This is a genomic window from Pseudomonas sp. PSE1(2024), assembly GCF_050990555.1.
GTDB classification, from domain to species: Bacteria; Pseudomonadota; Gammaproteobacteria; order Pseudomonadales; family Pseudomonadaceae; genus Aquipseudomonas; species Aquipseudomonas aphyarum.
The window spans coordinates 1049314-1501711 of the sequence record NZ_CP158967.1 but is presented as its reverse complement, the minus strand read 5'-3'; the positions used below and the strand labels follow the sequence as shown (position 1 = coordinate 1501711).

The 452398-nt window shown below is 61.0% G+C and carries 432 protein-coding genes, 2 tRNA genes and 3 pseudogenes (2 of these 437 running past the window's edge); 183 read left to right on the top strand and 254 right to left on the bottom strand.

From position 1 onward, the window contains the following. A protein-coding gene (locus ABTV87_RS06710; protein ID WP_258713005.1) for a DUF4917 family protein crosses the window boundary here: on the top strand, positions 1 to 68 show its final stretch. Its footprint begins 952 nt before the window's first position; 68 of the gene's 1020 nt are visible here — the last part of the coding sequence; its start codon lies off the left edge, out of view; it ends in the stop codon at positions 66 to 68. Here the strand turns inward: ABTV87_RS06710 and ABTV87_RS06705 are convergent, their stop codons facing one another. Next, entirely contained in the window at positions 69 to 611 is a 543-nt protein-coding gene (locus ABTV87_RS06705; protein WP_007957913.1) for a helix-turn-helix domain-containing protein, read from the bottom strand. Positions 612 to 719: 108 nt separating this feature from the next. Here ABTV87_RS06705 and ABTV87_RS06700 point away from each other — a divergent pair, with 108 nt between their 5' ends. After that, a complete protein-coding gene (locus ABTV87_RS06700; RefSeq protein ID WP_007957912.1) occupies positions 720 to 1502 on the top strand; it encodes an aldolase in 783 nt (260 codons plus the stop codon). A 26-nt stretch (positions 1503 to 1528) separates the two neighbouring features. Next, the gene (locus tag ABTV87_RS06695) at positions 1529 to 2410 is read left to right on the top strand and encodes a dihydrodipicolinate synthase family protein (protein WP_258713004.1); all 882 of its coding nucleotides are present in this window, start codon (positions 1529 to 1531) and stop codon (positions 2408 to 2410) included. A 144-nt stretch (positions 2411 to 2554) separates the two neighbouring features. Here the strand turns inward: ABTV87_RS06695 and ABTV87_RS06690 are convergent, their stop codons facing one another. Continuing rightward, on the bottom strand, positions 2555 to 2899 hold the full coding sequence (locus ABTV87_RS06690) for a YegP family protein (RefSeq protein ID WP_262161391.1): 345 nt from the start codon (positions 2897 to 2899) through the stop codon (positions 2555 to 2557). Positions 2900 to 2921: 22 nt separating this feature from the next. Then, positions 2922 to 3503: a DJ-1/PfpI family protein gene (locus ABTV87_RS06685; RefSeq protein WP_007957909.1), complete on the bottom strand. Its 582-nt coding sequence runs from the start codon at positions 3501 to 3503 to the stop codon at positions 2922 to 2924. A gap of 169 nt (positions 3504 to 3672) precedes the next feature. Here ABTV87_RS06685 and ABTV87_RS06680 point away from each other — a divergent pair, with 169 nt between their 5' ends. Beyond that, positions 3673 to 4587, top strand: coding sequence for a DMT family transporter (locus ABTV87_RS06680; RefSeq protein WP_085605452.1), 915 nt, complete (start codon positions 3673 to 3675; stop codon positions 4585 to 4587). On the opposite strand, the gene ABTV87_RS06675 is transcribed toward ABTV87_RS06680, so the two are convergent. The 4 genes from ABTV87_RS06675 to ABTV87_RS06660 form a co-directional block, all read right to left on the bottom strand. Further along, positions 4577 to 5809 (bottom strand): class I SAM-dependent methyltransferase, encoded by a 1233-nt coding sequence (locus ABTV87_RS06675; protein WP_085605450.1) that lies wholly within the window; start codon positions 5807 to 5809, stop codon positions 4577 to 4579. The two genes, ABTV87_RS06680 and ABTV87_RS06675, sit on opposite strands and share 11 nt — an antisense overlap. Before the next feature lie 90 nt (positions 5810 to 5899). After that, positions 5900 to 6517, bottom strand: coding sequence for a TPM domain-containing protein (locus tag ABTV87_RS06670; RefSeq protein WP_085605448.1), 618 nt, complete (start codon positions 6515 to 6517; stop codon positions 5900 to 5902). A gap of 28 nt (positions 6518 to 6545) precedes the next feature. Then, on the bottom strand, positions 6546 to 7298 hold the full coding sequence (locus tag ABTV87_RS06665; RefSeq protein ID WP_085605446.1) for a TPM domain-containing protein: 753 nt from the start codon (positions 7296 to 7298) through the stop codon (positions 6546 to 6548). Positions 7299 to 7311: 13 nt separating this feature from the next. After that, positions 7312 to 7920 (bottom strand): LemA family protein, encoded by a 609-nt coding sequence (locus ABTV87_RS06660; protein WP_007957897.1) that lies wholly within the window; start codon positions 7918 to 7920, stop codon positions 7312 to 7314. A gap of 259 nt (positions 7921 to 8179) precedes the next feature. Between ABTV87_RS06660 and bglX the strand changes: the two genes are divergently transcribed. Then, positions 8180 to 10471 carry a beta-glucosidase BglX gene (bglX, locus tag ABTV87_RS06655; RefSeq protein WP_258713003.1) on the top strand — a complete coding sequence of 764 codons (2292 nt, stop codon included), beginning with the start codon at positions 8180 to 8182 and terminating at the stop codon, positions 10469 to 10471. Between the two features lie 147 nt (positions 10472 to 10618). Here the strand turns inward: bglX and ABTV87_RS06650 are convergent, their stop codons facing one another. The 9 genes and pseudogenes from ABTV87_RS06650 to ABTV87_RS06610 all read right to left on the bottom strand — a co-directional run bounded on the left by ABTV87_RS06650 (position 10619) and on the right by ABTV87_RS06610 (position 19759). After that, entirely contained in the window at positions 10619 to 11776 is a 1158-nt protein-coding gene (locus ABTV87_RS06650) for a phospholipase D-like domain-containing protein (RefSeq protein WP_007957893.1), read from the bottom strand. A 1-nt stretch (position 11777) separates the two neighbouring features. Next, entirely contained in the window at positions 11778 to 12368 is a 591-nt protein-coding gene (locus tag ABTV87_RS06645) for a YceI family protein (RefSeq protein ID WP_085605441.1), read from the bottom strand. A gap of 81 nt (positions 12369 to 12449) precedes the next feature. Then, entirely contained in the window at positions 12450 to 13220 is a 771-nt protein-coding gene (locus tag ABTV87_RS06640) for an IclR family transcriptional regulator (RefSeq protein ID WP_258713002.1), read from the bottom strand. A gap of 59 nt (positions 13221 to 13279) precedes the next feature. After that, entirely contained in the window at positions 13280 to 14737 is a 1458-nt protein-coding gene (locus tag ABTV87_RS06635) for an amidase (RefSeq protein WP_258713001.1), read from the bottom strand. Beyond that, positions 14734 to 16044 (bottom strand): citrate-proton symporter, encoded by a 1311-nt coding sequence (locus tag ABTV87_RS06630; RefSeq protein WP_258713000.1) that lies wholly within the window; start codon positions 16042 to 16044, stop codon positions 14734 to 14736. Before ABTV87_RS06630 ends, ABTV87_RS06635 begins: the two co-directional genes overlap by 4 nt. Positions 16045 to 16123: 79 nt before the next feature. After that, a pseudogene (locus ABTV87_RS06625) lies at positions 16124 to 17300 on the bottom strand (M20 aminoacylase family protein). A 143-nt stretch (positions 17301 to 17443) separates the two neighbouring features. Then, on the bottom strand, positions 17444 to 17746 hold the full coding sequence (locus ABTV87_RS06620) for an amidase (RefSeq protein WP_085605431.1): 303 nt from the start codon (positions 17744 to 17746) through the stop codon (positions 17444 to 17446). Beyond that, positions 17743 to 18822 (bottom strand): serine hydrolase domain-containing protein, encoded by a 1080-nt coding sequence (locus tag ABTV87_RS06615; protein WP_258712998.1) that lies wholly within the window; start codon positions 18820 to 18822, stop codon positions 17743 to 17745. The genes ABTV87_RS06620 and ABTV87_RS06615 overlap by 4 nt, the downstream gene beginning before the upstream one ends. A 31-nt stretch (positions 18823 to 18853) precedes the next feature. Continuing rightward, a complete protein-coding gene (locus tag ABTV87_RS06610) occupies positions 18854 to 19759 on the bottom strand; it encodes an acyl-CoA dehydrogenase family protein (protein ID WP_221532846.1) in 906 nt (301 codons plus the stop codon). 153 nt (positions 19760 to 19912) lie between these two features. Between ABTV87_RS06610 and olsB the strand changes: the two genes are divergently transcribed. Both olsB and ABTV87_RS06600 read left to right on the top strand, forming a co-directional pair. After that, positions 19913 to 20668 carry an L-ornithine N(alpha)-acyltransferase gene (olsB, locus tag ABTV87_RS06605; protein WP_007957877.1) on the top strand — a complete coding sequence of 252 codons (756 nt, stop codon included), beginning with the start codon at positions 19913 to 19915 and terminating at the stop codon, positions 20666 to 20668. Further along, positions 20668 to 21462, top strand: coding sequence for a lysophospholipid acyltransferase family protein (locus ABTV87_RS06600; RefSeq protein WP_179692410.1), 795 nt, complete (start codon positions 20668 to 20670; stop codon positions 21460 to 21462). Before olsB ends, ABTV87_RS06600 begins: the two co-directional genes overlap by 1 nt. A 14-nt stretch (positions 21463 to 21476) precedes the next feature. Here ABTV87_RS06600 and ABTV87_RS06595 read toward each other — a convergent pair whose 3' ends face one another. Next, positions 21477 to 22049, bottom strand: a complete 573-nt coding sequence (locus tag ABTV87_RS06595; protein WP_085605423.1) for an ACP phosphodiesterase — start codon at positions 22047 to 22049, stop codon at positions 21477 to 21479. A gap of 171 nt (positions 22050 to 22220) precedes the next feature. On the opposite strand from ABTV87_RS06595, the gene ABTV87_RS06590 reads away from it, so the two are divergent. The 3 genes from ABTV87_RS06590 to ABTV87_RS06580 are packed head-to-tail and all read left to right on the top strand — an operon-like array spanning position 22221 to position 24802. Then, a complete protein-coding gene (locus ABTV87_RS06590; protein ID WP_007957866.1) occupies positions 22221 to 22523 on the top strand; it encodes an ArsR/SmtB family transcription factor in 303 nt (100 codons plus the stop codon). Positions 22524 to 22556: 33 nt separating this feature from the next. Further along, complete coding sequence (locus ABTV87_RS06585; protein ID WP_007957864.1) at positions 22557 to 23720, top strand: MFS transporter; 1164 nt, start codon at positions 22557 to 22559, stop codon at positions 23718 to 23720. Between the two features lie 32 nt (positions 23721 to 23752). Continuing rightward, positions 23753 to 24802, top strand: coding sequence for an alkene reductase (locus ABTV87_RS06580; protein WP_115076835.1), 1050 nt, complete (start codon positions 23753 to 23755; stop codon positions 24800 to 24802). A 249-nt stretch (positions 24803 to 25051) separates the two neighbouring features. Here ABTV87_RS06580 and emhR read toward each other — a convergent pair whose 3' ends face one another. Beyond that, a complete protein-coding gene (gene emhR / locus ABTV87_RS06575) occupies positions 25052 to 25684 on the bottom strand; it encodes an efflux system transcriptional repressor EmhR (RefSeq protein ID WP_007957850.1) in 633 nt (210 codons plus the stop codon). A 266-nt stretch (positions 25685 to 25950) separates the two neighbouring features. Between emhR and emhA the strand changes: the two genes are divergently transcribed. The 5 genes from emhA (at position 25951) to ABTV87_RS06550 (ending at position 34271) form a co-directional block, all read left to right on the top strand. Further along, complete coding sequence (gene emhA / locus ABTV87_RS06570; RefSeq protein ID WP_007957848.1) at positions 25951 to 27108, top strand: efflux RND transporter periplasmic adaptor subunit EmhA; 1158 nt, start codon at positions 25951 to 25953, stop codon at positions 27106 to 27108. A gap of 3 nt (positions 27109 to 27111) precedes the next feature. Continuing rightward, on the top strand, positions 27112 to 30276 hold the full coding sequence (gene emhB / locus ABTV87_RS06565) for an efflux RND transporter permease subunit EmhB (protein ID WP_433899152.1): 3165 nt from the start codon (positions 27112 to 27114) through the stop codon (positions 30274 to 30276). Next, positions 30273 to 31733 (top strand): efflux RND transporter outer membrane subunit EmhC, encoded by a 1461-nt coding sequence (gene emhC, locus ABTV87_RS06560; protein WP_102718199.1) that lies wholly within the window; start codon positions 30273 to 30275, stop codon positions 31731 to 31733. The genes emhB and emhC overlap by 4 nt, the downstream gene beginning before the upstream one ends. A 287-nt stretch (positions 31734 to 32020) precedes the next feature. Further along, positions 32021 to 33280 (top strand): OprD family porin, encoded by a 1260-nt coding sequence (locus ABTV87_RS06555; protein WP_433899151.1) that lies wholly within the window; start codon positions 32021 to 32023, stop codon positions 33278 to 33280. 175 nt (positions 33281 to 33455) lie between these two features. Then, entirely contained in the window at positions 33456 to 34271 is an 816-nt protein-coding gene (locus tag ABTV87_RS06550; protein WP_433899150.1) for a methyltransferase domain-containing protein, read from the top strand. 51 nt (positions 34272 to 34322) lie between these two features. Here ABTV87_RS06550 and pcaC read toward each other — a convergent pair whose 3' ends face one another. The 11 genes from pcaC to pcaR form a co-directional block, all read right to left on the bottom strand. Next, the gene (gene pcaC / locus ABTV87_RS06545; RefSeq protein WP_011332825.1) at positions 34323 to 34715 is read right to left on the bottom strand and encodes a 4-carboxymuconolactone decarboxylase; all 393 of its coding nucleotides are present in this window, start codon (positions 34713 to 34715) and stop codon (positions 34323 to 34325) included. A 10-nt stretch (positions 34716 to 34725) separates the two neighbouring features. Continuing rightward, positions 34726 to 35517: a 3-oxoadipate enol-lactonase gene (gene pcaD, locus ABTV87_RS06540; RefSeq protein WP_221532852.1), complete on the bottom strand. Its 792-nt coding sequence runs from the start codon at positions 35515 to 35517 to the stop codon at positions 34726 to 34728. Positions 35518 to 35529: 12 nt separating this feature from the next. Then, positions 35530 to 36894, bottom strand: a complete 1365-nt coding sequence (locus tag ABTV87_RS06535; protein ID WP_433899149.1) for a 3-carboxy-cis,cis-muconate cycloisomerase — start codon at positions 36892 to 36894, stop codon at positions 35530 to 35532. A 46-nt stretch (positions 36895 to 36940) separates the two neighbouring features. Next, a complete protein-coding gene (locus ABTV87_RS06530; RefSeq protein ID WP_433899148.1) occupies positions 36941 to 38236 on the bottom strand; it encodes an MFS family transporter in 1296 nt (431 codons plus the stop codon). A 220-nt stretch (positions 38237 to 38456) separates the two neighbouring features. Further along, entirely contained in the window at positions 38457 to 39023 is a 567-nt protein-coding gene (gene pcaG, locus ABTV87_RS06525; RefSeq protein ID WP_007957832.1) for a protocatechuate 3,4-dioxygenase subunit alpha, read from the bottom strand. 1 nt (position 39024) lies between these two features. Beyond that, positions 39025 to 39729 (bottom strand): protocatechuate 3,4-dioxygenase subunit beta, encoded by a 705-nt coding sequence (pcaH, locus tag ABTV87_RS06520; RefSeq protein WP_007957831.1) that lies wholly within the window; start codon positions 39727 to 39729, stop codon positions 39025 to 39027. A 36-nt stretch (positions 39730 to 39765) separates the two neighbouring features. Next, positions 39766 to 40971, bottom strand: coding sequence for a 3-oxoadipyl-CoA thiolase (gene pcaF, locus ABTV87_RS06515; protein WP_177323256.1), 1206 nt, complete (start codon positions 40969 to 40971; stop codon positions 39766 to 39768). Beyond that, positions 40968 to 41747 carry a CoA-transferase subunit beta gene (locus ABTV87_RS06510; protein ID WP_007957829.1) on the bottom strand — a complete coding sequence of 260 codons (780 nt, stop codon included), beginning with the start codon at positions 41745 to 41747 and terminating at the stop codon, positions 40968 to 40970. The genes pcaF and ABTV87_RS06510 overlap by 4 nt, the downstream gene beginning before the upstream one ends. Next, complete coding sequence (locus ABTV87_RS06505) at positions 41747 to 42604, bottom strand: CoA transferase subunit A (RefSeq protein WP_003222404.1); 858 nt, start codon at positions 42602 to 42604, stop codon at positions 41747 to 41749. Before ABTV87_RS06505 ends, ABTV87_RS06510 begins: the two co-directional genes overlap by 1 nt. 194 nt (positions 42605 to 42798) lie before the next feature. Then, the gene (locus ABTV87_RS06500) at positions 42799 to 44145 is read right to left on the bottom strand and encodes an MFS transporter (RefSeq protein ID WP_085605396.1); all 1347 of its coding nucleotides are present in this window, start codon (positions 44143 to 44145) and stop codon (positions 42799 to 42801) included. A gap of 295 nt (positions 44146 to 44440) precedes the next feature. Beyond that, complete coding sequence (pcaR, locus tag ABTV87_RS06495; RefSeq protein WP_007917109.1) at positions 44441 to 45283, bottom strand: pca regulon transcriptional regulator PcaR; 843 nt, start codon at positions 45281 to 45283, stop codon at positions 44441 to 44443. Between the two features lie 642 nt (positions 45284 to 45925). Between pcaR and ABTV87_RS06490 the strand changes: the two genes are divergently transcribed. Then, positions 45926 to 46126, top strand: coding sequence for a hypothetical protein (locus ABTV87_RS06490; RefSeq protein ID WP_007957826.1), 201 nt, complete (start codon positions 45926 to 45928; stop codon positions 46124 to 46126). 375 nt (positions 46127 to 46501) lie between these two features. After that, positions 46502 to 47977, top strand: a complete 1476-nt coding sequence (locus ABTV87_RS06485; protein WP_007957824.1) for an inorganic phosphate transporter — start codon at positions 46502 to 46504, stop codon at positions 47975 to 47977. 557 nt (positions 47978 to 48534) lie between these two features. On the opposite strand, the gene ccoM is transcribed toward ABTV87_RS06485, so the two are convergent. Continuing rightward, positions 48535 to 48651 (bottom strand): cytochrome c oxidase subunit CcoM, encoded by a 117-nt coding sequence (ccoM, locus tag ABTV87_RS06480; protein WP_007959205.1) that lies wholly within the window; start codon positions 48649 to 48651, stop codon positions 48535 to 48537. 145 nt (positions 48652 to 48796) lie between these two features. Beyond that, positions 48797 to 48958 carry a hypothetical protein gene (locus tag ABTV87_RS06475; RefSeq protein ID WP_007959203.1) on the bottom strand — a complete coding sequence of 54 codons (162 nt, stop codon included), beginning with the start codon at positions 48956 to 48958 and terminating at the stop codon, positions 48797 to 48799. Positions 48959 to 49143: 185 nt separating this feature from the next. Here ABTV87_RS06475 and ABTV87_RS06470 point away from each other — a divergent pair, with 185 nt between their 5' ends. The 3 genes from ABTV87_RS06470 (at position 49144) to ABTV87_RS06460 (ending at position 51777) form a co-directional block, all read left to right on the top strand. Then, positions 49144 to 50010 carry a LysR substrate-binding domain-containing protein gene (locus ABTV87_RS06470; protein ID WP_085605394.1) on the top strand — a complete coding sequence of 289 codons (867 nt, stop codon included), beginning with the start codon at positions 49144 to 49146 and terminating at the stop codon, positions 50008 to 50010. Between the two features lie 88 nt (positions 50011 to 50098). Then, on the top strand, positions 50099 to 50569 hold the full coding sequence (locus tag ABTV87_RS06465) for a RidA family protein (RefSeq protein ID WP_074691428.1): 471 nt from the start codon (positions 50099 to 50101) through the stop codon (positions 50567 to 50569). Then, complete coding sequence (locus ABTV87_RS06460) at positions 50566 to 51777, top strand: aminotransferase class V-fold PLP-dependent enzyme (RefSeq protein WP_085605392.1); 1212 nt, start codon at positions 50566 to 50568, stop codon at positions 51775 to 51777. The genes ABTV87_RS06465 and ABTV87_RS06460 overlap by 4 nt, the downstream gene beginning before the upstream one ends. Here ABTV87_RS06460 and ABTV87_RS06455 read toward each other — a convergent pair. Then, a complete protein-coding gene (locus ABTV87_RS06455) occupies positions 51747 to 52088 on the bottom strand; it encodes a hypothetical protein (RefSeq protein WP_007959194.1) in 342 nt (113 codons plus the stop codon). The two genes, ABTV87_RS06460 and ABTV87_RS06455, sit on opposite strands and share 31 nt — an antisense overlap. Before the next feature lie 243 nt (positions 52089 to 52331). Here ABTV87_RS06455 and rapA point away from each other — a divergent pair, with 243 nt between their 5' ends. Continuing rightward, the gene (gene rapA / locus ABTV87_RS06450; RefSeq protein WP_085605390.1) at positions 52332 to 55178 is read left to right on the top strand and encodes an RNA polymerase-associated protein RapA; all 2847 of its coding nucleotides are present in this window, start codon (positions 52332 to 52334) and stop codon (positions 55176 to 55178) included. Positions 55179 to 55247: 69 nt separating this feature from the next. On the opposite strand, the gene ABTV87_RS06445 is transcribed toward rapA, so the two are convergent. Beyond that, entirely contained in the window at positions 55248 to 56597 is a 1350-nt protein-coding gene (locus ABTV87_RS06445) for a spinster family MFS transporter (RefSeq protein ID WP_085605388.1), read from the bottom strand. A gap of 303 nt (positions 56598 to 56900) precedes the next feature. Between ABTV87_RS06445 and ABTV87_RS06440 the strand changes: the two genes are divergently transcribed. Together ABTV87_RS06440 and ABTV87_RS06435 are read left to right on the top strand one after the other, a co-directional pair. After that, the gene (locus ABTV87_RS06440) at positions 56901 to 57254 is read left to right on the top strand and encodes a YkgJ family cysteine cluster protein (RefSeq protein WP_007959180.1); all 354 of its coding nucleotides are present in this window, start codon (positions 56901 to 56903) and stop codon (positions 57252 to 57254) included. Positions 57255 to 57417: 163 nt separating this feature from the next. Next, positions 57418 to 59700 carry a putative bifunctional diguanylate cyclase/phosphodiesterase gene (locus ABTV87_RS06435; RefSeq protein WP_258712985.1) on the top strand — a complete coding sequence of 761 codons (2283 nt, stop codon included), beginning with the start codon at positions 57418 to 57420 and terminating at the stop codon, positions 59698 to 59700. Here ABTV87_RS06435 and ABTV87_RS06430 read toward each other — a convergent pair. Then, positions 59591 to 60487, bottom strand: coding sequence for an NAD(P)-dependent oxidoreductase (locus ABTV87_RS06430; RefSeq protein WP_258712984.1), 897 nt, complete (start codon positions 60485 to 60487; stop codon positions 59591 to 59593). The genes ABTV87_RS06435 and ABTV87_RS06430 overlap by 110 nt on opposite strands. Positions 60488 to 60684: 197 nt before the next feature. Here ABTV87_RS06430 and ABTV87_RS06425 point away from each other — a divergent pair, with 197 nt between their 5' ends. After that, a complete protein-coding gene (locus ABTV87_RS06425; RefSeq protein WP_258712983.1) occupies positions 60685 to 62886 on the top strand; it encodes a hypothetical protein in 2202 nt (733 codons plus the stop codon). A 292-nt stretch (positions 62887 to 63178) separates the two neighbouring features. On the opposite strand, the gene ABTV87_RS06420 is transcribed toward ABTV87_RS06425, so the two are convergent. Next, positions 63179 to 63484 (bottom strand): DUF2288 domain-containing protein, encoded by a 306-nt coding sequence (locus tag ABTV87_RS06420; protein ID WP_258712982.1) that lies wholly within the window; start codon positions 63482 to 63484, stop codon positions 63179 to 63181. A gap of 352 nt (positions 63485 to 63836) precedes the next feature. Here ABTV87_RS06420 and ABTV87_RS06415 point away from each other — a divergent pair, with 352 nt between their 5' ends. The 9 genes from ABTV87_RS06415 (at position 63837) to ABTV87_RS06375 (ending at position 71480) form a co-directional block, all read left to right on the top strand. After that, positions 63837 to 64964, top strand: coding sequence for a branched-chain amino acid ABC transporter substrate-binding protein (locus ABTV87_RS06415; RefSeq protein ID WP_007959167.1), 1128 nt, complete (start codon positions 63837 to 63839; stop codon positions 64962 to 64964). 231 nt (positions 64965 to 65195) lie between these two features. Next, positions 65196 to 66119, top strand: a complete 924-nt coding sequence (gene livH, locus ABTV87_RS06410; RefSeq protein ID WP_007959165.1) for a high-affinity branched-chain amino acid ABC transporter permease LivH — start codon at positions 65196 to 65198, stop codon at positions 66117 to 66119. Then, positions 66116 to 67372 carry a high-affinity branched-chain amino acid ABC transporter permease LivM gene (locus ABTV87_RS06405; RefSeq protein ID WP_433899147.1) on the top strand — a complete coding sequence of 419 codons (1257 nt, stop codon included), beginning with the start codon at positions 66116 to 66118 and terminating at the stop codon, positions 67370 to 67372. The genes livH and ABTV87_RS06405 overlap by 4 nt, the downstream gene beginning before the upstream one ends. Next, positions 67369 to 68136, top strand: a complete 768-nt coding sequence (gene livG / locus ABTV87_RS06400) for a high-affinity branched-chain amino acid ABC transporter ATP-binding protein LivG (RefSeq protein WP_007959160.1) — start codon at positions 67369 to 67371, stop codon at positions 68134 to 68136. The genes ABTV87_RS06405 and livG overlap by 4 nt, the downstream gene beginning before the upstream one ends. Then, positions 68137 to 68838 (top strand): ABC transporter ATP-binding protein, encoded by a 702-nt coding sequence (locus ABTV87_RS06395; protein ID WP_003222380.1) that lies wholly within the window; start codon positions 68137 to 68139, stop codon positions 68836 to 68838. 156 nt (positions 68839 to 68994) lie between these two features. Beyond that, entirely contained in the window at positions 68995 to 69300 is a 306-nt protein-coding gene (locus ABTV87_RS06390) for a BufA1 family periplasmic bufferin-type metallophore (RefSeq protein ID WP_007959157.1), read from the top strand. 25 nt (positions 69301 to 69325) lie between these two features. Then, the gene (gene bufB, locus ABTV87_RS06385) at positions 69326 to 70213 is read left to right on the top strand and encodes an MNIO family bufferin maturase (RefSeq protein ID WP_433899146.1); all 888 of its coding nucleotides are present in this window, start codon (positions 69326 to 69328) and stop codon (positions 70211 to 70213) included. Beyond that, complete coding sequence (locus tag ABTV87_RS06380) at positions 70210 to 70968, top strand: HvfC/BufC N-terminal domain-containing protein (protein ID WP_433899145.1); 759 nt, start codon at positions 70210 to 70212, stop codon at positions 70966 to 70968. The genes bufB and ABTV87_RS06380 overlap by 4 nt, the downstream gene beginning before the upstream one ends. Continuing rightward, entirely contained in the window at positions 70965 to 71480 is a 516-nt protein-coding gene (locus ABTV87_RS06375) for a DoxX family protein (protein ID WP_221532868.1), read from the top strand. Before ABTV87_RS06380 ends, ABTV87_RS06375 begins: the two co-directional genes overlap by 4 nt. On the opposite strand, the gene ABTV87_RS06370 is transcribed toward ABTV87_RS06375, so the two are convergent. Next, positions 71429 to 72337: a LysR family transcriptional regulator gene (locus ABTV87_RS06370; protein ID WP_433899144.1), complete on the bottom strand. Its 909-nt coding sequence runs from the start codon at positions 72335 to 72337 to the stop codon at positions 71429 to 71431. The genes ABTV87_RS06375 and ABTV87_RS06370 overlap by 52 nt on opposite strands. Positions 72338 to 72440: 103 nt before the next feature. Here ABTV87_RS06370 and ABTV87_RS06365 point away from each other — a divergent pair, with 103 nt between their 5' ends. From ABTV87_RS06365 to ABTV87_RS06355, 3 genes are all read left to right on the top strand, one after another. After that, on the top strand, positions 72441 to 73040 hold the full coding sequence (locus tag ABTV87_RS06365; RefSeq protein ID WP_007959150.1) for a short chain dehydrogenase: 600 nt from the start codon (positions 72441 to 72443) through the stop codon (positions 73038 to 73040). 59 nt (positions 73041 to 73099) lie between these two features. After that, a complete protein-coding gene (locus tag ABTV87_RS06360; RefSeq protein ID WP_085748187.1) occupies positions 73100 to 73753 on the top strand; it encodes a COG3650 family protein in 654 nt (217 codons plus the stop codon). A gap of 95 nt (positions 73754 to 73848) precedes the next feature. Next, positions 73849 to 75462, top strand: a complete 1614-nt coding sequence (locus ABTV87_RS06355) for an NAD(P)/FAD-dependent oxidoreductase (protein WP_085605368.1) — start codon at positions 73849 to 73851, stop codon at positions 75460 to 75462. A gap of 117 nt (positions 75463 to 75579) precedes the next feature. Here the strand turns inward: ABTV87_RS06355 and ABTV87_RS06350 are convergent, their stop codons facing one another. Then, positions 75580 to 76674 carry a PLP-dependent cysteine synthase family protein gene (locus ABTV87_RS06350; RefSeq protein WP_433899143.1) on the bottom strand — a complete coding sequence of 365 codons (1095 nt, stop codon included), beginning with the start codon at positions 76672 to 76674 and terminating at the stop codon, positions 75580 to 75582. Positions 76675 to 76920: 246 nt separating this feature from the next. Here ABTV87_RS06350 and nhaA point away from each other — a divergent pair, with 246 nt between their 5' ends. The 3 genes from nhaA to ABTV87_RS06335 all read left to right on the top strand — a co-directional run bounded on the left by nhaA (position 76921) and on the right by ABTV87_RS06335 (position 79312). Then, positions 76921 to 78108, top strand: a complete 1188-nt coding sequence (gene nhaA, locus ABTV87_RS06345) for a Na+/H+ antiporter NhaA (RefSeq protein WP_433899142.1) — start codon at positions 76921 to 76923, stop codon at positions 78106 to 78108. Positions 78109 to 78305: 197 nt separating this feature from the next. Then, positions 78306 to 78575: a hypothetical protein gene (locus ABTV87_RS06340; RefSeq protein ID WP_085605362.1), complete on the top strand. Its 270-nt coding sequence runs from the start codon at positions 78306 to 78308 to the stop codon at positions 78573 to 78575. Next, on the top strand, positions 78572 to 79312 hold the full coding sequence (locus tag ABTV87_RS06335) for a zeta toxin family protein (RefSeq protein WP_085605360.1): 741 nt from the start codon (positions 78572 to 78574) through the stop codon (positions 79310 to 79312). Before ABTV87_RS06340 ends, ABTV87_RS06335 begins: the two co-directional genes overlap by 4 nt. A 175-nt stretch (positions 79313 to 79487) precedes the next feature. On the opposite strand, the gene ABTV87_RS06330 is transcribed toward ABTV87_RS06335, so the two are convergent. Continuing rightward, complete coding sequence (locus ABTV87_RS06330; protein WP_007918566.1) at positions 79488 to 79952, bottom strand: glycine zipper 2TM domain-containing protein; 465 nt, start codon at positions 79950 to 79952, stop codon at positions 79488 to 79490. A 166-nt stretch (positions 79953 to 80118) separates the two neighbouring features. Here ABTV87_RS06330 and ABTV87_RS06325 point away from each other — a divergent pair, with 166 nt between their 5' ends. Continuing rightward, positions 80119 to 80355 carry a hypothetical protein gene (locus tag ABTV87_RS06325; RefSeq protein ID WP_007959143.1) on the top strand — a complete coding sequence of 79 codons (237 nt, stop codon included), beginning with the start codon at positions 80119 to 80121 and terminating at the stop codon, positions 80353 to 80355. 5 nt (positions 80356 to 80360) lie between these two features. Here ABTV87_RS06325 and pdxH read toward each other — a convergent pair whose 3' ends face one another. The 5 genes from pdxH to dinG all read right to left on the bottom strand — a co-directional run bounded on the left by pdxH (position 80361) and on the right by dinG (position 88222). Further along, positions 80361 to 81008 carry a pyridoxamine 5'-phosphate oxidase gene (pdxH, locus tag ABTV87_RS06320; RefSeq protein ID WP_127797126.1) on the bottom strand — a complete coding sequence of 216 codons (648 nt, stop codon included), beginning with the start codon at positions 81006 to 81008 and terminating at the stop codon, positions 80361 to 80363. A 24-nt stretch (positions 81009 to 81032) separates the two neighbouring features. After that, positions 81033 to 82136 (bottom strand): OmpA family protein, encoded by a 1104-nt coding sequence (locus ABTV87_RS06315; RefSeq protein ID WP_433899141.1) that lies wholly within the window; start codon positions 82134 to 82136, stop codon positions 81033 to 81035. 113 nt (positions 82137 to 82249) lie between these two features. Then, positions 82250 to 83395 carry a serine hydrolase domain-containing protein gene (locus ABTV87_RS06310; RefSeq protein ID WP_433899140.1) on the bottom strand — a complete coding sequence of 382 codons (1146 nt, stop codon included), beginning with the start codon at positions 83393 to 83395 and terminating at the stop codon, positions 82250 to 82252. A gap of 106 nt (positions 83396 to 83501) precedes the next feature. Beyond that, positions 83502 to 85982, bottom strand: a complete 2481-nt coding sequence (locus ABTV87_RS06305; RefSeq protein WP_433899139.1) for a beta-agarase — start codon at positions 85980 to 85982, stop codon at positions 83502 to 83504. A 95-nt stretch (positions 85983 to 86077) separates the two neighbouring features. Further along, positions 86078 to 88222 carry an ATP-dependent DNA helicase DinG gene (gene dinG, locus ABTV87_RS06300; RefSeq protein WP_007952008.1) on the bottom strand — a complete coding sequence of 715 codons (2145 nt, stop codon included), beginning with the start codon at positions 88220 to 88222 and terminating at the stop codon, positions 86078 to 86080. Between the two features lie 99 nt (positions 88223 to 88321). Between dinG and ABTV87_RS06295 the strand changes: the two genes are divergently transcribed. Beyond that, positions 88322 to 88786, top strand: a complete 465-nt coding sequence (locus ABTV87_RS06295; protein ID WP_433899138.1) for a CopD family protein — start codon at positions 88322 to 88324, stop codon at positions 88784 to 88786. Positions 88787 to 88925: 139 nt separating this feature from the next. On the opposite strand, the gene ABTV87_RS06290 is transcribed toward ABTV87_RS06295, so the two are convergent. The 4 genes from ABTV87_RS06290 to ABTV87_RS06275 all read right to left on the bottom strand — a co-directional run bounded on the left by ABTV87_RS06290 (position 88926) and on the right by ABTV87_RS06275 (position 91625). Further along, complete coding sequence (locus tag ABTV87_RS06290; RefSeq protein ID WP_007952004.1) at positions 88926 to 89684, bottom strand: hypothetical protein; 759 nt, start codon at positions 89682 to 89684, stop codon at positions 88926 to 88928. Beyond that, positions 89677 to 89955 carry a DUF1145 domain-containing protein gene (locus ABTV87_RS06285; RefSeq protein ID WP_039771353.1) on the bottom strand — a complete coding sequence of 93 codons (279 nt, stop codon included), beginning with the start codon at positions 89953 to 89955 and terminating at the stop codon, positions 89677 to 89679. Before ABTV87_RS06285 ends, ABTV87_RS06290 begins: the two co-directional genes overlap by 8 nt. 162 nt (positions 89956 to 90117) lie before the next feature. Continuing rightward, on the bottom strand, positions 90118 to 90840 hold the full coding sequence (locus ABTV87_RS06280) for an OmpA family protein (protein WP_007952001.1): 723 nt from the start codon (positions 90838 to 90840) through the stop codon (positions 90118 to 90120). A gap of 89 nt (positions 90841 to 90929) precedes the next feature. Next, positions 90930 to 91625, bottom strand: a complete 696-nt coding sequence (locus tag ABTV87_RS06275) for an OmpA family protein (RefSeq protein WP_007951999.1) — start codon at positions 91623 to 91625, stop codon at positions 90930 to 90932. Positions 91626 to 91824: 199 nt separating this feature from the next. Here ABTV87_RS06275 and ABTV87_RS06270 point away from each other — a divergent pair, with 199 nt between their 5' ends. The 4 genes from ABTV87_RS06270 to ABTV87_RS06255 are packed head-to-tail and all read left to right on the top strand — an operon-like array spanning position 91825 to position 93532. After that, positions 91825 to 92322, top strand: coding sequence for a DUF6231 family protein (locus ABTV87_RS06270; RefSeq protein ID WP_011332778.1), 498 nt, complete (start codon positions 91825 to 91827; stop codon positions 92320 to 92322). 4 nt (positions 92323 to 92326) lie between these two features. Further along, the gene (locus ABTV87_RS06265) at positions 92327 to 92803 is read left to right on the top strand and encodes a YchJ family protein (protein ID WP_433899137.1); all 477 of its coding nucleotides are present in this window, start codon (positions 92327 to 92329) and stop codon (positions 92801 to 92803) included. A 31-nt stretch (positions 92804 to 92834) separates the two neighbouring features. After that, positions 92835 to 93320: an LEA type 2 family protein gene (locus ABTV87_RS06260; protein ID WP_007955016.1), complete on the top strand. Its 486-nt coding sequence runs from the start codon at positions 92835 to 92837 to the stop codon at positions 93318 to 93320. A gap of 5 nt (positions 93321 to 93325) precedes the next feature. Further along, positions 93326 to 93532: an SEC-C metal-binding domain-containing protein gene (locus ABTV87_RS06255; RefSeq protein ID WP_007955014.1), complete on the top strand. Its 207-nt coding sequence runs from the start codon at positions 93326 to 93328 to the stop codon at positions 93530 to 93532. A gap of 148 nt (positions 93533 to 93680) precedes the next feature. Here ABTV87_RS06255 and ABTV87_RS06250 read toward each other — a convergent pair whose 3' ends face one another. Next, a complete protein-coding gene (locus ABTV87_RS06250; RefSeq protein ID WP_433899136.1) occupies positions 93681 to 94238 on the bottom strand; it encodes a cysteine hydrolase family protein in 558 nt (185 codons plus the stop codon). A 147-nt stretch (positions 94239 to 94385) separates the two neighbouring features. Here ABTV87_RS06250 and ABTV87_RS06245 point away from each other — a divergent pair, with 147 nt between their 5' ends. The 11 genes from ABTV87_RS06245 to pdeM all read left to right on the top strand — a co-directional run bounded on the left by ABTV87_RS06245 (position 94386) and on the right by pdeM (position 108344). Next, entirely contained in the window at positions 94386 to 95030 is a 645-nt protein-coding gene (locus ABTV87_RS06245; protein ID WP_433899135.1) for a glutathione binding-like protein, read from the top strand. Positions 95031 to 95243: 213 nt separating this feature from the next. Next, positions 95244 to 97694 (top strand): penicillin acylase family protein, encoded by a 2451-nt coding sequence (locus ABTV87_RS06240; protein WP_433899134.1) that lies wholly within the window; start codon positions 95244 to 95246, stop codon positions 97692 to 97694. A gap of 207 nt (positions 97695 to 97901) precedes the next feature. Then, on the top strand, positions 97902 to 98936 hold the full coding sequence (locus tag ABTV87_RS06235; protein ID WP_085605341.1) for a ligase-associated DNA damage response exonuclease: 1035 nt from the start codon (positions 97902 to 97904) through the stop codon (positions 98934 to 98936). Next, positions 98933 to 100621 (top strand): ATP-dependent DNA ligase, encoded by a 1689-nt coding sequence (locus ABTV87_RS06230; protein WP_433899133.1) that lies wholly within the window; start codon positions 98933 to 98935, stop codon positions 100619 to 100621. The genes ABTV87_RS06235 and ABTV87_RS06230 overlap by 4 nt, the downstream gene beginning before the upstream one ends. 337 nt (positions 100622 to 100958) lie before the next feature. Further along, complete coding sequence (locus ABTV87_RS06225; protein WP_011332769.1) at positions 100959 to 101741, top strand: transporter substrate-binding domain-containing protein; 783 nt, start codon at positions 100959 to 100961, stop codon at positions 101739 to 101741. Positions 101742 to 101797: 56 nt separating this feature from the next. Continuing rightward, on the top strand, positions 101798 to 102526 hold the full coding sequence (locus tag ABTV87_RS06220; protein WP_007955000.1) for an ABC transporter permease: 729 nt from the start codon (positions 101798 to 101800) through the stop codon (positions 102524 to 102526). Then, the gene (locus ABTV87_RS06215; protein ID WP_007954996.1) at positions 102523 to 103233 is read left to right on the top strand and encodes an ABC transporter permease; all 711 of its coding nucleotides are present in this window, start codon (positions 102523 to 102525) and stop codon (positions 103231 to 103233) included. Before ABTV87_RS06220 ends, ABTV87_RS06215 begins: the two co-directional genes overlap by 4 nt. Positions 103234 to 103245: 12 nt before the next feature. After that, the gene (locus tag ABTV87_RS06210; RefSeq protein WP_085605335.1) at positions 103246 to 104364 is read left to right on the top strand and encodes a succinylglutamate desuccinylase/aspartoacylase family protein; all 1119 of its coding nucleotides are present in this window, start codon (positions 103246 to 103248) and stop codon (positions 104362 to 104364) included. 13 nt (positions 104365 to 104377) lie between these two features. Then, complete coding sequence (locus ABTV87_RS06205) at positions 104378 to 105142, top strand: ABC transporter ATP-binding protein (RefSeq protein ID WP_007954993.1); 765 nt, start codon at positions 104378 to 104380, stop codon at positions 105140 to 105142. Between the two features lie 59 nt (positions 105143 to 105201). After that, positions 105202 to 107688, top strand: a complete 2487-nt coding sequence (locus ABTV87_RS06200; RefSeq protein ID WP_433899132.1) for a ligase-associated DNA damage response DEXH box helicase — start codon at positions 105202 to 105204, stop codon at positions 107686 to 107688. Continuing rightward, complete coding sequence (pdeM, locus tag ABTV87_RS06195) at positions 107688 to 108344, top strand: ligase-associated DNA damage response endonuclease PdeM (RefSeq protein WP_433899131.1); 657 nt, start codon at positions 107688 to 107690, stop codon at positions 108342 to 108344. The genes ABTV87_RS06200 and pdeM overlap by 1 nt, the downstream gene beginning before the upstream one ends. 39 nt (positions 108345 to 108383) lie before the next feature. Here pdeM and ABTV87_RS06190 read toward each other — a convergent pair whose 3' ends face one another. Both ABTV87_RS06190 and dcd read right to left on the bottom strand, forming a co-directional pair. Further along, complete coding sequence (locus ABTV87_RS06190; RefSeq protein WP_085605329.1) at positions 108384 to 108593, bottom strand: hypothetical protein; 210 nt, start codon at positions 108591 to 108593, stop codon at positions 108384 to 108386. Positions 108594 to 108699: 106 nt separating this feature from the next. Then, positions 108700 to 109266, bottom strand: coding sequence for a dCTP deaminase (gene dcd, locus ABTV87_RS06185; protein WP_007954988.1), 567 nt, complete (start codon positions 109264 to 109266; stop codon positions 108700 to 108702). Between the two features lie 353 nt (positions 109267 to 109619). Between dcd and ABTV87_RS06180 the strand changes: the two genes are divergently transcribed. Beyond that, positions 109620 to 109829, top strand: a complete 210-nt coding sequence (locus ABTV87_RS06180; RefSeq protein ID WP_002554837.1) for a cold-shock protein — start codon at positions 109620 to 109622, stop codon at positions 109827 to 109829. Positions 109830 to 109947: 118 nt separating this feature from the next. On the opposite strand, the gene ABTV87_RS06175 is transcribed toward ABTV87_RS06180, so the two are convergent. Next, entirely contained in the window at positions 109948 to 110955 is a 1008-nt protein-coding gene (locus ABTV87_RS06175) for a DUF481 domain-containing protein (RefSeq protein WP_007954986.1), read from the bottom strand. Positions 110956 to 111131: 176 nt separating this feature from the next. Between ABTV87_RS06175 and ABTV87_RS06170 the strand changes: the two genes are divergently transcribed. From ABTV87_RS06170 to ABTV87_RS06155, 4 genes are all read left to right on the top strand, one after another. Continuing rightward, positions 111132 to 111473 carry an MGMT family protein gene (locus ABTV87_RS06170; protein ID WP_433899836.1) on the top strand — a complete coding sequence of 114 codons (342 nt, stop codon included), beginning with the start codon at positions 111132 to 111134 and terminating at the stop codon, positions 111471 to 111473. A gap of 43 nt (positions 111474 to 111516) precedes the next feature. Then, positions 111517 to 113076 (top strand): AmpG family muropeptide MFS transporter, encoded by a 1560-nt coding sequence (locus tag ABTV87_RS06165; protein WP_085605327.1) that lies wholly within the window; start codon positions 111517 to 111519, stop codon positions 113074 to 113076. A 115-nt stretch (positions 113077 to 113191) separates the two neighbouring features. After that, a complete protein-coding gene (locus ABTV87_RS06160) occupies positions 113192 to 114907 on the top strand; it encodes a proline--tRNA ligase (protein WP_115076782.1) in 1716 nt (571 codons plus the stop codon). A 17-nt stretch (positions 114908 to 114924) separates the two neighbouring features. Beyond that, positions 114925 to 115878, top strand: coding sequence for a hypothetical protein (locus ABTV87_RS06155; protein WP_007954977.1), 954 nt, complete (start codon positions 114925 to 114927; stop codon positions 115876 to 115878). A 49-nt stretch (positions 115879 to 115927) separates the two neighbouring features. Here ABTV87_RS06155 and dinB read toward each other — a convergent pair whose 3' ends face one another. Then, positions 115928 to 116989 carry a DNA polymerase IV gene (gene dinB / locus ABTV87_RS06150; RefSeq protein WP_375745738.1) on the bottom strand — a complete coding sequence of 354 codons (1062 nt, stop codon included), beginning with the start codon at positions 116987 to 116989 and terminating at the stop codon, positions 115928 to 115930. A 280-nt stretch (positions 116990 to 117269) separates the two neighbouring features. On the opposite strand from dinB, the gene ABTV87_RS06145 reads away from it, so the two are divergent. The 4 genes from ABTV87_RS06145 (at position 117270) to ABTV87_RS06130 (ending at position 121850) form a co-directional block, all read left to right on the top strand. Beyond that, positions 117270 to 117346 (top strand) — tRNA-Met (locus ABTV87_RS06145). Positions 117347 to 117558: 212 nt separating this feature from the next. Further along, positions 117559 to 117635, top strand: a tRNA-Met gene (locus ABTV87_RS06140). 280 nt (positions 117636 to 117915) lie between these two features. Further along, entirely contained in the window at positions 117916 to 120555 is a 2640-nt protein-coding gene (mprF, locus tag ABTV87_RS06135) for a bifunctional lysylphosphatidylglycerol flippase/synthetase MprF (protein ID WP_433899130.1), read from the top strand. Further along, entirely contained in the window at positions 120555 to 121850 is a 1296-nt protein-coding gene (locus ABTV87_RS06130; RefSeq protein WP_064593891.1) for a virulence factor family protein, read from the top strand. The genes mprF and ABTV87_RS06130 overlap by 1 nt, the downstream gene beginning before the upstream one ends. Positions 121851 to 121940: 90 nt before the next feature. On the opposite strand, the gene ABTV87_RS06125 is transcribed toward ABTV87_RS06130, so the two are convergent. Next, on the bottom strand, positions 121941 to 122099 hold the full coding sequence (locus tag ABTV87_RS06125) for a hypothetical protein (RefSeq protein WP_433899129.1): 159 nt from the start codon (positions 122097 to 122099) through the stop codon (positions 121941 to 121943). A gap of 487 nt (positions 122100 to 122586) precedes the next feature. On the opposite strand from ABTV87_RS06125, the gene ABTV87_RS06120 reads away from it, so the two are divergent. After that, positions 122587 to 122913, top strand: a complete 327-nt coding sequence (locus tag ABTV87_RS06120) for a DUF3077 domain-containing protein (RefSeq protein ID WP_433899128.1) — start codon at positions 122587 to 122589, stop codon at positions 122911 to 122913. 67 nt (positions 122914 to 122980) lie between these two features. Here the strand turns inward: ABTV87_RS06120 and ABTV87_RS06115 are convergent, their stop codons facing one another. After that, positions 122981 to 124822, bottom strand: a complete 1842-nt coding sequence (locus ABTV87_RS06115) for a potassium transporter Kup (RefSeq protein ID WP_433899835.1) — start codon at positions 124820 to 124822, stop codon at positions 122981 to 122983. A 347-nt stretch (positions 124823 to 125169) separates the two neighbouring features. Between ABTV87_RS06115 and rimO the strand changes: the two genes are divergently transcribed. The 6 genes from rimO to tsaA all read left to right on the top strand — a co-directional run bounded on the left by rimO (position 125170) and on the right by tsaA (position 130201). Beyond that, positions 125170 to 126507, top strand: coding sequence for a 30S ribosomal protein S12 methylthiotransferase RimO (rimO, locus tag ABTV87_RS06110; RefSeq protein WP_007954955.1), 1338 nt, complete (start codon positions 125170 to 125172; stop codon positions 126505 to 126507). 112 nt (positions 126508 to 126619) lie between these two features. Continuing rightward, positions 126620 to 127093 carry a GNAT family N-acetyltransferase gene (locus ABTV87_RS06105; RefSeq protein ID WP_085605315.1) on the top strand — a complete coding sequence of 158 codons (474 nt, stop codon included), beginning with the start codon at positions 126620 to 126622 and terminating at the stop codon, positions 127091 to 127093. Between the two features lie 192 nt (positions 127094 to 127285). Beyond that, on the top strand, positions 127286 to 127996 hold the full coding sequence (locus ABTV87_RS06100; RefSeq protein WP_011332751.1) for an rRNA pseudouridine synthase: 711 nt from the start codon (positions 127286 to 127288) through the stop codon (positions 127994 to 127996). 73 nt (positions 127997 to 128069) lie between these two features. Next, positions 128070 to 128537, top strand: coding sequence for a DUF1456 family protein (locus ABTV87_RS06095; RefSeq protein WP_007954948.1), 468 nt, complete (start codon positions 128070 to 128072; stop codon positions 128535 to 128537). Between the two features lie 135 nt (positions 128538 to 128672). Then, positions 128673 to 129443, top strand: coding sequence for an SDR family oxidoreductase (locus ABTV87_RS06090; RefSeq protein WP_433899127.1), 771 nt, complete (start codon positions 128673 to 128675; stop codon positions 129441 to 129443). Between the two features lie 59 nt (positions 129444 to 129502). Beyond that, positions 129503 to 130201 carry a tRNA (N6-threonylcarbamoyladenosine(37)-N6)-methyltransferase TrmO gene (gene tsaA / locus ABTV87_RS06085; protein ID WP_273902422.1) on the top strand — a complete coding sequence of 233 codons (699 nt, stop codon included), beginning with the start codon at positions 129503 to 129505 and terminating at the stop codon, positions 130199 to 130201. A gap of 69 nt (positions 130202 to 130270) precedes the next feature. Here tsaA and fpr read toward each other — a convergent pair whose 3' ends face one another. Further along, a complete protein-coding gene (gene fpr, locus ABTV87_RS06080) occupies positions 130271 to 131050 on the bottom strand; it encodes a ferredoxin-NADP reductase (protein WP_007908723.1) in 780 nt (259 codons plus the stop codon). 144 nt (positions 131051 to 131194) lie between these two features. On the opposite strand from fpr, the gene ABTV87_RS06075 reads away from it, so the two are divergent. Beyond that, positions 131195 to 132121, top strand: coding sequence for a LysR family transcriptional regulator (locus tag ABTV87_RS06075; protein WP_007954941.1), 927 nt, complete (start codon positions 131195 to 131197; stop codon positions 132119 to 132121). Here ABTV87_RS06075 and ABTV87_RS06070 read toward each other — a convergent pair. The 3 genes from ABTV87_RS06070 to ABTV87_RS06060 all read right to left on the bottom strand — a co-directional run bounded on the left by ABTV87_RS06070 (position 132118) and on the right by ABTV87_RS06060 (position 134174). Beyond that, positions 132118 to 132480: a diacylglycerol kinase gene (locus ABTV87_RS06070; protein WP_003222276.1), complete on the bottom strand. Its 363-nt coding sequence runs from the start codon at positions 132478 to 132480 to the stop codon at positions 132118 to 132120. The genes ABTV87_RS06075 and ABTV87_RS06070 overlap by 4 nt on opposite strands. Positions 132481 to 132555: 75 nt before the next feature. Then, positions 132556 to 133206 (bottom strand): response regulator transcription factor ErdR, encoded by a 651-nt coding sequence (erdR, locus tag ABTV87_RS06065; RefSeq protein ID WP_007954938.1) that lies wholly within the window; start codon positions 133204 to 133206, stop codon positions 132556 to 132558. A gap of 224 nt (positions 133207 to 133430) precedes the next feature. After that, positions 133431 to 134174, bottom strand: coding sequence for a tRNA-uridine aminocarboxypropyltransferase (locus ABTV87_RS06060; RefSeq protein WP_007954936.1), 744 nt, complete (start codon positions 134172 to 134174; stop codon positions 133431 to 133433). Positions 134175 to 134363: 189 nt separating this feature from the next. Between ABTV87_RS06060 and ABTV87_RS06055 the strand changes: the two genes are divergently transcribed. Continuing rightward, positions 134364 to 134789, top strand: a complete 426-nt coding sequence (locus tag ABTV87_RS06055) for a PA3611 family quorum-sensing-regulated virulence factor (RefSeq protein ID WP_064593873.1) — start codon at positions 134364 to 134366, stop codon at positions 134787 to 134789. Here ABTV87_RS06055 and ABTV87_RS06050 read toward each other — a convergent pair whose 3' ends face one another. Continuing rightward, complete coding sequence (locus ABTV87_RS06050; RefSeq protein ID WP_007954932.1) at positions 134790 to 134984, bottom strand: hypothetical protein; 195 nt, start codon at positions 134982 to 134984, stop codon at positions 134790 to 134792. A gap of 353 nt (positions 134985 to 135337) precedes the next feature. Here ABTV87_RS06050 and ABTV87_RS06045 point away from each other — a divergent pair, with 353 nt between their 5' ends. Beyond that, a complete protein-coding gene (locus ABTV87_RS06045; RefSeq protein WP_007954931.1) occupies positions 135338 to 136456 on the top strand; it encodes a TIGR00730 family Rossman fold protein in 1119 nt (372 codons plus the stop codon). Between the two features lie 82 nt (positions 136457 to 136538). Here the strand turns inward: ABTV87_RS06045 and recX are convergent, their stop codons facing one another. From recX to ABTV87_RS05810, 47 genes are all read right to left on the bottom strand, one after another. Then, positions 136539 to 137009 carry a recombination regulator RecX gene (recX, locus tag ABTV87_RS06040; RefSeq protein ID WP_039771298.1) on the bottom strand — a complete coding sequence of 157 codons (471 nt, stop codon included), beginning with the start codon at positions 137007 to 137009 and terminating at the stop codon, positions 136539 to 136541. Between the two features lie 8 nt (positions 137010 to 137017). Next, complete coding sequence (gene recA / locus ABTV87_RS06035) at positions 137018 to 138076, bottom strand: recombinase RecA (RefSeq protein ID WP_003222269.1); 1059 nt, start codon at positions 138074 to 138076, stop codon at positions 137018 to 137020. Positions 138077 to 138159: 83 nt separating this feature from the next. Further along, positions 138160 to 138660: a CinA family protein gene (locus tag ABTV87_RS06030; protein ID WP_085605305.1), complete on the bottom strand. Its 501-nt coding sequence runs from the start codon at positions 138658 to 138660 to the stop codon at positions 138160 to 138162. Between the two features lie 68 nt (positions 138661 to 138728). After that, positions 138729 to 139259 (bottom strand): lysis system i-spanin subunit Rz, encoded by a 531-nt coding sequence (locus ABTV87_RS06025; RefSeq protein WP_433899126.1) that lies wholly within the window; start codon positions 139257 to 139259, stop codon positions 138729 to 138731. Then, positions 139241 to 139804, bottom strand: coding sequence for a glycoside hydrolase family 19 protein (locus tag ABTV87_RS06020; protein WP_007954927.1), 564 nt, complete (start codon positions 139802 to 139804; stop codon positions 139241 to 139243). Before ABTV87_RS06020 ends, ABTV87_RS06025 begins: the two co-directional genes overlap by 19 nt. A 56-nt stretch (positions 139805 to 139860) precedes the next feature. Beyond that, complete coding sequence (locus tag ABTV87_RS06015; RefSeq protein ID WP_433899125.1) at positions 139861 to 140097, bottom strand: hypothetical protein; 237 nt, start codon at positions 140095 to 140097, stop codon at positions 139861 to 139863. 11 nt (positions 140098 to 140108) lie between these two features. Further along, the gene (locus tag ABTV87_RS06010; protein ID WP_433899124.1) at positions 140109 to 141311 is read right to left on the bottom strand and encodes a carbohydrate binding domain-containing protein; all 1203 of its coding nucleotides are present in this window, start codon (positions 141309 to 141311) and stop codon (positions 140109 to 140111) included. An 18-nt stretch (positions 141312 to 141329) separates the two neighbouring features. Next, the gene (locus tag ABTV87_RS06005; RefSeq protein WP_433899123.1) at positions 141330 to 141776 is read right to left on the bottom strand and encodes a hypothetical protein; all 447 of its coding nucleotides are present in this window, start codon (positions 141774 to 141776) and stop codon (positions 141330 to 141332) included. After that, positions 141777 to 142676, bottom strand: coding sequence for a gp53-like domain-containing protein (locus ABTV87_RS06000; RefSeq protein ID WP_433899122.1), 900 nt, complete (start codon positions 142674 to 142676; stop codon positions 141777 to 141779). A 22-nt stretch (positions 142677 to 142698) separates the two neighbouring features. Continuing rightward, positions 142699 to 143265, bottom strand: coding sequence for a tail fiber assembly protein (locus tag ABTV87_RS05995; protein WP_433899121.1), 567 nt, complete (start codon positions 143263 to 143265; stop codon positions 142699 to 142701). Positions 143266 to 143272: 7 nt separating this feature from the next. Further along, entirely contained in the window at positions 143273 to 144367 is a 1095-nt protein-coding gene (locus tag ABTV87_RS05990; protein ID WP_433899120.1) for a phage tail protein, read from the bottom strand. A gap of 129 nt (positions 144368 to 144496) precedes the next feature. Further along, a complete protein-coding gene (locus ABTV87_RS05985) occupies positions 144497 to 145012 on the bottom strand; it encodes a phage tail protein (protein ID WP_433899119.1) in 516 nt (171 codons plus the stop codon). Continuing rightward, the gene (locus ABTV87_RS05980; RefSeq protein WP_433899118.1) at positions 145009 to 146166 is read right to left on the bottom strand and encodes a phage tail protein; all 1158 of its coding nucleotides are present in this window, start codon (positions 146164 to 146166) and stop codon (positions 145009 to 145011) included. The genes ABTV87_RS05985 and ABTV87_RS05980 overlap by 4 nt, the downstream gene beginning before the upstream one ends. 70 nt (positions 146167 to 146236) lie before the next feature. Next, positions 146237 to 146656 carry a tail fiber assembly protein gene (locus ABTV87_RS05975; protein WP_085605284.1) on the bottom strand — a complete coding sequence of 140 codons (420 nt, stop codon included), beginning with the start codon at positions 146654 to 146656 and terminating at the stop codon, positions 146237 to 146239. A 17-nt stretch (positions 146657 to 146673) separates the two neighbouring features. After that, positions 146674 to 147552, bottom strand: a complete 879-nt coding sequence (locus tag ABTV87_RS05970; RefSeq protein ID WP_433899117.1) for a gp53-like domain-containing protein — start codon at positions 147550 to 147552, stop codon at positions 146674 to 146676. Positions 147553 to 147563: 11 nt separating this feature from the next. Further along, positions 147564 to 148163, bottom strand: a complete 600-nt coding sequence (locus ABTV87_RS05965; protein ID WP_039771270.1) for a YmfQ family protein — start codon at positions 148161 to 148163, stop codon at positions 147564 to 147566. Next, a complete protein-coding gene (locus tag ABTV87_RS05960) occupies positions 148151 to 149194 on the bottom strand; it encodes a baseplate J/gp47 family protein (protein WP_433899116.1) in 1044 nt (347 codons plus the stop codon). The genes ABTV87_RS05965 and ABTV87_RS05960 overlap by 13 nt, the downstream gene beginning before the upstream one ends. Beyond that, a complete protein-coding gene (locus tag ABTV87_RS05955; RefSeq protein WP_169429101.1) occupies positions 149184 to 149582 on the bottom strand; it encodes a phage GP46 family protein in 399 nt (132 codons plus the stop codon). Before ABTV87_RS05955 ends, ABTV87_RS05960 begins: the two co-directional genes overlap by 11 nt. Further along, entirely contained in the window at positions 149582 to 150091 is a 510-nt protein-coding gene (locus ABTV87_RS05950) for a phage baseplate assembly protein V (RefSeq protein ID WP_011332728.1), read from the bottom strand. Before ABTV87_RS05950 ends, ABTV87_RS05955 begins: the two co-directional genes overlap by 1 nt. Positions 150092 to 150118: 27 nt before the next feature. Further along, a complete protein-coding gene (locus ABTV87_RS05945; RefSeq protein ID WP_258712969.1) occupies positions 150119 to 151162 on the bottom strand; it encodes a phage baseplate assembly protein in 1044 nt (347 codons plus the stop codon). A 3-nt stretch (positions 151163 to 151165) separates the two neighbouring features. Beyond that, positions 151166 to 152401, bottom strand: coding sequence for a DNA circularization protein (locus ABTV87_RS05940; protein ID WP_433899115.1), 1236 nt, complete (start codon positions 152399 to 152401; stop codon positions 151166 to 151168). Further along, a complete protein-coding gene (locus ABTV87_RS05935; RefSeq protein WP_433899114.1) occupies positions 152388 to 154496 on the bottom strand; it encodes a hypothetical protein in 2109 nt (702 codons plus the stop codon). Before ABTV87_RS05935 ends, ABTV87_RS05940 begins: the two co-directional genes overlap by 14 nt. A 130-nt stretch (positions 154497 to 154626) precedes the next feature. Beyond that, complete coding sequence (locus ABTV87_RS05930; protein WP_003222226.1) at positions 154627 to 154923, bottom strand: phage tail assembly protein; 297 nt, start codon at positions 154921 to 154923, stop codon at positions 154627 to 154629. Next, positions 154920 to 155267 carry a phage tail tube protein gene (locus ABTV87_RS05925; protein ID WP_007908779.1) on the bottom strand — a complete coding sequence of 116 codons (348 nt, stop codon included), beginning with the start codon at positions 155265 to 155267 and terminating at the stop codon, positions 154920 to 154922. Before ABTV87_RS05925 ends, ABTV87_RS05930 begins: the two co-directional genes overlap by 4 nt. A 67-nt stretch (positions 155268 to 155334) precedes the next feature. Continuing rightward, on the bottom strand, positions 155335 to 156831 hold the full coding sequence (locus ABTV87_RS05920; RefSeq protein WP_007954896.1) for a phage tail sheath subtilisin-like domain-containing protein: 1497 nt from the start codon (positions 156829 to 156831) through the stop codon (positions 155335 to 155337). Beyond that, on the bottom strand, positions 156831 to 157010 hold the full coding sequence (locus ABTV87_RS05915) for a DUF2635 domain-containing protein (RefSeq protein ID WP_007954893.1): 180 nt from the start codon (positions 157008 to 157010) through the stop codon (positions 156831 to 156833). Before ABTV87_RS05915 ends, ABTV87_RS05920 begins: the two co-directional genes overlap by 1 nt. After that, entirely contained in the window at positions 157007 to 157591 is a 585-nt protein-coding gene (locus ABTV87_RS05910) for a phage tail terminator protein (protein ID WP_433899113.1), read from the bottom strand. The genes ABTV87_RS05915 and ABTV87_RS05910 overlap by 4 nt, the downstream gene beginning before the upstream one ends. A gap of 61 nt (positions 157592 to 157652) precedes the next feature. Beyond that, entirely contained in the window at positions 157653 to 158681 is a 1029-nt protein-coding gene (locus tag ABTV87_RS05905; RefSeq protein WP_433899112.1) for a phage late control D family protein, read from the bottom strand. Between the two features lie 9 nt (positions 158682 to 158690). Beyond that, positions 158691 to 158903, bottom strand: coding sequence for a tail protein X (locus ABTV87_RS05900; protein WP_085605268.1), 213 nt, complete (start codon positions 158901 to 158903; stop codon positions 158691 to 158693). Next, the gene (locus tag ABTV87_RS05895; RefSeq protein ID WP_258712963.1) at positions 158896 to 159279 is read right to left on the bottom strand and encodes a phage tail protein; all 384 of its coding nucleotides are present in this window, start codon (positions 159277 to 159279) and stop codon (positions 158896 to 158898) included. The genes ABTV87_RS05900 and ABTV87_RS05895 overlap by 8 nt, the downstream gene beginning before the upstream one ends. Continuing rightward, positions 159276 to 161537 carry a phage tail tape measure protein gene (locus ABTV87_RS05890; RefSeq protein ID WP_433899111.1) on the bottom strand — a complete coding sequence of 754 codons (2262 nt, stop codon included), beginning with the start codon at positions 161535 to 161537 and terminating at the stop codon, positions 159276 to 159278. The genes ABTV87_RS05895 and ABTV87_RS05890 overlap by 4 nt, the downstream gene beginning before the upstream one ends. Before the next feature lie 128 nt (positions 161538 to 161665). Beyond that, entirely contained in the window at positions 161666 to 162247 is a 582-nt protein-coding gene (locus tag ABTV87_RS05885; RefSeq protein ID WP_433899110.1) for a phage tail assembly protein, read from the bottom strand. A 98-nt stretch (positions 162248 to 162345) separates the two neighbouring features. Then, positions 162346 to 162852, bottom strand: coding sequence for a phage major tail tube protein (locus ABTV87_RS05880; protein WP_007954868.1), 507 nt, complete (start codon positions 162850 to 162852; stop codon positions 162346 to 162348). Further along, complete coding sequence (locus ABTV87_RS05875; protein WP_115076745.1) at positions 162852 to 164018, bottom strand: phage tail protein; 1167 nt, start codon at positions 164016 to 164018, stop codon at positions 162852 to 162854. Before ABTV87_RS05875 ends, ABTV87_RS05880 begins: the two co-directional genes overlap by 1 nt. Before the next feature lie 2 nt (positions 164019 to 164020). Next, positions 164021 to 164206 (bottom strand): hypothetical protein, encoded by a 186-nt coding sequence (locus ABTV87_RS05870; RefSeq protein ID WP_039771239.1) that lies wholly within the window; start codon positions 164204 to 164206, stop codon positions 164021 to 164023. Between the two features lie 101 nt (positions 164207 to 164307). Continuing rightward, a complete protein-coding gene (locus ABTV87_RS05865) occupies positions 164308 to 164853 on the bottom strand; it encodes a DUF4376 domain-containing protein (RefSeq protein WP_221532903.1) in 546 nt (181 codons plus the stop codon). A 9-nt stretch (positions 164854 to 164862) separates the two neighbouring features. Beyond that, entirely contained in the window at positions 164863 to 167802 is a 2940-nt protein-coding gene (locus tag ABTV87_RS05860; RefSeq protein ID WP_260403870.1) for a tail fiber protein, read from the bottom strand. Beyond that, positions 167803 to 168438, bottom strand: coding sequence for a phage tail protein I (locus ABTV87_RS05855; RefSeq protein WP_221532904.1), 636 nt, complete (start codon positions 168436 to 168438; stop codon positions 167803 to 167805). It abuts the gene before it with no gap. Continuing rightward, positions 168435 to 169430, bottom strand: coding sequence for a baseplate J/gp47 family protein (locus ABTV87_RS05850; protein ID WP_085605253.1), 996 nt, complete (start codon positions 169428 to 169430; stop codon positions 168435 to 168437). The genes ABTV87_RS05855 and ABTV87_RS05850 overlap by 4 nt, the downstream gene beginning before the upstream one ends. After that, complete coding sequence (locus ABTV87_RS05845) at positions 169427 to 169759, bottom strand: phage baseplate protein (protein ID WP_221532905.1); 333 nt, start codon at positions 169757 to 169759, stop codon at positions 169427 to 169429. Before ABTV87_RS05845 ends, ABTV87_RS05850 begins: the two co-directional genes overlap by 4 nt. 14 nt (positions 169760 to 169773) lie before the next feature. Beyond that, complete coding sequence (locus tag ABTV87_RS05840; protein ID WP_221532906.1) at positions 169774 to 170382, bottom strand: phage baseplate assembly protein V; 609 nt, start codon at positions 170380 to 170382, stop codon at positions 169774 to 169776. A 3-nt stretch (positions 170383 to 170385) separates the two neighbouring features. Next, complete coding sequence (locus ABTV87_RS05835; RefSeq protein ID WP_221532907.1) at positions 170386 to 170907, bottom strand: hypothetical protein; 522 nt, start codon at positions 170905 to 170907, stop codon at positions 170386 to 170388. Positions 170908 to 170979: 72 nt separating this feature from the next. Continuing rightward, the gene (locus ABTV87_RS05830; protein WP_064593815.1) at positions 170980 to 171318 is read right to left on the bottom strand and encodes a phage holin family protein; all 339 of its coding nucleotides are present in this window, start codon (positions 171316 to 171318) and stop codon (positions 170980 to 170982) included. Between the two features lie 177 nt (positions 171319 to 171495). Further along, complete coding sequence (locus ABTV87_RS05825) at positions 171496 to 171900, bottom strand: tail fiber assembly protein (RefSeq protein ID WP_221532908.1); 405 nt, start codon at positions 171898 to 171900, stop codon at positions 171496 to 171498. 135 nt (positions 171901 to 172035) lie between these two features. Further along, positions 172036 to 172452, bottom strand: coding sequence for a tail fiber assembly protein (locus tag ABTV87_RS05820; protein WP_221532909.1), 417 nt, complete (start codon positions 172450 to 172452; stop codon positions 172036 to 172038). 133 nt (positions 172453 to 172585) lie between these two features. Next, entirely contained in the window at positions 172586 to 173008 is a 423-nt protein-coding gene (locus ABTV87_RS05815) for a tail fiber assembly protein (RefSeq protein ID WP_085605235.1), read from the bottom strand. A gap of 614 nt (positions 173009 to 173622) precedes the next feature. Next, on the bottom strand, positions 173623 to 174357 hold the full coding sequence (locus tag ABTV87_RS05810) for an XRE family transcriptional regulator (protein ID WP_085605233.1): 735 nt from the start codon (positions 174355 to 174357) through the stop codon (positions 173623 to 173625). 210 nt (positions 174358 to 174567) lie between these two features. On the opposite strand from ABTV87_RS05810, the gene mutS reads away from it, so the two are divergent. Then, complete coding sequence (gene mutS, locus ABTV87_RS05805) at positions 174568 to 177150, top strand: DNA mismatch repair protein MutS (protein ID WP_258712962.1); 2583 nt, start codon at positions 174568 to 174570, stop codon at positions 177148 to 177150. A gap of 163 nt (positions 177151 to 177313) precedes the next feature. After that, positions 177314 to 177637 carry a ferredoxin FdxA gene (gene fdxA, locus ABTV87_RS05800; protein WP_007908827.1) on the top strand — a complete coding sequence of 108 codons (324 nt, stop codon included), beginning with the start codon at positions 177314 to 177316 and terminating at the stop codon, positions 177635 to 177637. Positions 177638 to 178126: 489 nt separating this feature from the next. On the opposite strand, the gene rpoS is transcribed toward fdxA, so the two are convergent. From rpoS to ABTV87_RS05760, 8 genes are all read right to left on the bottom strand, one after another. Continuing rightward, positions 178127 to 179134, bottom strand: coding sequence for an RNA polymerase sigma factor RpoS (gene rpoS, locus ABTV87_RS05795; RefSeq protein WP_007954831.1), 1008 nt, complete (start codon positions 179132 to 179134; stop codon positions 178127 to 178129). A gap of 106 nt (positions 179135 to 179240) precedes the next feature. Then, a complete protein-coding gene (locus tag ABTV87_RS05790) occupies positions 179241 to 180122 on the bottom strand; it encodes a peptidoglycan DD-metalloendopeptidase family protein (RefSeq protein WP_085605229.1) in 882 nt (293 codons plus the stop codon). A 211-nt stretch (positions 180123 to 180333) separates the two neighbouring features. Further along, on the bottom strand, positions 180334 to 180969 hold the full coding sequence (locus tag ABTV87_RS05785; RefSeq protein ID WP_170844894.1) for a protein-L-isoaspartate(D-aspartate) O-methyltransferase: 636 nt from the start codon (positions 180967 to 180969) through the stop codon (positions 180334 to 180336). A gap of 41 nt (positions 180970 to 181010) precedes the next feature. Beyond that, complete coding sequence (gene surE, locus ABTV87_RS05780) at positions 181011 to 181760, bottom strand: 5'/3'-nucleotidase SurE (protein ID WP_007954824.1); 750 nt, start codon at positions 181758 to 181760, stop codon at positions 181011 to 181013. After that, a complete protein-coding gene (gene truD, locus ABTV87_RS05775) occupies positions 181748 to 182806 on the bottom strand; it encodes a tRNA pseudouridine(13) synthase TruD (RefSeq protein WP_011332702.1) in 1059 nt (352 codons plus the stop codon). The genes surE and truD overlap by 13 nt, the downstream gene beginning before the upstream one ends. Further along, positions 182803 to 183276, bottom strand: coding sequence for a 2-C-methyl-D-erythritol 2,4-cyclodiphosphate synthase (ispF, locus tag ABTV87_RS05770; RefSeq protein ID WP_007954821.1), 474 nt, complete (start codon positions 183274 to 183276; stop codon positions 182803 to 182805). Before ispF ends, truD begins: the two co-directional genes overlap by 4 nt. 43 nt (positions 183277 to 183319) lie before the next feature. Beyond that, positions 183320 to 184165, bottom strand: a complete 846-nt coding sequence (gene fghA / locus ABTV87_RS05765; protein WP_007954820.1) for an S-formylglutathione hydrolase — start codon at positions 184163 to 184165, stop codon at positions 183320 to 183322. 55 nt (positions 184166 to 184220) lie between these two features. After that, positions 184221 to 185333, bottom strand: a complete 1113-nt coding sequence (locus tag ABTV87_RS05760; protein WP_007954819.1) for an S-(hydroxymethyl)glutathione dehydrogenase/class III alcohol dehydrogenase — start codon at positions 185331 to 185333, stop codon at positions 184221 to 184223. Positions 185334 to 185448: 115 nt separating this feature from the next. Between ABTV87_RS05760 and ABTV87_RS05755 the strand changes: the two genes are divergently transcribed. Further along, positions 185449 to 186345: a LysR substrate-binding domain-containing protein gene (locus ABTV87_RS05755; protein ID WP_433899109.1), complete on the top strand. Its 897-nt coding sequence runs from the start codon at positions 185449 to 185451 to the stop codon at positions 186343 to 186345. Here ABTV87_RS05755 and ispD read toward each other — a convergent pair. From ispD to rpsB, 23 genes are all read right to left on the bottom strand, one after another. Next, positions 186342 to 187049 (bottom strand): 2-C-methyl-D-erythritol 4-phosphate cytidylyltransferase, encoded by a 708-nt coding sequence (gene ispD / locus ABTV87_RS05750; RefSeq protein ID WP_085605225.1) that lies wholly within the window; start codon positions 187047 to 187049, stop codon positions 186342 to 186344. The genes ABTV87_RS05755 and ispD overlap by 4 nt on opposite strands. Continuing rightward, entirely contained in the window at positions 187046 to 187324 is a 279-nt protein-coding gene (ftsB, locus tag ABTV87_RS05745; protein ID WP_003222158.1) for a cell division protein FtsB, read from the bottom strand. Before ftsB ends, ispD begins: the two co-directional genes overlap by 4 nt. Positions 187325 to 187495: 171 nt before the next feature. Continuing rightward, positions 187496 to 188785 (bottom strand): phosphopyruvate hydratase, encoded by a 1290-nt coding sequence (gene eno, locus ABTV87_RS05740; protein ID WP_007954808.1) that lies wholly within the window; start codon positions 188783 to 188785, stop codon positions 187496 to 187498. A 156-nt stretch (positions 188786 to 188941) separates the two neighbouring features. Beyond that, entirely contained in the window at positions 188942 to 189787 is an 846-nt protein-coding gene (gene kdsA / locus ABTV87_RS05735) for a 3-deoxy-8-phosphooctulonate synthase (RefSeq protein ID WP_007954807.1), read from the bottom strand. Between the two features lie 5 nt (positions 189788 to 189792). Beyond that, a complete protein-coding gene (locus ABTV87_RS05730; protein ID WP_007954805.1) occupies positions 189793 to 191424 on the bottom strand; it encodes a CTP synthase in 1632 nt (543 codons plus the stop codon). 274 nt (positions 191425 to 191698) lie between these two features. Next, positions 191699 to 193027 carry a tRNA lysidine(34) synthetase TilS gene (gene tilS / locus ABTV87_RS05725; protein WP_433899108.1) on the bottom strand — a complete coding sequence of 443 codons (1329 nt, stop codon included), beginning with the start codon at positions 193025 to 193027 and terminating at the stop codon, positions 191699 to 191701. Positions 193028 to 193173: 146 nt separating this feature from the next. Next, positions 193174 to 194121: an acetyl-CoA carboxylase carboxyltransferase subunit alpha gene (locus tag ABTV87_RS05720; RefSeq protein WP_007954801.1), complete on the bottom strand. Its 948-nt coding sequence runs from the start codon at positions 194119 to 194121 to the stop codon at positions 193174 to 193176. Positions 194122 to 194260: 139 nt separating this feature from the next. Continuing rightward, on the bottom strand, positions 194261 to 197782 hold the full coding sequence (gene dnaE, locus ABTV87_RS05715; RefSeq protein ID WP_221532913.1) for a DNA polymerase III subunit alpha: 3522 nt from the start codon (positions 197780 to 197782) through the stop codon (positions 194261 to 194263). Positions 197783 to 197858: 76 nt separating this feature from the next. Continuing rightward, positions 197859 to 198485 (bottom strand): ribonuclease HII, encoded by a 627-nt coding sequence (gene rnhB, locus ABTV87_RS05710; RefSeq protein WP_007954798.1) that lies wholly within the window; start codon positions 198483 to 198485, stop codon positions 197859 to 197861. 11 nt (positions 198486 to 198496) lie between these two features. After that, complete coding sequence (lpxB, locus tag ABTV87_RS05705) at positions 198497 to 199627, bottom strand: lipid-A-disaccharide synthase (RefSeq protein WP_011332691.1); 1131 nt, start codon at positions 199625 to 199627, stop codon at positions 198497 to 198499. A gap of 2 nt (positions 199628 to 199629) precedes the next feature. Then, entirely contained in the window at positions 199630 to 200406 is a 777-nt protein-coding gene (gene lpxA, locus ABTV87_RS05700) for an acyl-ACP--UDP-N-acetylglucosamine O-acyltransferase (RefSeq protein WP_007954792.1), read from the bottom strand. Further along, positions 200403 to 200843 (bottom strand): 3-hydroxyacyl-ACP dehydratase FabZ, encoded by a 441-nt coding sequence (gene fabZ / locus ABTV87_RS05695; RefSeq protein ID WP_003222142.1) that lies wholly within the window; start codon positions 200841 to 200843, stop codon positions 200403 to 200405. Before fabZ ends, lpxA begins: the two co-directional genes overlap by 4 nt. Before the next feature lie 106 nt (positions 200844 to 200949). Next, complete coding sequence (gene lpxD, locus ABTV87_RS05690; protein WP_007954790.1) at positions 200950 to 202005, bottom strand: UDP-3-O-(3-hydroxymyristoyl)glucosamine N-acyltransferase; 1056 nt, start codon at positions 202003 to 202005, stop codon at positions 200950 to 200952. Positions 202006 to 202008: 3 nt separating this feature from the next. Further along, complete coding sequence (locus ABTV87_RS05685) at positions 202009 to 202512, bottom strand: OmpH family outer membrane protein (RefSeq protein WP_003222140.1); 504 nt, start codon at positions 202510 to 202512, stop codon at positions 202009 to 202011. Between the two features lie 45 nt (positions 202513 to 202557). Continuing rightward, positions 202558 to 204933 (bottom strand): outer membrane protein assembly factor BamA, encoded by a 2376-nt coding sequence (bamA, locus tag ABTV87_RS05680; protein WP_007954787.1) that lies wholly within the window; start codon positions 204931 to 204933, stop codon positions 202558 to 202560. A gap of 74 nt (positions 204934 to 205007) precedes the next feature. Then, positions 205008 to 206360, bottom strand: a complete 1353-nt coding sequence (gene rseP, locus ABTV87_RS05675) for a sigma E protease regulator RseP (protein WP_007954785.1) — start codon at positions 206358 to 206360, stop codon at positions 205008 to 205010. 53 nt (positions 206361 to 206413) lie between these two features. Beyond that, positions 206414 to 207604, bottom strand: a complete 1191-nt coding sequence (ispC, locus tag ABTV87_RS05670) for a 1-deoxy-D-xylulose-5-phosphate reductoisomerase (protein ID WP_375745670.1) — start codon at positions 207602 to 207604, stop codon at positions 206414 to 206416. Next, positions 207601 to 208407 carry a phosphatidate cytidylyltransferase gene (locus ABTV87_RS05665; RefSeq protein WP_007954781.1) on the bottom strand — a complete coding sequence of 269 codons (807 nt, stop codon included), beginning with the start codon at positions 208405 to 208407 and terminating at the stop codon, positions 207601 to 207603. The genes ispC and ABTV87_RS05665 overlap by 4 nt, the downstream gene beginning before the upstream one ends. After that, positions 208407 to 209162, bottom strand: a complete 756-nt coding sequence (gene uppS, locus ABTV87_RS05660; RefSeq protein ID WP_007954779.1) for a polyprenyl diphosphate synthase — start codon at positions 209160 to 209162, stop codon at positions 208407 to 208409. The genes ABTV87_RS05665 and uppS overlap by 1 nt, the downstream gene beginning before the upstream one ends. A 14-nt stretch (positions 209163 to 209176) precedes the next feature. Then, positions 209177 to 209734, bottom strand: a complete 558-nt coding sequence (gene frr / locus ABTV87_RS05655) for a ribosome recycling factor (protein WP_007954771.1) — start codon at positions 209732 to 209734, stop codon at positions 209177 to 209179. Further along, positions 209731 to 210474 (bottom strand): UMP kinase, encoded by a 744-nt coding sequence (gene pyrH, locus ABTV87_RS05650; RefSeq protein WP_003222124.1) that lies wholly within the window; start codon positions 210472 to 210474, stop codon positions 209731 to 209733. Before pyrH ends, frr begins: the two co-directional genes overlap by 4 nt. Positions 210475 to 210685: 211 nt before the next feature. Next, the gene (gene tsf, locus ABTV87_RS05645) at positions 210686 to 211549 is read right to left on the bottom strand and encodes a translation elongation factor Ts (RefSeq protein ID WP_011332682.1); all 864 of its coding nucleotides are present in this window, start codon (positions 211547 to 211549) and stop codon (positions 210686 to 210688) included. Between the two features lie 190 nt (positions 211550 to 211739). Then, positions 211740 to 212477, bottom strand: a complete 738-nt coding sequence (gene rpsB / locus ABTV87_RS05640) for a 30S ribosomal protein S2 (RefSeq protein WP_008052780.1) — start codon at positions 212475 to 212477, stop codon at positions 211740 to 211742. A 374-nt stretch (positions 212478 to 212851) separates the two neighbouring features. Here rpsB and map point away from each other — a divergent pair, with 374 nt between their 5' ends. The 4 genes from map (at position 212852) to ABTV87_RS05620 (ending at position 218516) form a co-directional block, all read left to right on the top strand. Next, the gene (gene map / locus ABTV87_RS05635; protein ID WP_039769663.1) at positions 212852 to 213634 is read left to right on the top strand and encodes a type I methionyl aminopeptidase; all 783 of its coding nucleotides are present in this window, start codon (positions 212852 to 212854) and stop codon (positions 213632 to 213634) included. Between the two features lie 40 nt (positions 213635 to 213674). Further along, positions 213675 to 216377, top strand: coding sequence for a [protein-PII] uridylyltransferase (locus ABTV87_RS05630; RefSeq protein WP_007954768.1), 2703 nt, complete (start codon positions 213675 to 213677; stop codon positions 216375 to 216377). Positions 216378 to 216420: 43 nt separating this feature from the next. Next, complete coding sequence (gene dapC / locus ABTV87_RS05625) at positions 216421 to 217620, top strand: succinyldiaminopimelate transaminase (protein ID WP_085605211.1); 1200 nt, start codon at positions 216421 to 216423, stop codon at positions 217618 to 217620. Positions 217621 to 217787: 167 nt separating this feature from the next. Continuing rightward, complete coding sequence (locus ABTV87_RS05620; RefSeq protein WP_433899107.1) at positions 217788 to 218516, top strand: M12 family metallopeptidase; 729 nt, start codon at positions 217788 to 217790, stop codon at positions 218514 to 218516. An 8-nt stretch (positions 218517 to 218524) separates the two neighbouring features. Here ABTV87_RS05620 and ABTV87_RS05615 read toward each other — a convergent pair whose 3' ends face one another. Continuing rightward, positions 218525 to 220156 carry a Na+/H+ antiporter gene (locus tag ABTV87_RS05615; RefSeq protein ID WP_007954765.1) on the bottom strand — a complete coding sequence of 544 codons (1632 nt, stop codon included), beginning with the start codon at positions 220154 to 220156 and terminating at the stop codon, positions 218525 to 218527. Between the two features lie 236 nt (positions 220157 to 220392). Here ABTV87_RS05615 and ABTV87_RS05610 point away from each other — a divergent pair, with 236 nt between their 5' ends. The 4 genes from ABTV87_RS05610 to ABTV87_RS05595 all read left to right on the top strand — a co-directional run bounded on the left by ABTV87_RS05610 (position 220393) and on the right by ABTV87_RS05595 (position 223525). Further along, on the top strand, positions 220393 to 220701 hold the full coding sequence (locus tag ABTV87_RS05610) for an arsenate reductase (RefSeq protein WP_042607053.1): 309 nt from the start codon (positions 220393 to 220395) through the stop codon (positions 220699 to 220701). Between the two features lie 31 nt (positions 220702 to 220732). Further along, complete coding sequence (gene dapD, locus ABTV87_RS05605) at positions 220733 to 221767, top strand: 2,3,4,5-tetrahydropyridine-2,6-dicarboxylate N-succinyltransferase (protein ID WP_007954762.1); 1035 nt, start codon at positions 220733 to 220735, stop codon at positions 221765 to 221767. Positions 221768 to 221915: 148 nt separating this feature from the next. After that, on the top strand, positions 221916 to 223121 hold the full coding sequence (locus tag ABTV87_RS05600) for an aminotransferase class V-fold PLP-dependent enzyme (protein WP_433899106.1): 1206 nt from the start codon (positions 221916 to 221918) through the stop codon (positions 223119 to 223121). Then, positions 223118 to 223525 (top strand): SufE family protein, encoded by a 408-nt coding sequence (locus ABTV87_RS05595; RefSeq protein ID WP_085688747.1) that lies wholly within the window; start codon positions 223118 to 223120, stop codon positions 223523 to 223525. The genes ABTV87_RS05600 and ABTV87_RS05595 overlap by 4 nt, the downstream gene beginning before the upstream one ends. 135 nt (positions 223526 to 223660) lie before the next feature. Here ABTV87_RS05595 and tcdA read toward each other — a convergent pair whose 3' ends face one another. Further along, positions 223661 to 224479, bottom strand: coding sequence for a tRNA cyclic N6-threonylcarbamoyladenosine(37) synthase TcdA (tcdA, locus tag ABTV87_RS05590; RefSeq protein ID WP_039769652.1), 819 nt, complete (start codon positions 224477 to 224479; stop codon positions 223661 to 223663). A 274-nt stretch (positions 224480 to 224753) separates the two neighbouring features. On the opposite strand from tcdA, the gene ABTV87_RS05585 reads away from it, so the two are divergent. The 4 genes from ABTV87_RS05585 (at position 224754) to ABTV87_RS05570 (ending at position 229857) form a co-directional block, all read left to right on the top strand. Continuing rightward, positions 224754 to 227345: a glycosyltransferase gene (locus ABTV87_RS05585; protein WP_039769651.1), complete on the top strand. Its 2592-nt coding sequence runs from the start codon at positions 224754 to 224756 to the stop codon at positions 227343 to 227345. Positions 227346 to 227443: 98 nt separating this feature from the next. Next, entirely contained in the window at positions 227444 to 228595 is a 1152-nt protein-coding gene (gene dapE, locus ABTV87_RS05580; protein ID WP_085605201.1) for a succinyl-diaminopimelate desuccinylase, read from the top strand. Beyond that, entirely contained in the window at positions 228595 to 229404 is an 810-nt protein-coding gene (locus ABTV87_RS05575) for a putative RNA methyltransferase (RefSeq protein WP_007954754.1), read from the top strand. Before dapE ends, ABTV87_RS05575 begins: the two co-directional genes overlap by 1 nt. Positions 229405 to 229479: 75 nt before the next feature. Then, entirely contained in the window at positions 229480 to 229857 is a 378-nt protein-coding gene (locus tag ABTV87_RS05570) for a hypothetical protein (RefSeq protein WP_007954752.1), read from the top strand. A gap of 138 nt (positions 229858 to 229995) precedes the next feature. Here the strand turns inward: ABTV87_RS05570 and ABTV87_RS05565 are convergent, their stop codons facing one another. Beyond that, on the bottom strand, positions 229996 to 230205 hold the full coding sequence (locus tag ABTV87_RS05565; protein WP_007954750.1) for a cold shock domain-containing protein: 210 nt from the start codon (positions 230203 to 230205) through the stop codon (positions 229996 to 229998). A 237-nt stretch (positions 230206 to 230442) separates the two neighbouring features. Here ABTV87_RS05565 and plsB point away from each other — a divergent pair, with 237 nt between their 5' ends. Genes plsB through ABTV87_RS05550 form a run of 3 tightly spaced genes read left to right on the top strand, consistent with a single transcriptional unit; the run spans position 230443 to position 234111 of the window. Continuing rightward, positions 230443 to 232947 (top strand): glycerol-3-phosphate 1-O-acyltransferase PlsB, encoded by a 2505-nt coding sequence (gene plsB / locus ABTV87_RS05560; RefSeq protein ID WP_433899105.1) that lies wholly within the window; start codon positions 230443 to 230445, stop codon positions 232945 to 232947. Positions 232948 to 232998: 51 nt separating this feature from the next. Next, entirely contained in the window at positions 232999 to 233397 is a 399-nt protein-coding gene (locus tag ABTV87_RS05555) for a YbaY family lipoprotein (protein WP_129974043.1), read from the top strand. Positions 233398 to 233421: 24 nt separating this feature from the next. After that, on the top strand, positions 233422 to 234111 hold the full coding sequence (locus ABTV87_RS05550) for a DUF4197 domain-containing protein (RefSeq protein WP_129974044.1): 690 nt from the start codon (positions 233422 to 233424) through the stop codon (positions 234109 to 234111). On the opposite strand, the gene ABTV87_RS05545 is transcribed toward ABTV87_RS05550, so the two are convergent. The 3 genes from ABTV87_RS05545 to ABTV87_RS05535 form a co-directional block, all read right to left on the bottom strand. Continuing rightward, complete coding sequence (locus tag ABTV87_RS05545; protein WP_433899104.1) at positions 234108 to 235502, bottom strand: Fic family protein; 1395 nt, start codon at positions 235500 to 235502, stop codon at positions 234108 to 234110. The genes ABTV87_RS05550 and ABTV87_RS05545 overlap by 4 nt on opposite strands. A gap of 582 nt (positions 235503 to 236084) precedes the next feature. Next, positions 236085 to 239153, bottom strand: coding sequence for an efflux RND transporter permease subunit (locus ABTV87_RS05540; protein WP_433899103.1), 3069 nt, complete (start codon positions 239151 to 239153; stop codon positions 236085 to 236087). A gap of 6 nt (positions 239154 to 239159) precedes the next feature. Then, entirely contained in the window at positions 239160 to 240260 is a 1101-nt protein-coding gene (locus tag ABTV87_RS05535; RefSeq protein WP_007954740.1) for an efflux RND transporter periplasmic adaptor subunit, read from the bottom strand. 94 nt (positions 240261 to 240354) lie between these two features. On the opposite strand from ABTV87_RS05535, the gene ABTV87_RS05530 reads away from it, so the two are divergent. Then, positions 240355 to 240990: a TetR/AcrR family transcriptional regulator gene (locus ABTV87_RS05530; RefSeq protein ID WP_085609178.1), complete on the top strand. Its 636-nt coding sequence runs from the start codon at positions 240355 to 240357 to the stop codon at positions 240988 to 240990. A gap of 45 nt (positions 240991 to 241035) precedes the next feature. Here the strand turns inward: ABTV87_RS05530 and ABTV87_RS05525 are convergent, their stop codons facing one another. Next, positions 241036 to 241818, bottom strand: coding sequence for a class I SAM-dependent methyltransferase (locus ABTV87_RS05525; protein WP_129974048.1), 783 nt, complete (start codon positions 241816 to 241818; stop codon positions 241036 to 241038). A 93-nt stretch (positions 241819 to 241911) separates the two neighbouring features. On the opposite strand from ABTV87_RS05525, the gene ABTV87_RS05520 reads away from it, so the two are divergent. After that, positions 241912 to 242526 (top strand): energy transducer TonB, encoded by a 615-nt coding sequence (locus ABTV87_RS05520; RefSeq protein ID WP_179692516.1) that lies wholly within the window; start codon positions 241912 to 241914, stop codon positions 242524 to 242526. A 4-nt stretch (positions 242527 to 242530) separates the two neighbouring features. Here the strand turns inward: ABTV87_RS05520 and ABTV87_RS05515 are convergent, their stop codons facing one another. The 7 genes from ABTV87_RS05515 to ppc form a co-directional block, all read right to left on the bottom strand. Continuing rightward, a complete protein-coding gene (locus ABTV87_RS05515; protein WP_221532925.1) occupies positions 242531 to 243223 on the bottom strand; it encodes an extensin-like domain-containing protein in 693 nt (230 codons plus the stop codon). 2 nt (positions 243224 to 243225) lie between these two features. Continuing rightward, positions 243226 to 244047: an isocitrate lyase/PEP mutase family protein gene (locus ABTV87_RS05510; RefSeq protein ID WP_433899102.1), complete on the bottom strand. Its 822-nt coding sequence runs from the start codon at positions 244045 to 244047 to the stop codon at positions 243226 to 243228. A 32-nt stretch (positions 244048 to 244079) separates the two neighbouring features. Continuing rightward, positions 244080 to 244940 (bottom strand): DUF72 domain-containing protein, encoded by an 861-nt coding sequence (locus ABTV87_RS05505; protein ID WP_085609175.1) that lies wholly within the window; start codon positions 244938 to 244940, stop codon positions 244080 to 244082. Next, positions 244940 to 245248, bottom strand: coding sequence for a hypothetical protein (locus ABTV87_RS05500; protein WP_007954720.1), 309 nt, complete (start codon positions 245246 to 245248; stop codon positions 244940 to 244942). Before ABTV87_RS05500 ends, ABTV87_RS05505 begins: the two co-directional genes overlap by 1 nt. 255 nt (positions 245249 to 245503) lie before the next feature. After that, positions 245504 to 246178, bottom strand: a complete 675-nt coding sequence (tsaB, locus tag ABTV87_RS05495; protein ID WP_433899101.1) for a tRNA (adenosine(37)-N6)-threonylcarbamoyltransferase complex dimerization subunit type 1 TsaB — start codon at positions 246176 to 246178, stop codon at positions 245504 to 245506. Between the two features lie 94 nt (positions 246179 to 246272). After that, positions 246273 to 246923: an adenylate kinase gene (gene adk / locus ABTV87_RS05490; protein ID WP_085609174.1), complete on the bottom strand. Its 651-nt coding sequence runs from the start codon at positions 246921 to 246923 to the stop codon at positions 246273 to 246275. Between the two features lie 288 nt (positions 246924 to 247211). Then, on the bottom strand, positions 247212 to 249842 hold the full coding sequence (gene ppc / locus ABTV87_RS05485) for a phosphoenolpyruvate carboxylase (protein WP_433899100.1): 2631 nt from the start codon (positions 249840 to 249842) through the stop codon (positions 247212 to 247214). Positions 249843 to 250056: 214 nt separating this feature from the next. Here ppc and ABTV87_RS05480 point away from each other — a divergent pair, with 214 nt between their 5' ends. The 3 genes from ABTV87_RS05480 to ABTV87_RS05470 all read left to right on the top strand — a co-directional run bounded on the left by ABTV87_RS05480 (position 250057) and on the right by ABTV87_RS05470 (position 252021). Further along, entirely contained in the window at positions 250057 to 250401 is a 345-nt protein-coding gene (locus ABTV87_RS05480; RefSeq protein WP_011332654.1) for a hypothetical protein, read from the top strand. A gap of 365 nt (positions 250402 to 250766) precedes the next feature. Beyond that, a complete protein-coding gene (locus ABTV87_RS05475) occupies positions 250767 to 251171 on the top strand; it encodes a DUF4398 domain-containing protein (protein WP_007954708.1) in 405 nt (134 codons plus the stop codon). A gap of 55 nt (positions 251172 to 251226) precedes the next feature. Continuing rightward, entirely contained in the window at positions 251227 to 252021 is a 795-nt protein-coding gene (locus ABTV87_RS05470; RefSeq protein WP_085609173.1) for an OmpA family protein, read from the top strand. Positions 252022 to 252089: 68 nt separating this feature from the next. On the opposite strand, the gene ABTV87_RS05465 is transcribed toward ABTV87_RS05470, so the two are convergent. The 7 genes from ABTV87_RS05465 to prfB form a co-directional block, all read right to left on the bottom strand. Next, positions 252090 to 252419 carry a hypothetical protein gene (locus tag ABTV87_RS05465; protein WP_085609172.1) on the bottom strand — a complete coding sequence of 110 codons (330 nt, stop codon included), beginning with the start codon at positions 252417 to 252419 and terminating at the stop codon, positions 252090 to 252092. Further along, the gene (locus ABTV87_RS05460) at positions 252416 to 253330 is read right to left on the bottom strand and encodes an alpha/beta hydrolase (RefSeq protein ID WP_127797039.1); all 915 of its coding nucleotides are present in this window, start codon (positions 253328 to 253330) and stop codon (positions 252416 to 252418) included. The genes ABTV87_RS05465 and ABTV87_RS05460 overlap by 4 nt, the downstream gene beginning before the upstream one ends. 180 nt (positions 253331 to 253510) lie before the next feature. Continuing rightward, positions 253511 to 254788, bottom strand: coding sequence for a flavohemoglobin expression-modulating QEGLA motif protein (locus ABTV87_RS05455; protein WP_064593712.1), 1278 nt, complete (start codon positions 254786 to 254788; stop codon positions 253511 to 253513). Positions 254789 to 254821: 33 nt separating this feature from the next. After that, positions 254822 to 255376: a hypothetical protein gene (locus ABTV87_RS05450; RefSeq protein ID WP_102717180.1), complete on the bottom strand. Its 555-nt coding sequence runs from the start codon at positions 255374 to 255376 to the stop codon at positions 254822 to 254824. Between the two features lie 145 nt (positions 255377 to 255521). Beyond that, entirely contained in the window at positions 255522 to 256226 is a 705-nt protein-coding gene (locus ABTV87_RS05445) for a TetR/AcrR family transcriptional regulator (protein WP_011332647.1), read from the bottom strand. Positions 256227 to 256344: 118 nt separating this feature from the next. Beyond that, the gene (gene lysS / locus ABTV87_RS05440; RefSeq protein ID WP_007954693.1) at positions 256345 to 257847 is read right to left on the bottom strand and encodes a lysine--tRNA ligase; all 1503 of its coding nucleotides are present in this window, start codon (positions 257845 to 257847) and stop codon (positions 256345 to 256347) included. Between the two features lie 69 nt (positions 257848 to 257916). Beyond that, positions 257917 to 259012 (bottom strand): peptide chain release factor 2 gene (prfB, locus tag ABTV87_RS05435; RefSeq protein WP_102621447.1). Its coding sequence is split into 2 segments (ribosomal slippage): positions 257917 to 258939 and positions 258941 to 259012, totalling 1095 coding nucleotides; the frame shifts between segments, so codons are not numbered across the junction. A 123-nt stretch (positions 259013 to 259135) separates the two neighbouring features. Between prfB and ABTV87_RS05430 the strand changes: the two are divergent. Continuing rightward, positions 259136 to 259225 (top strand): annotated as a pseudogene (locus tag ABTV87_RS05430) (metal ABC transporter ATP-binding protein); the annotation flags it as partial. Positions 259226 to 259238: 13 nt separating this feature from the next. Here the strand turns inward: ABTV87_RS05430 and ABTV87_RS05425 are convergent. From ABTV87_RS05425 to ABTV87_RS05390, 8 genes are all read right to left on the bottom strand, one after another. Beyond that, on the bottom strand, positions 259239 to 260240 hold the full coding sequence (locus ABTV87_RS05425; RefSeq protein WP_039769610.1) for a response regulator: 1002 nt from the start codon (positions 260238 to 260240) through the stop codon (positions 259239 to 259241). Positions 260241 to 260288: 48 nt separating this feature from the next. Further along, entirely contained in the window at positions 260289 to 261299 is a 1011-nt protein-coding gene (locus ABTV87_RS05420) for a chemotaxis response regulator protein-glutamate methylesterase (protein ID WP_007954689.1), read from the bottom strand. Beyond that, positions 261296 to 263590 carry a hybrid sensor histidine kinase/response regulator gene (locus ABTV87_RS05415; RefSeq protein WP_433899099.1) on the bottom strand — a complete coding sequence of 765 codons (2295 nt, stop codon included), beginning with the start codon at positions 263588 to 263590 and terminating at the stop codon, positions 261296 to 261298. The genes ABTV87_RS05420 and ABTV87_RS05415 overlap by 4 nt, the downstream gene beginning before the upstream one ends. Beyond that, entirely contained in the window at positions 263587 to 264270 is a 684-nt protein-coding gene (locus ABTV87_RS05410) for a chemotaxis protein CheW (protein WP_085609168.1), read from the bottom strand. The genes ABTV87_RS05415 and ABTV87_RS05410 overlap by 4 nt, the downstream gene beginning before the upstream one ends. Then, the gene (locus ABTV87_RS05405; protein WP_433899098.1) at positions 264267 to 265544 is read right to left on the bottom strand and encodes a CheR family methyltransferase; all 1278 of its coding nucleotides are present in this window, start codon (positions 265542 to 265544) and stop codon (positions 264267 to 264269) included. The genes ABTV87_RS05410 and ABTV87_RS05405 overlap by 4 nt, the downstream gene beginning before the upstream one ends. After that, positions 265541 to 266077: a chemotaxis protein CheW gene (locus ABTV87_RS05400; RefSeq protein ID WP_433899097.1), complete on the bottom strand. Its 537-nt coding sequence runs from the start codon at positions 266075 to 266077 to the stop codon at positions 265541 to 265543. The genes ABTV87_RS05405 and ABTV87_RS05400 overlap by 4 nt, the downstream gene beginning before the upstream one ends. Continuing rightward, positions 266077 to 267699, bottom strand: a complete 1623-nt coding sequence (locus ABTV87_RS05395) for a methyl-accepting chemotaxis protein (RefSeq protein WP_127797034.1) — start codon at positions 267697 to 267699, stop codon at positions 266077 to 266079. The genes ABTV87_RS05400 and ABTV87_RS05395 overlap by 1 nt, the downstream gene beginning before the upstream one ends. A gap of 259 nt (positions 267700 to 267958) precedes the next feature. Further along, on the bottom strand, positions 267959 to 268681 hold the full coding sequence (locus ABTV87_RS05390) for a tellurite resistance TerB family protein (RefSeq protein WP_433899096.1): 723 nt from the start codon (positions 268679 to 268681) through the stop codon (positions 267959 to 267961). A gap of 176 nt (positions 268682 to 268857) precedes the next feature. Here ABTV87_RS05390 and ABTV87_RS05385 point away from each other — a divergent pair, with 176 nt between their 5' ends. The 8 genes from ABTV87_RS05385 (at position 268858) to ABTV87_RS05350 (ending at position 278823) form a co-directional block, all read left to right on the top strand. Then, positions 268858 to 269772, top strand: a complete 915-nt coding sequence (locus ABTV87_RS05385) for a LysR family transcriptional regulator (protein ID WP_007954670.1) — start codon at positions 268858 to 268860, stop codon at positions 269770 to 269772. A 99-nt stretch (positions 269773 to 269871) separates the two neighbouring features. Continuing rightward, a complete protein-coding gene (locus ABTV87_RS05380; protein WP_085609163.1) occupies positions 269872 to 271359 on the top strand; it encodes a gamma-aminobutyraldehyde dehydrogenase in 1488 nt (495 codons plus the stop codon). 82 nt (positions 271360 to 271441) lie between these two features. Continuing rightward, entirely contained in the window at positions 271442 to 272593 is a 1152-nt protein-coding gene (gene ydcS, locus ABTV87_RS05375) for a putative ABC transporter substrate-binding protein YdcS (RefSeq protein WP_085609162.1), read from the top strand. Between the two features lie 216 nt (positions 272594 to 272809). Beyond that, positions 272810 to 273847 carry an ABC transporter ATP-binding protein gene (locus tag ABTV87_RS05370; RefSeq protein WP_085609161.1) on the top strand — a complete coding sequence of 346 codons (1038 nt, stop codon included), beginning with the start codon at positions 272810 to 272812 and terminating at the stop codon, positions 273845 to 273847. A gap of 1 nt (position 273848) precedes the next feature. Then, on the top strand, positions 273849 to 274784 hold the full coding sequence (locus ABTV87_RS05365) for an ABC transporter permease (RefSeq protein WP_127797030.1): 936 nt from the start codon (positions 273849 to 273851) through the stop codon (positions 274782 to 274784). Then, complete coding sequence (locus ABTV87_RS05360; protein ID WP_085609159.1) at positions 274774 to 275598, top strand: ABC transporter permease; 825 nt, start codon at positions 274774 to 274776, stop codon at positions 275596 to 275598. The genes ABTV87_RS05365 and ABTV87_RS05360 overlap by 11 nt, the downstream gene beginning before the upstream one ends. Before the next feature lie 171 nt (positions 275599 to 275769). Beyond that, positions 275770 to 277194 carry a gamma-aminobutyraldehyde dehydrogenase gene (locus ABTV87_RS05355; RefSeq protein ID WP_433899095.1) on the top strand — a complete coding sequence of 475 codons (1425 nt, stop codon included), beginning with the start codon at positions 275770 to 275772 and terminating at the stop codon, positions 277192 to 277194. A gap of 144 nt (positions 277195 to 277338) precedes the next feature. Further along, positions 277339 to 278823: an APC family permease gene (locus tag ABTV87_RS05350; protein WP_273902506.1), complete on the top strand. Its 1485-nt coding sequence runs from the start codon at positions 277339 to 277341 to the stop codon at positions 278821 to 278823. Between the two features lie 75 nt (positions 278824 to 278898). On the opposite strand, the gene ABTV87_RS05345 is transcribed toward ABTV87_RS05350, so the two are convergent. Then, positions 278899 to 279300, bottom strand: coding sequence for a type II toxin-antitoxin system VapC family toxin (locus ABTV87_RS05345; protein ID WP_179692533.1), 402 nt, complete (start codon positions 279298 to 279300; stop codon positions 278899 to 278901). Continuing rightward, a complete protein-coding gene (locus tag ABTV87_RS05340) occupies positions 279300 to 279545 on the bottom strand; it encodes an AbrB/MazE/SpoVT family DNA-binding domain-containing protein (RefSeq protein ID WP_433899094.1) in 246 nt (81 codons plus the stop codon). The genes ABTV87_RS05345 and ABTV87_RS05340 overlap by 1 nt, the downstream gene beginning before the upstream one ends. A 232-nt stretch (positions 279546 to 279777) precedes the next feature. On the opposite strand from ABTV87_RS05340, the gene ABTV87_RS05335 reads away from it, so the two are divergent. From ABTV87_RS05335 to ABTV87_RS05325, 3 genes are all read left to right on the top strand, one after another. Beyond that, positions 279778 to 280083, top strand: a complete 306-nt coding sequence (locus ABTV87_RS05335; RefSeq protein WP_433899093.1) for a hypothetical protein — start codon at positions 279778 to 279780, stop codon at positions 280081 to 280083. Next, positions 280055 to 280567, top strand: a complete 513-nt coding sequence (locus ABTV87_RS05330) for a BRO-N domain-containing protein (RefSeq protein WP_433899092.1) — start codon at positions 280055 to 280057, stop codon at positions 280565 to 280567. The genes ABTV87_RS05335 and ABTV87_RS05330 overlap by 29 nt, the downstream gene beginning before the upstream one ends. 99 nt (positions 280568 to 280666) lie before the next feature. After that, on the top strand, positions 280667 to 280870 hold the full coding sequence (locus ABTV87_RS05325; protein WP_085609154.1) for a hypothetical protein: 204 nt from the start codon (positions 280667 to 280669) through the stop codon (positions 280868 to 280870). A gap of 10 nt (positions 280871 to 280880) precedes the next feature. On the opposite strand, the gene ABTV87_RS05320 is transcribed toward ABTV87_RS05325, so the two are convergent. Next, positions 280881 to 281066 (bottom strand): hypothetical protein, encoded by a 186-nt coding sequence (locus ABTV87_RS05320; protein WP_007954656.1) that lies wholly within the window; start codon positions 281064 to 281066, stop codon positions 280881 to 280883. A gap of 403 nt (positions 281067 to 281469) precedes the next feature. On the opposite strand from ABTV87_RS05320, the gene ABTV87_RS05315 reads away from it, so the two are divergent. After that, positions 281470 to 283098, top strand: a complete 1629-nt coding sequence (locus ABTV87_RS05315) for a glucan biosynthesis protein D (RefSeq protein ID WP_007954654.1) — start codon at positions 281470 to 281472, stop codon at positions 283096 to 283098. A 159-nt stretch (positions 283099 to 283257) separates the two neighbouring features. Here the strand turns inward: ABTV87_RS05315 and ABTV87_RS05310 are convergent, their stop codons facing one another. The 4 genes from ABTV87_RS05310 to ABTV87_RS05295 form a co-directional block, all read right to left on the bottom strand. Beyond that, positions 283258 to 283791, bottom strand: a complete 534-nt coding sequence (locus tag ABTV87_RS05310; RefSeq protein WP_433899091.1) for a GNAT family N-acetyltransferase — start codon at positions 283789 to 283791, stop codon at positions 283258 to 283260. 91 nt (positions 283792 to 283882) lie between these two features. Further along, positions 283883 to 284989, bottom strand: coding sequence for an NADH:flavin oxidoreductase/NADH oxidase (locus ABTV87_RS05305; RefSeq protein WP_085609151.1), 1107 nt, complete (start codon positions 284987 to 284989; stop codon positions 283883 to 283885). 232 nt (positions 284990 to 285221) lie between these two features. Next, positions 285222 to 286931, bottom strand: a complete 1710-nt coding sequence (gene recJ / locus ABTV87_RS05300) for a single-stranded-DNA-specific exonuclease RecJ (RefSeq protein ID WP_007954648.1) — start codon at positions 286929 to 286931, stop codon at positions 285222 to 285224. 54 nt (positions 286932 to 286985) lie between these two features. Then, positions 286986 to 287528 carry a YaeQ family protein gene (locus ABTV87_RS05295; protein ID WP_011332624.1) on the bottom strand — a complete coding sequence of 181 codons (543 nt, stop codon included), beginning with the start codon at positions 287526 to 287528 and terminating at the stop codon, positions 286986 to 286988. Positions 287529 to 287674: 146 nt separating this feature from the next. Here ABTV87_RS05295 and ABTV87_RS05290 point away from each other — a divergent pair, with 146 nt between their 5' ends. Together ABTV87_RS05290 and ABTV87_RS05285 are read left to right on the top strand one after the other, a co-directional pair. Further along, positions 287675 to 288874 carry a CaiB/BaiF CoA transferase family protein gene (locus ABTV87_RS05290; protein ID WP_207985137.1) on the top strand — a complete coding sequence of 400 codons (1200 nt, stop codon included), beginning with the start codon at positions 287675 to 287677 and terminating at the stop codon, positions 288872 to 288874. Positions 288875 to 288887: 13 nt separating this feature from the next. Continuing rightward, the gene (locus tag ABTV87_RS05285; RefSeq protein ID WP_433899090.1) at positions 288888 to 289781 is read left to right on the top strand and encodes a TIGR02285 family protein; all 894 of its coding nucleotides are present in this window, start codon (positions 288888 to 288890) and stop codon (positions 289779 to 289781) included. 175 nt (positions 289782 to 289956) lie between these two features. On the opposite strand, the gene ABTV87_RS05280 is transcribed toward ABTV87_RS05285, so the two are convergent. From ABTV87_RS05280 to xerD, 7 genes are all read right to left on the bottom strand, one after another. Then, the gene (locus ABTV87_RS05280; RefSeq protein ID WP_007954641.1) at positions 289957 to 290238 is read right to left on the bottom strand and encodes a DUF3509 domain-containing protein; all 282 of its coding nucleotides are present in this window, start codon (positions 290236 to 290238) and stop codon (positions 289957 to 289959) included. 164 nt (positions 290239 to 290402) lie between these two features. Beyond that, entirely contained in the window at positions 290403 to 290810 is a 408-nt protein-coding gene (locus ABTV87_RS05275) for a response regulator (RefSeq protein WP_433899089.1), read from the bottom strand. A 118-nt stretch (positions 290811 to 290928) separates the two neighbouring features. Next, entirely contained in the window at positions 290929 to 292299 is a 1371-nt protein-coding gene (locus ABTV87_RS05270; protein WP_085609147.1) for a transporter substrate-binding domain-containing protein, read from the bottom strand. Between the two features lie 119 nt (positions 292300 to 292418). Beyond that, on the bottom strand, positions 292419 to 293828 hold the full coding sequence (gene thrC / locus ABTV87_RS05265) for a threonine synthase (RefSeq protein ID WP_007954636.1): 1410 nt from the start codon (positions 293826 to 293828) through the stop codon (positions 292419 to 292421). A gap of 66 nt (positions 293829 to 293894) precedes the next feature. Beyond that, positions 293895 to 295199: a homoserine dehydrogenase gene (locus tag ABTV87_RS05260; RefSeq protein ID WP_018926703.1), complete on the bottom strand. Its 1305-nt coding sequence runs from the start codon at positions 295197 to 295199 to the stop codon at positions 293895 to 293897. Positions 295200 to 295331: 132 nt separating this feature from the next. After that, entirely contained in the window at positions 295332 to 296063 is a 732-nt protein-coding gene (gene dsbC / locus ABTV87_RS05255) for a bifunctional protein-disulfide isomerase/oxidoreductase DsbC (RefSeq protein ID WP_007954633.1), read from the bottom strand. 143 nt (positions 296064 to 296206) lie between these two features. Next, positions 296207 to 297103, bottom strand: coding sequence for a site-specific tyrosine recombinase XerD (gene xerD / locus ABTV87_RS05250; protein ID WP_085729749.1), 897 nt, complete (start codon positions 297101 to 297103; stop codon positions 296207 to 296209). 107 nt (positions 297104 to 297210) lie between these two features. Here xerD and ABTV87_RS05245 point away from each other — a divergent pair, with 107 nt between their 5' ends. Further along, a complete protein-coding gene (locus ABTV87_RS05245; protein WP_433899088.1) occupies positions 297211 to 299019 on the top strand; it encodes a cation:proton antiporter in 1809 nt (602 codons plus the stop codon). Between the two features lie 99 nt (positions 299020 to 299118). Here the strand turns inward: ABTV87_RS05245 and ABTV87_RS05240 are convergent, their stop codons facing one another. The 6 genes from ABTV87_RS05240 to ffh form a co-directional block, all read right to left on the bottom strand. Beyond that, positions 299119 to 299532 (bottom strand): acyl-CoA thioesterase, encoded by a 414-nt coding sequence (locus ABTV87_RS05240; RefSeq protein ID WP_221532944.1) that lies wholly within the window; start codon positions 299530 to 299532, stop codon positions 299119 to 299121. Positions 299533 to 299622: 90 nt separating this feature from the next. Then, on the bottom strand, positions 299623 to 299973 hold the full coding sequence (gene rplS / locus ABTV87_RS05235) for a 50S ribosomal protein L19 (RefSeq protein ID WP_003175895.1): 351 nt from the start codon (positions 299971 to 299973) through the stop codon (positions 299623 to 299625). Between the two features lie 45 nt (positions 299974 to 300018). Then, positions 300019 to 300771, bottom strand: a complete 753-nt coding sequence (trmD, locus tag ABTV87_RS05230; protein WP_007954629.1) for a tRNA (guanosine(37)-N1)-methyltransferase TrmD — start codon at positions 300769 to 300771, stop codon at positions 300019 to 300021. Positions 300772 to 300774: 3 nt separating this feature from the next. Continuing rightward, on the bottom strand, positions 300775 to 301311 hold the full coding sequence (gene rimM, locus ABTV87_RS05225) for a ribosome maturation factor RimM (protein ID WP_007954628.1): 537 nt from the start codon (positions 301309 to 301311) through the stop codon (positions 300775 to 300777). Positions 301312 to 301316: 5 nt separating this feature from the next. Beyond that, entirely contained in the window at positions 301317 to 301568 is a 252-nt protein-coding gene (rpsP, locus tag ABTV87_RS05220) for a 30S ribosomal protein S16 (protein ID WP_003198088.1), read from the bottom strand. A gap of 410 nt (positions 301569 to 301978) precedes the next feature. Continuing rightward, entirely contained in the window at positions 301979 to 303355 is a 1377-nt protein-coding gene (gene ffh, locus ABTV87_RS05215) for a signal recognition particle protein (RefSeq protein ID WP_007954627.1), read from the bottom strand. A gap of 209 nt (positions 303356 to 303564) precedes the next feature. Here ffh and ABTV87_RS05210 point away from each other — a divergent pair, with 209 nt between their 5' ends. The 3 genes from ABTV87_RS05210 (at position 303565) to ABTV87_RS05200 (ending at position 307183) form a co-directional block, all read left to right on the top strand. Continuing rightward, positions 303565 to 304377 (top strand): cytochrome C assembly family protein, encoded by an 813-nt coding sequence (locus tag ABTV87_RS05210; protein WP_007954625.1) that lies wholly within the window; start codon positions 303565 to 303567, stop codon positions 304375 to 304377. 12 nt (positions 304378 to 304389) lie between these two features. Continuing rightward, the gene (locus ABTV87_RS05205; protein ID WP_433899087.1) at positions 304390 to 305631 is read left to right on the top strand and encodes a transporter associated domain-containing protein; all 1242 of its coding nucleotides are present in this window, start codon (positions 304390 to 304392) and stop codon (positions 305629 to 305631) included. A gap of 235 nt (positions 305632 to 305866) precedes the next feature. Further along, on the top strand, positions 305867 to 307183 hold the full coding sequence (locus tag ABTV87_RS05200) for an MFS transporter (RefSeq protein ID WP_085609287.1): 1317 nt from the start codon (positions 305867 to 305869) through the stop codon (positions 307181 to 307183). 119 nt (positions 307184 to 307302) lie between these two features. On the opposite strand, the gene purT is transcribed toward ABTV87_RS05200, so the two are convergent. From purT to ABTV87_RS05175, 5 genes are all read right to left on the bottom strand, one after another. Further along, positions 307303 to 308484, bottom strand: a complete 1182-nt coding sequence (gene purT, locus ABTV87_RS05195) for a formate-dependent phosphoribosylglycinamide formyltransferase (protein ID WP_064382418.1) — start codon at positions 308482 to 308484, stop codon at positions 307303 to 307305. Positions 308485 to 308584: 100 nt separating this feature from the next. Next, positions 308585 to 309052, bottom strand: coding sequence for a preQ0 transporter (locus ABTV87_RS05190; protein ID WP_207985128.1), 468 nt, complete (start codon positions 309050 to 309052; stop codon positions 308585 to 308587). Between the two features lie 64 nt (positions 309053 to 309116). Then, complete coding sequence (locus tag ABTV87_RS05185) at positions 309117 to 309332, bottom strand: DUF1289 domain-containing protein (protein WP_007954618.1); 216 nt, start codon at positions 309330 to 309332, stop codon at positions 309117 to 309119. Then, positions 309329 to 309853, bottom strand: a complete 525-nt coding sequence (locus ABTV87_RS05180; RefSeq protein ID WP_042606912.1) for a gamma carbonic anhydrase family protein — start codon at positions 309851 to 309853, stop codon at positions 309329 to 309331. Before ABTV87_RS05180 ends, ABTV87_RS05185 begins: the two co-directional genes overlap by 4 nt. Positions 309854 to 309900: 47 nt before the next feature. Beyond that, positions 309901 to 310500, bottom strand: a complete 600-nt coding sequence (locus ABTV87_RS05175) for a CoA pyrophosphatase (RefSeq protein ID WP_064382420.1) — start codon at positions 310498 to 310500, stop codon at positions 309901 to 309903. A gap of 147 nt (positions 310501 to 310647) precedes the next feature. Between ABTV87_RS05175 and ABTV87_RS05170 the strand changes: the two genes are divergently transcribed. From ABTV87_RS05170 to nagE, 7 genes are all read left to right on the top strand, one after another. Beyond that, positions 310648 to 311199, top strand: a complete 552-nt coding sequence (locus ABTV87_RS05170) for an NUDIX hydrolase (protein ID WP_085608171.1) — start codon at positions 310648 to 310650, stop codon at positions 311197 to 311199. A gap of 102 nt (positions 311200 to 311301) precedes the next feature. Further along, positions 311302 to 311817 carry a L,D-transpeptidase family protein gene (locus tag ABTV87_RS05165; protein WP_007954614.1) on the top strand — a complete coding sequence of 172 codons (516 nt, stop codon included), beginning with the start codon at positions 311302 to 311304 and terminating at the stop codon, positions 311815 to 311817. A gap of 330 nt (positions 311818 to 312147) precedes the next feature. After that, positions 312148 to 312879, top strand: coding sequence for a GntR family transcriptional regulator (locus ABTV87_RS05160; protein ID WP_007954613.1), 732 nt, complete (start codon positions 312148 to 312150; stop codon positions 312877 to 312879). A 30-nt stretch (positions 312880 to 312909) separates the two neighbouring features. Continuing rightward, complete coding sequence (nagA, locus tag ABTV87_RS05155) at positions 312910 to 314016, top strand: N-acetylglucosamine-6-phosphate deacetylase (RefSeq protein ID WP_433899086.1); 1107 nt, start codon at positions 312910 to 312912, stop codon at positions 314014 to 314016. Next, complete coding sequence (locus ABTV87_RS05150) at positions 313997 to 315019, top strand: SIS domain-containing protein (protein ID WP_139834502.1); 1023 nt, start codon at positions 313997 to 313999, stop codon at positions 315017 to 315019. Before nagA ends, ABTV87_RS05150 begins: the two co-directional genes overlap by 20 nt. Positions 315020 to 315054: 35 nt before the next feature. Then, positions 315055 to 317568: a phosphoenolpyruvate--protein phosphotransferase gene (ptsP, locus tag ABTV87_RS05145; protein ID WP_433899085.1), complete on the top strand. Its 2514-nt coding sequence runs from the start codon at positions 315055 to 315057 to the stop codon at positions 317566 to 317568. A 23-nt stretch (positions 317569 to 317591) separates the two neighbouring features. Continuing rightward, positions 317592 to 319307 (top strand): N-acetylglucosamine-specific PTS transporter subunit IIBC, encoded by a 1716-nt coding sequence (gene nagE, locus ABTV87_RS05140; protein ID WP_433899084.1) that lies wholly within the window; start codon positions 317592 to 317594, stop codon positions 319305 to 319307. 748 nt (positions 319308 to 320055) lie between these two features. Here the strand turns inward: nagE and ABTV87_RS05135 are convergent. Further along, positions 320056 to 320367 carry an NGG1p interacting factor NIF3 gene (locus ABTV87_RS05135; protein WP_433899083.1) on the bottom strand — a complete coding sequence of 104 codons (312 nt, stop codon included), beginning with the start codon at positions 320365 to 320367 and terminating at the stop codon, positions 320056 to 320058. Positions 320368 to 320372: 5 nt separating this feature from the next. Beyond that, a complete protein-coding gene (gene purL / locus ABTV87_RS05130) occupies positions 320373 to 324269 on the bottom strand; it encodes a phosphoribosylformylglycinamidine synthase (protein WP_433899082.1) in 3897 nt (1298 codons plus the stop codon). Between the two features lie 285 nt (positions 324270 to 324554). Between purL and mltF the strand changes: the two genes are divergently transcribed. Further along, positions 324555 to 326015, top strand: coding sequence for a membrane-bound lytic murein transglycosylase MltF (gene mltF, locus ABTV87_RS05125; protein ID WP_011332593.1), 1461 nt, complete (start codon positions 324555 to 324557; stop codon positions 326013 to 326015). Positions 326016 to 326068: 53 nt separating this feature from the next. Here the strand turns inward: mltF and pdxJ are convergent, their stop codons facing one another. From pdxJ to lptF, 8 genes are all read right to left on the bottom strand, one after another. Continuing rightward, positions 326069 to 326812, bottom strand: coding sequence for a pyridoxine 5'-phosphate synthase (gene pdxJ, locus ABTV87_RS05120; RefSeq protein WP_064382428.1), 744 nt, complete (start codon positions 326810 to 326812; stop codon positions 326069 to 326071). A gap of 46 nt (positions 326813 to 326858) precedes the next feature. After that, positions 326859 to 327545, bottom strand: coding sequence for a DNA repair protein RecO (recO, locus tag ABTV87_RS05115; protein ID WP_192563629.1), 687 nt, complete (start codon positions 327543 to 327545; stop codon positions 326859 to 326861). A 168-nt stretch (positions 327546 to 327713) separates the two neighbouring features. After that, positions 327714 to 328616, bottom strand: a complete 903-nt coding sequence (era, locus tag ABTV87_RS05110) for a GTPase Era (protein ID WP_039769512.1) — start codon at positions 328614 to 328616, stop codon at positions 327714 to 327716. Continuing rightward, positions 328609 to 329298, bottom strand: a complete 690-nt coding sequence (rnc, locus tag ABTV87_RS05105) for a ribonuclease III (RefSeq protein ID WP_011332589.1) — start codon at positions 329296 to 329298, stop codon at positions 328609 to 328611. The genes era and rnc overlap by 8 nt, the downstream gene beginning before the upstream one ends. A gap of 182 nt (positions 329299 to 329480) precedes the next feature. Continuing rightward, a complete protein-coding gene (gene lepB, locus ABTV87_RS05100) occupies positions 329481 to 330335 on the bottom strand; it encodes a signal peptidase I (protein ID WP_007957367.1) in 855 nt (284 codons plus the stop codon). A 9-nt stretch (positions 330336 to 330344) separates the two neighbouring features. Further along, a complete protein-coding gene (gene lepA, locus ABTV87_RS05095) occupies positions 330345 to 332141 on the bottom strand; it encodes a translation elongation factor 4 (protein ID WP_085608162.1) in 1797 nt (598 codons plus the stop codon). A gap of 172 nt (positions 332142 to 332313) precedes the next feature. Further along, positions 332314 to 333375: an LPS export ABC transporter permease LptG gene (lptG, locus tag ABTV87_RS05090; RefSeq protein WP_007957365.1), complete on the bottom strand. Its 1062-nt coding sequence runs from the start codon at positions 333373 to 333375 to the stop codon at positions 332314 to 332316. Further along, positions 333368 to 334489 carry an LPS export ABC transporter permease LptF gene (gene lptF / locus ABTV87_RS05085; protein WP_007957364.1) on the bottom strand — a complete coding sequence of 374 codons (1122 nt, stop codon included), beginning with the start codon at positions 334487 to 334489 and terminating at the stop codon, positions 333368 to 333370. Before lptF ends, lptG begins: the two co-directional genes overlap by 8 nt. Positions 334490 to 334796: 307 nt before the next feature. Between lptF and ABTV87_RS05080 the strand changes: the two genes are divergently transcribed. The 5 genes from ABTV87_RS05080 to rlmF all read left to right on the top strand — a co-directional run bounded on the left by ABTV87_RS05080 (position 334797) and on the right by rlmF (position 341379). Next, on the top strand, positions 334797 to 336287 hold the full coding sequence (locus tag ABTV87_RS05080; protein ID WP_258712932.1) for a leucyl aminopeptidase: 1491 nt from the start codon (positions 334797 to 334799) through the stop codon (positions 336285 to 336287). A 60-nt stretch (positions 336288 to 336347) separates the two neighbouring features. Next, positions 336348 to 336776, top strand: coding sequence for a DNA polymerase III subunit chi (locus ABTV87_RS05075; protein WP_085608160.1), 429 nt, complete (start codon positions 336348 to 336350; stop codon positions 336774 to 336776). Between the two features lie 8 nt (positions 336777 to 336784). Continuing rightward, positions 336785 to 337177, top strand: coding sequence for a DNA polymerase III subunit chi (locus ABTV87_RS05070; RefSeq protein WP_127796999.1), 393 nt, complete (start codon positions 336785 to 336787; stop codon positions 337175 to 337177). A 199-nt stretch (positions 337178 to 337376) separates the two neighbouring features. Next, positions 337377 to 340223, top strand: a complete 2847-nt coding sequence (locus tag ABTV87_RS05065; RefSeq protein WP_085688963.1) for a valine--tRNA ligase — start codon at positions 337377 to 337379, stop codon at positions 340221 to 340223. A 133-nt stretch (positions 340224 to 340356) separates the two neighbouring features. Next, positions 340357 to 341379, top strand: a complete 1023-nt coding sequence (gene rlmF, locus ABTV87_RS05060) for a 23S rRNA (adenine(1618)-N(6))-methyltransferase RlmF (protein WP_258712928.1) — start codon at positions 340357 to 340359, stop codon at positions 341377 to 341379. 123 nt (positions 341380 to 341502) lie between these two features. Here the strand turns inward: rlmF and ABTV87_RS05055 are convergent, their stop codons facing one another. Further along, positions 341503 to 341784, bottom strand: a complete 282-nt coding sequence (locus tag ABTV87_RS05055; RefSeq protein ID WP_007957357.1) for an HU family DNA-binding protein — start codon at positions 341782 to 341784, stop codon at positions 341503 to 341505. Positions 341785 to 342180: 396 nt separating this feature from the next. On the opposite strand from ABTV87_RS05055, the gene yejK reads away from it, so the two are divergent. Continuing rightward, a complete protein-coding gene (yejK, locus tag ABTV87_RS05050) occupies positions 342181 to 343185 on the top strand; it encodes a nucleoid-associated protein YejK (RefSeq protein ID WP_007957356.1) in 1005 nt (334 codons plus the stop codon). Beyond that, positions 343185 to 343535: a glutaredoxin family protein gene (locus ABTV87_RS05045; RefSeq protein ID WP_085608156.1), complete on the top strand. Its 351-nt coding sequence runs from the start codon at positions 343185 to 343187 to the stop codon at positions 343533 to 343535. Before yejK ends, ABTV87_RS05045 begins: the two co-directional genes overlap by 1 nt. Positions 343536 to 343566: 31 nt before the next feature. Here the strand turns inward: ABTV87_RS05045 and ABTV87_RS05040 are convergent, their stop codons facing one another. From ABTV87_RS05040 to ABTV87_RS05020, 5 genes are all read right to left on the bottom strand, one after another. After that, positions 343567 to 344502, bottom strand: a complete 936-nt coding sequence (locus ABTV87_RS05040) for a glutathione S-transferase family protein (protein WP_085608155.1) — start codon at positions 344500 to 344502, stop codon at positions 343567 to 343569. 726 nt (positions 344503 to 345228) lie between these two features. Further along, positions 345229 to 345531 carry a GIY-YIG nuclease family protein gene (locus tag ABTV87_RS05035; protein ID WP_064593561.1) on the bottom strand — a complete coding sequence of 101 codons (303 nt, stop codon included), beginning with the start codon at positions 345529 to 345531 and terminating at the stop codon, positions 345229 to 345231. A 39-nt stretch (positions 345532 to 345570) separates the two neighbouring features. Beyond that, a complete protein-coding gene (locus tag ABTV87_RS05030; protein ID WP_258712927.1) occupies positions 345571 to 346044 on the bottom strand; it encodes a nuclear transport factor 2 family protein in 474 nt (157 codons plus the stop codon). Between the two features lie 100 nt (positions 346045 to 346144). After that, positions 346145 to 347449, bottom strand: coding sequence for a CynX/NimT family MFS transporter (locus ABTV87_RS05025; protein WP_262158471.1), 1305 nt, complete (start codon positions 347447 to 347449; stop codon positions 346145 to 346147). Further along, on the bottom strand, positions 347439 to 348098 hold the full coding sequence (locus tag ABTV87_RS05020) for a FadR/GntR family transcriptional regulator (RefSeq protein WP_007957343.1): 660 nt from the start codon (positions 348096 to 348098) through the stop codon (positions 347439 to 347441). The genes ABTV87_RS05025 and ABTV87_RS05020 overlap by 11 nt, the downstream gene beginning before the upstream one ends. Positions 348099 to 348264: 166 nt before the next feature. On the opposite strand from ABTV87_RS05020, the gene ABTV87_RS05015 reads away from it, so the two are divergent. Together ABTV87_RS05015 and ABTV87_RS05010 are read left to right on the top strand one after the other, a co-directional pair. Beyond that, positions 348265 to 348576 (top strand): type II toxin-antitoxin system MqsR family toxin, encoded by a 312-nt coding sequence (locus ABTV87_RS05015; protein WP_074691191.1) that lies wholly within the window; start codon positions 348265 to 348267, stop codon positions 348574 to 348576. Next, positions 348573 to 349064, top strand: coding sequence for a type II TA system antitoxin MqsA family protein (locus tag ABTV87_RS05010; RefSeq protein WP_085608151.1), 492 nt, complete (start codon positions 348573 to 348575; stop codon positions 349062 to 349064). Before ABTV87_RS05015 ends, ABTV87_RS05010 begins: the two co-directional genes overlap by 4 nt. A gap of 52 nt (positions 349065 to 349116) precedes the next feature. Here ABTV87_RS05010 and ABTV87_RS05005 read toward each other — a convergent pair whose 3' ends face one another. The 4 genes from ABTV87_RS05005 to ABTV87_RS04990 form a co-directional block, all read right to left on the bottom strand. Next, positions 349117 to 349881 (bottom strand): amino acid ABC transporter ATP-binding protein, encoded by a 765-nt coding sequence (locus ABTV87_RS05005; protein ID WP_007957337.1) that lies wholly within the window; start codon positions 349879 to 349881, stop codon positions 349117 to 349119. An 11-nt stretch (positions 349882 to 349892) separates the two neighbouring features. After that, positions 349893 to 350990 carry an amino acid ABC transporter permease gene (locus tag ABTV87_RS05000; RefSeq protein ID WP_007957335.1) on the bottom strand — a complete coding sequence of 366 codons (1098 nt, stop codon included), beginning with the start codon at positions 350988 to 350990 and terminating at the stop codon, positions 349893 to 349895. Between the two features lie 10 nt (positions 350991 to 351000). After that, positions 351001 to 352182, bottom strand: coding sequence for an amino acid ABC transporter permease (locus ABTV87_RS04995; RefSeq protein ID WP_085608150.1), 1182 nt, complete (start codon positions 352180 to 352182; stop codon positions 351001 to 351003). A 65-nt stretch (positions 352183 to 352247) separates the two neighbouring features. Then, positions 352248 to 353279, bottom strand: coding sequence for an amino acid ABC transporter substrate-binding protein (locus ABTV87_RS04990; RefSeq protein WP_007957332.1), 1032 nt, complete (start codon positions 353277 to 353279; stop codon positions 352248 to 352250). A gap of 467 nt (positions 353280 to 353746) precedes the next feature. Here ABTV87_RS04990 and ABTV87_RS04985 point away from each other — a divergent pair, with 467 nt between their 5' ends. The 5 genes from ABTV87_RS04985 (at position 353747) to ABTV87_RS04965 (ending at position 358925) form a co-directional block, all read left to right on the top strand. Further along, the gene (locus ABTV87_RS04985; RefSeq protein WP_433899081.1) at positions 353747 to 354403 is read left to right on the top strand and encodes an alpha/beta hydrolase; all 657 of its coding nucleotides are present in this window, start codon (positions 353747 to 353749) and stop codon (positions 354401 to 354403) included. Between the two features lie 96 nt (positions 354404 to 354499). Next, positions 354500 to 355978, top strand: coding sequence for an ATP-dependent RNA helicase RhlB (gene rhlB / locus ABTV87_RS04980; RefSeq protein ID WP_433899080.1), 1479 nt, complete (start codon positions 354500 to 354502; stop codon positions 355976 to 355978). 125 nt (positions 355979 to 356103) lie between these two features. Beyond that, on the top strand, positions 356104 to 357048 hold the full coding sequence (locus ABTV87_RS04975) for an ornithine cyclodeaminase family protein (RefSeq protein WP_221533437.1): 945 nt from the start codon (positions 356104 to 356106) through the stop codon (positions 357046 to 357048). Positions 357049 to 357062: 14 nt separating this feature from the next. Then, a complete protein-coding gene (locus tag ABTV87_RS04970) occupies positions 357063 to 358190 on the top strand; it encodes an NAD(P)/FAD-dependent oxidoreductase (protein ID WP_433899079.1) in 1128 nt (375 codons plus the stop codon). Between the two features lie 93 nt (positions 358191 to 358283). Next, on the top strand, positions 358284 to 358925 hold the full coding sequence (locus ABTV87_RS04965) for a helix-turn-helix transcriptional regulator (RefSeq protein WP_007957327.1): 642 nt from the start codon (positions 358284 to 358286) through the stop codon (positions 358923 to 358925). Positions 358926 to 358962: 37 nt separating this feature from the next. On the opposite strand, the gene ABTV87_RS04960 is transcribed toward ABTV87_RS04965, so the two are convergent. From ABTV87_RS04960 to ABTV87_RS04935, 6 genes are all read right to left on the bottom strand, one after another. Next, on the bottom strand, positions 358963 to 359739 hold the full coding sequence (locus ABTV87_RS04960) for an ABC transporter substrate-binding protein (protein WP_085608145.1): 777 nt from the start codon (positions 359737 to 359739) through the stop codon (positions 358963 to 358965). 182 nt (positions 359740 to 359921) lie between these two features. Then, on the bottom strand, positions 359922 to 360374 hold the full coding sequence (moaE, locus tag ABTV87_RS04955) for a molybdopterin synthase catalytic subunit MoaE (RefSeq protein WP_085608144.1): 453 nt from the start codon (positions 360372 to 360374) through the stop codon (positions 359922 to 359924). A gap of 3 nt (positions 360375 to 360377) precedes the next feature. Beyond that, positions 360378 to 360620: a MoaD/ThiS family protein gene (locus ABTV87_RS04950; protein ID WP_085608143.1), complete on the bottom strand. Its 243-nt coding sequence runs from the start codon at positions 360618 to 360620 to the stop codon at positions 360378 to 360380. Further along, positions 360617 to 361090: a cyclic pyranopterin monophosphate synthase MoaC gene (gene moaC, locus ABTV87_RS04945; RefSeq protein WP_007957321.1), complete on the bottom strand. Its 474-nt coding sequence runs from the start codon at positions 361088 to 361090 to the stop codon at positions 360617 to 360619. Before moaC ends, ABTV87_RS04950 begins: the two co-directional genes overlap by 4 nt. A gap of 102 nt (positions 361091 to 361192) precedes the next feature. Next, a complete protein-coding gene (locus ABTV87_RS04940) occupies positions 361193 to 362587 on the bottom strand; it encodes a PhoH family protein (protein WP_007957320.1) in 1395 nt (464 codons plus the stop codon). 349 nt (positions 362588 to 362936) lie between these two features. Next, complete coding sequence (locus ABTV87_RS04935; RefSeq protein ID WP_433899078.1) at positions 362937 to 364061, bottom strand: polysaccharide deacetylase family protein; 1125 nt, start codon at positions 364059 to 364061, stop codon at positions 362937 to 362939. A 280-nt stretch (positions 364062 to 364341) separates the two neighbouring features. Between ABTV87_RS04935 and yaaA the strand changes: the two genes are divergently transcribed. The 13 genes from yaaA (at position 364342) to ABTV87_RS04870 (ending at position 382395) form a co-directional block, all read left to right on the top strand. Continuing rightward, the gene (gene yaaA / locus ABTV87_RS04930; protein ID WP_085608141.1) at positions 364342 to 365121 is read left to right on the top strand and encodes a peroxide stress protein YaaA; all 780 of its coding nucleotides are present in this window, start codon (positions 364342 to 364344) and stop codon (positions 365119 to 365121) included. Between the two features lie 810 nt (positions 365122 to 365931). Further along, positions 365932 to 367248: a nucleotide sugar dehydrogenase gene (locus tag ABTV87_RS04925; protein ID WP_192563603.1), complete on the top strand. Its 1317-nt coding sequence runs from the start codon at positions 365932 to 365934 to the stop codon at positions 367246 to 367248. A gap of 83 nt (positions 367249 to 367331) precedes the next feature. Further along, positions 367332 to 368813 carry a mannuronan synthase gene (alg8, locus tag ABTV87_RS04920; protein WP_433899077.1) on the top strand — a complete coding sequence of 494 codons (1482 nt, stop codon included), beginning with the start codon at positions 367332 to 367334 and terminating at the stop codon, positions 368811 to 368813. Between the two features lie 36 nt (positions 368814 to 368849). Then, positions 368850 to 370019 (top strand): alginate biosynthesis protein Alg44, encoded by a 1170-nt coding sequence (locus ABTV87_RS04915; protein WP_007957311.1) that lies wholly within the window; start codon positions 368850 to 368852, stop codon positions 370017 to 370019. A gap of 9 nt (positions 370020 to 370028) precedes the next feature. Further along, positions 370029 to 371435 carry an alginate biosynthesis TPR repeat lipoprotein AlgK gene (gene algK, locus ABTV87_RS04910; protein ID WP_262158448.1) on the top strand — a complete coding sequence of 469 codons (1407 nt, stop codon included), beginning with the start codon at positions 370029 to 370031 and terminating at the stop codon, positions 371433 to 371435. Beyond that, the gene (locus ABTV87_RS04905) at positions 371432 to 372919 is read left to right on the top strand and encodes an alginate export family protein (protein ID WP_433899076.1); all 1488 of its coding nucleotides are present in this window, start codon (positions 371432 to 371434) and stop codon (positions 372917 to 372919) included. Before algK ends, ABTV87_RS04905 begins: the two co-directional genes overlap by 4 nt. Positions 372920 to 372945: 26 nt before the next feature. Continuing rightward, on the top strand, positions 372946 to 374517 hold the full coding sequence (gene algG / locus ABTV87_RS04900) for a mannuronan 5-epimerase AlgG (protein ID WP_262194707.1): 1572 nt from the start codon (positions 372946 to 372948) through the stop codon (positions 374515 to 374517). Between the two features lie 10 nt (positions 374518 to 374527). Next, positions 374528 to 375979: an alginate O-acetyltransferase gene (locus ABTV87_RS04895; RefSeq protein WP_221615080.1), complete on the top strand. Its 1452-nt coding sequence runs from the start codon at positions 374528 to 374530 to the stop codon at positions 375977 to 375979. 8 nt (positions 375980 to 375987) lie between these two features. Continuing rightward, entirely contained in the window at positions 375988 to 377112 is a 1125-nt protein-coding gene (locus ABTV87_RS04890; RefSeq protein ID WP_115076623.1) for a mannuronate-specific alginate lyase, read from the top strand. A 193-nt stretch (positions 377113 to 377305) separates the two neighbouring features. Beyond that, on the top strand, positions 377306 to 378871 hold the full coding sequence (locus tag ABTV87_RS04885; RefSeq protein ID WP_433899075.1) for an MBOAT family O-acyltransferase: 1566 nt from the start codon (positions 377306 to 377308) through the stop codon (positions 378869 to 378871). A gap of 10 nt (positions 378872 to 378881) precedes the next feature. Then, a complete protein-coding gene (locus ABTV87_RS04880) occupies positions 378882 to 380057 on the top strand; it encodes an alginate O-acetyltransferase (protein ID WP_007957303.1) in 1176 nt (391 codons plus the stop codon). A gap of 14 nt (positions 380058 to 380071) precedes the next feature. Next, entirely contained in the window at positions 380072 to 380728 is a 657-nt protein-coding gene (locus tag ABTV87_RS04875; protein WP_085608134.1) for an alginate O-acetyltransferase AlgF, read from the top strand. A 215-nt stretch (positions 380729 to 380943) separates the two neighbouring features. Then, on the top strand, positions 380944 to 382395 hold the full coding sequence (locus ABTV87_RS04870) for a mannose-1-phosphate guanylyltransferase/mannose-6-phosphate isomerase (RefSeq protein WP_085608133.1): 1452 nt from the start codon (positions 380944 to 380946) through the stop codon (positions 382393 to 382395). 83 nt (positions 382396 to 382478) lie between these two features. Here the strand turns inward: ABTV87_RS04870 and ABTV87_RS04865 are convergent, their stop codons facing one another. Beyond that, a complete protein-coding gene (locus ABTV87_RS04865; RefSeq protein WP_433899074.1) occupies positions 382479 to 385184 on the bottom strand; it encodes an RHS repeat domain-containing protein in 2706 nt (901 codons plus the stop codon). A 182-nt stretch (positions 385185 to 385366) separates the two neighbouring features. Here ABTV87_RS04865 and ABTV87_RS04860 point away from each other — a divergent pair, with 182 nt between their 5' ends. Further along, complete coding sequence (locus tag ABTV87_RS04860) at positions 385367 to 385831, top strand: hypothetical protein (protein ID WP_007957299.1); 465 nt, start codon at positions 385367 to 385369, stop codon at positions 385829 to 385831. 35 nt (positions 385832 to 385866) lie between these two features. After that, a complete protein-coding gene (locus ABTV87_RS04855) occupies positions 385867 to 386691 on the top strand; it encodes an SDR family oxidoreductase (RefSeq protein ID WP_433899073.1) in 825 nt (274 codons plus the stop codon). A 90-nt stretch (positions 386692 to 386781) separates the two neighbouring features. Here ABTV87_RS04855 and ABTV87_RS04850 read toward each other — a convergent pair whose 3' ends face one another. Together ABTV87_RS04850 and ABTV87_RS04845 are read right to left on the bottom strand one after the other, a co-directional pair. Beyond that, positions 386782 to 388344, bottom strand: a complete 1563-nt coding sequence (locus ABTV87_RS04850) for a hypothetical protein (RefSeq protein WP_433899072.1) — start codon at positions 388342 to 388344, stop codon at positions 386782 to 386784. Between the two features lie 182 nt (positions 388345 to 388526). Beyond that, entirely contained in the window at positions 388527 to 389408 is an 882-nt protein-coding gene (locus tag ABTV87_RS04845; RefSeq protein WP_433899071.1) for a LysR substrate-binding domain-containing protein, read from the bottom strand. A gap of 109 nt (positions 389409 to 389517) precedes the next feature. Between ABTV87_RS04845 and ABTV87_RS04840 the strand changes: the two genes are divergently transcribed. Then, positions 389518 to 390888 carry an MFS transporter gene (locus ABTV87_RS04840; RefSeq protein WP_433899070.1) on the top strand — a complete coding sequence of 457 codons (1371 nt, stop codon included), beginning with the start codon at positions 389518 to 389520 and terminating at the stop codon, positions 390886 to 390888. After that, the gene (locus ABTV87_RS04835; protein WP_433899069.1) at positions 390885 to 391283 is read left to right on the top strand and encodes a DUF4440 domain-containing protein; all 399 of its coding nucleotides are present in this window, start codon (positions 390885 to 390887) and stop codon (positions 391281 to 391283) included. Before ABTV87_RS04840 ends, ABTV87_RS04835 begins: the two co-directional genes overlap by 4 nt. Positions 391284 to 391413: 130 nt before the next feature. Here ABTV87_RS04835 and ABTV87_RS04830 read toward each other — a convergent pair whose 3' ends face one another. The 4 genes from ABTV87_RS04830 to ABTV87_RS04815 form a co-directional block, all read right to left on the bottom strand. Continuing rightward, a complete protein-coding gene (locus tag ABTV87_RS04830; RefSeq protein ID WP_085611394.1) occupies positions 391414 to 392280 on the bottom strand; it encodes an efflux RND transporter periplasmic adaptor subunit in 867 nt (288 codons plus the stop codon). Between the two features lie 10 nt (positions 392281 to 392290). Beyond that, positions 392291 to 392491, bottom strand: a complete 201-nt coding sequence (locus ABTV87_RS04825; protein ID WP_003221811.1) for a DUF1656 domain-containing protein — start codon at positions 392489 to 392491, stop codon at positions 392291 to 392293. After that, positions 392481 to 394673, bottom strand: coding sequence for an FUSC family protein (locus tag ABTV87_RS04820; protein ID WP_102686902.1), 2193 nt, complete (start codon positions 394671 to 394673; stop codon positions 392481 to 392483). The genes ABTV87_RS04825 and ABTV87_RS04820 overlap by 11 nt, the downstream gene beginning before the upstream one ends. Positions 394674 to 394814: 141 nt before the next feature. Continuing rightward, positions 394815 to 396314 (bottom strand): efflux transporter outer membrane subunit, encoded by a 1500-nt coding sequence (locus ABTV87_RS04815; RefSeq protein ID WP_433899068.1) that lies wholly within the window; start codon positions 396312 to 396314, stop codon positions 394815 to 394817. 182 nt (positions 396315 to 396496) lie between these two features. Between ABTV87_RS04815 and ABTV87_RS04810 the strand changes: the two genes are divergently transcribed. The 4 genes from ABTV87_RS04810 (at position 396497) to ABTV87_RS04795 (ending at position 399875) form a co-directional block, all read left to right on the top strand. Further along, the gene (locus tag ABTV87_RS04810) at positions 396497 to 397465 is read left to right on the top strand and encodes a LysR family transcriptional regulator (RefSeq protein ID WP_085608127.1); all 969 of its coding nucleotides are present in this window, start codon (positions 396497 to 396499) and stop codon (positions 397463 to 397465) included. Between the two features lie 141 nt (positions 397466 to 397606). Next, complete coding sequence (locus ABTV87_RS04805; RefSeq protein ID WP_085608126.1) at positions 397607 to 398068, top strand: hypothetical protein; 462 nt, start codon at positions 397607 to 397609, stop codon at positions 398066 to 398068. A 137-nt stretch (positions 398069 to 398205) separates the two neighbouring features. Then, positions 398206 to 399180, top strand: a complete 975-nt coding sequence (locus tag ABTV87_RS04800; RefSeq protein ID WP_433899067.1) for a 2-hydroxyacid dehydrogenase — start codon at positions 398206 to 398208, stop codon at positions 399178 to 399180. Positions 399181 to 399371: 191 nt separating this feature from the next. Next, positions 399372 to 399875, top strand: coding sequence for a DUF2165 domain-containing protein (locus tag ABTV87_RS04795; protein ID WP_007957290.1), 504 nt, complete (start codon positions 399372 to 399374; stop codon positions 399873 to 399875). A 4-nt stretch (positions 399876 to 399879) separates the two neighbouring features. Here ABTV87_RS04795 and ABTV87_RS04790 read toward each other — a convergent pair whose 3' ends face one another. After that, positions 399880 to 400782, bottom strand: coding sequence for a DMT family transporter (locus tag ABTV87_RS04790; protein WP_085608124.1), 903 nt, complete (start codon positions 400780 to 400782; stop codon positions 399880 to 399882). Positions 400783 to 400921: 139 nt separating this feature from the next. Here ABTV87_RS04790 and ABTV87_RS04785 point away from each other — a divergent pair, with 139 nt between their 5' ends. After that, the gene (locus ABTV87_RS04785) at positions 400922 to 401797 is read left to right on the top strand and encodes an AraC family transcriptional regulator (protein ID WP_007957281.1); all 876 of its coding nucleotides are present in this window, start codon (positions 400922 to 400924) and stop codon (positions 401795 to 401797) included. On the opposite strand, the gene ABTV87_RS04780 is transcribed toward ABTV87_RS04785, so the two are convergent. The 6 genes from ABTV87_RS04780 to ABTV87_RS04755 form a co-directional block, all read right to left on the bottom strand. Next, positions 401798 to 404227 carry a TonB-dependent siderophore receptor gene (locus ABTV87_RS04780; RefSeq protein ID WP_433899066.1) on the bottom strand — a complete coding sequence of 810 codons (2430 nt, stop codon included), beginning with the start codon at positions 404225 to 404227 and terminating at the stop codon, positions 401798 to 401800. Between the two features lie 200 nt (positions 404228 to 404427). Beyond that, positions 404428 to 405417, bottom strand: a complete 990-nt coding sequence (locus ABTV87_RS04775; RefSeq protein WP_433899065.1) for a FecR family protein — start codon at positions 405415 to 405417, stop codon at positions 404428 to 404430. Then, a complete protein-coding gene (locus ABTV87_RS04770) occupies positions 405414 to 405980 on the bottom strand; it encodes an RNA polymerase sigma factor (RefSeq protein ID WP_007957274.1) in 567 nt (188 codons plus the stop codon). The genes ABTV87_RS04775 and ABTV87_RS04770 overlap by 4 nt, the downstream gene beginning before the upstream one ends. A gap of 1 nt (position 405981) precedes the next feature. Beyond that, positions 405982 to 406308, bottom strand: a complete 327-nt coding sequence (locus ABTV87_RS04765) for a DUF3325 domain-containing protein (RefSeq protein ID WP_433899064.1) — start codon at positions 406306 to 406308, stop codon at positions 405982 to 405984. Continuing rightward, positions 406309 to 407898 (bottom strand): PepSY-associated TM helix domain-containing protein, encoded by a 1590-nt coding sequence (locus ABTV87_RS04760; RefSeq protein ID WP_433899063.1) that lies wholly within the window; start codon positions 407896 to 407898, stop codon positions 406309 to 406311. It abuts the gene before it with no gap. After that, positions 407895 to 408200: a DUF3649 domain-containing protein gene (locus tag ABTV87_RS04755; protein ID WP_085608119.1), complete on the bottom strand. Its 306-nt coding sequence runs from the start codon at positions 408198 to 408200 to the stop codon at positions 407895 to 407897. Before ABTV87_RS04755 ends, ABTV87_RS04760 begins: the two co-directional genes overlap by 4 nt. A 175-nt stretch (positions 408201 to 408375) precedes the next feature. Here ABTV87_RS04755 and ABTV87_RS04750 point away from each other — a divergent pair, with 175 nt between their 5' ends. The 3 genes from ABTV87_RS04750 to fecA all read left to right on the top strand — a co-directional run bounded on the left by ABTV87_RS04750 (position 408376) and on the right by fecA (position 412274). After that, positions 408376 to 408864 carry a sigma-70 family RNA polymerase sigma factor gene (locus ABTV87_RS04750; protein WP_007957265.1) on the top strand — a complete coding sequence of 163 codons (489 nt, stop codon included), beginning with the start codon at positions 408376 to 408378 and terminating at the stop codon, positions 408862 to 408864. Continuing rightward, entirely contained in the window at positions 408861 to 409790 is a 930-nt protein-coding gene (locus tag ABTV87_RS04745; RefSeq protein WP_433899062.1) for a DUF4880 domain-containing protein, read from the top strand. Before ABTV87_RS04750 ends, ABTV87_RS04745 begins: the two co-directional genes overlap by 4 nt. 150 nt (positions 409791 to 409940) lie before the next feature. Continuing rightward, the gene (fecA, locus tag ABTV87_RS04740; RefSeq protein ID WP_433899061.1) at positions 409941 to 412274 is read left to right on the top strand and encodes a TonB-dependent Fe(3+) dicitrate receptor FecA; all 2334 of its coding nucleotides are present in this window, start codon (positions 409941 to 409943) and stop codon (positions 412272 to 412274) included. Between the two features lie 71 nt (positions 412275 to 412345). Here the strand turns inward: fecA and ABTV87_RS04735 are convergent, their stop codons facing one another. Continuing rightward, positions 412346 to 412753 carry an HPF/RaiA family ribosome-associated protein gene (locus ABTV87_RS04735; RefSeq protein WP_007957262.1) on the bottom strand — a complete coding sequence of 136 codons (408 nt, stop codon included), beginning with the start codon at positions 412751 to 412753 and terminating at the stop codon, positions 412346 to 412348. Positions 412754 to 412953: 200 nt separating this feature from the next. Next, a complete protein-coding gene (locus tag ABTV87_RS04730; protein WP_011332523.1) occupies positions 412954 to 413901 on the bottom strand; it encodes a LysR substrate-binding domain-containing protein in 948 nt (315 codons plus the stop codon). A 135-nt stretch (positions 413902 to 414036) separates the two neighbouring features. Here ABTV87_RS04730 and ABTV87_RS04725 point away from each other — a divergent pair, with 135 nt between their 5' ends. The 3 genes from ABTV87_RS04725 (at position 414037) to ABTV87_RS04715 (ending at position 417295) form a co-directional block, all read left to right on the top strand. After that, the gene (locus tag ABTV87_RS04725) at positions 414037 to 415413 is read left to right on the top strand and encodes an L-serine ammonia-lyase (RefSeq protein WP_433899060.1); all 1377 of its coding nucleotides are present in this window, start codon (positions 414037 to 414039) and stop codon (positions 415411 to 415413) included. A 63-nt stretch (positions 415414 to 415476) separates the two neighbouring features. Continuing rightward, positions 415477 to 416778 (top strand): HAAAP family serine/threonine permease, encoded by a 1302-nt coding sequence (locus ABTV87_RS04720; RefSeq protein ID WP_433899059.1) that lies wholly within the window; start codon positions 415477 to 415479, stop codon positions 416776 to 416778. Positions 416779 to 416977: 199 nt separating this feature from the next. After that, on the top strand, positions 416978 to 417295 hold the full coding sequence (locus ABTV87_RS04715) for a DUF3509 domain-containing protein (protein ID WP_007957256.1): 318 nt from the start codon (positions 416978 to 416980) through the stop codon (positions 417293 to 417295). On the opposite strand, the gene ABTV87_RS04710 is transcribed toward ABTV87_RS04715, so the two are convergent. Next, positions 417292 to 417792 (bottom strand): phosphate-starvation-inducible protein PsiE, encoded by a 501-nt coding sequence (locus ABTV87_RS04710; RefSeq protein WP_007957255.1) that lies wholly within the window; start codon positions 417790 to 417792, stop codon positions 417292 to 417294. The two genes, ABTV87_RS04715 and ABTV87_RS04710, sit on opposite strands and share 4 nt — an antisense overlap. 293 nt (positions 417793 to 418085) lie before the next feature. On the opposite strand from ABTV87_RS04710, the pseudogene ABTV87_RS04705 reads away from it, so the two are divergent. Further along, positions 418086 to 418343 (top strand): annotated as a pseudogene (locus tag ABTV87_RS04705) (YebG family protein); the annotation flags it as partial. 167 nt (positions 418344 to 418510) lie between these two features. Here ABTV87_RS04705 and ABTV87_RS04700 read toward each other — a convergent pair. After that, the gene (locus ABTV87_RS04700) at positions 418511 to 419530 is read right to left on the bottom strand and encodes a Glu/Leu/Phe/Val dehydrogenase family protein (RefSeq protein WP_007957253.1); all 1020 of its coding nucleotides are present in this window, start codon (positions 419528 to 419530) and stop codon (positions 418511 to 418513) included. Positions 419531 to 419714: 184 nt separating this feature from the next. Here ABTV87_RS04700 and ABTV87_RS04695 point away from each other — a divergent pair, with 184 nt between their 5' ends. Beyond that, entirely contained in the window at positions 419715 to 420518 is an 804-nt protein-coding gene (locus tag ABTV87_RS04695; protein ID WP_007957252.1) for a SirB1 family protein, read from the top strand. Between the two features lie 50 nt (positions 420519 to 420568). Here ABTV87_RS04695 and ABTV87_RS04690 read toward each other — a convergent pair whose 3' ends face one another. The 4 genes from ABTV87_RS04690 to hmgA form a co-directional block, all read right to left on the bottom strand. Then, positions 420569 to 421939: an MFS transporter gene (locus ABTV87_RS04690; protein ID WP_433899058.1), complete on the bottom strand. Its 1371-nt coding sequence runs from the start codon at positions 421937 to 421939 to the stop codon at positions 420569 to 420571. A gap of 81 nt (positions 421940 to 422020) precedes the next feature. Then, positions 422021 to 422659: a maleylacetoacetate isomerase gene (gene maiA, locus ABTV87_RS04685; RefSeq protein WP_085608110.1), complete on the bottom strand. Its 639-nt coding sequence runs from the start codon at positions 422657 to 422659 to the stop codon at positions 422021 to 422023. 12 nt (positions 422660 to 422671) lie between these two features. Beyond that, positions 422672 to 423976: a fumarylacetoacetase gene (fahA, locus tag ABTV87_RS04680; protein ID WP_433899057.1), complete on the bottom strand. Its 1305-nt coding sequence runs from the start codon at positions 423974 to 423976 to the stop codon at positions 422672 to 422674. A 3-nt stretch (positions 423977 to 423979) separates the two neighbouring features. Continuing rightward, positions 423980 to 425275 (bottom strand): homogentisate 1,2-dioxygenase, encoded by a 1296-nt coding sequence (gene hmgA / locus ABTV87_RS04675; protein ID WP_433899056.1) that lies wholly within the window; start codon positions 425273 to 425275, stop codon positions 423980 to 423982. Positions 425276 to 425438: 163 nt separating this feature from the next. Between hmgA and ABTV87_RS04670 the strand changes: the two genes are divergently transcribed. Beyond that, positions 425439 to 426221 carry an IclR family transcriptional regulator gene (locus ABTV87_RS04670; RefSeq protein WP_007957247.1) on the top strand — a complete coding sequence of 261 codons (783 nt, stop codon included), beginning with the start codon at positions 425439 to 425441 and terminating at the stop codon, positions 426219 to 426221. A gap of 18 nt (positions 426222 to 426239) precedes the next feature. Here ABTV87_RS04670 and ABTV87_RS04665 read toward each other — a convergent pair whose 3' ends face one another. From ABTV87_RS04665 to ABTV87_RS04625, 9 genes are all read right to left on the bottom strand, one after another. Continuing rightward, positions 426240 to 428633, bottom strand: coding sequence for a dermonecrotic toxin domain-containing protein (locus ABTV87_RS04665; RefSeq protein WP_433899055.1), 2394 nt, complete (start codon positions 428631 to 428633; stop codon positions 426240 to 426242). Between the two features lie 178 nt (positions 428634 to 428811). Beyond that, entirely contained in the window at positions 428812 to 431355 is a 2544-nt protein-coding gene (locus tag ABTV87_RS04660) for a LuxR C-terminal-related transcriptional regulator (protein WP_433899054.1), read from the bottom strand. 139 nt (positions 431356 to 431494) lie between these two features. Beyond that, positions 431495 to 432862, bottom strand: a complete 1368-nt coding sequence (locus ABTV87_RS04655) for a DUF1329 domain-containing protein (RefSeq protein WP_007957243.1) — start codon at positions 432860 to 432862, stop codon at positions 431495 to 431497. A gap of 23 nt (positions 432863 to 432885) precedes the next feature. Then, on the bottom strand, positions 432886 to 434679 hold the full coding sequence (locus tag ABTV87_RS04650) for a DUF1302 domain-containing protein (protein ID WP_085608105.1): 1794 nt from the start codon (positions 434677 to 434679) through the stop codon (positions 432886 to 432888). Between the two features lie 538 nt (positions 434680 to 435217). Beyond that, positions 435218 to 436129 (bottom strand): SDR family oxidoreductase, encoded by a 912-nt coding sequence (locus ABTV87_RS04645; protein WP_007957229.1) that lies wholly within the window; start codon positions 436127 to 436129, stop codon positions 435218 to 435220. 152 nt (positions 436130 to 436281) lie between these two features. Continuing rightward, positions 436282 to 437184 carry an alpha/beta fold hydrolase gene (locus tag ABTV87_RS04640; protein WP_085608101.1) on the bottom strand — a complete coding sequence of 301 codons (903 nt, stop codon included), beginning with the start codon at positions 437182 to 437184 and terminating at the stop codon, positions 436282 to 436284. Next, the gene (locus ABTV87_RS04635) at positions 437184 to 437966 is read right to left on the bottom strand and encodes a class II aldolase/adducin family protein (protein WP_085608100.1); all 783 of its coding nucleotides are present in this window, start codon (positions 437964 to 437966) and stop codon (positions 437184 to 437186) included. The genes ABTV87_RS04640 and ABTV87_RS04635 overlap by 1 nt, the downstream gene beginning before the upstream one ends. 132 nt (positions 437967 to 438098) lie before the next feature. Next, positions 438099 to 438785 carry an LrgB family protein gene (locus ABTV87_RS04630; RefSeq protein WP_221533410.1) on the bottom strand — a complete coding sequence of 229 codons (687 nt, stop codon included), beginning with the start codon at positions 438783 to 438785 and terminating at the stop codon, positions 438099 to 438101. Then, positions 438775 to 439161 carry a CidA/LrgA family protein gene (locus tag ABTV87_RS04625; RefSeq protein WP_433899053.1) on the bottom strand — a complete coding sequence of 129 codons (387 nt, stop codon included), beginning with the start codon at positions 439159 to 439161 and terminating at the stop codon, positions 438775 to 438777. Before ABTV87_RS04625 ends, ABTV87_RS04630 begins: the two co-directional genes overlap by 11 nt. A gap of 97 nt (positions 439162 to 439258) precedes the next feature. On the opposite strand from ABTV87_RS04625, the gene ABTV87_RS04620 reads away from it, so the two are divergent. Further along, the gene (locus ABTV87_RS04620; RefSeq protein WP_433899052.1) at positions 439259 to 440146 is read left to right on the top strand and encodes a LysR family transcriptional regulator; all 888 of its coding nucleotides are present in this window, start codon (positions 439259 to 439261) and stop codon (positions 440144 to 440146) included. Here the strand turns inward: ABTV87_RS04620 and ABTV87_RS04615 are convergent. After that, positions 440136 to 440591 carry a flavodoxin gene (locus ABTV87_RS04615; RefSeq protein ID WP_085746948.1) on the bottom strand — a complete coding sequence of 152 codons (456 nt, stop codon included), beginning with the start codon at positions 440589 to 440591 and terminating at the stop codon, positions 440136 to 440138. The genes ABTV87_RS04620 and ABTV87_RS04615 overlap by 11 nt on opposite strands. Positions 440592 to 440744: 153 nt before the next feature. On the opposite strand from ABTV87_RS04615, the gene ABTV87_RS04610 reads away from it, so the two are divergent. Together ABTV87_RS04610 and ABTV87_RS04605 are read left to right on the top strand one after the other, a co-directional pair. Next, on the top strand, positions 440745 to 441221 hold the full coding sequence (locus tag ABTV87_RS04610; RefSeq protein WP_433899051.1) for a PAS domain-containing protein: 477 nt from the start codon (positions 440745 to 440747) through the stop codon (positions 441219 to 441221). A gap of 54 nt (positions 441222 to 441275) precedes the next feature. Next, a complete protein-coding gene (locus ABTV87_RS04605; RefSeq protein ID WP_085608095.1) occupies positions 441276 to 441881 on the top strand; it encodes a hypothetical protein in 606 nt (201 codons plus the stop codon). 3 nt (positions 441882 to 441884) lie between these two features. On the opposite strand, the gene ABTV87_RS04600 is transcribed toward ABTV87_RS04605, so the two are convergent. Continuing rightward, positions 441885 to 442844, bottom strand: coding sequence for a MerR family transcriptional regulator (locus ABTV87_RS04600; RefSeq protein ID WP_085608180.1), 960 nt, complete (start codon positions 442842 to 442844; stop codon positions 441885 to 441887). A gap of 213 nt (positions 442845 to 443057) precedes the next feature. Between ABTV87_RS04600 and ABTV87_RS04595 the strand changes: the two genes are divergently transcribed. From ABTV87_RS04595 to ABTV87_RS04570, 6 genes are all read left to right on the top strand, one after another. Beyond that, positions 443058 to 443627 carry an antibiotic biosynthesis monooxygenase gene (locus ABTV87_RS04595; RefSeq protein WP_085608094.1) on the top strand — a complete coding sequence of 190 codons (570 nt, stop codon included), beginning with the start codon at positions 443058 to 443060 and terminating at the stop codon, positions 443625 to 443627. Between the two features lie 56 nt (positions 443628 to 443683). Beyond that, the gene (folM, locus tag ABTV87_RS04590; RefSeq protein ID WP_085608093.1) at positions 443684 to 444394 is read left to right on the top strand and encodes a dihydromonapterin reductase; all 711 of its coding nucleotides are present in this window, start codon (positions 443684 to 443686) and stop codon (positions 444392 to 444394) included. Positions 444395 to 444416: 22 nt separating this feature from the next. Continuing rightward, positions 444417 to 444977, top strand: coding sequence for a GTP cyclohydrolase I FolE (gene folE / locus ABTV87_RS04585; protein ID WP_007957209.1), 561 nt, complete (start codon positions 444417 to 444419; stop codon positions 444975 to 444977). Beyond that, positions 444978 to 445349 (top strand): dihydroneopterin triphosphate 2'-epimerase, encoded by a 372-nt coding sequence (folX, locus tag ABTV87_RS04580; protein WP_007957207.1) that lies wholly within the window; start codon positions 444978 to 444980, stop codon positions 445347 to 445349. A gap of 68 nt (positions 445350 to 445417) precedes the next feature. Continuing rightward, positions 445418 to 445714 (top strand): DUF1244 domain-containing protein, encoded by a 297-nt coding sequence (locus ABTV87_RS04575; protein ID WP_085608092.1) that lies wholly within the window; start codon positions 445418 to 445420, stop codon positions 445712 to 445714. Next, the gene (locus tag ABTV87_RS04570) at positions 445707 to 446045 is read left to right on the top strand and encodes a HopJ type III effector protein (RefSeq protein WP_011332495.1); all 339 of its coding nucleotides are present in this window, start codon (positions 445707 to 445709) and stop codon (positions 446043 to 446045) included. The genes ABTV87_RS04575 and ABTV87_RS04570 overlap by 8 nt, the downstream gene beginning before the upstream one ends. Before the next feature lie 188 nt (positions 446046 to 446233). Here ABTV87_RS04570 and trxB read toward each other — a convergent pair whose 3' ends face one another. Beyond that, entirely contained in the window at positions 446234 to 447196 is a 963-nt protein-coding gene (gene trxB / locus ABTV87_RS04565) for a thioredoxin-disulfide reductase (RefSeq protein WP_007957204.1), read from the bottom strand. A gap of 310 nt (positions 447197 to 447506) precedes the next feature. Here trxB and cysZ point away from each other — a divergent pair, with 310 nt between their 5' ends. Beyond that, positions 447507 to 448259, top strand: a complete 753-nt coding sequence (gene cysZ, locus ABTV87_RS04560; RefSeq protein WP_221533403.1) for a sulfate transporter CysZ — start codon at positions 447507 to 447509, stop codon at positions 448257 to 448259. A 42-nt stretch (positions 448260 to 448301) separates the two neighbouring features. Continuing rightward, the gene (locus ABTV87_RS04555; RefSeq protein WP_207985052.1) at positions 448302 to 449522 is read left to right on the top strand and encodes a glycosyltransferase family 4 protein; all 1221 of its coding nucleotides are present in this window, start codon (positions 448302 to 448304) and stop codon (positions 449520 to 449522) included. On the opposite strand, the gene ABTV87_RS04550 is transcribed toward ABTV87_RS04555, so the two are convergent. From ABTV87_RS04550 to ABTV87_RS04540, 3 genes are all read right to left on the bottom strand, one after another. Continuing rightward, a complete protein-coding gene (locus ABTV87_RS04550) occupies positions 449491 to 450594 on the bottom strand; it encodes an NADH:flavin oxidoreductase (RefSeq protein WP_064600676.1) in 1104 nt (367 codons plus the stop codon). The genes ABTV87_RS04555 and ABTV87_RS04550 overlap by 32 nt on opposite strands. 157 nt (positions 450595 to 450751) lie before the next feature. Next, positions 450752 to 451234 carry a glutathione peroxidase gene (locus tag ABTV87_RS04545; RefSeq protein ID WP_007959082.1) on the bottom strand — a complete coding sequence of 161 codons (483 nt, stop codon included), beginning with the start codon at positions 451232 to 451234 and terminating at the stop codon, positions 450752 to 450754. A gap of 122 nt (positions 451235 to 451356) precedes the next feature. Next, a complete protein-coding gene (locus ABTV87_RS04540; RefSeq protein WP_007959084.1) occupies positions 451357 to 451842 on the bottom strand; it encodes an FKBP-type peptidyl-prolyl cis-trans isomerase in 486 nt (161 codons plus the stop codon). Between ABTV87_RS04540 and ABTV87_RS04535 the strand changes: the two genes are divergently transcribed. Together ABTV87_RS04535 and pta are read left to right on the top strand one after the other, a co-directional pair. Continuing rightward, on the top strand, positions 451841 to 452149 hold the full coding sequence (locus tag ABTV87_RS04535) for a DUF3565 domain-containing protein (protein WP_085608179.1): 309 nt from the start codon (positions 451841 to 451843) through the stop codon (positions 452147 to 452149). The genes ABTV87_RS04540 and ABTV87_RS04535 overlap by 2 nt on opposite strands. Before the next feature lie 60 nt (positions 452150 to 452209). Next, a protein-coding gene (pta, locus tag ABTV87_RS04530) for a phosphate acetyltransferase (protein WP_007959085.1) crosses the window boundary here: on the top strand, positions 452210 to 452398 show its start. It continues 1911 nt past the right edge of the window; only the first 189 of its 2100 coding nucleotides appear in the window; the start codon lies at positions 452210 to 452212; its stop codon lies beyond the right edge, outside the window.

The following is a 452398-nucleotide window of genomic DNA, read 5'->3' as shown; positions in this document are numbered from 1 at the left end:
TGCGGTTCTTTGATTCCAAGAGCCATGCGCTAGGGAATTCGAAGCTGTCGGTGCCGGTCGAGGTCTGATCACTCCTCGCTGCTGTGCACCACCACCAGCAACTGCGCCTGCACCTCGCCCACTGAGCGGATGCGATGGGGTTTCTGCGCATTGAAGTGCAGCGCATCGCCCCGCTCCAGCAGCACCCGTTCGTTCACGAAGTCCACTTCGACCTGGCCTTCGTGGACGAACAGGAATTCCTCGCCCAAATGCTCCTTGAAGGTTTTGTCGGTGAATTCGCTCGGCGGATAAATGATGAACGGCAGCAAGCTGCGTTCGCTGACCTGATGAGCCAGCACCGCGTAGCCGGGGCTGTGGTCGTTGGCCGCCAGCGACTGGCGTTCGTGGCTGCGCACCAGGCTGTAGCTGTCGAGGCTGACGTTGTCTTCGGAGAACAGCTCCTCGACTTTCACGTTCAGCGCCTTGGCCAGTTTCAGCGCGGCGGCAATCGACGGCGTGTTCAACCCGCGCTCGACCTTCGACAGGTAACTCTTGGTCATGCCGGATTTCTCGGCCAGCGCCTCAAGGGTTACACCAAGTTTTTTTCTTAATAATTTCAAACGGATAGACATGCGAAGCGATTAATCCAGCAAAGGAAAGACGATTTGTCCTTGCCAATGACACAAAGTGTCATATAGCCTCTTAAGTGTCATCCATGGCAACCACCACAGGACACGGATATGGCGAAGACATTAGCACTACCCAAAGACGAACTGGTCAAGCAAGCGCTGACCCAGATGCAAAAAAGCCTGGCGGATAATACGTGGACAGACCGGCAAAAGCTGGCCCTGACCTGCCGGATCCTCTTCGAGAACGGCCACGATTCGGGCCTCGCCGGGCAGATCACCGCCCGTGGCCCGCAGCCGGGCACTTACTACACTCAGCAACTGGGGCTGGGTTTCGACGAAATCACCGCGAGCAATCTGCTGCTGGTCAACGAAGACCTGGAAGTGCTCGAAGGCCACGGCATGGCCAACCCGGCCAACCGTTTCCACAGTTGGGTGTACCGCGCCCGGCCGGACGTGAACTGCATCATCCACACCCACCCGACGCACATTGCCGCGCTGTCGATGCTGGAAGTGCCGCTGCAGATTTCCCACATGGACCTGTGCCCGCTGTACGACGATTGCGCGTTCCTTGAAGGCTGGCCGGGTGTGCCGGTGGGCAACGAAGAAGGCGAGCTGATTGCCGGGGCGTTGGGCGACAAACGGGCGATCCTGCTTTCCCACCACGGGCAGCTATCGACCGGCACGACCATCGAGGAAGCCTGTGTCATCGCGCAACTGATCGAGCGTGCCGCCAAACTGCAGTTGCTGGCGATGGCTGCCGGGACGATCAAACCGATCATCCCCGAGCTGGGTCGCGAGGCGCATGACTGGGTCTCGAAACCCAAGCGTCACGCCGCGGCCTTCAACTACTACGCCCGGCAGAACCTGCGTCAGCACGCCGATTGCCTGAACTGAACACCTCATCCTTGCGGAGCACTCTCATGTCCAACATTCACGGCATCATCGGCTACACCATCACCCCGTTCGGCGCCAACGGCGAAGGCGCTGACCTGCCGGCCCTCGGCCGCTCCATCGACCGTCTGATCGCCGGCGGCGTCCACGCCATCGCGCCACTGGGCAGCACCGGCGAAGGCGCTTATCTGAGCGATGCGGAGTGGGATCAGGTCGCCGAGTTCAGCATCAAGCACGTGGCCAAACGCGTGCCGACCGTGGTCAGCGTGTCCGACCTGACCACCGCCAAAGCCATACGCCGCGCCCGTTTCGCCGAAGCCCATGGCGCCGACGTAGTGATGGTGCTGCCGGCCTCCTACTGGAAGCTGACCGAAGCGGAAATCCTCGCCCACTACCGTGCCATCGGCGACAGCATCGGCGTGCCGATCATGCTCTACAACAACCCGGCCACCAGCGGCACCGACATGTCGGTGGAGCTGATCCTGCGCATCGTCAACGGCGTGGAAAACGTGACCATGGTCAAGGAGAGCACCGGCGACATCCAGCGCATGCACAAGCTGCAACTGCTCGGCGAAGGCCGGGTGCCGTACTACAACGGCTGCAACCCGCTGGCGCTGGAAGCGTTCGCGGCCGGGGCCAAGGGCTGGTGCACGGCAGCGCCAAACCTGATTCCGCAGCTCAACCTGGATTTGTATGAAGCCACACTGGCGGGGGATCTCGGCAAGGCGCGGGAGTTGTTCTACCGCCAGTTGCCGCTGCTGGATTTCATCCTCAAAGGCGGGTTGCCGGCGACGATCAAGGCCGGTCTGCGACTGACCGATCTGGAAGTCGGTGATCCGCGTTTGCCGGTGTTCCCGCTGAGCGAGGCCGGGCGTGATCAGTTGCAGGCCATTCTCAAAAGCCTGAGCTGATCTCAAGGTACACACCAACCCTTGTGGGAGCGAGCTTGCTCCGGGCGGCGATCCGACGATGACGGTTAATCAGTCGACATCTTTGTCGGGCCTGATGGCCTCATCGCGAGCAGGCTCGCTCCCACATTTGGATCTTCGGTGAACTCAGAGGACAGGCAGGGTTTTGTCCTTGATCACCTTGGACGGCCCGTTGGCCTTGACGCTGGCGATGCCTTTGGCACACGCCGCGTCCGATGAATAGGATTCGCTGCTGCCGATGATCTGGTGATTGGCCGCCTTGAGGTTGAAGTAGGGATGGCCGTCCTTCGTCGATTTTTTCTCGTAGCGTTCGTCCAGCGGGCTGTTGGTCTGCACCGAGGCGATGCCGTTTTCGGCGGCCGTGCGGCTGGTGTACAGCTCACTGGTCAGAATGGTTTCGGCATTCGCCGCTTTCAGTACGAACTTGAATTGGCCGTTGCTGCTTTTGCTCAACTCATACCATCCGGACATGGTGTTTCTCCTTATCGATGTGTCACAGGGTGATTTTGGTTCCAAGCAACCCGAGGAAACCCGCTAGCCACTTCGGGTGCGCCGGCCAGGCGGGCGCGGTGGCCAGGTTGCCCTGGACATGGCCGTCCGTGACCGGGATGTCGATGTAGGTGCCGCCGGCCAGCCGCACTTCCGGGGCACAGGCCGGATACGCACTGCACTCGCGACCTTCAAGAATCCCCGCTGCCGCCAGCAGTTGCGCGCCGTGACAGACAGCGGCAATCGGCTTGCCGGCCTTGTCGAAAGCACGCACCAGTTCGAGGACTTTTTCGTTCAGCCGCAGGTATTCCGGCGCACGGCCGCCGGGCACCAGCAGTGCATCGTAATCCTTGGCATCAACCTTGGCGAAATCGAAGTTCAGGGCGAACTGGTGACCGGGTTTCTCGCTGTAGGTCTGGTCGCCTTCAAAGTCATGGATCGCGGTGCGCACGGTCTTGCCGGCAGCCTTGTCCGGGCACACGGCGTGCACGGTGTGACCGACCATTTGCAGGGCCTGGAACGGCACCATCACTTCGTAGTCTTCGACGTAATCGCCGACCAGCATCAGAATCTTTTTCGCGGCCATGGACAGGACTCCTCTGGTGAATGCACAGGAGTATTCAAAGTAGTTCAAGGACCGCGATGACGTTCGCAAACTGTATGGATAACTCTGCGCTCAGCTGTAACAGCCCGATTGCCGTGGTTTGTGGCTAGATGAAGACACCTCCTTGCCACCCTCGAATCTGGTTGCCCTCATGTCTTCGCGCGAAAACACCGGCATGGCCCTCGGCCTGCTCGGCGTGGTGATTTTCAGCCTTACCCTGCCCTTCACCCGCATCGTGGTGCAGGAACTGCACCCGCTGCTCAATGGCCTGGGCCGCGCGTTGTTCGCGGCGATTCCGGCAGCGGCGCTGTTGTTGTGGCGACGGGAAAAGTGGCCGACCTGGAAGCAAGTCAAAGGCCTGAGCCTGGTGATCGCCGGGGTGATTCTCGGTTTCCCGGTGCTGTCGGCGTGGGCCATGCAGACGTTGCCGGCGTCCCACGGCGCGCTGGTCAACGGTTTGCAGCCGCTGTGCGTGGCGCTTTATGCCGCGTGGCTGTCCCATGAACGTCCGTCGAAAGCCTTTTGGGCCTGCGCCGCGTTGGGCAGTGCGCTGGTGCTGGGTTACGCGTTGTACACCGGTGCTGGCAGCATTCAGGCCGGGGATCTGTTGATGCTGGGTGCGATTGCGGTGGGCGGTCTGGGTTACGCCGAGGGCGGGCGTCTGGCCCGGGAGATGGGCGGCTGGCAGGTGATCTGCTGGGCGCTGGTGCTGTCGACGCCGCTGCTGATCGGCCCGGTGCTGTACCTGGCGTTGCAGCATGAGGGCGCGGTATCGGCAAAAACCTGGTGGGCCTTCGGCTATGTCGCGCTGTTTTCGCAGTTTCTGGGCTTCTTCGCCTGGTACGCCGGGCTGGCCATGGGGGGCATTGCCCGGGTCAGTCAGATCCAGTTGTTGCAGATCTTCTTCACCATCGCGTTTTCCGCGCTGTTCTTTGGGGAACACGTGGAGCCGATCACCTGGCTGTTCGCCTGTGGGGTGATCGCGACGGTGATGCTCGGTCGCAAGACCGCGGTGCGCCCGGCTCAACCGGGCACGTTACCGGCGGGGGTTCAGCTCAAGCCTTGAGCTTCAGCAGGCCGTCAGCGAGCAGCAGGGTTTCGAGGCAGTGCTCGCTGATCTGGTAGAACGCTTTCAATTCCTGGATTTTCACCAGCAGCTGAGTCGGGTCCACCGGCTCGGCGCGCTTCACGGCGAGGATCATCTTGTTCTTGTTGGTGTGGTCCAGCGAGATGAACTCGAACACCTTGGTCTCGTAACCGCAGGCTTCAAGGAACAGCGCACGCAAGCTGTCGGTGACCATTTCGGCCTGCTGGCCCAGGTGCAGACCGTATTGCAGCATCGGCTTGAGCAGCGCCGGGCTCTGGATCTGCAAGCGGATCTGTTTGTGGCAGCACGGCGAGCACATGATGATCGAGGCGCCGGAGCGGATGCCGGTGTGGATCGCATAGTCGGTGGCGATGTCGCAGGCGTGCAGGGCGATCATCACGTCCAGCTCGCTCGGCGCCACGCTGCGCACATCGCCGCATTTGAACACCAGCCCCGGGTGTTCCAGCTTCGCGGCGGCGGTGTTGCACAGGTTGACCATCTCTTCACGCAGCTCGACGCCGGTGACTTCGCCCTCGGCCTTCAGGGTGTTGCGCAAATAGTCATGGATGGCGAACGTCAGGTAACCCTTGCCCGAACCGAAATCCGCCACCCGCACCGGTTTGTCCATGGCCAGCGGCGACGAGGTCAGCGCGTGGCTGAACACTTCGATGAACTTGTTGATCTGCTTCCACTTGCGCGACATCGCCGGGATCAGCTCGTGCTGGGCGTTGGTCACGCCCAGATCCTTGAGGAACGGGCGGTTCAGATCGAGGAAACGGTTTTTCTCGCGGTTGTGCTCGGCGGACGGCACTTCGCGCAATTGCTGAGGTTTGCTCATGAACAGCGAGCTCTTGCCCTTTTTGCTGTATTCGAGCTGGGCTTCGTCAGTCAGCGCCAGCAAATGCGCATTTTTGAACGCCGACGGCAGCAGCCCGGCAATCGTCGTCACCGCTTCGTCCAGCGGCAGGTTCTTGGTGATATCGCGGGTCTTGTAGCGATAAACGAAGGACAGGCACGGCTGCGCCTTGACCGTCACCGGCTTGATGATGATCCGCTGCAGATCCGCTTCTTCGCCGACGTACTTTGCCAGCACCAATTTGATGAAGCCGTTCTGTTCGAGGCTGGTTTGCAGCAGCTCGATGAACCGGGCGTGGTGATCGGGCGCCGGTTTGGCAGATGCGGAGGGAGCGGTAACGGACATGGGAAAAAACGGCCTCGGACGGGCAAATCGGGAATGGGCGCTAGTTTAGGGGGGATGGCGTTCGAGGGCACGGCTAATTTCCCGAACGGCTTATCCCAACACCACCAACCGATTCGGCAACTCATTCCTCACCTGCGTAACCGGCACATGCACCTTGAGCAATTCCCCGCACGCTTCAATGCAGGTAACAAAGCCCTGCAACGTCTGCCCCTGCCTTACCTGCTCGGTAAACGCCGCAACAATCGAATCCCAGCTCTTGTTATCCAGCTTCTTGGAAATCCCCTCATCCACCAGAATCTCCACATACCGCTCCGCCTCGCAGACAAAAATCAGCATGCCGGTGCTGCCCACCGTGTGGTGCAGGTTCTGTTCGAGAAACTGCCGCCGCGCCAGGTTCGAAGCACGCCAGTGGCGGACATGACGCGGGATCAGATGAGTGGTGACTTTGGGCAGACGAAACACCAGGCACAGCACGACAAAACTGACCCACTGCACCAGCAACAAGCTGTGCATCGTCAGCCAGCCGGTCAGGTAATGCACGATCCCCGGCACCACCAGCGCCAGCAGGCTCGCCCACAGCAGCGGGATGTACGCGTAGTCGTCGGCGCGGGCCGCGAGCACCGTCACCAGTTCGGCGTCGGTGTCGCGCTCGACCCGGGCGATGGCCTCGGCGACCTTGCGTTGTTCGTGTTCAGTCAGTAATGCCATGTCGTGAAGTGCCTGCTCATTATTGTTATCACCAGCCGCCGGAGGACCCGCCCCCGCCGAAACTGCCACCGCCGCCGCTGAAGCCCCCGCCTCCACCGCCGCCGCCAAATCCACCACCGCCAAAGCCGCCCCCTCCTCCGGAGCCGCCCCGGCCGGCGGGAAGGATACCGAGCATCTGGCAGACAAAAACAGTCAGGATGAACAACATCACCAGAAATACGAACAACGCCGGGTGCCGCGAGACGAAATCGTCCGCAGGATCGCCGGCCGATTCATACACCGTGGACGGTTCGTCCAGCGGATTGCCGCCCAGCACCACCAGCATCGCCGCCACGCCATCACTGATGCCCTTGCTGAAATTGCCAGTCTTGAACGACGGCGTGATCACCTGATGAATGATCACCGAACTCTGGGCATCGGTCAGGCGATCCTCCAGCCCGTAACCGACTTCGATGCGCAATTTGCGCTCGTCCCGGGCGACGATCAACAGGGCACCGTTATTCTTGTCCTTCTGACCGATGCCCCAGTGCCGGCCGAGTTCGACGCCGTAGTCCTCGATGGTGGCGCCTTGCAGGTTTGGCAAGGTCACGACCACCAGTTGCTCGCCGGTAGCCTGTTCGTGGGCCTGCAACTGCTGGCTCAGTTGCGCGCGCACCGACGGCTCGATCATCTGCGCGTCGTCCACCACCCGCCCGGTCAGCGCCGGAAAGGTCAACTCGGCCCGGGCGCTGACGGCGAACAGCCACAGCATCAGCACCAGGCCCATCTTCAACACACGCATGGGCATCCCCGGGTCAGAACTTCACTTCCGGGGCCTTGTCCGCGCCGGGGCTGGTGGCTTCGAAGGTCTCGCGGATCGGCAGGTCGCTGTACATCACGCTGTGCCACAGGCGACCGGGAAAGGTGCGGATTTCGGTGTTGTATTTCTGCACCGCCAGAATGAAATCCCGTCGGGCCACGGCGATGCGGTTCTCAGTGCCCTCAAGTTGCGATTGCAGGGCGAGGAAGTTCTGGTTGGCCTTCAGGTCCGGATAGCGTTCGGACACCACCATCAACCGGCTCAAGGCACCGGTCAGCTGATCCTGGGCCTGCTGGAACTGCTTGAGCTTTTCCGGGTTGTCGAGGGTGCTGGCATCGACCTGGATCGACGTCGCCTTTGCCCGGGCCTCGATCACGGCGGTCAGGGTTTCTTCCTCGTGCTTGGCGTAACCCTTCACGGTTTCCACCAGATTGGGGATAAGGTCGGCGCGCCGCTGGTACTGGTTCTGCACCTGGCCCCAGGCAGCCTTGGCCTGTTCGTCGAGGGTCGGGATGTTGTTGATGCCGCAAGCGGTCAACAACGTGGCCAGCACCAGCAAGGTGGCGACCTGCAAACGCGAGCGGTAGACAGGACTGACATTCATCGGACGGGTGCTCCCTTGCACATTTCATGAAAATTCGAGCGCGAAACCTTCTCGGTCGGCTCTTGGGGCATAATCGCCCGCGCCACTGGATTGCGGCGGGCCGATGGGCTAAAAAGAGGCCCTGCGCGATCACGCTGCTCGATCCGGCAGCGTTTATTCGGCGTCGTTTTTTGCGTCAACACCCGAACAACAATAGTCGCTCCCTAAATTTTGGCTGGCCGGCATTGCATTGCCGTTTGCGCCCTTGAGAAAACTATTCATGAAGAAGCTGTGTTTGCTGGGCCTGTTCGTCAGCCTGGCCAGTCATCAAGTACTGGCCGCCACGACCCCGGTACCCCTGGAAAACAAGGATGCGTTCATCAGTAACCTGATGAAACAAATGACCCTCGACGAGAAGATCGGCCAGTTGCGCCTGATCAGCATCGGCCCGGAAATGCCCCGCGAGCTGATCCGCAAAGAGATCGCCGCCGGCAACATCGGCGGCACGTTCAACTCGATCACCCGCCCGGAAAACCGTCCGATGCAGGACGCTGCGATGCGCAGCCGCCTGAAGATCCCGATGTTTTTCGCGTACGACGTGATCCACGGTCACCGTACGATTTTCCCGATTCCGCTGGCCCTGGCCTCGAGCTGGGACATGGACGCCATCGGCCAGTCCGGTCGCGTCGCTGCTAAAGAAGCTGCCGCCGACAGCCTCGACATCACCTTCGCGCCGATGGTCGACATCTCCCGCGACCCGCGCTGGGGCCGCAGCTCAGAAGGTTTCGGTGAAGACACCTACCTGACCTCGCGCATCGCCAAAGTCATGGTCAAGGCCTATCAGGGCGAGACCCCAAGCGCGGCCGACAGCATCATGGCCAGCGTCAAGCATTTCGCCCTGTACGGCGCTGTCGAAGGCGGTCGCGACTACAACACCGTCGACATGAGCCCGGTGAAGATGTACCAGGACTACCTGCCACCGTACCGCGCGGCCATCGACGCTGGCGCCGGCGGCGTGATGGTGGCGTTGAACTCGATCAACGGCATCCCGGCCACCGCCAACACCTGGCTGATGAACGACCTGCTGCGCAAGGACTGGGGCTTCAAGGGCCTGGCAGTCAGCGACCACGGCGCAATCTTCGAACTGATCAAGCACGGCGTGGCCCGCGACGGTCGTGAAGCGGCGAAGTTGGCGATCAAGGCCGGCATCGACATGAGCATGAACGACACCCTGTACGGCAAAGAGCTGCCGGGGCTGCTCAAGTCCGGCGAGATCGAACAGAAAGACATCGACAACGCGGTGCGTGAAGTCCTCGCGGCCAAGTACGACATGGGCCTGTTCAAAGACCCGTACCTGCGCATCGGCAAGGCTGAAGACGATCCGGCCGACACCTACGCCGACAGCCGCCTGCACCGCGCCGACGCCCGCGAAGTGGCGCGTCGCAGCCTGGTGCTGCTGAAGAACCAGAACGAAACCCTGCCGCTGAAGAAAACCGCCAAAGTCGCGCTGGTCGGCCCGTTGGCCAAGGCCCCGATCGACATGATGGGCAGCTGGGCTGCCGCCGGTCGTCCGGCGCAATCGGTGACCCTGTTCGACGGCATGAGCAATGTGATCGGCGACAAGGCGAACCTGATCTACGCCCGTGGTGCCAACATCACCAGCGACAAGAAAGTCCTCGACTACCTGAACTTCCTCAACTTCGACGCCCCGGAAGTGGTCGATGACCCGCGTCCGGCCAACGTGTTGATCGACGAAGCGGTGAAAGCCGCCAAGGATGCCGACATTGTGGTTGCAGCCGTGGGTGAATCCCGTGGCATGTCCCACGAATCGTCGAGCCGCACCGACCTGAACATCCCGGAAAATCAGCGCGAGCTTATCCGTGCCCTGAAAGCCACCGGCAAGCCGTTGGTGCTGGTGCTGATGAACGGCCGTCCGCTGACCATCCTCGAAGAAAAAGAACAGGCCGACGCGATTCTGGAAACCTGGTTCAGCGGCACCGAGGGCGGCAACGCCATCGCCGACGTGCTGTTCGGCGACTACAACCCGTCGGGCAAACTGCCGGTGACTTTCCCGCGCTCCGTGGGCCAGATCCCGACCTACTACAACCACCTGAGCATTGGCCGGCCGTTCACGCCGGGCAAACCGGGCAACTACACCTCGCAGTATTTCGATGACACGACAGGCCCGCTGTTCCCGTTCGGTTACGGCCTGAGCTATACCAACTTCAGCCTGAGCGACATGGCGCTGTCCTCGACCACCCTGAACGCCACCGGCAAGCTCGACGCCAGTGTCATGGTCAAGAACACCGGAAAGCGTGACGGCGAAACCGTGGTGCAGCTGTATATCCAGGACGTCACCGGTTCGATGATCCGTCCGGTCAAGGAACTGAAGAACTTCCAGAAGATCATGCTCAAGGCTGGCGAGCAGAAGGTTGTGCACTTCACCATCACCGAAGATGACCTGAAGTTCTACAACGCCCAGCTCAAATACGCGGCCGAGCCTGGCAAGTTCAACGTGCAGATCGGCCTGGATTCCCAGGACGTGACGCAGCAGAGCTTTGAGTTGCTTTAATCCGGCGCCCCGATCGTTCCCACGCTCTGCGTGGGAATGCCTCAATGGACGCTCTGCGTCCGCTTTGGGACGCGGAGCGTCCCGGGCTGCATTCCCACGCGGACGGTTCGACGCCTCGACGTGGGAACGATCAATCAGGGACAGCGACTAGCCGCGTCTATCCAGCAAGTTGACCACCACCCGATCCACCCAGCCCCAGATCCGCTGCTTCACCCGCCGCCACAACGGCCGGCGCTGCCATTCTTCCAGACTCACCTGCTGACTCAGGCCGAAGTCCTTCTCGAAACTCGCCGCCACCGCTGCCGTCAATGACGGATCCAGCGCTTCCAGATTCGCCTCAAGATTGAAGCGCAGATTCCAATGATCGAAATTACATGAACCGATGCTCACCCAATCGTCCACCAGCACCATTTTCAGGTGCAGGAAACACGGCTGGTATTCGTATATTTTTACTCCGGCCTTGAGCAGGCGCGGGTAGTAGCGATGCCCCGCATAGCGCACCGACGGATGATCGGTGCGCGGCCCGGTCAGCAGCAGGCGCACGTCGAGGCCACGGGCGGCGGCCTTGCGTAGGGAGCGGCGGATTTTCCAGGTCGGCAGAAAGTACGGCGTCGCCAGCCAGATGCGTTTTTGACCGCTGTTCAGCGCGCGGAACAACGATTGCAGAATGTCCCGATGCTGACGGGCATCGGCGTAGGCCACGCGGCCCATGCCCTCGCCCGTGTCCGGCACGCGGGGCAGTCGCGGAAGGCCGAAATGCGCGTTGGGCCTCCAGGCCCGGCGATGGCGGTTGGCAATCCATTGGCGGTCGAACAGCAACTGCCAGTCGAGCACCAGCGGGCCGGTGATTTCCACCATGACCTCGTGCCATTCGCTGGTGTCGTGACCCGGCGTCCAGAATTCATCGGTGACCCCGGTGCCGCCGACCACCGCCAGACGCTGGTCGACCAACAACAGCTTGCGATGATCGCGATAAAAATTGCCGACCCAGCGCCGCCAGTTCAGCCGGTTGTAAAAACGCAGCTCGACCCCGGCACCGGTCAGCCGCCGGCGCAACGTGAGGGTGAAGGCGAGGCTGCCGTAATCGTCGAACAGGCAACGCACCCGCACGCCCCGCTCCGCCGCCAGCACCAGCGCCTGCACGATGGTTTCGGCACAGGCGCCGGCTTCCACCAGATACAGCTCCAGTTCGATCTGCTCGCGGGCACGGGCAATCTCGTCGAGCATGCGCGGGAAGAATTGCGGGCCGTCGATCAACAGCTCGAAGCGGTTGCCATCACGCCACGGAAACACCGCGCCGCGCATGTCAGCGCGCCGTGAAGATCAGCACCGCACCCACCGGCACCGACAGACTGATGGCCGACAGGCCGGCCATGTTGCGCAGGCTTTCCAGGCCCGGCAGCAGATCGAAATCCTCGGCGCTGATCACCAGCGGCTCCAGGGTCACTACTTGAAAGCGTCGGTCATCGAGGCGCGTGGCGAGCAGTTCGGCGGGATATTCGTGTTGCTTGCCGTGCAGGTTGACGGTCAGCGGCAGGCGCAATTCAAGCTGCGCGCCGGGGGCCAGATCGTTGATCGGGCGCAGGTCAATCTGGGTGGTGATGGTCGCTTCGGGGAACTGCTCGATCTGGAACAGTTCCTTGCGCATGCGCTCGTCACGCAGCGGGATGCCGCTGTTGATCGAGTCCAGCTCGACTTCGACCACGGCGCGGCCATCGGGATCGACCTTGCCGTGCAGCACCAGAAAGCGCTGCACTTCGGACACGTTGGCGTTTTTCGTGCTGACGAACGACAGCCGCGACGACTCGCCGTCCAGATACCAGTTGGCCTGGGCCGGCAGCGCAGCGGCGCCCAGCAGCAGGCCGGCGAAGGCGTTGCACAGAGAACGGTTGAACATTGAAGACTCGTGGGGCCGATAAACCTGCACGAACCTTAACTGGCCGTGGCGTTATTGCAAACTGTCAGTCTCTGCAAACGCTCAGGCCAACGCCTGCTGCACCTCGCCGATGGTCGACGCGAGGCTGTTGAGGTGCAGGCTCAGCACCCGCTCCACCGGCGCCTGATCCATCGGCCAGTGCAGCGCCATGCTGCCGACCAACCGCCCTTGGGCACGTATCGGCAACGCCACCGCGCGAATCAGGAACGGCAGGCGCACGGGGTATTCCCAGTAACCTTCGGTGCGCTGGCCGAAGCCCTGATGCAAGGCTTGCTCGGTGGCTTGCAATACACCGTCATCCGCCAACTGTTCGCGTTCGGCCAGACGTTTCACGTCCAGGCTGTCGAGTTCGCCGAGGCACGCGCGGCCCATCGCCGAATGGAACAGGCTCGCGTGATGGCCGACGATCTGGCAGTTAGTTGGATAGCGCTTGCGCAACACCTGCGGGATCGCGCTTTCCATCACTTCGACCCGTTCGCCGTCGAAGCACGACAAATCCGCCACCAGCCCGGTGCGCTCGCTGAGTTCCAGCAACATCGGCGCGGCGCTTTCCACCAGATGGCGCTTGAAGCGTTGCTGGCGATCACCAAACAGCCGCTTGGCGCACAACCGGTAGCGGCGGTCGCTAAGGCCGCGATAGACCCAGCCCTGCTCCTGCAAGGTCGCGAGCATCCGCGACACCGTGGCCTTGGGCAGAGTCGTCAGGTAGTGCAATTCCTCCAGCCCCAACGCCTGATGCTCGCCGAGCAACTCGACGATGGCCAGCGCCCGTTCGACCGAGCGCACGCTGCCGGTGTCTGCCTTGCTGCCCATGTGTTCGACCTCCATGGATACGGATGAAAGATCACTTCGTGCAGCAAGATGCGGGCCGCTCAGGCCGATTGCAGGCACGCCGGCGGTCGCCGTTCGACCCAGCGCGTCAGTTGCTCATGAGCATAGGCCAGTTGCAGCACCGCCCGATCCGCCTGGGCCGGGCCGATGATTTGCAGGCCCATCGGCAGCCCGACCGGGTTGAAACCCACCGGCACGCTGATGCTCGGCAGCCCCGCCAGGGTCGGGCCGATCACCACTTCCATCCAGCGGTGATAGGTGTCCATGGTTTGCCCGCCGACGACTCGCGGCCACGGTTGCTGTGCATCAAAAGGGAACACTTGGGCGGTGGGCAACAGCAGGAAATCGTAACGCTCGAACAACTCGCTCAACGCGCGATACCACTCGCTGCGCGCCACCGACGCCTGATAGACCTCGGCAGCGGTCAGACGCAGACCGCCCTCGATTTCCCATTGTGCTTCGGGCTTGAGCAGCGCCCGTTTTTGCGGATCGGCATAGGCCGCGCCGAGGCTGCCCTGTACCAGAAAATGCCGGTGGGTGAGCCAGGTCTGCCACAGGCGCTCCATGGAAAACTCCGGCTGACAGGCCTCGACCTGACAACCCAGCGCACTGAAATCCGCCAGCGCCGATTCGCACAGGCTCAACACGCCGTCGTCCATCGGCAGATAGCCGTTGTAATCGCCGAGCCAGCCGAGGCGCAGACCGCTGCAGTCCTGTTGCAGATCCAGTCCGAAGTCGCGAGGTTCATCGGCCAGCGACAGCGGCACGCGCGGATCGTAGCCGGCCTGGGTCGAGAGCAATCGCGCGACGTCGGTGACCGTGCGCCCCATCGGCCCTTCGGTGGCCAGTTGCTGAACGAACACTTCCGGCATCGGGCCATGGGGCACGCGGCCCTGGGACGGGCGAAAACCGAACACGTTGTTGAACGCCGCCGGGTTGCGCAGCGAGCCCATCATGTCGCTGCCATCGGCCACCGGCAGCAGACGCAGGGCCAGCGCTACCGCCGCCCCGCCGCTGCTGCCGCCGGCGATCAGGCCCGGATCGTAGGCGTTGGTGGTGGTGCCGAACACGCTGTTGTAGGTCTGCGAGCCGAGGCCGAATTCCGGGACGTTGCTTTTGCCGATGATGATCGCGCCGCAGTCGCGCACCCGCGCCACGCTGATCGCATCGTGCTGCGGCACTTGCTCGGCGAACAGCGGCGAGCCGAGGGTCGTGCGCAGCCCGGCGGTGGCCGCCAGGTCCTTGATCGCCTGGGGCATACCATGCATCCAGCCTCGGGATTCGCCGCGATCCAGTTGCCGGTCGCATTCATCGGCCTCGCTCAGCAGCACGTCCTGCGGGCGCAGCGAGACCAGCGCGTTGACCGCCGGATTGAAGCGGTCGATGTGCGTCATGTACGCCAACATCACCTCGCGGCACGACACCTTGCGGGCATGGATCGCCCGGGACAGCGCATCGGCGTCGAGGGCGACAATCGGATCAATGGCTAACGGACTCACGGTTTCACTCCCAGGTTGAGCGCAACGGATTTCTTCGCGCGTGGTGCCTCCTGCAAACAGTAAGTACCGAGCAGGGTCAGCAGGCAAGCGAACAAGACATAGAACGACGGCGCCACCGGGGTGTTCAGGACTTTACTCAGCCAGGTGACGATCAGCGGCGCGAAACCACCGAACACCGTCACCGCCACGTTATAGGCCACCGACACGCCGGTGGAGCGCACTTCAATCGGGAACTGCTCAGCCAATGCGGTCGGGGCCGGGCCGAAGAACCCGCCGATTGCCGTGCACAGCAGCAGTTGCATCACCAGCAAACGCTCGATCGACGGCGCCGCCGCGACCCACACATAAAGCGGATAGACCATGACGAAAAACGCCAGGGTGAACGCCATCAGCACCGGCCGCCGACCGAGGCGATCCGACAGTGCGCCGGAGAACGGAATCACCACGGTCATCAGCCCCACCGCGAGCATCTGCACCAGCAACACCTGATCCAGCGGCAGGCCGAGGTTCTTGTGGGCGAAGGTCGGCATGTTCACCAGCACCACGTAGAACGACACCGTCGCGCCGCATGCCAGGCCCATCGACACCAGCAGGCTGCGGCGATGTTCGCGAAGCACCTGCCACAGGCCCGGCGCGGCGCCTTTGGCTTTCTTGCGCGCTTCGAGAAATTCTTCCGGTTCTTCCATGTGCTTGCGAATCCACAAGCCTACCGGACCGATCAACAGGCCGAGCACGAACGGAATCCGCCAGCCCCAGCTGTCCAGCGCTTCGGGGGAAAACAGATGCGTGACCAGCGCCACCATTGCCGCGCCGCTGAACACCGCCAGGCATTGCCCGACCAGTTGCCACGAACCGTACAACCCCTTGCGATGGGCCGGCGCGCTCTCCACCAGAAACGCCGTGGCGCTGGCGTATTCACCGCCCGTGGCGAAACCCTGAAGCATCCGCGCCACCACAATCAGCAACGGCGCGCCCATGCCGATGGCAGCGTAGTTCGGCGCGAACGCGATCAGGGCGATGGACACGGTCATCAGGCGGATGATCATCTGCATCGCGGCTTTGCGCCCTTTGCGGTCGGAGTAGATGCCGAGCAGGATGCCGCCCACCGGGCGCATGAAAAAGCCGACACCGAAAGTCGCCAGCGCCATCAGCAGCGAGGCGTAGTCGTCGTCGGACGGGAAAAATTGCCGGGCGATGATGCTCGCCAGAAAGCCGTAAACGATGAAGTCGTACCATTCCAGGGCGTTGCCGATGACGGCGGCAACCACTTGCCGGGTGCGCGAAACGCCTGCGTTCGAAGTCTGCATGGGGATTCTCCAGAAGCTGTTGGTTGACCACGCAGGCGCGTGCGCACCTGCGTTCCAGCGGCAGCAAAAAGTGAAGAAATCAGACCGGCTTGAGCCAGCTCTCGGTGAGCGCGCCCCAATACGCCGCGCCGGTCAGCAAGATGTCATCGTTGAAGTCGTACGCCGGGTTATGCACCATCGGCCGCGCCACGCCGTTGCCGATGAACAGGTAGGCGCCGGGGCAGCGCTGGAGCATCCAGGCGAAGTCTTCGCTGCCCATCAGCTTGGGTGTGTTGCCATCGACGGCGTCGGTGCCGACCAGTTCGACGCCGACCTGACGGGCGAACTCGGTTTCAGCGGCGTGGTTGACCAGCACCGGGTAGGCCGGGCGGTGTTCGATGGTCGAGGTGCAGCCGAAGCTTTCGGCCTGGGCCTCGATGATCGAACGTACGCGGTCCAGTGTTTGAACGCGGACCTCAGCGTTCAGTGCACGCAGGCTCAGCCGCAGGATCGCCTGTTGCGGAATCACGTTCGCCGCCTCGCCGGCTTGCAACGCGCCGACCGTTACCACCGCCGCCTGCTGCGCGTCGATATTGCGCGCGACCACGGTTTGCAAAGCCATCACCACACTGGCTGCGGCGACCAGCGGATCCACCGCCAGATGCGGCATCGAGCCATGGCCGCCGACGCCTTCAATGGTCACCGTGAGCAGATCCTGCGAAGCCATCATCGGCCCTTCGCGAAAGCCCAGATGCCCCGCCGGCAGACCCGGCATGTTGTGCATGCCGAACAGCGCATCGCACGGGAAGCGTTCGAGCAGGCCGTCGGCGAGCATCGCTTCGGCCCCGCCCTGGCCTTCTTCGGCGGGCTGGAAAATCAGCGTCAGGGTGCCGTCGAACTGACGGGTCGCCGCCAGATAACGTGCCGCGCCGAGCAGCATCGCGGTGTGCCCGTCATGCCCGCAGGCGTGCATGCAGCCTTGATGACGGCTGCTGTAGGCGACGCCGGTGTTCTCGATGATCGGCAGCGCATCCATGTCGGCCCGCAGCCCGAGTTTGCGTGTGCTGCTGCCGTTGCGCAGCACGCCGACCACGCCAGTCTTGCCGACGCCGGTGTGGACTTCATAGCCCCCAGTCTTCGAGCGACCTGGCGACCAGCGCCGAAGTGCGGCTTTCCTCGAAACCGAGTTCAGGGTGGGCGTGAATGTCCTGGCGGGTGGCGTGCAGGTCACTGGCCACATCGTTGAGCCAGGCCAGAATGTGCTGATGTCGGGGCATGACGGTTCTCCTCGCGCGGGTGTTCCCGGTCTTGTTGTTCGGTGTTGTTTCACGACACGTGAACGGCAGGTCGTGCTCACCGCCAGATAACCGCGAGACACGCGAGAGGACAATCGAATGTGGTTCCACAGGGTGGAACCGGATCAGGGTTGCAGGCGACAGCCCTGGCGTTCGCCTAACCATTGGGCGCTGTTGCTGCGTCCCAGGCCGCTGGCGGTGACGATTTTTTGCGTGCGGTCATCGGTCAGTTCGCTGGGCAGCCACTGCTTGACGTAGCCCCGGCAATACTCGGCGTCGTTGTTCATGACGTAGCGGCACGAACAATATTCCTTGGCGGTGTAGGCGCTGATGATGCCCGGAAAGGCCCACAGGTTTTCGCGCTCGTGCCAGCCCCAGCCCAGCAGCACGATCAACAGCACCAGCAGGATGCGTTTGAACAGTTTCATGGCCGCACCGCCCCGAGCACGCGCTTGAGCAATTCGTTGTGGCGATAGCTGCCGTCGCGGTCATCGGCGTAGCGCACGATCACCAGTTTTTCGCTCGGGATCACGTACAGCGCCTGGCCCCAGTGGCCGAGGGCGGCGAAGGTGTCGGGCGGTGCGTCGGGCCACGGAGAAGGCGCGCCGTCTGCCGGGCGATTGAGCCACCACTGGCCGCCGGGCACGGCTTCGTCCTGATGGGCCTTGTAGCCGGCGAAGGGTTGGCGGTTGAAGGCGACCCAATCCTTGGGCAACAACTGCCGGTCGTTCCAGCGTCCGTCCCGTTCCATCAGCAGACCGATTCGCGCCAGATCCCGAGCTGTCATATAGGCGTAGGAAGAGGCGACGAAGGTGCCCGTCGCATCGGTTTCCCAGGTGGCATGGCGGATGCCCAAGGGATCGAAAAGCGCTGTCCACGGATAGTCCGGATAACGCTGCGGGCCGACGATGGTTTTCAGTGCCGCTGCCAACAGATTGCTGTCGCCGCTGGAATAACGGAACGCCTGCCCCGCTGGCGCGTAGCTGTCGTGATCGGCGGTGAAGGCGGCCATGTCGCGGTGGCCACGGGTGTAGAGCATCGCCACCACCGAGGATTTCAGCGGGGCGTATTCGTAGTCTTCCTGCCAGTCGATGCCCGAGGCCCAGTGCAGCAGATCCTTGAGGGTAATGGCCGGGTGTTTTTCCAGCGCCGGATAAAACTTCGCGGCCGGATCATCGAGCTTGAACAGGCCTTCGCCGTACGCCACGCCGAGCACCGTGGCCATCAGGCTTTTGCTGATCGACCAGGTCAGGTGCGGGGTGTCGGCGGTGGTCGCGGCGGCGTAGCGTTCGTAGATGAGCTGGCCGTCGCGGATCACCAGCAAGGCGTCGGTGCGGATGCCTTGGCGGCTGTTGTCATCGCGGGTCGGGAAGGCGTAGGCCTCCAAAGCCTCGACGGCGGGACCGGTGACTTTCGGGCCGGTCGGCCACTGCTCGCCCGGCCATTGCTCGGCCTGAACCGTGAAGCTGATCAGCAGCAGAAACAGGGACAGGCCTTTGAACATGGTGAGGGCTCTGGGGATGAACCTGACAAGACTAGCCGGCGTTCATGACAGATGTGTTTTGACTTGCCGCCAACGCCTTGGCCAGTCGTTTGGCCCGCGCGCCAGCCGCCAGTTGCATGACCGATTGATCGCGCTGCCACATCGCCGCCCACTCAGGATTGCCGTCGCGCAGTGCCTGATCGACTTCCGCTTTGAGCCCGTCGAACTGCGCAAACAATCCGCCGAGCAACACATGCCCCGCCGGATTGTTCGGTGGCTGGCGACTAACTTCCGCACATCCGGCCAACAGCGCCAGCAAACGCAATTGCAGCGGCTGCGGCCAGCCGCTGTCCTGACCGACGCCGTATAACCACGCGGTCATCGCGCTGAGCACATAAACGTCCTCAAGGGTGCGGAACGGTTTGACGTAGGCATCCCAGCCATCCCCCGCGAGCAACTCGCACAACGCATCGTCGAGATGCAGCCGACCATGGCTGATGTCCGGCATCAACGGCAGCGCCGGCAGTTTTTCCACCCGCACGCCGGGTTCGCCGGGGTACACCACCGCCAGACTCAGGCGCGGCGATTCGCCCGGTTGTTCACTGCGCGCGGCGATCAGCAGCCAGTCCGCCGCATCGCCGGCGGTGACGAAATCCTTTTGTCCAGTGAGACGCAGATCCGTGAGCCGGGTCTGCATGTCTGCCGGGCGCAGGCTGCGCTGCTCGGTTGCACACAACGCGCCGAGGCTTGGCGGCGCGCTCGGCCAAAGCATGCGCAGCGCCGCCTGATAACCCACCAGAAACGCCAGCCCCGGCGTCGCCATCCGCCGCCCTCCCGCCACCGCCAGTTCGAACGGCGTCACGCTGCCCAGTTGATGCAGCAACGTGGCGAAACCCTCCGCCAGGTCGGCAACAGCAGGCAGGCGTTCGCGGCATTCAAGCAGGGTCGACCAGGTCATCAGAGGCTCCTCGTGGGCTGTCATATAAGCATCACCAAACATTCATGGCGATGACACCGGGGCTACATAGCCTGACTTTGCACAACACGGCTGCATAAAGAAAGTCGATCGGCTGCAACCCATGACGGGTTCAAGGCCCGTACGGAGATTCACATGACTCAGATCGCCCGCATCAGCGACACCGGCAATGAACGCCGCCTGCAAGCCGAACGCCTGATCGGCGCCGAGGCCTTGCAGCAAGCCCAGGCCTTGCGCTTCAACGTGTTCAGCGGCGAGTTCAACGCCAAGCTGAACGGCGCGGAGCTGGGTCTGGACATGGATGACTATGATGTTCACTGCAGCCACATCGGCGTGCGTGACCTGAACACCGGCCGCCTGGTGGCGACCACCCGTTTGCTCGATCACACCGCCGCCAGCAGCCTGGGCAAGTTCTACAGCGAAGAAGAATTCAGCCTGCACGGCCTCGCCGGTCTGCAAGGCCCGATCCTGGAAATCGGTCGCACCTGCGTCGATCCAGCCTACCGCAACGGCGGCACCATCGCCGTGCTCTGGGGCGAACTGGCCGAAGTCCTCAATCAGGGCGGCTACAGCTATCTGATGGGCTGCGCAAGCATCCCGATGCAGGACGGCGGCGTGCAGGCCCACGCGATCATGCAGCGCCTGCGCGAACGCTATCTGTGCACCGAACACCTGCGCGCCGAACCGAAGAATCCGCTGCCAAGCCTCGACATTCCGTCGAACGTGATCGCCGAAATGCCACCGCTGCTCAAGGCCTACATGCGCCTGGGCGCGAAGATCTGCGGCGAGCCGTGCTGGGACGAAGACTTCCAGGTCGCCGACGTGTTCATCCTGCTCAAACGCGACGAACTCTGCCCGCGCTACGCCAAGCACTTCAAGGCGGCTGTGTAATGAGCCGGCTGCGGGTGTACGCGCGGATCGCGCGAGTGCTGCTGGTGGTGACGCTGGGCCTGAGCATGGCCAGTGTCTTCGGGGTTTTCGAGCGTCTGGGTCTGGCCCATTCGATGGAGCGTCGGCAGCGCTGGTCGCGGTTTTTCATGGCGCGTTTGAGCAATGCCCTGCCCTTTCGCGTGACCGTGCATGGTGAGCTGCCGAAGCAGCCGATGCTGTGGGTCAGCAACCATGTGTCGTGGACCGACATTCCGCTGCTCGGCATGCTCACGCCGCTGTCGTTTCTGTCCAAGGCCGAAGTGCGCACCTGGCCGGTGGCCGGTTGGTTGGCGGCGAAGGCCGGCAGCCTGTTCATCCGTCGCGGTTCGGGCGACAGCCAGCTGATCCGCAAGCAGATGACCCGTCACCTGCAAACCGATCATCCGCTGCTGATGTTCCCGGAAGGCACCACCACCGATGGTCGTTCGCTGCGTACCTTTCACGGTCGCCTGCTGTCGGCGGCGATTGATTCCGAGGTGAAGCTGCAACCAGTGGCGATCCGTTATCTGCGCGATGGCAAGATCGATTCGCTGGCGCCGTTCATTGGTGACGATGATCTGCTGTCGCACCTGATGCGCCTGTTCAGCAACGACTGCGGCGATGTGGAAGTTCATCTGCTCAAGCCGATTGCCTGCCAGGGCCGGGAACGCGCGGCACTGGCGTTCGAAGCCCAGCAAGCGGTGCAGAAAGCCTTGTTCGGTGATGTGCTCAAACCGGTCGAAGCGCAACACGCCCGCGATCTGATCGCGGCCTGATCGGCAACGTCTATCTACAGCTGCCGGCCGGCAAAGTCCTGCAGCTGTGGGTAGAACAAACGAAAGTCCTCGCTCAACGGTTCGTACAACCGGCGCAATTCCTCCATCGCCCCCGCCAGTTCTTCAGGTCGGGTCAGGCGCCGGGAGATCCCGCGCAACACCTGCTCCAGCACTTCGAACTCCTGATACGAACCCAACCAGTCATTGGCCACCATGTGCGGGGCGATCTTCGCCAGGCGCTCGGGCAATTGCCGCTCGCTGGTCAGCACGCGGTAAACGTCGGTGGTGAATTGGCCGAGCGGTCGGTCGGCGTACTGCGTCCAGTCCCGCGCCAGGCAATGGTCGAAAAACACGTCGAGAACGATGCCCGCGTATCGGCGGCGAGTCGTGGAAAACCGCGCCAGTGAAGCGTCCACCAATGGATGGCGATCAGTGAACACGTCGATTTGCCGATGCAGGGCAATCGCCGCTTCGATCTCCGGGTCGAACTGCCCTTGCAGCCGCCCTTTGACGAAATCGCCATACAGACTGCCGAGCAGTTGACCGGGGCGCTGGCCACCGAGGTGTAAATGTGCGAGATAGTTCATGGGCGCAGCTTAGCACCGCGCCCGCGTTTGTTTACACCTCACATATCGTTATAACCCGATATACCGATTTATGCGGTCATCAGATCAAATTCATATTGGTGTATCGCGAAGCACCGATATAAAGTTCGCCTCATCGCGATATAGCGCTACACACATCACGAGCACCCAGCCATGAACATTGACCTCGACGAAATAATAAAAGCCCTGGCACACCCAGTACGGCGAGACATCCTCAACTGGCTGAAAGACCCGAAAGCCCAGTTTCCGGAACAGATCCACAACCACGAGTACGGCATCTGCGCCGGGCAGATCGATCAACGTTGCGGCCTGTCGCAGTCGACCGTTTCCGCCCACCTGGCCACCCTGCAACGGGCCGGGCTGATCAGCAGCCAGAAAGCCGGCCAGTGGCACTTTTTCAAACGCAACGAGGACGTGATCCAGGCGTTCCTCAGCACCCTCAGCAAAGAGCTCTGACCCTTAACGTCAGCCAGCCAAAAGGACTAAACGATGCCCCTCTCGCTACTCATACTCGCCTTGAGCGCCTTCGCCATCGGCACCACCGAGTTCGTCATCATGGGCCTGCTGCCCAATGTCGCGGCTGACCTCGGTGTGTCGATTCCCGGCGCCGGCTGGCTGGTGACCGGCTACGCCTTGGGCGTGGCGATTGGTGCACCGTTCATGGCAATGGCCACTGCAAAACTGCCGCGCAAGGCTGCACTGGTAACGCTGATGGGCATCTTCATTATCGGCAACCTGCTCTGCGCCATCGCCACTGATTACGAGGTGCTGATGTTCGCCCGGGTCGTTACAGCCCTCTGCCACGGTGCGTTCTTCGGCATCGGTTCGGTGGTCGCGGCCAACCTGGTGGCGCCGAACAAACGCGCCTCGGCCGTGGCCCTGATGTTCACCGGCCTGACCCTGGCCAACGTGCTGGGCGTACCGCTGGGCACCGCCCTCGGTCAGGAAGCCGGCTGGCGCTCGACTTTCTGGGCAGTGACGGTGATCGGTGTGATCGCGTTGATCGGCCTGATCCGCTTCCTGCCGGCCAAGCGTGACGAAGAAAAACTCGACATGCGCGCCGAACTGGCCGCGCTCAAAGGCGCCGGTATCTGGCTGTCCCTGAGCATGACCGCACTGTTCGCCGCCTCGGTGTTCACCCTGTTCACTTACGTCGCACCGCTGCTGGGCGATGTCACCGGTGTCTCGCCCCGTGGCGTGACCTGGACCCTGATGCTCATCGGCCTGGGCCTGACCGTCGGCAACATCATCGGCGGCAAACTGGCCGACAAAGGCCTGGCCGCCACGCTGATCGGCGTGTTCATCGCCATGGCCGTGACCTCCACCGTACTGACCTGGACCAGCATCGCGCTGATCCCGACCGAAATCACCCTGTTCCTCTGGGCCACCGCGTGTTTCGCCGCCGTACCGGCCCTGCAAGTGAACGTCGTGACCTACGGCCAGGCCGCACCGAACCTGGTGTCGACCCTGAACATCGGCGCCTTCAACGTCGGCAACGCCCTCGGCGCCTGGGTCGGCGGCAGCGTCATCGCCCACGGCTACGGCCTGACCAGCGTGCCTCTCGCCGCCGCAGCACTCGCGGTCCTGGCCCTGCTGGTGACCCTGATCACATTCCGCCAGAACGGCAATCCCGAGCTGGCCACCGCTAACTGATTCACTCACTTACCTCACGAGGGTTGTATCTCATGGCAACAATTTTCGATCCGATCAAACTGGGCGACCTCGAGCTGTCCAACCGCATCATCATGGCGCCGCTGACCCGCTGCCGCGCCGACGAAGGCCGCGTACCGAACGCGCTGATGGCCGAGTACTACGTACAACGCGCCTCGGCCGGCCTGATCCTCAGCGAAGCCACATCGGTGACCCCGATGGGCGTCGGCTACCCGGACACCCCGGGCATCTGGTCCAACGATCAGGTGCGCGGCTGGACCAACGTGACCAAGGCCGTTCACGCGGCCGGCGGCAAGATCGTCCTGCAACTGTGGCACGTCGGCCGGGTTTCCCACCCGTCGTACCTGAACGGCGAAGCGCCGGTTGCACCGAGCGCCATCCAGCCTAAAGGCCACGTCAGCCTGGTTCGCCCACTGGCCGACTATCCAACCCCGCGCGCACTGGAAACCGCTGAAATCGCCGACATCGTCGACGCCTACCGCGTCGGCGCAGAAAACGCCAAGGCAGCCGGTTTCGACGGCGTGGAAATCCACGGCGCCAACGGCTACCTGCTCGACCAGTTCCTGCAAAGCAGCACCAACCAGCGCACCGATAACTACGGTGGCTCCCTGGAAAACCGTGCCCGCCTGCTGCTGGAAGTGACCGACGCCGCGATCGAAGTCTGGGGCGCCGGCCGTGTCGGTGTGCACCTGGCACCACGCGCCGACTCCCATGACATGGGCGACGACAACCTGGCCGAAACCTTCACCTACGTCGCCCGCGAACTGGGCAAGCGTGGCATTGCCTTCATCTGCTCCCGCGAGAAAGAAGGCGCCGACAGCCTCGGCCCACAACTGAAAGAAGCCTTCGGCGGCGCATACATCGCCAACGAGCGCTTCACCAAGGACAGCGCCAACGCGTGGCTGGCCGAGGGCAAGGCTGACGCCGTGGCATTCGGCATCCCGTTCATTGCCAACCCGGACCTGCCAGCCCGCCTGAAGGCCGACGCGCCGCTGAACGAACCGCACCCGGAAACCTTCTACGGCAAAGGCGCGGTCGGCTACCTCGACTACCCGACGCTGTAAGCCGCACCGCAGAAACACAAAAGCCCCCGACTCGCGAGAGTCGGGGGCTTTTTATTGATCGCCGGGTGGGCGAGCCGCTCACATTCGTTCACAGGCTCGACACAAAATCCCTACAAAATACGTAGCTCGCTACATATCAACCCGCGCCGGAGAGGTATATAAAAGCATCCCATTGCAGCGGGGCGAGTGAACAGGGATCTTCACCCTCCTCCGTCATTGACACAAACTGATCCAATAACGAATTTTGTTTCATTTGCGCAGGCTGGGGCTCAGGCGCAGCATGTCCAGCCCGGTATCGACCCAGCGCTCGGCCTCGGCGTACAGTTCGAAGCTGTCCGGCGCCAAGAGCCATCCATAAAGAAGGCCATCGATATAGGCGTGAATGCTGATGGCTGCCCGGGCGGTATCGAGGTCTGCCGGCAACTGCCCACGATTGACCGCATTACTCAATGTCAGCGCGATCCGCACATTGCAATCGAGGCTGGCGGTCCGGCGCTGTTGGCGCAGATCGCACATTTCATCGGTGAACTCGCACTTATGAAACAGAATTTCGTTGATGCGCCGGGTCTTCGGGTCCAGCGCAACTTGATGAAACAAATGAATCAGCAATTTGCGCATGCAGCCCAGCGGATCGGGTTCGTCCTCGCTCTCGCTGGCTTTGGCCAGTTCGTCCAGCGGCTCATGCAGGGTATCGAGCATCGCTTGCAGCAGATCGGCCTTGTTGCTGAAGTGCCAGTAGATGGCACCGCGCGTCACCCCGGCCAGGGTGGCGATGTCCGACAGCGTCGTGCGGGCCACGCCCCGCTCATAGAAGGCCTTCTCGGCCGCTTCGAGAATCTGGCTGCGCGTTTCCTGAGCTTCCTCTTTGGTACGACGAACCATGGCAGTAAAACCTCAAACAGGATGTTTCAGGGATGGCTGAATATCCGCTGAATAAAAAAGGGTTGATCTCTCGCGGATCGGCTCCCCGGCCTACAATTTCAGACCTTGCGACGACTTTTGTAACAGGGTGGATACGACGCCAAGGTGTTTACAAACAACCATGAACGTAAGTATATTCCTTAGCAAGCTACTTATCCACCCGGTAACCCTTTTTTACCCTTCCACACTTCTTGTGCGCTTTTCGCGCGCCTGACCCGAGGATCTTCATGCAATTCAAGCCAGCTGTTACCGCTCTGGTCACTGCCGTCGCCCTGGCATCGCTGCTCAGCGGATGTAAAAAGGAAGAGGCGGCTCCCGCCGCACCACCTCCTCAGGTCGGCGTCGTCACCCTGCAACCACAAGCCTTTACCCTGACTTCCGAACTGCCGGGCCGCACCAGCGCGTTCCGCATCGCCGAAGTTCGTCCGCAGGTCAACGGCATCATTCTCAAGCGTCTGTTCAAGGAAGGCGGCGATGTCAAAGCCGGCCAGCAGCTGTATCAGATCGATCCGTCGGTCTATGAAGCGACCCTGAAAAGCGCCGAAGCCAACCTGCGTTCGACCAAGTCGATCTCCGACCGCTACAAGCAACTGGTCGACGAGCAAGCCGTCAGCCGTCAGGAATACGACACCGCCGTGGCCAACCGCCTGCAATCGGAAGCGTCGTTGCAGACCGCACAGATCAACGTGCGCTACACCAAGGTCTACGCACCGATCTCCGGTCGTATCGGCCGCTCTTCGGTGACCGAAGGCGCGCTGGTCAGCAGCGGCCAGACCGACGCGATGGCCGTGATCCAGCAACTGGACCCGATCTACGTCGACGTCACCCAGTCCTCGGTCGAGTTGCTGGAACTGCGCCGCGAACTGGAAAGCGGTCGTCTGCAGAAGGCCGGCGACAACGCCGCTGCGGTCAAGCTGACCCTGGAAGACGGCAGCCAGTACAAGCTCGACGGTAAGCTGGAATTCTCCGAAGTGTCGGTCGATCAGACCACCGGTTCCGTGACCCTGCGCGCCGTGTTCCCGAACCCGGATCACACCCTGCTGCCGGGCATGTTCGTCCACGCGCAGTTGCAGGCCGGTGTGAACAGCGCCGCGATCCTCGCGCCGCAACAAGGCGTGACCCGCGACCTCAAAGGCACCCCGACCGCGCTGGTCGTCGGCCCGGACAACAAGGTCGAACTGCGTCAGCTCAAGGCCAGCCGCACCGTCGGCAGCCAGTGGCTGATCGAAGACGGCCTGAAGGCCGGTGATCGTCTGATCACCGAAGGGCTGCAATTCGTCAAACCGGGTGTTGAGGTCAAAGCGACCGAAGCCACCAACGTCGGCAACAAGAACCCGGCCCCCGCTCAGGCAGCTGACAAAGCCGCCGGCGGCAAAGGGGAGTAATCCATGTCAAAATTTTTCATCGACCGTCCGATTTTCGCCTGGGTAATTGCCCTGGTGATCATGCTGGTCGGGGCACTTTCGATCCTGAAACTGCCGATCAACCAGTACCCGAGCATTGCGCCACCGGCCATTGCCATCTCCGTGACCTACCCGGGTGCTTCGGCACAGACGGTTCAGGACACCGTGGTGCAAGTGATCGAGCAGCAGCTCAACGGTATCGACAACCTGCGTTATGTGTCCTCGGAAAGTAACTCCGACGGCAGCATGACCATCACCGCGACCTTCGAGCAAGGCACCAACTCCGACACCGCGCAGGTCCAGGTCCAGAACAAGCTGAACCTGGCCACCCCGCTGCTGCCGCAGGAAGTGCAGCAACAGGGTATCCGCGTGACCAAGGCAGTGAAGAACTTCCTGCTGGTGATCGGTGTGGTGTCGCGTGACGGCAGCATGACCAAGGACGACCTGTCCAACTACATCGTGTCGAACATGCAGGACCCGATCTCGCGGACCGCCGGTGTCGGTGACTTCCAGGTCTTCGGTGCCCAGTACGCGATGCGCATCTGGCTCGACCCGGCCAAGTTGAACAACTTCAACCTGACCCCGGTCGACGTGAAAACCGCGATTGCGGCGCAGAACGTCCAGGTGTCGTCCGGTCAGCTCGGCGGCTTGCCTGCCGTGCAGGGCCAGCAACTGAACGCCACGATCATCGGCAAGACCCGTCTGCAGACCGCCGAGCAGTTCAAAGAGATTCTGCTCAAGGTCAACAAGGACGGCTCGCAGGTTCGCTTGAAAGATGTCGCCGACGTCGGCCTGGGTGGCGAGAACTATGCGATCAGCGCCCAGTTCAACGGCAGCCCGGCTTCCGGTCTGGCGGTGAAACTGGCCAACGGTGCCAACGCTCTCGACACCGCCAAGGCACTGCGCAAGACGATTGACGACCTCAAGCCGTTCTTCCCGCAAGGGATGGAAGTGGTGTTCCCGTACGACACCACGCCGGTGGTGACCGAGTCGATCAAAGGCGTGGTTCACACCCTGGTCGAAGCGATTGCGCTGGTGTTCCTGGTGATGTTCCTGTTCCTGCAGAACTTCCGCGCCACCGTCATCACCACGATGACCGTGCCGGTGGTATTGCTCGGTACGTTCGGCATCCTCGCGGCGGCCGGTTTCAGCATCAACACCCTGACCATGTTCGGCATGGTACTGGCCATCGGCTTGCTGGTGGACGACGCCATCGTCGTGGTGGAAAACGTCGAGCGGGTGATGAGCGAAGAAGGCTTGTCACCGAAGGAAGCGACCAAGAAATCCATGGGCCAGATCCAGGGCGCCCTGGTCGGTATCGCCCTCGTTCTGTCGGCGGTATTGCTGCCGATGGCGTTCTTCAGCGGCTCCACCGGTGTGATCTACAAGCAGTTCTCGATCACCATCGTGTCGGCCATGGCCTTGTCGGTACTGGTCGCGCTGATCTTCACCCCGGCGCTGTGCGCCACCATGCTCAAGGCAATTCCGCACGGTGAGCACGGCGCGCCGAAAAAAGGTTTCTTCGGCTGGTTCAACCGCAACTTCGACCGTGGCGTCAACAGCTACGAGCGCGGTGTCGGCAACATGCTGTCGCGCAAGGCACCGTATCTGCTGGCGTACCTGCTGATCGTGGTCGGCATGATCTGGCTGTTCACCCGCATCCCGACCGCGTTCCTGCCGGAAGAAGACCAGGGCGTTCTGTTCGCCCAGGTGCAGACGCCAGCCGGTTCCAGTGCCCAGCGCACTCAGGTGGTGGTGGATGAAATGCGTGAATTTTTGCTGCGTCCGACCAAGGACGGCGGTGAAGGCGACGCAGTAGCCTCGGTGTTCACCGTGACCGGCTTCAACTTCGCCGGCCGTGGCCAGAGCTCGGGTATGGCGTTCATCATGCTCAAGCCGTGGGACGAACGTAACGCCGACAACAGCGTGTTCAAACTCGCCGCCCGCGCCCAGCAGCACTTCTTCAGCTTCCGCGATGCGATGGTGTTCGCCTTCGCCCCGCCGGCCGTACTGGAGCTGGGTAACGCCACCGGTTTCGACGTGTTCCTGCAGGACCGCGCCGGTATCGGTCACGAGAAGTTGATGGCCGCGCGCAACCAGTTCCTCGGCATGGCCGCGCAGAGCAAGGTGCTCACGCAGGTCCGTCCGAACGGTCTGAACGACGAACCGCAATTCCAGCTGGAAATCGATGACGAGAAGGCCAGTGCCCTGGGCATTACCATCGCCGACATCAACAACACTCTGTCGATTGCGCTGGGCAGTAGCTACGTCAACGACTTCATCGACCGTGGTCGGGTGAAGAAGGTGTACGTGCAGGGCCGGCCAGACTCGCGCATGAGCCCGGAAGACCTGAAGAAGTGGTACGTGCGTAACGCGACCGGCACCATGGTTCCGTTCTCCGCATTCGCCAAGGGCGAGTGGATCTACGGTTCGCCGAAGCTGGCGCGTTACAACGGCGTTGAAGCGGTCGAGATCCTCGGTGCCCCGGCTCCGGGCTACTCCACCGGTGAAGCGATGGCCGAAGTCGAGGCGATTGCCAAGAAACTGCCGGCCGGCGTGGGTATCTCGTGGACCGGTCTGTCGTACGAAGAACGACTGTCCGGCTCGCAGGCTCCGGCGCTGTACGCCCTGTCGCTGCTGATGGTGTTCCTGTGTCTGGCGGCGCTGTATGAAAGCTGGTCGATTCCGATCGCGGTCATGCTCGTGGTGCCACTGGGGATCATCGGTGCACTGATGGCCACCAGCCTGCGCGGCCTGTCGAACGACGTGTACTTCCAGGTGGGTCTGTTGACGACCATTGGTCTGGCGGCTAAAAACGCCATTCTGATCGTCGAGTTCGCCAAGGAATTGCACGAGCAGGGACGCAGCCTGCGCGATGCGGCCATTGAAGCCTGCCGCATGCGTCTGCGACCGATCATCATGACGTCGCTGGCCTTCGTCCTCGGTGTTGTACCGTTGGCTATCTCCACCGGCGCAGGCTCGGGCAGTCAACACGCGATCGGTACCGGCGTGATTGGCGGTATGCTCACCGCAACGATCCTGGCGATTTTCTGGGTTCCACTGTTCTTCGTCACTGTGTCGTCCATGGGTCAGCGCAAAAACGCCGGCAAGGATGACGCCATAGAAACTCCTAAAGAGGCTGGCCAATGAGCAAGTCGCTACTCTCCATCGCAGTCGCCGCCTTCGTGCTGAGCGGTTGCTCGCTGATACCGGATTATCAGCAGCCGGAAGCACCGGTGGCCGCGCAATTCCCGCAGGGCCCGGCGTACTCGCCGGCCCAGGCACCGGCACAGGCCGCTGCCGAGCAGGGCTGGAAGCAGTTTTTCCATGACCCGGCCCTGCAGCAGCTGATCCAGGTCGCCCTGGAAAACAACCGCGACCTGCGTGTCGCGGCGCTGAACATCGACGCCTACGCGGCTCAATACCGCATCCAGCGCGCCGACCTGTTCCCGGCCGTGTCGGCCAATGCCAGCGGCAGCCGTCAGCGGGTTCCGGCCCGTGCGTCGCAGACCGGTGAGTCGAGCATCACCAGCTCCTACTCCGCCACCGTCGGCATCAGCGCCTACGAACTCGACCTGTTCGGTCGGGTTCGCAGCCTAAGCGAACAAGCGCTGCAACAATACTTCGCCACCGAAGAAGCGCGCCGCAGCACCCAGATCAGCCTGGTGGCCAGCGTGGCCAACGCCTACCTGACCTGGCAGGCCGACAAGGAACTGCTGAAGCTGACTCAGGACACCCTCGGTGCTTTCGAGGAAAGCTACAAGCTGACCAGCCGCAGCAACGAAGTCGGTGTGGCTTCGGCACTGGACCTGGCGCAGTCGCGTACCTCGGTTGAAAACGCCCGGGCACAACTGGCGCGTTACACTCGCCAGGTTGCCCAAGACGAAAACAGCCTGACCCTGCTGCTCGGCACCGGCGTGCCGGCCAACCTGCAAGCGGCCAAACCGCTGTCGGATGACCTGCTGGCCGACGTGCCGGCCGGTCTGCCGTCGGATCTGCTGCAACGTCGTCCGGACATCCTTCAGGCCGAGTACAACCTGAAGGCCGCCAACGCCAACATCGGCGCGGCCCGTGCAGCGTTCTTCCCGAGCATCAGCCTGACCGCCAACGCGGGCAGCCTGAGCCCGGACCTGTCCGGCCTGTTCAAGGGCGGTTCGGGCACGTGGCTGTTCCAGCCGCAGATCAACCTGCCGATCTTCAACGCCGGCAGCCTGCGCGCCAGCCTCGACTACGCCAAGATCCAGAAGGACATTGGCGTGGCGAACTACGAGAAGTCCATTCAAACGGCCTTCCAGGAAGTCGCCGATGGCCTGGCCGCCCGCCAGACCTACACCGAGCAGTTGCAGGCCCAGCGTGATTTCGTCGCCGCCAACCAAGATTACTACCGCCTGGCCGAGCGTCGCTACCGCATCGGCGTCGACAGCAACCTGACCTTCCTCGATGCCCAGCGTCAGCTGTTCAGCGCGCAACAATCGCTGATCACCGACCGCCTCGCGCAGCTGACCAGTGCGGTCAACCTGTACAAGGCCCTGGGCGGTGGCTGGAATGCGCAGACCGCGCAGAACGAGCCGCTCAAGGAAGAAGCGCCGAAGATGAAGTTGTTCTGATCATCCGCTGAACACAAAAAGCCCGCCGATTGGCGGGCTTTTTGTTGCCTGCCAATCTTGCGTTCGATAATCGCCCGAATTCCACTTTCGCCGATTGAATCGCCTCGCCCGCGCCCCGCACCATTCGAACCACAAAACCAATAACAACAGGTTCGACACCATGCTCCCGCGCCCTGCACCATCCGGCTGATCGCCGCCGCTCGCCCCCTGATCCCATTGAATTTCTGCGCCTCAGAAACGGCCGCAGCGCCCCCGTTCGCCCAAAAAAACAAGAGAGACCCGAGCCCATGAAAACGTCCCCTGCGCCCTACGCACTTCCCGGCCTGATCGCCCTCGCCCTGGCCGGCATCGCGCTGCCCGCTGCGGCTGAAGAAGCCGGTTTCATCGAAGGGGCCAAGGTCAACCTGAACCTGCGCAACTTTTACATCAACCGCAACTTCACCAACCCGACCAAGGCTCAGGGCAAGGCTGAAGAGTGGACGCAGAACTTCATCCTCGACGCCAAGTCCGGTTTCACCCAGGGCACCGTCGGGTTCGGCCTGGATGTGCTGGGGCTGTATTCGGTGAAGCTCGATGGCGGCAAAGGCACCGGCGGCACCCAGGCGCTGCCGTTGGATCATGACGGGCGTCCGGCGGACACCTTCGGCCGTACCAACGTGGCGTTCAAGGCCAGGCTGTCGCAGACCGAAGTGAAGGTCGGCGAGTGGATGCCGGTGCTGCCGATCCTGCGTTCGGACGACGGTCGCTCGCTGCCGCAGACCTTTCGCGGCGGCCAGATCACCTCGAAGGAAATCGACGGCCTGACCCTCTACGGCGGCCAGTTCCGCGCCAACAGCCCCCGTGACGACAGCAGCATGAGCGACATGTCGATGACCGGCAAAGCCGCGTTCACCTCCGATCGCTTCAACTTCCAGGGCGGCGAATACGTGTTCAACGACAAGCGCACCCAGATCGGCCTGTGGAACGCCGAACTCAAGGACATCTACAGCCAGCAATACGTCAACCTGATCCACAGCCAGCCAATCGGCGACTGGACCTTGGGCGCCAACCTCGGTTTCTTCTACGGCAAGGACGACGGCAGTGCCCGCGCCGGCGACCTCGACAACAAGACCTGGTCGGGGATGTTCTCCGCGCGATACGGCGGCAACACCTTCTACGTCGGCCTGCAAAAACTCACGGGCGACAGCGCCTGGATGCGGGTCAACGGCACCAGCGGCGGAACGCTCGCCAACGACAGCTACAACTCAAGCTACGACAACGCGCAGGAACGTTCCTGGCAACTGCGCCACGACTACAACTTCGCCGCCCTCGGCGTGCCCGGCCTGACCCTGATGAACCGCTACATCAGCGGCGACAACGTGCACACCGGGACCATCACCGACGGCAAGGAATGGGGCCGCGAATCGGAACTGGGCTACACCGTGCAAAGCGGCGCACTCAAGGACCTGAACGTCAGATGGCGCAACTCGACCATGCGCCGTGACTTCAGCAACAACGAGTTCGACGAGAACCGTCTGATCGTCAGCTATCCGATCAGCCTGCTCTAAGGCTCAGCACCATCCGTCAGGATTAATGGTACGGCGCCAGCCGACGCGTAGAGTGGATCCACCTGAAGGACTCAGGTGCTCCACCCTCTTCGCTTCCGTTATCTGTTGATGTCGGTCCTCAAGACTTGGCCAGGTTGTCATCGGAAGACCCTGCTGATCACTGGAGGACGACCTCATGATCACCCGACTCAACCCCGCTCCCGTCGACAAAGACTGGGATGCCAGGGCGTACGAGCAGTTTTCCCGTCTCAGGCAACAACCGGTCGATGAACTGCTCGGCCGCGTCGAGCTGGACAATCCTCAACGCATTTATGACCTCGGTTGCGGCACCGGGATTGCCACGAAGGTTCTGGCCAATCGCTGGCCGCAGGCAAATCTCAAAGGCATCGACAGTTCGAAAGACATGCTTCAGGTCGCCCGTTGTCTGCCGATCAAGGCGCGCTGGCAACACGCCGAGCTGCAACACTGGAAACCCCGCAAGCCGGCCGACCTGCTGTTCGCCGCGGCCGTGCTGCATTTCATCGATGACCATCAAACACTGTTGCCGGGACTGCTTCGACACCTCAACCCCGGCGGTTGTCTGGCCGCGCATATGCCGGACTGGCGCGATGCTCTGTGGTATCGGCTGATGCTCGACACCCTCGAAGATGCCGGCCCCTGCGGCCGCCCCATCGGCACTGCGCAATTGCGCCAGCGCATGGCGACGCGGCCGTTGTTGTCGCTGGAGGATTACTACCGATTGCTCGCGCCGCTGACCCGGTCGCTGGATATCTGGGAAACCGAGCAGTTGCAGGTGGTCGACGGCAAGTCGCCGGTTTATGACTGGGTGAAGGTGTCGGCGCTGCGGCCGGTAATGCAGGGACTGACGTCAGAGGAACAGGCGCGCTTCATCTATCACTACCTGATGCGGGTGCATGCGCATTATCCGCAGGAGAAAAACGGACACACGTTGTTTGCGTTCAAGCGGATTTTCATTGTTGCCAAGGTGTGAGGTTCAAGGGATCGCAGCCTTCAACAGGCTGCGATTCTTCAAACTCGACGATTACTCACGTGATTCAGTACCCAGCTCATCCCACACCGATTCAGCCAGATGAAACGTCGCATTCGCAGCCGGAATCCCGCAGTAGATCGCGCTCTGCATGATCACTTCCTTGATCTCGCCGCGGCTCACGCCATTGTTGGCCGCTGCGCGCAGGTGCAACTTGAGTTCACCTTCGCGGTTCATGCCGATCAGCATGGCAATGGTGATCAGACTGCGGGTGTGGCGCGGCAAGCCCGGACGGGTCCAGATGTCGCCCCAGGCGTGACGGGTGATCATCTCCTGGAATTCCGAGTTGAACTCGGTCAGCGTGGTCAGGCTGCGATCGACGTGAGCGTCGCCGAGCACCGCGCGGCGCACTTGCATGCCGTCGTCGTAACGTTGTTTCTCGTCCACGAAAATCCCCTCAATCGGCCAGCAAAAAGGTCAGCACGCGGTCGCTGAACGCGTCGCCGGCCTGAACGTTGGAAAGGTGCGCCGCATAAAACTCGGCGTACTCGGCGCCGCGCACATGCTCCTGAATGAAATGCCCGCCGGACGGTGGCGTCACCGCATCTTCGGTACCGGCGATCACCAGCAGAGGCGCCTTGATCGACGACAACTGCTCACGGAAATCCGCATCGCGCACCGCCGCGCAGTTGGCGGCGTAACCTTCAGGATTGGTCGCGGCCAGCATGTCGGTGATCTGCTTCGCGGCTGCCGGATTGGCGGCAGAAAAGTCCGGGGTAAACCAGCGGGCAATCGATGCATCGCGCAACGCGACCATCGCCGCCGGGCCGTCGCGCAGCACGGTTTCGATGCGTGGGTTCCAGACTGACGGGTCGCCAATTTTTGCGGCGGTATTGCAGACGATCAGTTTGTTCAGACGCTGGCCGGCGTTGATCCCCAGCCACTGGCCGATCAACCCGCCCATCGACAGACCGCAGAAATGCGCGCGTTCAATGTGCAGCGCATCCAGCAGCGCCAGCACGTCGCGACCCAGTTGCTCGATGCTGTAAGGGCCCGGCGTCACCAGCGACTGGCCGTGCCCGCGCGTATCAAAACGCAGCACGCGAAAATGTTCGGTGAAGGCCGGCATCTGCACGTCCCACATATGCAGGTCGGTGCCCAGCGAGTTCGACAGCACCAGCACCGGCGCATCGGCCGGGCCTTCCAATGTGTAATGCAGTTCGCCATCGGCGAGTTGAACGAAAGCCACAGCCCTCTCCTTTCAGTCAGACAATGCGTTGTGTTCGGCCACCGCTCGCTCGACCCAGACCTGCGCCTGACCGAGGTAATGGGCGGGATCGAGCAGATGATCCAGTTCGGTTGCGCTCAGTTCGGCGGTCACTTGCGGCTCGTCACCGAGTACCGCCCGCAAGTGGCGCTGTTCGGCCACCGCTCGTTTGCAGCATTGTTCGAGCAAATGATGCGCAGTGTCGCGGCCGACCCGTTGCGCGAGCACGATGCTCACTGCTTCGGCCAGCACCAGACCTTGAGTCAGTTCCAGGTTACGGGCCATGCGTGCGGCATCGACCTCCAGACCGTTGGCCAGCAGCCGCGCCTGCTGCAGCGCGCCCGACACCAGGCAGCAGATCTCCGGCAGGGTTTCCCATTCGGCGTGCCACAAACCGAGGCTGCGTTCGTGTTCCTGGGGCATGGCGCTGAACAGCGTCGAGACCAGCCCCGGCACGCGGGTCGCCGCACCGATCAGCACCGCCGCACCCACCGGATTGCGCTTGTGCGGCATGGTCGAGGAACCACCCTTGCCCGGCGCCGACGGTTCGAACACTTCCGCCGCTTCGGTCTGCATCAACAGGCTGATGTCGCGGCCGAATTTGCCGAGGCTGCCGGCGATCAGGCCGAGCACCGCGCCGAACTCGACGATGCGATCACGCTGGGTATGCCACGGTTGTTCCGGCAGGGTCAGTTGCAGTTCTTCTGCCAGCGCCCGGGCAATCGGCAATGCCTGTTCGCCGAGCGCCGCGAGGGTGCCGGACGCGCCGCCGAATTGCAGCACCAGCAGTCGCGGCTTGAGCTCGCGCAGACGCTGACGACTGCGAGTGATCGCGCCGAGCCAACCGGCGATTTTCATCCCTAGGGTGACCGGGGTCGCGTGTTGCAGCCAGGTACGCCCGGCCAGTGGCGTCGCGGCGTGGCGCTGCGCCTGAATGGCGAGCGAGTCGGCCAGTTGCGCCAGCTCCCCTTCAATCAACGCCAGCGCCTGACGCAATTGCAGCACCAGCCCGGAATCCATCACGTCCTGGCTGGTAGCGCCCAGATGCACGTAGCGCTCGGCTTCGGCATCGGTCGCGGCAATCTGTTTGCCCAAGGCCTTCACCAGCGGAATCGCCGAATTGCCGGCCGTGGCAATCGCCTCGCCCAGCGCGGCGAAATCAAACAGTCCGGCGCGGCAGGCGTTTTCGATCGACGCGACAGCACCCGCCGGAATCAATCCGACCCGCGCTTCGGCCCGGGCCAGCGCCGCTTCGAAGTCGAGCATCGCCTGCACCCGACCCTGATCGCAGAACACGTCGCGCATATCGCGGGCAGTAAAGTAGGCATCGAACAATTGATTGCCCGGTCGCTGAGTCATAAACAGTCCTTGCCGGCGCGGGCCGTTGTGGCCCGCGCGCATCGGTTTAAAGGTCGTGGTGCAAATACTTCGCTTCTTTGGGCAGGCGCAGGCTGAACAGGAACGCCACGGCCATCATGATCGTGACATACCAGTAGAACGCGTTTTCCATGCCGCCGGCCTTGAGGCTCAGGGCGACGTATTCTGCCGAACCACCGAAGATCGCGTTGGCCACCGCATACGCCAGACCAACGCCGAGGGCGCGGACTTCCGGCGGGAACATCTCGGCTTTCACCAGACCACTGATCGAGGTGTAGAAACTGACGATCGCCAGCGCCACGGTGATCAGCACAAAGGCCAGGAACGGGCTGCCGACACTTTTCAGGCTGAGCAGGATCGGCACTGTGAACAGCGTACCGAGGCCGCCGAACCAGAGCATCGAGTTACGCCGGCCGATCTTGTCGGCGAGCATGCCGAACAGCGGCTGCATGCACATGTACAGGAACAGCGCGCCGGTCATGATGTAGCTGGCGGTCTTGGCGTGCATGCCGGCGGTGTTCACCAGGTACTTCTGCATATACGTGGTGAAGGTGTAGAAAATCAGCGAGCCGCCAGCGGTGTAGCCGAGCACGGTGATGAATGCGGCCTTGTGGTCGCGGAACAGTGCGCGGATGCTGCCGGCATCCTTGTTCTCGCGCATTTCCTTGCTGGTGGTTTCTTTCAGCGAACGGCGCAGGAACAGCGAAATCAGCGCGGCGGCCGCACCGACCACGAACGGAATCCGCCAGCCGTAGGCACGCAATTCTTCTTCGGTGAGGAACTGTTGCAGGATCACCACCAGCAACACCGCCAGCAGTTGCCCGCCGATCAGGGTCACGTACTGGAACGAGGCGAAGAACCCGCGCTGGCCCTTGAGCGCGACTTCGCTCATGTAGGTCGCGGTGGTGCCGTACTCACCGCCCACCGACAGGCCTTGCAGCAAGCGCGCGAACAACAGCAGCAACGGCGCCCAGACGCCGATGTCCTTGTAGGTCGGCAGACAGGCGATCAGCAACGAGCCGAAGCACATCATCAGGATCGAGATCAGCATCGAGTTCTTGCGCCCGTGCTTGTCCGCGACCCGGCCAAAAATCCAGCCGCCGATCGGTCGCATCAGGAACCCGGCGGCGAAGACGCCTGCCGTGTTGACCAGCTGCACCGTGGGGTTGTCGGAGGGGAAGAATGCCGGGGCGAAATAGATCGCGCAGAAGGCGTAGACGTAGAAGTCGAACCATTCGACGAGGTTGCCGGACGACGCGCCGACAATGGCGAAGATGCGCTTGCTGCGCTCTTCACCGGTGTAATGGGAGATGAGGGTTGTCATTGTTTTTCACTCGATAGGGACAGTGAGAGTCTAGACACACTTTGCAACAATCCCGTTCCACATTGGATCAGCAACACGGACCTCAGATCGTTCCCACGCTCTGCGTGGGAATGCATACCGTGACGCTCCGCGTCACAGTGGACGCAGAGCGTCCATGGCGGCATTCCCACGCGGAGCGTGGGAACGATCACTACTCTGCGCGGGAACGATCGGTGTTCTTTCAATAATCGAAGAACACGGTTTCCGCATCAGTGCCCTGCAGAATCACATTCCACTGATAAACCCCCGCCGCATCCGGCTTCGCCAGCAACGTGGTGCGGCGCTCGGCCGGTACGCATTCGAGCAGCGGGTCATTGACGTTCGCCGGATCGCCTTCGAAGTAGATCCGCGTCAGCAAGTGCTTCACCAAACCGCGCGCGAACACCAGCACCACCAGATGCGGCGCCTGGGTCGAGCCCTTCAGGCCTTCGACCGTGCCCGGCTTGATGGTGGTGAAACGGAAGCGCCCTTCCGCATCCACCGGCACCCGGCCAAAGCCTTCGAAATTCGGATCGAGCGGCTTGGCCTGCTCGTCTTCCGGGTGGTCATATTTGCCGGCGGCGTTGGCCTGCCAGACTTCGAGCATGGCGTCGTTGACGACATCGCCGTTGCCATCCACCACTTGCCCGCTGATCGCCACGCGCTGGCCGAGGGTCAGTTCGTTGGCGAGGTTTTCACGGTTCAGCCAGGTCAGGCCGATGTGGTAATACGGCCCGACAGTGTGGGACGTGGTCGCAGTCAGGGTCATCTCATTTCTCCATCGGCGTGGCTTCGCGGCCGCGCAGCACGATGTCCCAGCGATAAGCGAGGGCGTAGGACGGAATGGTTTTTTCCAGATCGAAAGCGGCGATCAGGCGTTCCTTGGCCGAGGTGTCCGGCACGCAGTTGTAGATCGGGTCGTACGGCAGCAGCGGATCGCCCGGGAAATACATTTGCGTGACCAGACGCGTCAGGATGCTCGGCCCGAACAGCGAGAAATGCACGTGCGCCGGGCGCCAGGCGTTGTGGTGGTTGCCCCACGGATAGGCGCCGGGCTTGATGGTCTGGAACTGATACCAGCCGTCGGCGTCGGTCACGGTGCGGCCGGTGCCGGTGAAATTCGGGTCCAGCGGTGCGTCGTGCAGGTCGCGGGCGTGGTTGTAGCGACCGGCGGCGTTGGCCTGCCAGATCTCCACCAGAATCCCCGGCACCGGCAGACCGTCTTCGTCGAGCACACGCCCGTGAATGATGATCCGCTCGCCGAGCGGTTCACCCTGATGCTGGGCGGTCAGATCGTTATCGGTGTCGGCCACACGCTCGGCGCCGATGGTCGGGCCGGTGATTTCCGACAGCGAATGCGGCAGAAACACCAACGGCTTGGACGGCGAGCGCAGATTGGTGGATTGATAATTCGGGTGCAGGTACGGCGGCTGGGTGCCTTCCTGCGGGCGGCGGTAACCAGGCTTGTCAGTCATTTCGCTTTCCTCTGTTCTTGTTCGTCACGGCTTGCGTCAGACGCGTTCGATGGCCAGGGCCAGACCCTGGCCAACACCGACGCACATGGTCGCCAGACCTTTCTTGCCACCGGTCTTTTCCAGCTGATGCAGGGCGGTCAGCACCAGACGTGCGCCGCTCATGCCCAACGGGTGACCGAGGGCAATCGCGCCGCCGTTCGGGTTGACCTGGGCCGCGTCGTCCGCCAGCCCCAGCTCGCGCAATACCGCCAGACCCTGGCTGGCAAACGCTTCGTTGAGTTCGATCACATCGAAATCGCTGACTGCCACACCGAGGCGTTCAGTGAGTTTGCGCACCGCCGGCACCGGGCCGATGCCCATCACCCGTGGCGCGACTCCGGCGCTGGCCATGCCCAGCACTTTGGCGCGGGCGGTCAGACCGTGTTTTTTCACTGCTTCGGCCGAAGCCAGAATCAGCGCGGCGGCACCGTCGTTGACGCCCGAAGCGTTGCCGGCGGTGACGGTCTTGTCAGGGCCGTTGACCGGTTTCAATTTGGTCAGGGCTTCAAGCGTGGTGTCAGCGCGAGGGTGTTCGTCCTGGCTGACCACGGTTTCGCCCTTCTTGTGGGCGATCCGCACTTCGACGATTTCTTCGGCTAAGTAGCCGGCAGCCTGGGCAGCGGCAGTACGTTGCTGACTGCGCAGGGCGAAAGCGTCCTGATCCTCGCGGGAAATTTCGTAATCGTCGGCGACGTTGTCGGCGGTCTGCGGCATCGCATCGACGCCGTACTGGGCCTTCATCAACGGGTTGATGAAACGCCAGCCGATGGTGGTGTCTTCCAGCTTCATGTTGCGCGAAAACGCCGCATCCGCCTTGCCCATCACGAACGGCGCGCGGGACATCGACTCGACACCACCGGCAATCGCCAGCTCCATTTCGCCGCTGGCGATGGCGCGGAACGCTGTACCGATGGCATCCATTCCCGACGCGCAGAGGCGATTGAGGGTGACGCCCGGAACGCTCTCCGGCAGACCGGCCAGCAACAGCGCCATGCGCGCCACGTTGCGGTTGTCTTCGCCGGCCTGGTTGGCGCAGCCGAGGAATACTTCGTCGATGGCGCTCCAGTCCACCGACGGGTTGCGTTCCATCAGGGCCTTGATCGGCACGGCGGCCAGGTCGTCGGCGCGAACTGCCGCCAAACCACCACCAAAACGACCGATGGGCGTACGGATCGCATCGCAGATATAAACGTCGCGCATCATGCTTCTCCCGGTGCCTGGCCGTGGGCCGCTGCGGTGCGGGCTTCAAGATCGCGCAGGGCGGTCAGCTCAACCTCGGTCGGTTCGGCGGTGGTGGCCACGCTGTCGGCAAAACGGATCGCCCAACCGGTGGCGGCGACCACTTGCTCGCGGGTCACGCCCGGGTGCAGTGCGGTGACCACGAATTCGTGGGTGCCCTCTTCCGGCTCCATGATGCACAGGTCAGTGATGATCCCGACCGGGCCGGCGCCCGGCAGGCCCAGACGTTTGCGCGAATCGCCGCCCTCGCCATGGCCGACCGAGGTGATGAAATCGAGTTTGTCGACAAACGAACGCGCCGACTGTTTAAGGATGATCAGCACGCTTTTGGCGGAACCGGCGATCTCCGGCGCGCCGCCGGCACCCGGCAGGCGCACTTTCGGCTGGTGATAGTCGCCAACCACGGTGGTGTTGATGTTGCCGAAACGGTCGACCTGGGCTGCGCCGAGGAAACCGACGTCGATGCGTCCGCCCTGCAGCCAGTAGCGAAAAATCTCACCGGTCGGCACGACGGTGTCAGCGGTTTCCGCCAGTTCGCCGTCACCGATCGACAGTGGCAACACGCTGGGTTTGGCGCCGATAGGGCCGGATTCGTAGATCAGCACCACGTCCGGCGACGAGGTCAGGCGCGCCAGGTTGGCGGCTTTCGACGGCAGGCCGATGCCGACGAAGCACACCGAGCCGTTCTTCAGGCGACGGGCCGCCGCAACGGTCATCATTTCATTGGTGGTGTAAGTCATTACTTGGCCTCCGAAGCAGCGGCCAACTTGGCCTGGAACTCGCTGAAGTCAGCGCAGCCATGGATGTATTCGTTGATCCACGCGGTAAACGTCTCACGGTCGCGGGCGATCGGATCCCACGCCTGATAGAAACGGTTGTCACGCTCGGTGTAACCGTGGGCGTAGGACGGATGCGCGCCACCGGGTACATGGCAGACCGCGCTCAAGGCCCAGGTCGGCAGCACGCAGGCGTTCATCGGGGCGTTGAGGTTGTCGACGATTTCTTCGACTGTGACGATGCAACGCTTGGCGGCCAGTGCGGCTTCTTTCTGCACACCGAGGATGCCCCACAGCAGCACGTTGCCCTGACGGTCGGCCTTCTGGGCGTGGATCACGGTCACGTCCGGACGCACCGACGGCACCGCCGCCAGCACTTCACCGGTGAACGGGCACGTTACGGATTTGATCAGCGGGTTGACCTTCGGCAGGTCGGAACCGGCGTAGGCCCGCAGTACCGCGAACGGTAGGCCGGAGGCGCCGGCGACGTAGGCATTGGCCAGGTCGGCGTGGCTGTGTTCTTCGATTTCCAGCGCATGCGGCCATTGCTTCTCGACCGCGTCGCGCAGACGGTGCAGCGAACCCACGCCAGGGTTGCCGCCCCAGGAGAAGATCAGCTTGCGTGCACAGCCGGCGCCGATCAGTTGGTCGTAGATCAGGTCAGGCGTCATCCGCACCAGAGTCAGATCTTTCTTGCCCTGACGAATGATTTCATGACCCGCCGCCGTAGGGATCAGGTGAGTGAAGCCTTCGAGCGCGACGGTGTCGCCGTCGTTGACGAATTGCTTCACCGCGTCGTGCAGCGAAAGGATCTCAGCCATGGAGCGGGCTCCTGTTTTTGTAATGAATCGCCAGTGATAAAAAGGCGCGAGGTTCTGCGCCGGAGTCACTGAAGATTAAGCCGCTGATTTTCGCCAAACAATCCGATAATCGACTGAGTGTTCGTTTATCGAACAGATTGTTATCTGCCTAATGATCACTCCCGCACCGCGTGCGGGAGTGAAGGAAGTGGATATCACGTCGCGTCCGCGTGACTGACCAGGCCCTTGATCACTACCGCTGCGGTAGCCAGGCCCGCCGGAATCACCAGCGCCGTAAGCACCTGTTCGAAATTCCAGCCCAGGCCCAGCAAGGTCGCGCCCATCCACGCCCCGAGAATCGCGCCGAACCGGCCGATCCCGAGCATCCACGACACACCGGTCGCCCGACCCTGCGTCGGATAAAACCGCGCCGCCAGCGACGGCATCGCCGATTGCGCGCCGTTGACGCACATGCCCGCCACCAGCACCAGCGTTGCCAGCAGCGTGATGTCGCCCAGGCTCTGCCCCACGGCGTAGGCAAACACCCCGGCCAGCAGGTAGAAAATGCCGATCACCTTGTGCGGATTGAACCGGTCCATCGCCCAGCCTACGCCCACCGCGCTCAACACCCCACCGAACTGGAACAGCGCGCCGATGAACGCCGCCTGCTCCATGCTCGCGCCACTGTCGCGCATCAGGGTCGGCAGCCAGCTGGTCAGCAGGTAAACGATCACCAGGCCCATGAAGTAGGTCAGCCACAGCAGCAACGTGCCGACGCTGTAGGTGCCGGAGAAAATCACCGCGAACACATTGCGCGCTTTGACGGTTTTCTGTTCCGGCACGCTGAAACTCGCGGCCTGAGCGACGGTGGACGGGTCAATGGGCGCGAGGGTCTTGCGCACTTTGTCGGTGCCGCGATTGCGCACCACCAGATAACGCGCCGATTCCGGCAGCCAGAGCAGCAACACCACGGTGAGGATCAGCGGCAGGATCCCGCCGATCAGCAGCAGGCTGTGCCAGCCGAATGCCGGGATCAGCTTGGCCGAGATGAATCCGCCGCCGGCCATGCCGAGGTTGAAGCCACAGAACATGCTGGTCACCAGAAGCGATTTTTTGCGCTCCGGGGTGTATTCCGACAGCAGCGTGGTGGCGTTCGGCATGCCGGCGCCCAGGCCCAGACCGGTAAGGAAACGCAGCACCAGCAGTTGATCGACATTGGTGGCGTAGGCCGAAGCCAGGCTGAAAGCACCGAACAGAAAAACCGCGCCGACCAGTACGACTTTTCGCCCGAAGCGGTCAGCCAATGGCCCGGAGCCCAGCGCGCCAAAGACCATGCCGATCAGCGCGGCGCTCATCACCGGGCCAAGGCTGGCGCGGTCGATGCCCCAGTCCTGGGACAGGGCCGGCGCGATAAAACCCATGGCCGCGGTGTCGAGGCCATCGAGGAACACAATCAGGAAACACAGAATCACCACTCGCCATTGATAGCGCGAGATCGGTTGGGCATTGATGAAGGACTGCACGTCGAGGCAGTGACCCACAGCGGACTGAGGCTGGTTCATTATTTTTATTCCACGCAAGAAAACGCAGTCGAACGGCGGCCGGCCAGAGAGCGGCACGGTCACAACTATATAAGGAAGGAATCTGGCGTTGCGCTAATACCGGCAACAGGAACGGGAGCGGCGACAGTCGGGGAACGTGCGCATGGGAAGTTGCCTCTTGTCATTATTATGGGAGTCGACAATCCGGCGGGCTCATTCACATTCGCGCCGGATGACGCTGCCGCGACATTAATGATCCGGGGGTTTTAGCGTCAATTCGATAAACGCAACTCTGTGCGTTTATCGAACACCTTCATCAGGCAAACAATTGCGCGCTGAGGTCGCGACTGGCGCTCAACAGGCCCGGCAGAAAGCGCTGCTCCAGCTCGGTACGACTGACGCGACCGGCGTGGGTGCTGACATTGAGCGCGGCCACCACCTGGCCGGAAGCGTCGTAGACCGGCACGGCAATCGAACGCAGGCCCTGCTCCAGTTCCTGATCGACGATGCACCAGCCCTGCTGCCGCACTTCCTGCAGGCATTCGAGCAAGGCGTCGGGGGTGTGAATCGTGCGGCTGGTCTTGGCGACCAGTTCGGCGTGGTCGAGGTATTCGCGCAGCGAGGTGTCGTCCAGCGCCGCCAGCAGGATCCGTCCCATGGACGTGCAGTACGCCGGCAAACGCCCGCCCACCGAGAGGTCCACCGAAATCAGACGCTGAGTGGTGGCCGAACGGGCGATGTAGAGAATGTCGTCGCCTTCCAGCGTGGCCATGTTGCAGGCCTCGTGCAGTTGCTCGCTCATGCGGTCGAGGTACGGCTGGGCCGAGACCGCCAGCGGCGTCGAAGACAGATAGGCGTGACCGAGAGTCAGCACTTTGGGCAAAAGCGAATAAGTGCGCCCGTCGGTGGTGGCATAACCGAGTTTGATCAGTGTGTGCAGGCAACGGCGCACGGCGGCGCGGGGAATTTCCGTGCGGTGGCTGATCTGGGCGATGGTCAGGTGGCGCTTGCGCTCCTGAAACGCCTGCACCACCGCCAAGCCACGGGCCAGGGAGGTCATGAAATCCGGATCACCGGTCAGGGCCTGGATACGCTTGGCCGGCGAAGCGACGATCGGCGGCGCTACCGAGGTGAAGGAATTGCGCATTTGATCGTTCATGTCAGGTCCTTTTTTTCTTGTTCGGATCAACGGCTATACAAGCGGCTCGCCGGCGGATACACAAGCGACAGACCGCCAACACCGGGCGATTATCGAACCGTCGACCGATAATCGCAATCGCCCTCGCCTCCTCGGCCGGGCTGTGCAGGCCGGATTTGAACTTGGAACGCCGGTGCGGTTTAAGCGCCTTAGTTGTTCGACTAAATGGCGCCAGAAACCAAACACTGCGCAACAACGATGCAACTATTGATGAAAGTTGCACGTCACAAAACAATCACACATCCGGAACCGTTTTTAACTTGGCAAAGATAGTCAATCCCGATTCGGCCGCTATAATGCACCTCAGTGACACCGCGCTTTTATTTGCCGACGGTGCCACCCGCTGGCGCGATGTCCATCGCCGCCGGCCCCGGCCAGCGCCTGATGCTCATTACTCATGCACCGCCAGCGCGCTCGCTGAAACAGGAAACTGATGCTGCGTCAGTTTTAATCTGGTGCCGTAGCCGCCTGCAACATGGAAGTCCTGACCGTCTTCCCGACAACACCGCTGCCTGTCCGGGCGAGCGCTTGTTGGTGAACCGGTTAAATGATTCGTTGCAGTGCGTTCACCAGACATTTATCTCAACTCATACAGGTAGCACTGTGACGAAAGACGAACTGCGCGCGGAACTTGAGCGCCAGGAACAACGTTACAAGGAAGTTTACGGCGGGGAAGTCACCACCTACGCCGCCCAGCCCGAACCAGAACGCAAAGCCTGGCGTAAACGCCCTACCGTTCAGGATCAGGTCTTCCAGCAAGAACTGAAAAAAATGGAAGAGGAACTCAAAGCCGAAGAGCCGTGATGCCTTCCTTTGAGACTTTCGAGGGTAAGCGTACTCACCGGGTTACAAGCACGGTGGACTGACGATGCCTTGCGCGCCCGCTACCCGCGGGCAGCGGCCAACTCCCCTGTATTGCACAGGTCTGGAGCATGTCAGACGCGTTTCTCAGATATTTCATACAAGTTTCAGCCCCCTCCCGACAACCGGCCAATCCGCCGGCGCATCGCATTTTTCTCAATTGAATCAACACCTTGCAAAACCCTGTAAAAAGCTTGGGTAATGCACCTTGATACAAATTAATTTGGCGAAGACGCTTACCGATGAGCAGGTAGGGGATCGATTTCCAGTCTTTTCTGGCATAATCGCGCCCCCTTATGACCGGGTCAGAAAACCTTCATGATCGATTTATTCAGCGGACTGGATGCCTGGGTGCTTGTGAGCCTCCTGCTCGCCCTGACATTTGTCCTCGCCTTCGAGTTCATCAATGGATTTCATGACACCGCTAACGCGGTAGCCACTGTTATCTACACCAAAGCGATGCCGCCTCACCTGGCGGTGTTCTTCTCGGGCGTGTTCAACTTCCTCGGCGTACTGCTGGGCGGCGTTGGCGTGGCGTATGCCATCGTGCACCTGCTGCCGGTAGAACTGTTGATCAACGTAAACACCGGCCATGGTCTGGCAATGGTGTTCTCGCTGCTCGCCGCCGCGATCGCCTGGAACCTGGGCACCTGGTACTTCGGTATCCCGGCCTCCAGCTCGCACACGCTGATCGGTTCGATCCTCGGTGTCGGCCTGGCCAACGCCCTGATCAACGAAATTCCACTGGCCGACGGCGTCAACTGGCAGAAAGCGATCGATATCGGCGCCTCGCTGGTGTTCTCGCCGATGGCCGGCTTCCTGATCGCCGCGCTGGTGCTGATCGGCCTGAAGTGGTGGCGCCCGCTGTCGAAGATGCACAAGACGCCGGAACAGCGCCGCAAGATCGACGACAAGAAGCACCCACCGTTCTGGAACCGCCTGGTCCTGGTGATCTCGGCCATGGCCGTAAGCTTCGTGCACGGCTCCAATGACGGCCAGAAAGGTATCGGCCTGATCATGCTGGTACTGATCGGTATCGTGCCTGCGCAGTTCGTACTCGACCTGAACAGCACCACCTACCAGATCGAACGTACTCGCGACGCGACCCTGCACCTGAGCCAGTTCTACAAACGCAACGCCGACACCCTGGGCGAATTCCTGGCCCTGGGCAAAAGCGTGGAAGGCGACCTGCCGGAGAAATTCCGTTGCAACCCGCAACAGACCGAACCGACCATCGCCGCCCTCCTCGACACCCTCAAAGGTGTAGCGGACTACCACTCGCTGTCCTCGGAAAGCCGAATCGAAGTGCGTCGCTACCTGCTCTGCCTGGACGACACCGCGAAGAAAGTCAGCAAACTGCCAGGCCTGGCACCGCGTGAAAAGGCTGACCTAGACAAACTGCGCAAAGACCTGACCACCACCACCGAATACGCCCCGTTCTGGGTAATTCTGGCGGTCGCACTGGCCCTGGGCCTGGGCACCATGGTTGGCTGGAAACGCGTGGTACTGACCATCGGTGAGAAGATCGGCAAACAAGGCATGACCTACTCGCAAGGCATGTCGGCCCAGATCACCACCGCCAGCCTGATCGGCATGGCCAACATCTTCAGCCTGCCGGTGTCCACCACCCACGTCCTCTCCTCGGGCGTTGCCGGCACCATGGTCGCCAACAAAAGCGGCCTGCAAGGCGGCACGGTGAAAACCATCCTGCTGGCCTGGGTCCTGACCCTGCCAGCCACCGTGGCCCTGTCGGCCGGCCTGTTCTGGCTGGCATCGAAAGCGCTGGGTAGCTGATAGACCGCTGAAATGAAAAAGGCGTGATTCGAAAGGATCACGCCTTTTTTGTTGCCTTCAGAAATGGGACGCGGAGCGTCCCGGGCTGCATTCCCACGCAGAGCGTGGGAACGATCAAGCTGTTAGCTTCCGCTTCCCACCACTCACCACGATGAGCGTTAGCTCGAGTACCGCTCTTGACGTGCCGGCCCCATCGGAAGGCTGAGTGGAGGGATTTATCCGGGGGTGGGCGCGTAGCGCCGTTTGGCGGAGCCAAACACATCGAGAGGAGGTGCAGCGAAGCAAACCGTAGGCGATGCCCCCGGATGAATCCCGGAACGAAGGAACACCGAGCCTAAGCGAGGCGCCGAACGCAGGGGCCAAGCCTTTTGGTTACTTTGGGGCGTTTGCCAAAGTGACCCGCCGTAAGGGCGGAACCATAAGCGGCAACACCCACAAAAACGGATATTCACAAAAAACACCCAAAGCATGGTCGGCCCAAAGGCCGCCAAGACACAAAAAAAAAGGGCAACCGAAGTTGCCCAAAATGCCTTGCGTGCTCATCAAACCCGGAAGAATCAAGGCTTCTTGCGCTTGTTCGCATCCTTCCAGATAAAAAATCCAAACCCTGCAAAAAACAGAACCATCAGCCCCACAGTCAGGACCCCGGCAAACACCACGTTATCGAAAAACATGACTGGCCTCCTGGCCCCTGCTCTGCTGCGATGGAGCTAAGTTAACCAATCAGGCAGGCGCAGGAATTGACCGGGATCAATGCCGGTCACCATGGGGAGGGAAGGAAGGGAAATAACTGACCTGCATCAACGGATGCAGGGGAGATCAACGCTTTTTCGGTTTGTTTTTCGGCTTTTTCTTCGGTTTACCCAAAGGCATGGCCTGCTCGAAAGCCTGGCGTACTTCATTCAGGCGCTTCTCGTTGAGGTCATGAACCCGCTTGGCGCGTTCGGTGTTGAGGTCGATCAGCTTGTCGTCTTGGCTCATGGCGTTCGGTGCATCACTTGGACTGAATCACAACTGCCGGATCACCGACAGGACTGCGCCAATAATGCGGCCTGACGCAGGCGCTGACCAGCCACTGACCTAAACGCTCTACAACAATTCATGTACCGCCCACCGGATTTGCCCGCACAATCGGCGCCTCGCCCTGAACCCGAAGGATCTGCGCCGTGCCCCTGCATCAGGATCTGCCACCGCTGATGGCCTTGCGCGCCTTTGAGGCCGTGGCCCGCCATTTGAGTTTCATCAAGGCTGCCGATGAGCTGTCGGTGACCCAAAGCGCGATCAGCCATCAGGTGCACAAACTCGAAGAATTCCTCGATCAGCGACTGTTCGTGCGCCGCACCCGGGCGATCGATCTGACACCCGCCGGCGAACAATACTACCGGCAGATCGAGCCGGCCCTCGCCGCGATCGCCGCCGCCACCCACGACCTGCGCGGCGAGCGCCCCACCACCCTGCGCATCGGTCTGCTCGCCTCTTTCGCCACTTTATGGCTGGCGTCGCGTCTGGCGGATTTCAACGCGAAATACCCGAACATCCATGTCGAACTGCTGCCCGCCGTGCAACTGGCCGATGTCGACGCCGGCGAGGTGGATCTGGCGATCCGCTACGGCAAGGGCGGCTGGCCGAAAGTCCAGGCCCGGCGGTTCATGGTTGAAACCCTGACGCCGGTGTGCAGCCCGGCCTTCAAGGCCAAAGGCGTGAACAACGGGCCGTTGCTGATGGCCAAGTCGCACCAGCCGTTCGAATGGATCGACTGGCAGCAACACAGCGGCATCGATCTGGCTCATGTGCCCAGCGTCATGCTCCACGACTACAACATCGTCGTCGAAGCAGCCGTCGCCGGTCAGGGTATTGCCATGGGTCGCCAGCGAATGATCGAACGGCGGATCAAGGAAGGCGCGCTGGTGCCGGCCTTCGACACGCCGCCAATGCTCGGCGAGATCGGTTATTGGCTGGTCACCCCGCAACGCCCACAAACTCCGGCTGCGCAAAGTTTCTGCGAGTGGCTGGAGGAAACCGCGAACGCATGAGTTTTTTGGATGCGTCGGATTAAATCTATCCGTTTGTCGCCCTTCGCTCGCATCAACATGCTGAAGCCCTCACTCAGGAGGACTTCCCATGACCGATTCCCTCAGCCAACGCGTTCAACAACTCGGCTTGCGCCTGCCCGAACCGAGTCAGCCAATCGCCAATTACGTCAACCATGTGGTCAGCCAGAATCAGTTGTTCATCTCCGGGCAGATTCCATTGCTCGACGGCAAACCTGCGTTCATCGGGCGACTGGGCGAAGCGATCTCCGATGAAGAAGGGGCCAACGCCGCCGAACTGGCTGCCTTGGGCCTGCTCGCCCAGTTGAGCCATGCGCTGGGCGATGACCTGTCGAAACTGGTACGCATCCTGCGCCTCGGGGTTTTCGTGGCCGCCACACCGGACTTCAAGGCTCAGGGCGTCGTCGCCAACGGCGCCTCGAACCTGCTGGTCAACGCCCTCGGCGACAAGGGCCGGCACGTGCGCACCGCGGTCGGTGTGGCGAGCCTGCCGGCCGGCGTCGCGGTGGAAATCGACGCGATCTTCGAGCTCAAACCGTGAACATCGACGACCTCTCGCGCCTGCGCGCCGCCACGCCCGGCTGCGCTCAGGTGGTCCACTTCAACCACGCCGGCGCCTCGTTGCCGAGTCAGGCGACCCTCGACGCGGTGATCGAACAGTTGCAACGCGAAGCGCTCGGCGGGCCGATGGAAGTGGCGAACAACCGGGTACAGGAACGCGCGCGCATCGCGGCCGCCACCTTGTTCAACGCCCAGCCCGAGGACATAGCCTTCGCCAGCAGCGGCTCGGCGGCCTGGAGCCAGGCGTTCAACGCGCTGGGGCCGTGGCAGCCCGGCGAGCGGATTCTGGTGGGGCGCCATGAATGGGCCGGCAATCTGGCGTGCATCGCCGAAGCGGTGAAGGCCGGCGCGCGGCTCGAAGTGATTCCTTGTGACGCCCATGGCGCGGTCGACCCGCAAGCCTTGGCGCAGATGATCGACAGCCAGGTACGCCTGATCGCCCTGACCTGGCTGCCGGCCAACGGCGGCCTGATCAACCCCGCCGCGCAGATCGGCAGTGTGGCGCGGCGCCACGGCATCCCTTATTTCATCGACGCCGGTCAGGCGCTGGGCCAGTTGCCTTGCGATGTTCAAGACTTGCAGTGCGACGTGCTCAAGGGTGCCGGGCGCAAATTCCTGCGCGGGCCGCGCGGCACGGCGCTGATGTACATCCGGCCGCAATTTTTGCAACGGTTGCTCCCCGTGCAACGCGATGTTTTGTCGGCGCCATGGGACGGCAAGCGCTTCACCTTGCGCGACGACGCGTGCCGCTTTGAAACCAGTGAAGTGTCACTGGCACTGCTGGCCGGGCTGGCCAATGCGCTGGAAGAGTACAACCGCCTCGGCGCGATCCCCGTCCGCCGGCGCATCGAACAACTGAGCAGCGGATTGCGCCAACGCCTGAAGGCGATTCCCGGCCTGACGCTGCGGGATCTCGGAACGGCGAATCAACAATCCGGGCTGATCGCCTTCACGCTCGAAGGCTGGGACAGCATGGCGCTCAAGCAGACGTTGGCCGAACGACGAATCAACATCGGCGCCAATGGCGTGGCCTACACGCCGCTGGACATGCAGGCGCGCGGGCTGACGAATATTGCGCGGGTGGCGGTGAGCTACTTGAACACGCAAGAAGAGATCGACGTGTTGCTGGAAAACCTGACGGAGCTGGCCGCCCGGCCTCAGATCTCGATGTCGACCCAAAGCCCCTGACGCGGCTGATCTTCCATCAGCGGCGCCACCGGCACGGTGTTGTCGGCATTCAGTTCGGTGCCGGGCACGGCGAGGTGTGCTTCCGGGTCGTCGTCGGCTTCGCGGCGCCGGCGATCGCGTTCCTGCTGGCGACGCTGCTCTTCGCGCAGCAGATAGCCGTCCTCTTCCGGATCGCGCTTTTGCAGGTCGATGGTGCTTTCGTTGGAGCTTTCCTGCACCGGCACCACAGGGGGAATGTCCGGTCGCTGGCGGATCGGATCCTGCTGGGAGGTGATCGGCACGGCGCTCAGGGGGAGCATCGGTGGCAGCATATGAAGGGTCTCCTGTCAGCAGGTTATCGGCGGCGCCAGGGGTGCCTTGAGCCATCGGTCGCAAACTTGTGACCGGTTTGGCACTCAAGGGTGCCGCAACATCCCGTAAAACCGATGCATGACCTAATCTTCCCTGCAATTGGCCGATTGCGGTTAAAAGCCGGGCCGAGGCTCCTTATCCTTTGGCCTCGGGCCCTCATTCCGTTAAGATAGCCCGCTTTTTCAAGGTGGGAGTCAGGCAGCATGGCGCAGCAGTATCAACCGGGGCAACGCTGGATCAGTGACAGCGAAGCAGAGCTTGGTTTAGGCACCGTTCTGGCACAGGACGGCCGCTTGTTGACCGTGCTTTACCCGGCCACTGGCGAGACTCGCCAGTACGCGCTACGGAATGCGCCCCTCACCCGCGTGCGGTTCTCGCCCGGCGATTCGATCACGCACTTCGAAGGCTGGAAGATGACTGTCCAGCAAGTCGACGACGTCGACGGCCTGATGGTCTACCACGGCCTCAACGCGCAGAACGAAGCGGTCACCCTGCCGGAAACCCAGCTGTCGAACTTCATTCAGTTCCGTCTGGCCAGCGACCGTCTGTTCGCCGGCCAGATCGACCCGCTGGCCTGGTTCTCCCTGCGTTATCACACCCTGGAACACACCAGCCGCCAGTTGCAGTCTTCGCTCTGGGGCCTGGGTGGCGTGCGCGCACAACCGATCGCCCACCAGTTGCACATTGCCCGTGAAGTCGCCGACCGCATCGCGCCGCGCGTATTGCTGGCGGACGAAGTAGGTCTGGGCAAGACCATCGAAGCCGGCCTGGTGATCCATCGCCAGTTGCTGTCGGGCCGCGCCAACCGCGTGCTGATCCTCGTACCGGAAAACCTCCAGCACCAGTGGCTGGTGGAAATGCGCCGCCGTTTCAACCTGCAGGTCGCGCTGTTCGACGAAGAACGCTTCATCGAAAGCGATGCCACCAACCCGTTCGAAGACACTCAGCTGGCCCTGGTGGCGCTGGAGTGGCTGGTCGACGATGAGAAGGCACAGGACGCCCTGTTCGCTGCCGGCTGGGACCTGATGGTGGTCGACGAAGCCCACCACCTGGTGTGGCACGAAGAGAAAGTCAGCCCGGAATACTCGCTGGTTGAACAGCTGGCCGAAGTCATTCCCGGCGTGCTGCTGCTCACTGCCACCCCGGAACAACTCGGCCAGGACAGCCACTTCGCCCGTCTGCGCCTGCTCGATCCGAACCGTTTCCATGACCTGGCCGCCTTCCGCGCCGAGAGCGAAAACTATCGCCCGGTGGCCGAAGCCGTTCAGGAGCTGCTGGACAAGGGTCGCCTGTCGCCGGCCGCGCACAAGACCATCCACGGTTTCCTCGGCAACGAAGGTGAAGCCCTGCTGACCGCCGTCAACGATGGCGACACCGAAGCCAGCGCCCGCCTCGTGCGTGAACTGCTCGACCGCCACGGCACCGGCCGCGTGCTGTTCCGTAACACCCGCGCCGCCGTGCAGGGTTTCCCGGAGCGCAAACTGCACCCGTACCCGCTGCCGTGCCCGGACGAATACCTCGAACTGCCGCTGGGCGAACACGCCGAGCTGTACCCGGAAGTCAGCTTCCAGGCCCAGCCGGACGCCAGCGAAGAAGAACGCTGGTGGAAATTCGACCCGCGCGTCGAGTGGCTGATCGACCAGCTGAAAATGCTCAAGCGCACCAAAGTGCTGGTGATCTGCGCCCATGCCGAAACCGCGATGGACCTGGAAGACGCTCTGCGAGTGCGCTCCGGCATCCCGGCCACGGTGTTCCACGAAGGCATGAACATCCTCGAGCGTGACCGCGCCGCCGCCTACTTCGCCGACGAAGAGTTTGGCGCGCAGGTACTGATCTGCTCGGAAATCGGCAGTGAAGGTCGCAACTTCCAGTTCGCTCACCACCTGGTGCTGTTCGATCTGCCGTCGCACCCGGACCTGCTGGAACAACGGATCGGTCGTCTCGACCGGATCGGCCAGAAACACATCATCGAACTGCACGTGCCGTACCTGGAAACCAGCCCGCAAGAGCGCCTGTTCCAGTGGTACCACGAAGCGCTGAACGCGTTCCTCAACACCTGCCCGACCGGCAACGCCTTGCAGCATCAGTTCGGCCCGCGCCTGCTGCCGCTGCTTGAAGAAGCCGACGACGGCGAGTGGCAAGCGCTGATCGACGAGGCGCGCACCGAGCGCGAGCGTCTGGAAGCCGAGCTGCACACCGGTCGTGACCGCCTGCTGGAGCTCAATTCCGGTGGCGCCGGCGAAGGTGAAGCGCTGGTCGAGGACATCCTCGAACAGGACGATCAGTTCGCCCTGCCGATCTACATGGAAACCCTGTTCGACGCGTTCGGCATCGACAGCGAAGACCATTCGGAAAACGCCCTGATCCTCAAGCCGAGCGAGAAGATGCTCGACGCCAGCTTCCCGCTGGGCGACGACGAAGGCGTGACCATCACCTACGACCGCAACCAGGCGCTGTCGCGCGAAGACATGCAGTTCATCACTTGGGAACACCCGATGGTGCAGGGCGGCATGGATCTGGTGCTGTCCGGTTCGATGGGCAACACCGCCGTCGCGCTGATCAAGAACAAGGCGCTCAAGCCGGGCACCGTGCTGCTGGAACTGCTCTACGTCAGCGAAGTGGTTGCCCCGCGTTCGCTGCAATTGGGCCGTTACCTGCCGCCGGCCGCCCTGCGCTGCCTGCTCGACGCCAACGGCAACGACCTGTCATCGCGCGTGGCGTTCGAGACCTTGAACGATCAACTGGAAAGCGTGCCACGCGCCAGCGCCAACAAGTTCATCCAGGCCCAGCGCGATCAGCTGACGCCACGGATCAACGCCGGTGAAGACAAGGTCACCCCGCGCCACGCCGAGCGCGTGGCCGAGGCCCGCCGCCGTCTGGCAGCCGACACCGACGAAGAACTGGCACGCCTGACCGCGTTGCAGGCAGTCAACCCGACCGTGCGCGACAGCGAACTGGACGCCCTGCGCAAGCAGCGTGAACAGGGTCTGGCGATGCTCGACAAGGCCGCGCTGCGACTGGAAGCGATCCGGGTGCTGGTAGCGGGCTAAACCGCCCTGCTCCATCGCCAAAAATGAAAAGGCCCGCAGCGATGCGGGCCTTTTTGTTTGCCTGTCCGATCAAGCGGTAACGGCCTGACTCTGCGGCTCAACCACCGCCACCAGCCCCTCCTTCATCCGCTTCGCATCCCGCACAAAACAGCGCGAGGCGAGGAACAGGAACACCATGGTCAGGAACAACGCCACCGGAATCAGGTACATCGCATCATGCAGGCCGACGGCCTTGAACGCTTCGGTCATCTGCTCGGCGCCCGCCGAGACCATCGCCGACTTGGCGAAGTGATCCGACAAACCACCAACTACCACCGGCCCCAGACCGCCGCCGAGCAAATACAAACCGGCAAAGAACAGCGCCATCGCCGTGGCCCGCAGGCGCGGCTCGACCACGTCCTGAATCGCCGTGTACACGCAGGTGTAGAAGTTGTAGGCGAACAGCCAGCCAACGCTGAACACTGCGACAAACACCCCGATCTCGATGCGCCCGGCATGCAGCGCCCACGCCGTGCACAGGGTCGAGATGATCAGGCTGAACGCGGCAAACAGCAGTCGCCCGTTGGCCACCCGCTGGTGAATCTTGTCGGCGATCCAGCCACCGAGGGTCAGACCGATCAGCCCGGTCACACCGACGATCACCCCGGTCGCCACCGCCGCTTCCTGCAACGGCATCAGGAAATAACGCTGCAGCATCGGCACCAGGAACGAGTTGCAGGCATAGGTCGCAAAGTTGAAGCACAGCCCGGCCATCACCAGCCACAGGAAGGTCGGCACGGCGAGGACGCGGCGAATCGGCCTGTCGACTTTCTCCTGGGACACCTGCACGGTTTCCGCCGCGCCGCGCTTGGGTTCCTTGATGAAGAACATGAACACCGCCAGCACCAGCCCCGGCACGGCGGCGATGAAGAACGGCGCGCGCCAGCTGTCGAACGCCTTGACCATCCAGCCGATGGTGAAGAAGGCCAGCAGCAGCCCCAGCGGCAGGCCGAGCATGAAAATGCCCATGGCCCGGGCCCGGCGGTGAGCGGGGAACAGGTCGCCGATCAGCGAGTTGGCGGCGGGCGCGTAACTGGCTTCACCGATGCCGATGCCCATGCGCACCAGCAGGAAACTCCAGAAACTGCCGACCAGACCGTTGACCGCCGTCAGCGCGCTCCAGGTCGCCAGGCCCCAGCCCATCAGTTTGCTGCGCGAACCAGTGTCGGCCATGCGCCCCAGTGGTAAGCCGGCAATCGCGTAGACCAGGGTGAACGCCGTGCCGACGATCCCCAACTGAAAGTCGCTGAGGTGCCATTCCATGCGGATCGGTTCGATGATGATCGCCGGAATGGTGCGGTCGAAGAAGTTGAACAGGTTGGCGAGGAACAGCAGGAACAGAATGCGCCAGGCATTCGCCGCTTGGGTCGAGTTCTGCATGGGTCCGTCTCTTTATTGTTATTAGGGCTTCACTGCCAACGCATCCGAGCCCGGAACCTGCAATCTAGTCACGCTCGTCGGGGCTGTCTGTGATCATTCGTCAGCCTGATGACGGGCCATGGCCGTGTAACGAAACGTAAGCCCTTGAAATGCTTCGAATCCCCCTAAAACCGGGGGTTTTGCGGAAAAATCCGGCAATGAAAAAATACTTTCTCGCCCCCCTTCCCAACGCCGTGGCAAAGCCTAGAATGGCCGCCGGATCCGTCCGGATCCTGCCGATCAATCCCTTTGATACCCCCGCCCATGTCCGAAGTCAGTCCGTGTCTGAATTGCGGTGCCTGCTGTTCCCATTTTCGTGTTTCTTTTTTCTGGGGTGAATGCGCATCCTCCGGCGGGACCGTACCCGATGAACTGGTCACCCAGATCACGCCCAGCCGTGTCGCGATGATCGGCACCGACCGCAAGGCGCCGCGCTGCACTGCGTTGGAGGGCGAAGTCGGAAAGTCGGTGGCTTGCACGATCTACGACAAGCGTTCCAGCCCCTGCCGCGAGTTCGAGGCGTCGTGGGAAAACGGCGAACAGAACACCGACTGCGACAAGGCGCGGGCACGTTTCGGCCTGCCGCCGCTGCAACCGCACTGGAACGAAGTCGCCTGAGTTCAGGCGTTTCAACGCTTAGCGCCAAACGCTATGACGCTCATGCCAAAATCATTAGCGCCAATGTGCCACTACCGCTTGCACGCCAAAAACCGCCTCTATACTGCAAACATTCGCCTGCGTTGATGACGCAGTAAGGACGTACTCAGAGACGGGGCATGCTATGGAGTGGCTTGGGTTGCAGTTTGTTGCCGAGCAGCCGGAGAGCGGGCAGGTCATCCTCAATTGCACTCACAATCCCCTGTTGGTGCTGGTGGCTTATCTGGTCGCCTGCGCCGCGAGTTTCGCTACCCTCGACATGGCCGAACGGGTCGTCCACGCTGAAGAACCCGGCTCGCAACGACTGTGGCGCTGGATCGGCGCAACCTGCCTGGCCGGCGGTATCTGGGCCATGCACTTCATCAGCATGCTGGCGTTCCAGGCGCCGATCGACATCCAGTACGACCTGCCCGTGACCCTGTTTTCCCTGGTGATCGCGTTACTGGCGTCCTGGCTGGCCATGCACACCCTCAGCCATCCGCAGCCGAGTCTGCTGCAATACCTCAAGACCGCCATCGTCATCGGCCTGGGCATCGCCGGCATGCACTACGTCGGCATGGCCGCCATCGAATCCGCCGCCACGGCTTACTACGAGCCCATCCTGTTCGTGTCATCGATTGTTATCGCCATCGGCGCCAGCTTCGCCGCGCTGTGGGTGGCCGGTTACTTGCGCGAAGGCAGCGGCCTGCACATCCAGCTGCTCAAATACCTGGCCGCGCTGATTCTCGGCGCCGGCATCCTCAGCATGCATTTCACCGGCATGGCGGCGCTGCAACTGGTGCTGCCCGAGGGGCAATTGCCGACATTGGCGTCGCAAACCGGTCACTTGCAGTTGGGCCTCACCGTCGCGCTGATCACGCTGCTGATTCTCGGCAGCGCCATCAGCGCCGCATTGGCCGACAAGAAGCTGCAGAACAAGGAGCACGATCTGCGTCGGGTCAACGCCCTGCTAAGCCAGCTCGATCAGGCGCGCATGTCGCTGCAGCACGTGGCCAACTACGACGCCCTGACCAACCTGATCAACCGGCGCGGCTTCAATCAGATCTTCGCTGAAAAACTCAGCCAGAAATCCAGCGAAGGCGGCATGCTGGCGGTGATGTTTCTCGACATCGACCACTTCAAACGCATCAACGACAGCCTCGGCCATGACGCCGGTGACGAACTGCTCAAGGTCATCGCCCAGCACATCAAAGGCTCGGTGCGCAGCCATGAAGACGTGGTCGCGCGGTTCGGCGGCGACGAGTTCTGCATCCTCATCGGCCTGCGCGACCGCGAAGAAGCGCGCAACCTGGCCCAGCGCATCATGGTCAAGATGAAGGAGCCGATCGAACTGGCCGGACGGCGCATGGTGATGACCACCAGCATCGGCATCAGCCTGTTTCCCGAGGACGGCTCCACTTGCGATGAACTGCTCAAGCACGCGGATCTGGCGCTGTACCAATCCAAGGGTGCAGGACGCAACGGCGTGCACTTCTTCGATTCCAACCTGAAGAACCGCGCCAGCCTCGAACTGCAACTGGAGGAAGAACTGCGCCACGCCCTGCGTCAGGAGAACGGTCTGCTGCTGTATTACCAGCCGATCTTCGAACTCAAGACCGGCAAGGTCACCAAGCTCGAAGCGCTGATCCGCTGGCAGCACCCGGTGCACGGCCTGCTCACCCCGGACCGGTTCATTGCCATCGCCGAAAACAACGGCCTGATTGCCGAACTCGACAACTGGGTCCTGCGCAAAGCCTGTGAAGACCTCGGCGAGCTGTCGCGCCATGGCTGTGAAGAACTGAAGATTGCCTGGAACTGCTCACCGCTGAATCTGGCCCGGGAAGAACTGGCCAATGAAATCGAGCATGCCCTGCGCAGCGCCGGGGTCGCCCCGGAACGGCTGGAACTGGAAGTCACCGAAAACGCCTTGATGGGCAACATCGCCAACACCCTGGTGTTGTTGCGACAGATCCGCGCCCTCGGCGTGTCACTGTCGATCGACGACTTCGGCACCGGTTATTCGTCGCTGGCCTATCTCAAGCGCCTGCCGCTCAACACCCTGAAAGTCGACCGCTCGTTCATCCTCGATATTCCCAAGGCCACCGCCGACATGGAGATCGTCCAGGCGATCATCGTCATGGCGCACACCCTGCACTTGCAGGTGGTTACCGAAGGCGTTGAAAGCCTGGAGCAATACGAATTCCTGGAGCGCTCGGGCTGCGACTTCATTCAGGGTTACCTGCTCAGCCGCCCGGTGCCACTGGCGGAACTGCGCCCGGTGCTGGAGGAAATCAACCAGCGCAAACACGCGCACACGGTCAATCCGCTGAGTCTGGCGCGCGGTACATTTGCACCAGTGTCGCTGGATCCTTCTGCAAAAAGCCTTGTGCCCCATGCAGGCGCATCAGTTGTGCGGCCAATCCGCTGATCGGCGTGGCCGAGCCGGTTTCCCGGGAAAACTTCACCGCGGTATCCAGATCCTTGAGCAGCGTGCGCACGTGCCACTTCACCGGCTCGAAACGGCTTTCGGCCATTTGCGGAGCGAGGATCTGCAACGGTTTGGAATCAGCGAAACCACCGGCCAAGGCCTCGGCGATCAGGCTGGCATCGACCCCGGCCTGCTCGGCCAGCGCCACCACTTCGGCGATCACCAAGGCATTGCAGGCGACGATCATCTGATTGCAGGCCTTGGTCACCTGACCGGCGCCGACGCCGCCCATGTGTGTGACGCGCTGCCCGAGTTCGAGCAATACCGGTCGCACGCGATCAAGATCCGCTGCATCACCGCCGACCATGATCGCCAGGCTGCCGGCCTCGGCCCCGACCACCCCGCCGGACACCGGCGAATCCAGCCAGGCCATGCCTGTCTTGCCGGCCAGTTCGGCTGCCATCTCACGGGTAGCCGTCGGTTCGAGGCTGGAAAAATCCACCAGCAACTGACCGGGTTTCGCCCCTTCGGCCACGCCGGCCGGGCCGAACACCACCTCGCGCACCACCGCCGTGTCCGCCAGGCACAGCATCACCACATCAGCCTGTCCACAGAGTTCAGCGGGGCTCGCCACCTGCCGGGCGCCGGCCTCGACCAGCGGCGCGCACTTGGCCGGGTTGCGGTTCCACACGGTCAGCGGATAACCGGCGGCCAGCAAGCGGCGGCACATCGGCAGGCCCATCAGGCCGATTCCGGCAAACCCCAACGAAGGTCGCGTTGACATCATTTAGCCTCCTTTTGATTAAAGATCGCCGAATAATGGCCGATTCATCATCGATCAGGAAAGGATTCCCCCGCGCGACACTCAGGCAAAGTCCCTGACGCACGGGCAAAACACGCGCAGAAAAAAGACGCGAGATTCCCATTCCGTGAGGCTCGACGACAGCGGTCGTTGATCCAACCAGTCCAGGTATATGGCGCACAATGACTTCTAAAAACAATCCGGCCACTGCGGTATCCGATCTGACTCTGAGCCCTGCGGCGAACAGCCCTGCCCCGATGAAGCCATTGCCACCCTCGCGCCCGCTGGGCACCCAGCAATACCTGTACTTCACCGAAACCAATACCGACCGCATCCTCGACAACCTCGATGGCCTGCGTGACCTGGTGTTCCCGCGCCCGCCGCACCTGGAAGGCGACAACGAACAGCACAACGACCAGGAATTCCCGTCGGTGTGCCTGATCGGCCTCGGTCGCTGTGGCTCCAACATCGCCCTCGACGTGGCGGAATTGGTGTACAACGCGCGCAAGTTCTACCTCAACGAATTCAACAACGAGGATCGTCCATCGAGCGATCGTCGCCTGGCCGACAAGGGCTACAGCCCGGCCCAGTGGATCAAGACCAACCTGCGGATCGGACCGAACAAGGGCAGCAAACCGGTGTTCCTGGTGGAACCGCTGGTGATGCTCGGCGACCTCGACAAGGACATCGCCGGACGCATCCGTTTCTCGCGCAAGGGCGAAAAAAGCGGTTTCCTGCGCGACTACAGCAAGATGAAGATCATGGACTTGTCCGAAGTCCACGCCGGTGGCGCCGGTAACGCGCCGATCCTCGGCCAGTACCTGGCGAAGATCATCCTCAACAAGGACACCCAGCGTTTCTCCAGCCCTGACTGGAAAATGATCCACTCGTACCTGATCGACAGCTGCGGCATCAAGGCCAACCAGTCGCGGCTGTATTTCTCGATCTTCAGTGCCGGCGGCGGTACCGGTTCGGGCATGGCTTCGGAATTCGGTCTGGCCCAGCAGCACTCGTACATGAACAAGACGTTCGACACCAAGCCGATGGACGAACATGACGGCAAGAGCGGTCATTCGTTCGTGTTCGAACCGATCTTCACCAGCGGCATCTGCGTGCTGCCGAACATTTCCGACCACCGCAGCGAAATGTCCGAGGCGCTGCACATCAACGCCGGTCGCCTGCTGTGCAAATACCTCTCGGAAGAATGGGATTTCTCGTACAACTTCGCCAACGAAGACAGCAGCGAAGCCAGCGTCATGGGCCGTATCCGCCCATGGAACGCGATGATGCTGATCTCCAACGACATCATGCGTTACGCCGAAGAGAGCGATGACGGCAACATCCAGAACATTGATGTCAATGCGATGGAAAAGCACGCCAACCAGTACATCTCGCAGCAGATCTTCAACATTCTGACGGCCCAGGCGGTCACGACCGACTACGACCAGAACTATTTCCGTCGCGCCGGCATCGACATCGGCGAGACCATTCGCCTGGACGCCAACGACCTGTTCATGAGTCTGGCCGGCCCGGTGGCGATTGCCTACGCCGAATCCGTGGTGCCGGAAACCCCGCCGCCGAGCAGCGACAAGTTCAAGGTGTTCGACAAAGAGCCGCAGCGCCTGAACATCGACGACCTGTTCTTCCGTTCGATCGACCTGCCGCACTTCAACAAGGTGACCCAGGCCATCGAAGGCATCAGCCTGCTGCCGATCGAGTCCAAGCGCTATCGCGCGTCGCTGGAGCAGTACAAGAACTCCGGCTACGACGCGGCCGCGCTGCATGACCTGCACTTCTTCAAGAACTGCTCGTCGGTGGTCTCGATCGTTTCGCTGCCAAAAGACTACAAGCTGTCGTACATGGACCTGAACCGGTTGAAGACCCACCTCAACAGCCTGTTCCCCAACACCACGCTCAAGCGCTATGCGCTGGTGATCGGCGCCTCGGCCAACCTGTCGCTGACCACCCTGATCGCCAAGAGCCCGTGCCTGTCGGACGACTTCCTGACGCTGATCGTGGCGTTCATCAAGCGTTGCTTCGCCAAGACCCCGTACCGTTTCGACGAGACCCTGGACAACTCGATCCTCGACTTCATCATCAACGAAGAATTCGACGAAGACCGCATCGACGACCTGCTCAACGAATTCGAGAACCCGGCGAAGATCCTCGATACCAACTGGTACGCGATCAAGCCGATGTACGAGAAGAAGTACCGCGAGCTGATCAACGACAAAGATAAGTTTGTCTCGATCAACGACATTCGCCTGTCGCGCGATTGCGTGAAGAAGTCGATCAAGTACCTGCGCGAGATCTACCGTCACCGGATCGGCAAGACCAAGGTCATCTCGCTGAATAACCATACTGGCAAGTCTTACTCGGTCTGACACCAGACCGAGGCGCCCCCATCGCGAGCAGGCTCGCTCCCACAATGGAATGCATTTCCTGTGGGAGCGAGCCTGCTCGCGATAAGGCGCTCAAATTCCCGGTTTATTCAGCCTTCCCAACATCCCGAAACAATTAAGCAGCCGTTAGGCTGCTTACTAAACTGTGCCCGTTACGTTTACGTCACCGTTATGCCACCCACGCTTGTGGCATTTCTCTACGGCAATCGGCCATCACGCTACTCCGCTACACACTTTTTGCCGGCCGGCACTCGCACCAACAAGGTGCAACCCGTCAGGCTGCTGCCCTTTCCTGGACCAGGATCCACGGCCGGACCACCACCGCCCACATCTCTGGATCACGCTCAAAAATATCCAGCGCCCGCGTTTCAGACAGCTTGGCGACCTTCTCTTCGGCCAGCCAGGCAGCGACTTTCTCGCCCTGATCCGACGCCACGGCCTCGGCGACCGCGATCAAATCCAGGCCGGCGTCGACCCACAATAGGGCACCCTGGGCGTAGAAGCGCTCCAGCTCTTTCCAGGTAATAGATGCGGTTTCACCAAGCAGCTTGGCATAGAGGGTGCTAGGTTCTTGATTCATGGGACTGTCCGGAAAAGAAATCGGCGCGAATGATAACGTCGGTGGTCCGGCAGAAAAACCCGGTTGCAAAAGGCCGTACCGAACGAAAAGAGCAGGAACGCCAAGGAATGCTGATGATTGGGGTATAAGCCCTCTGAACGTCCCGCCGCAATTCTGTCTTTTTCTTTCATTTAAGCGACACCCTCAGGTTTTGCCCCCTGGCGCCAGCTTCCCAGGCCAACAACCGGCGCTCTACACTGTACCGGTACAGTTGCCGGGGGCTTTTCCGGAGGGTATCGCCTAGATATCTGTCCCGGTTCTGCTGCTACGGCGTCAGGACTCTAAAAAAATACAACAGTAAGAGTGGAGCACTATGACTAAGGCTACTAAGCAGATTTCCAAACTGTTTGCCGCTATGGTTCTGGCCGGGGTTGCCAGCCATTCGTTCGCAGCTGACACCATCAAGATCGGTATCGCCGGCCCTAAAACCGGTCCAGTAGCCCAGTACGGCGACATGCAGTTCAGTGGCGCGAAAATGGCCATCGAGCAGATCAACGCCAAAGGCGGCGTCGACGGCAAGAAGCTTGAAGCCGTTGAATACGATGACGCTTGCGATCCTAAACAAGCGGTAGCGGTTGCGAACAAGGTCGTCAACGACGGCGTCAAGTTCGTGGTCGGTCACCTGTGCTCCAGCTCCACCCAGCCTGCTTCGGACATCTACGAAGACGAAGGTGTGATCATGATCACCCCGGCTGCCACCAGCCCGGACATCACCAACCGTGGTTACAAAATGGTCTTCCGCACCATCGGTCTGGACAGCGCCCAGGGCCCTGCCGCCGGTAACTACATCGCCGATCACGTGAAGCCGAAAATCGTCGGCGTGCTGCACGACAAGCAGCAGTACGGTGAAGGCATCGCCACCGCCGTCAAATCCACCCTCGAGAAGAAAGGCACCAAGGTTGCCGTGTTCGAAGGCATCAACGCCGGCGACAAGGACTTCTCCGCGATCATCGCCAAGCTCAAGCAAGCCAACGTCGACTTCGTCTACTACGGCGGCTACCACCCGGAGCTGGGTCTGATCCTGCGTCAAGCCCAGGAAAAAGGCCTGAAAGCCAAGTTCATGGGTCCGGAAGGCGTGGGTAACGACTCGATCACCCAGATCGCCAAGGACGCGTCCGAAGGCCTGCTGGTGACCCTGCCGAAATCCTTCGACCAGGATCCGGCCAACGTGGCCCTGGCCGATGCATTCAAGGCCAAGAAAGAAGACCCGAGCGGTCCGTTCGTGTTCCCGGCCTACTCGGCGGTTGAACTGATTGCCCAAGGTATCACCGCAGCCAAGTCCGAAGACCCTGCCAAGGTGGCTGAAGCCATCCACGCCGGCACCTTCAAGACCCCGACCGGCGACCTGAGCTACGACGCCAAGGGCGACCTGAAGGACTTCAAATTCGTGGTTTACGAGTGGCACAACGGCAAACCTAAAACCGAAGTGTCGCCTCAGTAAGGCCCTGCCTGACTGACTGCCAATAAAGCCCACGGCGTGCCGTGGGCTTTGTTTTACGAATGTATTGGGCCGCGCTGGCGTGATCCGCCAGTCTCCCCACCTGAAAATCTCAAAACCGTCATCAGCGGTTCGCTGGCAAAACCCGGATTCGAAGTGGATAAAGATCCACGGGACCGGGCGGGAAAATGACTCCACCAGTGAAATGCGTATCAGGTTTTTAGGAGCGCTGTAATGCCTGACATCTATCACTTCTTCCAACAGCTGGTTAACGGCTTGAACGTTGGCAGCATGTATGCCCTGATCGCCATCGGCTACACGATGGTCTACGGCATCATTGGAATGATCAACTTCGCCCACGGCGAGGTGTACATGATCGGTTCCTACGTGGCGTTCATCGCCATCGCCGGGCTGACCATGATGGGACTCGAAAGCGTCCCGCTGTTGATGACCGTGGCGTTCATCGCCAGCATCGTCGTCACCAGTTCCTACGGTTACAGCATCGAGCGCATTGCCTACCGCCCGTTGCGCGGCAGCAACCGTCTGATCCCGCTGATTTCCGCGATCGGTATGTCGATCTTCCTGCAGAACACGGTTCTGCTGGCGCAAGACTCCAAGGACAAAGCAATCCCCAACCTGATTCCGGGCAACTTCGCCTTCGGCCCGGGTGGCGCACATGAAGTGCTGATTTCCTACATGCAAATCGTGGTGTTCGTGGTGACCCTGATCGCCATGCTCGGCCTCACGCTGTTCATCTCCCGCTCTCGCCTGGGCCGCGCCTGCCGCGCCTGCGCCGAAGACATCAAGATGGCCAACCTGCTGGGCATCAACACCAACAACATCATCGCCCTGACCTTCGTCATCGGTGCTGCGCTGGCGGCCGTCGCGGCCGTGCTGCTGAGCATGCAATACGGCGTGATCAACCCGAACGCCGGTTTCCTCGTCGGCCTCAAGGCCTTCACCGCCGCGGTACTGGGCGGGATCGGCAGCATCCCCGGCGCGATGCTCGGCGGGCTGGTGCTCGGGGTGGCGGAAGCCTTTGGCGCCGATATCTTCGGCGACCAGTACAAGGACGTCGTGGCTTTCGGCTTGTTGGTTCTGGTGCTGTTGTTCCGTCCGACCGGCATTCTGGGCCGTCCGGAGGTTGAGAAAGTATGACTAGGAATCTTAAACAGGCGCTGTTCAGTGCCTTGCTGGTCTGGGCCGTGGCCTATCCGGTACTGGGTCTGAAACTGACCATCGTCGGCATCAACCTGGAAGTGCACAACACCAGCCCGGCCATTCTGGCGACCATCGCCGTCTGCTCGGTGCTGATGTTCCTGCGGGTGCTGTTCAACCAGCAGATCAGCAAGGCGTGGCGCTCGTCGCCAGGCATGCCGCTGATTCCGGCCAAGGCCAGCAACTTCCTGACCCTGCCGACCACCCAACGCTACTTCATCATCGCGCTGATCATCGGTGCGCTGGTGTGGCCGTTCTTCGGCTCCCGTGGCGCGGTGGACATCGCGACGCTGATCCTGATCTACGTGATGCTCGGCCTGGGGCTGAACATCGTGGTCGGTCTGGCCGGTCTGCTCGACCTGGGTTACGTCGGCTTCTACGCCGTCGGCGCCTACAGCTACGCGCTGCTGTCGCACTACTACGGCCTGAGCTTCTGGATCTGCCTGCCGATTGCCGGCCTGATGGCGGCGACGTTCGGCTTCCTGCTCGGCTTCCCGGTGTTGCGTCTGCGCGGCGACTACCTGGCGATCGTGACCCTGGGCTTCGGGGAAATCATCCGCCTGTTCCTGCGTAACCTGACCGACATCACCGGCGGCCCGAACGGCATCAGCAACATCGAGAAACCGACGTTCTTCGGCCTGACCTTCGAACGTAAAGCCGCAGAAGGGATGCAAACCTTCCACGAGTATTTCGGCCTGCAGTACAACTCGATCAACAAGGTGATCTTCCTCTACCTGGTTGCTCTGTTGCTGGCACTGGCGGCGCTGTTCGTGATCAACCGCCTGCTGCGCATGCCGATCGGCCGTGCGTGGGAAGCGCTGCGTGAAGACGAAATTGCCTGCCGTGCGCTGGGCCTCAACCCGACCGTGATCAAGCTCTCGGCGTTTACCCTCGGCGCGGCATTTGCCGGTTTCGCCGGCAGCTTCTTCGCCGCCCGTCAGGGTCTGGTGACGCCGGAGTCGTTCACCTTCATCGAGTCGGCGATCATCCTCGCCATCGTGGTGCTGGGTGGCATGGGCTCGCAGCTGGGCGTGATTCTCGCGGCCGTAGTGATGATCCTGCTGCCGGAAATGATGCGTGAGTTCAGTGAGTACCGCATGTTGATGTTCGGCGCCCTGATGGTGCTGATGATGATCTGGCGACCTCAAGGTCTGCTGCCCATGCAACGTCCTCACATGGAGCTGCGCAAATGAGCCGCGAGATCCTGAAAGTCGAAAATCTGAGCATGCGCTTCGGCGGCCTGCTGGCGGTCAACGGGGTGGCCCTGACCGTGAAGGAAAAACAGGTGGTGGCACTGATCGGGCCGAACGGCGCGGGCAAGACCACCGTGTTCAACTGCCTGACCGGTTTCTACCAGCCATCGGGCGGCAGCATCCTGCTGGACGGCGAGCCGATTCACGGCCTGCCGGGCCACAAGATCGCCCTCAAAGGCGTGGTGCGCACCTTCCAGAACGTGCGGTTGTTCAAGGACATGACGGCGGTCGAGAACCTGTTGATCGCCCAGCACCGTCACCTGAACACCAATTTCCTGTCCGGCCTGTTCAAGACCCCGGCGTTTCGCAAGAGCGAGCGCGAGGCCATGGAGTTCGCCGAGTACTGGCTGGAAAAGGTCAACCTGAAAGAGTTCGCCAACCGCCCTGCCGGCACCCTGGCCTACGGTCAGCAACGTCGCCTGGAAATCGCCCGCTGCATGATGACCCGTCCGCGGATCCTCATGCTCGACGAACCGGCCGCCGGCCTGAACCCGAAGGAAACCGAAGACCTCAAGGCGCTGATCAGCGTGCTGCGTGAAGAGCACAACGTGACCGTGCTGCTGATCGAACACGACATGAAACTGGTCATGAGCATTTCCGACCACATCGTCGTGATCAACCAGGGCACGCCTCTGGCCGACGGCACGCCGGAACAGATCCGCGACAATCCTGAAGTGATCAAAGCCTACCTGGGGGAAGCGTAAATGCTGCAGTTCGAAAACGTTTCCACCTTCTACGGCAAGATCCAGGCCCTGCACAGCGTCAACGTCGAAGTCCGCCAAGGCGAGATCGTGACCCTGATCGGCGCCAACGGTGCCGGCAAGTCCACGCTGCTGATGACGCTCTGCGGTTCGCCGCAGGCCCACAGCGGCAGCATCCGCTACATGGGTGAGGAACTGGTCGGCCAGGACTCGTCGCAGATCATGCGCAAGAGCATCGCCGTGGTACCGGAAGGTCGTCGGGTGTTTGCCCGTCTGACCGTCGAAGAAAACCTGTCCATGGGCGGATTCTTCACCGACAAGGGCGACTATCAGGAACAGATGGACAAGGTCCTCGGACTTTTCCCACGCCTCAAAGAACGCTTCAACCAGCGCGGCGGCACCATGTCCGGCGGCGAACAGCAAATGCTCGCCATCGGCCGTGCGCTGATGAGCAAGCCGAAACTGCTGTTGCTCGACGAACCGTCGCTGGGCCTGGCGCCGATCATCATCCAGCAGATCTTCGACATCATCGAACAGCTGCGCAAGGACGGTGTGACGGTGTTCCTGGTCGAGCAGAACGCCAACCAGGCGCTGAAAATCGCTGACCGTGCGTACGTTCTTGAGAACGGCCGGGTGGTGATGCAAGGCACCGGCGAAGCGCTGCTGACCGACCCGAAAGTGCGCGAGGCATACCTCGGCGGTTGATGGATCGCTTCAAACAAAAAACGGCCTCTGGGCCGTTTTTTTGTGCCCGGCAAAAAAACTTTATTGATCGCTGTAACGCATCGCCGAGTCGTTTCTCTAGTGGGGCAAGCAAGCGCAATCGCTTGTTCAAACCCAAGTTCAAACCGGAGAAACATCATGACTGCTACCACCCGCACCCTGTCCGCCACCGCCCTGGTTCTGGCCCTCGGTTCTGCTCTGAGCATCGCTGCCGTCTCCACCGCCCACGCCGCTGACGACAACATGGAAAAATGCTTCGGCGTGGCCATGAAAGGCAAGAACGATTGCGCCGCAGGCGCGGGCACCACCTGTGCCGGCACCGCGAAAATGGATCATCAGGCCAACGCCTGGAAACTGGTTCCGAAAGGCACCTGCGCCACCACCGAAAGCAAAACCTCGCCGACCGGTTTCGGTCAGCTCGAAGCGTTCAAAGCCAAGTCCTGATCCGGGAGCCGCCCGAGTGTCGATCATGATCACATCCTGCGACCATGCCTTGCGCCGCACTCGGGCAGCCCTCACCGGGCTCCCGTCCCGTGCCGGGCTGGGGCTCAAGAGCGAGCACTTCAGCGAAGTGCTCGATTCACGTCCGGACATCGGTTTCTTCGAAGTCCACGCTGAAAACTACATGGTGGCCGGCGGCCCGTTTCATCATTTTCTGGGCTTGATTCGCGACGCGTATCCGCTGTCGCTGCATGGCGTCGGGCTGTCCATCGGTGCCGAAAACCCGCTGGATGTCCAGCACCTCAAACGCCTGGCGGCGCTGATCGAGCGCTATCAACCCCACTCCTTTTCCGAACACCTGGCCTGGTCGAGCCATGGCCCGGTGTTTCTCAATGACTTGTTGCCCCTGGCGTACGACACGCCGACGCTGAACCGCGTCTGCGACCACATCGATCAGGTGCAAAACACCCTCAAGCGTCCGATGCTGCTGGAAAACCCGGCGACCTATCTGGCGTTCCAGCGCTCGACCATGGACGAAGCGGACTTTATCCGTGAAGTCATCCGGCGCACTGGCTGCGGTCTGTTGCTGGACGTGAACAATGTCTACGTCTCGTGCATCAACCATCAGCGCGATCCCCTGACTTATCTCTACGCACTGCCGCTGCACGCGGTGGGCGAGATTCATCTGGCCGGGTTTGCCGAAGATTCCGACAGCCTCGGTGATCGCTTGCTGATCGACGATCACGGCGCGCCAATCGATCAAGCGGTCTGGTCGTTGTACCGGCAAGCGCTGGAACGCGTCGGCCCGGTGGCAACGTTGATCGAACGGGACAATCAGGTGCCGGCCTTCGACGTGCTGTTGGCGGAAGCGCAGCAGGCCGATGAGCTGTTGCACTGCGCGGGAGGTCGGCCGTGAGCACTCAAGCTGCGTTCAGCGCGGCGTTGCTCGATATCGACCTGCCCTGCCCCGACGGTTTGTGCAGTGCCAACGGCGCCGATCCGGCCAGCCGTTTCGCGGTGTACCGCAACAATGTTCAGAGCTCGTTGATCAACGCATTGGCCGACAGTTATCCCGTGGTGATGCAGTTGGTGGGTGACGAATTCTTCCGGGCGATGGCCGGAATTTTCGTGCAAAGCCATCCGCCACACAGTCCGTTGATGAGTGACTTCGGCAATGAACTGGCGGACTTCATCAGCGGCTTCGAACCTGCCACGAGCGTCCCCTATCTGGCCGATGTCGCGCGACTGGAACGCTTGCGCACGTTGGCCTATCACGCTGCCGATGCGTTGCCCCTGAGTCAGGACCGGATCGCTGCTGTGTTTGCAGATGCCGATGCGCTGAATGAACTGCGCATCGGCCTGCACCCTTCGCTGCATCTGCTCGATTCAAGCTTCGCCGTAGTGGACATCTGGGCCGCGCATCAGCACGACGCGACGCTGGCTGGGATCAATCTGCATCACGCCCAACACGCGTTGATCCTGCGCAATGGACTGGAAGTCGAGGTGTTCGCCGTGGATCGCGGCGCCAGCCAGTTCATTCGCCAGCTCAAGGCCGGCCAGTCACTCACGCAGGCGCTGGAATCCGCAGAGGCCTTCGACCTCAGCCAGACCCTCGCCCTGCTGATCAGTCGCCACGTCATCACTCATTTCCACCCAAAGGTGTCGTCATGAACTGTCTCGTTGCCCGCGCCATCGCGCTGCTGGAAAAAATCCCTCACAGCCTGATCGCTTTCATTGCGCGTTTTTCCATCGCGGCGGTGTTCTGGAAATCCGGGCAGACCAAGGTCGAAGGGCTGGCCGTCGACCTGATCGATGGCACCTTCGAGTTCGGCTGGCCGCGTCTTGCCGACTCGACGATTCCGCTGTTCAAGAGCGAGTACCACGTGCCGCTGCTGTCGCCGGAAATCGCCGCGCATCTGGCCGCGTTCGCCGAACACTTTTTCCCGATCCTGATCCTCATCGGCTTCGCCACGCGCTTTTCGGCGTTGGCATTGCTGGGCATGACCCTGACCATTCAGCTGTTCGTGTACCCGGATGCCTACCCGACCCACGGCACCTGGATGGCGGTGCTGCTGTACCTGATGGCGACCGGGCCGGGCAAACTGTCGATCGATCACCTGATCGCCCGGCACTACAACCGGTCCAGCGCCTCGCCGCTGAGCTTGAACCAGCCGATCAGATAATCCGCCAGCACTTGGGTGCGTTTCGGTAACCCGCCCTGATACGGATGCACCAAGTACATCGGCATGCGCCGGGTCTGAAAATCGCGCAGGAGCCAGCGCAATCGGCCGTCAGCCAATTCCGTCTGCAACAGATAGGAAGGCAAGCGAGCGATCCCGGCGCCGGCCAGTGCGGCTTTCTTCAACAGGTTGTAGTGATTGCTGGCGAACGGTCCCGACACCCGCACCCGCAGCAGTTCGTGCTGTTGGTGATAGAGCCATTCCTCGCGGCCGCTGTAATGACTGTTGAGCAGGCAACGGTGCTCGGCCAGCGCCTGCGGCGTCAGCGGTTCGCCAAAGCGCTCCAGATATTCAGGGCTGGCACAGGTCATTTCCTGCCAGGCCAGCAGCGGCTTGGCCACCAGTCGCTCGTCATTGGCCACTTCAGTGCGGATCGCCAGATCGAAGCCGTCGCGGGACAGGTCGCGGTAGCTGTTGTTCAGCTCCAGTTCGATCTGCACTTCGGGGTATTTCCGGGAAAATTCCAGCAGCAGTCCATCGAAGAACGTTTCCCCCAGCGACACCGGAACCGTCATACGCACCGGGCCGGCCATGTCGTCCTTCAATCGCGCCAATGCCTGACGCGCTCTTTCAACCTGGACTACAAGCGCCTGAGCCTGTGGCAACAACGCCGCACCGGCCGCCGTCAGGCTCAACCGACGCGTCGTGCGTTGCAGCAACACCATGGAAAACCGTGCCTCCAGCTGGCTGATGCGCTTGGACAACTGCCCCTTGCTGCAGCCCAATTGTTGCGCCGCCAGGGTAAAACTGCCGGCTTCGATCAAGACCGCGAACGCCGCCAAATCATCCATCTCGCTCATGGATTGTTTCCATTTGAAAACCAAAGGTTGCCCATTAGTGCGCTTATCCGCAGAAAAAACCACTCTAGACTGAAACCTCGTTCAATCACTTGAGGCAATCACGATGAAAATTCTGTTGATCGGCGCGGGCGGCACCATCGGTTCGGCCGTGGACAAAGAGCTGTCGCAGCGTCATGAAGTCATTCGTATCGGTCGCAGCAGCGGCGATTTCCAGGTGGATATCAGCGACAGCGCATCGATCCGCAAGCTGTTCGAACAGACCGGCAAGTTCGACGCGCTGGTCTGCGCCGCCGGCAACGTGACCTTCGCCCCACTGGGTGAAATGACCGAAGACAGCTTCGCCCTCGGCCTGAAAGACAAGTTGATGGGCCAGGTCAATCTGCTGCTGATCGGCCGCGAATTCGCCAACGACGGCGCGTCGTTCACCTTCACCACCGGCGTGCTCAGCCACGATCCGATCCGCAGCGGCGCCTCGGCTGCACTGGTCAACGGCGCGCTCGACAGCTTCGTTCGAGCCGCCGCCATCGAGCTGCCACGCGGCCTGCGCGTGAACTCGATCAGCCCGACCGTGCTGGTCGAAGCCATGGGCAGCTACGCCCCGTACTTCCGTGGCTACAAGCCGGTTCCTGCGGCGGATGTGGCATTGGCCTACGCCAAAAGTGTCGAAGGCTTGCAGACAGGTCAGACATTTCACGTGGGCTAAACCCTTGTGATGAACGGTCAGCCTGCGTAACGTGGCGACACTTGTCTGGAGAGCCAAAGATGCGTGTTGCCCGTTCCCTGATCGTTGTTGCCCTGCTCCCGTTGTTTGCCGCGTGCCAGTTGTTCGATGGCGCGCGGGAAAGCGCCTCCCACGTCGGCCAGACGCGGATGCAGGGGCAACTGACCGCTGCCGACGGCAAACTGGTGTTCCAGGCCTGCGGCGAGCAGCGTCAATACGTGGTCAACGACATCGGCGGCACCAGCGTCCTGCAAGAGGCCGCCACCCTGGCCGATCAGCAGGGCAAGCTGTTCGCCGACGTGCGCGGGAAGATCGCCGGCGACCGCCTCGACCTGACCCAGCTTTATCGCGTCGAACGCTCCGGCACCGCCTGCGACGACCCCAACTTCAAACAGCTGATCCTGCGCGCCGCCGGCCATGGCCCGGAATGGAACGTCAAGGTCAGCGGCAAGGGTCTGGTCATCGACCGCGAAGGCCAGCCACCGCTCGCCGTGCCCTATGTCGAAGAGCAACTGGGCGACGGTCGTTTCAATCTCAGCAGCGAAGCCAACAACCAGCGCATCGAGCTGTGGGTGGCGCCGCAGCGCTGTGTCGACAGCAGCACCGGCAGCGTGCAGCACATGAGCGCCGAGCTGCGTATCGACGGCAAGGTGCAGCGCGGTTGCGGGTATTTCGGCGGTTCGCGTAACGACTGATCGTTTTACCCTCACGGGATCCGGCCGATGCGGCTTATAATCGCCGCCTTCAAACGCCCTGGCGCAGTTGTGCGCCCCGCGAACCGGATCCTGTCATGTTACGAATCACCGAACTCAAGCTGCCGATCGACCATCCCGACGAAGACCTGCGCGCTGCCATCGTGCAACGCCTGGGCATTGCCAGCGATGACCTGCTCGATTTCACCTTGTTCAAGCGCAGCTACGATGCGCGCAAAAAGTCCTCCGAACTGTGCTTCATCTACACCATCGACCTCGAAGTGCGCGACGAGGCCAAAGTGCTGGGCAAGTTCGCCGACGACCGTAACGTCAACGTGGCGCCGGATGTCAGCTACAAATTCGTCGGCCAGGCGCCCAGCGACCTGAGCCAGCGCCCGATCGTGGTCGGTTTCGGCCCGTGCGGGATCTTCGCCGGCCTGTTGCTGGCACAGATGGGCTTCAAGCCGATCATCCTCGAGCGCGGCACCGAAGTGCGCCAGCGCACCAAGGACACCTGGGGCCTGTGGCGCAAAAGCGTGCTCAACCCTGAGTCCAACGTGCAGTTCGGCGAAGGCGGCGCGGGCACGTTCTCCGACGGCAAGCTGTACAGCCAGATCAAGGACCCGAAATTCCTCGGCCGCAAGGTGCTGCACGAATTCGTGAAGGCCGGCGCGCCGGAAGAAATCCTCTACGTCAGCAAACCGCACATCGGTACGTTCCGTCTGACCGGCATGGTCGAGACCATGCGTGAAGAGATCCGTGCACTGGGCGGTGAAGTACGCTTCCAGGAGCGCGTCACCGACGTGCTGATCGAAGACGGTCAACTGGTCGGCGTCGAGCTGGCCAGCGGCGAAACCCTGCATTCCAAACACGTGGTCCTGGCCCTCGGCCACAGTGCCCGCGACACCTTCCGCATGCTCCACAGCCGTGGCGTGTTCATGGAAGCCAAGCCGTTCTCGGTGGGCTTCCGGATCGAGCACCCGCAATCGCTGATCGACCGTGCGCGTCTGGGCAAGTACGCCGGCCACCCCAAGTTGGGAGCCGCCGACTACAAACTGGTGCACCACGCCAAGAACGGCCGTTCGGTCTACAGCTTCTGCATGTGCCCGGGCGGCACCGTGGTGGCGGCGACCTCCGAGCCGAACCGCGTGGTCACCAACGGCATGAGCCAGTACTCGCGTAACGAGCGCAACGCCAACTCCGGCATCGTCGTCGGCATCACCCCGGAAGTCGATTATCCGGGCGGCCCGCTGGCGGGGATCGAGTTGCAGGAACGTCTGGAGTCCCACGCCTTCATCCTCGGCGGCAGCGACTACAAGGCGCCGGCGCAACTGGTCGGCGACTTCATCAACGACATTCCTTCGACCGAACTGGGCGAAGTCGAGCCGTCGTACAAACCGGGCGTGGCACTGGGCGATCTGGCCCTGGCCTTGCCGGACTTCGCCATCGAAGCGATCCGCGAAGCACTGCCGGCGTTCGAGAAGCAGATTCGCGGTTATTCGCTGCACGATGCGGTGCTGACCGGCATCGAGACCCGCACCTCTTCGCCGCTGCGCATCACGCGTAACGAGACGCTGCAGAGCATGAACGTCAAAGGTCTGTTCCCGGCCGGTGAAGGCGCGGGTTATGCGGGCGGGATTCTGTCGGCGGGTGTCGATGGTATTCGCATCGCAGAAGCCGTGGCGCGTGACATTCTCGGTCTAGAGGCCTGACACCGCAAAATTGTGGGAGCGGGCTTGCTCGCGAATGCGGTGTTACATTCAACAATTATGTTGACTGATCCAAAGCATTCGCGAGCAAGCCCGCTCCCACATTAGGTTCCGGGTGTATCAAATATTGGCGCGTAGAACCGAGGCCGGCAGCGCCTTACCCTGCTCGGCACTCGCCGCTACGGCCGCTATCAATCCATCCAGCTCATAGCCCTGCGCCTTGAGCCACGCCTGATCGTAATACGTGTCCGCGTAGCGCTCGCCGCCATCGCACAGGATCGCCACGATCGAGCCCGACTCCCCCGCCACTTTCATCTGCTGGGCCGCCATCAGCGCGCCGATCAGGTTGGTCCCGCTCGAACCGCCCACATGGCGGCCCAGACGCTGCGCCAGGTAATGCATGGCCGCCAGCGACATGGCATCCGGCACCTTGACCATCGCATCGATCACCTTGGGCAGGAAAGACGCCTCCACCCGCGGCCGGCCGATGCCTTCGATGCGTGAACCGTGGTCCAGACGCAAACTCGCGTCGCCGGTCTGGTAAAAGTCGAAGAACACCGAACGCTCGGCATCGGCACACAGCACGCGGGTGCAGTGCTGGCGATAGCGCACGTAACGACCGAGGGTCGCGGTGGTGCCGCCGGTGCCGGGGCTGGAAATCAGCCAGGCCGGGCACGGGTGCTGCTCGTAACGCATCTGCTGGAAGATCGACTCGGCGATGTTGTTGTTCGCCCGCCAGTCGGTGGCGCGCTCGGCGTAGGTGAACTGGTCGATGAAGTGACCGTCGAGCTCGCGGGCCAGGCGTTCGGACTCGGCGTAAATCTGGGTCGGATCGTCCACCAGATGACTCTGGCCACCGTAGAACGCGATCTGCGCGATCTTCTCCTTGGAAGTGGTCGCCGGCATCACCGCAATGAACGGCAGCCCGAGCATCCGCGCAAAATACGCTTCGGAAATCGCCGTCGATCCGCTGGACGCCTCGATCACCGGCGCGCCGGGTTTGAGCCAGCCGTTACACAACGCATAGAGAAACAGCGAACGGGCGAGCCGATGCTTGAGGCTGCCGGTCGGATGGCTGGACTCATCCTTGAAGTACAACTCGATGCCCGGGAACCCCGGCAGCGGCAAGGGGATCAGGTGGGTGTCGGCGCTGCGCTGGAAGTCCGCTTCGATGATCCGGATGGCTTCGCGGGCCCACTGTCGGTTGTCGCTCATGGCTGTCGTTCTCGTTGAATCGGGCAGAAGTGCCTTCACAGGCTCAGCCCTCAAGCTTAGGAAAAAACCTGCGGCACCGACAGATACAGCTGAGCTTCAATCCCTCGGGCAACTGCTAGGCTCTGCTGCATGTCGGCTTGGCGCTCTGTAACCGCATATAACAAAAAAGAATATAACTTTTGTTTTAACAACTAACGGTACGGGTTAGGGTGTGCCACCTTTTGACTTTATCGATGGAGAGCGACCTTGCCTCTGCGTAGCACTTTCACGCGTTTCTTTCAGTTGGAAGCTGCCAGCGGTCTGTTACTGATCGCCGCGGCCATCCTGGCTCTAATCATCAACAACTCGCCGCTGTCGTGGTTGTACAGCGGCCTGCTCGATACCCCGGTGGTGGCGCAGATCGGCGCGTTGAAGATCGCCAAGCCACTGCTGCTGTGGATCAACGACGGCCTGATGGCGCTGTTTTTCCTGCTGATCGGCCTGGAAGTGAAGCGCGAAGTGCTCGACGGCCAGTTGTCGAAACCGTCGCAGATCGTCCTGCCCGGTGCGGCGGCCATCGGCGGCATGCTGGTGCCGGCGCTGATCTACTGGTTCCTCAATCGTGACAACCCCGCCGCCCTCGACGGCTGGGCGATTCCGACCGCCACCGACATCGCCTTCGCCCTCGGCGTACTGGCCTTGCTCGGCAAGCGCGTACCGGTGTCGCTGAAGCTGTTCCTGATGACATTGGCGATCATCGATGACCTCGGTGCCATCGTGATTATCGCGATCTTCTATTCCGGCGAGCTCTCGACCCTGTCGCTGGGCCTCGCGGCGGCGTGCATCGCGGCGCTGGTGGCGATGAACCGGCTCGGCGTGGTCAAGCTCGGGCCGTACATGATCATTGGTCTGATCCTCTGGGTCTGCGTGCTCAAGAGCGGCGTCCACGCGACGCTGGCCGGCGTGACCCTGGCGTTCTGCATCCCGCTTCGCACCAAAAACGCCGAGCCTTCGCCACTGCTGGCCCTCGAACACGCGCTGCACCCGTGGGTCGCCTACGGCATTCTGCCGCTGTTCGCCTTCGCCAACGCCGGCCTGTCGTTGACCGGCGTGACCGCCGAAAGCTTCACCCACCACGTACCGATGGGCATCGCCGTCGGCCTGCTGCTGGGCAAGACCATCGGCGTGTTCGGCCTGACCTGGCTCGCCGTCAAGACCGGCATCGCCGCCCTGCCCCAAGGCGCCAATTGGGGCCAGGTGCTGGGCGTGGCGATCCTCTGCGGGATCGGTTTCACCATGAGCCTGTTTGTCGGCTCCCTCGCCTTCGTGCCGGGCGCCAGTGAATACGCCGGGATGGACCGGATGGGCATTCTCACAGGTTCAGTGTTTGCGGCATTGATCGGTTATGCAGTGACATTGGCGGCGAGCAGAAAAGGATCCACACAAGGAAGTTAACACGCTCATTACGCGCCTCTCACTGGAAGGCCCAAGACTCAATGAAAGATTCACACACATGATTGGGCTCCAGAACCCTGCAAAGCATTGATAGTCTCCCGTTGGCGCTGCTCGCAGCGCTTAACCTGGGCCTTTCAAGTGTGCTATATCTCCTGTTGACAGCAGCGTCACCTCAGAATGTTTTTTCGGAGCCTTCCATGTCACGCAAAGCAGAAAAGCGCCCAATGACGGACAGTCAGATTGCCGTGCAGGAGTCTTATATTCCGGACATTGCCCTGAAAGCGTTCAACAACGCCTACAAAATGGCGCTTGCCAATGGGGCTGCTGTGCTTGTCGCCAAAGATGGTCAATTGTTTGAAGTTACAGAAAAATCTTCGGTTGCACTGCGCTCGATCGGCACCTATGGAAACCTGAAAAGCGGGACTCGCCTGCAAATCAGCAAACTGCCTAAACAGGTCGTTTCTTGAGCACACCGAGGGTACGTATATTCGCCGGACCAAATGGCTCAGGAAAAAGCACCTTTAATCGGCTGGTTCCTGCGCATCTATTGGGAAATTACATAAACCCGGATGATATAGAGCGTGCAATCAAAGACACTGGTTATTTTGATTTCACCACCTATCGCATCGAATCTCACAAAAATGACATTTTCGATTTTTTCCGCAACCACGCCCTGCTGAAAAAAGCTCCAGAGTCATTGGCAAAAATGGATTCGATTACGATTGAAGGTGACAGGCTCAGCTTCTCGGATACTCAGATCGACTCCTATGTAGCCTCCGCTCTTTCCGACTTCATACGGCGCTCTCTGATCAAAGAGAAAATCAGTTTTACGTTCGAAACCGTCATGTCCTCATCAGATAAAGTCGATTTGCTCTACGAAGCCCAGAGATCCGGGTACAGGGTTTACGTCTATTACGTTGCAACAGCCGACCCGGAAATCAATGTCGCCAGGGTTGCCTATCGCGTATCACAGGGTGGGCACAACGTTCCTCCTGAAAAGATACGAAAGCGTTATTGGAGGTCTCTGGCGCTCCTATCGGATGCAATCCTCACCTCGAACAGAGCCTATATCTTTGATAACTCCGACGAAGGTAGCGAAGGACTGACACAGGTTGCAGAGATCACAGACGGGGAGCTGATTGAAATCAAATCTGACGTACAGCCACCTTGGTTTAAAGAGTTCCTGCTCGATAAACTGATCTAGATCACAAGCCTACGACTTCTCTTAATGTCGGCCTTTATTCACGTCGAACAATCACCCACGCCTTTAAAGATACGTCCTACCCAATCGCATTCGTCTATCGCGATCACTGGTGAACACCAAACAAAAACCCCGACCAGTCACCTGATCGGGGTTTTCTTTTACCGCTTGTTCGCGATTAGTGCGAAACGCGGCTGGTGCCGCCAACAGTCGAAATCCGTACCCGCTCACCCACGCGGAATACTTCATTCTCCTGCACTTGCTGCACATAGGCACGCATGCTGCCGTCGTCTTCGCGCACGGTGATTTCAACGCCTTGAGTGCGGGTCAGGCCTTCTTCAGTGGCCGAACCGATCAGGCCGCCGGCCACGGCACCGATAACGGCTGCAACGATGCTGCCTTTGCCGCCGCCGATGGCGCTGCCGCCGACACCGCCCACCGCTGCACCGGCGAGGCCGCCGATCGGGGTCTTGGTGCCTTCGATTTTCACCGGACGCAGGGATTCGATGGTGCCCATGCGAATCGTCTGCACGCGACGCGCTTCGTCACGGGAGTAGGAGTCACCGGTCAGGCTCGACTGGCAGCCGGTCAGCAACATCGCCATCGTGGAAAAGGAAGCAACCAGCAGAACAGACTTACGCATAGCATCAACTCCAAAGGACAGGTATTCATTAAACTCCGCAGCTTGACGCCTGTCACGGCGTCGCCCGGATAAAGTTGCTTTCATTCAGGCCCGGTACAGGCACCCGCGAACTCACCCAACAGTAGCGCCAAAATCCGTTTCCTGCGCCGCCGACCCAAGGATTTCCATGGATTACTTCATCATTGTCGTCACCACCGCCGCCGGTCTGTACTTCCACTGGTGGCTGTATGTGCGGATCAAACGCTGGATGGATCGCGACCTGGCCCTGTCACTGGCCGGCAAGGATGAAGGCAAACGCGCCTTCATGCTCGAACGGCTGAAGCAGGCTCAGGCGCAGAAGATCAAGCGCCGGGACCTGCCGAAGTGGCTTGAGGCCGCTGCGGCAGGCTATCCCGCTCGGTAGACTGCTCAGGGTGCCAGACGTTCAAGAATCCAGTCGGCGCCCTGCACACGGTAGTTGAGGCGATCGTGCAGACGGCTCGCGCGGCCCTGCCAGAACTCGATGCGCTCAGGGAGCAAACGGTAGCCTCCCCAGTGTTCCGGACAATCGGGCTGAGTGTCGGTGAAGCGCTGTTCGGTGGCCTTGAGCAAGTCTTCCAGTTCACCCCGGCCGTTGATCACCCGGCTCTGCGGGGAGGCCCAAGCGCCGAGACGGCTGCCCAGCGGTCGCACCTGATAGTAAGCGTCGGACTCTTCAGGCGTGACCTTCACCACCCGCCCTTCGATCCGTACCTGGCGCTCCAGGGTCGGCCAGAAGAACGTCATGGCAGCGAACGGGTTCGCCGCCAGATGCTGGCCCTTGGCGCTTTCGTAGTTGGTGAAGAAGGTGAAGCCCTGCTCGTCCAGCCCCTTGAGCAGCAGAATGCGGCAATGCGGACGGCCGTCCGCATCCACCGTGGCCAGGGTCATCGCGTTGGCTTCCACCGGCGCCTGTTCGGTTTTCACCGCTTCGGCAAACCACTGGTGAAACAACGCAAAGGGCTCAGCCGGGGCTTGCGCCTCGGTCAGGCCGTCCCGGGTGTAATCACGACGCATATCTGCCAGAGACTGGGTCACGGCGCATTCCTTTTCGTTAGCGGATCACTTTTTAGTGGTATCGGTCGCAGCGACTTTCTTGTCGGTTGCAGCGGCTTTGGCGGGCGCGGTCTTTTTCGCCGGAGCCTTGGCCGGGGCCTTCTTCGCTGGAGCCTTGGCAGCAGCTTTCTTGGCCGGAGCCTTTTTGGTGGCCGGTACAGCGGCTTTCTTCGCAGCCGGTGCCGGGGTCACCGGTTTGGCGGCAGGCTTGACGTCCTGAGCAGCGACCATGGTCACTGGCTTCGGTGCTGGCATGTTGTATTTGCTCAGCAGTGCGACCATGGTGTTTTGCGGCGTCACCAGCAGTTCGACACGACGGTTCAGGGCACGGCCTTCAACGCTGTCGTTGGCAGCACGCGGGGCTTCGGAACCCATGCCGCGCAGCATCAGACGATCACGCTGCAGACCGCTGAGGCGGAAGATCGCCGCCACGGCTTGGGCGCGTTCCTGGCTCAACTTGACGTTGGCCGGAGCGGCGCCGGTGGTGTCACTGTGACCGAGCACCAGCACGGCGGTTTTCGGGTCGGCTTCGAGGATTTTCGCCACGCGGGTGAACGGGCCGAGGGTCACTGGCAGCAGCATCGCCGGGCGGTCCGGGTTGAACGAGCCTTCCACCGGCGCGGTCACGACCAGCACGTTTTCACGGCGCTCGAGTTGCAGGTTGCTGTCCTTGATCGCGGTGCGCAGGCGCGGCTCGTAGTCATCCAGCCAGGTTTGAGTCACTTTTGGATCGGGCATCGGCACGACTTTGGCCGTGTCCTGCTCCTTGCCGCCAAACGGCCACCACCATTTGCCACCCTTGTCGGCCTCAGCCTTGGCGACTTCGACCGGCTTGGCTTCGGGTTTGGCTTCAGCCTTCACCTCAGCCTTGGCCGCCGAGTCGTCGGAGCCAAACGGCCAGTACCACGGACTGCTGCTCTCGGCCTTGGCAACCGGCGCGGTGGCGGCCGGTTTCAACGGGGCAGGCGCCGGAGCCGGCTCCTTGGCTGCGACTTTGTCGGAAGAACCGAACGGCCACCAGCTGCCGCCATCGGCGTCGTTCTTCGGAGTCTGTGCACAACCGGTGATTGCGAAACACAGGGCCAGGGCGAGAGTTTGTTTGGACGACATTGGAAACCCACAAAAAGAAGTAGTGAACAATCAGAGGACTTTCGCCCGGATAAACAGACGCTTTGAAACGAAATTCGCCATGAGGTTCCGGCCCTGGAGCCTCGTGCGATGCTTTACAGACAAGTGGCTAGTACCCGCGCCAGCTTCTGCGCGCGCGGATCCATCAAGACGTACGGCCCCAGGGTATTTGTCACAAATCCGAAGGCCACATCGTGCTCCGGATCAGCAAAACCGATGGAACCGCCCGCACCCGGATGGCCGAATGCACGCGGGCCGAGGCCGTAAGTGGCGTTTGGCACGTCGGGTTGATCGAGCATGCAACCGAGACCGAAACGGGTGCGGGTCAGCAAGGTCTTGTCCTCGCCGAGGCTGTGTTCGCGGGTCAGTTCTTCGAGCATTTCGCTTTCCAGCAGGCTGCCGTCGAGCAGACCGGCGTAAAACCCGGCCAGGCTGCGTGCATTGCCGTGGCCGTTGGCTGCCGGTTGCTGCATGCGGCGCCACTCCGGCTTGTTGGTGCTGGTGAGCACCGACGGGGGATTGGTGAAGGCCCGGGTGGTCATGGCCGTCGGCTCGCGCATGGTCACTTGCAGCAGGCGCTGGGAAGCGGCGTCGCCGGTGTTGCCCTTGCCCCGGGCGATGTGCGCCACGCGATGGAATTCCTCGTCGGCCAGACCGACATGGAAATCCAGCCCCAGCGGTTTGGCGACCCGCGCCACAATCGATTCCCCCGGCCCGCGACCGTCGGCACGCCGCAGCAATTCGCCAATCAGCCAGCCGTAGGTGATCGCGGCATAGCCATGACCGGTGCCCGGCGTCCACCACGGTGCTTCGGCGGCGAGAGCGTCGACCATGGTTTGCCAGTCATACAGCGCTTCCGGCGCCAGCAATTCGCGCAGGGCCGGCAGACCGGCCTGATGGCAAAGCAGTTGGCGCAGGGTTACGGATTCCTTGCCGGCGGCGGCGAATCCCGGCCAGTAACGGGCGACCGGCGCATCGAGCTGCAATTTGCCTTCGGCAACCAGTTGCAGCGCGGTGACGGCGGTGAAGGTCTTGGTGCAGGAGAACAGGTTGGCGATGGTGTCGCTGTGCCAGGCCTCGGCGCCGTCCTTGTCGGCGGTGCCGGACCAGAGGTCGAGGACGGTTTCCCCGCCGACCCGGATGCACAACGCGGCGCCGCGTTCCTGGGGATCGTCGAACAGTGCGGCGAAGGCTTCGCGCACCGCTTCGAATTGAAGCTCGTAATGTCCCTGAATCTGCACCCGCAACTCCCCCGCGAAAACGCTCTACAAAGTGGCCCGCATTGTTCCAGCCCGTGAGGGTTTTGGGAACCGCTGCGGGCCGGGCGGTCTTCAGGTTTCGTAACGATCAGTGACCGTTGCCCGAATGCCCGCCGGTGTGGCCAGCCCCCTGCCCCGGGCCTTTGCCGGCGTCTGCCTTGCGGCCGCCTTCGGCTTCGTGGCCGGTCTTGTCCGCTGCGGCAGCCGCTTTCTGCGCCTCTTTGTTCAACTGATCGACGGTCGCCAGGTTGCTCTTGCGCACGGCTTCGACAAAACCCTGGAACGGCAGATCGGTGACACCGACCAGACCAAAGTGACCGTTCTCGCCATCGAGCAGGCGCCCGGTCACCGGTTGGTCCAGATACTGGAACCAGTGCACGCCGACAATCGACGGCTCGCTCAGCGCCTGCTTGAGGAAGTTGGCATAGGCCGGGCCGCGGTCTTCTTCCTTGCTCAACGGAGTCACGCCGCCCCAGAACGGGCCACGGTCGGTGGAGCCGAAGTTGAATTCGGTGATCAGCACCGGTTTGTCGAGGTTGCGCAGCGCGGCGAAGTCATAACCGTCCTGCGGTTGCAGGGTGTACATGTTGAAGCTCAGCACGTCGCAATACTGGGCGCAGGACGCCACGGCTTCCGGGGTGCTGGTGGCGAAACGGCCACCAAGCAGCAACTGGTTCGGCGCGTGCCATTTCAGCGAGTCGGAAATGGTCTTGAAGTAGGTGTCGGCGAACACCTTCTGGAAGTATTTGAAGTCGGCCTCGATTTCCGGATGCTCCGGATTCGGCAGCGGCGCCTCGAAACCCGGGTCTTCCATCAATTCCCACGCCGGCAGATCAATGCCCCAGGCCTTCGACAGCCCCGCCTGATTGCGGTACTTGTCGCGCAACTGCTTGAGGAACGCGCGTTTGGCCGGAACGTCGGTGGTCATTTTCAAGGTGCCGTAGGCCAGCGCGTAACGGGATTTCGGATCATCACCAGGCCCGGCCCAGGCCAGCTCGTTGTCGGCGAAGTAGCCGATCAGCCACGGATCATCGCGATGATCGCGGGCGGCAATCGCCACGGCGCGCTCGGTGGCCATGGCGAAGCGCGGATCGAACGGGTCAGGCATGCCGCCCCACCAATCGGTGCCGGTGCTGATGCTGGCGTAATCGCCGACGATCGACAGCGGCAAGGTGTACGGCATGCGCTCGGCGTTACCGAGGACGGGGGCGCTCCAGTTACCGACCGTGTTGAAGCCCCAGGCTTGCAGGCGATCAAGGGTGTGGCTGGCCCACTTTTGCTCGTCGACCGTGTTCGTGCACGGCGTCGCAACGCTTTGCCCGCTGGTGGCTGCCGACTCGGCGACCCCGGCTTTCGGCTGTTCGGAGGCGGCTACCGGTGCACTGGCGTTGGTCGCGGCTTCTTCTGCGGCGCCAGCCTTGGCGGCTTCGGCCACTCCGGCCTTGTTGCCGCTGTCCGGAATGCATGGCTCGCCATACAGACGCTGAAGGTTGGCGCCGTAGAAGTCGTACCAGCGACCGAAGTTGTAGCCACGACCCTGATCGACACCGTTGCCGCCACGGTTGTCGCCTTCGCCGAAATGGCTGGCCAGCGGCTCTCCCGGTTTTGGCAGGAATTCGAACATGTACTCGCGGCCGGCCACGTAGGTCTGGTTGACCTCCGGGCTGACGGTGTTCACACCAAGGGAATAAAACGGATGGCCCTCGGGCGTCACCAGATACCAGCGGCCGTCACGTTTTTCGGTGCGGAAGAAACCGCTGGCCTTGAACGCCGGGCCTTTGCTCCAGCCACCGAACTTGTCCAGCGAGGACTTTTCGCGCTCGGCCAGCCAGGTGTTCAGTTGTTGCTGTTCTTTGGCGGCGGCGGATTTCAGTTGTTCGTCATTGGCGACTTTTTCCGGCCACTTGCCGCGAGTCGACTGGCCATAGGCATCCACCAGATTGCCGTAGGCGGATTTGATCACCTCGCCTTCGTCCTGCACGCCAAAGCGCTCGAGCAACAGACTTTGCGCGGCTTTCGGCTGATCCATCGACAGGCTGACCGACACCACCTGGCTGCGATCCAGCTCACCGCTGCTGCTCGCCAGCAGGATGCGCTGCCCGTCGATCGTCATCGGCATACCCGGCCCGGCTTTCATGCCCTGGCTGAGTGGCGAGGTCGCGGTCAACGGCACGAGCAAGGTCTGCGCCGGGCCGGCCGGCAGGTCGACGCGGCTGACCAGGGTCTTGCCGTCGTTGCTCTGGATTTGTACGTAGACGGTCACGGCCCAGTTCATCGCGCTCTGGATACGCAGGCTCATCATGCCGGACTGCGACCAGTCCCAGGCACCGGTCTGCGGGGACAGACGCAAGGTCGGGCGGGCCGTCGGGTTGAACGTCACCCGGCGCAGCACTTCGCCTTCGGGGGTCTGCTCGGCGTTGGCTTGCGGCAGGTCGGCGTTTTCGGTCGCCACTTTCACCACATCGGCGGGGCGGACAAAGTTGAACAAGGTCTGCTGGCCGGCAGGTGCCGCCAGCAAGGGGCCAGCGAAAACCAGGGCAAAAATGGCAGGCAACGAACGACGAATCATGAGAACGGATTTCTCCCTAACGACCCACGAGGGCCAATGGAAAAGCGATAGCAGAGAGATAGACAGCGCGGCGGGCAAAACTGCCCACCGATGTCTCAGGATATTTCACGACGGAAAGGAGGCAACGCATTGAGGATCGCCTTGCCGTAGCGCTGGGTGACCAGCCGCCGATCCAGCAAGGTGATGGTGCCGCGGTCTTCTTCGGTGCGCAGCAGACGGCCACAGGCCTGGACCAGCTTCAGCGAGGCATCGGGCACCGAGATTTCCATGAACGGATTGCCGCCCCGGGCCTCGATCCATTCCGACAGTGCGGCTTCGACCGGATCGTCCGGCACCGAGAACGGGATCTTGGCGATCACCACGTGCTCGCAGTAGGCGCCCGGCAAGTCCACGCCTTCAGCAAAACTGGCGAGGCCGAACAGCACGCTGGAATCGCCGCCATCGACCCGCGCCTTGTGCTTGTTCAGGGTTTCCTGTTTCGACAGGTTGCCTTGAATGAACACTTGTTTGCGCCAGTCGCGGTCGAGGCCGTCGAACACGTCCTGCATCTGTTTGCGTGACGAAAACAGCACCAGACTGCCGCGCGAGCCTTCGACCAGTTCCGGCAGGTCGCGGATGATCGCGGCGGTGTGGGCGGCGGCATCGCGCGGGTCGGCCTTCAGGTCCGGCACCCGCAACACACCGGCATCGGCGTGATGGAACGGGCTCGGCACCACAGCGGTGACGGCTTTTTTCGGCAGGCCGGCACGCATGCGGAAACGGTCGAACGTGCCGAGGGCGGTCAAGGTCGCCGAAGTCACCAGACAGCCGTAGGCCACGTTCCACAGGCTGCGGCGCAGGGTTTCGGCGGCGAGGATCGGGCTGGCGTTGACCTCGATGTCGAACAGCGAACCGCTTTCGGCCAGGGTCAGCCAGCGGGCCATCGGCGGGTTGTCTTCCGGGTCTTCGGCGGTGAACGCGGTCCACAGCTCCCAGTTGCCGGAAGCACGGGACAACAGGCTGCCGAACAGTGGATACCATTCTTCGGCCTGGTTGCTGGCGATGCCGATGTTGACCTCGCCGTCCATGCCTTCCTTGAGCAGATCGGTCAGGCGGGTGAACAGGTCATTGAGGCGGGCGAAGCCTTTTTTCAGCTCGATGCCCATCTCACGCATGTGCTCGGGAATCACCCCGCCGATGAAGCGATGACGCGGACGCTCGCGGCCTTCGACGTCTTCACCGGGTTTGAAATCGGCGATCTGTTCGCAGGCGGTGAACATGAACTGCTGCTGGGTCTTGATCTCCCGCGCCAGCTCCGGCACCTGCTCGATCAGCTTGCCGAGATCGCCCGGCAACGGGTGCTGGGCCAGCAGCTTGGTGAGGTTCTTGGCGGTGGTTTCCAGCCAGTCGGCGGTGGAACGCAGGCGCGTGTAGTGAGCAAAGTGGCCGATGGCCTTGTCCGGCAGGTGATGGCCTTCGTCGAACACATAAATGGTGTCGCGCGGATCGGGCAAGACTGCCCCGCCGCCCAGCGCCAGATCGGCCAGCACCATGTCGTGGTTGGTGACGATCACGTCGACCTTGCCCATGCCTTCGCGGGCCTTATAGAAGGCGCACTGGCCGAAGTTCGGGCAATGACGGTTGGTGCACTGGCTATGATCGGTGGTCAGGCGCGCCCAGTCGGCGTCTTCCAGCGCGTTGGGCCAGCTGTCACGGTCGCCGTCCCATTTATTGCCGGCGAGCTTCTCGATCATGCTGGTGAACAGCTTCTGGCTGGCCTCATCGACCTCGATCTTGAAGCCTTCTTCTTCGAACAGCTGCGCGGTGGCGGTCTGCGCATGGCCTTCCTGCAACAGCATGTCGAGCTTGGAAAGGCACATGTAGCGGCCACGGCCCTTGGCCAGGGCGAAGCTGAAGTTCAGCCCGCTGTTGCGCATCAGGTCGGGCAAATCCTTGTAGACGATCTGCTCTTGCAGGGCGACGGTGGCGGTGGCGATCACCAGGCGTTTGCCGGCCAGTTTGGCCGTCGGGATCGCCGCCAGGCTGTAGGCCACGGTCTTGCCGGTACCGGTGCCGGCTTCCACCGCGACAATCGCGGGGTCGCCACTGCGCCGGCCTTCGTCGTCGGTGTCGATATCACCGAGGACTTTGGCGACTTCAGCGATCATCAGGCGCTGGCCGTAACGCGGTTTGAGGCTCTTGGCCTCTAGAAAACGCGAGTAGGCGCCCTGGATCGTGGTTTTGAGTTCAGTGCTGATCATTGAGTGTCGGGCGCAAAAAACGCTGGATAAATTTTCAGTGGTTCGGTTCGGCGGCTATCATACCCCGCGAATCGATCCCGCGCAGAACGGAGTACCCCAATGACACCTTTTAGCCTCGTTTACCCCATCCATGTACTGGCCGCGCTGGTGTGGGTCGGCGGCATGTTTTTCGCCTGGATGGTGCTGCGCCCTGCGGCCATGAAGGCACTGGACGGCCCCGGGCGCCTGACGCTCTGGGTGGAAGTGTTTCAAGGTTTTTTTCGCTGGGTATGGGGGGCGGTGATTCTGCTGCCGGTCACCGGGGTGGGCATGTTGCATCTGCAACACATCGCCTTCGACAACGCGCCGCGTTATGTGCAGGTGATGATGGGGTTGTATGTGGTGATGACCGCGCTGTTCATCCGGATTCAGGCGTTGATGCTGCCGGAATTGCGCTCGGCGGTGCAGGCGAAGGACTGGCAGGCGGGTGCGGCAGTGCTGGGGCGGATTCGCAAGGTGGTGGGGTTTAATCTGCTGGTCGGGGTGGTGCTGGTGGCGGTGGCCGCTGCGCGACCCTCGTTCTGACGAGCGCGTTTTGCCTGATCGTTCCCACGCTCTGCGTGGGAATGCAGCCCGTGACGCTCCGCGTCACTGGACGCAGAGCGTCCCTTGAGGCATTCCCACGCGGAGCGTGGGAACGATCAACGAAGGTGAGAGCAATCGGTTACAAGCGCTGTACAGTGACAGACCCCGCCGCACCCGCAGGCCCCGGCTGCCCGTCGGCCCCCGGCTTGCCGCTCTTGCCGCCATCGGCGCGATAGACCAGGCAGCCCTTGGACTTGCCACCCGCCCCCGGCTTGCCGCCAGGACCGGCCGGGCCACCGGCACCGCCGGCGACTTCGACCTTGATCAGCTCGGCCGGAAACTCGCGCGGCACTTCAAGACGCACCAGTGCGCCCGGTGCACCCGGCTGACCGTCGCTGCCGTTGCTGCCATCAAAACCGTGTCCCGCCTGACCCCAGGTGCAACCCGGCTCCTGACCGTTGGCGCCATCGAGCCCGACAAAACCCGGCGCACCGGTGCCGCCACGGGCATCGACCACCAGTTTCGGCGCATTCAACGCCTTGAATTGCAGATTCAGATTGCGCCCGGCGCGGGCGGCTTTTTCGTACGTGCCCGGTGCGCCACGGGCGGTAATCTGGCTGCCTTCGGCAAGTTGAGCGCGGATGACTTTCATCTCCAGCGCCTGTTCGCTCGGCACGATGGCAATGCGCGCTTCATGGCCCAGTTGCAATTCGCCGACACTCAGTTCGGTCACGTTCGAAGGAATCAGCAAAGTGCCGTAATCGGCGACCACCAGTTTCTCCAGTTGCAGAGTGCTGGCGGTGTTCGGCAGACGCATCAGCGAGTTGGTTTCGACGCTGACCACCTGGGCGCAGGCCAGGGGACTGATGAATGCAGCGAGCAGGCAGAGTTTACGCATGGGAAGCCTCCGGAGCGGCCGGGGCCGGGATGGTTTGCAGGTGGAATACGCCGAACAACAGGATACGGCCACGATCACGCCAAGGGTGCGGACGCCCCTTGAGACTGCGGTTGCACAGCAGCACTTCGAGTACGTGGATCGCCAGCAGCAGACCGCCCGCCAGATTGACCAGCAGGTGCAGCGGATGAACAAACGGCACCAGCTGATTGGCCAGCACCACGCAGCAGAACAGCAGGGTCAACAATCGCCCCAGCCCACAGAACACCTTCATACGCTCCCCCGTGTTGCGAATTATTCTTTGGGCGCACAGTAACGGCTTCTGCAGGGGATAAGCCAGAGGGGAAAATGAAAAAAACCGGACCGCCGCCGGATGGCTGCCGGTTCGACGACGTTCATCGACCGACAGCTCTAGCCTGCGGACTACAGACTCATCCTAACGATTGATGTGCAGTTCCACCCGACGGTTCTGCGCACGCCCCTCGTCCGTGTTGTTATCGGCGACCGGTTCGCTTTCGCCGCGCCCTTCACTGGTGAGTTTGTTTGGCGCCAGGCCCTGGCTCAGCAAATACTCCGCCACGCTGCTGGCGCGACGTTCCGAAAGTGCCTGGTTGTAGGCATCCGAACCCTTGCTGTCGGTGTGGCCTATGACCTTGATGCTCACCACATCGGCATTGCGCAGTTTGTCCATCAGCGTGTCCAGCTGGCTTTTCGCGGCCGGTTTCAGATCGGACTTGTCGAAGTCGAACAGCACGTTGCCGGCATCGTTGAGGGTGATGACTTCGGTTTGCGGGGCCGGTTCGGCCGGTTTCTCGGTGACCGGGTATTGCGGCAGCGGACAGCCACGGTGGTCGACCGGGGTATTGGCCGGGGTATCGGGGCAACGGTCGCGGCGATCGAACACGCCGTCGTCGTCTTCATCGCCATCCTGGGCATAGCAGATCAATCCGCCGGTGAGGATCCCCAGCGCAGCGCCACCGCCGGCCCAGCCGCCACTTTCGAGCGCGCCGAGACCGCCGCCGACCAGTCCGCCAATAAGGCTGCAGATCGGCCAGGTACGTTGATTGAGGGGAGCGGTGCCATCGCTGTGGGTGGCGCAACCGGTCAACAGGCTGCCCAGCAGCAGAACCGGCAAGACGGACCTTGTAAGAACACTCATCGTTAAAGCTCCTGTGTCACCGGCCCATACCGGTTACACAGGAGTAAAGACCCGCATCCGCGACTGCACAAGCCGCGGATGCGAGGGGGCTAGCGGTTGATTTTGATTTCGGTACGACGGTTCAGCGCACGTCCGTCCGCAGTTTTGTTGTCTGCCACCGGCTGGCTTTCACCGGCACCGGTCACCGACACGAAGCTGCTTTGCGGTACACCGCTTTCGACCAGGTACTTGACCACCGAGTGCGCGCGGCGATCCGACAGTTTCTGGTTGTAGGCATCGCTGCCGACGCTGTCGGTGTGGCCGGTCACGGTCAGTTGTGCCGTGCTGGTTTCCTGTTTCAGGCGCGTGGCGACTTTATCCAGGACCAGTTTGTCGGCCGGGGTCAGCGTGGCCTTGTCGAACTGGAAGTGAACATCGCGGATGACAATGGTTTCTTCCTTGACCACTACAGCTTCTTCGACCACTGGCGCAGGGGCTGGTGGAGGGCAGCCGTCAGCATCGACCTGTACGCCTTTAGGCGTGCCCGGGCACTTGTCGCGACTGTCCGGCACACCATCGCCGTCTTCATCGCCATCACCGTGAACCCAGCAATAGGCTGCTGCCGTACCGCCGACGAGTAACGCGCCATACCCCGCCCATGCGGAGCTTTCGGTCGCACCGAGACCCGCACCGACGACACCACCGACTGCCGCACAGGTCGGCCAGTCGGTTTTCTGCAAACCTGCGCAACCAGTCAACACACTGGTTAGCAGAACCAAGGGTAATGCTGTCCGAACTATGCTCATCTAGTTTTCTCCTGAGGGATCGGCTTAGAACCGATTCAGGGAGTAAAGACCGGAGTTTTAATCTCCGCCAGCAATAGGCCATTGCTGTTTGTGCGCCTGTTCACGGGACTTCGACGAATTTGCCGCAAACCCGCGAGACAGAGATCTAGGCCTTGGCGTCCGGGCAGGCTAGTCTTGGCGCTCTGATTGAGGAGCTTCGATGAACGTCGCCATTTCTTCCCGCACGCCGCAGCAGGCATTGGCCGCCCTGCTCGACCGCTATGCCCCGGCACGTCTGCTGCTGATCGGCGCCAGCGAATTCCCGGCGCTGGCTGCCTTTAAGGAAGCGCACCCGGACACCTGCGTCGCGCACGCCGCGCCCGGTGCATTGCCGGCGGAACTGGCGGCCCGCCGTTTCGACCTGGCGCTGGTGGTCGATTGCCTGGAACATTTGCCCAAGCGCGACGGCCTGAATCTGTTGGGCGGGATCCGCAACCTCAACGCCAGCCGCATCGCCGTGCTGGCGGATCTGCCGGCCAGCGGCTGGCAGGAAACCGATTTTTACTCCCTGGCCCTGCAAGCCAGCGAACGCTTCGCCCGTGACGAGCAGGTGCTGACCCTGTTCACCTACGATCTGCTTGACTACAAACAAGTCCCCGACTGGCTCAACTCGCGGTTCTGGGCCAATCCGGAAAACTTCGGGAAATACTGGTGGTAATGCAATGAGTACAGCCATTTGCCCTTGCGGCAGCGGCAACCTGCTGGATGCCTGCTGCGGTCACTATCACGCCGGCCACCCGGCCCCATGCGCCGAAGCCCTGATGCGCTCGCGCTACAGCGCCTATGTGCTGGGTCTGATCGATTATCTGGTGGCCACGACCCTGCCCGCCCAGCAAGCGGGGCTGGATCGCCAGTCGATCAGCGACTGGAGCGCCCAGAGCACCTGGCTCGGCCTGGACGTGGATAGTTCGGAAGTGCTCGGCGGCCAGCCGGAACACGCGTTCGTCACGTTCACCGCGCGCTGGCATGACGGTCAGGGCGAGCACAGCCACCGCGAGCGCTCCTCGTTCGTGCAGAACACCGGGCGCTGGTACTTCATCGACCCGACCGTGCAACTGAAGCTGGGCCGCAACGACGCCTGCCCGTGCGCCAGCGGCCAGAAGTTCAAGAAATGCTGTGCGGGGTATTTCGGCAGCTGAAGCTAGACTGGGCAGCAAAGGGAGTTAAACCATGCTCGGTCATTGGCGCACATTCCAGGTCTTCTCACTGCTCGTGTTTCTGGGGCTCGGCGGCTGCGCGTCATGGTTTACCGACGACGCCCGCGACCCCGCCGTTCACCTGGTGAAAGTCGAAGTGGTGCGCGCCAAGTTGCTGGAACAGAAATTCATCCTGCACTTTCGCATCGACAACCCCAACGACAGCGACCTGACGGTGCGCGGCCTGGAATACCGCATACACCTGGCCGACATGTTGCTGGCCGAAGGCGAGCACGAACACTGGATCACGGTGAACCCCAAAAGCAGCGCGTTTTACAACGTGCCGATCCGTACCAACCTGTGGCCGAAGGTGAAAGAGGTGGTGAAAATGCTGAAAAACCCGCACCAGCAGATTCCCTACCGATTGGAAGGCGAGATGGAAACCGGTTTATTCATCGCTCACTACGTGCACCTGGCGCGCAATGGCGTGATAATCCCCGCCGATTTGATTACGGAGTGACCCCGATGACCCAGCAACCTCATGTCCATGGCCCAGACTGCAACCACGATCATGACCATCACCACCATGATCACGACCATGGCCATGTCCACGGCCCGAACTGCGGCCACGCTCACCAGGAACCGGTGCGCAACGCCCTGAAAGACGTTGGCCGCAACGACCCTTGCCCATGCGGCAACGGCAAGAAATTCAAGAAGTGCCACGGCGCTTGATGTTTCAGGCAATTATCTTCTTCGCCTGAGATACCGCCTTCGCGAGCAAGCCCGCTCCCACATTCGACCGTATTCCTTCTGACGGAATGCAGGCAAATGTGGGAGCGGGCTTGCTCGCGAAGGGGCCTGCCCATTCACTGGAAGCTTTTCAGCCTGCCGCCAGAATGTGCTCGGTGCCGACCACCGTCGCATACTCCCCGTGCAAGTTCCCCAGCGACATCGCATGCACCTCTTGCGCCGAACGCAACGTGCCGAAATAGTCGGCCTTGTCGAAGGTAAAGCACGCATCCTCCGCCACCCACACGTCAAACCCCAGATTGCCTGCCGTGCGCGCCATGGACTCCACAGAGTTGTTCGTCGCCACGCCGACGATGACCAATTGCCCGATCCCCGCCTCACGCAACTTCGCCTCAAGGCCTGTCGCACAAAACGCATCCGGTACCTGTTTCTGGATCAGCCACTCGCCGTCCTGCGGCAAAAACCTTTCCTGAAAATCCACGCCTGACTGCTCGGGCCAGAACACTGATTCCGGCGAGCGCGACAGGTGCTGCACATGGATCACCGGCCGACCGCTGCGCCGCCAGAAGCCCAGCAAATCGAGAATCCGCTCTTCGGCCGACGGATTGTTCCGCCGCCCCAGACGCGGTTCCAGAATGCCTTTTTGCTGGTCGATGATGATCAGTGCAGCGCTGGCCTTGAGTTCCATGGCGATTTTTCTCACGCGGGGTCATTGAATTTCCCGTACTTGAGCATCACCTCCTGTAACTAAGCAAGCTATCGAACGCACACAGGACAACCTGAAGCCGGCGTTTGCTGTCCGCACGTAAGCCATTTTCCTGATTTGGAGCTTTCCATGATCGACCTGTATTACTGGACCACGCCCAACGGCCACAAGATTTCCCTGTTCCTCGAAGAAGCGGGCCTGCGCTACGACGTGCACCCGATCAACATCAGCCAGGGCGAGCAGTTCCAGCCGCACTTTCTGAAAATCGCACCGAACAACCGCATCCCGGCCATCGTCGATCATGAACCGGCTGACGGCGGCGAACCGTTGTCGCTGTTCGAATCCGGGGCGATCCTGCTGTACCTCGCGGAAAAGACCGGCAAGTTCCTGCCCAAGGATCTGCGTGGCCGCCAGGTGGCGCTGCAATGGCTGTTCTGGCAAATGGGCGGTCTGGGGCCGATGGCCGGGCAAAACCATCATTTCAGCCAGTTCGCCCCGGAAAAAATCCCCTACGCGATCAAACGCTACATCGATGAAACCGCACGCCTGTACGGGGTACTGGACAAGCAACTGGCCAACAACGAGTTCGTCGCCGGCAACGAATACAGCATCGCCGACATGGCGATCTACCCGTGGATCGTCTCGCACAAGTGGCAGAGCCAGAACCTGGAAGACTTCCCGAACGTGCAGCGCTGGTTCAACCACATCAAGGACCGCCCGGCGACCGTGAAGGCCTACGCGTTGGTGCAGAAGATCAATCCGCCGAAGTCCTGACCTGCCTTGATCGTTCCCATGTAGAGGCGTCGAACCGCCCGCGTGGAAATGGGCCGCGGAGCGACCCGGGCTGCATTCCCACGCAGAGCGTGGGAACGATCTACGTGAGCGGTAAGAAATAACCGCTCGCCCCGCTTGCGCGGCCCCCTCCTGCTCACTAACGTAGCGGCTTTATTGCGCCCCCAGCCTCTAAACCCCCGCAGGAGCTTTGCCATGGCCTCGCCAGCCCTTTCACATTTTCTTCCCCGGTTCGGCGTTGCCGCAGCAGTGGCCGGTGTTCTGAGCCTGACCGGTTGTCAGACCTGGAACGCCCAGGACACCCTCCCGCCGACCTCCGGTGTGCAGCCGCTCAAGGGCCTGGCGCAGAACGTTTCGGTGCGCCGCAATGCCATGGGCATGCCGCTGATCGAAAGCAACAGCTTCCACGACGCGTTATTCGCCCTCGGTTATGTGCACGCCAGCGACCGGATCAATCAGATGGTCACCCTGCGCCTGCTGGCCCAGGGCCGTCTGGCGGAAATGTCCGGTTCGTCGATGCTCGACGCCGACCGCTACATGCGCGCCGTCAATCTGAAGAAAAGCGCCGGCGAGCTGTACAAGGCTTCGTCGCCACGGCTCAAGCGCTTCTTCGAGGTCTATGCCCGGGGCGTCAACGCCTACCTGTTCCGCTACGCCGACAAACTGCCGGGGGATCTGGCTTCCAGCGGCTACAAGCCTGAATACTGGAAACCGGAAGATTCGGCGCTGATCTTCTGCCTGCTGAACTTCAGCCAGTCGGCCAACCTGCCGGAAGAAATCGCTTCGCTGGTGCTGGCGCAGACCGTGACCAACGACAAACTGGCGTGGCTGACCCCGTCCGCTCCCGACGAAAACCTGCCGCTGGCCGAAGCCGACAAGCTGCAAGGCATCAAGCTCAACGGGCAGATTCCGGGGCTGACGGAGCTGAGCAACGCCAGCGAACAACTGGCCGCCATCAACCTGCTGGGCACTCAGTCATCGAACAACTGGGCCATCGCCCCGCAACGCAGCCGCAGCGGCAAGAGCCTGCTGGCCAGCGACAGCCATGGCCCGCTGGCTGCGCCGTCGCTGTGGAGTTTCGTGCAGATCCGCGCTCCGAAATACCAGGCCGCCGGCGTGACCGTGGCCGGTCTGCCGATGGTGCTCGGCGGTTTCAACGGCAAGGTGGCGTGGAGCCTGACCAGCGTGCTCGGCGATAACCAGGACCTGTTCCTGGAAAAAATCCGTCGTCAGGGCAGCACGTTGTCCTACGAGGTCAACGGCAAGTGGCAACCGGTTGCGGTGCGCAACGAAACCTACTTCGTCAAAGGCCAACGGCCGATTCGCGAAGCGGTGTACGAAACCCGCCATGGCGCGCTGCTCAACAGCACCCAGGCTGCCGCTCAGGGCGCGGGTTTTGGCCTGGCCTTGCAGACGCCGAGCTTCACCGACGACAAATCCCTCGATGCGTTTTTCGATCTGAGCCGCGCGCAGAACGTTGAGCGCGCCTCCGACGCCAGCCGGGAAATCCGCGCCATCGCGCTGAATCTGGTGTTTGCCGACGCCAGCAACATTGGCTGGCAAGTTACCGGGCGGTTCCCGAACCGCCGTGAAGGTGAAGGTCTGCTGCCGTCGCCGGGCTGGGAAGGTCGCTATGACTGGGACGGTTACGCCGACCCGATGCTGCACCCGTACGATCAGGACCCGGCCCAAGGCTGGCTCGGCACCGCCAACCAGCGGGTCATCCCCCATGGCTACGGCATGCAACTGTCCAATTCCTGGGCAGCGCCGGAGCGTGGCGAGCGTCTGGCTGAGCTGGCTGGCAGCGGCAAACACGACGGTCGCAGCGTGATCGCCATGCAGTACGACCAGACCACTACCTTCGCCGCCAAATTGAAGAAAATGTTTGAAGCGCCGGGCATGGTGCAGCCGCTGAAACAGGCGATCGACGCACTGCCGGAAGCCGAGCGCAGCAAGGCCCGCGAGGCCTATACCCGCTTGATGGCGTTCGACGGCAAGCTCAGCCCGACTTCCGCCGATGCGGCGATCTACGAACTGTTCCTGCAGGAAAGCATGAAGCAGATCTTCCTCGACGAGCTCGGCCCGCAAGGCAGCCCGGCGTGGAAAGCGTTTATCGCCAATGGCGATCTGTCCTACGCTGCCCAGGCCGATCACTTGCTGGGCCGCGAAGACAGCCCGTTCTGGGACGACGCCCGCACCCCGCAAAAAGAAGACAAACCGACGATCCTCGCCCGCAGTCTGGCGGCAGCGATCAGCGCCGGCGACAGCCAATTGGGCGGCGACCGCCGGGCTTGGCAGTGGGGCAAACTGCACCGCTACGAGTGGAAGAATGCCAACGGCCAGACCGTTCGCGGCCCGATCGCGGCGGGCGGTGACCACACCACGCTCAACACCGCAGCGTTTGCCTGGGGTCAGGACTTCAACACCACCCGTGCGCCGTCGATGCGCTTCATTGTCGATTTCGGTCAGAGCGAGCCGTTGATGGGACAGAACGGGACGGGGCAATCCGGGAACCCGGCGAGCCCGAACTACCTGAACGGCATCGACCCGTGGCTCAAGGGCCAGTACATCGGCCTGCCGATGCAGCCGCAGAACTTTGACCGGGTGTATGGCAAGACACGGTTGACGCTTACCCCCGGCAAGTAATCCCCCATGATCGTTCCCACGTCGAGGCGTCGAACCGTCCGCGTGGGAATGCAGCCCGTGACGCTCCGCGTCACTGGACGCAGAGCGTCCCTTGAGGCATTCCCACGCAGAGCGTGGGAACGATCATGCGACAGTTCAGAAAATCAATAGAACTTCTGACTTCGCGCCAACCTCATAGCTAACAAGTCCCTCCATTCCGGTAACGCCATGGACCTTGTTATCGCCCGCCCCGAAGGCCTCTACTGCCCCGCCGGGGATTTCTACATTGACCCGTGGCGGCCCGTCGAGCGCTCGGTGATCACCCATGCCCATGGCGATCATGCCCGTGGCGGCAACCAGCATTACCTGGCTGCCAGCGCCGGCGAAGGGATTCTGCGCGCGCGTCTGGGCGCGGACATCAACCTGCAAACCCTCGACTACGGCCAGCGCCTGACCCACCACGGCGTCACCTTAAGTTTTCATCCCGCCGGCCATGTGCTTGGCTCGGCTCAGGTGCGGCTGGAATATGGCGGCGAAGTCTGGGTCGCGTCCGGCGACTACAAGATCGAACCCGACGGCACCTGCGCGCCGTTCGAACCGGTGCGCTGCCACACCTTCATCACCGAATCGACCTTCGGCCTGCCGATCTACCGCTGGCAGCCGCAGGCGCAGGTGTTCGCCGAGATCAATCAGTGGTGGCAGGCCAACATCGAGGCCGGCAAGGCCAGCGTGCTGTTCTGCTATTCGTTCGGCAAGGCCCAGCGGATTCTCCACGGCATCGACGAAACCCTCGGGCCGATCCTCAGCCACGGAGCGGTCGAGCCACTGAACCGCGTGTACCGCGAGGCCGGCGTCTACCTGCCGCCAACCCTCTACGCCGGCGATGTGAAAAAGAACGACCCGATGATGCGCCAGGCGCTGGTCATCGCCCCGCCCTCGGCCGGCGGCAGCAGCTGGATGCGCCGTTTCGGCGATTACAGCGACAGCTTCGCCAGCGGCTGGATGCGCCTGCGCGGCACCCGCCGGCGGCGCGGGGTCGATCGCGGTTTCGTGCTTTCGGATCACGCCGACTGGCCCGGCCTGTTGTGGGCCATCGAACAGACCGGCGCCGAGCGGGTCATGGTCACCCACGGCTCGATTGGCGTGCTGGTGCGTCATCTGCGCGAAAAAGGGCTGGACGCACAAGGTTTCAACACCGAATACGGTGACGATGAAGAAGAGCTGTCCACCGCCACGCCCGCCGTTGCCGAGGTGCAACCATGAAAGACTTCGCCGGGTTGTACGCCGAACTCGACGCCACCACCTCCAGCAACGCCAAACTGGCGGCCATGCAAACCTACTTCGCCCAGGCGCAACCGCAGGATGCCGCGTGGGCGGTGTACTTTTTGTCCGGCGGGCGGCCTCGGCAACTGGTGCCGGTGCGGATCCTGCGAGAACTCGCGGTCGAGATGTCCGGGCTTTCGCCATGGCTGTTCGAGGAGAGCTATCAGGCGGTGGGCGATCTGGCGGAAACCATTTCGCTGGTGCTGCCGGAACACCCGCACACCTCCGAGGCCGGGCTCGCCGAATGGATCGAAGACAAACTGCTGCCACTGCGCGGTGAAACCCCGGAATACCTCGCCCACCAGTTGCCCGCGCTGTGGGCGCAACTGGATCGGCCGAGCCTGATGCTGTGCATCAAACTGATCACCGGCAGTTTCCGGGTCGGCGTCTCCAAACTGCTGGTGACCCGTGCCCTAGCTTCGATGGCCGGGCTGGACAGCAAACGCGTGGCGCAACGATTGGTGGGTTATACCGACCTGTCCAACCGGCCGACCGCTGCCAGTTACCTGAAACTGATCGCCCCCGAATCCAGCGACGAGCACGCCCAGCGTGGCGGCCAGCCCTACCCGTTTTTCCTCGCCCACGCCCTGGCGCAACCGGTGGAAACCTTCGACGCACTGCTCGGGCCGGCGAGTAGCTGGCAGGTGGAATGGAAGTGGGATGGCATCCGCGCGCAAGTGGTCAAGCGCGACGGAAAACTGTGGATCTGGTCCCGGGGCGAAGAACTGGTCACCGAACGTTTTCCCGAACTCGACACGCTGGTGCACGGTTTGCCCGACGGCACGGTGATCGATGGCGAGATTGTGGTGTGGAAAAACCAGCGCCCGGTCACCGAAGACGCGTTCGATCCGCAGTCGACAGAAGCGCCGGCGGTGCAACCCTTCGCACTGTTGCAACAACGGCTCGGCCGCAAGTCGCTGGACCGGAAAATCCTTGAAGACGCGCCGGTGGTGGTACTCGCCTACGACCTGCTCGAATGGCAGGGCGAAGACTGGCGCAACCAGCCCCAGGCCAAGCGTCGTGAGCAACTGGAGCAGGTCATCGCCCGCTGCAACAACCCGGTGCTGTTGCCTTCGCCGATCCTGACAGGTGACGACTGGTTCGACCTCGCCCGCCAGCGCGAAGCCTCCAGACGCTTGGGGGTCGAAGGCATGATGCTCAAGGCTCGGGACGCGATGTACGGCGTGGGCCGAACCAAGGACATGGGCGTGTGGTGGAAATGGAAGGTCGACCCGTTCAGCGTCGACGCGGTGCTGATCTACGCCCAGCGAGGGCATGGTCGCCGCGCCAGCCTCTACAGCGATTACACCTTTGCGGTGTGGGACGGCCCGCCCGGTTCCAGTGCGCGAGCGCTGGTGCCCTTCGCCAAGGCCTATTCCGGGCTGACCGATGCGGAAATGCGCGAAGTCGACAGCATCGTGCGCAAGACCACAGTCGAAAAATTCGGCCCGGTCAGCAGTGTGAAGCCGAGCCTGGTGTTCGAACTCGGTTTCGAAGGCATCGCCCTCTCCCGTCGACACAAAAGCGGCATCGCCGTGCGCTTCCCGCGCATGCTGCGCTGGCGCCAGGACAAAACCGTGGACGAGGCCGACAGCCTGGCGACCTTGCAAAACCTGTTGGTCTGATTCCCTTCCCCCGATACTCCCCCCTCACCCCGATCGTTCCCACGCTCCGCGTGGGAATGCCTCAATGGACGCTCTGCGTCCGCTTTGGGACGCGGAGCGTCCCGGGCTGCATTCCCACGCGGAGCGTGGGAACGATCAACCACGAACCAACCTGGTGCAGCATTTCCGGCGCGCCCGTTTTCGTGCGCTCACCGGCCCCGGCATGCACTTCCTACACCTTTTAAAACACTTGTTCGGGACTCTGGTTCGGAAATTGCTACTTTCTATAAGTCGTAAGCGCTCCAGTAACAATCATTCCGCGCCACAAGCGCTCATATTGGTTCTTAGGGATTGAATAATGAAAAAAGCATTGCTGACCCTTTCTGCACTGGCGTTGTGCATGGCCGCCGGCTCCGCGCTGGCCAAGGAATACAAAGAACTGCGGTTTGGCGTTGACCCTTCCTACGCACCGTTCGAGTCGAAAGCGGCAGACGGCAGCCTGGTTGGCTTCGACATCGATCTGGGCAACGCGATCTGCGCCGAGCTGAAGGTCAAGTGCAAATGGGTCGAAAGCGACTTCGACGGCATGATTCCGGGCCTCAAGGCCAATAAATTCGACGGCGTGATCTCGTCGATGACCGTTACCGAAGCCCGCGAAAAAGTCATCGACTTCTCCAGCGAGCTGTTCTCCGGCCCGACGGCCTACGTGTCGAAAAAAGGTTCGGGCATCACCGACGACGTCGCTTCCCTGAAAGGCAAAACCGTCGGCTACGAGCAAGGCACCATCCAGGAAGCCTATGCCAAAGCCGTGCTGGACAAGGCCGGTGTGAAAACCCAGGCCTATCAGAACCAGGACCAGGTGTATTCCGACCTGACCTCCGGCCGTCTCGATGCGGGCATTCAGGACATGTTGCAGGCCGAACTGGGCTTTCTGAAGTCGCCGCAGGGCGCCGATTATGAAGTCAGCAAGCCGGTCGACAACCACTTGCTGCCAGCCAAGACCGCTGTCGGTATTAAGAAAGGTAACACCGAGCTGAAAGCGCTTTTGGATAAAGGTATCAAAGCGTTACACGATGATGGCAAATACGCAGAGATTCAAAAGAAACACTTTGGCGATCTGAATCTGTACAGCGGCAAATAATGCCCCGGCGCCCATCCTCGATGGGCGCCTTTTTCATTCAGTCAGGTTGCTGATTTATGTTCGAAAACCTCTTACAAAATCTGGGGCTCTCCGCCTTCAGCCTCAAGGGTTTTGGCCCTTTGCTGTTGGAGGGCACCTGGATGACCATCAAATTGTCGGCGTTGTCGCTGCTGGTGGCCGTGTTGCTCGGCCTGCTCGGCGCCAGTGCCAAGCTGTCAAAAGTCAAACTGCTGCGCCTGCCCGCCCAGCTCTACACCACGCTGATTCGCGGAGTGCCGGACCTGGTGCTGATGCTGCTGATCTTCTACAGCCTGCAAACCTGGCTGACGACGCTCACCGACTACCTGGAATGGGAATACATCGAGATCGACCCGTTCAGCGCCGGGGTCCTGACCTTGGGCTTCATTTATGGCGCGTACTTCACTGAAACCTTTCGCGGGGCGATTCTCGCCGTGCCGCGCGGTCAGGTCGAAGCCGCCACCGCCTATGGCCTCAAGCGCGGCCAGCGCTTTCGTTTCGTGGTGTTCCCGCAAATGATGCGCTTCGCCCTGCCGGGCATCGGCAACAACTGGATGGTGATGCTCAAGGCCACCGCGCTGGTTTCGATCATCGGCCTGGCCGATCTGGTCAAGGCCGCGCAGGACGCCGGCAAGAGCACCTATCAACTGTTCTACTTCCTGGTTCTCGCCGCGTTGATCTACCTGCTGATCACCAGTGCCTCGAACATCATCCTGCGCTGGCTCGAACGCCGCTACGCCGCCGGTGCCCGGGAGGCCGTACGATGATCGAACTCCTGCAGGAATACTGGAAAGCCTTCCTTTATACCGACGGCCAGAACATCACCGGGCTGGCGATGACGATGTGGCTGCTCAGCGCCTCGATCTTCTTCGGTTTCCTCGTGTCGATACCGCTGTCGATCGCCCGGGTGTCGCCGCACTTCTACATTCGCTGGCCGGTGCAGTTCTACACCTACCTGTTCCGTGGCACGCCGCTCTATATCCAGTTGCTGATCTGCTACACCGGGATCTACAGCCTGGCCGCCGTGCGCGCGCAACCGGTGCTCGACAGTTTCTTTCGCGATGCGATGAACTGCACGATCCTGGCCTTCGCCCTCAACACCTGCGCCTACACCACGGAAATTTTCGCCGGGGCCATCCGCAGCATGAACCACGGCGAAGTCGAAGCGGCCAAGGCCTACGGCCTGACCGGCTGGAAGCTGTATGCCTACGTGATCATGCCGTCGGCGCTGCGCCGTTCGTTGCCGTACTACAGCAACGAAGTGATCCTGATGCTGCACTCGACCACCGTGGCTTTCACCGCGACCATCCCCGACATCCTGAAAGTCGCGCGGGACGCCAACTCGGCGACCTTCCTGACCTTCCAGTCGTTCGGCATCGCCGCGCTGATCTACCTGACCATCACCTTTGCGCTGGTCGGCCTGTTCCGCCTTGCCGAACGCCGATGGCTGGCCTTCCTCGGCCCGACCCACTAGGACCCTTTTGAGATGCGCCACCAGATACATGACCTGCTGGCCCCGCTGCCGGGGACCGCACGACAGATCCACAGTTTTCACTTCGGCCCGGACAAGGCCCAGGGCAAGATTTACATCCAGTCCTCGCTGCATGCCGACGAACTGCCCGGCATGCTCGTGGCCTGGCACCTCAAGCAGCGTCTGGCGGAGCTGGAAGCCGCCGGCCGCTTGCGCAGCGAAATCGTGCTGGTGCCGGTGGCCAACCCGGTCGGCCTCGAACAGGTGCTGATGGACGTGCCGCTGGGCCGCTACGAGCTGGAGAGCGGGCAGAACTTCAACCGCTGGTTCGTCGACCTCAGCGAAGAAATCGGCAACGAAATCGAAGCGCAACTGAGCGATGACCCGCAGCGCAACCTCGAACTGATCCGTTCCAGCCTGCGCAACGCCCTCGCCCGCCACACCGCCACGACTCAGCTGCAATCCCAGCGCCTGACCCTGCAACGGCTGGCCTGCGATGCGGACATGGTTTTGGACCTGCACTGCGATTTCGAATCCGTGGTTCACCTGTACACCACGCCCGAGGCGTGGCCGCAGGTCGAGCCGCTGGCGCGTTATATCGAATCCCAGGCGAGCCTGTTGGCCACCGACTCCGGCGGCCAGTCGTTCGACGAGTGCTTCACCCTGCTGTGGTGGCAATTGAAGGAGCGCTTCGGCGAACACTTCGAGATTCCGCTGGGCAGTTTCTCGGTCACCGTCGAATTGCGTGGCCAGGGAGATGTCACCCATCCGCTGGCCAGTCGCGATTGCCAGGCGCTGATCGATTACCTGATCCATTTCGGCGCCATCGTCGGTGAGCCCAAAGCCTTGCCGGCGCTGCCACATCCCGCCACACCGCTGGCCGGCGTGGAACCGGTAGCCACTCCCGTCGGCGGCCTGCTGGTCTACAGCGCCACACCCGGACAGTGGCTGGAAGCCGGGCAGAAAATCGCCGAAATCATCGACCCGATCAGCGACCGGGTCACACCAGTCCATTGCACCGCTTCCGGTCTGCTCTATGCCCGCTCGCTGCGGCGCATGGCCACCGCCGGTATGGTGATCGCCCACGTCGCGGGCGCCGAAGCCTATCGCAGCGGCTATCTACTTTCGCCTTGAGGATGCCTGTCCCATGTACAAATTGACCGTTGAAGGCCTGCACAAAAGCTATGGCGACCATCAGGTGCTCAAAGGCGTCTCGCTCAAGGCCAAGACCGGCGACGTGATCAGCCTGATCGGCGCCAGCGGCTCGGGCAAAAGCACCTTTTTGCGCTGCATCAACTTTCTCGAACAACCCAACGACGGCGCGATGAGCCTCGATGGCCAGGCGATCCGCATGGTCACCGACCGCCACGGCATGCACGTCGCCGACGCCGATGAACTGCAACGCCTGCGCACCCGGCTGGCGATGGTGTTCCAGCACTTCAACCTGTGGAGCCACATGACCGTGCTGGAAAACATCACCATGGCCCCGCGCCGGGTGCTGGGTTGCAGCAAACAGGAAGCCGACGACCGCGCCCGGCGTTATCTGGAAAAGGTCGGTCTGCCGGCACGAGTGGCGGATCAGTACCCGGCGTTTCTCTCCGGTGGTCAGCAGCAACGGGTGGCGATTGCCCGGGCATTGGCGATGGAGCCGGAAGTCATGCTGTTCGATGAACCGACTTCGGCGCTGGACCCGGAGCTGGTCGGCGAAGTGCTCAAGGTGATTCAGGGCCTGGCCGAAGAAGGCCGGACCATGATCATGGTCACCCATGAAATGAGCTTTGCGCGCAAGGTCTCGAGCCAGGTGCTGTTCCTGCATCAGGGGCTGGTGGAAGAAGAAGGCGCGCCCGAAGAAGTGCTGGGCAATCCGAAAAGCGAACGCCTGAAGCAATTCCTCAGCGGCAATCTCAAGTAAAACTATTGCCCGGCCGGCGCGGTCACTGAAGGAACACCTTCAGAGCACACGTCGCCGGCATGGGCACTTCCACCGACTTCGCCAAACACTGGTTCAGCGCCCGCGACTGGAAGCCGTTCGCCTTTCAGAAACAAGTGTGGGCGGCAGTCAAACGTGGCGAATCCGGCCTGCTGCACGCCAGCACCGGCGCCGGTAAAACCTACGCGGTGTGGTTTGCCGCGCTCAATCGCTTTGCCCGCTCCGGGCCTGTTGCTGCAACCACTCGCAAACGCCCACCACCCGCCGAACCGCTGACCGTCTTGTGGATCACGCCGATGCGGGCGCTGGCCGCCGACACTGCGCGCGCCCTGCAAACGCCGCTGGACGATCTGCAGATTCCCTGGAGCGTCGGCCTGCGCACCGGCGACACCGGCAGCAGCGAGCGAGCCCGCCAGAACCGACGCCTGCCGACCACGCTGATTACCACCCCGGAGAGCCTGACCCTGATGCTCGCCCGCGCGGACGCGCAAACGGCGCTGTCGACATTGCGCATGGTCGTGGTGGATGAGTGGCACGAATTGCTCGGCAACAAACGCGGCGTGCAACTGCAACTGGCCCTCGCCCGGCTACGGCGCTGGCAGCCGGGGCTGATCGTCTGGGGCGTTTCTGCGACGCTCGGCAATCAGTCCCACGCCGAACAGGTGCTGATCCCACAGGGCGGGGGCGTGAGTATTCAGGGGCAAAGCGAAAAGTCGCTCAAGGTCGACACCCTGCTCCCACCGGCGATCGAACGCTTTCCTTGGGCCGGGCACATCGGTCTGAAGATGTTGCCGCAGGTCGTTGCCGAACTGGACGTCTGCGCCAGCAGCCTGGTGTTCACCAACACCCGGGCGCAATCGGAAATCTGGTATCAGGCGTTGCTGGAAGCGCGACCGGACTGGGCCGGCCTGATCGCCCTGCACCACAGCTCGCTGTCCCGCGACACCCGCGACTGGGTCGAGCAAGCGCTGAAAAATGGCCAACTCAAAGCCGTGGTCTGCACTTCAAGTCTGGATCTGGGGGTGGATTTCCTGCCGGTGGAGCGGGTGCTGCAGATTGGCTCGGCCAAAGGCGTCGCGCGGCTGATGCAGCGCGCCGGGCGTTCGGGTCATGCGCCCGGTAGAACGTCGCGGGTGACCCTGGTGCCAACCCACAGCCTGGAGCTGATCGAAGCCGCAGCCGCCCGCGATGCCGTGGCGCAGCGGCGGATCGAACCTCGATTGTCACCGCACAAACCGCTGGATGTGCTGGTGCAGCATCTGGTCAGCATGGCCCTGGGCGGTGGTTTTGTTCCCGATGAGCTGTACGAAGAAGTGCGTGGTGCCTGGGCCTATCGTGACCTGACGCTCGCGGACTGGGCCTGGGCGCTGGCTTTCGTACGTCACGGCGGGATGTCGCTGACGGCGTACCCGGATTACCGCCGGGTCGAGCCGGATGAGCACGGGATCTGGCGCGTCCCCGATGCCCGCCTGGCGCGCCGCCATCGCATGAGCATCGGCACCATCGTCAGCGATGCCGCGATCCATTTGAAGTTCTGGAGCAAGGGCGGGGGCGGCAAACAACTGGGCAGCGTTGAAGAAGGCTTTATCGCCCGCCTCAAGCCCGGCGATGGCTTCCTGTTCGCCGGGCGCTTGCTGGAACTGGTGCGGGTGGAAAACATGACCGCCTACGTCAAACGCAGCACGGCGAAAAAAGCCGCCGTGCCGCGCTGGAATGGTGGACGCATGCCGCTCTCCAATGAATTGGCCGAAGCGGTGGTCACCCGATTCAGCGCGGTGGCACACGGCGAATTTGTCGGCCCGGAAATACAGGCGTTGCGACCATTGCTGGAAACGCAGATGCGCTGGTCGGGCCTGCCGACCGTCAACAATCTGCTGGCCGAAGTGCTGAAATCCCGCGAAGGCTGGCACCTTTTCCTCTACCCGTTTGCCGGACGTCAGGTGCATCTGGGGCTGGCCAGCCTGCTGGCGTGGCGGGTCAGCCAGCGCCTGCCTGTGACTTTCTCGATTGCGGTCAACGATTACGGACTGGAATTGCTCAGCGCTACGCCCGTTGACTGGTCTGTGCAACTGGATGATGCCCTGCTCAGCCCCGAGGATTTATTGAGGGATGTGCTGGCCAGCCTCAACGCGGGGGAGCTGGCGCTGCGGCGCTTTCGGGAAATCGCGCGGATTGCCGGACTGGTGTTTGCCGGTTACCCCGGCGCGCCGAAAAGCACCCGTCAGGTGCAGGCCTCCAGCGGGCTGTTCTTCGAAGTGTTCAAACAATACGACGCCGACAACCTGCTACTGGCGCAGGCCGGGGAAGAAGTACTACGAGAAGAACTGGATATTCGTCGACTGGAACAGACACTGGAGCGAATCAACCGGATGAAACTGAACCTGCACCTGATCAAACGTCCTACACCACTCGGCTTTCCATTGCTGGTGGAACGCATGCGCGAAAGCATGAGCTCGGAAAAACTCGCCGACCGGATCCGCCGAATGGTCGGCGATCTGGAGAAAACCGCTGACAAGGGCCAATCCTGATGAACACGCCCTACCCCGTGCGTCTGGCAGGCGAAGACCTCTGGTTGCTGCCGGAAAAGGCGCTGTACTGGCCGGCGCAACAGGCGCTGCTGATTGCCGATGTGCATTTCGGCAAGGCTGCCGCTTATCGGCGCCTGGGGCAGCCGGTGCCGCAGGGCACGACAGCGAGCAACATCGCCGTGATCGAGCAGTTGCTGGCGAAACTGCCGTGTCGGCAACTGATCTTTCTTGGGGACTTTCTGCACGGGCCGGGTTCGCATGCCCCGGGCACTTTGAGTGTTTTGGCTGAGTGGCGCTCACGCTATGCCGATCTGCCGATCACGCTGATTCGCGGTAATCACGATAAACGTGCCGGTGATCCGCCGCAGTCGCTGAACATTCGGGTGGTGCCGGAGCCGATGCTGCTGGGGCCCTTCGCGTTGCAGCACGAACCCGATCCGCACGCTGAACGCCACGTGCTTGCTGGCCACGTCCACCCGGTCTATCGGTTGAACGGCAAGGGACGTCAGCGTTTGCGTCTGGCGTGTTTCAGACTGGGAGAACGCATCAGCCTGCTGCCGGCGTTCGGGGCCTTCACCGGCGGTTATCCGGTGGAGAAGGAAGACAGCTGTCGGATCCTTGTCATCGGCGACAACGAAATATGGCCCGTCGGCTGAAGCCCTGTTCAGGATTCAGCCGACGGGCCATGCATTCAATCAAGCGACGGGCGCAGGTGGCGGTTTGTCCGGCAACGTAGGCTCGCCGGGCTCGGTCGGTTCTTCGTTGGGGGTATCGGGATCGGGCTGGTGAGGAATTCCGCCAGCCATGGCGATGGGCGGGTGTGCCAACAAGGACCAGGCCAATACGCCAATCTGATTGGGCTCGAGCCTTGCCAGTTCGGCAGTGATTTGCGGATCGATCTTCATGGAGCACTCCTCGGCGAAGGCCCGTCCCGCTGTTCGCGAAACGGGCAGTACACCCCATAGAGTGTCTACCCGCCGAAGAATTCCCGGTAACTGCCGGATGGACGGATCAGGTGCGAGGCAGGGTCACGCCACGCTGGCCCTGATACTTGCCCGCACGATCCTTGTAGGAGACTTCGCATTCCTCGTCGGATTCGAGGAACAGCATCTGCGCCACGCCTTCGTTGGCGTAGATCTTCGCCGGCAGGTTGGTGGTGTTCGAGAACTCCAGGGTCACCTGGCCTTCCCACTCGGGCTCGAGCGGGGTGACGTTGACGATGATGCCGCAGCGAGCGTAGGTGCTCTTGCCCAGGCAGATGGTCAGGACATTGCGTGGAATACGGAAGTATTCAACGGTGGTGGCCAGGGCGAAGGAGTTCGGCGGAATGATGCAGACGTCGCTGTGGACGTCGACGAAGCTGCCGGCGTCGAAGTTCTTCGGATCGACGATGGCCGAATTGATGTTGGTGAACACCTTGAAATGATTGGTGCAACGCACATCGTAGCCATAGCTCGACACACCGTAGGAGATCACACGGCTGTCGTCGCTGCCACGTACCTGACGCTCGACGAACGGCTCGATCATGCCGTGTTCCTGCGCCATGCGGCGAATCCACTTGTCCGATTTGATGCTCATGGCGGGTGTCCTGAATAGCGAGGTGGAAAAAATCTGTCCGGCATCTTACCGGGCGCGCCGCCGGGTTCAAAGTCCGGGCTGCAAATCTCGCCGAACGTGCAGGAATTACGCGGCCTGGCGACGAACCGTCACACCGCCGATCCCTAAAACAGAGAAACCTTCGCAAGAAGCATTGGCACGTTCCGGAAAAAGGGTTAAGGTGGCGCCACTGTGCTGCTTGTGTCACTGAGAATCTCTACACGATATGTTGAATTTCGATCCAACCATCTACAAGAATTTTTCCTGCTCTTTGCACTCAGTCTCGGCCAGGGTTCTTCCTGAGTCGCAGTTATCTTTGTTCAAGGAGTTACACCATGTCTAATCGCCAAACCGGTACCGTTAAGTGGTTCAACGATGAAAAAGGCTTCGGCTTCATCACTCCACAATCCGGTGACGACCTGTTCGTTCACTTCAAAGCTATCCAATCCGACGGCTTCAAAAGCCTGAAAGAAGGCCAACAGGTTTCTTTCATCGCTACCCGCGGTCAGAAAGGCATGCAAGCTGAAGAAGTACAAGTTATCTAACTTGTAGCTTCTTTAGTAAAAGGCCCCGCCCTCAAAAGCGGGGCTTTTTTGTGGGCGTCTGTTTTTCTGGGCGCAAAAAAAGATCGCAGCCTGCGAAGGCTGCGATCTTTTTTGTTGCTTACCAGGCGACGCCGAAGCCGGCGGTGTAGCGGGTCTTGCTCAAGTCCGCATCCTCGGTGCCGCTGATGATGTCGCGCTCAGCCTTGAGGTTGAGGGATGCCCAGTCGGTGACCTTGTAGCGCAGGCCCATTTCCGCATCCAGCGCGTAGTCAGCCACGCCGGACAACGGCTTGCCGACTTCGCCATTGGTGAAGAACTCGACCTTCTTGCCGATCAGGTAGCGGTTGTAGTCCCACTTCATGGCGACTGAATAGAAGTTGTCCTTGCTGCCATCGCGATACTGGTAGTCAGTGCGGTTGAGCAGCGAGCCGAGGGAGAACGCCCCCAGCTCGTCATCCCAGAACTGGTAACCCGGACCGGTACCGACCACGCGCTGGCGCGCCAGCTCTTCGATGTGATCGCGCTTGTAGTTCAGGCGGCCCTGCCAGAACCACTTGTCCGTCAGGAAGCGGTCGAGTGCGTACTCGGCGCGCCAGTTGTCGGTGGTGGTCACGTCGTCCTGCACTTCGCGGTTGTACTCGCCCTCGGCGGTGTGCCGCCAGCGACCGTGGCGGGCGGACGTCTTGAAGCCGATGTCGTAATCGTCGGTATCCTTCTCCGCACGCTGATAATCCAGCGCCAGGTCGACATTGCCCTTCCACACCAGATCCTCGACCACCGGTTTGGGCTTGAGAATCTGCTGAATGCTCGCCAGCTCCACGGTTTTCGGCGCTTCGCCGTTGGCCAGAGTGACCTTGCCGTCTTCGGCGGCGCTCAGCGACTTGGCCTTCTCGCCGTTGTAGGCGTCCTGCTTGACCAGCAACTCCTGATCGCTCTCCAGGGTCTTGACCTGCTTCCAGTCGATGGTCACGGCACCCGCGTACTGGGTCTGGACCAGCAACTTGCCACCGTCGAACAGCGTGATTTTGCCGCTCAGCTTGTCACCGTTCTTCAACCAGACGGTATCGGCAAGCAAGGGTGTGGACGCACTGAAGACAGCAAGGCACAGCAGGGTTCTGGACAACATAAGCGAATCGGGGACTCTGGTTTGCGAAAAAGGGTCGGCATTATCCGTAGGAATAATTCCCTGACAAGGAGTGACCCGGCTATTTCTGTTGAGTTCATTTCTCAATTGCCCCTCCACCGATTACGCTTAAGGACATAACGCGATCAAGCTCAGGAACCGCGCACGTGACAGACCCGATGCATGCCTGCGAAAACGATCCGCAAATCCGACGCACGGCACTCTATTCCACCCTCGCCCAAGTGCCTGAGGGCAAGGTCGTCAGCTATGGTCAGTTGGCCGAACTGGCGGGGTTGGGGCGCGCCGCCCGCTGGGTCGGCCGTACCCTGAGCCAATTGCCCGTCGACACCAAGCTGCCGTGGCACCGCGTACTCGGCGCCGGCGGTCGGATCAGCCTGCCGGCGGGCAGCCCGTCCGGGGACGAACAGCGGGCACGATTGCGCATGGAAGGCATCACCGTCCTGAACAATCGTGTGGATATTCGGCGCCATGGCTGGCGTCCGGTAGAGCACAGCGGTTAGAGTGCGCGCTTTGTTTTCGCAATCTTGAGGCAGACTTCAGCCCATGCCCCGTAAAACCTGGCGCGCCGCGCTCGCCGCCTATGCCAGTCCTTCGACGCTCGTGCTGTTGTTGCTGGGTTTCGCCGCCGGCCTGCCGTACATGCTGGTGTTCTCGACACTTTCGGTCTGGCTGCGTGAAGCCGGTGTGGCCCGCGAGACGATCGGCTACGCCAGCCTGATCGGTCTGGCTTATGCCTTCAAATGGGTCTGGTCGCCCCTGCTCGACCAATGGCGCCTGCCGTTGTTGGGCAAGCTGGGGCGCCGCCGTTCGTGGCTGGTACTTTCACAGACGCTGGTGATCCTCGGTCTGATCGGCATGGGCTTTTGCGACCCGCAGAAACACCTGTCCTGGCTGATCGCTATCGCGGTGGTCGTTGCATTCGCCTCTGCCACCCAGGATATCGCCGTCGACGCCTATCGACTGGAAATCGCCGAAGACAACCGCCAGGCCGCACTGGCCGCCAGTTACATGTCCGGTTATCGGGTTGCTGCGCTGCTCGCGACGGCCGGTGCACTGTTCTTCGCCGAGGGCTTCGGCTCCACCGGCTTCAACTACCAGCACTCCGCCTGGACCGGCACCTACGTGCTGTTCGGCGCTCTGATGGTCCCAGCCCTGCTCACCACCCTGCTGATGCGCGAGCCGCCCGTGCCGCTGCGCACCCAGTTGCAGGCCGGGCGCTACACCTTCATGCATCAGTTGATGTCGGTGTTCGTGCTGATCATTTTGCTGGTGTCTGTGCCTGCGATGTTCACCCAGCTCTACAACACCGATTTCGCCAGCGTGCTGTTCGGCGACATGAGCCCGCTGGACCTGCTGCTGGAAGACCGGGCGTTCCTGCGCGCGATTCTCTACACCACGCTAACCTGCCTGTGCCTCTCGGCCATGGGTCGTCGCGGTCTGGCGCCGGTGCTGACGCCGGTCAACGACTTCATCCTGCGCTACCGCTGGCAGGCGCTGCTGTTGCTCGGTCTGATCGCCACCTATCGGATGTCCGACACGGTGATGGGCGTGATGGCCAACGTGTTCTACATCGACCAGGGTTTCACCAAGGACCAGATCGCCAGCGTCAGCAAGATCTTCGGCCTGATCATGACCCTCGTCGGCGCCGGCATGGGCGGTCTGCTGATCGTGCGCTTCGGTATCCTGCCGATCCTGCTCATCGGCGGCGCCGCGTCGGCGGCCACCAACCTGCTGTTCCTGATGCTGGCCGACATGGGTCCGAACCTGCAGATGCTGGTGGTGACGATCTCCCTCGACAACTTCAGCTCGGGCCTGGCCACGTCGGCGTTCGTCGCCTACCTGTCGAGCCTGACCAACCTCAAATTCTCCGCCACCCAGTACGCCCTGCTCAGCTCGATCATGCTCCTGCTGCCACGCCTGATCGGCGGCTACTCCGGGGTCATGGTGGAGAAATTCGGCTATCACAACTTCTTCCTGATCACCGCGCTGCTCGGTGTTCCGACCCTAGTGCTGATCGCCCTGCACTGGTTCCAGGAAAGCCGCCGCGAAGGCCCGACACCGACGCCGGAACCTGCACCGACCTCCGTCGCGGAAGAATCGTAAGACATCTCGCACCCGGCGAGAGGGTTCGCGCCGGGGTTGCACTTCTGTACGTCGGCGGATCTCGCCGTTACACTGCTCCGTCATTTCCAGTCATAGCAACCGACAACGGCCAACCATGCGCACCAGTCAATTTTTGCTCGCCACACAGAAAGAAACGCCTTCCGACGCGGTCGTGATCAGCCATCAGCTGATGCTGCGCGCCGGCATGATCCGCAAACTCGCCTCGGGCCTGTACACCTGGCTGCCGATGGGCTTGCGAGTGATGCGCAAGGTGGAAGCCATCGTTCGCGAAGAAATGAACGCCGCCGGCTCTCTGGAAGTGTTGATGCCGAGCACCCAACCGGCCGAGCTGTGGCAGGAATCGGGGCGCTGGGAAGAATACGGCCCTGAGCTGCTGCGCATCAAAGACCGCCACGGTCGTGATTTCTGCGCGGGCCCGACCCACGAAGAAGTGATCACCGATCTGATGCGCAACGAGTTGAGCAGCTACAAACAGCTGCCGATCAACCTGTACCAGATCCAGACCAAATTCCGTGACGAAATCCGTCCACGCTTCGGCCTGATGCGCGGTCGCGAATTCATCATGAAGGACTCGTACTCCTTCCATGCGGATCAGGCGTCGCTGCAGATCACCTACGACCGCATGCACGAAGCGTACTGCAACATCTTCACCCGCCTGGGCCTGAAGTTCCGTCCGGTGGAAGCCGACAACGGTTCGATCGGTGGCGCTGGCTCCCACGAGTTCCACGTGCTGGCCGAGTCCGGCGAAGACGATATCGTCTTCAGCAACGGTTCCGATTACGCGGCGAACATCGAAAAAGCCGAAGCCGTGCCGCGTGAAACCTCGCGCGCCGCGCCAAGCGAAGAGCTGCGTCTGGTCGACACACCAGACACCAAGACCATCGCGGCCCTGGTGGAGAAATTCAATCTGCCGATTGAAAAGACCATCAAGACCCTGATCGTGCACGCCGAAGAAGAAGGCAAGCTGATCGCGCTGATCATCCGTGGCGACCACGAGCTGAACGAAATCAAGGCTGCCAACCAGCCAGGCGTTGCCAGCCCGCTGGTCATGGCCTCCGATGCCGAACTGCGTGACGCCATCGGCGCCGGTGCCGGTTCCCTCGGCCCGCTGAACCTGCCACTGCCGATCATCATCGACCGTTCGGTCGAGCTGATGAGCGACTTCGGCATCGGTGCAAACATCGACGACAAGCACTACTTCGGCGTGAACTGGGAGCGTGATCTGCCGGTTCCGACCGTGGCCGACCTGCGCAACGTCGTGGCCGGCGACCCGAGCCCTGACGGCAAGGGCACCCTGGAAATCAAGCGCGGCATCGAAGTCGGGCACATCTTCCAGCTGGGCAACAAGTACAGCAAGGCGATGAAGTGCGAAGTGCTGGGCGAGAACGGCAAGCCGGTAACCCTGGAAATGGGTTGCTACGGTATCGGTGTTTCCCGCGTGGTGGCTGCCGCCATCGAGCAGAACAACGACGAGAACGGCATCATCTGGAGCGACACTCTGGCGCCGTTCCAGATCGCTCTGGTGCCGCTGCGCTATGAAACCGAGCTGGTGCGCGAAGCCACCGACAAGCTGTACGCGGAACTGACCGCGGCCGGCTTCGAAGTGCTGCTGGACGACCGCGACAAGAAAACCAGCCCGGGCATCAAGTTCGCGGACATGGAGCTGATCGGCATTCCGCACCGGATCGTGGTCAGCGACCGCGGCCTCGCCGAAGGCAACCTGGAATACAAGAGCCGTACCGAAGGCCAGGCGCAAGCGCTGCCGGTTGCCGACGTGCTGTCCTTCCTTCAGGCCCGTATCCGCCGCTGAAACCAGATAGAGACGTCATGTTCAAGCGAAACACCTTAGGCCTCGGTGGCGCCGCCCTGTGCGGCACCCTGCTGGTCAGCGGCTGTGCCAATCACATGTCACAACGCAGCGAGCACGAGGAACGTGTCGAGCGCAAACTGCTCGACCACAGCCTGCAGATCGATGTCGGCGAGCCCAAGGTGCTTGAGCTGCCGCAACGGCGCGTGAAGATCAACGAACAGAAGACCTTCGAAGTCACAGAATTCGAGGTCACGCGCCATTACGACCGTTACACGCCTTACCAGCCATGGCGGGAGATCTACGAGATTCCGCTGGGCGCGGTGGCGGTGGTCGGCGGCGTCGGTGCGAACGTGGTCAACGTGTTTGCCCTCGGCAATCTGCCCGACAGCGTGACACGGGACTGGCTCAGCTACGGTTTCGCCGGGCTCAACCCGTTCATGAACGTGCAATCGAACGGTCGCGCGCAACAGAATCTGGCCGGCATCGACGAAGTCCAGCGCGACAAGCGCACGGAGTATTCGAGCCTGCCGTGGAGCGAGCGCCCGGTTCAGGTCAAGGCCGGCAAGCAGACCTTCGACATGACCACCGATCGCAACGGCGTGCTGCGTCTGAACCTGCTGGACAGCCCGTTCGCCGAAAACGACCTCAATCATGTAGGCAAACTGCAGATCAGCGTCGAAGACAGCAAGGATGACGTGCATTCCGATTCGTCTCTGGCGATCAGCACTCACCTGCGCGGCAAGCTGCTGGAGGCTCACGGGCTGATCTACGACGATCTGGAAGACGACGAAGTGAGCCAGTGGGTACACCGGGTGAAGCGTCTGTCGGAACTGGGTCTGGAAGAAGAAGCCAGTGAACTGGAACAAAGCCTGATCGAACTGACCCGCAACGATCCTGAGTTGCAGGCCGAATTCCTCAAGTCCCTGACCCGGGATGCGGGGCGTCTGGTGGCGGATCCGGGGCCGAACTGAACCCCCCTGAAAAAATGCCCGAACCTGGTTCGGGCATTTTTTTGTCCGTCTATCGCTCGAACAACTCCATTTGTTCGAACCCGCCGCGTAAATCCTCCAGCCGCACGCCCACTCCCAATAGCCGCACCGGTTTGCCACCGCGGTTGAACGCCTGCGTCAGCATCAACTGGTAACTGCCCAGATCCCGCCCTGCCCCGGCCTGCTCCAGTGTGGTCTGGGTGAAATCGTGAAACTTCACTTTGACGAATGGCTTGCCCGGCCGGTAGCTGCTGTCGATCCGCGCCATGCGGGTTTTCAGGGTTTCCAGCAGCTCGGGGAGCTTATCGAGGCAACTGCGCAGATCCGGCAGATCGACGTCGTAGGTGTTTTCGACACTGATCGACTGACGGCGGCTGTCGTTATGTACCAACCGCTCATCGATCCCACGGGCCAGACTCCACAAGCGCTCGCCGAAACTGCCAAATTCCCGCACCAGCGCCAGCTTGTCCCAGTCACGCAATTGCAGACAGTCATTGATACCCAGCTTGCCCAACTTGTCGGCCGTGACCTTGCCGACCCCGTGCAACTTGCTCACCGGCAAGCTACTGACGAACTCCTCGACCTGATCTGGAGTGATCACGAACAAGCCGTTGGGCTTTTTCCAGTCGCTGGCGATCTTGGCCAGAAACTTGTTCGGCGCCACGCCGGCGGAGACGGTGATATGCAACTGATTGGACACCCGGCGGCGAATGTCCTGGGCGATCCGCGTGGCGCTACCGCCGAAATGCGCGCTGTCCGAGACGTCGAGGTACGCCTCGTCCAGCGAAAGCGGCTCGATGAGGTCGGTGTAATCGCTGAAGATCGTGTGAATTTCTTTCGACGCCTCGCGATAGGCGTCCATTCTCGGCTTGACGATGGTCAGGTCCGGGCACAGCTTCAAGGCGTGTCCAGAGGACATCGCCGAGCGAACCCCGTATGCACGCGCCTCATAGTTGCAGGTGGCGATCACCCCGCGCCTGTCCGCCGAGCCACCGACCGCCAACGGCTTGCCGGCGAGGCTCGGGTCATCCCGCATCTCGATGGCGGCGTAGAAACAGTCACAGTCGACGTGGATGATTTTTCGCTGAGTCATGACAGAAAAGGAAACATGGCGAGCCGGACCGGCAGTATCTCACTGACACCTGTATATAGCACCAGTGGTATGAATGTTCTTTTCAGTTTGTAGGAAACGACCTTTGAATTTATTTTCTCAATCGAAAACCAACCTCCAATAGAGCTGAAACCCTTGCTGTGCCTGACCTGCAGCCTCTGAAAAGACCGTCCGTCAGCGCTAACCGATTGAAGCTGAAGAGGTTTTATCCAAATTGAAGGTTGACACCCCGGCGTTCCTCTGTAGAATGCCGCCACACAGACGCGGGATGGAGCAGTCTGGTAGCTCGTCGGGCTCATAACCCGAAGGTCGTCGGTTCAAATCCGGCTCCCGCAACCAAACATCAGAAAAGGCCAATCGAAAGATTGGCCTTTTTTGTGCGTGTCTGTTTTTCACGACGATGCACGGCGTTCTGCAAACAGGAATCCGTTTCAATTCCGAAACTTAAGCAGCCACCTGCGACCGTTTGCCGCGATTGCACACTTATTTGACCCTTCTCGGGATTATCGGTTGACACCCCGCCGTTCGCCTGTAGAATGCCGCCACACAGACGCGGGATGGAGCAGTCTGGTAGCTCGTCGGGCTCATAACCCGAAGGTCGTCGGTTCAAATCCGGCTCCCGCAACCAAACATCAAAAAAGGCTACTCGAAAGAGTGGCCTTTTTTGTATCTGTGGAAAAAGTCCTTTCGCAACAATGATCTGTCACTGTGCAGTGAACCGTTCAGGATCTTCAGACCCGCCGAGTTGCGACTATGCTTGAAGTCGCAAGCAGGGCGTCTGCAATCCAGGAGCTGCCCTCGCCGATACCCGGTGAGAGGCGTAGTATTTTGTGATTATTTTTTTCTACAGGGATTGGTTACTTGGCTGGATACCTCCATCCTGTCGCGCACAATCCAAGAGGTGATTGATGCGCGCCAACTCGTCTGATTCACAAGACACCGTCACAGCGACCCCACCGATCAAGCCTGAGCGTCTGCGCCTGCTGGATCGGATCAGCAAATACCGGCAACCGATCGGTCTGGCGGTCACGTTGCTGCTGTTCGCCATCGCGCTGATTGCCTGTCGCCATCTGCTCAGCGAACTCGATCTCGACGCCCTGCACGACTCGATTCTCGACGTGCCGAAACCGGCTTTGCTCGGCGCCCTCGGAGCGACGGTCGTCGGCTTCATCATTCTGCTCGGCTACGAATGGTCGGCCAGTCGTTATGCCCGCGTGACGCTGGCACCGAAAGTTCTGGCCCTTGGCGGCTTCACCGCGTTTGCCATCGGCAATGCCATTGGCCTGTCGATGCTGTCCGGTGGCTCGGTGCGTTACCGTTTATATGCACGGCATGGCCTGGGCGCTTCCGAAGTCGCGCACATGACCCTGTTCGCCAGCCTGTCACTGGGCTGCGCCCTGCCGCCGCTGGCTGCACTTGCGACCCTGAGCAACCTGCCCGCCGCCTCACAGGCACTGGGGCTGTCCGAGACTTTATTGGGGACGATTGCCGGCGTAGTGCTGCTGCTCGGCGCGATCCTGGCCATCGGCATCTATCGCCGTCGCCTGCCGGAACAACCTTATCCGGACAACCTGCTGGTTCGGGCCGGTCGTCGCACCCTGCGCCTGCCGGGTCGCCGCCTGACGTTCCTGCAACTGGTCATCACCGCCCTCGACGTCGCCGCCGCTGCAACCGTCCTTTATCTGCTGCTGCCGGAAGCGCCGCCCTTCGGTGCCTTCCTGCTGGTTTATCTGCTGGCGCTGGCGGCCGGTGTACTCAGTCACGTTCCGGGTGGTGTGGGTGTCTTCGAAGCGATTCTGCTCGCGGCGTTCGCCGACAAACTCGGTGCCGCTCCACTGGCTGCCGCCCTGCTCCTGTATCGCCTGATCTATGTGGTGCTGCCGTTGCTGGTGGCCTGCGTGCTGTTGCTGATCAACGAAGGCCAACGCCTGTTTCAATCGCAGACCATGCGTGCGGCGTCCGGTCTGGCGGCACCGATTCTCGCAGTGCTGGTGTTCCTGTCCGGCGTGGTGCTGCTGTTTTCCGGCGCAACGCCAGAGATCGACACCCGTCTGGAACACATCGGCTTTCTGATTCCTCACCGCCTGGTCGACGCTTCGCACTTTGGCGCCAGCCTGATCGGTGTGCTGTGCCTGATGCTCGCTCAAGGCCTGCGTCGCCGGTTGTCGGCGGCGTGGATGCTGACCACCATTCTGCTGCTGGTGGGCGCCCTGCTCTCGCTGCTCAAGGGTTTCGACTGGGAAGAAGCGACCCTGATGACCCTCACCGCCGCACTGCTGGGGGTGTTCCGTCGTTCGTTCTACCGCCCGAGCCGTCTGACCGAACTGCCGTTCTCGCCGCTCTATCTGGTGGCCAGCCTGTGCGTACTCGGTGCTTCGACCTGGCTTTTGCTGTTCGCTTATCAGGACGTCCCTTACAGCCATCAACTGTGGTGGCAGTTCACCCTCGACGCCGATGCCCCGCGCGGCCTGCGCTCGCTGCTCGGCGCCGCCGTGCTGCTGCTGGTGATCGCCCTGACCTGGCTGCTGCGCACCGCTCGCCCGGTGATCCATCTGCCGACACCGGATGAACTGGAACGCGCCTCGAAAATCCTGATGGCCTCCTCGCAACCGGACGGCGGCCTGGCCCTGACCGGTGACAAGGCGCTGCTGTTTCATCCCAACGACGAAGCCTTCCTGATGTACGCCCGTCGCGGCCGCAGTCTGGTGGCCCTGTACGACCCGATCGGCCCCGGCCAGCAACGGGCCGAGATGATCTGGCAGTTCCGCGACCTGTGCGACATCCATCACGCCCGCCCCGTGTTCTATCAGGTGCGCGCCGAGAACCTGCCGTACTACATGGACATCGGCCTGACCGCGATCAAGCTCGGCGAAGAAGCCCGGGTCGATCTGCATCGCTTTGACCTGGAAGCCAAGGGCAAGGAGATGAAGGACCTGCGCTACACCTGGAACCGTGGCACCCGTGACGGCCTGTCGCTGGAGATCCATGAGCCGGGCCAGGCGCCGATGGATGAGCTCAAGGTGATTTCCGATGCCTGGCTGACCGGCAAGAACGTGCGCGAGAAAGGCTTCTCCCTCGGCCGTTTCAGCGATGATTACCTGAAGCATTTCCGCATCGCGGTGATTCGCTTCGAAGGCCGCCCGGTGGCGTTCGCCAACCTGCTCGAGACCTACAGCCATGACCTGGCCAGTCTCGACCTGATGCGCGCGCACCCGGACGCCCCCAAGCTGACCATGGAATTCATGATGGTCGGTCTGATTCAACACTATAAGAGTCACGGATACGCGCGCTTCAGCCTGGGCATGGTGCCGCTGTCGGGGTTGCAACCCCGGCGCGGGGCACCGCTGACCCAGCGTCTGGGCTCGATGGTTTTCCGCCGTGGTGAGCAGCTGTACAACTTCCAAGGCTTGCGCCGCTTCAAAGACAAGTTCCAGCCCGACTGGGAACCCCGTTATATGGCCGTGCCCGCCGGACTCGATCCGCTGGTGGCGCTGGCCGACACTGCTGCCCTGATCGCGGGCGGCTTGACTGGATTGGTGAAACGCTGATGATTCAACGCTCCCTGAAGTACATCCTGGTCGCACTGCTGGTGCTGGCCGCGATTGCCGGTGGCGGTTTCTGGTACCTCAAACGCCCGGCACCGGAACCGACCCTCGAACAGCTCACCCCGGCCGATGGCGCCGCCATGACCCGGGTCATCCCCGGCACCAAGCCCAAGGCGCAGGTGCTGGTGGCGGTCAACGACGACCAGAAACTCAGCGACAAGCAACTGAGCACCCTGAGCCGCAGCGCCTCGGCGCAAATCGTTCAGGTGATCCTGCCCAAGGACTGCCTGCTGCAAAGCCGCGCCCTGCAAGCGGGCCTGCGCGAACTGAACGGCCCGGCGACCCTGGTCAGCGGCATCGGCCCCGGAGCCGTCCTGGCATGGCGCTGGTTGTCCGAGCAGAAAGACGACAAGGCTCAGGCTGTCTCCGTCGACCTGGCCCTGGAAAAACCCGGCTGCACTCACCTGTTGCCAAAAGCCGCCGCCCACGGCCACTGGCTGGTGGCGTGGAACGACAACCCGGACGACACCAGCGCCGGTTTCGTGCGCGATCAACCGAACGCCGAAACCAGCATCAGCGACTACGACATCAACCTGCCGCAAGTGCTGAACAACGAACTGCGCAAGATCCTCGTCGGCGGCGACAAGGCCAACGGTGGCCTGCAGATTCCAGTCGTGGAAGTCCCGGCCGGCCAAGCTAAGGACACCGTCACCCTGTTCCTGTCCGGTGACGGCGGCTGGCGCGATCTGGACCGCGACGTGGCCGGTGAAATGGCCAAGATCGGCTACCCGGTCGTCGGCATCGACACCCTGCGCTACTACTGGCAGCACAAGAGCCCGGAACAGAGCGCCCTCGACCTGACCGAACTGATGCAGCACTACCGCCAGAAATGGGGCACCAAGCGCTTCATCCTGACCGGCTACTCGTTCGGCGCCGACGTCCTCCCGGCCATCTACAACCGCCTGCCGGAAACCGAGCAGCAACGCGTCGACGCAATCATCCTGCTGGCCTTCGCCCGCACCGGCAGCTTCGAAATCGAAGTCGAAGGCTGGCTCGGCAACGCCGGCAAAGAAGCCGCCACCGGCCCGGAAATGGCCAAGCTGCCACCGGCCAAGGTCGTGTGCATCTACGGTGAAGAAGAAACCGACGAAAGCGGCTGCACCGACAAGACCGCGGTGGGCGAAGCGGTGAAGCTGCCTGGTGGTCACCACTTCGACGAGAACTACCCGGCGCTGGCCAAGCGTTTGGTGGACTTGATCGAGAAGCGCCAGAACACGGCGCAGGTGGCGGAAGAGTGATCTGAAGCGCACCTGATTAAAAGCCCTCGCAATCTCACGGTTGCGAGGGCTTTTTCATTCCCGGAGCTCCAACGAAGAGCCACGTGGAACTCAGTTAACTGTCAGCGTTTCCTGGGCGTACCTCGCCCGCATGTCGTCATGACTGATCGCTTGAGCCGGATCGAAATTGCTCAATCGTGCCTTGGCTGCCGCTTCAACCCGAAGAGTCTCGAATTCATCCAGCCTTTCTTGTTTCAAACATTTTTTCATGAGCACCCTTCTCCAAGAATGTCGCCCGTCACTCGAACTGTCCTCAGTCCTCGGACAAAGGACTGTTGCTAAGCGAAGCTCATTGAAGAATCAACACCTGCTTAGCGCACTGATTCTGTCCGACGCATAGTTTCGCTTACTTGCGGTGTCGCAATATCAGATGACGTCCGCATACCTTGTAGGCAAACTCCTAATCTCGTGTTTGGGCACTTTGCCGCCCTATTGCGCTGTTTTTCGACGGGATACTCTCCGGACGTCGCTGACCCTTTCAGCGATCGGGTGTGGTAACCCGGATAAACCAGCGCAACAGCACCCTCATCACAATCACAGACACTTTCATGCCTGTGATTTCGAGTTATGGCAGCTGTGCGTGGGACGCCTTCGGGCGTGCCGGTTTCCTTGGTTCCCGGTTTACCACCCTGCGTACAGCTGCCTCCCTTTCGTGTGGTAACGGAAGTCGCAGCTCCTCGAACCAAGGAGTAGCACCATGACCGAAACGAAATCGCCGTCCCCCGTAGACCTCACAACCATCGGTTTCACCTCTTTCCTCTACAGCTCGGATCAGGCGTTACTCAACGTTCGCTCCGGCGTCCCGATCGTCGAAGCACTGTCCCAGGCTTCAGACCTGTTGTTCCTCGCCAAATCCTTCGCCGAGGATGCCGCCTACGACAAGGAAAGCGACCGTCACGCCTGGGCCGCGCATTACCTGACGATAATCGGCAAGGCCTTGGTCGACGACGTGATGAAGGCCCTGATGCCGCGACCTGCGCGAACGAAGACCGAATCTGAGGCAGAACTGCCAGAAAGAATGTAACGGCACAAAAACGAAAAAGCCCCCGCCAGCCACAAAGCTGACGGGGGCTTTTCAGTTGTGGCGGAGGTTACATCTCCACCTGCGTCCCCAACTCAATCACCCTATTCAGCGGCAGATTGAAGAACCGCAGGTTCCCGTTGGCATTCTTCAACATGAACGCAAACAGCGCCTCACGCCAGCGGGCCATGCCTTCGAGTTTCGAGGCGATGACCGTTTCGCGGCTGAGGAAGTAGGTGGTGCGCATCGGGCTGAAGTCCAGGTCGTCGAGATGGCACAGCTTCAGTGCCTGCGGCACGTCCGGTTCGTCGGTAAACCCGAAGTGCAGGATCACCCGGAAGAAGCCTTCGCCGTGGGCTTCGACTTCGAAGCGGCGCGATGGCGGAACGCGTGGGATGTCTTCATAGACCACGGTCAGCAGCACCACTTGCTCATGCAGCACCTGGTTGTGCAGCAGGTTGTGCAACAGCGCATGCGGCACCGCGTCGGAGCGGGCGGTAAGGAACACGGCGGTGCCCTGCACGCGGTGCGGCGGCTGGACGCGGATGCTGCTGATGAAGATCGGCAGCGGCAGCGCGCCTTCGTCGAGGCGCTCGACCAGCAGTTGCTTGCCACGTTTCCAGGTGGTCATCAGCACGAACAGCGCGATACCGGCGATCACCGGGAAGGCACCGCCCTGGACGATCTTCGGCACGTTGGCGGCAAAGTACAGGCCGTCCACCAGCAGGAAGCCGATCAGCACCGGCACCGCCAGAATCGGTGGCCATTTCCACAGCAGCAGCATCACTGCCGACACCAGGATCGTGGTCATCAACATCGTGCCAGTCACGGCCACACCATAGGCCGAGGCCAGCGCGCCGGAAGATTCGAAGCCGATCACCAGCAAGACCACGCCGACCATCAGCGACCAATTCACGGCACCGATGTAGATCTGGCCCTGCTCGTCGCTCGAGGTGTGCTGGATGTACATGCGCGGGATGTAACCGAGCTGGATCGCCTGACGGGTCAGGGAGAACGCGCCAGAAATCACCGCCTGGGAGGCGATCACCGTGGCCAGGGTCGACAGACCGACCAGCGGAATCAGCGCCCAGCTCGGGGCCAGCAGGTAGAACGGGTTGCGCGCCGCTTCCGGGTTGTCCAGCAGCAAGGCGCCCTGACCGAAGTAGTTGAGCACCAGCGCCGGCAGCACCAACAGGAACCACGCACGGGCAATCGGCTTGCGGCCGAAGTGGCCCATGTCGGCGTACAGCGCTTCGGCACCGGTCAGTGCCAGCACCACGGCGCCGAGGATCGCCACGCCCATGCCCGGATGAACGGTAAAGAACCGCACCGCCCACGCCGGATTCATCGCATGCAGCACTTCGGGGGTGTGGCTGATGCCGTACACGCCGAGCGCGCCGAGGACCAGGAACCAGGTGACCATGATCGGCCCGAAAAGAATGCCGATCCGCGCCGTGCCGTGTTTCTGGATCAGAAACAGCGCCACCAGCACCACCAGCGACAGCGGCACCACCCAATGGTCAATGCCGTCGAAGGCCAGGCCCAGACCTTCAATGGCCGAGAGCACGGAAATCGCCGGGGTGATCATGCTGTCGCCATAGAACAGCGCCGCGCCGATCAGCCCGCAGACCACCAAAAGCGTGCGCAACCGCTTGCGCCCCGCCGCTGCCCGACGGGCCAGCGCGGTGAGCGCCATGATCCCGCCTTCGCCCTGGTTGTCGGCGCGCAGCACGAACATCATGTACTTGATTGAAACGACCCAGATCAGCGACCAGAAAATCAGCGACAGAATGCCGAGCACTCCGTCGTGATTGACGGGCACACCGTAAGCGCCGGAAAACACTTCTTTGAGGGTGTACAACGGGCTCGTGCCGATGTCGCCGTAAACTACCCCGACCGCCGCGACCAGCATGCTCAGCGGCTTGGTGGCCGAACCTTCGGCGCCCGCCGCGTGACTACTTGCCTGACCCATCCAACACTCCTGATTCCCAGACCGGCTTCTTATATGAAGCACTATGCTTTGTGTGCAGCATGCGCGTTTTTACGCCCTGTAACAGACGTTTTCTTGACTGTAAAAATTCAGTAAAGCGCAACGGCGCGAAGCATAGCGCAGCACTCGTCGTATTTCCCTGCATAAAGCTGGTCAAGTGCGCTGCTCGTCGCTAGAATTGCGCACTTTTTGATCAGAGGCGCAGTTCAAGCGCCCGTCCGTCGGTTCCTGAATCAGGTAATCGATGTCACAAAACACCGAGGTTAGACATGTCCACCACTCCTGCGCCGGCCAATCCAAAGGTTGGCTTCGTTTCTCTGGGTTGCCCGAAAGCACTGGTCGACTCCGAGCGCATCCTGACCCAGCTGCGCATGGAAGGCTATGACGTGGTGTCCACCTATCAGGACGCCGACGTGGTCGTGGTCAACACCTGCGGCTTCATCGACTCGGCCAAGGCCGAATCGCTGGAAGTCATCGGTGAAGCGATCAAGGAAAACGGCAAGGTCATCGTGACCGGCTGCATGGGCGTGGAAGAAGGCAATATCCGTGACGTGCACCCGAGCGTGCTGGCCGTTACCGGTCCGCAGCAGTACGAGCAAGTGGTCAACGCCGTGCACGAAGTCGTGCCGCCGAAGCAGGATCACAACCCGCTGATCGACCTGGTGCCGCCGCAAGGCATCAAGCTGACCCCGCGTCACTACGCGTACCTGAAGATTTCCGAAGGCTGCAACCACAGCTGCAGCTTCTGCATCATCCCGTCGATGCGCGGCAAACTGGTCAGCCGTCCGGTTGGTGATGTGCTCGACGAAGCCCAGCGTCTGGTCAAATCCGGCGTGAAGGAACTGCTGGTGATTTCCCAAGACACCAGCGCCTATGGCGTTGACGTCAAATACCGCACCGGTTTCTGGAACGGCGCGCCGGTGAAAACCCGCATGACCGAACTGTGCGAAGCGCTGAGCACCCTCGGCGTCTGGGTCCGTCTGCACTACGTTTACCCGTACCCGCATGTCGACGAGCTGATCCCGCTGATGGCCGCCGGCAAGATCCTGCCGTACCTGGACATCCCGTTCCAGCACGCGAGCCCGAAAGTCCTGAAGTCGATGAAACGCCCGGCGTTCGAAGACAAGACCCTGGCGCGGATCAAGAACTGGCGCGAAATCTGCCCGGACCTGATCATCCGTTCGACCTTCATCGTCGGCTTCCCCGGCGAAACCGAAGAAGACTTCCAGTACCTGCTGGACTGGCTGACCGAAGCCCAGCTCGACCGCGTCGGCTGCTTCCAGTACTCGCCGGTCGAAGGCGCACCGGCCAATGACCTGAACCTCGACATCGTTCCGGACGACGTCAAGCAGGATCGCTGGGAGCGTTTCATGGCGCACCAGCAGGCCATCAGCTCGGCGCGCCTGCAAATGCGCATCGGCCGTGAAATCGAAGTGTTGGTCGACGAAGTCGACGAGCAAGGCGCGGTCGGCCGTTGCTTCTTCGATGCCCCGGAAATCGACGGCAACGTGTTCATCGACAACGGCAGCAACCTCAAGCCGGGCGACAAGGTCTGGTGCAAGGTGACCGACGCCGACGAATACGACCTCTGGGCCGAACAGATCTAAGCGCGAAAAATACAGAAAGCCCCGCTCTCTTTTTACGAGATGCGGGGCTTTTTTACGGCTAGAGTTTGGGGTGGGAAGGACTCCCTCATCCATGACAAAGAGGCTATCGGGCATGCGTCACCACTCGGTCATCCACACGCCGAAACTCAGCGATTATCAGGAACTGACCCGGGTCTGGGAGGCCTCGGTCCGCGCGACTCATGATTTCCTGCCGGAATCCTACATCGAACTGCTGAAGAATCTGGTGCTGACCCGCTACCTCGACGCAGTGATGCTGATCTGCACCCGGGACAGCCACCAGCGCATCACCGGGTTTGCCGGGGTTGCGGCGGGCAAGATCGAAATGCTGTTCATCGACCCGGCCCATCGCGGCCAGGGCCTTGGCAAGAAACTGCTGAAGTACGCGATGGAACACCTGAACGCCGACGAACTGGACGTCAACGAACAGAACCCGCAGGCCCTGGGGTTTTACTTCAAGCAAGGGTTCGAGGTGATCGGCCGCTCGGAAGTCGATGGCATGGGCCAGCCGTATCCGCTGTTGCACATGCGCTTGCGGCAGAATCAGCAACGCTCGAACCATGCCTGACACACAACAAAACTACTGTGGGAGCGAGCTTGCTCGCGAATGCGGTGCAACAGCCACTGCAGAAATAGACTGAAAGGACGCCTTCGCGAGCAAGCTCGCTCCCACATTGAATTCAGCACCTGTAAATGCAATCGGGCTTAACCGGCCCCAGGCAGGTACAATGCCCACCCCTTTTTTGTTACGGCCCCTGTCATGACTGACCCGATTCGCCTCTCCAAACGCCTCATCGAGCTGGTCGGCTGCTCCCGCCGGGAGGCCGAGCTGTTCATCGAGGGCGGCTGGGTCACCGTGGACGGCGAAGTCATCGACGAGCCGCAATTCAAGGTCGGCGACCAGAAAGTCGAGCTCGACAAGGACGCCAAGGCCACCGCGCCGGAGCCGGTGACCATCCTGCTCAACGTGCCGGCCGGCATGGATGTCGACAGCGCCATGCAGTCGCTGAACGCCGAAACCCTCAGTGAAGAACACCGCTACGGCAAGCGTCCGCTGCGCGGGCATTTCTTGCGCCTGACCGCCAGCGCCGACCTGCAACCCAAGGCCAGCGGCCTGCTGGTGTTCACCCAGGACTGGAAGGTGTTGCGCAAGCTCACCGCCGACGCGGCCAAGATCGAGCAGGAATACGTGGTCGAAGTCGAAGGCGACATGGTTGCCCACGGCCTCAACCGTCTGCAGCACGGCCTCACCCACAAGGGCAAGGAGCTGCCGCCGGTCAAGGCCAGCTGGCAGAACGAAAACCGTCTGCGCTTCGCCATGAAGAACCCGCAGCCGGGGATCATCGCCCAGTTCTGCGAAGCGGTCGGCCTGAAAGTTATCGGCATTCGCCGCATCCGCATCGGCGGCGTGTCCATCGGCAAGGTGCCGGTCGGCCAATGGCGCTACCTGTCCGGCAAAGAGAAATTCTAAGGCTCGCGAGCCACCCTACATTTCCGGCATCGCGCCCGCGCGATGCCCACAGCGAACAATCAGGATTGCACACATGGTTCACAACGACGTTCTGCGCAGCGTGCGCTACATGCTCGACATCAGCGACAAGAAAGTGGTCGAGATCATCAAACTCGGCGGCCTGGACGTCACGCTTGCCGATGTCGTGACGTACCTCGACAAGAAAGAAGAAGACGAAGAAGGTTTCGTGCGCTGCCCGGACGAAGTCATCGCGCACTTCCTCGACGGTCTGGTGATCTTCAAGCGCGGCAAGGACGAAAGCCGTCCGCCGCTGCCGATCGAACTGCCGGTGACCAACAACATCATCCTGAAAAAGCTGCGCGTGGCCTTCGAACTGAAAGAAGACGACATGCACGCGATCCTCAAGGCTGCCGAGTTCCCGGTGTCCAAGCCTGAGCTGAGCGCGCTGTTCCGCAAGGTTGGCCACACCAACTACCGTCCGTGCGGTGATCAGTTGCTGCGCAATTTCCTCAAGGGCCTGACCCTGCGCGTTCGCGGTTGATTTTTTTTGCAAAAACAAAACGGCGACTTCGGTCGCCGTTTTCATGCATGCCCCTCCATTCCTTCCAAAAATAGTGGCTCCGCTTTTCGCGGCCGGCGACTAGGGTGTACTGAACCCTAGCCCTCAGGATTCGCCATGCACCCGTATTTCTCCCTGCAAGGCCGCACCGCCCTGGTGACCGGCGGCACCCGTGGTATCGGCAAAATGATCGCCAAGGCCTTTGTCGAGGCCGGCGCCCGCGTGTACGTCTGCTCCCGTGACGCGGAAGCCTGTCATCAAACCGCTGAAGAACTCAGTGCCCTGGGCACTTGTCTGGGCGTGGCGGCGAATCTGGCGACGGAAGAAGGCGTGAAAGAGTTGGCCGTGCGACTGGGCGAGCAAATCACCCACCTGGACATTCTGGTCAACAACGCCGGCACCACCTGGGGCGCGCCGCTGGAGAGCTACCCGGTCAAGGGTTGGGAGAAAGTCATGCAGCTCAACGTGACCTCGGTGTTCAGTTGCATCCAGCAATTTCTACCGTTGCTGCGCCAATCCGGGTCGGCGGCCAATCCGGCGCGGATCATCAATATCGGCTCGGTGGCGGGGATTTCTTCCTTCGGCGAACAGGCCTACGCCTACGGGCCGAGCAAGGCGGCCCTGCATCAACTGTCACGGATTCTCGCCCGGGAACTGGTGAGCCAGCACATCAACGTCAACGTCATCGCACCGGGGCGCTTTCCGAGCAAGATGACCCAGCACATCGGCAGTGACCAGCAGGCGCTGGCCGAAGACACTGCGCTGATCCCGATGAAACGCTGGGGCCGCGAGGAAGAAATGGCGGCGCTGGCAATCAGCCTGGCGAGTACCGCCGGGGCGTACATGACCGGGAATATCATTCCGCTGGATGGCGGGTTCAGTCTTTAGGTCGGCGACACGGCCGGACGGGTTATCATGCCCGCCCTGCTCCGCTTCGAATGCACACCATGACTTACAGCGTCTCCCCCATCGGCTTCGTCCGCTCCTGCTTCAAGGAGAAGTTCGCCATCCCGCGCCAGCCGCAATTGGCCCCCGCTGCCCGTGGCGTGCTGGAACTGGTGGCGCCGTTCGATCAGGGCGACGCGGTGCAAGGTCTGGAGCAGGTCAGCCATGTCTGGCTGCTGTTCCTGTTCCATCAGGCGCTGGAAGACAAGCCGCGCCTCAAAGTCCGACCTCCGCGCCTCGGTGGCAACAAGTCCATGGGCGTGTTCGCCACCCGCGCCACGCACCGGCCGAACGGCATCGGCCAGTCGGTGGTGAAGCTGGACAAGGTCGAGGCCAATCGCCTGTTCATCTCCGGCATCGACCTGCTGGACGGCACGCCGATTCTCGACATCAAACCCTACGTGCCGTACGCCGACATCATTGCTGACGCCTCCAACAGCATCGCCAGTGCCGCGCCGCAACTGATCGACGTGCAGTGGACGGACGCGGCGCTGCAACAGGCGCACACGCACGCTCAGCGCCTGGCCGAGCCGCTGGTCGAACTGATCGAGCAGTGCCTGGCCCAGGATCCGCGTCCGGCGTATCAGACGCCCGCGCCAGAGCGCGAATACGGCGCGCAGTTCTGGGATCTGGACGTGCGCTGGCATTACCCTGTGCCTGAGCAGATCCGCGTCCTGGAAGTCATCCCCGCCGCTGACTGAATTCCAAAAACGAAAAAGCCCGCGCTGCCTTCTCAGGCAACGCGGGCTTTTCTGTCGGCATCGTCAGGATTATTTCTCGACGAATGCACGCTCGATCAGGTAGTCACCCGGCTCGCGCATACGCGCCGAGATCTTCAGACCGAAGCTGTCGAGCACTTCGCTGGTCTCGTCGAGCATGCTCGGGCTGCCGCAGATCATCGCGCGGTCGTCCTGCGGGTTGATCGGTGGCAGGCCGATGTCGCTGAACAGCTTCCCGCTGCGCATCAGGTCGGTCAGACGGCCCTGATTCTCGAACGGCTCGCGAGTCACGGTCGGGTAGTAGATCAGCTTGTCACGCAGCGCTTCGCCGAAGAACTCGTTCTGCGGCAGGTGCTCGGTGATGAATTCGCGGTAGGCGACTTCGTTGACGTAGCGAACACCGTGAACCAGGATCACTTTTTCGAAGCGCTCGTAGGTTTCCGGGTCCTGGATCACGCTCATGAACGGCGCCAGACCGGTGCCGGTGCTCAGCAGGTACAGGTGCTTGCCCGGGTTCAGGTCGTCCAGCACCAGGGTGCCTGTCGGTTTTTTCGAGATGATGATCTCGTCGCCTTCCTTCAGGTGCTGCAGCTGGGAGGTCAGCGGACCGTCCTGCACCTTGATGCTGAAGAACTCGAGATGCTCTTCCCAGTTCGGGCTGGCGATCGAGTAAGCGCGCATAAGCGGGCGGCCGTTGGGCTGTTGCAGGCCGATCATCACGAACTGACCGTTCTCGAAGCGCAGGCCCGGATCGCGGGTGCACTTGAAGCTGAACAGAGTGTCGTTCCAGTGATGAACACTGAGGACACGCTCGTGGTTCATGTTGCTCATGTACGTGGGACTCCTGGAGATTGATCTGCGCCTGCCCGGCTCGTGTTGAAGAATGCCGACGGTGCGCAATTGCATCGCATTCTAATAGCGCCGACAATATCTGTTAACTGAATTATTAAGATAAGGGTTATCGGTTATATCGATATGCGATTTACTCTTCGTCAACTGCAAGTCTTCGTCGCTGTCGCCCAGCAGGAAAGCGTGTCCCGCGCTGCGGGTCTGCTCAACCTGTCGCAATCGGCCGCCAGCACTTCCATCACCGAACTGGAGCGCCAATCCAGCTGCCAGCTGTTCGATCGCGCCGGCAAACGCTTGAGCCTCAACGCCCTCGGCAAACAGTTGTTGCCGCAAGCGGTGGCCATGCTCGATCAGGCCAAGGAAATCGAAGACCTGCTCAACGGCAAATCCGGTTTCGGCTCGCTGTCGGTGGGCGCGACCCTGACCATCGGCAATTACCTGGCGACCCTGCTGATCGGCGGTTTCATGCAGCGCCACCCCGAAAGCCAGGTGAAGCTGCATGTGCAGAACACTGCCAATATCGTGCAACAAGTGGCTCATTACGAAATTGATCTGGGTCTAATCGAAGGCGATTGCAGCCACCCGGACATCGAAGTGCAGAGCTGGGTCGAGGATGAACTGGTGGTGTTCTGCGCCCCGCAGCATCCGTTGGCCAAGCGCGGCAGCGCGACCATGGAAGAGTTGACGCACGAAGCGTGGATTTTGCGGGAACAGGGTTCGGGGACGCGCCTGACCTTCGATCAGGCGATGCGGCATCACCGCAGTGCGCTGAACATCCGGCTGGAGCTGGAACACACCGAAGCGATCAAACGCGCGGTGGAATCAGGTCTGGGGATTGGCTGTATTTCACGTCTGGCGCTGCGTGACGCCTTCCGGCGCGGCAGCCTGGTGCCGGTGGAGACGCCGGATCTGGATCTGGCCCGACAGTTCTACTTCATCTGGCACAAGCAGAAGTACCAGACCTCCGCCATGCGCGAATTCCTCGACCTGTGCCGCGCCTTCACCGCCGGGGTGCAGCGCAGCGACGAGATCGTTCTGCCGAGCATCGCTTAAAGCAGAATCACCGCCCACACCAGGGCGATCATGCTCAGTGCCACGAATTGCGCGGCACTGCCCATGTCCTTGGCGTTCTTGGACAGCGGGTGCAACTCCAGCGAGATGCGGTCGATGGCCGCCTCCACCGCCGAATTCAACAGCTCGACGATCAAAGCCAGCAGGCACACGGCGATCAGCAACGCCTGCTCGACCCGGCTGACATTGAGGAAAAACGTCAGCGGAATCAGCACCACGTTGAGCAGCACCAGTTGGCGGAAAGCCGCTTCGCCGGTGAAAGCGGCGCGCAAGCCGTCCAGCGAGTAACCGGAAGCGTTGAGGATGCGTTTCAGGCCCGTCTGGCCCTTGAAAGGTGACATAAAGTAGATAACCGACCGAAAGGAAGTGGGGAAGCTAGATCAACGAAAGTCAAAAAAGCGTGAAGACGCCAGTGCTTACTGGCTCGGAATTGACTCAAGTTGTTGCAGCAGTAAAGCTGCCTGGGTCCGGGTCCGCACGTTCAACTTGCGAAAAATCGCCGTGACGTGGGCCTTGATGGTCGCTTCGGACACGCTCAGCTCGTAGGCGATCTGCTTGTTCAGCAAACCTTCGCAGACCATGGTCAACACGCGGAACTGCTGCGGTGTCAGGCTCGCAAGGCCATCGCTGGCGGCTTTGGCTTCATCCGAAACGCTGACCGCTTCGAACGCCTGGGGCGGCCAGAACACGTCGCCATCCAGCACTTTGCGCACCGCTTCCTGAATCACGCTCAGGTCGCTGGACTTGGGAATGAAGCCACTGGCGCCGAACTCCCGGGACTTGACCATCACCGAGGCTTCTTCCTGGGCCGAAACCATCACCACCGGAATCTGCGGGTACTGACCGCGCAGCATCACCAGCCCGGAAAACCCGAAAGCGCCCGGCATGTTCAGGTCCAGCAGCACCAGATCCCAGTCAGCCTTTTCGGTCAGGCGGGTTTCCAGCTCGGCGATGCTCGCCACCTCCACCATGCGTACGTCCGGGCCAAGGCCCATCGTCACCGCTTGATGCAGTGCGCTACGAAAAAGAGGGTGATCATCGGCAATCAGGATGTCGTATGTGGCCATTTTTCAAATGATCCTGTTTTTGATGGCGGGCCCGCGCATTCGGGCCTCACCAAAGCAAATCCAGATACCGCCCGGCAGCGGCATCCACAGGGGCACGTTCAACGCCAATCACGAACAAAAACGGCGTTTCAAACCTTGGCCGCACCCCAATCGGCGCCAAGCATGACCAGCGAAGCCTAGGTGGTCAAGCCGCACGGCCACTGCTTTAGCAGTATGGGCCAGGATCAGGCCGGTACTGGCGCCGCGTTTCGGATATAGGGCAGCAATTCAGCGTGGGCCGGCGTCGACACATTGACGTCCAGTTGCTGCTTGGCCCCCAGGTAATGCTGGCTGAACACATCGAAATAGGCATCCAGCGCCGACGCCGCGTCCGAATCGCCGGCCAGTTCCAGGCACAGCGCCGCCACTTCGGCGGTGCACAGGTGCTCGCTGCGGGTCGAGCGGCGCAGGCGATAGCGCGAGAGTTTGTCGGGCAACAGGCTCAGAATCGGCAAACGGTCGAAATACGGGCTCTTGCGGAAAATCTTCCGGGCTTCGGTCCAGGTCGCGTCCAGCAGAATGAACAGCGGACGCTTGCTGCTATCGAGGTCCACGGTGTTGGTGACCCGCGAAGGTTCGACGTACTCGCCGGGAAACACCAGATACGGCTGCCATTGCGGGTCGTTCAGCAGTGCCAGCAGTTGTTCGTCGGGCTCTGTCCGCGACCAGATGAAGGCATGGTTGTCGCGCACGATGTCGGCGATCAGCCAGCCGGTATTGCTGGGTTTGAACACTTCCTTGCCGGTCATGATCAGGCAAACACCCGAGCGTGTATCGACGGTTGGCCGCCAGGCGCACAGGCAATGGCTGATGATCACCCGGCAATCGCGGCAACGCGGAGAGCGAAAACCACGGGCCTGGATCGGCTTGATGCCTTCGTCCTCGCGCTGGTCGCGCAGGCGGGCCACGGCGTTGGGGGCATGATTCATCGCAGGCGGCACCGGCAGACAGGAAAACTCGACACGAACGACACTCGGCAGGGCAATAAAGGCCGGCAGTTTAACAGAGCGACGGGCACAAGCCTGTACCCTCCCGACCGGCTCCCCTATAATTCGCCGCCACTGAACGCACAGTCACGTGGCTGGTCGAACCACCAGTCACTGAACCAGGAGAGTTTCATGCTGCGCCTTATCGTTCCCACCGCTGCCATTCTGCTGGCCTCGTCCTTCAGCGCTCAGGCTGCATCCCTGAGTGAGCAGAATCTGAACCGAGAGCTGCGCAATGTCGCCGCACAAAGCAGCGTCGGCACGCCACGGGCGATCAACGAAGACATTCTTGATCAGGGCTACACCGTCGAAGGCACCACGCTGGTCAATCACCTGAGCGTGCAAAAGAGCCACGCCGACAAAATGCGCGCCGATCCCAAAGCCGTGTATTTCCAGCTGGGCGCCTCGGTCTGCAACAACCCGTCGTACCGCAAGCTGATGGCCAAGGGTGCGATCATGCGTTACGACTTCACCGAAGTGAAAAGCAACAAGGCGATCGGTTCCGCCAGCTACCAGGAATCGGATTGCCCGAAAGCGGCTCCAGCGAAGAAGAAGTAATCATCGCGACGTAGCGCGCCGCTGTTCATCCTCGGCGCGCAGTTCGGCCAGCAAGGCCTGCAAGTAACGCGAGCGGCGATCCCCTCCCGCCAGGCGTCGGCAGCACTCCTCTTCGAGACTCACATGATTGGTCTCGGCCGATGCTTTCAACAACCGATACAGCTGCGTATCGATCTCCAGAATCACTCTGGTCATGTGTCCTGCCTCCTTGCCACCCGCAAATCCTTGAATAGCGTGCACCTTGCGTACGGTCGTTGACGCAAAGTTGTCGTACGGCGCCTTTAACTTAGTAAATCAGAGCATTCAGCCCTCGACGTGGCATCGGACGAGCGGTGAAAACACTTCGCAAAGCAGCAATAAGCAGTTGCCAAGAAAGACTTTGCGGCTCAATGCTCAATGAGCGAAAAATGCTTTGAGGGTCTAGATTCAAAGTATTCCCGTTCATTTTATTAACGGCAGGAAAGGAGCTGTCGGACGTTTGTTTTCTTGCAGCGCGGCACTGACGCCGCACGTCAGGGCCGAAAGCTCTGTGCAGAAGGAGAAGTTGCATGCCTTACCAACCGAATGACCTGCTCAGCCGTCATTTTCAGGAAAGCGGCCACGACCTCATCAGCAAGGTCGAAGAACAACTCAACCTGGTATCACCCAACAGCCCGAATTCCCCCATCTACCGCGACATGATCCTGACCGTGCTGCGCATGGCCCAGGAAGACCATAATCGCTGGAACGCCAAGATCACCCTGCAAGCCCTGCGCGAACTGGAGCAGGCGTTTCGCACGCTTGAACAGTTCAAGGGGCGACGCAAGGTCACGGTGTTCGGTTCGGCTCGCACACCGGTCGAACATCCCCTTTACGCCATGGCTCGGGAACTCGGAGCCTCGCTTGCCCGCTCGAACATGATGGTCATCACCGGTGCCGGCGGCGGAATCATGGCCGCGGCTCATGAAGGTGCCGGTCGCGATCACAGCCTGGGGTTCAACATCACCCTGCCCTTCGAACAACATGCCAACCCCACCGTGGACGGCACCAACAACCTGCTGCCGTTCCATTTCTTCTTCACCCGCAAGCTGTTCTTCGTCAAGGAAGCCGATGCGCTGGTGTTGTGCCCCGGCGGGTTCGGCACTCTGGATGAAGCACTCGAAGTGCTCACGTTGATCCAGACCGGCAAAAGCCCGCTGGTGCCGGTGGTGCTGCTGGACGCACCGGGCGGGACGTTCTGGCAAGGCGCGCTGGACTTCATCCGTCAGCAACTGGAGGAAAACCGCTACATTCTGCCGACCGACCTGAAGCTGATCCGTCTGGTCTACAACGTTGAAGAGGCGGTGGAGCAGATCAACCAGTTCTACGGCAACTTCCACTCCAGCCGCTGGCTCAAGCGCCAGTTTGTCATTCGCATGAACCACAAACTGAGCGATCAGGCCCTGGACCATATGCAGGAAGCGTTTGCCGATCTGTGCCTGAGCGACCAATTCCATCAACACGCCTACGCCGGCGAAGAGCACGACGAGGCCCAATTTAGCCACCTGACGCGTCTGGCATTCGCCTTCAATGCCCGGGATCACGGGCGTCTGCGGGAGCTGGTGGACTATATCAACCTGCCGGAAAACTGGGCCCAGTCCAAACCCCAAACCGCGCAACGCACCCGCGAACCGTCGAAGGTAACGTGAAGGCAAAAAAAAACGGCCCGCTATCGAAATAGCGGGCCGTTTTTTATTTTTTTAGATGAAGCTGAGCTGAAGCTGGACCGATTTAATCGTCCATCCCTCTGCCGCTGAACAAGCGATTGATCATCTCCATCGAGAATCCCCGGTACGCCAGGAATCGACCTTGTCTGGCGCGTTCCTTGGCATCGCCGGGAAGCTGTCCGGAGAACTTCCGTTGCCACGTGTCCGTTAGTTGCTCCTGCCAGTTGATACCGCTTTCGCGCAAGGCGAGTTCGATATCGGCGCGTTGCAAACCGCGCTGGCTCAGTTCTTCGCGAATCCGCAGTGGGCCGTAACCGGAGCGGGCGCGATAGGAGACAAAGCTTTCAAGATAACGGGCTTCGGAAAGCAGCCCTTCTTCCGTCAAACGGTCGAGGGCTGTTTCGATCATCTCGGGGGGAGCGCCACGCTGACGCAGTTTGCGCGTCAGCTCGACTCGACCATGCTCGCGGCGTGCGAGCAGGTCCATGGCGGTTCGCCGCACCGCGACGAGGGTATCGAGTACGGCGGTTGTCATCGGTGCAATCAGATGTCAGCGTCAGCCAGATCGTCTTCGGTCTCTTTGACCGCAGAAGCCTTGGAGTCGGCGATCACGGCTGGCGACAGCAGTTTGTCACGCAGTTGCTTCTCGAGCTTGGCCGCGACTTCCGGGTTGTCCGCCAGGAACTTGGCCGAGTTGGCCTTGCCCTGACCGATCTTGGTGCCTTCGTAGGCATACCAGGCGCCGGACTTCTCGACGAAACCGTGCAGTACGCCCAGGTCGATCATCTCGCCGTTCAGGTAGATACCCTTGCCGTAGAGAATCTGGAACTCGGCCTGACGGAACGGTGAAGCCACCTTGTTCTTCACAACCTTGACGCGGGTTTCGCTGCCGACCACTTCGTCGCCTTCCTTCACCGCGCCAGTACGGCGGATGTCGAGACGAACCGAGGCGTAGAACTTCAGCGCGTTACCACCGGTGGTGGTTTCCGGGCTGCCGAACATCACGCCGATCTTCATGCGGATCTGGTTGATGAAGATCACCAGGCAGTTGGCGTTCTTGATGTTACCGGTGATTTTACGCAGTGCCTGGGACATCAGACGGGCTTGCAGGCCCACGTGCATGTCACCCATTTCGCCTTCGATTTCAGCCTTTGGCACCAGAGCGGCCACGGAGTCGACGATGATCACGTCAACGGCGTTGGAGCGCACCAGCATGTCGGTGATTTCCAGGGCCTGTTCGCCGGTGTCCGGCTGGGAAACCAGCAGGTCGTCAACGTTGACGCCCAGCTTGCCGGCGTACTCAGGATCGAGGGCGTGTTCGGCGTCGACGAAGGCGCAGGTCGCACCGGCTTTTTGAGCCTGGGCGATCACGGACAGCGTCAGTGTGGTTTTACCGGAAGATTCAGGACCGTAGATTTCAACGATACGGCCTTTTGGCAGGCCGCCGATGCCGAGTGCGATGTCCAGACCCAGAGAGCCGGTGGAAATGGCCGGGATCGCCTGACGGTCCTGATCGCCCATACGCATTACGGCACCCTTGCCGAATTGACGTTCGATCTGACCCAGGGCCGCAGCCAAGGCTTTCTTCTTGTTGTCGTCCATTAAAGTCCTCACGTAATCAATAAGGCCTGACGGCCAACACCTGTATAAGTAGCCAGTATTATTCCACAGCGTTCACGGATCGCCTACCCCTGATTTTCGATTTCTCGTGCCGCTAGTCGCAGCAAGCCCTCTAGCGCGGCCTTCACCGTTTGTCGGCGGACTTCGTCGCGGTTGCCGGGGAAGTGTTGAACCTCGCTGGAAACCTGGTCGCCCACGCCCCACGCCAGCCAGACGGTGCCCACCGGTTTGTTCGGCGAACCACCGTCCGGCCCGGCCACGCCGCTGACTGCCACGGCAAACCGCGCCAGGCTTTTTTCCTGGGCGCCGCGCACCATGGCCTCGACCACTTCGCGACTGACCGCGCCGACGGTGCCGAACAGCTCCGTCGGTACATTCAGCTGCTGGGTTTTCTGGCGGTTGGAATAGGTCACGTAACCCGCCTCGAACCATGCCGAACTCCCCGGAATGCGGGTGATGGCTTCAGCAATCCCGCCACCGGTACAGGACTCGGCCGTCGTGACGTGGGCATTGAGCAATTGCAGACGTCGGCCAAGTTCGGCCGCCAGTTGAGTGATTTCTTTCACGGCGCGCTCCGGATCGGATGGAATGGGTACCACCGTACACGAGCCGGTTGCGCTTTCAATACACAAGCTTATTCAAAATGTGCAGGCGCCAGCGCTCTGATATAGGCCTGACAGGCCTGCAAGGCGATCAGTCCACGGTCGCCTTCGCCGGTGATGGCGACAATTCGTCGAGCATGCGCCGGGTCAAGTCGGGCGCGTACGGCTGCATGATCCACGCCGCCGGCGCTGGAGGTGGCTGGCACACCGCAACCTTGTGCAGTGTCGCCTGCGTCGATGAGGACTGACAGGCGCAGATCAGCAGTGGCAAGACGATCACGCAGACGATCCTGATCACGTTGGGCATCGTTCAGTGCTCGATAATGGGTTTGTTCACTGGCCGTGAGCCGTTGCTCCAGGGCCAGACGCTTGTCCTGTTCGGCCTGTTGCGCGGTAGCGGCCGTCAGGGTCAGTTGATTGAGGATTTCGGCGTGCAACCGCGCCTGTTCGGCCAGTTGGCGGCCGTAGCGCCAGTCCTGAAACTGCCAGGCCAGCGCTGCCGAACCTGCGGCCAGCAGCATCAGACCGATCAGCCGCCAGACGCTCAGACCGAAGGCAGACATAGCACCGCCCTCGCCCGCCCCCAGAGTTCCAGGCGATCCTGCAAGCCGTTCAACCCGCCGTTTATCCGCCGGGTAATGCTGTTGAACTGATCCTGATCCGCCAGCGCGTTCAGGCCGTTCTGCGCCCAGAACCACGCAGCGGACTCGGCCGCCCATTGCGGTTGTTCCAGCAGTTCCGGCAGCGCCAGCAAGCGCTCGTCACCGAACAGCCCGAGGCTGCACTGGCGATAGTTGGCGCGGCCGGTAATCTGGATCAGCCCGCGCCCGCGATACTTCTGCCCGTCGCCATCGGCCTCGGGCGTGTTGCCCAGACGCAAGGCCAGCGTACCGGTATCGTATTTGCTCAGGTATTGGTTGTTGCCCAGTTCACGCACGTACTGCAATTGCCCCGATTCGTGTCCGATCTGGGCGAGAAACGCAGCCACGCGTTTAGGTGTGTCGATGCGATGGCGAGCCATGGCATCGTTGAGTGCAGAAACAAAAACGCCCGCTTGGCGGCGGGCGTTGGGCATGATGTTGAGTAGGTTGTCTTCAGTGATTTGCATAATGCTCGGTCCTCCCTGGATGCTCCGATTGAATCACGGTTGGCGAACAAAGCTGATCAGCCATTGTTTACCTCAGTTTTCAGAGTGCTGTCCGGGGACACCTGAATCATTCGCTTGAACAAACCCAGCATGCCTTGACTGGCCGTCGAATTCGGCGGATCCAGTGGCAGTACCTGTCCCCCGGACACCAGCCACTCCTGGTACTCCACCCAGTCACGGTTGCTTGATTCCTGTGGAATGAACGCTGAATCACTCAGGCGCAGAACGCCAGACGATGTGAGCTGATAACTCATGGACTTGCCTCCTAGATTTCCGCGTCCGCGGTCCAATCGACCTGCAAGGCCTGCCCGGGAAAGCTGCCTGGGGGCGTCACGGTGGCAAGCGCAAACCCTCGCTCGCTCACACTTTGCAGGATGGTTCCTGTGCAGGCCTTCGCCAGCGATGAATGCCAGACTTGATTGCTCGCCTCCCCCGGGCAATACGTTACGACCGTAGGCTGTACACGCTTGGGCACCTGCATGTCGATACACATTCCATACTGGCCGGAATTGGCTGCCGCCACTTGGGAAAAGGTGGCGATACAGGTTGCTGGACCGTTGTTCGAACGGACAGGCAGACGATTTACAAAAGATTTTTCGAAATAGCGCTGACAGAGAGTCAACTCTTCGGCCAAGGGACGGTATTCAAACGGTGTTGCGACCGGCCCCTCTTCCAACTGCATTTGTGCCAGATCGACGGTTTGCAACACGTTGAGCGGCAGATCGAACGACAAGGTCAGGCAGTCATTCACGCCGAGCATTTTCCCGGCGATGGTTGGTACCTGAAACGTTGCGCTGTATTTCTTCCACGACGTACTCAGTTGAAAGACGTCGACAACCTTCACCACACCTTCCGAGCCTCCCGCCCCGAACTGCTGGGCAATCGTGACGCGCAAAGGACGCGTCGCATCGGACCGCGCCCAGAAGCTGACCGTCGCCGTTCGCCCGGCCAGGGTCCTGACCGATTCGATGCTCTGGGAGACTCTATGCACCGTTGCCCCGGTGCCCGCAGTGGCCTGCTGCCAACGCAGGAAGAAAGCGGGTTCGCCAGTGACCTCGGTTTGACCGAGGGCAAAATCCTGGCGCGAAATGCTGACACCTGCGTTGCCGTTCCAGTCGCAGCGGAAGCGATCCGCCACATACCCACCGATGTTCGGCGCCTGATTGGTCGTGCCGCGTTGCCAGATATTGAATCCGCCATTGATCAACAGATTCTTGCGATACACCTGAACAGGAAACTGCTGCAGCGGATCGGGCTTCGCCAGTTGCCGAATGGCCTGTGCCAATTGATCGGTCTGCTCCTCATCCGGCGTCAGGCCGGCGGCCGTGATCGCGTTGAGCATTTCCTGGGTCACACTGTTGCCCCAGCTAGCCGGGATCAACGATCCCGGTTTTCCTGCAATCGGATCCTCATCGACAAACCTGCCATTCTCCAGGCCTGAGCCGGGAACGCTTTTCGGATAATCCATTTCAGATTCCTTGATCCATTAGAGTGCCGAGGCCAACCAGCGCGGCGCTACCGGGCGATGCTCGCTGAACGGGAAAAACGACGCTTGGGGCCAGTCGCGCAGCGCTCGCCGAAATGCTTGCAGTTCGGCGTATTGCTCGGTAGTCAGGGTGGTGCCGCCGCCGTCCTCCAGCTCATCGCGGTCACGGGCCACCAGGCCGTCGGTCGCGGCCAGTTGCGCCGTGCGCCAGCGGCGTTCTGCGTCAGCCGCTACTTCGGCAGAGGGAGGCGGTGGATCGACCAACACCGGATAACCGTTGTCCGCACGCACGCCGATCACTTTTGCAGACACCGTCAGTTGTTGCAGCAGCGATTCCCAGTACGCCTGGGGAATTTCGATGACGTCATCGGGAATGTCCGACGAATTGATACCCGGTACATAAACGCCCCGGGTGCTGGCGCTGAACAGAACGTTGAACGGATTCATTCAATAGCCCTTTGCGTGATAGAGGACAGTCCAGTTAGCCGCAACATCGCCGGTGTAACTGCGGATTTTCAAAGTGCATCCCTGTTTGCTCGGGGCCGGATTGCCAGTGAGAATGACCATGGCACCATCTCCCCCCGAATGAATCGCCACGATCGAGCTGAAAGCGTTGGGGAAGGAAATAGGGAAGACAACTTTGATATCGCCATTTGCATCCGAAACAGCCATGCCCCACTGATCGATGTTGCCGGTCGCATGCCGTTGATAACCGCTATTGCCGCTGGATCCGCTCAACAGCGACGAGTAACGGTTGCTCATTGTTCCGCCAATCAACCGCCATTGGCTGTCGAGCTTGATGAACTCGGCGCAATCGCCAAGCCCGAGGACGATCGGCCCGCCAGCGCCATTGGAGGCCTTGATAACATCGCTGCCGACCGTTGCGATGGTCAAAACGCCGGTGCCGGCATTGATCACCTGAAGGGTGCTGCCGTGGGCAATGTTGCTCGTGGCCGGCAACGTCGTGGAAATCGCTGTCGCACTGGAAAAACTGGCAACTCCACCGACGTTGGCCGCGGTCAGCGCAACACTTGCTGCATACGAAGCAAACCCCGAATACTGCAGTCCGCTGCGGGTCACGAACTCGGTGGTGGCAACCGACTGATCGCTGTCGAACTGCGGTGGGGTCGCAAACAATTTGTTACCCCGCAACGCGGTCAGCAACTGATCGTTGGCGGATTCGGACGGAGTGAGCCCGGCGCTCTGGATGACCTTCAATATTTCCTGCGTAACACCATTGCCCCAACTCGCCGGGATCAACGATCCCGGCTTGCCCGTGATCAGGTCTTCATCGACAAATCGGCCGTTGACCAGGCCGGCACTGGGGATACTGTTTGGATAGTCCATTACATTTCTCCTTGCTTGGAAATCAGGTGTTCAACGTTGTGCCGGGCACAACGGGCCAGGTGATTTCTTCGGGGAAACCGGCCTGTTTTTCGATGCGGTTCAGCTCGACGCTGTAAAGCTTCCATTCGAGCAATTGCAGTTGCTCTTCGTGGCTGGCGTCGCCGATGTCCTCGGCATATTGCAGCGGCGCGATGCGCAGGACCGCGTCGCGCAGCAGCGTGTCGCGCTCTTCCAGAATCTGCTGGCTAACGCTGTGCAAACGGGCTTGCTCATCCAGTTGCCATGCGTTGTCGCGCCACACATGGAATTCCCCGGGCCAGGGCTGGGTTGTCAAGGTTTCGGGCAGCTCGCCCAACTCACTCCAGATCTGCTGCCCGCCACCGTCCTTGCGAAAAACCGGACCGCGCCGGTCAATCACTTCTCGCGGTACACCGTTGATCAGGGCCCAGGTACGACCAGATTCAGGCGCGGGTAACTCGAACGACAGTTCCACCGCGTTGCCGGGCAATTGAATACCGATGCCCGGGGTCACGAAAAACTCGACAGGCCCGGACAAAACGCCCGCGCCGTCAAACAGATAATTGAACATAGGCACCTCAGATGAGTTTGATACGGCCGGGATAGGCGATATTGCGAGGGCGGGACTTGAAGGCCAGCAACAGGGTGTTGGCAGCATCTCGTTGGTAGGTCGTATTGGCAGGGAAGACAGGGCCGCCGTTGACTAGTCCGGACACGTATTGCGGCTCTTCACGAGACTCGGCACCGAAGCCGGTCAGGCTGTCCGACCACCACGCGCCCACCGCACCGGCACCATTGGCACCCATGGCATACGAGTGAATCGATCCGGCCTGAAAGGCCCCCATGGCACGGCCGGTGTCCACGCCCCTGCCCTCGTCCAGAACCCGCAGAAACTCGCCTCGCCCTTCAGGGCCACGGAAGGTTGACGCACCGTCACCCGACGTCCATTTACCTTCGTTTCCCGCACGCGCGGCCTCGGTGCCCAACATTCCGGACAGCTGGGCGTGGTCCCACAGCCAGGGCCACTCGACACGCTTCATGACCGTGCCATTGAGCGCACCGTAACCACCAGGACTGAGCAAGGTGGTCGTCTCGAAAAACGGTCGGCCAAGGGGGGTGTTGTCAAACCGACCGACTGGCCACCAGCTACCGGCGGCATCGCTGCGCAACTGCCACCAGTCGCCGCCGCCCATCAACACCAGAAACGGATAACCGCTGGGTGAAAGATGCGTGTGAAAACGAATGCGGTCGGCACCCGACGCCTGGACGATCAGACGGTTGCCACTGTTGTCCATGCGCCGAACAATCACGTCGCGCACACCCAGCGCCGCGTTTGCCGCCGGCAGTGTCACCGTCACGGCACTGGATCCGCCATCGATCAGTACCAGGCCCAGCTCCGGGTCGGTCAGCGTCTTGGATGCAGTCAGCCGCGTTACCACCGACCGCATCGGACTGGCGTTGCCGACAATCGATTGAATGGCTTTGAGCAACTGACCGGTATCGGTCTCGGCGGCTGTCAGCCCGGCGCCGGTAATCACGTTGAGAATTTCCTGCGTAACGCTGTTGCCCCATACAGCCGGGATCAACGACCCGGGCGTTCCCGCCACCGGGTTTTCATCGACGAACCGGCCATTGACCAGGCCGACGCTGGGGACACTTTTTGGGTAATCCATTGGTGTTCGTTCCTCTGAAATGACAAATGAAACGTGGCCGCGCGCGGGTACTCGCAGAGGCTAAAAACGCTTCTGTTCCTGAAAATAAAAAGCCCACAATGAAGTGGGCTTGGGTGACGCGGGCTGCGGTTACGAGGCCCGGTTGGCGATAAGGTCACGAATGGCCTGCAGCGCCTCATCGGCGGCCGCGCGGGCCTGGTCCATCTGGCCTTTGCCTGCGCAAGCGCGAATCTGGGTCTTGGCCTTCAGGCGCAAGGTGCGCAGGGTCAGCAGGCTGTCGCTGAGCTGGGCGGCCTTGTCGAGAATCTGCTCGGCCGACTGTTTTGCCGAACGGCCCTTGGCGACCCAGGCAGCGACGGACAGCGGCACCTCTTTTTTCGGGTAACCCGCGTCCTGAAAGGCCTGAGCGTCAATGGCAGCCTGGGCGTATTCCAGGGCTTTGAGCGGATCGCCGGCCAGCTGAATGCGAACGGCGTCAGCGGTCGCATCGACTCTGGCACACAACTGTTCGGCGGCCTGCTGATCGAGCAGCGCCGCTCTTTCTTCGTTGACCACCCACTGTTCGCCATTCCAGTCATGGGCCGCCGATGGCGCTGGCGGAAGCAATTCGCCGTCGATCTGATGCAGTTCCTGAATGACGATCATCGAATGAGCTCCCACGACAGCTGGACGTTCACAGCTTCGCCAAAGTTGATCGGAATACCGACGCTGTAGTCGGTCACCGGATGGCTCTTGATACCCATGCTCAGCAACAGTTCATCGCTGTCGGCAATGGTCTGTCCCAAGGTGTGCTCCGCCTGGTAGCTCTGCCAGAGAGAGCGCAACTGAGCGTGGTCGAAACTGGCGGACAACGTCGAAACAGTCACGTCATTGAGCACGTTGTTGCTAAACAGCGTACACGGGTAAACCGTAGCGGGATTCCAGCCACCTGCGTTGTTGGAAGGAACCGTTGCAATCGGTGACAGGTAGCTGTAGTTACCCCCTGCCCACCCAGTTCCCGGAAACGCAAGAGTAGTGACGGCCGTCGACGAAGGCGTCGGGTTACCCACGATCAACCGTGCAGCACGAGCATGGGGATCGAGCGGCAAAAACACCGCACCGGTGCCGTTGACGGTCTGTGTCCAGGTCAAACGTGCCCGGTTGTAGATTGCACGCACCACCGGCACAGAACCCGGCGCACCGGTGACTACCCAGGCCAGGCACATGTCCAGCACCGAGCTCTGGAAACCACCGCCGGCAGCACCGTTGACGGTGCCCTTCAGAGACTCGGGCGTCGCGTCGTAGATCGTCCCGCGCTGCAAGTAGAACGTCAGCGCACCAGCCACCACCTGCGCCCGCAGAAAGTAGCCCGAACTCGGCAGCAGATCGGCGCTGCTCCAGGCCTGAGTGGTGAACGTGCGCGAACGTCCCAACTGCCCCGCCACCACTTCCTGACCGATGCTGACGTAAACACCCGCCGGCACCGACACTCGTCCGCCGCTGGTGGATGCGGCCGCCGGTGTAATCGGCATCCGGGCATCCGTCGTGGCAACCGTTGGCAACGGCAACGCTGCCAAAGGCAACGCCAGATCCTGATTCCAGCCCTTGGCCGAAACGCTCTGAATCGCCTGGAGCAACTGATCGTACTTTTTCTCGTCCGGGGTCAGATCCCCGGCCTTGATCACATTGATGATTTCTTGCGTAACGCCGTTGCCCCAGTCAGCGGGGATCAGCGACCCCGGCGTCCCGGTCAGCGGGTTTTCATCGATAAATTTCCCGTTCACCAGACCGGCGCTGGGGACACTCTTTGGATAGTCCACGTGCGGACCTCCCGTTATTCAGAGGGATGATTTTCAGGGTTGGTTTTCAGGGATCAGGCCAGTGGCGGCCTCAGGCAGGCAGTTCGGGCCAGACTACGTGTTGCGGGTAATCCGGCTGTTTTTCGATCTTGTTCAGTGCCAGCTTGTACGTGGCGTAAGCCTTGAACCGCTGCATGTCGTCGGCATCCAGCAATCCTGCGATGTAAGCATCGGCCATGCCGACAGTCTGCTGATCGGCCTCCGCCAGCAGCTCATCACGTCGCGCCAGCGCAGCTGCTCGCCGCTCGGCATCAACTTGCTGGGAGGTGTTCGGCAAGGCGTGCTTGGTGACCTTACCTTCGGTGTATCGCCAGATGCCGTCACGCTCATCGATCGTGCGCAGGAATAGCTCGTCGGAGATTTCCACCGCGCTGGCCGGAATCTGCGTGTGAATCATCGGGTCATAGCGCCCAAGGAGTTCACCCTGGGCGTCAAAATCAATAAATTTCATCGTCTTTACCTTTGATTTCAGAAGCCCATGGCAAACCAGTTCCAGCCACCGGGATCGGAGTTTGAAAATCGTTGAAACTGGCTTAACGAGAGTCTGTAAAAGGAAAAACGCAGGTCTGCGAAACTCGGGGAAATATCGCCACCGGACAGAAACAGCACGGCGTTGGGAAAGGCAATCGGATAGGTGATGGTTTCGCTGAGGCCGCCGCCCCCGGCCAGTCCCCATTGCAGAATCAGGCCGCTGGGAAGGCGTTGATAGCCACCGGCAGTGCCCAATGAAGCACCGAACGCCGGAGAGTATTTGAGCGCACCATCGCCCGAATCCAGGCCCCAGCCACCGCCCAGCAGAAGTCGCCTGAAGGTCACGTAACTGCCACCGACAAATGAAAGCGAGGTACCCGAGACCCCACTGGTGGTGCTCAGGGTTTCGCCCGTTCTGGCTTTCACGGTCAAACCACCGGAGCTGGCGGCAAGAGATACCAGTCCGCCCGCAGGAACGCTCGACCAGTCAGGCAATGTCGCAGTGCTCGGTCCAGTGAAGATAGAGAGTTTGCCGACGTCCGCGGCCGTCAACGTCACTTCACCGACGTAGTTGGTTTGCCCCGCCAGACTGCCCAGCGCGCGCTGGACAAACTCCGTCGTCGCAACCTTCTGGCTGGAGTCGAACTGTGCAGGCGTTTCAAAAAGTCGTTTGCCGCGCAACGCCTCCAGCAATTGCGTGTTCAACCCTTCGGTGGGCTCGATGCCCGCCGCCTTGATGACCGTCAACACTTCCTCGGTCAGCGCATTGCCCCATTCGGCAGGAATCAACGATCCCGGCGTTCCCGTGATCGGGTTTTCATCGACGAATCGGCTGTTGACCAGACCCACACCGGGCATGCTTTTCGGATAATCCATCCCGCTACTCCCTAGTCATAGTTGATGTGCACCTTGGTATGCGCCGGTGCCGCCCGGTGGATCAGGCATTCCAGCGCCGAGCCCGGATTCACGCCGAAGCGTTCGCCCCAGTAACTCGCGCCATAACGCCGGCCGAGCAGCAGCCGGCCGCCGGTGTTGAGTGTCCACATGAACTGCGCTTCCCAGGTGCCCCAGTGCGCCGCACCGAAACGCGAACGGCCCATGCGCGGAGCTTCGAGTTCGGTGATGGTGGCGTTGGGGTAACCCTGGCTTTTGGCGATTTCCAGGTAGTAGCCGACGGCCTGGCTGCCGACCGCCAGCAAGCGGCGGCGCACGGCGAGACGACGGTCGTCGAACAGCGGCGTGGCGCCGAGGCACGGGTCGGGCAGGTTCATCACCTGTTCCCAGTCCGGCACCAGTTCGCTGACGCCAGCCGGGTCCATCTCGTTGAGCAGGTCGGCGGCGCGAGCATCGAGGCGCGCCAGTTCGACGGCGACGCCTTCCAGCACTTCCTCAAGCTCCGGCACGCGCTCCGGATCCCACGCCGGGCCGCTCGGCAGCAAGGCGCGCAGTTGTGCCTGGTATTGCGCGGCGGTTCTTATGGCAGCCATACGCACCCCCCGAAGGTGAGCAGTTCGCTGTCACCCGCGGCCACGTTCGCCACCGGAGCCGAGAGCACGTGATCGGTTTCACCCGCCGCGCTGCTGATCGCTTCGCGGATATGGCTGATCAACAGATCCTCGCCCAGGTCGGCTTCGCGGTTATGCAAATCGCGCAACTGGGTTTCGACGGCGGCACGCACGGCGGTGGTGTCGGGGGTCAGCTTCAGCTGATAGGTCACCGGCTTCTGCACCGGCGGACGTACATGCACTTCGGCAGTCACCGGGCGCAACGGCTCGATGTAGGCCTGCACTTCGGCCAGTTGATCGGCATTCGGCACCGGTTGCGGATCGTCGTCGCGCATGATGTACACGCCGACGGTGCCCGGTCCGAGGAAGCCGCCACGGCACCACGCGCGGGTCACGCCCGGCACTTCCAGCGCCCAGGTTTCATAGTCGCTGGCGGAACCGCCGTGGGGGATGACGCGATAGGAACGGATCACCCGCGAGCGCAACGACTCCAGGCTTTCACGTGCCACGCCACCGTTCAGTCCGGGCGCCAGCACCACAAAACTGTTGCTGACCACACCGGCGATCGGCTGCACCGGCGTCAACGCCAGCCCGGCCTCGGCGTTGCCCAGACTGCCGGCATCCAGCGCGGCGATGCTGGTGCTGTTGACGCCATTGACGGTGGTGCGCGCGGCAGTGACTTTGAAGGTGCGGCCATCACTCGCCTGCAGCAACGTATCAGCGTCCAGCACCGCGCCCGCCGTCGCGTTGAAGCTGACGTTGCCGGTGGCGACCTGCGCCGGTTTGCGCGGCTGGTTCAGGCGCAGCGCGGCGATGCGTTCCAGGGTCGACTCGTCGGCGGTGTCGGGCAGGATCTGCTCGGCAATCCAGTCGAGGTAGCCGTACAGGCCATAAGCGGCGCCGCCGAGTGTGCGGGCCAGGACTTGCGCATCGGACTGGCGCAGCGAATCGCCGGCCAGGTCGCTTTGGGTGCGCTTGATCAGCACCGGCAGCGAAGGGGTTTCAAACGGCATAGATCACCTGCCAACTGTTATCGGGGTTGATGTCCAGGCGTTCGCCGTCGGCCAGGGTCAGGACCGTGCGCAGGTTCAGGCGCTGGGCGTCGAGGCGTTCGCTGATGATGTCGATGGCGCTGCAATGGCCGTCGTCGATCAGCCACTGCAAGGCTTCGCGGGCATAGAACTCGGCGTCCATCTGGGTCTGGCGGGTCAGCTTGACCCGGCGCAGCAGCCACAGCCGCGAGCCGATACGATCGTCGGCCACGGTGGGAAAGGTATCGCCCCACCAGCCGAAACGCTCCTCGTCGTCGAGGGCATCGTCGTCGGCGGCGCGGCGCCAGGTAAACAGGCTGATCAGCACCGAACGGGTCAGTGCGGCGTGGAGGTTCTGACTGAAAAGCATCACTGACCTCCCGCCGGCGCGCCGGTCTGGCCACTGCCCGCCTGCACGCCAACATGCACATGCTTGATCTGGCTGATGCCGCCGGCCACCTGGTCGCCTTTGGAAACGATCTTGCCGGTCTGGTTGATCACCGGCGTCTCGAAGTTCACGGCAGTGCTGGCGCGAATGTTGAGCGTGGCGGTTTCGATGTCGATGATCCGCCCGCGCTTGAAGTGAATTTTGTCGCCCTCGTCGGTGTAGATCGCCACCTCGCCGGCCGCCAGCGATTGCAGGCGGTAACGGCGGTCGGCGACCACCAGAGCGATGGCGTGAGAACGGTCGCCGCCGAGAAACGTGACGACGCCTTCGGCACCGGCCAGCGGATGGCTGGTGAAACCGTAGGGTTCGAAGTGCTCCATGTCGTCGTTCACTTCACCGGCGGTGAGGCGCATTTGCAGCGATTGCAGCTTGGATGCCGAATTGGCGAGCACGACAGTGCCGCGCGCCAGCAGGCGTGTCAGTAGGCTCATAGGGTTTCCTTGGAGGGAGGTGCCGGCTCAGGCTTTTTTCGGTGGGGTCGGATTGGCGTCGAAGGTATGCGGCGGTGCCACTTGCAGCGTGGTCACCGAGCCTTGCGCCGACAGCGAATACGTCACTTTGGAAATCAGCATGTCGCCATCGAAACCGAGTACCGGATCCTTGACCTTCACCAGCGTGTTGTGCCGCCACAGATCGCCGTTGGACTGGCGCCAGCCCTGTACCTGATAAGTGGTGGTCAGCGCCCGGCCCATGCGCGTGGCGCTTTCCCACTGGGCCCGTTGCTGGGCCAGTTCGAACGTCAGTTGCGAGCCTTCGTTGATGATCGTCGTGCGACGACGCTTGAAGCTCAGGTCGGTCGCGCTGGATTCAACCTCGCTGACCGCTACCCCGCTCTTCTTGTCGTTACCCTTTTGCTGGCCGATCACCCGGTATTCGGAGAACACCTGGCTGTGATCCATCGGCGCATTGGCCGACAGAATGTTCTTGCCCAGCTCCAGCGCATCGCTGGCGCGGCCGCCGCTGCCCGGTTTGGCCAGCACCAGCCGACCCTCGGCGTCATCGGTGGAAAACACCCGGTACAGCGAGAGCAGACGGTCGATCGACTGAAACACCGTTTCACCCGGAACGATGGTGTGTTTGCTCAGGCGTGCGGTCTCGGGAATCTCGTTGACCACAAACTGCGTGTATTCCCCGGCCAGGGCCTGGACGATGTTCAACAGCGGCTGTTCCTGCCATTGGCCGGGGATGTTTCGCGCCGCACAATCGACCAGATCCTGGGTCTTGGAACTGCCTTCGATGCTCAGGCTGATCTGCCGCCCGTCATAGCTGATCGGGGCCTTGAACACATAACCGGTGAGCACCAGATCCTTGCCGATCCGTACTTCGCACGGGTCGCCGGCCTTGATCCGCTGATCCACGGTCTGCCCCGGCCATTGCCAGGTGATGTCGAGTTTGAAGGTGCGGAACTGGCGCTCCAGGTCCGCGGTGATCTGCACGCTTTTCCAGCCGCCGTATTCCATGTTGTTGACGGTCAACGTGACGCGGTTATCCATCTCGCTCATGGCTCACTCCCTGGAAACTTTGACTTCGTTGGGTGGGAAGCTCGGATGAGACAGACTGTTGCGCTGAATGACCTCGGTCACACGGGTGGCGTCGCCAAACTGCTTGTAGGCCACGACCACTGCCGGAAAGGTTTCCTGGAAAGTTTTGCTGACCAGTCGCACACCGGACGAAGCCACAGCCTTGAGGTGCGCGATCAACGCCTCCTTCACATCGGCGATGGCTTGATAGTGCGCGGGGTCGGCCTTGTCCTGGGCCTTTTGCAGCGCTTCGTTCAACTCTTTTTGCAGCGCTTGCAGATCATCGGTGACCGGGACTTCCTGGCGCGTGACCGGCTGCTTCGACTGCTGATCCAGCGAAGGCGTCGAGTTGAGCTTCACCGGTGTCGACGCCACCGGCATCGAGGCCACCCATTGCGCCGCTTTGACGATCAGGGTGTCCTGCACCAGATTGGCCATCGCTTGCGCGGCGGCATTGGTGTCCTTGCCGGTGGTGATTTTCGGCGCATCGGCCTTGCGGATGGCTTCGATCTGTTGGGACACGTCGGCAATCACGCCACGGTAGCCCTCCTTCGCGAATGCCTTCAGCTCCTTGATATCGCCGAGCAAGCCCTTGAACTCCGCCGCCACGTCCTTGGGCAGTTCCTTGACGGCCCTGACCAGCTCGGTGATCTGCTTGTACTGCGCGATCAGCGGCTTGAGCTGCTCCTTGATCACGTCGTACACGCCGGTGAGGCTGTTGCGCAGATTGGCGATGCCGATCCGCGCCGCCTTGATCAGGGTCATCGCCTGTTCGAAGCGCGCCACCGCCGAACCGAGCAAACCTTCGGCCTTGATCAGCAGGACTTTTTGCGTGCTGACCGTCGCCGTCGGAAACGGCAGCGGTCGGTCCGGGTAGAACTTCAGGCTGAACGTCACCATCCCGCCATCCTGGCGGGTGTGAGTCATGTCGCACTCGCCGACCTTGACCTGCAAGCGCCCCAGCCACGGATGCACCAGTTCGCCGCTGCCCTGCTCCAGGGCCTGGAGCAGCTTGTCGCGCTGCTCCAGGCAATCGGCACCGATGATGAACGCCGTCAGATCGTGGGTCTTGGCCTGCTGGCCGAGGTCCTCGAAAAACGGCAGGTCGCGTTGCGGGTATTCGTGCAACTGCCCCTTGCGACCGACCGGGGTTTTCGCCTGGTCGATCCAGAAACCGACACCGCGAAAGGATGCCGGCAACAAACGGTCACGCCAGTTCATTGGAACCTCCCATGGAGAGCGAGCGATAGCCGATGCGCGAACTGAGCGCCAGCCCCGGTTGATTGGTTTGCGGTTGATCGGTGCGCAGCCCCGCCGGCGCATTTTCGAAGCGCACCGTCAGGCCGCCTTCGAGTTGCGTGCGGTTGTTGGCGGCGCTTTGCTGGATCAGGGCGCTGGAGGATTGCGGCAAAGAACTGGTCATTGTCGACGAGGCGGAAGCAGCCGCCGGGGACTGTCCGGTAATCGTAGCCACAACGCCGGAAAGATTGCCATTGAGCAATTCCCGGATGGGTGCGACGACACTTTGCAGTTTTGCCCACAGTTCGCTGAACCAGTCGAGGATCGGCTCCCAGGCTTGCTTGATCGACTCCATCGGCGATTGGCTGAACAGCGTGCCGAAGGCGTTCGAGACCGATAATGCCTCTGTGGTCAACGATGCCCACAAACCGGAAAAGTAGCCCTTCAAACCGTCCCACTGCGCCATCGCCGATTCCATCGGCGAGAAGTTGAACAGGTTCTGGAACTCGCTTTTCAGCGTCAGCGCACTCGCCCGCAGCACATCCCAGAGCGCAGAAAACACCTCGCCCAACGGTTGCCAGTTACTTTGAATCAGGCTGAACGGCGACCAGGAGAACGTTGACTTCAGTTGTTCCCAACCGGCTGAAGCCGTTGCTCTCATGTTGTCCAGCACACCGGAGAACATCCCCAGAGCCGAACCCCACACGCCGGAAAGTCTGTCGGCCAGCGAGCCGTCGAACGTTGCCTTGAGCGTGGCCCAACCGGTGGTCGCGCTGGTAGCTGCACGGTTCCAGAACCCGCTGAACACCGTTTGAGTGGAATCCCAGACTTCGGCCAGTTTTGCCTTCGGCGAGGCGTACAGATTGGCCTTCAGCGCTTGCATGCCAGTCGCAGCTTTTGCTGCCGCGCTGTCCCAGAACTCGCCGAACACCGCTTGCGTTCCCCCCCAGACTTCGGCCAGTTTCGCCTTGGGCGAGGTGTACAGATTGGCCTTCAGTGCTTCCATGCCGGTCGCGGCTTTTGCTGCCGCGCTGTCCCAGAACTCACCGAATACCGTTGCCGTCGCACCCCAGACCTCGGCCAGTTTCGCCTTGGGCGAGGTGTACAGATTGGCCTTCAGTGCTTCCAGGCCGGCGACGCTACCGGCGACGGCGTCGTTCCAGTAATCCTTTACGACAGCGCCAGCCGAATCCCACAGCTCGCCCATCATCGCCCCGAACGCATTCAGGCGCGCGGTCGCGCCCTCTGCAAGACGACTGGCACCGGCAACGGCGTCAGCCTTCATTTCTTCCCACTTCTGTTTGGCCGAGGCTTGCATCGAGTCGAATTTCAGCTTCGCGCCCGATGCCATTTCGTCCCAGCCTTTTTGAACCTTGTCGATACCGCGACGGGTCGAAGCGCTGAGCGATTGCCAGGTCTCGCTGAAGAATCCGCTGATCGATCCCCAGTTGTCGGTAATCAGCCGCGCGCCAATCACGATGACTGCCACCGCTGCAGCAATGGCCGCAGCGATCAGGCCGATCGGTGACGTCAGGATCCCCAGCACCGCAACCAGCCCCATCGCACCGACCGTCACTACCGTGAACGCCACGGCCGCAGCTGCCAGTCCTTCGACGAGATACGGGTTGTTCGCGACGAACTGGCCGATCGAGGTGATCACCGGCGTCAGCGCCGTGACGATACCGTTGACGGCCGGCAATAGCGCCTGACCGATATTCAGCGAAATCTTGTCCAGCGCCTCGTTGAATTTCTCGAGGTTGGCCGAGGTTTCGCCGTGGACAACCTTGGGGACTTTCAGCCCCTTGTTCGCCCTTGCTTTTTTCGCCAGTGCATCCTGCGCTTCGATGGCCTTTTTGATGCCGTCCTGGAACGGCTTGAGCAGCCCACCTTCGGAGATGAATCCGGCGACGTCCAGCGGCTCGAGGCCGCTGTCTTCCATGCTTTTCTTGAATGCTGCGACCTTGCCGCGCAGCCCCTTCATCTCGGCCTCCATTTTCTCGGCGCCCTTGAGCACCACGAGCATGTTGACCGTGACGGGGAAGTTCTGCGGGATCAGGCTCAATTGTGTATTAGCCATCACTGCACCTGCTGCATCGCATTGATCCGTTGCGCGTGCTCCAGCGATTCGCGAAGCACATCCAGTGGCCTGGCCATCATCTGTTCGGGGTCAACCTTCCAGAACCAGGCCAGGTCATAGGCGACCGAAATCAGGTCGGTGATGGCTCCGACGCCGCACTCATGAAAAAACTCGCAACGGCCCAGCTCAGCGCGTTGAGGTCAGCCAGATCCAGCTGGTTGACCGACGACGGCGGAATGCCGGCGCACACGGCGATGTATTTGGCCGCCACGTCCATGTCGAGGCTGACCTCTTCGCTCTTGTCGATCTTGTACGGCAGCGCCTTGATCGCTCGTACCTCCTGCACCGTCGGACGGCGCAGGACGAGTTCGGTCAGGGGCTCGCCGTGAGCTTCGATCGCAACCTGAAGCTTCACGGCGCCGCTCATTGCCAGGTCCCCTTGATGCCTTCGAATTTCAGTTCGATGGTGGCGTCATCGCCTTTGGAGACGGGTTCTTCGACCAGGTAGGCGCCGGCCAGTACGTAGACTTTGCCGTTGCTGAATTCGCAGGTGACGGTGATGTCGGTGCCTTCGATCAGCTTCTTCAGCGGGAAGTCGGCGGTGTGCAGCGCGGTCACCTTGAACGATGGCGCGATGTCGGTTTCCTTGTAGAAACCCGGCACGACGGTTTCGCGTTTGACGGCCATCAGCGGGGCTTCGCAGCCGCCATTGATAGTCAGTTGTGCACCGTCGACCTTGACGTAGCAGGTGCCTGCAATCAGTTGACCCATGGTGTTACTCCCTTCAAATAAAAAGCCCACGCAAGGTGGGCTGAAATCACAGTGTCAAACGGGCCGATCAGGCGACGTCGTCGTACTGCAGACGGAACTGGTTGAGCAGTGCGAACACGCGCAGACCGTTGATGTAATCCGGCGGGAACAGCACGTTCACGCGGCTCGGGTCCTGCACGTCGCGCTCGACGATCAGGTGCTCGGCGAACAGCTCGGCGTTTTCCACGTGGCCTTCGAGTTCGAGCTTGGCGTACTGGGCGATCAGCTCGCCGCGAATGGTCGCCGGGGTGACGATCGGCTGGCCGGCGCCGAAGCGGGTGCCGTCGGAAGCCAGCTTGTGGCGACCGTATTTGCTGGTGATCACGCTTTGCAGACGACGCACGATGAACGCCGACTGGTGCATGGTTTCGCTGTCCAGGTACGAGTTGTCAGCCTGGCCGTAAGCGTTCTTCTGGTAGGTGGTGATCGAGCGCTGGATGCGCACGTAGCCGCCTTCGTAGTACGCGGTGGCGATGCCGTAGTTGAGCAGCGACTGACGCTCGGTCAGGGTGAAACGCTCGCTCGCCGGAGCCGGATCGACGCCTGGCAGGCTGCCGCTCTGGGTCGGACGGCTGGCGTCGGCGGAGATGAACACCGAAGTGCGCGCAGCCAGTGCGGCAGCTTGTACCCACACCGGTTGCGGAACGCCCGGTTCCAGCGCCTGAATGGTCATGTGCTGGTCGTTGCGAGCCTGACCGGCTGCCACCAGAGTGCCGACGGTGCCGCGCTTGGCGCTGTAGACGTGACCGAACAGTTGCTTGGCCCACGACCAGCGACCGGTGCTGTCATCCATCACCGCTTGCCAGGTGTTGAGGGTGGCCAGGTCGGACCATGGCAGCGCGATGAATTCGAACGGCTCGTCGCCCAGTGCGGCAACCGCTTCAACCTGGTCAGGCACACCGACGCCGCCGGTCATGGCGGTGATGGCGGTGGTCAGGCCGGCCGGGGTTTCTTCGCCATTGCTCTTGCCCAGGCGATTGAATTGCAGGCTGATGTCGTTGCCGCTCTCGCCGGTCCATTTGGCGTTCAGAGTGACGACGCCTTCGGCGGCGGCTGCGCTCACCGGCAGATCGGCGGTGGCGTTGATTTTCTGTGCCAGGGCGGTAGCCGCCTGGGCAGCGGTGGCACCGTTGACCACGGTGGCCTGGACGCGGACGCCGCCGACATACAGGTTGAGCACGCCCGCCTGAGTCGCGGTGCCGGTCAGGGTCAGCACGCCTTTGGCGATGGCGCCGGTGGCGTTGTGCAGCGGCAGGCACCAGATCTCACCGATCGGGTCGGCCTTGCGGAAGGTCTCGTACATCGAAGCGAGCATCGAACCCTGGCCGCCAATGCTCTTGGCCAGCGCCACGCTGGAGACCAGCACCAGTTTGCCGACTTCAGTCGGAGCGATGTTGTCGTTGACCTGCGCCACGATCAGGCGGCGCATGGACGAGGACGCGCTATTGGCGGCCGAGTTGTCCATTTCGGCATAGAACAGCGGTACACGAATGTCCGCAGGGATGTTGCTGAATCCGATCGCCATTATTTGGCTCCCTTTTGTTTAGCTGTTGCGGTTTTGAGGGTGATATCGCCGTCGGCCAGACGCCGGCGCCACCAGGCGCTGTCCAGCACTTCACGGCCTTCCAGTGGCAGCAGGTCGCCGGCTTCCGGGTCCGGCACAGCACGGCCGGCGGCCGGCACTACGGTGATGCGATTGCTCATGGGGTTACGTCTCCAGAGAAAGTCATTTCCACGCGCCCGTCAGGGCCCGGGCGTTTCAGATTGGGGTCGGCCGGGTCGATCGCATCGACCCGCACGGTGGCCCCGGTAAAGGACGACAAACCGTCCAGTTCGCGTTCGTGCCAACTCTCCGCAGGCTGACTTGGCAGATTGCGGCCGAGCTGGAACTCGGCAAAAAAGCGCAGCCGGTAGAACGCGCGGCTGCTGTTGATCGAGACCGTTTCGCCGCCGTCATAAACGATGGCGCTGTAGTCGTTCGCGGGTTTGAAACCCACCAGCGCGCGCCACAGTTCGGCGCGCAGGTCGTGCAACAGATCCAGCGCTTTTGTGGCGTCCGTGGCATCCAGTGCCAGGATGATTTCGAAGCGGTCGCGGATCGGTTGGCTGGGGGAGTTCTGTGCGGTGCTGACGCTGGCCACGTCGGCCAGCGGTAAAACATGGGCCGAGGGCATCGGCAGATTCGGGTCGCCTTGCAGCAGCGCCAGGTCGACACCTGTCGCGATATGGCCGGCAAGGCTTGGGCATTGCGCACGCAGCTGCGTGAGGATCGGGGAGATCTTCATGGGGAGCGTTCCAGGATGTGTGAGTGGCCACAGTGATGCGTGTGGCGGTGAGACCGGGGGATCAGTCCTTGGCTTTTGCTTCGGGATCCCGGCCGTTGGCTTCGATCAGGCAGCGATAGCTTTCTTCGGGCTTGCCGCTGGCAGTGACCTTCTCGATCGACCAGCGACCGCGCATGAAGTCGGGCCAGGTGTCATCGAGCACCAGCAGGCCTTCGGCAACCAGTAGCGGATCACCCGGGCAGGTGACTTTCAGCGTGTATTTCTCGCGCAGCATCTTGCGCACTTCGGCTTCGCCGATGGCCTTGGCTTCTTCCACACTGGCCTGTTTCTGACGAATGACCTTGTAGGGCGCCGAGCCGGTTTTCACTTCCACTTGCTTGCCGGCATTGGCGTCCCAACAGCAGACTTTGCAACCCTGATTCTGGGTGCGGGCGGTCTCTTCCAGCGTGGCGCTGATGAAGGCGTGATCGCCCGGCCGATTGTTGTGGGTCACCGACAGCATGACGTTGGGTATCACCTGGCCCGACAGGTTTTTGAGCTGCGCCGGTTTCGCCAGTACGTAGAGGTCGTTGAACGGCTTGGCCACCGCGTCGTACTTTTTCGCCAGGCGCGTGATGAAGCCCATGTCGGTTTCGTTCGACTGGTCGACATGAGCAATCCTGATCAGCGCCAGTTCGGGATCCACCCGTGGCGAGAAACCGTGCGGCTCAACCAGTTTGCGAAACAGCCCGCCAAGCGTCGTGGGGCCATGACTGGCCGTGCGCCGTTCCTTGAATCCGGTTTCGTCCTTGCCGCTGAAAGGCGCGGCCGTCGCGACCAGTGTCAGACGTAACGGGAACAGCGTCGGTGTCAGTCGAGTGATCTTGAACTGGCCCTTTTCGACCAGCCCGGTCTCCAGATAGCCCACCCGCAAGCCGATGGTTCCGCCCAGGGTCGGCAAGCCTTCAAGGCCTTCCAGGTCGAGCACCAGCGCCAGTTGATCGGACTCCATGCCGGCGGCATCGATGTGTTCCCAACTGATCAGGCGCTGGTTCAGCAGGTCCTTGTGGGCGCCGTAGATCTCAATCGCCGGCGTAAATCCCTGTGCCATGCAGCCTCCTTAATCCCAGGCCAGAACCGGTTTGATTGCGGCCGGTCTGCTGTCGAGCTCCGGCAGCGTCACCCAGACACCTGCCGGCAGGATCGGGCCGTGCTCGGCCAGGGTCGGGTTGAGTGTCCAGAGGGCTTCCTCGGCGCTGTCATCGCTGCGACCGGTTTCGCGGTAGAGCAACAGATTCACCGAATCACCGGCCACGCTTCGTACCTTACGCATTGTTGAACTCCGCCAATCCGATGACCCACTTGATCACCATCGCGGTGCCGTCATCGATGACCTCGCTCTGGTTTTCGTCGATGCTGTTGATCCGCCACAAACCCCAGTTGCGGCCGATGCCGTCAATCAACGGCAACGGTGCACGCAGCGCTTGCAGCGCACGCAGCTCATCAAGCCGCTCCATCCCCACGGCGTACATCGAGGTGCCGGAGATAGTCAGGGTTTCAGGCTTCTGTCCTGTCTGATGGGATCTGGGTTTGCTGTTGAGGATCTGCAACTCGGTCCAGCCACCCTCGGATTTTCGCGACAGCGTGCTGTACGCAAAATCCCGGGACAGTCCGAAGATGAAACTGCCCAGTGCCATTTGTTGTTTCATCGGGCGACTCCATCGGTCAGGGCTGCATCACGGCGGGTGGCGAGCGGATTGTTGGTCAACAGCGGCAGGAACTCGCCGTGGAATTGTCCGCTCAGTTGTTGCCCGATGATCGAGCGAATCTGCTCGGCAGTGTCCGGTGCCGGACAGGTGACCTGGATCAGTGGGGAGAAGGTGACTTGCTGGTTTTGACTTTGGGTGGGAGCGTTGACCAGATTTTTCGCGACATCTCCCGGCGCAGCGAGTTTGTCGGTGGGCGGGTCCGCGAGTTTTTCTGATAGCCATGAGCCCGCCATTCCGCCCAAGGCACTCCCGATGCCTATGCCGACACCTGGAAAAACAAACCCGCCGATCACAGCGCCAATGGCTGCCCCTGCCAGCTCGGCTTTTGCGCTTCCCACCGCTTTTTCATCACCTTCACGCAGGCCTTTCAGGCCTGTGTAAGCGGCGTGCGCCACCACTAACGGGGCAGCGACCCTACCCACCAAAGGTTTCATCCGGGACAGCATCGGCATGATCTTGGCTCCGAAGCTCCGCACCGCAGGCATGACCTTGGCTCCGGCGCTCCGCATCGCAGGCAAGACCTTGGCTCCGGCGCTCCGCACCGCAGGCAAGACCCTGGCAGCCGCACGCTTGATCGAAGGCATGACCTTCATCGTTGCACCGCGCAGGCGATTGCCCAGGCTTTGACGAACCGCGGGCTTGCTGGGATGAGCACTTTTCGCAGAGGCTTTGGCCTGTTTGCCCTGACCCGACTTACGAGACGATCGTTTCTTTTTACGACCGCTGCCTTTGTCATCGTCACCGGTGATCATATCGCCGATTTCGGACGGTAACCGTGCTGCGGCCAGGCGCAGAAGTCTCGTGGAGACCGCATCAAGCACGGCAGACACGCCGGTTTTCAGCGCACCCGCCACGAACGGCGTGGCAGCCACCCCAAGCAGTGTCAGTGCAGCGGTGACGAACGGGAAGGTTTCGGCCGCTGCGCTCAGTCCATTGACCACCGCAGTAAGCCCGACGGCAATGCCGTCTGTCACCGGGGCCAATGAATTGCCGACTGCCGTGGACAGCCGGTTGAGACTCGCATCCAGCGCATTCCAGCGTCCCTGCGATGTATTGCCATATGCCTCAGCGGTTTTTCCCGTCGAGCCTGCATACAGGGACTTGTCAGCAACCAGCTTGAACGCCGTTTGAACATCCTCAGGCTTCTTCAACAACTCGAGGATTGCATCATTGTTGCCAAACAGCGTTTTAGTCAGCGAAGCCTGTTTCTCTTCAGGCTGTTGCTTGAGTTGTTTCAGAACCAGCTCGATCGTTTCGGGTGCATTGCCACTCATCCCGTGCGCGAGCGACTCCGGGTTCAGACCTATGTCGGCCCAGGCCGAGCGCTGCGCCGATGACGCGGATTCTCCCTTGCTCAGAACCGTCGTGAAACTCTTCAGCGCCGTTCCGGCATCGGTCTTGTTAGCGCCGCTGTTGAGGAACGCCGCCGCAAGTGCAGCCACTTGCTCAGGTGTCATCCCGGCAGCCTTGGCGCCCTCACCGGCGCTTTGAACGACGGAGCCGATGTCCGCGGCTTTGACGTTCAGGCCACTGTTGCCAAGGTAGTTGGTTGCGTCTGCCAGATCCTGGCTCTGCACCCGATCAAGCTTCAAAGCGGTGCGCCAGCCCGACAACATTTCGCCAGCCGCCTTGACATCCATCTTGAAGGCCGAGGCATTGATGGCGGCATCACGGGAGAAATCCTGCAACGCCTGCGTTTTCTGCTCGCCCTTCAGACCATCACTGATGCCGTACCGCAGCCCGGCGAGTTGCACTTGCAACAGATCCGCGCCGGTAGCCCCGCTGGGGGCAACCCGTTTATCACTGGCGATTTCCAGGTTCTTTTCCGAAAGAGCCTGAAGCGATTTCGTGCTCAGGTGCAGCACCTGATTCAATTCAACCAGCGCCGTCTCGTTGGCCATCGCCGATTGCAGTCTTTTCGGTGGCGGGCGCTGCTCGATTTCCGCCTTGAGTTTTGACTTCGGCTCACTATTGGCGGCTGGCGGCGCCGTGACGACCTTGAACAACGACTGCTGGCTGACCAGCAGTTCCCGCAGCTTGATCTGCTCCTGCGTGAGCAAGCGAATATCCACGCTCGCCAGCGCCATAGTCAGATTCAAGTCCTGCAGCGGTTTGCCAAAGCCATCGGCCACCGCCAACCCGGCTGCTGCGTTGCCACTCTCATTGGCGTATGTGAGCGCAAATTTGCTCTCTGCCATGCCGCTCTACTCCTTTTTCACGCCAAGGCGAGTGATCGCTATGTCGTAGCGGCGCAACGCCTTTTCGGCGTCCCACTCCAGAATTTCCGCCTCACTTACCGGGTAAATGAGCGGCACGATATCGAGGATTACTTCGATGTCGCGTTCTGAAAGAAGGCCGCCGGCTGGTTTAAAAAATCGTCGATGCGCACCTGCAATTGCGTCCAGTCCGGCACGCTCAACAGGGCCAGATCGGGGATCATCAGGCCGGTGCAATGGGCGGTGATGAACTCGGCGCGTTCCTTGGCCGTTTTCAGTTTCTTCATCACTTTGGTGGCCCGCAGCGCCGGCATTTCCAGGCTCAGCGAAGTCACGGTGCGGCCGGTGACGGCGAGCGGCAACAGCAGTTGCACCTGATCGGGATCGTCCGACTGTTCCGTGTCTTCGACCTGTTCGAGAAAGAACGACGCCGGACGGGTCGAGAATTCGTGCACGTACTGCGCGATGGTCACGTAGTCCGGACGCTTGAGCTGATCGAGTTCCTTGACCGACAAGCCGGTGGCCAGCAGCGCCAGTTCGAAGAACTGGTCGTCTTCATCGTCGCCTGCGCGTTCCAGCGCCTCTTTCTGGGCGGCGTAGAACAGCGGCTTGAGCTGGATCGATTCGATCTGCGAGCCGTCGTCGCCGGTAATCGGCGACAACAGGTCATGCTTGGGTGGCATCCACGACATGTATGAATTCCTTGGTGATTCTTGAGGGGTGTTGCAGTCCCTTGTGGGAGCGGGGTCTGCCCGCTCCCACAGGGTTTGTGATTGCCTTTGGCCGAGGCTTACGGCATCAGCACCGCACGACGGGCATCACCGAGGATGTCGACGCCGTTGAGCACGAACTTCTGGGTGCGCACGTCGATGTCGATCACCGGCACGCCGTTTTCAAGGCGGTTGTAGGTGCGGCAGGAGAGCTCCAGGTTGGTCTTGGGTTTTTCACCCATCTTCACCGCGGTTTCCTCCAGGGATTTCAGCTTGCCGCCGACGGTGTGGTAGGTGAACCAGGTGTTGCCATCCTGATCCTGACCGCCTTCACGCACGTTCAGCAGGATGTCGTCGCCCAGCTTCACACCCAGTGCGAGCATGACTTCGGTGCCCATGCCTTGCAGGGTCAACTTGGCATTGAGCGCTTTGCCGCCCTTGGCCATTTCTTCGACGATGAAACGGCCGCCACGCATCTCTTCCACATCGAATTCGATCTTCGGCGGAGTGAATTCCTCAACGGTCGCCGACAACGGCAGGCCTTGCAGGGTGGCCGCGATGGCCTGTCTTACGCGGTTGGTAAACATTAGAGAACGTCCTCCAGGAACTGCTCGATGATTTCATCGCGGGCGTTGAGTTGATAAACCATGTGTTCGTTCGGCGCGTAGCGGCCGTAGTCGATGACCACGTACCAGGTGCCGTTCTTGTACTTCTCGACGCTGTTGAGTTCCGGGTGCAGATACACGCTGCCGCCGGGAATGGTTTCGTCGGCGACCAGGGTTTGCAGCCAGTCGTTGATACGTTTGACTTCCTGATCCATGAACGACTTGGTCAGGTTCTTCGCCATGGCTTTCTGGCCGGCCTTCACCAGCTTGCGGCTGATGGCGTCTTCCAGACCGACGTAGCTGATGAACTTGCCGGTGATCGAGCGGTTGCCCAGCAGCGAGAAGCCGCCAAGGATGGTGCGGGCGTAGTAGCTGACGCCGTAGCGGTTGAGCAGATCGCCTTCGGTGGAGGTGTCGAGGATGTTGTACTCAACGACCCGCGACACGTCTTCGGCATAGGTCACCTGGTTGCCCGGGCTTTCCCATTGCTTGACCTTGGCCAGCGCGGCAATCGCCAGACTGGATGGCGCGAGGAACACGTTTTTCTTAGCGGCTTTCGAGTACACGGCCGGCATGTTGTGCACCACCAGGCAACGGTCGAAACCGAGGTCAGCGCCGCCCAGTTCCTGGCTGTACAGCACCTGATCGGCGACCGAGACGTCCTTGCCGTCCAGCACCACACGGGCCTTGATGCGCTTGCCGAACGAGGCGAACTCGCTGGCCACCGCCTTGGTGCCGGTGAAGCCCGGCGCGCCGATGATGGTCAGGTCTTCCGGGACGCTGCCCAGTGCCGCCAGACCGAGCTTGCGGCCGGTCACTGGCTCGACGCCGCCGATCACTGCGTTGACGGTGTCGGTCGGGGTTGCGCCCGCTTCGACGATCACCACGTACACCGGCACCTTGACCACTTTGAGGATCTGGTAAACGGCGTGGTACAGGGTGCCCTCTTCGGAACCGGTCGGATCGAGCAGCGCGTGGGTGGTAAAGCTGTTGATGCGAAACGGTGCGTTGCGCGGAATCAGCGGATCGGCCTTCGGCGCGGTGCCGACCAGACCGATGACGTTGTCGCCCAGGCCACCCATGGCCTCGGGGGATTCGGTGGCATTGACGGTAATGCCGTTGTGCTCGAAGTTCAGAACCTCAGCCATAGTCAGTCAGCCTTCTTGGCAGCGGCCTTCACGGCCTTGGTGGTAGGTGTTTTCAGCTCCAGTCGACCGGCGCTGTGCAGCGCACTGGCCTCGACGTCGAGCAGATCGAGTTCCTGGCCGACGCTCGACCAGTGCCCACCGCCGGTGGGGAATGGAACGAGCACGGTGTAGGTTTGGCGGGTTGCCATTTTTCGTTTCTCCATAAACGGGAAAGCCCCTCAAAGGGAGGGGCTTGGCGGGTGTTGAATGTGTTGGGCGGACAATAAAACGCCCCGGGGTGCGGGGCGTTTTATTGAGGCTCGGTGGTCGGTGAAACTGGCATGGAATCGGGCCAGCCTTCCTTGAGCATTTCATCGGAGTACGTGCCGTCCTCGATTGCCTGGAGCAATTCCAGTTCGCGGTCGAAACAAGCCTGCACGTGCGCCCTGACAGCTTTGGCAATCGCGAGAATCTGCTGCGCGCCGATCTCGATGAAACCCTCGAGCGTTTTGAAGTTGCAGCGGTAATCAGGATCGAGGATCGCCGAGATGCCAGCGCCATAGATCATCCCCGCGCTGTCACGGGAGGTTGCAACAGTTAGACCTTCCACAGAAACGACCGCGTCCTCCCGCTCATAGCGCTCGTCGGCGACCCGTTGCGCATAATCAGGAGTCACTTGCGGGAAAGGCGTTTTGACAATTTCATCGCCTACTCGACGCCAGATGCCGTCGGCTTCCTGGGTCAACCTGATAAACAACTTGTCATCGACTTTGACTGCCGAAGCGGGGATCGGGTGAACCCCTTCAATCAGGCAGGTTTGCAAGTTCGAATTCTCGTCAAACAGTGCGTATTTCATGATCTCTCCTTAACTGCCCACCGCGACCCAATGAAAGACCGTGACCCCGGGAAAGGTATGTTTTCCATAAAACGAGGTGAGACTTGACACACCGACATCCACATACCCGTTCACTGCCGACCCTGGTGTGTAGTTCAACGTCGCGTTCAGGCTGTACATGCCATTTGGAAAAGCGATCGGGAAGGCAGTGGCGATGTCCGTACCGCCATTTCCGGAGACCCTGCCCCACTGAATGATCAATCCACCGAGCCAGGACGGGAAAACGATGTAACCGTTGATGGCCTTGAGGATCTGGAATCCCCAACGAAGTTTTTTCGGCGTCACGATTGTCGTGTCGTCGGCCCCGGTGTCGGTCAACTCCTGGGTTGCAACCTTCGCTGTTCCTTGCTTGATTTCGGTCGCTTGCTGGGCCAGAGGAGCCAGCGCTGCGACGTCAATGCTTCCCTGATTGACCGGTGCGTTCCAGGCTTTGATGCACCACATGACGGCTAGGTTGCGTGGGCGCACGGTTTTCCAGTACGAGCCGGTATTGAGTGCAGTGACACCGGTGGACGTGTAGTAGATGTCACCTTTGAAACCAGGCGCCGGATCGGCATCGATCGCTTCGGAGTTGCCAATGCCCTGAACGGCGGGCGCCTCGGCATTGTCACCCTGGATCTTCGTACCGGCCTGGTAGCTGCCGACAGTTCGCCCGGCGTCTATTCCACGTCCGTGATCCCAGCCGCGCAGAAACTCACCGCGAGACTCCGGCAAGCGGAAGTTGCCCGCGCCCTCATCGCCCTTGTTGAACTTTGTGCCGAGATACGCCGCCAGATCCGGATAGGTCGCAATGCTCTGCACGCTGCCATCCAGTTCCAGATAACCGGCAGGAACGACACCCGTTGGAAACGACAGAACAGCACCGACCGGAACCGAGGATTTGAGCTGCGCGACTTCATTGGCCAGTGCGGCGACGTCGATGTTTCCCTGATTGATCGGCGCGTTCCAGGCTTTGATGCACCACATGACGGCGAGGTTGCGTGGTCGCGCCTCACTGCCCCCCGACGTGTTCATGTAGCTGGCGAAGTTGGAACTGCCTGTCTGCGTTCCATTGTCGGCAACGATACCCGCAGCGTTGGCGCCACCGGTATTGCCGAAAACGGGAATCCGGGTGTAGGTGTGGGCGTGAGCCTTATTGTCATCCGCCTGCCAGCTACCGATCCCTCGACCGACATCAGTCCCGCGACCATGATCCCAGCCCCGCAGGAACTCACCGCGAGACTCCGGCAACCGGAAATTGCCGGTGCCCTCATCGCCCTTGTTGAATTTTGTACTCAGGTACGCCGCCAGATCCGGATAGGTTGCAATGCTCTGCACACTGCCATCCAGCTCCAGAAAGCCCGGCGGAACGATACCCGTCGGGAACGCCATGACAGCACCGACCGGAACGGCCGAGCCGAGGCGTGAGACTTCCTTGACCAGTGCCGCTACGTCGATGTTTCCCTGATTGACCGGCGCGTTCCAGGCTTTGATGCACCACATGACGGCGATGTTGCGGGGGCGGGTTTCTGTAGCGGCACCGAAATTGTAGGTTCTTACACGACCGATGGTCAGGTCAGGGTTGTCACCTTCCGTACGCAATACCCAATCCGTGGTTGTATCCTTCAATACAACAGTTGGAATCTCTCCATTCGGATCAGTGGCCTGCCCGCCACCCGAGCCTGTCGGAAGGAAATGGTAGTGAGCCTTGAGACTGTCTGACTGAGAACTGCCAGATGCACGCCCGGCATCCACACCCCGCCCATGATCCCAACCTCGCAAGAACTCCCCACGCGCTTCCGGCAAGCGGAAGTTCCCGACACCCTCATCCCCCTTGTTGAACTTGCCGCCCAGATAGGCGCTCAAGTCCGGGTAAGTCGCGCTGCTCTTGACGCTGTTGTCCAGCTCCAGGAAACCCGGCGGTGGCGAGTCAACCGGGAACGCAACAATCGACCCCACCGGCAACGCCGATGCCTTGGCAATCAGCGCCTCGACTTCAGCCTTGGTGTACGAATCCTTGATGCCAAACCCGGACAACGTGTCGGGATTCGACCCGGCCGTCGCACGGCCATATTCGTCGACGCTCAGACTCTTGTAAGTCCCGGCAGCAATCCCGGTGCGCCCTGCCAGCATCTTGAATGTCAGCGCGGTAGTGCCGAGCGTGATCGGCGCGTTGGTGGTCAGGTGCCACAGCGAATCGCCGTTGAGCGTGCCCTCTTCCACCATCACCGTCAGGCCTGGCGTGACCTTGGCGCTGACGTTGGCATCATTCGCCCGAATCCAGTTACCGTTGGCGACGATCCATAGGCCGTTGTCCTTGGCCAGGGTCTGATTCGGCAGCAACACGCGGTCACCGGCAATCACTGCCACGCCATCGATCTGCTGCGCACCGTTCAACACCACGTTGGCGGTGGCGGCGACACGTACCGATTGTTTGCCGTCGAGTTTGCCGAGTTCTTCGGCGAGGTAGCTCATGACCCAGGCGCGAGTGGCCTTGACCACCGTGTCGTCGATCAGCAGCGTCACCAGCGAGGCATTGCTGGTCTCGAAAATCGAGCGGATGTAGAACTCTTTGCCCGAGCCGGAGGTGGCCAGCACCGGCTTGAACGACTCCGGGTATTTGACGATCGCGTAGAGAATCCCGGTGTCGGTCCACAGGCCGGCTTCACGCACGTACCAGCCACCGACGTCCGGCGGGATGGTGACTTCGGCGAGCAGCCAGCTCGGATTTTTCTCGTCCTGGAACAGCGCGTTGAGCGGTCCGCGCCAGACTTCGCGTTTGAGCGCGGTAGCCGTCGCGGCCGGGTTGTAGACCGCGCCGCCGCCGTCGCCGACGGAAATCTGCGTCAGCTTGATCGGTACGCCCGCTGCCTTGCAGGCGGTTTCGTAGGCAATCCCTGCGTTGGTGAGCAGGGTGTAATAGTCAGCCATTCAGGCCCCCTGAGGATAAATAGTGGATGTTTCGACGGTGTACAGCGCAGCCGCCATGAAGGCCTCGCCAGATGTCTCGAGCCCTTCTAGGAACACCGGATAAACCGTGGTCAGCTCACCGCAGAAAGTCGCGGCGCCGATGACGTGATTGCCGAAGGCGCTGAGGCCGACCGACACCGACAGCACGTCCCGCTCGCTCTTGGCATCAGCCAGGCGCCGGTCGAGACGGGCGTCGATTTCTTCGCTGTAGGGTTGTTCGCTGAAGGCTCGCACGGAAAAACTGTAAGGCTCGCCGGGCGGGGTCTGTTCGTACCAGGCGCGGATTTCCGGCCTGAGCTGTAAACCCTTGGCGGCGTTCTCCAGCGCCCTGCGAGTGCCGGCCTGGCGCGCGGTGGGCCAGGCCAGTTCGACGGTCAGGCGCTTTTCCGCTTCCGGTGCGTCGGTGCTCCATTCGGCAACACCACGATCCGCTGCGAGATACGGCAGGAACGTGACGGGTGTCGAGGCCGGGTTCATCAGCTCGGGAAACGGCGGCGCGACGCGATCAAGCAATGCGCCGAAGCCGATGTCGAGTGCCCGTTCCAGCGCCGAGCTGTTGGCCGGCAGCAGGGTCGGACGCGGTGTCTGATCGGTCATAGCGTCTGCACCTCGACTTCGACCGCCGTGCAGTACGGCGCTTGAAACGCCGAGCACACAACGGAATCCAGAGGTTCAAGAATCTGCAATTGCACGGCGCCGGCGCTGTGCAGCGTGTAGTCGATCCAGCTCGGATCGACCCGGCCTTCCAGGCGATGGCAGCTGTCGGCGTAGGCCTGCAAGTGTTGCTGCGCGGCGACCTTGGTCAGGCCCGAATCCGGGCCGGAATTGATCTTCGCCACGACGCGGATTTTGTAGCGCTGAATCTCGGCGCCTTTGACTGTGACCTTGTCTGTCTCCGGACAAACATCGGGCCGGGCAAAGTGTTGGCGTACACCTTCGAGCAGCGTCGGGGACGGTGTACCGTCGCCCTCGCGGGCAAGCACGGTGACTTGCACTTCGCCGGGCGCGGTGCGGCGACCATTGCCATCCTTGACCTGCGCGGCGAGGCCGTCCGGATCGAAGGTGTAAGTGACGTTCACCACACCGGCATCGGTGGATTCGACTTTCACCGCCGGCCGTTCACCGAGGGTGAACACCTCACGGCGATACTGCATCCGCGAACCTGCCGCCGGCGCATGGGGCGCCAGGTAATAGCGCAGCCGGGCGTCATCGTCGCTCTCGTAAATCGCCGGTACCGGCGGGAATGCCGCCGGGTCGCCCGGATCGAGCAACTGTCGCTCCAGGCCCATGTCCGCCAGCCGTGCATCAAGGTTGCTGCCGGTGGCCCACCACGCCAGCATCTGCTTGATCCGGGCGTTGTATTTGCGTTCGTGGGTTTGCAGGCGGACGCAAAAAGCCTCAAGCGCGAGGGTCAGCAGTTCGCTTTCGTTTTCCAGACTGGTCTTGAGTTTTTCCGCGCTTTGCGGCGAGCGTGCGCCGACGTACTCGATGACGAAGGTCTTGAACTCGGCGAGCAGATCCTCGAAGGCATCGACCTTGATCAAGGAGGGTTCGGCCAACTGGTTCTGGCCGGGGATCAACATGCTCATGTCACAACCTCGAAAGTCTGTTGGCGGTTTTTCCAGGTGCCGGCAAACCGCAACAGCAATCCCGCGCCCTGCCGGGTGGCGACGATCACGCCGGGCTGGAAATCGCCTATGCCGTTCTGCGGGTTGTAAAACGCCTGGGCTGCGTGGCTCTGGGCGAGCAACAGGATGTCGTCGCCCAGGTTTTGCCCCAGCAGCGTGGGGATCATCGAACCGTATAAGGGCCGTTTTTGCCGGGTGCCCAGCGGCGTGGTCAGGGCCCGGGTCGCGCGCTGCACGAATTGCAGCCAGTCGTCGACCGTGGCCCCGCTGTCTCTATCGATTCCGATCATGGGAAGCTCTTGATTCAGGGGCTGATGACGCGGCCCTGGTGATCCACCAACGGGCCGCTGAAATGCACGCCCGAGGCGTCGATGGTCAGGCCGACCGCGCCCAGTTGCAGGTTGATCGCTTGCGGGGTCATCGCCAGCCGTGCCGGACCTATGCTCAGCTCAAGCGACTCGCGAGAACCGTTGAAGACGGCCGGACCGTTTTGCCAATGCAGGGTGTGCGTCGCGTCGTCGTAGCCGCTTTCGCTGCCGTCCTGATGGACGCGACGAGTCAACGTCGGGACCGTCGAGGTCGGCGGAAAACGGTCACTGTTCAGGCCGAACAGCGCCACGCTCTGTGCGCCGCTTTCGCCGCTGCCGTAGTTGAACAGCAGACACTGTTCGCCCACCGTCGGGATCCGCGACTCACTCTGCGCGCCGGCGCTGGGGTTGAAGAACTTGATGGCGGGTGTCAGCAATCCACCGTGGCTGACTTTGCAGGTGTTACTGGCGGCATCGACTTCCTGACAGATGCCGATACGGCAATAACTTTCGGCACGCCGGTGCAGGTCTTCGATCTCCGCTTCCATTTCCGCCAGGCGTTCAATGATCGGGCCCAGCTGCATTCGCAGTAACGCGTCGAACATCGGTCAGGCCTCCAGCGAGGTGTATTGGTCGGGGTCGTCGATGTCGCTGACTTCCCAGGTGCGGGCGAATTTCGGTGTGCCGAGCGGGTCGTCCAGCAAGGTCGGGCCCAGGTAGAGGGTCTGGTTGAACGACAGCGTCCAGGCTTTGTTCGGCTGATCGGCGCGGATGAGCAATGACGGCATTCCATCGATATTCATCGGCAGATCGCATTGATCGCCGGGCAGGCCCCAGCGGTTGTCGGTGACCAGGTTCTTCAGTGCGGCGATCAAATCGCACGCCGCAAACGCCGTGGCAGACCGCGCCGGAATGACTTGCAGCGACAGCGTCAGCACATGGGCAATGCGCCCATTGGCGGCGCGCTCCCCCGGTGCATTTCGCTCGATGTCGATCAACACCCAGGCCTTGTCGCCGGGAGCCGTGAAGTCATCGTGATTGCCGACCTGCACGTTCAGCTCGGAGCTGTTGCGCAAGGCTGTCGCCATCGCCGTGAACAGCTGCGAAGGCTGCTGGATCGGTGTGGGCATGCTTGACCTCCTTTTCTGATGTCCACGCGAAGTCCCGCCGCACAAGGTGCAACGAGGCAGGAAAGTGAAGGGTTACTGGGAGTCGCGGGGCGGGATTTCGCAGACGCCAATGCGCTTGGCGGCCCAGCGTTCATACAGACCGATGGCCACGTCGGCGCCGGCCATTGCCGTCAAGCAACCGATCGCGCACGCGGCCCAGATGGACATACCGGCGGCATACAGCAGCATGATCGCCGACACCCCGCAGATAACGCAGGCCCCGGAACGCAACGCGAGACGTCGGATCAACGCCCAGCCGCGGGCGCCCTCCTTGTCAGCGCGCCACATTTCGCCGGATACGCCGCCCACCAGGGCGAGCAGAATGACCAGCCAGATCGGCATGTCCGCCAACGCTTGTTGCTCGTTTGTCATGTCACGCCTCCTGGTGTGATGGATGAGTGGTGTGTGTTGGATTCAATCGTTTTCTCTTTAGGCAGGCATTCCAAAAAGCCCGGCGACGGGCCCGGGCTTTTCAGTAATGCGCTCCCGATGACTTAACTGGCTGAGCGCCTGGGACAGTCGCATCCGGTCAGTTGATATCGCAGGCTGTCAGTAAGGAGCTACTGGCCAGACAATATTTGCCGGATAACCCGGCTGCTTATCGATGTCGCTGACGGCAATCGAATACTGCTTGTGCGCCAGCAGCTGAGCCTCGTCCGCGGCCGAAGCGACGCCGAGGTCAACTTTGAACTGCAGGGAATTCAGCAGAAGCCAGTTGGCGGCAAAATTCAGCAATTGCCATTTCTGTTGCTCGGCTTCGTTACGCAGTTCTTCGTCGGACGGCGGGGTAAATGTCCAGACCTCATTAAAGGTCGCCGACCAACCCACACGAATTTCGCTGTTACCGGTGACATCAACCCAGAAGGACGTCGGCGAAGCCGGTGCGTCCGGGATGACCTCACTTTCTCTCAGCTGGGTGACTTTGCCGTATTCAACCAGTGCATAGAGATTCATGGTTTAACTCCTTGGTTTGTTGTTGATCCAGATGCATGCGGTGATGAAACCTGGCAGGCATTCCAAAAAAAGCCCGGCAATCCGCCGGGCTATTCAGTCATGCACTGCGGTCACTTGCGAACGATCAAACGGTGTTTATGGAACTTCAGGCCAAGTGATTGCCAGCGGATAACCTGGCTGCTTGTTAACGTTGCTCATATCAACGAAAAACTGCTTATAGGCCTGCAACCCCGCGATATCGGCAGGCGTCGCCAGGCCCAGTTCAACCTTCTGCTCCAGCGCGGTCGCAACCAGAGTGGCGTTGACGCGATCAAACCGGCGGGATCGTTCGGCGCGCAGTTGCATGGACAACTGCGATGGCTGCCCCCACATATCGCTGTCGGTAAAGGTCCAGACTCCATCGGTATTTACCGCGTTCCAGGAGTAGTCGATCTTGGGCAATGCGGTGACATCCACCCAGACCTGGCTTGCCGGAAAATCGTCGGTGATCGGATTGTTGGTTTCGAAAATGTTGTCGACCTTGCCATCCACAACACGCACGTACTTCTTCATGGTCATCATCCCTTTTGATTGCCGGTCTCCCGGCATTTCTGTTCCTGCCCAGAAGGCATTCCAAAAAGCCCGGCAACTCGCCGGGCTTTTCAGCAATGCATTCACGGAAACGGGATTTGATCGGTGCTGCGAATCAGAAAGGAGCAACCGGCCAAATGATCTGCGGAAACACTGCGTTGTTTTTCACTTCACTCAACGCAATGAAATACTGCTTGTAGGCAACCAGTGCCGCTTCCTCTGCCGGGGTGGCAACTCCCAGATCCAGCTTGTATTGCAGTGGGTTGAAATCCAGCCAGCGTGCGGCTTCGTCAAAGCGCAGTTGCATGCGACCGTTGGTGAATTGCTCCTGCTCTGCGGCCGTTGTCTCGAGATACTCTTCACCGGCAGGCCCCCACTGCATCTTCATCCCCGGTTGCACAGCATCGTTACCGGTGATGTTCCGCCATCCCGCGCTCGGTTCGGCAGCCGGGCCGGCTGGCGCTTCACCTTCAGTGTCCAGAACCTGGAGAACGACGGTGTAACCCATCGCAGTCAGTGTCAGTGCATATCGATTCATTCCAATTTCCTTATAAGCAGTTCTGAAGCGAACCCGGTTTGTGGATGTCTGTCAGTGCGAGACGACTGAACAGACTGTTTGCCGGATAGTCCGGCTGTTTTTTCCAACCTCCTCGGCCTGCTATTTTTCAGAGGAGGTTCGCGATGACATCTGGCAGGCATTCCAAAAAGCCCGGCAACTCGCCGGGCTTTTCAGTAATGCACTCCTTTGCCTTCCTTCAATCCTGTGTTTCTGAAGGAAGCTGACTTTTCGGCGCTACTGGCGCGGTACGAGTCCATTCAAATTGTTTTTCCGACCGCGGTCCCTGCCCGCCGGATAACTGCTTCTGGTGCTTTACGCTGCACACCCGGGTCAGTTGCCAACCCTCTGAACCGTTGAGGCCGGTTCATCGCTGCCTGTTCTTGTGGAACTAAAGAGCTGTTGTTGCCAGCCGCTTTGTCGAGCGGCTTGGTGGCAAGAATATGCATTGATGCATATACAGTCAATGCGTAAATGCATTTATTTATGCACAAGAAATGCGCGGACGCATGAAAGCCCCGCCATTCAAGGGTTGGCCGGTTTTCTTCGGGCGAAAAAAAACCCGCCGAGGCGGGTTTTGTCTGAGAGAGGGATCGTTATCGGGCGTACATGCCCCACCAGAAGACATGCCCGAGGATGACGATCTGCTCTTCCTGCATATCCTGGAAGCTGTAGTCCTCGTCCGGATGCTCATCGCGATTGAAGCTGCGCAGACGGATACCGGTAGGCAGACGATAGAGCTGCTTCACCCGTAATTGACCGTTGTGGTTGATCGCATAAAGGTCGCCATCAATGATGTCGCCGATCCCGCACTTGCCGGCATTAACGCCGACCGTGGCGCCGTCGCGCAGTACCGGCAACATGCTGTTGCCACGTACCGTCACGCATTTGGCCTGATCGAACTGCACACCGTTATGGCGCAGGCTGCGCTTGCCGAAGCGCAGGCTGGAGCGTTCGCTCTCTTCGATGACGAATCTTCCTGATCCAGCAGCCAATTCAACCTCGCGAAGAAAGGGCACCGACACCTCGTCATCATCGACTGGCGTGTCGTCGTCCCACAGGCTTATGTCCTTGAGTTCGGAATGCAACTCGTCGCGTCCGACGTTGGCGGCGGGCGCAACATCCGCGCGCCCGCGCAACTGATCGGTGCTCACGGCAAAGTACTCGGCGATCTTCGAGATGTGCTTATCCGAAGGATCGACGATCTTCCCGCTGAGAATCCGCGAGAGCGTGGATTGAGGCACGCCGGTGCGACGGTGGAGCTCCGTGGGGGAGATCCCGTGCTGGTCGAGCAGTGCTCTTAAGACGGTAGATACGTTGCGTTTTTGCATAACGCGCATAGTGCTTGAAGTTTTTCGTGAAGACAAATGCTGATTTGCATAAATCGTGCATAGTCGACCTTTTCAAGCCGGATAGCTGTCACCCAGCCGCGATGCCTGCGTACCACAGACCGCCCATGGTAACCTTGCGCCCATCGCGGAAATGCCCGGCCACTGCCGCGCTTTTGCCCCACACCTTTGAACGAGTTGCCTGACAATCCGATGAATAAAGCCGTCTCCGACCTGTCCTCCCACACCCCGATGATGCAGCAGTACTGGCGCCTGAAGAATCAGCACCCGGACCAGCTGATGTTCTACCGCATGGGCGACTTCTACGAGATCTTCTACGAAGACGCGAAGAAGGCGGCCAAGTTGCTGGACATCACCCTGACCGCGCGCGGGCAGTCGGCGGGTCAGGCGATTCCGATGTGCGGGATTCCGTATCACGCGGCGGAAGGTTACCTGGCGAAACTGGTCAAGCTAGGCGAGTCGGTGGTGATCTGCGAGCAGGTCGGAGACCCGGCCACCAGTAAAGGCCCGGTGGAACGTCAGGTGGTGCGGATCATCACCCCGGGTACGGTCAGCGACGAGGCGTTGCTGGATGAGCGTCGCGACAACCTGATCGCGGCGGTGCTGGGCGACGAGCGCCTGTTCGGTCTGGCGGTGCTGGACATCACCAGCGGCAACTTCACCGTGCTTGAAATCAAGGGCTGGGAGAACCTGCTGGCGGAGCTTGAGCGGGTCAACCCGGTCGAGTTGCTGATCCCGGATGACTGGCCAAAAGATCTGCCGGCGGAAAAACGCCGTGGGGTACGTCGTCGTGCACCGTGGGATTTCGAACGCGACTCGGCGCTGAAAAGTCTCTGTCAGCAATTCTCCACCCAGGACCTGAAAGGCTTTGGCTGCGAAACCCTGACCCTGGCGATCGGCGCCGCCGGTTGCCTGCTGGCGTATGCCAAGGAAACCCAGCGCACCGCCCTGCCCCATCTGCGCAGCCTGCGCCATGAGCGGCTGGACGACACCGTGGTGCTGGACGGCGCCAGCCGCCGCAACCTCGAACTCGATACCAACCTGGCCGGCGGTCGCGACAACACCCTGCAATCGGTGGTCGACCGTTGCCAGACCGCCATGGGCAGCCGTTTGCTGACCCGCTGGCTCAACCGTCCGCTGCGGGATCTGACCGTGCTGCTGGCTCGCCAGACCTCGATCACCTGCCTGCTCGACCGCTATCGCTTTGAAAAGCTGCAACCGCAGCTCAAGGAAATCGGCGACATCGAGCGGATCCTGGCGCGGATCGGCCTGCGCAATGCCCGTCCTCGCGACCTTGCCCGCCTGCGCGATGCACTCGGTGCGCTGCCTGAACTGCAAATGGCGATGACCGATCTGGAAGCACCGCACCTGCAACGCCTGGCGACCACCACCAGCACCTACCCGGAACTGGCGGCGCTGCTGGAAAAGGCCATCATCGACAACCCGCCGGCGGTCATCCGTGACGGCGGCGTGCTGAAAACCGGTTACGACAGCGAACTCGACGAGCTGCAATCGCTGAGCGAGAACGCAGGCCAGTTCCTGATCGATCTGGAAGCCCGGGAAAAGGCCCGCACCGGCCTCGCCAACCTGAAAGTCGGCTACAACCGCATTCACGGCTACTTCATCGAGTTGCCGAGCAAGCAGGCCGAGTCGGCGCCGGCAGACTACATCCGCCGCCAGACCCTCAAGGGTGCCGAGCGCTTCATCACGCCAGAACTGAAAGAGTTCGAAGACAAGGCGTTGTCGGCCAAGAGCCGCGCCCTGGCTCGCGAGAAGATGCTCTACGAAGCACTGCTGGAAGATCTGATCAGCCAGTTGCCGCCGTTGCAGGACACCGCTGGCGCGCTGGCCGAACTGGACGTACTGAGCAACCTCGCCGAACGTGCGCTGAATCTCGACCTGAATTGCCCGACCTTCGTCAGCGAACCGTGCATGCGCATTTCCCAGGGTCGTCACCCGGTGGTCGAGCAAGTGCTGACCACGCCGTTCGTGGCCAACGACCTGAGCCTGGACGACAACACCCGCATGCTGGTGATCACCGGCCCGAACATGGGCGGTAAATCCACCTATATGCGCCAGACTGCACTGATCGTGCTGCTGGCCCACATCGGCAGCTTCGTGCCGGCGGCCAGTTGCGAACTGTCGCTGGTGGACCGGATTTTCACCCGGATCGGTTCCAGCGACGACCTCGCTGGCGGGCGTTCGACCTTCATGGTGGAAATGAGCGAAACCGCGAACATCCTGCACAATGCCACCGAGCGCAGCCTGGTGTTGATGGACGAAGTCGGTCGCGGCACCAGCACCTTCGACGGTCTGTCCCTGGCGTGGGCAGCGGCGGAGCGTCTGGCGCAGCTGCGCGCCTATACTCTGTTTGCGACGCACTATTTCGAACTGACCGTTTTGCCGGAAGCCGAACCGCTGGTGGCCAACGTGCACCTCAACGCTACCGAGCACAACGAACGCATCGTGTTCCTGCACCATGTGTTGCCGGGGCCGGCGAGCCAGAGTTATGGCCTTGCGGTCGCACAGCTGGCCGGCGTGCCGAGCGAGGTGATCGTGCGCGCTCGTGAGCACCTGAGCCGCCTGGAAGATACCGCGCTGCCGCATGAGGCGCCGAAACCGGCCGCCAAGGGCAAACCGGCGACACCGCAGCAGAGCGACATGTTTGCCAGCCTCCCGCATCCGGTGCTGGATGAGTTGGCGAAACTGGATCTGGATGACGTGACACCGCGTCGTGCACTCGAAATGCTCTATGCACTAAAGAACCGGATCTAAGCACCGACGAACCGGATATAACGCAAACGGCTTCAAGCTGTTAGAATCTCGCGCGGTTTGGGATGCTGCTGGCTAATAGCCTGGCTGGCAGACATCGCTCCCGAACCTGGCGACCCCAACCGTGAAGGGGCAACGCTGCCGCCGCCTGAGGAGAAAATTAGAAATGACCTTCGTCGTCACCGACAACTGCATCAAGTGCAAGTACACCGACTGCGTAGAAGTCTGTCCGGTGGACTGCTTCTACGAAGGCCCGAACTTCCTGGTGATTCACCCGGATGAGTGCATCGACTGCGCCCTGTGCGAACCGGAATGCCCGGCCGTAGCCATTTTCTCCGAGGACGAAGTTCCGGAAGAGATGCAGGAGTTCATTCAGCTGAACGTTGAGCTGGCCGAAATCTGGCCGAACATCACCGAGAAGAAAGAATCGCTGCCGGATGCCGAAGAGTGGGATGGCGTCAAAGGCAAGATCAAAGACCTCGAACGCTGATCTGTCCCGCGTTTGAAGAAAAGGCCCCTCGCGGGCCTTTTTGCTTTTCCGGGTTTTGCTTTTCTTCAGGCAAAAAAAGGGGCGGTTTGACCCGCCCACATTTTTTCCCTATTCCCTGTGTTCCTTTTCATCGTCCTGATGAATCGCTTCCTGCGATGTCCGTTCCCCTCTTCCCTGAAGGGCGTGTCTATCCGTCGACACAACCCAGATACTAGAGATTTCCCCGCCGGGGGCAACCGGCCTCCAGCGCACGAACCTGTTGTCATAAGCCCTTCACATTAAAAAATAACCATATAAATCATTAAGTTATAAATCAACAACGAGCGTAATCGCCTTCAGCGGCAGTGTAAAAATAACGAACACTTACGATACAGTCAGCAAAGGCTTACAACGCAAACCTACAAGCTGGGAACGTATCCGCGCTTTCAGTGCGTCAACAAAAAGCCCCGAACCAGTCGGGGCTTTCTGCATAGCGGTCATGCGGGTGGCTTATTGAAACAGCGACTCGCTCGACAGGCCGTTTTTCTCGAGAATTTCCCGAAGGCGCTTGAGGCCTTCCACCTGGATCTGTCTCACCCGTTCCCGGGTCAGGCCGATCTCCAGGCCTACATCTTCCAGCGTGCTGCTCTCGTGGCCGCGCAGGCCGAAGCGGCGCACGACCACCTCGCGTTGCTTGTCGGTCAGTTCCGAGAGCCATTGATCGATGCTCTGCGAAAGGTCGTCATCCTGCAGCAGTTCGCACGGATCGGTCGGACGGTCATCCGTCAGGGTGTCCAGCAGGGTTTTATCCGAATCCGGACCCAGCGAGACGTCGACCGAAGAAACCCGCTCGTTCAGGCCCAGCATGCGCTTGACCTCGCCCACCGGTTTTTCCAGCAGGTTGGCGATTTCTTCGGGTGAAGGTTCGTGGTCGAGCTTTTGCGTCAGCTCCCGTGCAGCCCGCAGGTACACGTTGAGCTCCTTGACCACATGGATCGGCAACCGGATGGTCCGGGTCTGATTCATGATTGCGCGTTCGATGGTCTGACGAATCCACCAGGTCGCGTAGGTCGAGAAGCGGAAGCCGCGCTCGGGATCGAACTTTTCCACCGCGCGGATCAGTCCGAGGTTTCCCTCTTCGATCAGATCCAGCAGCGACAGCCCCCGATTGACGTAACGCCGGGCGATTTTGACCACCAGCCGCAGGTTACTTTCGATCATGCGCTTGCGCCCGGCAGGATCGCCACTTTGCGACAAGCGCGCAAAATGAACTTCTTCTTCCGGGGAGAGCAGTGGGGAAAAGCCGATTTCGTTAAGGTACAGCTGCGTGGCATCGAGTGCCCGAGTGTAATCGATGTACTTGTGTTGTTTAAGTGAAGCGGAGTGTTTGGATTTGGCACGAACGGAAGGTGGAGCAGCCCCTTCATCATTCGACATCGAATCCGAATCGATGCCGGTCTCCATCAGGAGAACCTCATCGTCGATGTCAAACTCCGGCACTTCTTTACTGAGAGCCATTGTTATAGTCCTTTGGTGAGTTCGACCCCAAGCTCAAGCGGCGCCTTTATCCTTGGCAACGCTGGAGCCTGTCCCCTCTACGCGACGGAACAGGCTGGTCTGCAAATCAACGTCTTGGCAGGAACTGCAGCGGATCTACAGGTTTACCTTGTCGGCGAATCTCAAAATGCAGTTTCACCCGGTCTGTACCCGTTGACCCCATTTCGGCAATTGTCTGTCCGACCTTGACCTGCTGTCCCTCCCGTACCAACAGCCGACGGTTGTGTCCGTAAGCACTGACGTAGGTTTCGCTGTGTTTGATGATGACTAATTCGCCGTAGCCCCTTAAGCCACTCCCGGCGTATACCACCGTCCCATCAGACGCAGCTAAAACAGGCTGTCCCAAATCTCCGGCGATATCAATTCCTTTATTCAAACTACCGTTTGAAGAGAATTTACCAATCAGAATGCCATTAGATGGCCATCCCCAGCCGGTCGGGGCCGGGCCCGGTGGAGGCAGCGGAGCGGGTGTTTGCTTGTTGGCGACGGACGGTACAACGGTCGTCGAAGCCGCACCGGAACCCGTGGTTGTCGTAGTTGTCGTGCCATTTGCCTGGCGCCGGATAACCGTGGTTTTGCTGGACGAAGACGCTGAGGAACCGGAGTTGGTGACGACCGCCGTCGACGTTGAACCGGTGCGGCCATCGAAGCGAATCGTCTGACCCGGATGGATCGTGTATGGCGTAGGAATATTGTTCCGGGCGGCGAGGGCTTTGTAGTCCCAGCCGTAGCGAAAAGCGATGGAAAACAAAGTATCGCCCGGACGGACTACATACTGCCCGGTCGTCACGACCGGACGCTGGGCCACCGCATTGTTGCGATCGACGACCCGAACGTTGTTCGATTTTGTGCTGGAGCAACCGACCAGCAAGGTGCTCAAGACAAGGCCAGTCACCAGGCGCTGAAAGCTCGTGTTACCCATACGCTGCGCAATGACTGTGAGACTCACCCGCCGCTCCCTTTGTGGTGGCTGAAAAATGTGGAATGCCGATTCCGGCATGAAACTTCGCAAGTATAACGGGCGCAACCGGCTTTACCTTTATAGAAGCGCTATGGCTCGGCGCACACGTTTGCTTGTAGACGATCCATCCTGTTTAAACATTCGTTGCCGCTGTAAGACAGGCGCGCTCGACAGGAATTCAGCGGCCCCGAACAAATGCTCAGGCCAGCGGACCGTTGAGCAATGGCACGAAACGCACCGCCCCGAGAACGTGTCGGGAGAAGCCGTTTTCTTCGCGCACGATCAGCATCAATTGCTGCACTTCACCGGAGCCGACCGGAATCACCATCCGCCCGCCCGGTGCCAGTTGATCAAGCAGAGCCTGAGGCACATCGGTCGCCACCGCCGTGACGATGATGCCGTTATACGGCGCCAGCGCCGGCCAGCCTTCCCAGCCATCGCCCCAACGAAACACCACGTTGCGCAAGTTGAGCTCGACCAGGCGTTCCTTGGCCCGATCCTGCAGCACCTTGATGCGCTCCACCGAGAACACCCGCTCGACCAGTTGCGACAGCACCGCCGTCTGGTAACCGGAACCCGTGCCGATCTCCAGCACCTTATCCAGCGGCCCGGCCTCCAGCAGCAGCTCGCTCATGCGCGCCACCATATAAGGCTGGGAAATGGTCTGGTTGTTGCCGATCGGCAGCGCGGTGTCTTCATAGGCACGGTGCGCCAGCGCTTCATCGACGAACAGGTGTCGCGGGGTGCGGCGGATCACTTCCAGCACGCTGGCGTTGGAAACGCCCTCTTCGTACAGACGCTGGATCAGGCGCTCACGGGTTCGTTGGGACGTCATCCCGATGCCGCTGCGCAGCCTGTCGTCTTGTTCACGAGCCATCAGTTGAGCCCCTCCAGCCAGCCGTCGAGACTTCTGAAGGCATCATTGAAGGTGCGATCGAGCTGCAACGGAGTGATGGATACGTAACCTTGCATCACGGCATGGAAATCGGTGCCCGGCCCGCCGTCTTCCGCATCACCTGCCGCTGCGATCCAGTAACCGGCCTTGCCGCGCGGGTCCACGACTTTCATCGGTGCCGCCGCACGGGCGCGATGGCCGAGACGGGTCAGTTGAATGCCGCGAATGTGATCGATCGGCAGATTCGGAATGTTCACGTTCAACACCGTGCGCGGTGGCAGATCGAGCCCGGCGTGGGCCTCGACCAGTTTGCGCGCAAAGTAGGCAGCCGTGGGCAGGTTGTCGACCTGGCGCGAAACCAGCGAGAAGGCAAACGACGGGCGCTCGAGAAAGCGGCCCTCGAGGGCGGCTGCCACCGTTCCGGAATACAGCACGTCATCACCCAGGTTGGCGCCCAGGTTGATACCCGAAACCACCATGTCCGGCTCGCGTTCGAGCAACCCGTTGAGCCCCAGATGGACGCAATCGGTCGGTGTGCCATTGAGGCTGATAAAGCCGTTGGCCAGGTATTGCGGATGCAGCGGACGGTCGAGTGTCAGCGAGCTGCTGGCACCGCTCTTGTCCTGTTCCGGGGCGATAACCACGCACTCGGTGTAATCCGCCAGCGCAGCATAAAGCGCGGCAAGACCGGGCGCAGTCACCCCATCGTCGTTAGAAATCAGAATACGCATGGGCTGTCCGTCTGCCCCACCGGCACCAGATCAACGAGTTCGCGCACCAATACGGTGGCGAAGCATCCGGCCGGGAGGACGAATTCCAGTTGCAGAATGTCAGGCTCGGGATAATGCCACGTCAACCCGCCAATGGGCAGCCGCAGGATGCGACGTTCGTGGCTCATACCGGCATTAATCAACCAATCGCGCAGATCCGCCTCGCGTGCGGCAATTCCCTGCTCCAGATCATGGACAACCCCGGCCGCCGGCGAGTCACCTTCGCCCCACTGCGGGCCGGTCGGATGCAGGTCGAGAATCGCCAGGCGCGGGTCGCTGCACTCGGCTTCACCGGCCGGGAAAAAGCTGCGGCTGTCGGTAAACGCCAGCAGATCGCCGACCTGAGCGCGCTGCCAGGTGCCATCGGCGACCCGCGCTGCGAGCACCTGATTGAACAGAAAACTGCGCGCGGTCGACAGCAGGCGCGAACGCACATTGCGTTGTTCCGGCAGCGCCTTGCGCGCGGCCCACGAACGGGCATCGACCACGTTGCCGCCGTCATGGCCAAAACGCTGGGCGCCGAAGTAATTCGGGATGCCTTGTTTGGCGATCAGTTGCAGACGCTCGTCGATGGCAGCCTTGTCGCCATTGAACTGGGTCAGGCGCAAGGTGAAACCGTTGGCCGAATGCGCACCGCGCTGCAGCTTGCGCTTGTGGCGGGTGGTCTTGAGGATTTTCAGCGTGTCGTTTTCCGCCGCCGACAGATCCGGATCGGCCTTGCCCGGGAGTTGCACGCTGAACCACTGGCGGGTCAGCGCCTGACGATCCTTGAGCCCGGCGTAGCTCACCGTACGCAGAGGCACACCGGCGGCCTTGGCGATACGGCGCGCGGCTTCTTCAGTATTCAGGCCGCGCTTTTCCACCCAGATCCACAGGTGCTCGCCGTCACCGCTGAACGGAATGTCGAGGACTTCATCGACCTGGAAATCTTCGGCGATGGCTTTCAGTACAGCGGTACCAAGGGCGTCGCCATAGGCCCGCGGGCCGAGCAGTTGCAGTTCGTTCATGCGCGCAGCAACAAGGCAACGGAATGCACCGCAATGCCTTCTTCGCGACCGACGAAGCCAAGCTTCTCGGTGGTGGTGGCTTTCACGTTCACTTGATCCAGTTCTACTTGCAGATCCGCGGCAATCAGCGCGCGCATCGATTCGATATGAGGGGCCATCTTCGGTGCCTGGGCAACGATGGTGTTGTCGACGTTGCCGACCTTCCAGCCTTTGGCGTGGATCAGACTGACCACGTGACGCAGCAGCACTCGGCTGTCAGCACCCTTGAATTGCGGGTCGGTGTCCGGGAAATGCTTGCCGATATCGCCCAGCGCAGCGGCACCGAGCAAGGCGTCACTCAAGGCATGCAGCAGGACGTCACCGTCGGAGTGAGCGAGCAGCCCGAAGCCGTGTGCGATTCGCACGCCGCCCAGAGTAATGAAATCGCCTTCAGCGAAACGGTGCACATCATAGCCGTGGCCAATACGCATAAAAAAACGCCCCGAATTTTGTCAGGGCGTGATTCTACCTGCATTAGCCCTTAAGGGCGCGTGCGTGATGCTGCAAGTGGTCGTCAATGAAGCTCGCGATGAAGAAATAGCTGTGGTCGTAGCCCGGTTGCAGGCGCAACGTCAATGGATGACCCGCTTGTTTTGCCGCTTGTTGCAGGGCTTCCGGTTTGAGCTGGGTGGCGAGGAAATCGTCGCGATCACCCTGATCGACCAGCAGTGGCAGTTTCTCCTGCGCTTCGGCGATCAGTGCACAGGCATCCCATTCGCGCCATTTCGAACGGTCTTCGCCCAGATAGCGGGTGAATGCCTTCTGGCCCCACGGGCAGTCGATCGGATTGTTGATTGGCGAAAACGCCGATACCGACTGATAACGCCCAGGATTGCGCAACGCACAAACCAATGCACCGTGGCCGCCCATGGAATGGCCGCTGATGCTGCGCTTGTCCGACGCCGGGAAATGCGCTTCAACAAGTGAAGGCAATTCCTGCACGACATAGTCATGCATCCGATAGTGCCGCGACCAGGGCTCCTGCGTGGCATTCAGATAAAACCCGGCACCGAGGCCGAAATCCCAAGCGCCATCGGGATCACCCGGAACGTCGGGGCCACGGGGGCTGGTGTCCGGCGCCACGATGATCAGGCCGAGCTCTGCCGCCATGCGCATCGCGCCGGCCTTCTGCATGAAGTTCTCGTCCGTGCAGGTCAGGCCCGACAGCCAGTACAGCACCGGCAACTTGCCGCCCTGCTCTGCCTGCGGCGGCAGATACACGGCAAACACCATGTCGCAACCCAGCACTTCGGAACGATGGCGATAGCGCTTGTGCCAACCGCCGAAACTTTTCTGACAGGAGATGTTTTCCAGACTCATGTAGGACTCCTACGCAGCCACGGGTGCACATCGGCAGCCGTGGCATCGCGATTGATCAGAAATGAATGACGGTGCGAATGCTCTTGCCTTCGTGCATCAGGTCGAAGGCTTTGTTGATGTCTTCCAGGCCCATGGTGTGAGTGATGAAAGTATCCAGCGGGATTTCGCCGCTTTGCGCCATGTCGACGTAGCTTGGCAATTCGGTACGGCCACGCACGCCACCGAACGCCGAACCGCGCCAGACGCGACCGGTGACCAACTGGAACGGACGGGTGGCGATTTCCTGACCGGCGCCAGCCACGCCGATGATCACCGACTCGCCCCAGCCTTTATGGCAGCACTCGAGGGCTGCGCGCATCAGTTGCACGTTGCCGATGCATTCGAAGGAGAAGTCGACGCCGCCATCGGTCATGTCGACGATCACTTCCTGGATCGGACGATCGAAGTCTTTCGGGTTCACGCAGTCGGTAGCGCCCAGTTGCTTGGCGATTTCGAACTTGGCCGGGTTGATGTCGATGGCGATGATGCGCGAGGCCTTGGCTTTCACCGCGCCAATCACGGCCGACAGACCGATGCCGCCGAGACCGAAGATGGCCACGGTGTCACCCGGCTTGACCTTGGCGGTGTTGATCACCGCACCGATACCGGTGGTCACGCCGCAACCGAGCAGGCAGACCTTTTCCAGCGGCGCATCCTTGGAAATCTTGGCCACGGAAATTTCAGGCAGCACGGTGTACTCGGAGAAGGTCGAGGTACCCATGTAGTGGAAAATCGTTTGGCCCTTGTAGGAAAAGCGCGAAGTACCGTCCGGCATCAGGCCCTTGCCCTGCGTAGCGCGAATGGCCTGACACAGGTTGGTCTTGCCCGACTTACAGAATTTGCACTGGCCACATTCCGGGGTGTACAGCGGAATCACGTGGTCGCCGACGGCCACCGAGGTCACGCCTTCGCCGATTGCTTCAACGATGGCGCCACCTTCGTGGCCGAGGATCGACGGGAAGATACCTTCCGGGTCAGCGCCGGACAGGGTGTAGGCGTCAGTGTGGCAAACCCCGGAAGCCACGACGCGCAGCAACACCTCACCAGCCTTGGGCATGGCGACATCGACTTCTACGATTTCCAGCGGCTTCTTGGCCTCGAAGGCAACGGCGGCGCGCGACTTGATCATGCTGACTCTCCAGTGAATCCATTGAATAAAAACCAGACAGGGAGTGTAGTCCAGCGCTGCTTGATGAATAATCCGGACAAAAGCAAAACATTATTGCCATACAGGGATAATCCCCATGTCCGAAAACCGCTGGGAAGGCATCGACGAGTTCGTCGCCGTTGCCGAATGCAGCCAGTTCACCGCGGCAGCCGAACGCCTGGGCGTTTCTTCCTCGCACATCAGTCGACAAATCGTACGTCTGGAAGAGCGTTTGCAGACGCGACTGCTGTATCGCAGCACCCGGCGCGTTACGCTGACCGAGGCCGGCCAGACCTTTCTGCAACATTGTCAGCGCCTCCAGGACGGTCGCGAAGAAGCGTTGCGCGCAGTCGGCGACCTGACCAGCGAACCCAAAGGCATGCTGCGCATGACCTGCGCCGTGGCGTATGGCGAACGCTTCATCGTGCCACTGGTGACCCGGTTCATGGGGCATTACCCGCAACTGCGCATCGATATTGAACTGACTAACCGGCAACTCGATCTGGTACATGAAGGCCTGGACCTGGCGATTCGTCTTGGGCGCCTTCAGGATTCCCGTTTGGTGGCGACTCGCCTGGCACCGCGGCGCATGTATCTGTGTGCATCGCCTCCCTACCTTGAACGGTACGGACGCCCACACAGTTTGTCGGAACTGGGACGGCACAATTGCCTGATCGGCAGCTCGGACATCTGGCAGCTTGAACAAAACGGGCGGGAATTTTCCCAGCGGGTGCAGGGAAACTGGCGCTGCAACAGTGGGCAAGCGGTGCTGGATGCGGCGCTAAAAGGCGTCGGACTGTGTCAGTTGCCGGACTATTACGTGCTGGAGCATCTGCACAGCGGTGCGTTGATTTCTTTGCTGGAGGCGCATCAACCGCCGAATACGGCGGTGTGGGCGCTGTATCCGCAGCAACGGCACTTGTCGCCGAAGGTGCGCAAACTGGTGGATTTTCTCAAGGAAGGTTTGGCCGAGCGGCCGGAGTACCGGATTTAACGACGATTGGTCCAGCGCTGACGCAACCATTCGAGATCTTCGGGGCGGGTCACTTTCAGGTTATCCGCACGGCCTTCGATCAGGCGCGGCGCCATGCCGGCCCACTCCATCGCCGAGGCTTCATCGGTGATCACTGCATCCGCCACCAGACTGTCGGCCAAAGCCCGGTGCAGCGCACCGAGGCGGAACATCTGCGGCGTATAGGCTTGCCAGATCACACTGCGATCGACGGTTTCCACCACCCGACCGTGCTTGTCGACCCGTTTCAAGGTGTCCTTCGCTGGCACGGCCAACAGGCCGCCGACCGGATCGTTCGCCAGCTCAGCGAGCAATTTGTCGAGATCGTCACGGCTCAGATTGGGCCGCGCCGCATCGTGCACCAGCACCCAGTCCTCGTCGTCGGCACCTTGGGCATGCAGATGAAGCAAGGCGTTGAGCACCGAGCCGGAACGTTCGGCACCACCGTCGACACGCTGAATGCGCGGATCGCTGGCGCTGGCCAGGTTCGGCCAATAAGGATCATCGACGGCAAGACTGACCACCAGGCCCTTCAGGCTCGGGTGATCGAGGAAACAGCCGAGGCTGTGTTCGAGAATTGTGCGCCCGCCCAGTTGCAGGTATTGCTTGGGACGGTCCGCGGCCATACGGGCACCGACGCCCGCGGCAGGAATCACGGCCCAGAAGGCCGGCAGGGAATCGATCATTGGGCCAACTGGTAAAGGGTTTCGCCGTCCTTGACCATGCCCAGTTCGTGACGAGCCCGCTCTTCAACGGTCTCCATGCCTTTTTTCAACTCGCTGACTTCAGCGTCCATCACCCGGTTGCGCTCCAGCAAGGCTTCGTTCTCGGCGTGTTGATCAGCAATCTGCTGATTCAGTTCGGCGACTTGCGCCAGACTGCCATTGCCCACCCACAGGCGGTACTGCAGACCGGCCAGCAGCAAGAGCAAAACGAGAAACAACCAGTAAGGACTGCGCATCGAATATCAGGTATCCAGTGAAAAAAGACAGCCACGCCAAAACTTTGAAGCATCTGATAGCACGAAGCCTGGAATATCCAGGCTTGTGCATATAAGGCATCAGATTAGTGGCAAATCCATCGCTGTCACGACTTTTCCGACACAATCCGGTGTCTTTTTACCATCTACAACTTAACCGCGAAACTCGGAGCGACCGTTGTACTTGGCCTTGCCATTCAACTGCTCTTCGATACGCAGCAGTTGGTTGTACTTGGAAACGCGGTCGGAACGGCACAGCGAACCGGTCTTGATCTGGCCAGCCGAAGTACCCACAGCCAGGTCGGCGATGGTCGAATCTTCGGTTTCGCCCGAACGGTGCGAGATCACGGCGGTGTAACCGGCAGCCTTGGCCATCTGGATGGCTTCCAAGGTTTCGGTCAGGGTGCCGATCTGGTTGAACTTGATCAGGATCGAGTTGGCGATCTTTTTATCGATGCCTTCTTTCAGGATCTTGGTGTTGGTCACGAACAGGTCGTCGCCTACCAGTTGGGTCTTCTCGCCGATCTTGTCGGTGAGGATCTTCCAGCCAGCCCAGTCGGACTCGTCCAGACCGTCTTCGATCGAGATGATCGGGTAACGCTCGGTCAGACCTTTCAGGTAGTCGGCGAAACCTTCAGCGGTGAACACCTGGCCTTCGCCGGACAGGTTGTACTTGCCGTCTTCGAAGAATTCGCTGGCCGCGCAGTCCAGAGCCAGGGTCACGTCGGTGCCCAGCTTGTAACCGGCGTTCGCGACGGCTTCGGAGATCACTTTCAGTGCGTCTTCGTTGGAAGCCAGGTTCGGCGCGAAACCGCCTTCGTCACCAACGGCAGTGCTCAGGCCACGGGCCTTCAGCACAGCTTTCAGGTGATGGAAAATCTCGGTGCCCATGCGCAGACCTTCCGAGAAAGACTTGGCGCCAACCGGCTGAACCATGAATTCCTGGATGTCGACGTTGTTGTCGGCGTGTTCGCCACCGTTGATGATGTTCATCATCGGAACCGGCATCGAGTACACACCCGGGGTGCCGTTCAGGTTGGCGATGTGTGCGTACAGCGGCAGGTCCTGGTCCTGTGCAGCTGCCTTGGCCGCAGCCAGGGAAACGGCGAGGATGGCGTTGGCGCCCAGGGTCGCTTTGTTTTCGGTACCGTCCAGCTTGATCATCGCGTGATCCAGGGCTTTCTGGTCGCTTGGGTCGGTGCCCAGCAGCAGATCGCGGATCGGACCGTTGATGTTGGCTACCGCCTTGAGCACGCCCTTGCCCAGGTAACGGCTCTTGTCGCCATCACGCAGCTCGAGCGCTTCACGCGAGCCAGTGGATGCACCGGACGGCGCGCAAGCGCTGCCGATGATGCCGTTGTCGAGAAGCACGTCCGCTTCCACGGTGGGATTGCCACGGGAGTCGAGAACTTCACGACCTTTGATGTCGACGATTTTTGCCATTGTTGTAAACACTCCAAAGTTGACGAAAACGACGCAGCTAGAGGAAATCTTTTTACCGTCGGCAAGTGGTGTGCAGCGGGCAGCTTGCAGACGACAACGCTCATACCCGAGGGCATGAGCGACAAATCGTGCGGTACTTTACCGGAGAATTGAGGTTTACGCGGTTTCTACCGTCGGAAAACTCTTCACCAGTTCGTCCAGGGCTTTGAGCTGGGCCAGGAATGGCTCCAGTTTGTCCAGACGCAAGGCGCAAGGGCCGTCGCATTTGGCGTTGTCCGGATCCGGGTGGGCTTCGAGGAACAGGCCCGCCAGCGACTGGCTCATGCCAGCCTTGGCCAGGTCAGTGACCTGGGCGCGGCGACCGCCGGCGGAGTCGGAACGACCGCCAGGCATTTGCAGCGAATGGGTCACGTCGAAGAATACCGGGTACTCGAACTGCTTCATGATGCCGAAGCCGAGCATGTCGACCACGAGGTTGTTGTAGCCGAAGCTCGAACCGCGCTCGCAGAGGATCAACTGATCGTTACCCGCTTCCACGCACTTGTTCAGGATGTGTTTCATTTCCTGAGGCGCGAGGAACTGGGCTTTCTTGATGTTGATCACAGCGTTGGTCTTGGCCATCGCGACGACCAGATCGGTCTGGCGCGACAGGAAGGCCGGCAGCTGGATGATGTCGCAGACCTCAGCGACGACCGCGGCCTGGTCAGGCTCGTGGACGTCGGTGATGATCGGCACGCCGAAGGCTTGTTTGATGTCCTGGAAGATGCGCATGCCCTCTTCCAGGCCAGGACCGCGATAGGAGGTCACAGAAGAACGGTTGGCCTTGTCGAAACTGGCCTTGAACACGTAAGGGATGCCGAGTTTTTCGGTGACCTTCACGTACTCTTCGCAAACCTGCATGGCCATGTCACGGCTTTCCAGCACGTTCATGCCGCCGAACAGCACCATGGGTTTGTCGTTGGCAATCTCGATGTCGCCGACGCGGATGATCTTCTGTGCCATCGGGGTTACGCCTTCTTCTGGTGTTGAGCCAATGCCGCTTTGACGAAGCCGCTGAACAGCGGATGGCCATCGCGTGGCGTCGAGGTGAACTCTGGGTGGAACTGGCAAGCGACGAACCATGGATGATCCGGGGCTTCGACCACTTCAACCAGCGCAGCATCGGAAGAGCGACCGGAGATTTTCAGGCCGGCTTCGATGATTTGCGGCAGCAGGTTGTTGTTCACTTCGTAACGGTGACGGTGACGCTCGACAATCACATCCTTGCCGTAGCAGTCGTGCACCTTGGAGCCGGCTTCGAGCAGGCATTCCTGAGCGCCGAGGCGCATGGTGCCGCCCAGATCAGACGCTTCGGTACGGGTTTCGACTGCACCGGTAGCGTCTTCCCACTCGGTGATCAGACCGACAACCGGATGGCCGCTGGCACGATCGAACTCGGTGGAGTTGGCGTCTTTCCAGCCCAGCACGTTACGGGCGAACTCGATGACCGCCACTTGCATGCCCAGGCAGATGCCCAGGTACGGAACCTTGTTTTCGCGAGCGTACTGAACGGCAGTGATCTTGCCTTCCACGCCACGCAGACCGAAGCCGCCCGGTACGAGGATCGCGTCGACACCTTCCAGCAGCGCAGTGCCCTGGTTCTCGATGTCTTCGGAATCGATGTAGCGCAGGTTGACTTTGGTACGGTTGGTGATGCCGGCGTGACTCATCGCTTCGATCAGCGACTTGTAGGCGTCCAGCAGCTCCATGTACTTGCCGACCATCGCGATGGTGACTTCGTGCTCTGGATTCAGCTTGGCATCGACGACCTTTTCCCACTCGGACAGGTCGGCGCCATTGCATTGCAGGCCGAAACGCTCGACGACGAAATCGTCCAGACCCTGAGCGTGCAGCACGGCCGGGATCTTGTAGATGGTGTCGACGTCTTCCAGGGAGATCACCGCACGCTCTTCAACGTTGGTGAACAGCGCGATCTTGCGACGCGACGACACATCCACCGGATGGTCGGAGCGGCAGATCAGCACGTCTGGCTGCAGACCGATCGAACGCAGTTCTTTCACGGAGTGCTGGGTCGGCTTGGTCTTGGTCTCGCCCGCGGTGGCGATGTACGGAACCAGGGTCAGGTGCATCAGCATCGCGCGCTTGGAACCGACTTCCACACGCAACTGGCGGATGGCTTCGAGGAACGGTTGCGACTCGATGTCGCCAACGGTACCGCCGATTTCCACCAGGGCCACGTCGGCATCGCCGGCACCCTTGATGATGCGACGCTTGATTTCGTCGGTGATGTGCGGAATCACCTGGATGGTTGCACCCAGGTAGTCACCACGGCGCTCTTTGCGCAGCACGTGTTCGTAGACACGGCCGGTGGTGAAGTTGTTGTTCTGGGTCATGGTCGTGCGGATGAACCGCTCGTAGTGGCCCAGGTCCAGGTCGGTCTCGGCGCCGTCGTGGGTGACGAACACTTCACCGTGCTGGAACGGGCTCATGGTGCCCGGGTCGACGTTGATGTACGGATCCAGCTTCAGCATGGTGACCTTAAGCCCCCGCGCCTCCAGGATGGCCGCCAATGAAGCCGATGCAATGCCTTTCCCCAAAGAAGAAACAACACCGCCCGTGACGAATATGTAGCGCGTCATGAAAAACCCTAGAAGTCTGCGTTAAAGCGGTCCGAGCCGCCGGGGAAAGCGAAGGAAGGCCGAAGCCCCCGATCACCTGCATTAATCACAGTGCACCTTTCAAAAAAACCGCCGCGTTGGGACAGACCGGAAGTGAAAACACCGGTACGTTGCTCGCTACACATTTTTTGGAATCGCCCAGCAAAGACTGCTTGGTAATCGGCAACTCCTGCAATTCAGGCGAATCCACAGAAGTTGTATCAAGAAGGGAGCGTAGTCTACCGGAATGCCCCCTTCATCTCAAACCTTGATCTTCGTCAGAAGGCTGCCAATGCAATCGCCAGCCTTCCAGCGCATTGCCGTCGAGCCCCGGCAGGTTCGCCACGGCGAGCAATTCTTCACCGCGAAACAGCAGCGGCAATCTGCCACGCATGAAGCCCGGCACCGCGCGTTCATTGAGCAGACGCTTGAGGTCGCGATGGCCGCGTTCCGCCAGCTCCATCACCTCGCCGCCCTGCCGATAGCGGATTTTCAGCGGCCCGGCGGGAGTCTGACCGCTGAACATGACACGTCCGTTATCGGGCAAGCGTAGCGCTGACGACAGGTCATGCCAGTCGCCGCTGACCACCGGTGCGCGTAGCCATTGCCCGCTGAGCCACCACAAGCGACCGGCGCCTCGATGCAACTCGCCATCCGCCAGACGCCAGATCGGCGAGGCATCGTTGCCGGCATCACGCAGGTCCGCCCAACCCGACCAATGGTCGGTATCCGGCAGTCGGGTCAAAGGTTCAAGCCAGTGACTGAGCGCGTTTCGCTGACGGGCATCAGATAAGCCCGCAATCGACGCGAACTCCAGTGAGGGCAATCCCGACCACTCGAACTCGCCGGGCAAGTTCGCTGTAGTCAGATCGATTTGCGCCAGCTCATCGAGCAAGCCTTGCGCGTCACGCAAATGCGCCGCACTGCGGGACATGCTGGCGTGCGCCTGCGGCCAGCGACCGGTCAGCAGCGGCATGACCTGATGGCGCAGATAGTTGCGTGAGAACTGCCGATCCTGATTCGACGGGTCCTCGACCCAACGCAGGCCATGGCTCTGCGCATAGGCTTCCAGCTCCGCACGCGTGACGTCGAGCAACGGCCGCACCAGACTGCCCTGCCCCAGTGCTCGCATAACCGGCATTCCAGACAATCCACGCACGCCGGCGCCACGCAGCAGACGAAACAACAGCGTTTCAGCCTGATCGTCACGGTGCTGACCGGTCAACAGCACATCATTGGACTGAGTCGCTGCACTGAACGCTGCATAACGCGCATCCCGCGCCGCCCGCTCGACACTCGCCCCCGGCTGCACCTGTACACGTACCACTTGCAACGGCACCGCCAGCTCATCGCAAATAGCCTGACAATGCGCCGGCCACGCGTTGGCCGCAGCTTGAAGGCCGTGATGAACATGGATGGCGCTTAGCGCCGGAATGGATCGGGTTTTGGCGAGACTGGCCAGAAGGTGCAGCAGAACGGTGGAATCGAGCCCACCGGAGAAGGCGATGCGCCAATGGGAAGCACCGAGCCAGGGCTTGAGATTGCGCAGAAGCCTGGAAGGCAAATCAATCGAGGGCTGACCCATTTTTCTACCTTTTCACAAACCAAATGTGGGAGCGGGCTTGCTCGCGAAAGCGGTGAAACAGCCAACACAGTCGTTGAATGTTACATCGCATTCGCGGGCAAGCCCGCTCCCACAGTGTTTTGCATCGTTGGCCGAAACGGCTCGACTTAGAGGCCGTAGCTCATCAGACGATCGTAACGACGCTTGAGCAGCGCTTCGTTGTCGAACTTCTTCAACATCGCCAGTTGCGAGCTCAGCTCGGCGCGGATCGATGCAGCGGCAGCGGCCGGATCACGGTGGGCGCCGCCCAGAGGCTCGCCGATCACCTTGTCGACGATACCCAGGCCTTTCAGACGCTCGGCGGTGATGCCCATCGCTTCAGCAGCATCCGGCGCCTTCTCTGCGGTTTTCCACAGAATCGAAGCGCAACCTTCCGGCGAAATCACCGCGTAGGTGGAGTACTGCAGCATGTTCAGCTGGTCGCACACGCCGATCGCCAGTGCACCGCCGGAACCACCTTCACCAATCACGGTGGCGATGATCGGGGTTTTCAGGCGAGCCATGACGCGCAGGTTCCAGGCAATCGCTTCGCTCTGGTTGCGCTCTTCGGCGTCGATGCCAGGGTAGGCACCCGGGGTGTCGATGAAGGTCAGGATCGGCATCTTGAAACGCTCGGCCATTTCCATCAGGCGGCAAGCCTTGCGGTAGCCTTCCGGACGCGGCATGCCGAAGTTGCGGCGTACCTTTTCACGCACTTCACGGCCCTTCTGGTGACCGATCACCATCACTGGCTGGTCTTCCAGACGTGCCACGCCGCCCACAATGGCCGCGTCGTCGGAGAAGTGACGGTCACCGTGCAGTTCGTCGAACTCGGTGAAGATGTGGTCGATGTAGTCCAGGGTGTAAGGACGTTTCGGGTGACGCGCCAGACGTGCGATCTGCCAGCTGGTCAGCTTGCCGAAGATGTCTTCGGTCAGCGTCTTGCTCTTGTCCTGCAGGCGGGAGATCTCATCGCCGATATTCAGCGAATTGTCATTACCGACCAAGCGCAACTCTTCGATCTTGGCTTGCAGGTCGGCGATCGGCTGTTCGAAATCTAGAAAATTCGGGTTCATAGGCGTCCGTCTTGGGTCGTGTCCCAAATGAGCTTGGGCCGGCCGGTTGTCTATTCGCGCCCTACCTTAAGGGAGAGGCGCGCTGAGGTCGAGATTAAAAATTCAGGTTGTGGGCAGGCGCTTTGATGGCACCTGCCGGTCAACGGTATTGGAGGAAGACGTTGTCTCGCCCGAACTGGTCACGCAGGGCTTGAATCAAGGCATCCGCCGGGTCGATCCGCCAGGTCTCGCCGAACTGCAGCAAGGTCTTCGCATCGGGGCTGGTGTATTCCATGGTGATCGGGCACGCCCCGCGATGACGCTTGAGCAAATCCCCCAACCAGCGTAGCTGATCGCCTTTCAGGTCTTGGGTCTGCAACTTCAGGCGCAGGCTCTCGGCCAGGTTGGTGCGCGCATCTTCCATGCTCATCACCCGCTTGACCCGCAGCCGCAGGCCGCCGGAGAAGTCATCGTTGCTGACCTCGCCTTCGACCACCACCATCGCATCGGTCTGAAGCAGCGATTGCGCGGAGTGGAACGCATCGGCGAACAGCGACGCCTCGATCCGCCCGGAGCGGTCGTCGAGGGTGATGAAGCCCATCTTGTCGCCCTTTTTGTTCTTCATCACCCGCAGGGCGATGATCATCCCCGCCACGGTCTGGGTGTCCCGGGCCGGTTTCAGGTCGATGATGCGCTGACGGGCGAAACGGCGGATTTCACCTTCGTACTCGTCAATCGGGTGACCGGTCAGGTACAGGCCCAAGGTGTCTTTTTCACCTTTGAGCCGCTCCTTGAGGGTCAGCTCTTTCGCCTTGCGGTGGATTGCATAAACGTCCGCGTCTTCCTCGACGAACAGCCCACCGAACAGGTCGGCGTGACCGCTGTCACGGGTGCGCGCGGTCTGCTCGGCCGACTTGATCGCCTCTTCCATCGCCGCCAGCAGCACGGCGCGGTTGCGGTCGATGTTGGCCTGATAGGCCTTTTGCTCGTCATGGAAGTACGGGCCGAGGCGATCCAGCGCGCCGCTGCGGATCAGACCGTCCAGCGTGCGCTTGTTGATGCGTTTGAGGTCGACCCGGGCGCAGAAGTCGAACAAATCCTTGAACGGACCGGCCTGACGGGCCTCGGTGATTGCTTCCACCGGGCCTTCGCCGACGCCTTTGATCGCACCCAGGCCATACACGATGCGGCCTTCGTCGTTCACCGTAAACTTGAACTCCGAAGTGTTCACGTCCGGCGCATCGAGGCGCAGCTTCATCGTGCGCACTTCCTCGATCAAGGTCACGACCTTGTCGGTGTTGTGCATGTCCGCCGACAGTACCGCGGCCATGAATGGCGCCGGGTAGTGAGCCTTCAGCCAGGCAGTCTGGTACGACACCAGGCCGTAGGCGGCGGAGTGGGATTTGTTGAAGCCGTAACCGGCGAATTTCTCTACCAGGTCAAAAATGTTACCGGCCAGATCCGCGTCGATATTGTTCGACGCGCAACCCTCAATGAAACCGCCGCGCTGCTTGGCCATTTCCTCGGGTTTCTTCTTGCCCATCGCCCGACGCAGCATGTCCGCACCACCGAGGGTGTAACCGGCCATGACCTGGGCGATCTGCATCACCTGTTCCTGATACAGGATGATGCCGTAGGTCGGCGCCAGCACCGGCTGCAAACCTTCGTACTGGTAATCCGGGTGCGGATACGCAAGTTCTGCGCGACCGTGCTTACGGTTGATGAAGTCATCCACCATGCCGGACTGCAGCGGGCCCGGACGGAACAGGGCTACCAGTGCGATCAAGTCTTCGAGGCAGTCGGGCTTGAGCTTTTTGATCAGCTCTTTCATGCCACGGGATTCAAGCTGGAACACCGCGGTGGTTTCGGCCTTTTGCAGCAACTGATAAGTCGGTTTGTCATCCAGCGGGATGAACGCGATGTCCAGCGGCGGCTCGTTGACCTTCGCGCGGTCGCGGTTGATGGTTTTCAGCGCCCAGTCGATGATCGTCAGGGTCCGCAGGCCGAGGAAGTCGAACTTCACCAGACCGGCCGCCTCAACGTCGTCCTTGTCGAACTGGGTCACCAGACCGTCGCCGGCCTCGTCGCAATAGATCGGCGAGAAGTCGGTCAGCTTGGTCGGCGCGATGACTACACCACCGGCGTGTTTACCGACGTTACGCACCACGCCTTCGAGCTTGCGCGCCATCTCCCAGATTTCCGCCGCTTCTTCATCGACCTTGATGAAGTCGCGCAGGATTTCTTCCTGCTCGTAGGCTTTTTCCAAAGTCATGCCGACTTCGAACGGAATCATCTTCGACAGGCGATCCGCCAGGCCGAACGACTTGCCCTGGGCCCGAGCCACGTCGCGAACCACAGCCTTCGCCGCCATGGAACCGAAGGTGATGATCTGGCTTACGGCGTTACGGCCGTATTTTTCGGCCACGTAATCGATTACCCGGTCGCGACCGTCCATGCAGAAGTCGACGTCGAAGTCGGGCATCGATACCCGTTCCGGGTTAAGGAAACGTTCGAACAGCAGGTCATATTCCAGCGGGTCGAGGTCGGTGATCTTCTGCACATAGGCCACCAGCGATCCGGCACCCGACCCCCGGCCAGGGCCAACCGGCACACCGTTGTTCTTGGCCCACTGGATAAAGTCCATCACGATCAGGAAGTAACCGGGGAACCCCATCTGGATGATGATATCCAGCTCGAAATTCAGCCGGTCGACGTAGACCTGACGCTTGGCCTCGTAGTCTTCGGTGGTGTCCTTGGGCAGCAGCACGCTGAGGCGATCTTCCAGACCGTCGAACGACACCTTGCGGAAATACTCGTCGATGGTCATGCCATCGGGAATCGGATAGTCGGGCAGGAAGTGCTTGCCCAGCTTCACGTCGATGTTGCAGCGCTTGGCGATCTCGACGGTGTTCTCGATCGCATCCGGCAGGTCGCTGAACAGCTCGGCCATTTCTTCGGCGCTTTTCAGGTACTGCTGATCGCTGTAGTTCTTCGAACGCCGCGGATCGTCGAGGGCCCGGCCCTCACCGATGCAGACGCGGGTTTCGTGAGCGGCGAAGTCTTCCTGCTTGATGAAGCGCACATCGTTGGTGGCGACCAGTGGTGCGCCAAGCTTGTCGGCCAGGGCCACTGCGCCGTGCAGCTGTTCTTCGTCATTCGGACGGTTGGTGCGCTGGACTTCCAGATAGAAACGATCCGGGAACACCGCCATCCATTCGCGCGCCAGGGTTTCGGCCTCGGCAGGGTTGCCGCCGATCATGGCCATACCGATCTCGCCTTCTTTGGCGGCGGACAGCATGATCAGGCCCTCGTTGGCCTCGGCGACCCATTCACGCTCGATGATGATCATGCCGTTGCGCTGACCTTCGATGAAGCCACGGGAAATCAGCTCGGTCAGGTTGCGATAGCCCTGGGCATTCATGACCAGCAGGCTGAGGCGGCTCAACGGACCATCCGGGTCCTTGTTCGACAGCCACAGGTCGGCGCCGCAGATCGGCTTGATCCCCGCGCCCATGGTGTTTTTATAGAATTTGACCAGCGAACACATGTTGTTCTGGTCGGTCACCGCAACGGCCGGCATGCCCATGCCGGTCAGGGCCTTGACCAGCGGCTTGATCCGCACCAGCCCGTCGACCAGGGAGTATTCAGTGTGCAGGCGTAGATGAACGAATGAAGCCGGCATAGTGATCCTGTCCAGTTACATAGAGACAACAAGGCCCGGATTGTACCGGGCCCCGAACAAAACATCAGCCTCGCCGCTAAACCTGCGCGAGACCTTCCAGCGCTTCATAAGCCTGCCGAACCGGGGCAAAGGAACGCCGGTGAATCGGCGTCGGCCCGAGACGCACCAGCGCTTCCAGATGAACGGGCGTCGGGTAGCCTTTGTGGCCGCCGATGCCGTAACCCGGGTAGATCAATTCGAACGCCGCCATCTCGCGGTCGCGGCTGACCTTGGCCAGAATCGAGGCCGCTGCAATGGCCGGGACCTTGCTGTCGCCCTTGACCACCGCTTCGGAACGCATCGGCAGTTTCGGGCAGCGGTTGCCGTCGATCATCGCCAGTTTCGGCTGGATATGCAGGCCAGCGACGGCGCGCTGCATCGCCAGCATGGTGGCGTGAAGGATGTTCAGCTCGTCGATTTCTTCGACCTCGGCGCGGGCGATGCACCAGCTGAGCGCCTTCTCGCAGATTTCGTCGTAGAGCTTTTCGCGCTTGGCTTCGGTGAGTTTCTTCGAGTCGTTGAGACCGAGAATCGGCCGGTTCGGATCGAGGATCACCGCTGCGGTGACGACCGCGCCGCACAACGGGCCGCGCCCGACTTCATCGACACCGGCCACCAGTTCTTCGACTTCGGCGACCAGGGTGAAATCCAGGCCCATCTGCATGCTTGTCTTGCTCATCGTGTTTGCCCGATCAGGTTCAGAACGGCGTCAGCCGCCTGATTGGAAGCGTCCAGGCGCAGAGTGCGATGAATTTCGTCGAAACCGCGGGTCTGTTCTTCGCCACCGTCGATCAACGGCGACAAGGTCTGGGCGAGCGCCTCGACCGTCGCATCATCCTGCAACAATTCCGGCACCAGCAATCGCTGGGCCAGCAGGTTTGGCAGGGATACGTACGGGCTCTTGACCATGCGCTTGAGAATCCAGAACGTCAGCGGCGCAAGGCGATAAGCCACGACCATCGGGCGCTTGTACAGCAGCGCTTCCAGGGTCGCCGTACCCGACGCGATCAGGACCGCATTGCACGCCGCCAGGGCCAGATGGGATTTGCCATCGAGCAGAGTCACCGGCAGGTCGCGGCCGGCCAGCAGCTCTTCGAGCTGGGCACGGCGCTCGGGGTTGGCGCACGGTATGACGAAACGCACGCCCGGGCGCATGGCCCGCAGGCGTTGGGCGGTATCAAGGAACAGCGCACCCAGACGACTGACTTCGCCGCCCCGGCTGCCGGGCATCAAAGCCACCAGCGGGCCGTCCGGCAGACCGAGTTCGGCCCGCGCAGCGGCGCGATCGGCCTCCAGTGGAATGGTGTCGGCCAGCGTGTGGCCGACGAACCGCACCGGTACGCCCTTCTCTTCGTAGAATCTGGCTTCGAACGGCAACAGCGTGAGCATCAGGTCGCAGCCTTCGCGGATCTTCAGCACCCGCTTCTGCCGCCATGCCCACACCGAAGGGCTGACGTAGTGCACGGTCTTGATCCCGGCCTGACGCAGCTTGAGTTCGATATTGAGGTTGAAATCCGGCGCATCGATGCCGATGAAGACATCCGGCTTTTCAGCGATAAGCGTGGCGATCAGGTCCTTGCGGCGCTTGAGCAATTCACGCAACCGACCGAGAACTTCCACCAGCCCCATGACCGACAGACGCTCCATCGGAAAATAGGAGGTCAGGCCTTCGGCCTGCATCAGCGGGCCTCCGACACCAATGAACTCCACCGCAGGATGCTGTGCCTTGAGGGCACGCATCAGACCGGCGCCCAGAATGTCACCGGAAGCCTCCCCCGCCACCAGCGCAATACGCAGATTGGCCATGGTCAGCGGGTGATGCCGCGGGTCGACGACTGGATGGAGTCACGGAACATCGCGACTTCCGGGAACTGTGCAGACGGCTCGGCCAGTTCGGCCAGCGCCTGTTCGACGGTGAGGCCCTGGCGATACACCGTTTTGTACGCACGGCGCAGGGCGTGAATGGCGTCTTCGCTGAAACCGCGACGGCGCATGCCCTCGAAGTTCATGCTGCGCGCTTCGGCCGGGTTGCCGAATACGGTGACGAACGCCGGAACGTCCTTGCCGATCGCCGTGCCCATGCCGGAAAAGCTGTGGGCGCCAATGTGGCAATACTGATGCACCAGGGTGAAACCGGACAGGATCGCCCAGTCATCAACGTGCACATGGCCGGCCAACGCAGTGTTGTTGACCAGGATGCAGTGGTTGCCGATGACGCTGTCATGTCCGATGTGGGCATAGGCCATGATCAGGTTGTGATCACCCAGGGTCGTTTCGGAACGATCCTGAACGGTGCCACGGTGAATCGTCACGCCTTCGCGGATGACGTTGTGGTCACCGATCACCAGGCGGGTTTCTTCTCCCTTGTATTTCAGGTCCGGCGTATCTTCGCCTACCGAGGAAAACTGGTAGATGCGGTTGTGCTTGCCGATACGGGTCGGACCTTTGAGGATCACGTGTGGCCCGATGACCGTACCCTCGCCGATTTCCACACCTGCACCGATGATCGACCACGGGCCGACCTCGACGCCATCAGCCAGGACGGCCGACGGATCGATGATTGCGCGAGGGTCAATCAAACTCATAGCTTGCGTTCCGCACAGATGATTTCAGCCGAGCAGACCGGTTTGCCATCGACCGAAGCCTGGCATTCGAACTTCCAGATCTGACGCTTGCAGCTGATGAACTTGGCTTCGAGGATCAACTGATCACCCGGCAGCACCGGCTGGCGGAAGCGCAGCTTGTCGGAGCCGACGAAGTAGTAAAGCGTGCCGTCGGCCGGTTTCACGTCAAGCATCTTGAAACCGAGGATCCCGGCAGCCTGAGCCATGGCTTCGATGATCAGCACGCCCGGCATGATCGGATGCGCAGGGAAGTGACCATTGAAGAACGGTTCGTTGATGCTGACATTCTTGTAGGCGCGAATGCGCTTGCCTTCAGTATCCAGCTCCACTACCCGGTCCACCAGCAGGAACGGGTAACGGTGAGGCAGGTATTCGCGAATCTCGTTGATGTCCATCATTTCGGGGGGAAGCCTATGTAAAGATTGGGAGCGCGACTGACGCGCACTCCTCTAGCAAATCAAGGAGGCAGTCCAGAGGCTGTGCACACTTGATATGGAAATGGTATCAGCCTTCAGATGAAGCATTACCGTCGGGGGTCACTTCCCCGGACCGCTTTTCCAGCTGTTTCAAACGTCGCGCGATGTCATCGAGCTGACGAATACGGGCCGCGCTTTTGCGCCATTCGGCCGCAGGTTGCATGGCTGTGCCGGAAGAATAGGCACCCGGCTCGGTAATCGAGTGGGTCACCATGGTCATCCCGGTCAGGAATACGTTGTCGCAAATATCGATGTGCCCGACCAGGCCAACACCCCCGGCGAGCATGCAGTGCTTGCCAATCTTGGTGCTGCCGGAAATCCCCACGCACGCTGCCATGGCGGTATGGTCACCGACCTGCACGTTGTGGGCGATCTGAATCTGGTTGTCGAGCTTCACGCCGTTACCGATCACGGTATCGGCCAACGCACCGCGGTCGATGGCGGTATTCACGCCAATCTCCACATCGTCGCCGATGGTCACGCCACCGATCTGGGCAATTTTCTGCCAGATGCCCTTCTCGTTGGCAAAGCCGAAGCCTTCACCGCCGAGCACGGCCCCGGACTGGATCACCACACGCTTGCCGATCCGCACATCGTGATACAGCGTGACCCGCGGGGCCAGCCAGCCGCCCTCGCCGATTTCACTGCGGGCACCGACGACGCAATGTGCGCCGAGCGTTACGTCCGCGCCGATTCGGGCACCGGCTTCGATCACCACGAAGGGACCGACACTGGCGCTCGGATCGACCACGGCATCCTCGGCGATCACCGCCGTCGGATGAACGCCGGCAGTTGCCTTGGGCTTCGGATCGAACAGATGGGAAATGCGTGCGTAAGCCAGGTAAGGATCCGGCACCACCAGCGCATCACCGGCATAACCTTCCGCGTCGGCAGCCTTGAGCAACAGGGCTGCAGCTTGCGAGCCTGCCAGGTATTTACGGTATTGGGGGTTTGCCAGAAAGCTCAACTGAGCTGGGCCAGCCTCCTGCAAGGTGGCTAGCCCAGTAATTTGCTTCTCGGGGTCGCCACTCAGGGTGGCGCCGAGGAACTCGGCCAACTGGCCGAGCTTGATGGTCACGGTCATGGGTTACTTCAGCTGATTCATGCGCTCGATAACCTGGCGCGTGATGTCGTACTGAGGTTTGACATCGATCACTGCGCCACGCTCGAACACCAGGTCAAAACCACCTTTCTTGATGACTTCTTCCACTGCGCTATCCAGTTTCGGCTTCAGTTGCTTGAGCATTTCGCGGTCGGCAACAGCCTTGGCTTCGTTCAGCTCCTTGGACTGGAACTGGAAGTCACGAGCCTTTTGCTTGAACTCAAGCTCCAGACGCTCGCGCTCGCCTTGCTGCATCTTGTCGCCACCGGCCATCAGACGATCCTGAATGCCCTTGGCGCTGCTTTCCAGGGTCTTGAGTTTGGTCAGTTGCGGGCCGAACTTCTTCTCGGCATCCACGGCGTACTTCTTGGCCGCGTCGGATTCCAGCAGAGCCATCTGATAGTTCAGAACGGCGATTTTCATGTCGGCAAATGCCGGGCCTGCCACCAGTACGGAGGCCAGGAGAACCAATTGAGTCAACTTACGCACGATGCACTCCTACAAAATCCATTGTCGTTATCTTGGGTCAGACGCTTAGAACGTCTGGCCGAGGGAGAATTGGAACACTTGAGTTTCAGCGTCATCCGGTTTCTTGATCGGCATCGCCAGTGCAAAACTCAGCGGGCCCAGTGCGGTAACCCAGGTCACGCCGACACCGACGGAGCTGGCCATGTTGCTGAGGCTGATGTCGTTGCACTGAGTGTTCGATTTAGTACCGTTGGCGTTCGTAGTATCGGAACACTTGGAGTCGAATACGTTACCGACATCCCAGAATACCGAAGTACGCAGGGAACGCTGATCCTTGACGAACGGCAGCGGGAACAGAACCTCGACACCGCCCTGGATCAGGACGTTACCACCGAACGGCAGCGGATCCTGGTCCGGGTCAGCCAATGTGCCCGGGTTGGTGCCTCGGCTCGGCGTACTGCGCGGGCCCAGGGTGCTGTCCTTGAAGCCACGAACCGAGTTGAAACCACCAGCATAGTAGTTTTCATAGAACGGCAAGCCGTCGGTCGAACCGTAACCGTCGCCATAACCCAGTTCGGTGTGCAGGCGCAGGGTGTAGTTTTCGCTGATCGGCTGGAACAGCTGACCACGGTAATCAAGTTTGTAGAACGACAGATCGCTGCCTGGAACGGTGGTTTCCAGCGTCAGGCTCTGGGAGCGACCACGGGTCGGCAATACACCCTTGTTCAAGGTGGACTCGGACCAGCCGGCCGAGGCCTTGAAGTTCAGGTACTTGTCGCCTTCTTTGTTAACGAAGTCGAAAATCTCGTCAACGGTGTAGGTACCGGTCTTGATCTCATCCTGTTGAACGGACAGGCCGAAGGTCAGACGCGAAGTCTCGCTGATCGGGTAGCCCACATTCACGCCGGCGCCCAGGCTGTCTACCGCATAGCTCGCTACGTCGACGTCGAGGTCTTTGTAGTCGGTGGTGCGGTAGAAGGCGTTGTAACCCAGGCTCACGCCATCGGCGGTCCAGTAGGGGTCAACGTAACCGAAGTTGTAGCGGCTCTGGTATTCGCTGCGGGTCAGGCCGACGCTGACGCGGTTACCGGTACCGAGGAAGTTGTTCTGGGTGATCGAACCACCGAGGATCAGACCGGCACTCTGGGCGAAACCGACGCTGGCGGTGATCGAACCGGAAGCCTGCTCTTCAACGCTGTAGTTCACGTCAACCTGGTCATCGACACCTGGCACGGCCGGAGTCTCGACGTTGACTTCCTTGAAGAAGCCCAGACGCTCCAGACGGGTCTTGGACTGGTCGATCAGGTAGGTCGAAGCCCAGCCACCTTCCATCTGACGCATTTCACGACGCAGCACTTCGTCCTCGGACTTGGTGTTGCCACGGAAGTTGATGCGGTTGACGTAGGCACGCTTGCCCGGATCGACAGCAAACAGGATATCGACGGTGTGATCTTCGTCGTGCGGTTGTGGCACGCCGTTGACGTTGGCGAAGGTGTAACCCTCGTTACCCAGACGACGGGTGATCAGCTCGGAGGTGGTGGTCATCAGCTTGCGCGAGAACACCTGGCCTTTCTGCACCAGCAACAGGGACTTGACCTGATCTTCAGGAACCTTCAGGTCACCGCTGAGCTTGACGTCACGAACGGTGTACTTCTCGCCTTCGTTGACGTTGACGGTGATGTAGACGTGCTTCTTGTCCGGGGTGATGGACACCTGGGTCGAAGCGATATCCATGTTGATATAGCCGCGGTCCAGGTAGTAGGAACGCAGACGCTCCAGGTCACCGGACAGTTTTTCACGGGCGTACTTGTCGTCGTTCTTGAAGAACGACAGCCAGTTGGTGGTTTTCAGTTCGAACAGGTCGGTCAGGTCTTCCTCGGGGAAAACCGTGTTGCCAACCACGTTGATGTGCTGAATGGCAGCGACGGTGCCTTCGTTGATCTTCACTTTCAGGCCGACACGGTTGCGCGGCTGCGAGACCACTTCGGTATCGACGGTAGCCGAGTAACGACCTTGTGCAACGTATTGACGTTGCAACTCGTTACGCACGCCCTCGAGGGTCGCGCGCTGGAAGATCTCGCCTTCGGCCAGACCGGATTGCTTGAGGCCTTTCATCAGGTCTTCGGTGGAGATCGCCTTGTTGCCTTCGATCTCGATGCTCGCGACCGATGGACGTTCGACGACCGTGATCACCAGAACGTTGCCTTCGCGGCCCAGCTGGATATCTTGAAAGAAACCGGTTTTGAACAACGCACGAGTGGATTCCACCAGGCGACGATCATCCGCCTGCTCGCCGACGTTCAACGGCAAGGCACCAAAGACGCTACCCGCGGAGACCCGCTGGAGGCCATTGACGCGAATATCAGAGATAGTGAAGGACTCGGCGTGAACTTCGGCGATCATCAATACGGTGAGAACCGCAGTTAGCAGCAGACGTTTCATGAAGTCCTTTCTTATTCCAACTGGCAATAAACAAACTGCCGCAAAATGCGGCAGATTCGCAATTCAGCGAAGCGTTACAGTCGACCCAGATCGTTGACCAGAGCAAGCAACATCACCCCGACCACCAAACTGATACCGATCTGTATCCCCCAACCTTGCACCCGATCCGACAAGGGACGACCACGCGCCCACTCGATCAGATAAAACAACAAATGCCCCCCATCCAGTACAGGAATGGGCAGCAAATTCAGAACCCCCAGGCTAATACTCAGATAAGCAAGGAAATTCAGGAAATCAGCGACGCCCGACTGGGCAGAAGCGCCCGCCACTTTAGCAATGGTTATCGGTCCACTCAAGTTTTTTACCGAGAGCTCGCCGAAGAGCATTTTCTTCAGTGAATCCAGCGTCAGGACGCTCATGGTCCAGGTGCGACGGGCACCCTCGCCAATTGCCGCCAAAGGCCCGTAACTGACCTCGCGGATCATTTCCGGCGGCCAGTCGACAGCCTTAACACCCGCCCCCAGGTAACCGCTTGGAGACTTTTTATCGCCACGCGCGGCCAGTGTCACAGGGACGTCGATTTGAACACCGTCGCGCTCGACGCGCAGCACGATTTTGGTATCAGGACGCGTACGAACGGTGTCGACTACTTGCTGCCAGTCATCCAGCGCCTTGCCATCCAGCGTCAGCAGACGATCGCCGGTTTTCAGCCCGGCTGCCTGGGCCGGACCTTTCGGGTCGAGCTCGGCCAGCACCGGCGGCAATGCCGGGCGCCAAGGGCGAATGCCGAGAGAGCGAATCGGATCCGGCTCGTCAGCCCCCTTGAGCCATTTATCGAGTGCCAGTTCACGAGGCGTATCCGCCGTAGAGCCCTGCTCGCGCACCAGTACCTGCAAGGAACCGCTTTCCCCGAGACGTCGCACCAGTTGCAGGTTGACCGCAGCCCAGCCCGAGGTCGGCTCACCATCGATCGCGACGATCTCCTGGCCGGCGCTCAGTCCGGCCGTTGCGGCGATGCTGCCGGACTCCACCGAACCGATGACCGGGCGAATCTGCTCGCTGCCGAGCATGGCCAGCACCCAGAAGAACACCAGCGCGAGCAGAAAGTTGGCCACGGGGCCGGCCGCCACAATGGCGATACGCTGACGAACAGACTTGCGATTGAAAGACTGATGAAGCTGATCGGCCGGTACTTCGCCTTCGCGCTCATCGAGCATCTTGACGTAACCACCCAGCGGAATGGCCGCGACCACGAACTCGGTACCCTGCTTGTCATGCCAGCGTAGCAGCGGCATGCCGAAGCCCACGGAGAAACGCAGAACCTTGACGCCACAGCGACGCGCGACCCAGAAATGGCCGAATTCGTGAAAGGTGACCAGCACACCCAGAGCGATCAGGGTGCCGGCAATCATATAGAGCGCGCTCATCTACTTTCTCCGCAATCCTGTCCAGTGCCGCGTGAAGCCATGTGTTGCAAGACCTATCGGCCGTGACGACTCAACCACTGTCCGGCCAATGTCCGGGCAGTCGCGTCAGCGGTGAACACCGCATCGAGATTGTCCAGGGCCACCACAGGCTCGAGGTTCAAGACTTCCTCGATGATACTCGCGATTTCCAGGTAGCGAACCCGTCCGTCGAGAAACGCGGCAACCGCCACTTCATTCGCCGCATTGAGCATGGCCGGGGCGCTGTTTCCCGCCTCGGCAGCTTGCCGCGCCAGACGCAGACACGGAAAGCGCTCTTCGTCGGGGGCTTCGAAATCCAGTCGCGCAACAGCGAACAGATCCAGCGGCGCCACGCCCGAATCGATGCGCTCAGGCCAGGCCAGAGCATTGGCAATCGGCGTACGCATGTCGGGATTGCCCAACTGCGCCAGCACCGAGCCGTCCACATAATCGACCAGCGAATGAATCACGCTTTGTGGATGGATCACCACTTCGACTTGCGAAGGCTTGGCATCGAACAACCAGCAGGCCTCGATCAACTCGAGCCCCTTGTTCATCATGCTGGCCGAATCGACCGAGATCTTGCGGCCCATCGACCAGTTCGGGTGTGCACACGCCTGGTCAGGTGAAACATGCGCCAGTTCGGCCATCGGCGTCTGCCGGAAAGGGCCGCCAGAGGCTGTCAGCAAAATCCGGCGGACCCCAACCTTGCTCAACCCGCGAGCAAAGTCCTGCGGCATGCACTGGAAAATCGCGTTGTGCTCACTGTCGATCGGCAGCAGGACCGAACCGCTCTTGCGCACGGCCTGCATGAACAAGGCGCCGGACATGACCAGCGCTTCCTTGTTGGCCAGAAGAATCTTCTTGCCCGCCTCGACAGCCGCGAGGGTCGGACGCAGACCGGCGGCGCCGACGATGGCGGCCATGACAGCATCCACCTCGGGCGCAGCAGCGACCTGACACAAGCCTTCCTCGCCGACCAGCACCTGCGTCGACAGGCCTGCCGCACGCAAATCGTCCTGCAAGCTGCGAGCAGCGCCGGCTTCCGGCACTACCGCGTATTTGGGGAGATGGCGCACACACAGGGCAAACAGTTCGCTCAGACGGGTAAAACCGCTCAGGGCGAAAGCCTGATAACGCTCCGGATGCCGGGCGATGACATCCAGGGTGCTCAGACCGATCGAACCGGTCGCGCCCAGGACGGTAATCTGCTGCGGGCGACTCACGACGCCGCCATCCACAACAGCACCGCGAAGACCGGGATCGCCGCTGTCAGACTGTCGATGCGATCCAGCACGCCACCGTGACCAGGCAGCAGATTACTGCTGTCCTTGATGCCGGACTGACGCTTGAACATGCTTTCGGTCAGATCGCCCACTACCGAGATGAAGACAATCACCGCAGCACCGATCAAACCCTTGAACAGTTGCGCCACCGTCCAGTCACGGAACAGCGCGACCAGGGTGGTGATGACCAGACTCAGCGCCAGGCCGCCATACACGCCTTCCCAGCTTTTGCCGGGACTGACTTGCGGCGCCAGCTTGCGCTTGCCGAACGCACGACCGGAGAAATACGCCCCGATATCAGCACCCCAGACCAGCACCATCACAGCCATGATCAGCCAGTTGCCGAGCGGGTATTGCTTGATCTGCACCAGCCCTTGCCAGGCGGGCAACAGAATCAGCAAACCGATCACCAGCTTGCTGGCGGCACTGGACCAACGCTCGCTGGAACGCGGGTACGTCAACACCAGCCACGTCGCCAGTGCCCACCAGATCACCGAAGCGCCCAGCACCCAAGGCGCCAGCCCCGGCAGGATGTACATGACGAACAGCATCAGCGCGACCACTGCCGCGTAGCCGACACGAAATGCCTGCGCGGTGAAGCCAGCCAGACGCGCCCATTCCCAGGCCCCCAGACTCACGACCAGCCCGATGAACAGGGCAAAACCTGAGCCTTCGAGCAGGAAAAAACCGCCCAGGGCGATCGGCAGCAGAATCAGTGCAGTGATGATGCGTTGTTTAAGCATTAAACCCGGGCTCCAGCTTCAACCTGCTCACTCGTTTTACCGAAGCGACGCTGGCGCAAAGCGAAATCGGCCAGCGCATTGCGCATGGCTTCGTGTTTGAAGTCCGGCCAGAACAGGTCGGAGAAGTACAACTCGGCGTAAGCCAGCTGCCACAAGAGGAAATTGCTGATGCGGTGCTCGCCACCGGTGCGGATGCACAAGTCGGGCAACGGCAGATCACCGGTGACCAGACAGGTCTGCAGCAGATCCGGCGTGATGTCTTCCGGCCGCAGATGACCGGCCTGAACTTCACGCGCCAGACGCTGCGCCGCTTGCGCAATATCCCACTGACCGCCGTAGTTGGCGGCGATCTGCAGGATGAAACGGTTGGCACCGGCAGTCATCGCTTCCGCTTCACGCATGGCCGCCTGAAGCTCAGGATGAAACCGCGTACGGTCACCAATGATGCGCAGACTGATGTTGTTGTCGTTCAGGCGCTTGGCCTCGCGACGCAACGCCTTGAAGAACAGATCCATCAAGGCGCTGACCTCATCGGCCGGGCGCTGCCAGTTTTCACTGGAAAAAGCGAACAGGGTGAGCACCTCGACCTTGGCCTCGGCACACACCTCAATCACCGCCCGTACAGCATCCACGCCCGCTTTATGCCCGGCGACACCCGGCATGAAGCGTTTTTTCGCCCAGCGATTATTGCCATCCATGATGATCGCGACATGGCGCGGCACCGCGGACGGCGCAGTCTGCTTGGTCTTGTCCATTTAAAACTCGACCCTTATACGGCCATCAGGTCTTTTTCTTTCTCGTCCGTGGCCTTGGTGATCTGGGCCTCGGATTCTTTGGTCAGCTTATCGATATCAGCGATGGCACGACGCTCTTCGTCTTCGCTGATTTCCTTGTCCTTGACCAGTTTCTTCAGCTCGCCCAAGGCATCACGACGAATATTGCGCACGGCAACACGCGCGTCTTCAGCAGCGCTACGCGCCTGCTTGGTGAAGCCTTTACGCGTTTCCTCGGTGAGGGCCGGCATAGGGATCAACAGCAACTCACCCAGGTTGGTCGGGTTGAGGTTCAGACCGGCGCTCTGGATTGCCTTGTCGACGGCAGCGAGCATGTTGCGCTCGAACGCCACGACCTGCAGGGTGCGCGAGTCTTTCACGGTGACGTTGGCAACGCCGCTCAGCGGGGTGTCGGTGCCGTAGTAAGGCACCATGACACTGCCGAGGATGCTCGGGTGAGCCTTGCCGGTACGAATCTGGCCGAACGCGTGGTTCAGAGACTCCAGGGATTTCTGCATACGCGCTTGGGCGTCTTTCTTGATTTCGTTGATCATTGTTGGCCTTCCTCGATCAAAGTCCCTTCTGCGCCGCCGTGCACAATGTTCAGCAGGGCACCGGGCTTGTTCATGTTAAATACGCGCAGCGGCATCTTGTGATCGCGGCACAGGCAGATAGCCGTCAGATCCATTACACCCAGCTTGCGATCCAGTACTTCATCGTATGTCAGATGATCGAACTTCTCGGCATGCGGGTCTTTGAACGGGTCAGCGGTGTAGACGCCATCGACCTTGGTCGCCTTGAGCACGACATCAGCGTCGATTTCAATGGCGCGCAGGCAGGCTGCCGAATCCGTGGTAAAGAACGGATTGCCGGTACCGGCCGCGAAGATCACCACGTCCTTGGAGTTCAGGTGGCGCATGGCCTTGCGACGGTCATAGTGATCGGTCACACCAACCATGGAGATGGCCGACATCACGATGGCCGAGATATTGGCACGTTCCAGCGCGTCGCGCATGGCCAGGGCGTTCATCACAGTGGCCAGCATGCCCATGTGGTCGCCCGTGACCCGATCCATACCGGCCTTGCTCAGCGCTTCACCGCGGAACAGGTTGCCACCACCGATCACCAGACCGACCTGGACGCCGATGCCGACCAGCTGGCCGACTTCCAGCGCCATGCGATCCAGCACCTTCGGATCGATCCCGAACTCTTCCGAGCCCATCAGGGCCTCGCCGCTAAGCTTGAGTAGAATGCGTTTATAGCGAGCCTGATAACCACTGCCCTGCTGAGCCATTGCGAATCTCTCCTGCGGCGTATTTTAAAAATTCTTTGCGAGCTGTTTACAGCTGGCGTTCACTCTAGCTTGGCGCTGCTTCAGCGCCATCGGAACATGGCTTTGTAAGTCAGTTCCAAGGGGAAACCAATTAAAAATTGGTAACCCTATCTGAAAAGAGGCTGCGCGCGTGAGCGGGCAGCCTCTTTCGGGCGACAGTTGAAAAACCGTCTTATTGCTTGGCGGCAGCCAGCTGGGCAGCAACTTCTTCAGCGAAGTTGTCGACCGGCTTCTCGATGCCTTCGCCTACTTTGAAGTAGGTGAAGGAAACGATTTCAGCGCCGCCTTTCTTGGCCAGCTCGCCAACCTTGATTTCAGGGTTCTTGACGAACGCCTGCTCAACCAGGCTTGCTTCTGCCAGGAACTTGCTGATACGGCCTTTGACCATGTTCTCAACAATGTTTTCTGGCTTGCCTTTGATTTTTTCTTCGTTCAGCTGCAGGAACACAGCTTTTTCACGCTCGATCGCTTCATCGGAGACTTGCGAAGGCAGCAGGAACTCAGGGTTGCTTGCAGCAACGTGCATTGCGATGTCTTTGGCCAGCTCGACGTCGCCGCCTTTCAGGACAACAGCAACACCGATTTTGTTGCCGTGCAGGTAGGTGCCGACTACGTCGCCTTCTACGCGCACCAGGCGACGGATGTTGACGTTCTCGCCTACTTTGGCAACCAGTGCTTCGCGAGCGGCTTCTTGAGCAGCGATCAGCGGAGCTGCGTCGGTCAGCTTGTCAGCGAATGCTTTGTCAACGCTGGCAGCAACGAAGTTTTTGAAGTCGTCCTGCAGAGCCAGGAAGTCGGTCTGCGAGTTGACTTCGATCAGAACGGCAGCCTTGCCGTCGTCCTTGATGGCGATAGCGCCTTCAGCGGCAACGTTGCCAGCTTTCTTGGCAGCCTTGATCGCGCCCGAAGCACGCATGTCATCAATGGCTTTTTCGATGTCGCCGCCAGCCTTTTCCAGGGCTTTCTTGCAATCCATCATGCCTTCGCCGGTACGCTCGCGCAGTTCTTTGACCAACGCTGCAGTAATTGCTGCCATTTTCAAATTCCTCTTGGATAGGTTTTCAACCATTCCACCCGATCGAACGGGCGTTCAATTCTTCCCGAGCCACCTTGTAGCCGCTGCACGTTACAGATGCTGTAGCTGCGCTGCCGACAAATGGTTTTCGAGGTGGCAAAAAGGGGGCCAAGCCCCCTTTTTGCTTACTGAGTCAACGCCAGGGCGTCAATTACTCAGCTGCAGCCTGAGTTTCTTCAGCTGCGAATTCTACAGTACCGCCAGCAACGTTGTTGCGACCGCGGATTACTGCGTCAGCCATCGAACCCATGTACAGCTGGATAGCGCGGATTGCGTCATCGTTGCCTGGGATGATGTAGTCAACGCCTTCCGGGCTGCTGTTGGTATCGACAACGCCGATGACCGGGATGCCCAGCTTGTTGGCTTCGGTGATCGCGATGCGCTCGTGGTCAACGTCGATCACGAACAGTGCGTCTGGCAGACCGCCCATGTCCTTGATGCCGCCCAGGGAGCGATCCAGCTTCTCAAGATCGCGAGTGCGCATCAGCGCTTCTTTCTTGGTCAGCTTGGCGAAAGTACCGTCTTCGGCTTGTACTTCAAGGTCACGCAGACGCTTGATGGAAGCACGAATGGTCTTGAAGTTGGTCAGCATGCCGCCCAACCAGCGGTGATCGACGTACGGCGAACCGCAACGTGCTGCTTCTTCAGCAACGATCTTGCCAGCGGAACGCTTGGTGCCGACGAACAGAATCTTGTTTTTGCCCTGGGCCAGACGCTCTACGAAAGTCAGAGCTTCGTTGAACATTGGCAGGGTTTTTTCAAGGTTGATGATGTGAATCTTGTTACGCGCGCCGAAAATGTATTTACCCATTTTCGGATTCCAGTAACGGGTTTGGTGACCGAAGTGCACACCGGCCTTCAGCATATCGCGCATGTTGACTTGGGACATGATAGTTCCTTGATAAGTCGGGTTGGGCCTCCACGTATCCCAATGACCAACCATTGATCCGAGGATCAACGGCACCCAGGCCATCGTGTCGACACGTGTGTGGGTTAATGCTCTCGGGGCTATCCCCGGAAAGCGGCGCATTTTATACCACAGGGACGACGCAAACGGAACCCGGAATCTGCAATCGCGTCAGGGACATGCGCGCCAGCCCCTTGGAATCGGGACAATGCACCGCATTGTATAGAGAGAAGCGATGCACGCAGGCGCGGATTTGCGCCTTTGGTCTGTTAGAATCGCGTTTTTCGGGGCCGCCATATCAACAGCCGCGCCCCTGTTCGTATCAGCAAGCGCCGCCGAGCGCAGAGAGAGCCTGTATGACCGTCACCCTCAAAACCCCCGAGGACATCGCTGGCATGCGTGTCGCCGGCAAACTGGCCGCCGATGTGCTGGAAATGATTGCCGAGCACGTCAAGCCGGGCGTGACCACCGATGAGCTGAACCAGATCTGCCACGACTATATCGTCAACGTGCAGCAGGCCATCCCTGCCCCGCTCAACTACAAGGGCTACCCGAAGTCGATCTGCACCTCGATCAACCACGTGGTCTGCCACGGTATCCCGAACGACAAGCCGCTGAAAAACGGCGACACCCTGAACATCGACGTCACCGTGATCAAGGACGGTTACCACGGCGACACCAGCCGCATGTTCCACGTCGGTACCGTGCCGGTCTGGGCCGAGCGCCTGTCGCAGGTCACCCAGGAATGCATGTACAAGGCGATCGAAATCGTCAAACCCGGCTGCCGCCTCGGCGACATCGGCGAAATCATCCAGAAGCACGCTGAAAAGAACGGCTTCTCGGTGGTGCGCGAGTTCTGCGGTCACGGCATCGGCAAAGTGTTCCACGAAGAGCCGCAGATCCTGCACTACGGCCGCGCCGGCACCGGCATGGAACTGAAGGCCGGCATGACCTTCACCATCGAGCCGATGATCAACCAGGGCAAGGCCGACACCAAAGTACTGGGCGACGGCTGGACCGCGATCACTAAGGATCGCAAGCTGTCGGCACAGTGGGAACACACTTTGCTTGTCACAGACACCGGCTACGAGATTTTCACCCTGCGCAGCGACGACACCATCCCGCGCATCTCGGCCTGATCCAGACACCGTTCCCAGCCTATAGAAGGAAAGCCAATCGATGCCGCAGGTGGATCCCGAACTCTTCGACCGCGGTCAGTTCCAGGCTGAACTGGCCCTGAAAGCGAGTCCCATCGCGGCGTTCAAGAAGGCGATCCGCCAGGCCCGCGAGGTGCTCGATGCACGTTTTCGGGCCGGTCGCGACATCCGGCGACTGATCGAAGACCGGGCATGGTTCGTCGACAACATCCTGCAAAAAGCCTGGGACCAGTTCGACTGGAGCGAAGACGCCGACATCGCGCTGGTCGCGGTCGGCGGCTACGGTCGCGGCGAATTGCACCCCTATTCCGACATCGACCTTCTGATCCTGCTGGACAGCGCCGACCACGAAATTTTCCGCGATTCCATCGAGCGTTTTCTGACGCTGCTGTGGGACATCGGCCTGGAAGTCGGTCAGAGCGTTCGCTCCGTCGACGAATGCGCCGAAGAGGCCCGCGCCGACCTGACGGTGGTCACCAATCTGATGGAAAGCCGCACCATCTGCGGCCCCGAGCGCCTGCGCCAGCGCATGCTCGACGTCACCAGCACCGCACACATGTGGCCGAGCAAGGATTTCTTCCTGGCCAAGCGCGCCGAGCAGAAGGCCCGCCACCACAAGTACAACGACACCGAATACAACCTGGAACCCAACGTCAAAGGCTCGCCGGGCGGACTACGGGATATTCAGACGATTCTGTGGGTGGCCCGTCGTCAGTACGGCACCCTGAACCTGCGCGCCCTGGCCGGCGAAGGATTCCTGGTCGAGAGCGAAAACGCCCTGCTGGCCTCCTCCCAGGAATTCCTCTGGAAGGTGCGTTACGCCCTGCACATGCTGGCCGGTCGCTCCGAAGACCGCTTGCTGTTCGATCACCAGCGCACCATTGCCGGGCTGCTGGGTTTTGAAGGCGACGACGCCAAACAGGCTGTCGAAAACTTCATGCAGCAGTATTTCCGGGTGGTGATGAGCATCGCCCAGCTCAGCGACCTGATCATCCAGCACTTCGAGGAAGTCATCCTCGCGCCGGAAGACGAAGCGCCGCCGCAGCCGATCAACTCGCGTTTCCAACTGCACGACGGTTACATCGAGGCACGCAACGACAACGTATTCCGCCGCACGCCGTTCGCCATGCTCGAGATCTTCGTGCTGATGGCCCAGCAGCCGGAAATCAAAGGTGTGCGTGCCGACACCATTCGTCTGCTGCGGGAAAACCGTCACCTGATCGACGACAACTTCCGCAACGACATCCGCAATACCAGCCTGTTCATCGAACTGTTCAAGTGCAAGATCGGCATCCACCGCAACCTGCGGCGGATGAACCGCTACGGCATTCTCGGGCGCTACCTGCCGGAGTTCGGCTTTATCGTCGGGCAGATGCAGCACGACCTGTTCCACATCTATACGGTCGATGCGCACACGCTGAATCTGATCAAACACCTGCGCAAGTTGCAGTACACCCAGGTGTCGGAGAAATTCCCGCTGGCCGCCAAGCTCATGGCCAAACTGCCCAAGCCTGAACTCATCTATATGGCGGGCCTGTATCACGACATCGGCAAGGGCCGGCATGGCGATCACTCGGAGATCGGCGCGGTCGATGCCGAGGCGTTCTGCCAGCGTCACCAACTGCCGGTGTGGGACAGCCGCCTGATCGTGTGGCTGGTGCAGAACCACCTGGTAATGTCGACCACTGCCCAACGCAAGGACCTGTCCGACCCGCAGGTGATTCATGACTTTGCGCTGGCGGTCGGTGACGAAACCCGTCTCGACTACCTGTACGTGCTGACCGTGGCCGACATCAACGCGACCAACCCGACCTTGTGGAACTCGTGGCGCGCCAGCCTGTTGCGCCAGCTCTACACCGAGACCAAGCGCGCCCTGCGCCGTGGCCTGGAGAATCCGGTGGATCGCGAAGAGCAGATCCGCCAGACCCAGAGTGCGGCGCTGGACATCCTGGTACGCGGCGGCACCGATCCGGATGACGTCGAGCAATTGTGGGCGCAACTGGGCGACGACTACTTCCTGCGCCACACCGCCGGCGACGTGGCCTGGCACACCGACGCGATCCTCCAGCAACCGGCCGACGGCGGTCCGCTGGTGCTGATCAAGGAAACCACCCAGCGCGAATTCGAGGGCGGCACGCAGATCTTCATCTACGCGCCGGACCAGCACGACTTCTTCGCCGTGACCGTGGCCGCGATGGACCAGCTCAACCTGAACATTCACGACGCCCGGGTCATCACGTCCAGCAGCCAGTTCACCCTCGACACCTACATCGTGCTCGACACCGATGGCGACTCGATCGGCGACAATCCGGTCCGCGTCAAACAGATTCGCGACGGCCTGACCGAAGCCCTGCGCAACCCGGCCGACTACCCGACGATCATCCAGCGTCGGGTGCCGCGCCAGCTCAAGCATTTCGCGTTCGCCCCGCAGGTGACGATCCACAACGACGCCCAGCGCCCGGTAACGGTGCTGGAGCTCACGGCACCGGATCGCCCGGGCCTGCTGGCACGGGTCGGCGGGATTTTCCTCGAGTTCGATCTGTCGCTGCAGAACGCCAAGATCGCCACCCTGGGCGAGCGGGTGGAAGACGTGTTCTTCATCACCGACGCCCACAATCAACCGCTGTCCGACCCGCTGCTGTGCAGCCGTTTGCAGGATGCCATCGTCGAACAGCTGAGCGTCAATCAGGAACCCGATATCAAACTGTCGCGCATCAGCATTTGATTGCGCGCCCGGATTCAACCGCTTTGCACGAGATCCCGCACCGATGAACAACGCTCTGTCCCAGCTTCAGCCCTACCCGTTCGAAAAGCTCCGCGCCCTGCTCGGCAGCGTCACGCCAAACCCGGACAAGCGCCCGATCGCGCTGTCCATCGGCGAACCGAAGCATCGCTCGCCGAGTTTTGTCGCCGAGGCTTTGGCGAACAATCTGGATCAGATGGCGGTGTACCCGACCACCCTCGGCATTCCGGCCCTGCGCGAAGCCATCGCCGCCTGGTGCGAGCGTCGCTTCAGCGTGCCGGGCGGCTGGATCGACCCGGCGCGCAACGTGCTGCCGGTCAACGGCACCCGTGAAGCACTGTTCGCCTTCACCCAGACCGTGGTCAACCGTGGCGATGACGCGCTGGTCGTCAGCCCGAACCCGTTCTATCAGATCTACGAAGGCGCAGCGTTCCTCGCCGGCGCCAAGCCGCACTACCTGCCATGCCTGGACGAGAACGGCTTCAACCCGGATTTCGACGCCGTTTCGCCGGACATCTGGAAACGCTGCCAGATCCTGTTCCTGTGCTCGCCGGGCAACCCGACCGGCGCGCTGATTCCGGTCGACGTGCTGAAAAAGCTGATCGCCCTGGCCGACGAATACGACTTCGTGATCGCCGCCGACGAGTGCTACAGCGAGCTGTACTTCGACGAACAGACTCCGCCGCCGGGCCTGCTCAGCGCCTGCGCCGAACTGGGTCGCAAGGACTTCAAGCGCTGCGTGGTGTTCCACAGCCTGTCCAAGCGCTCGAACCTGCCGGGCCTGCGCTCCGGTTTCGTTGCCGGCGACGCCGACATCCTCAAGGGCTTCCTGCTGTACCGCACCTACCACGGCTGCGCGATGCCGGTTCAGACCCAATTGGCCAGCGTCGCCGCGTGGAATGACGAAGTGCACGTACGCGCCAACCGTGCGCTGTATCGCGAGAAGTTCGATGCCGTGCTGGCGATCCTCAGCCCGGTGATGGACGTGCAGCGTCCGGATGGCAGCTTCTACCTGTGGCCGAATGTGCAAGGCGACGATGCCGCGTTCTGCCGGGATCTGTTTGCCGAAGAACACGTGACCGTGGTGCCGGGTTCGTACCTGTCCCGCGACGTCGATGGCGTCAACCCGGGCGCCGGGCGCGTGCGCATGGCACTGGTTGCGCCGCTGGCGGAATGCGTCGAGGCTGCCGAACGTATCCGCGATTTCGTTTTGCGCCACAAGTAATGCCTGAACGCCCGTGCCGGGCAATCCGGCACGGGCGATCAAATATCACGTAACAGTTCCCCTCCTTTTCTACCCCACTCCCCTGCCCGCCAGACGTTAGTCTTGAGCGGCGCCGTTCGCTGCGCCTCACTAAAAACCGACCTTTGACTTCATGGAAGAAGTGAAAAATGACAGAACTGCTCGATTGCCAACTCAACCAATGGCCCGACGATCAGGCGGCCTATATAGCCGCCATCAACGAAAATCCGGCCAATGCCGGCACCGCGACCGGCACTCGCCGCAAGCGCTCCGTCGTCAACTATTCAAAGTTGTGGGCCAACGGCCGCACACTGAAAATCGCCTTCCTGGATGCGCCCGATACCGATCACAAAAAGAAGATCATCGACGCCGCCAGCCAGTGGTTGCCGTACATCAACCTCACGTTCGAATTCGTCGATGACCTGCTGGGCGACATCCGCATCGCCACTAAAAACAACGACAACAGTTCGATGCTCGGCACCGATGCGCTGCTGATTCATCCGGACTATCCGACCATGAACCTGGGCGTAAAGCCGGATCACCAGGACTTCGAAGTGATCGTGATGCACGAGTTCGGGCATGCACTGGGCGCGCTGCATGAACATCAGCACCCACAGGCAAAGATTCCGTGGGATAAACCGAAGGTGTATGAGTTCTACAAAAAACGCGAGATGAACCCGCTGACCGAGGAGCAGGTCGACAGAAACCTGTTCGCCTCCTTCGACACGCTGGACGCGATCTACACCTCCTACGATCGCAGGTCGATCATGCACCACCCCGTGGCCAACACTTTGACGGTGGGCAACTGGGAAGTGCCGATCAACCGCACGATCAGCAAGAAAGACAAACGCCTGATGAGATTGCTCTACCCCGGTTAACGCTTTGCCTATTTGACCTGCCCCAGGTTGGCCTCACTCAAGTCGAGCTCACCCAAAACTTCCCTCAGCACGTCATCACCGATCTGGTGCTGACGGCTGAGGCTGTACAACTCGAGGCGTTGCGCGCGCAGTGCCTTGAGCCGCAGACGGCGCTCCAGCAGATCCATCTGGAACGCCAGCGCCTGGGCTTCGGCCGAATCGTTGAAGACCTCAAGCTGATGACGATATTCAGACATGATCCGCGCCTTGAGCTCCGCTGCCAGTGCGGCTTGCGCGGCGTCCTGCGGGTTGACCTCTTCGGTTTCCAGCGCATGAATCGCTGCTTCCGCGGTCTTGCGCCAGGCGTCGCGCACTTCCTGCCGGCGTTTGTCGTCCGGGCTCTTTTCGATGCCGCGCAACAACAAAGGCAGCGCAATACAGGCCGCCACCAGCGACAACAGGATCACCCCGGCGGCGATGAAGATCAGCAGATCGCGCTCGGGGAACGCCTCGCTGCCCATCAGCATCGGCACCGACATCACGCCTGCCAGGGTCACCGCCCCGCGCACACCGCCGACGGTCAGCAGCCAGCAGGACCGGGCGGTCGGCACTTGTGTCAGATCACCCTTGCCGCGCAGACGGCGCAACAACACCGACAGACGCCAGATGCTCTGCACCCAGATAAAACGCAACAGCACCAGCGCCAGGAAGATCGCCACCACGTCGAGGCAGCGGTAGAACAGCGTCGGCCACAACGACGTCTCGTGACTGACCACCGCCTTGATAATGTCCGGCAGTTGCAGACCGAGCAGCAGGAAGATCAGGCCATTGAAGGCGAATTCCAGTAACGACCAGACACTGCGGTTGAGCAAACGGGTGCTGGTCTGGCGCGGCAGCAGGTCGAGCCAGCTCTGCATCATCCCCGCTGCCACTGCCGAAAGAATGCCCGACGCGCCGAGCCGTTCGGCCAGCACGTAAGCGGCAAACGGCAGCAACAACATGAACACCACGTGGGTCGCCGGATCGTCCCAGCCCCGGGCAATCATCCAGGCGCGTAACCGGCCGACCAGCCAGCTCAGCGCCACACCCACCGCCAGCCCGCCGACCGCCACCAGCACGAATGTCAGGCTGGCATTGGCCAGTGAAAATGCACCGGTGATCGCCGCGACCAGCGCGAACTTGAACGTCACCAGGCCTGACGCATCGTTCATCAACGCCTCGCCCTGCAACATATGCATCAGCGGCGTCGGCAAACGGTTTTGCGCGATGGCCGAAACCGCCACGGCGTCGGTCGGCGACAGCACCGCCGCCAGCGCAAAGGCCACCGGCAATGGAATTGTCGGCAGCAGCCAATGAATGAAGTAACCGGCACCGACCACGGTAAACAGCACCAACCCGACCGCGAGCGTCAGCACCGGCCCGCGCAGGCGCCACAATTCGCGCTTGGGCATGCGCCAGCCATCGGAAAACAGCAGCGGCGGCAGGAACAGAAACAGGAACAGTTCGGGATCGAGGGCCACGTGCAGGCCGAGGGTCGGCCAGGCCAGCAAGGCGCCAGCGGCGATCTGTACCAGCGGCAATGGCAGCGGAATCACCCGTCCCACCAGGCGCGAGACACTGACCAGCATCAGCAGGATCAGGACGGTATAAGCAGTTTGCATAAAGCGGAAATCCCGGACAATCGACAGCGTTGAACTGCCATATTAGCCGCTTAGGCTGTGGCTGACCGTTGCACCTATGTCGCAGGCGCCCACAGCAATAGCAACCTCGGCGCCGCGAAACCGTCTGGTCATGGCATAATCCGACACCATTTTTTTCCAGCACCTGTAAAGGGGGCAATTCCTTGACCGTTTCAAGCAAAACGTTGCACCTTTTCGGCATCAAAGCCTGCGACACCATGAAAAAGGCGCGCACCTGGCTCGATGAACACGCTGTCAGCTATGACTTCCACGATTACAAGACCGCCGGCATTGACCGTGAGCACCTGACCCAATGGTGCGACGAACATGGCTGGCAAACGGTGTTGAACCGCGCAGGCACGACCTTTCGCAAACTCGACGACGAACGCAAAGCCGATCTCGACCAGTCGAAAGCCATCGAACTGATGCTCGCTCAACCCTCGATGATCAAGCGCCCGGTGCTCGATCTCGGTGACCGAACCCTGATTGGCTTCAAGCCAGATATCTACGCGGCCGCCCTCAAGTAAGCAGCCCGTCACTTTTTGTAGAGGTATTCACATGTCCAACTCCCTGTTCAGTATTGCCTTCGGCGTCGGCACCCAGAACCGTCAAGGCGCATGGCTGGAAGTGTTCTACGCCCAGCCGCTGTTGAATCCTTCGGCCGAATTGGTTGCCGCTGTTGCACCGATCCTCGGCTACACCGAAGGCAACCAGGCCATCACCTTCACCACCGCACAAGCTGCGCAACTGGCTGAAGCCGTGAAAGGCATCGACGCGGTACAAGGCAAGTTGCTGACCCGTCTGGCTGAAAGCCACAAGCCACTGGTCGCCACCCTGCTGGCCGAAGACGCGCAACTGACCTCGACTCCTGAGGCTTATCTGAAGCTGCATCTGCTGTCCCATCGTCTGGTCAAGCCGCACGGCGTGAGCCTGGCCGGGATCTTCCCGCTGCTGCCAAACGTGGCCTGGACCAGCCAGGGCGCGATCGACCTGAGCGAACTGGCCGAGCTGCAACTCGAAGCCCGTCTGCGCGGCGAGCTGCTGGAAGTGTTCTCGGTGGACAAGTTCCCGAAAATGACCGACTACGTGGTACCGGCCGGCGTGCGTATCGCTGACGCTGCACGTCTGCGCCTGGGCGCTTACGTGGGCGAAGGCACCACCGTGATGCACGAAGGTTTCATCAACTTCAACGCCGGCACCGAAGGCCCGGGCATGATCGAAGGCCGCGTTTCCGCTGGCGTCTTCGTCGGCAAGGGTTCGGACCTGGGCGGCGGTTGCTCGACCATGGGCACCCTGTCGGGCGGCGGCAACATCGTGATCAAGGTCGGCGAAGGCTGCCTGATCGGCGCCAACGCCGGTATCGGTATCCCGCTGGGCGACCGCAACACCGTCGAGTCGGGCCTGTACGTGACCGCCGGCACCAAAGTTGCGCTGCTGGACGAGCACAACAACCTGGTCAAAGTGGTGAAAGCACGTGAACTGGCCGGTCAGACTGACCTGCTGTTCCGTCGCAATTCGGAAACCGGCGCTGTGGAATGCAAGACCCACAAATCGGCGATCGAACTGAACGAAGCGCTGCACGCTCACAACTAAGCGCCGCTGTGACCTCCTGTGGGAGCGGGCTTGCTCGCGAAGACGGTGTGTCAGTCACCCTTTATTTCGACTGACACGACGCATTCGCGAGCAAGCCCGCTCCCACAAGGTTCGGTGTACACCCGCCCAAGTTCACAGGGCTGAACAGATGATGATTCCCTCGCCTTGGCGCGCCGATTTCCCGGCCATCGCCGCCCTGCAACGGCAAGACCAGACCTATCTGGACAACGCCGCCACCACGCAAAAACCCCAGGCCCTGCTCGACGCGCTGGCGCATTACTACGCCAATGGCGCGGCCAACGTGCATCGTGCCCAGCATCTGCCCGGCGCCCATGCCACGCAGGCGTTCGAGGACAGTCGCCTGAAGGTCGCCCAGTGGCTGAATGCCGGTGACAGCGGGCAGATCATCTTCACCCACGGCGCCACCAGTGCGCTGAATCTCCTGGCGTATGGCCTGGAACATCTTTTCCATCCGGGCGATGAAATTGTCATCAGCGCCCTGGAGCATCACGCCAACCTGCTGCCGTGGCAGCAATTGGCACAACGTCGCGACCTGAAGCTGGTAATCCTGCCGCTGGACGAGGACGGCGTGATCGACCTCGCCGCTGCCGTTCACCTGATTGGGCCGCGCACCCGTCTGCTGGCGGTCAGCCAGTTGTCCAACGTACTTGGGGCCTGGCAACCGTTGCCGGCGCTACTGGCGATGGCCAAGGCGCACAACGCGCTGACCGCGGTCGATGGCGCTCAAGGCGTGGTCCATGGCCGGCATGACGTGCACGCACTCGGTTGCGACTTTTACGTGTTTTCCAGCCACAAGCTGTACGGCCCCGATGGCCTCGGCGTGCTGTTCGGACGCAACGAAGCGCTCGAACAACTGCGCCCATGGCAGTTCGGTGGCGAGATGGTGCTGGAAGCCAATTATCACGACGCGCGCTTCCGCCCCGCTCCGCTGGGCTTCGAAGCGGGAACGCCGCCGATTGCCAGCGTGATCGGCCTCGGTGCGACTCTCGACTACCTCGCGGGTCTGGATCAGGACGCGGTGTCCGCCCACGAAGCTGCGCTGCACGATTATTTGTTGCGCGGCCTCGCGGCCCGCAACGGCATCCGTCTGCTGGGCAAGCCGCAACTGGCGCTGGCCAGTTTTGTCGTCGAAGGCGTGCACAACGCCGATCTGGCGCACTTGCTGACCGAACAGGGCATCGCCGTACGTGCCGGGCATCACTGCGCGATGCCACTGCTCAAGCGTTTCGAACTGGCCGGGGCGATCCGTGTGTCGCTGGCGCTGTACAACGATTCCGAGGATCTGGAGCGCTTCTTTGAAGCGCTGGATCAGGCGCTGGAGTTGTTGCGATGAGCCTGCCGGTCGAAGCCGCCGAGGCGCTTCAAACGTTTCAGAACGCCGCCGGTTGGGAACAGCGGGCGCGACTGTTGATGCAGTTTGGTGATCGCCTGCCACCGTTGAGCGATGCAGACAAGTGCGAGGCCAATCGGGTGCACGGCTGTGAGAGTCAGGTATGGCTGGTCGGTGAATTGCGCGACGGTCACTGGCAGTTCGCGGCCAGCAGCGATGCGCGGATGATTCGCGGGTTGGTGGCGTTGCTGTTGTTGCGGGTCAACGGTTTGACCGCCGGCGAGTTGCAGTTGGTTGATCTGCCGGACTGGTTCAATCAGCTGGGACTGTCGCGGCAGTTGTCGCCTTCGCGCAGCAATGGTTTGAATGCCGTGCTGCAGCGGATGCGTGAACTCGCCCCTGACTGATCGTTCCCACGCTCTGCGTGGGAATGCAGCCCGGGACGCTCCGCGTCCCATGCCGAAGCGGACGCGGAGCGTCCAATGAGGCATTCCCACGCAGAGCGTGGGAACGATCGGCGATCGGTCACGCAGTCATGTACTTCAGGCCTGCGGCTTGACCCGATCCGCCGGGCGCCGAACGCCCGCCACAATCTTGTCCACCGCCTTGGTCGCCGCGACCATGCCGAACGTCGCCGTCACCATCATCACCGCGCCAAACCCGCCGGCGCAGTCCAGCTTCACACCGTCGCCGACAAAACTCTTCTGCAGGCAAATGCTGCCGTCCGGTTTCGGATAGCGCAGCTGTTCCGTGGAGAACACGCACGGCACGCTGTAATGGCGGGTCACGGTGCGCGAGAAACCGTAGTCGCGACGCAGCGTCGAGCGCACTTTCGAAGCCAGAGGATCGTTGAACGTACGGTTGAGGTCGCAAACCTGAATCAGCGTCGGATCAATCTGCCCGCCGGCACCGCCGGTGGTGATGATCTGGATCTTGCGCCGCTTGCACCAGGCGATCAGCGCGGCCTTGGCGTTGACTGCGTCGATGCAGTCGATCACACAGTCGATGTTCGGCGTGATGTATTCGGCCATGGTGTCGCGGGTGACGAAGTCCGCCACGGCGTGCACCTTGCAGTCCGGGTTGATCCCGCGCAGACGCTCGGCCATCACCTCGACCTTGGGTTTGCCGACGGTGCTATCCAGCGCATGCAGCTGCCGGTTGGCGTTGCTGACGCAGACGTCGTCGAGGTCGAACAGCGAAATCTCGCCCACCCCGCAACGGGCCATGGCTTCCGCCGCCCAGGAACCGACGCCGCCGACGCCGACAATCGCCACATGGGCTGCACGCAGGCGCTCAAGGCCCTCGATGCCATACAAACGGGCGATGCCTGCAAACCGCGGATCTTCTGTACTCATGACCATTACCCTAAAAACCGGCGCGCATTATAGGGCCGTCGGCGGCCAAGAGCATCTTTGCGCTATGAACGGCGGACGCGCCTGCTTTAATTAAAGCTGCACGTAACAAAGATTTGTCTTACACGCTGAAACGAAAGAACTTAAGTCAGGTTGGATTGCCCAACGTCCAGCATTTCCCTGTCTCTTGTAGGACTCGGCGAACTGCCGGTGTAGGATGCGCGCCCTCCTGGCGTCAACCAGCCGACCCTTCGTTCCACAGCCTTTGGAACCCGACACAGCTATGTCATCGCGTAAATTTGGACTCAACCTGGTGGTGGTTCTGGCAATCGCCGCCCTGTTCACCGGTTTCTGGGCGCTGATCAACCGCCCCGTCTCCGCGCCGAACTGGCCGGAGCAGATCTCCGGTTTCTCCTATTCACCGTTCCAGCAGGGACAGTTCCCACAGAAGGATCAGTATCCGTCCGACGATGAAATGCGCCGCGACCTGGAGATCATGAGCAAGCTGACGGACAACATCCGCATCTACTCGGTCGACGGTTCCCTGCAGGACATCCCGAAACTGGCTGAAGAGTTCGGCCTGCGCGTGACACTGGGGATCTGGATCAGCCCGGACCAGGAACGCAACGAGCGGGAAATCACCCGCGCCATCGAACTGGCCAACACCTCGCGCAGCGTGGTTCGAGTGGTTGTCGGCAACGAAGCGATCTTCCGCAAGGAAATCACCGCCCAGGAACTCAGCGTGCTGCTCGACCGCGTGCGCGCGGCCGTAAAAGTGCCGGTGACCACCTCCGAACAGTGGCACGTCTGGGAAGAGCACCCGGAGCTGGCCAAGCACGTCGACCTGATCGCCGCACACGTGCTGCCGTACTGGGAATTCATTCCGGTAGACAAGGCCGGGCAGTTCGTTTTCGACCGTGCCCGCGACCTGAAAAAGATGTTCCCGAAAAAGCCGCTGCTGCTGTCCGAAGTGGGCTGGCCGAGCAACGGCCGCATGCGCGGTGGCGCCGATGCGTCGCCGGCGGATCAGGCGATCTACCTGCGCACGCTGGTCAACAAACTCAATCGCCAGGGCTTCAACTACTTCGTGATCGAAGCGTTTGACCAGCCATGGAAGGCCAGTGACGAAGGTTCGGTCGGCGCTTACTGGGGCGTGTTCAACGCCGCGCGCCAGCAGAAATTCAACTTCGAAGGCCCGGTGGTGGCGATCCCGCAATGGCGCGTGCTGGCCATCGGCTCGGTGGTGCTGGCGCTGTTGTCGCTGACCCTGCTGATGATCGACGGCTCGGCCCTGCGTCAGCGCGGCCGTACCTTCCTGACCTTTATCGCATTCCTGTGCGGTTCGGTGCTGGTGTGGATCGGTTACGACTACAGCCAGCAATACAGCACGTGGTTCAGCCTGACGGTGGGCTTCCTGCTGGCGCTCGGTGCGCTCGGGGTGTTCATCGTGCTGCTGACCGAGGCCCACGAACTGGCCGAAGCGGTGTGGATTCACAAGCGTCGCCGTGAATTCCTGCCGGTGGTCGGCGATTCGGACTACCGGCCGAAAGTCTCGATCCACGTGCCCTGCTACAACGAGCCGCCGGAGATGGTCAAACAGACCCTCAACGCCCTAGCCAACCTCGACTATCCGGACTTCGAAGTCCTGATCATCGACAACAACACCAAGGACCCGGCGGTCTGGGAACCGGTGCGCGACTACTGCGAAACCCTCGGCCCGCGCTTCAAGTTCTTCCACGTCTCGCCCCTGGCCGGTTTCAAGGGCGGCGCGCTGAACTACCTGATTCCGCACACCGCCAAGGACGCCGAAGTGATCGCGGTGATCGACTCCGACTACTGCGTGCACCCGAACTGGCTCAAGCACATGGTGCCGCACTTCGCCGACCCGAAAATCGCCGTGGTGCAGTCGCCGCAGGATTACCGCGACCAGAACGAGAGCACCTTCAAGAAGCTCTGCTACGCCGAATACAAAGGCTTCTTCCATATCGGCATGGTCACTCGCAACGACCGCGACGCGATCATCCAGCACGGCACCATGACCATGACCCGTCGCTCGGTTCTGGAAGAACTGGGCTGGGCCGACTGGTGCATCTGTGAAGACGCCGAGCTTGGTCTGCGGGTATTCGAGAAAGGCCTGTCGGCGGCGTATTACCACGACAGTTACGGCAAGGGTCTGATGCCGGACACCTTCATCGACTTCAAGAAGCAGCGTTTCCGCTGGGCCTACGGTGCGATCCAGATCATCAAGCGCCACACCCGCAGCCTGCTGCGCGGCAAGGACACCGAGCTGACGCGCGGCCAGCGTTACCACTTCCTCGCGGGCTGGCTGCCGTGGGTCGCGGACGGCATGAACATTTTCTTCACCGTCGGCGCGCTGTTGTGGTCGGCGGCGATGATCATCGTGCCGCAACGGGTCGATCCGCCGCTGCTGATCTTCGCGATCCCGCCGCTGGCGCTGTTCGTGTTCAAGGTCGGCAAGATCATCTTCCTCTACCGTCGCGCCGTGGGCGTGAACCTCAAGGATGCGTTCTGCGCGGCACTGGCCGGACTGGCGTTGTCGCACACCATCGCCAAAGCGGTGCTGTACGGCTTCTTCACCAGCAGCATTCCGTTCTTCCGCACCCCGAAAAACGCCGACAACCATGGCTTCTGGGTGGCGATTTCCGAGGCCCGGGAAGAACTGTTCATCATGCTGCTGTTGTGGGGCGCGGCGCTGGGGATCTTCCTGGTGCAAGGCATTCCGAGCAACGACATGCGCTTCTGGGTGGCCATGCTGCTGGTGCAGTCGCTGCCGTACGTGGCGGCGCTGATCATGGCGTTCCTGTCGTCGCTGCCAAAACCATCGGCGGCGCCTGAACCGGCACCGGTGGTCTAAATCCTTCCGGATGCACTAAACGGCGGCCAATGGTCGCCGTTTTGCTTTAAGATAACCGCCATTTTGCGCGCCTTGCCCCCCAGCTTTCGGAGTTTTCCATGACGGCCCACGCCGACCTTTCGCCGACCCTCCAACTCGCCATCGACCTGATCCGCCGTCCGTCCGTGACGCCGGTCGACGCCGATTGCCAGAAGCAGATGATGCAGCGCCTGGGCGATGCCGGTTTCCAGCTGGAACCGATGCGCATCGAAGATGTGGATAACTTCTGGGCGACTCACGGCAAAGACGACGGCCCGGTGCTGTGCTTCGCCGGCCACACCGACGTGGTGCCGACCGGCCCGGTGACCGCCTGGCAGATCGACCCGTTCAACGCGGTGATCGACGAGCACGGCATGCTCTGCGGTCGTGGCGCGGCGGACATGAAAGGCAGCCTGGCCTCGATGACTGTGGCAGCCGAGCGTTTTGTCGCCGACTATCCGGATCACAAGGGCAAGGTTGCGTTCCTGATCACCAGCGACGAAGAAGGCCCGGCGCATCACGGCACCAAGGCCGTGGTCGAGCGTCTGGCAGCCCGTAACGAGCGTCTGGACTGGTGCATCGTCGGCGAACCGTCGAGCACCACGCTGGTGGGCGACGTGGTGAAGAACGGTCGTCGCGGCTCCCTCGGCGCCAAACTGACCGTACGCGGTGTGCAGGGCCACGTGGCCTATCCGCACCTGGCGAAAAACCCGATCCACCTCGCTGCCCCGGCCCTCGCCGAGCTGGCTGCAGAGCATTGGGATCACGGCAACGATTTCTTCCCGCCGACCAGTTTCCAGATTTCCAACGTCAACTCCGGCACCGGCGCGACCAACGTGATTCCGGGCGATCTGGTGGCGTTGTTCAACTTCCGTTTCTCCACCGAATCGACCGTCGAAGGCCTGCAGAAACGCGTCGCCGACATCCTCGACAAGCACGGCCTGGACTGGCACATCGACTGGGCGCTGTCCGGTCTGCCGTTCCTCACCGAGCCGGGCGCGCTGCTCGACGCAGTGTCGTCGAGCATCAAGCAGATCACCGGCCGCGAGACCAAGGCGTCCACCAGCGGTGGCACCTCCGATGGCCGTTTCATCGCGACCATGGGCACCCAGGTTGTTGAGCTGGGCCCGGTCAACGCGACCATCCACCAGGTCAACGAGCGCGTGCTGGCGGCCGATCTCGACGTGCTGACCGAGATCTACTACCAGACCCTGATCAAGTTGCTCGCCTGATGCTCGCGTGCCCGATCTGCAGTGAACCGCTGAACGCGGTGGACAACGGCGTGGTCTGCCCCGCCGGCCACCGCTTTGACCGCGCGCGCCAGGGTTACCTGAACCTGCTGCCGGTGCAGCACAAGAACAGCCGCGACCCTGGCGACAATCAGGCGATGGTCGAGGCCCGCCGCGACTTTTTGAACGCCGGGCATTACGCGCCGGTGGCCAAGCGCCTGGCGGAGCTGGCGGCGGGTTATGCGCCGGCGCGCTGGGTCGATATCGGTTGTGGCGAGGGTTACTACACCGCGCAGATCGCCGAGGCCTTGCCCGATGCTGACGGTTACGCACTGGACATCTCGAAGGAAGCGGTCAAACGCGCCTGCAAACGCAATCCGGCGCTGACGTGGTTGATTGCGAGCATGGCCCGGGTGCCACTGGCTTCCGGCAGCTGCCAGTTTCTGGCCAGCGTCTTCAGTCCGCTGGACTGGGAAGAAGCCAAGCGCCTGCTCAGTGTTGGCGGCGGTCTGATGAAAGTCGGCCCGACCAGCGGCCACCTGATGGAACTGCGCGAACGCCTGTACGACGAAGTGCGCGAATACACCGACGACAAGCACCTGGCCCTGGTGCCGGAAGGCATGGCGCTGGCGCACAGTGAAACCCTGGAATTCAAACTGACGCTGGACAAGCCCGAGGATCGCGCCAACCTGCTGGCGATGACACCCCACGGCTGGCGCGCCAGTGCCGAGCGCCGCGCGGCAGTGATCGAACAGCCCGAGCCGTTCGTGACCACTGTCTCGATGCGCTACGATTATTTCGTTCTTCAATAACTTTTGGTCTCGGGCAACGACCCGGGGCCGGCTAAATCCGCGAATGGATTTTTCAGACCCGCAGTGAGGACATCCATGCGCCAACCGGACATCGAGATTTACCTGAAAGACGCCGACGTCGACCACAAGGCCATTTCCGCCTGGCTGGGCGCCGCCCTCGGCCCGTGCAGCGACTGGGTACAGAAAGGCCAGACCTACAAGTGCAAGGCCGGCAACATCCCGGTGACCTGGCTGCCGAAAGCCGTGGGCAAGTGGAACAGCCTGTACCTGGAAAGCGACCAGACGCCGTGGGACGACGACATCGCCTGCGCCCGCGCAGCCTTTGCCGCGCTGAACGTTGAGGTGCGCTGCGCGCCAGGGACGTGGGTCGAGGAAGAAGGTGAGGAAACGGCGGATCGCTGGATTCGCATCAGCGCCGATGGTGAAGAAGAGATCACCTGGAAAACTGCATAAAAGCAGCTTCGAGCTTGATCGTTCCCACGTCGAGGCGTCGAACCGTCCGCGTGGGAATGCAGCCCGGGACGCTCCGCGTCCCAAAGCGGACGCAGAGCGTCCATTGAGGCATTCCCACGCAGAGCGTGGGAACGATCATTACAGACCTACAACGTCTTCAGCCTGCAACCCCTTCTGCCCTTCCACCACCGCGTATTCAACCTGCTGACCCTCGGTCAGCGAACGGTGGCCTTCGCCACGGATCGCGCGGTAGTGCACGAACACGTCCACCCCGTCTTCGCGCTGAATGAAGCCGTAGCCCTTGGCGTCGTTGAACCACTTCACGTTGCCGGTTTCACGTGTTGCCATCTGTTCATACTCCTTTTTTATTATTGAACAGGCTTTTCGCAGGAAAGCCTTTGAGGAACGTCAGCCTGCGTCCGACGTCCATAAAAGGGCCCCGGCGACAGATCGCCGAGTATATGACAGGCGGCAAAACTCTCAACAGGAGATTACTTCGCCGCTTTTTTGCCGATTTTCGCCCAATACGGCAAACTGTCGACCGCCCGAGCAAACGCTCGGTTTATCCACTCACGCAGAAGCCGTATGACCCGTTCCCCGTTCCGCCGTCTTGTGTTTGGCACCTTGCGCCGACTGTTGTATCTCTGGGTTCGCTCCGAGACGATCAACCAGTCGTCGTTCACCCTCAACCTCGACCGCAGTCGTCCGGTGTTCTACGTCCTGCAAAATCCATCGCTGACTGATCTGGCGGTGGTCGACACCGAGTGCACCAAGGCCGGCCTGCCGCGCCCGGTGCTGCCGGTGTCCGTGGGTTCGCTGATCGAACCGGCGGCGTTCTTCTACCTGACGCCGGACCCGGACTGGCTCGGCCGCCAGGACAAGCGCGGCGCACCGCCGACCCTGACCCGACTGGTCAGCGCCCTGAGCCAGAATGCTGCCGAAGACGCGCAGATCATTCCGGTCAGCGTGTTCTGGGGCCAGTCGCCGGACAGCGAGAACAGCCCGTGGAAATTGCTGTTCGCCGACAGCTGGGCCGTCACCGGGCGCCTGCGTCGCCTGCTGAGCATCATGATTCTGGGGCGCAAGACCCGCGTGCAATTCTCCGCACCGATCCACCTGCGCGAACTGATCGAACACAACAAGGGCCACGAGCGCACCGTGCGCATGGCCCAGCGGATCCTGCGGGTGCATTTCCGCAACCTCAAGGCTGCGGTGATCGGCCCGGACATTTCCCACCGCCGCAACCTGGTCAAAGGCCTGCTCAACCAGCCGCTGGTCAAGCAAGCGATCCTCGACGAAGCCGAGCGCGAAAACATCTCCCCGGAAAAAGCCAAGGCCCAGGCCCTGCGCTACGGCAACGAGATCGCCTCGGACTACACCTACACCGCGATCCGTTTTCTGGAAGTGGTGCTGAGCTGGTTCTGGAACAAGATCTACGACGGGATCAAGGTCAACCACATCGAAGGCGTGCAGAAGGTCGCCCAGGGTCACGAAGTGATCTACGTGCCGTGCCACCGCAGCCACATCGACTACCTGCTGCTGTCGTACTTGCTGTTCCGCAACGGCCTGACCCCGCCGCACATCGCCGCCGGGATCAACCTCAACATGCCGGTGATCGGCAGCCTGCTGCGTCGCGGCGGGGCGTTCTTCATGCGCCGCACGTTCAAGGGCAATCCGCTGTACACCTCGGTGTTCAACGAATACCTGCACACCCTGTTCACCAAAGGTTTCCCGGTCGAGTACTTCGTCGAAGGCGGTCGCTCGCGTACCGGGCGCATGCTGCAACCGAAAACCGGGATGCTGGCGATCACGATGCGCAGCTTCCTGCGTTCGTCGCGGATGCCGATCGTGTTCGTGCCGGTGTACATCGGTTACGAGCGCGTGCTCGAAGGCCGCACCTACCTCGGCGAGCTGCGTGGCGCGAGCAAGAAGAAAGAATCGATCTTCGACATCTTCAAAGTCATCGGCGCACTCAAGCAGCGTTTCGGCCAGGTGGCGGTGAACTTCGGCGAGCCGATCAAGCTCGCCGAATTCCTCGACAGCGAACAGCCGGACTGGCGCCAGCAGGAACTCGGCCCGCAGTACAAACCGGCCTGGCTCAACGAAACCACCAACCGCCTCGGCGAGAAAGTCGCGCAGCATCTCAACGAAGCCGCAGCGATCAACCCGGTCAACCTGGTAGCGCTGGCGCTGCTGTCGACCACCCGACTGGCGCTGGATGATCGGGCCATGGCGCGGGTGCTGGATCTGTATCTGGCATTGCTGCGCAAAGTCCCGTACTCGCCGCACACCACCTTGCCGGAAGGCGATGGCCGGGCGCTGATCGAGCACGTGAAGGACATGGATCTGCTGTCCGAGCAGAACGATGCGCTGGGCAAGATTCTGTATCTGGACGAGCAGAACGCCGTCCTGATGACCTACTACCGCAACAACGTGCTGCACATTTTCGCCCTGCCGGCGCTGCTGGCGAGTTTCTTCCAGAGTGCATCGCGCATGAGCCGCGAACAGATCCTGCGCTACACCCGCGCGCTGTATCCGTACCTACAATCGGAGCTGTTCATCCGCTGGACCCTGGACGAACTGGACGCGGTGATCGATCAGTGGCTGGACGCGTTCGTCGAACAAGGCCTGCTGCGTTTCGAGAAAGACGTGTACTTGCGCCCGGCGCCAAGCTCGCGGCATTTCGTGCTCCTGACCCTGCTGTCGAAGAGCATCGCCCAGACCCTGCAACGCTTCTACATGACCGTGTCGTTGCTGCTCAACGCAGGCCAGAACACCATCAGCGCCGAAGAGCTGGAAGACCTGTGCACAGTGATGGCCCAGCGCCTGTCGATCCTGCATGGCCTGAACGCGCCAGAGTTCTTCGACAAGAGCCTGTTCCGCCACTTCATCCAGACCATGCTCGACCTCGACGTGCTGCGTCGCGACGAAGCCGGCAAGTTGAGCTATCACGAACTGCTCGGCGAACTGGCCGAAGGTGCGGCCAAACGGGTGCTGCCGGCGGAGATTCGCTTGTCGATCCGTCAGGTCGCCCTGCATCGCAGCGAAGATGCGGCCGATCAGGTCGCCGCCCCTGTGCAAAGCAACTAAATTCCTACAGGCGCCAGGCTTCTTCTGGCGCCGTCGATACGGAGATCTCCGATGAAAAAACTTTCCCTGCTTGCCGCCGCCACGCTACTCAGCGCCTGCCAGTCGACCGCACCGGCCGGCAAAGTCAGCCTCGACGGCGAAGTGTTCTACCTGCAACGCATCGCCCTGCCGCCAAGTGCGACCTTGAGCGTGAGCCTGCAGGACGTTTCGCTGGCCGACGCTCCGGCCGTGGTACTCGACGAACAGAAAGGCCCGGTCAAAGGCCAGGTGCCGCTGCCGTTCCACTTGAGCTACGATCCGGCCCAGGTCAAACCCGGCCACCGCTATTCGGTCAGCGCGCGCATTGAAGTCAACGGCGAGCTGATGTTCATCACCACCGAAAACCATGCCGTGCAGCTTGATGGCAAGGATCCGCAGCCGCTGAAGATCCGCGTCGACGCCGCCCGCTAACTCTCTCCGAACAAGGAAGCCGCCATGCTCCGTCCTACCCTTCGCTTCGCCGGCCTGTGCGCGGGCCTGATGATCTCCGCCAACGCACTGGCCCTGTCCCTCAGCGACCTGTCGCAAGGCGACGCCACCGGCGGCCTCAAGGATGCCCTGACCCAGGGCGCGCAACTGGCCGTCAAACAACTCGGCACCCCGGGCGGCTTCAGCAACAACCCGGACGTAAAAATCGAACTGCCGGGCAAACTCGGCAAAGTCGCCGGCAAGATGAAAGCCTTCGGCATGGGCGCCCAGGTCGACGAACTGGAAACCGCCATGAACAAGGCTGCGGAAACCGCCGTCACCCAGGCCCAGCCGATCCTCGTCGACGCCGTGAAAAAAATGAGCGTGGAAGACGCCAAAGGCATCCTCAGCGGCGGCAACGACTCCGCCACCCAGTACCTGGACAAATCCAGCCGCGAACAGATCCGCACCAAATTCCTGCCGATCGTCAAACAGGCAACCGACAAAGTCGGCGTAGCCCAGAAATACAACGCCTTCGCCGGCCAGGCCGCGACCTTCGGCGTGGTGGACGCGAAGAGCGCCAACATCGAAAGCTACGTGACCGAACAAGCGCTCAACGGCCTGTTCGAAATGATCGGCAAACAGGAAGAAACCATCCGCAAGAACCCGGCCGCTGCGGCGACGAGTCTGGCGAAAAAAGTGTTCGGTACGCTCTAAGTCGACATGACACGGGAGTGAGCTGTCTCACTCCCGTTGTTCAATCCGCCACCAGCAGACACACGTAAAAAGTACACCCACTCGCGCCCCATTTTCTTCTTCTCGAATACCTGCAGCTCAACCAATCCGCTCAACGTCGACACCGCTGTGTTGTATGCACAGCCAAGGTGCTCCTTGACGTTCCCCGCCGTGAACTCCTTCGCCACCCCGCTTCTGGCCACCTGATAAATCGCTCGCTGCCGCTCTGTCAGCCGATCAAAAAAACCCGAACAGGTCAGCCAGTGCTCGAAGTCTTCGCTGTACGCCACACTCTTGCGATACACATCGGTAAACCCCTCCACCGCCCGCAGAATCACCGAACACTGAAACTCGATGAAGTACGTCAGATCGAGCTCATCGGCTTCGCTGTGCAAATACGACCGCCCGTACTTCACCGGCGCGTTGCGCAGTAAAAGACTGATCGCGATATAGCGGAAGGCCGAAAAATCATGCTTGAACATGAACCAGTAAAACAGCGCCCTGGCGACCCGCCCGTTGCCGTCGCGAAACGGATGTTCGTAACCCAGGGCAAAGTGCAGCGTGATCGCCTTGATCAGCGGATGCAGGTAGGATTTTTGCCGAGGTGAACCCTGTGGTTGATTGATCCACTGCGAGAGCAAATCCAGTCGCCTCACCAGTCCGGCCACAGGCGGTGGCGAGTGCACGGTATTCCCCTCGCCGTCCTGCACCACCACTTCATCGTTGGTCCTGAAAAGCCCGGGGTCATACTGCTCGTCATCAATACCCTCGACACCGACTCGATGGATTGACGCAATCAACTCCACGCTCAATGGCTCGTAACGTTTTTCCCAGGCGAAATTCATCATGCGGTAATTACCCATGACCATCCGCTCATCCGGCGTACGCGGCTGACGCCGTTGCTTGAGCATGTCCTTGGCAACACGGGTAGTGGTCGCGGCGCCCTCCAGCTGACTGCTGCTGATCGCCTCATCCTCGATCAGATCGTTAAGCAAATAACTGAAATGCGCCCGCTCGCCTATCTGGCTGGTCATGTACTCCAGCGACGCCGTCGTGGTTTGCCGATCAACCACTGAAAGGGCCTTCTGCGCGGTGGGCGTCGGCACAAACTTCCCCCACTGCGCCGGCTCCCCCAAAGGCAAAAGATGAATGTACTGAGCGACCCGCGCCTTCTTGACCAACGCCCAACACAAACGCGAATCCAGCCCGCTGGCCCAGCGATACCGCAAATCCTCAAAAGGCAGATACCGCCCCTGATCATCCAGCGGCTTGAGCAACGCAAGATAATCCGCCAGACGCTGCTTGTGAGGCGCGCGCATCAACAACTCAAAGACCGGATCGGCCCGACCCTTCAATACCGGCGGTTTCTTCATCAACGCTGACTCAAACAAGGCTGAAAAACAGCACTGAGTACAGCACCGCCAACACAGCGACTCAATATCGGAGCCGTCTGAAAAAAACGTAGGAGACGGCGCAAGGTCCTACAAAGCTGCTTGCTCTAAAAAGAAATAGGTCGGCCCACAGACCGCCATCGCTAGCAGGCTAGCTCCCACAGTTGAAACGTGCTCCCCAAAAATGTGGCATAGCCACCCCACTCAACACGATGAGCGTTAGCTCGAGTAACGCTTTTGACGTGCCGGCCCCTTCGGCCGGCTGAGTGGAGGGATTTATCCGGGGGTAGGCGCGCAGCGCCGTTCGACGAAGTCGAACACATCGAGAGGAGGTGCAGCGAAGCAAACCGGAGGCGATGCCCCCGGATGAATCCCGGAACGAAGGAACCCCGAGCCCCAGCGAGGGGCCGAACGCCGGGGCCCAGCGTTTTGGTTACTTTTGGGCGTCTGCAAAAGTGACCCGCCGTAAGGGCGGAACCATAAGAAGCCGTTACCGCTGCAACGGATATGTACCCAAAACACCCAGAGCCTGGCCGGCCCAAAGGCCGCCACGCTCACAAGGTTTCAGGACTCCTTACGCACCCGGAACCAAGCCGCATACAACGCCGGCAAAAACAAAAGCGTCAAAGCAGTAGCCACAATCAACCCCCCCATAATCGCCACCGCCATCGGCCCAAAAAACACACTGCGTGAAAGCGGAATCATCGCCAACACCGCCGCCAAAGCCGTCAACACAATCGGCCGGAACCGCCGCACGGTCGCCTCGATAATCGCCTGCCAGGGCCTGAGCCCCGCCGCGATATCCTGCTCGATCTGATCCACCAGAATCACCGAGTTACGCATGATCATCCCCGACAGCGCGATCGTGCCGAGCATCGCCACAAACCCGAACGGCTGACGGAACACCAGCAGAAACAGCGTCACCCCGATCAACCCCAAAGGCGCCGTCAGAAACACCATCGCCGTGCGCGAAAAACTGCGCAACTGCACCATCAGCAACGTCAGCACCACGACAATGAACATCGGCACCCCGGCGTTCACCGACTTTTGCCCACGCTCCGAATCCTCCACCGTACCGCCGACATCCAGCAGATAGCCGTCCGGCAATTCAGCACGAATCGGATCAAGCGTCGGCATGATCTGCTTCACCAGCGTCGCCGGTTGCTCCTTGCCGTAAATGTCCGCGCGCACGGTCACGTTCGGGAGGCGATTGCGGTGCCAGATGATGCCTTCCTCGAAGCCATATTCCAGCGTGGCAATCTGCGACAGCGCGACGCTGCGACCGTTGTCGGTCGGCACCGCCAGACTCGGCAGCAACGACAGTTCGGTGCGCTCGTGCACGGTGCCGCGCAGGAGGATTTCGATCAGTTCGTTATCCTCGCGGTACTGGCTGACGCTGGAACCGGTCAGCGAACTCTGGAGGAATTTCGCCAGATTCGCCGTGCTCACACCCAACGCTCGGGCGCGATCCTGATCGATGTTCAGGTACACAACCTTGCTCGGCTCTTCCCAGTCCAGATGCACGTTCACCACATGCGGGTTCTCGCGCACTTTGGCTGCGACTTTCCGGGCCAGTGCACGGACTTCCTCGATGTGCTCGCCGGTGACGCGGAACTGCACCGGGTAACCGACCGGCGGGCCGTTTTCCAGGCGCGTGACCCGCGAGCGCAGGGACGGGAACTGCTCGTTCAACGTGTCGATCAGCCACGTGCGCAGCGCTTCGCGCTCCTCGATGGTTTTCGCCAACACGACGAACTGGGCGAAGCTCGCCGCCGGCAGTTGTTGATCCAACGGCAGGTAGAAACGTGGCGAACCGGTGCCGACGTAAGCGACATAGTTGTCGATGCCGGCGTGATCCTTGAGCATCGCTTCCAGGCGTTTGACTTCGCCCGTGGTATTGGCCAGCGAGGCGCCTTCGGCAAGCTTCAGATCGACCATCAATTCCAGTCGCCCGGAGGCCGGGAAGAACTGCTGCGGCACAAACCGGAACAACGCCACCGACGCCACGAACAGCAGCACGGTGAGCACGATCACAGTTTTGCGCCGACGTACGCACCACTCCACCAGACGCCGCACACGTTGGTAGAACGGCGTGCCATAGGGATCGGTCTGGCCGTCAGCCGTACCGTGTTTGGCTGCATGAATTTTCGCCAGATCCGGCAGGAGCTTTTCCCCCAGATACGGCACGAACACCACGGCCGCCACCCACGATGCGAGCAAGGCGATGGTCACCACCTGGAAGATCGAGCGGGTGTATTCGCCGGTGCCGGACTGCGCCGTGGCAATCGGCAGAAAGCCTGCGGCGGTGATCAGCGTACCGGTGAGCATCGGGAACGCGGTGCTGGTCCAGGCATAACTGGCAGCCTTGATCCGGTCGAAACCCTGCTCCATTTTGATCGCCATCATTTCCACGGCGATGATCGCGTCGTCCACCAGCAAGCCCAGTGCCAGCACCAGCGCGCCGAGGGAAATCTTGTGTAGGCCAATGCCGAGGTAATACATGCAGGCGAAGGTCATCGCCAGCACCAGCGGAATGGTCAGCGCCACCACCATGCCGGTGCGTACGCCGAGGGAGAAGAAACTCACCAGCAGCACGATGGCCAGCGCTTCGACCAGCACCTGAACGAACTCGCCCACGCCGGTTTTTACTGCGGCCGGCTGGTCGGAGACCTTGCGCAACTGCATGCCGGCCGGCAGGTTTTTCTGGATCCGGGCGAATTCGATTTCCAGGGCCTTGCCCAGCACCAGAATGTCGCCGCCGTCCTTCATGGCCACCGCGAGACCGATGGCGTCTTCGCCCATGAAGCGCATGCGCGGAGCCGGAGGATCGTTGAAACCGCGCCGCACGTCAGCGACATCGGAGATGCGGAACGTACGATCACCGACCCGGATCGGGAAGTTCTTGATCTCGTCGACTGTCTGAAAATTCCCCGAGACCCGTAGCTGCAATCGCTCACTGCCGGTTTCGAAGAAGCCGGCGGTGGACACGGCGTTCTGTTCCTCCAACGCCTGCTGCACGGCTGCCAGCGGCAAGCCGAGGGTGGCGAGTTTGACGTTGGACAATTCGACCCAGATCTTCTCGTCCTGCAAACCGAGCAGGTCGACCTTGCCCACATCCTTGACCCGTTGCAGCTGGATCTGGATGCGGTCGGCGTAATCCTTGAGCACCGCGTAGTCGAAGCCGTCACCGGTCAGCGCATAGATATTGCCGAATGTGGTGCCGAACTCATCGTTGAAAAACGGTCCCTGAATCCCCGGCGGCAGGGTCTGGCGAATGTCGCTGACTTTCTTGCGCACCTGATACCAGAGATCCGGAATCTCCACCGAATGCATGGAGTCGCGGGCGATGAACGTGACCTGGGATTCACCGGGGCGCGAGAACGAAACAATCCGCTCGTACTCGCCGGTTTCCATCAGCTTCTTTTCAATGCGCTCGGTGATCTGACGCGAGACTTCCTGCGCCGTGGCGCCCGGCCAGCGGGTCTGGATGACCATCGCCTTGAAGGTGAACGGCGGGTCTTCACTCTGGCCGAGCTTGGTGTAGGACAAGGCGCCGACGATCGCCAGCAAAAGCATCAGGAACAGTACGATCTGGCGATTGCGCAGCGCCCAGGCGGAAAGATTGAAACCCATCGGGGATTACTCCTTGTCCGCCAGATTGACCACGCGGTTGGAGCGATCCACCGGACGCACCTGCTGCCCTTCCAGCAGCACGTGAACGCCGGCGGCGACCACCCAGTCGCTGGCGTTCAGGCCTTCGAGCACCGGCACGGTTTTCTCACCGAACGGGCCGGTGCGCACCGGGGTCTTTTTCAACGTGTTGTTGGCGCTGACGACCCAGACGTAAGTCGCGCCGTTTTCGGCCGTCAGCGCCGAGAGCGGCACCGACAGCGGGATGACATCTGCGGTCTGCACGAAGACCCGCGCGCTCTGGCCCAGTTCTGCCGGGACCTTGCCGGAGGTGAATGAAATGCGTGCGGCGAAGGTGCGGGATTTCGGATCGGCGGCCGGCGACAGCTCGCGGATCTGCCCGGCGAAGCGCTGGTTCTGTTGCGTCCACAGCTCCACCGAGACCGGCTGACCGACCTTGAAGCGGCCGAAACTCTGCTCCGGCAGGCTGATCAGCACTTCCCGCTCGCCATCAGTGGCGAGGGTGAAAACGGTTTGCCCGGCGGCGACCACTTGCCCGACTTCCACCGAACGCTTGGCCACCACGCCATCCTGGGGTGCACGCAGCACGGCGTAACTGGCCTGATTGGTCGAGACGTTGAATTCGGCTTTGATCTGTTTGAGGCGGGCTTCGCCGGAGCGGTAGAGGTTCTCGGCATTGTCGTAGGCCGAGCGGCTGACCATCTGCCGCTCCATCAGGGTCTTGTAGCGATCACGTTCGGCGCGCACCAGGTTCAGGTTGGCTTCGGCGGCCGCGACCTGGGCCCGGGTGGCTTCCAGTTGCAGGCGTACATCCTGCGGATCGAGTTCGGCGAGTGGTTGATCGGCTTTCACGCGCTGGCCTTCCTCGACCAGTCGTCGGCTGACTTTGCCGCCGATGCGGAACGCCAGATCGGGTTCGTAGCGGGCGCGAACCTCGCCCGGATAACTTTCCATCGCCTGCGCCGAAGGCTCTGGCTGCACCACCATGGCCGGTCGCACGCTGACTTGCGTCACCTCTTCCTTGCCACATGCCGACAATAAAAACGCCAGACTGACTGGCACCGCAAAGGACAACGCATGGCGGAACATGGTGAAGGACCTTTCGCTAAGGAGGCTTGGAATAATTATACTGGCCGGTATGTTATTAATAGCAAACTCACCAGTCCAGTATTAAAAGCGAAGAATGTCGAACAATCTTTCCACTCCAAACGGCCCGGGCCGACCGAAGGATCCGGCCAAACGCCAGGCGATTCTCGAGGCGGCGAAAATCCTGTTCCTGAGTCATGGCTATGCCAACACCAGCATGGACGCGGTGGCCGCCGAGGCCGGGGTGTCGAAGCTGACGGTCTACAGCCATTTCAACGACAAGGAGACGCTGTTCTCCGCCGCCGTGGTGGCCAAATGCGAGGAGCAATTGCCGCCGCTGTTCTTCGAATTGCCGGACGGCATCGCGGTGGAAAATGTGTTGCTGAACATTGCGCGAGGGTTTCACCACCTGATCAACAGCGATGAATCGGTGAACCTGCATCGTTTGATCATGGCGCTGGGCAGTCAGGATCCGAAGCTGTCGCTGATCTTCTTCGAGGCCGGCCCGCAGCGCATGGTGCAGGGGATGGAACGGTTGCTGCGGCGGATTCACGAAACCGGCGTGCTGAGCATCGATAACCCGCACAACGCCGCCGAGCACTTCTTTTGCCTGATCAAGGGCGCGGGGAATTTCCGCCTGTTGTACGGCTGCGGTGAGCCGCTGACCGACGAGGCAGCGGAAAGTCATGTGCAGGAAGTGGTCGGGCTGTTCATGCGGGCCTTTCGACCCTGAAAACAAAAATCCCACGCCATGCGTGGGATTTTCTTATGCGACGGCTCAGGCCTTGAGCGCTTTCTTCGGGTAGATGTCATAACGGCTGGATTTGCCATCCAGCGCATGACTCGGTTTCGGCCCTTCGATGCACGGCGCCTTGCGCGGGCGCTTGACCACCACCCGGTGCGTGGCCAGTGCCAACGCCGCTTCCAGCAACGCCGGTGCATCCGGATCATCGCCTACCAGCGGGCGGAACAGGCGCATCTCCTTCTTCACCAGCGCGGTTTTCTCACGATGCGGGAACATCGGATCGAGGTAGATCACCTGCGGCGGCTCGCCCTCCCAGTTGCGCATCACGTCGATGGAGTTGCCCTTGAGCAGCTTCATCCGCGCCACGATCGGCGCCACATCGAAGTCTTCCGCCGCACGGGCCAGACCATCCTCCAGCAAGGCGCCGATCAATGGCTGGCGCTCGATCAGGCTCATCTCGCAGCCGAGACTGGCCAGCACGAACGCATCTTTCCCGAGCCCCGCCGTCGCATCCAGCACCCGAGGACGCACGCCCTGGGCGATGCCGACCGCCTTGGCGATCATCTGCCCGCTGCCGCCGCCGTACAACCGGCGATGGGCCGCGCCACCTTCGACGAAGTCGACCCGCACCGGCCCCGGCGCATCCGGCCCCAGCTGTTGCAGCTGCAAACCCTGCTCGCCGACCTGCAGGGCAAACTCGCCGTCAGCCACCTGCAACGGCAGGTTCAGGCGCTGCGCCCACTGCTCGGCCTGCGCTTCGAACGTCGGGCCGAGGGCCTCGACATGGATGCGGCAGGCCGCGGGTTGCTCAATCATGGAAAACACGCTCAAAAAAGTTAAGGATCGGCAAAATCCGCCGATAACCCAATCAACGCGCATTTTGCCAGAGCTGAGCGTCAACCGAAAAAAATGTCAGGCATTCTTCCCACATCGATTGGCTACATTTCGCCCACAGGCGACTTCAGCCGTCATAACACTCAAGCATTGGGCGGCGTCAGCCACCTGTGGCAGGATTTCTTTGCCCAGGCACTGGCCGAACAATCGAGTGATGTGGTGCCGGCCTGCGGCACTTTCCCGCCGGTTGATCTGCAAAGCCCTGAAGAACCGACCGTCGGCAGCGAACTGCACGCGCACATCATCAGCCAGCGTGAATGCGATGTGGTGGAAACCGAGGTGCGTCCGCCGGAGCCGCTGTTCCTGCCGATCGCCGAAATCGACATGACACTGGCCGAGCCGTACCCTCCGTTCCCGGCAGAAGAAATCAAGACTCAGCAAAAGCAGCAGGATTTCGACAGCAGCTGGGTTCGTCCTGTCGTGATCAACAACGGACAGCCGATTCCGGAACCGGGCCCTGCCCCGCAGAAAAAACCGCTGTACCTGCCGATTGCCGAGTTCGACCTGGACCTGCTGCAGCCTTACCCGCCATTCCCGCCGGAAGAAATCGTCGAGCAGCAGAAAGCCCTGGACTTCGATAACGGCTGGGTGCGCCCAATCGTTCAGCAGAACCTGCGCATCGCCGCCTGATCCCTCAGCGACACACGCTCCAGCGCCCGACATCGACATGAAAGTGATTGCGATGGGCTGTGTTGTAGTCCGGACTCAACACCACACTGAACGCCTCGCAGGCGCCATCGCGCACCTGACGTAGAAACTGCGCGTCCTGATTTTGCTTCGGCCAGTCCTTGAGCACGCTGATCGCACGACCATCCGCCAGGCGGAAGCCGGCGATGTCCAGCGCATCGGCACTGGCATGGCGGCTGAGCGCGCCGCTCTCACGGTTGTAGACGTTTCGGCAGGCGAAGCTGCCGAGGTGATCGACCCGCGCCACTGACTGTCCGTAGGCCTGCTGCGCCGCCGGTTGCAGCGTGTGGTGCTCGAACATCGCAAACGCCACGGCCAACGGGCAACTGGCGAGAAAGCTGCTGCTGAGCCCCACCCCGCCACCCTGCACGCGCAAGGCGCCGATCAACGGGCATTTGGCATCGGGGCTGTCGGCCTGTGGCGAAACCCGCAGGCCGGAGCTGCCCAATGCCTGCTCGCACAAGGCCGGATCGCTGCGCAGGCGCATCAACTTGTAGCCCGTGAGCCAGTTGGGCGTCGCCTGCACGTCCAGCGGTGCCCACGGGTTCCACTGCGGCGGCACATCGAGCCAACCGCGCCAGACGCCGATCAGCCCGCCACCGATGATCAGCAGTCCTGCCAACAGCAGCCAGCGCCCCATGCTCATCCCTTGAAGAATTGATTGGCCTTGGCGTACGGCATCGAGCGGGAGGTAAAGGTGAACGTGCCGGATTGCTGGATCTCTTCAGCCGCGCGGAAAAACTCGCCGAACGCCGCCAGTGCCAGCGCCGAACCGGTGCTGATCCGCTTCACGCCCATTTCTTCGAGCTGCTGCACGGTCAGTTTCAAGCCGCCGGACATCAACACATTGACCGGTTTCGGCGCCACCGCGCGCACCACCGCCAGAACTTCTTCGGCGGTGCGCAGGCCCGGCGCGTACAGCACGTCGGCGCCGGCTTCGGCAAAGGCCTGCAAACGGCGGATGGTGTCGTTGAGATCGGGATTGCCGTGCAGATAGTTTTCCGCACGGGCGGTCAGGGTGAAGGGAAACGGCAAGGTGCGCACCGCAGCGACGGCGGCTTCGATCCGCGCCACGGCGTGTTCGAAGCAGTAGATCGGCGAGTCTTCCCGGCCGGTGGCATCTTCGATCGAGCCACCCACGGCGCCCGCCTCGGCGGCGCGGATCAGACTTTGTGCCGATTCGGCCGGAGCGTCGGCGAAGCCGTTTTCCAGATCCACCGCCACCGGCAGATCGGTGGCCGCGACAATCGCCCGGACATTGGCCAGCGTATCGTCGAGACTCAGGCCGCCATCGGGCTTGCCCTGAGAGAACGCATAACCGGCGCTGGTGGTCGCCAGCGCCTGATAGCCGAGACTGGCGAGCATCTTCGCGGAGCCGGCATCCCATGGATTGGGAATAACGAAAATCCCGGGGCGTTCGTGCAGCGCTTTGAAAGTTTCGGCTTTACGGGCTTGGGCGTCCATCGGCAGGCTCCTGGGCAGGAAAAGAATCCGCCTCAGAGCAGACCAAGTTGCTCGGCGGCGGGTTCTCTGTATAGCTCAGGCAAAGGTCGCAGGCCAGGCAAACGTTGCATCAGTTGTGCGTGAAAACGTTGCGCCAGCTTCGCCGCGAGGAGGTTGTCGGCGGTGTGCAGGAAGATGTACGGCGTGCGGCCCTCTTCGATCCACTCGGCGATCTTCGCCACCCACGGCACCAGGAACGGATCGTTGGCCTCAAGCTCCGGATGGCCGATGAAGCGCACCTGCGGGAATTGCGTGAACGCTGCCGGACGCGTCGGTACGCGGGGCTTTTTCGATTGTGCGTGGATCACCGACGATTCGGTGGACAGACAACTGAACAGCGCGCGCGGATCGAGACAGATGCGCTCAACGCCGCGATCCAGCAACAGCCGGTTGAGCAGTCGCTCACTCTCACCCTTGGCGAAAAACTGTTCGTGGCGCACTTCCACCGCCAGCGGACAATCCAGCGCATCGATGAATGCGGCGAGTTCCGGCAAGCGGTGCGGCGTGAAGCTTTTCGACAGTTGCAGCCACATTGGCGAGACGCGCTCACCGAGCGGCTTGAGTAACTGGAGGAAAGTTTCGGCGGCAGTCAGCTGATCGCGCAAGTCGCCGCTGTGGCTGATGTCACCGGGAAACTTGGCGGTGAAGCGAAAGTGCTCCGGCATCACCTCGGCCCAGCGCTGCACGGTGGCGGGCGACGGGCTGGCGTAGAAGGTCGTGTTGCCTTCAACAGCGTTGAATACTTGTGAATAAAGTCCGAGGAAATCAGAGGTCTTGGCGTCTACCGGATACAGATACTCGCGCCAGGCGTTTTCGCTCCAGGACGGGCAACCGAGGTAGTAAGGCAAATCCATCAGATGTACAGATCGAGGCCCAGCACGTCTGCATCCCAATCGACAAAACCGGCGGTGCTCAGGTAGCTGGCCAGGGCCATGGCCACGCTTTTTTTCATCGCGCGGTGATAAATCATGTCTTGTTGGCGGGCGGGCAGATTGCTCAGGCGTTGCGCGGTGGCTTTGGCGGCACGGGCAGCCAATTGCTCTTCGGTCGGGAATTCCAGCTCGCCGTCGATATCGTCGACGGACTCATCCAGCGCCGGATTGCCTTTGCGAGGCTTGCGCTTGATGGGGTAGGAATGAGTGGAAACGCCGTCTATACGCATAAAGTCATGCTCGGTATCGATGATGGCAATTTAGCGGCACCTGACCGACTTAGCAAATCGCCGAGTGATAACTAGAACACATAAAAGACAAAAGGTTTAAAGCGAGGGGTTAGAAACGGACGATTGGCTTTGTTGAGGCAATCACTGAACTTGTGGGAGCGAGCTTGCTCGCGAAAACATGGATATGGTCACCATTGATGGTGACTGACCCACCGCATTCGCGAGCAAGCTCGCTCCCACAGGATCTCACATGGATCAGCGGGCTTTCGGGGTGGCGACTTTGTCGCGCAGATAAACCGGCTGGGCGTCGTCTGCCGGAATCGCCTCACCGCGTTCCCAGGCAAATCGCGCCAAGGTCAGCAAGTCTTCGGCATGGGGCAGCATGCCGGCATCGGAACCGCTCAGGTTTACAGCGATGCGTTCGCCATAACCCCAGCCAGTGCCAGCACCGAACCAGTCACCCGAAGCATCGTCCGGCAATGCGGCGACTTCCGGCGGCAGCACCGCCTCGGCGCCGACCAGACTCATCTCCCCGGCCGTCTCGCGGTAGCAGCCCCAATACACCTCATCCATCCGCGCATCGATGGCAGCCGCGACCTGGCTCACGCCATGCTCGCGATAAGCCCGTTGCGCCAGCACGGCCAGGTTCGACACCGGCAACACCGGGCGATCCAGTGCAAAGGCCAGGCCCTGCACCACTCCGATGGCAATCCGCACGCCGGTGAAAGCGCCCGGGCCACGGCCGAAAGCGATGGCGTCCACCGCTTGCAGGGTGGTGCCGGCGTCGGCCAGCAGTTGCTGGATCATCGGCAGCAGTTTCTGCGCATGCAGGCGCGGGATCACCTCGTAATGGCTCGTGACCTTGCCGTCATGCAGCAAGGCAACGGAGCAAGCTTCAGTCGCGGTGTCCAGGGCCAGCAAGGTGCTCATCGATGTGTCCGTAAATCAGGTGGGGAAAAAGTGCGCCAGTATAAACAACTACGGCCCGCAAGCGGGCCGTGGATGATGCAGCGGATCAGGTTTTTCAGCTCAGCGCTTCAAGCACCTTGGCGGTGATCGCTTCAACCGAACCGACGCCAGGGATATGGCTGTACTTCGGCTTGCCACCGTTTTTTGCGGACAGGTTCTGGTAGAACTCCACCAGCGGCTTGGTCTGCGAATGGTAGACCGACAGGCGATGACGCACGGTTTCTTCGGTGTCGTCCTTGCGCTGTACCAGCTCTTCGCCGGTGATGTCGTCTTTGCCGGCCAGTTTCGGCGGGTTGTAGACGATGTGGTAAACGCGGCCGCTGGCCTCGTGAACGCGACGACCGGCGATACGCTGAACGATTTCTTCGTCTTCAACGGCGATTTCGACCACGGCGTCCAGCTCGACACCGGCAGTCACCAGCGCTTCAGCCTGAGGAATGGTGCGCGGGAAGCCATCGAACAGGAAACCGTTGGCGCAGTCAGCCTGAGCGATACGGTCCTTGACCAGCGCGATGATCAGGTCATCCGACACCAGGCCGCCGGCATCCATGATGCTCTTGGCCTTGATGCCCAGCTCGGTGCCGGCCTTGACCGCAGCACGCAGCATGTCGCCGGTGGAGATTTGCGGAATGCCGAATTTCTCGGTGATGAACTTAGCCTGAGTACCTTTACCGGCCCCGGGAGCTCCCAGCAGAATGACGCGCATCGATGTGCTCCTCAATTTTTTATATAAAAAACAACGGATTCGCCTCGTGGGGCCAATCTCATAAAACGGGTCGTGGCCGCCCAAACGGCCAAAGGCTGATCAAGATACACAGCAGGCTGCGCCCACACAAGACGCCAAAAGTCGGAGAAACCGGCGCCCGCCGCGACCTTGCGACGCGGTTCCCCAAGTCGCAACCCCATCATTAACTGTCGCCTGACCGCATTTTTCCCACGGCCAATAAACGGCACCCGAGGTTCGCCCGGGGTGCCCCGCCCCACGCAGAAAACCTTAGCCGGTATTTCGCAAACCGGCGGCAATCCCCGCCACAGACACCAGCAACGCCTGTTCCACCGGGCTGCCCTGCTCGACATTCTGCTGCCGTGAACGCGCCAGCAACTCGGCCTGCAATAGATGCAGCGGGTCGAGGTAGGTGTTGCGCAGGCGGATGAATTCCAGGGTGTCTGGGCTATGTGCCAGTAGCTGCGACTGACCGGTCAGGCCGAGGACAACGGAACAGGCCTGCGACAATAGGTCGCGTAAGTGCGCACCCAACGGCAGCAACTCCGGCTCCACCAGACGCTCGTCGTAGGACTGCGCGATATCGGCGTCGGCCTTGGCCAGCACCATCTCCAGCATGTCGATGCGCGTGCGGAAGAACGGCCACTGCTCGCGCATCTGCCCGAGCAATTCGCCTTCGCCGCGTTCCAGCGCTTTGCTCAACGCGGTTTCCCAGCCGAGCCAGGCCGGCAGCATCAGGCGAGTCTGGGTCCAGCCGAAGATCCACGGAATTGCCCGCAGGCTCTCGATGCCCCCCGCACGGCGCTTGGCCGGACGGCTGCCCAATGGCAAGCGGCCCAACTCCTGCTCCGGCGTCGACTGGCGGAAATACTCGACGAACTGCGGATTTTCCCGCACCACCGCACGGTAAGCGGCGACACCGTCGGCGGCCAGTTCATCCATCAGATGCCGCCATTCAGGCGTCGGTGGCGGCGGTGGCAACAGGGTCGCTTCGAGCACGGCAGCCAGATACAGATTGAGGTTTTGTTCAGCGATGTCCGGCAGGCCGAATTTGAATCGAATCATTTCCCCCTGCTCGGTGGTGCGGAAACGTCCGGCCACCGACCCCGGCGGCTGCGACAGAATCGCCGCGTGCGCCGGGCCGCCGCCACGGCCCACGGTGCCACCGCGACCGTGGAACAGCAGCAGTTCGACTTGCTGCTCGCGGCAGATTTCCACCAGCCGTTCCTGCGCCCGGTATTGCGCCCAGGCCGCCGCCGTGGTGCCGGCGTCCTTGGCCGAGTCGGAATAGCCGATCATCACTTCCTGCGGGCCTTGCAGCCGCGCGCGGTAACCCGGCAGCAGCAACAGACGTTCGATCACAGGTCCTGCGTTGTCGAGGTCGGCGAGGGTTTCGAACAGCGGCACCACGCGCATCGGCCGCAGTACGCCGGATTCCTTGAGCAGCAACTGCACCGCGAGCACATCGGAAGCGGCACCGGCCATGGAGATCACGTAGGAGCCCAGCGAAGCGCCCGGCGCGGCGGCGATTTCCTTGCAGGTGGCGAGCACTTCGGCGGTATCGGCCGAGGGTTTGAAATGCGCCGGCAGCAACGGCCGACGGTTTTGCAGTTCGCGAGTCAGGAAGCTGATGCGCTGTTCTTCGTCCCATTCCTCGTATTTGCCGAGGCCGAGGTAATCGGTGATTTCGGTCATGGCCGCGCTGTGGCGGGACGAATCCTGACGCACATCGAGGCGCACCAGGAACAGGCCGAAAGTCACGGCCCGACGCAGGCAATCGAGCAACGGCCCGTCGGCGATCACGCCCATCCCGCATTCGTGCAGCGAGTTGAAACACAGCTCCAGCGGATCGAGCAGGTCGCGATTGTTGTGCAGCACATCCGCCGGGGCCGGCGTAGTAGCGGTCAGCGACGCATGGGCCCAGTTACGCGTGGCGCGCAGCCGTTCGCGCAATTGCTTGAGCACCGCACGATACGGCTCGGCACTGTCGCCGGCCCGAGCCTTGAGCGCTTCGCTGGCCTGCTGCATCGACAGTTCGGCCGCCAGGTGATCGACGTCACGCAGGTACAGATCCGCCGCCATCCAGCGCGCCAGCAAGAGCACTTCGCGGGTCACGGCAGCTGTCACATTCGGGTTGCCGTCACGGTCGCCGCCCATCCACGAAGCGAAGCGGATCGGCGCAGCTTCCAGTGGCAAGCGCAAACCGGTGGCCGCAAACAGCGCCTGATCGGCCTTGCGCATATGATTGGGAATCGCCTGCCACAGCGAGTGTTCGATCACCGCAAAACCCCACTTGGCTTCGTCCACCGGAGTCGGCCGGGTGCGGCGGATTTCTTCGGTGTGCCAGGCTTCGACGATCAAACGTTGCAGGGTGTTGTGGATCTGCTCGCGCTCGGCCGTGGTCAGGTCGCGATGATCCTGAGCCGCCAGTTGCGCGGCAATCGCGTCGTACTTCTGGATCAGCGTGCGGCGGGCCACTTCGGTCGGGTGCGCGGTCAGCACCAGTTCGATTTCCAGCCGCGCCAGTTGCCGGGCCAGGGATTCGGCGCTGTGCCCTTCGTTGCGCAGGCGGGCGAGCAGTTCCGGCAGCACGCGGGATTCGAACGGCGCGGCCTGGGTCTCTTCCCGGCGGTGGATGAGCTGGTACTGCTCGGCGATGTTCGCCAGATTGAGAAACTGGTTGAAGGCCCGCGCCACCGGCAGCAGTTCGTCTTCGCTCAATTGATTGAGGCTGGCGCTGAGTTCGGCGTCCATCGAGCCGCGCCGGTCGGCCTTGGCGCCCTTGCGGATCTGCTCGATCTTATCGAGAAACGCCTCACCGTACTGGTCACGGATGGTGTTGCCCAGCAGCTCACCGAGCAGGTGAACGTCTTCGCGCAAGCGTGCATCAATATCGGTCATCAGCATCTCTCCAGCAGTAATCGGTGACGGATCGCAAGTGAGTGGATGAACAGAGAGTGCCGCTCCGGGACGCTTCTTACAAGCAGACGACGAAGGGACTTTAAACCTTGAGGGTTGAAGCTAGTCTCAACAGTAAGCCGCACAACAGCTTGCCGCCGGCTGACGCCGGACACTCACCAAGACCTGCCATGAGCAGGTGCGACATGAGGTTTTTATGAAAATCCGTGAACTCGCCCAGCATTGGGAAGAAACCGCCAAGGGTCGCCTGACCGATACCGGCTACACGATTCATCTGGATGTGGAAGCTGCCGCACGGCTGGCGGCGATCGCCGAGATGTACCCCAAACGTCACGCCGAAGAATTGCTCGGTGAGTTGATCGGCGCCGCCCTCGAAGAGTTCGAAGCGAGCCTGCCGTATGTGAAAGGTTCGACCGTGGTCGCCACCGACGAGGAAGGCGATCCGCTGTATGAAGATGTCGGCCCGACGCCACGTTTTCTCGCGTTGTCGCGGCGTCATCTGCACGACTTGTCGGCGGCTGCCGGCAAGCAGAAACACTGATCCCTGCCCCTTCAAAACGGTGGGAATGGTTTGCCCTCGATGGCGTCAGTTCAGCCGCAGACGGGTTGAATTTGATGGCCTCATCGCTGGCAAGCCAGCTCCCACAGGGACTGTATTTTCCCTCCGCTTTTACGCCATTTTTCGCCCGCGCGTACCACTCTCCCCCGTCAAAGTTCCCGGTTTAGAGCCTTGTCCACTTGGTCAGAATATTTTTTGGCGATGAGCCATCTTTTCTGAACTTTTGAAAATTGCCTTCGGTCGGAACAGGTAACCACGCCTGGAACGAGCGTTTCAAAACGCACTTGCACATGACGGTTGCGGCTCCGCTACCAGGATGGATTTCGAAGCTTTCAAGGAGTTAACCAATGGAGTTGAAGACCATGAAGACCCAAACCTCGTTTTCCCACCTGCGCGGTCTGAAACTGGCCGCTCTCGCCATCGGCACCAGCTTCGTGCTGGCCGGTTGCGCCGGCAATCCACCGACCGAGCAGTACGCCGTGACTCAATCGGCGGTCAACAGCGCGGTCAGCGCCGGCGGTACCGAATTCGCCGCCGTCGAGATGAAGCAAGCGCAGGACAAACTCAAACAAGCCGAAATCGCCATGCACGACAAGAAGTATGACGAGGCTCGCACATTGTCCGAACAGGCCGAGTGGGACGCACGCGTCGCTGAACGCAAGGCTCAGGCGATGAAAGCCGAACAAGCTGTGAAGGATTCCCAGAAAGGTGTTCAGGAACTGCGTCAGGAAAGTCAGCGCACCGTGCAGTAAGCGCGCATCCCGACCGCAAGGCTGAAACTCTTATCGATAGAAAGGACGAACGATTATGCGTAAACAACTGATGATCCCCGCTCTCCTGGCCGCAAGCGTTGCCCTGGCTGCCTGCTCGACGCCGCCGAACCCGAACCTGGAACAGGCACGCACCAACTACGCTGGCCTGCAGGCCAACCCGCAAGCCAGCAAAGTCGCGGCGCTGGAAACCAAGGATGCCAGTGATTACCTGGACAAGGCCGACAAGGCTTATCTGGACAAGGAAGACCAGCACAAGGTCGACCAACTGGCCTATCTGACCAACCAGCGCGTGGAAGTGGCTAAGCAGACTATTGCCTTACGTACCGCTGAAGCCAATCTGAAGAACGCTGCCGCCCAACGTGCCCAGGCCCGTCTGGATGCTCGCGATCAGCAGATCAAGCAGCTGCAGGACAGCCTCAACGCCAAGCAGACCGATCGCGGTACTTTGGTGACCTTCGGTGACGTGCTGTTCGCCACCAACAAGGCCGACCTGAAATCCAGCGGTCTGGTGAACATCAACAAACTGGCGCAGTTCCTCCAGGAAAACCCTGATCGCAAAGTGATCGTCGAGGGCTACACCGACAGCACCGGCACCGCGAACTACAACCAGTCGCTGTCCGAGCGTCGCGCGACTTCGGTGCAGGTTGCACTGATCAAGATGGGCGTCGATCCGTCGCGCATCGTTGCCCAGGGTTACGGCAAGGAATACCCGGTAGCGGATAACACTTCCGTCTCGGGCCGTGCCATGAACCGTCGGGTGGAAGTGACCATTTCCAACGACAACCAGCCAGTGGTACCGCGTTCGGCCGTGAGCTCGACCACGCACTGATTTGCTGAGCGGTAAATGAAAAGCCCCGCCTGAGTGATCAGGCGGGGCTTTTTTTGTCTGACGCAGATTTACTCTTCGAGCTTCTGCGGCGTCTCCTGGCCCATGCAGCGCACGGCCTTTTTCTGGCTGTTGACCAGCACCCCGGTCAGGCCTTTCTGTTCGGTGTCGAACAGCACCAGCACGCCATCGATGCACTGCGCCACTTGCGGCGCCGGGGTCAGGGAGACTTTGTAGTCTTCGCCGGGAATGGTCTTGAGCATGGTGAATTCGTTGAGCAGCAACGCATCCTCGGGTTTGGCGAAGTGCAGGTAGCCGTAGTACCACAGGGCGCCGACGGTGCCGAGGATGCTGCATATGCCGGTGATGATCAGCGGGATGGCGTTACGTTCTTCACTCATTGCGGACTCTCTGGTGGTTCGTCTTCAGAATTCGGGGGTGTCGGATAATTCGGGATCTCGCCGAGGCGGCGCAGGCCGTTGAAGTGTTCGGGATCGTCAAGGTAGCGCAGCATCACCTGACGCCAGACCGGATCGCCGAAGGTCTGCACATGGCCGCCGCGAGTCAGTTGCAGCACGCGCGGTGGCGGCGCAGCTTGATACAGACGGATGCCGTTGGAAAGGGGCACCAGAGGATCGTCAAGGCTGTGGAAGATCAGTTTCGGCACGCCGTTGAGCTGCGGCATCGCGTTGATCGCACTGTCGCCATCCGGCACCAGCCACGACAGCGGCACCTGAAACGGCCAGGTCAGCCACGAAGTGCTGAGGGCGTATTGGCCGACGCTGCGGTAACTGGCAGGCACACCGTCGAGCACCAGGGCCTTGAGCTGTTTTTGTCTTTCCGGATGTTGCACCAGCCAATGCACGGCCATTGCACCACCCAAGCTCTGGCCGAGCAGGATCAGCGGTTTGCCTTTGACCTCAGGCGCCTTGTCCAGCCAGGCGAAGGCGGCATCGATGTCCTGATAGATCGCCGGCAGGCTCGGTTCGCCCTCGGACAAGCCGTAACCGCGATAGTCCACCAGCAGCACTTGATAGCCGTTTTTCGGCAGCCACCAGCTTCCGCCCAGGTGCATCGGCAGATTGCCGCCGTTGCCGTGCAGATGCAGCACCGTGCCCTTGACCTCGACCCCGGGCTTGGCCGGCAGCCACCAGGCATTCAGCTTGAGACCGTCGGCGGTGGTCAGGGTGACGGTGCGGTATTCGAGTTTGGCCTTTTCCGGGGTGAAGATCTGACCGGGCTCGGGATAGAACAGCAACGAGCTGCAACCGCCGAGGGTCAGGAGCAGGCAAAGGATGCCGAGGATTCTCATCCGGTGAAACCCCGCAAAATTTTGAGTTGGAATTAGATCGTTCCCACGTCGAGGCGTCGAACCGTCCGCGTGGGAATGCCGCCATGGACGCTCCGCGTCCACTGTGACGCGGAGCGTCACGGGATGCATTCCCACGCAGAGCGTGGGAACGATCAACGTGGGAACGATCAATCGGTGTTGTTACAGGATGTTGGAGTAATCCGCCTCGATCCGGTCCAGGCTCAAGTGATTGAGGAAGTTGGAGAAGCACATCCACGCCGACAACGCGTTCATGTCGCGGAACTGGTCCGGCAGGTACTTCGGCGGCACCACCAGGCCCTCGTCCACCAACTGACGCAGGGTTCGCATGTCCTCCAGCGTGGTCTTGCCGCAGAACAACAGCGGGATCTGCTCGAGCTTGCCCTTGCGCACGGCCAACTGAATGTAGTTGTAAACCATGATGAAGCCCTTGAGGTAGGACAAGTCTTTGGTGAATGGCAGACCGGTCGGCGTCGATCCACGGAAAACCCGACTGGCGTTGCCGTAGCTTTCCGCCATCTCGAAACCCTGCTCGCGGAAGAACTCGAAGATCTGCAGGAAGTCCGCGCCCTCCTCGACCATATGAATGGCGCGGGTGCGGTTAGTCAGTTTGCGCAATCGGCTCGGGTAGGAGGCGAAGGTGATGATTTCCATCAGGATCGCCAGACCTTCCTGCGTCACCGTCGACGAGGGCGGGCCCTTGGACAGGAAGGTGCAGATCGGCTGGTTCAAACCGTTGAGCGTGGTGCCGACATGCACCAGGCCTTCGTGGACTTCCAACGCGCGCACGTCGCGGTCGTTGAACATCGCGTCAGTGCGGATCTTGATGTAGTCGGCGCCCGCCGCCGCGTCGGCGACGATCCCGTCGGACTCGAACACGCGGATGGTTTCCTCGGCCTCGCCGAACACCTTGTTCAGCCGGGTTTGCAGCAGGTGCACGGCGTCCTTGGCGGTGAGGATCTTCGGTTCGTCCTTCAGGTCGCCACGACCGTCGATGTTGTTCAGGTAGTCGGACATCATCAGGCCGAGGTCGGCCAGGGTCGGGTCACCGGCGTGGAACGCATCGGACGCGGCGCCGTACAGTTCCTGGGAAATCAGGCCGAAATCCTCGGTGCCGCGCGCTTCGAGCATGCGCACCACCATCCGGTATTCCTTGCACATGCGACGCATGATCTGGCCGACCGGGTTGAACTGGCCGAGCTGACGGGTGATGTCGCGCTCGATGTTCTGGAACTCCAGTTTGACCTTGCTCGAATCGAAGGACAGCGGCCGGTTGAGGTAGTAGTCGCGATCCACCGCCGGCAATTCCTTGCCCTTGGCCTTGAGGAAACCCTTGCGGATGTTCTCGTCCCACTTGACCGCGTCGAGCACGCGGATCGGCGTCTGCGCCAGCACTATGCGATCGGACAGAATGCGTATCGTCTGCTGGTAATCGTCCACCCGAAACTCCTGTAGAAAACGTGACGAACTGAATTATTTGGCTTTGGCCTGATGCTGATAGCGCGCCGCTTCGACGAAAACGTCGGAATTGGCCGGGTCGTCGAGGTAAGCAAAGACCTTTTCAAGCGGGCTGTCGACCTGCACGCCCTCGCCGTCATCGGTCTGGAAGCCCTGGCCGTCGAGGGTCTTCTGGGCGATGGCCTGGTTGATCTGTTCGAGGTCGAGGTTGTAGATCACCAGTTCGCGCTTGTCGGTGATCTCGAAGCCGGCGATGGTGAAGTGCCCGCCGTATTGCGCCGGCACCTTCGCCGACAGATACCAGCGGTTGCCGTGGCGCGACACCGTGAACGGATAGGCTTCACGCTCGCGGGGTTTGGCTTTGAAGTACGCAACCGCCTGATAGCGATCGTTGCCCAGGCGCGTCAGCTCCAGATTCATCGGCTCGCCCCAGGCATTGGTGCTCGACCATTGGCCGAGCAGGCCCTTGGGTGCCGGTTCACTGGCGGGCAGCGGCTCCTTGAAGGTCACCAGACATCCGCTGAGCAGCAGGAACGACAAGGCGATCAGCACGCCACGCCAGGCTTTCATTCGACACTCCCTTGAACACCCGTTTCTTCTGATCGTTCCTACGCTCCGCGTGGGAATGCATACAGTGACGCTCTGCGTCACAGTGGACGCGGAGCGTCCATGGCGGCATTCCCACGCAGAGCGTGGGAACGATCAGGGTCGAGAATTACACCGACGCGAGTACCAGGTGCATATAGCGCGTCAGAATGCCGAGCATGTCCTCTTCAGCCAAAGGCTCGGCGTCGTTGAGCAGGCCCTGATATTCCATCCGTCCGATAATCGCCGTCAACACCTTGGCATCCTGCTGCGGCTCGCGCGAGCCCAATACCTGGAACAACTGGCAGGTGCCCTGCAACAGAATCTGCTGATGGGAACGCACCAGTTCCGCCAGACGCGGGTTGAGCAGTGCTTCCTGACGGAACGCCTGTTCGGCCATCAAATGCTCGCGCCGGTTGACCAGTTGCCGGTGCACGTAGTCGGCCATCAACCGGGCGATATCGTCCGCCAGTTGCGAACGCGACTCCGGACTGCCGTCACCGCTGACCACCATCTCGCGCAGCAGGCCTTCGTTGTTGATCCACAGCTTGGCCATATAGGCTGCGCTGCGTTCGACGTACTGGGCGAAGGTATCGGTCAGCAGGTCATCGATGTCCTTGAAGTAATACGTGGTGGCCGACAGCGGCACACCGGCCTCGGCCGCCACCGCACGGTGACGCACGGCGCGCACGCCGTCACGCACGACAATGCGCATCGCCGCATCGAGAATGTCCTGTCGACGCTGTTCACTGCCCTGCCGGCTGGCCTTGCGGCCCTGGTACTGAACACTTTCAGCGACCGCAGTGGCGATTCCCGCTGCACCCTCTTGAGCCATTGCACCGATCACGACAGGCATACCTCTGTTGTTTTCTTCAAAATTAACCATTTGATACGTTTGTACCAGACAGGCAATAAAAAGCCGCCCATTTCAGGCGGCTTTTTCATTGAAACACTTACGCTTGTGGCCGCATGTGCGGGAACAGGATCACGTCGCGGATCGACGGGGAGTTGGTCAGCAGCATCACCAGACGGTCGATGCCGATACCTTCGCCGGCCGTTGGCGGCATGCCGTACTCCAGCGCACGAACGAAGTCGGCGTCGTAGTGCATGGCTTCGTCGTCGCCGGCGTCCTTGTCGGCCACCTGCGCCATGAAGCGCTCGGCCTGGTCTTCCGCGTCGTTCAGCTCGGAGTAGGCGTTGGCGATTTCACGGCCGCCGATGAACAGCTCGAAGCGGTCGGTGACGTTAGGGTTGTCATCGTTGCGACGGGCCAGCGGCGACACTTCGAACGGGTACTGGGTAATGAAGTGCGGCTGTTCCAGCTTGTGCTCGACCAGCTCTTCGAAAATCATCACCTGCAGCTTGCCCAGACCTTCGAAGCCCAGCACCTTGGCGCCGGCCTTCTTGGCGATGGCGCGAGCCTTGTCGATGTCGTTCAGGTCATCGGCGGTCAGCTCAGGGTTGTACTTGAGGATCGAGTCGAACACCGACAGGCGCACGAACGGCTCGCCGAAGTGGAACACCTTGTCGCCGTACGGCACGTCGGTGCTGCCCAGAACCAGCTGCGCCAGTTCGCGGAACAGTTCTTCGGTCAGGTCCATGTTGTCTTCGTAGTCGGCGTACGCCTGGTAGAACTCCAACATGGTGAATTCAGGGTTGTGACGAGTCGAAACGCCTTCGTTACGGAAGTTGCGGTTGATCTCGAACACTTTTTCGAAACCGCCAACCACCAGACGCTTGAGGTACAGCTCCGGCGCGATACGCAGGAACATTTCCATGTCCAGCGCGTTGTGGTGGGTTTCGAACGGTTTGGCTGCGGCGCCGCCAGGAATGGTCTGCAGCATCGGCGTTTCGACTTCGAGGAAGTCGCGCTTCATCAGGAAGCTGCGGATGTGCGCGATCACTTGCGAACGGACGCGGAAAGTCTGACGCACGTCTTCGTTGACGATCAGGTCAACGTAGCGCTGACGGTAGCGCTGTTCGGTGTCGGTCAGGCCGTGGTGCTTGTCCGGCAGCGGGCGCAGGGATTTGGTCAGCAGGCGCACGCTGGTCATCTCGACGTACAGGTCGCCCTTGCCGGAACGGGCCAGGGTGCCTTCGGCGGCGATGATGTCGCCCATGTCCCAGGTTTTCACCGCGGCCAGGGTTTCTTCGGACAGGGTCTTGCGGTTGACGTAGACCTGGATGCGACCGGTCATGTCCTGGATCACCATGAACGAGCCACGGTTGAGCATGATGCGACCTGCAACCTTGACCGGGATCGCAGCCTCTGCCAGCTCTTCCTTGGTCTTGTCCGCGTACTGTTTCTGCAGTGCTTCGCAGTAGTTTTCGCGGCGGAAGTCGTTCGGGAAGGCATTGCCCTTGGCGCGCTCGGCAGCAAGCTTTTCCTTGCGCAGGGCGATCAGGGAGTTTTCTTCCTGTTGCAGGGCTTGCGGGTCGAGTTGTTGGTCGCTCATGTCTTTAAATATTCCATCACAGGTTCGTTGCCCCCGCCGATGACGGGGGACTTGAGGTCGGGTGAAAGCTTACAGGCCCGATTTCAGGCTGGCTTCCAGGTATTCGTCGATGTCGCCGTCGAGCACCTTGTCGCAGTCACTGCGTTCGATGTTGGTGCGCAGATCCTTGATCCGCGACGCATCGAGCACGTACGAACGGATCTGGTGACCCCAGCCGATATCCGACTTGGTGTCTTCCAGCGCCTGGGACGCCGCGTTGCGCTTCTGCATTTCCTGCTCGTACAACTTGGCCCGCAGCATTTTCATGGCGGTGTCCTTGTTGGCGTGCTGGGAACGTTCGTTCTGGCAGCTCACCACGGTGTTGGTCGGTACGTGGGTGATACGTACGGCCGAGTCGGTGGTGTTTACGTGCTGACCACCGGCACCGGAGGAACGATAGGTGTCGATCCGCAGGTCTGCCGGGTTGATTTCGATTTCCACCTTGTCGTCGATCTCTGGCGAGACGAAAACCGCGGAGAACGAGGTGTGGCGACGGTTGCCGGAGTCGAACGGGCTCTTGCGCACGAGACGGTGCACGCCGATCTCGGTACGCAGCCAGCCAAAGGCGTATTCGCCCTTGATGTGCACGGTCGCACCCTTGATCCCGGCGACTTCACCGGCCGACAGCTCCATGATGGTCGCGTCGAAACCGCGTTTGTCGGCCCAGCGCAGGTACATGCGCAGCAGGATGTTGGCCCAGTCCTGGGCTTCGGTGCCGCCGGAACCGGCCTGGATGTCCAGGTAGGCGTTGTTCGGGTCCATCTCGTGGCTGAACATACGGCGGAATTCGAGCTTGGACAGGGACTCTTCGAGACCTTGAAGGACTTCGACGACGTCGTTGACCGCGCCCTCGTCGTTCTCTTCAACGGCCATGTCCAGCAGCTCGCGGCAATCGGCCAGGCCACCGTTCAGTTCGTCGAGGGTATCGACGATCTGCGCCAGCGCAGCGCGCTCGCGGCCCAGTTCCTGGGCGTATTCAGGTTTGTTCCAGACTGCAGGATCTTCAAGCTCGCGATTGACTTCGATCAGACGCTCATGCTTTTGATCGTAGTCAAAGATACCCCCGAATAGTTTCGGAGCGCTCGGACAGGTCCTTGATGGTGTTCAGGATCGGGTTGATTTCCATGACGGGCAGCACTCGTTGGCGAACTTTTGAAAGCCGGCGAGTATAACGTAATCAAGCTGTCACGGCAGCCCGTCTGGCGGCTGTTAAGGCGATTCACTTGACAGGGCCTGACGCAGGTCCCCTGTGGGAGCGGGCTTGCTCGCGAAGGCGGAGTATCAGTCGACATCATTGCTGAATGACCCACCGCATTCGCGAGCAAGCCCGCTCCCACAAGGGTATCGCGTACCTATTCGATGCCGACCTGATTGCGCCCGTTGTTCTTGGCCAGGTACAGGCCGCGGTCCGCCGCCGAGATCAGCAGCCGGCAGTCGCTGCCCGACTCCGGCACCATGGTTGCCAGGCCGATGCTGATGGTCAGGCTCGAGCCTTCAGCGGGGGCATTGTGCGGAATCTTCAGCGCCGCGACCGTCTGGCGCAGCTTTTCCGCCACCAGTCGGGCCCCGCCCGGCGAGGTGTTGGGCAGCACCAGCGCAAATTCTTCGCCGCCATAACGCGCCGGCAGATCGGACGGCCGGGCACTGGCCTCGCGGATCGCCGTGGCGACCTTGCGCAAGGCCTCGTCGCCTTCGACGTGGCCGAAGGTGTCGTTGTAGGACTTGAAGTAATCGACGTCGATCATCAGCAGCGACAACTGGCTCTGGTCGCGCAGCGAGCGGCGCCATTCCAGTTCCAGGTATTCGTCGAAGTGCCGGCGGTTGGACAATCCGGTCAGGCCGTCGGAGTTCATCAGGCGTTGCAGGACGAGGTTGGTATCGAGCAATTGCTGCTGGCTGACCCGCAACGCGCGGTAGGCCGCGTCCCGTTGCAGCAGGGTCATGTAGGAGCGCGAGTGATAGCGGATACGCGCCACCAGCTCGATGTTGTCCGGCAGTTTCACCAGATAATCGTTGGCCCCGGCGGAGAACGCCGCGCTCTTGATCAGCGGGTCTTCCTTGGTCGACAGGACGATGATCGGAATGTCCTTGGTCGCCGGGTGATTGCGGTACTCGCGCACCAGGCTCAGGCCGTCGAGGCCGGGCATCACCAGATCCTGCAGGATCACGGTCGGCTTGATCCGCACCGCGTGGGCCACGGCCTGATGCGGGTCGGAGCAGAAGTGGAAGTCGATGTTCTCTTCATTCGACAGCCCACGGCGCACGGCTTCGCCGATCATCGCCTGATCGTCCACCAACAACACCATGGCGGCGTTCTCGTCGGTTTTGATGTCATCGATCTGTAAGTCATTCATGGGCGGTCACCTGAGTGCTGCGGGGGCCAGGATTGCGGATGGATGTGTTCATTTGGGGAAAATCTCCAGCAATCGTGGCGCTATCTTTTCCAGTGGACGGATTTCTACGGCCGCGTCGATGGCTGCGGCAGCCTTGGGCATGCCGTACACCGCACTGCTCTGCTGATCCTGCGCGATGGTCAGGTAACCCTGTTGGCGCATGAGCTTAAGCCCTTGAGCCCCATCGCGTCCCATCCCTGTCAATAAAACCCCTACTGCGTCACCGTTCCAGTAATTGGCAACGCTTTCGAAAAACACGTCGATCGAGGGGCGGTAGATCTCGTTGACCGGCTCGGCGGTGTAGGCCAGCGTGCCGTTCTTGAGCAAGCGAATATGGTGGTTGGTGCCGGCCAGCAGCACCGCGCCGGCCTGCGGCGGTTCGCCTTCGCGGGCCAGACGCACGTCGAGGCCACTGGCGCTGGCCAGCCATTCGGCCATGCCGGCGGCGAACACCTGATCGACATGCTGCACCAGCACGATGGCCGCCGAAAAGTGGCGCGGCAGGCCTTTGAGCAAGACTTCCAGCGCCGCCGGGCCACCGGCCGAAGAACCGATCGCCACCAGTCGCTGGCGCGAGGCGGTACTGCGTGGTGTCGCAGGTGCCGGGCGCGAGCGGGCGGTTTTCTCGCCGATCAGCCAGCCGATATTGAGGATCTTGCGCAGCAGCGGCGCCGCTGCTTCCTGAGGATTGCCACCGCCGATGGCCGGGGTGTCGACAACATCCAGCGCGCCGTGGCCCATGGCTTCGAACACCCGGTGCACGTTCTGCTGGCGGTCCACGGTGACGATGACGATCGCGCACGGGCTCTCGGCCATGATCCGGCGGGTGGCCTCGACGCCGTCCATCACCGGCATGATCAGGTCCATCAGGATCAGGTCCGGAGTGTTTTCCGCGCACAGGCGCACCGCTTCGGCGCCGTTGCTGGCGACCCACACCACCTGATGCGCCGGCTCGAAGGCCAGCGCACGACGCAGGGCCTCCACCGCCAGAGGCATGTCGTTGACGATTGCGATCTTCATGCCCGCGCTCCTCCGATGAGCTCAACCACCGCGTCGAGCAGGGCGTCGTCATGAAAACTGGCCTTGGCCAGATAATAGTCGGCGCCGGCGTCCAGTCCACGGCGGCGATCTTCCTCGCGATCCTTGTACGACACCACCATCACCGGCAGCGATTGCAGACGGTTGTCGCGGCGCAGCAGCGAGACCAGTTCGATGCCGTCCATGCGCGGCATGTCGATGTCGGTGATCAGCAGATCGAAGTTCTCTGAGCGCAGGGCGTTCCAGCCGTCCATGCCGTCCACCGCGACGGCCACGTCGTAGCCGCGATTGAGCAGCAGCTTGCGTTGCAACTCGCGCACGGTCAGCGAATCGTCGACCACCAGAATCCGTTTGCGCGCGGCTTCTGCGGCCTGATGGCCGTGACGCGCGATGCGCTCCAGACGCCCGGTGTTGAGCAGTTTGTCCACCGAACGCAGCATGTCTTCGACGTCGACGATCAGCACCACCGAGCCATCGTCGAGCAAGGCACCGGCGGAAATGTCCTGCACCTTGCCCAGCCGCTCGTCCAGCGGCAGCACCACCAGCGTGCGCTCGCCGATGAAGCGCTCGACCGCCACGCCGTAGATTGCATCGCGCTCGCGGATCACCACGACTTTCAGCGTATCGCCGCTGTTCTGACTGGCCGGACGTTGCAACAACTGACTGGCCGCGACCAGACCGACATGTCGGCCTTCGTGCCAGAAATGCTGGCGCCCTTCGACCTGCACGATGTCCTCCGGCGCCAGATCGCACATGCGCTCGATGTGCGCCAGCGGGAACGCGTAGGCCTCGTCGCCGACTTCCACCACCAGGCTACGTACCACCGACAGGGTCAGCGGCACTTCCAGATGGAAGCGACTGCCCTCGCCCGCCGTCTGCTCCAGCACCACCGCACCGCGCAACTGGCGGACCATGTGCTGAACGGCGTCGAGGCCGACGCCACGGCCGGACACTTCGGTGACTTTGTCGCGCAGGCTGAAACCCGGCAGGAAAAGGAAAGTCAGCAGTTCTTCTTCACTCAACTGAGCGGCGGTTTCCGCTGGCGACAACTGGCGTTCAACGATGCTGCGGCGGACCTTTTCCAGATCGACACCATTGCCGTCGTCGCTCAATTCCAGCACCAGCAGACCGGCCTGATGCGAGGCACGCAGACGAATCAGGCCTTCCTCTGACTTGCCTTTGAGCAGGCGTTCTTCCGGGGTTTCGATGCCGTGATCAACCGCGTTGCGCAGCAGGTGCGTCAGCGGTGCTTCGAGTTTTTCCAGCACATCACGGTCGACCTGAGTCTTCTCGCCCTCGATCTCCAGCCGCACCTGTTTGCCGAGGCTGCGACCGAGGTCGCGCACCATCCGCACCTGCCCGGACAGCACATCGGCGAACGGTCGCATGCGGCAGGCCAGCGCGGTGTCATAGAGCACTTGCGCGCGCTGACTCGCTTGCCAGGCGAACTCGTCGAGTTCGGCGTTTTTCTCGGCCAGCAGTTGCTGGGATTCGGCGAGCAAACGGCGCGCGTCTTCCAGTGCCTCTTGAGCCTCAAGGCTCAGGGCGTGTTCCTTGAGATGAACGTTAAGACTTTCCAGCGCCCGCAGGCCGTTGTTCTGCATGCGTTTGAGGCGCTGCATCGTGGCCAGGTGCGGCTTGAGGCGCTGGGTTTCCACCAGGGATTTGCTCGACAGATCGAGCAGGCTGTTCAGGCGTTCGGCGGTGACCCGCAGCACCCGCTCGGCACCTTCGGTGGTGCGCTTGCTCTTGCGCGGTGCGGGTTCCGGCTCGGCAACCTCAACGGGGATTTCAACCGGCGCGGGCTCAACCACCGGCGGTGGCTGAAGCTGCAACTCCGCCATCACTGGAGCACTCGGAGCGGCGGGCACCACGGCCGGTGCCGTCGGATCGAGCAAACCGCCCATCAACGCCACGTAAGCCTCGATGTCCGCCGGCTGCGGGCCATTGGCCGGGGTGGCGATGCGCATCAGCAAATCGGTGCCCTGCAACAACGCGTCTATATGTTCCGGGCGCAGGAACAACCGCCCTTCCTGAGCGCTGACCAGACAATCTTCCATCACGTGGGCGACGCTGACGCCGCTGTCGATGCCGACGATCCGCGCCGCGCCTTTCAGCGAGTGCGCCGCACGCATGCACGACTCGAGCTGATCGGCCTGGGTCGGGTTGCGCTCCAGCGCCAGCAGCCCGGCGCTGAGCACCTGGGTCTGGGCTTCGGCTTCGAGGCTGAACAGCTCGAGCAAGGAGGCGTCGCGCATTTGCTCGGGGGTCATGTGAGGCTCCGGGACACGGCGGACAACAGCTGTTCTTCATCCAGCCAACGCAGGCTGCGACCTTTGAAAGGCAGCACGCCTCGGGTGTATTTGGCGCTGGCCTGTGCGCCGGAACGTGATGCGGCATCGAGGATTCGCTCATCGATGGCGTGAATCCCGTCGACTTCGTCCACCGGCACCACCACTGGCCCGCCCTGGGCAGAGATGATCAGCATGCGCGGCATGATTCGCACGCCGGTCGCCGGGGCAGCGTTGCTGTCGAGGTCGAGCAGTTCGACCAGCGACAGGCACGCCACCAGCGCACCGCGCACGTTCGCCACGCCGAGCAAGGCTCGGGAGCGCTGATGCGGCAGCGAGTGAATCGCCTGCAACGGCGCGACCTCCACCAGACTGCGCGTGGCCAGGCCGAGCCATTCTTCGCCGAGGCGGAACATCAGCAGCGAACGGGTCTTCAGCTCGGTCTCGACTTGGGTCGCCACCGGATCGCGCTCGTCCTGCTGCAACGCATAGCGGTCGAGCAGGCGCGTGGCGGCGGCGGAATACACCGAGCAATTGCGGCAATGGATGTGCTCGTCCAGCAGCGGACAGGACTTGTCGCCGTGGATGCCGATGCGGTTCCAGCAATCGTCGATGGCCCGGGCGTCTTCGTGGGTGACGTTCAAGGTGTCGGACGGGATCATCGTTTACGCTCACTGTCGGCAGTGCGGTCGCTGCGGGCGGCGCGCTCCTGCAATCGTCTGGCGCCGGCCGTGTCGCCCTGGGCCTGCAGCAACGCGGCCAGGTGCATCAAGGCTTCGGGGTGTTGCGGTTCGAGGTACAGCGCCTTGCGGTAAAAGCCCTGGGCTTCGAGGGCGCTGCCGGAGACATCGCTCAGCAGGCCGAGCCAGTAAAACACCTGGGCCACCGGCTCATGGCTGCGCAAATACTGTTCGCACGCGGCCCGGGCCTCCGCACTTTTGCCTTCGTTGGCCAGGGCGGCGATGTTGGCCAGCAGGGTCGCGGCGTCGGGGTTGGTGCTTTTAGCCGTCGCCGGCATTGGCGTCACGCCAGCAAACGGACGATTGCGCACCGGCGGCGGTGGCGTGCTGCGCACCGGGTGGCGCACAGGCAACGGCACCGGAATTGCGGTCGGCATCGGCAACGGTTCGGGCTGCGGTTCGCTGTGACGACTGAAGGCAAAGGACTGCGGAATCCCGATCGAGCGCATGCCCAGCCGCCCGAGCAGACTGCCCTCGGCCGGGCCGATAAACAGCACGCCATCGACATGGGTCAGGCGCTTCAGCACCGCGAACACCTGCTGCTGGGTCGGCTGATCGAAATAGATCAGCAGGTTGCGGCAGAACACGAAATCGAACGGCGGCTCGTTGACCAGCAATGAAGGATCAAGCACGTTGCCGACATGCAGGCGCACCTGCTCGCGGACGATTTCATTTACCCGATAGCCCTCGTTCTCGGCGAAAAAATGCCGCTCGCGAAAGTCCAGCTCCTGGCCGCGAAACGAGTTCTTGCCGTACAGCGCGCGCCGCGCCTTGTCCACTGACAAGGGGCTGACGTCCATGCCATCGACCTTGAACTGATGGGGCTTGAGGCCCGCATCGAGCAACGCCATGGCAATCGAATAGGGTTCTTCACCGGTGGAGCACGGCAGGCTGAGGATGCGCAGCGCACGCATGTTGTTCAGTTCGCCCAGACGTTTGCGCGCCAGTTTGCCGAGGGTGGCGAAGGATTCCGGGTAACGGAAAAACCAGGTCTCGGGGACGATCACCGCTTCGATCAGCGCCTGCTGTTCATCCCGCGAGCCTTGCAGCGTCTGCCAGTACTCATCGGCATTCACGGTTTGCGACAGGGTGATGCGCTGGCGCACGGCCCGCTCGATGATCGCCGGCCCGACCGAGGCGACGTCGAGGCCGATGCGTTCCTTGAGGAAAACGAAGAAGCGCTGATCACTGCTCATGGCTGCTCCTCAAGCCGCGCCGGGTCCAGCGGCGGTGTCGGGAACAACAGCGTGCGCACCGACTCGTCCAGCAAGTCGTTGACCCGCACCCACTGCACCAGCCCTTGGGCGTCTTCACGCATCGGGCCGAGGTACGGCGCCTGACGATTGTCGAGGCCGTACGGCTGAAAATCATCTGGGTTGCAGCGCAGGGTATCGGTGGCCTGTTCGAGGATCAGGCCCAGCCATTGCGGGGGTTGCGAGTCGTCCGCGCGGTAATGCACCAGCACCAGACGCGTGCTGGTGCGCGCTTCCGCAGGATGGCCGAAGGTCAGGGCACTGAGGTCGATCACCGGCACCACCGTGCCGCGATAGGCGAACACCCCCGCCACCCAGTGCGGCGCCCGGGCAATCGGCTTCAACGGCAGGCGCGGCAGCACTTCGGCCACTTCCGTGGCGCGCAAGGCGTAGCGTTCGCTGCCGATGCGAAACAGCAGGAACAACGCCTGCTTCGCCACCGGTGCAGCGCTGCGTTTGGCGGTGATTTCGCTCATCAGACTTTGAATCGCGAAACGCCGCTGCGCAGGCCCACGGCCACCTGGCTCAGTTCGTCAATGGCGAAACTGGCCTGACGCAACGACTCGACCGTCTGGCTGCTGGCATCACCCAGCTGCACCAGCGCGTGGTTGATCTGCTCGGCACCGGTGGCCTGAGCCTGCATGCCTTCGTTGACCATCAACACCCGCGGCGCCAGCGCCTGCACTTGATGGATGATCTGCGACAGCTGCTCGCCGACCTGCTGCACTTCGGCCATGCCGCGACGCACTTCCTCGGAGAACTTGTCCATGCCCATCACCCCGGCGGACACCGCCGACTGGATCTCGCGGACCATCTGTTCGATGTCGTAAGTCGCGACAGCGGTCTGATCCGCCAGACGCCGAACTTCAGTGGCGACCACGGCGAAACCGCGACCGTATTCGCCGGCCTTCTCCGCTTCGATCGCGGCGTTCAGGGACAGCAGGTTGGTCTGGTCGGCGACCTTGACGATGGTCACGACCACCTGATTGATGTTGCCGGCCTTCTCGTTGAGGATCGCCAGTTTGGCGTTCACCAGATCCGCCGCGCCCATCACCGAGTGCATGGTGTCTTCCATGCGCGCCAGGCCTTGCTGCCCGGAACCGGCCAGCACCGAGGCCTGATCGGCGGCGGTGGAGACTTCGGTCATGGTGCGCACCAGATCACGGGAGGTCGCCGCGATCTCGCGGGACGTCGCGCCGATTTCAGTCGTGGTGGCGGCGGTTTCGGTGGCGGTCGCCTGTTGTTGCTTGGACGTAGCGGCGATCTCGGTCACCGACGTGGTGACCTGCACCGACGAGCGCTGGGCCTGGGACACCAGCGAGGTGAGCTCGGTCATCATGTCGTTGAAGCCGGTTTCCACGGCGCCGAACTCGTCCTTGCGGTCGAGGTTCAAGCGGCTGCTCAGATCGCCGGTGCGCATGATTTCGAGGATCTGCACGATGCGGTTCATCGGCGCCATGATCGCGCGCATCAGCAGCAGACCGCAGAGGCCGGCCGCCAGCACGGCGATCAGCAACGAGATGAACATGCTGACCTTGGCCGCCGATACCGCTTCGTCAATGTTGGCCATGGCCTGATCGGCGACTTTCTTGTTCTCGCCAATGATGTCGTTGAGTTTCATCCGGCCGCTGTACCAGGTCGGCGTCAGTTTCTCATTGAACAGCTTGACCGCATCGGCTTCCAGATTGCGCTTGTGCAGGTCCAGAACCGAGTTCTGGATCTGCATGTAAGCGTCGTGATACTTCTCGAAAGCAGCGAATTCGTTACGGTCTTCATCCGTCGCCATAGTGCTGCGGTAGTTGGCCATCTGCTCCTGCAAGCGGGTTTCGAACGCCTTGTAGTCCGCCGCATCTTCAGTGCTGATGCCCTCGCCCTGCTTGAGGCCGAGCAACTCCTGGGTCTGCAGATAACTGTCGACCCACGCGCCACGAATCATCGAGCTGTAATAGACGCCGGGAATCGCGTCGTCACGGACGCTGTTTTCACTGGCTTCGATCTTCAGCAGCCGCGAATACGAGACGACCACCATCAGCAGCATGATGGCGATAATCACCGCAAAGCTCGCCAAAATGCGTTGGCGCAACGTCCAGTTCTTCACAGTCAGTCCTCGGGGCGGGTCGAAATGCGGGGGAGTATAGCTGAGGGCGGTGTTTCATTTATAAGACGGTTTGCCGCGCTCAGGCCTTTCGGTCATGAAACGCGATGGGCTCTGGACTGGGACTTTCCGGCAATCAGCGGTCAGCGTGCCAGTGACGCAATGGCAAAAAGGGGCGATGGATTGGCCTTTTCAACTGCCGCAACGAAAGAACCCGCCATCCTGTGCGGGATCGCGGGTTCTGATATCGCTGACAGCGGCTTCACTGGGTAGCTACACGGACCTGCTTCTCCAGCTCCACCTTCAACCCCGGCTCCAGCTTCAACTGCCGCGCCAGTTCATCCAGATAGCTCTTCTCCATGAAGTTCTCCTCATCCACCATCATCACGCTCGCCACGTACATCTCGGCCGCCATCTCCGGCGTGCTCGCCACGCGGGCGACGTCGGTGGGGTCGAGGGGTTTGTTGAGTTCGGCGTGGAGCCAGTGTTTGAGTTCCTGATCGTTGTCGAGTTTGGTGAATTCGCCTTCGATCAGTTGGCGTTCGCGGTCGTCGATGTGGCCGTCGGCTTTGGCGGCGGCGACCAGGGCTTTGAGGATGGCCTGGCTGTGTTGTTCGACTTGCGCCGGTGGCAGGCGATCGAGGGTTTGCGGTTCGTTTTGTGGGGCAGTGCCTTTTTGGGCGTTCCAGTTGCCGTAGGCTTTGTAGGCGATCACGCCGAGTGCGGCGAGGCCACCGTAGATGGCGACTTTACCGCCAACCTTGCGGGCCTTTTTACTGCCCAGCAACAGACCCATTGCCCCGGCCGCCAGAGCACCGCCGCCTGCGCCTGACAGCAAACCGCCGAGTGCGCCATTACTGGAAGATCCGCCCAGCAAGCCGCCCAAACCACCGGCAGCCGGTTTGTTCTGCGCCCCGCCCGCCTTGTTCTGCAGCAGATCCTGGCCGGACTTGAGGAGTTGATCGAGCAATCCACGGGTGTTCATGTTCCGTCTCCAAACAGGGGTTATCCGGATCAATAAGGCCTTCAGCCTAGTTCGAAAGTGCCCGTCACTTGGGCGCAAGTGTGCTTCCAGATGTTGCCTGAACCACAGCAGCCCTTCGTAAAAATAGATATACACTCGAGGCAATCTATAAAAACCGCCCACCGGGTAATCCTTCCATGATGACCTTGCGTCAGATCCGCCATTTCATCGCCGTGGCCGAGACCGGCTCGATCTCCGCCGCTGCGCAAACCGCGTTCATTTCCCAGTCGACTCTGACCTTGGCTATCCAGCAACTGGAGGAAGAAATCGGCGTCAGCCTGTTCAATCGCCACGCCAAGGGCATGACGCTTACCCATCAGGGCCACCAGTTCCTGCGCCAGGCGCACCTGATTCTGGCGACCGTGGACAACGCCAAACGCAGCCTGCAACAAAGCACCGATCAGGTTGCCGGGCAGTTGATCGTCGGCGTGACCAGTCTGGTGGCCGGTTATTACCTGGCGGATTTGCTCACCCGTTTCCAGCGCGCCTACCCCAATGTCGAGATCCGCGTGATGGAGGATGAACGTCCGTATATCGAGCATTTGCTGGTCAGTGGCGAGATCGATGTCGGGGTGCTGATCCTCTCCAACCTCGAAGACCGCCACGCCCTGCAGACCGAAGTGCTGACCCACTCGCCGCACCGTTTGTGGCTGCCGGCCCAGCATCCGCTGCTGGAACACGACAGCATCAACCTCGCCGATGTCGCCCGGGAGCCGTTAATTCAACTGAACGTCGACGAGATGGATCGCAACGCCCAACGTCTATGGCGCGGCGCCGGACTGCAACCGAAGATCACCCTCAGAACTGCGTCCACCGAGGCCGTGCGAAGTCTGGTGGCGGCGGGTCTCGGCGTCTCGATCCAACCGGACATGACCTACCGCCCGTGGTCGCTGGAAGGCGACATCATCGAGGCGCGGCCAATTGCCGACCTCAATCAGACCCTCGACGTCGGTCTGGCCTGGCGTCGCGGCACCGCCCGCCCCGCGCTGGTCGATCCCTTCCTGACCGTGGCCCGCGAACAGCCTCACGGCGGACGCAAGCCATCTATTTAATCGAATGCCACCTTCAGTATTTAGAATTTGTCGACCCCGGAGCCGCGCACTAGTCTTGCTGCATCTATAAGACGGTCGGCTCCCGGAACAGGGAGCAACATGGCCATACAAGAAAAGAGATCACGGAAAATGGCTGGCGCGCAGACCCACATGCACACCGCGTTGCTGATCGACGGCGAACTGGTCGCCGGCCAGGGTTTCGTCGAACCGATCCTCAACCCGGCCACCGGCGAAGTCCTGACCCAGATCGCCGAGGCCAGCACCGAGCAAGTCGAAGCCGCCATCCTCGCCGCCCACCGCGCCTTTGCCGAGTGGTCGCGCACCACCCCGCAACAACGCTCGAACCTGCTGCTGGAAATCGCCAACGCCGTCGAAAAACACGCCGACCACCTCGCCCGCCTCGAAGCCCTGAACTGCGGCAAGCCGCTGCACCTGGCGCGTCAGGACGATTTGACCGCCACCGTCGATGTATTCCGCTTCTTCGCCGGCGCCGTGCGCTGCCAGACCGGCCAGCTCAGCGGCGAATACGTGCCGGGCTACACGAGCATGGTGCGCCGCGACCCGATTGGCGTCGTCGCCTCAATTGCGCCGTGGAACTACCCGATCATGATGGCCGCGTGGAAGATCGCCCCGGCCCTCGCCGCCGGCAATACACTGGTGTTCAAGCCGTCCGAGCACACGCCGCTGTCGATTCTGGCGCTGGCGCCAGCGCTGGCCGAAATCCTGCCGCGTGGGGTGATCAACATCGTCTGCGGTGGCGGCGAAGGGGTTGGCAGTCATCTGGTCGGCCACCCGAAAGTACGCATGGTGTCGCTGACCGGCGATATCGTCACCGGCCAGAAAATCCTCCAGGCCGCGGCCAAAACCCTCAAACGCACGCACCTCGAACTCGGCGGCAAGGCCCCGGTGATCGTGTGCAACGATGCCGACATTAAAGCCGTGGTCGAGGGCGTTCGCACTTATGGCTATTACAACGCCGGGCAGGATTGCACGGCGGCCTGCCGGATCTACGCCCAGGCGGGGATTCACGACAAATTGGTCGCCGAGCTCGGTGCGGCGGTCAGCAGCCTACGCTTCGCCGGCAAACGCGATGCCGACAACGAAATCGGGCCGCTGATCAGCACTCGTCAGCGCGACCGCGTGGCCAGTTTCGTCGAGCGCGCCCTCGGCCAGCCGCATATCGAGCGGGTGACCGGCGCGGCGGTGCATTCCGGCGCCGGGTTCTTCTATCAGCCAACGTTGCTGGCCGGTTGCAAACAGAGCGATGAAATCGTCCAGCGCGAAGTGTTCGGCCCGGTGGTGACCGTGACCCGCTTCGATGAACTGGCGCAAGCGGTGGACTGGGCCAACGACTCGGAATACGGCCTCGCCTCGTCGGTGTGGACGCAGAACCTGGACAAGGCGATGCAAGTCGCCGCGCGCCTGCAATACGGCTGCACCTGGATCAACAGCCATTTCATGCTGGTCAGCGAAATGCCCCACGGCGGGCTGAAACGCTCCGGTTACGGCAAAGACTTATCCAGCGATTCGCTACAGGACTACAGCGTGGTGCGGCACATCATGGCCCGCCACGGCCAGCATCTCTGACTACGCTAATAACAAGCCGACCACGGCATGCTTCACCGCGTTCACAACTGCCCCGACCATAATTTGAAGAAGAGGGTTCACCATGTTCGTGCACAAGACCGCACTGCTCAGTGCAATCACCACGGCCCTGCTGGCCAGCGCCAGCCTGCAGGCCGCCGAGCCGCTGAAAGCCGTCGGCGCCGGCGAAGGCCAGCTGGATATCGTCGCCTGGCCCGGCTACATCGAACGCGGTGAAAGCGACAAGGCCTACGACTGGGTGACCGGTTTCGAGAAGGAAACCGGCTGCAAGGTCAATGTGAAAACTGCCGCCACCTCTGACGAAATGGTCAGTCTGATGGCCAAGGGCGGTTACGACCTGGTGACAGCGTCGGGCGATGCCTCGTTGCGGTTGATCGTCGGCAAGCGTGTGCAGCCGATCAACACCGCGTTGATCCCGAACTGGAAATCTCTCGACCCGCGCCTGAAAGACGCGCCGTGGTACGTGGTCAACAACCAGACCTACGGCACCCCGTACCAGTGGGGCCCGAACGTGTTGATGTACAACACCAACGTGTTCAAGACTGCGCCGACCAGCTGGAACGTGGTGTTCGACGCGCAGAACCTGCCCGATGGCAAGCCGAACAAGGGCCGCGTGCAGGCCTATGACGGCCCGATCTACATTGCCGACGCGGCGCTCTATCTGAAATCCACCAAGCCTGAGCTGGGGATCAAGGATCCGTATCAACTCACTGAAGATCAGTACAAGGCTGTGCTGGAACTGTTGCGCGCCCAGCAGAAGCTGATTCACCGCTACTGGCACGACACCACGGTGCAGATGAGCGACTTCAAGAACGAAGGCGTGGTCGCGTCCAGCGCCTGGCCGTATCAGGTAAACGGCCTGATCAACGAGAAACAGCCGATCGCGTCGACCGTACCGAAAGAAGGCGCCACCGGTTGGGCCGACACCACCATGCTGCACGCCGAGGCCAAGCACCCGAACTGCGCGTACAAGTGGATGGACTGGTCGCTGCAGCCGAAAGTCCAGGGTGATGTGGCGGCGTGGTTTGGTTCGTTGCCGGCGGTTCCGGCGGCTTGCCAGGGCAGTGAATTGCTCGGCGCTGAAGGCTGCAAGACCAACGGGTTCGATCAGTTCGACAAGATCGCGTTCTGGAAAACACCGCAGGCTGAGGGTGGGAAGTTTGTGCCGTATAGCCGGTGGACGCAGGACTACATTGCGATTATGGGCGGTCGCTGACACGCCGCTCTAGCCCGATCGTTCCCACGTCGAGGCGTCGAACCGTCCGCGTGGGAATGCATCACCGGACGCTCCGCGTCCATTCGCATGAGCTGACGCAGAGCGTCACGGGCTGCATTCCCACGCAGAGCGTGGGAACGATCAATTCGAATACTGTTTTTCAGAAGTCCAGGCAGGGCCGCTGCGACGACCCTCGCCTTTTCGGAGCACCGCACCATGACGCTTGCAGTCCAGTTCACCAACGTTTCCCGGCAGTTCGGCGAAGTGAAAGCCGTTGACCGGGTTTCCATCGACATCCAGGACGGCGAGTTCTTTTCCATGCTCGGTCCCTCCGGTTCGGGCAAGACCACGTGCCTGCGCCTGATCGCCGGGTTCGAACAACCGAGCGCCGGCTCGATCCGCATTCACGGCGCCGAAGCCGCCGGTCTGCCGCCCTATCAACGCGACGTAAACACAGTGTTTCAGGATTACGCGCTGTTCCCGCACATGAACGTGCTAGACAACGTTGCCTACGGCCTGAAGGTCAAAGGCGTAAGCAAAACCGAGCGCCACAAGCGCGCCGAAGAAGCGTTGGACATGGTCGCCCTCGGTGGCTACGGCGCCCGCAAACCGGTGCAGTTGTCCGGCGGTCAGCGCCAACGTGTCGCCCTCGCCCGCGCCCTGGTCAATCGTCCGCGAGTGCTGTTGCTCGACGAGCCGTTGGGCGCTCTCGATCTGAAACTGCGCGAACAAATGCAGAGCGAACTGAAAAAGCTGCAACGCCAGCTCGGCATCACATTCATCTTCGTCACCCACGATCAGACTGAAGCGCTGTCGATGTCCGACCGCGTGGCCGTGTTCAACAAGGGTCGTATCGAACAGGTCGACACCCCGCGCAATCTGTACATGAAACCCACCACAACGTTCGTCGCTGAATTCGTCGGCACTTCGAACGTGATTCGCGGCGATCTGGCGCGTCAGCTCAGCGGCCATCCGCAGCCGTTTTCGATCCGCCCGGAACACGTGCGTTTCGCCGAAGGCCCGCTGGCCAGTCATGAAATCGAAGTCAGCGGCCTGCTCCACGACATCCAGTACCAGGGCAGCGCCACGCGCTATGAACTGACCCTGGAAAACGGCCAGACCCTGAGCATCAGCCAGGCCAATAATCAGTGGATCGACAGCAGCGCGCAGCACCAGACCGGTCAGCGCATCAGTGCGCGCTGGGCGCGGGAAGCGATGATTCCGCTGCACGACACCGTTGCGAGCGGGGTGTGACATGACCGCCCTCGCCCTCCCTCAATCGGCGCCGTTGCGCAGGTTTTCCAACCTGCTCTATCGCAAGCCGAACCTGTATCTGTCGATGCTGCTGATACCGCCGCTGCTGTGGTTCGGCGCGATCTATCTCGGCTCGCTGTTGATGTTGCTGTGGCAAGGTTTCTACACCTTCGACGATTTCACGATGGCAGTCACCCCGGACCTGACCCTGGCCAATTTCGCCGCGCTGTTTCAGCCGTCGAATTTCGACATCATCCTGCGCACCCTGAGCATGGCCGTCGTGGTGTCGATCGCCAGCGCCATCGTCGCGTTCCCGATTGCCTACTACATGGCGCGCTACACCACCGGCAAGACCAAGGCGTTTTTCTACATCGCGGTGATGATGCCGATGTGGGCCAGTTACATCGTCAAGGCCTACGCCTGGACGCTGCTGCTGGCCAAGGGCGGCGTGGCGCAGTGGTTCGTTCAGCACCTGGGGCTGGAGCCGGTTCTGCAGTTCATTCTGGGGATTCCCGGGGTCGGCGGCAGCACCTTGTCGACCTCGCATCTGGGTCGGTTCATGGTGTTCGTCTACATCTGGCTGCCGTTCATGATCCTGCCGATCCAGGCCTCGCTGGAACGCCTTCCGCCGTCGTTGCTGCAAGCCTCCGCCGACCTCGGGGCCAAGCCGCGCCAGACCTTCATGCAGGTGATTCTGCCGCTGTCGGTGCCGGGGATTGCGGCCGGTTCGATCTTCACGTTCTCGCTGACGTTGGGCGACTTCATCGTGCCGCAACTGGTGGGCCCGCCGGGCTACTTCGTCGGCAGCATGGTTTACGCGCAACAGGGTGCGATCGGCAACATGCCCATGGCTGCGGCGTTCACGCTGGTGCCGATCGTGCTGATCGCCATCTACCTGTCCATCGTCAAACGACTGGGGGCCTTCGATGCACTCTGACTCTTCATCACAAGGGCGTGCTTCTATCGGTCTGCGCATCGCAGCCTGGGGCGGGCTGGTGTTTCTGCACTTTCCGATCCTGATCATCTTCCTCTACGCCTTCAACACTGAAGACGCGGCGTTCAGCTTTCCACCGAAAGGCTTCACGCTGCACTGGTTCAGCGTGGCGTTTTCGCGGCCGGACGTGCTGGAAGCGATCAAGCTGTCGCTGCAGATCGCGGCCATTGCCACGCTGATCGCCATGGTGCTCGGCACCCTCGCTTCCGCTGCGCTTTATCGCCGGGATTTCTTCGGCAAGCAGGGCATTTCGCTGATGCTGATCCTGCCGATTGCACTGCCGGGGATCATCACCGGGATCGCGCTGCTGGCGACCTTCAAGACGCTGGGCATCGAGCCGGGGATGTTCACCATCATCGTCGGCCACGCGACCTTCTGCGTGGTGATCGTCTACAACAACGTCATTGCCCGTTTGCGCCGTACCTCGCACAGCCTGATCGAGGCGTCGATGGATCTCGGCGCCGACGGCTGGCAGACCTTTCGCTACATCATCCTGCCGAACCTCGGCTCGGCCCTGCTCGCCGGCGGCATGCTGGCGTTTGCGCTGTCGTTTGACGAAATCATCGTCACCACATTCACCGCCGGCCATGAACGCACCTTGCCGCTGTGGCTGCTCAATCAACTGAGCCGCCCACGGGACGTGCCGGTGACCAACGTCGTGGCGATGCTCGTGATGCTGGTGACCATGCTGCCGATCCTCGGCGCCTACTACCTGACCCGGGGTGGCGAGAGCGTGGCCGGCAGCGGTGGGAAATAACCGAATAACTGAAGAAACCGGATCGAAATGTGGGAGCGAGCTTGCTCGCGAAGAGGCCATCACATTCCGCATTGATGTCGGCTGACCCACCGCTTTCGCGAGCAAGCCCGCTCCCACAATGGAACCCGGTTTCTTCAGAAAAATAACAATTGCTTCGAAGAGGACAACAACATGCAAACCAAACTCTTGATCAACGGCCAACTGGTCAACGGCGAAGGCCCGGCGCAACCGGTGCTCAACCCGGCACGTGGCGAAGTGCTGGTGGAAATCAACGAGGCCACCGAAGCCCAGGTCGATGCTGCCGTGCGCGCCGCCGACAGTGCTTTCGCCGAATGGTCGCAGACCACGCCGAAAGACCGTTCGCTGTTGCTGCTGAAACTCGCCGACGCCATCGAAGCAGACGGCGAAGAACTGGCCAAACTGGAATCGGACAACTGCGGCAAACCCTACAGCGCCGCGCTGAACGACGAGATCCCGGCGATTGCCGACGTGTTCCGTTTCTTCGCCGGCGCCAGTCGCTGCATGAGTGGTTCAGCCGGTGGCGAATACCTGCCCGGCCACACTTCGATGATCCGCCGCGACCCGGTGGGCGTGATCGCCTCCATCGCGCCGTGGAACTACCCGCTGATGATGGTCGCCTGGAAAATCGCCCCGGCCCTCGCCGCCGGTAATACCGTGGTGCTTAAGCCGTCGGAACAAACCCCGCTGACCGCATTGCGTCTGGCCGAACTGGCGTCAGATATTTTCCCGGCCGGTGTACTCAATCTGGTGTTCGGGCGTGGGCCGAGCGTAGGCAGTCCACTGGTGACCCATCCGAAAGTGCGCATGGTCTCGCTGACCGGCTCCATCGCCACTGGTTCGAACATCATTTCCAGCACCGCCGACAGCGTCAAACGCATGCACATGGAACTGGGCGGCAAGGCGCCGGTAATCATCTTCGACGACGCCGACATCGACGCGGCAGTCGAAGGCATTCGTACCTTCGGTTTCTACAACGCCGGCCAGGACTGCACCGCCGCCTGCCGGATCTACGCCCAGCAAGGCATCTACGACAAGTTCGTCGAGAAGCTCGGCGCGGCGGTCAGCAGCATCAAGTACGGGTTGCAAGATGATCCGTCCACGGAACTCGGGCCGCTGATCACCGCCCAGCATCGCGACCGCGTGGCCGGGTTTGTCGAACGCGCTGTGGCGCAACCGCACATTCGCTTGATCACTGGCGGCAAGGCGGTGGACGGCAACGGTTTCTTCTTCGAACCAACCGTGCTGGCCGACGCCCAGCAGGACGACGAAATCGTCCGTCGCGAAGTGTTCGGGCCGGTGGTGTCGGTGACCAAGTTCACCGACGAAGCCCAGGCACTGGAGTGGGCCAATGATTCGGACTACGGCCTGGCGTCCTCGGTGTGGACGGCGGATGTAGGACGTGCGCATCGACTGTCCGCTCGGTTGCAGTACGGCTGCACCTGGGTGAATACACATTTCATGCTTGTCAGCGAAATGCCTCATGGCGGTCAGAAACTGTCCGGCTACGGCAAGGACATGTCCATGTACGGACTGGAGGACTACACCACGGTTCGGCATGTGATGTTCAAGCACTAAAGGCATCCCCCGGCTTCAAGGCAGAAACCGGTCATCCGCATCACCAGGCATTCAAAACAATAACTACCGATCCGGGCGGCGCTCACCAAGCACCGCCACGGCTTCGGCCATCCGAAATCTGCCGATTTCACGGAGCAAACACACATGAGTGCATCACCCGATCTCTCAGCCGCCGTTGCCGACAGCGATGCCGAACAACTGCGCCAACTGGGCTACACCTCCAACTTCAACCGCAGCATGAGCCTGTGGGAAAACTTCGCGCTGGGCTTCACTTATCTGTCACCGGTCGTAGGGGTTTATACCCTGTTCGGCCTGTGCCTGGCCGCCGGCGGGCCACCGATGTTCTGGGCCTATTTGCTGGTCGGTTGCGGGCAATTGCTGGTGTGCCTGATCTTCGGCGAAGTGGTTTCGCAGTTCCCGATTTCCGGTGGTGTTTATCCTTGGGCACGTCGCCTGGTGGGCAAGAAATGGGCGTGGATGGTCGGCTGGATCTACTCCATCGCCCTGTGCGTGACCATCGCCGCTGTTGCGGTCGGCGCCGGCCCGTACCTCGCGGCTATGCTGGGTTTTGAGCCGAGCAACAACACCAACATCGTCATCGCCCTGGTGCTGACGCTGTTCGCCACGCTGGTGAACCTCAGCGGCACCAAAGTGCTGGCGCGGATCGCTATGTTCGGCTTCCTCTGCGAACTGGTGGGCGCGGTGATCGTCGGCGTGTACCTGCTGATTTTCGAGCGTCACCAGCCAATCAGCGTGCTGTTCAACACCTTCGACATCAGCGTCGACGGCTCCTACCTGCCGGCATTCCTCACCGCTTCGCTGGCGGGGATGTTCCTCTACTACGGCTTCGAAGCCTGCGGCGACGTGGCCGAAGAAACCCCGAACCCGAGCAAGAAAATCCCGGTGGCCATGCGCATGACCATCTACATCGGCGGCATCGCGGCGATGTTCGCCTGCCTGGCACTGATCCTCGCCGTGCCGGACATGCAAGCGGTGATCAACGGCACCGACAAGGACCCAGTCACCACCATCCTCAACAACGCGTTCGGCCCGGTCGGTTCGAAAGTGGTGATGGGTGTGGTAATGATTTCCTTCATCTCCTGCGTCATCAGCCTGCAAGCGGCGGCGAGTCGTCTGCTGTATTCCTACGCTCGAGATGAAATGGTCATCGGCAGCCGACTGCTGAAAAAGATTTCTCCTACGACCCAAGTGCCAGTTGCTGCGCTGTTCGTGTCCGGCGTCCTGCCCGGCCTGATCATCGCCCTCGGCTTCTTCCTGCAAGACGCCGTGGCCACCATCGTCAGCTTCGCCGCCATCGGCATCTACCTCGCGTTTCAAATGATCGTCCTCGCCGCCCTGTACGCCCGCAGCAAAGGCTGGAAACCGAGCGGCAAATTCACCCTCGGCGCCTGGGGCTGGCCGGTGAACATCGGCGCGCTGGTGTACGGCGTCGGCGCAATCATCAACATGGCCTGGCCACGCACGCCGGATGCAGCGTGGTACATCAACTACGCGATGGTGCTGAGCACGGCGATCGTGATTGGGTTGGGGCTGGTTTACATGTGGATTGGCAAGCCATACGACCATGGGAAGGCACCGGCTGGGGATGCTTGGAAGGTGGGGCGCTAAACACAATCGCCCCGGAGATTCAGATACTTCCGGGGCGATTTACGAATCCAGGCTACTTAAAAACGTAACTACAAATCAGGAAGGTGTAATCAACTCGACGGAGGGGAAGTAATTGCGGTAGCGCTTAGAGTCTCGTGTCAACAACGGTAGTTTTTTTACAGCTGCATGAGCACCAATGAAAAAGTCCGCCAACACGTTGTGTTTTCCTCCGCCTACCTTTCGATAACGAACGAACGCTTTACCAGCCAAAAAGAGCGCAGGTCGCGGGATTTCCTGCATGACCAAGCCGAGCTGATTAACCACCCCATCCAGCGCTTCAAACGTTGAAAAAGTCTGGGATAACTCTGCATAAACGATCGGGTTAATGACCAACTCATGAATTAGCGACTGAGCGCGAAGTTGCTGGATAGACCAGTCAGCCCAAGCTGGGTCGTCCTCCAAAACGTCAATCAACACATTGGTATCAACCAACACCATTAATCATCACCCCGAAGCAACGCCATCAAATCATCGGTTCGCCATTTGATATCGGCTTTGCCACGAACAGCATCAAATCGATCCGGAATTTTTGCTTTGCCTGTAACGGGCTTCGCACTGTGCAGTACCACCTCTCCCTGCTCATTGACACTGAACTCAATCGCCGAGCCCGGCGTGAGATGCAAGGCATCACGGATTGGCTTGGGAATCGTCACTTGACCCTTACTCGTCATGGTTGTCGTCATTTCATGCTCCTTGAGTATTACTCGCCACACCAACGTAATACTTGGTTTCGGGATCTGCAACCGCCGCTGATCGTAGGACTATTCCGACCGATTTATAGGACGACAGCGCAGTGCTTTAAAGCGTTTTGCTCTGACGATAAACAGCTGCCATAGATCGCAGTGACCTGCCTGAAACAAGCCGTAACTGGAAACCGAATATTGGATCGTCGGGAAGAAACCTGAGGTTCGTTCCGTGGATTCGAATGAATATAGGAAAAATTGTGGCTCAGGGGCCTCCTCTCTGCAGAACATGCAAAAACAGGAAATTCCTACAGATGCTGCCTACGAGAAAGATCTTCAATTCCGACAACAAGCGTCGATTAACCGGGCTTGGCACCTTAAGCACCTGACCGATACGCTTCCTTTCGGCAGCGAAGTCAGCAGCCCGGTGTCGAAGCCGGAACAAAATCAAAATGGCGCAACCGCACTCATCCGAGTGGCGGCTCTATTCTCAATATTGGAGTCGACAAATGCCCAATCAAACTCAAAATTCCTCTAAAGATCATCCTTACTTCATTCCCACCGTCTTCACCCGCCACAACCGCTTCCTCCACGCCCTCCTACTCGATCACCAAGCCTGGTTCTGCACTCAGGATCTGGGCCGCATGATGGGCCATCCTTTGAACCCACGCGTCACCCTGAAACTCGACCCCGACCAACGCCGCATCGTCCGCCTGCGCAAGTACGGCAAAGTTGTCGAGACACCGATGGTCAGCGAATCCGGCATGTACGCGCTGCTCGTCCACCATTTCATCCCGGAAAACCGCAATCTGCGCCAATGGCTGAGCAATGAGGTGATTCCCATTTTGCGAGAAACCAGCTCAGCAACAGCGGAAAACTGCCCGAGCCTGAGCTCGATGCATTGGGCGGGCGTCACCGTGCCGCTGCTGCACTGGCAACAACAGGCTTGGGTGAAATGGCGTGATATGCCGGAGTTGGTGCGCGGTCAGCAGCCATATCAGGTATCGGGGACATGTAGCTGACGGCCTCACTTGGCCCAATGAAAAAGGGGCGGACTCCAGAGCCCGCCCCTTCAATGTTCACCATCTACCTCGACCAATTTCTGACCGAGTCCCTAACAGATGCACAACGCCATCCCTGCACTGCCGCCCATTCTCGAAATCATCCCGAGCGACGAGGGTTTTGCTGAAGACTACCTGCAAAAATTCGTCAAACAATGCGCGGTCGCCAAGCATCTGGACGCAATCCATGTCGGCATCGCCGATGCTGACGCGGGTAAGTTGATTGATCTGGCCACCGTGAAAGCCAAATGGCTTTCACGGTGAACCTCCTGTTTCAAAACCGCGAAACACTCCTCATCGCATCCACCAGATACCGCATCGCAATCCGGTCGCTTTCCGACAACTCCCGGTAACGCTCCACCAGTTTCAGTTCGTCAGGACTGAGCCGGCGTCTTCGCCGGACGTTGGTGAGGCAGGGAAAGATGCCCAACATTTCGGTGATGCCTTGTCCTTTTGTCATGGACGATGTCCTTTTCCAGTACGTCAGAAATTTTCGAAAACCGCATCGCCCTGCTCCTTTAAGCAGCGATTTGAGCCCTGCCGGTCGGATGGGTCGTGACCGGCGATGCCCATAGAATAGAAATTAAATCGGCGCTGAAAAGCTGTTTTTAGAGTAATTAGTCGAAAAAAGCAGATATGCCCTATAAATCAGAAAAGGCTGTGGGATAAGTAACCGTAACGTCTTGTTTCATTGAGACGCTGTCGCGGTGCTATCAATGAATTTTGCAAAATCAGCGAACGGATTAAGCTAGCGGGCATCTGTTACTAGTCCGTAGCGTTTGGCCGAAGGCTTGTCCGAACCGTAATTTCTGATCCAGTACGTGCCAGGAACGGCGCGGGATTGTCCACGACAGGTTGTATCTATGCACCGCAGGAATTTGCTCAAAGCGTCCATGGCCATTGCGGCTTACACCGGCCTTTCCGCCTCCGGCCTGCTCGCCGCACGCGCCTGGGCCGCCTCTGGCGGTGCCGCCGACGGTGAAGCCCAGGCCTTCGACTTCGAGACGCTGAAGCGCCAGGCCAAGCAACTGGCCGGCAGCGCGTATCAGGACACCAAACAGGTGCTGCCGCCGACCCTGGCGACCATGACCCCGCAGAACTTCAACGCGATCCGCTACGACGGCGAGCATTCGCTGTGGAAGGAGAACAAGGGTCAGCTCGATGTGCAGTTCTTCCACGTCGGCATGGGTTTCCGTCAGCCGGTGCGCATGTACAGCGTAGATCCCAAAACCCGCACGGCCCGCGAAGTGCATTTCCGCCCTCAGCTGTTCAACTATGAGAACACCTCGGTCGACACCCAGCAGCTCAAGGGCGACCTGGGTTTTGCCGGCTTCAAGCTGTTCAAGGCACCGGAACTGGATCGGCATGACGTGGTGTCGTTCCTCGGCGCCAGCTACTTCCGCGCGGTGGATGCCACTGGCCAATATGGCCTCTCCGCCCGTGGCCTGGCCGTCGACACCTACGCCAAGAAACGCGAAGAATTCCCCGACTTCACCAAGTTCTGGTTCGAAACTCCGGATCAGAACGCGACCCGCTTTGTGGTCTACGCCCTGCTCGACTCGCCGAGCGCGACCGGCGCCTATCGCTTCGACATCGATTGCCAGGCCGAGCGCGTGGTGATGGAAGTCGACGCCCACATCAACGCCCGCACTGCCATCGAACAACTGGGCATCGCCCCGATGACCAGCATGTTCAGCTGCGGCACCCACGAGCGCCGGATGTGCGACACCATTCACCCGCAAATCCATGACTCGGATCGTCTGGCCATGTGGCGCGGCAACGGCGAGTGGATCTGCCGCCCGCTGAACAACCCGGCGACCCTGCAATTCAACGCCTTCGCCGACACCGATCCGAAAGGTTTCGGTCTGGTGCAGACCGACCACGAATTCGCCAACTATCAGGACACCGTCGACTGGTACAGCAAGCGTCCGAGCCTGTGGGTAGAACCTACAACCGCCTGGGGCGAAGGCTCTATCGATCTGCTGGAAATTCCTACAACCGGTGAAACCCTCGACAACATTGTTGCGTTCTGGACGCCGAAGAAACCGGTAGCCGCCGGCGACTCGTTGAACTACGGCTACAAGCTCTACTGGAGCGCCCTGCCGCCGGTCGGCACGCCGCTGGCGCGGGTGCATGCGACCCGTTCGGGCATGGGTGGATTCGTCGAAGGCTGGGCACCGGGCGAGCATTACCCGCCGGTCTGGGCCCGTCGTTTTGCCGTGGACTTCACGGGTGGCGGTCTGGATCGCCTGCCGCAGGGCACCGGGATCGAACCGGTGGTGACCTGCTCCAACGGCAAGGTGCAGGATTTCAGCGTGCTGGTGCTGGATGACATCAAGGGCTACCGGATCCTGTTCGACTGGTACCCGACCAATGACAGCGTTGAGCCAGTTGAGCTACGACTGTTCATCCGCACCAACGACCGCACGCTGAGCGAGACCTGGCTGTACCAGTACTTCCCGCCAGCGCCGGACAAGCGCAAATACCCTTGATGTTTTGAGGCGCCTGCGCGGGCCTCTTCGCGAGCAAGCCCGCTCCCACATTGGATCTGGTTCGATCACACAGTTTGTGACCGACACGGAGCCAGGGTGGGAGCGGGCTTGCTCGCGAAAGCGTCGGAATATTCAACATCGGAAATTGAAGGTACTGCGTCAGGTCAGTGGGCAATACAGATGAATGTCTTTGGGCTCTTGATCAATCAACTCAGGATTCGGGTGATCAACCAACCGGCAACCCTGGCGCTGATAGAACTCCACGGTATTGCGCGACTCGGTCGCCGACACGTACAACGCCCCGGCGCCGACCTCTCGGCCATGCTCGCAAGCCAGTGCAAACAATCGCCCGCCCAATCCCTGCCCGCGCCAGGCACGGCTGATGTGCAAAAACTTCAACTGCCGCATCTTCAGGCCCTGATTGTGTATAACCCGGTTATCCACAACCACCGCCGCGACCAATAAATCTCCATCGAAAAGTCCGTGTAGCCAACCGCCGCTGCGCCAGCATTTTTCCAGTACCTGCGCATTCTCCTCCGCCTCCCCTTCGGGCCATCCGCGCATGTCGAAACGCGCCGGATACAGAACCAGCTCACCGTTTTCCACGCGATAACACTCTTCGACCAACTCACTGCGGTCGATCAGCGCCAGCCGCGGCAAGTCCGATTCAGTCAGTTCACGTTCGATCAACATTGCGGTCCATTCCTTTGCGATTCCAAACGACAGGCAAGAAAAAACCCGCCGGTTCAATGGCGGGTTTTATAGGCTTTGCGACCGGTCGGAATCAATCCCGCAGATCAGACTCGTGAATCGGCTGATCCCGATGAGTCGCACGTTGATACTGCGCCGGCCACACCGCTTTGCGTCCGCCCAGGTCATCGTCGGCATGCAGCGGCCAGTACGGATCACGCAGCAGCTCACGGGCGAGGAAGATGATGTCGGCCTGACAGGTCCGCAGGATGTGCTCGGCCTGGGCCGGCTCGGTAATCATGCCCACGGTGCCGGTGGCAATGCCTGACTCCTTGCGTACCCGTTCGGCGAAGCGTGTCTGATAACCCGGCCCCACAGGGATTTCGGCGTTGACCGCCGTGCCGCCCGATGACACGTCGATCAGGTCGGCCCCCAAGGCTTTCAGGCGTCGCGCCAGCTCCACAGTTTCATCGGGGTTCCAGCCGTCCTCGACCCAGTCGGTAGCCGACAGGCGCACAAACACCGGCAGTTCTTCCGGCCACACCGCGCGTACCGCCTCGGTCACTTGCAGCACCAGTCGAATGCGGTTTTCGAACGAACCGCCGTATTGATCGCGGCGCTGATTGCTCAGCGGCGACAGAAACTGGTGCAACAGATAACCGTGCGCCGCATGCACCTCGACCACACTGAAACCGGCGGTCAGAGCACGTTTGGCTGCTGCCACGAAGTCCTGAATGACCTGGGCGATCTGACTCTCATCAAGTTGTTTCGGTTGGGTATGTTGCGGGTCGAAGGCAATCGGCGAAGGCCCCACCGGCGTCCAGCCGCCGTCATCCGGTTTGACGCTGCCATGTTTGCCGATCCACGGCCGATGGGTGCTGGCCTTGCGCCCGGCGTGGGCCAGTTGAATGCCGGCCACTGCGCCCTGCGCGTTGATGAAACGGGTGATGCGTTGCAGCGGTGCGATCTGTTCGTCGTTCCACAGGCCCAGGTCTTCGGCGGTGATCCGCCCGTCGGCCGTGATCGCCGTGGCTTCGGTAAATACCAGGCCAGCGCCCCCCACGGCACGACTGCCGAGGTGCACCAGATGCCAGTCGTTGGCCAGGCCATCGACGCTGGAGTACTGGCACATGGGCGACACGGCGATGCGGTTGGACAGGGTCAGTTGGCGAAGGGTAAAGGGTTCAAGCAGCAGACTCATGGGGCACCTCTCAAATCAGTGGGCAGGCTCCAGGGTTCTGTTTGAAAAGTCGACGAGTGACAGGAAAAAGGTGCAGCACCCGCCCCCGCGGGCAAAAAATTCGACAAGACGTCACAAGGCCAATCAAGCAGTGCTTAGAGCCTAGTCGACATCCGGGGATGAGGGAGGGTTCAGAAATGAAACAGCACAATTGAAGATGCCTGCACCCCTTGAGCAAGGGGCGCAACGACCTTTAGCGCGGTTCGATGTGGGCGATCATCAGTTGCACGGTCTCATTGCCGCGAAACTCGTTGAGATCGAGTTTGTAGGCCAGTTCGACCCATTTGATCGTCGGGTTCGGCCAGATATCGCGATCAATCCCGAAGGCGATACCGTCGAGCTTCACCGATCCGCATTCGGTTTTCAGCACCACTTTAAGGTGCCGCTCGCCAACCACCCGCTGCTCGACCAACTGGAACACGCCGTGAAACAGCGGCTCCGGAAAGTGCTGGCCCCACGGCCCGGCGTGGCGCAGGGCCCGAGCCAGTTCCAGATGAAACTCCTCGACCGCCAATGTGCCGTCCGACAGCAGGCGCCCGGTCAGGTCTTCCTCGCGAAGCTGCCTACGCACCTCGGCGTCAAATGCCTCGGCGAACAACGGAAAATTCTCCTGCGGCAAGGTCAGGCCAGCCGCCATAGCGTGGCCGCCGTACTTGGCGATCAGATCCGGATGCTGCGCCGCGACCACGCTCAGCGCATCACGAATGTGGAAGCCTTGCACCGAACGCCCCGAGCCCTTGAGCAAACCGTCACCGGCATCGGCGAAGGCGATGGTCGGGCGGAAATACCGCTCTTTCATCCGCGACGCCAGAATACCGATGACACCCTGATGCCATTCCGGATCGAACAGGCACAACCCGAACGGCATCGACTCGACCGGCAAGTCCTTGAGCTGGGCCAGCGCCTCACGCTGCATGCCCTGCTCGATGGATTTGCGATCCTGGTTCATGCCGTCCAGTTGCGCGGCCATTTCCCGCGCCAGCGCAGCGTCGTGGGTCAGCAGGCATTCGATGCCCAGGCTCATGTCATCCAGACGCCCCGCCGCGTTCAGGCGCGGGCCGACGATAAAACCGAGGTCGGTAGACGTGATGCGCGAAGCTTCACGCTTGGCCACTTCAAGGATCGCCTTGATCCCCGGCCGCGCACGTCCGGCGCGAATTCGTTCCAGGCCTTGGTGCACCAGAATCCGGTTGTTGGCATCCAGCGGCACCACGTCGGCGACGCTGCCCAGCGCCACCAGATCCAGCAGTTCGCCGATGTTCGGTTGTGGCTTGCTCTCGTACCAGCCGAGGCTGCGCAGGCGTGCGCGCAACGCCATCAACACATAGAAAATCACCCCGACACCGGCCAGCGCCTTGCTCGGGAACTCGCAGCCGGGCTGGTTCGGATTGACCAGCGCATCGGCTTGCGGCAGTTCATCGCCGGGCAAGTGGTGGTCGGTGATCAAAACCTTCAAACCGTGGCGCTTCGCGGCCGCTACACCTTCGACGCTGGAAATACCGTTGTCGACGGTGATCAACAGTTGCGGCTCGCGGGTCATCGCGACTTCGACGATTTCCGGGGTCAGGCCGTAGCCGTATTCGAAACGGTTCGGCACCAGATAATCGACGTGCGCCGCGCCCAACAAGCGCAAACCGAGCACGCCCACGGTGCTGGCCGTCGCGCCGTCGGCGTCGAAGTCGCCGACGATCAGGATCCGCTGACGCTGCTCCAGCGCCGTCACCAGCAGGTCCACCGCCGCATCGATCCCTTTGAGCTGCTGGAACGGAATCAGCCGCGCCAGGCTCTTGTCCAGCTCCGCCTCGGACTGCACGCCCCGCGCCGCATACAGGCGGGTCAGCAGCGGTGGCAGTTCACCGAGAAACGGCAGAGTGGCGGGCAACGGGCGAGGATCGATACGCATGGGGTGACAGAAGCTTCTCTTGAATACGTGGGATTTTTCGGGAGTAACGCGGACTTAGCCGCGCTCGCCTTGCAGCCAGGTGAGCTGGACTTCGTGCTGGCCACGATCATCAGTGACGAAGATCGTGCCTTCGCTGATCATCACGTCCCACTTGATGACGCGAGGCATGTCCTTGGCCAGGGTTTCCAGCACTTCCTGAGGAACAGCGGCAATGTTGACGTTCTTCAGGTTCTTGATCGCCGGGATCACCTTGCCTTCCCAGACACGCAGGCTGCCGTAGGCCAGCAGGCTGGTGCGTTCCGTGCGACGGGAGCACCAGGTCAGGCGATCCGCGTCCGGCTGGCCGACTTCGATCCAGTGCAGGACACGGTCATCCAGGCTCTTTTCCCACAGCGCAGGTTCATCCACGTCCGACAGACCACGACCGAACGACAGTTGCTCGTTGTACCAGAGCGCGTAGGCCAACAGGCGTACGGTCATGCGTTCTTCGGTTTCCGAAGGGTGACGGGCGATGGTCTGCTTCACGTTCTCGTAGACGCTGCGGTCGAGATCGGTGAGATTCAGTTCGAATTTGTAGGTAGTGGACGGCTGGGCCATGAACGGGCTTCTTGATACGAGGAAAGTCGGCAAGTCTAACCGATGCTGTAGGCAATCCACGAATTGATGGCGATCAACCTTGCGCGACTGACAGCCGGCTATGTTAAAACGCTGTATCTGCTCAGCCTTGTCCTACAGGATCTCGCATGCCGTTCGCCAACAAACCGCTCAGCGGTCTGAAAGTCATTGAATTGGGTACTTTGATTGCCGGGCCGTTTGCCTCGCGCATCTGCGGCGAGTTCGGCGCCGAAGTGATCAAGATCGAGTCGCCGGACGGCGGGGATCCGCTGCGCAAATGGCGCAAGTTGTACGAAGGCACATCGCTGTGGTGGTTCGTCCAGGCACGCAACAAAAAGTCCCTGACGCTGAACCTGAAACACCCCGATGGCCTGGCGATCCTGAAAAAACTGCTGGGCGAAGCCGACATCCTGATCGAGAACTTCCGCCCCGGCGTCCTGGAAAAACTCGGCCTGAGCTGGGAAACCCTACACGCGCTGAACCCGAAACTGGTGATGGTGCGCCTGTCCGGTTTCGGCCAGACCGGTCCGATGAAGGATCAGCCTGGGTTCGGCGCAGTCGGCGAATCCATGGGCGGCCTGCGTTACATCACCGGTTTCGAAGACCGGCCGCCGGTGCGCACCGGGATTTCCATTGGCGATTCGATTGCGGCTTTGTGGGGCGTGATCGGTGCGTTGATGGCTTTGCGTCATCGCGAGGTCAACGGCGGTCTCGGCCAGGTGGTCGATGTGGCGTTGTACGAAGCAATCTTCGCCATGATGGAAAGCATGGTGCCGGAGTTCGATGTGTTCGGGTTCATTCGTGAGCGCACCGGCAACATTATGCCGGGCATCACACCCTCCTCGATCCACACCAGCGCCGACGGCAAACACGTGCAAATCGGCGCCAACGGCGATGCGATCTTCAAGCGCTTCATGCTGATCATCGGCCGTGAAGATCTGGCCAATGACCCGGCGCTGGCCAGCAACGACGGGCGCGACACCCGCCGCGATGAGTTGTACGGTGTCATCGACCGCTGGGTCAATTCGCTGCCGCTGCAAACCGTGCTGGATCTGCTGAACCAGGCCGAAGTGCCGGCCAGCCGGATCTTCAGCGCCGAAGACATGTTCAACGATCCGCAGTACTTGGCCCGGGAAATGTTCCTGCACGCCAAACTGCCGGACGGCAAACCCTTCAAGATGCCGGGCATCGTGCCGAAACTCTCTGATACACCCGGCACGTCCGAATGGGTCGGACCGCAGCTCGGTGAACATAATGCGCAGGTACTCCACGATCTTGGCTACGACGAGAAGCAGATCGCCCGGCTGCGCGAAGACGGAGCCATCTGAGCTGAAGCGCCTGATGCCCTCGGCCACGAACCGCGCCCACCATTGGTGGACCTGGCGGTTGTTCGGCCTGCTATTTCTGCTGGTGCTGCCGGCGTGGGCGCAGGCCAAACCGACGTTGATCTGGCTGCTTCGCGACCTGCCGCCGCTGACGATCTTCGAAGGCCCGAAAAAGGGCCAGGGCGTTATCGATCAATTGATGCCGATGCTGATTGCCGGCATGCCGCAATACGACCACACCTTGATGCGGGTCAATCGTGCCCGTGGCATTCAAATGCTTCATGAACATCCCTTCGCCTGCGATCCGTCGCTGATCTGGAACAAGGAACGGGCACAGTGGATCGCGTTCTCCATCCCTGCGTTTCGCGCGGTCAGCAATGGTCTGGTGGTGCGTCAGAGAGATCGCGAAGTGCTGGAGCCGTTTCTGGTCGAGGACGAAGTCGATCTGTCGGCGTTTCTGGCCAACGGCGAGCGAAAAGTCGGAGTGGTGGCGGAACGCAGTTATGGCGAGTACATCGATACATTGCTGCATCAGGCACCAAGCGGCGCGCTGACGCCGCACTACGGCAACGATGCGCTCAGCAGCCTGCTGTCGATGCAGCGTCTGGGGCGTTTGCAGGTGGTGCTGGGTTACTGGCCGGAAATCCGTTACCAGGCGCGCCAGGCCGAGATCGCCGAAGACGAACTGCTGTTCTTCCCGATTCGCGGCACGGGCAAGTACCTGTCGGGCCATGTCGGCTGCACCGACACCACGGCGGGCCGGCAGGCGATCACGGAGATCAACCAACTGTTGCGCACCCTGCCCCACGACCACCTCAACCAGCTCTACGCCGACTGGCTCGACCCCGAGCGGCGCCAGGACTATCTGGAACAGGCACGGATTTTCTTCGAGCAGCAAGCCGCGCAGTGAAATCCGGGCAAAAAGAAACCCCGAGAAGTGGGGAGACGACTCGGGGTTAAACGTGGTCTGTATCAAAGACCCGTAGCAGCAAGCGACAAGCACCGGAGCACAATGCTTGATCCTGCTGTTACGGGGTCTGACTGATCGGGATGCAGGAAGGTTCCCACAATTGAAAAATCAGTTTTCAGAGGGACGGGTGCTTGTCGAGGGCTGCGTTTCGCAACGCGGCGATCACACAGGGTTCCAGCCGGCCTTCTGCAATCAGGATGTCACGGTGCAGGCCGTCGACCACATCCGTCAGTTGGCGCTTGTCGCTCAATTGCGCCTGATTGAATTCGCGCTCCACCACGATCGCGCCGCTGCCGTTCTTCAAGGTCACCAGGCATTCGCCGTGGCGACCGCGAGGGGTCAACGTCACCTGATACGGGCTCAGAGCCTCACCGAGCAATAGACTGATACTTTCCATCTCGATCTCCACTCAATAGTCCGAAAACACAGTGTCTGGGGCGTGTTCACAGTAAATGACCACCGGCCCGAGAGGAAAGTTCTGCTCGTCGCCGGCCTCTCCCGGAGCGTCACCGGCCTATCGGAGCATGCATGGTGAAGATGACAGAAAAATAACCATGGGGCTCAAGCGTCGACGGAATGCCGGGGGATGGTCATGTAGGTGTCCAGCAACGCCCTCATCAACACCGCCGAGACCGGCGTGTGAAGGCGGCCCAGCAAGGTGATCCGGTGCTCGCCCAGCAAGGCTTCCAGATCATCCAGCATGGCGGGCGCCACAGCCCCCACCATAATCAGTGCCCGCGCTGCTTGCCGGTCGGCCAGATGCCGGATCAGCGCCAACCCGTCGCCGCTCTGCAACTGTGGATTGCACACGGCGATGTCGACGGCCCCGCGGCGCTCCAGTGAACGCTTTGCCGAACCCAGCGACGGTGCGGTCAGCACATCGTAGATACCGATGGCGTTGAGCATCTGGTGCAACGCCATCAACTGGAACGGGTTGGGTTCGAGAATCAGGATCTTGAGCGAGCGCATGGGACGACCTCTGGAACGACAATCGCGGATTCACGCCGCAGTGGCTTGTCACTCTAGGGTGTTCGTCCTAAGCCTCCCATCAGAAAAGTAGCCGCGTTTTATAGGACTTTTCCCATCTTTAATGCAGACATCGACACCCGCTCTCCTTCCGCCGCTCGGTGATGTCCGTCCAGCCCCCGAGCAGGCCGCGCAGTTTTCCATCGACACTGTAAAACGGCACCGTCCATTGATAGATCTGACGGGGCCCGCTCTTGAACATCAGTTGCCGCTTGCTGAAGCGTGTTTTACGCGTACCCAGTTGCGCCATGAATTCGTCATGCAGCATCAATGCCGTGGCCTGTGGCAGTGCATCGAATTCGAACAGCATCCGGCCCTGCACCTGCTCCAGCCGGACCGACAGCGCATCTTCATAACTGCGGTTGCACATGATCAACCGGCCCTGCAGATCGCGAACGAACACAGGGTCAGGCATCGCATCGATCAATGCGTGTTGAAAGGCCAGTTGATCACCCAGGCCCTTTTCAGCCTCCCTGCGCTGTTTTATTTCGGTAGCGAGTCGACGATTCCACAGCAGCGAAAGCAGGCCTAACACCCCGAGTGCACCCATCCCCCAGCATCCCCACTCGATCAGCCGAGCGCGGAACGACGGTGCCGGCGCAGGTGAGACTCCGTCCAGCCACTTCAGGCGCATGGCACGCAGTTCGGCCGCCGAGAAAGCGCCCAAGGCTTTGTTGAGGATGCTCACAAGCTCGGGTAGCCCCTTACGTACCGCCAGATGGTCGGCCTCCCACTTGCCCTCGACGAGACCACCGACCCTGAGCAGGCCGGAGGGAAACAGCTGAGCGCCGATCTCGTTTTCGATGGTGGCGTAAGCCTCGCCACTTTCGACCAGCGCCCGAGCCTCGGCATAGGTCTTGACCGAGCGGATCTCGATCGACGGGTAGTCACGTCGAATGCTGTCCTCCAGCGCATGTCGGGCCGGCAGCACCAGGACTCGCTTGGCCAGCATCTCGAGCGACCGTATTGCCGGCTCGCCCGAATGACCGACGAACACCCACCCGGCACCGCCAAACGCGTGACTGAACTCCAGAAACGCCTTGCGCTCGTCGTTCATTGCCAACGTCGTGCTGATGTCGGCCACGCCACTCTGGAGTCGTTCCAGCATGTGGTCGGTGGAAAACGACTCCTGATGGACGAACTGCAATCCGGTCATGGCGCTGATGTGCTTGAGTACATCGTTGTTCAAGCCGCTCCACTGGCCATGCTCGTCCTGAAACAGATACAACGGGTATTGCACCGAGGCGACGGTCACCCGTGGGTTATCTCGAATCCACTGACGCTCATGCTCATTCAGCTCGATGGGCTGAACCGCCTCCAGCGCATCGGAATGCTTCGTCAGATGGGCTGCTTCGATCCACTGCGACAACCCGAAGCAACCCAATAAAAACAACCAGCACAGCGCTGGTTTCAATCCTGAAAAAAACCGCATTGCCACATCCTTCGTCATCGACTCGCCCGTCCTTGGTGGGCGAAACGCGCGCAGTGTGGCATGCAAAAACAAGAAAGCCCGTCAGGAGACGGGCTTCAAAATGTGACAGCTTTGCGGGCTTAAAGAGGCTTGCCGCGGTTGCCATGCTGGCTGACAAAGGCTTGCACGGCTTTGAGCTCGTTCGCCAGCACAGTGCAGCGCTCTTCTCTCTCAAACAAATCAGAAAGATGTGCAGGTAGTTCGAGAGCTTTTCCTACACCGGCTTTCTCCACCGCGTCCGGGAACTTGACTGGATGCGCCGTGCCCAGAATCACCATCGGGATGTCCAGGCTGCGGCGGCATTCGCGAGCGGCTTTGACGCCGATGGCGGTGTGCGGATCCAGCACTTCACCGGTCTGCTCGTAGACTTCGGCGATGGTTTCGCAGGTTTGCGCATCGTCCACAGCCAGCGAGTCGAACAGTTTGCGTGCCTCGGTCCAGCGTTCCTGTTCGACGCTGAAGCCGCCGCCCTGCTTGAACGAATCCATCAGGCCGGCAATCGCCGCGCCGTTGCGACCGTGCAGGTCGAACAGCAGGCGTTCGAAGTTCGACGAGACCATGATGTCCATCGACGGCGACAGCGTGGCGTGCAGGGTTTCCTTGACGTACTGGTTGCCGCTCATGAAGCGGTGCAGGATGTCGTTGCGGTTGGTGGCGACGATCAACTGGTTGATCGGCAGGCCCATGTTGCGCGCCAGGTAACCGGCGAAGATGTCGCCGAAGTTGCCGGTCGGCACCGAGAACGACACCGAACGCGCGGGGCCGCCCAATTGCAGCGCTGCGTGGAAGTAGTAAACGATCTGGGCCATGATCCGCGCCCAGTTGATCGAGTTCACTGCCACCAGACGGGTGCCCTTGAGGAAGCTCTGGTCGGCGAAGCTGGCCTTGACCATTTCCTGGCAGTCATCGAAGTTGCCTTCGATGGCGATGTTGTGGATGTTCTCACCGAGGATGGTGGTCATCTGCCGACGCTGCACTTCGGACACACGGTTGTGCGGGTGCAGGATGAAGATGTCGACGTTTTCGCAGTGCTTGCAGCCTTCGATGGCGGCCGAACCGGTGTCACCGGAGGTGGCGCCGACGATGACAACGCGCTCGCCGCGCTTTTCCAGCACGTAGTCGAGCAGGCGACCGAGCAGTTGCAGGGCGAAGTCCTTGAACGCCAGGGTCGGGCCGTGGAACAGCTCCAGCACCCATTCGTTGCCGTTCAGCTGACGCAGCGGCGCCACGGCGTTGTGGGCGAACACACCGTAGGTTTCTTCAAGAATCTTTTTGAAATCGGCGTCCGGAATGCTGCCGGTAACGAACGGGCGCATGACGCGAAAAGCCAGCTCGTGATACGGCAGGCCGGCCCAGGAAGCGATTTCTTCCTGGGTGAAACGTGGCAGGTTTTCCGGGACGTACAGACCGCCGTCGGTCGCGAGACCGGCCAGCAGGACGTCTTCGAAATTCAGGGCCGGTGCCTGGCCGCGGGTACTGATGTAACGCATGACTGACTCCAATGGACAGTGTTCACGACACCGGCCCCGCTGGCGGGACCGGTGAAGGAGATCGGCTTAGTTCAAGTGCTCGACGCGGATCCGCACAACCGGACCGACCACGCCCGCCAGCGCTTCGAGGGCGGCGATCGCATCGTTGATGTGCTGTTCCAGCACGCGGTGGGTCAGCAGGATCATCGGCACCAGGCCGTCGTGTTCCTCGACTTCCTTCTGCATGATCGACTCGATGTTGATACCGCGCTCCGAGAGGATGCTCGCCACCTGAGCGAGTACGCCCGGGTGGTCCTTGGCCTGGATGCGCAGGTAGTAGGCGCTTTCGCAGGCTTCGATCGGCAGGATCGGATGGGCCGACAGCGAGTCCGGCTGGAAGGCCAGGTGCGGCACGCGGTTCTCCGGGTCGGAGGTCATGGCGCGAACCACGTCCACCAGATCCGCGATCACCGACGAAGCAGTTGGCTCCATGCCGGCGCCGGCTCCGTAGAACAGGGTCGAACCGGCAGCGTCACCATTGACCATCACCGCGTTCATCACGCCGTTGACGTTGGCGATCAGACGATCAGCCGGGATCAGCGTCGGGTGTACGCGCAGCTCGATACCGGCGGCGGTGCTGCGTGCAACGCCCAGGTGCTTGATGCGGTAGCCCAGCGCTTCAGCGTAGTTCACGTCGGCGGTGGTCAGCTTGGTGATGCCCTCGGTGTAAGCCTTGTCGAACTGCAGCGGTATACCGAATGCGATCGAAGCCAGGATCGTCAGCTTGTGCGCGGCGTCGATACCTTCGACGTCGAACGTCGGATCGGCTTCGGCGTAGCCCAGCGCTTGAGCCTCGGCCAGCACGTCTTCGAAGGTGCGACCCTTCTCGCGCATTTCGGTGAGGATGAAGTTACCGGTGCCGTTGATGATCCCGGCGACCCAGTTGATACGGTTGGCGGACAGGCCTTCACGGATCGCCTTGATCACCGGAATGCCGCCGGCTACCGCCGCTTCGAATGCCACGATCACGCCTTTCTCGCGTGCCTTGGCGAAAATTTCATTACCGTGAACGGCAATCAGAGCCTTGTTCGCGGTGACCACATGCTTGCCATTCTCGATGGCCTTGAGTACCAGCTCGCGGGCAACGGTGTAGCCGCCCATCAGCTCTATGACGATGTCGATCTCAGGGTTCGTGGCCACTTCGAAGACATCGTTGGTAATCGCAATACCGGTCGTCTGGAACTGAGGCTTTGGCGTGCGCATGGCAATTTGTGCCACTTCGATTCCACGCCCGGCACGACGAGCAATTTCCTCGGCGTTGCGCTGAAGTACGTTGAAGGTTCCGCCACCGACGGTCCCTAACCCACAGATGCCTACTTTGACCGGTTTCACTGTGAACTCCCCATAAAACGGCCGACACGAGGCCGGCCGTGAAAACAACCGCAGGTTCGCGGCTCTCTGTTGATGGCCCGGCAATCCTGCCGCCGGACCACGCTCGTCAACGCCTGAGCATGACGATGCGAATTACTTCGCGCCCAGCGCCAGTTTGGCGACTTGTGGCGCAGGCTGGTAGCCCGGAATGACTTGTCCGTCGGCCAAAACGATGGCCGGTGTGCCGTTCACGCCGATCGACTGACCGAGGGCGAACTGCTTGGAAACCGGGTTCTCGCACTTGGCGGCCTTGATTTCCTTGCCATCGACCATTTTGTCCATGGCGGCTTTCTTGTCTTTCGAGCACCACACGGCTTGCAGTTGCTCGTCACCCGGCGAGCCCAGGCCCTGACGCGGGAACGCCACGTAACGCACTTCGATGCCGCGCTTGTTCAGCTCGGGCACTTCGGCGTGCAGCTTGTGGCAGTACGGGCACGTGGTGTCGGTGAACACGGTGATGTGCGATTTGGTTTCGCCCACGGCCGGGTAAACCACGGTCTCGGCCACCGGGATCGCATTGATCAGTTTGGAAATGCCCAGGCGCTCGGTCTTCTCGGTCAGGTTGACCGGTTTGCCGTCCTTGAGCTGGAACATGTAGCCCTGAACGATGTACTGGCCGTCGGCGCTGGCGTAGAGCACGCGGCTGCCCTTGAGCTTGACTTCATACAGGCCCGGCAGCGGGCTGGCGGTGATGGTGTCCACCGGCACATCGAGCTGGAGGTTTTCCAGGCTTTGGCGAATCGCTTTGTCGGCCGCGTCATCGGCGACGGCAAAGGTGCTGACCAACGCAATGGCTGCGGCGGCGAAAATCTGGGTCAGACGCATGAGAACTCCTGAAGGCGGGCAAATGGAACGATCAGAACGCCCGTGCCGGAACACCGGGTCATAACCGCCCATCGTGCAAACCGGCAAAGCCTACCACATAAGGCTCCCGTGGCCGAATGCGCCTGTCGCAAGACAAATGGCGCTCAGCCGCGCGGGTGATGTTTGGCATGCAGATCCTGCAAACGCGCCCGGGCGACGTGAGTGTAGATCTGCGTGGTCGACAGGTCGCTGTGGCCCAACAGCATCTGCACCACCCGCAAGTCGGCGCCATGGTTGAGCAAGTGTGTGGCAAACGCGTGACGCAAGGTGTGCGGCGACAGCGATTTACCAATGCCGGCGACCTTGGCCTGATGCTTGATGCGGTGCCAGAAGGTCTGCCGAGTCATCTGTTCGCCGCGCTGGCTGGGGAACAGCACATCACTGGGGCGCCCGCCCAGCAACTCGCCGCGGCCATCGCGCAGATAGCGCTCGACCCAGACAATCGCTTCCTCGCCCATCGGTACAAGGCGCTCCTTGCTACCCTTGCCCATGACCCGCAACACGCCCTGACGCAGGTTGACCTGCTCCAGGGTCAGGCTGATCAGCTCGGTCACCCGCAGCCCGCAGGCATAAAGCACTTCGAGCATGGCGCGGTCGCGCTGGCCGATGGCTTCGCTGAGGTCTGGCGCCTTGAGCAGCGCTTCAACGTCGGCTTCCGACAGGGATTTTGGCAATGGCCGACCGAGCTGCGGCATATCCACGCGCAAGGTTGGGTCGACCGAAATCAGTTTTTCCCGCAGCAGGTAGCGATAAAAGCCACGCACACCGGAGAGAAATCGCGCAGTGGAACGGGGTTTGTAGTTCTGTTCCAGACGCCAGGCCAGGTGATCGAGGATCAGTTCGCGACCGGCATTGATCAGTTCGAGGTTTTTCTCCTGCAACCAGCCGTTGAACAGCGCGAGATCACTGCGATAGGCGTCGCGGGTGTTGTCGGAGAGACCTTTTTCCAGCCAGAGGGCGTCGAGAAACTGGTCGATCAGTGGGTGGTCGATGGCAGGCATGGGCGCTCAAGACACGCAGGCTTGGCACTGCGCGCAAATAAAGAGTGAACGGTTGAAATGGCCGCTAGTCTTTCATAGCCCGCTATTTCAAGGAACAGGGAGCTTCAATGAACGAGCAGCAAATTCTGTTGGCTTTCGGTGGTATCGGTGCCGCCGCGCTGGGCTGCCAATGGCTCGCCTGGCGCCTGAAGCTGCCGGCGATTCTGTTTCTGCTGCTGACCGGCATTCTGGCGGGCCCCGTGCTGGGCTGGCTCGACCCGCAGGAAATGTTCGGCCCGCTGCTGATGCCGCTGGTGTCGCTGGCGGTGGCGCTGATTCTGTTTGAGGGCAGCCTGACCCTGCACCTGTCGGAGTGGCGCGAGATCGGCAGCGTCGTGCATCGGCTGGTGACCCTTGGCGCGCTCTCGACCTGGATCGTGATTGCGGTCGCGACCCACTGGCTGCTGGGCTTCGACTGGTTGCTCGCCATCCTCTTCGGCAGTCTGACCCTGGTCACCGGGCCGACCGTGATCGTGCCGATGCTGCGCGTGGTGCGGCCGAAGGCTTCGATCGCCAACATCCTGCGCTGGGAAGGGATTGTAATCGACCCGATCGGCGCGCTGCTCGCGGTGGTGGTCTACAGCTTCATCATTGCCCGCGCGGAAGGCCATGGCCTGGAACAGAGCCTGCTGACGTTTGGCGGGGTGATTGTCTGCGGCAGTGCGTTCGGTGTCGCCGGTGGCTGGCTGCTCGGCACGATCATCCGGCGCCAATGGCTGCCGGAGTATTTGCACAATCTGGCATCGCTCGCCGCGGTGCTGGGAATTTTCATCGCCGCCAACCAGGTCATGCACGAATCCGGTCTGCTGGCGGTGACGCTGATGGGCATGTGGCTGGCGAACATGAAGGGCGTGGACGTGCGGCACATCCTGCACTTCAAGGAAAATCTCAGCGTACTGCTGATTTCCGGGCTGTTCATTCTGCTGGCGGCGCGACTGGATCTGAACGCGTTGATCGGTCTCGGACCACTGGTACTGATTCTGTTGCTGGTGATCCAGTTGATTGCGCGACCGCTGAACGTGGTGTTGAGTACCGCCGGTTCGAGTCTGAGTTGGCGTGAGCGTGCATTGCTGTGCTGGATTGCCCCGCGCGGGATCGTCGCGGCGGCAGTCTCGGCGATCTTTGCGATTCGCCTGGATGAAGCGGGCCATGAAGGTGCGCTGTTGCTGGTGCCGCTGACCTTCGCCGTGATCATCGGCACCGTCGTGCTGCAAAGCGCGACTGCCCGGCCACTGGCGCGTCTGTTGAAAGTAGCGGAGCCGGCGCCCAGTGGTTTCCTGATCGTCGGGGCGAACGGGCCTGCGCGCCTGCTCGGCAAGTCGCTGCAACAGCTGGGCAGCCGGGTGCTGCTGACAGATTCAAGTTGGGAAAACATCCGCGCGGCGCGCATGGATGGCTTGCCGACCTACTTCGGCAATCCGGCATCGCAGCACGCCGATGCGCATCTGGACCTGGTCGGACTGGGGCATTTGCTGGCGCTGTCACCGTCGGGCGAACTCAATACGCTGGCAGCCATGCGCTTTCGTCATGACTTTGGCCATCAGCGGTTGTTCGGGCTGGCCAGCGGTCAGGAAAGCCGGCGCAGCGACAAGCACCGCGCCAGCCTCGAACATCGCGGCAATCAACTGGGGAGCGAGGCGCTGACTTACGCCAGACTCGCCAGCCAATTGGGTCAGGGCGCCGACCTGTACAGCACGACGCTGACGGACGGGTTTGGCTGGGACGATTACCGTGCGTTGCATGGCAACCGCGCAACGCTGCTGTTCATGCGCGATGACAGCGGCTGGGTGCATGTGGTGTCGCCGGAAACCGTGCTAAAGCCGGGGCCGGGGTGGACGCTGGTGGCGCTGATTCAGCCGGAGAATGGCAGCGCCTGACAGATCTAATCGCGGGCAAGCCCGCTCCCACAGTGTCCGTGTCGAACACAAAATCTGTGGGAGCGGGCTTGCCCGCGAATGCCGCGGCTCGGTGCTAAATCAGGTCGCGAAACCCGGCAGCACTGGCACCGGACGCTTGTCATCATCGATGGCAACAAAGCTGAACTGCCCGTGAATGGCTTTCTCACGACCGTCGCAGCTCATGTTTTCGACGAACACTTCCACCTCGACCTTGAGACTGGTGTTGCCGACCTTGATCACCCGCCCGACCAGCTCGACGATGGAGCCCGCCGGGATCGCGTGATTGAAGTCGATGCGATCGGTCGACACGGTCACCAGCGGCAAACGGCAGAAGCGCGTGGCGGTGATGAACGACACTTCGTCCATCCAGGCCAGCGCCGTGCCGCCGAACAGGGTGTTGTGGTGGTTGGTGGTCGGCGGGAAAACCGCCTTGGTCACGCGGGTCACCGAGAGTTCGGTGCGGCGTTCGATTTCTTGCTCGCGAGGGGTCATGGGTCAGGCCTGAAACGGAATGCTGTGGATAAATTGCGGGCAACAAAAAAGCAGCCCGTAGGCTGCTTTTTTCTGCATCGGAAGCTGGACTTAAGCCAGTTTTTCCTTGATGCGAGCTGCTTTACCCGACAGGTCGCGCAGGTAGTACAGCTTGGCTTTACGTACGTCACCGCGACGTTTGACAGCCATGCTGTCGATCTGCGGGGAGTAGGTCTGGAAAGTACGTTCTACGCCAACACCGTTGGAGATTTTACGAACGGTGAACGCACTGTTCACGCCGCGGTTACGCTTGGCGATTACAACGCCTTCGAACGCTTGCAGACGGGAACGATCGCCTTCCTTCACTTTCACCTGAACGACGATGGTGTCGCCCGGGGCAAAGGTAGGGATTTCTTTGGTCATCTGCTCTGCTTCGAGTGCAAGGATGATTTTGTTGGTCATGCTGTGCTCCTAAGGTAAATCGTCTGATCTACCATCGATACGTTGTTAACTATCGTCCCGCTCGCGGATGTATTCCTCGAGCAGCTTCTTCTCTTCTCCAGAAAGCGAGCGGCTTTCCAGAAGATCGGCGCGTCGTTCATAGGTCCTACCAAGGGACTGCTGTAAACGCCAACGCCGGATATGCGCGTGATTGCCACTCAGCAACACGTCGGGAACACGCTGATCCGCATACACCTCAGGTCGGGTGTAGTGCGGGCAATCCAGCAGACCATCCGTAAAGGAATCTTCCTCAGCGGAATCCGCATGCCCTAAAGCTCCGGGCAGCAGTCGTGTAACCGCATCGATCATGACCATGGCCGGCAGCTCGCCGCCAGACAACACATAGTCACCAATCGACCACTCTTCATCGACATGAGCATCAATAAAACGCTCGTCAATGCCTTCATAGCGACCGGCAATCAGGATCAATGCATCCGATTTCGCCAGTTCGCGTACCGCCGACTGAGTCAGTTGACGGCCTTGGGGGGACAGGTAAATCACCTTCGCCGCCTCCCCGGCTGCTGCCTTGGCCTGAACCAGAGCATCTTCCAGGGGCTTGATCTTCATCACCATGCCCGGACCACCGCCAAACGGGCGATCGTCCACAGTGTGATGCCGATCCGTCGTGTAATCCCGCGGGTTCCAACAGGTCAGCTGCAAGAGCCCCTGTTTGACCGCACGACTGGTAATGCCGTACTCACTGATGGCCGAGAACATCTCGGGGAACAGCGTAATGACGTCTACGCGCAGGCTGGCCATTGCTTAGAAGTCCGCGTCCCATTCCACCCTCATCACGCCTGCTTCCAGGTCGATTGCCAGCACGCATTGCTCCGTATAGGGCAACAACCGCTCGCGATCATCCAGGCTGCCGACGCAGGGCTTGACCACCAATACATCGTTCGCGCCGGTCTCCAACAGGTGATCAACCTTGCCGAAGAATTCTTCGTTCTGGTTGATGACACTCAGACCCTGCAACTGGTACCAGTAGTACTCGTCGCCAGTCAGGTTGGGCAAAAGGCTTCGCGAGATGCAAATCTCGTAACCGCTCAGAAGACGTGCTTCATCGCGATCGTCGAGGCCTTTGAGCTTGGCAACCAGATCCTTTTGAGTGGATCGGCCGCTGACCAGCTCGACCTGCTTTACCACGCCTTCGCGCCGAAGCGTCCAGTTGCGGTAGTTCAACAGGTTTTCAATCGGATCGGTAAAGGAAAAGACCTTCACCTCGCCGCGAACGCCGTGAACCGAAAAAATCTTGCCGACAACGATCAGGTCATCAGCTTTTTCTGGCGTCGCGCTCATACTGCTCAGGCTGCAGCCTTGGCAGATTCCTTCAGCAACTGAGCAACACGCTCAGAAGGCTGTGCACCAACGCTCAGCCAGTAGGCAACGCGCTCTTGGTTCACGGACAGACGAACTTCCTGACCACGGGCAACAGGGTTGAAGAAACCAACCTGTTCTTTGTGGGAACCGTCACGCGGGTTGCGGGAGTCGGTTACGGTCAGGTGGTAAAACGGGCGCTTTTTGGAGCCGCCAAGGGCAAGACGGATTGTTAGCATGTGAACATCGTTCCTGTAGTCGGTGCTGCAAATCTAAATGCACAGCGGGCATGGGTGCCCGAAAGGCCGCATATTCTAAGGAATATCCGGACTTTTGCAAATGACTTTTTCCGGCGCCTATGGCATGCCGTGCAGATTTGCATATGGGGCCGTCGTTAAAACGGCCGGTCAGCTCCCGCCGAGTGCGGGTTTGCTGTTGATCCTGCGTCCTTGCAGGGTCTGCGCCAGTACGACGACCGGCGCGGATTCTAGTGTCCCGCCTCATCCATTTCGCTCACTTGTGGCGAGTGGCTGATGCCCTCAAGCAAGGCGCCGCGACGAGTCATAGCCCGCTATGGCGAGGAGCGGCAACGCAGCATGAGGGCATCAGACGCCGCCATAAGTGAGCAGAATGGGTGAGACGGGACACCTTACATTTTCGGCATGCCGCCGCCGGGCAACATACCGCCCATGCCGCGCATCATTTTCGCCATTCCGCCCTTGGCGGAGAATTTCTTCATCATCTTCTGCATCTGCTTGTGCTGCTTGATCAAGCGACCGATGTCCTGCACCTGGGTGCCGGAACCCATGGCGATCCGGCGCTTGCGCGAACCGCTGATCAGCTCAGGGTCGCGGCGCTCGGCCGGGGTCATGGAGTTGATGATGGCTTCCATCTGCTTGAACTGCTTCTCAGCGGCGTTCTGGGCGTTGCCCATTTGCGAGAGATTGACGCCGCCGATGTTCGGCAGTTTGTCCATGAGCCCGCCGAGGCCGCCCATGTTCTTCATCTGTTGCAACTGATCGCGGAAGTCTTCGAGGTCGAAGCCCTTGCCCTTCTTCAGCTTCTTGGCCAGTTTGTCGGCCTTGTCCTTGTCGAGGGTCGCTTCAGCCTGTTCGATCAGGCTGAGCACGTCGCCCATGCCGAGGATCCGCGAAGCGATACGCTCCGGGTGGAACGGATCGAGCGCTTCGCTCTTCTCGCCCATACCGATGAACTTGATCGGCTTGCCGGTGATCGCGCGAACGGACAGCGCGGCACCGCCACGTGCATCACCGTCGACCTTGGTCAGGATCACACCGGTCAGCGGCAGCGCATCACCGAAGGCCTTGGCCGTGTTGGCCGCGTCCTGACCGGTCATGGCGTCGACCACGAACAGGGTTTCGACCGGATTGATCGCGGCGTGCAGCGCCTTGATCTCGCCCATCATCTCTTCGTCGATGTGCAGACGACCGGCGGTGTCGACGATGACCACGTCGATGAATTTCAGTTTTGCTTCTTTAATAGCCGCGTTGGCGATGTCGACCGGCTTCTGGCTCAGGTCGGACGGGAAGAACGTCACGCCGATGTCGTTGGCCAGGGTTTCCAGCTGTTTAATAGCAGCGGGACGGTAGATGTCCGCCGACACGACCATGACCGACTTCTTCTTGCGCTCTTTAAGGAAGCGCGCCAGCTTGCCGGCGGTGGTGGTTTTACCCGCGCCCTGCAGACCGGCCATCAGAATGACGGCAGGCGGCACGGCGCTCAGGTTCAAGTCTTCGTTGGCCGCGCCCATCAGGCTTTCGAGTTCGGCCTGGACGATCTTCACGAACGCCTGGCCCGGCGTCAGGCTGCGCGACACCTCGGTGCCGACAGCGCGTTCCTTGACCGAATTGACGAAGTCCTTGACCACCGGCAGGGCGACGTCGGCTTCGAGCAACGCCATGCGCACTTCGCGCAGGGTGTCTTTGATATTGTCCTCGGTCAGCTTCGCCTTGCCGGTGACATGGCGCAGCGTCTGCGAGAGACGGTCGGTTAAGTTTTCAAACATTGCGCGATCCTTTCAGGCCCTGTGTAGACCGGGATAATGGCGGCCCAGACCGGAATCAACATGTGCTCGGCGAGCCTGCGGCGTGGGCAGGTCGCGGATTATAGCGAAGACTGCGTCTGGCGGACACCTTGCTGTCAGCTTGTCGGTCTTTCGTGCAATGGCGGTTCTATGCCAAACTCAGCCCCTTTCGGGCTTGCCTAACAGGATTTATGCTCCCCTTGTCACCGAGTTTGCTGACCACCCTCGCCGCCGCCCTTCTCTATGCCGCTGCGACTCTCTATCAGGGCACCCGCCTGGCCACTGGCGCCAAGGCCAACAAGCGCCTGCTGGTCTCGCTCGGCGTCCTCGCCGTGCTGGCCCACAGCGCCAGCCTGCTCACCCATTTATTGACGCCGATCGGCCTGGGCCTGGACTTCTTCAGCGCCTCGAGCCTGATTGCTGCGGCTGTCATCGCCCTGACCCTGCTGGCCTGCTCGCGGATCCCGGTGGAAAACCTGCTGGTGCTGCTGTTCCCGCTGGGTGCGATCACGGTGCTGCTGGCGCAATTTGCGCCGACCGGCACGGTGCAGGTCATCGATGAAGAACCGGGCATCCTCGCGCACATCCTGCTGTCGATCCTCGCCTACGGCATGTTCACCATCGCGGTGTTCCAGGCCTTGTTGCTGTTGGTGCAGGATCATCAGCTCAAGCACAAGCACCCGTCCGGGCTGATCAAGAACTTCCCGCCCCTGCAAACCATGGAAAGCCTGTTGTTCGGTTTCCTCTGGGCCGGCTGGACTTTGCTGTCGCTGTCGCTGATTTCCGGCTGGCTGTTCGTCGAGAACCTGTTTGCCCAGCACCTGGTGCATAAAACCCTGCTGGCCTGCCTGGCCTGGATCGTGTTCAGCGTCCTGCTGTGGGGCCGTAACCGCCTCGGCTGGCGCGGCCACAAGGCAATCCGCTGGACCCTCGCCGGTTTCTGCCTGCTGATGCTCGCGTATTTCGGCAGCAAACTGGTTCGTGAATACATCCTGCACATCTGACGGGCGGCATAAATGGACGGTTTGCCCATAGGGCCGATGCTCGCGGTATTTGTCCTGCTGATTCTCTGGTCGGGGCTGTTTACCGCCGTCGAAGCGGCGCAACAGCACCTGCTCGCGCAACGCACCGCCTCCCGCGCCAGCGACAAGCCGCTGGCGAAGCTCAGCTTCCCGCTCGACAGTCTGATCCTCTGCAATACCCTGTGCCGCGCCCTCGCCGTCATTCTGGCCACCCTGCTGGCAATCTTTCTCTGTGAAGAAAACGGCCCCTGGGCGGCTTGTCTCGGCGCCGGCGCCCTGCTGCTGGTTTTTGCCGACTATTTCCCTCGCGCCCTCGCCCAGCGTTATCCGGATGCGGTGTTGTCGTTCGGCAATACGCTGCTGGCGGTCCCGCTGAAGGTCGTTTACCCGCTTGCCTGGCTGCTCAGCCGCATCAGTGGTTTGCTGATGCGTCCGTTCATCCGCAAGACCCAGGTGGTGCAACAGAGCGAAGACGATGTACCGGCGGAGCGTCATGACGATCCGGATCATCCGGTGCGTCCGCACCCGGTTTCAGGCATCCATGCGCTGGACAACATCACGGTCAATGACATTCTGGTGCCGCGCAGCGATGTCGACGGCATCAACCTCGACGATCCGATCGAAGAAATCATCGAACAATTACGCAAGAACCGGCGCACTCGCCTGCCGGTCTTCCACAGCGATATCAATCAGGTCGAGGCGGTGCTCAACACCCGGCAGATCCGTCACCTGCTGGACAATGGCAGTCTGACGCGCGAAGCCTTGCTGGCGGCCAGTTACGAGCCGTATTTCGTCCCTGAAAGCACCCCGCTGCAACTGCAACTGCTGAACTTCCACAAGCAGCAGCGGCGTCTGGGCATGGTGGTGGACGAGTACGGCGAAGTGCTCGGCATCGTCACCCTGGAAGACATTCTCGAAGAAATCGTCGGCGAATTCGAAAGCGAGCACAGCCTCGACAACCCCCACATCCACCCGCAAGCCGATGGCCGCATGGTGATCGATGGCGCGGCGTCGATCCGCGAGCTGAACAAATGCCTGGGCTGGCACCTGCCCAGCGACGGCCCCCGGACCCTCAATGGCCTGGTGACCGAGGCGCTGGAAACCATCCCGGAAAGCGCGGTCTGCCTGAAGATCGGCCGCTATCGCCTGGAGATTCTCGAAACCGAGGAGAACCGGGTGAGCAAAGTCCTGATCTGGCACACCACTTCCGCCCCGGCGCTGGCCACGGCCCGCTAGACAGCCCCTTGTTCAATCGTTAGCCACCTTCCTATAATCGCGGTGCTTACCCAAGCCCCGCCGAACCGCGTGCTTACCCCGCACCCGACAAATTCCGGCCGGTTCATCGGCAATATCCGCATCACACCGACGACTGTTCCTACCTGAAGCAGCGATCGCGCCTCATCCCACATCCCTGGGTGTTCGACCATAATAATTCGCTCCAACGGAGCTCATGACTGTCAGGGATCACCGCATGACGACCAGTACCGCTTACAGCGACACCACGCCTGCCCAACCGACCAACTCCGCCACCCGCGTGGCCACGGCGAGCTTCATCGGCACGGCCATCGAGTTCTACGATTTCTACGTCTACGCCACTGCTGCCGCGCTGGTGATCGGGCCGGTGTTCTTCCCGCAGACCTCCGGCACGGCGCAGATGCTCTCGGCATTCCTGACCTTCGGCATCGCCTTCCTCGCCCGACCTTTGGGTTCGGCGCTGTTCGGCCACTTCGGTGACCGGATCGGGCGCAAATCGACGTTGGTCGCTTCGCTGCTGCTGATGGGTGTCTGCACCACGCTGATCGGTGTGCTGCCGGGTTACGACAGCATCGGGGCCTGGGCGCCGATCCTGCTGTGCGTGCTGCGTTTCGGCCAGGGCCTGGGATTGGGTGGCGAATGGGGCGGCGCAGCGCTGCTGGCCACCGAAAACGCCCCGAAAGGCAAACGGGCGTGGTTCGGCATGTTCCCGCAGCTCGGCCCTTCGATTGGTTTTCTGGCCGCCAATGGTCTGTTCCTGACGCTGGCCATGACGCTCAATGATGAACAATTCCGCAGCTGGGGCTGGCGGATTCCGTTTCTGCTCAGTGCGGCGCTGGTGATGGTCGGCTTGTACGTGCGCCTCAAGCTCCACGAAACCCCGGTGTTCGCCAATGCCATCGCCCGTCAGGAGCGAGTGAAAGTGCCGCTGGTCGAGCTGTTCAGTCAGTACTGGGCACCGACGTTGCTGGGCGCCGCCGCCATGGTGGTGTGCTATGCGCTGTTTTACATCTCGACCGTGTTCTCCCTGAGCTACGGCGTATCCACATTGGGATATAGCCGCGAGACATTCCTCGGACTGCTGTGCTTCGCAGTACTGTTCATGGCAGCCGCGACACCGTTGTCAGCCTGGGCCAGTGACCGTTACGGGCGCAAGCCGGTGCTGATCGTCGGCGGTGTGCTGGCGATTCTCTCCGGGTTTCTGATGGAGCCGCTGCTGACTCAGGGATCGACCTGGGGCGTGGCGCTGTTCCTGTGCATCGAACTGTTTCTGATGGGCGTGACATTCGCCCCGATGGGCGCGCTGCTGCCGGAACTGTTTCCGACACACGTTCGGTATACCGGTGCATCGGCGGCCTACAACCTCGGTGGCATTGTCGGAGCCTCGGCGGCGCCGTTCTTTGCGCAGAAACTGGTGGCGATGGGTGGTTTGAGTTACGTCGGCGGGTATGTGTCTGCGGCTGCGGTGCTCAGCTTGATCGCTGTGCTGTGCCTGAAGGAAACGCGTAATAACGATTTGAATCAGGTTGCCTGATCTTAGATCAAAAGCTTCGCGAGCAAGCTCGCTCCCACAGTGTCCGTGGCCACACACATAATTTGTGAACACCGCCGAACCTGTGGGAGCGAGCTTGCTCGCGATGGACGCGACTCGGTTTACAGCTCTACTACAACAGCCTGGGAAGCACGGGTCGCCTTGGCACGAGCGGCTTCAATCGACTCGTCACGGGCCAGTGCAACACCCATGCGGCGCTGACCATTGACTTCAGGCTTGCCGAACAGACGCAGCGCGGTATCCGGTTCGCTCAGTGCAGCGCCGAGGTTGGCGAATGCGGTCTGGGTCGACTGACCTTCCACCAGAATCACCGCCGAAGCCGATGGGCCGAACTGACGGATCAGTGGCACCGGCAGGCCGAGGATTGCCCGGGCGTGCAGGGCGAACTGCGACAGGTCCTGGGAAATCAGGGTTACCAGACCGGTGTCGTGCGGACGCGGCGACACTTCGCTGAACCACACCTGATCGCCTTTGATGAACAGCTCGACGCCGAACAGGCCACGGCCGCCCAACGCTTCGGTCACGGCTTTGGCAACACGCTCGGATTCAGCCAGCGCCACCGGGCTCATGGCCTGTGGCTGCCACGATTCCTGATAGTCGCCCTTCTCCTGACGATGGCCAACCGGGGCACAGAAGGTGGTGCCACCCACGTGACGCACGGTCAGCAAAGTGATTTCGTAGTCGAAATCGATAAAGCCTTCGATGATCACGCGACCTTTGCCGGCGCGACCGCCCTCTTGAGCGTAATCCCAGGCTTTCTGCACGTCATCGACGCTGCGCAGCAGGCTCTGGCCCTTGCCCGACGAACTCATCACCGGTTTCACGACGCACGGGAAACCCAGGTCCTCAACGGCTTTACTGTAGTCCTCGAAGGTGTCGGCGAAGTGGTACGGCGAAGTCGGCAGGTCCAGCTCTTCGGCGGCCAGGCGACGGATGCCTTCGCGGTTCATGGTCAGTTGCGCGGCACGAGCGGTCGGGATCACGGTGAAGCCTTCAGCTTCCAGTTCGACCAGAGTGGCGGTGGCGATGGCTTCGATTTCCGGCACGATGAAGTGCGGCTTCTCGGCTTCGATCACTGCACGCAGGGCGGCGCCGTCGAGCATGTTGATCACGTGGCTGCGATGCGCAACCTGCATGGCCGGCGCATTGGCGTAACGGTCAACGGCGATCACTTCAACGCCCAGGCGTTGCAGTTCGATCACCACTTCCTTGCCCAACTCACCACAGCCACACAGCAATACGCGGGTCGCGGTCGGCGACAATGGAGTTCCGATACGGGTCATCTCAGGTCCTCAAAGAAGCGGATCATCGAGGAAAGCAACGCCAGACGCGCTTTCCATGGGGAGAAAGCGCGGCATTTTACATGAACCTGAGGGTTTGGCTTCAGCCGGCGACAGCCTGTTTGCGTTCGCGCCAGGCCATGATCAGCCAGACCGCAGTCACACCGGCGAACTTCGAGGCCAGCGCGGTGATGAGCACCGGCGGCGTCAGCAGGTCAATCATGCCGAAGAAGATGAAGGTATCGAGGGGAATGCTCAGCGCCGAGCTGATCCACAAGCGGTCGCGCAACGGGCGCTTGGTGATGGTGAACACCAGCCAGTCGATGCACTCGGAGACCGCGAATGCCGTGGCGCTGGCCAGCGCAATCGACGGATCGGACGTGACATAGGACAGCACCAGCGCCGCCAGCATCGCCGCAATCGCGCCGTGGCCGAAGCGGATCTGCACCATGTCGCGCAGCACAAACACCAGCCCACCCCAGGCCGACCAGATGATGTCCAGGTGCGGCGCGGTGGAGAAGGCGAAGTTGATCAGCACGACGCTGCTGATGTAGGCGATGAGGAAAATCATGGGCGTGACCTGTCAATTTGGCGCACAGGTTACTTCAGCCTTCCGATGACGCCAATCAAATCGGTTATTGCCCTGGCGTTTTACCGATCATCCAGACCAGGCCACTGGCCTTCGCCCGCTCATGACAGAGCCCGAGGACAACCCGGCGTTCATCATTCGTCATTCGGCTCCAGCGAGTGATCTCTTCGACCGTACGCTGACAACCGGTGCAAATGTCGTCTTCGTCCAGCGCGCAAATGCTCACGCACGGCGAGGCGACGGGTCTTTCCGGGGTTGTCATTCTTCCTGCTCGACCAGATCGCGCGCATAGCGCTGGGAGTTATGCACATAGTGCGCGGCACTGGCTTCGAGCATCTTCTTCTGCGGCTCGGTCAGCTCACGCACCACCTTGCCCGGCGAACCCATCACCAGCGAACCGTCAGGAATTTCCTTACCTTCGCCGATCAGCGAATTGGCGCCGATGATGCAGTTCTTGCCGATTTTCGCGCCGTTAAGAATCACGGCGTTGATGCCGATCAGGCTGTAGTCGCCGACCGTGCAGCCGTGGAGCATGGCGTTGTGGCCGATGGTCACCCCGGTGCCGATGGTCAACGGATAGCCCATGTCGGTGTGCATTACCGTGCCGTCCTGCACGTTGCTGTTCTTGCCGATCAGGATCAGTTCGTTGTCGCCGCGCAACACGGCGTTGAACCAGACGTTGGCGCCCTCTTCCAGTCTGACCTTGCCCACCAGTACGGCGTTGGGGGCGACCCAGCTCTGCGGATGGGTTTCGACACGGGCGTCGCCCAGGCGGTATTTCATCTTGTTTTCCTCAGGGCTCAAGATGGCTGGCCATTCGAGCGATGGCTTCAGGTATTGATAAAGCTTTTGGGCGGCTGATGCAGGCTGATTTTGGCGTCATAGAGCAGGTTGATCAACTCGACAATCATGATTGCCGTCAGCCCCCAGATCTTGTATTCGCCGTAACGGTAGCTCGGCACGTACCAACTGCGACCCTGATAGTCGATGCGGTGGGTGTGTTCGCGCGGATCCTTGCGGAAGAACTCCAGCGGCACACTGAACACCGCAGCGATCTCGGCATCATTGGCCTGGTATTCGACAAAATCGGGAATCACCCCGACATACGGCGTGACCTTGATGCCATGCAGGGAAATCAGCGGGCTGAGCGGACCGATCACTTCAACCAGTCCCGGCGGCAGGCCGATTTCTTCTTCGGCTTCACGCAGGGCGGTAAACACCAGGTCCGGGTCTTCCGGATCCCGTCGTCCACCGGGGAAGGCGACTTCGCCGCCGTGGGTCGAGAGCCCGCTGGCGCGCAGGGTGAGGACAAGTTCGGGTTCGTCACTGCGAGTAATCGGCACCAGGACAGCGGCCTCGGGGAAACGCGTGTCGGTCTCCAGCGTGCGCGGCGTGTGATTGCTTACCCGGTGCAGTAGCTCGTCCAGCATAAGTGTTCTCGATCGGTGCCTTACCCTGCATCATGCACCAATCATTGCGACCGCCCAAGCCCCGAACAGGCGTCATGTCGCGAAACGACAACTTGCCGACTGACACCGCTGCACGCCAAGATAGGCGCAGCATTCAGGAACCCCAGCATGAAATTTTGCAGCCAGTGCGGCAACCCGGTGACCCAGCGCATTCCCGAAGGCGACTCGCGGCTGCGATTCGTCTGCGACAGCTGTCAGACGATTCACTACCAGAACCCCAATATCGTGGCCGGTTGTGTACCGACCTGGGGCACCAAAGTCCTGCTGTGTCGCCGCGCCATCGAGCCACGCCTCGGTTACTGGACGCTGCCCGCCGGTTTCATGGAGAACGGCGAGACCATCGAGCAGGCCGCCATCCGCGAAACCGCCGAGGAAGCCTGCGCCCGGGTGCGCAACCTGAGCATCTACACCCTGATCGACGTGCCACATATCAGTCAGGTGCATGTGTTTTTCCGCGCCGAGCTGGCGGATCTGGACTTCGCCGCCGGCCCTGAAAGCCTGGAAGTGCAACTGTTCGACGAAGCCGACATTCCCTGGGACGAGCTGGCTTTCCGCACGGTGGGCCGTACTTTGGAATGCTTCTTTGCAGACCGGCGCGTCGAGGTCTATCCGGTTCGCTCCGAATCGATTCCGCCGCTCGCTCAACCGGCCATCACTTGATTTCGACGGCAGCCGGCCGATAACCGGCTAACGCAGCCCGCGACAGCGCCTGCACACTATCTATAAATAAAGTATCTGCTTCATTTCTGGGGAATCGTTTCAATGCGCTGGTTGCTTGCCCTGTTCTGCCTGTCGTTCGTCACCGTCTCCCAAGCGTCATTCGTGACCACCGTGACGCCTTCGAACACCCCGCTCATCGAAAAAGTACTAGTGCTCAAATCGGCTCATCAACTGCAGTTGATCGCCGACGGCAAGCCACTCAAGAGCTATCGCATCTCCTTGGGCAAGGGCGCGAAAAAAGGCCCGAAGCTGATTGAAGGCGACAAACGCACACCGGAGGGTTTCTATTGGATCGACTGGCGCAAGACCAGCGACAAATTCAACCTGTCGATGCACATCTCTTACCCGAACATCAGCGACTCCGCCCGCGCCCGCCGCGAAGGCGTCGAGCCTGGCGGCATGATCATGATCCACGGCACGCCGGACTCCGAAGACAACCCGGAACAACTGTTCCACACCCTGGACTGGACCGATGGCTGCATCGCCATGCGCAACGTCGACATGCGTGAAGTCTGGAACCTGGTGCCGGATGGCACGATGATCGAAATCCGCCCCTGACTCTGTCATCCAGGGAGCACGCTCCCGAGGGGCCGCAAAGCGGCCCTTTCCCCGACCATTGGTCGCCCGCAAAAAATAAATCAAAAAGATCGCAGCCTGCGGCAACGTCTGAACGGTGATACCACTTTCACCCGCCAGAACTGCCGCAGACTGCGATCTTTTGTTGTTCAGCGCCCAGCGCTAATACCACTTGAAACCACCCGCCCTGAAACACCCGATTCCAAAGGACTACAGGCCTTTCCGCTGCGTTGACATGGTATGCAAGTGGTATTAGTTTTCGCCGAAACAGCGAGCGACAACAAACCAATATCAGCTCCGGAAGTGCCTTGCATGAACGACCTCCACGCCCTGCGCCCTGACGACTCCCAGCCGACGCCGCTGTACCTGCAACTGGCGCGCAACCTGGAAGCGGCGATCCATGCCGGCCAGTGGAAAGCCGAACAGGCGATGCCCTCGGAGCGCAATCTCAGCGAGATGCTGGGGATTTCCCGGGTCACCGCGCGCAAGGCGCTGGAAGTCCTGCTCGATCAAGGTTTGATCCGCCGCCTGCAAGGTTCCGGCACTTTCATCACCCCACGCCTTGAACAACCGCTGTCGCGCCTGTCGGGTTTCAGCGAGATGCTGCGCCTCAAGGGCTTCGTGCCCAGCTCGCAATGGCTGGAGCGGGAAATCACCCTGCCGACCCACGAAGAACTGATCCGCCTCGGCCTGTCGCCGAACGACAAGGTCGCGCGCATGAAACGCCTGCGCAAAGCCGACGACACCGTGATGGCCATCGAGATGAGCACCCTGCCCGCCTCGATCATGCCCAAGCCACAGGTGGTGGGCGATTCCCTCTACGAACACCTCGACAGCATCGGCAAACCGATCGTGCGCGCCTTGCAGCACATCCAGGCAATCAACGCCTCGGACGAGTTCGCCGCACTCGTCGGCATCGCCCCCGGCACCGCGATGCTGCTGATGACCCGGGTCGGCTACCTGGAAGACAACACGCCGATCGAAGTCACCGACACCTATTGCCGCAACGACTACTACGACTTTGTTGCAGAGCTTCGCCGCTGATCAGCAGCCAGGCCAAACGAGAGAAGCGAAATGTCTGAAGACAACATCCTCACCGCTGACGGCTGGATTCGCGGCCGGCTGATCCACGAACACGGCAGAGTCGTGTCGATCGAAGGCGTGCCTTGCGATCCGGCGACCAATGACCTGCCCTATCTGCTGCCGGGTTTCATCGACCTGCACGTCCACGGCGGTGGCGGCAAGGACATCATGGAAGGCGCCAGCGCGTTCGAGACCATCACCCGAACCCACGTGCGCTTCGGCACCACCTCGCTGCTGGCCACCACCATGACCGCGCCGAGTGCCGAGATTGCCAGCGTGCTCAAGGAGGTCGGCGAGTTCTGCGAACAGCGTCCGAAAGGCGCCGCCCGGGTACTCGGCGTTCACCTCGAAGGCCCGTACATCAACCCGGGCAAACTCGGCGCCCAACCGAACTTCGCCCACACCGCGTTGATGGCGGAAGTCGAAGACTATCTGGCACTCGCGCCAATCCGGGTGATCACCATCGCCCCGGAAATCGCCGGCCATGACGGTTTGATTCGTGAGCTCAGCAGCCGTGGCATCCGCATGCAGATCGGCCACACCCTCGGCAGTTACGAGGAAGGCGTCGCCGCCCTCGAAGCCGGCGCCACCAGTTTCACCCACTTGTACAACGCCATGAGCCCGCTGCATCACCGCGAGCCGGGCATCGTCGGCGCGGCGCTGGCCCATGCCAAATTCGCCGAGCTGATCCCGGATTTGCTGCACGTGCACCCCGGCGCGATCCGCGTGGCCCTGCGCTCGATTCCGTGCCTGTACTGCGTCACCGATTCGACCGCCGCCGCCGGCATGCCCGATGGCGAGTACAAGCTCGGCAGCCACACCGTCACCAAATGCCTGGGCGGCGTGCGCCTGCCCGACGGCACCCTGGCCGGCAGCACCCTGACCATGGATCAGGCCCTGCGCAATCTGGTGAAGATCGGCCTGCCGATCGCCGAGGCCTCGCAACGTCTTTCGCAATTCCCCGCCGACTACCTCGGCATCACCGAGCGCGGGCGCCTGCAACCCGGCGTCTGGGCCGACTGCGTGCGGCTGGATCGCTCACTCACACTGACCGCCGTCATGGTCGAAGGAGAAGACATTGACTTCAAAAATGCTTGAGGAGGCGCTGTCCTCGTTCGAGGCCGTGCAAGCCCAACTGCAACAGCTCGACCCGCAAATGATCGAGATCGCCGGGCGCCTGCGCCGTCAGCCGCCGCAAGTGGCGATGACCGTTGCCCGTGGCAGCTCCGACCATGCGGCGAGCTACTTCGCGTATCTGACCATGCAGCAACTTGGCGTACCGGTGGCGTCGTTGCCGATGTCGGTGGTGACCATGCAACAGGCGCCGTTGAAGGTCAGCGGTCAGGTTGCGTTCGCGTTTTCCCAGTCGGGCCAGAGCCCGGATCTGGTCAACAGCCTGCGCCTGCTGCGCAAACGTGGCGCCTTGAGCGTGTCGATGGTCAACGCCGCCGATTCGCCGCTGGAAGCTGCCTGTGAATTCAGCCTGCCGTTGCTGGCCGGCACTGAAAGCAGTGTCGCCGCGACCAAAAGTTTCATCGCCACCCTCAGCGCCAGCGCTCGTCTGATCGCCCACTGGAAAGAAGACAGCGAATTGCTGGAGGCGCACAACGCCCTGCCCGAGGGCCTGCGCGAAGCCGCGCAACAGGACTGGAGCCTGGCCATCGACGCCCTGCGCGATTGCGAGCGGTTGATGGTGATCGGCCGTGGCGCCGGTTTCGCCATTGCCCAGGAAGCCGCACTGAAATTCAAGGAGACCTCGGCGATCCAGGCCGAAGCCTTCAGCAGCGCCGAAGTCCGTCACGGCCCGATGGCCTTGATCGACGAACATTACCCGTTGCTGGTGTTCGCCCCGCGCGGTGCCGAACAGGCCGGTCTGCTGAGCCTGGCGGCCGAGATGCGCCAGCGCGGCGCCCGCGTGCTGCTGGCCGCCCCGGATGACGTGAGCGAACGTGACCTGACCTTGAGCCGCGCGGAGCATCCGGCGCTCGACCCGATCCTGGCGATCCAGAGTTTCTACGTGATGGCGGCCGGTCTGGCCGTGGCCCGTGGCATGGACCCGGATCAGCCGCGACACCTGAGCAAAGTCACCCGTACGCACTGAGTCCGAACCGAACGTTTTCCTGATGAGACCGAGCCATGCACAACAACAATAAAGAGCTGACTTTAAGCGCCCCGCTCAGCGGCCCGGTGCTCACGCTCGCCAAAGTTCCGGACGCGGTGTTCGCCAGCGGCGCGATGGGCGACGGCATTGCCATCGATCCGCTGAACGACACCCTGTATTCGCCCTGCGCCGGCGTGGTGATCCACGTCGCCCGCACCGGCCATGCACTGACCGTGCGCGCCGACAACGGCGCCGAGCTGTTGCTGCACCTTGGTCTGGACACGGTGGAGTTGCAGGGCGAAGGCTTCTCGATGCTGGTCAAGGAAGGCGCGCGGGTCAGCAATGGCCAGCCGCTGCTGCGCTATGACCTGGACAAGGTCGGCCGCCAGTGCAAAAGCCTGGTCAGCCTGCTGATCCTGACCAACAGCCAGGATTTCCAGGCGCGCCCCATCACCCTGAAAACGGTGAAGGTGGGCGAGCCGCTGCTGCACATCGTCGCTCGTCACAGCGCAGCGGCGAACACAGAAGAACTCGGCGGCCCGGAAGTTCACGGTCACGTGCAGGTCGCCCATCGCGGCGGTCTGCATGCGCGCCCGGCGGCGTTGATCCGTCAGACCGCGCAAGGTTTCAAAAGCCAGTCGCAGCTGCATTTCGCCGGCAAGTCGGCACAGTGCAACAGCCTCATCGGTTTGATGGGCCTGGCGATTGGCGAGCAGGACGAAGTGCAGGTCACTTGCCAGGGCCCGGACGCACAGGCGGCGTTGCAAGCCTTGCTCACCGCACTGGCCACCGCCCTGGCCGAAGATCATCACGCCGCCGCACCGGTTGCCGCTACCCCACGCAATCGCCCGGCCGAGGCTGGCGTGTTGCACGGTGTGTGCGCCGCACCGGGTTTGGTCGGCGGACCGCTGTTTCGTTTGAACGCGATCAGCCTGCCAGCGGACAGTGGCAATCATCAGCCCGAGCAACAATTGCAGATCCTCGACATCGCGCTGAACCAGGTTCGCAGCGAAATCGACGGCACCCTCGCCCAAGCGAAAAAACACCGCAATGCCGACGAAGAAGCGATCTTCGCCGCGCACCTGGCCTTGCTGGAAGACCCGGCCCTGCTCGATGCCGCCCAGCAATCGATTGAAACCGGCACCGCAGCGACCCACGCCTGGAGCCAGTCCATCGACGCGCAATGCGAGGTTTTGCAAAACACCGGCAGCCCGCTGCTGGCCGAACGCGCCAACGATCTGCGCGACCTCAAGCAACGGGTGCTGCGCGCCCTGCTCGGCGAAGCCTGGCATTACGAAGTGCCGGCTGGCGCCATCGTCGCCGCCCACGAACTGACGCCGTCGGACCTGCTGCAACTCAGCGCGCAAGGCGTCGCCGGCTTGTGCATGGCCGAAGGTGGCGCGACTTCCCACGTGGCGATTCTGGCCCGGGGCAAAGGCCTGCCGTGCATGGTCGCACTGGGTTCTGCACTGCTCGATCAAGCACAAGGCCAACCGGTGGTCCTCGACGCCGACGGCGGTCGTCTCGAACTGACGCCAAATGCCGAGCGTCTGACCGAAGTCCGCCAGGCACAGATCGACCGCCAACAACGGCGCGATGCCCAGCAAGCCCAGGCCTATCTGCCGGCGGAAACCCGCAACAGCGTGGCCATCGAAGTGGTCGCCAACGTCGCTTCCAGCCACGAAGCGGCGGATGCATTTGCCAACGGCGCCGACGGCGTCGGCCTGTTGCGCACCGAGTTTCTGTTCGTCGATCGCCACACTGCGCCGGACGTCGAAGAACAACGCATTGCCTACCAAGCGGTGATCGATGCCATGGGCGACAAGTCGGTGATCATCCGCACCATCGATGTCGGCGGCGACAAACAACTCGACTACCTGCCACTGCCCGTGGAAGCCAACCCGGTACTCGGCCTGCGCGGCATTCGCTTGGCCCAGGCCCGCCCGGAAATCCTCGATCAGCAACTGCGTGCGCTGCTGCAAGTCAGCCCGTTGCAGCGCTGCCGGATCTTGCTGCCGATGGTCACCGAAGTCGACGAACTGCTGCACATCCGCCAGCGGGTCGATGCGCTGTGCCTGGAACTGGGCATCAATCAACGTCCGGAAATCGGCGTGATGATCGAAGTCCCGGCCGCCGCGTTGCAGGCCGAACAATTGGCTGAACACGCGGACTTCCTGTCCATCGGCACCAACGACCTGTCGCAATACACCCTGGCCATGGACCGCGACCACGCAGGCCTCGCCGCGCGGGTAGATGCCTTGCACCCGGCGCTGCTGCGCCTGATCGCCATGACCTGCGAAGGCGCGGCGGTGCATAAACGCTGGGTCGGCGTGTGCGGCGCCCTGGCTTCCGATCCGCTGGCGACGCCGGTGTTGATCGGCCTGGGCGTGACCGAACTGTCGGTGAGCCCGGTACAGATCGGCGAAATCAAGGACCGCGTGCGCCAGCTGCACGAAGCCGAATGCCAACGCCTCGCCCGGGACTTGCTCAAGCTGAGCAGCGCCGCCGCGGTGCGTCATGCCTGTCATCAACATTGGCCTCTGCGCTAACAAAAACAACAAGGACAAACGCCATGTACCAACTCTTCATCGAAGGCCTGCAACGCCTCGGCCGCGCGCTGATGCTGCCGATCGCGATCCTGCCGATCGCCGGCCTGTTGCTGCGCCTGGGCGACACCGACCTGCTGAACATCGCGATCATCCACGACGCCGGCCAGGTGATCTTCGCCAACCTGGCAATGATCTTCGCCATCGGCATCGCGGTCGGTTTCGCCAAGGACAACAACGGCACCGCCGGCCTCGCCGGGGTGATCGGTTACCTGGTGATGATCTCCACCCTCAAGGTGCTCGACGCCAGCATCAACATGGGCATGCTCGCCGGGATCGTCAGCGGCCTGATGGCCGGCGCGCTGTACAACCGCTTCAAGGACATCAAGCTGCCGGAGTACCTGGCGTTCTTCGGTGGCCGGCGTTTCGTGCCCATCGTTACCGGTTTCAGCGCGGTTGGCCTGGGCGTGCTGTTCGGCTACATCTGGCCGCCGATCCAGCACGGCATCAACAGCTTCGGCACGTTGCTGATGGAAAGCGGCAGCTTCGGCGCGTTCGTCTTCGGCGTGTTCAACCGCCTACTGATCGTCACCGGCCTGCACCACATCCTCAACAACATGGCGTGGTTCGTGTTCGGCAACTTCACCGACCCGACCACCGGCGCACTGGTCACCGGCGACCTGTCCCGCTACTTCGCCGGCGACCCGAAAGGCGGCCAGTTCATGACCGGCATGTTCCCGGTCATGATCTTCGGCCTCCCCGCCGCCTGCCTGGCGATGTACCGCAACGCCCTGCCGGAGCGACGCAAAGTCATGGGCGGGATCTTCCTGTCGATGGCCCTGACCGCGTTCCTCACCGGCGTCACCGAACCGATCGAATTCGCCTTCATGTTCCTCGCACCGCTGCTGTTTTTGCTGCACGCGCTGCTGACCGGGTTGTCGATGGCGATCACCAACGCGCTGAACATTCATCTGGGCTTCACCTTCTCCGGCGGCTTCATCGACATGGTGCTGGGCTGGGGACGCTCGACCAACGGCTGGCTGGTGGTGCCGGTGGGCCTGGCGTATGCGGTCATCTACTACGCGGTGTTCGATTTCTGCATCCGCCGCTTCAACCTGAAAACCCCGGGCCGCGAAGACGTCGCCACCGCCGACAAAGCGGTCCTGACCGAAAACGAACGCGCCAGCGCTTACATCAAGGCACTCGGCGGTGCGGAAAATCTGGTCACCGTCGGCGCATGCACCACGCGTCTGCGACTGGAAATGGTCGATCGCAACAAAGCCTCGGACGCCGATCTGAAAGCACTGGGCGCAATGGCCGTGGTACGTCCCGGCAAGGGCGGCAGTCTGCAGGTGGTCGTCGGACCGATGGCCGACAGCATTACCGACGAAATCCGCCTGGCGATGCCCGCATTGGGCCGAGCCGTGGTGGCTGCCCCTGTCGCTGTTGTCGAAACCAGCGAACCCGTCGCAGTCTCCACACCCCAGGCCCAGCAATGGCTGACCGCTCTGGGCGGCAGCGACAACGTGCTGCAACTCGACTGCATCGCCATGAGCCGGATCCGCCTGCAACTGGCCGATGGCAAGGCGCTTTCGGAAAGCCGCTTGAAAGAGCTTGGATGTCTGGGTGTGAGCGCGCTGGAAGATGGCGTGTGGCACTTGCTGGTGGGGGATCGGGCGCAGAGTTTGAGTGTGGCGCTGGAGGGGTTGGTCAATCGGAGTGAGGTGAGTGCCAAGGTCTGATGGTTGCCATCAAGTTTTGACTTGAAGCGATTACAAACAAGAAACCCGGCCTAGGCCGGGTTTCCTGTTCCATTTGAAGCAACCACCGCAGGACCGGAGCTTCCGGGGGGGCAAGCTGAAACCAATTGGGAAGATTCAGTAAATCCCGCACATCTTTAAACAATCGAAAATGGAACGCGGAGCGTCCCGGGCTGCATTCCCACGCGGAGCGTGGGAACGATCAAGCAGTACGCAGTTGCCTTCTGCTTTCTGCTTTCTGCTTTCTGCTTTCTGCTTTCTGCTTTCTGCTTTCTGCTTTCTGCTTTCTGCTTTCTGCTTTCTGCTTTCTGCTTTCTGCTTTCTGCTTTCTGCTTCCCACCACTCAACACGATGAGCGTTAGCTCGAGTAAGGCTTTTGACGTGCCGGCCCCATCGGAAGGCTGAGTGGAGGGATTTATCCGGGGGTGGGAGCGCAGCGACCGTGCGGCGAAGCCGCATGCATCGAGAGGAGGTGCAGCGAAGCAAACCGTAGGCGATGCCCCCGGATGAATCCCGGAGCGAAGGAACCCCGAGCCCCAGCGAGGGGCCGAACGCCGGGGCCCAGACCTTTGGTTACTTTGGGGCGTTTGCCAAAGTGACCCGCCGTAAGGGCGGAACCATAAGCCGCCGCTCCCAAAGAAACGGATATTCACCCAACCCAAACCCCAAACAACAAAAAACCCGCTGAAATCACTCTCAGCGGGTTTTCCATTTCAGCAGCCAAGGAAAATCAAAAATCCTCCAGCCGCCACACTTCATAAGCCGGCGTCTCGTAGGGATGGCTCAACTTAAGAGCCGCCACTACCGAGCGAATCAACTCATCGCCAACAACAAGCTCAACCTTCCACTCTTCGACCCGCTCAACCCGCCCCGCCTCACCCATGAACGGCTGACTCCCGTCCAAAGGCCGAAACTGACCAGATCCAAGCACCTGCCACGCACAGTGGTCATAATCACCGATCCGCCCACCACCGGCAGCGAACACAGCCTCCTTGACCACCTCGACATGACTGTCGGGAACAAAAAACGCGAGCTTGTACACAGCGCTTAGTTCACCCACACACGAGCATTACGGAACATACGCATCCAAGGCGCGTCTTCGTTCCAGTCTTCCGAACGCCACGAGTTCTGCACGGCACGGAACACACGCTCCGGGTGCGGCATCATGATCGTCACACGGCCATCACGGCTGGTGAGACCGGTGATCCCGCGCGGCGAACCGTTCGGGTTGGCCGGATAGGCTTCAGTGACCTTGCCATGGTTGTCGACGAAACGCATCGCCACGCAACCGGACAGATCGGCTTCCAGCAGTGCTTCTTCGCTGGAGAACTCGGCGTGACCTTCACCGTGAGCGATGGCGATCGGCATGCGCGAACCGGCCATGCCCTGCAGGAAGATCGAGTTCGACTCCTGAACCTGAACCATCGCCACACGCGCTTCGAACTGCTCGGAGCGGTTGCGCACGAAGTGCGGCCAGAACTCGCTGCCCGGGATCAGCTCGTGCAGGTTGGACATCATCTGGCAACCGTTGCACACGCCGAGGGTGAAGCTGTCGTTACGTTCGAAGAAGCCCTGGAACGCATCGCGGGCACGGCTGTTGAACAGTGCGGACTTGGCCCAGCCTTCACCGGCGCCGAGAACGTCGCCGTAGGAGAAACCACCGCAGGCCACCAGACCTTTGAACTCGTTCAGGTCGACACGGCCGGCCAGAATGTCGCTCATGTGCACGTCGATCGCGTTGAAACCGGCGCGGTCGAACGCTGCCGCCATTTCCACCTGACCGTTGACGCCCTGCTCACGCAGTACGGCAACCTGTGGGCGAATGCCTTTCTTGATGTAAGGCGCGGCGATGTCCTGGTTGACGTCGTAGCTCAGCTTGACGCTCAGGCCCGGGTTGTCTTCTTCCAGCAGCGCATCGAATTCTTGCTCGGCGCAGTCGGCGTTGTCGCGCAGACGCTGGATCTGGTAGCTGGTCTCGGCCCACTGACGTTGCAGCAGACGACGCTGGCCTTCGAACACGGTGTCACCGTTGAAGGTGATGTTGATCTGGCCATTGTTGATCGGCTGACCGATCACCGAAACGCAGTCGCCCAGACCGGCAGCGCTGAATTGCGCGAGGATGTCCGGGGTGGCGTCCTGGCGAACCTGGATCACGGCACCCAGTTCTTCGTTGAACAGGATGGCGGCGATTTCAGCGGAGCTTTCGGCAACGCTGTCCAGGTTAAGGCTCAGACCGCAGTGACCGGCGAAGGCCATTTCCACCACGGAGGTCAGCAGACCACCGTCGGAACGGTCGTGGTAAGCCAGCAGGTGACCGTCGGCGTTGAGGCCCTGGATCACTGCGAAGAACGCTTTCAGGTCTTCGGCGTCGTCGACGTCCGGAGCCTGCTTGCCGAGCTTGCCGTGAACCTGCGCCAGGATCGAGGCGCCCATGCGGTTCTGGCCGCGACCGAGGTCGATCAGGATCAGGTCGGTGGTGCCCTTGTCCATGCGCAGTTCCGGAGTCAGGGTCTGACGGATGTCAGCCACTGGCGCGAAACCGGTCACGATCAGGGACATTGGCGAGGTGACGGTCTTGTCTTCGCCGTTGTCGTTCCAGCGGGTGGCCATGGACATCGAGTCCTTGCCGACCGGGATGGTGATGCCCAGCTCAGGGCACAGTTCCATGCCGACCGCTTTCACGGTGTCGTACAGACGCGCGTCTTCGCCCGGGTGGCCGGCAGCGGACATCCAGTTCGCCGACAGTTTGATGTCGGAGAGCTTGTTGATGCGCGAGGCGGCAATGTTGGTCAGGGTTTCGCCGATGGCCATGCGGCCCGACGCCGGAGCGTCCAGCAGCGCCAGCGGAGTGCGCTCGCCCATCGCCATCGCTTCACCGGTGTAAACGTCGAAACTGGTGGCGGTGACGGCAACATCGGCCACCGGAACCTGCCATGGGCCGACCATCTGGTCACGGGCCACGAGGCCGGTGATGGTGCGGTCGCCGATGGTGATTAGGAAGCTTTTGCTCGCCACGGCCGGGTGGTGCAGGACGCGTTCGATGCTTTCGCCGATGTCGAGGTTCGACGGATCGAAGTCATCGCCCAGCTCGGCTTCGCGAACCACCGAACGGTGCATGCGCGGGGCCTTGCCCAGCAACACTTCCAGTGGCATGTCCACCGGGTTGTTGCCGAAGTGGCTGTCGGTCACGGTCAGTTGCGGCTCGGCGGTGGCTTCGCCGACAACGGCAAACGGGCAACGCTCACGTTCGCAGATCGCCTTGAAGCGCTCGAAGTCGGCCGGGCCGACCGCCAGAACATAACGTTCCTGGGATTCGTTGGACCAGATTTCGTGCGGGGCCATGCCCGGCTCGTCGTTTGGAATGTTGCGCAGTTCGAAACGGCCACCGCGGTCGCCGTCGTTGACCAGTTCCGGGAAGGCGTTGGACAGACCGCCCGCGCCCACGTCGTGGATGAAGCTGATCGGGTTCTTGTCGCCCAGCTGCCAGCAACGGTCGATGACTTCCTGGCAGCGACGTTCCATTTCAGGGTTTTCACGCTGAACCGAAGCGAAGTCCAGATCCGCCGAGCTGGTGCCGGTGGCCATGGAGGAAGCAGCGCCGCCGCCCAGACCGATCAGCATCGCCGGGCCGCCGAGGACGATCAGCTTGGAGCCGACGACGATCTCGCCTTTCTTGACGTGTTCTTCACGGATGTTGCCCATGCCGCCAGCGAGCATGATCGGCTTGTGGTAACCGCGAACTTCGTCACCGTGCGGGGTGGTGATCGATTGTTCGAAGGTACGGAAGTAGCCGGTCAGGGCCGGACGACCGAATTCGTTGTTGAATGCGGCGCCGCCCAGCGGGCCTTCGATCATGATGTCCAGCGCGTTGACGATGCGCTCAGGCTTGCCGTACGGCACTTCCCACGGCTGTTCGAAGCCCGGGATCTGCAGGTTCGATACGGTGAAACCGGTCAGGCCGGCCTTCGGTTTGGCACCACGACCGGTTGCACCTTCGTCGCGGATCTCGCCGCCGGAGCCGGTGGACGCGCCCGGGAACGGAGCGATCGCGGTCGGGTGGTTGTGGGTTTCGACCTTCATCAGGATGTGCACCGGTTCCTGCACCGCGCCGTACTGGCGGGTTTCCGGATCCGGGAAGAAGCGGCCGGCGACGTTGCCGACGATCACCGAAGCGTTGTCCTTGTAAGCGGACAGCACGCCTTCGCTGTGCATCTGATAGGTGTTCTTGATCATGCCGAACAGGCTTTTTTCCTGGCTCTCGCCGTCAATATCCCAACTGGCGTTGAAGATCTTGTGGCGGCAGTGCTCGGAGTTGGCCTGGGCGAACATCATCAGTTCGATGTCGTGCGGGTTGCGCTTGAGACCGTTGAAGGCGTTGACCAGGTAGTCGATCTCGTCTTCGGCCAGGGCCAGGCCCAGTTCGACGTTGGCTTTTTCCAGTGCGGCGCGACCACCGCCGAGGATGTCGATGGCGGTCAGCGGCTTCGGTTCGGCGTGGCTGAACAGACCGGCGGCCTGCTCGAGGTTGGCCAGAACGATCTGAGTCATGCGGTCATGCAGTACGTCTGCAATCTGCTGCGCTTCGGTTTCGCTGAACTGGCCGGCGACGTAGAACGCGATGCCGCGCTCCAGGCGCTGGATCTTGCTCAGGCCGCAGTTGCGGGCGATGTCGCTGGCCTTGCTCGACCATGGCGAGATGGTGCCGAAACGCGGCAACACCAGGAACAGACGACCGGTCGGCTCTTGAACCGGAACGCTTGGACCGTACTTCAGAAGGCGCGCAAGCACCTGCTGTTCGTCGCCGGTCAGGACGCCGGTGACTTCGGCGAAGTGAGCGAATTCAGCATACAAGCCACTGACAGCCGGAACCTTCTGGCTCAGTTGCTCAAGGAGTTTGCTGTGGCGAAAGGCAGAAAGGGCAGGAGCGCCGCGCAGGATCAACATCTTCGGGACAGCCTCGGGAAGGGGTGTGCTTTGAGGCCGTGCATTCTAGCCTAAACCGCCCTCAACATCACCCGAAACGCTACGCACGGTTGCACCCGGATGTCGAGTGGTGTTCCTGCCTTGAGGGTCAAATTTATGGAGTGTTGGAGCGCGGGTTATTTTTTCTGTCACAAAATGCCTTTCGGGCCCATTCCTGCGGGGTTTCGAGCGGTTTTGTGATCCCTAGCAGACAACCCCGCAACTGTCGAGATATGGCGCCCGTTGTCCTTTGCGTATACTGCGCACATGTTTTCCCCAACGGCTTTGCGTCCGCGGTACGCCAAATGGCTGATCGCTACCGGACTCTTCCTGATGCTCAGTGGCTGTGTTGATAAACCCAACACACTCGAGCGCGTAAAGGAGGATGGCGTGCTGCGGGTGGTCACCCGAAACAGCCCCGCCACCTACTTTCAGGATCGCAGCGGTGAAACCGGCTTCGAATACGAGCTGGTGAAGCGCTTCGCCGACGATTTGGGGGTCGAGCTGAAGATCGAAACCGCCGACAACCTCGACGATCTGTTCAACCAGGTCGGCAAGCCGAACGGCCCGGTACTGGCGGCCGCCGGCCTGGTCAGCAGCGAACAGCGCAAGAAACAGGTGCGCTTCTCCCGCTCCTACCTCGAAGTCACCCCGCAGATCATCTATCGCAACGGCCAATCTCGTCCTACCGACGCCGGCGATCTGGTGGGCAAGAAGATCATGGTGCTCAAGGGCAGCACCCACGCCGAACAACTGGCGGAGCTGAAACAGAAATATCCTGGCATCCAGTACGAAGAATCCGACGCCGTTGAAGTGGTCGACCTGCTGCGCATGGTCGATGAAGGTCAGATCGACCTGACCCTGGTCGATTCCAACGAAGTGGCGATGAACCAGGTGTACTTCACCAACATCCGCGTGGCCTTCGACCTCGGTGACGCGCGCAGCCAGAGCTGGGCCGTGGCGGCCGGCGAAGACAACAGCCTGCTCAACGAGATCAACAGCTATCTGGACAAGGTGCAGAAGAACGGCACCCTGCAACGTCTGAAGGACCGTTATTACGGCCACGTCGACGTCCTCGGCTACATGGGCGCCACCACCTTCGCCCAGCATTTGCAGCAGCGGCTGCCCAAATACGAACAGCACTTCAAGGCCTACGCCAAGAAAGAGAAAGTCGACTGGCGCCTGCTGGCGGCGATCGGTTATCAGGAATCGCTGTGGCAACCGGCGGTCACCTCGAAGACCGGCGTGCGCGGGCTGATGATGCTGACCCAGAACACCGCTCAGGCCATGGGCGTTTCCAACCGTCTCGATCCGAAGCAGAGCATCATGGGCGGCGCCAAGTACCTGGCCTACATGAAGGATCAGCTCGACGAGTCGATCCAGGAACCGGATCGCACCTGGTTTGCCCTGGCGGCCTACAACGTCGGCAGCGGTCATCTGGATGACGCGCGCAAACTGGCGGCCAAGGAAGGGTTGAACCCGGACAAGTGGCTGGATGTGAAAAAGATCCTGCCGCGCCTGTCGCAGAAACAGTGGTACAGCAAGACCCGTTATGGCTACGCCCGCGGCGGCGAACCGGTGCATTTCGTGGCGAACATCCGTCGCTACTACGACATCCTGACGTGGGTGACCCAGCCGCAGCTTGAAGGCGATCAAGTGGCAGAGGGCAATCTGCATGTGCCGGGGATCGACAAGTCGAAACCGGCTCAAGAGCCCGCCCCGCTTTAACCCTTCCCCCAAAACACATGTGGGAGCAATTTGCTCCCACAAGATGTTGCGACTTAGTGTTTGGCAGCCGCCAGAATCAACGCCTTCATCTCCGACACCGCCGACTTGAAGCCGACGAACAACGCATGCGCCACCAGCGCGTGACCGATGTTCAGCTCGTTGATGCCCTTGATCGCGGCCACAGCCTCGACGTTGTGATAGTGCAGGCCATGGCCGGCATTGACGATCAGGCCTTGGGCCAGACCGAAGGCCACGCCGTCCGCCACACGCTTGAGCTCTTCCGCCACTTCGGTCGGCGTTTCGGCATCGGCGTAACGCCCGGTGTGCAGTTCGATGGCCGGTGCGCCGACGCGCTTCGACGCAGCGATCTGCCGCTCGTCGGCGTCGATGAACAGCGATACCTCGCTGCCGATCTTCGACAGACGCTCGACCGCCGCCCTGATCCGCTCTTCCTGCCCCGCCACATCCAGACCGCCTTCGGTGGTCAGCTCCTGACGGGTTTCCGGCACCAGGCAGATGTGCGCCGGACGAATGCGCTCGGCGAACGCCATCATTTCTTCGGTGACGCCCATTTCGAAGTTCATGCGGGTTTGCAGCACATCCTTGAGCAACAGCACGTCGCGCTCCTGAATGTGCCGGCGGTCTTCGCGCAGATGCACGGTGATGCCGTCGGCGCCCGCCTCTTCCGCGTCCAGCGCAGCTTTGACCGGATCCGGATAGCGCGTGCCACGGGCCTGACGCAGGGTGGCGACGTGGTCGATGTTCACGCCGAGAAGAATGCGATTGCTGGTGGTCACGGATGCGCTCCTGAATGGAAAGATTCGGCGCACAGCATACACGGGGCTACGGTTTGCGAAACAGTTCGCGACTGACGAGAGGACGGCCGCCAAGATGGACTGCAAGTGCCTGACGCATCAGGCGCTTGGCGGCGGACAGAGCGCCCGGTGCCGTCCAGTCGGCTTCGGCCATGGCCAGCAGTTCAGTGCCGTTGAACAGGCCGGGTTGCAGCAGATAGACCCGTTCGAGTCCGGCATCCACCTGCAAGCGATAGAGACCGTCCGCAGCGATAGGCTCGTCGTTGATGTCGGTATTCAGGGAAAAGCCGTAACCGAGGTCGTCGAGCAACCGCCATTCGAAAGAACGCAGCAACGGTTCCAGCGGCCGGCCTTCGGCCAATGCGAGCAAGGTCGCGGCGTAATGATCGAACACCGCAGGATGCGGATCTTCGGCGGGCAACAGGCGAATCAGCAATTCATTGAGATACAGGCCGCTGAACAGTGCCTCGCCGACCATCCAGGTTGCGTTGCCGACGCTTTCCATGCGCCCAACATTCTTCAACTCACCCTTGCCGCGAAACTCCACTTCCAGCGGCACGAATGGCCGCGCCAACGTCCCGGCCTTGCCCCGCGCACTGCGCAACACCGCCCGCAGTCGACCTTGCGGCGTGAGGAAATCCACCAATGCGCTGGTTTCGCGGTAGGCGCGGGAGTGCAGGACGTAGGCGGGTTGGGCGGGAGGCGCTTGAGACATGGATTTCTCGTTGAGGGAAACGCAGTTTTACACACAAACCCAAAACTACTGTGGGAGCGAGCCTGCTCGCGATGAGGGTGTATCAGACAACAAGGATGTCGACTGAAATACCGCTATCGCGAGCAGGCTCGCTCCCACAGTGGGTATCGGTGTTCTCGGGATCAGCGCTTACAGGTCGCCGTAACCCAGCGAACGCAGCGCACGCTCGTCGTCGGACCAGCCGCCCTTAACCTTGACCCACAGGTTGAGCATGATCTTGGAGTCGAACAGCAGCTCCATGTCCTTGCGCGCCTCGGTGCCAATGCGCTTGATGCGCTCGCCCTTGTCGCCAATGATGATTTTCTTCTGGCCGTCACGTTCGACGAGGATCAGCGCATGGATGTGCAGCGTCGCACCCTGCTGCTTGAACTCTTCGATTTCCACGGTGATCTGGTACGGCAGCTCGGCGCCGAGCTGGCGCATAATCTTCTCGCGCACCAGTTCGGCGGCGAGGAAGCGGCTGCTGCGGTCGGTGATCTGGTCTTCCGGGAAGAAGTGATCGTTCTCCGGCAGATGATCGGCGATGACTTTTTCCAGCGCGTCGAGGTTGTGCCCGTGTTGCGCCGAGATCGGAATGATCTGCGCGTTCGGCAGCTGTTCCTGCAACCACGACAGGTGCGGCATCAGCTCGGCCTTGTCTTCGATGCGGTCGGTCTTGTTCAGCGCAACGATCAGCGGGCCCGTCACGTACTGCACGCGCTCCAGCACCATCTGGTCTTCTTCGGTCCACTTGGTGCGGTCGACCACGAAGATCACCACGTCGACGTCTTTCAACGCCGCCGAAGCGGTCTTGTTCATGTAGCGGTTCAGGGCCTTTTCGCCACCCTTGTGCATGCCTGGGGTGTCGACGTAGATCGCCTGCACGTCGCCCTCGGTCTTGATCCCGAGCATGTTGTGGCGAGTGGTCTGCGGCTTGCGCGAGGTGATCGCCAGCTTCTGGCCGAGGATGTGGTTCAGCAGCGTGGACTTGCCCACGTTGGGACGGCCGACGATGGCAACATAGCCACAGCGCGTTGCGTTTGTATCAGTCATTGCCATTCTCCACACCCAGGGCAATCAGTGCTGCGGCGGCCGCTACCTGTTCGGCAATACGACGGCTCACACCCTGACCCCGGCTTTTTTCATTCAATAGGACAACTTCGCACTCGACGAAGAAGGTACGGCAGTGCGGCTCACCCTGGATATCCACCACTTCATAACGCGGCAGTTCGCAGCCGCGCGATTGCAGGAATTCCTGCAGGCGGGTCTTCGGATCCTTGTTGGTGTCGACCAGCGTCAGACCTTCGAACTCGCCGGCCAGCCAGGCCAGTACGCGCTCGCGGGCGACTTCCATGCCGGCGTCGAGGTAGATCGCACCGATCAGCGCTTCAAGGGCGTCGGCCAGAATCGATTCGCGACGGAAACCGCCGCTCTTCAACTCGCCGGAACCCAGACGCAGGTAATCGCCCAGATCGAAACCGCGGGCCAGTACCGCCAGCGTCTCACCTTTTACCAGCCGCGCGCGCAAACGCGACAACTGGCCTTCGCGAGCCAGAGGGAAACGGTCGAACAGGGCTTCGCCGGCAACAAAGTTGAGGATCGCATCGCCGAGGAATTCCAGACGCTCGTTGTTGCGTCCGGCAAAGCTGCGGTGCGTGAGGGCCAGGACCATCAGTTCCTGGTCCTTGAAGGTGTAACCGAGCTGACGCTCGAGACGGCTTAGAGAAACGCTCACGGTTTACCCACGCTGAGTTCGTGGCTGGATTCCACTGCCATCGCCGGGATACGGCGCAGGCCTGGGACAATTAACGCTGTGTTCAAAAATGACGTCCTGAATATCGTGGCTTCATGCCCCGGAGCCGGTTGTGCCGACGCCAGAAATGCATTCGGCGCTGTGGTCAACAGCGCCGTGTTTGTTTACTTGATCAGGCCGACCCGCGAGAAGTTCGGCAGGTGGCTGAGTTTCGGTTCCGGCCAGCTCATCCAGACCGCGAAGGCCTTGCCGACGATGTTCTGGTCGGGAACCATGCCCAGCAGATCCTTGGGAATGTTCGGATCATCCCAGTAGCGACTGTCGTTCGAGTTGTCGCGGTTGTCGCCCATCATGAAGTAGTGCCCGGCCGGCACGGTCCAGGTATGGTCCGGCGTTGCGCGGTAGCGGCTCATTTCCTTGCGGATCAGGTGCTCGGCGACACCGAGTTTTTCCTTGTAGAGTTCCGCGCTGCCCAGCGTACCCGGCTCGGAGCCGACCAGTTGCTCGGCGATCGACTCGCCATTGACGAACAGGCGTTTGTCGGCGGTGTACCGCACGGTGTCGCCCGGCAGGCCGACCACACGCTTGATGTAGTTGACGTTCGGGTCGCTCGGGTAGCGGAACACCATCACATCACCGCGCTGCGGGTCACCGACTTCGATGATCTTCTTGTCGATCACCGGTAAACGGATCCCGTAGGAAAACTTGTTCACCAGAATGAAGTCGCCAACGTCCAGAGTCGGTTTCATCGAGCCGGACGGAATCTGGAACGGTTCCACCAGGAACGAACGCAGCACCAGCACGATGAACAGCACCGGGAAGAACGACTTGCCGTACTCGACCAGCAGCGGTTCTTTGTTCAGCTTCTCGACCACCACCCCATCAGGCTGGCTGACGCTGCCCTGATAGGAGGCGATGGCGGCACGCCGACGCGGTGCCAGGATCAACAGATCGAGCAACGCCAACAGACCGCAGACGAACACGGCAATGACCAGCAACAGCGGGAAATTTAGTGACATAGGACCTGACTATTCCAACCTGAGCACGGCGAGGAAGGCTTCTTGTGGAATTTCCACGTTGCCGACCTGTTTCATGCGTTTCTTACCGGCCTTCTGCTTCTCAAGCAGTTTTTTCTTACGGCTGACGTCGCCGCCGTAGCACTTGGCCAATACGTTCTTTCTGAGTGCCTTGACGGTTGTCCGGGCGACGATCTGACCGCCAATGGCAGCCTGGATGGCCACGTCGAACATCTGACGAGGAATCAGTTCTTTCATCTTCTCGGTCAACTGGCGACCTTTGAAGTGCGAATTGTCACGGTGCACGATCAGCGCCAGAGCGTCGACCTTGTCGCCGTTGATCAGCACGTCCAGTTTCACCAGATTAGCCGATTGGTAACGATCGAAATGGTAGTCCAGCGAAGCATAGCCGCGGCTGGTGGATTTCAGACGGTCGAAGAAGTCCAGGACCACTTCGTTCATCGGCAGGTCGTAGGTCACTTGCACCTGATTGCCGAGGAACAGCATGTCGACCTGCACACCGCGTTTCTCGATGCACAGGGTGATGACGTTGCCCAGGTGCTCCTGCGGTACCAGGATGTTGGCGCGCACGATCGGCTCGCGCATGTCTTCGATTGCAGACACGTCCGGAAGCTTCGACGGGTTGTCGACGTAAATCGTTTCACCGGTTTTCAGCACCAGTTCGAAGATTACCGTCGGCGCCGTGGTGATAAGGTCCAGGTCGTATTCGCGCTCCAGGCGCTCCTGGATGATCTCCATGTGCAGCATGCCGAGGAAGCCGCAACGGAAGCCGAAGCCCAGTGCGTCGGAGCTTTCAGGGGTGTACTGCAGCGACGAGTCGTTCAGGGTCAGTTTCTGCAGCGCTTCGCGGAAGTCCTCGAAGTCGTCGGAGCTGACCGGGAACAGACCGGCGTAAACCTGCGGCTGGATACGTTTGAAGCCTGGCAGCACCGGAACGTCCGGAGTGGAGCTCAGGGTCAGGGTGTCACCGACCGGCGCACCGTGAATGTCCTTGATGCTGGCAATGATGAAGCCCACTTCGCCGGCTTTCAGGTCAGCGGTGGCGGTGTGTTTCGGGTTGAACACACCAACGCTGTCGACCAGATGCACCTTGCCGGTGGACTTGACGAGGATCTTGTCGCCCTTCTTCACGCGGCCGTGACGCACGCGCACCAGGGAGACAACGCCCAGGTAGTTGTCGAACCAGGAGTCGATGATCAACGCTTGCAGCGGATCTTCGATGTTGCCGGTCGGCGCAGGAATGGTCGCGACCAGACGCTCGAGCACTTCATCGACACCCAGGCCGGTCTTGGCGCTGCAGGTGACGGCGTCGGTAGCGTCGATGCCGATGATCTTCTCGATCTCGTCCTTGACGCGATCAGGCTCGGCCTGTGGCAGGTCGATCTTGTTCAGGACCGGCATGACCTCAAGGCCCTGCTCGATGGCGGTGTAGCAGTTGGCCACGGACTGGGCCTCAACGCCCTGACCCGCATCGACCACCAGCAACGCACCTTCACAGGCCGCCAGGGAACGGCTGACTTCGTAGGTGAAGTCGACGTGCCCTGGGGTGTCAATGAAGTTCAGCTGGTAGGTGACGCCGTCTTTGGCCTTGTAATAGAGGGTAACGCTGTGGGCCTTGATGGTGATCCCGCGTTCGCGCTCCAGATCCATGGAATCCAGTACCTGGGCTTCCATTTCACGCTCGGCCAGGCCACCGCACATCTGGATGAAACGGTCAGCCAGCGTCGACTTGCCATGGTCAATGTGGGCGATGATGGAGAAATTGCGGATATGACTCAAATCACTCACGGATCAACACTCAAAAAGGCTGCAGGCTTGGCCCGCCGAAAAATAGCCGGGAATTGTACCTGATACACGGCGCAAGCGTCACGTTCGCCTGTCACCCGGATTGCATGCAAAAACGCCCCGGTCTGGCGACCGAGGCGTTTTCAAGGCTAAAGCATGGGTGAAACCTTGTTCATCAACCGGCTCGACGCAGCAACCAGACACCCGCCAGCGCACAAACGCCAGCCGGCACCAGCACCGCGAACAGCGGCGAGAAGCCGAATACCAGACTGGACGGGCCCAGCAGATCCTGAACGATGCGGAAGGTGAAGCCCACCAGCACGCCGGTGAACACCCGCTGACCAAGGGTCACCGAACGCAACGGACCGAAGATGAAGGAAATCGCCATCAGTACCAGCGCGGCGGTCACCAGCGGCTGCAACACCTTGACCCAAAATGCCAGCCAGTAACGGCCGTTGCTCAGGCCCTGGTCGGCCAGATAGTGGATGTAACCCCACAGACCGGTGATCGACAGCGATTCCGGCGCCATCACCACGGTGCTCAGCAATTGCGGGCTCAGGGAGACATCCCAGCGCTCGACCGGCGTATTGACCACTTCGGTGCTGCGCTCGTGGAATTTGGTGGTGGTCACGTCGGTCAGCTGCCAGTGATCGGTGTCGAACTCGGCGCGTTTGGCGAAGCTCGAGCTCAGCAGATGACGCTCTTTGTCAAAGTGATAGCGGGTCACGCCGTACAGACGACCATTGGGCTGCACGGAGTTGATGTGAATGAACTCCTCGCCCTGACGGTGCCACATGCCGTGCTTGGCGCTCTGCGCGTCACCGCTGCCTTGCGCCAGCGAACGATTGGCCTGGGCCATGCTTTCGGTGGCCGGTGCCACGTACTCGCCGATCAGCACGCCGGCCAGCATCAGCACCAGCATTGGCTTCATCACCGCCCAGACGATGCGCCCGATGGACACACCGGCAGCGCGCATGACGGTCAGCTCACTGCTGCTCGCCAGACTGCCGAGGCCGATCAGGCAGCCGATCAGCGCCGCCATCGGCAGCATGTCGTACATGCGGCGTGGCGCGGTCAGGAGCACGAAACTCAGGACATCGACCAGGGTGTAGGTATCACTGACGTCGCCCATCTCGTCGATGAACGCAAACAAGGTTGCCAGGCCGAGAATGATCGCCAGCACCGCGATGATCGCCATGAACACGCTGCTGCCGATGTAGCGATCGAGTTTAACCACGGGCCACCTCCAGCGCTGCGCTGCGACGGCTGGCCAGTTTCAGGCGCAGAGGTTCCCAGTACAGCAGGCCGAGACCGATGACCAGGAAGATCGCGTGCACCCACCACAAGCCGAGCGCCGGTGGAATCTTGCCTTTCTCGAGGGCGCCGCGGGCGGCAATCAGGATGGTCAGGTAAGCCATATAAAGAAGAATCGCCGGCAGCAGCTTGAGGAAACGCCCCTGACGCGGGTTGACCCGCGACAGCGGCACCGCCATCAGGGTCACGATGAACACCAGCAGCGGCAGCGACAGGCGCCATTGCAGTTCGGTTTTCGAGCGGATGTCATCGCTACCCACCAGAGACGAGGTCGGCATGGCGTCACGGTCGGTAACTTCCTCGCTGACATCCGGCTTGGGCAGCAGCACGCCGTAGGTTTCGTAGTGGATGGCGCGATAGTTGGCCTGACCCGGGCTGCCGTCGTAGCGGTAGCCGTTGTCGAGGATCAGGTAGCGGTTGCCGTCGGGACGCACTTCCTGACGGCCCTTTTCCGCCACCAGCACGGAAATCCCGCGATCTTTCTGGTTGGCGCCGAGGTTCTTCTGCGAGATGAACACGCTGCCAAGGTTGACCCGATCGTCGCTCAGGGTTTCGGTGTAGGTCACCCGCGTACCGTCGCGCAGGGCCTGGAAGCGGCCGGGCTCGAGGGTGTCGAATTCGGTCAGGGCGTCCTGCTTGTTCAGCAGCAGCTGGAACTGGTTGGCGCCTTGCGGGGCCAGGCTCAGGCTCAGCCACGCCACCACCAGTGCCACCAGAGTGGCCGGGAACAGGGTCATGCGAAACAGACGCTGCTGGCTCATGCCGGTGGCCGAGAGCACGGTCATCTCGCTTTCCAGGTACAACCGGCCGTACGCCAGCAGGATCCCGAGAAACAGGCCCAGCGGCAGGATCAGTTGCAGGAAGCCCGGCAGACGGAAGCCCATGATCAGGAACAGCGATCCCGGATCGAGCTGGCCCGCGGCGGCCTGGGCAAGGTATTTGATGAAGCGACCGCTCATGATGATGACCAGCAGCACGGCGCTTACCGCACTCAGGGTCAACAGGACTTCGCGGGACAGATAACGGAAGACGATCAAACCAGACACTCCAGGGTTGTCAGGCTAAGGCGGCCAAACAAGCAAACGTATCGACGGGCCCGCAAGGCAGAGCCGTCGAAAAAAGATGCGGCATTATCCTGTGATTGAGGGCGCCTGTCACTGCGCACACTCACGCAAGCATGCAATCCGTTGAAGATCGTACAACCGAGGGTTGTCAGGCGCGGTGAGCGAGGTTCAAACTGCCGCCTCTGTCGCAGGCACTGGCCTGCGCCTCTTCTCTCTATAAGCAGGCGACGGCGGACACGTCGAACGCCTGCGTGTTGACCATTCATTCAGGGATCCGGACATGGAACTGGTTGTAAAAAGCGTTAGCCCAGAAACGTTGAAAACCGCCACCCTGGTGGTTGCCGTCGGCGAAGGCCGCAAACTCGGTGTTGCCGCCAAGCAGGTCGACGAACTGAGCGGTGGCGCCATCAGCGCCGTGCTCAAGCGTGGCGATCTGGGCGGCAAGGTCGGCCAGAGCCTGTTGCTGCACAGCCTGCCGAACCTGAAAGCCGAACGCGTGCTGCTGGTTGGCGTGGGCAAGGATGAAGAACTGGGCGACCGTCCTTTCCGCAAGATCGTCGCCGGCATCCTCAACACCCTCAAAGGCCTGGGCGGCAGCGACGCCGTGCTGGCACTCGATGAAATCATCGTCAAGAACCGCGACAGCTACGGCAAGACCCGCCTGCTGGCCGAAACCCTGGTCGACGGCGAATACACCTTCGATCAGTTCAAGAGCCAGAAAGCCGAACCGCGCGCCCTGAAGAAAATCACCCTGCTGACCATCAAGGCCGCTCAGGCCGAAGTGCAACGCGCCGTGAACCACGCCACCGCAATCGCCAACGGCATGGCCTTCACCCGCAACCTGGGCAACCTGCCGCCGAACATCTGCCACCCGACTTTCCTCGGCGAGCAAGCCAAGAACCTCGGCAAAGAGTTCAAGGATCTGAAAGTCGAAGTCCTCGACGAGAAGAAGATCAAATCCCTGGGCATGGGTTCGTTCTACGCCGTCGGCCAGGGCAGCGCCCAACCGCCGCGCCTGATTGTCATGCAATACAACGGCGGCAAGAAATCCGAAAAGCCGTACGCACTGGTTGGTAAAGGCATCACTTTCGACACCGGCGGCATCAGCCTGAAACCGGGCGCCGGCATGGACGAAATGAAGTACGACATGGGTGGCGCCGCCAGCGTGTTCGGTACTCTGCGCGCCGTGCTGGAACTGAAACTGCCGATCAACCTGGTGTGCATCCTGGCTTGCGCCGAGAACATGCCGAGCGGCAACGCTTCGCGTCCGGGCGACATCGTCACCACCATGAGTGGCCAGACCGTGGAAATCCTCAACACCGACGCCGAAGGCCGTCTGGTGCTGTGCGATGCCCTGACCTACTCCGAGCGCTTCAAGCCGCAAGCGGTGATCGACATCGCCACCCTGACCGGTGCCTGCGTCGTTGCTCTGGGCGCCCACACTTCGGGCCTGCTGGGCAACAACGACGAGTTGATCGAGCAACTGCTGAGCGCCGGCAAGGCTGCCGACGACCGCGCCTGGCAACTGCCACTGTTCGATGAATACCAGGAGCAACTGGACAGCCCGTTCGCCGACATCGCCAACATCGGCGGTCCGAAAGCCGGCACCATCACCGCTGCCTGCTTCCTGTCGCGCTTCACCAAAAACCTGAACTGGGCGCACCTGGACATCGCGGGCACCGCCTGGACCAGCGGCGGCAAGGACAAGGGCGCAACCGGCCGTCCGGTTCCGCTGCTGACCCAGTACCTGCTGGACCGCGCCAAAGCCTGAAACCGATGACTGCGAGCGGCGCCTCTCTTGAGGGGCGCCGCTCGCAGCTCAGGAACCGCAATGACCAAAGTCGACTTTTATATCCTGCCCAGCGCCGATCCTTCGGCTCGCCTGGATTTTGCCTGCAAGCTCACCGATAAAGCCTGGCGCATGGGCCACCGCATCTACCTGCATTGCAGTGATGCTGCCCAGCGTGATGATCTCGATGCGCGGCTGTGGGCGTTCAAGGGCGAAACCTTCGTGCCTCACGGCCCGGCTGAAAGCGAACCGGAAGGACTGATCGTGTTGGGACTGGGCGAGGACTGTGGCCAGCACACAGACTTGCTGGTCAATCTCGACCTGAAAGTCCCGGCTTTCGCCAACCAATTCGCCCGGGTGGCGGAGGTGGTGGTGGAAGATCCGGCGATCCGCACTGCGGCGCGGGAGAGTTTCCGTTTCTACCGCGAACAGGGCTATCCTCTGCAAGACCACCGTTTACAGCGACTCTGAGTACGCCGATGGACACTCCAAAACCGCTGCAAAAACCCGCGCACCTGCTAGATGACCTCGAGTCGATCCGCCAGTTGCTCGGCGATGACAACCTGCAACCGCCACTGCTGACCGACACGGTCGATGATGGCGAACAGGAACAGATTCCGATGTTGTTCGATTCGGTCGACAACGCACCGCAAGCCGTCGAAGCTGCACCCGCGCCGACGCCAGCCCCGCAGCCTGCCGCTGTGCCTGTGGATAAAGGCCCCGACGCCCTGCTGCACCTGGACAGCGAACTGCGTGCCGCCGCGCAACTGATCATGCAAGACGTGATCGACGATTTCGCGCCGCACATCGAAACCGAAATCAAACGTCGCCTCGAGGCGCGGATGGAACGGCTTCTCGGCCAGTACGAATAATCCCCCGATCTCCTGTGGGAGCTGGCCTGCCAGCGATAGCATCACCGCGCCTTTCCTGAAAAACCGCGGCGCCTGCATCGCTGGCAGGCCAGCTCCCACATTTAAGTCTCCACCCGGCCCGCCCCGCTCGCCCTGCGCCCCATGCCCCGCTATACTTCCCGGCTTTTCCTGAATAAATGCCAATAGGGTCCCGCCGCGCATGGATAAGACCTACCAGCCGCACGCCATTGAAACTTCCTGGTACAACACCTGGGAGTCCGAGAACTACTTCGCCCCGCAAGGCGCGGGCGACTCCTACACCATCATGATCCCGCCGCCGAACGTCACCGGCAGCCTGCACATGGGTCACGGTTTCAACAACGCGATCATGGACGCCCTGATCCGTTTCCGCCGCATGCAGGGTCGCAACACCCTGTGGCAGCCGGGCACCGACCACGCCGGTATCGCCACGCAGATGCTGGTGGAGCGTCAACTCGAAGCCCAGGGCCAGAACCGCCATGATCTGGGCCGGGAAAAATTCCTCGAGAAAGTCTGGGAGTGGAAGGATCAGTCCGGCGGCAACATCAGCCGTCAGATCCGTCGTCTCGGCTCGTCCGTGGACTGGAGCCGCGAGCGCTTCACCATGGATGACGGCCTCTCGGAAGCCGTTAAAGAAGCCTTCGTGCGCCTGCACGAAGACGGTCTGATCTATCGCGGCAAGCGTCTGGTCAACTGGGACACCAAGCTGCACACGGCGATTTCCGACCTCGAAGTGGAAAACCACGACGAGAAAGGTTTCCTGTGGAACCTGAAGTACCCGCTGGCCGACGGCGCGAAAACCGCTGAAGGCAACGATTTCCTGATCGTCGCGACCACCCGTCCGGAAACCATGCTCGGCGACTCCGCCGTCGCGGTGAACCCGAACGACGAGCGCTACAAAGCCCTGATCGGCAAATTTGTCGAGCTGCCGCTGGTCGGCCGCCGCATCCCGATCATCGCCGACGATTACTGCGATCCCGAATTCGGCACCGGCTGCGTGAAAATCACCCCGGCCCACGATTTCAACGACTATGAAGTCGGCAAGCGCCACAACCTACCGCTGCTGAACATCTTCGACAAGAACGCCAACGTGCTGCCGGCAGCGCAGGTGTTCAACCTCGACGGCACGCTGAACGACAGCATCGACGGCAAGATTCCGGCCGAGTACGCCGGTCTCGAGCGTTTCGAAGCGCGCAAGCAGATCGTGGCTGCGTTCGACGCCGCCGGCCTGCTGGTCAGCGTCGACGATCACAACCTGAAAGTGCCGAAAGGCGACCGCTCCGGCACCGTCATCGAGCCGTGGCTGACCGACCAGTGGTACGTGTCCACCAAGCCGCTGGCCGAGCCTGCGATTGCTGCCGTTGAAGACGGCCGTATCCAGTTCGTGCCGAAGCAGTACGAAAACATGTACTTCTCGTGGATGCGCGACATCCAGGACTGGTGCATCAGCCGTCAGCTGTGGTGGGGCCACCGGATTCCGGCCTGGTACGACGAGTCGGGCAAAGTCTACGTCGGCCGCGACGAAGCCGAAGTGCGCGCCAAGCACAACCTCGGTCCGGACGTTGCGCTGCAACAGGACAACGACGTTCTCGACACCTGGTTCAGTTCGGGTCTGTGGACCTTCTCCACCCTGGGCTGGCCGGAAAAGACCGAATTCCTGAAGAAGTTCCACTCCACCGACGTGCTGGTGACGGGCTTCGACATCATTTTCTTCTGGGTTGCCCGGATGATCATGCTGACGATGCATTTGATCAAGAACGAGGACGGCACGCCGCAGGTTCCGTTCAAGACCGTTTATGTGCACGGTCTGGTGCGTGATGGCCAGGGCCAGAAGATGTCCAAGTCCAAGGGCAATGTCCTGGACCCGCTGGACATCATCGACGGTATCGAGCTCGAAACCCTGGTGCAGAAACGCACTTCCGGTCTGATGCAGCCGAAACTGGCGAAGAAGATCGAGAAGCAGACCCGCGACGAGTTCGCCGACGGCATCGCCAGCTACGGCACCGACGCCCTGCGCTTCACTTTCTGCTCGCTGGCGTCTACCGGTCGCGACATCAAGTTCGACATGGGCCGCGTCGAAGGCTATCGCAACTTCTGCAACAAGATCTGGAACGCCGCGCGTTATGTTCTGGACAAGGGCGAAGACTGCGGCCAGAACGGCGAAGCCTACGAGCTGTCGCTGGCGGATCGCTGGATCATCTCGCAACTGCAACGCACCGAAGCCGAAGTGACCCGTCAACTGGATCAGTTCCGTTTCGACCTGGCGGCGCAAGCGCTGTACGAGTTCATCTGGAACCAGTACTGCGACTGGTACCTGGAACTGTCCAAGCCTGTGCTGTGGGACGAAAACGCGCCGGTCGAGCGCCAGCGCGGCACTCGCCGTACGCTGGTTCGCGTACTGGAAGTGGCGCTGCGTCTGGCGCATCCGTTCATGCCATTCATCACTGAAGAAATCTGGCAGCGCATCGCGCCGCTGGCCGGCATTCAGGGCAAGACGATCATGCTGCAAGCGTGGCCGGTGGCCAACGAAGAGCGCATCGATCCGGCGGCCGAAGACGATATCGAATGGCTCAAGGGCCTGATGCTCGGCACACGCAACATCCGTGGCGAAATGAACATCGGCCCGGGCAAACCGCTGCCGATCTACCTGAAGAACGTCACCGCTGAAGACCAGCGCCGCCTGACCGAGAACGAAGCGCTGCTGAAGAAGCTGGCGCGTCTGGAATCGATCACCGTGCTCGCGGCCGGTGAAGAAGCGCCGCTGTCCGCCACCGCGCTGGTTGGCGAGATGGAAGTGCTGGTGCCGATGGCCGGCCTGATCGACAAGAACGCCGAGCTGGCGCGTCTGGACAAGGAAATCCTGCGTCTGCAGGGTGAAGTCCAGCGCGTTGGCGGCAAGCTGTCCAACGCCGGTTTCGTTGACAAGGCTCCGGCCGAAGTCATCGAGAAGGAACGCGCCAAACTGGCCGAAGCCGAACAGGCTCTGGCCAAGCTGGCCGAGCAGCACGCGCGGATTGCCAGCCTGTAACGGCAAATCGCACTGAAAAAGGGAGGCCCGCAACGGCCTCCCTTTTTTGTGCCCGGCACTTTTCCGGCCAACAACTCGGCTCCCTGTGGGACAATGGCCGCCACTTTCAGCCCTACCCGAATCGACCACGCCCATGAACGCCCCACGTACACCGAAACCTGCGCGCAAGAAGCCTGACTCCGCCACCCCGGCCAAGCCCGTGGAACCGCGTAAAGAAGCCAGCCTGCACCCGCGCAATCGCCATCAGGGTCGTTACGACTTCCCGGCGCTGATCAAGACCACGCCGGAACTGGCGAAGTTCGTGATCACCAACCCGTACGGCAAGGAAAGCATCGACTTCGCCAGTCCCGATGCGGTGCGTGTGTTCAACCGGGCGCTGCTCAAATCGTTCTACGGCATCCAGCATTGGGACATCCCGGCCGATTATCTGTGCCCGCCGGTGCCGGGCCGTGCCGACTACATCCACTTCCTGGCTGACCTGCTGGCCAGCAACAACGACGGTGTGGTTCCGCGCGGCGCCATCGTCAATGTGCTGGATATCGGCATGGGCGCCAACTGCGTGTATCCGCTGATCGGCAACAGCGAATATCGCTGGCACTTCCTCGGCTCGGAGATCGATCCGACCGCCGTGGCCGCGGCCAAGGCCATCGTCAAGTCCAACGACCTGAACAAGGTCATCCAGCTGCGCCAGCAGGAGAACCGCAAGCACATCCTGATCGGCCTGCTGGAGCCTGGCGAGCGCTTTGACCTGACCATGTGCAACCCGCCGTTCCACGCGTCGATGGAAGAAGCCACCAAGGGCAGCGAGCGTAAGTGGCGAGCCCTCGGCAAGGCCGATCCGAAACGCAAACTTCCGGTGCTGAATTTCGGCGGGCAATCGGCCGAACTGTGGTGTGAAGGCGGCGAAGCGCGTTTCGTGACGCAACTGATCGCCGAAAGTGCGAACTTTGCGCACAAGGTGTTGTGGTTCAGCACCCTGGTCTCGAAAGCTTCGAACCTGCCTGCCATCGAAACCGCGCTGAAAAAGGTCGGCGCGCTGGAAAGCCAGGTGGTGGAAATGTCCCAGGGGCAGAAGCAGAGCCGCTTCGTCGCCTGGACCTTCCAGACCAAGTCCGAGCAGCAGATCTGGCGGCGCGAACGCTGGGTTCGCAAGTAATACGTTTCAACCGGGGCGGCGCTTGATCGCAAGCAGCCGCCGCTACTGCTGAAACACAAACAGCAGGCGCAAAAAAACCGTGCCCGGATCGCTCCGGTGCACGGTTTTTTTTATCGCTGCGTCTTACTTGTTCACAGCGTCGGTCAGGCCTTTGGCCACAACCAGCTTGATCACTTTCTTGGCAGGGATTTCGATGGCAGCGCCAGTCGATGGGTTACGGCCAGTGCGGGCAGGACGCTCGGTCACTTTCAGCTTGCCGATACCTGGCAAAGTGATTTCGGCACCGTTTTCCAGCTGATCGGCAACGATTTGGCCCAGTTGGTCCAGAGCGGCACGCGCGGTGGTTTTCGGCGCGTCGATAGCTTCAGCGATGTCGGCGATCAGTTGGTCTTTAGTAAGAGCCATGTAGTGTTCCTTCCCTATCAAATTCATATGGATTGCAGAGTGCAGTGTCAGCCATCGAGCCCGATCTTCTGGATCTGGCACCCTCGGCGATAACCACGACGAGTCGGGGTTATAGATGCCGAAATCAAGGTTTGGTTCGACCTGACAAAAGCTGAATGCATGCTTGTCGCGGTGACTTCGCACAAGACCGGGCAAAACTAGCACAGAGACAAGGAAATATCCGCCTCTAGCTAGCCAAATGGTCAGGTTTATTGCGCTAAATCGGTAAATAAATGCATAAGGACCGTCGGGTGACCCGGATTTGCCCTTCACCCCGCGCCAAATCCAGTGGTTGCGGTACACTGGGCGCTTTTTCGGGGGAGCCCGCCCTCCTCCCTTCCACCAGCCGAGAAGCCTATGCCGATCCGTCATTGCATCGTCCATTTGATCGACAAAAAACCCGACGGCACACCCGCAGTCCTGCACGCCCGTGACTCCGAACTGGCTGAGTCCGCAGCCATCGAGAACATGCTCGCCGATCTGAACGAGAGCTATAACGCCAAACAGGGCAAAGCCTGGGGGTTGTTCCATCCGGAGTCCGGCGCGTTCCCGTTCAGCGGCTGGCTGAAGGAATACATGGAAGGCGGCAAGGATTTCACCGCGTTCAGCAAGGTCGCGGTCGAGCACCTGCAGAAACTGATGGAAGAATCGAACCTGTCGGTCGGCGGCCACGTATTGTTCGCCCACTATCAGCAAGGCATGACCGATTACCTGGCCATCGCCCTGCTGCACCACAGCGAAGGCGTGGCGGTGACCGATCAACTGGACGTGACCCCGTCGCGCCACCTCGACCTCGGTCAACTGCACCTGGCGGCGCGGATCAACGTTTCCGAGTGGCAGAACAACAAGCAGTCCAAGCAGTACATCTCGTTCATCAAGGGCAAGAACGGCAAGAAGGTCTCGGAGTACTTCCGCGACTTCATCGGCTGCCAGGAAGGGGTCGACGGCCCGGGCGAAACCCGCACCCTGCTCAAGGCTTTCAGTGACTTCGTTGAGAGCGAAGACCTGCCGGAAGATTCCGCCCGCGAAAAGACCAAGACCCTGGTCGACTACGCCAGCAGCCAGGCCAAGCTCGGCGAGCCAATGGGCCTGGAAGAACTGTCTGAGCTGATCGACGAAGAACGCCCGAAGGCCTTCTACGATCACATCCGCAACAAGGATTACGGCTTGTCGCCGGAGATCCCGGCGGATAAGCGCACGCTCAACCAGTTCCGCCGCTTCACCGGTCGCGCCGAAGGCCTGTCGATCAGCTTCGAAGCGCACCTGCTGGGCTCGAAGATCGAATACGACGAAGAAGCCGGGACGCTGGTCATCAAAGGCCTGCCGACCTCGCTCACCGATCAGTTGAAGCGTCGCAACTGATGCTCGGCAATGTGCTGAAAAAGGTTCTGCTGGTTCTGCTGGTGGTCGTGGTCTATCAGAACTGGGGCAAGATCGAGCGGGTGTTCAACCCGTCGCAGATGGCGTCCGAGCAGGTCCGCGCCAACGCCAGGGTCGTGCTGTACGCCACGGACTGGTGCGGCTACTGCAAGCAGACCAAGCGCTTTCTCGATCAGAAAGGCATTCCGTTCAAGGAATTCGATATCGAGAAGGACACCGAGGCACGCAAGGCGTATGAAGCGCTGGGCGGACGCGGGATTCCGCTGATCGACGTCAATGGCACGTTGATTCGCGGGTTTGATCCGGACGAGATTCTCGCTGCACTGAAATGAACGAGGGAGCCATTCGGCTCCCTCAGTTGTTTCAGCGTTTCTCGATTCGGAAACCGAAACGCGGGAAGTGCACATGCACCAACCCGCCACGTTCGTCTTCACGGCGCAGGATCATCTCCTCTCGACCGGCAAACACCAGCTCACCGGCCACCGGATCAACGCCGTAGTCTGTCGCGGCGATCAGCACCTGCTGACCTGCCACGAACCCGTTCGGATCAGTGAATTCCTCGTCCGGCAACGCCGCAGGCGTCGAGCTGCGCGCGATCTCCAGTGCTTCCTCCGAACTCATCTCGCTGGCCGCGCCATGGCCAAAACCGAGCACACGCCCCAGCCACGCCGACACCGCCGGATAAGCATCCACCAAAGGCGCCGTCACGTGAGTGGCCTTGAGGAACCACAGCGGATGAGCCATGGCGAAGTCGGCAATCGACGGTTCACCGAACAGGAAGTCACCGTCTTCACGCTGCAACTGTTGCTCCAGACGCGCCATGAGGGTCGGCCAATTGTGCTTGGCCTGCTCGGCTGACAGCCTGGTCGCGCTGCCACCGCTGAACAGTCCGGCCCGATCTGCGAGGAACGCCTTGATCGCTTCCGGCGGCAACTTGCCGAAACGCACTGCCACCGATTCCGGCTGGAACACCAGGCTCACCGCGTGCTGGAACACCACCGAATCGGCCCAGGCGGCGAAACTGGCGGCGATCATTTCCTGACCTTCCGGGAAGAATGAAGGCTGGGCCTTTTCCTGCTCGAGGCGGCGGGCGATCAGCGCGGTGTCGCAATAGATATCGGCGCCGATCTGCAACACCGGGGTCTTGCGGTAGCCACCGGTCAGGGCGGTCAGATCCGGTTTCGGCATCACCGGCGAGATGTGCACCGAACGCCAGGACAAGCCCTTGAAACCCAACAGCAGCCGGGCCTTTTCGGCGAATGGAGAGGTCGGGTAATGATGCAGAATCAACTCGGACATGCTCGGCTCCGCCGCACAGAAAGTGAGCCAGCAGCTTAGCGCGCAATTCGTTCGCAGCCTACGGATCCGGCTGATGGGAACTGATCAGTCAGGTTGATAAGGCACTAAAAAACCGCCTCAGCCAAGGCTGAGACGGCTTCCCACATCAATGACCCTACATCAGGTCATCGAAGTGATCTCGCAGGAACTCGTAAAAGCGAAACGCTTTGAACGACCTCCATACGAGGCTCAGAGTACGCAGCAAAAGCTTCATACGTTTTGACCTCCGGTGGGGGGCCAAACCTCCAGCGTGCTTACCGGACCACGTACGCCTTCGGAATACACGCCAATGTATCCAATGAGGCGGCCGGTTGTGATCCCCCTGAAAAATCATTCCGGCACGGGAGCAACCCCATGTCAGAGGGCATGAAACCGTTACGTCGATCAGCCAGACCTCAAAGCTGCATTGGCATGCGAGCGGACGAATAGTAATCGGATTGCTATACCGTCATTTAAACAAATGAGCTCAAAATCGCATTCTCTGGAATGGGTGTTTCAAGGCTTGCCTGGGGACGTAAAGACGAATACTCTTGGCCTGCGCCAGTGTATCCAGTGAGATGCAATAAACCCCGGCCGCAAACCGAGGTTTACAGAAAAAACCGCCTACAAGGGCGGTTTTTTCTTGCCTGTCGTTTATGCAACGTGCCTCCTCCACGGAAGGGATATCTATAAGGTTTGAGGGCTTATTCAGTCCGGCCGATAAGACGCCACCAGACATTCCTTCGCACTCTTCCTGAGCTTCTTGATCAACCGCTCCTGACGCAACGCATCACCCTTGTCGCGACAACGCTCGGTGTAGACCAGCGCCATCGCCGGGCTTGAGAGAAAGAATCGCGCCCCTTTGCCACTCTGATGCTTGGCGAAGCGGCGCACGGGATCATCGCTGATCCCGCAGTACAGCGAACCGTTGGCGGCGCGTACGAGGTAGACGAACCAGGACTTGCTCACTGGAACGTCGGCATCGAGAGGATTTTCGCTGAGGCTGGTCACGGGACAATTCAGGCGTAAGGAAAACAGGCCGCGATCTTATCAGCGACTCGACTGAAATGCCTTCAGCCCTTTCAGCGCCTGGGCGCGGACGGCGTTGCGCACCAGCGGCGTCCAGCCAAGGAGCAGGCCCTTGAAGCCCAGCGCCTGCCGCGACCAGCGCCACAAGTCGAAGTGGTCGTGGTGTTCGCAGATCTTGCCGTCACGGAAGACGAAACGTGCCTGGATGTCGTTGATCACGATGTTGCCGGTCTGGCTGAACAGGTAGGTCGCCACCCAGTGGGCGCCGCCGCTGCGCTCGTCGGCGCGGACGTTGTCGAAAGTCAGGGAGAAGTCCTTGGCCCGGGTGGTGAGCATGCGCCACATGTCGCCGGCATCGCGGCCGCGCAGCTCGCCGAAGGCCGGATCGCTGAACACCACGTCGTCGGTGTAGCAGGCGGCCATGGCCTCGGCGTCGAGGCGCTGGAAAGCCTGGTAGAAACGGGTGATCAGGGCGCTGTGGGCTTCTTCACTCATGGGCAATCTCCAGGAAAGGTACAGATTGCCAGCACGATAATCCGCAAACGCCCGAAACACTATCGGCATTCGCATTCCGAATACCGACAGTGTGTGCGTATCAGACCTTTTCGCTTACCACCTGCACGTACAGCGCACGTCCGGCACCGAGGCCGGCGAGGATTGCCCCGGCACCGATAATGCCGAAGATCCAGCCCACGGCGTTCCAGCCACCGGTCCAGTCATGCACTACGCCGACCGCGAACGGCCCCATGGACGCGAGGGTGTAGCCGAAGCCCTGGGACATGCTCGACAGGTTCGCCGCGACATGGGAATCCCGTGAGCGAAGCACGATCAGGGTCAGCGCCAGGCTGAACGTACCGCCCTGCCCCAGGCCCAGCAGGATCGCCCAGCCCCACAGGCCTTCGATCGGCGCGTAGAGGCAACCGAACAGGCCGCCGAGGGTCAGTGCCATCACCACCACGATCGCCAGCCGCTGATCCTTGCCGCGCGTGGCCAGCCACGGTGCCGCCAGGGAGCTGGCGAGCTGGATGATCACCGAACCGGACAGCACCAGGCCGGCCTGGGTCGGCGTCAGCCCGCGACCGATAAGGATCGACGGCAACCAGCCGAACACGATGTAGGCCAGCGACGATTGCAGGCCCATGTACAAGGTCACCTGCCAGGCCAGCGGATCACGCAGCAGACCGCGCACTCGATACGCGACATTGTGCGCGCCGTGCTTCTGGCCGATTTGCGGCAGCCAGAACACTGCCGCCACCAGCGCCGGAATCACCCAGAAACCCAGGCCCATGGCCCAGCTGTGATCGAAGTGTTCGCTCAGCGGCACACTGGAACCCGCCGCCATCGCCGCGCCCAGGCACAGGGCCATGGTGTAGACGCCGGTCATGGTGCCGGCATGCTTGGCGAAGTCACGCTTGACGATGCCCGGCAGCAACACGCCGATGATGCCGATGCTCGCACCGCCCAGCACGCTGCCGGCGAACAGACCGATTTCACCGAAATTGCTGCGCAGGATGATGCCGCCGGCCAGTGTCAGAAGAATCCCCAAGACCACCCGCTCGGCACCGAAACGCCGCGCGAGTATCGGGGCCAGCGGGGCGAACAGACCGAGGCAAAGCACCGGCAACGTCGTCAGCAATCCCGCCTGAGCAGCAGACAAGCCAAGGCTTTTCGACACTTCACTGAGCAGCGGCGCCATGCTCGACAGCGCCGGTCGCAGGTTCAGCGCCACCAGAATCAACCCCAGCAGCAACAGCCACGGACGCCGTACCAGCGGATGGCTTTGCTGCACCTGTTCGTCATCGGCTTCGGCATCGATCAACAACTCTTCGAGCTCGGCCTTGCGAACGGGTGCTGTGGAGACTTCTGGGCGGGACATGGTTTTCTCGGTTTCAAGGTTCATTGATCAACTGCCTCGACAGGGCTTTGGCCCGCTCCGGATCGCGCTGCTCGACAGCCTCAAGCAAGGCGACGTGCAAATCGAAGACTTCCTGTCGACGGGGGACGATGTTCAGGGTCTGGCGCAATTGCGCGCCGACGATGCTGGAAAAATAGCGATACAGCTCGCTGAGGGTCGGGTTGTGCGCGGCATCCACCAGACGGCGGTGAAACACCAGGTCGCAGCGGATGTAACTGTCGAGGTCGCCGTGATAGTGGCTGCCGGCGACACCCAGCGCCTCACGCAGTGCGACGAGGTCTTCATCGGTCCGGCGCAAGGCCGCCAGGCCGATGGCCTCGACTTCAAGGATATGCCGGGTTTCCCGGGCCTGATCCAGCGAGCATTTGGACAGCGCCTTGAGCGTGTCCATCGGATCGACCACCGCCCGCAGGTAACTGCCGTCACCCTGACGAATTTCGATCAACCCGGAAAACGCCAGCACCCGCATCGCCTCGCGCACGGTGTTGCGGCTGATGCCGAGCTCGGCACACAGCTCGGGCTCGGTCGGCAAACGCTGACCGACCTGCCACGTGCCGTCGGTGATGCGCTGGCGCAACTGATCCAGGGCCTGATCGACCAGGGATCGCTTAATGAGTGGAGAAATGTCTGACATAGGATTCGCCCTTTCATCCAATCATGGGATGAATTTTCTGACATGTTAGTCAGCTCCGTGTAGGACGGCAACCACCTAGGGTCAGAGAGAGGCAAATGGAGCGGGATTTTCGATTAGTCAAAATTACCCTTTAAGGGTAATTTCAGGGACAGGGTTTTGGTTTCTTATGGAAAAGAACACACCCCATTACGACTTGGTGGTGATCAAGGCTGAGGTCAGGCGACGGGGAAGACAGGCATTCACCAAGAGCGCAGAAAAAACCGGACTGGATCTCGGCTTCAGCATCATAGAGATGCAAGAAATCGTTTTCGAACTGCAGAACAGGATGTTGTACAAGTCGATGACCACCTATGACGATCATCGAGTCTGGCAGGACGTTTATCACACGCACTCACACGATCTGGAGATTTACATCAAGGTGACATACCGCCCCGAAGGTGGCCCACCGGTAATCTCCTTCAAGGAGAAAAACCAATGAAGACCCGGCAATGTTTCAGCTGCGGTGCACGTGAGGGAATGACACATTTCGAGGGCCGCGGCGAAACCATCAGTGTCAAAGGCATGGAACGTCGTATCGATGACCTTGCTGGCTGGGAATGTCGCAAATGCGGTGAGGTCGAGTGGGACGCCGATACCGATAGTGCAGAACGCTACACGCAAGCCGGTGATGATCTGGTGATTGCTGCCCGACAAATGATCGGTAACGAGATGAAGCGCATCCGGCGCAAATTGCACCTGACGCAAAAAGAAACGGTGCAACTGCTGTCTGGTGGCGGACACAACGCATTTTCCCGCTATGAGCGCGGCGAAGTGCTTCCGCCGAAGGCGTTGATGCTGCTGATGCGCCTGCTCGATCGCTATCCGCACTTGCTCGCCGATGCGAAAGCCTTGGGTGAAGGGGCGGATCTGAGGAGCGCCTTCAAGTATACCGAGCACAAAGAGCACGAAACCCTCACCGTTTCCTGACTCCCAAAAAACAAACCCGGCACAAGGCCGGGTTTGTTTTATGCATCAGATATCAATGCAGGATCTGACTCAGGAACAACTTGGTCCGATCATTCTGTGGATTGTCGAAGAAGTCGTTCGGCGCCGCCTGCTCAACGATTTCGCCCTTGTCCATGAAGATCACGCGGTTGGCCACGGTGCGGGCGAAGCCCATTTCGTGGGTCACGCAGAGCATGGTCATGCCGTCTTCGGCCAGGCCGATCATGGTGTCGAGCACCTCTTTCACCATCTCCGGGTCGAGTGCCGAGGTCGGTTCGTCGAACAGCATGATTTTCGGTTTCATGCACAACGCGCGGGCGATCGCCACACGCTGCTGCTGACCGCCGGACAATTGCCCCGGGTACTTGTGCGCCTGCTCCGGAATGCGTACGCGTTCCAGGTAATGCATGGCGATTTCCTCGGCCTTGCGCTTGGGCATCTTGCGTACCCACATCGGCGCCAGGGTGCAGTTCTGCAGGATGGTCAGGTGCGGGAACAGGTTGAAGTGCTGGAACACCATGCCGACTTCACGGCGGATCGCTTCGATCTGCTTGAGGTCGTTGGTCAGCTCCACGCCATCGACCACGATGCGGCCCTGCTGGTGCTCTTCCAGACGGTTGAGGCAGCGGATGGTCGTGGACTTGCCGGAACCCGACGGACCGCACAGCACGATACGCTCGCCCTGACGCACGTTGAGGTTAATGTCTTTCAGCACGTGGAACTGGCCGTACCACTTGTTCACGCCCTGCATCTGAATGATGCCTTCAGGGCCCACTGGCTTTTTGATTGCTTCGCTCATCGAAAAAACTCCTAACGCTTGTGGCCAGTGTCGAGCTTGCGTTCCAGGTGCATGGAATAGCGCGACATACCAAAACAGAAAATCCAGAACACCAGGGCGGCGAACACGTAGCCTTCGGTGGCCATGCCCAGCCATTTCGGATCGGCAGCGGCTTGCTTGACGCTGTTGAGCAGGTCAAAGAGGCCGATGATGATCACCAGGCTGGTGTCCTTGAACAGCGCGATGAAGGTGTTGACGATGCCGGGAATCACCAGCTTCAGGGCTTGCGGCAGAATCACCAGGCCCATGGCGCGCCAGTAACCGAGACCCATCGCGGCCGCGGCTTCGTACTGGCCCTTGGGGATCGCTTGCAGACCGCCGCGCACCACCTCGGCGACGTACGCCGACTGGAACAGGATCACGCCGATCAGCGCCCGCAGCAGCTTGTCGAAGTTCATGCCTTCAGGCAGGAACAGCGGCAGCATCACCGAGGACATGAACAGCACCGTGATCAACGGCACGCCGCGCCAGAACTCGATGAAGGTCACGCAGACCACACGGATCGCCGGCATGTTCGAGCGTCGACCCAGCGCCAGGACAATCCCCAGCGGCAACGCACCGGCGATGCCGACAGTGGCGATCACCAGGGTCAGCATCAGACCGCCCCACTGGCTGGTCGCCACGGTGTCGAGGCCGAAGACGCCGCCATGCAGCAGGCACCAGGCAACGATCGGGTAGACCACCAGGAAGCTCAGGCCGTACACCGCCTTGTGCGCCACGCGCTTGATGAACAGCGGTGCCACGCCGATGACCGCCAGCCACACGGTCAGGTCCACGCGCCAGCGCAGTTCCGGCGGGTAGTAGCCGTACATGAACTGGCCGAAACGCTGCTGGATGAAGACCCAGCAGGCGCCGTCCTTGGTGCAGTCGGCGCGGGTGGTGCCGACCCAGTTGGCATCGATGATCGCCCAGCTGAGGATCGGCGGAATCACCAGGTAGATCAGATAGAACGCGAACAGGGTCAGCAGGGTGTTGAGCCAGCTGGAGAACATGTTCGCGCGGATCCACGCCATCGGGCCGAAGACCTTGGCCGGCGGTGGCATGTCGGGTTTGAAAGTATGAGTACTCATGCGCTATTCCTTACCGCTCGATCAGCGCGATGCGCTTGTTGTACCAGTTCATCAGCAGGGAAATGCTGATGCTGATCGCCAGGTACACGCTCATGGTGATGGCAATGACTTCGATCGCCTGACCGGTCTGGTTCAGCACGGTGCCGGCGAACAGCGAAACCATTTCCGGATAACCGATACCGGCCGCCAGCGAAGAGTTCTTCGCCAGGTTCAGGTATTGGCTGGTCAGCGGCGGGATGATGACCCGCAGCGCTTGCGGAATGATCACCTTGCGCAGGGTCGGGCCGTTGCGCAGGCCGAGCGAATGCGCCGCCTCGGTCTGGCCGTGGCTGACCGACTTGATGCCCGAACGCACGATCTCGGCGATGAACGCCGCGGTGTACACCGTCAGCGCCAGGGTCAAGGCCAGCAGTTCCGGAATCAGCACCCAGCCACCGACGAAGTTGAAGCCTTGCAGCTTCGGCATTTCCCAGTGCACGGGGGCACCGAAGATCAGCGCGCACACCGCCGGGATCACCAGGAACAAGGCCAGACCGGCCCAGAACTTGTGGAACGGCTCGCCAGTGGCTTCAAATCGCTTGTTGGCCCAACGGCTCATCAGCACGATGGCGACGATGGCCACCACGATGCTGACCACAAACGCCCAGAAACCATCGGCCATTTGCGCGGCCGGCATGTTCAGGCCACGGCTGCTGACGAAGAAGGTATCGCCGAAGTTGTGGCTGTTGCGCGGCCCCGGCATGGTCAGGAACACCGCGAAGTACCAGAACAGGATCTGCAGCAGTGGCGGGATGTTACGGAAAACCTCCACGTACACCGTTGCCAGTTTGGCGATGATCCAGTTCTTCGACAGGCGCGCCACGCCGACGATGAAGCCGAGGATCGTGGCCAGGATCACACCGATGAAGGTCACCAGCAGCGTGTTGAGCAGGCCGATGACAAACACCCGGGCATAACTGTCCGCTTCGGTGTAGGAGATCAGGTGTTGAGCGATGCCGAACCCGGCACTGCGCTCGAGAAAGTCGAACCCCGAAGTGATACCCCGGTGTTGCAGGTTGGTCTGGGTGTTATCGAACAGATACCAGCCCAGGGAGACCACCGCCACGATGGTGATGATCTGAAATACCCACGCACGCACTCGTGGATCGCTGAGGCTGAGCCTCTGCTTTGGTGCGCCGATTGAATTTTGCATGAAGTGCCCCGGAAATAATGGAACAGAACGTCACCCGGCAGTTGGCCTGCCGGGTGACAGAACCATCAGCGCACTGGTGGTGCGTATTGAATGCCGCCGTTGTTCCACAGCGCGTTCAGGCCGCGGTCGATTTCCAGCGGAGTGCTCTTGCCGAGGTTTTTCTCGAAGATTTCGCCGTAGTTGCCGACTTGCTTGACGATCTGTACGACCCAGTCCTTCGGCAGTTTCAGGTCTTTGCCGTATTCGCCGTCTGCACCGAGCATACGAGCGACATCCGGGTTCTTGGTCGCTTTGGCTTCAGCTTCGACGTTCTTCGAAGAGATGCCGGCTTCTTCGGTGTTCAGCAGCGCGTAGCCAACCCAACGCACGATGGCCAGCCACTCGTCGTCGCCGTTACGCACGACCGGGCCCAGAGGCTCCTTGGAAATGGTTTCCGGCAGAACTACATAATCCTTCGGCGAAGCCAGCTTGCTGCGCTGGGCGAACAGCTGGGATTTGTCGGAGGTCAGCACGTCGCAACGACCGGACTCCAGCGACTTGGCGCTTTCATCGGAGGTGTCGAAAGTGATCGGGGTGTATTTCAGACCGTTGCCGCGGAAGTAGTCGGAAACGTTCAGCTCGGTGGTGGTACCGGCCTGGATGCAGATGGTTGCACCGTCCAGCTCTTTGGCACTCTTCACGCCCAGCTTGTTGTTTACCAGGAAGCCGATGCCGTCGTAGTAGGTAATGAAGCCCGGGAATTTCAGGCCCATGCCCGCGTCACGGGAGCTGGTCATGGTGGTGTTGCGCGACAGAATGTCGATCTCGCCGGACTGCAGAGCGGTGAAACGCTCCTTGGCGTTCAACTGACTGAACTTGACCTTGGTCGCGTCGCCGAACACGGCAGCGGCCACGGCGCGGCAGACGTCAGCATCGATACCCACGATCTTGCCGGTGGAATCCGGAACCGAGAAGCCTGGCAAGCCATCGCTGACGCCGCACTGCACGAATCCTTTCTTCTTCACTGCATCCAGGGTTGCACCCGCCTGAGCGAACCCGCTGACACCCAGTACTGCAGCAGCAGTCACGATCGCCAGAGTGGATTTCAACATCTTCATTCAAACCTCCAGTTTTGCTCTTGTTGTGTCGGAGCTTGAGTCCAGTCGCACCCTTTTGAGGCGTTGTTGACCCGTGTTGGCTTTTTTTGGGGTCAACCGACGCAGGACCTTCGCTATGAGTCTAGTAGGAGAAAATCCACATCATGGACAACTCACTTCTCACCAGTCGGCCGAACGGGCGGTAGCCCTTTCACGTTCGCTAAGCCCGTTGCGGCCATTGGCGAACATCCATCACCGGATTCTTTGCTATCCCGTCGCCAGGCGTTCACTGATAGTGTTACCGCCAGGTGCGAGATCGATTGCACGACTACCTCATAGCAAAGCCCGTACCACACCGGCAGCTGAAGCGATTGAGTGACAGGTCAATAGCAAAACTTGCAGCCTTGCGACATCTTCTTAACGGATCAACCGGGCGCGCACGCAAATCACGCACTCAATGAGAGCGCCCGCACACAATTGGAGCAGCCATGACCGAGCCCTTGATTCTTCAGCCTGTTAAGCCCGCAGACGCCTGCGTGATCTGGCTGCACGGCCTCGGCGCCGACCGCTACGACTTTCTGCCGGTGGCCGAAGCGCTTCAGGAAATCCTGCTGAGCACGCGTTTCGTCCTGCCCCAGGCGCCGACCCGTCCGGTGACGATAAATGGCGGATATGCCATGCCGAGCTGGTACGACATCAAAGCCATGAGCCCGGCCCGGGCGATCGACCGCGACGAGCTGGAAGCGTCCGCCGACCGCATCATCGAATTGATCGAAGAACAGCGAAGCAGCGGAATAGACGCCTCGCGAATTTTCCTCGCCGGTTTTTCCCAGGGCGGCGCCGTGGTCTATCACACCGCGTTTCTGAAATGGCAGGGACCGTTGGGCGGGGTGCTGGCATTATCGACATACGCGCCGACCTTCAGCGATGAACTGGAGTTGTCCGCCAGCCAGCAGCGGATTCCGGTGCTGGCGCTGCACGGCCAGTTCGACAACGTGGTGCAGAACTCGATGGGACGCACGGCTTATGAGTATCTCAAGGCCCATGGTGTCACCGTGACATGGCAGGAATACCCAATGGAGCACGAAGTGTTACCCGAAGAAATTCGCGACATCGGCACATGGTTGAGCGAACGCCTGCGCTGACAATTCCGACAAGGGTCGCCCTTTGATCATCCCACTACGCCGCGCCCGTTTCTTGCATTACACTGGCCGGCGTACATTCCTTAACCAATTGATGAGATGACCGTGCTCAAAGCACTCAAGAAAATGTTCGGTAAAAGCGAGGCTGAGCAGCTCGCGCCAGTCCCCACTGCGCCGTCGCACGCCTCCGGTCATCGCAGCGATGCCAGCCAGGCCGACCGCCAGACGCCCGCCACGACGGCCCAACGCGAACCGAAACCCGCTCCAGCTGCCGCCCCCGCCACCGAGCCGGCCCGCAGCGAAGCACCGAAACCGGCCAGACCACGTCGCGAACCCAAGCCCAAGGCGCCGGTGATTCCCTGGAAACTCGAAGACTTCGTCGTCGAGCCGCAGGAAGGCAAGACCCGTTTCCACGATTTCAAACTCTCCCCGGAACTGATGCACGCCATTCAGGACCTGGGTTTCCCGTATTGCACGCCGATCCAGGCCCAGGTGCTGGGTTTCACCCTCGCCGGCAAAGACGCCATCGGCCGCGCCCAGACCGGCACCGGCAAGACCGCCGCGTTCCTGATCTCGATCATCACCCAGCTGTTGCAGACCCCGCCGCCGAAAGAGCGCTACATGGGCGAGCCACGGGCGCTGATCATCGCGCCGACCCGCGAGCTGGTGGTGCAGATCGCCAAGGACGCCGCCGACCTGACCAAGTACACCGGTCTCAACGTCATGACGTTCGTCGGCGGCATGGACTTCGACAAGCAGCTCAAGCACCTCGAAGCGCGCCATTGCGACATCCTCGTCGCGACCCCGGGCCGCCTGCTCGACTTCAACCAGCGCGGTGACGTGCATCTGGACATGGTCGAAGTGATGGTGCTGGACGAAGCCGACCGCATGCTCGACATGGGTTTCATCCCGCAGGTCCGGCAGATCATTCGCCAGACCCCGCCGAAAAGCGAACGCCAGACCCTGCTGTTCTCCGCGACCTTCACCGATGACGTGATGAACCTCGCCAAGCAGTGGACCACTGATCCTGCGATCGTCGAAATCGAGGTCACCAACGTGGCCAACGAAAACGTCGAGCAGCACATCTACGCGGTGGCCGGTGCCGACAAATACAAACTGCTCTTCAACCTGGTCAACGACAACGGTTGGGAGCGTGTGATCGTGTTCGCCAACCGCAAGGACGAAGTGCGTCGTATCGAAGAACGCCTGGTGCGTGACGGCATCAACGCCGCGCAGCTGTCCGGCGACGTGCCGCAGCACAAGCGGATCAAGACGCTCGAAGGCTTCCGCGAAGGCAAGATCCGGGTGCTGGTCGCCACCGACGTGGCCGGTCGCGGTATCCACATCGACGGCATCAGCCACGTGATCAACTTCACCCTGCCGGAAGTCCCGGACGACTACGTGCACCGTATCGGCCGTACCGGTCGTGCTGGCGCCGACGGCGTGTCGATCAGCTTTGCCGGTGAAGACGACTCTTATCAGTTGCCGTCCATCGAAGAAAAACTTGGTCGCAAGATCAGCTGTGAAACGCCGCCGACCCATCTATTGCGGGCGGTTGAGCGCAAGCGTCCACAGTAAGCGACGCCATAAAGAGAAGCGCAGCCGGCAATGGACTGCGCTTTTTTTTCGCCCGGATATTGTTCAACAAAACTAAAAGTCCATAATGGACAAATTAGTTTAAATAACGGTCTCCGGAGTCCGACATGTCCAGTACGCCTTACGTGATCGACCAAACCCAGGCCCGCGAGCTGTTGGCCCGGATCGATGTGCCGCAGATCCTGCGCAAGCTGTTCCGTGATCTGGCGGCCGGGCATGCGGTGCAACCGGCGCAGCAACTGGTGGAATTTCCTCAGGGTGCCGGGGACTTCATCAACTATCTGGGCGTGCTGGCGGAAGACGGCGTGTACGGGGTCAAGACTTCGCCTTACATCGTTCGCGAACAAGGCCCGCTGGTGACGGCGTGGACATTGCTGATGTCGATGCAGACCGGCCAGCCGTTGCTGCTCTGCGATGCCGGCGAACTGACCACCGCCCGAACCGCTGCGACCACCGCCGTCGCAGTCGATGCCCTCGCCCCGTTGAAGGCCGCGCGTCTGGCAATCATCGGCAGCGGCAAGGTCGCCCAGGCGCACCTGCATTACGTCAAGACGTTGCGCGACTGGCAGAGCATCAGTGTGTACTCGCCGACCTTGAGCGAAGACCCGGCCACCGCCCGCCAACTGCAAGCCCTCGATCCACGGGTGAACATCGCCGACAGCCGAGAAACCGCCATCGCCGAGGCCGACGTGATCATGCTCTGCACCTCGTCCGCAGGCCCCGTGATCGACCCGGCAACCTTGAGCAAACCGGCGCTGATCACCTCGATCAGCACCAACGCACCGCGCGCCCACGAAGTGCCGCCGCAAAGCCTCAACGACATGCAGGTGTTCTGCGACTATCGTCTGACCACCCCGGGCTCGGCCGGCGAGATGCTGATCGCCAGCGAACGACATGGCTGGGACAACAACGCGATCATCGGTGACCTGGCGGATCTGCTCAGCGAAAAAGTGCAGCGCCCCGATTACAACCGTCACGTGTTTTTCCGCTCCATCGGTCTGGGCCTGGAAGACATCGCCCTGGCCAACGCCGTCTATCAATTGCAGCGCTGACACCGGAGATTTTCATGAGTCATGCAGATTTCATCATCATCGGCGGCGGGATTGCCGGCGCGTCCACCGGTTTCTGGCTATCGCAGCACGGGAAGGTCGTGGTGCTGGAGCGCGAGTCGCACCCGGCCTATCACTCCACCGGGCGTTCGGCTGCGCTGTTCACCGCCGCTTACGGCACTCCGCAGGTCCGGGCGCTGACCCAGGCCAGCCGCGAATTCTTCGACCATCCGCCCAGCGGCTTCTGCGAGCATCCGCTGCTGACTCCACGCGGCGAAATGACCGTGGACTTCACCGGCGACGCCGCCGAGCTGAACAATCAATACCTCAGCGCCAAGGCCACAGTGCCGGAGATGCAGTTGCTCAGCGCGGATGAAGCCTGCGCGCGGCTGCCGATCCTGCGCCGGGAGAAAGTGCATGGCGCAATCTACGACCCGACCGCCAGCGACATCGACACCGACGCCCTGCATCAGGGCTATCTGCGCGGTATCCGCCGCAACAACGGCCAGGTGCAGACCGATTGCGAAGTGCTCGGCCTGAGTCGCGACGCCGACGGCATCTGGCACGTGCAGACCAACGGCCAGACCTTCAGCGCGCCCATCGTGATCAACGCGGCAGGCGCCTGGGCCGACAGGATCGGTGCCCTCGCCGGTGCCCGGCCGCTGGGCCTGCAACCGAAACGCCGTGCGGCGTTCATCTTCGCCGGCCCTGAAGGCGTCGACATCCACCACTGGCCGATGCTGGTCAGTCTCGACGAATCGTTCTATATGAAGCCCGACGCCGGGATGTTCCTCGGCTCACCGGCCAATGCCGACCCGGTCGAGCCGCACGACGTGCAGCCGGAAGAACTGGACATCGCCATGGGCATTTACCAGATCGAGGAAGCGACGACCCTGACCATCCGCCGCCCGACCCGCACCTGGGCCGGCCTGCGCAGTTTCGTCGCCGACGGTGATTTGCTGTCCGGCTTCGATCCGCAGGTGCCGGGGTTGTTCTGGGTCGCCGCCCAGGGCGGTTACGGTATCCAGACCTCACCAGCCATGGGCATGGCCAGCGCGGCGCTGGTGCGTGGCGAATCGCTGCCCGACCACCTCAAGCAGTTCGGCCTGACCGCCGCCATGCTCGCCCCTGCCCGTCTGGCCTGACCGTCCGCCCGGATGACGCGCCCGACGGATTGCGGCACACTCGCAACGCCCCCGGATCACGGGGGCGTTGACGTTGCCTGGAGCTCCACAGTTATGACCGCCCCCGAACACACGCCCGAGCTGCATGACGCCGCGCTGGACAACTACCACGCCATCGCCGACGCCATTGCCACGCTGTTCTTTCCCCACGCCGAAGTGGTGTTGCATGACCTGCGCACGCAAAAGGTCGACTACATCGCCAACAACCTGTCGAAACGGGTGATCGGCGATGAATCGTCGCTGGAAGACATGCTCAGCGACGACGTCAGCGAACGGAACATCGGCCCGTACGAAAAGCTCAATTGGGACGGCCAGAAAATTCGCAGCCTGAGCACCGTGCTGCGCGACAGCGAAGGGCACCCGCTGGCGGTGCTGTGCATCAACCTGAATATTTCGCTGTTCGAGAACGCCAAGGCTGCGCTGGACCTGTTCCTCTCGCCGAGCAAACTGATTCCGCAACCGGACTCGCTGTTTCGCGATGACTGGCAGGAGCGCATCAACACTTTCCTGCACGCCTGGCTACGGGAACGGCAACTGAGCCTGAACCTGCTGACCCGCGATCACAAACGCGAACTGGTGCTGGCGCTGCACGCCGAAGGGGCGTTCAAGGGCAAGAGCGCCTCGAACTATGTGGCCAATGTGCTGAACATGGGGCGGGCGACGGTTTACAAGCATTTGAAGGAATTGAAGGGCTGAAACCGTGCAGCCTGCGAAGGCTGCACGGTCTTCAGATTCAGTCGCCGTAGATGTCCGACTTGAAATACTTCTCGGAAATCTTCTGATATTCGCCACTGGCGCGAATACCGTCGATGGCAGTGTTCAACTGGCTGACCAGTTCGGTGTTGCCCTTGCGCACCGCAATCCCCGCGCCCTCGCCCACGTATTTCGGATCCTTCAGCTCAGGCCCGACGAAGGCGTAGCCCTTGCCGCGCGGCATCGACAGGAAGTCGGTCAGCGGGATGGTGTCGGCGAAGATCGCGTCGAGACGCCCGGCCGCCAGGTCCATGTAGATTTCTTCGTTGTTGCCGTAACGCTTGACGTTGATGCCCTTGGGCTCGAACACCTCGGTCGCGTAACGGTCGGTGGTGGTCGCACGCTGCACGCCAACGGTCTTGCCCTTGAGGCTGGCGTACTGGTCATCGACGCTCGCGCCGTCCTTCATCACCAGCCGCGACGAGGTGAAATAGTACTTGTGGGTGAAGTCCACCGACTTCTTGCGGTCTTCGTTGATAGTCATGGACGACAGCGCCATGTCGATTTTCTTCACTTTCAGGGAAGGAATCAGACCATCGAACTCGCCCTCGACCCACACGCACTTGACCTGCATCTGCGCGCACAGGGCATTGCCGATGTCGTAGTCGAAACCGACGATTTCACCCTTGTCGGTCTTCGAGGCGAAAGGCGGATAGGCTGCTTCGATACCGATGCGCAGGGTTTTCTCGGCGGCGAACGCACTGCTGCACGCCAACAGGCTCAATGCCAGACCGGTGATGAGGGGGAATTTCTTCATGTTCGTTCTCTCGCGGGTTGTTGTTGGTTTGGCAAGACAGAAGAAAAAGCTGAAACGGGGAAAGACCTTTTTTGTACTTGTAAATCCATACTGGACTTTTACGTACAAATCGTCAATTGGACAAACGCCATCGGCGTCAGCCGATGGTCGGGAGTCGAGGGGAGATTGATTGGGGAGAGGAATTACTGCTTCCAGCGATCCGCCGCCGCATGATCGCTGTCACGACCTTCGACCCAGCGCGGGCCGTCGCTGGTGTTCTCTTTCTTCCAGAAAGGCGCACGGGTTTTCAGGTAATCCATGACGAAGGCGCAGGCATCGAATGCCGCCTGGCGGTGGGCGCTGGCGGCGGCGACAAACACGATCGGCTCGCCCGGCTCCAGCGCGCCGATGCGGTGCAGCACTTCCAGCTTCAACAGCGGCCAGCGCTGCTCGGCTTCAACGGCAATCTTGCCGAGGGCCTTTTCGGTCATGCCCGGATAGTGTTCGAGGAACATCCCGGCGACATCGAGGCCATCGTTGAAGTCGCGCACGTAACCGACAAAACTCACCACCGCGCCGACGCCGACATTGGCCGCGTGCATCGCGTTGACTTCTGCGCCAGGATCGAACGGTTCGGACTGCACCCGAATGCGCATGGCTCAGCCTCCGGTCACGGTAGGGAAAAACGCCACTTCGTCGCCATCGACCACCGGCTCATCGAGCTGGCAGAGGTCTTCGTTGCGCGCACACATGAGGTTCTGCTCGCTGAGCACCTCGGCGCCCTCACGCTGCGCCAGCAACGCACGAACGTCATCGACGGTAGCGAAATCACCCTCGACCTTCACCGAGTCCACGCCCAGTGCCTCGCGGTAACGGGCGAAAAACTTCACAGTCAGGTTCATGGCTGCTCCGCCTGGAAATGCCCGCTCTTGCCGCCGACCTTTTCCAGCAGACGCACGCTTTCGATGGTCATGCCACGGTCCACGGCCTTGCACATATCGTAGATGGTCAGGGCGGCGACGCTGGCGGCGGTCAGCGCTTCCATCTCGACACCGGTCTGCCCGGACAGTTTGCAGCGCGCGACGATGCGCACCGCGTCGTCGCCTTCGGCACTGAGCTCGACCTTGACGCCGGTCAGCATCAACGGATGGCACAGGGGAATCAGATCACTGGTTTTCTTCGCCGCCTGAATGCCGGCAATGCGCGCCACGGCGAACACGTCGCCCTTGGGATGGCCGCCGCTGACAATCATCTGCAGGGTGTCGGGCAGCATGCGCACCAGCGCTTGGGCCGTCGCTTCACGGAACGTCACGGCTTTTTCGGTGACGTCGACCATGTTGGCGCGACCTTGGGAATCGAGATGAGTCAGCACGGGATTACTCCTGATCAGGAGCACCGATTGTAAACCCGCGGGTCAAAATTCCGCACATAAAAAACCGGGCGACTTTGCAGTCGCCCGGTTCCTTTTTGAGGGTTACAGATGCGATTCGGCGTATTCGGCCAGAATCGAACGTGGCACCCCTTGCAGCGTGATGTGCACACCGTTGGGGAAATCCTTGAAGCGTTCGGTCAGGTAAGTCAGCCCGGAGCTGGTCGCGGACAGGTAAGGGGTGTCGATCTGTGCCAGGTTGCCCAGGCACACCACTTTTGAACCGGCGCCGGCCCGGGTGATGATGGTTTTCATCTGGTGCGGCGTGAGGTTCTGGCATTCGTCGATCAGGATCAGGCTCTGCTGGAAGCTGCGACCGCGAATGTAGTTGAGCGATTTGAACTGCAACGGCACTTTGCTGAGGATGTAGTCGACGCTGCCATGGGTGTTTTCGTCGTCCATGTGCAAGGCTTCGAGGTTGTCGGTGATGGCGCCCAGCCAAGGCTCCATTTTTTCCGCTTCGGTGCCGGGCAGGAAGCCGATTTCCTGATCCAGGCCCTGCACGCTGCGGGTGGCGATGATACGGCGATAGCGCTTGCTGACCATGGTCTGCTCGATCGCCGCGGCCAGCGCCAGAATGGTTTTACCCGAACCGGCGGCGCCGGACAGGTTGACCAGGTGAATGTCCGGATCCAGCAGCGCGTACAGCGCCAGGCTCTGATAGATGTCCCGTGGCTTGAGGCCCCAGGCTTCCTGGTGCAGCAGCGGTTCCTGGTGCAGATCGAGGATCAGCAGCTTGTCCTCTTCGATCTCCTTGATCCAGCCGACGAAGCCCTGCTCATCTATGATGAACTCGTTGATGTGCACGGCAGGCAGGTTGTCGATCAGTTGTACCTGATGCCAGGTGCGGCCGTGGTCCTGACGGGTTTCGACCTTGCTCACGCGGTCCCAGAAGGAGCCGGTCATGTTGTGATAGCCGTTGGGCAGCAGGGACACGTCGTCGACCAACTGGTCGGTGCTGTAGTCCTCGGCGTCGATCCCGCAGGCGCGCGCCTTGAGGCGCATGTTGATGTCTTTGGTGACCAGCACCACCGGTTTTTTCGGGTCGCGGGTGTGCAAGTCGATCAGCTGGTTGATGATTTTGTTGTCGTTCAGATGCTCGGGCAGAATCAGGTTCGATTCGGCCTGCTTGCTCATCAGAATCGACAGCAAGCCCTTCGGGCCGCCCTTGCCGCGCTGGATCGGCACGCCCTGTTCGACGTCATCGGGTGAAGCATCGCCCAGGGTCTTGTCGATCAGCCGGATAGCCTGACGACATTCGGCGGCCACGCTGTGATGCCCGCTCTTGAGCTTGTCCAGCTCTTCAAGCACGGTCATCGGGATCGCGACGTGGTGTTCTTCGAAATTCAGCAGGGCGTTCGGATCGTGAATCAGTACGTTGGTATCGAGTACATAAAGGATTGGCTGGTTGGAGGAAGGGCTACGTCCGTGATCATCCATACTCGGTCACCTTTGTGGGAGCCATTCGACGCAATACCTCGGCGGTGCTGCGCCTCGAAGTGACTGCCGAATCCACCTGCACAGCTTTTGTCGGGATAGCAGGTGAACCGCACACAAAATGGGTCTTGGAAGACGCCACCTGTGTTGCAGGTTTCGGCGGTCTGACTTCGTAATACTCCAAAACCCGTGACAGAAAAAAGCACTTTGACGCTTTTTTGAAGTTTATTTTGCAAAGTGACGAAAAGCCCTTGGCGGACTGCCCTGCCCCCGTTAGAGTCGGAAGTCCGCCTGCATCGAATTCTGCAAAAAATTCACCCCAAGCCCAATGTTTCCGGGCTCTTGCCGTTTTTCAGCGAAACGCGTCCTGACAATCTTCCCAGCCGATGCCGCTTTGCGCGGTTTGCGTGATCAGCCACGGCAACGCGGTCTTCACCGCATCCTGCTTCATGTTGAAATTGATCACCCCATGCCGCCACAGCAGCATCAGGGTCAGCACCCGCTGCGCGCTCGGAGCGCCCTTGAGCTTGCCGGCGCCGTCCTGCGCATCGATGTCCCACAGCGCCACTTGCAGGCCCTGACTGTTGAAGAAACTACGCGCATCGCTGCGACGTTGGCCTTCCGGCGGACGGAACAGCGGCACGTAGTTTTCCGGCAGCTTGTTGCGGATCAGATCGGCACTGCGCCGCACCGAATCCTGCCAGTCCTGCCAGTGGCTGTGGGAGCGGAACTCCCAGCCCTGCACGCCGACGCACTGTTGCGAAAACGCCGCTTGCAGACTGCTGACGGAACGGTCGGCCAGCCGCGCCTGAACATCCTTGCCCAACATGAAGAAGGTGCCGCTCAGGTTCGACTTGCGCAGGTACTCGGTAAGCCAGTCGGTGTTGTCCGGTTGCAGGTTGGCGGCGCTGTCGAAACTCAGCAGAAACAAGCGATCGTGCATGTCGTCGCCGTTGCGCTCGTAGTCTCCGAAATGATCGAGTTCGCTGCTGGTCTGGGGCGACAGCGCAGCCTTGCGCATCAGCTCATCGAGGTATTGCAGGTGGAAGATCCGACTCGGCTCGGCCCATTTGGTGTAATAGCTTTCGTCGCTGACCACGAACTTGGCGGCCTGCTCGCGCAGGGTCGGCAGGTCCTCGACGAGGAAGCAGAACGAGGCGTCCTGATCGCAGCTTTGCTGGGCAAAGTTGTAGTTGGCCAGCAGCCGCTGCCACAGGCGCTCGCGCAGGCTGTTGATCGCGTCCAGATTGACCGTGCGCAGCCCCAGACGCTGGGCCAGCGCCGCTTCGTCCAGCGCTTCGGTGCCGAGCAGGCCGCGGGCGAACATCAGGATTTCCGCCCGCGAGGCGACGTCGAACAGGGTCGGATTGTCGAGTTTTTCCGGCCAGGTGCTGCGATCCAGCGTCGCGATATCGCCCGGCGCCGCAACGGCACCGACGCTCAACAGCCACGCGGTGAAAAAAAGAACAATGCGCAAAGGGTGTCTCCATAACAAAACCCGCGCCGCACTATAGCCGATCCGACAGTAATTCCCGCAGGCACGCAGATGATCGTTCCCACGCTCTGCGTGGGAATGCAGCCAGTGACGCTCTGCGTCACCCCGGCATCGGACGCAGAGCGTCCGGGGAGGCGTTACCACGCAGAGCGTGGGAACGATCAGGGTGGGTGGTAAACCGTCGATCACCTATGGACTTGATAGCTGGAGTCAACTCCGACAACCCCCTAGAATCGCCCCCACGATTAAAGGAGACGACTTCATGCTGATGGTGATTTCCCCCGCCAAGACCCTCGACTACGAAACACCGCCGGCGACCCAGCGCTTCACCCAGCCGCAATACCTCGACCATTCCCAGGAACTGATCCAGCAACTGCGCGAGCTGAGCCCGGCGCAGATCAGCGAACTGATGCACGTGTCCGACAAGATCGGCGGCCTCAACGCCGCGCGTTTCGGCAGCTGGACACCAGCGTTCACGCCGGAAAACGCCAAACAGGCACTGCTGGCTTTCAAGGGCGACGTCTACACCGGACTCGACGCCCAGAGCTTCAGCGAAGCCGATTTCGATTACGCGCAACAGCACTTGCGCATGCTCTCCGGCCTCTACGGCCTGCTGCGTCCGCTCGACCTGATGCAGCCGTATCGCCTGGAAATGGGCACCAAACTGGCCAACGCCCGAGGCAAGGACTTGTACGCCTTCTGGGGCACGCGCATCAGCGAATGGCTGAACGAAGCGCTGGCCGACCAGGGCGATGACGTGCTGCTGAACCTGGCGTCCAACGAATACTTCTCGGCGGTCAAACGCACGGCCCTGAACGCGCGGATCATCAACACCGAATTCAAGGATCAGAAGAACGGCCAATACAAGATCATCAGCTTCTACGCGAAAAAGGCCCGAGGCCTGATGAGCCGTTTCGTGATCCAGGAAAAAATCAACGACCCGGCCCTGCTCAAACAGTTCGATGTGCAGGGTTATCGCTTCAGCGCCGAGCAATCGAAACCGGATAATCTGGTGTTTCTACGCGATCACGCTCCCGAATAAAGCATGCCTAATGCACGACTCTTTATATGAAGAGTCGTGCAGCTCGCACGATGTCAAAAATCCCTCGCCACATTTCGCCATTTTACTGGCGCCAGAAAAACCTCCCTGCCTTTTCTAAGATTAGTTTCACTCGACACTGATCATTTTTTTCAGTAGTGGCACCTAAATTTTTTCACCGTAGTGGCACAAAACTATCTAACGTGATTTTTCGCCTGTTATTAAAGGTCGAAAACGAAATTGCTATCAAATTGATACTGGTGCCATCTCTGACAATATTTCAAGAAATTTCATATTTCGCGATGAGCGGACAGGAACTTCGTCCGAATGCATAGCTCATACCACCGGTAACGATTCTCGCCGAGTTTGTACGAGATAACTTACGCGGAGCAGATAGCCATGTAACCAAGTTGTCACAACAACTTGCCTAGATGACTAACTAGTCTCAAACCAGACAATGGACAGGAGATACGCACCATTAATATCCCCTACAAAGGCCATGGCCGCGCCCTTATAAACGTGCTCGCCTGAGCACCCAACCGCTTGATTTACGGGACTTTCATCCTGACATCGAGCGCGCAAGACGATTGCACAAGAGTCTTCTCCAAAGAAGATCGGCTGCATAACAGGGCACGTCATAACAACAAGGCCTGGTTACGCACATCTTGAGTGCACTTATTTAGACACTCGAAACTTAGTATGCCTGCACACGGCATTGTGGCGCCTGTATGCCGCACTTTCGAGTGCACTAATGAACGCTGAACACCATTAACTCCGGCCCTCTAAGGCCTGATATATACAGAGGTAATTGCGATGCGCATCAGCATATTTGGTTTGGGTTACGTTGGCGCAGTATGTGCCGGTTGCCTGTCTGCTCGGGGCCACGACGTGGTGGGCGTCGATGTTGCCAAAGACAAGATCGACATGATCAACGCTGGCAAATCTCCCATTGTCGAACCGGGCCTGGGCGAGTTGCTGGCACAAGGTATCCAGACCGGTCGTCTGCGCGGCACGACCAACTTCGCCGAAGCGATTCGCGACACCGACCTGTCGATGATCTGCGTCGGCACGCCGAGCAAGAAGAACGGCGACCTGGAACTGAACTACATCGAAGCGGTGTGCCGCGAGATCGGTTTTGTCCTGCGTGAAAAGTCCACCCGTCACACCATCGTCGTACGCAGCACCGTTCTGCCGGGCACCGTGGCAAACGTTGTCATCCCGATCCTCGAAGACTGCTCCGGCAAAAAAGCCGGCGTTGATTTCGGTGTCGCCGTGAACCCTGAGTTCCTGCGTGAATCCACCGCGATCGCCGACTACGACCTGCCACCGATGACCGTCATCGGCGAGTTCGACAAGGCGTCGGGCGACGTTCTGCAATCGCTGTACGAAGAACTCGACGCACCGATCATCCGCAAGGACATCGCTGTCGCCGAGATGATCAAGTACACCTGCAACGTCTGGCACGCGACCAAAGTGACCTTCGCCAACGAGATCGGCAACATCGCCAAAGCGGTGGGCGTCGATGGCCGCGAAGTGATGGACGTGGTCTGCCAGGACAAGACCCTCAACCTGTCCCAGTACTACATGCGTCCGGGCTTCGCCTTCGGCGGTTCGTGCCTGCCGAAAGACGTGCGCGCCCTGACCTACCGCGCCGGCTCCCTGGACGTCGAAGCGCCGCTGCTCAACTCGCTGATGCGCAGCAACGAATCGCAAGTGCAGAACGCCTTCGACATCGTTGAAAGCCACGACAAACGCAAAGTCGCCCTGCTCGGCCTGAGCTTCAAGGCCGGCACCGACGACCTGCGCGAAAGCCCGCTGGTGGAACTGGCCGAGATGCTGATCGGCAAGGGTTACGACCTGAGCATCTACGACAGCAACGTCCAGTACGCCCGTGTCCACGGCGCGAACAAGGACTACATCGAGTCGAAGATCCCGCACGTGTCGTCCCTGCTCAACGCGGACTTCGATTCGGTGATCGACAACTCCGACGTGATCATCCTCGGCAACCGCGACGAGAAGTTCCGCGCGCTGGCCCAGCAGGCACCGCACGGCAAGCAGGTCATCGACCTGGTCGGCTTCATGGCCAAGGCCACCGATGCCGGCACCCGCACCGAAGGCATCTGCTGGTAACGCAGCAGCAAGCCCCGAGTTTCAAGCCGCACGCCGTGAATCGGCGGGCGGCTTGAAGCCCCCATCACCTTCGGATGACGGTCATGTCCAAGCTCAAACATTTTTTTCTGCAATCCGCCGGCTGGCTTTTGTTTCTGAGCCTGCTGATGGGCCTGGCCCTGATGCTGCCCACGTCCACGTTCGACTCCGAGTCGAAGGACTTCATTTTCCTGATTGGCGCCGTGGGTATCTGGCGCTACTCGATGGGTGCAACGCACTTTGTGCGCGGCATGATTTTTCTCTACATCGTCTACCCGCACCTGCGCCGCAAGGTTCGCAAGCTGGGTAAAGCGGCGGACCCGTCGCATGTGTTTCTGATGGTCACCAGTTTTCGCATCGACGCGTTGACCACCGCGCAGGTCTACAGCTCGGTGATCCGCGAAGCCATCGACTGCGAACTGCCGACCACCGTGGTCTGCTCCATCGTCGAAATGTCCGATGAGCTGCTGGTCAAGGCGCTGTGGGCGCGGATGAATCCGCCAGAACACGTGAAGCTCGACTTCGTGCGCATCCCCGGCACCGGCAAGCGCGATGGCCTGGCGTTTGGTTTCCGCGCGATCTCCCGTCACCTGCCGGACGACCGCGCCGTGGTGGCCGTGATCGACGGCGACACCGTGCTCGGCGAAGGCACCGTGCGCAAGACCGTGCCGTGGTTCCAGCTGTTCGGCAACGTCGGCGGCCTGACCACTAACGAGTTCTGCGAAGTGCGCGGCGGCTACATCATGAGCGAGTGGCACAAGCTGCGTTTCGCCCAGCGCCACATCAACATGTGCTCGATGGCCCTGTCCAAGCGCGTGCTGACCATGACCGGGCGCATGTCGGTGTTCCGCGCCACCGTGGTCACCAACCCGGAATTCATCGCCGACGTCGAAAGCGACTCGCTGCAACACTGGCGTCTGGGCCGTTTCAAGTTCCTGACCGGCGACGACAAGTCGAGCTGGTTCAGCCTGATGCGCCTGGGCTACGACACCTTCTACGTGCCGGACGCGGCGATCAACACCGTTGAGCACCCGCCGGAAAAGAGCTTCATCAAGGCCAGCCGCAAGCTGATGTTCCGCTGGTACGGCAACAACCTGCGGCAGAACTCCCGGGCGCTGGGCCTGGGCGTGAAACGCCTCGGCGCCTTCACCTCGGTGGTGCTGTTCGACCAGCGCGTTTCGATGTGGACATCCTTGCTCGGCCTGACCGTGGCAATCATCGCCAGCTTCAAGTACGGCACCGCGTTCATCCTGGTTTACCTGCTGTGGATCGGCATCACCCGGCTGATTCTGACGCTGCTGCTGTCGTGCTCGGGCCACCGGATCGGACCGGCCTACCCTGCGATTCTCTATTACAACCAGATCGTCGGCGCGCTGGTGAAGATCTACGTGTTCTTCCGCCTCGACCAACAATCCTGGACCCGACAACCCACTTCCCTGACCCGTGATCTCGCCAGCTTTCAACGTTGGTTCAACACCTGGTCGTCTCGGACCATGACCTTCTCCGCCGGCAGCATTTTCGTCGCCGTGCTGCTGATGATGGTCTGACCCGCCCCCTCTTGAATTAACAAGGAAATCGCCCCTATGAATACCGCCGTCAACGTCAACGTAGTGCATGAATCCGAAGCCCAGCGCCAGCACGCCCGGGTCAAAATCCCGGCCAAGCTGCGGTTCTTCGGCCCTGACCGGACGCCCGTCGAGGCGCGGGTCATCGACCTGTCTGCCGGTGGCCTGGCGTTCAATGCCGGTCAACTGCCGCTGACCGTCGGCGAGGTGTACAAGGCGCGTCTGCAATTCGTCATCGACAACCTCGGCCTGGCCATGGACGTGGAGCTGCAGGTGCGCTCCTTCGACCGCCAGACCGGTCGTGCCGGTTGCCAGTTCCAGAACCTCGAACCGCAGGACATTTCGACCCTGCGCCACCTGATCACTTCGCACCTGGCCGGCGACATCGTCAGCATCGGCGAAGTGCTGGCGACCCTGCAGCGCGACAACTTCACCAAGGCGCGCAAGGTCAAGGACGGCGGCCACGGCATGACCCCGTTCGGTCGCCTGAAAGCCGTGACCTTCAGCGCCGGTGTGTTCGCGGTCGGCCTGGTGGCGGCGGGGTTCATTTTCAAATCGGTGTACAGCATGTACTTCGTCAGCCATGCACAGGCCGGTCTGGTCAGCGTGCCGGGCATGAACATCACCATGCCGCGCGACGGCACCGTGCAGAGCCTGGTGAAGTCCGACGGCGTTGCCGCCAAAGGTGCACCGCTGGCGACGTTCAGCACCAGCATGCTCGACGTACTCAAGGGCCATCTGGAAGAAGATCAACTGTCCCCGGCCAAGGTTGAAGAACTGTTCGGCAAGCAGATGACCGGCACCCTGACCTCGCCTTGCGATTGTACCGTAGCCCAGCAACTGGTGGCCGACGGTCAATACGCGAGCAAGGGCGACGTGATCTTCTCGCTGGTACCGCGCAACACCCAGGCCACCGTCGATGCACGCTTCTCCTATCGCCAGTTCGGCGACGTGCGTCCGGGCACCCCGGTGAGTTTCCAGATCGCCGGCGAAGACAAGACCCGCACCGGCAAGATCGTCAGCAGCACCAGCCTGAAAAGCGCCGACCTGTCCTCCGACATCCGCGTACAGATCCAGCCTGACGAGCCGCTGGACAGCCGCTTCGCCGGCCGCCCGGTGGAAGTGAACAGCGACCGTGGTCCGAACCTGAACTGGCTGATCGACAAAGCCATGGCTGCCGGTCTTTAAGTCGAGGACATGCCCGTGACGAGCCCTATCAGAATCCTGCCGGTCCCGCTGACGCTGGCCATGGCAATCGCCCTGGCCGGTTGCGCCGGCCTGCCCGACCAGCGTCTGGCCAACGAAGCGCTCAAGCGCGGTGACACCGCGACCGCCGCGCAGAACTACCGTGCGCTGGCCGATCTGGGTTACAGCGAAGCCCAAGTGGGCCTCGCCGATATTCAGGTCGACAGCCGCGACCCGGAACAAATGAAACAGGCCGAAGCCACCTACCGCGCCGCCGCCAGTGTTTCGCCGCGCGCCCAGGCCCGACTCGGTCGCTTGCTGGTGGCCAAGCCCGGCTCCACCGAGGCCGAGCATCAGGAAGCCGAAAGCCTGCTGAAGAAAGCCGCCGCCAGTGGCGAAGGCAACACGCTGATCCCGCTCGCGATGCTGTACCTGCAATTCCCGCACAGCTTCCCGAACATCAACGCTCAGCAGCAGATCGATCAGTGGCGCAAATCCGGTTACCCGGAAGCCGGTCTCGCTCAGGTGCTGCTGTATCGCACCCAAGGCACTTACGACCAGCATCTGGATGACGTGGAAAAGATCTGCAAGGCCGCGCTCAACACCACCGACATCTGCTACGTCGAGCTGGCCACGGTCTATCAGAAACGTGGCGCGCCGGAGCAACAGGCCGAGCTGATCAAGCAGCTGCAGGCCGGTTACAGCCGTGGCACCGTCAGCGCTCAGCGAGTGGATTCGGTGGCCCGTGTGCTGGCCGATTCGACCCTGGGCAAGACCGACGAAAAAACCGCGCAGTCGCTGCTCGAGCCGATCGCTCCGGGCTACCCGGCGTCGTGGGTCACCCTCGCGCAACTGCTGTATGACTTCCCGGAACTGGGCGACACCGACCAGATGATGAAGTACCTGGACAACGGCCGCGCCGCCGACCAGCCGCGCGCCGAACTGTTGCTGGGCAAGCTCTACTACGAAGGCAAACTGGTTCCGGCCGACGCGAAAGTCGCCGAGGAACATTTCCAGAAAGCCGTCGGTCGTGAAGTCGCCGCCGATTACTACCTCGGCCAGATCTACCGCCGTGGCTACCTGGGCAAGGTCTATCCGCAGAAGGCCCTCGACCATCTGCTGACCGCTGCGCGCAACGGCCAGAACAGCGCCGACTTCGCCATCGCCCAGCTGTTTTCCCAAGGCAAGGGCACCAAGCCCGACCCGCTCAACGCCTACGTGTTCAGCCAGTTGGCAAAAGCCCAAAACACTCCGCAAGCCGATGAGCTGGCGACCACCCTCGCCGCGCAACTGCCGCCCGAGCGCCTGGCCGAAGCCCAGCGCCTGCTGCAACAGGAACAGGCGACCCGTGGCGCCCTGAGCCAGAACACGCTGCAACTGCACGCCCTGCAAGAAGAAGACGGCGAGGAAAAATTATGAAATTGAATCCCTTTGTGAAGGCCGGCATTGGCCTCACGTTCGCGCTGATCTGGTCTTGCCCGACCCTGGCCGCGATGACTGAATCGAAAAACTTCGGCCTCGAAGTGAAAATCACCGGCCAGTCCGAAGACGACCGCGACCTCGGCACCGCCAGCGGCGGCGACGTCAACGGCGTCGGCCTCGACCTGCGTCCGTGGGTCTACGGCGAAAGCGGCGCGTGGAGCGCCTACGCCATGGGCCAGGCCGTGACCTCGACCGACATCATCGAGACCGACACCCTGCAGCAGTCCGACAGCGACGGCACCCAGACCACCGACAACGGCGACCGCAAGACCAAGAAAAACTACCTGGCGATGCGCGAGTTCTGGGTCGGCTACAGCGGCCTGACGCCCTACCCCGGCGAGATCCTCAAGTTCGGTCGCCAGCGCCTGCGCAACGACGACGGTCAGTGGCGCGACACCAACATCGAAGCCCTGAACTGGACCTTCGACACCACCCTGCTGCGCGCCAACGCCGGTGTTGCCGAACGCTTCAGCGAATACCGCACTGATCTCAAGGAGCTGGCGCCGAAAGACAAGGATCGCCTGCACGCCTACGCCGATGCCGCTTACCAGTGGTCGCCGGGCAACTGGGTCGGCATTCGCGGTCACCACACCCATGACGACGGCAAGCTCGACTATCCGGAGCCGGGCGTGGCCGGCGATTCGCTGGACAAGAAAGAAAACGGCGACATCAGCTGGCTCGGCCTGACCGCCGACAGCGACGCCTACAACTGGCGCAACACCAACACCGTCAATTACTGGGGCAGCATCACCGGCATGAGCGGCGACCGCGACACGGTCAACGCCCTCAACGCCGACGGCACCCGCCCGGCACAGGCCAAGCGCAGCGACAACGTCGACGGCTGGGCCACCGACATCGGTGTGCGTCTGCGCCTCGATCCGCAATGGCAGGTCGGTGCGGCGTATGCCCGCGCCAGCGCCGATTACGAACAGAACGGCCTGGAAAGCAACCGCTCGAACTACACCGGTACTCGCTCCCGCGTTCACCGTTTCGGCGAGGCCTTCCGTGGCGAAATGAACAACATGCAGACCGCCACCCTGTTCGGTTCGTGGATGCTCAACGACCAGTACGACGCCAGCCTGATCTACCACAAGTTCTGGCGCGTGGACGGCAACAAGCCGGTGGGCAGCAACGGCATCAACGCCGTGGAAAACAACACCGACGACGTCACCGGCGCGATCCTCTCCAGCACCTCGCTGCCACTGCAGGACGGCAACAAGGATCTGGGCCAGGAAATGGATCTGGTGGTCACCAAGTACTTCAAGCAAGGCTTGCTGCCGGCGGCGCTGAGCCAGTCGATCGACGAGCCTTCGGCGCTGGTGCGCTTCCGGGGCGGCGTGTTCAAGCCGGGTGATGCCTATGGCAGCCAGGTCGATTCGTACATGCACCGCGCGTTCATCGACGTGATCTGGCGCTTCTGATGCTGACCGCCAAGGGAGTGCCCGACATGAACAGTGCCCGCAAAGGCTCACTCAGCCTGCTGGCCGGCGCGATGCTGCTGGCCTCGGCTGGCGCCTTCGCCAACGTGGAGCCAGCAAAGCCTGTGACCACCGCGAAGGAGCTGCAACAGGCCAAGACCTACACCGTCAGCAGCGCACCGACCGAAGCGCTGGAACTGGCCAAGCCGAAATTGCCCGACCTCTCCGGCTACACCGCCGAAGCCGCCGCCGCGAAAATCGTGCGCAGCAAACCGGGCAAGATCAGCGTGCGCCGGATGATGCAGGAAGACGCCCTGAAGGACTTCATCGGCGGCGACAACAAGATGGCCGAATGGGTGGTGCGTCAGCACGGCATCCCGCAGGCGATCTTCGTCGACGACGGCTACATGAATCTGAAAGAACTGGCGCAGAAACTGCCCAAGCAGTACTTCAGCGAAACCTCACCGGGCGTGTATCTGGCCAAGCTGCCGATCGTGGTCGGCCGCAAAGGCATCCTCGAAATCGACGGCCAGACCCAGGAGTTGCGCCTGTCCCAGGAGGCCGGTTCGTTCCTGGTCAACGACGGTCAGTTGTTCGTGCGTGACACCAAGGTCACTGGCTGGCGCGAGAAGGAAAACGGCCCGGCAACCTTCCGCTCGCCGAAGGAATTCCGCCCGTTCCTGCTGGCCTGGGGTGGCACCGAGACCTACATCGTCAACAGCAAGATGGCCAGCTTCGGCTACGCCAACAGTAAGTCCTACGGCGTGAGTATTTCCCAGTACACGCCGAACATGGCCAAGGTGCTCAAGCGTCCCGAACCGACCGGCTGGATCGTCGGCTCCGAGTTCTCGGACATGTGGTACGGCTTCTACTGCTACGAGACCCGCGACTTCGTGGTCAAGGGCAACACCTACAAGGACAACATCGTCTACGGCATCGACCCGCACGACCGTTCCCACGGTCTGATCATTGCCGAGAACACGGTGTACGGCACGAAGAAGAAGCACGGGATCATCATTTCCCGTGAGGTCAACGACAGCTTCATCTTCAACAACAAAAGCTACGACAACCACCTCTCGGGGCTGGTGATCGACCGTAACAGCGTCAACAACATCATTGCCTACAACGAGATCTACAAGAACCACACCGACGGCATCACCCTCTACGAGTCCGCCGACAACCTGCTGTGGGGCAACAAGGTCATCAGCAACAAGCGCCACGGCATCCGCATTCGTAACAGCGTAAACATCCGCCTCTACGAAAACGTCGCCATGGCCAACGGCCTGACCGGCGTCTACGGGCACATCAAGGACCTGACCGACACCGACCGTGACATCAAGCTCGACCCGTTCGACGCCCAGGTCTCGCTGATCGTGGTCGGCGGTGAACTGGCGGCCAATGGCAGCGGCCCGCTGTCGATCGATTCGCCCCTGAGTGTCGAGCTGTATCGCGTGTCGATGCTGGCGCCGACCAAATCCAGCGGCATCAGCTTCAACGGCATCCTCGGCGAGCGCCAGGATGAAATTCTCGACCTGCTGGTGCGCCAGCAGAAAGCCGTGCTGATCGACCCTGTCGAACGCCAGACCGAACTGCGGGACTGAGGACAATTTTATGCACCCACACCTGATCAAATTACTCAGCCTGTCGGCCCTGACCGTGGGCATTCTGGCGGCCAGCAACGGCGCCCGCGCCGATGAAGTCCAGCCGCCGAAATTCACGGCCGAACCTTGCTGCAGCCTGTGCCCGGCCGCCCACGACGCGAAGAACTACACCACTCGCTACCAGCAGAACTTCACCACTCTGGTGCAGGCGCAGGGCGACTGGCTGTTCCGGACCCAGGAAGATTTGCGCACCGAGTTCAACACCACCCCGGCCGGCTACAAACGCCTGCAACAGTTGCACGATGCGTTCAAGGCCAAAGGCGTCGAACTGGTGATCGTCTACCAGCCGACCCGTGGTCTGGTGAACCGCAACAAGCTCAACCCGGCAGAAAAAGCCGCGTTCGATTACGAGAAAGCGCTGGGCAATTACAAGACCATGCTCGGCCGTTTCGCGAAGATGGGTTACGTGGTGCCAGACCTGTCGCCGCTGACCAACGAATCGCTGCCGGACACCCTGCCCGCCCACGATTTCTACTTCCGCGGCGACCAGCACTGGACCCCGTACGGCGCCCAGCGCACGGCGAAAATCGTCGCCGAGAAGGTCAAGCAGATTCCGGCCTTCGCCGACATTCCCAAGCGTGAGTTCGAAACCAAACGCTCCGGGCGCATGGGCAAGACCGGCACCCTGCACAACATGGCCGGACAACTGTGCGGCACCAGTTACGCGATCCAGTACATGGACCAGTTCACCACCGAGCCGAAAGGCGAGGCCGGTGACGGCGACCTGTTCGGTGATTCCGGCAATCCGCAGATCACCCTCGTGGGTACTTCGCACAGTGGCAAGAACTACAACTTCGCCGGCTTCCTTGAAGAAGCCATCGGCGCCGACATTCTCAACGTCGCCTTCCCCGGCGGCGGTCTGGAAGGTTCGATGTTGCAGTACCTGGGCAGCGACGAATTCCAGAAGACGCCGCCGAAGATTCTCATCTGGGAATTCTCGCCGCTGTACCGCCTCGACCAGGAAACCATCTATCGCCAGATGATGGCGCTGCTCGACAACGGCTGCGAAGGCAAAGAGGCGCAAATGTCCGCCAGCACCACGCTCAAGCCGGGCGGCAAACAAGAACTGCTGGTCAACAGCAAGAACCTGAACCTGCAGAACAGCAGCCATCAGGTCGACATCCGCTTCGCCGATACCTCGGTGAAAACCCTGCAAGCCACCCTCTGGTACATGAACGGTCGCCACGAGGACATCAAGATCGAGAAACCGGAAACCTCCGACACCGACGGTCGTTTCGCCTTTGAGCTGCGCACGGACGAAGACTGGGCCTCGCAAAACCTGCTGGCGGTCGAAGTCCAGGGCCCGGAAGCGGGCACCGCGCCACAGAAAGTCGAAGCGAAAATCTGCAAACGCAACGTATTCCCGGGCGCTGGGCCACAAACCGCTCAGGTCGGGCAATGAGGTCTGCTATGCGAAATCCGAAACTGAAAACACTCTTGGCGCCGACGCTGCTCGGGCTGGCGATCTTCGCCGGCACCGCGCAGGCCGCCGCGCCACTGCGTCCTCCTCAGGGCTACTTTGCGCCTGTGGATAAATTCAAGACCGGCGACAAGAGCGAAGGCTGCGATGCGATGCCGGCGCCCTACACCGGGCCGCTGCAATTTCGCAGCAAATACGAAGGCTCGGACAAGGCCCGCGCGACGCTGAACGTGCAGTCGGAAAAAGCCTTTCGCGACACCACCAAAGACATAACCACCCTGGAACGCGGCACCGCCAAACGGGTGATGCAGTTCATGCGCGACGGTCGTCCGGAACAACTCGATTGCACGCTCAACTGGCTCACCGCCTGGGCCAAGGCCGATGCGTTGATGTCGAAAGACTTCAACCACACCGGCAAGTCGATGCGCAAATGGGCGCTGGGCAGCATGGCCTCGTCGTACATTCGCCTGAAGTTCTCCGACTCTCATCCGCTGGCCCAGCATCAGCAGGAAGCGCAGTTGATCGAGGCCTGGTTCAGCAAGATGGCCGATCAGGTGGTCAGCGACTGGGACAACCTGCCACTGGAAAAAACCAACAATCACTCGTACTGGGCCGCGTGGTCGGTGATGGCGACATCGGTCGCCACCAACCGCCGCGACCTGTTTGATTGGGCGGTCAAGGAATACAAGGTCGGGGTCAATCAGGTCGATGCCGACGGTTACCTGCCGAACGAACTCAAGCGCCAGCAACGCGCCCTCGCCTATCACAACTACGCCCTGCCGCCGCTGGCGATGATCGCCAGTTTCGCCCAGGTCAACGGCGTGGATCTGCGTCAGGAAAACAACGGCGCACTGAAACGCCTGGGTGACCGGGTGCTGGCCGGGGTGAAAGATCCCGAGGACTTCGAGAAGAAGAACGGCAAGGAACAGGACATGACCGATTTGAAAGAGGACATGAAATTCGCCTGGCTCGAACCGTTCTGCACCCTCTACACCTGTTCGCCGGATGTGATCGAGAAGAAGCACGGGATGCAGCCGTTCAAGACCTTTCGCCTCGGCGGGGATTTGACCAAGGTTTATGACCCATCCCATGAAAAGGGCAACAAAGGCTCTTGAGTACACCGATAAACCCTGTGGGAGCGGGCTTGCTCGCGAATGCGGTCTGACATTCAAAAAATATGTCGACTGACACTCCGCTTTCGCGAGCAAGCCCGCTCCCACAGTGAAGTGATGTCGCCCTCTGAATTTTTGTGGGGGGTTTGGGGGGGCTTTGGCCCTTGACTGTTGGTTCAAACATGGAGAGATCGGGATGGTATTTTCATCCAACGTGTTCCTGTTTCTGTTCTTGCCGATCTTTCTCGGCTTGTACTACCTGAGCGGGCAACGCTATCGCAACCTGCTGCTGCTGATCGCCAGCTACGTGTTCTACGCGTGGTGGCGGGTGGACTTCCTGGCGCTGTTCGCCGGCGTCACCCTGTGGAACTACTGGATCGGCCTGAAAGTCGGCGCCGCCGGCGTGCGCACCAAACCGGCCCAGCGCTGGCTGTTGCTCGGCGTGGCGGTGGACCTGTGCATTCTCGGCTACTTCAAGTACGCCAACTTCGGCGTCGACAGCATCAACGCGATGATGACGTCGGTCGGTCTGGAGCCGTTCATCCTGACCCACGTGCTGCTGCCGATCGGTATCTCGTTCTACATCTTCGAGTCGATCAGCTACATCATCGACGTCTACCGCGGCGACACCCCGGCCACCCGCAACCTGATCGACTTCGCGGCGTTCGTGGCGATCTTCCCGCACCTGATCGCCGGTCCCGTGCTGCGTTTCCGTGACCTGGCCGACCAGTTCAACAACCGCACACACACCCTCGACAAGTTTTCCGAGGGCTGCACGCGGTTCATGCAGGGTTTCATCAAGAAGGTCTTCATCGCCGACACCCTCGCCGTGGTGGCCGACCATTGCTTCGCCCTGCAAAACCCGACCACGGGCGATGCCTGGCTCGGCGCGCTGGCCTACACCGCGCAGCTGTATTTCGACTTCTCCGGCTACAGCGACATGGCCATCGGCCTGGGCTTGATGATGGGTTTCCGCTTCATGGAAAACTTCAAGCAGCCGTACATCAGCCAGTCGATCACCGAGTTCTGGCGCCGCTGGCACATCAGCCTGTCGACCTGGCTGCGTGACTACCTCTACATCACCCTCGGCGGTAACCGTAAAGGCACGCTGATGACCTATCGCAACCTGTTCCTGACCATGCTGCTCGGTGGTCTGTGGCACGGCGCGAACATCACCTACATCGTCTGGGGTGCGTGGCACGGCATGTGGCTGGCGATTGAAAAAGCGCTGGGCCTGAATACCTCGCCGCGCAGCCTCAACCCGATCCGCTGGGCGCTGACGTTCCTGCTGGTGGTCATGGGCTGGGTGATCTTCCGCGCCGAAAACCTGCACGTTGCCGGCCGCATGTACGGCGCGATGTTCAGCTTCGGCGACTGGTCGCTGTCGGAACTCAACCAGGCCAGCCTCACCGGTCTGCAAGTGGCGACTCTGGTGGTGGCTTACGTGACCCTGGCGTTCTTCGGCCTGCGTGATCTGTACACCAACCAGCCTCCGGTGAAGACCAAACCTGCGGTCAACGTCGAGAGCGACGGCCCTGCCGGCGCGCAACCGGGCCTGATCAAGGCAGCCCCGGGCGAAAACCCGGCGAGCATCCACGAGCCTGGCTACACCGTCGGCGTCGACGCCCAGGTGCAACCGGCGTACTGGACGGCGGACTGGTCGCGCTACGTGATGCGCGGACTGATCCTGCTGCTGTTCATCGCCTCGATTCTCAAACTCTCGGCGCAAAGCTTCTCGCCGTTCCTTTACTTCCAGTTCTGAGGGATCTGACATGACCCGCTCATTACGCATCTTCTACATCGCGCTGTTTCTGGTGACCCTGCTGGTGCTCGGTCTGTGGTCGGTGCGCAGCTTCTTCGGCTTCAGCACCAACGCCGACGCGACAGTGCTCAACGGCCGCTGGACCAAAGCCGTGGAAACCCACTACGACGACGAATTCCCGATCAAGCGTCTGGGCACCAACCTCTGGGCCGCGCTGGATTTCAAACTGTTCAACGAAGGTCGTCCGGGCGTGGTGCTCGGTCGCGATCAGTGGTTGTACAGCGATGAGGAATTCAACCCGATCGTCAACGAAGAGCTGAACCTGCAAGGCAATTACGCGCTGGTCGAAGGCGTGCGGCAGACCCTGAAAGAGAAAGGCGTGAAACTGGTGATGGCGATCGTGCCGGCCAAGGTTCGCCTGTACCCCGAGCACCTGGGTGAAGTGAAGCCGGCGAGCATTCACGCCAACCTCTATCAGGACTTCCACGCTCGCGTCGCGGCGGACAAGATCCTTGCCCCCGACCTGCTCGGCCCACTGCAAGCCGCCAAGCAGAACGGTCAACAAGTGTTCCTGCGCACCGACACCCACTGGACCCCGGAAGGCGCGGAAATCGCCGCCAACACCCTGGCCAAGACCATCGCTGACAAGTTCCCGCTCAGCGGCGAGCCGCAGCGTTTCGTCACCACCCCGGCGGAGAAGGTCACGCACAAGGGCGACTTGCGTCTGTTCCTGCCGCTGGATCCGCTGTTCGAAAACCTGATGCCGGCGCAAGAGCCGCTGCAAAAGCGCAACACCGTGGCCGCCGCCGAGCAGCCTGCCGGTGACGACGCATTGTTCGCCAACAGCGAAGTGCCGGTCGCGCTGATCGGCACCAGCTACAGCGCCAACCCCAACTGGAACTTCGTCGGTGCGCTCAAGCAAGCGCTGCACAGCGACGTCGTCAACTACGCAGAAGACGGCCACGGCCCGATCCTGCCGATGCTCAGCTACCTGAAAAGCGACGACTTCAAGAACAGCCCGCCACAGGTGCTGATCTGGGAGTTTCCTGAACGATATCTGCCTGTGAACAACGAAATCGGCGACGCCGACCCGCAGTGGGTCGCAGAGCTTAAACAAGCCGGCGCGCGCCAACAAAACGTAGCAATCAACACTAAATCCGAGACGCCCGATCGGGCGCAAAACTGAAAGAGAGGTACACCATGACTTTCACTACTACTCCTCGTCGTCTCGCTAAACGCTTCGCTCTGGTTGCGGGTCTGAGCGTGCTGTCGGTCCAGGCCTTCGCCGGTGGCGACGCTGCGCTGTACGGCCCGACTGCACCGAAAGGCTCGACCTTCGTACGCGTCTACAACGCCAGCAACGCTGAAGTCAGCGCCACCGTCGGCAGCACCAATCTGAGCGACGTCGCGCCGCTGGCCAGCAGCGACTTCAGCTTCATGCCGGGCGGCGACTACAGCGCCAAGGTCGGCAGCCAGACCCTGCCGGTGAAACTCGCCGGTGATCACTACTACACCCTGGTCAACAACGCTTCCGGCGCGCCGCAGCTGATCGAAGAACCACCGTTCAAGAACAAGCAGAAATCCCTGGTGCGCGTGCAGAACCTCAGCGACAAGCCGCTGACCCTGAAGACCGCCGACGGCAAGACCGACGTGGTGCCTAACGTGGCCGCCAAGGGCCGTGGCGAGCGTGAAATCAACCCGGTGAAAGTCAGCCTCGCGCTGTACGAAGGCGACAAGAAAGTCGGCGACGTGAAGCCGGTTGCCCTGGAGCGCGGTGAAGCAGCCGTGCTGTACGTCACCGGCAACGGCAGCAACCTGTCGCCAGTCTGGGTGAAACGCCCGGTGTCGACCCGCTAAACCTTTTTCCTGACTGACGCCTATCCCTTGTGGGAGCGGGCTTGCTCGCGAAAGCGGTCCGACATTCAACACATATGTCGACTGATGCACCGCCTTCGGGAGCAAGCCCCCTCCCACCCTTGACCGGGTTGTCAGTTCGGATACGAGACAACAACAAGAGTGAAACGACACAACGTTCGTGGCTCTGACCCAATCGATTTTATGGAGTAAACAATATGATTCCGGTGATCTTGTCAGGTGGTAGCGGCTCACGTCTTTGGCCGCTTTCGCGCAAGCAGTTTCCCAAGCAATTCCTCGCCCTGACCGGCGAACACACGCTGTTCCAGCAAACCCTCGAGCGTCTGGTGTTCGAAGGCATGGACACCCCGATCGTGGTCTGCAACAAGGATCACCGCTTCATCGTCAACGAGCAGCTGAGCACCCGGAACCTCGAATGCCAGCGCATCCTGATGGAACCGTTCGGCCGCAACACCGCGCCGGCTGTGGCGCTGACCGCGATGATGCTGGTCAATGAAGGTCGCGACGAACTGATGCTGGTGCTGCCGGCGGACCACGTTCTCGAAGACCAGAAAGCCCTGCAACGCGCCCTCGCCCTGGCCACCGTCGCCGCCGAAAACGGCGAGATGGTGCTGTTCGGCGTACCGGCGACCAAACCGGAAACCGGCTACGGTTACATCAAGTCCACCGGCGATTCGCTGTTGCCGGAAGGCGTCAGCCGCGTCTCGCACTTCGTGGAGAAACCCGACGTCAAACGCGCCACCGAGTACGTCGAGTCCGGCGGTTACTACTGGAACAGCGGCATGTTCCTGTTCCGCGCCAGCCGCTTCCTCGAAGAGCTGAAAAAGCACGATCCGGACATCTATGACACCTGCCTGCTGACCCTTGAGCGCAGCGCTCAGGACAACGACACCATCACCTTCGACGAAGCCACTTTCGCCTGCTGCCCGGACAACTCCATCGACTACTCGGTGATGGAAAAAACCCAGCGCGCCTGCGTGGTGCCGCTGACTGCAGGCTGGAGCGATGTCGGTTGCTGGTCGTCGCTGTGGGAAGTCAACGAGAAGGACGCCAACGGCAACGTCAGCAAGGGCGACGTGGTGATCCAGGACAGCAAGAACTGCATGATCCACGGCAACGGCAAACTGGTGTCGGTGATCGGCCTGGAAAACATCGTGGTGGTCGAAACCAAGGACGCCATGATGATCGCCCACAAGGACAAGGTCCAAGGCGTCAAGCAGATGGTCAACACCCTCAACGAGCAGGGCCGCAGCGAAACCCAGAACCACTGCGAGGTCTACCGTCCGTGGGGTTCCTACGATTCGGTGGACATGGGCGGTCGCTTCCAGGTCAAGCACATCACGGTCAAGCCGGGCGCGTGCCTGTCGCTGCAGATGCACCACCACCGCGCCGAACACTGGATCGTGGTCAGCGGCACCGCCGAAGTGACCTGCGACGAGAACGTGTTCCTGCTCTGCGAGAACCAGTCGACCTACATCCCGATCGCCTCTGTGCATCGCCTGCGCAACCCGGGCAAGATCCCGCTGGAAATCATCGAAGTGCAGTCGGGCTCGTACCTGGGCGAAGACGATATCGAGCGCTTCGAGGACATCTACGGTCGCTCGACCCCGATCGAACGCGGCGTGTCGGTGAAAACCATCGCGCAGTAAGCGTTCCGTAAAACAAGAAGCCCCCGTCCAGCCCGCTGCGTCCCCTATCCGCAGCGGGTTGGGCGGGGGCTTCTTGCTGACGCTCATGCAGCCTTGGAAGCCCCGGCCTGTACTTTTTTATGCCAGGTACTGACTTTTACCGATCCAGGAGTTTTGATTTCAAGCGTTCCGTGGAATGACTTGTCGAGACTGTCCAGCATTGTCCGTGCATTCATTCTTCCCACCTGCACGGGACTGATTCCCGAATTGCCTATCAGCAATGCCTTCAACTCTTTCAATCGGCCTTTGATCATCGGAACTGCGCTCAAGTCGGATGAGTGCTTCGGATCTAGTACATCCGGAGAAGCAAAAAACTCCAGGCTGTCGTAGCTGTCACCAAAGGCGCTCCTGAGTGCATTGTCGTCCTCAAGGTCATACTCTGCAAAATGCGTCATGCCCGCTAGAAATCTGCGCTCGTTCACTTCTCCGTTTATGGATAAAAGAAAGAAGGTGAATCCCATATTCCCAGCCTTGGTCCAATCCTTTTCGCTGGTATTGCCACCTTTTCCACCCAACGCCTTCAATTTGCTGTTGACCAGAGAAAAGTTTGACTTGATGTCCATATGTGACGGTGCCGCGCCCTTCGTCGCGAAGTTGTATGAGTAATGACGCAAGGTAAATTTCAAGTCTTTGGTCTTTTCGAGCACCGCAGGTGGTGCCTTTGTAGTTTTGAACTTGAGTTTGCCTTCGGTTATGTCATTCATCATCGTGTAGGGCTTCACTCTGTCCGTATCGCTGTAATTGTCCTTGTACGATTCAAAAATCTCGATGGCCGTGCGTACCGCCGAATTGGACTTTGATTCCTCGCCTTGCTCGTCAAAAAACGTCAACGGATTATTTCTCACCATTCGGAAAAGATTGATGCCATCTGCCTCCACACCTGCCGGATCCGGATTGCTCCATTTCTGCAACCACGGGATGTAGTAGCGGTAACCGTAGTAATCAAGCCCGCTGGCATCACGCTCCTTGCCCGAGTAACGGATGTATTTGTAGCTGAATTCGCCGTCCTGCCAGGCACTGGTACCGTATGGGTGAAACCTTTCCCGGCTGATCACCGCACCGTCATCGGCGGTTTCCAGACTGACCGACCCCAGGTGATCGACATGCTGGTATCGATACCGATCGTTGAGTCCCGAAGGCGGCGGGCTCTCCCAGTGCTGTACTCGAGCGTTGTCGGCAATGATGACCTGCAACCGTTCACCGGTACCGTTGACGGTGCGCAATTCCAGTCCAGGCAAATAGCGCACATCGGCAATCAGGGTGCGGGCGTTGGTTCGTAATGAGCGGATCTTGCGTACTCGCTGACTGCCAGACTTGTAGAGATAGACCTCCTGGTCGTTGAGCCCGGAGGCGCGTTCCACCGGGCTGACCGATTGCAGTTGGTTACGCAGGTTCCAGCTCAGCATCCGCCCCGGTTCCAGCTGCAACAGGTTGCCCCTGCGGTCGTAGGCAGCTTCGATTTCCGAATCGCCGGGAATGGCGTTCACGTAGGGCAAAGAGCGGTTGCTGAAACTCGCCGGTTGCAGTTTGCGCCCATGACTTTGCGGGCCGACATGAATCAGGTTGCGCAGGTTGCCGCCGGGATCATATTCGTAAGTCTGCTGATAGTTGCTGATCGCCGAAGGGTCGATGCGCCCCATCGATTGCGGGCCCTGACTGACAGTGCCGGCTTCCCAGCCGAAAGCCATGATCAACTGGTAAAGACTGTCGTAGACAAAGCGGCTGACCGGCTCGATGCGCTGGTTGGCAAAGTAACGGATCGGCAGTGCCTTGTCTTCGATACTCAGGACATTGCCCATCCTGTCGTATCCATAACTCAGGTGTTGCAACACGAGACCGTTAGCATCTTCGGACCGAAGGCCCAACAGGCGATCGTCTTCGGGGCGATAGATCCGGGTGGTGCGCACACCGTTACCACCAGTTTCCTGCGTGACATTGCCTTGCGCGTTGTAGCGAATGTCAGTAACCAGGATCTGCTCAGGCTTCCCCTTCAACCGCAAGCGGCGCTCGTGCAAGTGGCCATCGACGGTCAGCGCAAATGTATGCCGGTTCTCTCGGGCATCCGTCTGCTCCAGCACATCGCCCAGCGCACCATGGCGCCACTGCGATGTCGCACCAGCGCCAGGCTCCAACAGTTGCGGGCGATCCGCCTCCTGCTCCGGCCAGTCGGGTGTCAGCGGTTCCTGCGTAAAGTGGCGGGTGTCTTCAGTGCATGAGCCGATGATTGCAAACGCGCTGAACAGCACGCTGCCGGCTGGATGGTCATGACGAATCAGTTGACCGAACTGGTTACGCGACTGATCCCCGCTGCCGGGATGACCGTAGGTCAGGCGCTCGACACAACGCCGAGGCTCGCCCTTTCCCTCTTCGAATATCGCGACGGGGCGCAACAGATTGTCGTGCTCGATCTCGCGCTGCGTCTGACGGCTGTCCCAACTGAACATCGTTTGTGCAGCGAGTCCCTTCAACTCGATTTGCGTACCGGCATCGACACTGTCCGAACGAATCACCGTGGCGTCCAGAGCAAACACCTGCGTCAGATTGGCCGGCGTCAGCGGGTCGCCGGCTTGCGACAGCCAAAGCCGCGGGTCCCAGTGTTTTACCGCACGCCCCGCAGAATCATGCAGGATGCGGTTGATCCGGGACTCTACCGTCCCGCTCTCGATGGCTCGATGATAGTCGACCGTGCGAACCTCTAAGCCGCGCGGCTCGAACACAGACATCCTCGGCGTATTGATATGCAAGCTCATTAACCGTGCATCCTCGCGCGACCGGCGTTCTTTGTAGCTCTGGCATCTGAGCAGGCTCAGCGCTGATCCGGCTACTGTCAGAAATTACAGTCCCGACCAACGGCACTGCGCTCAATCCGTGAATGTCCATTCCCGCGCCCCTTCGGTAGGATGGTCATCACGAGTTCAAGGAGCGTTCGAACATGTTCATCGGCGTCTTGCTGGTCATCACCTGGCTGATCCTGCTGTTGCGCTACCCGGCCAAGGCCTTGCCGGTGTCCATGGCCGCCGCCGTCGGCCTCGGGCTGGTGGCGATGTGGGTGGTGTGGCTGGACAACCGCGAAGTCAAGCAACTGGCGCGCCTGGAACTGCGCATCGTCTATGCCCCCGAACACTGCCCTGCCGACCGCCCGCTGCTGCTCAAGATGAACAACGGCAACGACGTGCCGCTGACCGAACTGCGCTGGCGCATTGCGGCGTACGCGCCGGGCGACACCGTGAACCTGGCCGACAATCAATACGCCGCCCCACGCTATCGCGGCCCAGGCGAACTGCAGCCCGGCGGCAACTGGGAAGACTGCCTGCCGATGCCGCCGTTGCGTCCCGGTTATCGCCCGCAAACCCTGGAGTTTCGCGCCGAGCGATTGCAGGGTAGTTTCTCCGACTGATCCCCTCTCCCACTCTTTTGCACAAGGAATGCGCCATGCCCGTCGCGTTGATTACCGGTTGTTCCAGCGGCATCGGCCGCGCCCTCGCCGATGTCTTCAAAAGCGCCGGCTACGAGGTCTGGGCCAGTGCGCGCAAGGCTGAAGATGTCGCGGCACTCGCCGCTGCCGGGTTCACGGCCGTGCAGCTCGACGTCAATGACAATGCAGCGCTGGAACAACTCGCCGAGCGGATCAACCAGCAACATGGCGGCCTCGACGTATTGATCAACAACGCCGGTTACGGCGCCATGGGGCCGCTGCTCGATGGCGGTGTTCCGGCCATGCAGCGCCAGTTCGAAACCAACGTGTTTTCGATTGTCGGCGTGACCCGTGCGCTGTTCCCGGTACTGCGTCGGGCCAAGGGCCTGGTGGTGAATGTCGGCAGTGTTTCCGGGGTGCTGGTGACGCCATTTGCCGGCGCCTATTGCGCGTCGAAAGCCGCGGTGCACGCGTTGAGCGATGCGTTGCGCATGGAACTGGCGCCGTTCGGGATTCGCGTGCTGGAAGTGCAGCCGGGGGCGATTCAATCGAGCTTCGCCAAGAATGCCGGCCATGAGGCCGAACAACTGATCAACGAACAATCACCGTGGTTTCCGTTGCGTGAAGGCATCCGGGCGCGGGCCAAGGCTTCGCAGGACAAACCAACGCCGGCCAGCGAATTTGCCGCCGAGTTGCTCAAGGCGGTACAGCAGAACAAACCACCACGGCTGATCCGCATCGGCAATGGCAGCCGGGCGTTGCCGTTGCTGGCGACGTTGCTGCCGAAAGGGCTGCTCGAGTCGACGTTGATGAAGCGCTTCGGACTTGTTGGATCGTTGTAATAGGAGCTTGGAAATCAGAAGCCATGGCGTGGCGGAGAATAGTTTTAGCTTTCTCCGCACGCGGGACTTAACAAGCTTTTCGAGTAAGGGCTAACGCCTGATGAATGAATCAAATACAAACTGCCCTGTTGTTTGCACCCTGATAGTTCTAATTCCACCCAAATCCCCCGAATCAAAGTTTATTTCTTTATTCAAATCGGAAAGCTCCGCTTTATACCTTATGGTATGCAGCACCTCACCACCCACTCCAATAAAATAAATATTCATATGTTGATCATAGTCCGTTATATTGCCTAAGCACATCCAGAAATCGACCCCTTTCGCTGTCCCGCTTCTAAACTCAAGCTCATAGGTTACATATGCCTTAGCGTCACCAGCATACGCATATAATTGCATGCCTGTGACGTGCTCACTTCTTTGCGCGGAGAACAAATGAAGATGACAAATATCTTGAGGAGAGCCAACCAGAGTAACTTTAAAAATATCAGAAAGAAAAAACTCTCCCACCTTATAAATCTTTAACTCTGAAAGATTCTCAAAACCTTCAAAAAAATCAAACTGCCCAAAAACGCCAACTTCCGTGACATTGGACCGAGCCACCTCAACATCTCTTCGCAGTTGTTTGCAATATATCGAAACCCGTTGATCCTTCGCCCCTGAAATATAGCTATTGGACAATGCTTCTTGCGGAAATCCAGGTACCGGGTCTATTACCTGATCAACCATCAATACCACATCCTCACCGGCTGCATCCGTATACGTGCAAACAGTTCTCTGAATATCGCCAGATACCCATTGCGGCGATCTGACGTGGGTTTTCGAGATAACCGGAAACCTCTGAAGTTGCCCCAGATCCACATCACCTGCTGCTGTCAGAGGCGAGATTACCGGGGCATCCAGCCAAGCTCCGCGCAGATTGACGAATAGTGAGACTTCACGAGAGTAGGGCTCGGGCAATGCCGGATTACCTATCCAGTCCTGCGGGCCGCTGGAGCACCGGATCATGCCGTCACCGGCAGCAATAAATTCTGCTTCGGGCACCCGAATTTCCAGCGGATTATCGGGGCGAACCCTAGCAGCGACCTCTTCGCTTACTTGATATTTGAAAACGTGGTTTCCGATAAAACAGGAAATGATGTCAAACGCTCTCAATCGTGGATAGTAGACATAAAAAAGAACGCCTCGTTTGGCAAGCTCCGGTCCCACTCCATGCTTTGCAGCGTCCTCGACATCAAAATAAATGTTCGAATTAACTCCATCTTCGGGTTGAGAGTCAGGATCTCCCACCGGACCGTCACGGTGAAAAAAAGCCCGCAGCACTCCGGACTCACCTTCGTTTTGCGAACCACTGGTGACTACACAGTGAACTCTATTAAGGCCCTCGCGCAAGGAGTCTTTCAGAATACTGAAATAGGTAAAAGTATTTTCGTCACCGGGTTCCTTATATGTGGCAAAAGCCACTTGATTTTCATTGACGAACAATCGGAGAGTATGGCCAAGCCGACCACCGGGAAATGGGTCCACAACACAGTTCTGATCAGATGCTATCGCGATGAGCGTTACACCGCAGTCTGCCGGGATATTGCTCGGCCCCCTCGTTTGCATAGAGGTGAAGTAGGGCACGCTCACCGCGAGAATGGCTGAATCGTTCATATCCTTGCTCCTGATTGAGCCCCTGTTAATGCTGGGCGAGTGCGATAATGACAACTCAGCTACACGAGATTTGCCTACTGTCATATCTGACAGTGCCGACGAGCAGTGTAAAACTCGCGAACAATTTCAAGAACAAATTACCGCCATGGCGAGCAAGCCACGAGCCGCGCCCGTTGACAATCTCAGCCCCACCCTTTCATGAAATCAATGAACGCCCGCACCTTCAGCGGCAGATGCCGGGTGTCCGGGTACAGCGCGTACACACCTTGCTGGGCGAAACGGTAATTCGGCAGCAAACGTTGTAACCGCCCGGCGTCGAGGTCTTCCTGAATCAGCCACTGCGGCAGAATCGCCACGCCTTGCCCGGTCAGTGCAAAGGCACGCAGGGTCGCGGAGTTGTCGGCGACGATGGCAGTGGTTCCCGGTTTTGGGTGGTAGACATGCTCGGTGCCGGCGGGGTCGCTGACCGTCATTTCCGGCACTCGCCCATGCCCCAGCGTCGGCATCGACTCCAGCACCGCCAGCGTATCGACCGGCACAAATCGCTCGACCAGCCCCGGCGCCGCCACTGCAAACACCTCGAACGTCGACAGCTGCACCGCCCGCAGATTGGAGTCGTGCATTCGGCCCAAGCGGATCGCCATGTCAAAGCGTTCGGAAATCAGATCGGCATGTGTCGAAGACGTGGACAAGTGAATGTTCAGTTGCGGCTGCTGTTGTCGAAACACTTCCAGCGCCGGCACCACCTGAGCCAGCGCGAACTCCACGGTCGTGGTAATCCGCAGCGTGCCCTTGAGCTGCGAGTGTTCCGAGCGTGCTTCCTCGATGGCCAGCCGTGCTTCGTCCAATGTGCGCAAGCAGCGCCGATAAAAACGTTCGCCGGCATCGGTCAGGGCCAGTTGTCGGGTGTTGCGGGTGAGCAAGGTGACGCCCAACTCTTCTTCCAGCCGCTTGAGGTTGAAGCTCACCACCGCCCGCGTCTGGCCCAGAGTGTCGGCAGCAGCGGTCAATGAGCCGGCCTCGACCACCGCTTTGAAGGTATCGAATCGATCCAGGCTGACCATGCTCGCAGCGCTCCCTGTCAAAATAATTTTGACAAACTAGCAGTCAAACCAGCGTATTTCTATCGCCGCCAGCGCCCTACCCTGCACGCCTCATCACAGGGAAGCTGCCATGGCCTATCGCTCGAAAGTCGCGCTGGTGTATCTGTTGGGGTTCGCCCTCGACCTGCTGAACATGTTCGCCGCCAGCATTGCCTACCCGGATATCGCCGCACAGTTGCACGCCTCGGTGACGCAACTGGCGTGGATCACCAACGCCTACATGCTTGGGCTGACGCTGATCATTCCGATGAGCGTTTGGCTGGCGGCAAAGGTTGGCGAGCGGCGGCTGATCCTCGGTTCGCTGCTGGTGTTCGGGATTGCCTCCGGACTTATCGCTCAGGCGAGCTCGATTGAAAGTCTGATCGGCTGGCGACTGCTGCAAGGGCTCGGTGGCGGGTTGCTGCTGCCGGTCGGTCAGGCCTTGGCCTATCGGGAGTTTCCGGCGACACAACGTGCACACTTCACTGGCGTGGTTTTGCTGGTGGCGCTGATGGTGCCGGCCCTGTCGCCAGCGGCGGGTGGTTTGATCGTCGAGGCGTTGTCGTGGCGCTGGATTTTCTACCTGAACATGCCGGTGGCGCTTTTTGCTTTCGGTCTGGGTCTGCTCTGGTTGAAAGCGGGTCAGTCAGCGAGTGAACGCCCGACACCTGACGCCCGCGGCTTGCTGCTGGCGGTCGCAGCGCTGAGTCTGTTGCTGATGGCCGTCAGTCTGGCGAGTGCCCCCGCAACCCGACATCTCGCGGGCGGCGTCCTGCTGCTCAGCGTCATCACCTTGTGGATCTACCTGCGCTATGGCTGGAACAAACCGGGTGCAGTCCTTGATCTGCAACTGATCAAGAACCCGTCACTACGTCTGGCGATGCTGATCTATCTGTTCGTGCCCGGCATCTTTACCGGCACCAACATGATTGCCGTGTTGTACCTGCGCGACCTCGGCTTCGGCGCAGCGCAAACCGGAGCGCTGATGATGTCCTGGGCGGCGGCTTCGGGCGTGGCGATCATGCTTGGCAAGCGCGGCTTCAACCGGACCGGCCCCAAGCCGTTGCTGATCGCCGGCATGCTGTTGCAGTGCCTTGGCATCGTCGCGCTGATGCAGATCGATCAACCCGCCAGCGGCCCGTTGATCCTCGCCTATGCCTTGATGGGGTTGGGTGGCAGTCTGTGCAGCGTCACCGCGCAGACCTTGGCATTTGTCGGCATCACGCCGGAAAAAATGGGCCACTCCAGCGCTCTGTGGAATATCAATCGCCAACTCGGTTTCTGCCTCGGCGCGGCACTGCTCAGCTCTCTGCTGGGTGCATTGGGCGCCGGCGGATTCAAATACTGCTTTCTCGCCGCGGCACTGCTCACGCTGTTGCCGATGGTGTCCGTGCTGCGTTTCGACTCGACAAAATTACTCGCCCTTCTGCGCTCATCTCACCTTCAGGAAAAATCCACATGACTGACTACGCCGATTATTTTGACGAAGTGATCCTGGCCCATGAGGCCATCGAACGATGGTTTGCCGTGGAGGAAGAAGAGGCCGCACTGGAGCGATTGCTGGCGCGTTTTTCGCCCCGGTTTTCCATGGTGACGCCGCTGGGGCGTGTGCTGGATTTCGAGGCCTTGCGTGCGCTGTTTCAAATGGCCGGCGGCAAGAAGAGCGGGTTCAGGATCGAGCTCGGCGAGCTTCAAGGGATTGCCTTGCATGAACGCGGAGGGGTGGTGAGTTATCGCGAACAGCAGACCGATGCAAGCGGGTTGCACACGGATCGGCGTTCAACCGCGGTGTTTGAAAAAACCGAATCCGGGCGGGTGATCTGGCGGCATCTGCACGAGACGTTTTGCAGCGAGTAGATGCTGAGTATTTGCTCGTAAAACCGAGTCGTCCCAATCGCGAGCAGGCTCGCTCCCACACTGGATCTGCGCCGCACTGAAGATCCCATGTGGGAGCGAGCCTGCTCGCGATTTGCAGCGACTCGGTCTGTCAGTTATCCACAGCGTCCTGCTTCACCACCACGGTGCAGGTAATCCCCGCCGCCAGCAGCACACCTTCCGGCACTTCATCAATGTGAATCCGCACCGGCACCCGTTGCGCCAGCCGCACCCAGTTGAAGGTCGGGTTCACATCGGCGATCAGCTCGCGGCTTTCCGGGTTGTCACGGTCGTAGATGCCGCGGGAAATGCTCTCCACGTGCCCCTTGAGGACTTCGCCGCTCATCAGTTGCATGTCGGCTTTGTCGCCGACGCGCACGTGGGGCAGCTTGGTTTCTTCGAAGAAGCCGTAGACCCAGAACGAGTTCATATCGACCACGGCCATTTTCGCTTCGCCGATGCGCGCGTAATCGCCGCGATGGACGTTGAGGTTGGTCACGTAGCCGTCCACCGCCGCCCGCACTTCGGTACGTTTGAGGTTGAGTTCGGCGGCTTCCAGTTGCGCCTGAGCCTGTTGGTAATCGGCCAGTGCCGAGTCGGCGATGTTGCTGGCGTCGTCGCGGTTTTCCTTGGAGATCACCAGGTTGTCGAGGTCGGCGCGGCGATGGGCGTTGACCTTGCGCATCTCCCACGTGGCCTTGCGCGAAGCCACCAGCGACTGCGCCTGTTTCACCGCGAGGCGATAGTGCTCGGGGTCGATCTGCATCAGCAGATCACCTTTCTTCACCAACTGGTTGTCACGGACCGGCACGTCGACCACTTCACCGGTGACGTCGGCCGCGACGTTGATGATGTCGGCACGGACCCGGCCGTCGCGGGTCCACGGGGTGTTCATGTAGTGCTCCCACAACGTGCGGCCGATCCACAGCGCCAGGGCCAGCACCAGCAGGGTCGCGAGCAGGCTGAAAAATTTTTTCATCAGAACGTTCTCAACGGTAGACAGTCAGCGCCATCGCGCCGAATAGACAGGTAAACAGACTCAGGCGCAGCAGCGCCGGGTGCCAGAAGAAGCGGTACAGATCGAACCCCGAGAGGAACCGGTCCAGCGCCCAGGCCAGTGCCGCGGCGACGAAAAACATCAGGGTCATGGTCGGCATGTACACGCCGTGGAAGGCGATTTCACGAGGCATGGGCAAGTCCTTCGGGCTTGGCGATGGCGTAGGCAGCGAGTGGCGATTGCGGGTCGAGCAACGAGGTGCGGATGAAGTGCAGGTAGCTTTTCACCCGACGCAGGGCCGAGGTATCGAAGTGCGGTGCGAACGGCTCGTCAGTGGCGGCGACACGGCTGATCGCGTGATCGACCGCGACCAGTGCGCGTTCCAGATTGCTCGAATTCGGTTGCAGGAACAGTCGCACCAGCGAACGCCCCATGACCCGGATCGCCTGACGCCATGGCTGCGATTCGGCATACGCCGGATGCACCGGCAGGATTGCCTGTTCCTTGCGCAACTCGATGATCGCGTGACCGACTTCCAGCACCACGAACATCCAGCGCAGCAGGTTTTTCTGCACCAGAGGTTGACCGGCCGCCAGGCCATAAGCCTGATGCATCAGGTCGCGGGTACGGCTTTCGAAACTCGACGCCAGGCCCTTGAGTTTGCCGCTGATCGCGTACACCACTTGCCCGCGCAAATCCTGTTCAAGCCGCTGCCACAACCAGCGGCTGTTCGGCGGCAGAATGATCGCGCCGGCCGCCGCGCAGACCAGCATGCCCATGACCATGGCGATGTAGTCGTTGATGAAGGTGTAAGGGTTGTAGATCGTCAGGTTGTCCGGCACCGAACCGGTGCTGAAGAAGATCAGCAGACCGAGGCCGACGCCGGCGTATTGCGGTCGCGAAGCGAGGAACGAGCCGAGCACGATCACCGGCGCGAGCATCACGCACAGCAGCGGAAAACCGTCGATCCACGGGAAGATGAAAAACATCTCGACGAAGCCGATCAACGCCCCGAGGAACGTGCCGCAGGCCATCTGGAAGGCCATGCGTTTCGGGTTTGGCGTCGCCGCCGACAGGCCCACGGTTGCGGCAGCGATCAGGGTCATGGTCGCGCCGCTCGGCCACGCGGTGGCGACCCAGTAGCTGCCGAGCACGACCAGAATGAACGCGGCACGAATCCCCGAAGCCGCCGCCGCCCACCAACTGGTTTGCGGGGTGAACGGCTCGTCCCAGCGCTCGCGTTCGTGGCTGTGATCGGCCAGCGAGGCGTGGGTCTGTGCATAACTGTGCAGGTCATCGACGAAGCGATAAAGCAGCTCGTATGCGGTGTGGAAATCCAGTTGTTCGGCGTCGCTTGGCTCGCTCTCCTGGAAGATCGCCCGCAGGCTGCGCACCCGCGCCGGCAGGCCTTCCTTGTATGCCGCGAGCGCCAGTACAAGACGCGCCGCATCCGGACTGGTCAGGGCGCGGCCGCTGAAGCCGTCGAGCACTTCGGCCAAATCCTGCAGCCCCGGTTTGATCGCTGCTTCCACATGGTCGGCGCCGTTGCGGCGCAGGCGTTCGAGCAACTGATGCAAGGCGTTGAAACGGGTGGTGATGCCCATGAATTCGCTGTTCAGGCGACTGAGCCGGCCGTTGCGCCGACGCATGTGCGGGTCTTCGAACACGGTCACGCTGCGCAGCCCTTCCAGCCCCACCGCTTCGGCGATGAAGCGCACGTTGCTGGCCTCGAACGACTCCGGTTTGCTGCGCCCGCGCAGGCCATCGGTGACGAACAACGCGAACACACCGAAGCGCTGATACAAGGCGTTGCGCATCGCCGCGCTGGCGGTTTGCGGCAGGATCGCGGCACTGACCAGTGTCGAGCAAAGAATTCCCAGCGAGATCTCCAGCACCCGCCACACCGCCGCCATGAATGCACCGTCAGGATGGGCGAGCGCCGGCAGGCCGACCATCGCCGCCGTGTAACCGGCCAGCACAAAACCGTAGGCGCGGAAGTTGCGGCAACGGGCGGCGCCGGCCGAGCAGATACCGACCCAGATCGCCAGCGAACCGAGGAACAGCTCGGTGTTCTGGGCAAAGAGCGAAATCAGCGTGACCATCATCGCCGACCCGGCCAGGGTGCCGAGGAAGCGATAGAAACTCTTGGCGAACACCTGACCGCTCTGCGGCTGCATGACGATGAACACGGTGATCATCGCCGTGCGCGGTTGCGGCAACTCCAGGCGCATTGCCAGCCACAGCGTCAGGAACGCAGCGATCAACACCTTGAAGATGTAGACCCAGGTCACGCCGTCACTGCGCGCCCAGTCGAAGAAGCCCCGGCGCCATTCCAGGGAGTAGAGCCAGCGCAAAGGTGCGGGCAAGGGAGTCATTCAATTGTGCTCAATGAGTTTCAGGTCGGACCCATCCCCTGTGGGAGCGAGCCTGCTCGCGAATGCGGTGTATCAGCCGACATGTGTGCTGGCTGACACTCCCGCTTCGCGAGCAAGCTCGCTCCCACAGGGATTGTGTGTTCAACGAAGGAGAACCGGTTTTTTTGGTGCCTGGGTTTGTTGTGCCGTTGGTACGTCTTTACCCGCGCCAAGGCCACCGCCCAATGCTGTCACCAGCTCCGCATGGGCACTCAAGCGCGCCGCCTGCACCTGCTGCTCGACCTGCTGCTGCTTGAACAGCAGGGTCTGGGCGTTGAGCACGTTGAGGTAATCGGTGAGCCCGCGCTGGTAGGCGATCATCGCGATGTCGTAAGTCTTCTGCGCGGTAGCCACGGATTCGGCGGCGAATGTCTGCTGCTTGTCCATCGACTCGCGGCGGATCAACTGGTCGGAGATATTCTTCAGCGCATTGACCAGGGTCTGGTTGTAATGCGCGACGGCGATGTCATAACCCGCCGAGGCTTCACCGAGTTCGGCACGTAGTCGCCCGCCGTCGAAGATCGGCAGCGAGATCGCCGGCCCGACGTTGTAGTTGAGCTTCTTGCCGGTCAGAAACTCCAGCGCCCCGCCGCCGGTGGCCATGTAGCCGAGGCTGCCGACCAGATCGACGTTGGGATAGAACCCGGCGTGTGCGACATCGATCCCGCGCGCCTGCGCCGCCACTTGCCAGCGACTGGCGACCACGTCCGGACGCTGACCGAGCAGTTCGGCGGGCAATGCCGAAGGCAGCTTCAGTGCCGCGCCCAATGACAGGGTCGGACGCTGCAACTGCGCGCCGGCGCCCGGGCCTTTGCCGGCCAATGCCGCGATCTGGTTGCGGCTCAGGGCGATTTCTTCGTCCAGCGCATCCAGTTGCCGATGGGTTTCCGGCAGCGGCGTTTCGGCCTGGCTGACTTCGAAGTGCGTGCCGATTCCGCCGTTCAGGCGTTTCTGCGCCAGCTCGAGAATCTGCTGTTGCTGCTTGAGCGTCGCCGCCACGATGTCGCGCTGCGCGTAGTGCAGCGACAACTCGATGTAGGCGCGCACGATGTTGTTCTGCAATTCGAGCTGCGCCTGACGCGCCTCGGCAGCGCTCATGTGCGCCAGATCGACGGCCCGCTCGGTGCTGTTGCTTTCACGGCCCCAGAGGTCGAGGGCGTAACTGAAACCCAGCGCGGCGTTGTTGTCCCAGGTGGTGCTGTTGGCCAGCTCACCGGGGCCGTAGAACTGGTCGGTCGGCCAGTTGTGACGCTTGAGGGTCGACTCGCCATTGATCTGCAACGACTCGGCGGCTTCGGCGACACCGGCCATGGACCGGGCCTGACGCACTCGCGCGGCAGCCATGGCCATGGTCGGGCTGCCTTGCACGGCAAGGTCGATCCAATGATTGAGTTGCGGGTCGCCATAAGCTTGCCACCATTGGGCGGTGGGCCAGTTTGCGTCACGGGCGGCGTGGGCGATGGCCTCGTCGGTGGCCAGTTCATTGGCCTCCAGAGCCTTGCCCTGCGGGGCAATCCCTCCGGTTCCGATGCAGCCGCCAAGACCTAACGAAAAAGCCAGAACACTGAGCGGCAAAAGCGCTCTGTTGATGCGACGCGGCACTGCTGCGAATTCCTGAGGTGGGAGATGTTTCGAGGTGGGCGCAATTCTAGGGGGGCGCCATTACGGCGATAAGCTGGGAATCCTGTGAATCTTTGTTACCGTTAACGAGATAATCCCTTGGTCGGGGGTCTCAGCCCCTGAAACTTCGTGTCACAATTTGCCATCTCCCTTGAGAGCACCCCATGGACACTTTGCAAAACATGCGCGCCTTCAGTTGTGTGGCCGAAGCCGGCAGCTTCACCGCCGCCGCCGTACAACTCGACACCACCACCGCCAACGTCTCGCGCGCGGTCTCCAACCTTGAAGCCCACCTGCAAACCCGCCTGCTCAACCGCACGACCCGCCGCATCGCCCTCACCGAAGCCGGCAAGCGCTATCTGCTGCGCTGCGAGCAGATCCTCGCCTACGTCGAAGAGGCCGAAGCCGAAGCCAGCGAAGCCCACGCCCGCCCGGCCGGACAGTTGAAAGTGCACACCATGACCGGCATCGGCCAGCACTTCGTGATCGACGCCATCGCCCGCTACCGCAAGACCCACCCGGACGTGACCTTCGACCTGACCATGGCCAACCGCGTGCCGGACCTGCTCGACGAAGGCTACGACGTGTCCATCGTCCTGGCCCGCGAACTGCCGGACTCGGGCTTCGTCTCGCAACGCCTGGGCATCACCTACAGCATCGTCTGCGCCTCCCCGGCCTACGTAAAAGCCAACGGCTGCGCACAAAAACCCAGCGACCTGCTGAACCACGCCTGCCTGCGTCTGGTGAGCCCGGTGATCCCCTTGGAAAAATGGGCCTTCGACGGCCCTGACGGCCAGGAAATGGTCACCATCAACAGCTCCCCCTTCCTGGTGAACTCCGCCGACGCGATGAAAAGCGCGATCACCAGTGGGATGGGTGTGGGCGTGTTGCCGGTGTACGCCGCGATTGAAGGCTTGCGCAACGGCTCGCTGGTACGGGTCATGCCCAACTACCGCTCGCAGGAACTGAACCTCTATGCGATCTACCCGTCGCGGCAGTATCTGGATGCGAAGATCAAGACCTGGGTTGAATACCTGCGTGGGTCGTTGCCGGAAATATTGGCGGGGCATCAGGCGGAATTGGCGGCTTATGAGATGAGTGGGAGTCTGGCGGGGGTGCGGGTGGCCAACTGATTCATGGCCACACGGCTTGAAATGGTAGCCCGACTATAGCAATTCATTCTAAAAAACTGTCATTTATGACAGTGGCCTAGAAACTCCTTTGAATCGAAACTCTGTGACGTCATTTCACAGCTCATTCGAAGGAGCACTACCATGTTCGCTGATATCAAAACAGTTGCAGACGTTGGCACAGTGGCGGCTAAGATTCACAATAATTTCGAACTAGCAGATTTTAAGGGCCCCGTTACGTTCTTTTTTCATGCATCCGCGATGAATAATATTTATTTACTCGCCAAGCATAAAATCAGCGATACGGAATGGTACGAACTAAGTACCGTTTTTCTGAGCGACATTCAGGTGAAACGCTACGAATTGCCGAATCCAGCATTTCCTCTTTCATTGAGCTTAAGAAAAACATGGGTGGATGACACCGGAGAAACCTACTCCAAAAATTTTGCCACTGACAAAAATATCGGCTATGTGACCGTTGAAGCTTTCGACATCGAAGTCGGAATTTTTGAAGCAGGTTTTAATTTCACAATCTTGAGCGAAGGTAAATCCCATCAAATGATCGGGAACGCAAAAGTCACGCAATGGAGTGATGTGACCAAGTAAGTGAAGCACAAACCAATGAACCCCACCGCTCTCTCAAAACGCTTTTGACGATGCGGTGGGGTTCAGTGGCACTCGCCTAACCCTCGACAAGAATGTTAGCTTGCTTGGCATCCAGCCGCCCGACGAGCTCTCCTTCAATGAAAAAAACCGTCCTCGCCTTCAGCCGCATCACCCCCCCCATGATCGAACGCCTGCAACAGGACTTCGACGTCATCGTCCCCAACCCAAAGAACGGCGACATCAACGCCCAGTTCAACGAAGCCCTGCCCCACGCCCACGGTCTGATCGGCGTCGGTCGCAAACTCGGCAAGGCCCAGTTGGAAAACGCCGCCAGACTCGAAGTGGTCTCCAGCGTCTCCGTCGGCTACGACAACTACGACCTTGCCTACTTCAACGAACGCGGGATCATGCTCACCAACACCCCGGACGTCCTCACCGAAAGCACCGCGGACCTGGCCTTCGCCCTCATCATGAGCAGCGCCCGCCGCGTCGCCGAACTGGACGCCTGGACCAAGGCCGGCCAATGGCAGGCCAGCGTCGGCGCACCACTGTTCGGTTGCGACGTACATGGCAAGACCCTGGGCATCGTCGGCATGGGCAACATCGGCGCTGCTGTCGCCCGTCGCGGACGCTTGGGCTTCAACATGCCGATTATCTACAGTGGCAACAGCCGCAAGACCGAGCTGGAACAGGAACTCGGCGCGCAATTTCGCAGCCTTGACCAACTGCTGGCCGAAGCCGATTTCGTCTGCCTGGTAGTACCGCTCAGCGAAAAGACCCGCCACTTGATCAGCCACCGCGAACTGGCACTGATGAAGCCGGACGCCATTCTGGTGAACATCTCCCGTGGCCCGGTGGTCGACGAGCCGGCATTGATCGAAGCGTTGCAGAAAAACCGCATTCGCGGTGCAGGCCTCGACGTCTACGAAAAAGAACCGCTGAGCGAATCTCCGCTGTTTCAGCTGAAAAACGCCGTGACTTTGCCGCACATCGGCTCGGCTACGAATGAAACCCGCGAAGCCATGGCCAACCGTGCGCTGGCCAACTTGCGCAGCGCCCTGCTCGGCGAGCGCCCGCAGGATCTGGTCAATCCGCAAGTCTGGAAAGACTGAATACAACTAAGGCTGGACACAAGTTTGTCCAGCCTTAGTTGTTTTATATAAGCGACCCAACAAGCAAATTAATTGCGACACATTCAAAAGCTACACAAATTGAAAATGACTCTTTGCCCGTTCATCTTCCGCGAGCTATAGAATCCCGTCACAACCTGCCAAGAGACAGGTTTAATTGACGGAGAAAACAAATGACGAATCTGACAACAGCTCAATTGATTCGAAGAAGCAAAGTAGCAATAGTTCTCATGGTGGGTGTTTTGGGCACACTGATCGTTTACAGCAATGCAACCGACTACAACTCCAACTATATCTACCTTGGCCATATCCTCAGCATGGACACGACAGGCAGTCATTTGACATATCGCTCCATCAACTCGGAAATCATGCATCACCGGATCTACTGGATGATCATGACACTCGAGACGATTTTTACTTCTGCCTGCCTGCTAGGTGGCTATCAACTTGCCAAAAACATAAATTCATCGGAACAGCAATTTCACGAAGCCAAGAAATACGCCGTACTGGGTTTTCTGGTAGCACTGTTTGTTTATTATTTCTGCCTGCAAGTCGTAGGCAATGAATGGTTCGACATGGACCAGTCAAAAGAATGGAACGCCATGTCCTGGGCACAAAGCATTGTCGACTTTTTACTCCCGGCACTAATATTTCTGGTCATGAAAATCGACAATTGAGTATTCAATGTGCGGGTTTAGCGATCATTTCAATAACGGGTTTAGGTTTACGAAATACCAACACATTGCCCAGCATCACCAGCACAAGCCCCGCCAGCGCCGGCGCTGTCCATTGATAGCCTTCGGCAAAGGCCGATACGTTCAGCGCCACCACCGGGAACAGCACTGTGCAATAAGCCGCGCGCTCCGGCCCCATGCGGCCGACCAGCGTCAGGTACGCGGTGAAGCCGATCACCGAACCGGGGATGACCAGATACAGCAGCGCGCCGATGTAACGTGACGTCCATTCCATCTCGAACGGAATACCTTTGACCAGGCACCACACCGACAACATCGCCGCGCCGTAAGCCATGCCCCACGCATTAGTGGTCAACGGTTTGAGACCGGCCTTCTGTTGCAGGCTCGAGAGCATGTTGCCCGCCGAGAAACACAAGGTGCCGCAAAGTGCCAAACCAAGGCCGAGCAGGGTTTGCGGAGTGGCGTGATGCCCGGCCAGCTCCGGCCAGAACAACAGCCCCAGACCGCCCAGCCCCAGCGCCCCGCCCATCAGCACATTGCGCGCGATGCGTTGGCCGAAGAACACCCGCGCATTCAGCGCGTTCCACAACGTTGCGGTAGAAAACACCACCGCCACCAGACCGCTGGGAATCCATTGGCTGGCGGTCAGGAAACACATGAAGTTGACGCAAAACAGGCACAAACCCTGCGCCACGCAGATCAAATGCCCGCGCCGGTTCATCGGTTGCAGGCGACGGCTGAGCAGCAACAGCGCAAACAACACCAGCGCCGCGAGACCGAAGCGATAGACGATCGACACCGGAATCGCCACCACACCCAATTGCCATTTAAGGGCGATCCAGGTGGTGCCCCAGATCAGCACGGTCAACAAATACAACGACAGGTTCATGGCAGACACTCCTCGATTGGTTTTCAGTGTCCGCCTGCGCCCTCGCCCCTCGCTTGCATAAACTTGCGCTTTTGTCGGCGCGCAGGCTGGCAGCGCGAAATCTACGGAGTAGGATGCAAGGCGTTGAAGAGAACCGACCATGGCCGCCATCGATACCCTGCAAGTCTTCCAAGCCCTCAACAATTCGCCCAATGCACGCCTTGTGCACAGCGCCGAGTTGGGTGACGGCTTGTCTGCAGCTTTGTGGACCAATCATCACGACGCCCAGGAATACGAAGCGCCGAGCCATCACACCCTCTCCTGCTACATCGCCGGCGGCACCGGCACCTTCCGCCGTGGCGAACCCGGCCACAAGGGCGGCCCGGACAAGTTGTGCATCCTGCCGGCCGACCACGAATCGGGTTGGGTCATCAACGGTGATATTCGCCTCGCTCACCTGTACTTCAGCGCCGAACAATTTGCCTTGGGTTGCGTCACGCTGCTGGATCGCGAGCCTCGGGAAATGCAGCTGCGCGAACAGACTTTTCTCGAAGATCCGCAGCAGGCCCAACGGTTTCGCCAGCTACTGACCTTGAACTGGGACGAGCCTGCTGAGCGCTTGCTGACCAGCAGCTTGGCGCACGAATTGATCAGCCATACCCTGTTGAGCCAGGTCGGCGTGCGTCAGGGCTTGCGTCTGAAAGGTGGATTGGCGCCGCACCAGCGCCGGCAACTGGTGGAATTCATCGACAGCCAACTGGCCGAGCCGATCAGCCTCGGGCAACTGGCAGGTTTGTGTGCGTTGTCGGAATACCACTTTGCGCGGATGTTCCGGGTGAGCTTCGGCCTGCCGCCGCATCAATATGTGCTCGCACGGCGTTTGAGCCGCGCGCGGGAGTTGTTGCGCGGGACGGCGTTGCCGTTGGGCGAGATTGCCCTGGCGTGCGGGTTTGCCAGTGCCAGCCACTTCACCAACCGCTTCCGCCAGGTGCTGGGTGGAACGCCCGGCGAGTATCGCCAGGCATTCTTGCGCTGATCAGAATTCCAGCGTGCTGGACAACGAAATCTGCCGCGAGTCGCCCATCGATACGAAGAACCGGCTCGCCGCCGAGGTGTAGTAAGTGCGATCGAACAGGTTCTTCACGTTGAGCTGGAACTTGACCTTCTGCCCTTCAACCTTGGTGTCGTAAGTGGCGAACGCATCGGCCACGGTGTAGCTCGGCAGATCGAAATCATTTACCGCGTTACCCGCTCGTTCACCGACATACCGCGCGCCGGCGCCGACCCGAAGTTGATCGCCGCCGATCACGCTGCCGAAGTCGTAGACCGCCGACAGCGAGCCGGTATTTTTCGCCACATTCTGCAGCTTGTTGCCTTTGTAGTCCGGGTCTTCCGTGACCTCGGCGTCGGTGTAGGCGTAGCTGCCGATCATGCTCCAGCGGTCGCTGAGCTGACCGGTCAGATCAACTTCCAAACCACGGGAACGCACTTCGCCGGCGGCGCTGTAGATCGTGGTCGGGCCTTCGGCGTTGGCCACCAGCACGTTGCGTTTCTTGATGTCGAACAGGGCGATGTTGCCGGTAACACGCCCCGGAATGTCGAGGCGTGCGCCCAGCTCCCAGGACTTGGCTTCTTCCGGCGCAATGCTGCCGTCGAGCACAGTGCTGCTGCCGCTGAGCGGGGCGATGGTCGAGTTGGGTTTGAACGATTCGGTGTAGCTGCCGTAGAACGACAACGCGTCGGTGTAGCGATACACCAGACCGGCGCGCGGTACCCACTTCTGGCCGTTGCTGTCGGTGTTGGCCTTGAACGGCACGCCTTTGCCGGCGTACTGGTCGTACTCCTGGAAGCGCCCGCCGGCCACCAGAATCCACTGGTCATTGAGGTGGATCGAGTCCTGCAGGAACACCGAATCGCTGCGCAGTTCGTCGGTCTGCGCACTGTCCGCCGGGCTGACGGTGGTGCCTTCGACTTCGCGGCCGTAGACCGGGTTGACGTAGCTGAAGGTGCTCAGGCTTTTCTGGCGGATCAGGTCGGCGCGGTAGATCTTGCGGTACTCGTCGTCGACGCCGAACACCAGATCATGCTGCATGCCCAGCACGTTGACCTTGCCTTCGAGGCTGGCGGTGGTGAAACGGTCGGTGCTGATCGCGCCCTGGGTGCCGTCCATGCTGCGGGTCAGGGTGCCTTTTTTGGTGTCGATCGCGGTTACGCGGACCTGGCTGGCATCGTAGGTTTCGCGGTTCCAGCTGTAGCCGAAATGGGCTTTCCAGTCATCGTTGAGTTCGTGGTCGGCCTCGAAGTGATAGAGATCCGAGCGCCCTTCCATGTCGTTGAATTTCTCGTCGAGACGCTCGTTGCGCGAGATGTCCAGCGGATGGTTGGTGCGAGGATCGATCAGGGTTCCACGATCGAATGGGGTCAGGAATTCGCGGTGCTCGTAAGCGAACAGCAGCTTGGTGCGCTCGCCATACCAGGCCAGCGACGGCGCGATCAGGGTTTCGCGATGAGTGCCGAAATTGCGCCAGTAATCTTCGTCTTCATGGTCCAGCACCATACGATACGCGAGGCCGGAATCCCCCAGCGCACCGGTGCTGTCGAACGAGCCGCCGCTGCCGTTCTTGCCGTCGCCGTAGGTCGAACCGCGCAGGGTCAGCGCGTTGTACTGGGTCAGTTCGGGCTTCTTGCTGACCATGTTGACCACGCCGCCCGGGTCCTGAATGCCGTAGAGCAGCGAAGCCGGGCCTTTGAGCACTTCGACACGATCCACGGTCGCGTTCATGCCACGGCCCTGCACCACCGGCATGCCGTCACGCATGATCGAGCCGTTGCGGTTGTCACCGAAGCCGCGGGTCATCACCGAATCCTGGGTGCTGCCCAAGGTGTTGCCCTGGGTGATACCGCTGACGTTGGCCAGCGCATCATCAAGATTGCGCGGTGCCTGATCGCGAATGACCTGGGCCGCAATCACGTTGACGGTCTGGGGGATTTCCTGGAGCGAAGCGGAAGAGCGCATCACCGAACTGGTTTCCGGTGGCTGGTAACTCATCGGCTGGTTGACCACCGAAGTGATGGTGGTCGCGCCGAGGTTCAGAGCGCCTGCAGTCGGTTGCGGTTCTAGCGCCAGGGTGTGGCTGTCGGTGCGGCGGAAGGTCAGGCCGGAGCCGGTGAGCAGACGTTGCAGCGCTTGCTCGGCACTCATCTGGCCGTTGATCGCTGGAGCGGTCAGGCCATACGGCGCCTCATCGGTGTAAACCACGCTCTGCCCGGTGACGCGGCTGAAATCGCTCAGAGCCTGAGGCAACGGCTTGGCGGCAAGGGAAAAGCTGAACTGCTTTTGTGGCTGATTGCTGAAGGATTCAGCGGCCAGCGCCACGCTCATCGGCAACAGGGCCAATGCCGAAAAACTCAAGGCCGAAACGCCTAACCACTGTTTGACCGAACCCGATTTTGCCCTGGACTTCATTGCTCATGACCTGTGTAGAACCGCAGCGGATGCGAATGACTCGCACTTTCTGTCACTACACGAATGGCGTCCGGGTTTACCTCACCACAAAGTTGAAAATATTTTCGTTGTCGCTGCCGACGCCTTCGCTAGCAAGCTCGCTCCCACCTTGGAATGCACTACCTGTGGGAGCGAGCTTGCTCGCGAAAGGGCCAGTGAGGTCAGCGAAGAATTATCAGATGTCCTAGCACCTGATGCTGCTCGAATCCCAACACCCCTTGCAGCGAATTCAGAACCGCTTGCGGATCCTTGCTCGGAAAGCTGCCGCTGACCTTGCGCGCACCCAGTTCGTCGTTGAGCAACACGATCCGTCCCGGGTAATAACGCCGCAGATCCTGCACCACATCGGCCAGTGTCGACTTGTAGTAAGTCAGCCAGCCCTGGCGCCACGCCAGTTGCGCTTCGCCGTCCACGGCGTGGAATTTTTCCGCAGTGCCTGCGCCGTACGCCACTTGCTGGCCGGCGGTGAGAATCTGCTGCTCGGCATCACGCGCCGCCGTCACACCAACGCGCCCTGACAGCACAGTGACTTGTGCGCCATGGGGTTGCAGGCGCACTTCGAACTGAGTGCCCAACACTCGCGCCTGGCCTTTCTCGGCCTCGACCACAAAGGGATCGCCCGTGTGAGTCACGCTGAAAAATCCTGCGCCGCGACGCAATTGCACATGCCGCTCGCCGTGACTGAAATCCACGGCGATGGCGCTGTCGGCGTCCAGCGTAACCTGAGATTGATCGGCGAGTGTCACGGTGCGGATCTCGCCCGGTGCCGACACGTAATCAGCGCCCAGATCATCGATCCAGCGCTGCGGCTGCCAACCGCTGCCGAGGCTGATCATCAGCAGCAGACAAGCCGCCATCGCCAGCGCGCCGGCCCAACGCCGGACCTGCGGCCGACGCGGCCGGTCCATCGCATTGAGCAATCCCTGCAACGCCAGCGCGTCTTCGTCGGCCAAGGTGCGCGCCGGCCCTTCGCTCAATTCCCACACCACTTGCGCCTGGGCGTAGGCCTCGGCGTGGGCCGGGTCAGCGTGCAGCCATTGACTGAACGTCAGTTGATCACCGGTGCTCGGGCGGTCGTGCAGCAGGCTCAGCCAGGCGAAAGCGGCCTGTTCCTGAGCGGGCGTCGGGATGACGCGGTCGGTGTTGTTCACGGTGCTTTCCCTGGCAGGCGTGGCGCGGGTTCGCGCAGGCTGGCCTTGCAGGCCTCGAGGGCGCGCATCATATGTTTTTCCACGGCGCTTTGGGACAGGCCCATGGCTTTGGCGATCTCGGCGTACTTGCGCCCGTGGATGCGATTGAGCAAAAAGATCTGCCGTGTTCGCTCGGGCAGCGCGCGCAACGCCGCTTCGACATGGCGCAAATCGTTGCCCGCTTCGAGCGCCGCCTGCGGTTCGCTGGCGCTGCTGTCCGGCTCGTCCGGTTGCCAGCCTTCGTTGACCCGCACCCGCGCGCCTTCGCTGCGCAAATGATCGATGGCGATATTGCCGGCACAGCGCAACAGATAAGTGCTGAGTTCTTCGACCTGCACCAGCGGCCGACGCCAGAATCGCAGAAACAGATCCTGCACCAGATCCGCCGCCGTCGCCCGGCAACCGACGCGCCGGCTCACCAGCGCTTCCATCTGCGAACGCTGGGACAGGAACACCTGGAGAAAATGCGCACGGGCGCCATGGGGTTCGCCGTCGCGATGCTCGGGAGGATGGCCGATCAACATGTCAGTTCAAGGCCCACGCAGCGACCGGACTGGCGAGCAGGCTCAGTCCGGCCAGGGTCAATGCCAGGCGTGGGCGATAGGGCAACAGCAGAACCAGAGTCAGCGCGCTGAGCATCAACACCGCGCACCAGTCGACCAGACCAAAACTCCAGCCCTTCATGGAAACCGCCGCCCAGAGCGACAGCCCCAGCAACAGCCAGCCTGCGAGTTTCAGACCTTGCCGACGGCGGGCCGAAGGTTTGTGGCCCAGCAGCTCTTCGTGATGCCGAGGCATCGCCAGGCACAGCGCGGTGAAAGAGGAATAGCAGAGCAATAGCGCCAAGAGCATTCAGTTCGCCCCTTGCTCAAGGGTGATCGGCCGGGCCTTTTCGCGGGCTGGTTTTTTCACGCTGACGGCGCGTCCGGCGCGCTGCATTTTCCGGGCGGCCCAGGCGAGGAAGAGGCCGCTGCCCAGACACGTCAAGTCGAAACCGGCCAGGGCCCAGTCGCCTTCGGGCACTGTCACTCCGAGGTGATACGGGGCGGCCAAACCGTTAAGAAGCGGAACCGCGACGAACAGCGCAGCCCCCAGCGACAGCTGTTCGACCCAGGCCTTGCGCCCCGGCCGCAACATCGCGTGCACCACGCTCAAGCCCCAGGTGATGAAGAACGCGTTCACTTCCCAGTCGTCACGCCCGGCCAGACTCACCGGCAGCAGACGATTGGCCCAGAAGAACACGGCGACCGCTGCCACCAGCCCGGCCATGCTGGCAATGTTCAGCACTTCAACCAGCCGCAATTCGAAAGGCATCACACCGGTCTTGGCATGTTTGAGCTGACGCTTGCCGAGCCAGATCACCAGCCCGGTGCCGATCATCGCCGTGCCCGCCAGACCGCAGATGAAATACAGCCAACGCAGCACCGGCCCGGCAAAGTGGCCCATGTGCAAACCGTAAAAACTGCCAGCAACCGCCATCGCCATTGGCTGATCGGGCGTTGTGCCGATGACTTGTCCGCTGACACCGCTGAAGGTCAAGGCGCTGCCGGAGTCGTTCACCACACGGTCGGAACCCGCGCGGGACATCACCACAGAGGCGTTGGCGTCGCCCGGATTGTTCACGCTGATACGCCCGACACGCCCGCCCGACCATTGCTCGCTGGCCGCCATCAACAGGGGCGCCATCGGTGCCAGTGTCGCCGGTTGATTGGCCCGTTCAGGAATACTGGTTTCGGGAAATACCTCGTCGTAAAACGCTCGAACGTCGTTACCGTACGAAGCCAGAATGCTCGCCGGCATCACCATCGACATGAAAATCACCAGGCTGCTGTAGGTGATCATCAGATGAAACGGCAGCACCAGCACACCCACCGCGTTGTGCCCGTCGAGCCACGAACGCTGGCCCTTGCGCGGGCGGAAGGTGAAGAAGTCCTTGAAGATTTTCTTGTGGGTGATGATCCCGGTGATCAGCGCGACGAACATCACCATCGCGGCGATCGTGGAGAGCCAGCGGCCCCACGGATAGGGCATTTGCAGCTGGAAGTGGAAGCGGTAGAAAAACTCGCCGCCCATGCTTTCCCGGGGCTGCACTTCGGCACCGGTTTGCGCGTCGAGGGTCTTGCGGGTGAATGCGCCTCGCTCGCCCGGATTGGCTGGCGTCTGCTGCCAGCCCACGCTCAGACCGGGATCACGGGCGTCGGGCAGGCCAATGATCCAGCGTGCAGCGTCGGGGGCGTGTTGTTGCAGATACTGCTGGGCCAGCGTCAGGCTTTTTTCGGCATTCAATGGATGGGCGTGGATTTCCGGTTGCATCCAGTGAGTGGTTTCATCCTTGAAATAGGCCAGGGTCCCGGTCAGGAAAATCGCGAACAACAGCCAGCCGAAGACCAGCCCGGTCCAGGTGTGCAGCCAGGCCATCGCCTGACGAAAGCCTTCTTTCATGCCAGCCCCAGACCGCGTGCAGCCCCGGAAACGGTCGCCAGAATCACGCTCGGCACCAGCAGACCGACCCACGCCGACCACGCCGTGCGACAGGCGAAACACCAGAGCACCGCCACCAGATAGACCAGGAACGAAACGGTCATGCCGGTCACCACCGCCTCGGCGCGGTTCAGCGGCAGCCACAACGTCAGCGTCACGCTGGCCAATGCCGCGACCAGATAGCCGCCGAACACCGCCGCGAGCACCCGCGACGTGACGGCCAGACGATAGGACAGGGGAAGTGCGGCGAGTTTGGCTTTCATGTTTCGACCCTGAAACGGTTAACGCCCGGCCAACACGCCGAACGACAGGCCAGCAATATTAATGATAAATATTCTCATACGCAAAAGAGTCTGATTGCCGGGCATCCCTGACAGCCCTACAATGCGAACCATTCTTGTTCTCTAACGCATCCTGCATGCACCCGGAGTGATGCCGTTGTCGTCCGCCCATCCTGTCGAATCGCTGTATCAGGCCCACCACAGCTGGCTCACCGGCTGGCTGCGGCGCAAACTCGGCTGCCCGGACAGCGCCGCCGATCTGGCCCAGGACACCTTCATCCGGGTACTGACCGCCCGCGAGCCGCCGGTGATCATCGAGCCGCGCGCATTCCTCACCACCCTGGCCAAGCGTGTGCTGTTCAATCATTACCGCCGCCAGGATCTGGAGCGCGCCTACCTCGACACCCTCGCGCAGATGCCGGAAATGGTTGCGCCTTCGGAGGAAGAGAAAGCCATCATCCTGCAAACCCTGATGGAGCTGGATCAGTTGCTCGACGGTCTGCCGCGCGCCGTCAAACGCGCATTTCTGCTGGCGCAGGTCGATGGCCTGACGTATCCGCAGATCGCCGCCGAACTGGGCATTTCCGTGGCGACGGTCAAACGTCATCTGAATAAAGCAGCAATGCGCTGCTACTTCGCCCTGTGAATCCGCCGATGGATTTTTCCGCGCAAGTCGCCGAACAGGCGGTGCACTGGTTGCTGGAAATGCAGCAGGGCCAATTGAGCCCGCGCCAGCAACAGGCCTGGCAACAATGGTTCGACGCCCACAGCGAACACCGCCGCGCGTGGGAACACATTCAGCGGGTCAATTCGCGGTTGCGCGGGTTGTCGTCGCCACTGGCCCACGCCGCGTTGAATGCGCCGAAGTCCGGCAGCCGTCGTCAGGCGCTGAAGTTGTTGCTGATTCTCGGCGCCGGTTCGGCAGTCACTTGGGGGATGCGCGAGCACAATCCGTTGCCATCGCTGCTGGCCGATTACCGCAGCCCGGTTGGTCAACGCCGTAAGATCTCGCTCGGCGCTGGCGGCCAATTGCAGCTCAACACCGCGAGTGCGGCGGATGTCCGGGGCGACGGCTTGATCCGTCTGCTCGAAGGCGAAATGCTGCTGACCGCCACTCAATCCTTCGAAGTACAAACCGCCCAAGGCGTGCTGAAAACCCAGGGTGCGCGAATAAACGTGCGGCAGTTTGCCGACCGCACACAGATCGCACTGTTTGAAGGTCGGGTCGAATTGAACGCACAAGGTCGCGCGCCGATGTTGCTGCCGGTCGCCCGACAACTGAGTTTCAGCACCACCGGCGTCAGCGCGGCAAAACCACTGGACGCCAACAGCGGTGCCTGGGCTGACGGCATGCTGGTGGCCGCGCACATGCGCCTGGGCGACTTCCTTGATGAACTGGGTCGCTATCGTCGCGGACAGCTCAATTGCGATGCGAAAGTCGCTGACCTGCTGATCTCCGGGACTTATCCACTGGACGACAGCGAGCGGATTCTCGACCTGCTGGAAATCAGTCTGCCGGTGAAAGTGAAGCGCTTTACTCGCTATTGGGTGACGGTCGAAGCTAAAGCCTGATCGTTCCCACGTCGAGGCGTCGAACCGTCCGCGTGGGAATGCAGCCCCGGACGCTCCGCGTCCCCTGCAAAAATAAATGAGCCGTTTTTCAGATCTGGCGTGACAGAGAAGGAAAGCCCCCTTGATTCAACCTTCTCAGGACCGTCCTCCATGCAACCCACCCGCCTCACGCCGCTGGCCCGAACCCTGCGCAATCTCGTCCTCGGCGCCAGCCTGAGCTTCAGCGCCCTGCCCCTTGCACAGGCTGCCGACACCAAGGCTTATCACATCGCCCCGTCGTCGCTGGAAAACGCCCTCAACCAGTTCGGCCGTGAAGCCGGCGTGCTGATCTCCTTTGGCTCGCAAGTCACCAGTGGCGTGCAAAGCCGTGGCCTCGAAGGTAATTACACAGCGGAGCAAGGTTTGAACGCGCTGCTTGAAGGCACTGGTCTGCAAGCCCGCGCCGAGGGCGGCAATGCCTTCAGCCTGCAACCGTCGAACGACAGCGCACTGGAGCTGGACACCTCGAAAGTGGTCGGTGACTGGTTGGGCGAGGCCGCACAGGTCAACGTCTTCGAACATCCCGGCGCCCGTGACGTGATCCGCCGCGAAGAATTCGAACGCCAGGGCGCGACCCAGGCCCGCGATGTGCTCAACCGCATTCCCGGGGTCAACGCCCCTGAAAACAACGGCACCGGCAGCCACGACATGGCGCTGAACTTCGGCATTCGCGGTCTCAACCCGCGCCTGGCCGCACGTTCGACGGTGTTGATGGACGGCATTCCTGTGCCCTTCGCGCCTTACGGTCAGCCGCAGTTGTCGTTCGCGCCGATCAGCATGGGCAACATGGATGCGGTAGACGTGGTGCGCGGTGGCGGCGCCGTGCGTTACGGCCCGCAGAACGTCGGCGGCGTGGTCAACTTCGTGACCCGGGCGATTCCGGACGAGCCGACCGTGAAAGGCGGTTTCCAGACCGAAACCAGCCCATCGTCCAGCCATGACGGCTTCAAGACCAGCGCCAACCTGCTGGCTGGCGGCACCAATGCCAACGGTCTGGGCGGCGCGCTGCTGTACTCCGGCACTCGCGGTGGCGACTGGCGCGAGCACAGCGATACGGAAATCGACGACCTGATCCTCAAGGGCAAATACCAGCTCGACGAGGCCAACAGTTTCAACGCCATGGCCCAGTATTACGAAGGCAAGGCCGACATGCCCGGCGGCCTGAATGTCGCCGACTACGATGCCGACCCGTATCAGTCGACCCGGCCGAAAGACCAGTTCTGGGGCCGTCGCACAATGTTCAATTTCGGCTATCGCTATCAGGAAGATCGCCGCGAGTTCACCGCCAACACCTTCTTCACCAAGACCCTGCGCAGCGGTTATCTGGATCAGGGCACCTTCCTGTCGCTGTCGCCGCGCGAATACTGGGTTCGCGGTCTGGAAACCCGCTTCGCCCAGGGCTTTGACCTTGGCGCCACCAGCCATGAAGTCGGCGTCGGCTATCGCTACATCAACGAGGCCGGCCACGAACTGCGCTATCGCACGCCGATCAGCAGCAACGAGTACCCGACCACCAACAGCCGCAATGACCGTGACACTCGCGGCGGCACCGAAGCCAATGCGTTCTTCGTCGATGACCGCATCGACATCGGCAAGTGGACGATCACTCCGGGCGTGCGCTACGAAATGATCGAGTCGCAGCAGACCAACAACCTGACCAACGTCAAATACAAGGGCGACTACAACACCGCGCTGCCGGCGTTGAACGTGCTGTATCACCTGACCGACAGCTGGAATCTGTATGCCAACACCGAAGGCTCCTTCGGCAGCGTGCAATACAGCCAGATGCCCAACCGCGTCAGCAGCGGCGAAGTGAAACCGGAGAAGGCCCGCACCTGGGAAGTCGGCACCCGTTACGACAACGGTGCGCTGCGAGCGGAGATCGGCGCGTTCCTGATCAACTTCGACAACCAGTACGAAAGCAACCAGACCAACGACTCGGTGATCGCCCGTGGCGAAACCCGCCATCAGGGCATCGAGACCAGCGTGAATTACGCGCTGGATGACTTGAGCCCGGCACTGGCTGGTTTCGACGTGTATGCCACTTACGCCTATGTCGACGCGACCATCCGCGAAGACGGGCCGAACAAGGGCAATCGTGTGCCGTTCTCGTCGAAACACAAAGGCACGATCGGCGTCGGTTACACCGAAGGGCCGTGGAAGCTGAACCTGGACAGCAGCTTCCAGAGCGACCAGTTCGCCGACAACGCCAACACCTCGAAAGAAAGCGCTGATGGCAGCACCGGCAAAATCCCGGGCTACATGCTGTTCAGCAGCCGTGCCGGGTATGACTTCGGCCCGCAGCTGTCGGACCTGAACGTCGCGGTGGGGGTGAAGAACATCTTCAACACCCAGTACTTCACCCGTTCGTTCGATGACAACAACAAGGGCAAGTATGTCGGTGAGCCGCGCACGGTGTACGTGCAGACCTCCGTAGCTTTCTGATCCCTGCTGAAAACAGAAAGGGCCTGCAAATGCAGGCCCTTTCTCATTGGGTGGCTTGGAAAATCAGCGCATCAACTGTTGATCGCTGCCTGTTCGTTCTCGTCAAACTCTTCCGCCAATAGCTTGTCATTGGCTTTGCTTGTGAATGGCACCACAGCGGCTCGCGGTTTGCCGCGCAGTTTGCCAAACAGGTGCTCCAGCGCGTGCTCCAGTTTTTCGGCTGCACCATCGATCGCCTGTTCCAGCGAATCGGCTTTGTGGGTGACGGAAATCGGTTGATGGCCTTTCGGCCGCGCTTCCAGTTGGCAGCGCAAGTCATGGGGACCCGGCTTTTCACCGTTCTCGTCGCTCAGATGGACTTCGACACGGGTCAGGTCTTCCTCATAACGGTCGAGCGTGCTCTCAATTGTGGTGCGTACCCACTCCTCCAGTCGTTTGCTGCTTTGAATATGGTTGTCGCTGTTGACTTGGATTTGCATAGTTCATCCCTTATTTCAGCTAGCTCGCAAGAGGCCTGGAACAGGATTTCGTGACCTCTTGATTACAACAATCGGCCCGCCGGACGAACATTTCAACCCCTTAAAAAAGATAAATATTCATACGCAAAAAAAGCCGGACAACCGAGTAAAGCGCTGGTAAGGTCGGGAGTTGGGTCGCCCCGCCACCGCGAAAAATCTGCTCACAATTGGCCATCACCCAACGGGTGCAGGCTGCGGAAAATCCCCGCCTCTTCCACCAGCCAGTCATGCACCGCCCGCACACCCGGATGGCTCAACGCCCCCGGCGCATAAAGCAAGACATAGCGCTTGTGATTGGGCACAGAAATCCCGAACGGCACGATCAACGTCCCCCGCTCCAGCTCGTCATTGAGCAACGTTCGCCGGGCAATCGCCACGCCCATGCCGGCAATCGCCGCTTCGATGGTCAGGTGGTTGCGATTGAACGTGTGCCCGCGCCGCACATCGGCGCCCTCGAAACCGATGGCATTCAGATAAAACTCCCACTCCGCGTATTCATAACTGCCGCGCCAGGCAGTGATGTCGTGCAGCAGCGGGAAATGCACTAGGTCCGCCGGCCCGTGCAGCGGCGGCCGCCCGCGCAGCAGGCCCGGGGCGCACACCGGGAAAATCTGCTCGTCGAGCAAGGCTGTGGATAACAACCCCGGATAACTGCCGTCGTTCAGGTCGATGGCCAAGTCGAAATCCCCTTCATGCAACGGCACGCTGCTGTCCTCGGCCACCAGCCGCAACTGGATGTCCGGGTAACGCTGTTGCAGGCGTGGCAGGCGCGGGGTCAGCCACTTGCTGAGGAACGACGGAATCGAACGCACCCGCAGAATCCCGCTGATCATCCCCGCATCCAGCCGACGCAATTCCGCGTCGATGCTGCCGTAAGCCTCGTTGACCGTGATCGCCAGTCGCTGCCCTTCCGCGCTCAGCTCCACACCGCGCGCGCGGCGGTGAAACAGGCGAAACCCCAGCCGCTCTTCCAGCTGTCGGATTTGCTGACTCACCGCCCCCGGCGTGATGTGCAGTTCTTCGGCACAACGGGTGAATGACAGGTGCCGCGCGGCACAGGAAAACACCTGCAGCCAGACGTAAGTCTGGGCGTGCAATTGACGACTCATGGTTTAGTCCTGCTAAAGGCTTACTTAGGAAGTTTCGTTAGTCACGTTGAAGCGAGGTAGGCAGTATCGCCGACATTGCGCTTGTCCTACAAAAAATGGCAGCGATTCCTACTCCATTGCTTGTAAGGGTTTAGCATGGCTATCAGTGTTTTCGATCTATTCAAAGTCGGCATCGGCCCGTCCAGTTCCCACACCGTCGGCCCGATGCGCGCCGCCGCGACCTTCGCCCAGGCCCTGATCGAGCAGCATTTGCTGAACGATGTGCAGCGGGTGGAAATCCGTTTGTACGGTTCGCTTTCGGCCACCGGTGTCGGCCACGCCACTGACCGCGCGACGGTCATGGGCCTGATGGGCGAATGGCCGGACAGCATCGATCCGTCGACCATCGAGCCACGCATCCAGCAACTGCGCGAGACCGGCCAACTGTCTCTGGCCGGTGAACGTTCGATTGCCTTCAACTGGCAGCACGATCTCCTGCTACTGGACGAGAGCCTGCCCTACCACCCCAACGCCATGTCGCTGACAGCCTTCGGTGCATCCGGCCAACTGTTCGAGCAAACGTACTACTCGGTCGGCGGCGGTTTCATCATCGAAGCGGCCGAAGCCGAATCGGGTGTGGCGCCGACCGGTGACGTCGAGTTGCCCTACGACTTTTCCAGCGCCGCTGAACTGCTGTCGCTGTGCAACAAACACAACCTGCGGGTTTCCGAACTGATGATGGCCAACGAACGGGCCTGGCGCAGCGACGCCGAGATCCGTCAGGGCCTGCTGCACATCTGGTCGGTGATGCGCGAATGCGTCGAGCAAGGCCTGCGTCACGAAGGCGTCCTGCCCGGCGGTCTGAATGTGCCGCGTCGTGCGGCGAAACTGCACCGCAGCCTGCTGGAAATCGGCAAGCCGAACGTCATCAGTTCGACCCTGTCGGCGATGGAGTGGGTCAACCTGTTCGCCCTCGCCGTCAACGAAGAAAACGCCGCCGGCGGGCGCATGGTGACCGCGCCGACCAACGGTGCTGCCGGGATCATTCCGGCCGTCCTGCACTACTACATGAAATTCAATCCCGACGCGTCAGACGATGACGTGGTCGCGTTCTTCCTGGGTGCGGCAGCGGTCGGCATCCTGTGCAAGAAAAACGCCTCGATCTCCGGTGCCGAAGTCGGCTGCCAAGGCGAAGTCGGTTCGGCCTGTGCGATGGCCGCTGCGGGTCTGGCCGATGTGCTCGGCGCCACTCCGGAGCAACTGGAAAACGCCGCCGAAATCGGCCTGGAACATAACCTCGGCCTGACCTGCGACCCGGTCGGCGGGCTCGTGCAAGTGCCGTGCATCGAGCGCAACGCCATCGCTGCGGTGAAGGCGATCAACGCCACGCAAATGGCCCTGCGCGGCGACGGCAAACACTTCATTTCCCTGGACCGGGTGATCCGCACCATGCGCGATACCGGCGCCGACATGCATGACAAATACAAAGAGACTTCACGGGGCGGCTTGGCCGTGAGCTGGGTGGAGTGCTGAGGAGCACTCCCTGACCGCCCGTAACACGTGAGCCCGAGCAAGAATAATAACGAGGCAAAAACGATGACCGATGTACGCACACCTGCTGCCGAAAATCCCGCTGTAGACCGCAAACGCAACAACGAAATCGCCCACAAGGGCTGGAGCAAATTCGACACCACCTGGATGCTCGGCCTGTACGGCACGGCCATCGGTGCCGGCACCTTGTTTCTGCCGATCAACGCCGGTGTCGGCGGCTTCTGGCCGTTGCTGATCCTGGCGTTGCTGGCGTTCCCGATGACCTTCTTCGCGCACCGCGGCCTGACCCGCTTCGTGCTGTCGGGCCGTTCCGGTGACATCACCGAAGTGGTGGAAGAACACTTCGGCATCGGCGCCGGCAAGCTGATCACGCTGCTGTATTTCTTCGCGATCTTCCCGATCCTGCTGGTGTACAGCGTGGCGCTGACCAACACCCTGAGCAGCTTCCTCGAGCACCAATTGCACATCGCCCCGCCGCCGCGCGCGGTGCTGTCGCTGGCGCTGATCCTCGGCTTGATGGCCATCGTCCGTTGCGGTCAGAGCGTGATCGTCAAAGCCATGAGCGTGCTGGTGTATCCGTTCGTCGCCGCGCTGCTGCTGCTCGGCATCAGCCTGATTCCGAACTGGAACGGCGCATTCTTCGCCAGTGCCCAAGAACCGATGGAAATGTCGGTGTTCCTCAAGACCCTGTGGCTGGCGATCCCGGTGATGGTGTTCTCGTTCAACCATTCGCCGATCATTTCTGCGTTCGCCGTCGAGCAGAAACAACGCTACGGCGACCAGGCCGAACGCAAGAGCAGCGGCATCCTCGCCATGGCCCACGGCATGATGGTGGTGACCGTAATGTTCTTCTGCTTCAGTTGCGTGCTGGCGCTGTCGCCGGCGGATCTGGCAGCGGCCAAGGCGCAGAACATTTCGATCCTGTCTTACCTGGCCAACCACTTCCAGACCCCGGTCATCGCCTACGCCGCGCCGCTGATTGCGCTGGTGGCGATCACCAAATCCTTCCTCGGCCACTACATCGGCGCCAGCGAAGGCTTCCAGGGCATGATCGTCAAAAGCCTGCGCAGCCGTGGCCGGGTGATGTCGGCGAGCTGGCTGAACCGTGCGACCGCGCTGTTCATGATCCTCAGCTGCTGGGCCGTGGCGACCTTCAACCCGAGCATCCTCGGCATGATCGAAACCCTTGGCGGGCCGGTGATTGCCTGCCTGCTGTTCCTGATGCCGATGTACGCAATCCGCCGCGTACCGGCCTTGCGCCAGTATTCGGGCCAGGTGTCCAACGTGTTCGTGGTGCTGATCGGCCTGATTGCACTGTCAGCGATCATCTACTCGGTTCTGCCCTGAAACGGGCCGCAAACGAAGAAGGCGAGCCATGGGCTCGCCTTCTTTTTGGCCGGTTTCATTGTTCGACAATATTCCCGGCATGTCCCTTGCTACATCGCTGAAGGAGACAGGACCACGGAAGGGCCGATGGTCAGGTTTGGCGAACCAACCCGATCAAGGCCGGTCAACAACTGCACGTTCAATCAGGCGGTGACGCATCATGGACAATCCTTTTCAGATCATTACCGATGCCTTCGCGCCGGACTATCAGATCAACCTGAGCATTCAGGGGCTCGACGGCAGCATCATGCTGACCCTCTCCAATGGCGGCCGGATTGTCGCCAAACGAATGATCAGCGCCGAACAGCGCAACGACCCCAAACGCCTAAAGCGCTTGGTTCAGAGCATTCAATTCGGCATCGCCATCGAACAGGGCCACAGCGCCATGGCGATCCTCGATGCCATGACCCGCGGCGACGGAATCGCTCCACCACCGCGTCAGGCCAAACATCAGCCCCGGCCAACTGCCGGCCTTTAAAGTTCGCCCTTCTCCACTTCAGGATGTTCACTGGAACCCGTGCCGATCTTGCGGTGCGGGTTCTCGATTTTCACCGAAGGGAATTGCGACGAGGCGTAACGCACCACCAGGATCGAGAACGCCAGCAGCAGAATTCCGCCACACAGGTAGATGATGCCCATGTCCGGCGGATTGTGGTGCGAGACGTTGGAGATCAGCAGGCGCGTCAGTGCGGTGATCGCCACGTAGATCAGGAAGCGCACCGGCATGTGGTTGGTCTTGAAGTAAATCCCGACCATCGCCCCCAGTTCCAGATAGATGAACAGCAACAGAATGTCATCGATCTTGATGTGCCCTTCCTCGAGCATCCCGAGAAACTCCATCACCGCCGCCCAGGCGGTTACTGCACCAATGGCGAACAGCGCCAGGTAGTGGAAGGTCTCGACGAACAGGTTGCCCAGGGACTCGGCCAGTTGATGCACGTTTTGCCGCAGTTTCTCGGCCCAGTTGATTTTCACGATGAAGGTTCCTTAGCCCGGTTCGAGCGGATGTTGCGTGCTGGACGTGACGGTTATTGCGCACGTACGCAGATGCATGCAGAAAAGAGGCCACGCCATCATGGCGAGCCGCCGCAAAACCCGCGCCGTGGCGTTTGGTCGCACCTGTGCGCTGGCGCCGGGCTGACAAAATCCGAATCCGGTCTACATTGAAAAGCCACTACCCAAAGCGCAGGGATTCGCTTATCCTTTTCGCTGTATATAGATACAGTAGTCGCAAAGACAACTTAATGTGAAGGCATGTGAGGTGGTGAATGGCCGTCGAAGTGGTATACCGCAGCAGCCGAGATCTGGAGCGCTTGTTCATGGATAAAGCCGAAGCTGACCGTCATGACAAAATGCTCGAACTGGCCGAACTGTTGGCCGAAGTGCTGGAAAAAGCCGTTCCTTCGTTGAGCGAGCAGCAAGTGGAAGAAGTCGGGATCTTCATGGCGAAGAACCGCGATGTGTTCGCCCGGGCGTTCAAGAGCCAGCCAGATGCCCTGTCGGAGCTGATCAACGCACCAGCGGCACCGGTTGTGGCAACCGAGCCGGCAGACGTGGCTGAACCGGCAGAAGCGCCAGCCAAACCTGCCAAGGCGGCAAAGGCTGCGAAGTAATCGGCACCTGAATTGGAGCCTCTGAATTGAATAGCCCCTGAGTTGAAAGACTCAGGGGCTTTTTCATGCCCGGACAAATCTCAGCGGTACAAAACCTTTTCCGCCAACTCGTCCGCCACCCGCGCGGGTGAACGTTTTTCCGCCTGGGCATGAGCGAAGACTTCGGTCAGCCGCGAACTGATCTTCGACAGGTGCGCGGTGATGGTCGTCAGTTCTTCGCCTCGATGCTTGAGGGAAACGTAGATCAGCCCGCCAGCATTGATCACGTAATCCGGCGCGTACAGGATGCCGCGCCGTTCCAGTTGATCGGCGACGTCCAGGTGCGTCAGCTGATTGTTGGCCGACCCGGCCACTGCCGAACAGCGCAACTGGGTGACCGAGTGACTGTTGAGCACCCCGCCCAGGCCGCACGGCGCGAGGATGTCGCACGGTGTACTGAGCAACGCGTCATTGGCAATCGGATGAGCGTTGAGCTGTTCCATCGCCAGTTGCACCTTGCCGTGGTCTATGTCGCTGACCAGCAGCTCGGCACCGGCGGCATGCAGTTGTTCGGCCAGTGCATAACCGACATTCCCCAGCCCCTGAATCGCCACGCGCAAGCCTTCGAGATTGTCGCTGCCCAGGCGCGCCATGGCCGTGGCGCGAATTCCGGTGAACACGCCCATCGCCGCATGCGGCGCCGGGTCGCCGGCCGAGGTGGTGCTGGTGACATGCTGGGTCTGCTGGGCGATGCAATCCATGTCCGCCACCGAAGTGCCGCTGTCGATGGCAGTGATGTAGCGCCCGTCGAGCTGATCGATGCAACGGCCGAAGGCTTCGAACAGCGCGCCACGATTTTCCACATGGGCCGGCCGCACGATCACGGCGACACCGCCGCCCTGGGCGAGGCCGGCCAGCGCGGCCTTGTAGCTCATGCCCTGGGCCAGGCGTATGGCGTCCTCGACTGCGGATTCGTCGTTCGGATAGGCAAGATAACGACACCCGCCCAGGGCTGGCCCGAGGCGACTGTTATGAATGGCAATGACCGCCTTCAATCCGGACACCGGATCAACGCTAAGGTGCAGCGATTCCAGGCGAGTGCTTTGCATGAGAGCGAACATCGGCAGGCTCCCGAATCACTTCTGGTAGACGCCAGTATAGGCTTGCGCCTGAAAATTGCTGAAGCGCACCGGAATAAGCGCCGCCACCGATCGGAGGGTTGTGGCATAACCCGGTGGCAGAGCGGCCCGGTACTGGACGAATGGCAAAGACGGGGCTAAAACGAGGCATGCCCCGGAGATTTAGATGAGTCCGCGCCAACGTTTCTTCGACTGTCTGCACCGTTCACCGCCCGCGCTGTTCGAGGCCGCGTTGTGGATGGCCGCCGAACACGACAAACAAGCCGATCCCGAAGCGCTGTTGCAGGAATTCAAGGAACTGCAGCAGCGGGTCAGCTATGGCTTGCCGTTGCTGCCGGTCAGCGAGCTGGCGCAACCGCTGCTGCGGCGCATGACCGACCTGGGGTTTGCCCAGGATGATTTCGTACCGCTACGCCCGCAGGCCGCGATGGTGCACAAAGTCATGCAGACCAAACGCGGCCAGCCGCTGGCGCTGGCACTGATCGCTCTGGAACTGGCCCGTGGCCTGGAGATTCCGCTGGTGGGCGTGAACTTCCCCGGGCATTTCCTGCTTAAGGTTCCCGGGGCCGATCACCTGCTCGATCCATGCGGCGGGCGGCGTCTGTATCCGAACGATTGCCGCGAACTGCTGCATCGCCAGTACGGCCACCAGATGAAACTCAACGCCGACCACCTGCTGACTGCCGAACCGGTGCAGATGCTTCAGCGTCTGTCACGCAACCTGCGCCAGCTGCACCTGACCCACGACGACTTCATCGCGGCGCTGATCGATGCCGAGCGCGTGCTCGAACTGGGCAACGCCAGCGCCGCCGACTATCTGGCTCGCGCCAGTCTGTACCAGCGCCTCGATTGCCCGAACGCCGAGCGTTTCGATCTGGAGCACGCGCTATTGCTCAGTGACGACCCGATTCAGCGACTTCGGCTGACGGAACGGCTGGGGCATCTGCCGCCGAACTCAGTCGTCCACTGATCCCTTGTGGGAGCGAGCTTGCTCGCGAATCAGGCGACACGGTCGATCAGTCAAACCGCGTTATCGTTCTTCGCGAGCAAGCTCGCTCCCACAGGTTTTTGCGCAAGCTGCGAAGGCGAACGCACCTGAATGATCAGCAACGCCGCAATCACTGCCGGAATCGCGCAGAAGAAAAAAATCTGCTCCACCGGAATGTGCATCGCCAACAGCAGGCTGCCGAACAGCGGCCCGAGAATCGAGCCGAACCGCCCGACTCCCAATGCCCAGCCAGTGCCGGTGGCACGCACATGCGCCGGATAGAAATTGCTGGCGAACGCATTGAGCGTCAGTTGCCCGCCAATGATGCAGAACCCCGCCGCAAACACACAGGCCACCAGATAGCGCGGGTTGTCGTGATTCAGGCCTAACAAAATCGTGCACACCGCCGCGCCAGCCAGCACGCCGGACAGCAGCCGCACCTTGCTTTTCAACCGGTCGGCGAACCACGCCATGCAGATCGCGCCCAGCGTGCCGGCGAACAGGAACATCGACGTCACCAGGTTCGCTTCATTGAGTTTCAGGCCACTTTCCAGCAGCAGCGACGGCAGCCAGCTGATCATGAAATACAGCAGGATCAGGCTGACGAAAAACGTCGACCAGATCAGCAAGGTCGGGCGTGCGTAACCGTTGCGGAACAACTCCACCACGGTCAGTTTGCTGCCCTGCTCGCGCTCGTTCTGCTCGACCGATGCCGCCGGTGGCTGCCAGTCCGGCAGCATCCGCGCGGTGACCTTGCGCAGGCGCGCATAGGGCGGCGCATCGCGCAGCAGGCGTGGCAAGGATTCCGGCAACAGCCACCAGAGGAACGGGAACAGCAGCAACGGCGTGACACCGCCAGCAAGGAACACCGCTTGCCAACCGAAACGGTCGATGAAACCCGCCGCGACAAAACCACCCGCCGCACCGCCGAACGAGAAGCCGCAGGCCGCCAGCGTCACCATCAACGTGCGCAGGCGTGGCGGTGAATATTCCGACATCAACGCCATGGCGCTGGGCATCGCGCCGCCCATGCCGATGCCGCAGATGAAGCGCGCGATCATCAGGGTATTCAGGGAATCGGCGAACACCATCAGCACGGTGAGGCTGGCGTAGATCAGCACGCAGGCGAGCAGAATCCGTCGAACACCGAAGCGGTCGGCCAGCGGCGTCACAGCGAGAGAGCCGAGGGTCAGCCCCAGCAAGTTGGCACTGAAAACCGGGCCGAACGCGGACTTTTCGAGGCCCCAGTCCTGCGCCAGCGCCGGCACCACGTAACCGAGCACCTGGGCGTCATAGCCGTCGGTGACCAGCAGCAAGGCGAGAAGAATCAGGAGCAACCACTGAAAGCGGGACACAGGACGGGCGTCGAGTGCCGCCCGAAAGCTGGCAATCTGGTTGTGCATCGCAGGGTACCTGTTTTGTTTTTATGATTTTTTGCGGGTAACCGGAATGGCTCCCGTGCGTTGCACGGGAGCCATCAAATGCTACTTCGGCGTGTCCGGCTGATTCGCCGGATGCGCTGCAATGAACGCCGGATGCTCAGCGGCCAACGCGGCCACCCGACGAATCCGTGGATACGCCTCCAGCGATACGTTGAACCGCTCGGCCGCGTACAACTGCGGAATCAGGTATACGTCCGCCACACACGGCCACTCGCCGAAACAGAAACCGCTGTCGCCGATCAACTGCTCCACCGTCGCCAGCCCCTGACTGATCCAGTGAGCGATCCACTCGTTAACTTGCGGCTCGTCATGCCCCAACCCGCGCAAGCGGTTGAGCACACTGACGTTATGCAACGGATGCACGTCGCAGCCGATCACCGCCGCCACGCCGCGCACCTGTGCACGGGCAACGAGGTCTTCGGGCAGCAACGGCACCTGTGGATAACGTTCCTCCAGGTACTCGATGATCGCCGGCGACTGAATCAGCAACTTGTCGTCATCAGTGCGCAAGGCCGGCACCCGGCCCTGAGGATTGATCGCCAGATACGCCGGTTGCCGATGCTCGCCACCGGGCGGTGCGATCAGGTTGACCGGCAGCGCCTGATAGTCGAGACCCTTGAGTGCCAGCGCGATCCGCACCCGGTACGACGAGGTGGAGCGGTAATAGGTATAGAGATCCATGAGCCGCTCCTGTCAGCGCGCCGCCAGCACGGTGCCACGGCATTCGCCGAAACCGATCGAGGCAAAACCTTCGCGGGCGCAGCGGGCGCGCAGGATGATTTCGTCGCCGTCTTCAAGGAATTTGCGCACTTCACCGGACGCCAGTTCGATCGGCTTTTTGCCACCCTCGGTGATTTCCAGCAGGCTGCCGAACTGGCCATTTTCAGGGCCGGACAAGGTGCCCGAACCGAACAGGTCACCGGCCTGCAACTGGCAGCCGTTGACGCTGTGGTGCGCAACCATTTGCGCAACGGTCCAGTACATGTAGCGGGTGTTGCTCAGGGTCAGACGATGGGCCGGCAGATTCTGTTCGCGCATTTTCTCGGTGAGCAGCAGCACTTCCAGCTCGATGTCGAAACCACCACCCTCCTGATCGCGCTTGTCGAGCAGGTACGGCAATGGCTGCGGATCACCTTCCGGGCGCGCTGGTTGCGCAGTGCGGAATGGCGCCAGCGCTTCGGCGGTCACCACCCATGGCGAAACGCTGGTGATGAAGCTCTTGGACAGGAACGGGCCGAGCGGCTGGTATTCCCAGGCCTGGATATCACGGGCCGACCAGTCGTTGAGCAGGCAGAAACCGGCGATGTGTTCAGCGGCGTCACCAATGGCGATCGGCTCGCCCATCTCGTTGCCCTGACCGATCCAGATCCCCAGTTCCAGCTCATAGTCCAGACGCACGCACGGGCCGAAGGTCGGCTCGGTCGCACCGGCTGGCAAGGTCTGGCCTTTCGGGCGGCGCACGTCGGCACCGGAGGCGCGCACGGTGGAGGCACGACCGTGGTAGCCGATCGGTACGTGTTTGTAGTTCGGCAGCAGCGGGTTGTCCGGACGGAACAGTTTGCCAACGTTCTGCGCGTGCTCGATGCCGACGTAGAAGTCGGTGTAATCGCTGATGCGCGCCGGCAGGTGCAGCTGGCAATCGGCGGCCAGTGGCAGCAGTTTCGCGCCTTGGGCTTCGATGTTGCCGCGGTGAGTGCTGCCTTCGCTGAACAGTTCCAGCAGACGCTCGCGCAGGGCAACGCGGGCGTCGCGACCGAGCTCGAAGAAGGCGTTCAACTGACCGCCGCGCATGGCCTCGACAGCACCGCGCGCAACGCCGTCGAACAGACCAGCCTCCAGCGCCACTTGCAGATCGAAGATGTGCTCGCCAATCGCCACGCCCGCGCGCGGTGCCGAGCCGTCGATGCTGAACACACCCAGCGGCAGGTTCTGCAGCGGGAATTCGGTGTGGCCGTTGGCCGAAGCGACCCAACTGCGGGTGATGGAATTCTGAGTCATGGGTTATCTCCGGGTCGGGTCGAACGTGGCGGGCAGCGTGGCCCAGCAGGCGTCGTAAGTGGATTGCAGTTGCGGGCAGTCGAGGGCGAAGCGGCTTGGGCGCAGCACCTGGCTGGTCTCGAACATGAAGGCCATGGTGTTGTCGATCTTCGCCGGTTTGAGGTCCGCGTTGATGGCTTTGGTGCAGGTCTCGCCGTCCGGGCCGTGGGCGCTCATGCAGCTGTGCAGGGACGCACCGCCAGGCAGGAAGCCTTCGGCCTTGGCGTCGTACTCGCCCTGGATCAGGCCCATGAATTCGTTCATCAGGTTGCGGTGGAACCACGGCGGACGGAAGGTGTTCTCCGCCACCATCCAGCGCGGCGGGAAGATCACGAAGTCGAGGTTGGCCAGACCGTGGACGCTGGTCGGCGAGGTCAGCACGGTGAAGATCGACGGATCCGGGTGATCGAAACTGACGGTGCCGATGGTGTTGAAGCGGCGCAGGTCATATTTGTACGGCACGTTGTTGCCGTGCCAGGCGACCACGTTCAGCGGCGAGTGATTGAGTTCGGTGCCCCACAACTGGCCGAGGAATTTCTGCACCAGGGTGGTCGGCTGTTGCAGGTTTTCGTAAGCCGCGACCGGGGTCAGGAAATCCCGTGGATTGGCCAGACCGTTGCTGCCAATCGGCCCCAGATCCGGCAGGCGCAATGGCGCGCCATGGTTCTCGGCGACGTAACCGCGCGCTTGCGGGTCGAGCAATTCGACGCGGAATTTCAAACCCCGTGGCAGCACGGCGATTTCCAGCGGCGCCACTTCCAGCACACCCAGTTCGGTGGCGATGCGCAGGCGCCCCAGTTGCGGCACCAGCAGCAGCTCGCCGTCGGCGTTGAAGAACACGCGCTCCATCGAACGGTTGGCGCCATAGTGATAGATGCTGATGCCGGCCGGTTTTTCGGCAGCGGAATTGGCCGCCATGCTCACCAGACCGTCGATGAAATCGGTCGGTTCGGCCGGGATCTCCAGCGGGTTCCAGCGCAGGCGATTGGGGGTGACTTCACCCAACGGGCCGCCCGCCAGTTGCCGCTCGAGTTTGACGAATGCCGGGTGATTGGCCGACGGCTGGATCCGGTACATCCACGTACGCCGCGCTTCACTGCGGGTCATGGTGAACGCGGTGCCGGAGAACAGTTCGGTGTACAGACCGTAAGGGGCTTTCTGCGGGGAGTTCTGGCCGACGGGCAGTGCGCCGAGCAACGCTTCGGAGCTGAATTCGTTGCCGAAACCGGACTGGTAAGCCAGGGCTGAATCGAGGTTCATGGAGCCTCCTGAACAGGGAGTCGGCATGGCCGGACGCTCTGGGTCGGAGGTCTTGGCACGCCGGGGTTATTTTTATCGTAATTCAATTACGCATAACGTAATTTGCTCGCTATCCAGCGTCAAGCTATAAAGACGCCCATTCGTTCCGGGACACGGCAGCACCATGGAAAAAACCAGCGACAGCAACGGCAAACAGAAAGTCCGCTCCGCCGAAGTCGGCACCGACATCCTCAAGGCCCTGGCCGAGTTGTCGCCGTCCACTTCGCTGTCGCGTCTGGCCGAACATGTGCAGATGCCGGCGAGCAAGGTTCACCGTTATCTGCAGGCCTTGATCGCCAGCGGTTTTGCCGAACAGAACACCGCCACCAATCACTACGGTCTCGGCCGTGAAGCGCTGCGCGTGGGCCTGGCCGCACTCAACAGTATGGACGTGCTGAAAGTCGCCGCCCTGCCTCTGGCCGAGTTGCGCGACGAACTCAACGAAACCTGTTTCCTCGCGGTATGGGGCAATCAGGGCGCGACCGTGGTGCACATCGAACCGGCGGTGCGCGCGGTGACGGTAGTGACGCAACTGGGCTCGGTATTACCGTTGCTCAGTTCCTCCACCGGCCTGGTCTTCGGCGCGTTCCTGCCGCATCGGGAAACCGATGAATTGCGCGAGCAGGAAATCGCCAGCGGCGGCCATCCGCTGGCAGACGAAAAAGCTTATGCGGCGTTGTGCGAACAGATCCGCGAACGCGGTCTGCATCATGTTCACGGCTTGCTGATGCCCGGCGTCGATGCCTTGTCGGCACCGGTGTTCAACGCTCTCGGGCAGGTCGCTGCGGTATTGACCATCGTCGGCCCGACCTCGCTGTTTCATGCCGACGAAAACGGCCCGGCGGCGCAGCGGTTGCTGGCGGCGACGCGGGCCGTGAGCTGGCGGATGGGGTTTGACGCCCGCTAGTCAGATGACTTCAGCCGGTTACAGCAACAACGTCTGGCTATCGCTGGCCGACTCTTCTTTCAGGATCTCCTCGAGCAGTTCCTGAAAACGCTCGTAGCCGAGACTCTGGCCAGTGGCCGAAGCCACCAGACCGACGACCGTGTTGGCGTCGCCCAGAAGCTGGATCAGGGTCTTCTGAGCCTTGGTCGCTTCTTTCCCTCCGGGAACCAGAGAGGCCAGGTCCAGCAACGCATCCTTGAAATGGTCGAACGCTGTTTCCCGATCTCCGTACTTGTAAGCCTGGGCACCCTCGAGAACATTCCTGGTGATCTGCACCGCTGAAAGCGCCAGCCCCACCGGTGGAATAACCATGCTGACCACCGTTGCAGCCAGAACTGACGTGTCATAAACCAGTTTCCCGATGATTTCACCAAGGCTGGTCGTTTGTGCGTCCACATCGGAAATAATCCGTTCTATGCGGGCGTTGTAACTCGCCCGCAACGACTGCACACGGCTGTTCATCTCAAGCACGGGCGGGCTTTCGGAGATGTTCTTGAACTCGATGTTATTGATGAAAGTCCCGATGATCGGCTGCTCGATGTATTTGACCCGTTCATAGAAATACTGGCCGAGAGCGTTTTCCCTGATCGACGCAAAGAGCTGATTCATCGGGCGGTAATGGATACCATCGGGTGCGTTGGGCGTGTAGAGAATCTCGGTGATTTTTCCGCCCTCTACCAATCTGAAAACGTAGACGCCTTCAATCAGGCAACGCTTCAAATGCAGTTTGAACACCGCACTGTATTGCACGTTGGTGACGGTTTCTCCATAAGGAGGAAACGATGGATCCGAGGCCTTGTCCAGCCCTGCGATCAAACGATTCAACTGTTCAGCCAACCCTGGGGACATCTCGCCGGAAAACTGGCTGGACAATACCGCCCGGTACATCTCGGCTTGCTGCGCTCTAAAATGTATTTCCCGCTTAAGCTCATAGTCTGGATGTTTATTGTTCAGATAAACCGAACGCAACATGGCAATGTACTTTTCTCCCGGGCGCAATGTTCGGGACCAGCTTGCCAATTGACGAATATCAAGATTGTGCAGCGTTGGATGACCTGCACTCACGCGAAAGCGCGGATAAATACCTGGCAGCTTGCCCTCCACTTCACGCACAGTGAACGGCGTCTCTTTGATAATGATCCGCGACAACGAAATTTCTTCACCCTGCTCCAGCTCGACAATAATCTCATCAGGATTGACTACGACGATTTCCCCGGATGCTTTGAGCAGGTCTTCTATTTTATTTTTTATGAGATCACGGCAAAAAGTCTCATAAGGAACAATGCCGGCTTCGCGAGCGTTGACGGTATAGAGGGCTTTCAACTCCGTGTTCAATCGAGCGTAACGCTGACGAAGATCGGCAGACGAGTTTCGATAGCCAACCGGCTGGACAAGACTCTCCTGGGCCAGGTCCCAGGACACTTGATAGAAAACCGCCTCTGCAAGAATCCCTTCGGGTGCCTCGGGCCATTCGTAGAAGTTTGCGCCTTTCCAGGCACTCGGAAGTTGCTGAAGCTGTTTCACATACTTCGTCAATGCGTCCCTCTCCTGAGGATGCGCCTGGGACGTCAGATAGCTCACGCCCTCGTCAGTCCTGACCCAGCCGGCCACCTGAAACTCGAGCTCGCGAATATTGGGGAACGCGTACCAGTCCCGCCCGCCGGGCGAGCCTGGAGCGTACAAGGCGCAGGCGCCATAGGGATTGCTCTTTTGCTGGAAAGCCGTCAGGTCCCTGAAACCATATCGGTATCCCTTCAACACGAACGCCGATGCCGAAATGCTGCGGTCCCCCTGCAGGAAGCGCTCGACCATCTGCATGCTCGACTGATTGAGATGTCCCTGCAAAGTCGCCGAAAACGCGCTGAAAGCGATGCGGGTTGCCAAGGTACCCAACAATGCGATTTGCACACCGTAATCATCAAAGGATTTTCGAAGCGCTTCGAAGTAATCCGATCGGATATCGACCCCGGACAACCAGTTTTCCACGCGTGCTTGAGTCAAGCCTGAAGGAATCTGACCCTCGAACTTCATTTCAGACCGGTGGTTCTGATCATGCAGACCGAACAATGCCAGCTCCAGTAACGAACGCTTATCCTCTTGAACCAGCGTGCGACCAGCCATTTGAATGTTGAAGCGGGAAACGACACTGACACTTTCCGGATCAATTCGAGCACCCAATGCGCTGTTCGTCCATTCCTGAACACGTGCGGATGCATAGGTCTTCAAGGATGCCGACTTACCCAGCAGTTGCCTGAGCTCCGCTTCCTGGCCAGCCATTTGCTGCATCAGGTATTCATACTTCTGTTGATTGTACGAGCTGGTGCCAGCGAGCCATTGCGGACGAACGCCGAGGGTATCTTTTAAATCGTTCATTGCGAGTTCCTTGCAGCATCAAAAACTAAATGACACAACGCCATTTATTCAATGCAACAAAACTAACGCTCAACAACCCCGACTAAAACAAGCGACCCGTTACTTCACATTTTGAATATTTAATAATTATCTCCGAGAAGAAACCGAACAAATAAATCATTCTCCCGCTGTAACGCCGCTATACATCCAAACCCAGTATCTTTGCACTGGCCACTGCTTGCGTTCTGCGCTCAACACCCAACTTTCCATGTATACGCCTGGCATGAGTCTTTACCGTATGTAAGGAAATAAACAGCTGATCTGCAATCTGTTGATTGGAATACCCTTTGGCAATCAGTCTCAAAACTTCCAGTTCTCGCTGACTGAGCAATGCACCGCCGCTCGAACTGACTGCACAAGGTGCCTCGGCAACCCCGTCAATCAACTCGGGACGACGCATTTTCAGTTCCTGCAGCGCCTGATGCAGACCATGCAGGCTGGCCATTTCACAACCCGACTGCAAATGAGATCTGGCCAACAATTCGTCACCCAGCGCGAACGCGACCTCGGCCAATGCCAGGTGGAGGTCGGTTTCCAGAGAAAGCATTCTGCAGTGCCGGGCAGTTTCCAGAAGCTGCTGGAGGCGCACGATCGGGCTGCGAGCCTTGTGTAATTCAACCTGGGCGAGGATCAGCAAGTACTCGACACGCGGAATCAGCTCCAGCGTCGCAGGTGGAGCCTGCAATGCACCGGGTCCCTGATAGTGTCGCAGCAGGCGGGTCATCGCCTCGCAAACCAGTTCGTTACGTCCTTGCTGCAGCCAGAAAAGGCTGCTGGCGTGCAACAAGGCACCGCGATAGACCGTGTCCGGAATCTGCCGCAGTTGCATCAGCCGCTCGGCATCACGCAGGCACACGAAAGCCTGTTCGTAGTCCGCCTGGTTGGCGGCCAATTGCGCCAGTCCGATGAAGCCATACAGCACGCGCTTGTCATGATTTCGTTTGCAGTCCTCCAGACCGGCCTGGAAAAACCCTGCGGCGCGGGCGTCCAACCCCTGACTCAAAGCCAGCCGCCCTCGGCGTAACGCGATTCTTCCCATCAACGGTGTCGGCCGGTTCGATTGCTTGCCAAGCAAATCGTGGACATTGGCCAGGAGGCTTTCAGCCCGGGACGCTGTGCCGCGCTGCTCCAGCAATTGCGCATGATCGAGCTCAAGCAGTGCCTCGAACACCAGCGAGCCTTGCGCGCGTGCCAGACACAGCGCCTGGCGGTTACAGGCATGCGCAACGTCGAGTTCGCCTCTTAAAAGTGCTTGCTGGGTCAATCCGGACAAACACATTGCCCGAGCGATCCAGCTGTCCGCGTCCAGCACTTCCAATGCTTGAGAAAAATGCTCTTGGGCAGCCTCCATTCGCCCCTCGAGATGCGCGAGCCAACCGCTCAACGCCTGCCAGCGTGCAATCAGCTGACACTCACCCTGTGCAGAGGATTGCGGCAGGAAACACGAAAGACGCGCAATGCATTGCCCCGCCTGTTCAAAGCGACCGGCAAACAGCAACGCCGCCGTCATCAGTCCGACCAGCTGTGGCGAACTCATTGTCAGCTCACCGCCGCGGATTTCATGCAGCCGTAACAACAGCACCACCGTTTGCTCTTCGAACAGATGCTCGAAGCTGAAGTGCTGCAACAGACTGATGGCCGCCTCATGTTCTTCGGCCAGGAGAGCCTGTTCAAAAGCCGAGCGCCAGTCATTCGCGGCAGCGAACCACTGGCATGCCCGACGATGCCAGGAACGCCCCGATGGCCACTGCTCTTCGCGAATGACGTGCGACAGTGACGGGCAAACCTGCAGCCAGTCGGCCGAATCGTTCCAGGGCTCGATAAAGCAGCCGAGCACTTGCAGCGTGCGCAAGTACTGGGCGCCCTCTCCGGCACCAAACAGGTGTTCACAGAGCTCGGCATTGAACCGCGGCAAATGCGTCAGCACACGCCAGGCCTCGGCCAACTCCGGGCTCAGACCACTGAACAGTTCGTGTTGCAGGTAGTCCAGCAAGGTGTCCATGCGTTGCTGCGGCAAGGTCTTTTGCGACCAGTCGCATTTTTGCATCAACAGCATCCGCACCCCGGCGCACCAGCCGCCGCTGCGCTGGAAGATGCGCCCCGCCACGCTGTCGGCCTGGGCGGGAGGCAAGTGTCGCAACGCTTGTGCGATTTCGTCTCGGGTCAGCGCCAACGCCGCCCCTTCACATTCGTACAGGGCATCATCGAGCAACAAGCGGGGCCAGTTGCAGGACGGACGACGCCGCGTGCCGATCCACCACGTCAGGGCCGGACTGCTGACCGCCAGCATCCGGTCGAGAAAGGCATCCAGCGCAGGCTCCGGATATCGGCAGTAGTCATCGATCAGCACCCACGTTGTCGAAGTACGCCGCGCCAGTTCATACAGCAGTGATGTCTCGTCTGCGCCTGTCAGTCCCATAGTGCGCGCGAGCCGTTCGCAAAACTCACCAACGCTCAAGGACGAGCCCGCCAGCGGCAACCAACACAGCGTGCAATTGACGGGCGCCTGGAGCAGGCATTCGGTGAGCAGCGCGGTCTTGCCGCTGCCGGCGGGTGCGCAGACCAGTTTGACCCGCGCCGCAGACTCGAGCAGAGCACCGCAAAGACGCGGACGCGCAAGGTGATGGGAAGACAGTCTCGGGAGAAAACCCGCTCGATCCGGAGCGTGGGTCATGGCGGTCATCGGGTACGCCTTTTTATCGTTGTATGCTCACCCTAGCCCTCTCCCCGGCGCTTGTTGACGAGTATTCAGTACGCTGATTGGCGCCCATAAAAAAGGCGACCGTACGGTCGCCTTTTGCCTTGCCCATGTATCGAAACCCTTACCGTACGCCCTCAGCGCGCAGGGCCGACGGGGTGTAGTCGGCGGCCTTGGCTTCGAAGCCGAATTCGAAGCTGTGCTTCTCTTCGTTCTTCATCCCCAGGGCGATGTAGCGGCCGGCGATGATGTCGTAGAGCGCTTCGAGGGTGTAGGCCTGGGCCTGGTGATCGTAGTAGTACTGAGCGTGCCCTTCGGCCACTCGCCACAGTTGCCCACGACCGTCGTAGTGATCGGCCAGCGCCACTTGCCAGCTGTCCTCGTCAATGTACATGTGGCGCTTGGCGTAGATGTGCCGCTCGTTCGGTTTCACCGTGCCGACCACTTCCCAGACCCGGTGCAGTTCATAGCGCGTCAGGTCCTGATTGATATGCCCGGCCTTGACGATGTCGTCGTACTTGAGGCTCGGCGAATCGAGTTTGTAGCTGTTGTACGGAATGTACATTTCCTTCTTGCCGATCAGTTTCCAGTCGTAGCGGTCCGGCGCGCCGGAGAACATGTCGAAGTTGTCCGAGGTGCGCAGGCCGTCGGCAGCGGTGCCCGGCCCGTCATAGGCGACTTGCGGTGCACGACGGACCCGGCGCTGGCCGGCGTTGTAGATCCACGCCAGACGCGGCTCCTTCACCTGATCAAGGGTCTCGTGCACCAGCAGCACGTTACCGGCCAGTCGCGCCGGGGCGGTCACCGACTGTTTGAAGAAGGTCAGGACGTTGGCGGCTTTGTCCGCGTCCAGATCCTTCATCAGTTGCGGCACGGCGATCTCTTCTTCGAAGCGGATCGGCGTGTAACTGCCGTTGGTCTGCGGGGTCACCTGAGTGATGATGCGTTTGACGTTGCCGCCGTGATAGCGAGTGATGTGGTTCCACAACACCTCTACCCCGTTCTTGGGAATCGGGAAGGCGTAGTAGCGATTGCCGGTGAAATTGGCCAGACCGTTACCGTCGTTGATCGTGGTGACGTTGAGCGCGCTGCGCTTGGCCGACTCGTAGATTTCCGGCGGCACGGCCACGGTGCGGTGGGTCGGGTAGACCGGAATCTTGTAGGTCTCGGGGTAGCGCTTGAACATCGCCACCTGGCCGTCGGACAGCTTGTCCTTGTACTTGTCGACGTTGGCGGCGGTGATGGTGAACAGCGGTTTTTCGCTGGCGAACGGGTCAGCCAGGAAACCCTTGCTGTCGACCGCACCGGCGTTTTTCGGGATACCGCCGGTCCAGGCCGGAATCGAGCCGTCGGCGTTGCCGGCCTTCTCGGCGCCCAGCGGCGTCAGGCTGGTGCCGAGCTTGTTGGCTTCGTCCGGCGACACCGCCGCGATCACGTTGGCGGCCAGCAGGCTCAGGGCCAGGACACCGCATTGCAGAATCATCTTGCGCATTGCATTCATCCTTCTCGGGCAGATCAGAAGTTCACACCGAAGCTCAGGGCCACGAAGTCACGGTCTTCGAGGGTGTTGTAGTCACCACCGAAAAAATCGGTGTAACTCAGGCTCGCGGTATAGGTGTTGCGGTAGTCGGCATCGACCCCGACGCTGACGGCCTTGGCGCCTTCGTTGAACAGGCCGTTGGGGCCATAACCGGCGACGTCGTGGGACCAGGACAGGTTGGGCTTGAGGTTGATCCCGCCGATCACGTTGGCGTAATCGAGGATCGCCCGGGCGCGATAGCCCCAGGAGGTGGAGGTGACGAAACCGTCGGTGTCGCCGCCGAAACCGTACTGGCCGTAGACCGAGTCACGGCCATAACGCAGTTTGCTGCGCGATTCCAGTCCACCGACCCGAACCACCGCTGCTTCACCCACCAGAGTCAGACGCTGAGCGCCCCAGACCTGATCGAAAAAGTGCGTCAGCGTGCTCTGGATCTGCGTCACTTCCTTGCGCCGGTAGCCCTTGTTGTCAGCACCCGGCGAGGTGACCAGCGGCGACGCGGCACCGCCGGCAATCGGATTGAGCAGGGCCAGGGTCAAGTCGTTGGTGTTGACCTGCACCGGCGCGTTGGGCCGGTAGCTGATCTCGCCGGTCCAGGCGGTGCCGGTCGGCAGCGTGGTGGAGAAACTCGCGCCGTACAGGCGGATGTCTTCCGGGTATTCGAGGTAATACTGGCCGCGCCCGAGCATCACGCTTTGCGCCAGCCCCGAACCGCTGCCGGGCGCCAGCCGGTTGGCGATCCCGACCATGCCCGGCAGCGCCGCGAGGGTCGACAGCCCGGCGGTGCTGGTGCCAACCGTCGGCGTGCGGCTGTGGTAATTCATGAAGTAGAGGCCGTACTCGGTGTCATCGCCGAGCCAGCGCAACGCCGTGCCCCATTGCCCGGAATCCCGCGCATCGCGGTCGCCGCCACGGGGCACGATCACGCCTTCGCGGGTGACCTGGATCGGCTGACCAAAGGCTGCCGTCAGCGGCGCCAACGGAGCGATCGCCGGGCTGCCGACGGTGTAGCCGTTGTTGCAACCATCCGCCGCCACGTCGACACCGAAGAAGGTGCCGCAGTTGTCGAGGACGGTCTGATCCCATTCCAGTTGGTAGAAGCCCTCGACCGTCAGTTGGTCGGTGAGCCCCTGAGAGGCGAACAGCATGTTCACCGGAATAAGCCCTTCCTTGATCTCCGCACCTGGCCGGCGGAACGCCGACACGTCGATCGGGTTGATGCTGTTGATCGAGTTGCCGATGAAAGTACTTTCGCCCCAACTCACTACTTGCTTACCGGCGCGCACGGTGCCCGGCAGGTCGGCGATGGAATAGTTGTGATAGACGAACGCATCGAGAATCTGCGCGCCGGAAGACTTCGCGCCTTCCTTGCGGCCCTTGTCACTGATCTGTTTGAACTCGCGGTCTTCGTCTTTGAGTTCGAAGTCGTACCAGTACTTGCCGCGCACGAACACACCGGTGTCGCCGTACTTCAGTTCGAGGTCATGGATGCCTTTGAAGATCTTGGAAAAGGTCTCGCCCTTCTTGAAGTTCAAACGCCCGTCATCACCGGTGGAAGACTGGCCGGTCCCGCCGTTGACCGTACCCACCAGCGACTTGTCGGCATCGCGCATGCCCCAGCTCGCACCCACCGACAGCGACGAATCGAAGGTGCCTTCGATTTCCCCGATATTGAAAGCGACCGCGTGCGCCTGGGCACAGCAACCCAAGGCCACCGCAGCGGCGAGCGCGTGCGGTGTGAAGATGGCGCGCATTGTTGTTTTTGTCATGCGTCTTCCCCGGTGAGTGACAGAAGGCCTCACCCTACTGCCGCCACACGGGGACGATAAGCGCACCAAGGAGGTATTCACGCTGTCGCTCGAAAGGATGAATCCCCGCCTGCGACAAGGCTTTGCGCCCGCCATGAACAGGCTGGATGCACCACTATCAACGCAACGGATAATGACGACCGCGGTGCGCGCCACTGTTACATGCCCCGTAACAGTGCATGTCCGGAATCGCTATTTTTCCCTGAGGCGCCAGCCCTTATTCTGAGCGGGCTTTCACGGCAGACCGCCAGCAAGCACGAAGTCCGCGACCGAGTCGTCGGCAATGATTTCTGATGGACCGAAGCGTTTTTCGATCCCTCGCCCCGGTGTTCACTGACGTTGATTTGTAGCTCCTTGATCCAACGTCTTACCTTGGCCGCTGCGTTTGCAGCGGCCTTTTTTATGGGCGATGTTTTGGCTGGAAGTCAGCGGCAGAGGCTCACGAAGCGAGCACTCAAAGGGGAAAGCAGGACTCGGGCAAGTCCTGCCGAAGATGGAATCAGAGCGAATACTTCTGCAGATTCCCCATCATTTCCTTCAGCGCCTCGATGTTGTCCTTCGGATGCGCCGCGCCTTCGAAATCACAGATCTGCTGCCAGTGCGCCGCGACGTCTTCCGGGGAAAACCCGACGCGAGGATCGAACCCGGCGCCCAGGCTGCGCTCCCAGCGCACCTTGCCCATCCAGCCGCCGCCGACCTCGAACAGGCCGGAAGTTTCCTGGCATTGTTCGCTGGCCAGGTACACCACCAGCGGGCTGACCAGTTCCGGTTTGAGTTGTTCGAACACTTGCGGCGGGATCAGGCCTTCGGTCATGCGCGTGCCGCCGGTAGGGGCGATGGCGTTGACCAGGATGTTGTTCTTGCGACCTTCAATGGCCAGGGTGCGGGTCAGGCCGTAGAGACCGAGTTTGGCCATGCCGTAGTTGGACTGGCCGAAGTTGCCATAGATGCCCGAGGTCGAAGCGGTGAAGATCACTCGCCCGTAGTTTTGCTCACGCATGTGCGGCCATGCGGCACGGGTCACCTTGTAGGCGCCTTCGACGTGGACGCGGTAGACCAGATCCCAATCGGCGTCTTCCATTTTGTGGAAGGTCTTGTCGCGCAGGATCCCGGCGTTGTTGACCACCACATCGACGCGGCCGAATACATCGAGCGCGTTCTGCACCAGTTTGTCGCCGTCGGTGACGGAATCATGGTTGGCCTCGGCGATGCCGCCGGCCTCACGGATTTCCGCTACCACGCGATCAGCGGCCGAAGCGTTGGCGCCTTCGCCCTGGGTCGAGCCGCCGAGGTCGTTGACCAGCACTTTGGCGCCCTGTTTGGCGAACAGCAAAGCGTGAGCGCGTCCCAGGCCACCACCGGCTCCGGTGACGATCACGACTTTATCTTCGAAACGCACAGACTCATTCATAGGGGCAACTCCAGCAGGCCTGAGGGACAGTGTCCCGGAGTGTCAGGCACGACGCGTTCGGTCACAACGAACACGGCTGGGGCTGAATGGTGCGCGATAAGGCTGGGGGATGATGAAAACGTGCCGAGGCGCCAGGCGCCTGCGGCACGAATTCAGGAACACGCCACCTTGCGCGGCGGCAACACGAAGTGATCGCGAAACTCGAGGTAGTGCTTGAGCACCTGCACCGGCGCTTCGGTTTGCGGGTAGTGTCCGATGCCCGGCAACAGCACGGTGTCAGCGTCGGGAATCAGCGCGCGATAACGCTCGACCATGTGCGCGCCGGAAATCGGATCGACTTCGCCATCGATCACCCGCAGCGGCACCTCGCCGCGCTGCATCGCCGCGACCCAGCGATCACGCTGAACCCGGCGCTCGGGAATGTAGTGAATCAGCTTGTGCATGACCCGCGGCCCGCGATTGCATTCGATCAGGCTCCAGAAATCATCCATCTCGCTTTCGCTGGGCCGGGTGTCAGGGCCGAAGATCTGCCGGAAATTTTTCACCAGCGCATCGCGAGTAAACGCCCGGCCAATCATCCAGCCCAACGGGCTGAGCAGCAGTTTTTGCGTCAGCAACGGCCGATGGGTTTCCGGGAACAGACCACCGTTGAGGAACACGCAACTGGCGACCTCGATCCGGTCTTCGTAATGCCGGGCCAGCAGTTCCTGGGCAACACTGTCGCCGTAATCGTGAGCCAGAATGTGCACCGGTTGCTCGACCTGCAGATGCGCCAGCAAGGCCTGTTGCAGATCGGCCTGCTCCAGCAGGCTGTAGGTGTGATTCAGGGGTTTGGCCGAGTCGCCGAAGCCGAGCATGTCGCAGGCAATCACCCGGTAGCGCTGGGACAGCGGCTGCCACAGGTAATGCCAGTCCCAACTGGCCGTCGGGAAACCATGGATCAGCAGCAGCGGTTCGCCCTGCCCGGCCGTCCAGTAGCGGATCGGCTGACCACGGAAGACAAACGTCTGGCTGCGTTTGCGCCATGCACTCAGAGGGATCTCGGCGAGAGGCATTAGAGTTTATACCCGGGGTCTTGTTTATCGAGTTTGCGCAGCAGCGCCGGCCAGGCCAGCGCGCCACCCATGCCTTGAGCACTTTTGGTGACGCCGGCGATCATCGCCTTGGCGCCCGCCAGAATCTGCGGTTCGATGGCGATCAGTTCGGCACCGCCAGTCTGCGCCATGACCTGGATGTCGCACGCACGCTGAAAGGTGAACATCATCAGGAACGTGTCAGCGATGGTGCCGCCACAGGTCAGCAGACCGTGGTTGTGCAGCATCAGGAAATTGCTGTCACCGAGATCCGCCTGCAACCGCGCTTTCTCTTCATGGTTGAGCGCCACACCTTCGTAGGCGTGAAAGGCCAGGCTCGACAGCACGAACAGCGATTGCTGACTGATCGGCAACACGCCCTGCTTCTGCGCCGATACAGCGACACCGGAGGCGGTGTGGGTGTGCAGCACGCAGGCCACGTCGTGCCGCACTTCGTGCACGGCGCTGTGGATGGTGTAGCCGGCGGGATTGATTTCGTAGGGGCTGTCCATGAGCTTGTTGCCGGCCTGGTCGACCTTCACCAGACTCGAGGCGGTAATCTCATGGAACATCAGGCCGAACGGGTTGATCAGGAAATCTTCGGTGCCGGGCACCTTGGCGGAAATGTGGGTGAAGATCAGATCGTCCCAGCCATGCAGCGCGACCAGACGATAACAGGCGGCCAGATCGACCCGGGTCTGCCATTCCGCGGCACTGACCTGGTCTTTGACACTCACGGACGAAGGGACGGGGGCTACGCTCACTGTATGCACCTCTGCGTTCTTATTGTTTTTGCGTGTGTCAGCAGTCTAGTCAGCCCCGGACGGTCGCGTAGTTGCATTGGCAGCCAGCTTGATGACTGAACGAGTCAGCTACGCAAACAGCTTGGATCCATGTCAAAGCAACGACGCCAACAAAGGTGCGGCGAACAGATTGAGCAGCCCCGTCAGCACCATCACCAGCCCCGCGACCGAGCCTTCTTCACCGCCCACTTCATGGGCCCGACTGACCCCGGCACCGTGCGCCCCGACGCCGAACAATGCACCTCGCGCCAAGGCACTGCGCAACGGCAGCCACTTGAGCAGCACGCCACCGAGCATCGCGCCGAACACACCGGTGAACATCACGAACACCGCTGTCAGTTCCGGCACGCCACCCAGGTCCTGCGCCAGCGGCATGGCGAACGGTGTGGTGATCGAACGCGGCACCAGCGACAGCGTCACCGAACTGTCCAGCGCCAGTGCTTTCGCGAGGCCGAACGAAGTGGCAATCGACGCGGCGCTGCCGGCCAGCATGCCCAGCAGCAACGCCGACCAATGGCGCACCAGCAATCGCCGCTGCTGCCAGATCGGCACTGCAAACGCCACGGTGACTGGGCCGAGCACCAGCATCAGCCAATGGGTGTTACTCGAATATTCGGCGTAAGCGGTGTGCAGCGGCACGGCAACCGCCAGCAGCAACGCGGGGACCAGAATCAGCGGCGACAACACGTAGCGCCCGGTCCGGCGATACAGCCAGCGACTGAACAGATAGGCCAGCAACGTAAACGCCAGCCAGAACATCGGCATCAGCTCAAGCTTCATGGGACCGCCTCAGGCGCACGGCCAGTTCCACGGTAAAAGCGGTCACCAGCATCACCATCAATGTGCTGGCCGCGATAACCAACAAGATCCGCCAGCCGTCATCGCGCAGCAATGCGCTGTAATCCAGCAGGCTCATCAGCGCCGGAATAAAGAACAGCAGCATCTCGGCCATCAACAACCCTGCGCCCATTTGCAACGCCGCCGGTTTGACCCAGCCGAACGCAAAACCCAGCAGCAACAGGGCCATGCCGATCACGCCGCCGGGAATCGGCCAGGCCAGCCACGCTGCGATCTGGCAGCCGAGCAGGTAGAGAGCAAGCAGGACGGCCAGTTCGGCCAGCAAGCGGGAGAGGTATTTAACGGTCGAGGCTTTCATCGGGGGGGGCTCCTTTCAGGTGCCTATTTTACGAACCCGACTGCCATCTCCGAAGCGAATTGTTAGACTCAAAGCCATTCCAATCTGGAATCAGGCCATGGAATTCAAACAGCTCAAAAGCTTTGTCGAAGTCATGCATCAGGGCGGCTTCACTCAAGCCGCGAAGACCCTGCACATCAGTCAGTCCGCCGTGAGCAAGCAGATCGCCCAGCTCGAACAGAGCCTCGGCACGCCTCTGCTCGAACGGCTGGGTTCGCAGATACGCCTGACCGCCGCCGGCAGCGTGGTGCTGCAACGGGCCGAAGGCATGCTGCGGTTGCGCAATGAATTGCTCAGCGAACTGGATGACCTCAGCCATCTGGCACGCGGCGAGTTGCGTCTCGGGTTGCCATTGCTCGGCAGCGATGCGTTGTTTGCCGGGCTGTTCGCCGAGTACCGACGGCGCTACCCGAACATCAGCGTGCAGTTGCTTGAAGGCGGCAGCCGCAATATCGAACAGGCGGTGCTCAGTGGGGAGCTGGAGTTGGGCGGCAGTCTGCTGCCGAAAGATCCGCAGTTCGACTTCCAGCCGTTCTGCGATGAACCGCTCGATGCGCTGCTACCGGTGGATCATCCACTGGCGGCAAAATCTGAAATCGGTCTGGAAGAGTTGGCCGAGACACCGTTTCTTTTGTATCAGCGCAGTTTCGTGCTCAACGATCGTTTGCTTCAGGCCTGCCAGCAGATGGGTTTCACCCCGAAGGAAGGCGGGCGCAGCGGGCAGGCGGATTTTCTCGCAGCGCTAGTGGCCGCCGGGCAAGGCGTGGTGTTGCTGCCCAGCGTGGTGGCGCGCGGTCTGGTGCGGCCAGGCGTTGTGCGCCTGACCCTGAACGCGCCGGAGTATTTGCGCTGGGATATCGCTTTCATCTGGCGCCGGGGTGCCTACCTTTCAAAGGCTGCACAGGCCTGGCTGGCGCTGTTGCGTGAACGCGGGATCAACCCTTGAGTGTCGCGATCAACTGTTCCAGCCAAGGCTCGGCGTCGGTTTCCGGGGTAACGCTTTCGCTGGCGTCGATGCGCAGCATGTCCTGCACTTCGCGCACACCCAGTTCGCCGAACAACTCGCGCAATTGCTCGCCGCCGCCGCAGAACGTGTCGCCGTAGCTCGCGTCACCCAAGGCGATCACGGCGCCAGGCAAACCACGCCAGGCCGCCGGCAATTGGTCGCGAATCGCCGAATACAACGGTTGCAGGTTGTCCGGCAGCTCACCCATGCCGGTGGTCGAAGTCACGCCGAGCAAGGCTTCAGGGCCGAACGCCTGGAGATCGGCAAGGCTGGCGCGGGCGTTGTAGAAGGTTTCAAAACCGGCGGCGTTCAACAGGCTCTGAGCGTGGCGAGCGACTTCTTCGGCCGTGCCGTACACCGAGCCGGAGAGGATGGCGACTTTCATCAATCTGATCCTGAAACTGAAAAAAAGAGCGGCGATAGTAACAGCCAGCGGCGCCCTGTTGCGATTGGCTCTCGATAAGCGCTGATGGCCAGTAGACAGCGCCGGTCGATCTTCTAGAATGCCTGCGGTCGATAACACTGAAGGGATTCATAGATGATCAATGCCAGTCTGCTGCAGATCGTGATCAACGCGTCGAACGACGGAATTGTGGTAGCGGAAAAGGAAGGCGAGCAGGACAACATCCTGATCTACGTGAATCCGGCCTTCGAAAAACTGACTGGCTACACCAGTGAAGAAATCCTCTATCAGGACTGTCGTTTCCTGCAGGCCGGGGATCGCGACCAGGCCAGTCTGGATGTGATTCGCAATGTTTTGAGAGAAGGCGGCTCATGCCGGGAAATCCTGCGTAACTACCGAAAGGACGGCACGCCGTTCTGGAACGAGCTGTCACTGTCGACGGTAAAAAATGCCGACGACGGACTGACCTATTTCGTGGGCGTGCAAAAGGACGTCACGGTTCAGGTCAAGGCGCAGCAGCGGGTTGTGCAACTGGAAGCTCAGGTTGCGGCACTGGAAGCAGAAATTGCTGCCTTGAAAGCGACGAACGGCGCAAACAAAACCGCGAACTAATTGTCATTAACTACAATCACCAATGACTTTGTAATTATTCATTTCGAGTTAGCCATGCAGCGTGACGCCCTCCTGACCCAGGATGAGCTGGATTTCATCCAGACCATGCAACACAACCCGCAACTCAATGTGCGGGATGCGACGTCGAGCCTGCTGGTCAATGGTGGTTCGCAGATCCGTGATCTGCTCACGCGTCTGGCGGCTCATGAGCAAGTCACGATCCAGGCCAACTTCGAAAACCAGCAGATGACTTTCCCGCTGCATCTGGTGGAAGACGAGTTCCACGCCCTGCACCTGCGCCTGGGCGTACCAAGCATCTATGAAGACGGGCCGATGGTGCGTCCATGGCGCCTGACTCTGGAAGAACCCGTGGCACTGGAAAATGCCAAGGGCCAGCCCGGTACGTTGTGGGTGCATGAGGTTTCGCACAAGGGTGTGCTGCTGGAAGTGCGCAACAAAACCAAACCGCCGAAGCACTTTGCGTTGTGGTTCAGCCCGTCAGGCTACGAGCGGATTTCCCTGCGCGGGACGTTCGAGCGGGAAACCGAAAACGGTTTTTATGCTTACGAGTTAAGCCAGAGCGATGCCGACGAAACCGAGCGTCTGCGCCAGTTCATCCTGCAACAGCATCGCCTGACCCACCCTGCCCTGCACACCTGATTCTCAGGTATCCAGCGTCCCCGCCAGGAACTGATTCATGCGCTGGCGCATGGTCGCCCCTTCGTTACCCAGACAGCCAACCGATGATCCGGCCAGGCTGTCCTGCGCCAGATCGGCAGCATCGCCTGCCAGCATCAACTGACAATCCAGACTCAAGGCCAGACGATTCAGACGTCGCGGCAGCTCTGCGGTCGGCGCATGATTGGAAAACAGCACCAGAGCCTGGGGCCTGGTCTTTTCGCACACCAGCGTCAGCTCATCGAACGGCTGGCCGGTGGTGAGCACACGAACGCCCGCGTCATTGCCGCTGAGAAACAGCGCCGCCACCAGCAATTCAAGCTCACGACATTGACCGGCCAGTGCGCTGACGATCACCTTGCGCGGTTGCGAGCCCCGCAGCACGACGATGCGCTGCAGCACCTTCGCTCGCAGAAAACCATCGAAGAACAGCCACTCGCTGGTCTGCCCGAACGCGTCCTGCCGTTGCAGCATTTGCAGCCACAGCGGCATCAGGATGTCCTGAAACACCACGGGCAACGCATAGGAGGAGAAAATCTGTCCGTAGACCCGGTCGAGCAACTGATCGTCGAAAGAGCTGACTGCCTGCCGGACCTGTTCCTGCCACTGGATATAGTCAGCCTGCACCAGATCATCGGGAATGAAGTGAGCCAGCACCTTCATCGGCTCGGTCTTGGCCAGGATTTTGCCGATCTTGCTCACGGCAACACCGCGATCGATCCAGTCGACGATACTGCGAACGCGCTCGATATCGGTCATTGAATACAGCCGGTGCCCACTTTCGGTGCGTGTCGGCTGGATCAAACCATAACGTCGCTCCCATGCGCGCAGCGTGACCGGGTTGACTCCGGTCAGGCGCGACACTTCTCGTATCGGGAAAAGTTCTTCGCGCTCCAGCGCAACAGATGCCTGCGAAGCAGGGCGAACGTCTGTAATGACAGGCATTTGGGCGGACACGTCCTTGTTGGCGAAGTTGGATCCCATTCTACTCCGGATGCCCCTCCCCGGTTCAACCGACAAAATGAGACGAAATTCTCTGGTTTTGTCACGATAATCAGGAATAATCCTTGCTTGTCGAAAAACGCAGCCCTCTACCCCGGCGCTGCGTCAGGCGAAGCTCCTACCCGGAGCGACGCAAATGCAATACGGAGATACACAATGTCTACTTCCCCCGTCACGCTGATGGTCGCGCGTCGTGTCGCCAATGGTCGTTATCAGGATCTGATCGCCTGGTTGCGCGAAGGCGAACAACTGGCCACCGACTTCCCCGGTTACCTCGGCTCCGGCGTACTGGCTCCGCCTCCCGGCGACGATGAATTCCAGATCATTTTCCGCTTCGTCGACGAACAGACCCTGCACGCCTGGGAACACTCGGCATCGCGCACTGCATGGCTGGCTCGTGGCAGCGATCTGTTTGCTCACCCGACGGAACATCGGGTCAGCGGAATCGAAGGCTGGTTCGGTGCAGCCGGCGTGCGTCCTCCACGCTGGAAGCAGGCCGTGGCGATCTGGCTGGCGTTCTTCCCGGTGTCGCTGCTGTTCAATTTCGTGCTGGGCCCGCTGCTCGCTGAAATGAGCCTGTTGCCGAGGGTCTTCATCAGCACGCTGTGCCTGACCCCGTTGATGGTCTATTTCTTCATTCCGCTGTCGACCCGCCTGCTGGCCGGCTGGCTCAACCCGGCGCCTGCGCGCCCACTGCCTGCCGCACCCTCCACGCAAAATCGCTGAAGCCGTCGCTCGCGTCGCTGTTATAGTTTTTGCTCTGACTTCGACGCGAGCCGTACATGACTTCTCCCACAGCTCCCATCCTCATCACCGGCGCCGGCCAGCGGGTCGGCCTGCATTGTGCGCAGCGTCTGCTGGAAGACGGTCATCGGGTGATCTTCACCTATCGCAGCGAACGACCGGGTGTGAAGGCATTGCGAGATCTGGGCGCCCACGGGCTGCACGCGGACTTTTCCAGCGAAGCCTCGATCCTCGCGTTCATCACCGAACTGAAGACCCACACCGACAGCCTGCGTGCCATCGTGCACAACGCCTCGGAGTGGCTGGCGGAAACCGGTAACGGCGAAGCCGAAGCCTTCAGCCGGATGTTCAACATTCACATGCTGGCGCCGTACCTGATCAACCTGCATTGCGCCGAATTACTGCAGCGTTCGAGTCCTGCCGACATCATCCACATCAGCGATGACGTCACCCGTAAGGGCAGCAGCAAACACATCGGCTATTGCGCCAGCAAGGCCGGGCTCGACAGTCTCACGCTGTCCTTCGCCGCGCGCTACGCGCCGTCAATCAAGGTCAACGGCATCGCGCCAGCCCTGCTATTGTTCAATCCCGACGACGACGCGGCGTACCGCGCCAAGGCGCTGGCCAAGTCCGCGCTGGGCATCGAACCCGGCAGCGAAGTGATTTATCAGAGCCTGCGTTATCTGCTCGACAACCCGTATGTCACCGGCACGACCCTGACCGTCAACGGCGGGCGGCACATCAAGTAATACGCCCCCGCGAGGATGCTCCATGACCCGTTCCCTGCCCGAGAATTACCGCGAGATCCTGATCGGTCTCGGTGAAAACCCCGACCGCGAAGGACTGCTCGACACGCCGGTGCGGGCGGCGAAGGCCATGCAGTATCTGTGTCACGGCTACGAACAGAGCGTCGACGAGATCGTCAATGGCGCGCTGTTTGCCTCCGACACCGACGAGATGATCATCGTCGCCGACATCGAGCTGTACTCGTTGTGCGAACATCACCTGCTGCCCTTCATCGGCAAGGCCCATGTGGCTTATATTCCGACGGGCAAGGTGCTGGGGTTGTCAAAGATCGCACGACTGGTGGACATGTTCGCCCGCCGCCTGCAGATCCAGGAAAACCTTACCCGCCAGATCGCCGAGGCGGTCCAGCAAGTCACCGATGCCGCCGGTGTCGCGGTGGTCATCGAAGCCCGACACATGTGCATGATGATGCGCGGTGTCGAGAAACAGAATTCGACCATGAACACCTCGGTCATGCTCGGCGCCTTCCGCGAGTCGAGCAACACCCGCCAGGAGTTCCTGCAATTGATTGGACGGAGCAAGTAAATGCCACAACTTCAACCGGGAATGGCGCGCATCCGGGTCAAGGATCTGCGCCTGCGCACCTTTATCGGGATCAACGAGGACGAAATCCTCAACAAGCAGGATGTGCTGATCAACCTGACCATCCTGTACGCCGCGCAGGAAGCGGTGCGTGACAACGACATCGACCACGCGCTGAACTACCGCACCATCACCAAGGCGATCATCGCCCATGTGGAAGGCAACCGTTTTGCGCTGCTCGAACGCCTGACCCAGGAGTTGCTGGATCTGGTGATGGCCAACGAATCGGTGCTGTACGCCGAAGTCGAAGTCGACAAGCCGCATGCCTTGCGTTTTGCCGAGTCGGTGTCGATCACCCTCGCCGCCAGCCGCTGAACGTGTCTGGCGCTCCGGGCGTCAGACTTTTATCATCCGCGCCACGATTTGACTGCACAGAGCCCATCATGACCGAGCAACAACGCCTCGAACTCGAAGCCGCCGCCTTCCGCCGGCTGGTCGCCCACCTGGACAGCCGCAAGGACGTGCAGAACATCGACCTGATGAACCTCGCCGGGTTCTGCCGCAACTGCCTGTCCAAGTGGTACAAGGCCGAGGCCGACGAGCGCCAGATCGAGGTCAGCCTCGACGATGCCCGTGAAGTGGTTTACGGCATGCCGTACGCCGACTGGAAAGCCCAATATCAGCAAGAAGCCAGCGCCGAACAACAAGCGGCGTTCGCCAAAGGAAAACCCAATGAGTGATCTGAACACCCTGCGCGCCAGCCTCAAGAGCGGCGAACACGTTTTTGCCGACACCCTGTCCTTCATCGCCGCCGGTTACGACTACCAGCCTCAGGCGTTCAACAACGGCGGCGTGGAAAACGCGGCCGGGCAGAACGAAGGTTCGTGCAAGACCCTGGGTCTGGCGCTGCTGGAAGGCTTGAGCGATGAAGAAGCGCTGCTGGCGTTCGGCGAACACTACCGCTCGGTCGTGGCAACCCCTGAAGGCAGCGATCACGGCAATATCCGTGCGCTGATCCAACACGGTCTGGCAGGCGTGAAATTCGAAGCGCAACCGCTGACCCGCCGCTGATTCTTCACGTCAGATCGTTCCCACGCTCCGCGTGGGAATGCAGCCGGGGACGCTCCGCGTCCCAAGGACGCAGAGCGTCCAGATGAGGCATTCCCACGCAGAGCGTGGGAACGATCACCGTCGTGGTGGCTGTGAATAACGGGCATGAAAAAACCGGCCAATTGGCCGGTTTTTTTGTACCTGCAATCTTAGAACGAAACGTTCTGCAGATCGTCCAGGTAACGCTCGGTGTCCAGTGCCGCCATACAACCGGCGCCGGCCGAGGTGATAGCCTGACGGTAAACGTGGTCGGCCACGTCGCCGGCGGCGAAGATGCCTTCGACGCTGGTCGCGGTGGCGTTGCCTTCACGGCCGCCCTGAACCACGAGGTAGCCGTCCTTCAGCTCCAGCTGACCTTCGAACAGCGAGGTGTTCGGGGTGTGGCCGATCGCGATGAACACGCCGTCGACCTTGATTTCGTCGAAGCTGCCATCGTTGTTCTTCAGACGCGCACCGGTCACGCCCATGTTGTCGCCCAGCACTTCGTCCAGGGTCGCGTTCAGTTTCAGTTCGATCTTGCCTTCGGCCACACGGGCGTTGAGCTTGTCGATCAGGATCTTCTCGGCGCGGAAGGTTTCGCGACGGTGGATCAGGGTGACCTTGCTGGCGATGTTGGCCAGGTACAGCGCTTCTTCGACAGCGGTGTTGCCGCCACCGACCACAGCCACCGGCTTGTTGCGATAGAAGAAACCGTCGCAGGTCGCGCAGGCCGAAACGCCTTTGCCCATGAACGCTTCTTCCGACGGCAGGCCCAGGTAACGAGCGCTGGCGCCGGTGGCGATGATCAGCGCGTCGCAGGTGTAGGTGCCGCTGTCGCCGGTCAGGCTGTATGGCTTGGAAGCGAAGTCCACAGCGTTGATGTGATCGAACACGATCTCGGTTTCAAAACGCTCGGCGTGCTCGCGCATGCGCTCCATCAGCACCGGGCCGGTCAGACCGTGGACGTCGCCCGGCCAGTTGTCGACTTCGGTGGTGGTGGTCAGTTGACCGCCGGCCTGCATGCCGGTGATCAGCAGCGGCTTGAGGTTGGCACGGGCAGCGTAGACGGCAGCGCTGTAACCGGCAGGGCCGGAACCGAGGATGATCACTCGCGAATGACGGACTTCAGACATGAACCTGCTCCTGTTGACCGGCCAAGACACCTGGCCGGACGCCGGACTGCCGGCGGGAATAAAAAAGGACTGTGGATAACCTTGGGGAAGGCGTGAGCTCGACAGTCCTGTAAAAAGTTGGGTGCAGCGTATCGAGGGGGGCAAGATTAAGGAAATACGGTTTAACAATCCAGCTCATAGGTGGTCTCTATGCCGACACACTGACGAGATGGACGTCTTTGTTACAGTGAATGTCGATCCCGCTGCCGCGCTTTCACAGGTTCTGCAAAGTCGGTAAGGTCGGCGCGTTTTCCCTTGCTCGGAGCACCTTATGCCCGCCCCTGTTCTGTCCGGCCCGCAATACCTGCGCGAAGGCCTCAAATTGGTCTTGAGCCCTGGCCTGCGCCTGTTCGTGCTGCTGCCGCTGGCCATCAACCTGGTGCTGTTCGTCGGATTGATCTATCTGGCCGGCCACCAGTTCAGCCTGTGGGTCGACACGCTGATGCCGTCGCTGCCCGAATGGCTGAGTTTTCTCAGCTACGTCCTGTGGCCGCTGTTCGTGGTGCTGGTGGCGTTGATGGTGTTCTTCACCTTCACCATGCTGGCCAACGTGATCGCCGCGCCGTTCAACGGTTTCCTCGCGGAAAAGGTTGAAGTGGTGGTGCGCGGCACCGACGACTTTCCGGCCTTCAGCTGGGGCGAACTGATCGCCATGATCCCGCGCACCCTGGCCCGGGAAATGCGCAAGCTCGGTTATTTCCTGCCCCGGGCGATCGGCCTGTTCATTCTCTCGTTCATCCCGGTGGTGAACATCGTCGCCGCGCCGCTGTGGCTGCTGTTCGGGGTGTGGATGATGGCGATCCAGTACATCGACTACCCGGCGGACAACCACAAGCTGGGCTGGAACGAGATGCTCGCCTGGCTGCGCCAGAAGCGCTGGCAGAGCATGAGCTTTGGCGGGATCGTTTATCTGGTGTTGCTGATTCCGGTGGTCAACATCCTGATGATGCCGGCCGCCGTGGCTGGCGCGACGCTGTTCTGGGTGCGTGAGCGCGGGGCCGAGAATCTGGTGACCCAACACTGAGGCCGCGTCACAAATCCATCATCCGAACGTCACAACCACGACATGGCCTCAGCCGACACTGAGGTCATGACGACAGCTCTACATATCACTCTCATCAGCGAAACCTTCCCACCGGAAATCAACGGCGTGGCCAACACCCTTGGCCGCTTGTGCGACGGTTTGCGCGCACGCGGGCATCGGGTTGAACTGGTGCGACCGCGTCAGGCTGACGATCCGCAGCGCACTGAAGACGACTCGCTGCTGTTGTGCCGGGGTTGGCCGTTGCCAGGTTATCCGGGGTTGCAATGGGGTCAGTCGTCGATGCACAAGTTGCTTCGGCGCTGGACGCGCCAGCGCCCGGACGTACTCTATATCGCCACCGAAGGGCCGCTCGGGCTGTCGGCTTTGCGCGCGGCACGGCGTCTGGGGATTGCCGTGGTCAGCGGCTTTCATACCAATTTTCAGCAATACACCCACCAGTACGGACTGGGTTTGCTGACGCGTTTGCTCACCCACTATCTGCGCTGGTTTCACAATCGTTCGGCCCTGACCCTGGTGCCGAGCGTCAGCCAACGCCTGGAGCTGGAGCGTCGGCACTTCGAACGCCTGGCGCTGCTGTCGCGGGGTGTCGACAGTCAGTTGTTCCACCCGGCCAAACGCCTGAACGCCTTGCGTGAGCAATGGGGTCTCGGCGAGCAGGACATTGCAGTCATTCACGTAGGACGCCTGGCGCCGGAGAAGAACCTCGGCCTGCTCAAGCGCAGTTTCGAGAAGCTCGCCGGCACTTATCCACAGCGCAACCTGAAGTTGATCGTGGTCGGCGACGGGCCGCAACGAATGGCACTGGAAAAGGAACTGCCCGAGGCGATTTTCTGCGGCTCGCAACGCGGCGAAGCACTGGCGGCGCACTATGCGTCGGGGGATGTGTTTCTGTTTCCGAGTCTGACCGAAACCTTCGGCAACGTCGTGCTCGAAGCGCTGGCCTCAGGCCTTGGGGTGGTGGCTTACGACCAGGCCGCTGCGGCCCAGCATATTCGCCATGGGTACAACGGCGTGCTGGCGATGCCCGGGGATGAAGAGGCGTTCTGCGAGGCAGCGGCATGGCTGCTGGAAGAAGACGAAAGGTTGCGCTGCGTACGCCTGAACGCACGCCAACACGCCAGCCGCCAGGGTTGGGCGGCTATCGTCGAACAGTTTGAAAATCATTTGCTGGGGGCTTGCCGCGACCTGCGCGACAAGCCACCCACGGCGATCAAACCAGCGTCATCAACGCCTCACGGCTGAAGGGCAGAATGTCCTGCTCGCGGCCTTCGCGCACTTTCTGCGCCCAGTCCGGATCGACCAGCAGCGCACGCCCCACCGCCACCAGATCGAACTCGTCGTTGTTCAGACGCTCCAGCAGTTTTTCCAGACTGGCCGGTTGCGCGACCTTGTCGGTGTTGACCATGAACTGCAGGAACTCGCCGTCGAGGCCGACACTACCAACGGTAATGGTCGGTTTGCCGGTCAGCTTGCGCGTCCAGCCGGCCAGGTTCAGGTCGGAACCGTCGAATTCCGGCTCCCAGAAACGGCGCGTCGAGCAGTGGAAAATGTCCACGCCAGCGTCGGACAACGGCTTGAGAAATTCGCCCAGCGCTTCGGCGGTTTGCACCAGACGCGCGGTGTAGTCCTGCTGTTTCCACTGCGAGAAGCGGAAGATGATCGGGAAGCCTTCGCCCACCGCCGCACGCACAGCCTGAATCAGCTCGATGGCGAAACGCGAACGGTTGGCCAGGCTGCCACCGTATTCGTCGGTGCGCTGGTTGCTGCCTTCCCAGAAGAACTGGTCGATCAGGTAACCGTGAGCGCCATGGATTTCCACGCCGTCCATGCCGATGCTCTGGGCATCTTTGGCGGCTTGGGCAAACGCCGCGATGACGTCCTGGATGTCCTGTTTGGTCATGCCGTGCACCACGACCTGACCGTCCTTGAGTTTTTCCGACGGGCCGTAACCCGGCACGCTCGCGTCCGGCTCGGTGCCCAGACGGCGCACGTTGCCGACGTGCCACAGTTGCGGAACGATCTTGCCGCCTTCTGCGTGCACCGCGTCCACGACTTTCTTCCAGCCGGCCAACGCCGCTTCACCGTAGAAGTGCGGCACGTTCGGGTAACCATTGGAAGCCTGGTGGCCAACGGTGGTGCCTTCAGTGATGATCAGGCCGACACCGGCCGCCGCGCGACGACGGTAGTACTCGATCACTTTGGAGTTGGGTACGCCGCCCGGGGAAAACGAACGGGTCATCGGCGCCATGACCACGCGGGTCGGCAGTTCGAGGGCACCGAGCTGGAACGGTTTGAACAGGGCTTGCACGGGCATGGGAGGCTCCACGAAAAATTGATCGACGGGCATGGGATTCATATGACGGCGATAATATGCAGAGTTCCAACCGTGTGATAGCACTATTGATCTGAATGATTAAGGGTCAAAAGGCAGGCGAAAAAAATCGCAGCTCGAAGGCTGCGATTTTTGTGTTTCAGCTCAGGGCTTTTTCAATCGCCGTAATCACCGAAGGATCATCCGGCGCCGTGCGCGGCGAGAATCGGGCCAGTACCCGACCGTCCTTGCCGAGCAGGAATTTCTCGAAATTCCAGGTGATGTCACCGGGAAACTCCGCGCCCTCGCCCGCCAGCAGACGGTAGAGCTGATGACGGTCGTGACCGTTGACTTCGAGCTTTTTCGACAACGGAAAACTCACGCCATAGTTGAGGCTGCAGAATTCCTGGATCTCCTGCTCACTGCCCGGTTCCTGACCGGCAAACTGGTTGCACGGCAGGCCCAGCACACTGAAGCCTTTGCCTTTGTATTGCTGATAAAGGTTTTCCAGCGCCGCGTACTGTGGGGTCAAGCCGCATTTGGAGGCGACGTTGACCACCAGCACGACTTGGCCCTTGAAGGGTGCCAGCGGTAGCTCCTGACCATCCAGGGCTGTCAACTTAAGGTCGTGAAAAGCACTCATGACGAACTCCAGATTCCCGTTTTCTACTCGAAACAGCCACTTGGCGAGGCCACCAAGGACAGCCGCGGACTAAAAAGGCGCCCTCGGGCGCCTCTCCAGTACTCGAAGCTTAGCGCAGAAAATCAGTGGTGATGGCCACCTTCGCCATGGACGTGACCATGAGCGATTTCTTCCTGGCTGGCGTCACGGATGGCAACGACCTTCACTTTGAAGTTCAGGCGCTGACCGGCCAGCGGGTGGTTGCCGTCGACAGTGACGTCGTCGCCGTCCAGGTCACGGATGGTGACGATCTGCATCTGGCCATCCGGCGCCGAAGCGTGGAACTGCATGCCGACTTCCAGCTCGTCAACGCCTTCGAACATGCTGCGGCTCAGGGTGCTGACCAGTTCAGCGGCGTATTCGCCGTAGGCATCTTCCGGCTCGACGGAAACGTCCAGCTCGTTGCCGACTTCTTTACCTTCCAGGGCTTTTTCCAGGCCCGGGATGATGTTGCCTGCGCCATGCAGGTAGACCAGCGGAGCGCCGCCGGCGGAGCTGTCGATGACCTCACCAGCGTCGTTGGTCAGGGTATAGTCGATGGAGACAGCCTTATTGGCGGCGATCAGCATGGGGCGAGACCTTTTGCATAAGAATGAAGAACGGACAAGTCTAAACAAGGATTTGCCCGAAAGCGAACAGAACCCGGACAGACGGGATCGATTGGCGCCCGTGACCGTCACCGGATTCCATCAGGACGAGGACGGCCACTGGGTCGCCGAGCTGTCCTGCGGCCACACCCAGCACCTGCGCCACCTCCCGCCCTGGCAGTCCCGGGCCTGGGTCCTGGACGCTGCGCAACGTATTGAAAAAATAGGCCAACCCTTTGCTTGCGGTTGGTGCGCTCAAGGCTCGGTTAGCGATAACCTTGACGACTGAAATTCGGCAGATCGGCACACAGAGACGATCGCCATTGCCATGCACCCTTAGAGAATCCGCATGCAAACTTTTTTTATCGCGCCCACCGACTTTGGTGTGGGTCTGACCTCCATCAGCCTCGGGCTGGTGCGTACGCTGGAGCGGGCCGGGCTGAAAGTCGGCTTCTTCAAACCGATTGCCCAGCCGCATCCGGGCGACACCGGCCCTGAGCGTTCAACCGAACTGGTGGCCCGCACCCACGGCCTGAAA

Bases quoted from the DNA above. Each gene is read 5' to 3' on its own strand.
- ABTV87_RS06705 (WP_007957913.1), bottom strand. From the start codon at position 611: ATGTCTATCCGTTTGAAATTATTAAGAAAAAAACTTGGTGTAACCCTT.
- ABTV87_RS06700 (WP_007957912.1), top strand. From the start codon at position 720: ATGGCGAAGACATTAGCACTACCCAAAGACGAACTGGTCAAGCAAGCG.
- ABTV87_RS06695 (WP_258713004.1), top strand. From the start codon at position 1,529: ATGTCCAACATTCACGGCATCATCGGCTACACCATCACCCCGTTCGGC.
- ABTV87_RS06690 (WP_262161391.1), bottom strand. From the start codon at position 2,899: ATGTCCGGATGGTATGAGTTGAGCAAAAGCAGCAACGGCCAATTCAAG.
- ABTV87_RS06685 (WP_007957909.1), bottom strand. From the start codon at position 3,503: ATGGCCGCGAAAAAGATTCTGATGCTGGTCGGCGATTACGTCGAAGAC.
- ABTV87_RS06680 (WP_085605452.1), top strand. From the start codon at position 3,673: ATGTCTTCGCGCGAAAACACCGGCATGGCCCTCGGCCTGCTCGGCGTG.
- ABTV87_RS06675 (WP_085605450.1), bottom strand. From the start codon at position 5,809: ATGTCCGTTACCGCTCCCTCCGCATCTGCCAAACCGGCGCCCGATCAC.
- ABTV87_RS06670 (WP_085605448.1), bottom strand. From the start codon at position 6,517: ATGGCATTACTGACTGAACACGAACAACGCAAGGTCGCCGAGGCCATC.
- ABTV87_RS06665 (WP_085605446.1), bottom strand. From the start codon at position 7,298: ATGCGTGTGTTGAAGATGGGCCTGGTGCTGATGCTGTGGCTGTTCGCC.
- ABTV87_RS06660 (WP_007957897.1), bottom strand. From the start codon at position 7,920: ATGAATGTCAGTCCTGTCTACCGCTCGCGTTTGCAGGTCGCCACCTTG.
- bglX (WP_258713003.1), top strand. From the start codon at position 8,180: ATGAAGAAGCTGTGTTTGCTGGGCCTGTTCGTCAGCCTGGCCAGTCAT.
- ABTV87_RS06650 (WP_007957893.1), bottom strand. From the start codon at position 11,776: ATGCGCGGCGCGGTGTTTCCGTGGCGTGATGGCAACCGCTTCGAGCTG.
- ABTV87_RS06645 (WP_085605441.1), bottom strand. From the start codon at position 12,368: ATGTTCAACCGTTCTCTGTGCAACGCCTTCGCCGGCCTGCTGCTGGGC.
- ABTV87_RS06640 (WP_258713002.1), bottom strand. From the start codon at position 13,220: ATGGGCAGCAAGGCAGACACCGGCAGCGTGCGCTCGGTCGAACGGGCG.
- ABTV87_RS06630 (WP_258713000.1), bottom strand. From the start codon at position 16,044: ATGCAGACTTCGAACGCAGGCGTTTCGCGCACCCGGCAAGTGGTTGCC.
- ABTV87_RS06620 (WP_085605431.1), bottom strand. From the start codon at position 17,746: ATGAAACTGTTCAAACGCATCCTGCTGGTGCTGTTGATCGTGCTGCTG.
- ABTV87_RS06615 (WP_258712998.1), bottom strand. From the start codon at position 18,822: ATGTTCAAAGGCCTGTCCCTGTTTCTGCTGCTGATCAGCTTCACGGTT.
- ABTV87_RS06610 (WP_221532846.1), bottom strand. From the start codon at position 19,759: ATGACCTGGTCGACCCTGCTTGAATGCCGCGAACGCCTGCCTGCTGTT.
- olsB (WP_007957877.1), top strand. From the start codon at position 19,913: ATGACTCAGATCGCCCGCATCAGCGACACCGGCAATGAACGCCGCCTG.
- ABTV87_RS06600 (WP_179692410.1), top strand. From the start codon at position 20,668: ATGAGCCGGCTGCGGGTGTACGCGCGGATCGCGCGAGTGCTGCTGGTG.
- ABTV87_RS06595 (WP_085605423.1), bottom strand. From the start codon at position 22,049: ATGAACTATCTCGCACATTTACACCTCGGTGGCCAGCGCCCCGGTCAA.
- ABTV87_RS06590 (WP_007957866.1), top strand. From the start codon at position 22,221: ATGAACATTGACCTCGACGAAATAATAAAAGCCCTGGCACACCCAGTA.
- ABTV87_RS06585 (WP_007957864.1), top strand. From the start codon at position 22,557: ATGCCCCTCTCGCTACTCATACTCGCCTTGAGCGCCTTCGCCATCGGC.
- ABTV87_RS06580 (WP_115076835.1), top strand. From the start codon at position 23,753: ATGGCAACAATTTTCGATCCGATCAAACTGGGCGACCTCGAGCTGTCC.
- emhR (WP_007957850.1), bottom strand. From the start codon at position 25,684: ATGGTTCGTCGTACCAAAGAGGAAGCTCAGGAAACGCGCAGCCAGATT.
- emhA (WP_007957848.1), top strand. From the start codon at position 25,951: ATGCAATTCAAGCCAGCTGTTACCGCTCTGGTCACTGCCGTCGCCCTG.
- emhB (WP_433899152.1), top strand. From the start codon at position 27,112: ATGTCAAAATTTTTCATCGACCGTCCGATTTTCGCCTGGGTAATTGCC.
- emhC (WP_102718199.1), top strand. From the start codon at position 30,273: ATGAGCAAGTCGCTACTCTCCATCGCAGTCGCCGCCTTCGTGCTGAGC.
- ABTV87_RS06555 (WP_433899151.1), top strand. From the start codon at position 32,021: ATGAAAACGTCCCCTGCGCCCTACGCACTTCCCGGCCTGATCGCCCTC.
- ABTV87_RS06550 (WP_433899150.1), top strand. From the start codon at position 33,456: ATGATCACCCGACTCAACCCCGCTCCCGTCGACAAAGACTGGGATGCC.
- ABTV87_RS06535 (WP_433899149.1), bottom strand. From the start codon at position 36,894: ATGACTCAGCGACCGGGCAATCAATTGTTCGATGCCTACTTTACTGCC.
- ABTV87_RS06530 (WP_433899148.1), bottom strand. From the start codon at position 38,236: ATGACAACCCTCATCTCCCATTACACCGGTGAAGAGCGCAGCAAGCGC.
- pcaG (WP_007957832.1), bottom strand. From the start codon at position 39,023: ATGACCCTGACTGCGACCACGTCCCACACTGTCGGGCCGTATTACCAC.
- pcaH (WP_007957831.1), bottom strand. From the start codon at position 39,729: ATGACTGACAAGCCTGGTTACCGCCGCCCGCAGGAAGGCACCCAGCCG.
- pcaF (WP_177323256.1), bottom strand. From the start codon at position 40,971: ATGATGCGCGACGTTTATATCTGCGATGCGATCCGTACGCCCATCGGT.
- ABTV87_RS06510 (WP_007957829.1), bottom strand. From the start codon at position 41,747: ATGACTTACACCACCAATGAAATGATGACCGTTGCGGCGGCCCGTCGC.
- ABTV87_RS06505 (WP_003222404.1), bottom strand. From the start codon at position 42,604: ATGGCTGAGATCCTTTCGCTGCACGACGCGGTGAAGCAATTCGTCAAC.
- ABTV87_RS06500 (WP_085605396.1), bottom strand. From the start codon at position 44,145: ATGAACCAGCCTCAGTCCGCTGTGGGTCACTGCCTCGACGTGCAGTCC.
- pcaR (WP_007917109.1), bottom strand. From the start codon at position 45,283: ATGAACGATCAAATGCGCAATTCCTTCACCTCGGTAGCGCCGCCGATC.
- ABTV87_RS06485 (WP_007957824.1), top strand. From the start codon at position 46,502: ATGATCGATTTATTCAGCGGACTGGATGCCTGGGTGCTTGTGAGCCTC.
- ccoM (WP_007959205.1), bottom strand. From the start codon at position 48,651: ATGTTTTTCGATAACGTGGTGTTTGCCGGGGTCCTGACTGTGGGGCTG.
- ABTV87_RS06475 (WP_007959203.1), bottom strand. From the start codon at position 48,958: ATGAGCCAAGACGACAAGCTGATCGACCTCAACACCGAACGCGCCAAG.
- ABTV87_RS06465 (WP_074691428.1), top strand. From the start codon at position 50,099: ATGACCGATTCCCTCAGCCAACGCGTTCAACAACTCGGCTTGCGCCTG.
- ABTV87_RS06455 (WP_007959194.1), bottom strand. From the start codon at position 52,088: ATGCTGCCACCGATGCTCCCCCTGAGCGCCGTGCCGATCACCTCCCAG.
- rapA (WP_085605390.1), top strand. From the start codon at position 52,332: ATGGCGCAGCAGTATCAACCGGGGCAACGCTGGATCAGTGACAGCGAA.
- ABTV87_RS06445 (WP_085605388.1), bottom strand. From the start codon at position 56,597: ATGCAGAACTCGACCCAAGCGGCGAATGCCTGGCGCATTCTGTTCCTG.
- ABTV87_RS06440 (WP_007959180.1), top strand. From the start codon at position 56,901: ATGTCCGAAGTCAGTCCGTGTCTGAATTGCGGTGCCTGCTGTTCCCAT.
- ABTV87_RS06435 (WP_258712985.1), top strand. From the start codon at position 57,418: ATGGAGTGGCTTGGGTTGCAGTTTGTTGCCGAGCAGCCGGAGAGCGGG.
- ABTV87_RS06430 (WP_258712984.1), bottom strand. From the start codon at position 60,487: ATGATGTCAACGCGACCTTCGTTGGGGTTTGCCGGAATCGGCCTGATG.
- ABTV87_RS06425 (WP_258712983.1), top strand. From the start codon at position 60,685: ATGACTTCTAAAAACAATCCGGCCACTGCGGTATCCGATCTGACTCTG.
- ABTV87_RS06420 (WP_258712982.1), bottom strand. From the start codon at position 63,484: ATGAATCAAGAACCTAGCACCCTCTATGCCAAGCTGCTTGGTGAAACC.
- ABTV87_RS06415 (WP_007959167.1), top strand. From the start codon at position 63,837: ATGACTAAGGCTACTAAGCAGATTTCCAAACTGTTTGCCGCTATGGTT.
- livH (WP_007959165.1), top strand. From the start codon at position 65,196: ATGCCTGACATCTATCACTTCTTCCAACAGCTGGTTAACGGCTTGAAC.
- ABTV87_RS06405 (WP_433899147.1), top strand. From the start codon at position 66,116: ATGACTAGGAATCTTAAACAGGCGCTGTTCAGTGCCTTGCTGGTCTGG.
- livG (WP_007959160.1), top strand. From the start codon at position 67,369: ATGAGCCGCGAGATCCTGAAAGTCGAAAATCTGAGCATGCGCTTCGGC.
- ABTV87_RS06395 (WP_003222380.1), top strand. From the start codon at position 68,137: ATGCTGCAGTTCGAAAACGTTTCCACCTTCTACGGCAAGATCCAGGCC.
- ABTV87_RS06390 (WP_007959157.1), top strand. From the start codon at position 68,995: ATGACTGCTACCACCCGCACCCTGTCCGCCACCGCCCTGGTTCTGGCC.
- bufB (WP_433899146.1), top strand. From the start codon at position 69,326: ATGATCACATCCTGCGACCATGCCTTGCGCCGCACTCGGGCAGCCCTC.
- ABTV87_RS06375 (WP_221532868.1), top strand. From the start codon at position 70,965: ATGAACTGTCTCGTTGCCCGCGCCATCGCGCTGCTGGAAAAAATCCCT.
- ABTV87_RS06370 (WP_433899144.1), bottom strand. From the start codon at position 72,337: ATGAGCGAGATGGATGATTTGGCGGCGTTCGCGGTCTTGATCGAAGCC.
- ABTV87_RS06365 (WP_007959150.1), top strand. From the start codon at position 72,441: ATGAAAATTCTGTTGATCGGCGCGGGCGGCACCATCGGTTCGGCCGTG.
- ABTV87_RS06360 (WP_085748187.1), top strand. From the start codon at position 73,100: ATGCGTGTTGCCCGTTCCCTGATCGTTGTTGCCCTGCTCCCGTTGTTT.
- ABTV87_RS06355 (WP_085605368.1), top strand. From the start codon at position 73,849: ATGTTACGAATCACCGAACTCAAGCTGCCGATCGACCATCCCGACGAA.
- ABTV87_RS06350 (WP_433899143.1), bottom strand. From the start codon at position 76,674: ATGAGCGACAACCGACAGTGGGCCCGCGAAGCCATCCGGATCATCGAA.
- ABTV87_RS06340 (WP_085605362.1), top strand. From the start codon at position 78,306: ATGTCACGCAAAGCAGAAAAGCGCCCAATGACGGACAGTCAGATTGCC.
- ABTV87_RS06330 (WP_007918566.1), bottom strand. From the start codon at position 79,952: ATGCGTAAGTCTGTTCTGCTGGTTGCTTCCTTTTCCACGATGGCGATG.
- ABTV87_RS06325 (WP_007959143.1), top strand. From the start codon at position 80,119: ATGGATTACTTCATCATTGTCGTCACCACCGCCGCCGGTCTGTACTTC.
- ABTV87_RS06315 (WP_433899141.1), bottom strand. From the start codon at position 82,136: ATGTCGTCCAAACAAACTCTCGCCCTGGCCCTGTGTTTCGCAATCACC.
- ABTV87_RS06305 (WP_433899139.1), bottom strand. From the start codon at position 85,982: ATGATTCGTCGTTCGTTGCCTGCCATTTTTGCCCTGGTTTTCGCTGGC.
- dinG (WP_007952008.1), bottom strand. From the start codon at position 88,222: ATGATCAGCACTGAACTCAAAACCACGATCCAGGGCGCCTACTCGCGT.
- ABTV87_RS06295 (WP_433899138.1), top strand. From the start codon at position 88,322: ATGACACCTTTTAGCCTCGTTTACCCCATCCATGTACTGGCCGCGCTG.
- ABTV87_RS06290 (WP_007952004.1), bottom strand. From the start codon at position 89,684: ATGCGTAAACTCTGCCTGCTCGCTGCATTCATCAGTCCCCTGGCCTGC.
- ABTV87_RS06285 (WP_039771353.1), bottom strand. From the start codon at position 89,955: ATGAAGGTGTTCTGTGGGCTGGGGCGATTGTTGACCCTGCTGTTCTGC.
- ABTV87_RS06280 (WP_007952001.1), bottom strand. From the start codon at position 90,840: ATGAGTGTTCTTACAAGGTCCGTCTTGCCGGTTCTGCTGCTGGGCAGC.
- ABTV87_RS06275 (WP_007951999.1), bottom strand. From the start codon at position 91,625: ATGAGCATAGTTCGGACAGCATTACCCTTGGTTCTGCTAACCAGTGTG.
- ABTV87_RS06270 (WP_011332778.1), top strand. From the start codon at position 91,825: ATGAACGTCGCCATTTCTTCCCGCACGCCGCAGCAGGCATTGGCCGCC.
- ABTV87_RS06265 (WP_433899137.1), top strand. From the start codon at position 92,327: ATGAGTACAGCCATTTGCCCTTGCGGCAGCGGCAACCTGCTGGATGCC.
- ABTV87_RS06260 (WP_007955016.1), top strand. From the start codon at position 92,835: ATGCTCGGTCATTGGCGCACATTCCAGGTCTTCTCACTGCTCGTGTTT.
- ABTV87_RS06255 (WP_007955014.1), top strand. From the start codon at position 93,326: ATGACCCAGCAACCTCATGTCCATGGCCCAGACTGCAACCACGATCAT.
- ABTV87_RS06250 (WP_433899136.1), bottom strand. From the start codon at position 94,238: ATGGAACTCAAGGCCAGCGCTGCACTGATCATCATCGACCAGCAAAAA.
- ABTV87_RS06245 (WP_433899135.1), top strand. From the start codon at position 94,386: ATGATCGACCTGTATTACTGGACCACGCCCAACGGCCACAAGATTTCC.
- ABTV87_RS06240 (WP_433899134.1), top strand. From the start codon at position 95,244: ATGGCCTCGCCAGCCCTTTCACATTTTCTTCCCCGGTTCGGCGTTGCC.
- ABTV87_RS06235 (WP_085605341.1), top strand. From the start codon at position 97,902: ATGGACCTTGTTATCGCCCGCCCCGAAGGCCTCTACTGCCCCGCCGGG.
- ABTV87_RS06230 (WP_433899133.1), top strand. From the start codon at position 98,933: ATGAAAGACTTCGCCGGGTTGTACGCCGAACTCGACGCCACCACCTCC.
- ABTV87_RS06225 (WP_011332769.1), top strand. From the start codon at position 100,959: ATGAAAAAAGCATTGCTGACCCTTTCTGCACTGGCGTTGTGCATGGCC.
- ABTV87_RS06220 (WP_007955000.1), top strand. From the start codon at position 101,798: ATGTTCGAAAACCTCTTACAAAATCTGGGGCTCTCCGCCTTCAGCCTC.
- ABTV87_RS06215 (WP_007954996.1), top strand. From the start codon at position 102,523: ATGATCGAACTCCTGCAGGAATACTGGAAAGCCTTCCTTTATACCGAC.
- ABTV87_RS06210 (WP_085605335.1), top strand. From the start codon at position 103,246: ATGCGCCACCAGATACATGACCTGCTGGCCCCGCTGCCGGGGACCGCA.
- ABTV87_RS06205 (WP_007954993.1), top strand. From the start codon at position 104,378: ATGTACAAATTGACCGTTGAAGGCCTGCACAAAAGCTATGGCGACCAT.
- ABTV87_RS06200 (WP_433899132.1), top strand. From the start codon at position 105,202: ATGGGCACTTCCACCGACTTCGCCAAACACTGGTTCAGCGCCCGCGAC.
- pdeM (WP_433899131.1), top strand. From the start codon at position 107,688: ATGAACACGCCCTACCCCGTGCGTCTGGCAGGCGAAGACCTCTGGTTG.
- ABTV87_RS06190 (WP_085605329.1), bottom strand. From the start codon at position 108,593: ATGAAGATCGATCCGCAAATCACTGCCGAACTGGCAAGGCTCGAGCCC.
- dcd (WP_007954988.1), bottom strand. From the start codon at position 109,266: ATGAGCATCAAATCGGACAAGTGGATTCGCCGCATGGCGCAGGAACAC.
- ABTV87_RS06180 (WP_002554837.1), top strand. From the start codon at position 109,620: ATGTCTAATCGCCAAACCGGTACCGTTAAGTGGTTCAACGATGAAAAA.
- ABTV87_RS06175 (WP_007954986.1), bottom strand. From the start codon at position 110,955: ATGTTGTCCAGAACCCTGCTGTGCCTTGCTGTCTTCAGTGCGTCCACA.
- ABTV87_RS06170 (WP_433899836.1), top strand. From the start codon at position 111,132: ATGCATGCCTGCGAAAACGATCCGCAAATCCGACGCACGGCACTCTAT.
- ABTV87_RS06165 (WP_085605327.1), top strand. From the start codon at position 111,517: ATGCCCCGTAAAACCTGGCGCGCCGCGCTCGCCGCCTATGCCAGTCCT.
- ABTV87_RS06160 (WP_115076782.1), top strand. From the start codon at position 113,192: ATGCGCACCAGTCAATTTTTGCTCGCCACACAGAAAGAAACGCCTTCC.
- ABTV87_RS06155 (WP_007954977.1), top strand. From the start codon at position 114,925: ATGTTCAAGCGAAACACCTTAGGCCTCGGTGGCGCCGCCCTGTGCGGC.
- dinB (WP_375745738.1), bottom strand. From the start codon at position 116,989: ATGACTCAGCGAAAAATCATCCACGTCGACTGTGACTGTTTCTACGCC.
- mprF (WP_433899130.1), top strand. From the start codon at position 117,916: ATGCGCGCCAACTCGTCTGATTCACAAGACACCGTCACAGCGACCCCA.
- ABTV87_RS06130 (WP_064593891.1), top strand. From the start codon at position 120,555: ATGATTCAACGCTCCCTGAAGTACATCCTGGTCGCACTGCTGGTGCTG.
- ABTV87_RS06125 (WP_433899129.1), bottom strand. From the start codon at position 122,099: ATGAAAAAATGTTTGAAACAAGAAAGGCTGGATGAATTCGAGACTCTT.
- ABTV87_RS06120 (WP_433899128.1), top strand. From the start codon at position 122,587: ATGACCGAAACGAAATCGCCGTCCCCCGTAGACCTCACAACCATCGGT.
- ABTV87_RS06115 (WP_433899835.1), bottom strand. From the start codon at position 124,822: ATGCTGGTCGCGGCGGTCGGGGTAGTTTACGGCGACATCGGCACGAGC.
- rimO (WP_007954955.1), top strand. From the start codon at position 125,170: ATGTCCACCACTCCTGCGCCGGCCAATCCAAAGGTTGGCTTCGTTTCT.
- ABTV87_RS06105 (WP_085605315.1), top strand. From the start codon at position 126,620: ATGCGTCACCACTCGGTCATCCACACGCCGAAACTCAGCGATTATCAG.
- ABTV87_RS06100 (WP_011332751.1), top strand. From the start codon at position 127,286: ATGACTGACCCGATTCGCCTCTCCAAACGCCTCATCGAGCTGGTCGGC.
- ABTV87_RS06095 (WP_007954948.1), top strand. From the start codon at position 128,070: ATGGTTCACAACGACGTTCTGCGCAGCGTGCGCTACATGCTCGACATC.
- ABTV87_RS06090 (WP_433899127.1), top strand. From the start codon at position 128,673: ATGCACCCGTATTTCTCCCTGCAAGGCCGCACCGCCCTGGTGACCGGC.
- tsaA (WP_273902422.1), top strand. From the start codon at position 129,503: ATGACTTACAGCGTCTCCCCCATCGGCTTCGTCCGCTCCTGCTTCAAG.
- fpr (WP_007908723.1), bottom strand. From the start codon at position 131,050: ATGAGCAACATGAACCACGAGCGTGTCCTCAGTGTTCATCACTGGAAC.
- ABTV87_RS06075 (WP_007954941.1), top strand. From the start codon at position 131,195: ATGCGATTTACTCTTCGTCAACTGCAAGTCTTCGTCGCTGTCGCCCAG.
- ABTV87_RS06070 (WP_003222276.1), bottom strand. From the start codon at position 132,480: ATGTCACCTTTCAAGGGCCAGACGGGCCTGAAACGCATCCTCAACGCT.
- erdR (WP_007954938.1), bottom strand. From the start codon at position 133,206: ATGGCCACATACGACATCCTGATTGCCGATGATCACCCTCTTTTTCGT.
- ABTV87_RS06060 (WP_007954936.1), bottom strand. From the start codon at position 134,174: ATGAATCATGCCCCCAACGCCGTGGCCCGCCTGCGCGACCAGCGCGAG.
- ABTV87_RS06055 (WP_064593873.1), top strand. From the start codon at position 134,364: ATGCTGCGCCTTATCGTTCCCACCGCTGCCATTCTGCTGGCCTCGTCC.
- ABTV87_RS06050 (WP_007954932.1), bottom strand. From the start codon at position 134,984: ATGACCAGAGTGATTCTGGAGATCGATACGCAGCTGTATCGGTTGTTG.
- ABTV87_RS06045 (WP_007954931.1), top strand. From the start codon at position 135,338: ATGCCTTACCAACCGAATGACCTGCTCAGCCGTCATTTTCAGGAAAGC.
- recX (WP_039771298.1), bottom strand. From the start codon at position 137,009: ATGACAACCGCCGTACTCGATACCCTCGTCGCGGTGCGGCGAACCGCC.
- recA (WP_003222269.1), bottom strand. From the start codon at position 138,076: ATGGACGACAACAAGAAGAAAGCCTTGGCTGCGGCCCTGGGTCAGATC.
- ABTV87_RS06025 (WP_433899126.1), bottom strand. From the start codon at position 139,259: ATGTCTGCCTTCGGTCTGAGCGTCTGGCGGCTGATCGGTCTGATGCTG.
- ABTV87_RS06020 (WP_007954927.1), bottom strand. From the start codon at position 139,804: ATGCAAATCACTGAAGACAACCTACTCAACATCATGCCCAACGCCCGC.
- ABTV87_RS06015 (WP_433899125.1), bottom strand. From the start codon at position 140,097: ATGAGTTATCAGCTCACATCGTCTGGCGTTCTGCGCCTGAGTGATTCA.
- ABTV87_RS06010 (WP_433899124.1), bottom strand. From the start codon at position 141,311: ATGGATTATCCGAAAAGCGTTCCCGGCTCAGGCCTGGAGAATGGCAGG.
- ABTV87_RS06005 (WP_433899123.1), bottom strand. From the start codon at position 141,776: ATGAATCCGTTCAACGTTCTGTTCAGCGCCAGCACCCGGGGCGTTTAT.
- ABTV87_RS06000 (WP_433899122.1), bottom strand. From the start codon at position 142,676: ATGGACTATCCAAACAGTATCCCCAGTGCCGGCCTGGTCAACGGCCGA.
- ABTV87_RS05995 (WP_433899121.1), bottom strand. From the start codon at position 143,265: ATGTTCAATTATCTGTTTGACGGCGCGGGCGTTTTGTCCGGGCCTGTC.
- ABTV87_RS05990 (WP_433899120.1), bottom strand. From the start codon at position 144,367: ATGGATTACCCAAAAAGTGTCCCCAGCGTCGGCCTGGTCAATGGCCGG.
- ABTV87_RS05985 (WP_433899119.1), bottom strand. From the start codon at position 145,012: ATGATCGTCATTCAGGAACTGCATCAGATCGACGGCGAATTGCTTCCG.
- ABTV87_RS05975 (WP_085605284.1), bottom strand. From the start codon at position 146,656: ATGAAATTTATTGATTTTGACGCCCAGGGTGAACTCCTTGGGCGCTAT.
- ABTV87_RS05970 (WP_433899117.1), bottom strand. From the start codon at position 147,552: ATGGATTATCCGAAAAGCATGCCCGGTGTGGGTCTGGTCAACAGCCGA.
- ABTV87_RS05965 (WP_039771270.1), bottom strand. From the start codon at position 148,163: ATGGCTGCCATAAGAACCGCCGCGCAATACCAGGCACAACTGCGCGCC.
- ABTV87_RS05960 (WP_433899116.1), bottom strand. From the start codon at position 149,194: ATGCCGTTTGAAACCCCTTCGCTGCCGGTGCTGATCAAGCGCACCCAA.
- ABTV87_RS05955 (WP_169429101.1), bottom strand. From the start codon at position 149,582: ATGCTTTTCAGTCAGAACCTCCACGCCGCACTGACCCGTTCGGTGCTG.
- ABTV87_RS05950 (WP_011332728.1), bottom strand. From the start codon at position 150,091: ATGAGCCTACTGACACGCCTGCTGGCGCGCGGCACTGTCGTGCTCGCC.
- ABTV87_RS05945 (WP_258712969.1), bottom strand. From the start codon at position 151,162: ATGAGCGAGATGGATAACCGCGTCACGTTGACCGTCAACAACATGGAA.
- ABTV87_RS05940 (WP_433899115.1), bottom strand. From the start codon at position 152,401: ATGAACTGGCGTGACCGTTTGTTGCCGGCATCCTTTCGCGGTGTCGGT.
- ABTV87_RS05935 (WP_433899114.1), bottom strand. From the start codon at position 154,496: ATGGCTAATACACAATTGAGCCTGATCCCGCAGAACTTCCCCGTCACG.
- ABTV87_RS05930 (WP_003222226.1), bottom strand. From the start codon at position 154,923: ATGAGCGGCGCCGTGAAGCTTCAGGTTGCGATCGAAGCTCACGGCGAG.
- ABTV87_RS05925 (WP_007908779.1), bottom strand. From the start codon at position 155,267: ATGGGTCAACTGATTGCAGGCACCTGCTACGTCAAGGTCGACGGTGCA.
- ABTV87_RS05920 (WP_007954896.1), bottom strand. From the start codon at position 156,831: ATGGCGATCGGATTCAGCAACATCCCTGCGGACATTCGTGTACCGCTG.
- ABTV87_RS05915 (WP_007954893.1), bottom strand. From the start codon at position 157,010: ATGAGCAATCGCATCACCGTAGTGCCGGCCGCCGGCCGTGCTGTGCCG.
- ABTV87_RS05910 (WP_433899113.1), bottom strand. From the start codon at position 157,591: ATGAAGATCTCCCCGATCCTCACGCAGCTGCGTGCGCAATGCCCAAGC.
- ABTV87_RS05905 (WP_433899112.1), bottom strand. From the start codon at position 158,681: ATGGCACAGGGATTTACGCCGGCGATTGAGATCTACGGCGCCCACAAG.
- ABTV87_RS05900 (WP_085605268.1), bottom strand. From the start codon at position 158,903: ATGCGTAAGGTACGAAGCGTGGCCGGTGATTCGGTGAATCTGTTGCTC.
- ABTV87_RS05895 (WP_258712963.1), bottom strand. From the start codon at position 159,279: ATGAAACAACAAATGGCACTGGGCAGTTTCATCTTCGGACTGTCCCGG.
- ABTV87_RS05890 (WP_433899111.1), bottom strand. From the start codon at position 161,537: ATGGCAGAGAGCAAATTTGCGCTCACATACGCCAATGAGAGTGGCAAC.
- ABTV87_RS05885 (WP_433899110.1), bottom strand. From the start codon at position 162,247: ATGTCGTGGATGCCACCCAAGCATGACCTGTTGTCGCCGATTACCGGC.
- ABTV87_RS05880 (WP_007954868.1), bottom strand. From the start codon at position 162,852: ATGTTTACCAACCGCGTAAGACAGGCCATCGCGGCCACCCTGCAAGGC.
- ABTV87_RS05875 (WP_115076745.1), bottom strand. From the start codon at position 164,018: ATGGCTGAGGTTCTGAACTTCGAGCACAACGGCATTACCGTCAATGCC.
- ABTV87_RS05870 (WP_039771239.1), bottom strand. From the start codon at position 164,206: ATGGCAACCCGCCAAACCTACACCGTGCTCGTTCCATTCCCCACCGGC.
- ABTV87_RS05865 (WP_221532903.1), bottom strand. From the start codon at position 164,853: ATGAAATACGCACTGTTTGACGAGAATTCGAACTTGCAAACCTGCCTG.
- ABTV87_RS05860 (WP_260403870.1), bottom strand. From the start codon at position 167,802: ATGGCTGACTATTACACCCTGCTCACCAACGCAGGGATTGCCTACGAA.
- ABTV87_RS05855 (WP_221532904.1), bottom strand. From the start codon at position 168,438: ATGACCGATCAGACACCGCGTCCGACCCTGCTGCCGGCCAACAGCTCG.
- ABTV87_RS05850 (WP_085605253.1), bottom strand. From the start codon at position 169,430: ATGAGCATGTTGATCCCCGGCCAGAACCAGTTGGCCGAACCCTCCTTG.
- ABTV87_RS05845 (WP_221532905.1), bottom strand. From the start codon at position 169,759: ATGATCGGAATCGATAGAGACAGCGGGGCCACGGTCGACGACTGGCTG.
- ABTV87_RS05840 (WP_221532906.1), bottom strand. From the start codon at position 170,382: ATGTTCGACGCGTTACTGCGAATGCAGCTGGGCCCGATCATTGAACGC.
- ABTV87_RS05835 (WP_221532907.1), bottom strand. From the start codon at position 170,907: ATGCCCACACCGATCCAGCAGCCTTCGCAGCTGTTCACGGCGATGGCG.
- ABTV87_RS05830 (WP_064593815.1), bottom strand. From the start codon at position 171,318: ATGACAAACGAGCAACAAGCGTTGGCGGACATGCCGATCTGGCTGGTC.
- ABTV87_RS05825 (WP_221532908.1), bottom strand. From the start codon at position 171,900: ATGAATCTCTATGCACTGGTTGAATACGGCAAAGTCACCCAGCTGAGA.
- ABTV87_RS05820 (WP_221532909.1), bottom strand. From the start codon at position 172,452: ATGAAGAAGTACGTGCGTGTTGTGGATGGCAAGGTCGACAACATTTTC.
- ABTV87_RS05815 (WP_085605235.1), bottom strand. From the start codon at position 173,008: ATGAATCGATATGCACTGACACTGACTGCGATGGGTTACACCGTCGTT.
- ABTV87_RS05810 (WP_085605233.1), bottom strand. From the start codon at position 174,357: ATGCAAAAACGCAACGTATCTACCGTCTTAAGAGCACTGCTCGACCAG.
- mutS (WP_258712962.1), top strand. From the start codon at position 174,568: ATGAATAAAGCCGTCTCCGACCTGTCCTCCCACACCCCGATGATGCAG.
- fdxA (WP_007908827.1), top strand. From the start codon at position 177,314: ATGACCTTCGTCGTCACCGACAACTGCATCAAGTGCAAGTACACCGAC.
- rpoS (WP_007954831.1), bottom strand. From the start codon at position 179,134: ATGGCTCTCAGTAAAGAAGTGCCGGAGTTTGACATCGACGATGAGGTT.
- ABTV87_RS05785 (WP_170844894.1), bottom strand. From the start codon at position 180,969: ATGACGTCCCAACGAACCCGTGAGCGCCTGATCCAGCGTCTGTACGAA.
- surE (WP_007954824.1), bottom strand. From the start codon at position 181,760: ATGCGTATTCTGATTTCTAACGACGATGGGGTGACTGCGCCCGGTCTT.
- truD (WP_011332702.1), bottom strand. From the start codon at position 182,806: ATGAACGAACTGCAACTGCTCGGCCCGCGGGCCTATGGCGACGCCCTT.
- ispF (WP_007954821.1), bottom strand. From the start codon at position 183,276: ATGCGTATTGGCCACGGCTATGATGTGCACCGTTTCGCTGAAGGCGAT.
- fghA (WP_007954820.1), bottom strand. From the start codon at position 184,165: ATGAGTCTGGAAAACATCTCCTGTCAGAAAAGTTTCGGCGGTTGGCAC.
- ABTV87_RS05760 (WP_007954819.1), bottom strand. From the start codon at position 185,333: ATGATCAAGTCGCGCGCCGCCGTTGCCTTCGAGGCCAAGAAGCCGCTG.
- ABTV87_RS05755 (WP_433899109.1), top strand. From the start codon at position 185,449: ATGTCCGAAAACCGCTGGGAAGGCATCGACGAGTTCGTCGCCGTTGCC.
- ispD (WP_085605225.1), bottom strand. From the start codon at position 187,049: ATGATCGATTCCCTGCCGGCCTTCTGGGCCGTGATTCCTGCCGCGGGC.
- ftsB (WP_003222158.1), bottom strand. From the start codon at position 187,324: ATGCGCAGTCCTTACTGGTTGTTTCTCGTTTTGCTCTTGCTGCTGGCC.
- eno (WP_007954808.1), bottom strand. From the start codon at position 188,785: ATGGCAAAAATCGTCGACATCAAAGGTCGTGAAGTTCTCGACTCCCGT.
- kdsA (WP_007954807.1), bottom strand. From the start codon at position 189,787: ATGGCACAGAAGATCATCCGCGTCGGCGACATCGAGATTGCCAACGAC.
- ABTV87_RS05730 (WP_007954805.1), bottom strand. From the start codon at position 191,424: ATGACGCGCTACATATTCGTCACGGGCGGTGTTGTTTCTTCTTTGGGG.
- tilS (WP_433899108.1), bottom strand. From the start codon at position 193,027: ATGGGTCAGCCCTCGATTGATTTGCCTTCCAGGCTTCTGCGCAATCTC.
- ABTV87_RS05720 (WP_007954801.1), bottom strand. From the start codon at position 194,121: ATGAACCCGAATTTTCTAGATTTCGAACAGCCGATCGCCGACCTGCAA.
- dnaE (WP_221532913.1), bottom strand. From the start codon at position 197,782: ATGCCGGCTTCATTCGTTCATCTACGCCTGCACACTGAATACTCCCTG.
- rnhB (WP_007954798.1), bottom strand. From the start codon at position 198,485: ATGCAGATGGGCCTGGATTTCACCCTGGTCGCCGAAGTCGAAGAACTG.
- lpxB (WP_011332691.1), bottom strand. From the start codon at position 199,627: ATGGCCAATCTGCGTATTGCGCTGGTGGCGGGGGAGGCTTCCGGTGAC.
- lpxA (WP_007954792.1), bottom strand. From the start codon at position 200,406: ATGAGTTTGATTGACCCTCGCGCAATCATCGATCCGTCGGCCGTCCTG.
- fabZ (WP_003222142.1), bottom strand. From the start codon at position 200,843: ATGATGGACATCAACGAGATTCGCGAATACCTGCCTCACCGTTACCCG.
- lpxD (WP_007954790.1), bottom strand. From the start codon at position 202,005: ATGACCGTGACCATCAAGCTCGGCCAGTTGGCCGAGTTCCTCGGCGCC.
- bamA (WP_007954787.1), bottom strand. From the start codon at position 204,933: ATGAAACGTCTGCTGCTAACTGCGGTTCTCACCGTATTGATGATCGCC.
- rseP (WP_007954785.1), bottom strand. From the start codon at position 206,360: ATGAGCGCGCTCTATATGATTGCCGGCACCCTGATCGCTCTGGGTGTG.
- ABTV87_RS05665 (WP_007954781.1), bottom strand. From the start codon at position 208,407: ATGCTTAAACAACGCATCATCACTGCACTGATTCTGCTGCCGATCGCC.
- uppS (WP_007954779.1), bottom strand. From the start codon at position 209,162: ATGGACAAGACCAAGCAGACTGCGCCGTCCGCGGTGCCGCGCCATGTC.
- frr (WP_007954771.1), bottom strand. From the start codon at position 209,734: ATGATCAACGAAATCAAGAAAGACGCCCAAGCGCGTATGCAGAAATCC.
- pyrH (WP_003222124.1), bottom strand. From the start codon at position 210,474: ATGGCTCAGCAGGGCAGTGGTTATCAGGCTCGCTATAAACGCATTCTA.
- tsf (WP_011332682.1), bottom strand. From the start codon at position 211,549: ATGGCAGCAATTACTGCAGCGTTGGTCAAAGAACTGCGCGAGCGTACC.
- rpsB (WP_008052780.1), bottom strand. From the start codon at position 212,477: ATGTCCCAAGTCAACATGCGCGATATGCTGAAGGCCGGTGTGCACTTC.
- map (WP_039769663.1), top strand. From the start codon at position 212,852: ATGACCGTCACCCTCAAAACCCCCGAGGACATCGCTGGCATGCGTGTC.
- ABTV87_RS05630 (WP_007954768.1), top strand. From the start codon at position 213,675: ATGCCGCAGGTGGATCCCGAACTCTTCGACCGCGGTCAGTTCCAGGCT.
- dapC (WP_085605211.1), top strand. From the start codon at position 216,421: ATGAACAACGCTCTGTCCCAGCTTCAGCCCTACCCGTTCGAAAAGCTC.
- ABTV87_RS05620 (WP_433899107.1), top strand. From the start codon at position 217,788: ATGACAGAACTGCTCGATTGCCAACTCAACCAATGGCCCGACGATCAG.
- ABTV87_RS05615 (WP_007954765.1), bottom strand. From the start codon at position 220,156: ATGCAAACTGCTTATACCGTCCTGATCCTGCTGATGCTGGTCAGTGTC.
- ABTV87_RS05610 (WP_042607053.1), top strand. From the start codon at position 220,393: ATGAAAAAGGCGCGCACCTGGCTCGATGAACACGCTGTCAGCTATGAC.
- dapD (WP_007954762.1), top strand. From the start codon at position 220,733: ATGTCCAACTCCCTGTTCAGTATTGCCTTCGGCGTCGGCACCCAGAAC.
- ABTV87_RS05600 (WP_433899106.1), top strand. From the start codon at position 221,916: ATGATGATTCCCTCGCCTTGGCGCGCCGATTTCCCGGCCATCGCCGCC.
- ABTV87_RS05595 (WP_085688747.1), top strand. From the start codon at position 223,118: ATGAGCCTGCCGGTCGAAGCCGCCGAGGCGCTTCAAACGTTTCAGAAC.
- tcdA (WP_039769652.1), bottom strand. From the start codon at position 224,479: ATGGTCATGAGTACAGAAGATCCGCGGTTTGCAGGCATCGCCCGTTTG.
- ABTV87_RS05585 (WP_039769651.1), top strand. From the start codon at position 224,754: ATGTCATCGCGTAAATTTGGACTCAACCTGGTGGTGGTTCTGGCAATC.
- dapE (WP_085605201.1), top strand. From the start codon at position 227,444: ATGACGGCCCACGCCGACCTTTCGCCGACCCTCCAACTCGCCATCGAC.
- ABTV87_RS05575 (WP_007954754.1), top strand. From the start codon at position 228,595: ATGCTCGCGTGCCCGATCTGCAGTGAACCGCTGAACGCGGTGGACAAC.
- ABTV87_RS05570 (WP_007954752.1), top strand. From the start codon at position 229,480: ATGCGCCAACCGGACATCGAGATTTACCTGAAAGACGCCGACGTCGAC.
- ABTV87_RS05565 (WP_007954750.1), bottom strand. From the start codon at position 230,205: ATGGCAACACGTGAAACCGGCAACGTGAAGTGGTTCAACGACGCCAAG.
- plsB (WP_433899105.1), top strand. From the start codon at position 230,443: ATGACCCGTTCCCCGTTCCGCCGTCTTGTGTTTGGCACCTTGCGCCGA.
- ABTV87_RS05555 (WP_129974043.1), top strand. From the start codon at position 232,999: ATGAAAAAACTTTCCCTGCTTGCCGCCGCCACGCTACTCAGCGCCTGC.
- ABTV87_RS05550 (WP_129974044.1), top strand. From the start codon at position 233,422: ATGCTCCGTCCTACCCTTCGCTTCGCCGGCCTGTGCGCGGGCCTGATG.
- ABTV87_RS05545 (WP_433899104.1), bottom strand. From the start codon at position 235,502: ATGAAGAAACCGCCGGTATTGAAGGGTCGGGCCGATCCGGTCTTTGAG.
- ABTV87_RS05540 (WP_433899103.1), bottom strand. From the start codon at position 239,153: ATGGGTTTCAATCTTTCCGCCTGGGCGCTGCGCAATCGCCAGATCGTA.
- ABTV87_RS05535 (WP_007954740.1), bottom strand. From the start codon at position 240,260: ATGTTCCGCCATGCGTTGTCCTTTGCGGTGCCAGTCAGTCTGGCGTTT.
- ABTV87_RS05530 (WP_085609178.1), top strand. From the start codon at position 240,355: ATGTCGAACAATCTTTCCACTCCAAACGGCCCGGGCCGACCGAAGGAT.
- ABTV87_RS05525 (WP_129974048.1), bottom strand. From the start codon at position 241,818: ATGATTGAGCAACCCGCGGCCTGCCGCATCCATGTCGAGGCCCTCGGC.
- ABTV87_RS05520 (WP_179692516.1), top strand. From the start codon at position 241,912: ATGTCAGGCATTCTTCCCACATCGATTGGCTACATTTCGCCCACAGGC.
- ABTV87_RS05515 (WP_221532925.1), bottom strand. From the start codon at position 243,223: ATGGGGCGCTGGCTGCTGTTGGCAGGACTGCTGATCATCGGTGGCGGG.
- ABTV87_RS05510 (WP_433899102.1), bottom strand. From the start codon at position 244,047: ATGGACGCCCAAGCCCGTAAAGCCGAAACTTTCAAAGCGCTGCACGAA.
- ABTV87_RS05505 (WP_085609175.1), bottom strand. From the start codon at position 244,940: ATGGATTTGCCTTACTACCTCGGTTGCCCGTCCTGGAGCGAAAACGCC.
- ABTV87_RS05500 (WP_007954720.1), bottom strand. From the start codon at position 245,248: ATGCGTATAGACGGCGTTTCCACTCATTCCTACCCCATCAAGCGCAAG.
- tsaB (WP_433899101.1), bottom strand. From the start codon at position 246,178: ATGAGCACCTTGCTGGCCCTGGACACCGCGACTGAAGCTTGCTCCGTT.
- adk (WP_085609174.1), bottom strand. From the start codon at position 246,923: ATGCGCGTCATTCTGCTGGGAGCTCCCGGGGCCGGTAAAGGTACTCAG.
- ppc (WP_433899100.1), bottom strand. From the start codon at position 249,842: ATGACCGATATTGATGCACGCTTGCGCGAAGACGTTCACCTGCTCGGT.
- ABTV87_RS05480 (WP_011332654.1), top strand. From the start codon at position 250,057: ATGAAAATCCGTGAACTCGCCCAGCATTGGGAAGAAACCGCCAAGGGT.
- ABTV87_RS05475 (WP_007954708.1), top strand. From the start codon at position 250,767: ATGGAGTTGAAGACCATGAAGACCCAAACCTCGTTTTCCCACCTGCGC.
- ABTV87_RS05470 (WP_085609173.1), top strand. From the start codon at position 251,227: ATGCGTAAACAACTGATGATCCCCGCTCTCCTGGCCGCAAGCGTTGCC.
- ABTV87_RS05465 (WP_085609172.1), bottom strand. From the start codon at position 252,419: ATGAGTGAAGAACGTAACGCCATCCCGCTGATCATCACCGGCATATGC.
- ABTV87_RS05460 (WP_127797039.1), bottom strand. From the start codon at position 253,330: ATGAGAATCCTCGGCATCCTTTGCCTGCTCCTGACCCTCGGCGGTTGC.
- ABTV87_RS05450 (WP_102717180.1), bottom strand. From the start codon at position 255,376: ATGAAAGCCTGGCGTGGCGTGCTGATCGCCTTGTCGTTCCTGCTGCTC.
- ABTV87_RS05445 (WP_011332647.1), bottom strand. From the start codon at position 256,226: ATGGCTCAAGAGGGTGCAGCGGGAATCGCCACTGCGGTCGCTGAAAGT.
- lysS (WP_007954693.1), bottom strand. From the start codon at position 257,847: ATGAGCGACCAACAACTCGACCCGCAAGCCCTGCAACAGGAAGAAAAC.
- ABTV87_RS05425 (WP_039769610.1), bottom strand. From the start codon at position 260,240: ATGAATGACTTACAGATCGATGACATCAAAACCGACGAGAACGCCGCC.
- ABTV87_RS05420 (WP_007954689.1), bottom strand. From the start codon at position 261,299: ATGAAGATCGCAATCGTCAACGACATGCCTCTGGCGGTGGAGGCCCTG.
- ABTV87_RS05415 (WP_433899099.1), bottom strand. From the start codon at position 263,590: ATGACCCCCGAGCAAATGCGCGACGCCTCCTTGCTCGAGCTGTTCAGC.
- ABTV87_RS05410 (WP_085609168.1), bottom strand. From the start codon at position 264,270: ATGATCCCGTCCGACACCTTGAACGTCACCCACGAAGACGCCCGGGCC.
- ABTV87_RS05405 (WP_433899098.1), bottom strand. From the start codon at position 265,544: ATGAGCAGTGATCAGCGCTTCTTCGTTTTCCTCAAGGAACGCATCGGC.
- ABTV87_RS05400 (WP_433899097.1), bottom strand. From the start codon at position 266,077: ATGAGCGAAATCACCGCCAAACGCAGCGCTGCACCGGTGGCGAAGCAG.
- ABTV87_RS05390 (WP_433899096.1), bottom strand. From the start codon at position 268,681: ATGAACACCCGTGGATTGCTCGATCAACTCCTCAAGTCCGGCCAGGAT.
- ABTV87_RS05385 (WP_007954670.1), top strand. From the start codon at position 268,858: ATGATGACCTTGCGTCAGATCCGCCATTTCATCGCCGTGGCCGAGACC.
- ABTV87_RS05380 (WP_085609163.1), top strand. From the start codon at position 269,872: ATGGCCATACAAGAAAAGAGATCACGGAAAATGGCTGGCGCGCAGACC.
- ydcS (WP_085609162.1), top strand. From the start codon at position 271,442: ATGTTCGTGCACAAGACCGCACTGCTCAGTGCAATCACCACGGCCCTG.
- ABTV87_RS05370 (WP_085609161.1), top strand. From the start codon at position 272,810: ATGACGCTTGCAGTCCAGTTCACCAACGTTTCCCGGCAGTTCGGCGAA.
- ABTV87_RS05365 (WP_127797030.1), top strand. From the start codon at position 273,849: ATGACCGCCCTCGCCCTCCCTCAATCGGCGCCGTTGCGCAGGTTTTCC.
- ABTV87_RS05360 (WP_085609159.1), top strand. From the start codon at position 274,774: ATGCACTCTGACTCTTCATCACAAGGGCGTGCTTCTATCGGTCTGCGC.
- ABTV87_RS05355 (WP_433899095.1), top strand. From the start codon at position 275,770: ATGCAAACCAAACTCTTGATCAACGGCCAACTGGTCAACGGCGAAGGC.
- ABTV87_RS05350 (WP_273902506.1), top strand. From the start codon at position 277,339: ATGAGTGCATCACCCGATCTCTCAGCCGCCGTTGCCGACAGCGATGCC.
- ABTV87_RS05345 (WP_179692533.1), bottom strand. From the start codon at position 279,300: ATGGTGTTGGTTGATACCAATGTGTTGATTGACGTTTTGGAGGACGAC.
- ABTV87_RS05340 (WP_433899094.1), bottom strand. From the start codon at position 279,545: ATGACGACAACCATGACGAGTAAGGGTCAAGTGACGATTCCCAAGCCA.
- ABTV87_RS05330 (WP_433899092.1), top strand. From the start codon at position 280,055: ATGCCCAATCAAACTCAAAATTCCTCTAAAGATCATCCTTACTTCATT.
- ABTV87_RS05325 (WP_085609154.1), top strand. From the start codon at position 280,667: ATGCACAACGCCATCCCTGCACTGCCGCCCATTCTCGAAATCATCCCG.
- ABTV87_RS05320 (WP_007954656.1), bottom strand. From the start codon at position 281,066: ATGACAAAAGGACAAGGCATCACCGAAATGTTGGGCATCTTTCCCTGC.
- ABTV87_RS05315 (WP_007954654.1), top strand. From the start codon at position 281,470: ATGCACCGCAGGAATTTGCTCAAAGCGTCCATGGCCATTGCGGCTTAC.
- ABTV87_RS05310 (WP_433899091.1), bottom strand. From the start codon at position 283,791: ATGTTGATCGAACGTGAACTGACTGAATCGGACTTGCCGCGGCTGGCG.
- ABTV87_RS05305 (WP_085609151.1), bottom strand. From the start codon at position 284,989: ATGAGTCTGCTGCTTGAACCCTTTACCCTTCGCCAACTGACCCTGTCC.
- recJ (WP_007954648.1), bottom strand. From the start codon at position 286,931: ATGCGTATCGATCCTCGCCCGTTGCCCGCCACTCTGCCGTTTCTCGGT.
- ABTV87_RS05295 (WP_011332624.1), bottom strand. From the start codon at position 287,528: ATGGCCCAGCCGTCCACTACCTACAAATTCGAACTGAATCTCACCGAT.
- ABTV87_RS05290 (WP_207985137.1), top strand. From the start codon at position 287,675: ATGCCGTTCGCCAACAAACCGCTCAGCGGTCTGAAAGTCATTGAATTG.
- ABTV87_RS05285 (WP_433899090.1), top strand. From the start codon at position 288,888: ATGCCCTCGGCCACGAACCGCGCCCACCATTGGTGGACCTGGCGGTTG.
- ABTV87_RS05280 (WP_007954641.1), bottom strand. From the start codon at position 290,238: ATGGAAAGTATCAGTCTATTGCTCGGTGAGGCTCTGAGCCCGTATCAG.
- ABTV87_RS05275 (WP_433899089.1), bottom strand. From the start codon at position 290,810: ATGCGCTCGCTCAAGATCCTGATTCTCGAACCCAACCCGTTCCAGTTG.
- ABTV87_RS05270 (WP_085609147.1), bottom strand. From the start codon at position 292,299: ATGCGGTTTTTTTCAGGATTGAAACCAGCGCTGTGCTGGTTGTTTTTA.
- thrC (WP_007954636.1), bottom strand. From the start codon at position 293,828: ATGCGTTACATCAGTACCCGCGGCCAGGCACCGGCCCTGAATTTCGAA.
- dsbC (WP_007954633.1), bottom strand. From the start codon at position 296,063: ATGCGTCTGACCCAGATTTTCGCCGCCGCAGCCATTGCGTTGGTCAGC.
- xerD (WP_085729749.1), bottom strand. From the start codon at position 297,103: ATGCCTGCCATCGACCACCCACTGATCGACCAGTTTCTCGACGCCCTC.
- ABTV87_RS05245 (WP_433899088.1), top strand. From the start codon at position 297,211: ATGAACGAGCAGCAAATTCTGTTGGCTTTCGGTGGTATCGGTGCCGCC.
- ABTV87_RS05240 (WP_221532944.1), bottom strand. From the start codon at position 299,532: ATGACCCCTCGCGAGCAAGAAATCGAACGCCGCACCGAACTCTCGGTG.
- rplS (WP_003175895.1), bottom strand. From the start codon at position 299,973: ATGACCAACAAAATCATCCTTGCACTCGAAGCAGAGCAGATGACCAAA.
- trmD (WP_007954629.1), bottom strand. From the start codon at position 300,771: ATGGCCAGCCTGCGCGTAGACGTCATTACGCTGTTCCCCGAGATGTTC.
- rimM (WP_007954628.1), bottom strand. From the start codon at position 301,311: ATGAGCGCGACGCCAGAAAAAGCTGATGACCTGATCGTTGTCGGCAAG.
- rpsP (WP_003198088.1), bottom strand. From the start codon at position 301,568: ATGCTAACAATCCGTCTTGCCCTTGGCGGCTCCAAAAAGCGCCCGTTT.
- ffh (WP_007954627.1), bottom strand. From the start codon at position 303,355: ATGTTTGAAAACTTAACCGACCGTCTCTCGCAGACGCTGCGCCATGTC.
- ABTV87_RS05210 (WP_007954625.1), top strand. From the start codon at position 303,565: ATGCTCCCCTTGTCACCGAGTTTGCTGACCACCCTCGCCGCCGCCCTT.
- ABTV87_RS05205 (WP_433899087.1), top strand. From the start codon at position 304,390: ATGGACGGTTTGCCCATAGGGCCGATGCTCGCGGTATTTGTCCTGCTG.
- ABTV87_RS05200 (WP_085609287.1), top strand. From the start codon at position 305,867: ATGACGACCAGTACCGCTTACAGCGACACCACGCCTGCCCAACCGACC.
- purT (WP_064382418.1), bottom strand. From the start codon at position 308,484: ATGACCCGTATCGGAACTCCATTGTCGCCGACCGCGACCCGCGTATTG.
- ABTV87_RS05190 (WP_207985128.1), bottom strand. From the start codon at position 309,052: ATGATTTTCCTCATCGCCTACATCAGCAGCGTCGTGCTGATCAACTTC.
- ABTV87_RS05185 (WP_007954618.1), bottom strand. From the start codon at position 309,332: ATGACAACCCCGGAAAGACCCGTCGCCTCGCCGTGCGTGAGCATTTGC.
- ABTV87_RS05180 (WP_042606912.1), bottom strand. From the start codon at position 309,853: ATGAAATACCGCCTGGGCGACGCCCGTGTCGAAACCCATCCGCAGAGC.
- ABTV87_RS05175 (WP_064382420.1), bottom strand. From the start codon at position 310,500: ATGCTGGACGAGCTACTGCACCGGGTAAGCAATCACACGCCGCGCACG.
- ABTV87_RS05170 (WP_085608171.1), top strand. From the start codon at position 310,648: ATGAAATTTTGCAGCCAGTGCGGCAACCCGGTGACCCAGCGCATTCCC.
- ABTV87_RS05165 (WP_007954614.1), top strand. From the start codon at position 311,302: ATGCGCTGGTTGCTTGCCCTGTTCTGCCTGTCGTTCGTCACCGTCTCC.
- ABTV87_RS05160 (WP_007954613.1), top strand. From the start codon at position 312,148: ATGAACGACCTCCACGCCCTGCGCCCTGACGACTCCCAGCCGACGCCG.
- nagA (WP_433899086.1), top strand. From the start codon at position 312,910: ATGTCTGAAGACAACATCCTCACCGCTGACGGCTGGATTCGCGGCCGG.
- ptsP (WP_433899085.1), top strand. From the start codon at position 315,055: ATGCACAACAACAATAAAGAGCTGACTTTAAGCGCCCCGCTCAGCGGC.
- nagE (WP_433899084.1), top strand. From the start codon at position 317,592: ATGTACCAACTCTTCATCGAAGGCCTGCAACGCCTCGGCCGCGCGCTG.
- purL (WP_433899082.1), bottom strand. From the start codon at position 324,269: ATGTTGATCCTGCGCGGCGCTCCTGCCCTTTCTGCCTTTCGCCACAGC.
- mltF (WP_011332593.1), top strand. From the start codon at position 324,555: ATGTTTTCCCCAACGGCTTTGCGTCCGCGGTACGCCAAATGGCTGATC.
- recO (WP_192563629.1), bottom strand. From the start codon at position 327,545: ATGTCTCAAGCGCCTCCCGCCCAACCCGCCTACGTCCTGCACTCCCGC.
- era (WP_039769512.1), bottom strand. From the start codon at position 328,616: ATGACTGATACAAACGCAACGCGCTGTGGCTATGTTGCCATCGTCGGC.
- lepB (WP_007957367.1), bottom strand. From the start codon at position 330,335: ATGTCACTAAATTTCCCGCTGTTGCTGGTCATTGCCGTGTTCGTCTGC.
- ABTV87_RS05080 (WP_258712932.1), top strand. From the start codon at position 334,797: ATGGAACTGGTTGTAAAAAGCGTTAGCCCAGAAACGTTGAAAACCGCC.
- ABTV87_RS05075 (WP_085608160.1), top strand. From the start codon at position 336,348: ATGACCAAAGTCGACTTTTATATCCTGCCCAGCGCCGATCCTTCGGCT.
- ABTV87_RS05070 (WP_127796999.1), top strand. From the start codon at position 336,785: ATGGACACTCCAAAACCGCTGCAAAAACCCGCGCACCTGCTAGATGAC.
- ABTV87_RS05065 (WP_085688963.1), top strand. From the start codon at position 337,377: ATGGATAAGACCTACCAGCCGCACGCCATTGAAACTTCCTGGTACAAC.
- rlmF (WP_258712928.1), top strand. From the start codon at position 340,357: ATGAACGCCCCACGTACACCGAAACCTGCGCGCAAGAAGCCTGACTCC.
- ABTV87_RS05055 (WP_007957357.1), bottom strand. From the start codon at position 341,784: ATGGCTCTTACTAAAGACCAACTGATCGCCGACATCGCTGAAGCTATC.
- yejK (WP_007957356.1), top strand. From the start codon at position 342,181: ATGCCGATCCGTCATTGCATCGTCCATTTGATCGACAAAAAACCCGAC.
- ABTV87_RS05045 (WP_085608156.1), top strand. From the start codon at position 343,185: ATGCTCGGCAATGTGCTGAAAAAGGTTCTGCTGGTTCTGCTGGTGGTC.
- ABTV87_RS05040 (WP_085608155.1), bottom strand. From the start codon at position 344,502: ATGTCCGAGTTGATTCTGCATCATTACCCGACCTCTCCATTCGCCGAA.
- ABTV87_RS05030 (WP_258712927.1), bottom strand. From the start codon at position 346,044: ATGAGTGAAGAAGCCCACAGCGCCCTGATCACCCGTTTCTACCAGGCT.
- ABTV87_RS05025 (WP_262158471.1), bottom strand. From the start codon at position 347,449: ATGAACCTTGAAACCGAGAAAACCATGTCCCGCCCAGAAGTCTCCACA.
- ABTV87_RS05020 (WP_007957343.1), bottom strand. From the start codon at position 348,098: ATGTCAGACATTTCTCCACTCATTAAGCGATCCCTGGTCGATCAGGCC.
- ABTV87_RS05015 (WP_074691191.1), top strand. From the start codon at position 348,265: ATGGAAAAGAACACACCCCATTACGACTTGGTGGTGATCAAGGCTGAG.
- ABTV87_RS05010 (WP_085608151.1), top strand. From the start codon at position 348,573: ATGAAGACCCGGCAATGTTTCAGCTGCGGTGCACGTGAGGGAATGACA.
- ABTV87_RS05005 (WP_007957337.1), bottom strand. From the start codon at position 349,881: ATGAGCGAAGCAATCAAAAAGCCAGTGGGCCCTGAAGGCATCATTCAG.
- ABTV87_RS05000 (WP_007957335.1), bottom strand. From the start codon at position 350,990: ATGAGTACTCATACTTTCAAACCCGACATGCCACCGCCGGCCAAGGTC.
- ABTV87_RS04995 (WP_085608150.1), bottom strand. From the start codon at position 352,182: ATGCAAAATTCAATCGGCGCACCAAAGCAGAGGCTCAGCCTCAGCGAT.
- ABTV87_RS04990 (WP_007957332.1), bottom strand. From the start codon at position 353,279: ATGAAGATGTTGAAATCCACTCTGGCGATCGTGACTGCTGCTGCAGTA.
- ABTV87_RS04985 (WP_433899081.1), top strand. From the start codon at position 353,747: ATGACCGAGCCCTTGATTCTTCAGCCTGTTAAGCCCGCAGACGCCTGC.
- rhlB (WP_433899080.1), top strand. From the start codon at position 354,500: ATGACCGTGCTCAAAGCACTCAAGAAAATGTTCGGTAAAAGCGAGGCT.
- ABTV87_RS04975 (WP_221533437.1), top strand. From the start codon at position 356,104: ATGTCCAGTACGCCTTACGTGATCGACCAAACCCAGGCCCGCGAGCTG.
- ABTV87_RS04970 (WP_433899079.1), top strand. From the start codon at position 357,063: ATGAGTCATGCAGATTTCATCATCATCGGCGGCGGGATTGCCGGCGCG.
- ABTV87_RS04965 (WP_007957327.1), top strand. From the start codon at position 358,284: ATGACCGCCCCCGAACACACGCCCGAGCTGCATGACGCCGCGCTGGAC.
- ABTV87_RS04960 (WP_085608145.1), bottom strand. From the start codon at position 359,739: ATGAAGAAATTCCCCCTCATCACCGGTCTGGCATTGAGCCTGTTGGCG.
- moaE (WP_085608144.1), bottom strand. From the start codon at position 360,374: ATGCGCATTCGGGTGCAGTCCGAACCGTTCGATCCTGGCGCAGAAGTC.
- ABTV87_RS04950 (WP_085608143.1), bottom strand. From the start codon at position 360,620: ATGAACCTGACTGTGAAGTTTTTCGCCCGTTACCGCGAGGCACTGGGC.
- ABTV87_RS04940 (WP_007957320.1), bottom strand. From the start codon at position 362,587: ATGGATGATCACGGACGTAGCCCTTCCTCCAACCAGCCAATCCTTTAT.
- yaaA (WP_085608141.1), top strand. From the start codon at position 364,342: ATGCTGATGGTGATTTCCCCCGCCAAGACCCTCGACTACGAAACACCG.
- ABTV87_RS04925 (WP_192563603.1), top strand. From the start codon at position 365,932: ATGCGCATCAGCATATTTGGTTTGGGTTACGTTGGCGCAGTATGTGCC.
- alg8 (WP_433899077.1), top strand. From the start codon at position 367,332: ATGTCCAAGCTCAAACATTTTTTTCTGCAATCCGCCGGCTGGCTTTTG.
- ABTV87_RS04915 (WP_007957311.1), top strand. From the start codon at position 368,850: ATGAATACCGCCGTCAACGTCAACGTAGTGCATGAATCCGAAGCCCAG.
- algK (WP_262158448.1), top strand. From the start codon at position 370,029: ATGCCCGTGACGAGCCCTATCAGAATCCTGCCGGTCCCGCTGACGCTG.
- ABTV87_RS04905 (WP_433899076.1), top strand. From the start codon at position 371,432: ATGAAATTGAATCCCTTTGTGAAGGCCGGCATTGGCCTCACGTTCGCG.
- algG (WP_262194707.1), top strand. From the start codon at position 372,946: ATGAACAGTGCCCGCAAAGGCTCACTCAGCCTGCTGGCCGGCGCGATG.
- ABTV87_RS04895 (WP_221615080.1), top strand. From the start codon at position 374,528: ATGCACCCACACCTGATCAAATTACTCAGCCTGTCGGCCCTGACCGTG.
- ABTV87_RS04890 (WP_115076623.1), top strand. From the start codon at position 375,988: ATGCGAAATCCGAAACTGAAAACACTCTTGGCGCCGACGCTGCTCGGG.
- ABTV87_RS04885 (WP_433899075.1), top strand. From the start codon at position 377,306: ATGGTATTTTCATCCAACGTGTTCCTGTTTCTGTTCTTGCCGATCTTT.
- ABTV87_RS04880 (WP_007957303.1), top strand. From the start codon at position 378,882: ATGACCCGCTCATTACGCATCTTCTACATCGCGCTGTTTCTGGTGACC.
- ABTV87_RS04875 (WP_085608134.1), top strand. From the start codon at position 380,072: ATGACTTTCACTACTACTCCTCGTCGTCTCGCTAAACGCTTCGCTCTG.
- ABTV87_RS04870 (WP_085608133.1), top strand. From the start codon at position 380,944: ATGATTCCGGTGATCTTGTCAGGTGGTAGCGGCTCACGTCTTTGGCCG.
- ABTV87_RS04865 (WP_433899074.1), bottom strand. From the start codon at position 385,184: ATGAGCTTGCATATCAATACGCCGAGGATGTCTGTGTTCGAGCCGCGC.
- ABTV87_RS04860 (WP_007957299.1), top strand. From the start codon at position 385,367: ATGTTCATCGGCGTCTTGCTGGTCATCACCTGGCTGATCCTGCTGTTG.
- ABTV87_RS04855 (WP_433899073.1), top strand. From the start codon at position 385,867: ATGCCCGTCGCGTTGATTACCGGTTGTTCCAGCGGCATCGGCCGCGCC.
- ABTV87_RS04850 (WP_433899072.1), bottom strand. From the start codon at position 388,344: ATGAACGATTCAGCCATTCTCGCGGTGAGCGTGCCCTACTTCACCTCT.
- ABTV87_RS04845 (WP_433899071.1), bottom strand. From the start codon at position 389,408: ATGGTCAGCCTGGATCGATTCGATACCTTCAAAGCGGTGGTCGAGGCC.
- ABTV87_RS04840 (WP_433899070.1), top strand. From the start codon at position 389,518: ATGGCCTATCGCTCGAAAGTCGCGCTGGTGTATCTGTTGGGGTTCGCC.
- ABTV87_RS04835 (WP_433899069.1), top strand. From the start codon at position 390,885: ATGACTGACTACGCCGATTATTTTGACGAAGTGATCCTGGCCCATGAG.
- ABTV87_RS04830 (WP_085611394.1), bottom strand. From the start codon at position 392,280: ATGAAAAAATTTTTCAGCCTGCTCGCGACCCTGCTGGTGCTGGCCCTG.
- ABTV87_RS04825 (WP_003221811.1), bottom strand. From the start codon at position 392,491: ATGCCTCGTGAAATCGCCTTCCACGGCGTGTACATGCCGACCATGACC.
- ABTV87_RS04820 (WP_102686902.1), bottom strand. From the start codon at position 394,673: ATGACTCCCTTGCCCGCACCTTTGCGCTGGCTCTACTCCCTGGAATGG.
- ABTV87_RS04810 (WP_085608127.1), top strand. From the start codon at position 396,497: ATGGACACTTTGCAAAACATGCGCGCCTTCAGTTGTGTGGCCGAAGCC.
- ABTV87_RS04805 (WP_085608126.1), top strand. From the start codon at position 397,607: ATGTTCGCTGATATCAAAACAGTTGCAGACGTTGGCACAGTGGCGGCT.
- ABTV87_RS04800 (WP_433899067.1), top strand. From the start codon at position 398,206: ATGAAAAAAACCGTCCTCGCCTTCAGCCGCATCACCCCCCCCATGATC.
- ABTV87_RS04795 (WP_007957290.1), top strand. From the start codon at position 399,372: ATGACGAATCTGACAACAGCTCAATTGATTCGAAGAAGCAAAGTAGCA.
- ABTV87_RS04790 (WP_085608124.1), bottom strand. From the start codon at position 400,782: ATGAACCTGTCGTTGTATTTGTTGACCGTGCTGATCTGGGGCACCACC.
- ABTV87_RS04785 (WP_007957281.1), top strand. From the start codon at position 400,922: ATGGCCGCCATCGATACCCTGCAAGTCTTCCAAGCCCTCAACAATTCG.
- ABTV87_RS04780 (WP_433899066.1), bottom strand. From the start codon at position 404,227: ATGAAGTCCAGGGCAAAATCGGGTTCGGTCAAACAGTGGTTAGGCGTT.
- ABTV87_RS04770 (WP_007957274.1), bottom strand. From the start codon at position 405,980: ATGTTGATCGGCCATCCTCCCGAGCATCGCGACGGCGAACCCCATGGC.
- ABTV87_RS04765 (WP_433899064.1), bottom strand. From the start codon at position 406,308: ATGCTCTTGGCGCTATTGCTCTGCTATTCCTCTTTCACCGCGCTGTGC.
- ABTV87_RS04760 (WP_433899063.1), bottom strand. From the start codon at position 407,898: ATGAAAGAAGGCTTTCGTCAGGCGATGGCCTGGCTGCACACCTGGACC.
- ABTV87_RS04755 (WP_085608119.1), bottom strand. From the start codon at position 408,200: ATGAAAGCCAAACTCGCCGCACTTCCCCTGTCCTATCGTCTGGCCGTC.
- fecA (WP_433899061.1), top strand. From the start codon at position 409,941: ATGCAACCCACCCGCCTCACGCCGCTGGCCCGAACCCTGCGCAATCTC.
- ABTV87_RS04735 (WP_007957262.1), bottom strand. From the start codon at position 412,753: ATGCAAATCCAAGTCAACAGCGACAACCATATTCAAAGCAGCAAACGA.
- ABTV87_RS04730 (WP_011332523.1), bottom strand. From the start codon at position 413,901: ATGAGTCGTCAATTGCACGCCCAGACTTACGTCTGGCTGCAGGTGTTT.
- ABTV87_RS04725 (WP_433899060.1), top strand. From the start codon at position 414,037: ATGGCTATCAGTGTTTTCGATCTATTCAAAGTCGGCATCGGCCCGTCC.
- ABTV87_RS04720 (WP_433899059.1), top strand. From the start codon at position 415,477: ATGACCGATGTACGCACACCTGCTGCCGAAAATCCCGCTGTAGACCGC.
- ABTV87_RS04715 (WP_007957256.1), top strand. From the start codon at position 416,978: ATGGACAATCCTTTTCAGATCATTACCGATGCCTTCGCGCCGGACTAT.
- ABTV87_RS04700 (WP_007957253.1), bottom strand. From the start codon at position 419,530: ATGTTCGCTCTCATGCAAAGCACTCGCCTGGAATCGCTGCACCTTAGC.
- ABTV87_RS04695 (WP_007957252.1), top strand. From the start codon at position 419,715: ATGAGTCCGCGCCAACGTTTCTTCGACTGTCTGCACCGTTCACCGCCC.
- ABTV87_RS04690 (WP_433899058.1), bottom strand. From the start codon at position 421,939: ATGCACAACCAGATTGCCAGCTTTCGGGCGGCACTCGACGCCCGTCCT.
- maiA (WP_085608110.1), bottom strand. From the start codon at position 422,659: ATGGATCTCTATACCTATTACCGCTCCACCTCGTCGTACCGGGTGCGG.
- fahA (WP_433899057.1), bottom strand. From the start codon at position 423,976: ATGACTCAGAATTCCATCACCCGCAGTTGGGTCGCTTCGGCCAACGGC.
- hmgA (WP_433899056.1), bottom strand. From the start codon at position 425,275: ATGAACCTCGATTCAGCCCTGGCTTACCAGTCCGGTTTCGGCAACGAA.
- ABTV87_RS04670 (WP_007957247.1), top strand. From the start codon at position 425,439: ATGGAAAAAACCAGCGACAGCAACGGCAAACAGAAAGTCCGCTCCGCC.
- ABTV87_RS04665 (WP_433899055.1), bottom strand. From the start codon at position 428,633: ATGAACGATTTAAAAGATACCCTCGGCGTTCGTCCGCAATGGCTCGCT.
- ABTV87_RS04660 (WP_433899054.1), bottom strand. From the start codon at position 431,355: ATGACCGCCATGACCCACGCTCCGGATCGAGCGGGTTTTCTCCCGAGA.
- ABTV87_RS04655 (WP_007957243.1), bottom strand. From the start codon at position 432,862: ATGCGCAAGATGATTCTGCAATGCGGTGTCCTGGCCCTGAGCCTGCTG.
- ABTV87_RS04650 (WP_085608105.1), bottom strand. From the start codon at position 434,679: ATGACAAAAACAACAATGCGCGCCATCTTCACACCGCACGCGCTCGCC.
- ABTV87_RS04645 (WP_007957229.1), bottom strand. From the start codon at position 436,129: ATGAATGAGTCTGTGCGTTTCGAAGATAAAGTCGTGATCGTCACCGGA.
- ABTV87_RS04640 (WP_085608101.1), bottom strand. From the start codon at position 437,184: ATGCCTCTCGCCGAGATCCCTCTGAGTGCATGGCGCAAACGCAGCCAG.
- ABTV87_RS04630 (WP_221533410.1), bottom strand. From the start codon at position 438,785: ATGAAGCTTGAGCTGATGCCGATGTTCTGGCTGGCGTTTACGTTGCTG.
- ABTV87_RS04625 (WP_433899053.1), bottom strand. From the start codon at position 439,161: ATGAAAGCCTCGACCGTTAAATACCTCTCCCGCTTGCTGGCCGAACTG.
- ABTV87_RS04620 (WP_433899052.1), top strand. From the start codon at position 439,259: ATGGAATTCAAACAGCTCAAAAGCTTTGTCGAAGTCATGCATCAGGGC.
- ABTV87_RS04615 (WP_085746948.1), bottom strand. From the start codon at position 440,591: ATGAAAGTCGCCATCCTCTCCGGCTCGGTGTACGGCACGGCCGAAGAA.
- ABTV87_RS04610 (WP_433899051.1), top strand. From the start codon at position 440,745: ATGATCAATGCCAGTCTGCTGCAGATCGTGATCAACGCGTCGAACGAC.
- ABTV87_RS04605 (WP_085608095.1), top strand. From the start codon at position 441,276: ATGCAGCGTGACGCCCTCCTGACCCAGGATGAGCTGGATTTCATCCAG.
- ABTV87_RS04600 (WP_085608180.1), bottom strand. From the start codon at position 442,844: ATGCCTGTCATTACAGACGTTCGCCCTGCTTCGCAGGCATCTGTTGCG.
- ABTV87_RS04595 (WP_085608094.1), top strand. From the start codon at position 443,058: ATGTCTACTTCCCCCGTCACGCTGATGGTCGCGCGTCGTGTCGCCAAT.
- folM (WP_085608093.1), top strand. From the start codon at position 443,684: ATGACTTCTCCCACAGCTCCCATCCTCATCACCGGCGCCGGCCAGCGG.
- folE (WP_007957209.1), top strand. From the start codon at position 444,417: ATGACCCGTTCCCTGCCCGAGAATTACCGCGAGATCCTGATCGGTCTC.
- folX (WP_007957207.1), top strand. From the start codon at position 444,978: ATGCCACAACTTCAACCGGGAATGGCGCGCATCCGGGTCAAGGATCTG.
- ABTV87_RS04575 (WP_085608092.1), top strand. From the start codon at position 445,418: ATGACCGAGCAACAACGCCTCGAACTCGAAGCCGCCGCCTTCCGCCGG.
- ABTV87_RS04570 (WP_011332495.1), top strand. From the start codon at position 445,707: ATGAGTGATCTGAACACCCTGCGCGCCAGCCTCAAGAGCGGCGAACAC.
- trxB (WP_007957204.1), bottom strand. From the start codon at position 447,196: ATGTCTGAAGTCCGTCATTCGCGAGTGATCATCCTCGGTTCCGGCCCT.
- cysZ (WP_221533403.1), top strand. From the start codon at position 447,507: ATGCCCGCCCCTGTTCTGTCCGGCCCGCAATACCTGCGCGAAGGCCTC.
- ABTV87_RS04555 (WP_207985052.1), top strand. From the start codon at position 448,302: ATGGCCTCAGCCGACACTGAGGTCATGACGACAGCTCTACATATCACT.
- ABTV87_RS04550 (WP_064600676.1), bottom strand. From the start codon at position 450,594: ATGCCCGTGCAAGCCCTGTTCAAACCGTTCCAGCTCGGTGCCCTCGAA.
- ABTV87_RS04545 (WP_007959082.1), bottom strand. From the start codon at position 451,234: ATGAGTGCTTTTCACGACCTTAAGTTGACAGCCCTGGATGGTCAGGAG.
- ABTV87_RS04535 (WP_085608179.1), top strand. From the start codon at position 451,841: ATGGGGCGAGACCTTTTGCATAAGAATGAAGAACGGACAAGTCTAAAC.
- ABTV87_RS04540 (WP_007959084.1), bottom strand. From the start codon at position 451,842: ATGCTGATCGCCGCCAATAAGGCTGTCTCCATCGACTATACCCTGACC.